The organism is Clavibacter nebraskensis NCPPB 2581, from assembly GCF_000355695.1.
Lineage (GTDB): Bacteria > Actinomycetota > Actinomycetes > Actinomycetales > Microbacteriaceae > Clavibacter > Clavibacter nebraskensis.
The window spans coordinates 1,240,741-1,695,409 of record NC_020891.1; the positions used below are offsets into that span (position 1 = coordinate 1,240,741).

The following is a 454,669-nucleotide window of genomic DNA, read 5'->3' on the forward strand; positions in this document are numbered from 1 at the left end:
ATCCCCGTCCCCGGTCGCGTGCCGGGCCGCGACGGGACGCCGGGCGACTTGGGCACGACCGGGAGCGCGATGCGCTCGGGAGCGGGCGTGGCGAGCGTGAGGGTCACGACCGTGCCGGGCGGGACGCGCGTGCCGGCGGCCGGGTCCTGGCTCGCGACGATGCCCACGTCCTGGCGCACGAACGCGCCGCCGCCGGTGCCCGCGAAGGCGATGCCGAAGCCGGACGCGGCGAGCGTGTCGCCCGCGTCGGCGCCGCTCATGCGCGTCACGTCGACCATCTCGACCAGGCCGTCGGCCGAGACGGGGAGCGGGTTCGCCGGATCGGTCGCGTTCGGCACCGGGCGGGAGTCGGAGATCTCGATGGGGTCGGGGTCCGCGACGTCGTCGGCCGGCGTCGGCAGCGCGGAGGCGACCGCGCCGCCCGCGATGAGCGCGAGGGCGACGCCGGTTGCGAGGCCGCCGGCGGCGCGGGTGCGGATGCCGGGGATCCAGGCCGCCCCGCTGCGGAGGAGCGGGATGATCCCGGCGACCAGGGCGACGACGCCGAGCGCGATGAGAAGGCCGGGCATCCCGGCGATGACGGCGGCGGCGGCGACGAGCACCGCGGCGACCGCGAGCGCGGCCCACGGCCAGGTGCTGCGGCCGCGCAGGGCCGGCGCGGTGGCGGCGGCGCGCGGGGTCGGCGCGGAGGCGGCGCTCGTGGCCGGGCGCGGCGGCGCGAAGCTGCCGGCCACGGAGGAGGTGCGCGGAGCGGGAGCGGGAGCGTCGAGGGGCACACCGGTCGGCGGCGCCGTCGGGAGGCCGGTGGGAGGGGCGACGGGTGCGCCGGTCGGCGGCGCCATCGCGTAGCCGGCGGGCGGCGCGACAGGAGCACCCGTGGGCGGGGCGAGCGGCGCACCGGCGGGCGGGGCGTCCACCGAGGCGTCGACGGCGGATCCCGTGGGCGGGGCGAGCGGCGCGGCACCGGGCGCGTAGTCCTCGGGTAGCGGCGACTCGGAGATCAGCTGGGGCTCGGGCGTCGAGGAGGCGCGGCCCGGGAAGACGCGGCGGCTGGAGACGAGCGACGTCCAGCGGGCACCGTCCCAGAAGCGCTGGTTGCCCTCGCCGTCGCCGAACCAGCCGGGCTCGTCGGACGACGGCGTGACCGACGTCGGGGAGGCGGGCGGCGGGGTCGACGACATGGTGCTCCTCAGCAGAGCGTTCCCCAGGTGGGGGAACTGCTCCTCGGCTCAGATTAGGCGGCGCCCGGGCCGGCCGGGAAGCCCGGTCGCGTCACCGGGCTGCCGCCCGCACCCCCAATCAGGGGCGCGGCGACAGCGGGACGAGGTCGACCGCGAGGCTGCGCGTGCCCGCGAGGCGGACGTCGTCGGCGCTGCCGACGAAGGCGACGCAGGCGGGATCGCCCGGGCGCGGGGCGCCGTCGACAGCCGCGACGGGTCGGACGGGGGCGGTGGTGGGGGAGACGCGGGACCGGATCGCGGAGCGCGCGGCCCGCCAACGCGCGGCCGCGAACAGCAGCGGCGGCAGCAGCCCGTAGAGCACGGCGTCCGGCTCGATCACGATCTGCGGCACGCCCGGCACGAACGACAGCGCCGCCCCGACCGCGACCAGCGCTACGGGCGCCGACCAGCCCACGCGCCCCGCGAGCCCGGAGACCGCGACGGTCACGACGAGGAAGGAGACGACCCAGGCGATGATCTCGGGCATGCGCGGCTTCCGGTGGGGCGGGCGGGGGACCGTTCGGGTCGGCGTGGTCGCGGGGATCAGCCGGTGCGGATGCGCGTGCGGGCCGCGTCGAGGTCGCGCGCGTCGAGCCCGTGCCCGCCGGGTCGCACGTGGGAGGAGACGTCGGCGCCGCGGCTGAGGGCCTCGCGCACCGTCCGCTCCACGTCGACGAGCGGCGCCATGGCGTCCGCGTCGCCGTTGAGCAGCGTGATCCGCGTGCCCGACAGGTCGGCGGCCGGCTCCCGGCCGCCGAGCGGCCAGCGCGCCGAGAAGGCGATCGTCGCGGTCAGCGCCGACGGGTGCAGCAGCGTGGTCGCCAGAGCCATGTTCGCCCCGTTCGAGAACCCGACAGCGAGGATCTCCCGGTCTCCCAGAGCGTAGGCCGACCGGGCCTCGGCGACCAGGTCGGCGAGATCGGCCGCGCGCGCGACCACGTCGTCGACATCGAAGACCCCTTCCGCGTGGCGGCGGAACCAGCGGGCGGCGGATCCCTCGCGCACGCTCCCGCGCGGTGCCAGCACCGGCTGCCCGGACGCGAGGAGCCGCGCGAGCTCGAGGCCCTGCCGCTCGTCGGCGCCCGTGCCGTGGAGGCCGAGGATCACGGGGCCGGTGTCGGCTCCCGGCTGGAACTCGTGGGGCGTCGCGTCGAGGAGCGCGCTCACGCGGCGGATCCGTCGACCGGGACCTGCTCCTCGTCGGGCAGGCGCAGCGGCGGCACCGCGGCCTCGATGTCGGCGCGGCTGGGCTCCAGCCACGGCGGGAGGCGGAGGCTGCGGCCGAGCTCGAGCAGCGGCTCGTCGATGTCGAAGCCGGGCGTGTCCGTTGCGATCTCGAACAGCACGCCGCCGGGCTCGCGGAAGTAGATGGAGGTGAAGTACTGGCGGTCGAGGATCTGCGTCACCTGGTGCCCGCGATCCACCAGCTCGTCGCGCCACGCCTGCTGCTCGACGCGGCCCGGCACGCGGAACGCCACGTGGTGCACGGTCCCGCCCGCGGTGAGGCCCTGCTGCGCGCCCGGGTCGGCGACGAGGTCGACGATCGCGCCGGGCCCGCCGTCGCCTGCGGCGAAGCGGAAGCGGCCGTCGCGCTCGTCCACGAGCCGGAGCCCGAGGTCGTCGGTGAGGACGGACGCCGTGCCCGCGGGATCCCGCACGGTGAGCACCGAGGAGTGCTGGCCGCGGATCGCGTGCTCGGCGGGGACGTCGGCCGAGTCCCACGGCGCGCGCGGGTCGTCGACGGAGGAGGCGACGAGGTCGATCTGCAGGCCGTCGGGGTCGCGGAGCGAGAGGCGCTCCTCCTCGGATCCGGTCGACGAGATGGACGACGCGACGCCGACCTGGCGCAGGTGCTCGGCCCACCAGCCGAGGCTCCCGGCGGGCACGGAGAACGCGGTCGTCGTGGACTGGCCGGCGCCGACGCGGCCTGCGGGCACGCCCTTCCAGGGGAAGAAGGTGAGGAGCGATCCGGGCCGGCCCTCGGTGTCGCCATAGTAGAGGTGGTAGCTGCCGGGACTGTCGAAGTTCACCGTGCGCTTGACGAGGCGGAGGCCCATCGCGCGCACGTAGAAGTCGACGTTCCGCTGCGGGTCGCCGCCGATGGCGGTCACGTGGTGCAGTCCCTGGGTGCTGGCGGTCATGAGGCGCTCCTTCCGCGCGGCCCGGTCGGGCCACATCCATGCAAACGCATGGGGCTGCGGATCATTCCCGGAGGGACGGCGACGTGGTGTCAGCCCAGCTGCTCGCGCGCCAGCTCGCGCACCAGCTCCTCCCGGATCGTCGCCTCGTAGGCCGTGCGGTCGAACGCGAACTCCAGCACGCGGTCGGCGCCCATCGAGGCCCACGGCTCCACCACGCGTTCCGTCTCCGTCTCCTGCTTCTGCTCCTCGGCGCGTCGGCGGCCGAGGCCGAGGAGACGCCGCGTCCGTCTGGGGGACCGAGGCGTACTGGAGGTCCACATCCCGTCGGGCCACTCGAATCGGAGACCCCGCCACAGGACCCGGTCGTCGTCGAAGACGAGGTCGGCGGCGTGGAAGCCGCAATAGGGGTCGCCGCAGCTGCTGCAGGAGAGGATTCCGATGCGTCCCTCCGGCAGGTCGTCGACGAGGGATGGTCCCTCGCCGAGCAGCGATCGGAGGAACGCCGGTCGATCGAAGAACGGCGCGCACTGCGCGCCCGGCGTGGTGACGACCGCGATGGCCGCGTCGGCATCCACGCCGTCGAGCGTCATCGTCCGCGGGTGCGCCGGCTTGCCGTCCGCGCCGATCGAGTCGCTGAAGTCGAGGCGGGTGAGGGCGGTCATGCGCTCATGGTGCCATCCGGGCGGCGCGCCGCGTCGGGCCCCGCCACGGGGCTGGTACTCAGCGCGCCTCAGCCGCCGACGGCCCGCCGCACCAGCTCCACGACGCGCTCCGCGTTCGCGGGATCCACCGCGGTCAGCGCGTACGACGTCGGCCACATGGTGCCCTCGTCGAGCTGCGCCGGATCCTGGAAGCCGAGCGTCGAGTACCGGGTCCCGAACTTCGAGCCCGGCTGGAAGAACACGACGGGCTTGCCGTCGGCGTCGGCGTAGGCCGGGAAGCCGTACCAGGTCTTGGGCGCGAGGTCGGGCGCGTGCTCGAGCACGATGCCGTGCAGCCACTCGGCGATCGCGCGCTCCTCCGGCGGCATCGCGGCGAACGCGTGGAGCACGCCCTGCAGCGCGGCGGCCTGCTTGTCGGCGGCCTTCTGGGCCTTGGCCTCCTCGCGCAGCTCGCGGGCACGCTGCTTCATCGCCTCGCGCTCGTCCTTCGAGAAACCGCTGTCGGTCATGTCCGCTCCCTCGCGTGGTGGTCTGCCTGGAGCGTGGCAGGTGGGCGGGGAGCCGACAAGCGCCCCGCGGATCTGCACCCCGGCCGGACGGCGTAGCGTCGGATCATGAGCACCCACGAGCAGGACCAGCCCATCATGGACGGCGCCGGCGAGGCCACCGCGGACGAGAAGCGCGCCGGGCTCGCCGAGCAGGTCGCCTACGACCACCGCGACAGCGGATCCGAGGCCATGGCCGCCGACCTCGACCGCCGCACCGAGGACGCGGGACTCGGCGAGGGCCCGGCCGACCCGGCGGCGACGCAGGCGACGTCCACCGGCAGCGACGGCATCGAGGGCGAGGCCGACGCGGAGGTCGACGGGCCGCACCCCGCCTGATCCCCGACACGCCCGCGAGGAGCCGACCGGAATTCCCGGGCGGCTCCTCGTCGTTGGGGCAGGGGATGACCGACAACCGAGACACCCTCGCCCGCACGTCCGCCCCCGCCGCGTCGCCCCGCTCCGACGGAACCGGCCGCACCGCCCTCGTGGTCGGCGCGACCGGCATCAGCGGATCCGCGCTGGTCGACCAGCTCACCGCCGAGGGCTGGGACGTGCTCGCGCTCAGCCGCCGCGCCGGGGCCGACCGCCCGGGTGTCCGCTGGATCAGCGCCGACCTCCGCTCCGCCGACGACCTCCGCCGCGTCCTCGCGCCCGAGAAGCCCACGCACGTGTTCTTCACGGCGTGGTCGCGCCAGGCCACCGAGCAGGAGAACATCGACGTCAACGGCGGCATGGTGCGCGACCTCCTCGCCGCCCTCGACGGCGCGCCCGTCGAGCACGCCGCGCTCGTCACCGGCCTCAAGCACTACCTCGGGCCGTTCGAGGCGTACGGGCAGGGCGCCATGCCCGACACCCCCTTCCACGAGGAGGAGGAGCGCCTCGAGGCCCCGAACTTCTACTACGCGCAGGAGGACGAGCTGTTCGCCGCCGCCGCGCGCCAGGGCTTCGCGTGGTCGGTGCACCGCTCGCACACCGTCATCGGGCACGCGGTCGGCAACCAGATGAACATGGGGCTGACGCTCGCGGTCTACGGATCCATCTGCCGCGACCTCGGCCTGCCCTTCGTCTTCCCGGGCAGCGCGACCCAGTGGGACGGGCTCACCGACGTCACCGACGCGACCGTGCTCGCCGACCAGATGATCTGGGCGTCCACCGCCGAGGCCGGCCGCGACGAGGCGTTCAACGTCGTCAACGGCGACGTCTTCCGCTGGCGCTGGATGTGGCCCCGCCTCGCCGCGTACTTCGGCGTCGAGCCGGTCGGCTTCCAGGACGCGCCGCGTCCGCTCGAGCAGCAGATGGCGGGCTACGAGGACGAGTGGGCGCGCGTCGCGCGCGAGGCCGGACTCGCGGAGTCCGACCTGGACCGCCTCGCGTCGTGGTGGCACACCGACGCGGACCTCGGCCGCGACATCGAGGTCGTCACCGACATCAGCAAGAGCCGCCTCGCCGGCTTCCACACGCATCACCGCACGCTCGACAGCTTCCTCGGGCTGTTCGAGCGCTACCGCGCGGAGGGCCTCATCCCGCGCTGATCGTCCGCGCGGGCGCCGCGGGTCCCGCGGCCGGTCGCGTCCCGTAGGCGAGGCGGCGGATCGCCCACTCGGCGGGACCCGCCCGGCCGGCGCGTTCCAGCGCCACGGCCACCGCGACCGTGACGAGCCAGACGCCGATCGCGATCAGCGCGATGCGGGCGGTCCCCGCGCCGACGCCGAGGCCGAGCGACCACGGCTCCAGCAGGATCGCGAACAGCACCGACTGCAGCAGGTAGCAGGTCATCGAGCGGCGGCCCACGGCGATCAGGGCGCCGAGCACCGGGCCGGTCGCCGGATCCCCGCGGAGAGCCCGCACCGCGACCGCCCAGCCGACGATCCCCATCAGCCCGAGCGCGCCCGCGACCCCCGTCGCGCCGTGCAGCACACCGAGCAGGTAGAGCGCCACGGGACCCGCGTCGAGCGCGCCGACCGCCGCGAGCACCAGCGGGATCGCGCCGAGCACGCTGACGGGCATCCCGACGAGCGCCAGACGACGGAGGAGCGGCAGGTGCGCCGCCGGGTCCTCGAGCACGCGGCGCCGGCCGAGCAGGATCCCGAGGGCGCCGAGCGGCACGAGCTGACCCACGAGGACGGGGGTCGCGACGAGGAGACCCGCGAGCGTGACCGCCCGACCCGCGAGGTCACCGAGGAACGTGGCGCCGTCGCCCATCCCGAGCACGCCGCCGGTGCCCTCCGGAGCGGCCAGTCCGTCGGCTCCCGCCACGACGAGGAACACGACGGCGGAGGTCGCCGCGAGGACCGTGAACGCGCGGTCGGGAGCGCGGTACATGGCGGCGAGGACGAGCCCGAGGATCCCGTACGACAGCAGGATGTCGCCATCGAACAGCAGCACCACGTGCAGCGCGCCGAACACCATCAGCCACAGGCTCCGGCGGAGGAGCAGCCGACGGGCGCGCGGTCCGTCGACGCCCGCGGCCGCCTGGCGTCGCAGGATCACCGCGAAGCCGTACGCGAACAGCATCGTGAACAGCGGGAACGCGCGGTTGTCGACGAGCGTGCCCACGAGGGCGTCGGCGACGTGGTCGAGCGGCGTGCCGTCCGTCGGGCGGCCGAGCGGGCCGATCGGGCGGTCGGCGATGGAGTAGACGGAGTTCGCGAGCGCGATGCCGAGCAGCGCGATCCCGCGGAGGAGGTCGGGGGCGAGGCTGCGCTCCGCCGCGGGCGTCGGGCCGGCATGGGCGACGGGCGCGGGGGATCCGGGGAGCGGGGTCACGGATCCAGCCTGCCCGGTGCGGACGCGCGGCGCCTCCGCCGGGCGGGAGACCGGTCGCGCATCCACCGATCGGCCGATGCCGTGGATCGACCGCCCGGCCGTTCCGCTCCCGGCCGCCGACCGCCACGCTGGATCCATGACCACAGCAGCCGTCGAGGAGCACGTCCGCGTGCGCGACCTCGAGAAGACCTACGGCACGACCACCGCCCTCCGGGGCGTCAACTTCGACATCCACCGCGGCGAGACGTTCGCCCTCCTCGGGCCGAACGGCGCGGGCAAGTCGACGACCATCGAGATCCTCGAGGGGTACCGGCTCCGCACCGGCGGATCCGCGACCGTGCTGGGCGTCGACCCCGCGACGGGCGGCCGCGCCTGGCGCGCCCGCATCGGGATGGTGCTCCAGTCGAGCTCCGAGAGCGGCGCCATGACCGTCCGCGAGCAGGTCGCCCACTTCGCCGCGATGTACCCGCGACCGCGCGACGTCGACGCGACCATCGAGGCCGTGGGCCTCACCGAGAAGGCCGGCACGCTGCTGCGCGCGCTCTCCGGCGGCCAGCGACGGCGCGTGGACGTGGCGCTCGGGATCATCGGGCGCCCCGAGCTGCTCTTCCTCGACGAGCCGACCACGGGCTTCGACCCCGAGGCGCGGCACCGGTTCTGGGACCTCATCCGCGAGCTCAAGGCGGAGGGCACGACCATCCTCCTCACCACGCACTACCTCGATGAGGCGGCGCAGCTCGGCGACCGGGCCGCGGTGATCGCGGGCGGGCGCCTGGTCGCGATCGGCCGGCTCGACGAGATCGGGGGAGAGGAGGCGCGGGTCCCGCGCGTGCTCTGGCGCGACGACGACGGATCCCACGACGAGCGCACGCGGACGCCCGGGGCGTTCGTCGCGGCGCTGTCGCAGGCCACCCCCGGCGGCGAGCCGCGCGACCTGCGCATCGTCCGGCCGAGCCTCCAGGACGTCTACCTCGGGCTGCTCGCGCAGGCCGGCGCGACCGGCGCCCCGACCCCATCCGCCGCTCCCGCGACCGCCGAGGAGGTGGCGGCATGACCGCCGTCCGCCCCGCGCGTCCCGGCGCGGACCGCGTCCCGGCCCTGCCCGGCGTCCTCCCGCTCGGGATTCACCGCGTCCGCTACGAGGTCCGCCGCTACTTCCGGCAGACCGACACGATCATCTTCACGTTCCTCTTCCCGGTCATCATGCTGTCGATCTTCTCGGTGGCCTTCGGCTCGTCGGGCAACCTCGGCACCGCGCCCGACGGATCCGGCGGCGTCAGCGCCGCGGCCTACTACCTGCCCGGCATGATCGCGGCGGGCATCCTCCTCTCGGGCGTGCAGAACCTCGCGGTCGACATCGCGATGGAGCGCAGCGACGGCACGCTCAAGCGCCTCGCCGGGTCCCCGCTGCCCGTGCTCTCGTACTTCATCGGCAAGGGCGGGCAGGTCGTCGTGACTTCGCTCCTGCAGATGGTCGTGCTGCTCCTCGTCGCCCGGTTCGCGTTCGGGGTCGAGCTGCCGACGGACGCCGGCCGCTGGGCCACGTTCGCGTGGGTGTACGCGCTCGGGATCACGTCGTCGGCCGTGCTCGGCATCGCGCTCAGCCGCATCCCGCGCTCCGGGGCCTCGGCCACGGCGGTCATCACGCCGATCGTGCTCGTGCTGCAGTTCATCAGCGGCGTGTACCTGGCCTTCACGATGCTGCCGACCTGGCTGCAGGACGTCGCGGCCTTCCTGCCGCTCAAGTGGATGGCGCAGGGCATGCGCGCCGTCTTCCTGCCCGACGCGCTCGCGGCGTCCGAGCGCGGCGGCTCGTGGGACCTCGCGGGCGTCGCGGTCGTCCTCGCGATCTGGCTGGTCGGCGGCACGATCGCCGCGGTCGCCACCTTCCGCTGGATCCGCCGGGACTCCTGAGCGGTGCGTGACCACGACGCGGGATGGCAGGCTCAGGGGATGATCCCGACCCGCACCGTCCACGTCGCCTACGCGGTCACGATGGCGCTGCTGGTCGTGCTGACGATCGGCGCGGGGAGCGACGCCGGCGGGGGCGCGTGGGGGGCCGTCGCGGCGATGTCGGCCCTCTACCTCCTGCTCGGCCGCCGTGCGCTCGAGGCCTCCGCGGCCGCGTCGGCGGCGGGGGCCGGCCCGGTGGTCCCGCTGCCGTCGGCGGTGGTCTTCCTCGCGCTCGTCATCCCCGCCGCCACCTGGGGCGTCGCGAGCCTGTCGTCGTTCGCGATCGTGCAGTGCGTGCTGTGCCCGCTCGTGTGGTTGCTGCTGGACCGGGTGCGCGACGCCGTGATCGGGACCCTCATGCTCACCGGATCCATCGCCGTGGGCTTCGTGGTCGGCTTCGGCGACCTGCCGGACGCCTTGCCGACCATGGCCGTGTCGCAGGGGCTGAGCCTCGGCGGGAGCATCGCCCTCGGGCTCTGGATCACGCGCATCGCCGACCTCAGCCACGAGCGTCTGCATCTGCTGGAGGGGCTCCGCGCGGCGCAGGCGCAGGTCGAGGAGCTCGGCCGCGAGGCGGGAGCCGCCCGCGAGCGGGAACGGCTGTCGGCGGACATCCACGACACGGTCGCGCAGGACCTCACCGGCCTCGTGATGCTCGCGCAGCGCGGCCGGCGGGAGCTCCGCGGCGGTGAGACGGACGCGATGGACCGGACCCTCGCCCAGCTCGAGGACGGCGCGCGCGACGCGCTCACCCAGACCCGCGCGATCGTCGCCGCCACCGCGCCCGTCGAGCTCACGGACGGCCTCGCCCAGGCCCTCGCCCGGCTCGGCGCGCGCCTGTCCCGCGGGACCGGCGTCCCGGTCGAGGTGCGCGCGGACGCGGGCGTCGGATCCGTCGACCGCGACGCCGAGGTCGTCCTCCTCCGCTGCGCCCAGGAGGGCCTCGCGAACGTGCGCCGCCACGCGGGCGCGTCCGCCGCGGAGCTGGTCCTGGATCGCGACGGCGACGACGTCGTGCTCGTGATCCGCGACGACGGCCGCGGCTTCGACGCGACCCGCGCATCCGGCGGGTACGGCCTCGACGGGATGCGCCGGCGCCTCGACGCGGCCGGCGGACGCCTCGAGGTCGTGAGCGCTCCCGGCGGCACGCGGCTCACGGCGCGCATCCCCGCCCACGCGGCACCCGCGGCGGACCCGGCCGACACCCCGGCCGCGACCCCCGTGCGGGCCCGCGCATGACGCCCGCACCCGTCCGCGTCGCCGTCGTCGACGACCACCCCGTCGTCCGCGCCGGCCTCGCCGCGCTCCTCGCCTCCGCCGACGACATCGACGTCGTGGGGCAGGCGGCCGACGGCGAGGCGGCGGTCGCGCTGGCCCTCGCCGAGAGGCCCGACGTCGTCCTCATGGACCTCCGCATGCCCGGGCTCGACGGCGTCGGCGCGACCGCGCGCATCCGCGAGGAGGCGCCGGACGTCCGCGTCCTCGTGCTCACGACCTACGAGACCGATGCGAGCATCCTCACCGCCATCGAGGCGGGCGCGAGCGGCTACCTCCTGAAGGCGGCGCCCGAGGAGGAGATCCTCGCGGGCGTCCGGGCGGCGGCCCGCGGCGAGGTCGCCCTCGCGCCGGCGATCGCCGCGGCCCTGGTCCGCCAGGTGGCGCGGCCCGCCGCTGAGCCCGTCGTCCCGACGCCGACCCTCAGCCCGCGCGAGACCGAGGTACTCGCGCTCGTGGCGGCCGGCCGCACCAACGCGCGCATCGCCCTCGAGCTGCACGTGACGCCGGCGACCGTGAAGACGCACCTGCTGCACGTCTTCGAGAAGCTCGGCGTCGGCGACCGGACCCGTGCGGTCACGCTCGCGATGGAGCTCGGGCTGCTGCCGCCTGCCGCTCGCCCCCCCCCGCGCGGCTGAGCCCGCGGCCGGCCGGCCCGGCGCCCCGCCCCCGTCCGCGGGGCAGCGGCGGTAACGCTTGGATAACGTCTCCCGGAAGCCATGTCCACGGCTGCGGAAATGGATAAGTTCTGACCGACGACAAACGCACGGACCGCCGCGACCCGGCCGCTCCGCCGGGCGTCGCCCCGCACGGCACCCGCACCACCACCTGCACTCACCGCACCAGCACCCGACCCGAGGACGCGTCGGAGCACCCAGGCCCTCGCGACGACGCGACCGCCGGGTGCCCGCACGACCCGGACGGGCCACCCGAGAGGACCCGCCGCCATGGCATCCGGACGTAACGCACGAAAGATCAGCTCCCTCCTCCTCCTCGCCGGCGTCGCCGTCGGCATGACCGCGTGCGCGCCCCAGGGCGCCACGAACACCGGCTCCGGCGGCGGCGACGCCGCGGGCGGCACCGAGTGCAACGTCGGCATCTCGATGCCCACGCGCAGCCTCGAGCGCTGGATCAACGACGGCGAGGGCCTCAAGACCAAGCTCGAGGGCGACGACTGCACCGTCGACCTCCAGTACGCCGACAACAAGACCGACGCGCAGATCAGCCAGATCCAGAACCAGGTCGCGGGCGGCGCCAAGATCCTCGTGGTCGCGGCCGTCGACGGCAAGACCCTCGGCCCGGCCCTCGAGGACGCGAAGAGCCAGGGCGTCACGGTCATCGCCTACGACCGCCTCATCAACGGCACGGACGCCGTCGACTACTACGCCACCTTCGACAACTACAAGGTCGGCACGCTGCAGGGCGAGTTCATCCGCGACACGCTCGACCTCGACAACGCGGCCGGGCCCTTCACGCTCGAGCCCTTCGCCGGCAGCCCCGACGACAACAACGCCGGCTTCTTCTTCGGCGGCGCGTGGGACGTGCTCCAGCCCTACGTCGCGAGCGGCAAGCTGACCGTGCCCTCGGGCAAGTCGCCCGCCACGAGCGCCGATTGGCAGTCCATCGGCATCCTCGGCTGGGGATCCGACGACGCGCAGGCCGAGATGGACAACCGCCTGCAGTCGTTCTACACGGGCGGCCAGAAGGTCCAGGTCGTCCTCTCGCCCAACGACAGCCTCGCGCTCGGCATCGAGGCGTCGCTCGCGAGCGCCGGCTACGCGCCCGGCGCCGACTGGCCCGTCATCACCGGCCAGGACGCCGACAAGGCCAACGTCCAGGCGATCCTCGCGGACAAGCAGTCCATGACCGTCTGGAAGGACACCCGGGCGCTCGGCGACCAGGTCCAGAAGATGATCGGCGAGATCGTGAAGGGCGACGAGGTCACCGTCAACGACACCAAGTCGTACGACAACGGCAAGAAGGTCGTCCCGTCGTTCCTCCTCGACCCGCAGGTGGTCGTGAAGGACGACGTGCAGAAGACGCTCGTCGACTCGGGCTTCCTCAAGGCGTCCGACATCGGCCTGTAGCCCCACCCGCGGCCGACGGGCGCCCGGCACCTCGCCGGGCGCCCGTCGGCCGCGCATCCGTCTCCACCCGGCGGGCGCCTCCCGGCGGCCGCCACCGACCCGAACGGGAACCAGGAGCAGCAATGGACGACGTCATCCTGCAGATGACCGGCATCGTCAAGGAGTTCACGGGCGTGCGCGCCCTCGACGGCGTGGACGTCACCGTCCGCCGCGGCGAGGTGCACGCCATCTGCGGCGAGAACGGCGCGGGCAAGTCGACGCTGATGAAGGTGCTCAGCGGCGTCTACCCGCACGGCTCGTACGAGGGCACCATCACGATCGACGGCCGCGAGGTCCGCTACGGATCCATCAACGACAGCGAGCGCGACGGGGTGGTCATCATCCACCAGGAGCTCGCGCTCAGCCCCTACCTCTCCATCGCGGAGAACATCTTCCTCGGCAACGAGATGTCGCGCGGCGGCGTCATCGACTGGAACAGGACCAACCTCGAGGCCGTCAAGCTGCTGAAGCGCGTGGGGCTCGACGAGAACCCGGCGACGCGCGTGCTCGAGCTCGGCGTGGGCAAGCAGCAGCTCGTGGAGATCGCGAAGGCGCTCTCCAAGGAGGTGAAGCTCCTGATCCTCGACGAGCCGACCGCCGCGCTCAACGACGACGACTCGGCGCACCTGCTCGGCCTCATCCGCCTGCTGCGCGACGACGGCATCACGAGCATCATCATCAGCCACAAGCTCAACGAGATCCGCGCCATCGCGGACGACGTCACCGTCATCCGCGACGGCAGGACCATCGAGACGTTCCCTGTCACCGACTCGGACGAGATCGAGACGCGCATCATCCGCGCCATGGTCGGCCGCCCGCTCGACGCGCAGTTCCCGCCGCGCGACCCGCACATCGGCGAGGAGAAGCTCCGCGTCGAGGGCTGGACCGTGCATCACCCCGTGGACGTCGACCGCGTCGTCGTCGACGACGCGTCGTTCACTGTCCGCGCGGGCGAGGTCGTCGGCTTCGCGGGCCTCATGGGCGCGGGCCGCACCGAGCTCGCGATGAGCATCTTCGGTCGCTCCTACGGCACCGGCATCACCGGCCGGATCTTCAAGGACGGCAAGGAGATCCGCACCCGCACCGTGAGCGAGGCCATCAAGAACGGCATCGCCTACGCGACCGAGGACCGGAAGCGCTACGGCCTCAACCTCATCGGCAGCATCACGGTGAACGTCTCGGCCGCGGCGCTCTCCAAGCTCGTCAAGCTCGGCGTGATCGACCGGCACCGCGAGTACGCGGTCGCCGACGACTACCGCAAGAGGATGAACATCAAGACGCCCGACGTCGCGGGGGTGGTCGGCAAGCTGTCCGGCGGCAACCAGCAGAAGGTCGTCCTCAGCAAGTGGATCTACTCGGGTCCCGACGTGCTCATCCTCGACGAGCCCACCCGCGGCATCGACGTGGGGGCGAAGTACGAGATCTACAGCATCATCAACCAGCTCGCGGCCGAGGGGAAGGCGGTCATCGTCATCTCCTCCGAGCTGCCCGAGCTCATCGGCCTCTCGGATCGGATCTACACGATCGCCGAGGGGCGGCTCACCGCCGAGGTCTCCCGGGCCGACGCGACACAGGAGGAGCTGATGCGGCACATGACCGCCAGCCGGAAGTCAGGAGTCGACCAGTGACCGTCACCGCCGAGCAGGCCACATCGCCGAACGCGCCCGCGCCCGACGGCGCGAGGACGCGCAAGCGCCGCCGGATCGACCTCCGCCAGTACGGGATCCTCGCGGCGCTGGCCGTGATCATCCTGCTGTTCCAGATCCTCACCGAGGGGCGCCTGCTCTACCCGGGCAACGTCGCGAACCTCATCCAGCAGAACGCGTACGTGCTGATCCTCGCGATGGGCATGGTCATCGTGATCATCGCGGGCCACATCGACCTGTCGGTGGGCTCGGTCGTCGCGACCGTCGGCGCCGTGGCCGCGCTCAGCATGAACGAGTGGGGGCTGCCGTGGGGGTCCGCCGTCGTGCTGTCGCTCGTGGTCGGCGCGCTCATCGGGGCGTGGCAGGGCTTCTGGGTGGCCTTCGTCGGGATCCCGGCGTTCATCGTCACGCTCGCGGGCATGCTCGTGTTCCGCGGCGTCGCGCTCGTGCTCCTCACGGGCGGCACGATCTCGGGGCTCCCCGCGGAGTTCAACTCCATCGGCTCGGGCAACCTGCCGACGACGGGCGCGCCCGACCTCCTCACGCTCGGCATCGGCGCGCTCGTGTCGGTCGCGCTCGTGGTGCAGCAGCTGCGCACCCGCGCGACGCTCCGCAAGCTCGAGCTGCCGCGCGAGCGGGCGATCTCGTTCTGGATCCGCACCGCCATCGCCGTCTTCGCGATCATGTACCTCTGCTACCTGCTGGCGTACAACCGCGGGACGCCGATCATCCTGATCATCCTGGCGACGCTGGTGCTGCTCTACTCGTTCCTCCTCACGCGCACGGTCTTCGGCCGGCACGTGTACGCGATGGGCGGCAACCTGTTCGCCGCGATGATGTCGGGCGTCAAGACGCGCTGGGTCAACTTCTTCATCTTCGTGAACATGGGGCTGCTCGCCGGCCTCGCGGGCGTCGTCAGCACGGCGCGCGCGGGATCCGCGGTGGCCTCGGCCGGCCAGAGCTTCGAGCTCGACGCGATCGCCGCGGTGTTCATCGGCGGCGCGGCGGTGCAGGGCGGCGTGGGCACGGTGGTCGGCGCGGTCATCGGCGGCCTCGTGATGGGCGTGCTCAACCAGGGCCTGTCGATCCTCTCGGTCGATGCAGCGTGGCAGCAGGTCATCAAGGGCCTGGTGCTGCTCCTCGCGGTCGCTTTCGACGTCTACAGCAAGCGGCGCTCCGGGCGCTGACCCGCGACGCGGTACGACCCTCGGCCCGGCCGCTCCCTCACGCGGGGGAGCGGCCGGGCCGTCCGTCGTCCGGGTGGGGGCGGATCGCGCGCGGTGCCGGTCGCCGCTGCCAGCCTCCGCACATGGGACACGGACCGCACGGCGCGCTGTCGCGCGACGAGGTGGCAGCACGACTGGATGACGGATGCGCCTGGCGCATCGCGTGGTGCTCCGGTGCGCGGCTCCCGGAGTCGCGCGGAGCCGGGCCGACGCTGCCCGATGGCGTCCTGGACCGGGTCCCCTCGCCGGCGAAGCTCCGCCGGGGCGTCCTGCCCGGAGGTCGCAACTGGATGCTGGTGGTCGAGCGCGAGGAGGCCGGCCGGCCGGTGCTCCTCGTCGACGAGGGCCCCGAGTACCGGCACGTCTGATCAGCCGCGGTGGCGTCCCCGCGGGCGGACGGCGGCGGGGGACGGGTCGGCCGCGTCGACGCCCGGGTGCGAGGGGTCCGCGCGGGCGGCCTCGGCGACGCCCGCGACCATCGCGTCGGAGTGCACGTGGTCGCCCTCGGCGACGACGTCCGCGGCGGCCGACGCGGTGCGCCAGCATCGGGTCTGCACGGCGCCCGTGATGATCGTGACCGCCGCGTAGGCGAGGAGCGCGACCGCCGCGGCCGGGATGATCCAGCTGCGGGCCTGCCCGTTCACGGCCTGGTTCGCCCAGCCGACGAGCGGCACCGAGTACCAGACCTCGCCCTGGATCTGGGCAGGCGTCACGGGCAGCGAGTCGGGCGACGCGTTGTTGTCGCCTGTGAACGTGAAGGAGCGCGTGCCGTCGGAGGCGGACGCGATGGCGGTGATGCGGTGCGTGATGACCGCGGGGTCGCCCGAGCGGATCTGGTACGTCGCGACGTCGCCCACCTCCAACGCGTCGGGGTCGACGGGCCGCACCACGACGAGCGTGCCGGGCGGGAGCGTCGGCTCCATCGACTGCGTGAGGATCGTGAGCGGGACGGCCCCCGAGACCTTCGGCACCACGAGCAGCACGGCCGCGAGCGCGATGACGAGCAGCAGGATCCCGACGCTGAGCCCGACGGCCGCCGAGCGGGCGAGCTGCGTGACGCCGCCGCGAGGCCGGGTGCCGGCCTCGAGCTCGACGGGGGCGAGGTCGTTTGCGGGGCGCCCGAGGGCGTCGCCGTGCCGTGCGCGTCGGCGGGCGAGGAGGTGGGGCATGTTCTGTCGTCCGGGTCGGGTGGGTGGGGTCAGGAGCAGCGGAAGCCGCGGGCGCCGCTCTGGGTGAAGGCCACGACCGTGCCGCTCGCGACCTGGCGGACGACCTGGTTCTGGGAGTCGAGGAGGTCGACCGTGACGCGGATGGTGCCGTCGGGCGCGAGGGTGGCGGGCACCTCGGATCTGCTGATGGTCGCCTTGCCGTAGTAGCCCTGCGAGGTGGCGATGCGCGTGTCGTCGACCATCACGTTGTAGTTCGACTCGAGCGAGGAGACCGAGGTGTCCCACCCGACGACGACGTACCAGTTCCCGTCCTGGGGCGTGCAGGCGAACCCGCCCGTGACGGCGGGACCGGCGGCGGTCTGGGTGGCCGTCGTGGAGGCGCGGCCGGTCCAGCTGCCCGATCCGAGCACGACGCCGAGGGTGCCGGTGACGGTGGCGGACCCGCTCGTGGGGAACGACGAGGCCGTGGTGCGCACGCACCAGGTGGCGCGGGCGCCGCCCGCGAGCGTGCCGGAGATGCGGGGCGGCGAGGCCCAGGTGCCCGACACGGATCCGGAGCCCACCGAGGCGGTCGCGGAGCAGCTCGTCGCGGTGGTGCTCCACGCGACGACCCGGGTGGCGCCGGCGAGGTCGCGGTCGGCGGAGGTGGACGTGGTGGCGGAGACGGTGCCCGTCCACGGGCTGCTGCCGCTGCCCGTGTTGGTGACGACCACGGTGGCGGTGAGGCTCGGGCTCTGCGAGGAGACGGCGCCCGCCAGCTGGTCGAAGCCCGTGCTCGTGACGGAGACCGTGGCGGCGCGGACCGACGTGCTCGTGGTGGTGCTCGACGACCAGAGCGCGTAGCCCGCGGTGCTGCCCGCCCCGACAAGGAGGACGGTGAGGCCCACCAGGAGCGCCAGGCGGCCGCGGCCCACGCGGCGACGCGTGCGCGTCACGGCTTCACCTGCGTGCCGGTGAGGACGAAGGTGAGCTGGCCGGTGGATCCCTGCACGCTCTGCGGCGCGTCCTCGTCGAGGACGACCTCGGAGCAGACGATGGCGGACGCGCCCGGCTGGATGCGGACGAAGCCGCTCGAGGTGGTGAGCTGACCCGGGCGTCCGGACCACGTGGTGGCGCCGGAGACGCAGGCGGACGTGGAGGCGACCGGGCCGATGCGCACGGAGAGCTCGCCGAGGAAGGCGCTGTTCGATGAGGTGCCACGGCTGGAGACGGCCACGTCCAAGGGTACCGTCCCCGTGTTCTTCGCGGTGAAGGTGCCGATGGCGCTCTGCCCCGGGAGGAGACGCGAGGAGTCGAGGGCCGGCTGCTGGGTGATGACGAGGCCGCTCGTCCCGCTGGTGACGCTCGCGGGCTTCGTGCTCGCGGCGCCGTTCCAGAGGGCGTAGCTGCCGCCGGTCGCGGCGAGGGAGGCGACGGCGACCGCGGTGAGGAGGCCGGTGGTGAGCCAGGCGGCGCGGAGGGGGCTGCGCCGGGCCGGTCGTGCGGAACGACGGCCGTGCGCGGGACGCGGGGCGGGGGCCTCGTTCCTGCGCATGCCGTCCTCGTTCCGGGTGGTGGTGGTGCGGGTGGTGGGGGTGGAGCCCCCTCCCCGCGGGTGACGTCACCGCGAGGAGGGGAGACCGGGGACTAGATCGCGCGCTGCGTGAGCGTGAAGGCGAGCTTGTCGAAGGAGAGCGAGCCGTTCTGGCCGGTGGTCGCGTCGGAGGGGAACGTGACCGTGAGGACGACGTTGACCTTGGAGGCGGACGTCGAGGGCTTGACCGTGAACGTGTTCGCGGCGGAGGCGGGGGTGATGCTGGCGTCCTTCGAGGTGACGTCGAGCTTCGTGGTGATGGCCGCCTTGAGCGCCGCGTCGCCGGTGATGGAGACGGGGTTGTAGGTGAGGTCCGCGGCGAGCGAGTCGCCGGTCGCCGTGACGGTCAGCGCGCTCGTGTACTGGAGGACGTTGCCCGGGACGATGCGGTAGGTGGAGGGGTCGATGACCTTGCTGCCGCCATTGGTGATGTCGGTCCAGACGCCCGCGGTGTCGGCGGAGATGGCCAGGTTGCCGGAGGAGACGCTGGAGGCCGCAACCGTGGCGTTGGCGTTCCACAGAGCGAAGCTGCCGGCGCCGCCGAGGAGGAGGACGATTCCGGCGGCACCTGCGACGGCACCGGAGACGATCTTGTTCATGGGGTTTCCTGTTCTTCGCGCGGTGTGCCGCGCATGCTCATGGGGAGTCGGCGGGTGGGTGGCCCGCCGGTCGTCTCCGGTCCCGCATCGGCGCTTCAGCAGCGCTCCCGCGATGTCGTACCGGTGTTTCCTTCGACACGCATCACTCTGACGGAGCGGTCTCAAGCCACCCGCTGGGGATCCGCAAGTACCCCCGAGCTTTCCCGCAAGCCCGACCCGGCTTCCGCTCAAGGGCCCGTGGGCTGTCCGCGGACGGTCCGACGCGATCCGCGCGGTGGCGCGGACGGGGCTCTCCGCGTCGCCCGGTCTAGGCTCGGTCCACGGCGTCCCCCGACGGCGGATGGAGGAGGACAGCGCATGACCCCTCCCGAGCCCGTGGCCCGGATCTCCGCAGACGACCGGCGCCGGCGCGGATCCACCCGCGCGCAGATCCCGTTCCTCCTCAGCTGCGCGGCGGTCGCGGTCATCGTCGCGGTGGTCGAGCCGTCGGTCCAGCGCGACCCCTGGTACGCGGCCGCCATCGCCATGGTCCTGCTCGGCACCGTCGTCGCCCTCGTCGTCGGGGCCAGCCGGATCCCGTCGGCCGTCCTCATCGCCGTGCCCGCGCTCGACCTGCTCGCCGTGGCGTTCATCCGCGACGCGACGGCCGCCACCCTCCCCGCGGCCGCGCTGCTCGTGATCTTCCCGCTCCTCTGGCTCGTGTTCGGCTTCCCGTCCGGCGGCGTCCCCGTCGCCATCGCGGGTGCGCTCGCGATCACCGTGTTCCCCGTCCTCCGCGCCGGCGGCCTCCCCGCGACGAGCGCCGGCTGGGCCGACCTCGTCGCCGGGCTCCTCCTCACCGCCCTGCTGGTCACCGCAGGGGGCCAGGCGGCGGCGACGCAGCGCCGCGACCAGCGCGAGCTGGCGGAGTCGACCGCGGCCCAGGACCGGCTCCTCGCGGAGTCGCGCGAGCAGACCGCGACCATCCGCGACGTCGCGGACGCCGTCGACGTGGGCATCGTCTTCTTCGACGCCGACGACCGGCCCGTGATCCGCAACGCGGCCGTCCGCACGCTCCTCGACATCGCGGGGTACGACCACGAGACGGGCATGGCGACCTCCGCCTACGGATCCGACCGCGTCACGCCCGTGGCCCGCGAGGGCAAGGTCCTGATGGAGGCCGTGTACGCCGACAAGGTGCACGGCCCCGTCTACTGGGTGGGGGAGCCGGGCAACCAGCGCGCCCTCGTGCTCTCCGTGCGGCCGATCGGCCGCCGGCCCGGCCAGCTGACGGGCACCGTGCTCGGCGCCTACGACGTGACCGACCTCGCCCAGGCCGTGCAGGTGCGCGACGAGTTCCTGGCGACCGTGTCGCACGAGCTGCGGACGCCGCTCACCAGCATCGTCGGCTACCTCGACCTGATCGACGAGCTGCACGATCCCGCCGAGCTCGGCATCCAGGACGAGCTGGCCGTGATCCAGCGGAACGTGGCGCAGCTGTCGAGCATCATCGGCTCGCTGCTCGAGGGGGCCGACCACGCCCCCGCCCTGCGTCGCGGCCCCGTCGACGTGACGGCGCTGGTCGACGGGGTCGTGCGGCGGGCCGCCGCGCGCGCGGCCGATCGCGGCCTGGTGCTCGAGGCGCGGCTCGAGCCGGGGGTCCGGATGGACGGCGACGCGGATCGCCTGACGCAGGTCGTGGAGGCGCTCGTCGCCAACGCGCTCCTCTTCACCCCGTCCGGCCGGATCGACGTGGTCCTCGCGCGCGAGGGCGACGACGCCGTGATCTCCGTCGTCGACACGGGCGTCGGCCTCAGCGAGGAGGACCAGCGCCACGTGTTCGACCGCTTCTTCCGCGCGCAGTCGGCCCGTGACGGCGCCGTCCCCGGGATCGGCCTCGGCCTCTCCATCGCCGAGCGGACCGTGACGGCGCACGGCGGCACGCTCCGCATCGCGAGCCGCCTCGGCCACGGCACCCGCGTGGTCGCGACTCTCCCGGCGGGCCCCGACGCGACCATCCCGTAGCCCTCCTCATAGCCGATGGCAAGGCCGAGGCGCGAATCGACCGATCGGGGGGCCTCCGCCTAGACTCGGCCGGTCGCTCGCGGGACCCCTGCGGGCACGGCACCACGTCATCGAGCCCACAGGAGCCCATCCCCTCTCATGACCTCCACGCGCACGTCCGCAGAACGCCTCCTCGTCCGTCTCGTCCCGAAGCGACGGACCAAGCCCGACGGCACCCGTCAACCCCGCCGCGACCACTCCGACCACCGCCTCCTCGAGGCCCGGTTCACCGGGTCCGTCGACCTCTACGAGCCCGAGCACCCGAAGATCGACCGTCTCGTCTTCGGCGTCACGGCCGTCCTCGCGGTCGGGTTCGTCGTCTGGGGCATCGTGAGCACCGACGGCCTCGCGACGATCTCCGGCACCGCGCAGAGCTGGGTCATCAACCAGACCGGCTGGCTGTTCGTGCTGGCCGCGAGCTTCTTCGTGATCTTCGTCATCTGGCTGGCCGCGAGCCGCTACGGCCGCATCAAGCTGGGCGCCGACGACGAGAAGCCGCAGTTCAAGACGGTCTCGTGGATCGCGATGATGTTCAGCGCGGGCATGGGCATCGGCCTGATGTTCTTCGGCGCGGCCGAGCCGCTCAGCTTCTTCGTCACCCCGCCGCCCGGCACCACGCAGCCGGAGTCGGAGGCGGCGATCCGCACGGCCATGGCCACCGCCATGTTCCACTGGGGCCTGCACCCGTGGGCGATCTACGCGGTCGCCGGCATCGCGATCGCCTACGGCACGTTCCGCAAGGGCCGCAAGCAGCTCTTCTCCTCCATCTTCCAGCCGCTGCTCGGCACGAAGCGCACCGAGGGCTGGGCGGGCCGCGTCATCGACATGCTCGCGATCTTCGCCACGCTGTTCGGCTCGGCCGCCTCGCTCGGCATCGGCGCGACGCAGATCGGCGCGGGCCTCGAGTTCAACGGCTGGGTGGACGAGGCCACGGCGCCGCTCCTCATCGGCATCATCGTCGTGCTCACGATCGCGTTCATCTTCTCGGCCGTCTCGGGCATCGCCCGGGGCATCCAGTGGCTCTCCAACATCAACATGGTGCTCGCCGTCGTGCTGGCCGTGTTCGTGTTCGTCGTCGGCCCGACGCTCCTCATCCTCAACCTCATCCCCGCCACGCTCGGCGCGTACCTCGGCGACATGACCGAGATGGCGTCGCGCACCGCGGCGACCGGCGGCGAGGAGATGAGCGCCTGGCTCTCCAGCTGGACCGTCTTCTACTGGGCATGGTGGATCTCGTGGACGCCGTTCGTCGGCATGTTCATCGCGCGCATCAGCCGCGGCCGCACCATCCGCGAGTTCGTGGTCGGCGTGCTCCTCGCGCCCAGCATCGTGGCTCTCATCTGGTTCTCGATCTTCGGCGGATCCGCCATCCACGCGCAGCAGACCGACGGCGACATGACCGTCGACGGCGCCGTGGTCAGCGACAACACGCTGTTCCAGCTGCTCAACCACTACCCGCTGGCGAGCATCAGCACCGTCCTCGTGATGGTGCTCGTCGCGATCTTCTTCGTCTCGGGCGCCGACTCCGCGTCGATCGTGATGGGGACGCTCTCGCAGCGCGGCGCGCTCCACCCGAGCCGCAAGGTCGTCATCTTCTGGGGCGTCGTCATGGGCGCGGTCGCCGCGATCATGCTCGCCATCGGCGGGGGAGGCACGGAGGCCCTCACCGGCCTGCAGAACCTCACGGTCGTGGCCTCGCTGCCGTTCGTGATCGTGATGCTCATGGCCTGCTACGCGCTCTGGAAGGAGCTGCGCACGGATCCGCTCATCGTGCGCCGCCAGGTCGCGGTCGAGATGATGCGCGACGCCGTCGTCAACGGCGTCGAGCAGCACGGCGACCACTTCCAGCTCGCGGTCGACCCCGTCGACCCGGACGAGGCGGAGGTCCGCGAGCCCCTCGGCGACGAGGACGAGGCCCGGCGCTCCTGACGCCCGATCCCACCGACGATGCCGACCCGCGCCCTGCGCGCGGGTCGGCATCGTCGTTCCCCGGACAGCGGGCGCCCGCGGCGGCCCCCGGACCCCTCGCGGGCCGCGCGCGTCGGTAGGGTGACCATGATGACGACCTCCACCCCCGCCCCCGCACCCTCGCCCGCGTCCACCGACGGGCCGACCCACCGTGCCGCCGTCGTCTACAACCCGATCAAGGTCGACCTCGCGTCGCTGAAGACGAAGGTCGCACAGGCTGCGGGCGCCGCCGGCTGGCAGGAGACCCTCTGGTTCGAGACCAGCGAGGACGACCCGGGCAAGGGCGCCGCCCAGGAGGCCCTGTCCCACGACGTCGACATGGTCATCGCGGCGGGCGGCGACGGCACGGTCCGCGCGGTCGCCGAGGGCATGTCGGGATCCGGCGTCTCGCTCGGCCTCCTGCCCTCCGGCACCGGCAACCTGCTGGCCCGCAACCTCAAGCTCACGCTCAACGACGTCGAGCACTCCCTCGAGGCCGCGTTCTCCGGCCGTGACCGCACGGTGGACCTCGCGGCCATCGAGATCCTGCGCGAGGACGAGACGCGCGACAAGCACGTCTTCGTGGTGATGGCGGGCGTCGGCATCGACGCGAAGATGCTCGCGAACACCGACTCGGAGCTGAAGAAGCGCGTCGGCTGGCTCGCCTACGTCGACGCGATCTTCAAGGCGCTCCGCGACCGCGACCAGCTCCGCCTGCGCTACCGTCTCGACGGCCGCAGCGTCCACCGTCGCCGCGCGCACACGCTCATCGTCGGCAACTGCGGGTCGCTGCCCGCCAACATCCTGCTGCTGCCGGACGCCGCGGTCGACGACGGCATCCTCGACGTCGTGCTCATGCGCCCCGAGGGCATCCTCGGCTGGCTCCAGATCTGGCTCAAGGTCGCGTGGGAGAACGGCGTCGTCCGCCGCACCGCCGCGGGCCGCCGCCTCATGGGCCCGGAGAAGGAGGTGCGGGCGCTCGAGTACCGCACCGCCGAGGAGGTCGTGGTGCGCCTCGAGAAGGAGGAGGACATCGAGCTCGACGGCGATCCCTTCGGCCGCGCCCTGGGCTTCAAGATCCAGGTGCTCCCCGGTGGGCTGACCGTGCGGGTGCCGCAGGACTCCTGACCCGCGCGCCCCGGCCGCCCGCTCGCTGCCTCCGGCTCGTGTCGCCGGCCCATGGGAGGGTCGCGGCATGATCCGCACCCTCGCCGTCTCCGGCTACCGCTCGGTCTGCGACCTCGCCCTGCCGCTCACGGGGCTCGACGTCGTCACGGGCGCCAACGGCAGCGGCACGACCAACGTGTACCGGGCGCTCCGCCTCATCGCCGGCATGGCGCAGGGTGGCGCCGTCGGCGCGCTCGCCCGGGAGGGCGGGCTCGAGGCGGTGCTGTGGGCCGGCCCGAGGGCCTGTCGCGCGCCATGCGCGGGCGTGATGTCGCTGGGCTTCGAGCAGCCCGGCATCCTGCGCGTCCTCGACGCCGCGGAGCTGTCCGACGGCACGCTGCGGATGCTCATGCTCACGGCCGCGCTCCTCACCACCGAGACGCCGGAGCCCATGGTGCTCAACGAGCCGGAGACGAGCCCGCACGGCGAGACGGTGCTCCGCGGGCAGGGCCTCCTCAGCGCGCCCTCGTGGGACTGGGCACGCGCTAGCGAACGACCTGCAGCGCACACGACGACGCCTCCCGGTCGCGGCCCGGGTGGGCGGCGCGAGCGGGAGGCGTCGGGTGGTGCGGGGTGCCGGGATCAGCGGCCGAACGCCGCCGATGCGGGGCAGTCGAACGGGTCGCCGCCGGCCGAGAGGCCCACGCGGTTGAGGTAGGCGATGACGATGCCGTACGAGGCCAGCAGGGTGGTCTCGGTGTACGGGATGTTGTGGGTCGCGCAGTACTCCTTCGCGATGACCTGGGCCTTCTTGAGGGCGGGCCGCGGCATGTTCGGGAAGAGGTGGTGCTCGATCTGGTAGTTGAGGCCGCCCATGTAGATGTCGGTCAGCCACGTGCTCCTGATGTTGCGCGACGTGAGCACCTGGCGGCGCAGGAAGTCGACCTTCGAGTCCTTCGGCAGCACGGGCATGCCCTTGTGGTTGGGGGCGAAGGAAGCGCCCATGTAGACGCCGAAGACGGCGAGCTGCACGCCGACGAACGCGAACGCCATGCCGAGCGGCAGGAAGAAGAAGACGACGGCGAGGTAGGCGACGATGCGCGTGGTGAGCATGGAGATCTCGAGCCAGCGCTTGTCGACCTTGCCGCGGCCGAACACGGTGCGGAAGCCGTGGACGTGCAGGTTCAGGCCCTCGAACACGAGGATCGGGAAGAAGGCGTAGCCCTGGTGGCGCGTGAACCAGCCGTAGATGCCCGTGGCGCGGGCGGCGTCCTCCTGCGTGAAGGAGATGACGTCGCGCTCGATGTCCGGGTCCTTGCCCATGACGTTCGGGTTCGCGTGGTGGCGCGAGTGCTTGGTCATCCACCAGGAGTAGCTGATGCCGACGAAGAGGTTGGCGAGCGCGCGACCCGCGATGTCGTTGGCCTTGCCGGACTCGAACACCTGGCGGTGCGAGGCCTCGTGGGCGAGGAAGGCGAACTGGGTGAAGATGATGCCGAGCCCGGCGGCGATCAGCAGCTGGAACCAGCTGTCGCCGAGCAGCACGAAGCCGACGCCGAGGCCGACGAGGGCCGCGGTGATGCCGGCGAACATGAGCACGTAGAAGCCGACGCGGCGGTTCAGGAGACCGGCGTCGCGCACGGTGTTGAGGAGGCCCGAGTACTCGGTGGTGGGGTTCGCCCCGCCTCCGCGCTTGGGTCGCGTCAGCACTATGCGGGGGGCTGCGGTGGTGTCTGTCATGGTCAGCTCGTTCGTCCGTGGCCTCTCGGCCAGGTGGAGCGGGACGCCTCGGCGAGCCGCTGTCTGTCGTCGTCACACGGGGATGCGACGCGGCGCCGGGTTCTGGGGCAACCACGTCCCAGACTGTCATGGCCCCGGCACCGCCGCACCAGGGAGACTCACAGCGCGGGCGGCGTGTCGCTGTCGGAGGCGCACATCGCCCCGCAGGGCCGCGGGTTACGGGCTGCTGGGGAGGCTACGGCACGATGACCGCGCGGCCGCGGACGGTGCCCGCCGCCAGCGCGGCATGGGCGTCCGGTCCGTCCTGGAGCGCGTACCGCTGCGTGTCACCTGGCCGGAGCGCGCCAGGTCGAACACCTCGATCAGCTCGGAGCGGCTGCCCCAGTAGGGGATCCGCACGGCCGCGTCGAACGCGATGCTCCCGAAGCCGACCTCCATCGTGCCGCCGCCGATGCCGACGATCGTCACGTCGCCGGCCGGCTCGACGACCTGCAGGGCCCGGGCGCGAGCGTCACGCGGCCGCGGGCGTCCCCGGCGGCGTCGAGGAGTCCGGCGTCCCGCCAGCTCGGGTGCGTGCCGGTCACGGACGGGTGGCGGCGGACCGCTCGCGTGAGCCAGATCGACACCTGCACGACCCCGGCGGCGGCGCCCACGAACAGGCCGAGCAGCGTGGCGGAGGCGACCGACCCGTCCTCGCCGTCCGCGCGGACGAGCACAGGGTGGACCAGCAGGGGCATGGCGGCGCCGGCCGCGAGTCCCACGCCGACGGCCAGGAGCAGGCGACGGCGTGTGATGACCTCGGCGATCCACGAGGAGATGGCGCGGGCGCCGATGCGGACCAGCTCGCGCTTCCCGTGGCCCGGATCGCTGCGCGGTGCGTCGTCGCGCTCGGCGGTCGTGTCGTCGTCCCTGCGGGGTGGACGCGCGTCGGGGGTGCCGGGGAGGCTCGCGGCATGACCGCAGCGCAGCCCTCACCCACGACTCCGTCCGATCCCGGCGACGCCGCCGTCCGCGACGACCTGATCCTCCATCTCCGTCTCGCGCGCGAGGCGCTCGTCGGGAAGCTCGACGGCCTCGGCGAGTACGACGTGCGCCGGCCGCTCGTGCCGACGGGATCCAACCTGCGCGAGCTCGTCGACGGCGCGGCGGGGCTGCCGCCGGTCGACTGACCGGGGCGCCCCGCCGAGCGGATCGCGACGGCTAGCGGCGCGCGAACCGAAGGGTCGCGATCTCGAACGGCCGCAGCGTCAGCTCGATGCCGTCGCCCGTCGCCTGCGCGTCCGCGCCTTCCAGCGGGCGCTCGAGCAGGTCGGTGGGGGACGAGAGGCCGAGGCCGGCCGCCGCATCCACCCGCACGACCGTGCGCTCCCGGCCGCCGCGCGCCTCGTAGAGCCGCACGACGAGGTCGCCCGAGCGGTCCTCGGCGAGCTTGACGGCCTCGATCACGACGGCCGCGTTCGACGACGTGACGAGCGGCGCGACCCCGTGGTCGCCCGCGACCTCGCGCACCGGCAGGTTGAGCCGGTAGCCCGCGTCGGCGGCGTCGAGCACGTCGGGCGCGACGCGCACCGCGGAGCGCAGCACGTGCCGGCCCTGGTCGGCGTGCGGGTCGGGGAACACGGGCGCGCGCAGGAGCGACTGGCGCACGAGGGTCGCGCTGCCGCCGTCGGGGCGGGGGATCCGGGTCACGTCGTGCCCGTACGTCGCGTCATTCGCGACTGCGACGCCGAAGCCGGGCTCGCCCACGTGCACCCAGCGGTGCGCCACCGTCTCGAAGCGCGCGGTCTCCCACGACGTGTTCGCGTGGGTGACGCGCTGCACGTGCCCGAACTGCACCTCCGACGCGGCGCGGTCGGCGTGCACGTCGAGCGGGAACGCGAGCTTCAGGAGCTTCTGCCGCTCGTGCCAGTCGACGTCGGTGACCACCTGCAGCTCCGGCTCGCCGGCGGGCACGGTCCACGTCTGGGTGACGCGCGAGGTGCCGAAGGCGCGCTCGACCACGAGGGCGGCGCCGTCGATCCGCACGTCCGACACGTCGGTGAGGTCGGTGCGGTTGCGGCGGTAGGCGTCGTCGATGTCCCACGCGTCCCACTGGTTCGGGGTGTCCCGGAACAGCTGGAGGAGGCCGAGGCGCTGGCCGGGGGCGACGAGGTCGCGGCCCGACGCGGCGTCGACGAGCGAGGAGACCGTGCCGTCGGCGTCGAACCTGGCGCGGACGAGGCCGTTGTCGAGGAGCCAGCCGTCGCCGTCGACGACGGGCGCGGGGGAGGCGGGCGACGGATCCACGACCGCGGCCGACAGCGCGCCGACGCCCGCCGCGTCCACGGGCGCCGCGTTGAACGCGACGCGCCGGTCGCCGGATCCCGCGAGCGCGGACTGCGCGTCTGCGACGAGCTCGCGCAGCCGTTCCTGCACGCGGGCGTGCTCGCGCTCGGCCTCCTGGTGCACCCAGGCGATGGACGTGCCCGGCAGGATGTCGTGGAACTGCAGCAGCAGCACCGTGCGCCAGAGCGCGTCGAGCTCGTCGTGCGGGTAGGCGACGAGGTCGCGCACTGCAGCTGTCGCGAGCCACAGCTCCGCCTCCCGCAGCAGGTGCTCGCTGCGTCGGTTGCCCTGCTTCGTGCGCGCCTGCGACGTGTAGGTGCCGCGGTGGAACTCGAGGTACATCTCGCCCGACCACACGTGCGGATCCCGGATCTCGGCCCTCGCGGTGTCGAAGAACTCGAGCGGCGTGCCGAGCTGCACGCGCGGCGAGCCCTCGAGGTCGCGCGTGCGGTGGGCGGCCGCGACCATCTCGCGGGTCGGCCCGCCGCCGCCGTCGCCCCAGCCGAACGGGACGATGGACGCGTTGCTCACGGCCTTCTCGGCGTGCTGCCGCTCGGCGCGCGCGAGGTCCTCCCCGGAGAGGTCGGAGTTGTAGGAGTCCACCGGCGGGAAGTGCGTGAAGACGCGGCTGCCGTCGATCCCCTCCCAGAGGAACGTGTGGTGCGGCATCGTGTTCGTCTCGTTCCAGGATTGCTTCTGCGTGAAGAAGTACTCGGCACCCGCACCCCGCACGATCTGCGGCAGCGCGCCCGTGTAGCCGAACGAGTCGGGCAGCCACACCTCGCGACTGTCGATCCCGAACTCCTCGAGGAAGAAGCGCTTGCCCTGCACGAGCTGGCGGACGAGCGCCTCGCCGCCCGGCATGTTCGTGTCCGACTCGACCCACATGCCGCCCACCGGCACGAAGCGGCCCTCGGCCACGCGCCGCCGCAGCCGCTCGAACAGCTCCGGATGGTCCTCCTTCAGCCACGCGTACTGCTGCGCGCTGGAGGCCGCGAACACGAAGTCGGCATCTTCGTCCATGAGCGCGAGCCCGTTGGAGAAGGTGCGGGCGACCTTGCGGCGCGTCTCGCGCACGGGCCAGAGCCACGCCGAGTCGATGTGCGCGTGGCCGACCGCGGTGATCCGGTGCGCGCTCGCGTGGGCGGGCGCGGCGAGCACGGCCTCCAGCTCCCGGCGGCCGGCGGCGGCGGTGCCCGCGACGTCGTCGGGATCCACCGCGTCGCACATGCGCTCGAGCGCCGCGAGGATCTCGGCGCGGCGGGACGACGCCGGCTCCAGCTGGGCCATCAGCCCCCGCAGCGTCCACACGTCGCGGTCGAGCTCCCAGACGGCCTCGTCGCGCCAGGCGAGGTCCATCGTGCGGAGCCGGTAGATGGGGTCGTCGCCCGCGGTGGCGGGGTCGCCGAGCGGCGTCTCGCCGTGGAAGGAGTCGCCGCCGATGTCGGGGTTCGAGGCCGCCTCGATCCAGAGGTCGATGGGCGTGCCCGGCGCGGTGCCCGCCCCGATCGCGGCGAGCGGCACGTACCCGTTGTAGGGCTCGATGGCCTTCACGACGCTGCCATCCGGCCGGTGCACGAGGCCCTCCGCCTGGAACCCGGGCTGCCGCTCGCTGAAGCCGAGGTCGACGAGCACCTCGAGCGCCGTCCCGTCCGCGGCCCCGTCGTCCGGCACGGTGCCGGTGACGTGGAACCACGTGGTGCCCCAGGCGCGGCTCCACGGGGTGCCGACCGCGAAGGGCCGGTACTCCTGCCGCACGGCATCGGCGAACGGCACCGGTTCGCCGGGGGCGTCCCACGCCTCGATCGCGAGCGGCATGCGTCGGCGGTGGATGTTCGGCACGAGCCGGTCGCGGACGAAGCGCTCGATGCGGGCCTCGGCGAGCGCGGTGGTGGGGGGCATGGTCGTCTCCGATCGTGTGGCGCGGCGGACCGCGGACGGGTGTCTCCAGCGTGCGCCGCGCGGGCCTCTGCGTCCGGCGGCGGGTGGTGCGGTGGTGCGGGCGATGCGCGGGCGGCTCAGCCCTTCACGGCGCCGGCGAGCGCGTTCGACCCGCCGAGCGTGCGCGAGACGAGCACGTACAGCGCGATGACGGGCACCGAGTAGACGAGCGAGAACGCCGCGAGCTGGCCGTACGCCACGGATCCGTACTGCCCGAAGAAGGCGAAGATGCTCACGGCGGCGGGCTGCTTGTCCGGGCTCAGCAGCAGGATGAAGGGCACGAAGAAGTTCCCCCACGCCTGGATGAACACGAAGATGGACACCACCGCGATCCCCGGCCGCATGAGCGGCACGACGATGTGGGTGAGCGTGCGCATCATCGACGCGCCGTCGGTCCACGCCGCCTCCTCGAGGGAGATCGGCACCGAGTCCATGAAGTTCTTCGCCATCCAGATCGCCATCGGCAGGCTCGTGGCGGCGAGGAAGAAGACCGTGCCGCCGATCGAGTCGATGAGGTCGAGGGTCACGAAGAGGCTGTAGACGGGCACCATCATCGCCGTGATGGGCAGGCACGTGCCGAAGAGGATCCCGTAGAGGAAGGGCTTGGTGATCCGCATCCGGTACCGCGACAGCGGGTAGGCCGCGAGGATCGCGACGACCACCGTGACGATCGCGCAGCCGCCCGAGAGCACGAGGCTGTTCATCAGCGGGATGAAGGAGATCTCCGGCGTGAGCACGGCCCGGAAGTTGTCGAGCGTGAACCCGTCCGGCACCTTCGCGGATAGCGTGGCGGACCGGTCGAACGCCGCCAGCACGAGCCACACGAGCGGCACGGCGAAGCACAGGGCGACGAGCACCAGCACGCCGTTGGCCATGGCGCGCCTCACGCTTCCGCTCGGCGAGGTCATGCGCGATCCCGGCGGCCGGGGCGAGCGCCTCGCGCGGGCCGGTCGGGCGGCGGTCGGGGTCGTCGTGGTCACGGCCATGGTCAGTCCACCTCCGGGCGCAGCGCCCTGATGTAGATCACGCTGAACACCGCTCCGACGAGCAGCATGATCGTGGCGATCGCGGTGCCGAAGCCCAGCTGCGAGAACTGGAACGCCTCCTGGTAGGCGAGGATCGGCAGGGTCGAGCTGCTGGTGCCGGGGCCGCCGCCCGTCATCACGAAGATGAGGGTGAAGACCGAGAGCGTCTGCAGCGTGGTGAGCATGAGGTTTGTCGAGATGCTGCGGCGGATCACCGGCAGCGTGATGAGGACGAGCCGCTGCCAGCCGGTCGCGCCGTCGACCTCCGCCGACTCGGTGATCTCCGGCGGCACCTCCTGCACGGCCGCCGAGTAGACGAGCATCGAGAAGGCGGATCCGCGCCACACGTTCGCGAGGATCACCGACAGCAGCGGCAGGCCGTAGAGCCAGTTGGCGCCCTCGATGCCGAACCAGCCGAGGATCGTGTTGAGCGTCCCGTCGTCGTCGAAGAACGCGTACGCGGCGAACGCGGCCACGATCTCCGGCAGCACCCAGGCCGCGATGACGAAGGTGCCGACGATCGCGCGCACGACCCGGTTCCCCTGCCGCATGAGCAGCGCCAGCCCGAGGCCGACGACGTTCTGCCCGACCACCGCAGAGAAGAACACGAACGCGAGGGTGAGGAGCACCGACTTCGGGAAGTCGGGATCCGCGAACAGCGCCGTGTAGTTGTCGAAGCCGATGAACCGCGCGCCGCCGGCCGCGTACCCGGTGAGGGACGCGTCGGTGAACGAGCCGTAGAGGCTCGAGATCACGGGGCCGAGGAGGAAGAGGGCGAGCAGGACGATGGAGGGGATCAGCGGGACGGTGCGCGCGCCGGTGCGGAGCGCGCGGGCGCGGGCCCGGCCGGGGCGGACCGGCGACGGCCCGCCCGCGCCCGGATCCGACCCCGCCGCGCCCCGCCCGTCGGCCGGGCGGCCGACCGGGACGGGGGCGATGGTGGTGGCCACCGGTCAGTCCTCCGCCTTCTGCGTCCCGTCGTCGCCGACGATGCCGACGAGCGCCTGGTCGTACGCGGCCGCGGCCTCCGCGGGTGACTGCTGGCCGGTCATCACCGACTCCATCGCCACGGTGATCGCGTTGGAGATGCGGCTGTAGTCGGTGGTCGCCGGGCGGAAGTGGGTGGTGTCGACGAGGGAGGAGAAGAACGCGGACGTCGGGTTGGAGGCGACGTACGCGGGATCCTCGGCCACGTCGCTGCGGACCGCGATCTGGCTGGCCGCGATGTCGTAGGACGTCGAGCCGTCCTTGTCGAGCGCGTCGGCGATGAACTCGAACGCCTTGTCGGGGGCCTTCGTCTTGGCGCCCACAGCGAGGGTCCAGCCGCCCGACATGCTCACGGTGCCGGGGGACTGGCCGTCTTGCGTGGGCATGGGCGCCTGGCCCATCACGTCGCTCCACTCGGGCCAGGGGTTCGTGCCCGTGTCGAGCCACGTGCCGCTCAGCCACGAGCCGTCGAGGTCGATGGCGAGCTTCCCCTGCGGGAGCCACTGGCCCGCGACGATGGTGCCGATGTTGGTGTCGAGCGCCTCCTCGGGCTTCGGGCCGACGCCGCCCTGGTAGACGTCGCGGATGAAGCCGAGCGAGTCCTCGAAGCCCTTCGAGCCCGTGAGCCACTTGCCCGTGGCGTCGTCGTAGAGCGTGCCCGTGGGGGTGCCGTAGTGCAGCATCTCGAAGCCCTGCATCGTCGCGCCCTCGCCCTGCGGCTTGCCCGAGTAGACGTTGAGCGGGACGACGCCAGGCAGCTCCCGCTTGATGGTCTTCGCCGCGTCGAGCACGTCGTCCCAGGTCTTCGGCTCCCACGGCACGGGGAGGCCGGCCTTCGCGAAAAGCTGCTTGTTGTACCAGAGGGCGCGCGTGTCGGTGCCCATCGGGATCCCGTAGACCTTGCCGTCCTCGCCGACGCCCGCCTGCTTGGCGGAGTCGAAGAACTCGGACCAGTCGTCCCACTTCGCGACCTGGTCGTCGAGGGGGAGGAGGTAGCCGGCGGCCGCGTCGGACTTGACCTTGAAGGTGTCCTCGTACATCACGTCGGGGGCGGTCGAGGCCGAGCGGTTCATCAGCGCGAGCTTGGTGAAGTAGTCGTCGTTCTGCGCGGCGATGGGCACGAACTCGACCTTCATGCCGGGGTTCGCGGCCTCGAAGGTCGTCGCGGTCTTCTTCATGTGATCGTCCATCTGGGTGAAGGTCCCGAACTTCTGGTACGCGACCTTGAGGGTCTTCCCGTCGCCTCCGCCGCCCGCGCCGCCCGAGCAGCCGGTGGAGAGGAGGAGGGCGGCGACGGACGCCGCCGTGATCTGGAGGATGCGGGCCCGCGTCCTGCGGCGAGGCGGATGGTTCGTCATGGTGCTCCCTTGCTCCACTGGCCAGGACGGTCGGCGTCGTCGCCGTCCGTCGAGGGTTAGCCAAACGTATGGACTAATCCATGTCAAGACATCCTGGCGGCGATCCGGCGGCGGGGCGCGCCGGGCCGGCGGCTAGCCGCGGATGAGCATGGCCGACGGGCGCGGCGAGAACGCATTGTCGAGCACGAGGCACGCGGCCCCCACGGCGGCCACGTCCTCGCCGACGGCCGACTCGACCACCCGCACGGGGTGCTTCGCGATGAGCGCGGGGGAGCGCCGCACCTCCTCCGGCAGCGTCGCGAGCACGAGGCGCGCGATCGGGTGCCAGAACGGGCCGCCGCAGACCACCTCGTCGAGGTCGAGCAGGTTCACCTGGATCACGATGGCGCGCGCGAGGTGCTGGGCCGCGGCCTCCACGATCCGGCGGGCGGGCCCGTCCTCCGCGTCCGCGCGGGCCGCGAGCGCGTGGAACGCCTCGCCGATCAGCCGCATGTCCACGGCGTCGCCGCTCGCCGCGGCCTCCGCCAGCGCCGCGTCCGACACGTCGCCGGCCCCGAGCACGCCGCCCTCGACGGCCTGGCGCACGAGCGCGTGCGGCGTGATGAGCTCGCCCACGCAGCCGACGCGCCCGCACGTGCAGCGCCGGCCGCGCGACGCGACCATGATGTGGCCCGAGTCCCCGGCGTTCGAGCTCGCGCCGCGCACGGGCTCGCCGCCGAGCACGAGACCCGTGCCGAAGCCCGTGCCGTAGTAGACGAACGCGAGGTGACGGCGATCCCCGGAGCCGAACCACAGCTCCGCGACGGCGGCCGCGGTCACGTCCTTCTCCAGGAGCACCGGCAGGCCCGTCGCGGTGCTGAGGGCCGAGCGCAGCGGCACGTGGCGCCAGCGGGGGAGCATCGGCGGATCCAGCACCAGGCCCGCGCCCACGTCGATGGGCCCCGGCGCGGCGAGGCCGACGCCGAGCACGGCCTGGCGGTCGACCCCCGCGTCGGCGATGAGGCCGTCGACGAGCCGCGCCACGAGCGCCACCACCTCGTCGGGGCGGGACGCGGAGGGCGTCGGGCTGCTGACGTGCCGGAGCACGGTGCCCTCGAGGTCGAGCAGCACGGAGGTGATGACTGCGGGATCCACGTGCACGCCCACCGCGAACCGGCCCTCGGGTACGAGGTGCAGGAGGGTGCGCGGCTTGCCGGGCCCGCGGATCACGGTGCCGCCCTCGCGCACGAGCCCCTCGTCGATGAGGCGGCGCGTCACGTTGGTGACGGTCTGCGCGCTGAGGCCCGTCCGCCCGGCGATCTCGGAGCGGCTGGCGCCCTCGGCCGCGCGACGGACGGCGTCGAGGACGACCGTGCGGTTGTAGCCGCCAATCGCGGGCAGGTTGGTGCCGCGTCGCATGGGCACCTCCTGGTGCGGGCCGTCGCCCGCCGGGCGCGGGCCTCTCCGCAGTATCCCGGATGCGCGCACGGCGGTCGCACCGCGCGCGGCGCCCGCGCCAGGCCTTACCGCTGCCCGGGGGACACGGCGACACGCCCGGCCGTGCCGACCGGAGGCGGAGGAGGGTGGGGGCATGACCGATCTGCTCGCGACCGCCCACGAAGCGGCTCGCACCCTCCCGTCGCCCCTCCCCGCCGCGCGCGGCCCGCTCACCGCGGCCCTCCTGGCCGATCTCGCCGGCGGATCCTCCGCGCCCTCCGCGCCCTCCGCGCCCGACCTCGCGGCGCTCGCCGCCGGGGCGCTCGCCGCGACGGACGACGTCGTCCGCGACGACGACGTCCAGCTGGCCCTCTTCTGCCTCTACGAGCTGCACCACGCGGGCCTCGAGGGCGTGGACGACGGCCGCGAGTGGGACCCGCGGCTCATCGCCGTCCGCGGGATCCTCGAGCGCGCGTTCGAGGCCGCCCTGCGCGACCGGATCCCCGTGCCCGAGCGCCCCGAGCCGACGTCGGCGGGCGTCGCGGCCGCGCTCTTCGCGCTCACCTCCGCCGACTCCGGCCCGTCGCTCTCGCGCTTCGTCGCGCGGAAGGCCACGGTCGAGCAGCTCCGCGAGTTCCTCGTGCAGCGGTCGATCTACACGCTCGGCGAGGCCGACCCGCACTCCTGGGCGATCCCGCGCCTCCGCGGCCGCGCCAAGGCCGCGCTCGTGGAGATCCAGGCCGACGAGTACGGCGGCGGTCGGCCCGAGCGCGTGCACGCGACGATCTTCGGCGCGACCCTCCGCGGCGTCGGCCTCGACGACCGCTACGGCACCTACCTCGACGACGTGCCCGCCGTCACGCTCGCGTCCTCCAACGCCATGTCGCTGTTCGGCCTGCACCGCCGCCTCCGCGGCGCCATCGTCGGCCACCTCGCCGCGTTCGAGATGACCTCGAGCGTGCCCAGCCGACTCTACGCGAGCGGGATCCGCCGACTCGGCTTCGGCGACGACGTCGCCTGGTACTACGACGAGCACGTCGAGGCGGACGCCGTGCACGAGCAGATCGCGGCGCACGACCTCGCGGGCGGGCTCGTGGAGTCGGAGCCCGAGCTCCTCGACGACGTGCTGTTCGGCGCGGCCGCGTGCCTCGAGGTCGAGGGATGGGTCGGCGCGCACGTGCTGTCCAGCTGGCAGGCCGGCCGGTCGTCGCTGCGCGAGGGATCGACGGCGGCCGCCGTGGTCGCCGCGTGAGCGCGCCGTCCGCCGGCGACGCCCCTGCGCCCGGTCCCGGTCCCGCACGGTCGCCCGCCCCCGAGCCGGCGCGCATCATCGCGTACCCGGACGGGCCGCTCCTCGTCCGCGGCGACTTCGAGATCGTCGATCCCGAGGGCCGCCCGGTCCCGCGGACGCGGAGCACCGTCGCGCTCTGCCGCTGCGGCGTCTCGTTGATCAAGCCCTACTGCGACGGCACGCACCGCCTGGTCGGCTTCCGCACGGATCCGCCCTCGCCCGCTGCCGAGTAGGGGCGTCCGGGCCTAGAGCGCGCTGCCCGGCACCGCGAACGTGTCGCACGCCGTGGGCCCGCCGGCGCGACCGGCCTCGAACCAGCGCTGGCGTTGCTCGGCGGATCCGTGCGTCCAGGTGTCCGGATCCACCCCGCCGCCTGCCTGCGCCTGGATGCGGTCGTCGCCCACGGCGGCCGCGGCGTCGAGCGCGTCGGCGACCTCGGTCGGGGTGACGGGCTCGAGGAACGCGCGTCCGGTGTCGTCCCGCACCTCGCCGGCGGCGCCGACCCACGCGCCCGCGTAGCAGTCGGCCTGCACCTCGAGCCGCACCGAGTCGGAGTCCGGCCCCGTGCCCCTGCGGTCCGCGCGGTCGAATGCGCCCGAGAGCTGCTGGATGTGGTGGCCCCACTCGTGTCCGACGACGTACATCTGCGCGAGCGGCCCGCCCGAGGCGCCGAACCGCGTGCGCAGCTCCTCGAAGAACGTCGTGTCGACGAAGAGGCGCCGGTCGGGCGGGCAGTAGAAGGGACCGGTGGCGCTCGTGGCCTCGCCGCAGCCGGTGCTCGTCGCGGCGGAGAACAGCGAGAAGTCTGGGCTCGCGTAGTCGGCGACGCCGACCTCGGATGCCGCGGTGGTCCAGTACGTGTCGAGCGAGTCGGCCGCGCCCGCCATGCGGCACTCGACGCTCGCGTTCGCCTCCGCCCCGGTCGTGCAGCCCTCGATGGCCTCGTCCTGCTCTTGCGAGGAGCCGCCCGTGCCCGAGCCGCCCCCGCCGCCGACCAGCTGCGAGAGGTCGACGCCCGTGAACTGCTGCACGAGGATCACCGCGACCACCACGAGGAGCCCGCCGCCGCCGGCCGCGATGCCGGTCGTGCGTCCCCGGCCGGCGCGCCGCCGGGTGACCTTGCTGCTGTCGATGCGGGCGTCGTCGTCGAAGGTCATGCCCCGAACGTACCCGCGGGCGGGGTCGGCGTCAGGCGAGGTCCGGCCGGGTCTCGCGCACGAGGTCGCGCACCCGCTCGGCCGCCTCGCGGACCACGTCGTGCCCGCCGCGGGGCGCCGCCTCCGCGGCGCGGGCACGGCGGAGGAAGCCGTCCCAGTCGCCGCCGCCCGCGCGGAGCGGCCGTGTCGGCGCGAGCAGGGCGGCCCGGCGCAGCCACACGTCCTGCTCTCCCGCCCACCGGTCGAGCGCCTGGTCGGCCCGGGCGCGCGCGGTGCCGGTCAGCCGCTCGACGAGCGGGCCGATGACGTCGAGCGCGAGCGGATCCACGAGGGCACTCAGCCGCGCATCCCGCACGAAGCCCTCGATGCGCGTGAGGTCGCCGTTGTCGAGCGTGTCGACGTGCTCCTGCAGCAGCACGACGGCCGCGAGCCGCCGCTCGTAGACGCGCGACCGCCAGAGCTCGGAGGCGAGCGTGACCGCCTCGTCCCGGGTCATGCCCGGACGCCGCCGGCCGAGGTCGCGCACCGTCCCGCGCACGGCGCCGACGGAGGCGCCCACGAACTCCAGGTCGGAGCGCAGCCGCTCGCGCTCCGCCTCGGCGCGGTACGACGCGCCCTCCCGCTCGAGGGCCGCCGCGACGAACTCGGCGTCCTCGGTCATCCGGCGAGCGGCGCCGAGCCCTCGCGCCCGGTGCGATGCACGAAGGCGCGGCCAAACTCGGCCAGCACCTCCTCCGCCGTGTGCGTGGGCGCCCAGCCCAGCACCTCGCGGGCGCGCGCGGTCGACATGACGGGCACGTTCGCGGCGATGTCGATCCAGCCCGGATCCGTCCGCTGTACGCGCAGCCGCCAGCTCGCCGAGACGAGCGCCCGCAGCGCGGGCAGCGGCACCGTCACGATGCGCGCGTCGAGCAGGCGGCCGACGAGCGCGGGATCCACGACGGGGTCCGCGGCGACGTTGAAGGCGCCGGGCGCGCGCCGCTCCACCGCCCGCCAGAACGCGTCCGCGACGTCCTCGTTGTGCACCACCTGCGACACCAGCTCGCGGGGGAGCGGCAGCACCGGGGTGCGGGTGGCGAGGCCCATCCAGCGCGTGGGGATCCACCGGCCGAGGAAGAGCCCGGCGATCTCCGCGGCGGCCTCGTCGTGCATCACGAGCCCGGGTCGCATGCGCGTCACGACGATCTCCGGGTGGGCGGCCTCGAAGGCGTCCATCGCGCGCTCGTTCTCGGCCTTGTGCCGCGAGTAGTGGGAGGTGTGGATGCCGCCGGTGGGCCACGTCTCGTCGCGCGGACGGTCCTTCGGGGCCGCGCTGTACGCGCCGACCGAGGACGCGACGACCACCTGGGGCACGCCCGCCCGCGCGACGGCCTCGAGCACGTTCGCGGTGCCGATCACGTTCGTGCGGTGCATCACGCGCTCGCGGTGGTTCGGCTGCAGGGCCCAGCCGAGGTGGACCACCGCGTCGGCGCCGCGCATGGTCGCCGCGAGCCCGGAGACCGCGCCCGCGGCGCCGATGTCGGCGAGGCGCCAGGTGACCCCGGAGTACGGCTCGAGGGAGGCGTCGGGCATGCGCCGCGCGACGCCCACGATCTCGGCCCCCGCGGTGTGGAGGCGACGAAGCACCCCGGTCCCGAGGTTCCCGGTCGCTCCGATGACGACGACGCGCATGATGCTCCTCTCCTGCGGACGGGACCCGTCGGGCCGGTTGATCCGCGGGTCCCCTCCATCATGCTCGCCGACGCCCGCCGCCGAGCCCGCGCACGACGTGTGCCCGGCCGACGCTCAGCGGTCGACGGCCTCGATGAGCGAACCCTGCGCGAACGTCAGCCAGTCGTAGAGGCTCGCGCTCTCCTCCGGCGCGCGGTCGCGCCAGCCCTCGGCCTCGTCGATGCGCAGCGGCACCGAGATCGCGAGCCGGAGGTCGTTGAGCGTCCGGAGCCACGCCTGGACGCCCGTCGGATCCAGCACCACGAGGAGCCCGCGGCGGCCGGCCCCGCGCGCGTCGGCCTCCGCCAGCGTCGCCTCCACCGTGGCGGCGTTCGCGGCCTTCGCCTCGCTGAGGTCGGACGCCGTGAACCGCCGGAACTCGGCGGAGGACTCGGGGTCGTCCGGGTAGGCGTCGGGCAGCAGGCGCGCGACGACGGGGGAGGGGGCGGCGCCGTCCGTGGCGCCGCCGGGCGCGGACCCCTCGTCCAGGATCCCGCGCAGCTCGCCGAGGAGTCCGCGCAGCATGGCGACCTCGTGCGGCTCGAGGTGAGCGGCGACCGTCCCGTCGGGGCGCGCGCGGAAGGCCCTCACGCGTCCACCCGCTCGAGCGTCGCCCAGAGGCCGAAGCCGTGCATCGCGAGCACGTGGCGCTCGATCTCCTCGCGGATCCCCGTCGCGACGACCGCACGGCCGTCCTCGTGCACGCGGAGCATCAGCTCGTCGGCGCGCTCGCGGGTGAAGCCGAAGTAGCTGCGGAACACGTAGGAGACGTACGTCATGAGGTTCACGGGGTCGTTCCACACGACGCAGCTCCACACCGGCGGCGTCGCCGCGCGCTCGAGCAGGCTCGTGTCGGATCCCGTGCTCGTGCCGGAGCCGGGGTCGCCCGCGGGCGGGTCGGCGGCGCGGCGAGCGACGGTCAGGAGGCGCGGGGCGCGGGCGTCCGCGGTGCTGGTGGTCATCGCGCTCCTGTGGGATCGTGCCGGCGAGCGGCCGGAGGCTCCATCCTCTCCCGTCGGGCGGGTCGCCGGCGACCTCGTTCGCGCCGCGTCATGCACCGGGGCGCACGAGCCCGCAGTCGTACGCGAGGATCACGGCCTGCACGCGGTCCCGCACCTCGAGCTTCGCGAGCACCCGCCCCACGTGCGTCTTCACCGTCGACTCCGACAGGTACAGGCGGCCCGCGATCTCCTGGTTGGTGAGCCCCTCGGCCAGCGCCGTGAGCACCTCCAGCTCCCGCGCGGTCAGGGGCCGCAGCCGCGGGTCGGCGGCGCCCTCCCCGGTGCCGGCCGCGCCGCCGGTCGGGGGCATCGTCGGCCCGAGCAGCTCGATCATGCGGCGCGTCACCCGGGGCGAGATGGCGGCGTCGCCGTCCGCGACCGCGCGGATCGCCTCCATCAGGTGCTCGGGCCGCGTGTCCTTGACGAGGAAGCCGCTCGCCCCGGCGCGCAGCCCCGCGAACGCGTACTCGTCGAGGTCGAACGTGGTCAGCACGATGACGCGCGTCGCCGGATGTCGGGCGACGATCTCGGCGGTGGCCGCGATCCCGTCCATGCCGGGCATGCGCACGTCCATGAGCACGATGTCGGGGGCGAGCTCGCCGGTGCGCTGCACGGCCGCGCGGCCGTCGGCGGCCTCGCCCACCACGTCGATCCCGGGCTCCGCATCGAGCACCATGCGGAAGCCCATGCGCACGAGCGCCTGGTCGTCCACGATGAGCATGCGGACGGGTGTGCTGCTGTCGGTCATCGGTCCTCCTGGACGCGGGGGCTGGTGGTCGGATCCGCGGCCCGGGACGCGTCGCCGGGCCGGACGTCGTGGAGCCCGCTGGGCATGGTGGCCAGCACGCGCCAGCCGCCGGTCTCGCGCCGTCCGGCGGTCGCCGTGCCGTCGTACACCGCCATGCGCTCCGCGACTCCCACGAGGCCGCGACCGCTGCCGGGGACGGGCGGCACGACGGGTCCCGTGAGGTCGTCGTCGGTGACCTCGACGGTGATCTCCTCGGGCCGGTGGTCGACCCGCACCTCGACCCGGTCGGCGTTCGGCGCGTACCGGAGCACGTTCGTCAGCGACTCCTGCACGACGCGGAAGACGGCGAGCTGGCGCCCCGGGTCATCCGGCGGCGCGCCCGTGCTGGTGAAGCGCACCGGGAGGCCGGTGGACCGGAACGAGTCGACCAGCGCGGCGAGGTCGGCGTGCCCGGGCTGCGGCGCGCGGAGGGACGGCGGGGCGGCATCGCCCGCGTCGGGATCCTCGGCGAGCACGCCCAGCATGCGGCGCATCTCGGAGAGGGAGGTGCGGCCGGTCTCGGCGACCTCGCGCATGGCGTCGCGCGCGAGCTCCGGCCGGGCGACCGCGCTCGCGGCCGCCCCGTCGGCGAGGGTCACCATGACGGTGATCCCGTGGGCGACGATGTCGTGGATCTCCCGTGCGATCCGCGTCCGCTCCGCCGCAGTGGCGAGCCGCGCCTGCTGGTCGCGCTCGCGGGCGAGCTGCACCGCGAGGTCGCGCAGCGCCTCGACGTAGCGCTTGCGTCCGCCCACGTTCGTGCCGATGAGCGTCGCGATGAGCGGGAGGATGAGATTGACCAGCAGCATGGTCGCGATCGACAGCGCCATGGGCCCCTGGCCGGCCGTCGACGGCGCGACGACCGCGATGAGGACGGCCACGCCGCCGAACCCGATCCACGCGCGCCGGGACGACCCATACACGGCGAGCGCGTAGAGAGCGAGGGGGACGGCCCCGCCGTCGAAGCTGCCGGACACGAGGGCCGCCGCGGCGGCGGCGGCACCCGTGACGGCGAGGACGGCCACGGGCCGGCTGCGCCGGAACATGAGCGCGACGCCGGTCAGGACGCTGAGCGCGGCCAGCGCCACGACTCCGGGGACGGCGGGGGATCTGCTGTCGACCACGGGGGCCGCGCTCACCGAGAGGAGCGTGAAGGCGATCGCGATGACGGCGTCGACCGTCCTCGGATGCCGTGCCATCCACCCGCGGAACGCGCCGGGAGGGGTCGGCAGGTGGACGCCGTCGGCCGCGGCGGTGTCCGCCGCGCCCGACGGCGCCCTCCGTTCCGCGTCGATCAGGCGTCCCGCTTCTTGGCGAGGATCAGAGCGGGCACGAGGATGACGGCGACCCAGGCCAGCATGACGAGCAGCGCCTGCCAGAACTCGAGCTCCCCGGGCGCTCCGGTGGCGGTGCTGTACAGCCGGTTGCCCGCGCTCAGCGGGAAGTACGGCGCGAGATCCGCGACCCAGTCGAGCACGCCGCCGAGCAGCTGGCCCACGATGGGGACGACGAGGACGAGGCCGACGAGGGCGCCGATCCCCGCCGCGCCGTTGCGCAGCAGCAGGCCGAAGCCGAAGCCCATCAGGCCGATGAGCACGACGAAGAGCACGCCGCCCAGGGCCGCGAGCAGGAAGTCGCCGTCCAGCACGTCGACCTCCGCGCCGGCGGACGCGAAGTAGCCGCGGGCGATGAGGAGCGCGGCGGCCACCGCGATCGCGGTGATGACGAACGTCACCACCGTGTAGACGATCGCCTTGGCGGCGATGACGCCCAGGCGGCGCGGCGCGGCGCTGAAGGACGAGCGGATCATGCCGGTCGAGTACTCGCCGCTGATCACGAGCACGCCGAGCACGCCGGCGACGAGCATCGACAGGGTGACGCCGCTGAGCCCCACCTGGAGGAGCAGGTCCGTCGCGGGGACACCGGGGAGGGACAGCTGCGTCCGGAGCTGGTCCACGACGAAGGGCGTGAAGAGCGCGGAGAAGCCGGCGAGCAGGAGGAAGACGAGCGCGAAGCACCAGACGGTGGAGCGCAGCGTCCGGAGCTTGATCCACTCGGAGCGCATCAGCCGGGGGAGCGTGGGCCGACCCGTGGTCACCGGGGCGGTCGCGTAGGTCGTGCTGGTGGCGGTCATCGTGCGATCTCCTGCTCGGTCGTGCCGACTGCGGCGCTGTGGTACTCGACGTCGCCCTGCGTGAGCGACAGGTACGCGTCCTCGAGGGACGCGGTGATGGGCGTGAGCTCGTGCAGCACGACCCCGGCGGACATGGCCGCGTCGCCGACCTGCGCGGCCGTGAGGCCGGTGATCTCGATCACGTCGCGCTCGACGCTGGTCACCACGACGTCCGGTCGGGTCACCGCCTGGCCGAGCTGGTCGGCGTGCGGGGAGCGGACGCGGACGACGGCGCTCGTGGCGCCGGCGACGACCGCCGCGACGGGAGCGTCGGCGAGCACGCGTCCGCGCCCGAGGACGATGAGGTGGTCGGCCGTCTGCGCCATCTCGCTCATGAGGTGCGAGGACAGGAGCACGGTGCGGCCCTGCCCGGCCAGGTAGCGGGTGATGTTGCGCACCCACATGACGCCCTCGGGGTCGAGTCCGTTGACGGGCTCGTCCAGGATCAGCGTGCGGGGATCGCCGAGGAGCGCGACCGCGATCCCGAGCCGCTGTCCCATGCCGAGCGAGAAGCCGCCCACGCGCTTCTTCGCGACCGGCTGCAGCCCGGTCATCTCGATGACCTCGTCCACCCGCGAGCGCGGGATGCCGTGCGTGGCCGCCATGGCGAGCAGGTGGTTGTAGGCGGAGCGGCCCGTGTGCACGGCCTTCGCGTCGAGGAGCGCGCCGACCTCGTGGAGCGGGGCCTGGAGGTCGCGGTAGCGGCGGCCGTTGACGGTCACCGAGCCGGACGTGGGGCTGTCGAGCCCGACGATCATGCGCATCGTGGTGGACTTGCCGGCGCCGTTCGGACCGAGGAATCCGGTCACCATGCCCGGCTGGACGGTGAAGCTCACGCCGTCCACGGCGGTCTTCGCGCCGTAGCGCTTGGTCAGGTTCTCAGCGACGATCATGCGCGCTGCCTCCTCAGGATGGGTGCGCGGGCCCAGCGCCCGCGGAAGCCACGTTAGGGGCGGTGCCGTCGCGGCGGCGTCCCCCCTTCGGCCCCCCTCCGACGGAGACGCTGGTACCAGGGTGCCGCCTCAGGCGGTCCCGACCCCCAGCGCGCCGAGCCGCCTCGCCGCCTCCTCGAGCACGTCGATCCGCTTGCAGAACGCGAACCGCACCAGGGACGCGTGCTCCGCGGCGAGGGGCGCATGGCAGAAGGCGGACAGCGGCACGCCGACGACCCCGGCGAGCTCCGGGAGGCGCAGGCACAGCTCGCGTGCGTCGGGGAAGCCGAGGGGAGCCGCGTCCGCGACGATGAAGTACCCGGCCGCGGGGAGATGGATCCGGAAGCCCGCGGCCGTCAGCCCCGCCGCGAGGACGTCGCGCTTGCGCCGCAGGTCGTCGGCGATGCCGTCGTACACCGCGTCGGGGAGCGCGAGCCCCGTCGCGATGGCCGGCTGGAACGGCGCCCCGTTCACGAAGGTCAGGAACTGCTTCACCGCGAGGATCGCCGACACGAGCGGCGCCGGAGCGGTCAGCCAGCCGACCTTCCACCCCGTGGTGCGGAACGTCTTGCCTCCGGAGGAGATGGTCACCGTGCGCTCGCGCGCCCCGGGCAGCGTCGCGACGGGCGCGTGGGGCGCGTCGAAGACGAGGTGCTCGTAGACCTCGTCCGTGACGATCAGCGCGTCGTGCGCGATGGCGAGCTCGACGACGAGCTCCCGCGCCTCGCGGCTGAGCACGGTCCCGGTGGGGTTGTGCGGGTCGTTGAGGAGGATCACGCGGGTGCGGTCCGTGATCACTCGGCGGAGGTCGTCGAGCCGCGGCTGGAAGTCGGGAGCCCGCAGGGGCACCGTCCGATGGATCCCGCGGGCGAGCGAGATGAGCGCCCCGTATGCGTCGTAGAACGGCTCGAGCGTCACGACCTCGTCGCCCTCCTCGACGAGCGCGAGCAGCGTCGCGGCGATGGCCTCGGTCGCGCCGGCGGTGACGAGTACCTCCGTGTCCGGATCCACGACGAGACCGTAGAAGCGCGCCTGGTGCGCGGCGATGGCGGCCCGCAGCTCGGGCGTGCCGCGGCCCGGCGGGTACTGGTTCATGCCCGCCGAGATCGCGGCCCGCGCCGCGTCGAGCACCTCGCGGGGTCCGTCCTCGTCCGGGAACCCCTGACCGAGGTTGATCGCGCCGGTCGCCGCGGCCAGCGCGCTCATCTCGGCGAACACGGTGGTCCCCGGCATCCCGTCCGGAGTCAGCAGCGTCGCCCCACGGGCCGCGCGCACCCACGCGCCGGTAGTCGTCATGCCCCCATCCTCCCGCGACCGCTCCTCCCGCACAGGCGTCGATGTCGCACCGCGCATGCGTGATGTGGAGCGATGGGGTCCTGACGGCGCCACCCCGGCTACCTTTCCGGGACCCGCGATGCCCGCGCTCTCGCGCCTGCTTGTCCGCGCGGGTTCCGTACGGCCCGGGGGAGACGACCTTGCACGAGCGACCGCGCATTCCGCTGCGACGACTTAGAACGGCGCTCGCCTCGACGGCCATCCTCGTTGCCAGCCTGGTGCTCACCGGCTGCGCGGCTGCGCACTCACCGGAGCCCGCACCGGAGCCCGCACCGGCTCCCACCCCGTCGTTGACGCAGGAGCAGCAGGACGACCAGGCGTTCCAAGATCTGTTCTCGCGTTTCGTCGGGATCGATCTCAGCAGCGAGACCGAGGGGGATCTGACTCCACTGCTCACGGGGTCGGCTCTTCAAGGAGAGCTGGACTCTCTCAAGTACAGCGCGGACAACCATCAGAAGGTGATCGGCAAAGTGACCTCCCGGGGCTTCCGAGTCACGGATCGAGGCTCCGACGCGCAGGGATCGGAGTACATGACCGCACAGGCGTGCCTCGACATCAGCGGGACGAGGACAGTGGATGAACAGGGCAAGGACGTGACGCCGCAACGTGATGCTGCCGTTGCGCTTCAGATGAAGGCAGTCAAGATCGCCGACGGTTCGTGGCGCATCAGTGATTCCGTCCGCAACGAGGACACGCGCGCATGCGAGTGAGATAGCCGCAGATGCTCATCATCGTGGTCGTGCTCGCCGCCGTCGTCCCTGCGTCGGTCAGCGAAGCGGCTGGCGGCTACTGCGGGCTCGGATACACGCGTTCGCCGAGCTGCTCATCCGGTGCCGTCGGCGACGGGGAAGTTCAACTCCACGCAGAGACGACCACGGAAGGACGGGCTTCGGACGACACGGCAGATCACTCAGGGCAAGCCTCAGGGACAGTAGAACCATATGTCGTGAGGCCGGTGTCGCCGCCTCTGGTGCCACGGGGTCGGATGGCGGCGGATGTGGATGTGCCGTGTACGCCGAGCGCGCGGCTGTCGGGTGGGGGTCTGTGTGCGGATGGGCGGCATGCGTTCTTGCCGCCGGCGAAGGTGCCGGCGAAGCCCGCGGATCCGGCGCCGGCTGTGCCCGCAGCGCCAGGGGTGTCGTTGGCGGATGTGGCGCAGTTCGTGCCGCGGGATGCGTCGATCCGGTCGTCGTTGACGATCGCGTATTCGCCCAGCTACCGGTTCGACGGGGGTGCGTGGGTGCAGATCCCGGGCACGCTGCCGGTGCAGGTGGGGCCCGTGACGATCCGTGTCCTCCAGGGGTCGACGGTCCTGGTCGAGGGTGCGTGCGGCACGCGGGACGCCGGACCCGGATGCCCATGACCTCACTCCGAGGCCGTGCGGGCTCGTGGACGACGAGCCACGCGGCGTCACCGTCCGCGGCGTACGCGTCGTCGCCGCGTACGCTCGAGCCAGCATGCGAGCTGAGCGTGTCCAGCTCCGAGCGGCCCGTCCCTTCACCGGTCGGGTGGCGGTGCTGTCAGGGCAGCCATAGGGAACGCTCAGACTCGCCCTGAATGCTGGCACGACCTGAGAGGAGCAGCACCGATGACGGACAGAAGCCACGGCGAAGACGAGCACGAGGGCGGCCGCGAGGTCGACGGCCGAGCCGAGGGCTCCTCGACGGAGGCGCCGTCGTCCACCACTCCTCAGCCCGGCGACGGAGGATCCGCCTGGCCGGCGCCCGCGGGTCCCGCGGCCGCGACCCACCCCGCGCCGACAAGCCCGGACCAGCGGGACACCCTCGCGTACGGAACGAGCGCGCAGACGGATCACACCGCGACCGCTCCTCTCGCGGGCGCAGCAGCGGAAGGTCATGAGCCGGCCGGCGGCACCACGACCGCTCCTCCTAAGAAGAAGCCGAACAAGGCCCTGCCCCTCGTCGCCATGCTGGCCGTCGGAGCCCTCATCGGAGGTGCCGCCGGCGGGCTCACGACCTGGGCCATCGCGCACGACGACGCCTCCACCGAGGCGGTCAGCCAGTCGCCGGCGAACATCACCGTCAACGACCCGGACAACGCGACGCCGATCACGGCCGTGGCCGCCAAGGTCTCCGGTTCCGTCGTCACCATCGACGTGGCGGGCGCCCAGGCCGGCGGAACGGGGTCCGGGGTCGTCCTCTCGAGCGACGGCTACGTCCTCACCAACACGCACGTCGTGACGCTCGACGGCCAGACCGGCGACGCCACCATCCAGGTGAAGACGGCCGACGGCGCGCTGTACTCGGCGAAGCTGGTCGGCACGGATCCCGTCGTCGACCTCGCCGTCATCAAGCTCGATGACGCCAGCGGCCTCACCCCCATCGAGTTCGCGGACTCATCCAAGCTCAACGTCGGCGACACCGCCATCGCCATCGGCGCCCCGCTCGGCCTCTCCGGCACCGTCACCGACGGCATCGTCAGCGCGCTCGACCGGAGCATCCAGGTCGCGTCCTCAGCGGCTCCGACGACCCCGGGCGACGGCAGCCAGAGCGACGAGACGCCGTTCAACTTCTGGCCGTTCGGCAACGAGGGGCAGGGAGGATCCGGCGGGCAGGGCGGCCAGGGCGGATCCGGCGCCCAGGGCGGCCAGGCAGCGGCGACGATCAACCTCGCGGTCATCCAGACCGACGCGGCCATCAACCCCGGCAACTCGGGCGGCGCGCTCCTGGACGGCGACGGCAAGCTCATCGGCGTCAACGTCGCCATCGCGAACGCGGGCGGCACCAGCTCCACCGCGGGCAGCATCGGCGTCGGTTTCGCCATCCCGTCGAACCTCGCGAAGCGCGTGGGCCAGGAGATCATCCGAAACGGCAAGGCCTCGCACGGGCTCCTCGGGGCGAGCGTCCGCGACGTCGCCAGCGGCGACTCCTCGACCCCCGTCGGCGGCGCGTTCATCGCGGAGGTCCAGAGCGGCGGCGCGGCCGCCGCGGCGGGGCTGAAGCAGGGCGACATCGTCACCGCGTTCGGCAGCATCGCGATCAGCAAGGCGAGCGACCTCACGGCGCAGGTGCGGGCCCTCGCGGGCGGCAGCGACGTCGAGCTCACCGTCATCCGCGGCGGCCAGAAGCAGCAGGTCGACGTGAAGCTCGGCACGCTCCAGCAGTAGCCAGCGGTGTCACGAGGGGCGGATCGGCGGATGCCTGTCCGCCCCTCGTCGTCCGCGACCGGCGGGCGGCCGACGGGGAGGCTGGTAAACTCCTGCAAGGCTCGGCCCCCGACAGGCCCCGGCCGCACCTCCCTCAAGAGATCGGCTCAGATGGCGCACCACCCGCGACGCGACCCGGTCGCTGGCAGCCCCGGCGATCTGCCCGCCGTCTCGTACGTCATGCCCATCCTCAACGAGGCGGCCCACGTCCGCGCCGCCGTCGACAGCATGATGCAGCAGGACTACGCCGGCGACTTCGAGGTGGTGCTGGCGCTCGGCCCCAGCACCGACGGCACGACCGAGGTCGTCCGCGAGATGGCCCGGGCCGATCCGCGCATCACGAGCGTCGACAACCCCACGGGATCCACGCCGGGCGGCCTCAACGCCGCCATCCGCGCCACGCGCCACCCCGTCGTGATCCGCGTCGATGCGCACTCCCTCCTTCCGCGCGACTACACGCGCATCGCCGTGGAGACCCTGCGGGCCACGGGCGCGGACAACGTCGGCGGACTCATGTCGGCTGAGGGGCGCACGCCGTTCGAGAAGGCCGTCGCCCGCGCCTACGGCGCCCGGGTCGGGCTCGGTGGCACCGCGCACCACGTCGGCGGCAAGGAGGGGCCGGCGGAGACCGCGTACCTCGGCGCCTTCCGGCGCGAACGGCTGGTCGAGGTCGGGCTCTTCGACGAGGGCGTGCGCCGCGGCCAGGACTGGGAGCTCAACAGGCGCCTCCGGCAGAGCGGCGGCCTCGTGTGGTTCACGCCGCGGATGAAGGTCACCTACCGTCCCCGCTCCACGTTCCGCTCGCTCATCCGCCAGTTCTTCGCCACCGGTCTCTGGCGCGGCGAGCTCGCGCGTCGCTACACCCGACAGAACTCCGTGCGGTACTTCGTGCCTCCGGTCGCCGTCGCCGGGGTGGCCGCGGGTCTCCTCCTCGGCACCGCGGGCCTCGTGGGCGCCGCGCTCGGGATGCCGGGACTGCGCCGGCTCGTCGGCGCCTTCGTCGTCCCCGGCATGTACGCCGGCTTCGTGCTCGTGAGCACCGTCTCGGTGGCCTCCCGCGACGGCGCGGCGACGATGCTGCGCTTCGCGGCCGTCCTGCCGTCCATCCACTTCAGCTGGGGCACCGGCTTCGTGCTCGGCTTCCTCGAGCTCACCGACGACCTCGACGGGCACACCGGCCGATGAGCGCCGCTCCCGGCACCGGCGACCGCGGCCTGCCCTCCTCCATCGCGGAGCTGCGGCGCGTGACGCAGCCGCCCGAGGTGCGCCTGCGGGCGAACGCGGAGCACTGGACGGCGCACCTGTACCTCCGCGACCTCTCGCCGTACCTCACCTGGCTGCTGCTGCGGACGCGGATCAGCGCGAACGGCGTCACCGTCGCCATGATCCTGACGGGCTGGGCGGCCGCCGCGGCGCTGCTCATCCCCGGCATCGTGGGAGCGGCCCTCGCGCTGGTCCTCGGCCAGCTGCAGATGCTCGTGGACTGCTGCGACGGCGAGGTCGCGCGCTGGCGCCGCACCTCATCGCCGGTCGGGCACTTCCTCGACGCCGTCGGGCACTACTCCACCGAGACGCTGATCGCGCTCGCCCTGGGGATCCGTGCCGCCGCGTACCCCTTCGAGGCGCCCGGCGACCTGCCCTGGACGACCCTCGCGTTCGCCCTGGCGCTCGTCATCGTGCTGAACAAGGCACTGAACGACATGGTGCGCGTGGCGCGCGCCTCGGCCGACCTGCCCAAGGCCCCCGTCGGCGCCGGCACGGTCGCGTCGCAGCACTCGCTCATCGCGGTCGCCCGGCGGGCCGTGCGGTTCCTGCCGTTCCACCGCATGTTCCACTCGGTGGAGCTCACCGTCGTGACCTTCGTCGTCGCGCTGGTCGGCCTCGTCGCGGGTCAGCCGGAGACCGACCGGGTGTTCCTCGTCGTCCTGGTGCCTCTGGCGGTGCTGGCGCTCGTCGGGCACTTCGTGATGATCGTCACCTCGCGTCGGCTGACGTCCGCGTGACCGGCGCCGTCCCGCGCGTCGGCGTCGTCGTCCTCAGCCAGGGGCGTCGGCCGGAGGGGCTGGCGGCCTCGCTCGCCTCGGTGCTGCGTCAGGAGGGCATCGCCCTCGACGTGGTCGTGGTCGGCAACGGCTGGGAACCTGACGGCCTCCCCGACGGGGTGCGGGGCCTCCACCTGCCGGAGAACCTGGGCATCCCGGCGGGCCGGAACGCGGGCGTCCCGCTCGTCACGGGGGAGACGCTGTTCTTCCTCGACGACGACGAGACCGTGCCGAGCGCCGCCTTCCTCGCGGACTGCCTCGCGCTCATGCGCGGCATGGACGACGTCGCACTCATCCAACCGCGCATCGTCGACCCGACGGGCGCCGCCACGCCGCGTCGCTGGATCCCGCGCATCCGCAAGGGCGACCCCGCCCGCTCGAGCCCGGTGATGTCCGTGCTGGAGGGCGCCGTCGTGGTCCGCCGTGACGCGTTCGAGGCCGCCGGCGGCTGGGCGGGGGAGTTCTTCTACGCCCACGAGGGGATCGAGCTGGCCTGGCGGATCTGGGACCAGGGCCTCCGCGCCTGGTACGCCGGGGACCTCGTCGCCCACCACCCGGCCGTCGCCCCCACCCGGCACGCGGAGTACCACCGCCTGACCGCGCGCAACCGCGTCTGGCTCGCGCGGCGCAACCTGCCGCTGCCCCTCGTCCCCGTGTACGTCGGGTCGTGGACGGCGGTGCAGCTGATACGCAGCGCACGCAACCGCGATGGGCTCGGCACGTGGCTGCGCGGGTGGCGCGAGGGCTGGGCGACATACCCCGGCGCGCGTCGGCCGATGTCGTGGGGCACCGTCCTCCGCATGGCGCGCGCGGGCAGGCCGCCCGTCATCTGATCGTGATCCGCTCCCGCTCGGTCACGATCGCACACCGTTCCGCGCCCCCGGCCGGGGCTGGTCCGGAGGGGTCCGGAGCGCTGGCTACGGTGGATGCATGGGTCTCCTGAACGACGCTCGCCTCGGCGTGCGCGCTGTCCGCTCGCTGGTCCATCAGCGCCGGGCGCGCGGGACCCTGCAGCGCAAGCTCGCGCTCCGGGCCCCCTCGCCGCGGGGCGAGTACCGCATCGCCGTGTACTTCGCCGACTCGGCCGTGAACACGTACCAGATCCGGCAGTGGTACCGGCCGCTCGTCGAGTTGGCGCGCACGCATCCGGTGGTCATCCTGAGCCGGCACCCGAGCGGCGCGAACGCGCTCCTCGACGAGAGCCCGCTGCCGGTGGAGTACGTGCGCCGCGTCGCGGACCTCGAGCGGGTCATCGCGGAGCAGGACATCCGCGTCGTCCTCTACGTCAACCAGAACACCCGTAACTTCCAGATGATGCGGTACGGGCGCCGGTGGCACGTCTTCGTCAACCACGGCGAGTCCGACAAGATGTACATGACGACCAACCAGTTCAAGGCCTACGACTACAGCCTCATCGCCGGCGACGCCGCCCGCGCCCGGCTCGGCAAGGTGCTCTGGGACTACGACCTCGACCGCCGCGCGATCCCCATCGGCCGTCCGCAGGCGGACCACTACTCCGGCGAGCTGCCCTACGCGCCGGACGACCGCACGGTCGTGCTCTACGCGCCCACCTGGGAGGGCGACCGCGCCGCGGCCGCGTACGGGTCCATCGCGTCGCACGGCGTGCCGCTCGTCCGCGATCTCCTCGCGACCGGGCGCCACCGCGTCATCTACCGCCCGCACCCGCGGTCCGGCGTCGTCGATCCCGAGTACGCGCGCGCCAATCGCGAGATCGCGGTCATGCTCGAGCGGGCGAACGTGCAGGATCCGTCGGCGCAGCACGTCGTCGATCGGTCGCGCGAGCTCGCCTGGCAGCTGTCCGCCGCCCATCTCGCCATCGTCGACATCTCCGCGATGGTCTACGACCGCCTCGCCGCGGGACGCCCCCTCCTGGTGACGCGGCCCGTGCATCCCGAGGCGCAGATCGACACTGACGGCTACCTCTCGGACTGCGAGTGGCTGACCGCGGACGACGCGCGCGACATCGTCACCCGGTTGGATGCGCTGCAGCACGACGCGGCGGCGGATCGCCGGCTCGCGGCGTGGGTCCGCCACTACTTCGGCGACACCGCTCCCGGGGTGGCGACCGCGCGCTTCCACGGGGCGATCGAGCACCTGATGGGGGAGTGGGACCGCCACGCGGCACTGCACGCCCGGGACGACACCGCCGATCCGGTGTCCGACGACCAGGTCGACGACGAGGACGAGGAGGCCTGACCCTCCGAGGGGGAGGGCGACGCCGCCGTCCCCGCGGGTGCGGTCAGCGCTTCGCGGCCTTCTTCTCGGCGACGCGGATGACGCGCGGCTTCCGCTCCGGCACCGCCAGCTCGTCCGGGAAGCCGGCGGGAGCGGGCCCGAAGGCCTGGCGGGAGCTCGCGACGATCTTGCCGCCCAGCAGGCGGTTCCCAGCGCCGCCGATGACGGCGCCGATGCCGAACGGGACCGCCCGGCCGATGGCGCTCGCGCTCTGGTTCACCACGAAGCGCTTGATGAAAGCGTGCTTGATACGGTCGGCGATGGGGCCGATGGCGAACGACGGCAGGCCCGAGGTGATGGCGCGACCCCAGTTCGCGTTGCGGTCGACCGGTTGGCCGGAGAACTGGCCCGTGAACTGCTGGATGACCTGCGCGCCCGGGGCGCCGAGCATCATCGTCATGACGAGGGCGCGGGCGCGAGCCGGATCCTCGACGGTGATGCCGTGCACCTCGGTGATCGACTGCGCGAACAGGGCGCTCGCCTCGAGGAAACCGGCGGTCTCCACCCCGGTGAGCGCGAGGGACACGCCCGTGCCGACACCGGGGATCACCGCGCTGGCTCCCACGGCGGCGCCTCCCGCGGTGACGGCCGCCAGGAAGCGCTTCTCCAGGATCGCGATGATGCGGTCGGGGGAGGCCTCCGGGTGGCGGGCGCGTATCGACCGGATGTGGGCGAGCACGACGGGGCGCTGCACGGACAGGAGACGATCGATGCCGGTGGCCACGGTCGGGTCGAGCTCGGAGGCGTCCTTCATGCTCCGAGCCTACGCGCGGTGCCCGTGTCGTTCGTCCCCTCGTCGTCCGGCGGATCCTGGCGCACAGCATCGCCTATCCGCTGAGGTGCGGGCACAAGCGCATGGGGCGTTGGCGCTCTGGTCATTCCTCCATGTGGCGGATAAGCATGTGTCATGGTCACCACCGTCTCCGACGCCGCCGCCGAGTTCGGCTCCCGCGTGCGCGAGCAGCGCCAGCGCATCGGCATCAGCCAGGAGACGCTCGCGGAGCTCTCCGGCATCCACTGGACCGCCCTCGGCAAGATCGAGCGCGGCCAGCGGAACCCGAGCCTGCGCAACATCATCAAGATCGCGAGCGGGCTCGACGTGGACGCCGGCCTGCTGGTGACGGGGCTCACGGCCGACATGCTGCCGCAGGACGACGGGGACTCGCCCGCCGAGCTGATCCGCCTGGAGCGGGAACGCGACCGCCGCGGCACCACGCCCGTCAGAAGCTGACCCGCCACAGGTACTCGCCTCCGTCCGGCCGGAACCACCGCACCACGAGGATCGTGTTGAGCGCGAGGTCGTCCCCGCGGATGGTGGTGGACAGGCGCTCGCCCGGCCGCACCGTGACAGGGGCGCGCGACAGCATGGTGCCCGATCCGAGCAGGTGCAGCGAGATGGCGTGCAGCACCTCGTCGCCGATGTTGACCAGCGCGAAGCGCGGGCGCTCGAGCGTGCGGTCGAAGTGCCAGGGCACGCGGTACGCGGGCTCGGGATCGGGACGGATGGGCAGGGGCGGGACCGGTCGCAGCATGCGTGCACGGTAGGGGCGGCGTGCGACGGGAGGGGTCGTGGGCCTGTGGAAGGGCGGGGTTGGGGAGGAGGGGAGCGCGGCGGCTCAGGCGCCGGTCGGAGGCGGCGGGTTGTGGTCGGCGTTGTAGGCGTCCATGACCCGGTCGATGGGGCCGTCGAGCACCAGGGTGCCCTCGTCGAGGTACAGGCCACGCGTGCAGAAGCGGCGGAGGTCGCGCTCGTTGTGCGAGACGAAGAAGAGCGTGCGCCCCTCGGCGAGCATCTCCTCGATCCGGTGGTAGCACTTCTCCCGGAACGCCCGGTCGCCCACGGCGAGGACCTCGTCCACGAGGAGCACCGGCTCGTCGAGCCGCGAGATCACGGCGAACGCGATGCGCACCTTCATTCCGCTCGAGAGGTGCTTGTAGGGGGTGTCGACGAAGTCGGGGATCTCGGCGAAGGCGATGATCTCGTCGAACCGCGCGTCGATCTCGGCCTTGGACATGCCGTGGAGACCCGCCGTGAGGTAGATGTTGTCGCGCACCGTCAGGTCGTTGACGAAGCCGCCCGTGATCTCGATGAGCGGCGCGACACCCGCGTGGACGCCGATCGAGCCCTCGTCGGGGATGAGGACCTCGGCGACGAGCTTGAGGAGCGTCGACTTGCCCTGGCCGTTGCGGCCGACCACGCCGATCGCCTCGCCCTGGCGCACCTCGAAGGAGACGTGCCGCAGCGCCCAGAACTCGCCGGGCCGTGCGCGCCGGGCGGATCCCGCGAAGAGGTCTTTGAAGCTCCGACGGGCCTTGCGGTTGCGGCGGAAGCGGATGCCGGCGTCCTCGACCGCCAAGACCGTGGGCGCATTGGGCCCGGCGTGCGATGCGCCCATCAGATCTCCTTCAGGACGGCGGGCAGCGAGCGGCGGAAGACGAGCGCGCCGACGGCGACCAGCGCCGCCGAGATCGCCGCGCTCACCCCGACCGCGTACCAGTCGAGCTCGGAGGGGAAGAACGCGGCGCGGTAGAGGCCGAAGACGCCCGTGAGGGGATTGAGCGCGGCCCAGGGGTGCAGGTCGGCGGGCAGGTCGCTCGACGAGTAGACGATGGGGGAGGCGTAGAACAGGAAGCGGAGCACGAGCTTCACGGCGCGCTCGAGGTCGCGGAAGAACACCACGAGCGGCGAGATGATCAAGCCGATGCCGAGGAGCAGCGAGGCCTGGATGAGCACGGCGAGCGGGAACAGTAGCACGTGGACGTCGAGGCGGGCGCCCGCGACGATCGCGAAGACGGCGAGCACGGGGAGGCTCGCCACGAACTCGAACCCCTTCGCGAGCACGAGCCGCAGCACCCAGATGCTCCGCGGGATCCGCGTGGAGCGCACGAGCTTCGCCTGCGAGCTGAAGGCCTTCGTGAAGTCGCTCGTGGCACCCGTGAACCACATCCACGGCAGGAGCGCGGCGAGGAGGAAGACGATGTACGGCTCCTCGCCGACGTCGCGTGAGAACACGACGGTGAAGACGAACCAGTAGATGCCCGACATGACGAGCGGGTCGAGGATCGACCAGAACCAGCCGAGCGCGCTCGTGGAGTAGCGGACCTTAAGGTCGCGCGTCGTGAGGAGCCAGAGCGAGCGGCGGTACCGGGCGGCGGGGGTGCGGGACGCGCGACCGGGGAGGGCGGCATCGGGCACGGCGGGGATCCTCTGCATCAGCATCCCCGAGGTGGTCTAGACGAAGAGGTTGGCCCTCTCGAGGTCCTCCGCGAAGTCGACCTCGACCGCGTACAGGTCGGAGATGTCTACCGGTTCGACGAGCAGGGAGTCCTGCTCGATCGCCAACTCTATTCCACGCTCGAAGTAGTCCTGGTCGGCGACCCGGGCGAGCTGGCGGATGAGGACCGGCTTGTCGGCCTTGGAGACGTAGTTGATCCCGACGGCCTCGCCGAGGCCGCCCTTCACGGTCTTCGACAGCTCGCGGATGAAGCCCTCGGGGCTCGTCGTGTACTTGACCTCCTCGTCGGAGACGCGCGAGGTGTTGACGGTGACGAAGGACTGGTCGCGGGCGATCGTCGCGGCCGCGCGGCGGAGGATCATCGGATCGAAGACGACATCGCCGTTCATCCAGAGGACGCCGCCGGGGCCCGAGGCGCGGAGGGCGCGGAGCAGGCTCTTCGACGTGTTCGTCTGGTCGTATTGCTCGTTGTAGATGTAGTCGGCGTCCGGGAAGGCGTCGATGATGTGGTCGAGCTTGTAGCCGACGACGATGCTGACCTTGGCGTCGTCGCCGAGGCCGAGACGGATGTTGTCGAACTGCTGGCCCATGATGGTGCGGCCGTCGCTGAGCTCGGTGAGGGGCTTGGGGAGGCTGCGCCCGAGACGGCTGCCCATGCCTGCCGCCAGGATGACTACCTGCGTGGTCATGTGTTCTCCGTTCGATGCGGGTGCCGAGTGCGACCGGGACCCCCGACGCCGAGGGTTCGCCGGGACTTCACCCACGGGTTTCCTGTTCGACACGCCGTCATGCCTTTTTCATCGTACGCCGCGGGTGGGGAAATGCGCGGGATGAGGGGTGGGGTCGTGTCCCTTTCGTGATCTGGACGTGCCCCGGAGCAGGTGCCGTCGACTCCTCCGCCGGTCCTGACGCGGGCCCGCGACGGGACCGCCGAGGACGGCGGATCGGGCACGGAGGACGGCCTTGATAACGTGGGGCCGTGACCGACGCCCCCGACGAGACGACCTCCCCCGACGCCACGTCCGACTCCGCAATGGAGGCCCGGGATCACGCCGATCGCGCTCCGTCCGCCGTGGAGGAGGAGCCGACCGCTGGCCCGGCTGCAGACCCGGCCGCAGCCGAGGAGGAGCGCGCGACGACGACCGCCGTGCCCCGGCCTCCGCGCCCCGGTCAGCGCGTGCCCCGTCGTGCCACCGCGCCGTCCCCGCGCACCGCGCCCGCCGTGGTCGTCGCGCCGACGCCGCCCCGGGTGAAGTCGGCCCCTGTCGCCGCACCCGCGTCGCGGCCGTCCGCTGGTGCAGCCGATGGCGACGGGGATGCCCCGGCCACGACGACGCGTCCCCCGCGGGTCCGACGTCGCACGCGCGTGCAGCGCGCGGCCGGCAGCGCGGCGGGGGTCGCCGCTGTCGAGGGCGCCGAGGTGTCCGGTCCCGCCGAGGTGTCCAAGGCTCCGATCGATGCGGTCCCGGCGGTCGGCTCGCTCGCGACGTCCGCCCCCGGACCGGTCGCCGAGGACGACAGCCCGGCGCCGCAGCCGGACCAGGACGGCCTGTCCGCGCTCGGCGCCATGTTCGCGGAGTCCGACCCGCAGCCCCTGGTCGAGCCCGCGCGCGCCGACGCGGACGACCAGGACGGCCCCCCGACGCATGACGGAGCGGCGGCGGACCCGGAGGGCGGTTCGCCCGCGTCCTCCGTGGAGGTCGAGCAGGAGGTCGCCGAGGTCGCGGACGGGGGAGAGGCGGAGGATGCGCCCGACGCCGACGCCGACGCCGACCCGGTCGCGGACGTCGATCCGGCGGCCGAGCCCGAGCAGGATACGACGAGCGACCACGAGCCCGGCACGGCCGATCCGGCCGCCGCGGGAGCCGACGCCGTCGCGGACGAGGAGATCGCAGCGGACGCGGCGCAGGTGCCGGTCACCGAGACTGACGAGGACGCCGCGGACGGCGAGGCCGAGACGGTTGCCGAGGTCATCACCGAGCAGGGCGCAGGCACGGCGCCCGCAGCGCCGCCCGTCCCGCCCGAGCGAGACGAGGACGCGTCCGCATCCCACGCGGATCCCGCTCCCGCCCGTACCGTCACCGTCCGCACCGACAGCCTCACCGCGCCGCGCTCCTCGCGCCCCGGCCTCGCCGGGATGGCGGAGACCGCGCTCACGCCGTCCGTCCGCGGCGACCGCGCGGCCGCGCCGGCGCTGGGGGAGGACGTCCTCGTCATCGACGGGCTCACCAAGCGCTTCGACGAGAAGGTCGCCGTCGACGACGTGGCGCTCACCGTGCGCGCCGGATCCTTCTACGGCATCGTCGGCCCGAACGGCGCCGGCAAGACGACGACCATGTCGATGGTGACGGGGCTCCTCCGACCCGATGCCGGCACCGTCACCGTCAACGGGATCGACGTCTGGCGCGAGCCGCTCACCGCCAAGCGGAGCATCGGCGTGCTGCCGGACCGGCTCCACCTCTTCGACCGCCTCACCGGCGCGCAGCTCCTCCACTACTCGGGCGCCCTCCGGGGGCTCGACGACGCGGAGATCCGCAGCCGGTCGGCCGACCTCATCGCCGCGTTCGGGCTCGAGGACGCCGTCGGTCGGCTCGTCACCGACTACTCGGCGGGCATGACCAAGAAGGTCGCGCTCGCCTGCGCCATGATCCACTCGCCGCGCATGCTCGTCCTCGACGAGCCGTTCGAGTCGGTCGACCCCGTCTCCGCCGCGAACGTCGTCGAGATCCTGCAGGACTACGTGGCGCACGGCGGCACCGTCGTGCTGTCGAGCCACGGCATGGACTTCATCCAGCGCATCTGCGACCACGTCGCGATCATCGTCAACGGCCGGGTGCTCGCCGCGGGCACCATGGACGAGGTCCGCGCGGGCCGCTCGCTGGAGGAGCGCTTCGTCGCCCTGGCCGGCGGTCGACGCACGGCGGAGGGGTTCTCGTGGTTGCACTCGTTCTCCGACTGAGGCTCGCCCTCCTCGCCAACGCCTTCCGCCGCAGCCCCTGGCAGGTCCTCGGGCTCGTCGCGGCCGGCGTCTACGGGATCCTCGTCACGGTGCTCGCCGCCGGCGCGCTGGCCGGGCTCCGCGACGCCGACGTCTCCGCCGCGCGCGACGTCGTCGTCGCCGGTGGCGCGCTCGTCGTCCTCGGGTCGCTCGTCGTGCCGCTCGTGCTCGGGACCCAGGACGCCCTGGACCCGCGCCGGTTCGCGCTCTACGGCATCGAGCCCCGCCGGCTCGCCTTGGCGCTCGGCGCCGCCGCCGTGGTCAGCGTGCCGGGCGCGGTCCTCGTCGTCGTGGCGCTGACGACCGTGATCACGTGGGCACGCGATCCGCTCACCGCCCTCGTCGCCGTCGTCGCGGCCTGCGCCGCGGTGGTCACGTGCGTGCTCGTCGCCCGCATCAGCACCGTCCTCTCCTCCATCCTGCTCAGCACGCGCCGGGCCCGCGAGGCGACCGGTCTCGCGGCCGGACTCGTGGCCGTGCTGCTCGTCCCCGCGGTCCTGGCCCTCGCCCAGGCCGACCTCCTCGACGACGGGCTGCGTCCCGCGCGCGGCGTGCTCGGCGTCCTCGCCTGGACCCCGCTCGGCGCCGCCTGGTCGGCTCCGGCGGCGGCCGTCTCGGGCGACGCCGGGGGAGCGGCGGGGATGCTGCTGGTGGCCGTCGCCTCGGCGGCGCTGCTCGCGCTCCTCTGGATCCGCCTCGTGCCGTGGGCGCTCACCGCACCCGACCGCACCGGTGGCGGGCGCACCCAGACCGGCCTCGGCTGGTTCGGCCGCTTCGGCGCCTCGCCGACGGGCGCGGTGGCCGCGCGGAGCGTCACCTACTGGATCCGCGATCCGCGCTACCGCGCCACGCTCGTCCTGATCCCGGTGCTCCCGCTCGTGCTCCTCATCCCGCTCGTCATCGTCGACGTGGACGCCCACGTGCTCGCCCTCGTGCCGCTGCCGGTGATGGCGCTCTTCCTCGGGTGGAGCGTGCACAACGACACCGCGCACGACCACACCGCCGTGTGGCTGCACGTCGTGTCGGGCATCCGCGGCGTCGCGGACCGCATCGGTCGCCTCGTGCCCGTCCTCGCGATCGGCGTTCCGCTCGTCGCGATCGGCGCTCCGCTCAGCGCGCTCGGCTTCGGCGACCCGTCCGTCCTCCCCTCCGTCGTCGGGGTCAGCGGCGGGGTCCTGCTGGCAGGGGTCGGCCTGTCGTCGCTCTTCTCGGCGCGCTTCCCGTACCCCGCCTCGCGTCCCGGGGACAGCCCCTTCCACGCGCCGCAGAGCGTGAGCGCCGGCGGATCCACCGTGCCCACGCTCACGTTCCTCGCCACGGTCGTCCTCGCGCTGCCGTCCGTCTGGCTCGGGTGGATGGGGCTCGTCCACGGCGGCGCGTACCCGACGTGGTCGCTCGTCGTCGGGCTCGGGATCGGCGTCGTGACGCTCGTCGCCGGTGTCGTCGGCGGCGGTCGCGTGTTCGAGCGGCGCGGCCCCGAGCTCCTGGCCTTCGCCCAGCGCCACTGAGCCCCGGCATCCGGCCCGCCGGATCCCGCGCGCCGGAAAAGTAGACTGAGGGCATGGTCATCCTCAGCATCGAACAGGCCCCCGGAAGCCCGTCGCAGGGCGGCGGCACCGACACCCTCGACCGCGAGCTCGAGGAGCTCCTCGAGCAGGAGACGATCGAGCCCGGCGACCACGAGCGCTTCTCGCACTACGTGAAGAAGGACAAGATCCTCGAGTCCGCGATCAGCGGCAAGCCCGTGAAGGCGCTCTGCGGCAAGAAGTGGCTGCCCGGTCGCGACCCGCAGAAGTTCCCGGTCTGCCCCGACTGCAAGCGCATCTACGAGAACATGAAGCCCGAGTAGGTCCCACCCGCGGCGCCGTGCAGGTCAGACGGCCGCGCTCTCCTCGGTCGGGATCGCCGGGTCGCCGGCGCGCAGCCGGAAGGCCTGCGCCGGGAGGTCGCGGACGACCTCGGCGTGATGGGCGCGAGCCGCGGCGGTGCCCGCGCGGCCGAGCCAACGCGGATCCGGCTCGCCGCCCTCCGCCAGCGTGACGACGAGGTCGCGATCGCCGGGGAGCGGCACCGGGTGCTGTCCCACGGTGACGAGCTCGCTCGTGGCGACCCCCTGCGCGTCATGGCGGCGGAGCGCGCCCTTGAGGCCGCCGCGGCTCTGCTTGCCCGTCGACCGCTTCGCGACGGACACCCACTCGCCGTCCCCGCCCGTGTCGCGGTGGGCGACGAGCTTGAAGACCATGCCGGCGGCGGGTGCTCCGGATCCGGTGACGAGCGAGGTCCCGACCCCGTAGGAGTCCACCGGCGAGGCCGCGAGGCCCGCGATGCCGTGCTCGTCGAGGTCGTTGGTGACGGTGATCCGCGTGCCCGTGGCGCCGAGCGCGTCGAGCTGCGCGCGCACCTCGCCGACGAGCACCGGCAGGTCGCCCGAGTCGAGCCTCACGGCGCCGAGGCCGGGGCCGGCGACGCGGACCGCGGTCTCGACCCCCTGCCGCACGTCGTAGGTGTCCACCAGCAGGGTCGTGCCGGCGCCGAGCGCGTCGACCTGGGCCCGGAACGCCTGCTCTTCGGTGTCGTGCAGGAGGGTGAAGGAGTGGGCGGCGGTGCCCATGGTCGGGACGCCCCACGTGCGGCCGGCCTCGAGGTTCGAGGTGGCGCTGAAGCCCGCGATGAACGCGGCGCGGGCGGCGGCGACGGCCGAGCGCTCGCCCGTCCGGCGGGATCCCATCTCGGCGAGCGGGCGTCCGCCGGCGACCTGCACCATGCGGGCTGCGGCGCTCGCGACCGCGGAGTCGTAGTTGAGGACGCTGAGCACGAGCGTCTCGAGGATCACCCCGTCGGCGAAGGGCGCCTCGACCGTGAGGAGCGGGGAGCCCGGGAAGTAGACCTCGCCCTCGCGGTAGCCCGTGATGCGGCCGCGGAACCGGTAGTCGGCGAGCCAGGCCAGGGCCTCCTCGCCGACGACGCGCTCGGAGCGCAGGTACTCGAGCTCGGCGTCGCCGAAGCGGAAGTCGCGGATGAGCTCGAGGAGGCGTCCGGTGCCCGCGACGACGCCGAAGCGGCGGCCGCTCGGGAGGCGCCGGGCGAAGCACTCGAAGACGCAGTCGCGGTCGTGGGTGCCCGCCTTCAGCGCTGCGTCGAGCATCGTCAGCTCGTACCGGTCGGTGAGGAGGGAGGTCGCCTGGTGCACGCGCCCAGCCTAGGGCGGCGCCCGGGAGGCGGCCCGATCCGCCGGGCGCACGGGCCGCGACGATGACGGGGGTGCGGCCTAGGTTCGTGCCATGGAGCGCACGCGATGGATCCTCGCCGACCAGCTGGGCGACCACTTCGACGACGGCGGGCGGACGCTGCTCATCGAGTCACGGGGCCTGCTCGCCCGGCGGCCGTACCACCGGGCCAAAGCGCACCTCATCCTGTCGGGCATCCGGCACCGCGCGCGGGCGCTCGGCGACCGGGTCGAGTTCCACCAGGTGGACCACTACCGTGAGGTCGTCGCGGGGCGGGACGACCTGGAGGTCATCGACCCCACCTCCCGGGGTCTCCGGCGCCTGGTCGCGGAGATCGGCGCCCACGTGCTGCCGAGCCGCGGCTTCGTCACGAGCGAGCAGGAGTTCGCCGAGTGGATGGCCGGGCGCACGTCGAACCGGCTCGTCATGGAGGACTTCTACCGGTGGTCGCGCGCGCGCACCGGCACCCTCATGGACGACGACGACCCGGTCGGCGGCCGCTGGAACTACGACCACGACAACCGCGAACGGCCGCCGAAGGGGGCGGCGAACCTCGGCCTGCCCGAGCCGTGGTGGCCGGAGGAGGACGACATCGACGCCGAGGTCCGCGCCGACCTTGACGAGTGGGAGCGGAAGGGCCTCGTGCACTTCGTGGGCGAGGACGGGCCGCGGCGCTTCGCCGTCACGCCGGAGGAGGGGCGCCTGGCGCTCGACGACTTCGTGGCGAGCCGGCTCAACGACTTCGGCCCCTTCGAGGACGCGTCGCTCCGGGGCGACTGGACCATGGCCCACTCGCTGCTGAGCGCCACCATGAACATGGGCGTGCTGGATCCGGCGGACGTCATCGAGCGCATCGTCGCGGAGCACACGGCCGGCCGGGCGCCCATCCAGAGCGTCGAGGGCATCGTGCGGCAGATCATGGGCTGGCGCGACTACGTGTGGCACCTCTACTGGGCCTTCGAGGACGACTACACGTCCCAGAACCGGCTCGACGCGCATCGCGGCGTGCCGACCGCGCTGCAGGAGCTCGACGCGTCCGGCATCGAGGCCGCCTGCCTCTCCCACGTCGTCGACAAGGTCCGCACGCACGGCTGGGCGCACCACATCGAACGGCTCATGATCCTGGGCAACCTCGCGCTCCAGCGCGGCTACGACCCGGCCGCCATGAACGACTGGTTCATCGACTCCTTCGTCGACGGCACGCCGTGGGTCATGCCCGCGAACGTCGTCGGCATGGCGCTGCACGCCGACGGCGGCCGCATGGCGACGAAGCCGTACGCGGGCGGCGGCGCCTACATCGACCGGATGTCGGACCACTGCGGCGGCTGCCCGTTCGATCCGAAGGTGCGCGTCGGCCCCACGGCTTGCCCGTACACCGCGGGCTACTGGTGGTTCCTCGACCGCAACCGGGAGCGGCTCCGTGGCAACGCGCGCATGGCCCAGCCGCTCGCCGGGCTCGGGCGGCTGACGGACCTGCCGGAGCTCGTCGCCCAGGAGGACGCGCGGCGGTCGCTGTGACGCCCGCGCGTCGGCCGCCGGCTCCGGGCGCATCCGGACCCGCCGGTAGGCTGGCCCGATGAGCGACGCGCCGATCGGGATCTTCGACTCCGGCGTCGGCGGCCTCACCGTGGCCCGTGCCGTCGCCACCCTCCTGCCGCGCGAGTCGATCGTCTACATCGGCGACACGGCGCACACGCCCTACGGCGACAAGCCCATCGCGGACGTCCGCCGCTACGCGCTCGCGGTCCTCGACGACCTCGTCGAGCGCGGCGTGAAGATGCTCGTCATCGCGTGCAACACGGCGTCCGCGGCCATGCTCCGCGACGCCCGCGAGCGCTACGACATCCCGGTGGTCGAGGTGATCCAGCCGGCCGTGCGCACGGCCGTCAGCGTCACCCGCAACCATCGCGTCGGCGTCATCGCCACCCACGCCACCGTCACGAGCCGCGCCTACGACGACGCCTTCGCGGCGGCCCCGCACCTCGCGCTCACCTCCGCCGAGGCGCCCCGCTTCGTCGAGTTCGTGGAGCGCGGCGAGACCTCCGGCCCGGAGCTGATGGCGGCCGCGGAGGAGTACCTCGCGCCGCTCCGCGCCGCCGGCGTCGACACCCTGGTCCTCGGCTGCACCCACTACCCGTTCCTCGAGGGCGCGATCTCGCTGCTCATGGGCCCCGACGTCACCCTCGTCTCCAGTGACACCGAGACGGCCAAGGACGTCTACCGAGAGCTCGTGTCCGCGGGCCTCGAGCGGCGCTCCGACGCGCCCCCCGTGATCCGGTACGAGGCCACCGGCGGCAGCGCGTCCGACTTCGAGACGCTCGCGCACCGCATGCTCGGCTCGGGCGTCACGCATGTCGAGCTGGTCGAGACCGGCGCCATCCCCCTTCCCCGCCGGCCGCGACCGGATGCGGCGACGCCTCCGGACGCGGACGGCACCCCGTCCACCCCCGACCCGAGCTGAGGCCGCACATGACCGACGACACCCCCCGCCACGACGGCCGCGCCGCCGACGAGCTGCGCGAGATCACGATCGAGCGGAACTGGAGCGAGCAGGCCGAGGGATCCGCCCTCATCTCCTTCGGCCGCACCCGCGTCCTCTGCACCGCGTCCTTCACCAACCGCGTCCCGCGCTGGAAGGCCGGCAGCGGCCAGGGCTGGGTCACCGCCGAGTACGCGATGCTCCCGCGCGCCACGAACGAGCGCATGGACCGCGAGGCCGTGAAGGGCAAGGTCGGCGGCCGCACGCACGAGATCTCCCGCCTCATCGGCCGCAGCCTCCGCGCGGTCGTCGACATGAAGGCGCTCGGGGAGAACACGATCGTCATCGACTGCGACGTTCTGCAGGCCGACGGCGGCACGCGCACCGCCGCCATCACGGGCGCGTACGTCGCCCTCGCCGACGCGCTCGAGTGGGGCCGCGAGAGGAAGTTCATCGCGCAGCGCGCGACGCCGCTGAAGGACAGCGTCGCCGCGGTCTCCGTCGGCATCGTCGACGGGAAGTCGCTGCTCGACCTCGCGTACGTCGAGGACGTGCGCGCCGAGACCGACATGAACGTGGTGATGACGGGCAGCGGGTCCTTCGTCGAGGTCCAGGGCACGGCCGAGGGCGCGCCCTTCGACCGCGCCGAGCTCGACGCCCTCCTCGACCTCGCGCTCAGCGGCGGCACCACGCTCACCGCGCTGCAGGCGCAGGCGCTCGGCCGCTGAGGCACCGGCCGTGATCCCGCTCGTCCTCGCCACGCACAACGCCCACAAGGTGGAGGAGCTCCGCCGGATCCTGGGCGCGCGCCTCGACGGCATCGACCTGGTCGCCTACGACGGCCCCGAGCCCGTCGAGGACGGCACGACGTTCGAGGAGAACGCCCTCATCAAGGCGCGGGCCGCCGCGCTGCACACGGGCCGGGCCGCGCTGGCGGACGATTCCGGGATCGGCGTCGACATCCTGGGCGGATCGCCCGGCATCTTCTCGGCGCGCTGGGCGGGTCCGGCACGCGACAGCCGCGCGAACCTCGAGCTCCTGCTCGGCCAGCTCGGCGACGTGCCCGACGCGCACCGCGGCGCCCGCTTCACGTGCGCCGCAGCGCTCGTCGTCCCCACCGCGGACGGCCTCGTCGAGCGCACGGCCCTCGGTGTGTGGGAGGGATCCGTGCTCCGCGAGGAAGCGGGCGAGGGCGGCTTCGGCTACGACCCGATCTTCCGCCCGGCCACCGGCGGCGCGAGCGCCGCGGCCCTCAGCGCCGACGAGAAGAACCGCGTCAGCCACCGCGCGCTCGCCTTCGACGCGATCATGCCCGTGGCGCGGCGGGAGCTCCTCGGCGAGGGCTGACGCCTCCTCCCCGCCCTCCTGAGAGCGGGAGTCGTTCCCGACTGCGCTCCCGGCTGGATCCGCATGACGGCGGGCCCGTACGGTGGACGCATGGGCTCCGGATCGCACGACCACGGCGCGGCCACGACCGACCGCCGCCGGCTCGTCATCGCCATCGCGATCACCGTCGCGGTCCTCGTGGTCGAGGTGGTCGGCGCGCTCGTCTCGGGGTCGCTCGCGCTGCTCGCGGACGCGGGCCACATGACGAGCGACCTGCTCGGCCTCGGCATCGCCCTGGTCGCCACCATCGTCGCCGCGCGCCCCGCGACCGACCGGCACACCTTCGGCTTCCAACGCGGCGAGGTCCTCGGCGCCCTCGTCAACGGCCTGATCCTCGCGGTCGTCGCCGTCTACGTCGCGGTGCAGGGCGTCACGCGCCTGCTCGCGCCGGAGGGCCCGGAGGTGGACCCGGGCATCATGCTGCTCGCCGCCGGCATCGGCCTGGTCGCGAACGTCGGCGCGCTGCTGGTGCTGCGCGGGGGAGCGGGGCGCTCGATCAACATGCGCGGCGCCTACCTCGAGGTGCTCGGCGACGCTTTCGGGTCGGTCGCCACCATCGTCGCCGGCGTGGTCATCGCCGTCACCGGATTCGGGCGGGCGGACGCCGTCGCGTCGCTCGTCATCGCGGCGCTGATCGTGCCGCGCGCGGTCGTGCTGCTGCGCGACGTCGTGCGCGTGCTGAACGAGTCCACGCCCGTGGGCACCGAGCCCGAGCGGATCCGCGCCCACCTGCTCGAGACGCCCGGCGTCACGGCGGTCCACGACGTGCACGTCTGGGCCATCACGTCCGGCTCGCCCGTCTTCACCGCCCACGTGGTCGTGGAGCAGGAGGTGTTCCGCGACGGCCGCACGGGCGAGCTGCTCGACCGGCTGTCCGGCTGCCTCGACGACCACTTCGACGTCGAGCACAGCACGTTCCAGCTGGAGCCCGAGGAGCACGCCGGGCACGAGCACCGGCACCACGTCTGAGCCTCCGCCCGGCCGCGGGCGCCCCGGCCGCGCGTCACCGACCGGCGGCGCGCCGCCGACAGGCCCCGATCAGAGGGCGTCCGGGTCTCAGCGCCGCGGGTCGTTCGACGGGTCCTGGTCGAATTCCTCGGGCGTGAGCGCGAGCTCCTCGCCGTCCTGCGGCACGCCCGCCGCCTCCTCGTCCCGCGCGTGCTTGCGCGCGCGGAGGAAGTGGATGGCCGTGGGCACGACGGTGACGAAGACCGCGCCGAGCAGCACGAAGTCGATGTAATGCGTGACGAAGTCGCGGATGGGCGGGAAGCCGTTGAGGAGATGGCCCAGGAAGGTGAGGCCCGCGCCCCAGATGAGGGCGCCGATCGCGTTGTAGAGCGAGTACTTGCGGTAGTCCATGTGGCCGACGCCGGCGGCGATGGGCGCGAACGTGCGGACGATGGGCACGAAGCGCGCCGCGATGACGGACAGCCCGCCGAAGCGCGCGAAGAACGCGTTGGTGCGCACGACGTTCTGCCGGCTGAAGATGCCCGAGTCCTTGCGCTCGAAGACCCGCGGTCCCGCCTTGTGGCCGATGAGGTAGCCGACCTCGCCGCCCGCGAACGCGGAGAAGGCGATGGCGAGGCAGACCCACCAGATGTCGATCCCGGTGATCCCGGGGAGGGTCAGCCCGGCGATGACGAGGAGTGTGTCGCCGGGGAAGAGGAACCCGAAGAGCAGGCCGGTCTCGGCGAAGATGATGAGGCAGATCCCGATGAGGGCGAATCCCCCGAACGACTCGATGAGCGTCGTCGAGTCGAGGAAGTCGAAGAGCTGTGGATGCACGTGGGGGCTCCAGTCGTGGTGGGTCGCGACGTGAGCGGAGCGACCTGCGGCAGAGCACAGGATATCGGGAGCGGCCGCGCGCGCGCCGAGTCCCGGACACCCCCGGTCGAGGGCCGTGTCTCGGCTCAGGCGCCGAGGCCGGCGTGGCCGAACAGCCCCGGGACGCCGCCCGAGTGCCAGAGGACGACGCGGTCGTCCGGCCGGATGGATCCATCGCGGACCGCGGCCGCCAGTCCCGCCGCGGCGCGGGCAGTGTACGTGGGGTCGAGGAGGATCCCCGTCGTCCGCGCGACGAGCGCGAGCGCATCCCGCGCCTCGTCCGTGAGATGCGCGTAGCCGGAGCCCACGCGGCCCTCGTCGATGCGCAGGGCCTCCGCGCCGATCCCCGTGCCGCGCTCCGCGAGGAACCCCGCGACCACGGCGCGCGGCTCCGCCACGGCCCCGCAGTGGACGCCGAGGACGCGCTCGGGCCGAGCGCCTCGACGAGCCCGGCCATCGTGCCGCCGGAGCCGAGGGCGACGACGACGTGGTCGACCTCGCCCACCTGCCCGGTGAGCTCGTGGCCCGCGTCGACGAAGCCCTGCACGGAGTGCGCGTCGGATCCGCCGAACGCCACCCGGTGCACGCGCGTGCCGACCGCCTCGAGTTCGGCGACGACGGACCCGGCGCGCGACTCCGCCGTCTCGTCACCGGACCACACGATGCGCGCGCCGTACAGCCCGTCGAGCAGCACGTTGCCACGCGCCGCGACCTCGTGCCCCTCGAGGACCAGCACGACGTCGAGGCCGAGCGCCGCCCCGGCCGCCGCGGTCATGCGCGCGTGGTTGCTCTGCGCGGCGCCCGTGGTGACCACGGTGCCTGCCCCCCGCGCGACGGCCCGGCCGAGCGAGTGCTCGAGCTTCCTCGCCTTGTTGCCGCCGCCGCCCCAGCCGATGAGGTCGTCGCGCTTCATCAGGAGCCGCTCGGGGTGCAGGCCGAGCGCCTCCGCGAGACGGGGGACCGGGTGCGCGGGGGTCGGCTCGGTCCAGAGGCGGAGGCGTTCGGCCACGGGGTGCTCCTCGCTGCGGGTCGGAGCGCCGCGGCGAGGAGGCCCTCGCGGGCTCCATGGCTGGTGCGGGAGAAGGGACTTGAACCCTCACGCTCGAAAGCACAGGAACCTAAATCCTGCGTGTCTACCGATTCCACCACTCCCGCGGGTGCCCGACCAGCTTAGGACGCCCCCTAATATGTTGATCGTGACAACGAAGACACTCGTAGCAGGCATCGACTCCTCCACGCAGAGCTGCAAGGTGGTCGTCCGCGACCTCGACACGGGCGCCCTCGTGCGCTCCGGCCGCGCGTCCCACCCCGACGGCACTGAGGTGGATCCTGCCGCCTGGTGGGACGCGCTCCTCGCGGCCGTCGCCGACGCGGGCGGCCTCGACGACGTGGCCGCCATCTCGGTCGGCGGCCAGCAGCACGGCATGGTCTGCCTCGACGAGTCCGGCGCGGTCGTCCGCGACGCGCTCCTCTGGAACGACACCCGATCCGCGCAGGCCGCCGCCGCCCTCCGGGACGAGCTCGGCGCCGAGACCTGGGCGAGCGCCACGGGCGTCGTCCCGGTCGCGTCATTCACCGCCACCAAGCTCCGCTGGCTCCGCGACGCCGAGCCCGAGAACGCGGCCCGCGTCGCCGCCGTCGCCCTCCCGCACGACTGGCTGACCTGGCGCCTGCTCGGCCATGGCACGGGATCCCCGGACCTCGCCGCCCTCGCCACCGACCGCTCCGACGCGAGCGGCACCGCGTACTGGTCGAGCGTCACGGGGGAGTACCGCCTCGACCTCCTGGAGCGCGCGCTCGGCCGCGTCGTCGGCCTGCCGCGCGTGCTCGGCCCCGGCGAGTCCGCAGGGCTGACGGGCGACGGCATCCCCGGCGTCCCGGCCGGCGTCCCCGTCGGCCCCGGCGCGGGCGACAACGCCGCCGCCGCGCTCGGCCTCGGCGCGGTGCCCGGCGACGTGGTGGTCTCCATCGGCACGTCCGGCACGGTGTTCGCCGTCACGGCGGATCCCATCACCGACGCCAGCGGCACGGTCGCCGGCTTCGCCGATGCCACCGGCAACTTCCTCCCCCTCATCGCGACCCTCAACGCCGCCCGCGTGCTCGACGGCGGCGCCCGCCTCCTCGGCGTCGACCACGCGCGGCTGTCCGAGCTCGCGCTCGAGGCCCCCGCGGGATCCGACGGCCTCGTGCTCCTGCCCTACTTCGAGGGCGAGCGCACCCCGAACCTGCCCGACGCGACCGCGTCGCTCCATGGCATGACCCTCCGCAACAGCACGCCGGCGACCATGGCCCGCGCGCACGTCGAGGGCATGCTGTGCGGCCTGGCCGACGGCCTCGACGCGATCACGCGCCAGGGCGTCGAGGTGGAGCGCGTGCTCCTCATCGGCGGCGGGGCGAAGAGCCGCGCCGTGCGCGAGATCGCGCCGACCATCTTCGGCGTCCCCATCCACGTGCCGGACGCGGGCGAGTTCGTCGCCGACGGCGCCGCGAAGCAAGCCGCGTGGATCCTCACGGGCAGCGTCCCCGCGTGGCCCCTCGCGGGCGACGAGGTCTTCGACGCGCCGGGCGTGCCGGCGGTGCGCCAGGCGTACGCGGCGGCGAAGGCGGAGCTGGGGTACTGACGGCGGCCCGTCGTCGCTGACGCGTCGACCTGTGGACGGCCCCGACGGGATCCGCCCCTGATCAGCATCCTGTGCGGGTGCAGACGCGGACCCCCCTCGACACCATCGCCGGACGGGTGCGCGGGCGCCTGCGGGACGACGGGGCGAAGGCCGATCCCGCGGGCACGGCGGCGGTGGTGCGCGAGGAGGTCCGGCGGTTCGCGGAGCAGGCGCTCGGATCCGACTCCCGGCTCCTCGACGACGAGGCGGCCACCGAGCGGCAGGTGCTCGCGCGCATCACGGGCTTCGGCGCCCTGCAGCCGCTCCTCGACGACGACTCGATCGAGGAGATCTGGATCAACGCGCCCACGCGCGTCTTTGTGGCGCGGTCGGGCGTCCCCGAGCTGACGCCGCTCGTCCTCACCGACGCGGAGGTGCGCGACCTCGTCGAGCGGATGCTGCAGTCCTCGGGCCGTCGCGTGGACCTGTCGACCCCGTTCGTGGACGCGTCCCTGCCCGACGGATCCCGCCTGCACGTGGTCATCCCGGACGTGACGCGGCGGCACTGGGCCGTCAACATCCGCAAGTTCTCGCGGCGGATCCGCGACCTCGACCACCTCGTGGCCCTGGGCAGCCTGCCGCTGCAGGCCGCCGAGTTCCTGCGCATGAGCGTGCGCGCCGGCCTCTCCATCGTCGTCAGCGGCGCGACGCACACGGGCAAGACCACGATGATCGACGCCCTCCTGTCCTCTGCCCGCGCGTCCGACCGCATCGTCACGGTCGAGGAGACGTTCGAGCTGGATCCGGCGGGCCGCGACGTCGTGGCCATGCAGTGCCGCCAGCCGAGCCTCGAGGGTTCGGGGGAGATCACGCTGCGGCGCCTCATCAAGGAGGCGCTGCGGATGCGGCCCGACCGGCTCGTGGTCGGCGAGGTCCGGGAGGCGGAGTGCCTCGACCTCCTCATCGCGCTCAACTCGGGCGTGCCGGGCATGTGCTCCATCCACGCGAACAGCGCGCGCGAGGCGCTCGTCAAGCTGTGCACCCTGCCGCTGCTGGCCGGCCGCAACATCGACTCCGCGTTCGTCGTGCCGACCGTCGCCACGTCGGTCGACCTGGTGGTGCACCTGGAGGTGCTGCCGTCCGGCGCCCGACGGGTGGTCGAGATCCTCGCCCCCGGCGGTCGTCACTCGGGGATGGTCATCGAGGCGAGCTCCGTGTTCGCGCTGGAGGACGGGATCCTCACCGCCACCGGCGGACAGCCCGCGCACCTCGGGAAGTTCCGCGCGGCGGGGCTCGATCCGCTGCGGATCCTGGTGGGAGCGCCGTGAGCGTCGCCCTCGGACTCGCGCTCGGCGCCGGCCTCCTCCTCCTGATCTCCCCGCGTCTGTGGCCGAGCACCCCCGACGGGTCGGCGCCCGGCCGCGGGCTGACCGCGTCCGTCCACGACCGGCTCACCCACGCCGGCCTCGACCGGGTCTCGGTCAGCTCCTTCCTCGCCGTCTCCGGGCTGGTGGGCCTCGCGGCCGGGGTCCTAGCCGAGGCGCTGCTCCGCGTGGACGGTGCCGCGCTCGCGGCCGCGGCCTTCGGGCTGCTTCTCCCGTGGGCCGTCGTGGGCGCGCGGTCCGCGTCACGCCGCCGGGCCCATCGGGAGGTGTGGCCCGACGTCGTCGACCACCTGGTGAGCGCCGTCCGCGCGGGCATGGGCCTGCCGGACGCGGTGGCGTCGCTCGCCGTCGCGGGTCCCGCCGTGCTGCGGCCCGCCTTCCAGGAGTTCGCGTCCGTGCACCGCACGACGGGCAGCTTCGCCATCGCGCTCGACGAGCTCAAGGACCGGCTGGCGGATCCGACGGCCGACCGCATCCTCGAGACGCTCCGGATGGCGCGCGAGGTGGGCGGCACGCAGCTGCCGGACGTGCTCCGCGGGCTGGCCCGGTTCCTCCGGGAGGAGGCCGCCATCCGGAGCGAGGCCGAGGCCCGGCAGTCGTGGGTCGTGAACGCGGCCAAGCTCGGCGTCGCGGCCCCGTGGATCATCCTGGCGCTGCTCTCCACCCGCTCGGAGGCGGTCGCCGCGTACGACACCCCGACGGGCACGGTCGTGATCGTCGTCGGGCTCGTCGTGTCCGCCGTCGCGTACCGGCTCATGCTCGCCCTCGGTCGGCTGCCGGAGGATCGGAGGTGGTTCGCGTGACGGCCGTCGAGTCCTGGGGCGCCGTCCTCGGCCTCGTCGCCGGCGTGGGCCTCTGGACGATGACGGGCGCGGTTCCCCGGTTCCGCCGCGCCCGCCTGCTGGACCGCGTCGCCCCGCACGTGCTGGACGTCTCGGAGGGCGCGCGTCGGCACCTCGCCCTCACGACGGTGCATCCGCTGCCCGTGCTCGGCACGCTCGGGGCGCCGGCCGTGATCCCGCTGCGGCGCGGCCTCGCGCGCGTGCTCGGCGGCACCGAGCGCATCGAACGCCTGCTCGGCCAGTCCGGGTCGACCGAGGACGTGGAGCGGCACCGGTCGCGCCAGCTCGTCGGCCTCGTCCTCGGGACCGCGCTGGGCATCGTGATCGCCGTCCTGGTGGGCGGCGCCGCCGTCGTGGCGGGAGGGCTGCCGCAGCCGCAGCTAGTCGCCGTGCCCGTGGTCGCGGCCGTCGCCGGGCTCGTCGCCTGCGACACCGCGCTCGAGGGGCGGGCGAAGCGTCGGATCGCCCGCATCCAGGCGGAGCTGCCCACCGTGCTGGAGTTCCTCGCGCTCAGCCTCGCCGCGGGGGAGGGCCTGCTCGACGCCCTCCGGCGCGTGGCCCGCGTGGGCTCCGGGGAGCTGGCGGGGGAGCTGGGGCGCGTGGTCGCCGACGTCGGCACGGGGATCCCCGTCACCCGCGCCTTCGACGAGCTCGCCCGACGCCTCGCGATGCCCGCCGTGTCCCGCCTCGTCGACCAGCTCGCCGGATCCCTCGAGCGCGGCACCCCGCTCGCCGAGGTCCTCCGCGCGCAGGCCCAGGACGCGCGCGAGGTCGCCAAGCGCGAGCTCCTCGAGAGCGCCGGCCGCAAGGAGGTGGGGATGCTCGTCCCGCTGGTCTTCCTCATCCTCCCGCTCACCATCGTCTTCGCCCTGTTCCCCGGCGTGTTCGTCCTGCAGCTCGGGCTGTAGGGCGGGCGCCGAGCACCCACCCCGATCCGACCGAGAGGCACGACATGACCGACGAACGAGGCGCACTGCGCTTGGATGCGACCCCCGGAGCACCGTGGGACGACGACCGCGGCGACGTGCCCGGCTGGGTGCTCATCACCCTGATGACGGCCGGGCTCGTCATCATCCTGTGGGGCGTCGCCGGGCCCCTGCTGCAGAACGTGTTCACGCAGGCCATCAACAGGGTCACGTCGTTCTGATGCGCGATGACCGCGGCTCGGCGCCCGCCGAGTTCGTCATGGTCGGCGCGCTCCTCGTCGTCCTCGCCCTGTCGGTGGTCCAGCTCGCGCTGGCGCTGCACGTGCGGACGACCGTGCTCGACGCGGCCGCCGAGGGAGCGCGCACGGCCGCGCTCGCCGGGGCCACCCGCGGCGACGGCGTCGAGCGCACGCGCGAGCTGATCACGACGGCCGTCGGGGCGCGCTATGCGGAGGACGTGACCGCGGGCACGGGCACCGTGCTCGGCCACGCGGTCGTGAGCGTGACCGTGCGGACGACGCTGCCCCTCATCGGCCTCCTGGGCGTCGACCGCGTGCTGGAGGTGACGGGCCATGCGGCCGTGGAACGCCTGGGCTGACGACCGCGGCTCGGCGGTGCTGGAGTTCATCACCGCGGGCGTCCTCCTCCTCGTCCCGCTCGTCTACCTCGTGCTCGCCATGTCCGCGATCCAGGGCGCGGCGCTCGGCACGGAGGGCGCGGCCCGGCAGGCGGCCCGCGTGTACGTGCGCGCGGACGACGACGCGTCCGGTCGGCGGGAGGCGCGGTCGGCCGTCGAGGTGGCGCTCGCCGACCAGGGGATCCCGCCCGACGGCATCGCCCTCGACATCACCTGCACGCCGGATCCGCGGAGCTGCCACGCGCCGCGGTCGCTCGTGCACGTCTCGGTGCGCGTCGCGGCCGAGCTGCCCCTCGCCCCACCCGTCGCCGGGCCGGACGCGCCGGGATCGGTCGCGGTCCACGGCGACGCCGACGAGCGCGTGTCCGTCTTCGCGCGAGGCGGACGGTGACCGGCGGCCGGTCGCGGCCCCGTCGCGATCGGGCGGGGATCGTCGACGTGGCCGCGGACGACGGCTCGATCCTGCCGCTCGTGATCGCCTCGTGCGCGCTCGGCCTCGCCGTGATCCTGATGGTCTCGGCGGCGTCCTCGCTCTACCTCGAACGCGTCCGGCTCTTCTCGCTGGCGGACGCGGCGGCGCTGGCGGGCGCCGAGTCCTTCGACGTGGACGGTGACGGCGGGGCGCCGATCGCGGTCGACGACGACGGCGTCGCGCTCCCGCCCCTCACGGACGACGGCGTCGCCTCCACGGTCACGGCGTTCCTCGCCGACGAGCCGACGGCGGGGATCCACGACCTCCACGTCGACGGCGCCACGACGCCGGACGGCCGCAGCGCGCGCGTGACCCTGTCCGCCACCTGGATCCCGCCGGTCGCCTCCCTGTTCGCCCCCGACGGCGTGCGCATCGACGTCACGAGCACCGCCCGCAGCGTGCTCGTGGGGCCGGGCGCGGCGCCGGTCGGTCCTGCGGGAGGCGGGTGAGCGGCGCCTCAGGCGGTCGGCCGCGGCTTGCGCGGCACGTACCGCGGCACGTACCGCACGAGGATCCCGGCCCCGATGAGCCCGAGCACCCCCATCGCGCCGCTGGCGACGGCGAGCGACGCGGCGGAGGTGAGCGCGGCGATGAGGAGCGGGGAGGCGGCGCTGCCGGCGTCGCCCGTGAAGCGCCAGGCGCCGAGGAAGGGGGCCGGGTCCTCGCGCGGGGCGAGGTCGGCGCCGAGGGTCATGAGGATCCCCGAGCCCACGCCGTTCGCGACCGACATGAACATGGCCACGCCGATGAACCACTGCACGCTCGTCGGCAGGTCCGGCGTCAGCGCGAGCACGAGGTAGCCGAGTCCGAGCCCGACCATCGACGGCACGGCGCTCCAGAGCCGGCCGAAGCGGTCCATGATCTGGCCGCTCGCGTAGAAGAGCGCGAAGTCCACGCCGCCCGCGATGCCGATGATGAGCGCCGTGTTCGCGTCGGAGATGCCGATGCTCACGGCCCACAGGGGGAGGAGCACGCCGCGGCCCGCGCGCATCGCGCCGATGAGGGCCGCGCCGGATCCGAGCTTCACCAGCACGCCCTTGAACCGCCACAGCGTCCGGGCGAGGCCCGCCGACTCGCGCCCCGCCGCCGCGGTGCCCGCCGATGCACCGACCGACTCGTCGTCCTGCGGCTCGCCGGCCGTCGCGGGAGCGGCGCTCTGCAGGTCGGCCGCGCGGTTGCGGCGGACGACGTCCATCGGGTCGGGCAGCACGAGCAGCGTCACGGCGGCGGCGAGGCACGCGACGATGTGGATCACGAACGCCGACTGCGACGCGCCCGTCAGGTGGATCACTCCGGCCGCCAGGAACGGCCCCACGAAGTACCCGGCCCGGAAGGTGCCGCCGAGCGTCGAGAGCGCGCGGGCGCGGTACGCCTGCGGCACGAAGCTCGTCATGAACGCGTGCCGGGCGAGCGCGAACACGGCCGTCGAGACGCCGATGAGGAAGACGCCCACGCCGAGCACGAGCGGGTTCGGCGCGAGGAGGCACAGCACCAGGCCGCCGATGGAGACGAAGGCCGCGCCGATCATGGCGGTCCGCTCGCCGATGCGGCTCACCACGGATCCGCTCGGGATGTCGCCCACCAGCTCGCCGAGCATGATCATGCCGCCGATGAACGCGGCGATAGCCAGCGAGGCGCCGAGGCTGCCGGCGACGATCGGGATGATGGGGATGATCGCCCCCTCGCCGATGGAGAAGAGGAGCGCGGGGAGCAGCGCCGGGAGCGCCACCGCGCGCAGGGAGAAGGGGGCATCCGGGGTCGACATCGTCCCCGAGCCTACGCGCGGGCGGTCCCTGCCCCGGACGTCGCCGACGGCCCTGGCGGTAGGCTGGGCGGCACCATGATCGACCAGGACTTCTCTTCGCGGATCACAGAATTGCGCGACACCTACTCCAACATCCGCTCGGTGATCGGCGTCGAGCGCCTGCAGCAGGAGGTCGAGGAGCTGAGCGCCCAGGCGGGCGAGCCGGACCTCTGGGACGACACCGAGAAGGCCCAGAAGGTCACGAGCGACCTGAGCCACCGCCAGGCCGACCTCAAGCGCATCGACGAGCTGCAGCGCCGCCTCGACGACCTCGACGTGCTCGTCGAGATGGCGAAGGACGACGAGGAGTCCGCCGAGGAGGCGGTCGTCGAGCTCGAGGGCATCACCAAGATCATGGACGAGCTCGAGGTGCAGACGCTCCTCAACGGCGAGTTCGACCCCCGGCCCGCGGTCGTCACGATCCGCGCGGGAGCCGGCGGCGTCGACGCGGCCGACTTCGCCGAGATGCTCATGCGCATGTACCTGCGCTGGGCCGAGCAGCACGACTACTCGGCCACCGTGCTCGACACCTCCTACGCGGAGGAGGCGGGCATCAAGTCGGCCACCTTCGAGATCGACGCGCCCTACGCGTTCGGCACGCTCTCCGTCGAGGCCGGCACGCACCGCCTTGTGCGCATGAGCCCGTTCAACTCGGCCGGCAAGCGCCAGACCTCGTTCGCCGCGGTCGAGGTCGTGCCCCTCATCGAGCAGACCGAGTCGATCGAGATCCCCGAGAACGACATGCGGGTGGACGTCTTCCGCTCGTCCGGCCCCGGCGGCCAGTCCGTCAACACGACCGACTCGGCGGTGCGCATCACCCACCTGCCCACCGGCATCGTCGTCACCTGCCAGAACGAGAAGAGCCAGATCCAGAACCGCGCCGCCGCCCTCCGGGTGCTGCAGTCGCGCCTGCTCCTCGTGCAGCGCGAGCAGGAGGCGGCCACCAAGAAGGAGCTCGCCGGCAACATCACGGCGAGTTGGGGCGACCAGATGCGCAGCTACGTGCTCGCGCCTTACCAGATGGTGAAGGACCTCCGCACGGAGCACGAGGTCAACAACCCGTCCAACGTGTTCGACGGCGACCTCGACGGCTTCATCTCCGCGGGGATCCGCTGGCGGAAGTCGCCCGACCGCGCCTGAGAGAGTCCGGGGGACCGTCGGCCGCGGTGAGTCGATGCGGCGAAAGGCCCCTCCCGTGCCTAGGGTCGTACCGACATGATCAGGTTCGACCACGTATCCAAGGTGTATCCCGGCAACCCCCGACCGGCGCTGAGCTCCGTCGACCTCGAGATCCTCCGCGGGGAGTTCGTCTTCCTCGTCGGCGCATCCGGGTCCGGCAAGTCCAGCTTCCTGCGTCTCGTGCTCAAGGAGGATCGGCCCACGCAGGGCACGATCCACGTCCTGGGCCAGCAGCTGAACCAGCTGTCGAGCCGCAAGGTCCCCTACTACCGGCGCAGCCTGGGGGTGGTGTTCCAGGACTTCCGGCTGCTCCCGAACAAGTCGGTCTTCGACAACGTCGCCTTCACGCTCCAGGTGATCGGCAAGTCGCGCGGCTTCATCCAGGAGGCCGTCCCGGACGTGCTCGCCATGGTGGGCCTCCAGGGCAAGGAGCAGCGCCTGCCGCACGAGCTCTCGGGCGGCGAGCAGCAGCGCGTGGCCATCGCCCGCGCCGTGGTCAACAAGCCCGCCGTGCTCCTCGCCGACGAGCCCACGGGCAACCTGGACCCGCTGACGAGCGCCGGCATCATGCAGGTGCTCGAGCGGATCAACGCCAACGGCACCACGGTGATCATGGCCACCCACGACTCCGGCATCGTCGACCAGATGCAGAAGCGCGTCATCGAGCTGATCGGCGGCGAGGTCGTCCGCGACGAGGCCGGCGGCCAGTACCAGACCTCCGCCATCGACCTGCCGCGCACGGCCGAGAACCCGGTGGGCGTGAACCCCGAGCACCCGCCCGTGGCCGCGCCGACGCCCGTGTTCGTCCCGGCCGCCCCGCTCCCCGCGCCCCCGCGCCCGACCGCCCCCGCGGAGCCCGCCACCGGCGCCGAGCGTCGCGAGCAGGCGAAGCGCGACAAGCAGCGGCGCGCCGACGAGAAGGCGCGCGCCAAGGAGGAGGCGACCCGCGAGGCCGCTGCCGCCAAGGCCGCGAAGAAGGCGCCGCGGAAGCCCGCGAGGGACGCGGCCGCTCCTGCCGCAGCCGCGACGGCCGCCGCTCCGAGCGCACCCGCGACGGATGCCGCGCCGATCGTGCCCGCGACCTCGCCCGCCCGCGACGCCGAGCCCGACCGCGGGGCAGAGCCCGCCCGGGCGACCCCGCCGGACCGCGCCGCCGGATCCCGCCCGGACGCCCCGGCCTACGCCCCGTCGGCGTTCGCCGAGGCCGCGCGCGTGGATCCCGTCCCCGAGCGTGAGGTCGAGCGCGAGCGTCCGGCCCCGGCCGGGGAGGAGCGCCGCGAGCCCGCCTCCGCGCGCCCCGAGCCGACCCCGCCCGAGCCCGTCCGTCCCGAGCGACCCGTCGAGCCGACGCCGTCCCGCGCCGTGCCCGTCGTCCGCGACGACGCGCCGCCCGTCGACGACGCCCCGCCCGCTCCGCCCGCTCCGCCCGCTCCGCCCGCTCCGCGGCCGACCAGCAGACGCAACGGCGGGGGAGCGGCCCCCGCGGCCCCGAGCACCGGATCCATCCGTCGGCTCCCCGAGGGCACCGGCGTCATCCGCCTGCCCGACCTGTCCGACGGCGAGGGCGGATCCGCGCCCGCCGACGGACGCGACGACGCCGAGCTCGCCGAGCTCGGCCTGGCCGAGAAGCTGGGCCTCCGCGCCCGAGGCGAGTCGCCGGACGACACCGGCGCACAGGATGTGGGGCCCACGCGATGAGACTCGGACTCGTCCTCTCCGAGGTCGGCCACGGCCTCCGTCGGAACGTCAGCATGGTCGTATCGGTCGTGCTCGTCACCTTCATCTCGCTCACGTTCGTGGGCGCGGCCGTGCTGCTGCAGATGCAGATCGGCCAGATGAAGAACTACTGGTACGACCGCGCCCAGGTCGCGATCGACTTCTGCACCGACACCTCGGTGCCGAGCGAGACCTGCGTGAACGGCAAGGCCACCCAGGAGCAGATCGACGCCGTCAAGCAGCAGCTCGACAGCGACACCCTCGCCCCGTTCATCGACAAGTACTACTTCGAGGACCAGGACACCGCGTACAAGAACTTCCAGGAGCAGTTCAAGGGCGATCCCGTCACGGAGCTCGTGCAGCCGGAGTTCCTCAACGAGGCGTTCTGGGTGAACCTCAAGGATCCGTCGAAGTCCGACATCCTGAGCGACAGCCTCTCCGGGCTCGCCGGCGTCGAGAACGTAACCGACCAACGGCAGTACCTCGACCAGATCTTCTCGATCCTCAACGCCGCCAGCCTCACCGCCGTGGGGATCGCCGGGCTCATGCTCGTGGCCGCCGCCCTGCTGATCGCCACCACGATCCGCCTGTCCGCGTTCTCGCGGAGACGGGAGCTGGGCATCATGAGGCTGGTCGGGGCGTCGAACCGCTTCATCCAGACCCCGTTCATCCTCGAGGGCGTGTTCGCGGCGCTCATCGGGTCGGTGCTTGCCAGCGCGGCCACGGTGGCGCTCGTCAAGTTCTTCGTCCAGGGGTTCCTGAGCACCCGGCTCACGTCGATATCCCTGGTCAACATGGACGACGCGCTGCTCGTGGTGCCAATCCTGCTGGGGGTGGGCGTCGTGCTCGCGGCGGTCTCCGCGAACTTCGCGATCAGCCGCTATCTGCGGATCTGATCCTCCGGTAGGCTGATGGGCTGCCCGGATCCGGGCGCATCCACCTGAACCATCGAGGAGTCCACCGTGCCCAGGGAACGTGGCGAGAAGGTGGTGGCGACGAACCGCAAGGCGCGCCACGACTACACCATTGAGTCGACCTACGAGGCCGGCCTCGTGCTCACGGGCACCGAGGTCAAGTCGCTCCGCCAGGGGCGGGCCTCGCTCGTGGACGGCTACGCGTTCGTCGACGCCGGCGAGGCCTGGCTCGACGCGGTGCACATCCCCGAGTACAACCAGGGCACCTGGAACAACCACCCGGTGCGCCGCAAGCGCAAGCTCCTCCTGCACAAGGAGCAGATCCTCAAGATCCACACGAAGGTCAAGGAGGGCGGCTACACGGTCGTCCCGCTCCAGCTCTACTTCGTCGACGGCCGTGCGAAGGTCGAGCTCGCCATCGCGAAGGGCAAGAAGGAGTACGACAAGCGCCAGACGCTCCGCGAGCGCCAGGACAAGCGCGAGGCGGACCGGGCGATCTCGTCGCACCGCCGCCTGGGCGAGTGATCCCGCTCCATCCGGTGGTGCGCCCGTCTCCGGTCGGGTAACATGGACCGCTGGTCGCGCAAGGTGCGATCGGTGATTGACAACTCGACAGCGTGGAACATGCGACCCGGCTCGGGCGCCTCTCGAGGCGGTCTGCCGTTCATGGGGATGATCGGTTTCGACATTGCCTGAATGACTGCGAGAAGCGGGTCGAGGATGCAGGGCTATCTCGTAAACGCTCTCTGCAAAATACAACTGCCAATAACAAGCAGTCGTCCTTCGCTCTCGCTGCCTAAGCGAGCGCACTAACAGGACCGTCGACCCGGTGATGCTCTCTATCCGGTAAGTCGGCGTCAGATCAGGGAGCTCGCTGCGCGGTCGTGCCTCAGGGCCGCGCGGGACTCGAACTGAGGCTGGGCCCGTCGGATCAGATGCCAGGAGCAGGTTCCGGGGCCGAGCAGGACGCCTTTCCTGGATACACCCGTAGAAGGCGCAGGATTACAGCAGTGGACCGGGGTTCGATTCCCCGCATCTCCACCATCGCGTCGCATGCTCCACGCTCGTCGAGGGTCCGGATCCGTCCGGACAGACGAAGGCCCCGTCCATCGGACGGGGCCTTGCGTCTGTCTGGGGTTCAGCCGACCGGCTTGCGCGGCGCCGTCGGAACGGGTGCGCCGGGATCCGAAGTCGCGAGGGCGGGAGCCGTGGTCTCCACCGCGGGCGAGCCGGTGCGGCCGCGGCGGCGACGCGCACGCCCGCCGGAGCGCCCGTACACGAGGTACATCGTGAGCCCCATGATGATCATGAGCAGCACCGTGTACACGAACGTGATGCTCATCGAGTCGAGGTTCGCCTCGCCTTCGGTGCTGGCCTTGATCGCGATGCCGAGCGGCTCGTACAGGGGCTGGTAGAGGAACACCGCTGCGTCGTAGTCGTCGAGCAGGCTGTTGAAGTTGAGCGCCGTGATGGCCGCAACCGTGGGGATCACGAGCGGCACCAGCACCCGCCGGAACGTCGTGAGCGACCTCGCGCCGAGGATCCGCGCCGCGTCCTCGAGCGACTGCGGCACGCTCGCGAACGCCGCCTTCAGCAGGCGCAGCGTGAACGGCACCTTGACGATGATGTAGGCCACCAGCAGCAGCCACGTCGTGCCCGTGAGCACCTGCCCGCCGATGAGCGGCTGCGGCCGGTCGAATGTCTGCAGCAGCGCGAGCGCGATGAGGATGGTCGGGAGGATCCACGGGATGTGCAGCAGGTACTCCAGCGTCGCGGTGACCCAGTTGCGGTTGCGCTGGATCAGGCGTGCGACGAACAGGAGGCCCGCCACGACGATCACGGCGGCCAGCGCGCTGTAGACGAGGCTCACGATGAAGGGCCGGAGCACGTCGGGGGAGCCGAGCACGGTCGCGTAGTTCCGCAGGGTTAACGAGTCCCACGTGATGGTGCCCGTCTGCACGCTCTTCGAGTCGAGGAACGAGAACAGCACGATGAGGATCACCGGCAGCGCGTAGACCACGAACAGCGCGTACGCGACGACGTGCACGACGCCGTTCACGACCGGGTTCCGGATGCGCTGCTTCTGCAGCGGGGTCGCAACCTTGGCGACCGAGAAGTACACGCCCGACTTCTCGACGCGGTTCATGATCGCCAGCAGCACGATGGTCGCGACGCCCAGCACGATCGCGAGCAGGGCCGCGAGGTCGCGGGAGCTCGTGCTCTTGGAGAACGTCACGATCATGGGCGCCACCGTCTGGAAGCCCGTGCCGCCGAGCACCAGCGGGGCGGTGAGCGCGCCGAGGCCGGTGAGGAACGTGAGCACGGTGACCGCGAAGATCATGGGCCGCAGCGCCGGCAGCACGATCCGGAAGAGGATGCGCCCGGTGCCCGCGCCCATGCTGCGTGCGGCCTCGATGGTCTGGTGGTCGATCGCCGCGAGCGACGAGCGGAGGAAGAGCATGTGGTTCGTCGTGGTCGCGAAGGTCATCACGATGACGACCGCGAAGTACCCCGAGAACCAGTCGGGGTCGAGGTCGGGGAACGCCCGCTGCGCGATCGCGGTCACGAACCCGTAGCGGCCGTAGATGAAGTTGTAGCCGGCCGCGAGCACGATGCCGCCGTAGATGAGCGTCGTAGCGTAGCCGAGCCACAGGACGCGGGATCCGCGCACCACGAAGTACTCGGTCACCAGCACGATGAATATGCCGACCACGTTGACCGTGATCGCGAGGGTCACCGCGAGCAGGAGGCTGTTGCCGACGCTCCGCATCGCCCGGTCGGAGCTCAGGAGCTTCTCGAGCGCCCGGCCGCTGAACGCGCCGTCGGGGAAGAATGTCGTGACGAGCAGGTTCGCGTTCGGGAACACCAGGAACGTGACGACGAACCAGAGCGCGGCGATGAGCACCACGACGCCGAGGGGCGAGCGCAGCAGGGCGCGGACGGGGGTGCGCACGGCTACGACCGGTACTGGAGGATCGCGGACGGGTCGATGCCCACGACGACCTCGGTGCCGGGAGCCAGCGGCGGCGCGCCCGTCTCGGCGACGAGCGCCTCGACGGCGTCGTCCCCGAGGTCGACCCGGTAGGTGCTGTACGAGCCGTGGTACTTGCGCTCGGCGACCACGCCGTCGATGCGCACGCGGCGCGGATCCGCGGGGGCGGCGTCGCGGGCGGCCAGCGACACGCGCTCGAGCCGCACGTACGCGCGGCCCGAGGCATCGAGGTCCGTCGCGCCGGCGTCACGGAGGCGCGCGACCGTCGAGGGGCCGAGCGCGTTGATCGCGCCGACGAACGTGGCGACGAACTCGGTGGCCGACCGGTCGTAGATGTCCTCCGGGGTGCCGACCTGCTCGATGCGCCCCGCGTCGAAGACCGCGATGCGGTCGCTCATGGTCAGCGCCTCCTCCTGGTCGTGCGTCACGTACACCGTCGTGATGCCGAGGCGCGACTGCAGGCCCTTCAGCTGGTCGCGCAGCTGCACGCGGAGCTTGGCGTCGAGGTTGGAGAGCGGCTCGTCGAGCAGGAGGATCCGCGGCTCGAGCACGAGCGCCCGCGCGATGGCGACGCGCTGCTGCTGCCCGCCGGAGAGCTCGGCCACGTCCTTGTCGAGCTGGGCCGCGCTCAGCTCGACCTGGTCGGCCATCGCGCGCACGAGGCGGTCGGTCTCGGCCTTGCCGGCCTTCCGTACCGTGAGGCCGAACGCGATGTTCTGCCGCACCGACATGCTCGGGAAGAGCGCGTAGTTCTGGAAGACCATGCCGACGCGGCGCTTCTCGCTGGGGAGGCGCGTGGCGACCTGGCCGTCGATCACGATCTCGCCGCGGCTGGGGTCCACGAAGCCGGCGAGCGTCCGCAGCGCGGTCGTCTTGCCGCAGCCGGACGGCCCGAGGAGGGTGAAGAACTCGCCCTCGTGGATCTCGAGGTCGAGCCCGGGGATCGCCACCTGGTCGCCGAAGCGCACCTCGACGTCGTCGAAGCGGATCATCAGGACAGGTACTCCAGCTCGGTCTTCTCGACCCAGTCGGCGATGTGCTCGCGCACGAAGCCGTAGTCGACGTCCTGCTTGTCGAGCGACTCGATGAGCTCCTTCACGGCCGGCAGCGCCTTCTCGCGCGCGGTCGTGTTGACGGGGTAGCTCGAGAACTGCTCCGCGAACGCGCCCTGGACGTCGGCGCTGCCGAACCAGTCGATGAACGCGCGGGCGCGCTCCTCCTTCTTCGTGCCGGCGATCTCCGCGATCTGCTCCGTGACGAACGGGACGCCGGCCTTCGCCGGGACGATCTCGGTGGTGGTGCCGTACTGCGCGTCGCGCGCCGCGATGCCGCTCGAGGCGAGCGTGCCGAACGCGACCTCGCCGCGGGAGAGGCGGGCGTAGAGGTCCGTGCCCTCGACGGCGGGGGATCCGTTCGCGAAGTAGTCCTTCACGACCTGCCAGCCCGCGTCGCTGATGCCGAGGTCGCCGTCCGGGTCCTCGTAGGGCGCGAGGAGTCCCGCGAGGATGAGCTGCGGGGTCGCATCGCCGAGTCGCGTGTTCACCTCGTACTTCCCCTCGTACTTCGACGAGTAGAGGTCGGTGACGTCCTTCGGCACGTCCCCGCCCGAGGTCTGCTTGGCGTCGTGCACGGTGACGATGGCCTGCTCCACGAGCGGCCAGTACGCGCCGTCGGCGGGATCGCCGGCGGCCTGGTCGACCTCGCCCGACCACGCGGGCGTGTAGGCGGTGATGGCGTCCTCCGCCTTGAGGTTCTCGAAGTACATGTTGTTGAGGCCGAACACCACGTCCCCGACGGGGTTGTTCTTCTCCGCGACGATGCGGTTCGCGAGGTCGGCGCCGCCGAGGCCCACGATCTGGATGTCGAAGCCGGCCTTCGCGGCCTCCGCCGTGACCCAGTCGCCGCGGCCGTCCCCGTTGGAGTTCGTGTAGACGATGAGGGTGTCGCCGGAGGCGGGGGAGACCGCCGGATCCGCGGTGCCGCTGTCGGCGGACGACCCGCATCCGCTGAGGGCGAGACCGGCCGCGACCACGGCGGCGAGCGAGGCGGGGAGACGGCGGGCGCGGTTCTTCATGGTGTCCTCTCGGGGTGAGCACGTCGGTGTGCTCGCGGGCGATCGCGCCGGACCGGCACGAAGTCCCCAGATTAGGAGCGGGATCCCCGGCGGCCCGCTCCGGCGGACGCTGTTGGCTCGCTGTTCAGCATAGGGACACGCCGGACGATTCCCCAGATGAGGAGCACGCTGGTCGGGGCACGTCGCCCGCGCTCACGGGAGCGGAATACCTAGCCCGTGTATGGGATTCGATACCTCATGACCGGACGCACCACCGCGGGCACCACCCCGACCTCCACCTCGACCGACGACCAGGAGCGGACCCGCTGGCAGGCCTTCTGGGTCTGCGTGGGCGTCGCGGCGCTCACGATCCTCGACCTCTCGAAGGTCAACGTCGGGCTCTCGTCGATCGAGGAGTCGCTCGGCGCCGGATCCACCGACCTGCAGCTCATCGTCGCCGGCTACGCGCTCGCCTTCGGCCTGGCCCTCGTGCCCGCCGGCCGCCTCGGCGACATCAAGAGCCGCCGGCTCATGTTCGTGGTCGGCCTCAGCGCGTTCACCATCGCGAGCCTGCTCTGCGCCATCGCGCCCGACGTGAAGACGCTCGTGGTCGCGCGGATCCTGCAGGGCGTCGCCGCCGGCATCCAGATGCCGCAGGTGCTCGGTCTCATCCAGCAGCTCTTCCAGGGGGAGGAGCGGGCGCGCGCCTTCGGCCTGTTCGGCGCCGTCGTCGGCATCTCCACGGCGTTCGGGCCGACGCTCGGCGGCCTGCTGATCCAGCTCGGCGGCCCGGACGACGGCTGGCGCCTGCTGTTCTGGATGAACATCCCGCTCGGCATCGTCGCCATCGCGTTCGCGCTCAAGCTGCTGCCGCGGACGCAGGCGAGGCCCCAGGCGAAGACGGGCCTCGACCCCGTCGGCGTCGTGCTCCTGGCGGTCGCCACGTTCTCGCTCATGCTGCCGTTCGTCCTCACGACGGGCGGGCCCGACGACGACCCGCTCCGGTGGATCTGGCTCGCCGGGGCCGTCGTCGCCGCGGCGCTCTTCGTCGCGTGGGAGCGGCGCTACGAGCGGTCGGGCAAGTCGCCCGTCGTGCACTTCGCGCTGTTCAAGCTCTCCTCGTACCGCAACGGGATCCTCATCGCCACCGCGTACTTCGCCGCGATCCCCGCGGTGTTCCTGCTCACGACGCTCTACCTCCAGCAGGGTCTCGGCCTCGCGCCCGTCTTCGCGGGCATGGTCAGCATCTCGTTCGCGCTGTCGTCGGCCGTCACCGCCTGGATCGGCGGGCGCCTCGTCTCGCGCCTCGGCCGGCAGCTGGTCGTGATCGGCCTCGCGATCGTCGCGGTGGGCATCACGCTGCTGCTCCTCGCCGCCGTGCTCACGCCGCAGGAGGCGACGCCGTGGGCGATGGCCGCGGCCATGCTCGTCGCGGGCGTCGGGGCGGGCTTCGTGATCTCGCCGAACCAGACGCTCACGCTGGCCGAGATCCCCGTGACCGAGGGCGGCGTCGCCGGATCCATGGCGCAGGTCGGCCAGCGCGTCGGCACCGCCGTGGGCGTCGCGGCCGCGTCGGCCACCTTCTTCAGCACGCTCTCCGCGGAGGCCACGGGCGGTGGCGACGCGAGCCTCGCCGTGTACCACGACGGGTTCCGCAACGGCTTCCTCGTGACGATCGCGCTGGTCGCGGTCGCCCTCACGCTGGGTCTGGTCGACCTCGGGCAGCGCCGCCACCGTCGGCAGCGGGCCGCGACCGCCTGAGCCTGCGGCTCGGGGCGCGGGCGATCCGGCTCGGATCAGCGCGCGACGACCGCCAGCACGGCGTCGTGGAGGCGCCCGTTGGTGGCAAGCGCGGATCCGTGCCACGGGCCCGCCTCGCCGTCGATCGACGTGAACCGCCCGCCCGCCTCCTCGATCACGGGGATGAGCGCGGCCATGTCGTAGGGCTTCAGGTCGTGCTCGCCCGCGATGTCGAGAAGGCCCTCCGCGAGCAGCATGTAGGCCCACATGTCGCCGAAGTCCCGCGAGCGCTTGACGCGGCCGGAGAGGTCGAGCAGCTCGTCGAGCCGGCCGGCGTCGCGCCAGCGCTGCACGCCGGCGACGCTCATCGAGGCGTCCTCGAGCCGGTCGACGTCTGAGACGCGGATCCGCCGCTCCTGCGAGGTGGGGGCCTGCCCGAGCGTGTCGTCCACGTACGCGCCGAGTCCGGTCGCGCCCCACCAGCGGCGGCCGAGCGCGGGCGCGCTCACGACGCCGACCACGGGGATGCCGTCGACCGCGAGTGCGATGAGGGTGCCCCAGACGGGCACGCCGCGGGCGAAGTTCGAGGTGCCGTCGATGGGATCGACGATCCACTGCCTCGACGACGAGCCGGACGTGCCGTACTCCTCGCCCAGCACGCTGTCGTGCGGACGGCTGTCGGCGATCCCGCCGCGGATGGCCCGCTCGACCGACGTGTCGGCGTCGGTGACCCAGCTGGAGTCGGCCTTCGTCTCGATGGCGAGGTCGGCCGAGCGGAAGCGGTCGAGCGAGATGGCGTCGGCCATGTCGGCCAGCTCCCGGGCGAGCCGCAGGTCGGACGACAGGGAGTGCAGGGGTTCGGAGGCCACGGGATCGAGCCTAGCGATCGGCCTGGTCGCCCTTCGACGCGTCCGACCGGTTGGCGACGAGGTGCTGGAGCGAGTGCAGGCGCTCGCGCCCGGCGTCCCCGAGCTCGCCCGCCTCGACCCGGTCGACGATCTCCCAGTCGTGCGCCTCCGTGAGCGGGATCCCGCCCGGCGGCTCGCCCTCAGGCACGTGCGCGTAGCTGGCGAACGAGCGGAGGATGTTCGCCGGATCCACGTGCCCGAGCCCGAACGAGCGGACGCCCGGGGTGTCGATGATCCAGCCGTGGCCGCCGTCGGCGGTCTCGACGCGCATCGAGACGGTCGAGCTCGACGTGTGGCGGCCGCGCCCGGTGACCTGGTTGACGACGCCCGTGGCGCGCTTCGCATCCGGGACGAGCGCGTTGACGAGCGTCGACTTGCCGACGCCCGAGTGGCCGACGGCCACGGTCGTGCGATCCGCGAGGAGCGCGCGCAGCTCGTCGAGCGGCACGTCGTCCGAGCGGCTCAGCACGATCGGCACGTCGAGCACCCGGAAGTGGCCGGCGAAGGGCGCGGGGTCGGCGACGTCGGACTTGGTGATGCAGAGGATCGGCTGGATGCCGGCGTCGAACGCGGCCACCAGGTAGCGGTCGACGAGGCGCGCGCGCGGCTCGGGCTCGGCGGCCGCGACGACGATGAGCATCTGGTCGGCGTTGGCGACGATCACGCGCTCGACGGCGTCGGAGTCGTCGGCGCTGCGGCGGAGCAGCGTCCGACGCGGCGCGATGCGCACGATGCGCGACAGGCTGCCCTCGTCGCCCGAGGTGTCGCCCACGACGTCGACGCGGTCGTTCGTGACCACGGCCTTCTTGCCGAGCTCCCGGGCGCGCGTCGCGATGATCGTGTGCTCGTCGGGGGTGTCCTCGCCCACGAGCACGCCGAAGCGGCCGCGGTCGACCGTGAGCACGCGGCCCTCGACGGAGTCGGTGTGCCCGGGCCGCTGCTTGCTGCGCGGCTTGTTGCCCTTCGGGTTCGGCCGCACGCGCACCGAGGACTCGTCGTAGGCGTCCCAGACGCCGTCGTCCTCCTCCGGATCCGCGAGCCAGCTCACAGGAGCCCGCCGAGCCCGCCCGCGGTGCCCGGTCCGGTGATCCCGCCGAGCGTCAGGGGGTCGACGGCGGCCCGCGGCGCGCGGCCGAGGAGCGGGCCGAGCCACAGCTCCGGGAACTCGGGCAGCGTCTTGGCGGTCGTGCCGACGTCGTCGATCTCGACGCCTGGCACCGCCAGCCCGATGATCGCGCCCGCGGTCGCCATGCGGTGGTCCTCGTAGGCGCGCCACGGGCCGCCGTGCAGCGGGGCGGGCTCGATCGCGAGGCCGTCGTCGAGCTCCGTGACGGATCCGCCGAGCCCGGTGATCTCCGCCGCCAGCGCCGCGAGCCGGTCGGTCTCGTGCCCGCGCAGGTGCCCGATGCCCGTGATGCGGCTGGGCCCGTCGGCGAGGGCGGCGAGCGCCACCAGGGCGGGCGCGAGCTCGCCGCCGGTGCTGAGGTCGAGGTCGACGCCGGGGATCCGCCCGCCCGCCGCGAGACCCGGCCCGCCGTCGACGACGAGCGCGTCGCCCTCCCGCGTGACGGTCGCGCCGAACCGCGGCAGCAGGTGCGCGAGGTCGGCGCCGACCTGCGTCGTCTCCGCGGGCCAGTCGGGGACCTGGACGCGGCCGCCCGCGACGAGCGCGGCGGCGAGGAACGGCGCGGCGTTGGAGAGGTCCGGCTCGATCCGCACCTCGCGGCCGGCGATGGGGGAGGAAGGCACGATCCAGAGGCCGGGCTCCGGGCTCTCGATGACGACGCCGCGCTCGGCGAGCGTGCGGATCGTCATCTCGATGTGCGGCATGCTCGGCAGCTTCTGTCCGGTGTGGCGCAGCCGCAGCCCCTGGGCGAACCGGGGCGCGGCGAGCAGGAGGCCGGAGACGAACTGGCTGGAGGCGGACGCGTCGATGGCGATCTCGCCGCCCGGCACCTCGCCGGTGCCGTAGAGGCTGAACGGCAGCGCGCGGCGGCCGTCGTCGTTGACGTCGACCCCGAGGGCCCGGAGCGCCTCGATGGTGCCCCACATGGGGCGGCGCCGGGCGCTCGGGTCGCCGTCGAAGGAGACGGGCCCGAGGGCCAGCGCGGCGACGGGCGGGAGGAACCGCATCACGGTGCCGGCGAGGCCGCATTCGATGGTGATCCCGCCCGCGAGCTCCGCCGGGGTGATCCGCAGGTCCGGACCGAACGCGCCGTCGCCGTCGACCTCCTCGATCACGGTGCCGAGGGCCCGCAGCGCCTCGACCATGAGACGGGTGTCGCGCGAGCGGAGCGGCGCGCGCAGCGTGGAGGGCGAGTCGGCGAGGGCGGACAGGACCAGCTCGCGGTTCGTCAGGCTCTTGGATCCCGGCAGGGGCACGGTCGCGTCGAGCGGCCCGTCCGCTACGGGCGCTGCCCAGGGCCCGTCGTCCGTCGGCACGGGCGCATGGGTCCGGTCGTCGTCGTCGTACGGACTGAAGGTCGGACCGGAATACCTGAAGATCTCCATGGGTTCACCAGAGTACCGGGCACGCGTCCGGCAGGCCCGGATCCCGGGCCGGGAAGGATCACCCGTGATCACGAGGACAGCACCGGCGGCCCCGTCCGCCGAGCTCGTGCGCGCCGTAGAATCTGCCCTGATGGCCACTTCAGGGAACACCAGTCACGACGCGCCGGCCGAGACCACCGGGGGCGACGCGCCCACCGCATCCGCCGCGCCCGCGGAGCTCGTGGAGGCCGTGGTGCACTCCACCGAGGAGGCCGCCGACCACGCGGAGGCGGAGCGGGCCGAGGTCGAGGAGCCGCGCAAGGCCCAGCCCGGCGACAACCGCGAGCTCTTCGAGGAGCAGGCGCTCCCGTTCATTGACCAGCTGTACGCCGCGGGCCTGCGCATGACGCGCAATCCCGCCGACGCGCAGGACCTGGTCCAGGAGACGTTCGTGAAGGCGTACACGGCCTTCCACCAGTTCAAGCAGGGCACGAACCTCAAGGCCTGGCTGTACCGGATCCTCACGAACACCTTCATCAACAACTACCGCAAGAAGCAGCGGGACCCCTACAACGGCACCATCGACGAGCTCGAGGACTGGCAGCTGGGCGGCGCGACGAGCGCCACGGCCACCACCACGCGGTCCGCCGAGGCCGAGGCCATCGACCACCTCCCCGATAGCACCGTCAAGGACGCGCTGCAGTCCATCCCGGAGGACTTCCGCATGGCGGTCTACTTCGCGGACGTCGAGGGCTTCTCCTACCAGGAGATCGCCGACATCATGAAGACCCCCGTGGGCACCGTCATGAGCCGCCTGCACCGCGGCCGCCGGATGCTGCGGAGCCTGCTTTCCGACTACGCGCGCGAGCGGGGCATCTCCACCGCGCACCTCACTGGAGCGACCAAATGAGCGACTGCGGCTGCGACAAGGCCAAGAAGGATCTCGAGGAGTACCTGCACCACGAGCTAGACAAGGCGGACGCCGCCGACATCCGCGAGCACATGGCGAACTGCCCGGACTGCGCGCGCGAGCACCGCGTCGGCGTCGTCCTGCGCGACACCGTGCGCCGCGCCTGCACCGAGGCGGCACCCGAGGACCTGCGCACGCAGGTCATGGAGAAGCTGCGCGCCATCCAGGCCACGCACTGACCGGGGCGGCGCGGCTCTCCCGGTAATCTCGGGACGTGACCAACGCGATCCAGTCCCTCGGGACGCCCTCCCCGGACGACCTCACCGTCATCGTCGAGCTGCTCCGGCTGCTCGACTACGAGGTGGACGAGGAGCGCGTCGCCGCGCGGCTCTCCCGCATGACCGTCGCCGCCGGCCACGAGACGTGGGTGGTGCGCGACGACGCGGGGGCCATCGCGGGTCTCGCGGGCGGTCACCTCATGTGGGGCCTCGCCGACGACGAGCCCCTGGCGCAGCTGATCATCCTGGTCGTGCGCGAGGGACGCCAGGCGGGCGGCATCGGCTCCGACCTCATCCGCCACTACGAGGCGTGGGCGCGCGAGCACGGCGCGACGCGGTTCCTCGCGACCTCGGCGGCGGCGCGCGACAACGTCACGCGCTTCTACGCCCGCCGCGGCTACCACGCGTCTGGCATCCGCTACTCCAAGGTCGGCTGACCGCCTGCTGGCTCACCGCCAGCGTCATCGCCGGCACGACGAGAGGCCCGATCCCCTAGGGGACCGGGCCTCTAGTCATGCCGGGCGCGTGCCCGCGCGGATCACTCCGCGGTGGCCCGCGTGATCAGGTCCGTCTGCTCGGTCGCGTGCCGCTTGCTCGAGCCGGCGGCGGGCGACGCCGCGGACGGACGGGAGACGACGCGCACGGCGCGGTCGGGGATGACCCGGCCGAGCTCCACGTGCACGAACGGCCAGGCGCCCTGGTTCTCGGGCTCGTCCTGCACCCAGACGACCTCGGCGTCCGGGTACGACTCGACGACCCGGCGCACCTGCTCCTCGGGGAACGGGTAGAACTGCTCGAGCCGCACGAGGGCGATCGAGGTGTCCTGGCGCTTCTCGAGCTCGCCGAGCAGGTCGTAGTGCACCTTGCCGGAGTGGAGCAGGACGCGACGGACGGCGCCGCGGTCCTCGATGCGGACGTCGTCGATGACCGGCTCGAAGCGACCCGAGGTGAAGGCCTCGATGTCGCTCGTCGCGCCGCGCAGCCGCAGCATGGCCTTCGGCGTGAAGACCACGAGCGGGCGGCGGGGCCGCGAGTACGCCTGGCGGCGCAGCAGGTGGAAGTACGATGCGGGCGTCGAAGGACGAGCGACCGTCATGTTCTGCTCGGCGCACAGCTGCAGGAAGCGCTCGATGCGCGCCGACGAGTGGTCGGGACCCTGGCCCTCGTAGCCGTGCGGCAGGAGCAGCACGACGCTCGAGCGCTGGCCCCACTTCTGCTCAGCCGAGGAGATGAACTCGTCGATGATGGTCTGCGCGCCGTTGGCGAAGTCGCCGAACTGGGCCTCCCAGAGGACCAGCGCGTCGGGCCGCTCGACGGAGTAGCCGTACTCGAAGCCCATCGCCGCGTACTCGCTGAGCAGCGTGTCGTAGATCCAGAACCGCGCCTGGCGCTCGCTGAGGTTCGCGAGGGGCAGCCACTCCTGGCCGTTGTCGCGGTCGTGCAGCACGGCGTGGCGCTGCACGAACGTGCCGCGGCGCGAGTCCTGGCCCGCGAGGCGGACGGGGGTGTTCTCGAGCAGCAGGGAGCCGATGGCGAGCAGCTCGCCGAAGGCCCAGTCGATGGATCCGCTCCGGCTCATCTCCAGCCGCTTGCGCATGAGCGCCTGCAGCTTCGGGTGCACCGAGAAGCCCTGCGGCGGGTTGTCGTGCGCGTCGCCGACCGCCTGGATCACGGACTCGGACACGCCCGTGGTCTCGGGCTCGCCGTGACCGTCGTCCTGCTGGGAGTCGGGGCGCTCGAGGTCGGACACAGCACCCGCGTCGTCGGTCTGGATCGGGATGGACGAGGTCTGCGCCGCGTGCGTCTCCGCGAAGGCGCGCTCCAGGCGGTCCTGGAAGTCCTTCTGCGCCGCGTCGTACTCCTCCTGCGTGATGTCGCCGCGACCGACGAGCGCCTCCGTGTACAGCTTCCGCACCGAGCGCTTGGCCTCGATGAGGTTGTACATGAGCGGCTGGGTCATCGACGGGTCGTCGCCCTCGTTGTGGCCGCGACGGCGGTAGCAGACGAGGTCGATCACGACGTCCTTCTTGAACTCCTGGCGGAACTCGAAGGCGAGGTGCGCGACGCGCGCGACGGCCTCGGGGTCGTCGCCGTTCACGTGGAAGATCGGCGCCTGGATGCTCTTGGCCACGTCGGTCGAGTACACCGACGAGCGGGACTCGGACGGCGGCGTGGTGAAGCCGACCTGGTTGTTGATCACGATGTGCACCGTGCCGCCCGTGCGGTACGCGCGCAGCTGTGAGAGCTGGAGGGTCTCGAAGACCACGCCCTGGCCGGCCATCGAGGCGTCGCCGTGCACGAGGATCGGCAGGACGGAGAACGAGCCGATGGGCTTGCGGTCCTGCTTCGCGCGGACGATGCCCTCGAGCACGCCGTTGACGGCTTCGAGGTGCGACGGGTTCGCCGCGAGGTACACCGGCATCTCCTCGCCGTGGACGCCGCGGAAGGTGCCCTCGGTGCCGAGGTGGTACTTCACGTCGCCGGATCCCTGCACGGTGCGCGGGTCCTGCGTGCCCTCGAACTCCCGGAAGATCTGTCCATAGCTCTTGCCCGCGATGTTGGTGAGGACGTTGAGGCGGCCGCGGTGCGCCATGCCGATCGCGACCTCGTCGAGGCCGTGATCCGCCGCGCCCTGGAGGAGCGTGTCGAGGAGGGAGATGGTGGACTCGCCGCCCTCGAGGCTGAAGCGCTTCTGCCCGACGTACTTGGTCTGCAGGAACGTCTCGAACGCCTCGGACTCGTTGAGCTTCGAGAGGATGCGCATCTGCTCGTCGTGCGTGGGCTTCGCGTAGGGCTGCTCGACCTTGCCCTGGATCCAGCGGCGCTCGTCGGGCTGCTGGATGTGCATGTACTCGATGCCGATGGTGCGGCAGTACGAGTCGCGCAGGATGCCGAGCACGTCGCGGAGGAGGGCCTGGCGGCGGCCGCCGAAGCCGTCGGTGACGAACTCGCGGTCCAGGTCCCAGAAGGTGAGCCCGTGGTTCGTGATCTCGAGGTCCGGGTGCGTGCGCTGCTGGTACTCGAGCGGGTCGATGTCCGCCATGAGGTGCCCGCGGACGCGGTACGCGTTGATGAGCTCCTGCACGCGGCTGGTCTTGGAGACCCGCTCGGAGAGGTCGACGTTGATGTCGGTGGCCCACTGGATCGGGTCGTACGGGATGCGGAGCGCCGCGAAGATGTCCTCGTAGAAGCCGTGCTGGCCGATGAGGCGCTCGTGCACGATCTTCAGGAACTCGCCGGAGCCGGCGCCCTGGATGACGCGGTGGTCGTACGTGCTCGTGAGCGTGATGGTCTTGCCGATGCCGAGCTCGACGAGGGTCTTGGGGGAGGACCCCTGGAACTCGGCCGGGTACTCGAGGGCGCCGGCGCCGATGATGGCGCCCTGGCCCTTCATCAGGCGCGGGACGGAGTGGACCGTGCCGATGCCGCCGGGGTTGGTGAGCGAGATGGTGGTGCCGGCGAAGTCGCCCGCGGCGAGCTTGTTGCCGCGCGCCTTCTTCACGAGGTCCTCGTAGGCGGAGAGGAACTCGCCGAAGGTCATGGCCTCGGCGCCCTTGATGCTCGGGACGAGGAGCGCGCGCGTTCCGTCGGGCTTCGGCATGTCGATCGCGATGCCGAGGTTGATGTGCGCGGGGGAGACGACGCTGGGCTTGCCGTCGACCTCGTCGTAGTGCACGTTCTGGCTCGGGAACTCCTTGAGCGCCTGGATGAGCGCCCAGCCGATGAGGTGCGTGAAGGAGACCTTGCCGCCGCGGGCGCGCTTCAGGTGGTTGTTGATGACGATGCGGTTGTCGATCATCAGCTTCGCTGGGATGGTGCGGACGCTCGTCGCGGTCGGGATGGTGAGCGACGCGTCCATGTTGGTCGCGAGCGACTTCGCCATGCCGCGGAGGGGGGAGACCTCGTCCTCGCCGGGCGGGGTCGGCTCGGCGCCCTTCTTCGCCGGCGCCTGGGCGGGGATCGGCTGCTGCTTCGGGGCGATGCTCGTCGTGCGCGCCGCGGGCTGGGATCCGGTGGCGGGCTGCTGCGCCTGCGCGTCGGGCTGGCCGGCGGAGGCGGGGGGCGGCGTCGGCGCCGGGGATCCCGTGTTGGTCGTCGCGGGGGCGGAGGTGCTCTCCGCGTCCGGGATCTGCGCCTCGGCGGTCTGGTCGCCGGTGGCCGGGGTCGCCTCGCGGCCCTCGATCACGGTCGAGTGGTAGTTCTCGAGGATCGGCCACCAGCTGCGGTCGACCGAGTCCTTGTCGACCACGAACCTCTCGTACATCTCGTCGACGAGCCACTCGTTGGCTCCGAAGTCGCCCGTGGAACCGTCATCGGTCCCCGTACCAGTCACCTGGCTCGACACAGTTGATCGCCCGCTCTCTTGCTGTTGGTCGTCTGCCTCGCGCGGCCCGTTCGCGTGCCGCGCGTCCACGATCACCCAGCCTAAACCTTCCCCCGGTCGGGCCGCCGGGAGCGGCGCGTCGCGGTCGGCGCCGGGTCGACGGCCTGGTGCGGGGCCCGACGGCGGGGCTACCGTCGGGGCATGAGGTTCACCGGAGACGCTCCCGCCCACGACCTGACCTACTCGGACGTGTTCCTGAGCCCGGGCCGGTCCGACGTCGCGAGCCGCATGGACGTCGACCTCGCCCCGGGCGACGGCACGCCATGCACCATCCCGGTGGTCGCGAGCAACATGGGGTCGGTCACCGGCCCGCGGCTCGCCGCCGTGCTCGCCCGGCGCGGAGGCATCGGGATCCTGCCGCAGGACCTCCGCCCGCAGGAGCTGGACGCCGCGATCCGCCGGGTCAAGGACCAGCCGGTCGCCTACGACTCGCCGCTCGAGCTGCCGCCGGACGCGACCGCCGGGCAGGCGCGCGAGCTGCTGCCGCCCATCGCCGGCCACGGCATCGTCCTCCGGGACGCGGACGGGGAGATGGCCGGCTGCCTCGAGGGCACGCAGCTCGCCGGCGTCCCCGACGGCACCCGGCTCGGCGACCTCCCACACGGCGCGCTCGCCTCCCTCGACGCGGACGACGTGCCCACCGGCCGCGCGGCGTTCGAGCTGATGCACGCCGCCGGCATCGACTTCGCGCCCGTGCTGGCCCACGGCCGGCTCGTCGGCACGCTCAGCCGCCGCAGCGCGCTGCGGTCCACCGTCTACGCGCCCGCCCTCGACGGGCACGGGCGCCTCGCGGTGGGAGCCGCGGTCGGCGTCAACAGCGACCCCGTCGGCCGCGCCCGCGCGCTGCTGACCGCGGGTGTGGACGTGCTCGTCCTCGACACCGCGCACGGGCACCAGGAGGCGATGCTCCGGGCGATCCGCGACGTGCGCGCCCTCGACCCGCGCGTGCCCCTCGTCGCCGGCAACGTCGTCACGGCCGAGGGCGCGCGCGACCTCGTCGCGGCGGGCGCCGACATCGTCAAGGTCGGCGTCGGACCCGGCGCCATGTGCACCACCCGCATGATGACCGCGGTCGGCCGGCCGCAGTTCTCCGCCGTGCTGGACACGGCCGAGGCGGCTCGCGCCGCCGGCGCCCTCGTGTGGGCGGACGGGGGAGTGCGCTACCCGCGGGACGTCGCGCTCGCCCTCGCCGCGGGTGCCGCGAGCGTGATGATCGGCTCCTGGTTCGCGGGCACCGTCGAGTCGCCCGGCCGCCTGCTCGTCGACGACGACGGCGGACTCGCCAAGGAGAGCTGGGGCATGGCGTCGACGCGCGCCGTGCAGGAGCGGTTCGGCCGGCGCGAGGCGTTCGAGCTCGCCCGGCGCACGCTGTTCGCGGAGGGGATCTCCACCAGCCGCATCCGCATCGACCCGCTCCGCCCCGGCCTCGAGGACCTGCTCGACACGATCACGTCCGGCGTCCGCAGCGCGTTCACGTACGCCGGGGCGCGCACGCGGGCCGAGTTCGCCGAGCGGGCCGCCGTCGGGATCCAGTCCGCGGCGGGCTACGAGGAGGGCAAGCCCCTGCCGGTCGGCTGGTGAGCCTCGGTATGCTCGATGGACGATGGACGACCCCCCTCCTGCTCATAGACCCCTGCCGCGCGCGCCCCTCCGACTGAAGCCGGCCGCGCGCCCGGCGCCCGGGAGCAGCCCCCGTGCATGAATGGCTCCTCCTCGCCGCGGGTCTCGTCCTGACCCTCGGCACCGGCCTCTTCGTGGCCAGCGAGTTCGCGCTCGTCAACCTGGATCGCTCCGACCTCGAGAAGCGCCAGGAGCGCGGCGAGAAGCGGCTCGGCCCGCCCATCCGGGCGCTCCGCATCACCTCGACCCACCTCTCCAGCGCCCAGCTCGGCATCACGCTGACCACGCTCCTCACCGGCTACACGATGGAACCGGCGCTCAGCATGCTGCTCGGCGGCCCGCTCACGTCGGCGGGCCTCGCCGAGGGGCTCGTCTCCCCGGTGTCGACCGTCGTGGCGCTCGTCGTCGCGACGCTGCTGTCGATGATCGTCGGCGAGCTCGTGCCGAAGAACTTCGCGCTGGCCCTGCCGCGCGAGACGGCCAAGATCGTCATCCCGTTCCAGACCCTGTTCACGACGGTGTTCAAGCCTGCGGTGCTGCTGCTCAACAACAGCGCGAATGGGATCCTCCGGCTGGTCGGCATCGAGCCGAAGGAGGAGCTGTCGGGCGCCCGGAGCGCCGAGGAGCTGTCCTCGCTCGTCCGCCGCTCGGCGCTCGCCGGGCTCCTCGAGGACGACACGGCGATGCTCCTCAGCCGGACGCTCCGCTTCGCGGACCTCACGGCGTCCGACGTCATGACGCCGCGCCTCCGCGTGAAGTCGGTCGAGCGCACCGACAGCGCCCAGACCGTGATCGAGCTGGCCATGACCACCGGCTACTCGCGCTTCCCGGTCACGGACGACGGCGTGGACGACGTCATCGGCCTCGTTCACGTGAAGCAGGCCGTGGCCGTGCCGCGCGAGAAGCGCGCGCTCGTGCCCGTCACCGCGCTGCAGTCGGAGGCGATCCGCGTGCCCGAGACCATGAAGCTCGACGACCTCCTCGGCGAGCTGCGCGGCCGCGGGTTCCAGATGGCGGTCGTCGTCGACGAGTACGGCGGCACCGCCGGGGTCGCCACGCTCGAGGACCTGGTCGAGGAGCTGGTCGGCGAGCTCGCCGACGAGCACGACCGCACGCGCGCCGGCGTCGTCCGCTCGCGCGACTCGCTCACCTTCCCCGGCATGCTCCGACCCGACGAGCTCCTCGAGCGCACGGGCCTCCGCATCCCCGACGAGGGACCCTATGAGACCGCGGCGGGCTTCGTCATGAGCGAGCTCGGCCGCCTTCCCGTCGTCGGCGACGAGCTCGAGCTCGAGACCGGCACGCTGCGGGTCGAGCGGCTCGACGGCCGGCGCATCGACCGGATCCGCTTCACGCCCGTCCCCGAGCCCGTCGCCACCGCGGTGGGCACCACGCGCGCCGAGCGCCAGGCGGACCGCCAGGCCGAGCGGCAGGCCGACCGCGAGGCCGGACGACAGGCGGACGCGGCACGCGCCGCCGGCAGGAAGGAGCCGTCCCGTGGGTGAGTACGCCGGGGGGATCATCGCGCTCGTCGTGCTGCTCGCCGTCAACGCCTTCTTCGTCGGCGCCGAGTTCGCGGTCATCTCCGCGAAGCGGTCGCAGATCGAGCCGCGGGCGGAGGAGGGCAGCCGCGCGGCGCGCGTCACGCTCTACGCCATGGAGCACGCGACGCTCATGCTCGCGACGACGCAGCTCGGCATCACCGTGTGCTCGCTGCTGATCCTCAACGTGTCCGAGCCCGCGATCCACCATCTGCTGGAGATCCCGCTGGGCGCCACCGGGCTGCCCGAGGAGGCGATCTCCACGATCGCGTTCGTCATAGCGCTGCTCATCGTGTCGTTCCTGCACGTGGTGCTCGGCGAGATGGTGCCGAAGAACATCTCGTTCTCCGTTCCGGACCGGGCCGCGCTGCTGCTCGCGCCGCCGCTTGTCGGGATCGCCCGGGTCGTCAAGCCGCTCATCGTGGCCCTCAACGCGATCTCCAACGCCGTGCTCCGCCTGGCCAAGGTCGAGCCGAAGGACGAGGCCGCGAGCGCGTTCACGCTCGACGAGGTGCAGGGCATCGTCGACCAGTCGACCCGCGAGGGGCTGCTGGAGGACCGGACGGGCGCGCTCACCGCGGCGTTCGAGTTCACGGGGAAGAAGGTGCAGGACATCGCGATCCCGCTGGGCGCCCTGGTCAGCCTGCCCGAGACCGCGTCGCCGTCCGAGGTCGAGCGCGCCGTCGCGCGGCACGGCTTCTCACGGTACGTGATCGTCGACGAGGCGGGGGAGCCGACCGGCTACCTGCACCTCAAGGACGTCATCGACCTCGACGAGGCCGACGAGTTCGTGCGTCCCGTGCCGGCCAAGCGGATCCGCCAGCTCGTGTCGGTCTTCGAGGGCACCGAGCTCGAGGACGCCCTCGCGATGATGCGCCGCTCCGGCGCCCACCTCGCGCGCGCCTTCACCGAGGCCGGCGGGACGACGGGCGTGCTGTTCCTGGAGGACATCATCGAGGAGCTCGTCGGCGAGGTGCAGGACGCCACCCGGCGGGTCTGACCCCGTCCGCGACGACGGCCCGGCACCCCAGGGGGATGCCGGGCCGTCGTCGTCGGGCTCGGAGGGTCAGGCCGCCCAGCGCGCGCGGTCGTACTGCTTGGGCCAGTAGTCGATCTCCACGCCCAGCTCGTGCGCGGCCCGCAGCGCGAAGTGCGGGTCCCGGAGCATCTCGCGGCCGAGCATCACGGCGTCCGCGCGGCCCTCGGCGACGACGGCCTCGGCCTGCGCGGGCTCGGTGATGAGGCCCACGGCGTTGAGCGCCACCTTCGCGTGTTCCTTCACGTACTCGGCGAAGGGCACCTGGTAACCGGGCGCGACGGGGATGGTGACGCCCGTGGTGTTCCCGCCGGTGGAGATGTCGAAGAAGTCGGCGCCGTGCTCGGCGGCCCACCCGGCGACCGTCGCGGTCTGCTGCTCGTCCCAGCCGGCGTCGCCCGCCCAGTCGGTGGCGGAGAAGCGCACCAGCAGCGGCACGTCGGGGACCTCGGCGCGCATGGCGTCGATCACCTGGAGCAGCAGGCGCGCCCGGTTCTCCAGGCTGCCGCCGAACTCGTCGTCGCGGTGGTTGCTGAGGGGCGAGAGGAACTGGTGCAGGAGGTAGCCGTGCGCGGCGTGGAGCTCGAGCACGTCGAAGCCGGCGTCGACCGCGCGGCGGGCGGCCGCGGCGAAGTCGTCGACGACCTTGCGGATCCCGTCGGCGTCGAGCGCGACGGGCGTGCCGTATCCGGGGAACGGCTCGGCGGACGGGGCGACGGTCTCCCAGCCGCCCTCCTCGGCGGGCATGGTGCCGCGGCCCGAGAACGAGTAGGTGGAGGCCTTCCGGCCGGCGTGGGCGAGCTGGATCGCGGCGACCGCGCCCATCGAGTGGATGAAGTCGACGATCGGCGCCCACGCGTCGCGCTGCGCGTCGTCCCAGATGCCGGTGTCCTCGGGCGTGATGCGCGCCTCGGGGCTCACACCCGTGGCCTCCGCCATCACGAGCCCCGCGCCGCCGCGCGCGAACGAGCCGAGGTGCGCGAGGTGCCAGGCGCCCGGGACGCCGTCGCGCGCGTCGATGCTGTACTGGCACATGGGCGCGACCCAGATGCGGTTGCGGGCGGTGACGCCGCGGACGGTGATCGGCTCGAAGAGCGGGGACGTGGTCATGGGGATCCTTCCAGGCGGACGGCGGCGCGGATCCTCGAGGGAGGCGCGGCGCGCGGGGACGGGCGGAGGGCGTCATCGGCCTCATGGTCCCAAGGCCCGGCGCGGCCGCCGCATTCCCGCGCGCCTATCGTGAGGGCATGAGCGACGCGCACGACGACCACGCACCCGACGGCTGGATCCGGCAGGACGCCGCACGGACCCGCCGGGCGATCCGCCTCCCGCGGGACGACGACGACAAGTACACGCGCGGCGTGCTCGGCGTGCGGACCGGCTCCGACCGCTACCCGGGCGCCGCGGTCCTCGGCGTCGAGGCGGCCGCGCGCACGGGCGTCGGCATGGTCCGCTACCTCGGCCCTGCGGGCGCGTCCGCCTCCGTGCTCGCCCGCCGCCCCGAGGTCGTCACGGCGGACGGCCGCGTGCAAGCGTGGCTCGTCGGATCCGGCATGGACCAGGCGCACCGCGACGACGCCGCGACCGACGCGATCGTCGCGGCGCTCCAGCAGGGCCTGCCGTCGGTCGTCGACGCGGGCGCGCTCGACCTGGTCGGCCGCGCGACGGGTCCCGTCGTGGTCACGCCCCACTTCCGCGAGCTGTCGAGGCTGCTCCACGGCGCCGGGATCCGGGCGACGGCGGAGGAGATCGCGGAGGACGCGCCGGGCTGGGCCGAGCGCGCGGCGCGGGAGCTCGGCGTCTGCGTGCTGCTCAAGGGCGCGACCACCTTCGTGGTCTGCGGGTCCGCGCGCATCGCGGTGCGCGCCGGGACGCCGTGGCTCGCGACGGCGGGCTCGGGCGACGTCCTGGGCGGCGCGCTCGGCGCGCTCGTCGCCAGCGGGTCGACGCGCATCGCCGAGGCGGCGGATCCCCTCGCGGCCCTCGCCGAGGTCGCCGCGGCCGCCACGTGGCTGCACGGCCGCGCGGGCGACCTCGCATCCGGCGGCGGACCGATCACGGCCCTCGACGTCGCCGAGGCGATGCCGAGGGCCGTGCGGGAGACGCTGGCGGGATCCGGCGGCTAGGCCTTCGCGACGTCGAGCGAGAACTCCACGGAGCCGTGGTCCTCGACCGTCACGAAGCCGAGGCTCGGCGCCTGCACGCCGAAGTCCTGGAACGTGATGGGGATGGAGCCCACGATCTGCCCGCCGTCGGACGTGAAGCTCGCCTGCATCTGCGCGGTCACGCTCTTCGTCACGCCGTGCAGGGTCAGGTCGCCGGTCACATCGTACGTCGCCGGGACGCCCGCCTCGACGCCATCGGCGGCGATCGGCTGGGTGAGCGTGAAGGTCGCGGTCGGGAAGTCGCCCGTCTTCATCGCCTCGTTCTGGAAGTACGCGTCGCGCGGCGGCTGGTCGGTGTGGATCTTGGTCACGTCCACCGTCATCGTGCCCTTCGTGACCTGGGATCCGTCGACCGTGATGTCGCCCGTGACGGCGTCCGTCCGGCCGTTCACGGTGACGGGCGTGCCGTTCAGCACCTCGTCGACGCGGTACCCGGCGTAGGACGACCCGCCGACGGTCCAGTCGCCGGACAGGTCGCCGAGCGCGCCGCCCGCCGCCGGCGTCGACGCCAGGGTGGGGGCCGCGTCGGGCGTGCCCGCCAGCTGCTTGTAGATGGGGCCGCCGAACGCCGCGAAGGCGCCGACGAGGACGACCACGCCGCCCGCGACCCCGATGGTGATCTTGGTCTTCTTGTCCATGACGCTGCTCCTCCGTGCGATGAGGGCGGGCGCCGAGCCCTGCCCTTCCTTTGAACTTTCAAGTACTCAGGGAGTCTCGCGGGCTCCCGCGCGCGGCGTCGTCCGCCGTCCACAGGCCGCCGCCATCGGTAGCCTGGTCGCACAGCCGGTCGCCGGCCGGGCGCCCGCCCGGATCACCGCCGCCGCCGACCATCGGGGGTCCCCATGCTCGTCGCCTTCTCCGTCGCACCCAGCGGGGGCGACGCGCCCGACGCCTCCGTGCACGACGCCGTGGCCGCCGCCGTCGCGGTCGTCCGCGCCTCCGGCCTGCCGAACCGCACCGACGCCATGTTCACCACCATCGAGGGCGGCTGGGACGAGGTCTTCGACGTCGTCCGCCGGGCGACCGAGGCCGTCGCGCCCTTCGGCACGCGCGTGTCGCTCGTGCTCAAGGCGGACATCCGCCCCGGCTACGAGGGCGAGCTGACGGGCAAGCTCGACCGCCTGGAGCAGGCGCTCGAGGCGCGCGGGACCGAGGCCTGACGCCGGTGGACGACGCGGGACGGGATCCCGACCGCCGGTAGGCTCGTCGGGTGAATCCCCCCTCCTCCGGGCGGGCGACCCTGTCGCCGGCCCGCGTCCGCATCGCCCTGCTCGCCCTCGCGATGGGCGGGTTCGCCATCGGCACCACCGAGTTCGTCGCCATGGGGCTGCTGCCGCAGCTCGCGGCCGACCTGCTGCCCGAGGTGGCCGCGCGCTCGGCGGAGGCCGCCAACGCGCAGGCAGGCACGCTCATCAGCGCGTACGCCCTCGGCGTCGTGGTGGGCGCGCCGACCATCGCCGCGGCCTCGGCCCGGGCGCCCCGGCGGAAGCTCCTGCTCTGGCTGCTCCTCGCCTTCACGCTCGGCACGGTGCTCAGCGCCATCCTCCCGAGCTTCGGCCTCGTGGTCGTCGCGCGGTTCCTCGCCGGCCTGCCGCACGGCGCCTACTTCGGGATCGCGTCGCTCGTCGCGGCGCAGCTCATGGGGGAGGGCAAGAGGGCACGGGGCGTCGCCTTCGTGCTCGCGGGGCTCACGATCGCCAACGTCATCGGCGTGCCCATCGTCACATGGATCGGGCAGAACGCCGGTTGGCGCGTCGCCTACCTCGTGGTCGCCGCGATCTTCGCCGCCACCTTCGCGGCCGTCTTCCTCGCGGTGCCGGCGCAGGACGGCAACCCCGAGGCCACGCTCCGGCGCGAGCTCCGCGCGTTCACGCGGCTGCAGGTCTGGCTCGCGCTCCTCATCGGCGCGATCGGCTTCGGGGGCTTCTTCGCCGTCTACACGTTCGTGGCGCCCATGGTCACGGAGGTGACGGGGCTGCCCGAGTGGTCGGTGCCGCTCGCGCTCGTGGTCGTGGGACTCGGCATGACGGTCGGCAACCTGGCGGGCGGCTGGTGGGCGGACCGCGACGTGAAGGCGGCGCTGCTCTCGCTCTTCGGGCTGCTGATCGCGTCGCTCGTGGGCCTCGTGCTCACCGCGTCGAACCCGGTGGGCCTGTTCGCCTTCCTGTTCCTCATCGGCGGGTCGGCGGCGGCGCTGTCGCCCGGGATCCAGATCCGGCTGATGGACGTCGCGCACGACTCGCAGTCCATCGCCGCCGCGCTCAACCACTCGGCGCTCAACACGGGCAACGCGGTCGGCGCGGCGCTCGGCGGCGTGACGGTCGCGGCGGGGCTCGGCTACACGTCGCCTGCGCTCGTGGGCGTGGGGCTCAGCGTGGCCGGGCTCCTCATCGCTCTGGCGAGCTTCGGGCTCGACCGGCACCGACGCGCGTCCCGCCGGGCGGCGGACGGCGGACGGCCCACCACGCAGCCGATCGCGCTCGGCGGCTGAGCCGCGGGCACGTCCCGCGGCCCGCCCGGGCTACTCGCCCTGGAGCAGGATGCCGTCCTGGATCGCGCGCTTCCGCAACGCCACCTTGGTGCCGACGTCGAAGCCCGCGACGCGGTACTTCTCGCGGATCCGCTTGAGGTACGACTTGGCCGTCTCCTCGGAGATGCCGAGGCTGTACGCCACCGACTTGACGGGCTCGCCGCCGCCGTAGAGCGCCATCACCCGGCGCTCCTGCGCGCTGAGCTTCGGAACGCCGCCGACGTCGGTGCTGTTGATGGCGAGGTCCAGCTCCGCGGAGATGTACGACTGGCCGTCGGCCGCGAGGCGGATCGCGTCGACGATCATGCTCGCGTCCTCGCTCTTCACGAGGTAGCCGAGGGCGCCCGACGCGAGGGCCTCGCGCACGACGTTCGGCTCCGAGTACGTGCTCATCAGCACGGTCTTGACACCCGTGGTCTTGAGCGTCGCGATCTTCAGCGAGATCGGCAGGTTGTCCTTGAGGTCGAGGTCGAGGAGCACGACATCGACGGGGAACCGCGGATGCGTCAGGAGATCGGGCCAGGTGGACACGGCGGCGACCATCTCGATGTCGGACGCGGCGTTGCGGATCCACTCGGTCAGGGCACCGAGCAGCATCCTGTGGTCGTCCACGATGGCGAGGGTGATCGGTCGGTTCTCAGCTGACACGTGCTCTCCGGTCCTTGTACGGGGCCCTCACCGGTCGGCGGGGTTGTCCACTACGCAGTCGATGGTGATGAGGAGGCTCGGACCGCGCGTGCTCTCGGTGTGCGTGCCGACCTTGTCGACAGCATCCCACGTCGAGGGATCCAGTCGCGTGCGGGGGAGCCCGGTCGTCGTGACGACGATGGGCACGACGGCGCGGCGGAGCGGCACGGGCAGCGCGCCGGGCCGCCGTCCCCGGAGCGGTCCGAGCGCGAGCTGCACCGAGACCTCGGGCACGCCGGTGCGCCGTTCGGTGGAGGTGAGCAGGAGCCAGACCGCCGACAGCAGCCCGTCGCGCTGGCGGCGGTCGAGGAGTCCCGCGAGGGCGCTCGGGTCGCTCAGGTTCACGTCCGGTCCGAGGAACTCCGACTCCGTGATGGCGTGGTGCAGCCACGTCTCGCGACGGCCCTCGATGAGGTGCAGCCGCAGCTCGGTGGCGAGCGACGCGGCCGTCGAGGCGGCGAGGGGCGACAGCGGGAGCGGCTCGCGCGCGTTCGCCACGTCGTCGAGGAGCTGCTCGGCCGCGAGGTCGAGGCGCGCTAGCTCCTCGGACGCCATCATGCCGACGGCGTAGCGCGGCGCGGAGACGGTGCTCTGTACGAGCACGCGGTCGAGCTCCATCTCGGTCAGGCGGCGGAAGCCGCGGACGACGGTCACCCCGAACGCCGCGGGCACGATGGCGCGGGCGATGGCGGAGATCTCGGGGGCGAGGTCGGCGGGTCGCACGGGATTTGAGAACAGGAACACGGCGAAGAGCACCACGCCGAGGGCGACGTCGACCGCCAGCACCTCGCGGGCCGGTCGGTACGTGACCGTGGTGAGGAGCGCGGCGCCGGCGGCGATGCCCGCCGTGGCGTGCTGCATCACGTCGCCGAGGGGCCACACCGCCACCAGGTCGAGCGCGACGACGATGCCCAGCCCGCCGACGAAGACCGCCATGAGCGGGCCGGGCATCCGGTCGCGGAGGGCGCGGATCGCGACGACGACCGCGGCGAGGAGGGCGACCAGGAGGATCCACGCGGTCGCCGTGAGCCCGGGCGACGGCATGAACCGGTAGTCGAGCGCGAAGCGGACGAGGCCGTACCCCATGGCGATGGCGCAAACGACCGCGGATCCGGCGCCCATGTACCCGAGGCCGATGGACGTCGCCTGCACCGGCGCGCCGGTGGGGAGGCGGATCCGACGGCTCGTGCGCGGGGGCGCGCCTTCCGCGCGGACGCTCACTTCGGCACCTCGAGGACGACCGTCGTCCCGGACCCGGGGGAGGAGAACAGCCGGGCGTTGCCGCCCACGTCGGTGAGGCGCGCGACGACGGACTCCTTGACGCCGAGCTTCGCCGGGTCCACGTGCGCGAGGTCGAAGCCGACGCCGGCGTCGGTGACCATGGCGCGGACGGTGGTGTCGTCGTCGGTGATGGTGACGTGCGCCTCGGTGACGCCCGCGTGCCGTCGCACGTTCTCCAGGCACTCCGCGAGCGAGAGGAGGAAGGCGTCGAGGATCTCGCTCGGCAGCAGGACCTGACCGGTGCCGTGCCAGCTCACCTCGAGCCCCATCCGCCCGAAGCGCTGCTTGACCGACTCCAGCGTGTTGCCGAGCACCGACTGCTCCACGGGCTCCAGGGTGTAGCCGCCCGACGCCTGCGGGGTGGGGTTCGCGCCCAGGCGGAGCTGTCGGAGGAGGCGCGCGTCGTCGGCCGCCTGCTGGCGCATGGCCTGCGGGGTGACGCCGACGCCGGAGTGCGCGAGGAGGGTGAGGGTGGCTAGCACGGTGTCGTGCAGGAGCCTGGCGCCCTGGCGTCGCTGGGCCTCGAGCTCGCTCGCCATGCGCTCGGCGCGGTGGGCGCGCCCGATGTCGGTGATGCGGCGACCGACCCGGTGCACGGCGACGCTCAGCCAATAGCCGAGGATCCCGGCGAGCATCCAGCCGAACACGTGCACGAGCACGACGTAGGGGAAGGCGGCGGTGGACCAGGAGGCGCCGACCGCGACGACGCTGGTGAGCACGAAGGCGGCCGCCACGACGCGGAGCCTGCCCGGTCGGATGGTCTCGAGGAGGGCGAGCGACCCGACGGCGCCCTCCGAGAGGTGGGTGAGCGCGGTGAGCGACGACGCGGAGCGCCCGCCGAGCTGCGCGACGACCATGGCCGCGAGGCCGGCGACGAGCACCACGACCATCCACCTGACGCGCGCGTCGGTCCCGATCCGCCACTGGGCGACGGCGAGCACGGCCAGGAGCGCGACGCTGCCCGCCGCGGCGGGCACGGGGATCTCGCCCGGCAGCAGGATGCACGCGGCGGCGACCGCCGTGAAGCTGAGGCCGTAGACGCGTGCGGTCCGCTGCAGCAGGCGCTCGCGCTCGCGCTTCATGCGATCCATCGGGTCCCCGCTCGGAGTGCGTCGACGCCGGTGGCGTGCGCTCGGTGTGCCTCCGATCCTAGGCGCGTCCGTCGCGCGCATTGCACGCCGACGTCGCGGCGCGGGACGATTGTCCACATGTCGTAGGATCGCCCGCCGCCCGCGAGGGCCGGATCCGCCCGATCGATCCGCGCCCTACTCCGGCGCGATCCAGCCGTGCCGGATCGCGTGGCGCCGCAGCAGGAGCTTCGTCCCGAGGTCCGTCCCCGCGTGCAGGTACTTGCGGCGTCCCCGCTTGATGTACGACTTGACGGTCTCCTCGGTCGTGCTCATCGCCTCCGCCACGTCGCGGATCGACCGCCCGCCCGCGTAGAGCACGAGCGCGCGCAGCTCCTGCTGGCCGAGCCGCGGGTCCTCCTCGGCGTGGAAGTCCTGCATCGCTTGCTGCACGAGCGCGGACTGTCGCGGCGTCCCGTCGGCGGCCGCGTGGATGCTCGCGATCAGCTCCTCCGACGACTCCGCCTTGGGCACCACCGCGGACGCGCCCGCGCGCATGGCGCCGTGGATGGTCGAGGGGTCGGCGTGCGTGCTCAGCAGCACGGACGTGAGGCCGGCGCCCGTGAGCGTGCGGATCTTCTGCGCGACGGGGACCTCGTCGCGGAGCGCGAGGTCGAGGACGACGACGTCGAACGCCTCGGGGAAGCGGTCGTCGCGCACGAGCCCGCTCCAGGTGGGGGAGGTGGCGACCACCTCGACGCCCGTGCGGGGACGGGAGAGCCGGGCGCTCAGGCCGTCGAGCAGGAGGACGTGGTCGTCGACCAGGGCCACACGCACCCGTTGGCCGTGGCCCGTCGCATGCAGCGGACGTCGGCTCATCGGTGCTCCCCTCGTACGCCGGTGCCCGGGGGCGGCGGCGTGCTCCCAGGGGAAGCATAGGAACGCATGTTGTCGCGGGCGATGCCGCACGCGGAACTCACCCCCGGACTGGGGCGCTCCTACACGGCGGCGTCGAGCAGGCGGGCGAGCTCGCGGCCCACGGCCTCGTTCTCGATGAGGAACCCGTCGTGTCCGTAGTCGGAGGAGATCACCACGACCTCGCCGCCGTCCAGGGAACCGGGCACGTGCCGCGCGATGAGCCGCTGGTCGGGGACGGGGAACAGCCGGTCGCTGTCGATGCCGACCACGAGGGTCGCCGCCCGCACCCGGGCGAGCGCGGCCTCGACGCCGCCGCGGTCGCGGCCCACGTCGTGCGAGCTCATCGCGTCGATGAGGCGGATGTAGCTGGTCGCGTCGAAGCGCCGGGTGAACTTGTTGCCGTGGAAGTCGAGGTACGACTCCACGGCGTAGCGGCCCTCGTCGCCCATCGGGCTGATGCCGCTCTGCCAGGAGCGGGAGAAGCGCTGGTTCAGCTCGTCCGGGCTCCGGTAGTTGAGGAGGGCCATGCGGCGGGCGAGCGCGAGGCCGCGGTGCGGGCCGTCGCCGTCGGCCGCGTCGAGGTAGTCGCCGTCGCGGTAGGCGGGATCCATCCGGATCGCCTCGGCCTGCACGGAGTTGAGCGCGATCTGGTCCGCGCTCGCGATGGCGGGGGCCGCGAGGATCGCGAGCCGGCGCATCCGATCGGGATGCCCCACGCCCCACTCGAGCGCCTGCATCCCGCCCATGGACCCGCCGATGACCGCGGCCCACACGTCGATGCCGAGCGCGTCCGCGAGGGCGGCCTGCACCCGCACCTGGTCGCGGATGGTGATGTAGGGGAACCGCGCGCCCCATTCGGCGCCGTCGGGCGCGACGGAGGCGGGGCCGGTCGTGCCCTGGCAGCCGCCCAGCATGTTGGGGGCGACGACGAACCAGTGGTCGGTGTCGACCGCGAGGCCCGGCCCCACGATGCCCGACCACCATCCGCCCGTCGGCTGGCCCGGGCCAGCGGGGCCGCGGAGGTGGCTGTCGCCCGTGAGCGCGTGCAGCACCAGCACCGCGTTGCTGCCGTCCGGGGCGCGCTCGCCGAAGGTCTCGTACGCGACGCGGACGGAGGGGATCCGCCCGCCCGACTCCAGCTCGATGCCGCCCACCTGCGCGAACAGGCGGTCGGCGACGGGGTCGCCCTCGCGCCACGCGCCCGACGCCGGCGGCCGGCCGATCAGGCAGCGGATCTGCGCGTCCGTCACGAGGCTCGACGGGACGGTGTCCTCGGGTGTCTGCCAGTCCATCGCGATCAGTGAAGCACCCGGGACGGGCGCGCGCCCCAGTGTTACGCCCCGCTCACCCGGGCGCCCGGGAGCATCGCGGCGCGGGCGTCGTCCTTGACCGCCCGCGCGGCGCGGAGCCCGACCGCGAGGTCCTCGATGATGTCGTCGATGCTCTCGAGCCCGACCGAGAGCCGGACGAGTCCCGGCGTGACGCCCGCGGTCAGCTGCTGCTCCGGCGTCAGCTGCGCGTGGGTCGTCGACGCGGGGTGGATGACGAGGCTCCGCACGTCGCCGATGTTGGCCAGGTGGCTGAACAGCTGCAGCGAGTCGACGAGCGCGCGCCCGGCGTCCACCCCGCCCTTGAGCTCGAAGGAGAGGACGGCGCCCACGCCGCGCGGCGCGTACCGGTTGGCGGCCGCGTACGACGGGCTCGTCGGCAGACCCGCGTAGTAGACGTCCGCGATGTCGTCGTGCGCGTCGAGCCACTCGGCGACGGCCTGCGCGTTCTGCACGTGCCGCTCGATCCGGAGGCTCAGCGTCTCGATGCCCTGGATCAGCTGCCAGGCGCTCGCCGGGGCGATGGACGCGCCCAGGTCGCGCAGCAGCTGCACGCGCGCCTTGGTGATGTACGCGAGGCCGTCGCCGAGCGCCTCGGCGTACGTGACGCCGTGGTACGACGGGTCGGGAGTCGTCAGGCCGGGGAAGCGCTCGCCGTGCTCGGACCAGCGGAAGCGGCCCCCGTCCACGACGAGGCCGCCGATGACCGTGCCGTGGCCGCCGAGGAACTTGGTGGCCGAGTGCACCACGACGTCCGCGCCGTGCTCGAACGGCCGGATGAGGTACGGCGTCGCGATCGTGTTGTCGACGATGAGCGGCACCCCCGCCCGGTGCGCCTCGTCGGCGACGGCGCGGATGTCGAGGATGTTGATGCGCGGGTTGCCGATCGTCTCCGCGAAGAACAGCTTGGTGCTCGGACGCACGGCCCGGGCCCAGGCCGCGGGGTCGTCCTGGTCCTCCACGAAGGTCGTCTCGATGCCGAGCTTCGCGAGCGTGTACTTGAACAGGTTGTAGGTGCCGCCGTAGATCGAGGAGCTCGAGACGATGTGGTCGCCCGCCTGCGCGATGTTGAGGACCGCGAACGTCGAGGCCGACTGCCCGGAAGCCACGAGGAGCGCGGCCGAGCCGCCCTCCAGGGCGGCGACGCGCTCCTCGACGACGGCCTGCGTCGGGTTCATGATGCGCGTGTAGATGTTGCCCGGCTGCGCCAGCGCGAAGAGGTCCTGCGCGTGCTGGGCGTCGTCGAATACGTAGGACGTGGTCTGGTAGATGGGCGTGGCGCGCGCATGGGTGACGGGATCGGGTGCCGCCCCCGCGTGGATCTGCTGCGTCTCGAAGCGCCAGCCCGCTGCCCGGTCCTCGTCGTGGTCGCTCATGGTCGTGCCTTCCCTCGTGCGTCGGCGCCGCCCGTGCGGGCGCATCACGACAGTAGGAAGCGCCCCGCGGCCGGTCAACGCGGGCCCGTCGCGGGGCGTAACCCGCGGGGCCGCGGGTTCCCTACGCTGGGGTCATGCCCACAGCCAAGAGGGTCGTCGTCACGGGTGCGAGCTCGGGGATCGGCGCCGCCACCGTCCGTCTTTTCCGGAGCCGCGGGTGGGACGTCGTCGGCGTCGCCCGCCGCGAGGACCGCCTGCGCGCGCTCGCCGAGGAGACCGGCGCGACGTCCGCGGTCGCCGACCTCACCGTGCAGGCCGACGTCGACGCGCTCCGCGACCACCTCCGCGCGACGGGCGACGTGCACGCGCTTGTCAACAACGCCGGGGGAGCCGTCGGGACCGACTCCGTCGAGGGCGGTTCGGCGGAGGACTGGGCCTGGATGTACGAGATCAACGTGCTCGCCGTGCAGCGCGTGACGAGCGCGCTCCTGCCGCTCCTCCGCGCCGGCGTGCCCGCGGGCGGCAGCGCCGACGTCGTGACGGTCAGCTCGATCGCCGCGCACGTGCCCTACGAGGGCGGCGGCGGGTACAACGCCGCGAAGGCCGCCGTGCACGCGATGCTCGGCGTGCTGCGCCTGGAGCTCGCGGGCGAGCCCATCCGCGTGATCGAGATCGCCCCGGGCCAGGTGCGCACGGAGGAGTTCTCGCTCGTGCGCTTCGGCGGCGACCGCGCGAAGGCCGACGCGGTGTACGACGGGGTCCCCGGACCGTTGACGGCGGAGGACGTTGCCGAGGCGATCGTGCACGCGGTGGAGCTGCCGCCGCACGTGAACGTGGACCTGCTCACCCTCAAGCCCGTGGCGCAGGCGGCCCCGCACAAGCTCGTGCGGAAGCCGCTCGCGGTCCGCGAGGACCTGACCGACCGCGGCTGATCGCGGACCGCCCCGGCATCGGGGTGCCCGCCGCCGTCAGGCCGCGGGCAGGGGCGCGTCGACCGGCACGTCGGGGAGCGGTCCGGTGAGGAACCCCTGCACCACGGGCCCGTGCAGGGCGATGACCGTCTCGGGCGACATGCTGGCGATGGGCTCGCTCCGCCAGATGTAGCGGGTGATGGCGATGCCGCCGAGGGCCGCCCCCACGAGCGAGTTGCGGATGTCCGCCTCCTCCGCGGGCATGCCCTCGGGCATGGCGCTCATCCAGTGCTGGGGCGCGGCATCGGCGAAGCGCCGGTAGGCGGCGCTGTCGTGGTCGGACGAGACGGTCACCCAGCGCATGATCGTGGATCCGACCGGGTGCTCCCACGTGTGCAGCGCCGCCGCGACGAGCGCCGCGCCGCGCTCCTCGACGGGCAGTTCCCGGAGGCGCAGGTACGGGGCGATGAGGTCCTCCGAGGGGCGCAGCGCCTCCTCGAGCAGAGCCTCCAGCGAGCCGAAGTAGTAGCGGACGAGGCTCGGGTCGACGCCCGCCGACGCGGCGATGCGGCGGGCGCTCACGCGGTCGGCGCCGGACTCGATGAAGAGCAGGCGGGCCGCCGCGATGATGCTGCCCCGGGCGTCGCCGGAGGTGCGCGGGCCGCGGCGCCGGCGTCCGGCGTCCTCCCCGCCGTGGTCGCGTGCATCGAGCTCGTTCGCCGTAACGGACATGGGGCGTCCCTCTCGTGTCATGAGCGACCAACGTAGTGTCCGGCCGATGGCCGGATGCCCCGGATGGGGGAATTGTGAACAACCCGTCGGCCGCCCTGTAGTTTCGTCGAGGCATGTCCGTGCCGCTCCCCGTGCTGCAGAAAGCCTCCGCGTGCCCCTGGTCCTCCCCCTCCCGTTCGAGATCGTCTCCCTGACGGTCCTCGTCCTCGTCCTCGTCGCCGACCTGCTGATCGTCTACCGGCGCCCGCACGTCCCCTCGACGAGGGAGTCGGCCCTCTGGGTCGCGTTCTACGTGGGGCTCGCGCTGGTCTTCGCGGTCATCATGCTGTTCGTCGCGGGCGGCGAGCACGCGGGCCAGTTCCTCGCGGGATGGCTGACGGAGTACAGCCTCAGCATCGACAACCTGTTCGTGTTCGTCATCATCATGAGCCGGTTCAGCGTGCCCCGGAAGTACCAGCAGGAGGTGCTCATGGTGGGCATCATCATCGCGCTGGTGCTCCGCGGGATCTTCATCCTGCTGGGCGCCGAGCTCATCGAGAGCTACAGCTGGATCTTCTACATCTTCGGCGCGTTCCTCCTCTACACGGCCGTCAAGCAGGCCGTGGGCGACGAGGACCAGGAGAGCGAGGACTCGCTCTTCATCCGGTTCCTCCGCCGGCGGCTGAAGATCGCGCCGGACTTCGACGGCTCGAAGGTCCGCACCGTCATCGACGGCCGCAAGGTGCTCACGCCCATGGTCATCGTGTTCGTCTCCATCGGCACCACGGACCTGATCTTCGCCCTCGACTCGATCCCCGCGATCTTCGGCATCACCGAGTCGCCGTTCATCGTCTTCACCGCGAACATCTTCGCGCTCATGGGCCTCCGCCAGCTCTACTTCCTGCTCGGCGGGCTGCTCGACCGGCTGGTGTACCTCAAGTACGGGATCGCGTTCATCCTCTTCTTCATCGGCGTGAAGCTCGTGCTGCACGCGATGCACGAGAACACGCTGCCGTTCGTCAACGGCGGCGAGGGCATCGAGTGGGCGCCTGAGATCCCGACCGTCGTGAGCCTCGTCGTGATCCTCGCCTCGATGGTGGTCGCCACCGTCGCCAGCCTCCTCAAGATGCGCGCCGACGGGATCCCCGTCACCGGGCCCGCGGCCGACACCGCCTCCGTAGAGCGCGGCGACGACGACAGGGACGCGCGATGACCGAGGCCCGCACCATCGCGCTCGGCGGGCGTCGCATCCACGTCAGCTGGGCCGCGCGCACGGACGTCGGCAGCGTGCGCGCCGTGAATGAGGACGGCCTCCTGGCCGACCCGCCCGTCTGGCTCGTCGCCGACGGGATGGGCGGGCACGCGTTCGGCGACCGCGCGAGCGCCACCCTCGTGGAGACCTTCGGCGGCCTGTCTGGCGACGCGCCCGTCACGCGCGACCTGATCGTCGAGGCGGTGGACGCGTCCAATGACGCGATCGGCGACCTGATCACGGGCGACGACCCGCCCGGCACGGTGGCCGGCACGACGCTCGCGGGCGTCGCGCTCGTGCGCTCGGACGCCGGGGACCCGCTCTGGATGGTCTTCAACGTCGGCGACTCGCGCGTCTACGCCTGGACGGACGGCCGCCTCGAGCAGGTGACCATCGACCACTCGGCCGTGCAGGAGCTCGTCGACCAGGGGCGGATGACCCGCGCCGAGGCCGAGCGGAGCCCCGTGCGGAACCTCATCACGCGGGCCGTCGGATCCCACGACGAGGTCGCCGCCGACGAGTGGCTGCTGCCGGTCGTCGACCACCAGGTCTTCCTCATCTGCTCCGACGGGCTCACCAAGGAGCTGGACGACCCGGCGATCTCCGGCGTGCTCCAGCTCGCGCGCGCGGACGGCGGCGGCGTCGACCGGGCGGCGGACGCCCTCGTCGCGCAGGCGCTCGCCTCCGGCGGCCGCGACAACGTGACCGTCGTGGTCATGGAGGCCGCCGCGGACGCGGAGCCGCTCGACGACGGGTCCGCGGGCGCGCCCACCACCTGAGGAATAGCGGCGGGCACCCGGCGTTAGACTCCCATGATGCGCGTGGGGACCCTCGCGCCACTGCCATGAGGAGAGCCGTGCAGCCTGCGAAGACCCTGGCCGAGAAGGTGTGGGCCGACCACCTGGTCGCCGAGGGGGAGGACGGCACGCCCGACCTCCTCTACATCGACCTCCACCTCGTGCACGAGGTCACCAGCCCGCAGGCCTTCGACGGGCTCCGCCTCGCCGGCCGCCCCGTGCGCCGCCCGGACCTCACCGTCGCGACCGAGGACCACAACACGCCGACGGTCGGCATCGACCGGCCCATCGCCGACCTGACGAGCCGCACGCAGATCCACACCCTCCGCAAGAACGCGGAGGAGTTCGGGATCCGGCTGCACTCGCTCGGCGACATCGAGCAGGGCATCGTGCACGTCGTCGGTCCGCAGCTCGGCCTCACCATGCCGGGCATCACGGTCGTGTGCGGCGACTCGCACACCTCCACGCACGGCGCGTTCGGCGCGATGGCGTTCGGCATCGGCACGAGCGAGGTCGAGCACGTCATGGCCACGCAGACCCTGCCGCTCCAGCCGTTCAAGACCATGGCGGTCACCGTCGAGGGCACGCTCCGCCCCGGCGTCACGGCGAAGGACATCATCCTCGCGGTCATCGCGCAGATCGGCACCGGCGGCGGGCAGGGCTACGTGCTCGAGTACCGCGGCAGCGCCATCCGCTCGCTCTCCATGGAGGGCCGGATGACGATCTGCAACATGTCGATCGAGGCGGGCGCGCGCGCCGGCATGGTCGCCCCCGACCAGACCACGTACGACTACCTGCGGGGCCGCCCGCACGCGCCGACCGGCGCGGACTGGGACGAGGCCGTCGCCTACTGGGACACGCTCGCGACCGACGACGACGCCGTGTTCGACGCGGAGGTCTTCCTCGACGCGGACGCCCTCGAGCCCTTCGTCACGTGGGGCACCAACCCCGGGCAGGGCGTCTCGCTCAGCGAGCCCGTGCCGGATCCCGCCTCCGTCGCCGACCCGAACGAGCGCGCCGCCGCCGAGCGCGCGCTCGCCTACATGGATCTCGCCCCCGGCACGCCCATGAAAGAGATCGCGGTCGACACCGTGTTCATCGGGTCCTGCACGAACAGCCGCGTGGAGGACCTGCGCGCCGCCGCGGAGATCGTGCGCGGCCGCACCAAGGCCGAGGGCGTCCGCGTGATGGTCGTCCCGGGCAGCGCGCGCGTGCGGCTCGAGGCCGAGGCCGAGGGGATCGACAAGGTCTTCACCGACTTCGGCGCAGAGTGGCGCTTCGCCGGCTGCTCCATGTGCCTCGGGATGAACCCGGACCAGCTCGCGCCGGGCGAGCGCTGCGCCTCCACGAGCAACCGCAACTTCGAGGGCCGGCAGGGCAAGGGCGGGCGCACGCACCTCGTGTCGCCGCTCGTGGCCGCGGCCACCGCGATCCGCGGCACGCTCTCGAGCCCATGGGACCTGCAGGAGGACGGCGTCGTCGACGCCGCGTCCATCCGCCAGGCCGCCGCCGTCGGACGGGGGGCCTGAGCCGTGGAGCCCATCAGCCGCGTCACCGGCACCGCCGTGCCGCTCAAGCAGTCCAACGTCGACACCGACCAGATCATCCCCGCCCAGTTCCTCAAGCGCGTCACCAAGACGGGATTCGAGGACGCGCTGTTCTTCCAGTGGCGGCAGGATCCCGACTTCTTCATCAACCAGCCGGTCTACGAGGGCGCCACCGTCCTCGTCGCCGGACCGGACTTCGGCACGGGCTCGTCCCGCGAGCACGCCGTGTGGGCGCTGCGCGACTACGGCTTCCGGGCCGTGCTCAGCCCGAGGTTCGGCGACATCTTCCGGGGCAACTCCGGGAAGCAGGGCCTCCTCACGGGGATCGTGACGGAGGACGACGTCGAGAGGCTGTGGGCCGCGATGGATGCGGAGCCCGGACTCGACCTGACCGTCGACCTCGTCGAGCGGATCGCCACGGCACCCGGCCTGACGGTCCCGTTCGAGATCGACGAATACACTCGGTGGCGACTCCTCGAGGGGCTCGACGACATCGCCCTCACCCTCCGGGACGAGGACGCCATCACCACCTTCGAATCACGACGGGCCGCATGGCGCCCGCGCACCTTGCCGGCCCGGCCGGCAGCTCTGGAGAACTGAATGAACTCACTAGTCAGCGACGCCAAGAAGGCGGGGGAGCGGGTGGGCCTCCTGTCCGACTCCATCGTGATCAACGGCGGCATCCCGCTGCGCGGTCGCATCGAGGTGCGCGGGGCCAAGAACCTGGCCACGAAGGCCATGGTCGCCTCGCTCCTCGGCGAGAGCCCCAGCCTCCTGCGCTCGGTGCCCGACATCAGCGACGTCCGCGTCGTCTCCGGCCTCCTCGAGGTGCACGGCGTCACGCTCCGCAAGGGCGAGCAGGAGGGCGACCTCATCCTCGACCCCAAGGACGTCGAGAGCGCCCACATGGCGGACATCGACGCGCACGCGGGCAGCTCTCGGATCCCGATCCTGTTCTGCGGTCCGCTCCTGCACCGGCTCGGCGAGGCGTTCATCCCCGACCTCGGCGGCTGCCGCATCGGCGACCGCCCCATCGACTTCCACCTCGATGCGCTGCGCGCCTTCGGCGCCGTCGTCGAGAAGCTCCCGAGCGGCATCCGCCTCACGGCTCCGAACGGCCTGAAGGGCGCGAACGTCGAGCTGCCCTACCCGAGCGTCGGCGCGACCGAGCAGGTGCTGCTCACGGGCGTGCGCGCCAAGGGCATCACGGAGCTGAAGAACGCGGCCATCGAGCCCGAGATCATGGACCTCATCGCGATCCTGCAGAAGATGGGCGCGATCATCTCCGTCGAGCCGAACCGCGTGATCCTCATCGAGGGCGTCGACCGCCTCGAGGGCTACACGCACCGCGCGCTCTTCGACCGCAACGAGGCCGCGAGCTGGGCCTCCGCCGCGCTCGCGACCGGCGGCGACATCTTCGTCGGCGGCGTGCGCCAGGCCGAGATGATGACGTTCCTCAACGTGTTCCGGAAGGTCGGCGGCGCCTTCGACATCGAGGAGGACGGCATCCGGTTCTACCACCCGGGCGGCGACCTCAAGCCCGTGGTCATCGAGACCGACGTGCACCCCGGCTTCATGACGGACTGGCAGCAGCCGCTCGTCGTGGCGCTCACGCAGGCGCCCGGCGTCTCGATCATCCACGAGACCGTGTACGAGAACCGCTTCGGGTTCACGGACGCGCTCAACGAGATGGGCGCCGACATCGTCGTGCACAAGGAGGGCCTCGAGGGCCACGAGCGCCGCGTGGCGCGTCGCGACTTCGAGCAGGCCGCGGTCATCACCGGGCCGACGCACCTGCACGGCGCGGACATCACCGTGCCCGACCTCCGCGGCGGGTTCAGCCACCTCATCGCCGCGCTCACGGCCGAGGGCCGGTCCACCGTCAGCAACGTCGGGATCATCTCGCGCGGCTACGAGGACTTCATCGGGAAGCTGCGCCAGCTGGGCGCGGACTTCTCGTACGAGGGATAGCCTCGCCGGCGGTGCCCGCGCCGCCCACGCCGACCGGGCGCGTCCACGAGGGACGCGCCCGGCCCTCCGTCGGGCGGATTACGGCGGGCGACCGACGACGACCGCGACCCCGACCGGAGGATCCATGGCGAACGAGAAGGCCCGACCGTCGATCTTCTGGGTGCTGGCCGCCCTCGTGCTGCCGGTGCTCAACACGGCCGTGCGGTTCGAGATCCGGAACCCCGAGCGCCTGCCGCGGACGGGTTCGTACGTGCTCGCGCCGAACCACTACAGCGAGATCGACCCCGTCGTGATGGGGGCCGTGGCGTGGAAGCTCGGGCGCCTGCCCCGCTTCCTCGCCAAGGCGTCGCTCTTCGACGTGCCGGTGGTGGGCTGGTTCCTCCGCCGCTCCGGCCAGATCCCGGTGCAGCGCGACGGCGGTGTCCGCGGCGGCCAGGCGATCGAGGCCGCGTCGGATCTCGCGCACGACGGCCGCATCGTCGTCGTCTACCCCGAGGGGACGCTCACGCGCGACCCCGACCTCTGGCCCATGCGCGGCAAGACCGGCGCCGTGCGCCTCGCCCTGCAGGCCGGGATCCCCGTGATCCCCGCCGCCCACTGGGGCACGCAGCAGCTCATGGGCCGCTACTCGAAGCGCCTGCGGCTCTTCCCGCGGAAGACGATCCACGTCGTCATCGGCGAGCCCGTCGACCTCGACCGCTTCCGCGACCGGAGCCTCGACTCCGCGACCCTCACCGAGGCGACCGCCGTCGTCATGGCCGCCATCACGCAGCTCGTGGAGGAGCTGCGCGGCGAGACCGCCCCGACCGAGCGGTGGGATCCCCGCTCGAAGAACCAGAAGGAGACCGGCCGTTTTGATTGACGCGACCGCGCGCCCGACCCCCGCACCCGCCGCATCGGCGCCCGACCCGAGCGCAGGGGAGCGGCGTCGCATCGTCGTCCTCGGCGCCGGCAGCTGGGGCACCACGTTCGCGAAGGTGATGGCCGACGGCGGGAACGACGTCGTCATGTGGGCCCGACGACCGGAGCTCGCCCAGGAGATCACCGAGGCCAAGCGCAACAGCGACTACCTGCCGGGGATCAACCTGCCGCAGCGGCTCACGGCCGACCCGTCGCTCGAGCGCGTCCTCGCCGGCGCAACCGACGTGTTCGTCTCGGTGCCCAGCCAGACGCTGCGCGCCAACCTCGAGGCCGCGCGCGACCTCATCCCGTCCGACGCCGTGGTCGTCAGCCTGATGAAGGGCGTGGAGAAGGGAACCGGCCTCCGCATGAGCGAGGTGATCCAGGAGGTGCTCGGCATCGCCCCGGAGCGCATCGCCGTGGCGTCGGGTCCGAACCTCGCGCTCGAGATCGCTCGCGAGCAGCCCACGGCCGTCGTGGTGTCGTCCGCGGACCAGGCGACGGCCGAGCGCGTGGCGAAGATCGCCCGCAGCCCCTACTTCCGCTCGTTCGTGAACACCGACGTGATCGGCACCGAGTTCGGCGGCGTGCTCAAGAACCTCATCTCCGTCGCGGTGGGCATCGTCGACGGCGTCGGCTACGGCGAGAACACGAAGGCGTCGATCATCACGCGCGGCCTCGCCGAGATGACCGCGTTCTCTGTGGCCTACGGCGCCCGCGCGGAGACGCTCGCGGGGCTCGCGGGGTTGGGCGACCTCATCGCCACGTGCGAGTCGTCGCTGTCGCGCAACAACACCGCGGGCCGCCTGCTCGGCCAGGGCTACAGCTTCACCGACGTCGTGAAGAGCATGCAGCAGACGGCCGAGGGGCTCTCCTCCGTCGCGCCCGTGCTCGAGCTCGCCCGTCAGCGCGGCGTGCTCATGCCGATCGTCGAGCAGGTGTCGCAGGTGCTGGCGGGCACGCTGTCGCCGCGCGACATTGCCCCGCACCTGACCACCGACGACGACACGCCCCAGGGGGAGTGACCATGACCGCACGGATCCGCGTGGTGCTGCTCTTCGGCGGCACCTCCAGCGAGCACTCCATCAGCTGCGCGACCGCGAGCGGCGTGCTCGGCGCCATCGACCGGGAGCGGTTCGAGGTGATCCCGGTGGGCATCACGCCGGCCGGGGCCTTCACGCTCCAGGAGGACGACGCCTCCGCCCTCGCCCTCGACGCCGACGCGCTGCCCCAGGTGGCCGACAACGGCACGCGCGTGCGCTGGCCCGAGGACGCGGGCAGCCGCCAGCTCACGGTGCGCGACGCGGACGGCACCGAGCGGTCGCTCGGCCGGGTGGACCTCGTCTTCCCGATCCTGCACGGCACGCAGGGCGAGGACGGGACCGTGCAGGGCATGCTCGAGCTCGTCGGCCTGCCCTACGTCGGATCCGGCGTGCTCGCCTCCGCGCTCGGCATGGACAAGCACTACGCGAAGACCGTCCTGAGCGCCGCGGGCATCGCGGTCGCGCCGTGGGTCACGGTCTCGCGCCACGAGTGGGCCGCCGACCCCGCTGGCGTCCGGGAGCGGGCGGCCGCGCTGGGGCTGCCGGCGTTCGTGAAGCCGGCCCGCGCCGGATCCAGCGTGGGCGTGAGCCGCGTCGCCGAGTCCGACGAGCTCGACGCCGCCCTCGAGGTCGCCTTCCGAGAGGACGACCGCGTGCTCGTCGAGTCGGGCCTCGTCGGCCGTGAGGTCGAGTGCGCGATCCTCGACGAGGGCCCGGGCCGCGAGCCCAGCGCCTCCGTCGCGGGCGAGATCGTGGTGTCCGGCCGCGACTTCTACGACTTCGACGCGAAGTACCTCGGCGCGGACGGCATCGACCTGGTGTGCCCGGCCGACGTCACCGACGCCGAGCTCGCGCGGCTGCGGGAGCTGTCGATCCGCGCGTTCCGCGCCGTCGACGGCCGGGGGCTCGCGCGCGTGGACTTCTTCCTCACCTCCGACGGCTTCGTGCTCAACGAGATCAACACGATGCCGGGCTTCACGCCCATCTCGATGTTCCCCGCGTGCTGGGAGGCGTCCGGCCTCGCGTACCCGGACCTCATCTCGCGCCTGCTGGACGTGGCGCTCGCGTGGGAGGCGGATGGCGCCCGCGACTGACCCCGGTCGTCGCGGGGCGATGAGCCTAGGCTCGGGCGCATGCTCGTAGGACGATCCGTCGCCCGGCCCCGCCTCCACCCCGACGCCCGACCCGGCCGGATCCTGCGGCTCGGGGACCGGTCGTCGTCACCGCGTCCGGGGGCGGCCACGTGTCCGGCGACGCCAGCGCGCCCCACCGTCTCCGTCGTGATCCCCGTGCGCGACGACGCGGGGCACCTGCGCGCGTGCCTCCGGGCCCTCACGGGGCAGACCGTCGCGCCTGACGAGGTCGTCGTGGTCGACAACGCGTCCCGCGACGACAGCGCGGACGTGGCGCGCGAGGCGGGCGCACGCGTCGTGCACGAGCCCGTGCTGGGGATCCCCGCGGCCGCGTCCGCCGGCTACGACGCCGCGCGCTCGGAGGTCATCGCCCGGCTCGACGCCGACTGTGTACCGCCCGCCGACTGGATCGAGCGGCTCGGCGACGTGCTCGCCGCCCGTCCCGACGTCGCCGCCGTCACGGGCGCCGCGCGGTTCCTCGACGGGCCACGAGCGCTCCGCGGGGTCGCGGTGGTCGCCTACCTCGGCGCGTACTTCGCGTCCGTGACGCTCGCGCTCGGGCACCCGCCGCTGTTCGGATCCAACTTCGCGCTCCGCCGCGACGTCTGGCTCGCCGTCCGCGCCGAGGTGCACCGCGAGGGCACGCACCTGCACGACGACATCGACCTGTCCGTGCACCTGGGCCCCGAGCACCGCATCGTGCTCGACCCGCACCTCGGCATGGGGATCAGCATGCGGCCGCTCACCCGGCCGTCGACCCTGCCGCTCCGGATGAGCCGCGGCATGGCGTCGCTGACCGTGCACTGGCCGCGCGAGCTGCCGTGGCTGCGCTGGTGGCGGACGGGTGCGCGGGTGCTCGACGAGCGCGGCGCACGGCGGCCGTCCGGACCCGCACGCGGCCGCGTCGGGGGCACGGGACCCGCGCCGACCGGGTCGCTCCCGGTCAGCTCCCCGGAGGCGGCGCGTCCCCGAGGTCCTGCGCGCTGACGCACTTCGCGGTCTGCGGGATGACCGCGACGACGCCGCTGAGGTCGGTGAGCGCGGTGTAGCTGGCCTGCGTGGAGTCGATGACGACCTCGACGGCGGGCGTGCGGCCGTAGGTCGTGTAGCGGATGTCGGGGGCGCGGGAGTCGTCCTCGACCCAGTCGACGTCGTCGTAGCTGATGCACGCGTCCGTCGTCGGGCCGGGCGTCGCCACGCCGCAGCGGAGGATCACGGTGCTCTGCGGGTCACCCCAGGCGCCCGTGCCCTGCGCGTCGGTCTCGCGGAGCGGCGCGGTGCCGAGCGTCGCCGGCAGGTGGACGACCACGTCGGCGCACAGCGGATCGGTCGCGCCGGGTGCCGCCTCGAGGGAGACCGTGGGGGCGCAGCCGGCGACGGCGAGGGCGATGCCGCACGCGGCGGCCGCGGCGGCGACGGGGCGCAGCAGGGCGCGGGCGGGGCGGCGGGGAGTCATCGCGATCAGGCTACCGTGGCAGTCGTGACGACTCCTGGGACGCCCTCCGACCGCGACACGGCCACCCTCGGGAGCGCGGGGGAGCTCGCGACCCTGGCGCGGATCCTGCCCCATCTGCCCGCCGCGGACGACGCCGAGGTGGGCCCGGGCGACGACTGCGCGGTCGTGCGGGCGCCCGACGGCCGCTTCGTCATCACGACGGACATGATGATCGAGGGCCCCGACTTCCGCCTGGCCTGGTCGACGCCCCACGACCTCGGGCGCCGGGCGGCGACCTCGAACCTCGCGGACGTGGCCGCCATGGGCGCCCGGCCGACCGCGCTCCTCGTCGCCATCGCGGCCCCGGCGGGCACGCCGGTCGCCGACCTCGAGGCCCTCGCCGACGGGCTCCGGGAGGGCTGCAGCCTGCAGGCACCGGGATGCGGGGTCGTCGGCGGCGACCTGTCCGTCTCGGACGCGCTGGTGATCACGGTCACGGCCACGGGCGACCTCGAGGGGCGCGACCCCGTGCTGCGCTCGGGCGCGCGCCCCGGCGACGTGATCGCGGTGGCCGGCGCGCTCGGCGTGGCCGCGGCCGGCGTCCGCCTCCTCTTCGACCTCGCCAGGAGCACGGCACCGGGCGGCGACCTCGTCCCCGACGCGGTGCTCGCCCGGGCGCTGCGGGCGTCCCACCCCGCCGCGGTCGAGGCGCAGCTGGCGCCGGTCGCGCCGCTCACCGCCGGGGTCGACGCGGCGCGTGCCGGCGCGACCGCGATGCTCGACGTCTCCGACGGCCTCCTCCTCGACCTCGGCCGCATGGCCCGCGCGAGCGGCGTCGGCATCGACCTCGCATCCGCCGACCTCGCCGACGACGCCCGCCGGGTCGCCGCCGCGCACCCGTCGCTGCCGCCCGCGGCCCTCGACCTCGTGCTCACCGGGGGAGAGGACCACGCGCTCGTCGCGGCGTTCCCGGCGGGCGCGTCGCTGCCGGAGCCGTTCCGCGCGATCGGCGTGGTCGCGGCCGCCGGGCCCGACGGTCCGGCCGTGACGGTCGACGGCGCGGCGTACGAGGGGCCGCGCACGCCGCTCGGCGGCTGGGATCCCTACGCCGACTGGGACGGGGCGCGCTAGGTCGCGGGCTCCTCCGCGTCGTCCAGCTGCTCCTCGTCGTCGGGCGATCCGGCGACCGCCCACCACACGACGGTGTCGCCGTACGCCTTCCGGCGGTCGAGCGCGATCCCCGCGGGCCACGTCGGCTCGGCCGAGCGCGCGCTGCGCTCCACCATCACCACGGCCCCGTCGACGAGCCGCGTGACGAGCGCGGCCAGCTCCTCCGCCAGCTCGGCGTCGCCCACCTCGTACGGCGGATCCAGGAACGCGACGTCGTAGGTGCCGCGGTCGCCCGCGAGGAAGGCGCGCACGCTCTGGGCGGCCACCCGGATCCGCGGCTCGCCCCCCTTCGGCGCCGCGCGCTCGACGATGCCCGCGTTCGACCGGCAGACGGCGGCGGCCGGCACCGCGCGCTCCACGAGGACGACTTCGCGCGCGCCGCGGCTGGCGGCCTCGAGGCCGAGGGCCCCGGATCCGGCGTACAGGTCGAGGACGCGCGCGCCGTCGAGCGCGTCCCGGGCCTCGAGCCCGGAGAACAGGGCCTCGCGCACGCGGTCGCTCGTCGGGCGCGTGCCCGTCCGCGGGACGCGGAGGACGAGGGAGCCGGCGAACCCGGCGACGATGCGGGTCACGACGCGATCCCGGCGGGATGCGGGAGGGCGGCGTTCGGAGCGGGGTGCACGGGCGACCACGCTACCCGGCATGTCCGCCCCGGAGGCGGGGCGGACGCTCCCGGATCGCTGACGTATGCTGCCAAGACGCCCACGACGCTGGAGGAACTCCGTGACGAGTCCCGAGTCCGAGTCCGTCCCCCTGAACGCCGGGTCGGGACAGCCGCCCGCCCGCATCCGCGCCGCCGCGCGTCAGGCCGACCGCAGCCACGGTGCGCCCGCCATGCCGCTCGAGGAGGTGCGCCTGCTCGCCGACCTCATCCTCGGCAACATCGACTCCGTCATGTCCGGCAAGCACGATGCCACCCGCATGGCGCTCACCGTGTTCCTCTCCGGCGGCCACCTCCTCATCGAGGACGTGCCGGGCGTCGGGAAGACCATGCTCGCCAAGGCGCTCGCGCGGAGCGTCGACTGCACCATCAACCGGATCCAGTTCACGCCCGACCTCCTGCCTTCGGACGTCACGGGCGTCTCCGTCTACAGCCAGGCGGACCACCGCTTCGAGTTCCAGCCGGGCGCCGTGTTCGCGAACATCGTCATCGGCGACGAGATCAACCGCGCGAGCCCCAAGACGCAGTCGGCGCTCCTCGAGTGCATGGAGGAGGGGCAGGTCACGGTCGACGGCGTCACGCATCCGCTGCAGCAGCCCTTCACGGTGGTCGCCACCCAGAACCCGGTCGAGATGGAGGGCACGTACGCGCTCCCGGAGGCGCAGCGCGACCGCTTCATGGCCCGCATCTCGATGGGCTACCCCGACGCCTCCGCGGAGCTCGCCATGCTCCGCTCGCGCGACACCGTGAGCCCGCTCGACGAGCTGCGGCCGGTCGTCGACGCGGAGGAGCTCGACGCGATGATGCACGCGGCCCGCGGCGTGTACGTGTCCGACCCCGTGTCCCGCTACACCGTCGCGATCGTGCAGGCCACGCGCGGCCACGAGGACATCCGCCTCGGCGCGAGCCCCCGCGCCACCCTCCAGCTCATCCGCGCGGCGAAGACCCGGGCGGCGCTCGACGGGCGCGACTTCGTGCTGCCCGACGACGTCGACGCCCTCGCGGCGCCCGTGCTCGCGCACCGGCTCGTCGCGACCGGTCGCGCGCTCGGCCAGCGCGGTCGCGGCCAGGCCGCCGTGGTCGAGATCCTCGAGCGCATCGTCGCGTCGACCGCCGTGCCGCTGAGCGCCGCCGGACGGACGCGCTGACCCCGTGCCGCCCCTCGCGCGCCTGATGCGCCGGATCGGCGTCGAGGCCGTCCCGCACCCGACCCTCCGCGGGATCGCCCTGCTCGCCGCCGGGGTCGCCGCGTTCGCGGGCGCCTTCATCGCGGGGCGGCGCGAGTTCGTCTTCATCGGCGTCGCGCTCCTCGCGCTCCCGCTGCTCGCCGCCGTCTGGCTCGTGATCGCGCGGGTGCGGCTGCACGTCGAGCGCACCTTCACCTCCGAGGTCGTCGAGTCCGGCACGGCGACGACCGTCACCGTCTCCGTCGCGAACGCGGGCAGCATGCCGACGCCACGCTCGTGGGTGCTCGACCTGGTGCCCGGATCCGACGGTGCGATGCCGCCCGCCGAGCTGCCGTCGCTCCGGGGACTCGCGCGCGGATCCCGCCGCTCCACCGCCCGGCCCGTCCTCCGCTACGACCTCACGCCCGAGCGCCGCGGCGTCCACGAGGTGGGCCCGCTCGCGGTCGAGGAGCACGACCCCTTCCGCCTGATGGGGCTGCGGCACGTCGCGGGCGGCACGTCGCGCCTCGTCGTGACGCCGCGCCTCGCCGACCTCGAGGCCGAGCCCGGCGGCCAGGTGTCGTCCGAGGGCGAGTCCGAGCGCGTGCAGCGCCGTGCCGACGGCGGCGAGGACGACCTCGGCACGCGCGAATACCGGGCGGGGGATCCGCTCCGCCGCGTGCACTGGCGCGCCACCGCCCGGCACGGCGAGCTCATGGTGCGGCAGGAGGAGCAGCGGTCGAGCCCGCGCTCGCTCGTGCTCCTCGACACGCGTGCTGCCGGATACCCGCCGCACGACGACGACGGGGACGGCGACCGGGCGTTCGAGCGCGCGGTGGCGTTCGCGGCGTCCGTGGCCGTGCACCTGCAGCGCGGGGGATACGCGGTGCACCTGATCGAGACGGCCGCGGGATCCGACCGGCAGGCGCCCGTCGCCGCCCGACCCGGCGACGCCGCGGCCGAGGGGGACCTGCTCCTCCACCTCGCCGAGGTGCGCCCGGCCGCGGTCGACGCCGACCGCGACGGCGTGCAGGAGGCCCTGTCCGACCTGCGCCGCAGCCGCCGCGCGGTCCCGATCCACGCCGTCCTCGGCCACCTCGACGAGCACGAGGCGCGCCGGCTCGCCGGCTTCGGCGCCGCCTGTCGCCCCGCGGTCGCGTTCCTCGCGCACCCGGGCCGCGTCGACGGCCGCGACGACCGCGAGGCCCTCCGGATCCTCCGCGAGGCCGGCTGGCGAACGGTCGTCCTCGGCGACGGCACGCGGCCCGCCGACGCGTGGCGCGCCGCCCGCGCCGAGGAGATGGCCCGATGACCGACCTCGACGCCGTCGGCCTCGGGGGCCGCGAGCACTGGACGCTCGAGCCGCGCCCGCTGCCGGGGGAGCGTGCGGGCGGGCCCGGCGGACGCGGACGCGGAGACGGATCCGGATCCGGCCGCCGTGGCCGCGGGTCGGGTTCCGGGCGCGCCGCCGCCCGCTGGCCGCTCACCGCCGCGCTGGGCGTCGCCCTGCTGGCGGGGGCCGCCAGCCTCCACCTGCTCGTCGAGCCGGGGGCCTGGTTCCTGCTCTGCATTGTGGTCGTCGCCGCGGTGCTCGGATCCGCCGCGCTGCTGCGCTCCGTCGGCGTGCCGCGCCTGTTGGCCTCGGCGGGCGGCCTCGTCCTCCTCGTGCTCCTCGTCACCCTCGTGTTCGCGGGCCGCACCGCGGTGCTGGGCGTGATCCCCACCCCGGAGACCGTCCGCACCCTCCTCGCGGTCGGCGAGCAGGCGGGCGAGGAGATCTACCGGAGGTCGGCGCCCGTGCCCCCGCTGGCCTCCATCGTCTTCGTGATCGTTGCCGCGATCGGCGCCCTGGCCGTCGTGCTCGACGTGCTCGCCCACGCGCTCCGCCTCCCGGCCGTGACCGGGCTCCCGCTCCTCGTGCTCGTCTCCGTGCCCGGCGCCGTGCTGGTGGGCGAGTTCTCCGTCGCCTCCTTCGCCGTCACGGCGCTCGCGTGGTTCGCGGTGCTCGCCGCCGACGCGCGCGAGACCGACGGCGAGGGCGGGTGGCGCGGATCCGGCCTCCTCGGCATCGCGGCCCCGCTGCCTGGACCCGCCCGGTCCTCGCCAGGCGGACGGGCGGGATCCGCGCGCACGACGCTCGCCTCCGCGGGCGCGCTCGCGGGCGGCGCGGTCGTCCTCTCCCTCGTCGCGCCGGCGATCGTCCCGGGCCTCACGTCGGCGACGTTCCCCACCGCGTCCGGCTCCGGCCAGGGCGGCTCGCGCGTCGTCAACCCGATCCTCGACCTCGGCGACGACCTCCGCCGACCCGTCGACGTCGAGGCGCTCCGCTACTCGACCGCGTCCCGCACGCCGCTCTACTTCAAGGTCACGACGCTCTCGCGCTTCGAGGGCGACGAGTGGGCGCCGTCGCCGCTGCGCCCGCCGGACGGGAACACCGTCGACGCGATCGGGCCGGACCTCGGCGCCGGATCCGACGTGCCGGCCGAGGAGGTCGAGGCGCGCGTGCAGGTCGAGGGCTCCTCGAGCGCGTGGCTCCCCGCGCCCTACGCGCCCCGCAGCGTCACCGGGCTCGACGGCTCGTGGCGCTGGTCGGAGCAGGGCCTCGCGATCCGCTCGTCCGACTCGGACAGCCGCGACCAGAGCTACACCGTGATGAGCGAGCTGCCGCGCCCCGAGCGCGCGCAGCTGGAGGCCGTCGCGCCCGCGACCGACGACGACCTCCAGCCGTACCTGCAGATCCCCAGCGGCACCCCCGGCATCGTCGCCTCGACGACCGCGGACGTCCTCGCCGGCATCGACTCGCCCTACGACCAGGCGCTCGCGCTCCAGGAGTTCTTCACGGGCGGGAAGTTCCGCTACTCGGAGGACGCGCCCGTCCAGCAGGGCTACGACGGCAGCGGCGTCGACGTGGTGGGGGAGTTCCTCCGGGTGCGCTCCGGGTACTGCGTGCACTTCGCGTCGGCCATGGCGATCATGGCGCGCGAGGCGGGCATCCCGTCGCGCGTGGCCGTGGGGTACCTCCCGGGCGATCAGGTGGGGCGCAACGGCGACCTCATCACCTACCGCGTCGGATCCCACGACCTGCACTCCTGGCCCGAGCTGTACTTCTCCGGCATCGGCTGGATCGCCTTCGAGCCCACGCCGGGCCGCGGCCAGGCCGCGCCCTACGCCCAGCCGTCCGCGGCGCCGACCACCGCGCCCACGCCGTTCGCGACGCCGAGCGCGCCGACCGAGGCCACGCCGACCGCGACGCCCGCCCCCACCGCATCGGCCGCGCCCGGCGCGAGCGGCGGCACGGGCGTCCGGATCCCGTGGGCGGCCCTCGGCACGGCCGCCCTCGTCCTCCTCGTGCTCGTCCTCCTCGCCGCCCCCGCACTCCTGCGCCGCGCCCGCCGCTCCGGCCGGCTGCGCGCGCTCGAGGCCGGCGACGCCCCGGCGGGCACGGCCTGGCGCGAGGTGGAGGACCAGGCGGTCGACCTGGGGATCCGCGTGCCGGACACCGAGTCGCCGCGCGAGCTCGGCCGGCGCCTCCAGGGCGACGACCCGTCCCTCGCCGACCCGGTCGCCCTCCTGGTCACGGCGCGCGAGCGGGAGCGCTTCGCCCGCGCCGACGCGCCGGTGGACGCCGCGGCCGGCGCCGCGCAGTCGGCCGCGCTCGTCGCGCTCGGCGACGCGCTGCGCGCTCGGGCGGGACGCGCCGACCGGATCCTCGCGCTCGTCGCGCCGCGCTCGCTCGTCCGCCGCCGCCCGCGGTCCGACGACGGCCGGGTCGACGGGGACGCGGGCGGGCCGCCGGCGTCGGACGCCCCTCGTACACTCGGGGGATGACCGGATCCGACGCCGCGCTCGCGGGCGTCGTGGGCGGCCGCACCGCGGGCGTGCTGCAGAAGGCGTTCGGCCTGCGCACGGTCGCCGACCTCCTCGAGCACCTCCCGCGCCGCTACGCCCGCCGCGGCGAGCTCACCGCCCTCGCCGAGCTGCCGGTCGACCAGCAGGCCACCATCGTCGCCGAGGTGCGCGAGGTGCGCGAGCGCCCCATGCGGGCCCGGCGCGGCAGCATCCTCGAGGTGCGGATCACCGACGGCCGCGGCTTCCTCACCCTCACCTTCTTCAACCAGGCCTGGCGCGCCAAGGACCTCGTGCCCGGCGTCCGCGGCATCTTCGCGGGCAAGGTCAGCGACTACCGCGGCGCGCTCCAGCTCGCCCACCCCGACTACGAGCTCTTCGACGCGCACGAGGGCCCGGCGCTCTCGGGCGGCGAGCCCGACGCGGCCGCGCGCCGCTGGGCCGAGATGCCCATCCCGATCTACCCGGCCACCGCCTCGATGGCGAGCTGGCAGGTCGCGAAGTCCGTGGAGCTGGCGCTCGACGCGGTCGAGGACCTCGAGGATCCCGTCCCCGCCGACGTGCGCGCCGAGCGCGGCCTCCTCCCGTACCGGGAGGCGCTCGAGGGCGTGCACCGTCCCGAGAAGGACGTCGACTGGAAGCGGGGCCGCGACGCGCTCCGCTTCCAGGAGGCGTTCGTGCTGCAGACCGCGCTGCTGCAGCGGCGGCAGGCGGCGCGCGCGCTGCCGGCGACCCCGCGGATCCCGACCCCGGGCGGCCACCTCGACCGGCTCGACGCGCAGCTGCCCTTCGAGCTGACGGGCGACCAGCGGCTCGTCGGCGAGGAGATCGCGACCGACATGGCCCGCACCTGGCCGATGAACCGGCTCGTGCAGGGCGAGGTCGGCTCCGGCAAGACGCTCGTGGCGCTCCGGGCGATGCTCGCGGTCGCCGACTCCGGCGGCCAGTCCGCGCTCCTCGCGCCCACGGAGGTGCTCGCGAGCCAGCACCTCCGCTCGCTCACGGCGTCGCTCGGGCCCGATCTCGCGGCGGAGCTGATGCCCACTCTGCTCACCGGCCAGCTGTCGACGGCGGAGCGCAAGCGCGCGCTGCTGCGCATCGTCAGCGGGCAGGCGCGCATCGTCGTGGGCACGCACGCGCTCCTCGGCGAGCGCGTCGAGTTCCTCGACCTCGGCCTCGTCGTGGTCGACGAGCAGCACCGGTTCGGGGTGGACCAGCGCGAGGCGCTGCGGCGGAAGGGCGGCACCCCGCCGCACGTGCTCGTGCTCACGGCCACGCCGATCCCGCGCACGGTCGCGATGACGGTGTTCGGCGACCTCGACGTGTCGACCATCGCCGAGCTGCCGAGCGGGCGCCAGCCCATCGAGTCGTTCGTCGTCCCGCTGCACGAGCACCCGGGATGGATCGAGCGGGTGTGGGAGCGCACGGCCGAGGAGATCGACAAGGGGCGCCAGGCCTTCGTCGTGTGCCCGGCGATCGACCCGCAGGATCCGGAGGCCGAGGACGAGGACGCCGGCGAGGGAGCGGACGACGCGCCCACCCGGCCGTCGCTCGCCACCGTCACCGAGGTCGACGCGCTCCTCGCGGCGCACCCGCGCCTCGGATCTGTCCGCCGCGCCGTGCTGCACGGCCGCATGACGGGGGAGGAGAAGGACCGCGTCATGCGCGCGTTCTCCGCGGGCGACATCGACCTGATCGTGGCCACGACCGTCATCGAGGTGGGCGTCGACGTGCCGAACGCGTCGACCATGGTGATCCTCGACGCCGACCGCTTCGGCGTCTCCCAGCTGCACCAGCTCCGCGGCCGCGTGGGTCGCGGCGGCGTGCCCGGCCTCTGCCTCATGGTCACGCTCGCCGAGCCCGAGACCGTGGCGCGCGAGCGGGTGGACGCCGTCGCCGCGACCCTCGACGGCTTCGAGCTGGCGCGCGTCGACCTCGAGCTCCGCCGCGAGGGCAACGTCCTCGGCACGAACCAGTCGGGCGGCCGCTCGTCGCTCCGGCTGCTGCGGGTCGCGCAGGACGGCGACCTCATCGAGTCCGCGCGCGAGCACGCGCACGACGTGCTCGAGGCCTCGCCCGGCCTCGAGGGCCACCCCGCGCTCGCCCGCGCGCTCGCCCGCCGGCTCGACGACGAGGAGCGCGCCTTCCTCGACAAGAACTGACCGGGCGAGAGCAGCCCTAGGCTGGCGGGATGCAGCGGATCGCCGTCGTCCCCGGATCGTTCGACCCCGTCACGCTCGGGCATCTCGACGTGATCCGCCGGGCCGCCCGCCTCTACGACGAGCTCGTCGTCCTGGTCGTGCACAACCCCGGCAAGACGCCGATGCTGCCGCTCGAGGAGCGCGTGGCCCTCATCGAGCGCGTCATCCGCGAGGCCGGCCTCCCCGCATCCGTCCGCGTCGACTCGTGGGGTGCGGGCCTCCTCGTCGACTACTGCCGGCGGATCGGCGCGTCCGTTCTCGTGAAGGGCGTCCGCTCGCAGCTCGACGTGACATACGAGACGCCCATGGCGCTCGTCAACCGCGACCTGGCCGACGTCGAGACCGTGCTGCTGCTGCCGGATCCCGCGCATGCGCACGTGTCCAGCTCGCTCGTGCGCCAGGTCGAGGCGCTCGGCGGAGACGTCGCGCCGTACGTGCCGGCGGCCGTGGCGGAGGCGCTGGCCGTCCGGCGCGCCGGCTGACGCCCCGTAGGATCTACGGGTGTCCAGGTTCCAGAAGACCCCATTCACGGTGCACGTCCACGACATCGTGCACCGGCCCGGGGAGATGCGCGAGCTCGACCTGACCATCGTCACCCCCGAGCGCATGGGGGAGGGCCTCATCGCCGTCCCCGCCGGCCGGGAGGTGCGCGTCACCGTGCGCCTCGAGTCGCTGCACGACGGCATCCTGGCCACCGGCGAGGTCGACACGGTGGCCGACGGGCAGTCCGCGCGCACCCTCGCCGACATGCAGGAGCGTGTCCAGGTCGATTTCGCCGAGCTATTCGCGTACAGTGTTGATGAAGCTTTCGACTACCAGGTCCAAGACGAGCACGTGGACCTGGAGCCGGTCATCCGGGATGCGGTGGTGTTGTCACTGCCGTTCCAGCCCGAAGTGCCGGGCGAGGACCTCGATCTCGATCTGGGTCCCGGCATCAGCCTGGTCCTGGCGGACTCCGACCCGGAGCCCGTGATCGATCAGCGCTGGGCAGCCCTGTCCGGCTTCCGAGCTTCCGAAGACAGCGGTGCGGCGCGTGAAGACGCCGACACCGAAACGCAGAGAGATGAGAGTTAGCCATGGCTGTACCCAAGAGGAAGATGTCCCGATCCAACACGCGTGCGCGTCGCTCGCAGTGGAAGGCCGAGGCTCCCACGCTCATCAAGACCATCGAGAACGGCAAGGTCGTCTACTCCATGCCGCACCGCGCCCGCGTGATCGAGGACGCCGCCGGCACGCCCCTGTACATGGAGTACAAGGGCCGCAAGGTCGCCGACGTCTAGTCGCGACCCGCGCAGCACGTCGGACATGACCGACACCCCGGGATCCCGCGTCCACGGCGACCGCGACGCGCTCCGGCGCCTTCTCGCCGTGGACGTGAGCCCCGAGCTCCTCGAGCTCGCGCTCACCCACCGCTCGTACGCGTACGAGCACGGCGGCATCCCGCACAACGAGCGCCTCGAGTTCCTCGGCGACTCCATCCTCGGGCAGGCCGTCACGGTCATGCTCTACCTCGAGAACCCCGACCTCGACGAGGGCGAGCTCGCCAAGCGGCGCGCCAGCCTCGTCTCGAGCGTCGCCCTCGCGGAGGTCGCCACGCGCATCGGGCTCGGCGAGCACCTGCTGCTCGGCCGCGGCGAGGAGCTCACCGGCGGCCGCGCCAAGTCGTCGATCCTCGCCGACACGGTCGAGGCCATCATCGGCGCCTGCTACCTCGACGCCGGGGGAGAGGCCGCGACCGGCCTCGTGCTGCGCCTCATCGCGCCGCTCCTCGAGGACCCCGCGCGCTTCGGCGCCGCGATGGACCCGAAGACTGCGCTCCAGGAGAGCGCCGCGCGCCAGGGTCTCCCCGCGCCGGCGTACGACGTGAGCGACAGCGGACCCGACCACAGCAAGCGCTTCCACGCCGTCGTCACCGTGGGCTCCACCGTGCGGACGACGGGCGAGGGATCCAGCAAGAAGCAGGCCGAGATGACGGCCGCGCTCGAGGCGTGGACGCGCCTCGAGGCGCGCACCACGGCCTGACCCGCGGTGCCCGAGCTCCCCGAGGTCGAGGTCGTCCGCGCCGGCCTCGAACCGGCCGTCAGCGGAGCGCGCATCACGGGGGTCGAGATCCTCGACGCGCGCTCCCTCAAGCGGCACGACCCGATCGAGGGCGCGTTCGTCGACCTGCTGGTCGGCCGCGTGATCACGTCGGCCGTCCGCCGCGGCAAGTTCATGTGGCTGCCGCTCGAGCCCGACGCCGGACGCGACGGGACGGGACCGCGCGCGCTCGTCACCCACCTCGGCATGAGCGGGCAGGTGCTCCTCCGCGAGCCCGGCTCCGACCCGGAGGGCCTGCTGCGGATCCGCATGGGCATCGAGCATCCCGTCCACGGCGAGCTCGTGGTCGCCTTCGTCGACCAGCGGATCTTCGGCTCGATGGCCGTCGACCGCCTCGTCGCCACTCCAGACGGGCACGCGGGCGGACGCGGATCCGCCGCCGCCCTCGTGCCGACGCAGGTCGCCCACATCGCGCGGGACCCCCTCGACCCGGCGTTCGACGACGAACTGCTGCTCGACCGGCTCGGGCGCCGCCGAACGGGGATCAAGCGCGCGCTGCTCGACCAGACGCTCGTGAGCGGCATCGGCAACATCTACGCGGACGAGGCGCTGTGGGCCGCGCGGATCCACTACGCGCTGTCGACGGACCAGCTCGGCCGGGGGCGCGCCCTGCGGCTGCTCGCCGAGGTGCGGACCGTGCTGGCCCGGGCATTGGCCGAGGGCGGGACGAGCTTCGACGCGCAGTACGTCAACGTCAACGGCGCGTCCGGCTACTTCTCGCACTCGCTGAACGCCTACGGGCAGCAGGGCAAGCCCTGCCCGCGCTGCGGCACGCCCATCGTGCGCGAGGCCTTCATGAACCGCGGCTCGCACCTGTGCCCGCACTGCCAAGTGCTGCCGGATCCGGACACGGCGGCCGCCTGACCCTCAGCGACCTGCGTCGACCTCCCGCAGCCAGCTCCCGCTCGTCGCGACGTGCCGGAAGCCGAGCGCCTCGTTGACGCGGAGCATCGGCCGATTCTCGTCGGCGTTCCAGGTGACGACGCGGTCCGCCTCGGGAGCCTCGCGCGTCAGGAGCCGCAGGTTCTCGACCTTGAGGAGCATGCCGAGCCGGTGGCCGCGGTGCTCCGCGAGCACGAGCGTGTCCTGCTGGTAGGTGTGCGCGTGGCCGTCGGAGCGGCGGCCGCTGGGGGAGACGGCGATCTCCGTGAAGCCGACGAGACGGCCCGTCGCCACGTGCAGGGCCGCCGTGATGAGGCCCGTGCGGCCCGCGGCGGCGCGGCGGGCCTCGGCCCCGCGGATCCGGGCGCCGTTCCATGCGTCCTCGACCTGCGGGAGGTCGCCGGGCGGAGCATCGGTCGACATGCGCGTGTGCAGCACGGCGAGGTCGTCGAGCAGGTGCTCCGGCGTGGCGTCCACCCACGAGACGACGCGGTAGGCGTCCCCGGCGGCGCGCCGTGCGTCGGCGAGGTGGGCGTCGAGCGTCGGGGCCGCGGCGACCGTGTCGAGGGAGCTCGTCCGCGCGGTCTGGCCGAGGCGGTAGCCGGCGTCGACGACGAAGCGGGACGACGGGTCGTCCGCCCCGACCGCGCCGATCCCCGTGGGCGAGGGGATGGGCGTGCCGTTCGCCTCGGTGCGGTGCATCGTGGCTCCCGTGAGAGTCCTGCAGCCCTCGTCGACGGCGATCCGCTCGACGCGCTCCCGCAGCGCCCGGCCGATCCCGCGGCGCCGATGCTCGGGCAGCACGGACACCGCCACGTCGGAGGTCGTCGGGTCGGCGAGCCAGGTGGTGAGGAGCCCGCGACCGACGATCCGGCCGTCCACGCGTGCCGCGAAGAGGCGCTTCCGCACGTGCGCGACGTCGGCGTAGTCGGGGATCAGCTCCTGGGGGAGCCACACGAACGCGTCGTGGCCGAGGTCGTGCGACTGCGCGCGGTTGATCACGTCGGTCAGGGCGACGAAGTCGTCCCAGCCCTCCGCGCCCACCGCGACGGGCGGGCGGACCTCCTCGACGGCGGGCGGGCGGGCGTCGTCGGCGTGCGGCATGGTCGGCTCCCTCGTCGGCGCGCGCCGACGGGCTCGGGCCGCGCCCTCCCACGGTAGCGGCGACCCGTCCGCCCGGCCGTCCGCGCGCGGCTTCCGGCAACCGCCCGCGCGTCCGGTACCGTGATCGAGACCATCACGCGAGGAGGGCGACGGGCGTGCACCTGAAGAGCCTGACCCTCAAGGGGTTCAAGTCGTTCGCGCAGCCGACCACGTTCCAGTTCGAGACCGGGGTCACCTGCGTCGTCGGCCCGAACGGATCCGGCAAGTCGAACGTCGTCGACGCCCTCGCCTGGGTCATGGGCGAGCAGGGCGCCAAGACGCTCCGCGGCGGCAAGATGGAGGACGTCATCTTCGCCGGAACCTCGACGCGCGGGCCGCTCGGCCGCGCGGAGGTCACGCTGACGATCGACAACGCCGACGGCGCGCTGCCCATCGACTACACCGAGGTCGCGATCCGCCGCACGCTCTTCCGCAACGGCGGCAGCGAGTACGCCATCAACGGCACGTCCTGCCGGCTCCTCGACGTGCAGGAGCTCCTGAGCGACTCCGGCCTCGGCCGCGAGATGCACGTCATCGTCGGCCAGGGCCGGCTCGACAACGTGCTCCGCGCGACGCCCGAGGAGCGGCGCGGCTTCATCGAGGAGGCCGCGGGGATCCTCAAGCACCGCCGCCGCAAGGAGCGCACCCTCCGCAAGCTCGAGGGCATGCAGGCGAACCTGACGCGCCTCAACGACCTGGCGAGGGAGATCCGGCGCCAGCTGAAGCCCCTCGGCCGGCAGGCGGAGGTCGCTCGGCAGGCGCAGACCGTGGCCGCCGTCGTCCGGGATGCGCGCGCGCGGCTCGTGGCCGACGAGGTCGTGACCCTCCGGCGCGCGCTCGCGGAGCACACGCGCACCGAGGAGGAGCGCACGACCGAGCGCATGGTGCTGCAGGAGAAGCTCGACCGCGCGGTCATCCGCTCCGAGCGCATCGTCGAGGAGCAGGAGGGCGACGAGGTCGACGGCGCCCGGCGCACGGCCTTCGCGCTGGAGCAGGTGCAGGAGCGCCTGCGGAACCTGCTCTCCCTGGCGCAGCAGCGGATGGCGCTCCTCGGATCCGCCGACGACGCGCCCGAGACGACCGCCGGCACCACGCCGGCGCAGGTCCAGGAGTCCCGGGACGAGGCCGAGCGGCTCGTCGCCCTCATCGCCGAGGCGGAGGCTGGCTGGGCGTCCGCGCGCCAGACGACCGCGGCGGCGCGGCAGGCGCTCGACGCGCTCGACGAGGAGATCCAGGCCCAGAGCGCGCTCGTCTCCCGGCACGACCTCGAGATCGCCGGGCTCACGGGCCGGGCGGAGACCGCGGGGTCCAAGCTCGCGGCCGTCCGCGGCGAGGTGCTCCGCCAGCAGAACGCGCTCGACGCGGCGCGCGCCCGGCTGACCGCCGCCGAGGCCGAGCGGGAGCGCGGCGAGGCGGAGGGCGAGGCCGACGAGCAGGGCGGATCCGAGCTGACACGCGCCTACGAGGACGCGCAGGCCGACGTGGCCAGCGAGGAGTCCGCGATCGAGGCCGTGCGCGAGGAGCTGCACGCGAAGGAGCGCGAGCGCGACGCCCTGGCCGCGCGCGAGCAGGCCCTGGCGAGCGCGCTCGACCAGCGCGACGGATCCAGCGACCTCGTCGCCGCGGGCCTGCCCGGCATCCGCGGCCTCCTCGCCGAGCACGTGCACGTGCAGCCGGGATACGAGGCCGCCGTCGCGGCGGCGCTCGGCTCGCTCGCCGACGCGGTGCTCGCCGAGACGCACGACGACGCCGTGGCCGCGCTCCGCCGCGCGGTCGACGACGACCTGGGGCGCGTCGAGGTGGTCGTCGCCGGCTCCGCCGACGCGCAGGCCGCGGTCGCGTCGTCCGCCGGGCCCGTCGCCGCGGCCTCCGTGGTCGACGCGCCCGACGGCGTGCGGCGGATCCTCGCTGGCGTCGTGTTCGTCGACGACCTCGCGCAGGCCGTCGCCCTCGTGGACGGACCGGATGCGCCCGCCACGGCGATCACCAGCGCGGGCGAGGTCGTGTCGCCGCACATGCTGCGCGGCGGATCCGGCGCCACGCGCTCGAAGCTGGAGCTCGTCGCCGCGCGCGAGGCCGCCGCGACCACCCTCACCGGCGTCCGCGCCCGCATCGACGACCTCCAGGTGGACCTCGCGGCCGGGCGGGAGCGCCTGCGCGCCGCCCGCGAGCGCGCGTCCGCCGCGCTCGGCGGCCTCCGCGAGGCCGATGCGCGCCTGGCCGCCCACGCCGAGCGCCTCAGCCGCTCGCGCGCCCAGGCGGAGTCCGCCGCGGCCGAGCTCGCCCGCGTGCAGCGCGGCCTGGATCTCGCGAGCGCCTCCGTGGACGAGGCCGTCGCCGCGAACGACGCCGCCCGTCGCGCGCTCGACGAGGCGCGGTCCCGCCCGCGTCCCGTGCTCGACGCGAGCGGCCGCGACGCGCTCGTCGCCGAGTGGGAGGCCGCGCGCGAAGCGGAGATCGAGGCCCGCCTCCAGGTCGAGACCGCGCGCGAGCGCGTCCGGGCGGAGCAGGAGCGCACGGTCGCGCTCGAGCGCCGCCTCGCCGCGGAGCGCGCCGCCGCCGAGGAGGCCGCGCGACGCCAGGTGATCCGCCGCCGTCAGATCGCCCGCGCCGCGTCCGTCGCCGACGCCCTGCCCGCCGTCGTGCGCGCCGCCGACCGCAGCACCGCCGAGGCGCGTCTCGTCCTCGCCCGCGCCGAGGAGGCGAGGGCCGGCCGCAACGCCGAGCTGGTCGCGCTCCGCCGCGAGGAAGCCGAGCTGCGCACGCGGCTGCACGGCATCACCGAGGACGTGCACGGCCTCGAGCTGCAGATCTACGAGAAGCGCCTGCAGGTCTCCCAGCTCCTCGAGCGCGCCGCGAGCGAGCTCGGCCTGGGGGAGGAGGTGCTCGTCGCCGAGTACGGACCCGACGTGCCCGTCCCCGAGGAGGCGCCGCTGCCGCCGCCGCAGCGCCCGCGCGCCGCCGCCGAGGGCCCCGATGCGGATCCCGAGGGGGACGAGCCGCGCGACGGCGACGCCGCGGACTACGACGTCCCCGGCGACGCTCCCGCGGATCCGGCCGACGACGACGATGCCGACGAGGCGCCCGTCCCCACCCGCCCCTTCGACCGCGAGGAGCAGCGCGCCCGCCTCCAGCAGGCGGAGCGGAAGCTCGCCCAGCTCGGCCGCGTGAACCCGCTCGCCCTCGAGGAGTTCGCCGCGCTCGAGCAGCGCCACCTCTTCCTCACCGAGCAGCTCGCCGACCTGACCGCGACACGGAAGGACCTGCTCACGATCATCGACGACATCGACCGCACCATGCAGGGCGTCTTCGCCGCCGCGTTCGAGGACACCCGCCAGGCGTTCGACCGCGTCTTCCCGATCCTGTTCCCGGGCGGCACGGGCAGCATCCACCTCACGGATCCCGAGCAGCTGCTCACGACGGGCATCGAGGTGAGCGTCCGCCCCGCGGGCAAGCGCATCGAGCGCCTGTCCCTGCTCTCCGGCGGGGAGCGCTCGCTCGCCGCCGTCGCCCTGCTCATCGCGATCTTCACCGCGAGGCCGAGCCCGTTTTACATCATGGACGAGGTGGAGGCGGCCCTCGACGACGCCAACCTCGGCCGCCTGCTCACGATCCTCGAGCAGCTCCGCGACACGTCGCAGCTCATCGTGATCACGCACCAGAAGCGCACGATGGAGATCGCCGACGCGCTGTACGGCGTCTCGATGCGGCAGGACGGGGTGAGCGCGGTCGTCGGCCAGCGCGTCAGCCGTGACGCCCGCCCCGACCCGGCGACCGATCCCGGGCCGGACGCGACGGCGGGGTCCGCGCCCGAGCCCGCCCCCGAGGAGCAGGCCGCCTCCTGACCCGCGGCTACGCTGGGCACATGGCAGCCCGCACCCCCTGGTCCCTCTCCGGCGCGCTCCGCGGGATGTTCGCGAAGCCGACGATCGACGAGACCACGTGGGACGACCTCGAGACCGCGCTCATCACCGCGGACTTCGGGCCCGACGTCACCGAGGCCACCATCGACGACCTCCGCCAGAAGGTCGAGCGCTACCGCACGACCGACCCGGGCGACCTCCAGCGCATGCTCCGCGAGAGCATCGAGGAGCGCCTGGCGAAGCACGACCCGACGCTGAAGCTCAGCGCGCGCCCCGCCGTGATCCTCGTGGTCGGGGTGAACGGCGTCGGCAAGACCACCACCATCGGCAAGTTCGCGAAGTTCCTCCGCAACTACGGCCGCACGGTCGTCGTCGGCGCGGCGGACACCTTCCGCGCGGCCGCCGTCGACCAGCTCGCCACGTGGGCCGAGCGCGCCGGGGCCGAGATCGTGCGCCCGCAGCAGCCCGGGCAGGATCCCGCGAGCGTCGCCTTCCAGACCGTCGAGCACGCGATGCGCACGGGCACCGAGATGGTGATCATCGACACGGCCGGCCGCCTGCACACCAAGGGCGGCCTCATGGACGAGCTGTCGAAGATCCGCCGCGTCGTGGAGAAGCAGTCGCCCATCGCCGAGGTGCTGCTCGTACTCGACGCGACGACCGGCCAGAACGGGCTCGCGCAGGCGCAGGCGTTCATCGAGCACGGCGGCGTCACGGGCCTCGTCATCACGAAGCTCGACGGATCCGCCAAGGGCGGCTTCATCCTCAACGTGCAGGAGCGCACGGGCATCCCCATCAAGCTCATCGGCCAGGGCGAGGGCATCGGCGACCTCACCGGCTTCACCCCCCACGTGTTCGCGCAGAACCTGGTCGGCTGACCCGGGCGCTGGCCCGACGCCCGTCCGGCGGCGGTTAAGCTGGACTCACCATGGCTACCTTCGGAACACTCTCGGACCGCCTCGCCGAGACCTTCAAGAACCTGCGCGGCAAGGGCAAGCTCAGCGCCGCGGACGTCGACGGCACCGTCCGCGAGATCCGCCGCGCGCTGCTCGAGGCCGACGTCGCGCTCGACGTCGTCAAGTCGTTCACCGCGTCCGTCCGCGAGCGCGCGCTCGGCGGCGAGGTCAGCCAGGCGCTGAACCCCGCCCAGCAGGTCGTGCAGATCGTCAACGAGGAGCTCATCGGGATCCTCGGCGGCCAGCAGCGCCGCATCACCTTCGCCAAGAGGCCGCCGACGGTCATCATGCTCGCCGGCCTCCAGGGAGCGGGCAAGACGACCCTCGCGGGCAAGCTCGGCAAGTGGCTCGCGAAGGACGGCCACACGCCGATGCTCGTCGCGGCCGACCTCCAGCGCCCCAACGCCGTGCAGCAGCTGCAGGTCGTCGGCGAGCAGGCCGGCGTCCCCGTGTTCGCGCCCGAGCCCGGCAACGGGAAGGGCAACCCCGTGCGCGTCGCCAAGGACGCGATGAAGCACGCGGTCGACAAGCAGTACAGCGTCGTCATCATCGACACGGCCGGCCGCCTCGGCGTCGACCAGGAGCTGATGAAGCAGGCCTCCGACATCCGCAAGGCCACCGACCCGGACGAGGTCCTCTTCGTCATCGACGCCATGATCGGCCAGGACGCGGTCGCGACCGCGAAGGCCTTCCAGGACGGCGTCGACTTCACGGGCGTCGTGCTCTCCAAGCTCGACGGCGACGCGCGCGGAGGAGCGGCCCTCTCGGTCGCCTCCGTCACCGGCCGGCCGATCATGTTCGCCTCCACGGGCGAGGGCCTCGACGACTTCGAGCCCTTCCACCCCGACCGCATGGCGAGCCGCATCCTCGACCTCGGCGACATCCTCACCCTCATCGAGCAGGCCCAGCAGGCCTTCGACGAGGAGGAGGCGATGGAGGTCGCCCAGAAGCTCGCGAGCGACACCTTCACGCTCGACGACTTCCTCAAGCAGATGCAGCAGCTCCGCGGCAAGGGCTCCCTCAAGAAGATGATGGGCATGCTCCCCGGCATGGGCGCTATGAAGGAGCAGCTGGAGAACTTCGACGAGAAGGAGATCGTCCGCACGGAGGCGATCATCCAGTCGATGACGAAGGCCGAGCGCCAGAACCCGAAGCTCCTCAACGGATCTCGCCGCCTCCGCATCGCCCGCGGATCCGGCATGACCGTCACCGACGTCAACGGCCTCGTGCAGCGCTTCGAGCAGGCCTCGAAGATGATGCGCACGGTCGCGCGCGGCGGCATGCCGCAGATCCCCGGCATGGGCCCGATGCCCGGCGCGCACTCCAGCCGCAAGCCCGTGCAGCAGAAGAAGAAGGGCTCGAAGTCGGGCAACCCGGCCAAGCGCGCGCAGGAGAACGCGGCGCTCGCGTCGGGCCAGCGCATCGGCGGACCCGCGGCCCCCGCCGGGTCGGGCTTCGGCCTCGCCGGGGCGGCCAAGGGCGGCGCGAACGGCGCCCCGAGCGAGGAGGAGCTCGCCTCGCTGCAGAAGTTCCTCGGCCGCTGACCCGGTCGACCCGCACGCTCCACGACGGCGCCCTCCCCACCGGGAGGGCGCCGTCCGCGCATCCCTCGACGCGCGGGTCGCGACGTGCCACCGTGGGGTCGTGCATCGCGGCACCCCGTCGCGGTCCCGGCGTCAGGAGCTCCCCGTGTTCGCACCCGTCACCGCCTTCAGCGGGTTCAGCGTCGACGACGTCCCCGCCGCGCTCGCGTTCTACCGGGACACGCTCGGCCTCGAGGTCGAGGAGGTGCCCGAGATGGGGATGCTGCGGCTCGTGCTCCCGGGCTCCGGCGCGCGGGTGCTCGTCTACCCGAAGCCCGGGCACCAGCCAGCGACCTTCACGGTCCTCAACCTCGAGGTGGACGACGTCGAGCAGGCGGTCGCCGAGCTGAACGCGCGCGGCGTCGACACGGCCATCTTCGACGGGATGCCCACGGACGCGCGCGGCGTCATGCGCGGCGACGGCCCCGACATCGCCTGGTTCCGCGATCCGTCGGGCAACGTGCTCTCCGTCGTCGCGGCCTGAGGCCCGGGGTCAGCGCGAGCAGCGCCCGGAGTCCACCGGGGTCGTCGCGCCGGCTTGCTGCAGCACGGGCGCGATCTCGTCGAGCGTCATCGCGTAGCCCGTCTGCGAGTCGATCGTCGAGGTCGCGAAGACGAGGCCGACCACGCGCCCCTGCGCGTCAAACAGCGCGCCGCCCGAGTCGCCCGGCCGGACCGTGCCGCGGACCGAGTAGACCTCGCGCGTGACGGGCTGCTCGTGCTGGATGTCGGTGCCAATCGCCTCGACCACCTCGCGTATCCTCGCGCCGGTGGCCTGGTAGGGCCCTCCGCCCGGGTAGCCGGCGACGACGGCCCCGTCGGAGCCGGCGAGCTCCGCTCCGAGCGCGAGCGGAGCGGCGGTGAGGCCGGGCACGGCGAGGATCGCGACGTCGCGCGCGGGGTCGAACACCACGAGGTCGGCCTTCAGCAGCTGGCCGGTGCCGCCCTGCTGCACGTACACCTCGTCGGACCCGGTGACCACGTGCGCGTTCGTCACGACGCGGTTGCCCTGCACGACCCAGCCGCTCCCGGACGACGAGGTGCCGCAGGCCGGCGCCGACGAGAGGATCTTCACCACGCTCGCCGCGGAGCGGCGGACGGCGTCGGGCACGTCCGCGTCGGGCTCAGCCGTGTCGGCGATGGCCCCCTCGCCGTTCGCGAAGACGCGCGGGTAGCCGACGTCGTGGAGCGCGTCGTCGAGCGCGGAGAGCGCGGTGCCGCTCGAGATCGGGCTGACCCGGTCGAGCGCCTGGAGGACGCGCGACGACGACGCGAGCTGCACCGCGGGGATCACGCCGCTGGATCCGAGGAAGCCGCCGATGAACCAGACCGAGACGGCCCACGCCGCGAGCCCGGCGACCGCGCCGATCCCGCGGTCGAGCCCCCGCGCGGCGCCGCGCGGACGCAGGAGGCGCGTGAGGACGCTGGCGACCTGCGCGAGGATCCCGCTCACGAGCGACGTGGTGACGAGCATGAGCAGCGCGGCCGCCAGGGTGCGTGTGATCCCGGTGGCCACGCCGAACTGGTCGAGCAGCGCGAGGAAGGCCGGCGTGATCCACAGCGCGAGCAGGACGCCCAGCACGATGCCTGCGAGCCCGGCGACGGTCACGATGGCCCCGCGGCGCCAGCCGGCGAGGGCCGCGAGCACGGCGATGACGAGGATGACGATGTCGACGGCGGGGCTCACCTGCACAGTCTGCCCCGGGTCACCGGCCCAATCCTGAGCGCAGCTCCTCGACGAGGTGCGTGACCACGGGGGCGAGCGCGCCGTCGTTGTCCTCGGCGACGCGGAGCTGCCGCTGGTAGCTCGCGCCGCGGTCGACGATGTCGAGGATCCCGCGCAGCTCCGCCTCGCAGCCGAGCTCGTCGGCGACGGGGGAGAGGTGCTCCACGAGCGCCCGGGTGTCGTCCCCGACGAGGGCCTCCTCGCCCGCGGCGTCCTGGATGATGATGGCGTCCATCCCGTAGCGGGCCGCGCGCCACTTGTTCTCGCGCACGAACCACGGCTGCATCCGGGGCAGCTCCTCGCCGCGGTCGAGCGCCGCCGACATGTCGTGCACCAGGCACTGCACGAGCGCCGCGAGCGACGCGATCTCGCCGAGCGTCGAGACGCCGTCGAACACGCGCGTCTCGAGGGTCCCCCACTTGGGCGCCGGCCGGATGTCCCAGCGCAGCTCGCTGTGGTGGTCGATGACGCCGACGTGCGTCATGTCGCCGACGAGCCGCTCGTAGTCGGCCCACGTCGTGAGGTCGGGCGGCAGCCCCGCAGTAGGCAGCTGCTGGAACATGAGCGCCCGGTTCGACGCGTAGCCCGTCTCCTGCCCGGACCAGAACGGGCTCGACGCGCTGAGCGCCTGGAACCGGGGGAGGTGCACCAGCAGCGCGTTGAGGATCGGGAGCGCCTTCGCCCCGTCGTCGATCCCGACGTGCACGTGGACGCCCCAGATCATCATCTGCCGGCCCCACCACCTGGTGCGGTCGAGGAGGGTGGCGTAGCGCGCGTTGTCGGGCGTCACGTCCTGGTCGGGCCACGCGCTGAAGGGGTGCGTGCCCGCGCACATGAGGTCGATGCCGAGCGGATCCGCGACGTCCATGACGCGCTCGATGAGCCGCGCGAGGTCGTCCACGGCGTGCCCCACGCGGGCGTGCGGCGCGCTGACGACCTCGACCGTGTTGGTGAGGAACTCCCCGGTCACGTGCGGGTGCGCGTCGTCGTGGGGGAAGGAGCGGAGGATCTCCGGCGCGACGCCCGCGAGCTCCCCGGAGCCCCCGTCGACGCACGCGAGCTCCCACTCGATCCCGACGCGGGACGGGGGCTGCCGGGCGAAGTCGATCTGCATGCGGGTCCTGCCGTCCACGGGGTCTCGGGGCGCATGCGCCGGGTGTCGTCCGATCATGCCACGCACCCCGCGGGGCGGCCGGGCGATGACGCCGTGCGGCGCGCCCACGACGGGGGTCCCGGCCCGGCCCGGCGTCTGCCATAATGATCTGTCGAGTCCGCGATCGTCCGACCCTCTAATCAGGCGCCGCGAGACCCCATCGAACCAATGCCGAGTGTGCCCCCACGCTCACGGCCGTCAGTTCACCCCACACAAAAGAAATTCAGGAGAATTGTGGCTGTCAAGATCCGTCTGAAGCGCCTGGGCAAGATCCGCGCGCCGTACTACCGCATCGTCGTCGCCGACTCGCGCACCAAGCGCGACGGCCGCGTCATCGAGGAGATCGGCAAGTACCACCCCACCGAGGAGCCCTCGTTCATCGAGGTCCAGTCGGAGCGGGCGCAGTACTGGCTCTCCGTGGGCGCCCAGCCCACCGAGCAGGTCGAGGCGCTCCTCAAGCTCACGGGCGACTGGGGTCGCTTCAAGGGCGACAAGGACGCCGTCTCCACCGTCCGCACCCGCGAGGCGAAGCCCGCCTACGTCGCGGACGAGAAGAAGAAGCCGGTCCTCAAGCCGAAGACCGAGAAGGCCGCACCCGCGCCCGAGGCCGCCGCGCCCGAGGCCGAGTCGACCGAGGAGCAGGCCTAGCCCATGCTCGCTCCCGCGCTCGCTCATCTGGTCAAGGGCATCGTCGAGCACCCGGACGACGTCTCCGTGACGAGCAAGGGATCCCCCCGCGGCGAGGTCCTCGAGGTGCGCGTGCACCCCGAGGACCTCGGCCGGGTCATCGGCCGAGCGGGCCGCACCGCGAAGGCCCTCCGGACGCTCGTCTCGGCTCTCGCCGACGGCCAGCGCGTCCGCGTCGATGTGGTGGACACCGATTCCTGAGGACATCGTCCGTGACCCCGCGGCGTTCCGCGTGGGCCGGCTGACCAAGGCGCACGGGCTCAAGGGCGCCGTGAAGCTCGAGCTGTTCACGGACGACCCCGACAAGCGGTTCGTCCCGGGCGCCGAGTTCTCGCTCCAGGTCCCGGACACGTCCCCGTGGCACGGACGCTCCCTCACGCTCACCGAGCTCCGCTGGTACAACAGCCACCCCGTCGGCTTCTTCGAGGGCGTCGCCGATCGCACGGCCGCCGAGTCGCTCGCCAAGGCCATCCTTTGGATGACGCCGCCGGCCGACGAGCCCGCCGAGCCCGACGCCTGGTACGACCACCAGCTCGTCGGCCTGAAGGTCCTCCGCGACGGCGTCGAGGTCGGCACCGTCTCGCTCGTGGACCACTTCCCGGCGCAGGACCTGCTCCACGTCGACACGCCCACAGGCACCGTGCTCGTCCCGTTCGTGCAGGCCATCGTCCCGTCCGTGGACGTGGAGGCCGGCACCCTCGTCGTCACGCCGCCGCTCGGCCTCTTCGAGGACATCCCCGAGGAGCAGCCGGCACCCGCCGCGGCCGCGACGTCCGACGCCGAGGCCGATCCCGCCCCCGAGGGCGATGACGGCCGCTGACATGCGGATCGACATCGTCTCGATCTTCCCCGAGTTCTTCGGGGTGCTCGATATCTCCCTCCTGGGACGCGCGCGCCAGTCGGGCCTCATCGACCTCCGCGTCCACGACCTGCGCGCGTTCACGCACGACCGCCACCGCACGGTCGACGACACCCCCTACGGTGGCGGCGCCGGCATGGTCATGCGCCCGGAGCCCTGGGGCGAGGCCATGGACGAGGTGCTCGCCGACGGCACGGATCCGGTCGTCATCTTCCCCTCGCCCGCGGGCGAGGTCTTCACGCAGGCCATGGCGCAGGAGCTCTCCGTCGAGCCCCACCTGGTTTTCGGCTGCGGCCGCTATGAGGGCATCGACCAGCGCGTCGTCGACCACACGGCCGCGCGTGCGCGGGTCCGCCTGGTGAGCCTCGGCGACTACGTGCTGAACGGCGGCGAGGTCGCCGTGATGGCGATGATCGAGGCCGTCGGCCGGCTCGTGCCCGGCGTCGTCGGCAACCCCGCGAGCCTCGTCGAGGAGAGCCACTCCGACGGCCTGCTCGAGCACCCCAGCTACACGAAGCCGCCCGAGTGGCGGGGCCTGGCCGTCCCCGACGTGCTGCGCAGCGGCGACCACGGGGCGATCGCCGCGTGGCGGCGCGAGCAGCAGCTCGAGCGCACGCGCCGGGTCCGTCCGGACCTGCTGCCCGAGTAGGTCGGCTGCGCGCCGGTCCGTCCGGGCGTCAGGAGCGCGCGGTGAGGATGAGCGGGCCGGACTCCGTGATGGCGACCGTGTGCTCCATGTGCGCGCCGCGCGAGCCGTCGGCGCTCCGGAGGGTCCAGCCGTCCTTGTCCGTGTAGATCTCGTCGGTGCTCTGCAGGAACCACGGCTCGATCGCGATGACCAGCCCGGGCCGCAGCGGCACGCCGCGGTTCGGCCGGCCCTGGTTCGCGATGTGCGGGTCGCCGTGCATGGTGCGCCCGACGCCGTGACCGCCGAAGTCGGTGTTGACCGAGTAGCCGGCCTCGATCGCGACGGCGCCGATCGCCGCCGAGATGTCGCCCGTGCGCCCGCCCGGCTGCGCCGCCCGGATGCCCGCCTCGAGGGCCGCGGTCGTCACCTCGATGAGGCGCACGTCCTCCTCGCGGGGTGTGCCGACGATCACGCTGACGGCCGAGTCGCTGACCCAGCCGTCGACGGACGCCGCGAAGTCGAGGCTCAGGAGGTCGCCGTCCTGCAGCCGGTAGTCGTGGGGGAGACCGTGCAGCACGCCGTCGTTGACGGACGTGCAGAGCACCTTGCCGAAGGGCATGGCGCCGAAGGACGGGTGGTAGTCGATGTAGCAGGACTCGGCACCTCGCGCGCGGATCATGCGGTGCGCCTCGCGGTCGAGGTCGAGCAGGTTGACGCCTACCGCGGCCTTGGCGGCCAGGGCGGTGAGCACGGAGGCCACGAACTCCCCGGCGGGTCGCATCTGGTCCATCTCGGCGGGGGTTCGCAGTTCCATCACGCGAAGGATCCTACGGGAGCCGGGCCCCGGCCTTCCCGAGGCGCCCAGGGTCCGCTCGTACCATGAGCCCATGCAGCAGTCCCCGCTCCTCGGCCTCCGCCGTGCGCTCTACCGCTGGCAGTTCGCCGCGGTCGTCGTGCTCCCCGCGTGGCTCCTCGTCGGCTGGGCAGCGTTCGGCTCCAGCGGCTGGGAGCTCCTCCTCGTGATGCTCGCGGCCGGTGCCCTGGGGATCGCGCTGCTCGCCGCCCTCGGCCTCGTGCTCGCCCGGCGGTCCGTCCGCACGGCCCGGGCCGTCTCGCCGACGGACGCGGCGGCGATGGGCGTGCTCACCCTCGCGGTCATCGGAGCGGGCACCTACTCCGTCGTCAGCACGTGGTGCGCCGTCGTGGCGGTCCTCGCGGCCGTCGCCCTCGTGGCGCTGGGCGTCAGGCAGCTGGTGGCGGAGACGCGACAGCGCATGCAGGAGGTCATCGCCGTCATCGAGCGGGACGCGCAGCCGCGGCCGCCCGAGTGGAAGGCCGCCGAGGGCCCCGACGCCGGGCGCATTATCCGGCTCGACTGATCCGGGCGCCCGCGCCCCGCGCTTTGCGCTCGACGCGCCCGAGGTGACAGAATGGGCGATCGTGCCTGCCGTCGACCCTGCCACGGGGGAGTCGGCCACTCATGCGGGCCGTTCCCCTTCCAGACATTGATGCGCAGTCGACCCGTGGCGGTTGCAGAGAGCGGTACACCATGCACATCCTCGATTCCGTCGACAAGGCGTCGCTGCGGTCGGACATCCCCGACTTCCGCGCCGGCGACACGGTCAAGGTCCACGTCAACATCGTCGAGGGCAGCCGCTCGCGCATCCAGGTGTTCCAGGGCATCGTCATCGGCCGTCAGGGCGAGGGCGTCCGCGAGACGTTCTGCGTCCGGAAGGTCAGCTTCCAGGTCGGCGTCGAGCGCACCTTCCCGGTCCACTCCCCGGTCATCGACCACATCGAGGTCGTGACGCGCGGCGACGTGCGCCGCGCGAAGCTCTACTTCCTCCGCGACCTGCGCGGCAAGAAGGCGAAGATCAAGGAGAAGCGCTCCTAGCGCATCCCCACCTGTCATCCCACTGGGCTCCCGGCGCATATGCTTGCCGGGAGCTCAGGCGGTTAAATGACAGAAGGCACGACGCCCACGGACACGAGGTCCTCGGGTAGGCACAGCGGCAGCACGTCCCGCGGATGGAAGACCTTCCTCCGGGACGTCCTCGTCATATTCGTGGTGGCGCTCCTCGTATCGGTCCTCATCAAGGCCTTCCTCATCCGGTCGTTCTACATCCCGTCGTCCTCCATGGAGGACACGTTGCAGATCGACGACCGAATCGTGGTCAACCAGCTCACGCCCCGCTTCGTGCCGCTGGAGCGCGGGGACGTCGTCGTGTTCCGCGATCCGGGCGGGTGGCTCCTCCCGTCGCCCGAGGCCGACAAGCCGCCGCTCGCGGCCGCGGTCGATTGGGCGCTCACCACCGTCGGGCTCTCCGCGTCGGACAGCAACGACCACCTCATCAAGCGCCTCATCGGGCTGCCGGGCGACCACGTCGTCTGCTGCAACTCCCTCGGCCAGATGAGCGTGAACGACGTGCCCCTGGACGAGCCGTACCTGAAGCTCGTGCCCGGCGACACGCAGGCCTCCGACGACGGGTTCGACGTCACCGTCCCCGCCGGCTCGCTCTGGGTCATGGGGGACAACCGCGGCAACTCCGCGGACTCGCGCTACAACGTCAACGGCCCCACCAAGGGCTTCGTGCCGATCGACCACGTGGTCGGCCGCGCCTTCGTCATCACCTGGCCCATCGACCGCTGGTCGATCCTCAGCGACCACCCCGAGACGTTCGGCGACGTGCCCGACCCGGTCCCCGCCGGCTGATGCCGGTCGCGGATCCGACGCTCGAGGTCGAGCGGGAGCTCCTCGACGCGGGTGCTGCCCTCGTCATCGGCTGCGACGAGGTCGGGCGCGGCGCCCTCGCCGGACCGGTCGCGGTCGGCATGGCCGCCCTCGGCCGCGATGCCGGTGCGTTCCCGCCGGGACTGCGCGATTCGAAGATGCTCAGCGAGAAGCGGCGCGAGGCGCTGCATCCCGACGTGTCGGCGTGGGTCCGGCACTCCGCGATCGGCATGGCGTCCGCCGAGGAGGTGGACGCGCTCGGGATCACGGCCTGCCTCGGCCTCGCCGGGCGGCGCGCGCTCGTCGAGCTGCACCACCTCGGCGTGCCGCTCCTCGACAGCGTCGTGCTCCTCGACGGATCCCACGACTGGCTCACGCCCGCACTCGCTCACCCGGTGCCGGTGCGGGTGCGCGTCAAGGCCGACCGCGACTGCGCCTCGGTGGCGGCGGCGTCCGTGCTCGCCAAGGTGCACCGGGATCGCCTCATGGCCGCGTGGCACGAGGAGTCGCCGGAGTACGGCTGGGCGGGCAACAAGGGCTACGGCAGCGCGACGCACCTCGACGCGATCCGGGCACGCGGGGCGTCCCGCATCCATCGACGGACCTGGCTCACCGGCGTGCTGGCGACCCCCGGCGCCTGAAGGGGGCGCGGCGGCGGTTAGGATCGACGGACCATGGATGACGACGAGTTCGAGGACTACGACCGCGAGGTGGAGCTCGCGCTCTACCGGGAGTACCGGGACATCGTGTCCCAGTTCAAGTACGTGGTCGAGACCGAGCGGCGCTTCTACCTCGCCAACGAGGTCGATCTGGTGCGGCGCGACACGGAGCACGACTTCTACTTCGAGCTGACCATGACCGATGTCTGGGTCTGGGACGTCTACCGCTCCGACCGGTTCGTGAAGTCCGTCCGGGTGCTCACCTTCAAGGACGTCAACGTCGAGGAGCTGTCGGCGAAGGAGTTCGAGCTCCCCAAGGAGCTCGCCATCGACGAGTAGGGCCCCGACGGGATCCCTCCCCAGGCGTCCGGGCGGGGTCGATCGCACGGCCGGAAGACGGTCGGCAGGCCGCGCCGTCGTGATCGCGCATCCTCCTCGCGGAGGTGCGCATGACACGCGAGCAGGACCTGGGACGACGCGGCGAGGATCTCGCCGCGCAGCATCTGATGGAGCGCGGCTACGCACTCGTCGAGCGCAACTGGCGCTGCCGCGAGGGCGAGATCGACCTCGTGATGACGCACGCGGGCACCACCGTGCTCGTGGAGGTCAAGACGCGCGCGGGGCTCGGCTACGGGCATCCCCTCGAGGCGGTCACGCGAGCCAAGGCCGCGCGGCTGCGGGTGCTCGCGGGTCTCTGGTGCCAGGCGCATCCGGAGCGGCGGGGCCCCGTGCGGATCGACGTGGTGGGAGTCGTCTGGCCCCGGGGTGGGCGACCGTCCGTCGACGTCGTCCGGAGCGCCTGCTGATGGCCGTCGGACGCACGCTCGCCGTCGCGCTCTCCGGCCTCGACGGAGCCCTCGTCGACGTCGAGGCCGACATCACGAGCCAGCTCCCCGGCTTTGTGCTCATCGGCCTGCCGGACGCCGCGCTCAGCCAGGCCCGCGAGCGGGTCCGCGCCGCGACCGGCAACGCGGGATGCGAGTTCCCGATGCGCCGGGTCACCGTCAACCTCTCGCCGGCCGTCCTGCCGAAGCACGGCTCCGGCTTCGACCTCGCGATCGCCCTGGCGGTCCTCGCGGCGGGCGGGTCGGTCTCGGCGGAGTCCGTCGCCGGCACGGTGCATCTCGGCGAGCTCGGCCTCGACGGGAGGCTGCGACCGACGCACGGCATCCTGCCCGCGGTGCTGGCCGCGCGGCGTGCGGGCATCCGCCGGGTCATGGTGCCGCGCTGCCACGCGGACGAGGCGTCCCTCGTGCCCGACATCCGCGTCATCCCGGTGGCGGGCCTGCGGGATGCCGCGATCCACCACGGCGCCGAGCTCGAGCCGGAGCCGGAGGAGGACGACGCCCGGCCTGTCGTCCCGGCGGATGCGACCTCGACGCAGGTCCTCGGCGGCCGGGAGGCCGCGGAGCCCTGCCTCGGCGACGTCGTCGGCAACGAGGAAGCCGTGGAGGCGCTCGTGGTCGCCGCCGCCGGCGGGCACCACATGTTCCTCCTCGGGCCGCCGGGCGCGGGGAAGACGATGCTCGCGCAGCGGCTGCCCGGGCTCCTGCCGGATCTCGACGAGGAGGCCGCGCTGGAGGTCGGCTGCATCCGGTCGCTGTGCGGGGAGCGGCTGGGTCCCGAGCTGCCCGTGCGGCCGCCCCTGGAGGCGCCGCACCACACGGCGAGCGCCGCGGGCATCGTCGGCGGCGGCAGCGGGCGCCTCCGTCCTGGCGCGGCGGTGCGCGCCAGCGGGGGAGTGCTCTTCCTCGACGAGGCGCCGGAGTTCGCGGGCGCGGTGCTCGACTGCCTGCGACAGCCGCTCGAGTCCGGGGTCATCAGCATCCATCGGGCGAACGGCGTCGCGCACTTCCCGGGGCGCTTCCAGCTCGTGATGGCGGCCAACCCCTGCCCGTGCGGGTCGTACGGCGTCGCGGGGTCCGACTGCTCGTGCCCGCCCCAGGCACGCCGGCGCTACCTGGCCCGCCTCTCCGGACCCCTGATGGACCGCATGGACATCCGGCTCGGCGTCCGCCGGGTGACGACCGCGGTGCACCTGGCCGCCGGTGACGCGCCGCGCGTCACCACGAAGACGGCCCGGGCGCGCGTCGCCGCGGCGCGGATGGCCGCGGCGGAGCGATGGGCGGCGACGCCGTGGCGCACCAACGCCCACGTCTCCGGCACCTGGCTCCGGCGCGAGGCGCGCATCGCCCGCGGCGCGACCGCGTCCCTCGACCGCGCGCTGGACCGGGGGCTCCTCACCATGCGCGGCTACGACCGGGTCCTCCGCGTCGGGTGGACGCTCGCGGACCTGGAGGGCGCGTCGAGCCCCGACGCGGACCACCTGGGCCGGGCCCTCCTCCTGCGAGGTGCCTCGTGACCGTTCGGGACGGAGACGGCGTCGCGGACGCTCCGCCCGGACCCGATCGTGCCGACCATGCGGCGCCATGCCCCTCCGGAGGTCGTGCGCGACCCGCGGAGGCACCCCGGAGCCGCGTCGGAGGACCGGACTCGGCGCACGCGCGCTCCGTCGCCCGCCTCGGCCTGCCCGCGCGTGATCTCGCCGAGCTGATGGCCGCGCTCCGCCCCGACCCCGGATGGCCGGGAGAGGAGGCGTGCGACGTCGATGTGGAGGAGGCGGCGGCGCGGTGCACGTGGTCCGGGATCGCCGAGCCCGGCGACCGCGTCGCCGGGGCGGTCATCGGCGTCCTCGGTGCCTGCGCGGCTCTGGCCTCGGTCGTCGACGGCTGCTCGGCCGACGCCCTCGTCGGCGCGATGACCGAGGCCGGGCTCGACCTGGAGGCGGACGGGCGCGCTGCGCTCGTCGGCGAGGTCGACGGGGCGCTGGAGCGCTGGCGCCCCCGCGTCGTGCGGACCGAGGCGTTGGCGCGGCTCCACGCCGCGCGCGCGGTGGGCGCGCTCGTCCTGGTGCCCGGGGATGCGCTGTGGCCGGCGGGCGCGGACGACCTGGGGCCGCACGCGCCGCTCGTGCTCTGGTGCACCGGAGCGCCGGACGCGATGGCCGCGCTCTCGAGGTCCGCGTCGATCGTGGGAGCGCGCGCGGCCACCGGCTACGGCGAGCACGTCACCGCGGAGCTGGCCGCCGGTCTCGTCGATCGAGGGGTGGCCGTGGTCTCGGGCGGTGCGTACGGCATCGACGGGGCTGCGCACCGCGCGGCCGTCGGTTCGGGCGGCCGCACGGTGGCGTTCCTCGCGGGCGGCGTCGACCGTCTCTACCCGTCCGGCCATGCGGAGCTCTTCGCGCGGATGCGACACGACGGGGCGGTGGTGTCCGAGCTGCCGTGCGGGGCGTCGCCGACACGTTGGAGATTCCTCCTGCGCAACCGCCTCATCGCGGCGGTCAGCGCGGCCACCGTGGTCGTTGAGGCGGGTGCGCGCAGCGGGTCGCTGAACACGGCCAACCACGCTGTCGCGCTGGAGCGTCCGCTGGGCGCCGTCCCGGGACCGGTGACCAGCGTGTCGTCCTCGGGGTGCCATCGCCTGCTCCGCGAGTCCCAGGCCGTCTGCATCACGTCCGCCGACGACGTCATGGACCTCCTGCCGGGCTGGAGCGGACCGGGCAAGCGGGCCCACGAGCCGGACCCCGGGGGTGCGTCCCGTCCTGCCCCGCAGGTCGCAGCCGGAGCCAGCCGCGTGGACGCAGCCGACCCCTCCCGCCCGGGCGCGCGCACCGCGGAGGTCCGGGGTGATCCGCGCGTCGTGCGCGTGCTCGACGCGCTCGCCGTCCGGCGCGGACGCGAGACCGCGGACGTCGCAGCACGCGCGGGTCTCGGCGTGGCGGAGACGTCATCCGTGCTGGGCACGCTTGAGCTGGAGGGGGCGGTGGCGCGACCGGACGGCGGCTGGGTGCGCCGACCCGGTTCCCGGTGACGGGGCCCGGTCCGCGGACCCATCGCGTCGTCGGCACGGCGACGGTCCGGCTCGCGGGGTGCGGACCCACGTAGCCTTCAGGGATGGACACGGTGCGGGTCGACGGCGGTCCCGCCGAGCGCGGGGCGGATCGGCCGCAGCCCTCACGCGATGCGGGCGGCGCCGGTCCGCTATCGGACGACATCGCCGCCTTCGCGACCGCCATGGAGCGGGAGCGGGGGAGCGCGGTGCACACCGTGCGGGCGTACTCCTCCGATCTGCGCGACCTCGCCGCGCACGCCGTCCGGCAGGGCGTCACGACGTCCGCGGGCCTCGATCTGGAGGTGCTGCGAGACTGGTTGTGGCGGGGATCCCAGGCTCGGCTGGCTCCCGCGACGCTGGCGCGACGGTCGGCCGCGGTGCGGGGCTTCGGCGCCTGGCTCCTCCGCACGGGCCGCGTCGACGCCGACCCGGCCGTGCGTCTGAAGGCGCCGCGGGCGGGATCGCATCTCCCGCGTGTGCTGGCGCGCGAGCAGATGTCGGCCATCCTCGCCGGCCTCGCCACGCGGGCGGCGGAGGACGACCCGGCCGCGCTCCGCGATCTCGCCGTCATCGAGCTGCTCTACGCGTCCGCCCTCCGGGTGTCGGAGCTCACGGGCCTGGACCTCGGCGACGTCGACGCCTCCCGCCTCACCGTGCGCGTGGTCGGCAAGGGCGATCGCGAGCGGGTCGTGCCGTTCGGGGTCCCCGCCGCCGATGCGCTCGACGCCTACGTCGTGCGCGGTCGTCCGGGGCTCGTCTCGTCGCGGACCGGGACGGCGCTGTTCCTCGGGGCGCGCGGAGGGCGGCTGGGATCGCGCGCGGTCTACGGCCTCGTGGCATCCGTGCTCGCGGACATCCCCGGATCCGGCCCGCAGGGACCGCACGCCCTCCGGCACACGGCGGCGACGCACCTGCTCGACGGGGGAGCGGACCTCCGCACCGTGCAGGAGATGCTCGGCCACGCGAGCCTCGGCACGACGCAGATCTACACGCACGTCTCGATCGACCGGTTGCGGCGCAGCTACGAGGGGGCCCACCCGCGCGCCTGACCCGCATCGGCGGCGGCGCGGGGCACCGGATCAGGCTGCCTGCGGAACCGCCGCGGCCGCGTCGGGCGTCAGGGATCCAGGGGCAGCAGCACCGCGTGCCGCAGGGCGGCGAGCAGCAGGGCCGGATCCACGTAGTCGCCGTGCAGGCGCGCCCCGAGGTGCAGCCCGCCGTCGGGCTCGTGACGGGGCGACGCGGCGAGCGTGCCGATGACCTGCCCGGCGACGACGGGGTCACCCGCGGCGACCGACGGCACGACGGGCTCGACGGAGGACACGAGCCCGTCCGCGTGCCGGATGCTCACGACCGGGCGGTCGACGACCACCCCGGCGAAGGAGACCACCCCGTCCGCGGGAGCGCGGACCTCGGCGCCGGGTGCGACCGCGATGTCGATGCCCCGATGACCGGGTCCGTACGCCGTGGTCGGCGCCTGGAACGGACGCGTGATCGTGTGCGGCGGATCGACCGGCCACGCCCACCGCGGCGTCGCGGGGACAGCCGTCGAGGCGTGCGACGCATCCGCCGATGCCCGTCCCGCGAGGTCCGGCGTCGTCCCGCCCACGAGCAGCCCGACGACGAGCGCCGCCGCGCACGCCCTCCTCCGTGCAGCCACCCCGTGCATGCGCCGCTCCCTCCCCGGCGGACGCGTGCCGCCCTCCGGTCGCGCGCATCATGCCCTGCACGCCGCCAGATCCCCGCCCGGCGCCCGCCCCCTCGGAGAAGTGGCAGAGTGGTCCGTTGTGAACGAGACGACGACCCCCCGGGATGACAAGAAGCTCCAGCGACGCGCGATAGGCCTGGCCGTCTCGGCCGCGGTGGGGGGCTTCCTCTTCGGGTTCGACTCCTCGGTCATCAACGGCGCGGTCTCCGCGATCCAGGGCCGGTTCGAGCTCAGCGAGACGCTCATCGGCTTCGCGGTGGCCAGCGCGCTACTCGGCTGCGCGCTCGGCGCCTACCTGGCGGGTCGCATCGCGGACCGCATCGGCCGCCGCTGGACGATGATCATCGGCGCCGGCTTCTTCTTCATCAGCGCATTCGGCTCGGGCTACGCCTTCAGCGTCTGGGACCTCACCATCTGGCGCGTGGTCGGCGGCCTCGGCATCGGCATCGCCTCGGTCGTGGCCCCCGCCTACATCGCGGAGATCTCGCCGAAGCTCCTCCGCGGCCGCCTCGCGTCGCTGCAGCAGCTCGCGATCACGCTCGGCATCTTCACCGCCCTGCTCTCCGACGCCGTCTTCGCGGGAGCGGCGGGCGGAGCGTCGGAGGACTTCTGGCTCGGGCTCGAGGCGTGGCGCTGGATGCTCCTCGTGTGCGCGATCCCGGCCGTCATCTACGGCTTCCTCGCCTACCGCCTGCCCGAGTCCCCGCGCTTCCTGGTCGAGAAGGGCCGCAAGGACGAGGCGCAGGAGATCCTCGCGAGCGTCTGGAAGCAGGAGGACATCGACCGCGCGAGCCGCGACCTCGAGCGCCAGATCGAGGAGGACCGCGTCGCCAAGCGCACCGGCACCCTGCGCGGGCGGAAGTTCGGCCTGCAGGGCATCGTGTGGATCGGCATCATCCTGTCCGTCTTCCAGCAGTTCGTCGGGATCAACGTGATCTTCTACTACTCCACGACGCTCTGGCAGGCCGTCGGCTTCGACGAGTCGCAGTCGCTCACCACGTCGGTCATCACAGCCGTCACCAACGTGGCCGTGACGTTCATCGCCATCGCGCTCGTCGACCGCATCGGCCGGCGCCCCATCCTCCTGTCGGGCTCGCTCGCCATGGCCGTGTCCCTGGCCGTGATGGCGATCTGCTTCAGCCAGTCCTCGACCGTCAACGGCGAGGTCGCCCTGCCGCAGCCCTTCGGCGTGATCGCGATCATCGCGGCCAACGTCTTCGTCATCGGCTTCGGGGCCTCGTGGGGCCCGCTCGTCTGGGTGCTGCTCGGGGAGATCTTCCCCAACCGGATCCGGGCGAAGGCCCTCGGCGTGGCCGCGATGGCCCAGTGGATCGCGAACTTCGCCATCACCGTGTCCTTCCCGGCGCTGTCCGCCTTCTCGCTGCCCTTCACCTACGGCATGTACGCCGCGTTCGCCGCGCTGTCCTTCGTCTTCGTGCTCATGAAGATCCCGGAGACCAACGGCATGTCGCTCGAGGAGGCCGAGACGCTCTTCGTCGACAAGCCCAAGAAGCGCACCAAGGCCGCCCGCGCCTGATCCGCCGCGCCGCCCCGCCGGTCGTCCGGCGGGTGGTAGCATCGACCAGCACCCGATCCAGGTCGGGTGACTACGCGTGCCCATCAGGCCGCCGCATCCACTCGGTCTCCTCCTGGCGATGATCCCTGTCGCCTCGGGGAGCGGATGCGCGCCGGGCACCAGGATCAGCGGTCGTCCCGACCGCCGAGCGAACCGACGAGGCGCGCCGCGACAGCGCGCGCCGGAACAGGAGTACGGCCATGGCCGTCGTCACCATCCGCCAGCTGCTCGACTGCGGCGTCCACTTCGGTCACCCGAAGACGCGCTGGAACCCGAAGATGAAGCGCTTCATCTTCACCGAGCGCTCCGGCATCTACATCATCGACCTGCAGCAGTCGCTGGCCCTCATCGACAAGGCCTACGACTTCGTCAAGGAGACCGTCGCCCACGGCGGCACCATCCTCTTCGTCGGCACCAAGAAGCAGGCGCAGGAGTCCATCGCCGAGCAGGCGCAGCGCGTCGGCCAGCCCTACGTGAACCAGCGCTGGCTGGGTGGTCTGCTGACCAACTTCCAGACCGTGCACAAGCGCCTCAACCGCCTCAAGGAGCTCGACCTCGTCGACTTCGACGACACGACGCGCGGCTTCACCAAGAAGGAGCTCCTCATCCAGCGTCGCGAGCGCGACAAGCTGGAGAAGAGCCTCGGCGGCATCCGGAACCTCACCAAGACGCCGTCGGCGATGTGGGTCGTGGACACCAAGAAGGAGCACCTCGCCATCGACGAGGCGCGCAAGCTCGGCATCCCCGTCATCGGCATCCTCGACACCAACTGCGACCCCGACGAGGTCCAGTACCCGATCCCGGGCAACGACGACGCGATCCGCTCCGTCGCGCTGCTGACGCGCATCATCGCCGACGCCGCGGCCGAGGGCCTCATCCAGCGCCACCAGAAGCCCGACGCCGAGGGTTCCGCGCCCGCCGAGCCGCTGGCCGACTGGGAGCGCGAGCTGCTCGAGCAGGGCGACGCCGCGAAGGCCGCGCTCCCCGTCGAGGAGAACGACGTCGACGCCGAGGTCTCCGCCAAGAACGAGGCGAAGTCCGAGGACGAGGTCCCCGCGCCCGTGCACGCCCCCGAGTCCGACGACGCCACCGAGGCGAAGATCGAGGCCGAGGCGACCGACGCCGAGAAGGCGCCTGTCTCCGAGTAGTCCGACCACACGCACCATCCCGACGGGCGGGCGCGGGTTCCGCGCCCGCCCGTCGGGCACTCACCACCGGGAGACCCCCGGATCATCACCTACAGAAGGAGTCCATGAGCATGGCGAACTTCACTGCCGCTGACGTCAAGGAGCTGCGCGACCGCCTCGGCGCCGGCATGATGGACAGCAAGAACGCGCTGGTCGAGGCCGACGGCGACATCGAGAAGGCCATCGAGATCCTGCGCCTCAAGGGCCAGAAGGGCAACGCCAAGCGCGGCGACCGCTCCACCGCCGAGGGCCTCGTCGCCGCCAGCGAGAAGGATGGTGCTGCCACCCTCATCGAGCTCGCGTGCGAGACCGACTTCGTCGCGAAGAACGACAAGTTCATCGCGCTGTCCGAGTCCGTCCTCGCCGCCGTCGTCGCGGCCGGCGCGTCCACCGTCGAGGAGGCCCTGCAGGCCCCCGCCGGCGAGCAGACCGTCGACCAGCTCATCAGCGACCAGGCCGCGATCCTCGGCGAGAAGATCGCGCTGCGCCGCGTCGCCCGCCTCACCGGCGAGCACCAGGAGATCTACCTCCACCGCACGTCGAAGGACCTCCCGCCCCAGGTCGGCGTCGTCGTCGACTACTCGGGCTCGGACGCGGAGACCGCGCGCAGCATCGCCCAGCACATCGCGTTCGCCAACCCGGAGTACCTCGCCCGCGAGGACGTCCCGGCGGACAAGGTCGAGGCCGAGCGCGCGATCGTCACCGAGATCTCGCGCAACGAGGGCAAGCCCGAGGCTGCCCTGCCGAAGATCATCGAGGGTCGCCTCACCGGCTACTTCAAGCAGGTCGCGCTCCTCGAGCAGGACTACGCGAAGGACAACAAGCAGTCCGTGAAGAAGGTCGTCGAGGCCGCGGGCCTCACGGTCACCGGCTTCGCCCGCTTCAAGGTCGGCGCCTAGCACCACCACGGGGAGTCCGGGTCGCCTGCGACCCGGGCTCCCTTCTCCATGTCCGGACCCGGGCGGCGTCGCGAGGCGAGGCCTCCTGCGGCGGGCGTCACAGTACATTGGACCGGGGCCGGATCCGGCGACCGGAACGCGAGGACGGGAACAGCACCTATGACCGATCAGACCACCACCCGCCGCGTCCTCCTCAAGCTCTCCGGGGAGTCGTTCGGCGGCGGCCAGATGGGCGTCGACCCGGACGTCGTCAGCGCGCTGGCCCGAGAGATCGCCGAAGCCGCGAAGACCGTCGAGGTCGCGATCGTGGTCGGCGGCGGCAACTTCTTCCGCGGCGCCCAGCTGTCGCAGCGCGGCATGGACCGCGGCCGCGCCGACTACATGGGCATGCTCGGGACGGTGATGAACGCCCTCGCCCTGCAGGACTTCCTCGAGCAGGCCGGCGCCGCCACGCGCGTCCAGTCCGCCATCTCCATGACCCAGGTCGCCGAGCCCTACATCCCGCGTCGCGCCGTGCGCCACCTCGAGAAGGGCCGCATCGTGATCTTCGGCGCCGGCGCCGGCCTGCCCTACTTCTCGACCGACACGGTCGCCGCCCAGCGCGCGCTCGAGATCTCGGCCACCGAGGTGCTCGTCGCCAAGAACGGCGTCGACGGCGTCTACACGGGCGATCCCCGCACGGACGCGTCCGCGACGCTCCTCGACACCGTCACCTACCAGGACGCCCTGCAGCGCGGCCTCAAGGTCGTCGACTCGACCGCCTTCAGCCTCTGCATGGACAACGACATGAAGATGGTCGTCTTCGGCATGGAGCCCGGCGGCAACGTCACCCGGGCCATCCGGGGCGAGCGCATCGGCACCATCGTCTCCAACTGACGAGCGGCGCTCCGCCGGCGGCCCCGGAGGGCCGCGTCGCGGCCGGGAGCGCCTCCCCATCCGCGTTAAGATCGACCGGGCGCCCATCGCGCCCGCGCTACCGAAGGAGAACCCGTGACCGTCGCCGAAGTCCTCGCAGATGCCCGAGACCGGATGGGCAAGGCCGTCGAGGCTGTGAAGGAGGACTTCGGGAGCGTGCGCACGGGTCGCGCCAACCCCGCCCTCTTCCAGAAGGTCATGGTCGAGTACTACGGCAGCCCCACGCCGCTCGGCCAGCTCGCGAGCATGAACAACCCCGAGGCGCGCACCCTCATCGTCACGCCCTACGACAAGACGGCCCTCAAGGAGATCGAGAAGGCCCTCGTCAACGTCCCGAACCTCAGCGCCACCGTCGGCAACGACGGCGAGATGGTGCGCCTCACGCTCCCCGAGCTCACGGAGGACCGCCGCAAGGAGTTCGTCAAGATCGTCCGCGGCAAGGCCGAGGAGGGGCGCGTCAGCGTCCGCAACATCCGCCGCCGCTCCAAGGACGAGCTCGACGCCCTCAAGGGCGAGGTCGGCGACGACGAGGTCGCGCGCGGCGAGAAGGAGCTCGAGGCCCTCACCAAGACGCACACCGACCAGGTCGACGACGCGCTGAAGCGCAAAGAGACCGAACTCCTCGAGGTCTAGGTGGCCAGTCCCGAGGAGCCCGTCGAGCGGGCGCCCGTCGTGCCGCCCGCCTCGGGCACCGACGGCGCTCCGCGGATCCGGCGGCACCGCGGCCGTGTGACGCGCGCCGAGTTCGAGGCGCAGGTCCAGGCGACGCGCGCCGACCTGACGGCGCAGGTGCGCGCGACGCGCAGGTCGCTCGAGGCGACGAACGACCGCATCAACGCCCGCACGGGCCGCAACCTGCTCTTCGCCGTGACCGTGGGGCTCCTCCTCGGCGGGGTCGTCCTCGTCAGCCTCGTCGTCGTCAAGCAGCTGTTCGTGCTGATCGCCGTCGCGCTCGTCGCGTTCACCGCGTACGAGCTCGCCACGGCGCTGCGCCAGGCGGGCCGTCGCGTGCCGCGCGTCGGTTCGGTGATCGCGGTGGTCGCGCTCATACCCATCACCTACTACGGCCGGCCGGACGGCCAGTGGCTCGGGCTCCTCGGGGCCATGGTCTTCGTCGCGCTCTGGCGGCTGGTGGAGCAGGTCGTGCCCGCCCGGCGGACTCCTGCACGGGCGGTCGTCGGCGACATCGGCTCGAGCGTCTTCCTGCTCGCCTACGTGGGGCTCCTCGGGTCGTTCGCCGTGCTGCTCACGGCGGGCGACGGAGGGGAGTGGTGGACGCTCGCGTTCCTCATCCTCGTGGTCTGCTCCGACACGGGCGCCTACGTGGCCGGGCTCAACTTCGGCAAGCACCCGATGGCGCCGACGATCAGCCCGAAGAAGACGTGGGAGGGCTTCGCCGGCGCGGTCGTCGCCGCGGTGCTCGCCGGGATCCTGCTCTCGCTGTTCATGATCCAGCAGGCGTGGTGGTTCGGCGTGCTCCTCGGCCTCGTCATCGTGATCACCGCGACCCTGGGCGACCTGGCCGAGTCGCTCATCAAGCGCGACCTCGGCGTCAAGGACATCAGCTCCTGGCTGCCGGGCCACGGCGGATTCCTCGACCGCCTCGACTCCGTGTTGCCGTCGGCCGCCGTGGCCTATGCGCTGTTCCTCATCGTCACGGGCGCTTCCTCGTAGGATGTCCCGGATGACCACCACCTTCCCGAGCGCCGGGCGCCGCGAGCGCGGCTACGACCCGGACCAGGTCGACGCCTTCCTGCGCGATGCGCGGCGCTGCTACGACGACGAGGCCGATCGATCGCTGACCTCCGAGACCATCCGCCGGGTGTCCTTCGACATGCGCCGCGGGGGCTACTCGGCCGCGGCGGTGGACCGCGTCCTCGAGCGCCTCGAGGATGCCTTCGCCGTCCGCGAGCGCGACCGCACGGTCGCCCGCGTCGGAGACGAGGCATGGAACGCCGAGGCCATGCGCGCGGCGCAGGAGATCCTCGACCGCGTCAGCCGGCCGACCGGGGAGCGCTTCGACCGCGCCGGGTTCCTCACCACCGGGTACGACCGGCGCGAGGTGGACCGCTTCGCGGACCGCATCGCCAAGTACTTCCGCGGCACCAAGCCGATGAGCGTCGACGACGTCCGCACGGCGGCCTTCCACCCCCGGCGCGGCGGCTACCGCGAGGCGCAGGTCGACCTGCTGCTGGACGCCGTCGTCGACGTCATGAACGCCGTCCGCTAGTCGCCCGGCCGTTCCTCCCCATCCCGTCCGCCTGGCAGGACGCCCCCGATCCGGCGCAGGAGTCGCCATCCGGGTAACGGTTGGGTAAAGTCGTGCGGAGCCATGGGTAGACACACGAACGCAATCGCTCCTCGCCAGCCGCTCACCACCGCTCCGAGGGCCGTCCCCCGACGGCGCTCCGCCTTCTCCCGGGTGGCCGCTCCGACGATCGCGTTCGGTGCCGCCGCCGCGTTCATGCTCGTCAACGTCGTGGATCCCACGTCCGGCGCGGTCGCGAACCCGCAGTACCAGGAGTACCAGGCCACGGTCGCCCAGCTGGCCCGCGCCGACGCGCAGTCCATCACGGTGACCACGGCCGACACGGCCGTGGAGATCGAGCCCGGCTTCGAGTCCGTCGCGGCCCCGACGCCCCCGCCTCCCGTCGTGACCCCGTCGCCGTCGAGCGGGTCGGGGTCCGGCGGGAAGTCGTCCGGCTCCGGCGGCAGCGGTGCCATCGCCATCCCGGATCCGGGCAGCGCAAAGGGCATCGCCCGGAGCATCCTCGCCTCGCAGGGCATGGGCGACGACCAGTACGCGTGCCTCGACTACCTCTGGACGAAGGAGTCCGGCTGGCGGGTGAACGCCTACAACCCCAGCGGTGCGTACGGCATCCCGCAGGCCCTGCCCGGCAGCAAGATGGCGTCCGTCGGCCCGGACTGGCAGACGAACCCCGCCACGCAGATCACGTGGGGCCTCGGCTACATCGACTCGCGCTACGGCTCGCCGTGCGGCGCGAAGGCGCACAGCGTCCTCAAAAACTGGTACTGATCCCCGGAGCGCGACCCGCATGCGCCCCATGCCGTGCGGGCCGACCGCTCCACCCGGCTAGCCTCGGGTCATGGACTACGCGGCTCTCGGCGTCGCCGGGATCGCGACCCTGGTGGCCGTCACGCTCCTCGCGCGGCGGATCGGAGTGGCGACGCCCCTCGTGCTGGTGCTCGTCGGCGTCGGCATCTCCTACCTGCCGGGCGTGCCGCCGGTCGAGGTGCCGCCCGAGCTGATTCTCGCGGGCGTCCTGCCGCCGCTGCTCTACGGCGCCGCCGTGACCGTGCCGCTCGTCGACCTCCGGCGCAACCTCCGGACGATCGTCAGCCTCTCGGTGGTCCTGGTGCTCGTGTCCGCGTTCGGGATCGGCCTGCTCCTCTACTCCCTCTTCCCGCACCTGTCCTTCGCCAGCGCGCTGGCCCTCGGCGCGGTGGTCAGCCCGCCCGACGCCGTCGCGGCAACGAGCATCGCCCGTCGGCTCGGCCTCCCGCCGCGCCTCGTGACCGTCCTCGAGGGGGAGGGCCTCGTCAACGACGCGACGGCGCTCGTGCTGCTGCGCACCTCGATCGCCGCCGTCGGCGCGTCCGTCGACGTCTGGCAGGCCGCCGGGGGATTCGTGCTCTCCGCGGTGGGCGCCCTCGCCATCGGGGTCGTCGTCGGTGTCATCACCACGGAGGTGCGGCGACGGCTCGACGACCCCGTCCTCGACACCGCGATCTCATTCGCCGTGCCGTTCGTGGCCTTCATCCCCGCGGAGGAGGTCGGCGCGTCCGGCGTGCTCGCGGTGGTGGCGGCCGGCATCTGGTCGGGCCACCGGAGCGCGTCGACCCTGTCGGCGCAGTCGCGCATCAACGAGCGGCTGAACTGGCGGACCGTGCTCTTCCTGCTGGAGAACGGCGTCTTCCTCGTGATGGGGCTGGAGCTCCGGGACATCATCGACGAGGTGCAGGAGGCCGACCTCGGCGTGGGCAGGGCGGTGGCCTACGGGATCCTCACGCTCGTCGTCCTAACCGTCATCCGCTTCGGGTTCCTGGTGCCGCTGCTGCTCGGACTGCGGCGCCACGAGGAGCACGTCGCGGCGCGCACGCGCCGGGTGCGCCGTGGGCTCGAGCGGCTCCGCCGGGAGCGCGGCGACGACCGGCCGTCGCGGCGGGAGCGGGCAGCCGCGCGGATCCTGCGCCGACGACGCGCCGACCTGCAGGCCCTCCGCTCACAGGGCCTCGGGTGGCGCGGCGGCCTGGTGCTCGGCTGGGCAGGCATGCGGGGGGTGGTGACGCTCGCGGCCGCGCAGTCGCTGCCGTCCGGCACCCCGTACCGCGCGCAGCTCGTGCTCATCGCCTTCACCGTCGCGATCGTCTCGCTGCTGGTGAACGGCGGCACGCTCCCCGCCGTCATCCGGTTGAGCGGGATCCGCGGGAGCGACGCCGTCGAGGACCAGCGGCAGCTCGCGGCGCTCGTCTCCGAGCTGGCCGACGCGGGGATCCGCGCCGTCGACGAGGGCGTGCGGCAGCTGCCCGAGGGGACGGTGGTGGACGACGAGGTCGTCGAGCGCGTGCGGCGCGACACGGCGATGAAGGCCGAGTGGGTTACCGAGCGCGCCGACGCGATGGCGGCCGACGACGACGCGCCCCTGAGCCCGCGCGCCGCGTACCTGCTGCTCCGGCGGCACGTCCTCGACGCCGAGCGCGCAGCCCTGCTCGAGGCCCGCGGCACGGGGGAGCACCCGTCGCGCGTGCTCGCCCGCGCGCAGCGCATGCTCGACCAGGAGGAGGCGCGCCTCGGGCGCCAGGCAGACGCCGGCTGACCGGACGCGTGCGCGACGCCGCCTAGGATCGGATCATGCCGCGCAGCAATCGACCCCGGGGGAGACGCGCGCGCCAGGAGGACGACGAGGACGTGCTGACGCGCCTCCTCAACGGCTCGCAGCACACCGAGACGAGGCGCGGCCGCGTCTGGAACGTGCAGCCCGTGTCGGCGGCGCGCGCCCTCAAGGTGTACCGCTGCCCTGGCTGCACCCTCGACATCGAGCCCGGCCACGCGCACGTCGTGGCCTGGCGCGACGACGGCATGATGGGCGAGCAGAGCGACCTCGCCGCCCGCCGCCACTGGCACACCCACTGCTGGAAGGTCTCATGACGGATACCGCACCCCGCCCCATCACGAGCTCCACCGAGCTGCCCGCGCGTCGCGAGGACGTCGAGCTCACGACCGCCGACGGCCTCCGCCTCGTGGGGGAGCTCGCGCTGCCCGCGGACCGGGATCCGGTGGCCACGCTCGTGACGCTGCACCCGCTCCCCACGGCGGGCGGCTTCATGGACTCGCACGTGCTCCGCAAGGCCGCGCTCCGGCTGCCGGCGATGGCCGACCTCGCGGTGCTGCGGTTCAACACGCGCGGCACCGCCTCCGCCCGCGGCACGAGCGAGGGCGCCTTCGACGGCGGGGACGCGGAGCGGTTCGACCTCGCCGCCGCCATGGACCTCGTCGCGGAGCGCGGCCTGCCCGCCCCGTGGATCGTCGGCTGGTCCTTCGGCACGGAGATCGCGCTGAAGCACGGCCGCGCCCACCCCGTCGAGGGCGCGATCCTGCTGTCGCCGCCGCTGCACCGCGCCAGCGCCGACGAGGTCGCGGCATGGCATGGGGATCCGCGACGGCTCGTGATCCTCGTGCCCGAGCACGACGACTTCCTGCAGCCGGCCGAGGCGCGCGAGCGCTTCGCGTCCGTGCCGGAGGCGGAGGTCATCGCCGTGGACGGCGCCAAGCACCTGTGGGTGGGGGAGGCGCAGGTCTCGCGCGTGCTCACCGAGATCGTGCGCGCGGTGGACCCGCAGGCGCTGCCGCTGCCGACCGAGTGGCCGACCCCGCGCTGACGGAGCGCGGCGCGGTCAGCGCTCGTTCTGCAGCGGGACCGCGACCTGGCGGATGATGAGCAGCACCGCCGCGGCGACCGGCACCGCGATGAGCGCGCCGAGCACGCCGAGCAGGGTGCCGCCCGTGAGCGCCGCGATGACGACGATGAGGCCGGGCACCTTGACCGCGCGGTTCATGATGTTCGGGCTGAGCACGTACGCCTCGATCTGCATGTACACGAGGTAGTACACGGCCACCGCGATCCACGTGTTCATGGACTCCGGCAGCAGCACGATCTGGCCGAGCACGATGAGCGCGGAGCCGGTGATCGTGCCCACGAGCGGCAGCAGCGAGAACAGGAACGCGATGAACGCCCAGACCGCCGGCAGTGCCGCGCCGACGATGCTGAGGTAGACGAAGCTCAGCACACCGTTGCAGAGCGCGAGGCCCACTTGGCCCATGACGTAGCGGCCGACCGACTGCGTGATCTGCTCCGCGATGTCGGCGAAGCGCGCGCGGCGCGTGGCCGGCACGAGCTTGTAGAGGCCGCTCTTGAAGGAGCTGAGCGAGGCCGTGAAGTACATCGTGAGGATCACGACGATCACCAGGCCGAAGAGGAAGTTGCCGATCGTGAAGGCGACGGTGAGGACGTTCCCCGTGATGGCGGCGACGTTTGACGCGTTGGAGAGGTACTCGATGAGCTGGTCCGCGCCGCTCTGCACGTCGAAGACCTCGCGCGGCACGAACGACTGCAGGTTCTCGATGAACTGGTCGCCGCTCACGCTCTGCGCGTACTGCACGATCTGCGTGACGAGGGCGCTCGCCTGGTTGACGACGACGGGGATGACCGCCAGCAGCACACCGGCGAGGGAGCCGAGCAGCACCAGGAAGATCACGAGGATGGCGACGGGGCGCGGCACGCCCTTGCGCTCGAGGAACGTGACGAGCGGGTCGATGCCGAGGGCCAGGAAGATGGCCGTGCCCACGTAGGTGAGGACGGTCCCGAGCGACACGAGCGCGCCGCCGATGACGAGCGCGGTGAGCACGCCGAGCCCGGCCAGCAGGCCGAGGCGGTAGGGGTTCTGGATCTTCACGTCGTGGGCCTCCGAATGGGCACGCGCTCAGCGCGCGGTGCGGGGTTCGTCGTCGTCGTCGTCGGAGGAGGCGGAGTCGTCCGCCTGGGTCAGCACGCCGCGCACGTTCTCGAGGTACGCGGCCACCGCCTCGCGCTCGATCCTAATCCGGTCGAGGCGCTCCTCCGCGTCGGCGACGGCCTCGCGCGCACGGCGCTCCGCGTCGGCGACGGTCTCGCGGGCGCGGCGCTCGGCGTCGGCGATGGCTGCGCGCGCGTCGTGGACGGCGTCCTCCCGCACCTTCCGCGCGGAGTCGCGGCTCTCGACCGCGAGCGCCTCCGCCTCCGCGCGCGTGGAGGCGAGCAGCGCCGTGACCTCCTGCAGCCGAACCTCCGCCTCGCCGAGGTAGGCGGCCGTGCGGTCGGCGGCCTCACGCTGGCGCTCGGCGGCGTCGCGGGCGTCGTGGTCGCGGCGGGCGGTGATCTCGGCGTCGAGGTCGAGGTGGCCCTGCTCGATCTCGCGGCTGAGCAGGAGGCGCGCCTCGTCGGCCTCGGCCGCGATCTCGCGCCGGGTCTCGGCGACCTCGCGCTCGAGGCGGAGGCGCTCGGCCTCCCGGCGGTCGGCCTCCAGGGCCTCGGCCTCGGCGATCTCCCGCTCGAGGGCCGCTCGCGCGGTGACGGCCTCGAGCTCGAGCTGCGCGCGCGTCGCCCGGGTCTCGCGCTCCAGGCGCTCGGTGCCCTGGGCGATGTCGCGGGCGAGGTCGGTGCGGGCCTCATCCTCGTCGCGCGCGAGGTCGCCCCGGGCGGTCGCCAGCTCGAGCTCGAGCGCCTCGCGCGTCTCGGCGATCTCCCGCTCGAGGGCGGCGCGGGTCTCCTCCACGTCGCGGTCGAACGCGGTGCGCTCCGCGAGGATCCGGCGGTCGAAGTCGTCGCGCGACGCCTGCAGGTCGCGGTCCCAGTCGGTGCGCGCCTGCTCGATCTCGCGGTCGAGGTCGGCGCGGGTCTGCTCGTCGAGCTGGGCCAGGGCGATGCGGCGGGTCTCCTCGTCGAGCCGCAGCCGCTCCTCCGTCTCGCGCACGTCACGGTCGAGCTCGGCGCGCTCCTCCGCGACGATCTCGTCGTGCCGGGCGCGCGCGTCGGCGAGCTCGCGCTCGAGCGCGCCGCGGGCGAGGACGGTGTCGCGGGCGAGGTCGGCGGCGTCGCGGCGGGCCTCGTCGGTCTCGCGGTCCACCCGGGCGCGGAGCTCCGCGACCTCGCGGGCGGCCTCTGCGCGCTGGGCGTCGGTGTCGCGCTCCGCGGTGGCTCGGAGGTCGGCCACCTCGGTGCGGGTGCGGAGGAGGAGGGCGGCGGCCTCGCGCTCGGCGTCGCTGCGGAGGCCCTCGGCGCGGTCGTCGGCCCGCTCGTGCAGGTCGTCCGCCTCGCGGCGCGCGGCGTCGAGGATCTGCGCGGCCTGCGCCCGCGCCGAGTCCACGAGGTGGCGGGCGGTCGCCTCGGCCTCGGCGCGCTGTGCGTCCGTCTCCTCCTGGGTGGCGCGGCGGAGCCGGCCGGCATCCGCGTCCGCCTGGGCGACCAGTCGCGTCGACTGCTCCTCGGCGACGCGGAGGGTGGCCTCGAGCCGGCTGCCGAGGCCGGCGAACGTGGGGCTGCCGACCTCGTCCAGCTCGTCGCGCAGCTCCTGCTCGCTGCGGCGGAGGCGCTCGGCCTCGGCCCGGAGCTCGGCGCCCTGCTGATTCGAGCGGATGAGCTCACGGCGGAGGTCGGCGACGGCCCGGTCGACCTCGTCGCGGTTGTAGCCGCGCATGGCGGGGCTGAACGGCGTGTCGTCGTGGGGCACGGGATACTCCTTCGCGGGCGGCTCGCGGACGCCGGGCGGGGCGCAGCAGGTGCCGATCCTACCGAGTCGACGGCGCGCAGCCCGGTGCGTCTCCCGACGCCGGCGGGCCCGCGGCGAGGCGCTCCCAGGGTCGTCCGGTATCCTTCGTTGTCGTCGTCCGCCGCCGGTCCGCCTGCAGCACGGCGGAGCGTCGCGAGAGCACCCGTGCTCGGCGGCTGCCGCGGTCGTCATCCGATCGCTGCTCATGCGGCCGCCGCCCGCGACGACACGAGAGGAGACACCCGTGCGATTCGTCCTGGCGATCGCGACCTTCGTGGTCGCGGCCCTCATGATCGGGCTGGGGATCGCCCAGCACACGTTCCTGGCGGGACCCGACCGCATCACCGCGGCCACGTCCTCCGCCGGCGGTGCCGCGTACACGATCGTCGACGGGAAGACGCTCAACGCGCACCCGGGTCTGCAGGACACGGTCGTCCGCGGCGACGGCGAGGTCTTCGCGGCCTACGGCCCCGCGTCCGACGTGGCGGCATGGGTCGGCAGCAGCCCGTACACGCGCATCGCGATGGACGAGCAGGGCGCGCTGACCAGCCAGGTCGTCCAGCCCGATGCGACCACGCCGACGCCGAGCCCCACCGCAGGGGCCCCGGGCGCCGACGCGTCCGGCACCGCCGCCGAGGCGACGCCCACGGTCACCGATCCCCGCGGATCCGACCTCTGGCTCTCCGAGCAGACCGGCGAGGGCGAGGTGTCGCTCAGCACCCGGCTCCCGGATGACGTGAGCCTCATCCTCGCCACCGACGGCCAGGCGGCGGCCCCCGCCGACGTCGAGCTCTCGTGGCCGTCCGAGGGCGAGTCGCCCTGGGTCGTCCCACTCGTGGTCGGCGGCATCGTGCTGCTCGTCGTGGGGCTCGTCCTCTACCTGCTGGCGCTCCGCCACCTGCGTCGCAGCCGCGGTCCCCGCCGCAACCTGCCTCCGCGCGGCGGCCCGCGGATCCCGCGCATCGGGCCGGCCGCCCGTCGAGCGGCACTGACGGCCGGCACCGGGGCAGCACCCGTGACGCCCAAGGGCCGCGGTCGTCGCGGTCTCATCGCGCTGCCCGTCCTCGTCGTCACCGGCCTCGCGCTCAGCGGCTGCACCGCGCAGGGCGCGCCGGCCGACCTCGCCGCGGGTGCGGGATCCCGCGCGACGCCCACCCCGACCTCGTCGCTCGACGCCGCCCGCGAGGCCGAGGACGCCGATCCGCCCGTCGTCACCCAGGACCAGGCCGACCGCATCGTCTCCCGCGTGTCCGAGGTCTCCACCGCGGCGGACCAATCCCTCGACGCCGCGGCCCTGGCGCCCCGGTTCGCCGGACCGGCGCTGCAGGAGCGCACCGCGGACTACCAGGTGCGGAAGGCCAAGCCCGACATCGCCGCCGTCCCCGCCATCCCGGCCGGCGACCTCCAGCTGACGCTGCCGCAGGCGACGCTCACCTGGCCGCGCACGGTCGCGGCCGTGGTCAAGGACCCCGACACGGAGGACGCACCGACGCTGTCGCTGACGCTCGTGCAGGACAGCCCGCGCGACAACTACCGCGTCCTCTACGCCATGCCCATCTCCACCACGGCGGCGCTCCCTGACGTGGCCCCGGCCGCCATCGGCGCGGCGCGGCTCGCGGCGGACGTGAAGCTCCTGGCCGTGCAGCCGGATCAGCTCTCCGCGGCCTACGCGGACGTGCTCAACAAGGGCGACGCCAGCCAGTACGCCGGCCTCTTCGACCCGACCGACGACGGCGTGCGGGCGCAGGACGCGAAGCGCAAGACCGACTTCCCCGCGTCCATCGGCGAGACGGGCACGGTCGAGTTCGCCGCCACGGCGGACACGGCGACGCCCGTGGCGATGTCGACGGTCGAGTCCGGGGCGCTCGTCAGCGTGACCGTGCAGCTGGGCATCGTCGCGAAGCCGACCGCCGAGGGCGCGAAGGTCAACGCGAACCCGGAGGTCCAGGCGATCACCGGGCTCACCGACTCGGCGAAGGGCTTCGACACCGTCCGCACGGCGCAGATGCTCATGTACGTGCCTCCCGTGAACTCGGGCGAGAAGATCCGCCTGTACGCCTCCAGCACCCACATCACCTCGGCCAAGGAGCTCCCATGACGCACGTGCCCCCCTCCGCCGCCAGCCTCCGCGGCGCGGTCGACCTGTCCTCGCTCGTGAACCGGGCGCAGGCTCCTGCCGCGCCCGCGGGCGGATCGCCCGCCGCGGGTGCGACGGGCGCCCCCGGTGCCCCCGTCGACGGGACGGGCGCTCCGCAGACGGTCGACGTCCCCGGCCTCGTGCTCGCGGCGGACGACGCCTCGTTCACGCAGTTCCTCGACATCTCGTCCGTGGTCCCCGTCATCGTGGAGCTCGTCTCGACGGGGCTCGCCTCGAGCCGCGAGCTGTCGCCCGTGCTCGAGCGCGTGGTCACCGAGAAGGCCGGCCGCGTGCTGCTCGTGCGCATCGACGTGGACCAGAGCCCGCAGCTCGGGCAGGCCTTCCAGGCGCAGACCGTCCCCACGGTCGCCGCGCTCATCGGCGGCCGTCCCGTGGGGCTCTTCGCGGGTGTGATCCCCGAGGACCAGGTCCGCGACGTCATCCAGCAGGTGCTGGAGCTGGCGCAGCAGAACGGCGTGACCGGCCGGGCCGTCGCTCCCGACGCCTCCGCGGAGCCCGCCGCCCCGGTCGAGGAGCCGCTGCCGCCGCACCACGCGGAGGCGTACGCGTTCATCGAGCAGGGGGACTACGCGTCCGCCGCCGCCGAGTACCGCACGGCGATCGCGCAGAACCCGCGCGATGCCCTCGCGGTCGCCGGCCTCGCGCAGGTCAGCCTCCTGCACCGGCTCGACGGGAAGGCGGCGGACGAGATCCGCGGCGCCGCCGCGGCCGCGCCCCAGGACGTCGACGCCCAGCTGCTGGTCGCCGACCTCGACCTCTCCGGCGGGCACGTCGAGGACGCGTTCACGCGCCTGCTCGAGCTGTTCCCGTCGGCGGACGCCGAGGGGCGCGAGGCCGTGCGCCAGCGCCTGCTCGAGCACTTCGAGGTCGTCGGCCTGGAGGACCCGCGGGTCGCCGTGGCACGCCGCCAGCTCACGCGCCTCCTCTACTGACGCGCGTCCCGCCACGACGACGGCGCCGCATCCCCTCGGGGATGCGGCGCCGTCGTCATGTGCGCGGTCCGGTCAGACCGTCGGCACCCGCGGGGTGCCGTCGTCGGCTCCCGGGGCGTCGCCCGTCGCGGACAGGCCCTCGACGGGCGGCTGTACGTCGGGCGACTGCGGGAGCACGGGCGCGGCGGTGGCCTCGGCGAACGGCGTGCCGTCGGCACGCGACTCGTCCGCGTCGGGGGCGGCGTGCGCGGGCGCCTCGACGGGCGTGAGGTCCGCCGGATCCTGCTTCAGCCGGAGCCACAGGCCCGCGAGCGGCGGCAGCGTCAGCTCCGCCGAGGCGGGACGGCCGTGCCAGCCCTCGTCGCCCGCGTGGACGGCGCCGAGGTTGCCGACGCCGGATCCGCCGAACTGCTCGGCGTCCGTGTTGAGGATCTCCTCCCACACGCCCGCCTGCGGCAGCCCCAGCCGATAGCCCGAGATGGGCGCGCCGGAGAAGTTGTGCACGACGGCGACCTGGTTGCCCGCGCGGTCGCGGCGGAGGAACGCGAGCACGTTCCGCCCGGCGTCGCCCGCGTCGATCCACTCGAAGCCGGCCGGGTCGTTGTCGAGCGCCCACAGCGCGGGCGTGTCGATGTACGTTCGGTTGAGCGACCCGACGAGGTCGAACAGGGCGCGGTGGACGGGCTGGTCGAGGATCCACCAGTCGAGCCCGCGCTCCTCGCTCCACTCGGACACCTGCCCGAACTCCTGGCCCATGAACAGCAGCTGCTTGCCGGGGTGCGACCACATGAAGCTGAGGTAGGCGCGCACGTTGGCGAGCTTCTGCCAGTGGTCGCCCGGCATCTTGCCGACGAGCGAGCCCTTCCCGTGCACGACCTCGTCGTGGCTGATGGGGAGGAGGAAGTTCTCCGTGTACGCGTAGACCATCGAGAAAGTGATCTGGCCGTGGTGGTACGACCGGTACATCGGGTCCTCGGCCGCGTAGTCGAGCGTGTCGTGCATCCAGCCCATGTTCCACTTGAGCCCGAAGCCGAGGCCGCCGTCGCTCGTGGGGCGGGTGACGCCGGGGAAGCTCGTGGACTCCTCTGCGATCACCACGATGCCGGGGTGGGTGCGGTACGCGGTGGCGTTGACCTCCTGCAGGAACGAGATCGCCTCGAGGTTCTCGCGGCCCCCGTGCACGTTCGGCAGCCACTGGCCCTCCTCGCGCGAGTAGTCGAGGTAGAGCATCGAGGCCACGGCGTCCACGCGCAGGCCGTCGACGTGGAACTCCTCGAACCAGTACAGCGCGTTCGCGACGAGGAAGTTGCGCACCTGCGAGTGGCCGAAGTCGAAGACGAGGGTGCCCCAGTCCTGCTGCTCGCCGCGGCGCGGGTCGGTGTGCTCGTAGAGCGGCTGGCCGTCGAACCGCGCGAGCGCAAAGGCGTCCCTCGGGAAGTGGGCGGGCACCCAGTCCACGATGACGCCGATGCCCGCCTGGTGCAGCGAGTCGATGAGGAACTTGAGGTCGTCGGGGGAGCCGAACCGCGAGGTGGGCGCGTAGTAGCCGGAGACCTGGTAGCCCCAGGATCCGCCGAAGGGATGCTCCGCCAGCGGCAGGAACTCGACGTGCGTGTAGCGCAGCTCCTGCAGGTACGCGACGAGCTCGCCGGCCACCTCGCGGTAGCCGAGGCCAGGGCGCCAGGATCCGAGGTGCATCTCGTACACGCTCATGGGGGAGTCGTGCGGGTCGCGCGCGGCGCGCTCCTCGAGCCAGGCGGCGTCGTCCCACTGGTAGTGGCTCGTCTCGACGCGCGAGGCGGTGGCGGGCGGGACCTCGGTCATGCGGGCCATGGGGTCGGCCTTCTCGATCCAATGACCCGCCTGCGTGAGGATCTCGAACTTGTACGAGACGCCGGGCTCGACGCCCGGGACGAAGAGCTCCCACACGCCGTTGCCGTCGAGGCGGCGCATCGCGTGCTGCACGCCGTCCCAGCCGTTGAAGCCGCCGATGACGCGGACGGCCCGGGCGTGCGGCGCCCACACCGAGAACGAGACGCCCCAGTACGTCTGCGCGACGCCCCAGTGCTCGCGGTGGTGGGCGCCGAGGACGTCCCAGAGGCGCTCGTGGCGGCCCTCGCCGAAGAGGTAAAGGTCGAGGTCGCCGACGGTGGGGAGGAAGCGGTACGGATCGTCCGAGGTCCAGGTACCGCCGTCGGAGTAGCGGGCCTCGACCCGGTAGTCTTGCAGGCCGAGCACGTGCGCGCCCTGCCAGACGCCGTGGCCCACGTGGGCAAGGGCGACGCGGGCGCCGGTGGAGAGGATCACCGAGACGGCGTCCGCGAGGGGGCGCAGCGCGCGGACGACGACGAGGTCGTCGCCGACGCCGTCGATGGATACGGGGTGCTGGCCGAGGACCGAGTGCGGTCCGGAGTGGACGCCCTCGGCGATGGCGCGCAGGTCGTGGTCGGCGAGCTCGGGGAGGCGGATGGGGCCGGAGGCGGAGGCGTGGGGCTCCTCGGCGGAGCTGTCGTCGGCCACGGGCACGGCGACGTCGGCGCCCTGCTCGGGGTCGGCCTCGGCGGCCGGCGGCACGACGACGTCGGCGCCGGGCAGCTCGTCGCGGGGGTCCTGCTGGGGGGTGGTGTCGGTCATGTCCGTCATCCCTTCGATGCGGTCGGGTGGACCCGGAACACGTGCACGGGGTGCGTGAAGGCGTCGAGCCGGACGAAGTTGGAGGTGGACCACGTGTAGACGTCGCCCGTGAGGAGGTCCTCGACGTCGAACACGGCGTCCTCGGCGAGGCCGAAGCGGGTCGGGTCGAGGTGGACCTGGGTCTCGCGCGCGGAGTGCGGGTCGACGTTCGCGACCACGAGGATCGTGTCGGCCTCGCCCGTGCCGGTGTGCTCGGCCGCGAGGTGCTTGGAGTAGACGAGGATCGAGTCGTCGTCGCTCCAGTGCACGTCGAGGTTCCGCAGCTGGCGGAGCGCGGGGTGCTCGCGGCGGATCTCGTTGAGGCGCGTGATCTCCGGCGCGATGGATCCGCCGAGCTCCTCCTGGCGCTGCCAGTCGCGCGGCTTGTACTCGTACTTCTCGTTGTCGATGTTCTCCTCGGCGCCGGGGCGCGCGACGTTCTCGATCAGCTCGTAGCCCGAGTAGATGCCCCACGACGGCGACGCGGTCGCCGCGATGGCGGCGCGGATCCGGTACGCGGCCCGCCCGCCGAACTGCAGGTAGGGCGTGAGGATGTCGTGCGTGTTCGCGAAGAAGTTCGGGCGCAGGTAGTCGCTCGTCTCGTGGCTGACCTCGGTGAGGTACTCCTCGAGCTCCTTCTTCGTGTTGCGCCACGTGAAGTACGTGTACGACTGCTGGAACCCGATCTTGGCGAGCGTGCGCATCATCGCGGGGCGCGTGAAGGCCTCGCTGAGGAAGATCGCATCGGGCTCGTCGCGCATCACCTGGTGGATGAGGCGCTCCCAGAACACGAGCGGCTTGGTGTGCGGGTTGTCGACGCGGAAGATCTTGACGCCGAGGCCGAGCCACACGCGCATGACCCGGAGCATCTCGCGGTACGACCCTTCCGGGTCGTTGTCGAAGTTCAGCGGGTAGATGTCCTGGTACTTCTTCGGCGGGTTCTCCGCGTACGCGATCGAGCCGTCGGGGAGCGTCGTGAAGAGCTCCGGGTGCGTGGTGACCCAGGGGTGGTCGGGCGACGCCTGGAGCGCGATGTCGATCGCGAGCTCCATGCCATGGTCGGCGACCGCCTGGACGAACGCGCGGAAGTCCTCGACCGTGCCGAGCTCGGGGTGGATGGAGTCGTGCCCGCCGTCCTCGGAGCCGATGCCGTAGGGCGATCCCGGGTCGTGCGGCCCGGCCGTGAGCGTGTTGTTCGGGCCCTTGCGGTTGGTGCGCCCGATGGGGTGCACCGGCGGGATGTAGACGACGTCGAAGCCCATGTCGCGGATGGCGGGGAGGCGCTCGGCCGCGGTCGCGAACGTGCCGCTCGTCCAGGAGCCGTCCTCGTGCTGGACGGCGCCCTCGGAGCGGGGGAAGAACTCGTACCAGGACCCGACGGCGGCGCGCTCGCGCTCCACGACGATCGTGCGCTCGGGCGAGAGCGTGACGAGGCTGCGGAGCGGGACGCGGTCGATCGCGGCGAGGACCTCGGGGGTCGTGGCGGCGGCGAGGCGCGCGGTCGGCGTGGCGTCGGCCTCGGCGATCGCGGAGAGCGCGGCGCGGAGCACCTCGCGGTCGGCGGCGTCGCGGGCGTCGTCCGCCGCCGCGCGCTCGAGCGCCTCCGCGCCGAGGGCGAGCATCACGTCGACGTCGAGGCCCGCGGGGACCTTGATCTCCGCGTTGTGCAGCCACGTGCCGAAGTCGTCCGACCACGCGCTCACACGCCAGGTCCAGACGCCCTGCGTCTCGAGCTGGGCGGTCGTGATCCAGCGGTCGAGCCCGGGCTTCGTGGCGTCGAGCGACATGCGGTGCTCGGTCACGGAGCCCGACGGATCGGTGAGGAGGACGTCCGCGCCGATGAGGTCGTGGCCCTCACGGAAGATCGTCGCGCCGAAGGGCACCACGTCGTGGACGAAGCTCTTGGCGGGCCAGAGGTCGTCCTCGATCTGCGGGGTGAGCGACAGGATCGGGATGCGGCCGATGACGGGGACGTGGTCGTCGGTCGCGGACTCGGCGGCGGGGGACGGCTGCGACGAGTCGACGGCCGGCGTCGGCTCGGCGACCGGAGCCGCGTGGCGGGGCGTCGAGGGCATGGGTGCGGCCGGCTCCGGCGCGGAGGCGACCTCCGGGGCGCGCTCGGCGGGGGTGGCGGGCGCCTGCTCGGGGGCCGCGACGCGCGCGGGCTCCGTCGCCGCGGGCGCCGGGGGCACGGGCGTCGACGGGATCACCGGCGACTGCGGCTCCGGAGCCGCGGGGGCGGGTGCCGCCTGCGCGGGCACCTGGGGGGTCAGGGGGAGTCGGGGCTCGGGCGGCTTCTGGGCGTCCTGGAGCTTCTGGGCCTTGGCGGCCTTGCGGGCTGCACGGCCGCGCACCGGGCGGGGGAGGGGATCGGGTCCGTCCTGGGGTGTGGTCACTGTTCGACCGTAGCCCGTGCGCCGTCCGGCTGTCGCTCGCCGCGGCGGTGGCCGGCGCCGTGCGGATGCCCGACGGCCGCGCGTCATCGCCCGTGCGCCCCGCGGCCACGGACCCTCCACGCGCGGGCCGGACCCTGGTGCCCTGCCACCCCGCGCCCCTAGGCTCGGGAGCCATCCGCGCGGGCCAGCCCGCCGCCGTCCGGTCCTAGGGAGTCCCGTGAAGGCCATCCGCAGATTCACCGTCCGTGCCGTCCTCCCGGAGGAGCTGTCCGCGCTGGACGAGCTGGCCGGCAACCTCCGATGGTCGTGGTACGAGCCCACCCGCCGCGTGTTCGCGCACGTGAGCCCCGAGCTGTGGGAGGGGACGGGTCACGATCCGGTCGCGCTGCTCGGCGTGGTCGACCAGGAGCGCCTGCGCGAGCTCGCGGACGACGAGGGCTTCGTGGCGTGGGCGGAGGAGCAGCGCGCCGACCTCCGGGCGTACGTGCGCGAGCCGCGCTGGTACCAGCAGCTCGAGGGCGACGTGCCCGAGGCGATCGGCTACTTCTCGCCCGAGTTCGGGATCGCCGCCGCGCTGCCGCAGTACTCGGGCGGCCTCGGGATCCTCGCGGGCGACCACCTCAAGAGCGCCTCCGACCTCGGCGTCCCGCTTGTCGGCGTCGGCCTCTTCTACCGCTCCGGCTACTTCCGCCAGGGGATCTCCTCCGACGGCTGGCAGCAGGAGAGCTACCCCGTCTTCGACCCGGACGGCCTGCCGCTCCAGGTGCTGCGCGACGCCGACGGCGCGCCCGTCCACGTCGCGCTCGAGCTGCCGGGCGACCGCACGCTGCACGCGCGGATCTGGGGGGCCCGGGTGGGACGGATCCCGCTGCTCCTCCTCGACACCGACGTGCCCGAGAACGACGACGAGCTCCGGCGGGTGACCGACCGGCTCTACGGCGGCGGCGGCGAGCACCGGCTGCACCAGGAGCTGCTGCTCGGCGTCGGCGGGGTGCGCGCCATCGCGGCGCACGCGCGCGTCACCGGCGCGCCCGTTCCGCGCGTCTTCCACACCAACGAGGGCCACGCGGGCTTCCTCGGCGTCGAGCGCATCTCGACGCTCATGGCCGACGGCCTCGACTTCGACGAGGCGCTGCAGGTGGTGCGCGCGGGCACGGTGTTCACGACGCACACGCCCGTGCCCGCGGGGATCGACCGGTTCGACGTCGAACTCGTGCGGCAGCACGTGACCGAGCGCTTGCTGCCGGGCGTGCCGACGGAGCGCGTGCTCGGGCTCGGGGCGGAGCTGCACGAGGGCGGATCGCCCGACGTGTTCAACATGGCGCTCATGGGCCTGCGTCTCGCACAGCGCGCGAACGGCGTCTCCCAGCTGCACGGCGAGGTCAGCCGAGGCATGTTCGCGGGGCTCTGGCCGGGGTTCGACACCGAGGAGGTGCCGATCACGAGCGTGACGAACGGCGTGCACGCACCGACGTGGACGGATCCGATGCTCATGTCGCTCGCGCGCGAGCGCCTCGGCACGTGGGACACGACGGCGGCGGACTGGTCGTCGTCGGCCGTGACCGACGGCGACCTGTGGGACGTGCGCGGCCGGATGCGCCGGCAGCTCGTCGAGGACGCGCGACGCCGCGTCGTGCGCGCCTGGCGCGAGCAGAACCCGGGCGCGGTCGAGCCGGCGTGGCTCGAGGACGTGCTCGACCCCGAGGTCCTCACGATCGGCTTCGCGCGGCGCGTCCCGACCTACAAGCGGCTGACGCTCATGCTCCACGACCGGGAGCGCCTCCGCCGGATCCTCACCGACCCGGAGCGGCCCGTGCAGATCGTGGTCGCGGGCAAGTCGCACCCGGCAGACGACGAGGGCAAGCGCCTCATCCAGGAGCTCGTGCGGTTCGCCGCGGAGCCGGGGATCCGCGGGCGGCTCGTGTTCCTGCCCGACTACGACATCGGCATGGCGCAGCTGCTCTACCCGGGCACCGACGTGTGGCTCAACAACCCGCTGCGCCCGCTCGAGGCGTGCGGCACGTCCGGCATGAAGGCGGCGCTCAACGGCGCGCTGAACCTGTCGATCCTCGACGGCTGGTGGAACGAGTACTTCGACGGCGGCAACGGCTGGGCGATCCCGTCGGCTGACCGCGCGCACGACGGCGCCGAGCGCGACGCGATGGAGGCGACCGCGCTGTACGACCTCATCGAGAACCGCATCGCGCCGCGCTTCTACGAGCGCGACGGCGACGGCGTGCCCACGGGCTGGGTGCACGACATCCGGCACACCCTGCGGACGCTGTCGCCCGAGCTCAGCGCCGACCGCATGGTGCGCCAGTACGTCGAGCGGCTGTACGTGCCGGCCGGGCGGGCGCAGGCGGTCGTCGCGGCCGACGGATCCGCCCGGGCCCGCGAGCTGGCGGCCTGGCGCGGCCGGGTCGTCGCCGCGTGGCCGTCGGTGCAGGTCGCGCACGTCGAGTCGGAGGGCGTCGAGCACCAGGCGCAGGTCGGCGACGAGCTGCGGGTGCGCGCGTGGGTGGCGCTCGGGGGCCTCGGCTCCGAGGACGTGACGGTCGAGGTCGTGCACGGGCGCACGGGCGAGGGCGACGTGCTGACCGACGTGGTGCGGCAGGCGCTCGCGCCGGTCGGCGGATCCGGCGGCCAGCAGGAGTACGCGGGCACCGTGCGGCTCGCGAGCGCGGGGCCGTTCGGCTACACCGTGCGCGTCGTGCCACGGCACGAGCTGCTCGCATCGAGCGCGGAGCCGGGGCTGGTCGCGGTCGCGGGCTGACGGGGGCGGGCGGCGACCATCGGGGCGCCGCCCGCCGTCTCAGGCCGGGGTGGCGGAGAGCTTCGCGGCGAGCACCTCGGCGAAGCGCGCGTAGCCGAGGTCGTTCGGGTGGTTGTCCGGGCCCATCCAGCCGTACGGGTCGGAGGCGCCCTCGCCCACCATGCGGGGGATGTACGCGCCGATCTCGAAGACATCGGCGCGCGGATCCGCCGACGCCGCGTCGCGCAGCGCGCCGATGTAGTCGGCCCACGTCGTGCCGCGGATCGGCAGCGTCGTCCGCTCGTAGGGCGGCGTGAAGAGGATGGGCGCCTCGCTCGTGGTGCGGATCAGCTCGATGAGGACGGCCGCGTCCGAGCGCACCTCCTCGGGCGTGCGCACGACGACGTCGTTGATGAGGTGCTCGGGCATCCAGAGGTCGAGCTCGAAGCGCGGGGCCGAGCGGATCCACGTGCTCACGCCGTCCGGCCGCGCCTCCTCCGAGAGCTGCCAGAGCTGCGAGCCGGAGTTGCCGCCCTCGATGACGTGGACGCCGCGGTCCTCGTCGCCGTCGAAGAGCCACGCGCCCTCGAGCTCGGGCTTCCCGCCGGCCCACGCCACGGTGATCGCGTGGTCGGCGGAGTCCATCTGCGGGCTCGTCCAGGTGAGGGACCCGCCGACGTCGGCGCGGACCGTCTCGGGCGCGCCGTCGTCGACCTGCACGGTGATCGCCGCGTCGAGGCCGGGCGCCCACCAGCAGACGCGCGCCGAGGTCATGCGCGCGGTGTACGTGCCGGGACCGCCGGCCTCCGTGAGCATCACGACGCGCCGCCCCCAGCCGTGCCGGCCGCCCGCGGTGGGCGTGCCGGCGAACGCGAAGCCCTGGTCGGCGGGCACGGTGATCTGGTGCCGGGACGCGATGTAGTCGAGGCCGCCGCGCGCGCCCGACGGGTACGCGCCGCGCAGCCGGTCGCGGAGCTGGGCGGGGTACGCGTGCTGCAGGGTGGTGGCGCCCTGGCCCTCCGTGATGCTGTCGCCGAGCACGCCGATCATGAGGCGCCGCTCCCGGACCCCGTCGCGCAGCGCGTAGAAGCCGGCGAGCGCGTCGTCGGGGCCGTAGGTCATGGGCTCGATCGGCGGGCCGCCGGACGCGGTGACGGCGGGCGTGGGCGGATCCCCGGCGTCCGCGGTCGGGGTGGCCGTGCCCCCCGCGGTGGGCGGTGCCGGGCGTGGCGTCGTGGTGCAGCCGGCTACGGCGGCGACGGCCGACAGCGCCGCGAGGCCGCCGCCCGCGACGAGCGCGCGGCGGGTAAGCGTGCGGCGCCGGTCCGCGGGGAGGTCGGCGGGCGGGCCGGGGGACTCGTCGGTCATGTGCGGCGTCCTCGTGCTCGGGCGCGGCGGTGCGCGGCGGATCGTGCGGGCGCCTCCAGGAGAGCACACGGGCGCCGCGCGACGCGAACCCGGCGCGGCCTCCGTCCGGGTCGGCCGCGCGCCTCGGCGGACGGGTGGCCGGGTCAGCGGGCCTGGTAGATCCCCAGCGCCGGCCCGTCGACCTCGACCCGGTCGCCGGGCGCGTCGTCCGTCGCCACCACCTCGGGCCGCTCCCACTCGCTCGACCACAGCAGGCGCCAGCACGCCACGCCGTCGTGCTCCGGCAGCGTCACCGTCGCGCGGGACTCCTGGCCGTGGATGACGACGAGCACGCGGCTCGGCTCCTCGGTCTCGGGGGTCGACGTGGTGATCCACTGCAGGGTGCGCGTGCCCGTCGACTCCCAGGCCGCCTCGGTCATGGGCGTGCCGTCGGCGTCGCGCCAGGCGAGCACCGACGCGCTCGGCACGTGCGCGTCGGGCTCCGCGTAGCGCACGGGCCGGAGCGCCGGGTTCTCCCGCCGGATGCGGAGCAGGTGGCGCGTGGTCGCCTCCAGGTCCATCCGCCACGCGTCCTCGTCCCAGCGCATCCACGTCGCCGCGTTGTCGAGGCAGTAGCCGTTGTTGTTGCCGCGCTGCGTGCGGCCGCGCTCGTCGCCCATCGTGATCATGGGGATGCCCGCGGAGACGAGCAGCGTCCCGAGCAGGTTGCGCGAGGTGCGCCTGCGGGCCGCGAGGATCGCGGCGTCGCGCGTCGGCCCCTCCACGCCGTGGTTCCACGAGCGGTTCGCGTCGGTTCCGTCGCGGTTCGACTCGCCGTTGCCGCTGTTGTGCTTGCGGTCGTAGCTCGTGAGGTCGGCGAGCGTGAAGCCGTCGTGCGCGGTGACGAAGGAGACGGAGGCGAGCGGGCCGCGGTCGGCGGCGAAGGTTCCGGAGGATCCCGCGAGGCAGGACGCGAGCGCCCCCACGCCGTTCGGGGCGCGGCCGGTGCGCCGGGACTCGGCGACGTCGGTGAGCCAGAAGTCGCGCACGACGTCGCGGTAGCCGTCGTTCCACTCGCTCCAGCCGGATCCGAACCCGCCCGTGCGCCAGCCGCCCATGCCCACGTCCCACGGCTCGGCGATCATGAGCAGCCCCTGGAGCGCCTCGTCCTCGACGATGGCGCGCAGCAGCGGGTGCGCCGGGTCGAAGTCCACGCGCTCGTCGCGCCCGAGGGTCACGGCGAGGTCGAAGCGGAAGCCGTCGACGCCCATCACGTCGGACCAGTGCTCGAGCGAGTCGAGCACGAGGCGCTGCGCGTCGGGCCGGGACAGGTCGACCGTGTTGCCGCAGCCCGTCACGTCGATGGGCGTGCCGTCGGGCGTGTGCCGGTAGTACCGCGAGCCGTCGATGCCGCGGAGGCTCGTGACGGGCCCGTCGGCGCCCTCCTCGGCCGTGTGGTTGTAGACGACGTCGAGCACGACCTGGATCCCCGCGGCGTGAAGCGCGTCGACCATGCCCCGGAACTCCGCCGCGACCTCGTCGGCGCCGGCATCCCGGGCCCGTCGCGTCGCGTAGGGCGCGTGCGGCGCGAGGTAGGCGAGCGTGTTGTAGCCCCAGTGGTTGATGCGGCCCTGCGCGCGCAGCCGCTCCTCGCTCGTGGACGCGTGCACGGGCAGGAGCTCGACCGTCGTGATCCCGAGGTCGACCAGGCGCTCCACCGTGGTCGGGTGCCCGAGGCCCGCGTACGTGCCGCGCAGCTCCTCCGGCAGCCGCTCGTCGGTCTTCGTGAAGCCGCGCACGTGCAGCTCGTAGACGACCTGCCGGTCGCGCGGCACGACGGGGCGCGCGGCGCGGCGGGCGGCGCGCTCCTCGGCGGGCACCTCGCGCGTGGCGACTGACCGCCACGCGGCGGGGCCCACCTGCACGAGGCCGCGGGCGTACGGGTCGAGCAGGTGGCGCGTCGGGTCGAAGGAGTCGCCGGGCGCGGGGTCGCCGTCGACGCGCACGGAGTACGCGGTGCCGGGGACGAGCCGGGCGCTGGATCCCGTCCACACGCCCGCGTCGCCGCGCTCCATCGCGACGACCTCGACCACGCGGCGGGGGTCGTCGACGTCCGAGACGGTGAGCTCGACGGCGGACGCGCCGTGGCTCACGACGCGCAGCGTGCCGCCCTGGTCGTGGAGCGTCAGCCCCAGGGGCACGGGCGGTCCGGGGCGGGGCATGCGACCTAGGGTAGGGGCATGACGGTCTACCTCGACCACGCGGCCACGACCCCCATGCGGCCGGAGGCGATCGCGGCGCTCGCCGGGGCGCTGACCCTGGTGGGGAACCCGTCCTCCATCCACTCGCACGGGCAGGAGGCGCGGCGCGTGCTCGAGGAGGCGCGCGAGGCCATCGCGCGGGCGCTCGACGCGGACCCGGTCGAGGTCGTGCTCACCTCCGGCGGCACCGAGTCGGTGAACCTGGGGATCAAGGGGCTGCACGGCGCGCGCGTGACGGCCGACCCGCGGCGCACGCGCATCCTCGTGCCCGACGGCGAGCACCACGCCACAGCCGACACGGTCGAGTGGCTCGAGCGCCGCGGCGCCGCCGTGGAGCGGCTCCCCATCGACGCGCTCGGGCGCATCCGGGTCGACCAGGTCGCCGCCGCGCTCGCCGCGGACCCCGGATCCGTCTCCCTCCTCACGTTCCTCGCCGCGAGCAACGAGGTGGGCACGATCCAGCCGGTCGAGGAGCTCGCCGCCCTCGCCCGGGCGCACGGCGTGCCCGTGCACGTCGACGCGGTCGCCGCGTTCGGGCACATGCCGGTGCCGTTCCGGCGCTGGCGCGAGGCGGGCGTCTCGGCCGTGAGCGTCTCGGCGCACAAGGTCGGCGGGCCCGTCGGCAGCGGGGCGCTCGTGCTCGCGCGGCAGGCGACGGTGGATCCGCAGATCCACGGCGGCGGCCAGCAGCGGCAGGTGCGCTCAGGCACGCAGGACGCGGCCTCCGCGGTGGCGTTCGCGGCGGCCGTGTCGCTCGCCGTCGCCGAGCTCGACGCCGAGGCCGTGCGCCTGGCGCGCCTCCGCGACCGCCTGGTGGAGACGGTCCTCCGCGACGTCCCCGGCGCGGTCCTCCGCGGCGACCCGGATCCCGCGGGCCGCCTGCCCGGCAACGCGCACCTCACCTTCGCGGGCTGCCAGGGCGACTCGCTCCTGCTCCTGCTCGACATGGCCGGCGTCTCTGTCTCGACGGGATCCGCGTGCCAGGCCGGTGTGCCCGAGGTCTCGCACGTGCTCCTCGGCATGGGCATCCCCGAGGACGAGGCGCGCGGCGCCCTCCGCTTCACGCTCGGCCGCACCACCACCGACGCCGACGTGGACGCGCTCCTCGCGGCGCTGCCCGACGCCGTCGCGCGGGCCTCCCGGGCGGGCCTCGCGGGACGCGCGGCGCGTAGGCTCACGGGGTGAAGATCCTCGCAGCGATGAGTGGCGGAGTCGACTCCGCCGTGGCCGCCGCCCGCGCCGTGGAGGCCGGGCACGACGTGACGGGCGTGCACCTCGCGCTCAGCCGCATGCCGGGGACGCTCCGCACCGGGTACCGCGGCTGCTGCACCATCGAGGACTCCATGGACGCGCGCCGCACGGCCGACCTCCTCGGCATCCCGTTCTACGTATGGGACTTCTCCGAGCGCTTCGCCGCCGACGTCGTCGACGACTTCGTCGCCGAGTACCAGGCCGGCCGCACCCCCAACCCCTGCATGCGCTGCAACGAGCGGATCAAGTTCGCGGCCCTCCTCGAGAAGGCGCTCGACCTCGGCTTCGACGCCGTGTGCACGGGCCACTACGCCGACGTCATCCCGGGGCCCGACGGACAGCCGGAGCTTCACCGCGCCGCGGCGTGGGCCAAGGACCAGTCGTACGTGCTGGGCGTGCTCACGGCCGAGCAGATCGCGCACTCGTACTTCCCGCTCGGGTCCACGCCGTCCAAGGCCGAGGTGCGCGCGGAGGCCCAGGCGCGCGGGATCCAGGTCGCGCAGAAGCCGGACAGCCACGACATCTGCTTCATCCCCGACGGCGACACCCGCGGCTGGCTCGCCGACCGCGTGGGCGCCGAGCCGGGCGACATCCTCGACGGCGAGGGGAACGCGATCGGCACGCACCAGGGCGCCGCCGCCTTCACGGTCGGGCAGCGCAAGGGCCTCGCGATCGGCACGCCGGCGCCCGACGGCCGCCCGCGGTTCGTGCTGGAGATCCGGCCCAAGGACAACACGGTCGTCGTCGGACCGCAGGAGGCGCTCGCGATCCGCGAGATCGCCGGGTACTCGTACACGTGGGCCGGCACCCCGCCCACGCGGCCCGACCAGCCGTTCGACTGCGACGTGCAGATCCGCGCCCACGCCGACCCCGTTCCCGCACGGGCGGCGGTGTCGGAGGTCCATGGCAGCATGCAGCTCGTGATCACCCCGCGAGACCCCCTCGTCGGCGTCGCCCCCGGGCAGACCGCCGTCGTCTACGCCGGCACGCGCGTGCTCGGCCAGGTCACCATCGACCGCACCGTGAGCGCCGTTGCCGACGCCCGACCGCCGATGCGCGATGCCGCCCTCGTCGGCGCGGCCACGGGGGAGTGACGCGCGCATGAGCGACACCGCCACCGCATCGCCCGCCGCGGACGACGCGGTCCCCGCCACCACCCCCGCCGACCTCGAGGCCGCCTCCGCCCGGGTCGATGCCCTCCGTACCGAGATCGAGCGCCACCGCGACGAGTACTACTCCGCGAACGCGAGCACCCTCAGCGACGCCGACTACGACGCGCTCGTGCACGAGCTCGAGGCGCTCGAGGAGGCGCACCCCGCGCTCCGCAGCCAGGACAGCCCCACGCAGACGGTCGGCGGCCGCGCGGAGACCACGCTCTTCGCGCCCGTCATCCACGCCGAGCGCATGCTCAGCCTCGACAACGTCTTCAGCGAGGAGGAGCTCGCCGAGTGGGCCGCCAAGGTCGAGCGCGATGCCGGCAGCGGCCGGGTCCGGTACCTGAGCGAGCTCAAAATCGACGGGCTCGCCATCAACCTCCGCTACGAGCACGGCGTGCTCGTCACGGCGGCCACCCGCGGCGACGGCGTCGTCGGTGAGGACGTCACGCAGAACGTCCTCACTATGGGCACCGTGCCCGAGCGGCTCGCCGGATCCGGGCACCCGCCTCTCGTCGAGGTGCGCGGCGAGATCTTCTTCCCCGTCGCCGAGTTCGACGAGCTCAACGCCCGGCAGCTGGAGGTGGGGGAGCGCGTGTTCGCGAACCCGCGCAACGCCGCCGCCGGATCCCTGCGCCAGAAGGAGGAGGGCAAGAGCCCCGCGCGCCTCGAGCTCATGCACGCGCGCATGCGCCGCCTCCGCATGCTCGTGCACGGCATCGGCGCGTGGCCCGTCCGGGAGCTCGAGCGCGACGCCCACGTGTCCGCGCAGTCCGAGGTCTACGGGCTGCTCGCCGACTGGGGTCTCCCCATCTCCACGCACTTCCGCGTGTTCGACGACATCGCCGACGTCACGGCGTTCGTGCGGCGCCACGGCGCCCACCGCGCGGAGGTCGAGCACCAGATCGACGGCATCGTCGTCAAGGTCGACGACCTCGGCCTGCACGAGGAGCTCGGCGCCACCAGCCGCGCGCCGCGCTGGGCGACGGCGTACAAGTACCCGCCCGAGGAGGTCAACACGACGCTCCTCGACATCGTCGTCAGCGTCGGCCGGACCGGCCGCGCCACGCCGTTCGCGGTCATGGAGAAGGTCGAGGTCGCCGGATCCGAGGTGCGCCAGGCCACGCTGCACAACCAGCAGGTCGTGAAGGCCAAGGGCGTGCTCATCGGCGATACGGTCGTGCTGCGCAAGGCCGGCGACGTCATCCCCGAGGTGCTCGGCCCGGTCGTAGAGCTGCGGGACGGCACGGAGCGCGAGTTCGTCATGCCCACGCTCTGCCCGGAGTGCCAAACGCCGCTCAAGCCGGCCAAGGAGGGCGACATCGACCTCCGCTGTCCGAACGCGCGCAGCTGCCCGGCGCAGGTGCGCGGTCGCGTCGAGCACGTCGCCTCGCGCGGGGCGCTCGACATCGAGGGCCTCGGCGAGGTCGCCGCGGCCGCGCTCACCCAGCCGCTCGAGCCGGAGGATCCGCCGCTCGAGACCGAGGCGGGCCTGTTCGAGCTGACGATGGCCGACCTCGTGCCCATCACGGTCGTCGTGCGCGACGCGGAGACGGGCATGGTGAAGGTCGACGAGAAGACGGGTGAGGCCAAGCGCGTCACGCCGTTCCGGCGCAAGCGCGCGCCGAAGCGCGACGGCGCCTTCGATCCCGCGGCGCCGTGGGGAGACGAGGACAGCGTCCCGTCGAAGTCCGCCGAGGTGCTGCTCGAGAACCTGGAGAAGGCGAAGACCCAGGACCTGTGGCGCATCCTCGTGGCCCTCAGCATCCGGCACGTGGGTCCGGTCGCCGCGCGCGCGCTGGCCGGCTGGTTCGGCTCGCTCGACGCGATCCGCTCCGCCAGCCGCGAGGAGCTCGCCGCGGTCGACGGCGTGGGCGGCATCATCGCCGACGCGCTCCTCGACTGGTTCGAGGTCGACTGGCACCGCGAGATCGTGGAGCGGTGGGAGAAGGCGGGCGTCGTCACGGCCGTCCCCGGCCACCCGGGTCCGGGCGCCGCGGCCGCCGCGGGCGGCGTGCTCGCGGGCCTCACGGTCGTGGCCACGGGTTCGCTCGAGGGCTACACCCGCGAGGGCGCGCTCGAGGCCATCATGGCGGCCGGCGGCAAGGCGGGATCCAGCGTCAGCAAGAAGACGCACTACGTCGCGGCCGGACCCGGCGCGGGCTCCAAGCTCGGCAAGGCGGAGGCGCTCGGCGTGCGGATCATCGACGCGGCCGAGTTCCGCCTGCTCGTGGAGCAGGGGCCCGAGGCGATCGCGCTGCCCGACGCGGATCCCGCGCCGGATGCCGCCGACGCGGATCCCGCGCCGGGCGGCGGGACCGCGGATGGCGCCGCTCCGGCGCCGAAGCGCGCCCGGAAGCGGACGACCCCGGCCGAGGCGGATCCCGCGACCGCGACCGACGCCGCGGCCGAGCCGGGAGATCCCACGATCACCCCCTGATCGGGCCTTCCACCCGCCACCCGGCGCCGATAGCATGGGCGGACGCGTCGGCGCGGGGCGCCATCCACAGGCGCTGGGCCTGCCACGCGGGATGCTGGGGGATCTCGAACCGTGACGACTCGCCTCCGCGCGCTCCTCACCGCCCTCGGTCTCGCCTGCGCGCTGGTCGGGGCGCTCGTGGCACCCCCGACCGCGGCGGTCGCGGAGACGGGTCCGCCCGCCGTCCTCGCCGGGCCGGACGCGGCGGATCCCGCCACGGGCGCGCACCAGCCGAGCCCCGCGCGCATCGTCCAGCAGCTCCGCGACCGGGACGTCTCCGACCGGGCGCTCCGCGACACGTCCCCCGTCGCGCTCCTGGGCGCGCTGCCCGCACTCGACGCGCCGGAGCTCCGGCGGCTCGCGCGCGCCATCCCGGACACGATCCGGGAGCTCGTCCGCCGCCCGCCCTCCGTCTCGGGCGTCGCCGCCTGGTGGTCGGGCCTCGCGGAGGCCGAGCGCCGGGACCTGGCCGAGGGGATGCCGGAGCTCGTGGGCAACCTGGAGGGGATCCCCGTGGTCGAGCGCGACGCCGCCAACCGCCGGTTCCTCGACCAGCGCGAGCGCGAGCTGCACGCCAGCTCCGCGACCACGCCGGGGCGCGGCGCGCAGCAGTCGATCGGCCGCGGCCTGGCCATGCTCGCCGAGGTGCGTCGCGCGCTGGAACCCGCCGCGGGCGGCCCGGCGCGGTCGCTGCTGACGCTCGACACGACCTGGCCGGGACGCGCCGGCGTGGTGATGGGCGACCTCGACACGGCGGCGTACGTGTCCATCGCGGTGCCCGGCATGTTCTACTCCGTGTCCGACCGCCTGGTCGACTGGACGGACGTCGCCGCGCGTCTCCAGCAGCAGCAGGCGTCGCTGCTCGGAGCGAGCGCGGGCGGCGTCGCGACCATCGCCTGGATCGGCTACCGCACGCCCGACCTGCTGGGGATCGGCTCCCTCGACCTCGCGCACGAGGGCGCGCAGTACCTCGAGGGCGCGATCCAGGGGATCCAGGGCCTGCGCCGCAACGACCCGCCGTACCTCACCGTCATCGCGCACTCCTACGGGTCGTCGGCGGCGCTGCTCGCGCTCTCGAGCGGTCGGGCGTCCGTCGACGCCCTGGCCGTGGTCGGGTCCCCGGGCGGCGCCGTCCGCGACGCGCGCGAGCTGGACGTGCCCGCCGGGCGCGTGTTCGTGGGCGAGGCGCCGGGGGATCCGGTGGTCGGGTCGTCGTACTTCGGCTCGGACCCGGGCAGCGCGTCGTTCGGCGCCGAGCACTTCGGGGTCGGCGGCACGGGTGCGGCCTCGGGTGTCTCCGCCGACGGATCCCTCGCGGGCGTCGTCGGGCACAACAGCTACTTCGACCGCGGCACGGAGTCGTTCCGCAACCTCGCGCTCATCGGCATCGACCGCCGGACCGTGCGCGACGTCCTCGCGGATGCCAGCGCCCGGTAGCGGGCACCGCGATCAGCCGCGGCTGCGCTCGGCGTACTCCAGCCGCACGTCGCCGGGTCCGGTGGCGACGAGGTGGCCGTCGTCCACCTCGAGCGACGACACCGACGCGAGGTCCTGGAAGTAGCGCGCCTCGAGGCCGCCGTCCTCGCACGGGAGCGCGCCCGGGGCGAGCCCGCCGAGCATGCCGTCGCCGCGCGCGCCGATGCGCCCCGAGTAGTCGTTGCACGGGCCGCGTCCGCTGACCTCGCCGCCGCCGACGCGCATCGTGATGAGCGTGTCGCCGACGCCGAGGTCGCCCGCGGAGTCGGATCCGGACACCAGGTGCCAGTTCCCGCGCACGTCGCTGACGGGCGCGCATCCGGCGAGCGGCACGAGGGCCAGCGCGGCGACGGCGGCGACCGCGGCGGCGCGAGGGCCTCCCGATCGGCGGCGGGCGGGGATCCGGGCGGCGGTGGGCATGGGGGTCACGCTAATAGAATCTCCCGGTACCCCCGCACACAGTCCTTTGGAGACGCATGCCCGACACCCGGCCCGAGCCCGCCGACGCGACCAGCGGGGACGAGACCCCCCAGGCGCCGACCCCCACGGAGCAGATCAGCCGGGAGCAGGTGGAGCACCTCGCCGGCCTCGCGCGCATCCGCCTGAGCGCCGAGGAGATCGACCAGCTCACGACCGAGCTCGGCCTCATCGTCGAGTCCGTCGCGAAGGTCACCGCGGTCGCGGGACCGGACGTGCCCGCCACGAGCCACCCGATCCCGCTCGTCAACGTGTACCGCCCCGACGTCCCGGGCGAGACCCTCACCACGGCCCAGGCGCTCGCGGGCGCACCCGAGCACGACGGATCCCGCTTCAAGGTGTCGGCGATCCTCGGCGAAGAGCAGTAGGAGCACCATGACCGACGACCTCACGCGCCTCAGCGCCGCCGACCTCGCCGACCGCCTCGCCTCCCGCGACGTCTCGAGCGTCGACGCCGTGCGCGCGCACCTCGACCGCATCGACCACGTCGACGGCGACGTCCACGCGTTCCTCCACGTCTCCGGGGAACGCGCGCTCGGGCGCGCCGCGGCGATCGACGCGCAGCGCGCCGACGGCGCCCCGCTCGGGCCGCTCGCCGGCGTGCCCATCGCCATCAAGGACGTCCTCTGCACCATCGACATGCCGTCCACCGCGGGCTCGCGCATGCTCGAGGGCTGGACCCCGCCGTACGACGCCACGGTCGTCCGGCGCCTCCGCGCCGCGGGCCTCGTGCCGCTCGGCAAGACCAACATGGACGAGTTCGCGATGGGATCCTCCACCGAGCACTCGGCCTTCGGCGCCACGCACAACCCGTGGGACCTCGACCGCATCCCCGGCGGCTCGGGCGGCGGATCCGCGGCCGCGGTCGCCGCCTTCGAGGCGCCCGTCGCGCTCGGCTCCGACACGGGCGGCTCCATCCGCCAGCCCGCCGCCGTCACCGGATCCGTCGGCGTCAAGCCCACCTACGGCGGCGTGAGCCGCTACGGCGCCATCGCGCTCGCCTCCAGCCTCGACCAGGTCGGCCCCGTGTCCCGCACGGTGCTCGACTCGGCGCTCGTGCACGACGTCATCGGCGGGCACGACCCCCGCGACTCCACCTCGCTCACCGACGCGTGGCCCTCGTTCGCTGAGGCCGCACGCGCCGGGCAGCGCGAGGGATCCGTGAAGGGCCTCCGCATCGGCGTCGTGAAGCAGCTCGACGGCGAGGGCTTCCAGGCCGGAGTCACACAGCGCTTCCGCGAGGCGCTCGACCTCCTCGAGCAGGCGGGCGCCGAGATCGTCGAGGTGAGCGCCCCGAACTTCGAGCACGCCATCGCCGCGTACTACCTGATCCTCCCCGCGGAGGCGTCGAGCAACCTCGCCAAGTTCGACTCGGTGCGCTTCGGCCTCCGCGTCAACCCGCCCGGCGGCGGCACCGTCGAGGACGTCATGGCGGCGACCCGCGAGGCCGGCTTCGGCCCCGAGGTCAAGCGCCGCATCATCCTCGGCACGTACGCGCTGAGCGCCGGCTACTACGACGCGTACTACGGCAGCGCGCAGAGGGTGCGCACGCTCATCCAGCGCGACTTCGACGCCGCGTTCCAGCAGGTCGACGTGCTGGTCACGCCGAGCGCGCCCACGACGGCGTTCAAGCTCGGCGAGAAGCTCGACGACCCGCTGGCGATGTACCTCAACGACCTCACCACGATCCCCGCGAACCTCGCGGGCGTCCCCGGCATCGGCCTCCCCATCGGGCTTGCGCCCGAGGACGGCCTGCCCGTCGGGATCCAGTTCATTGCGCCCGCCCGCGAGGACGCGCGCCTGTACACGGTCGGCGCCGCGCTCGAGGGGATCCTCGAGCGGCAGTGGGGCGGGCCCCTGCTCGCCCAGGCGCCCGAGCTCGCGCGCGCCGCGACGCGCACCACGGACGGAGACACGCACTGATGGCCAAGGCAGAGCTGATGGACTACGACGAGGCCATCGAGATGTTCGAGCCCGTGCTCGGGTTCGAGGTGCACGTGGAGCTGAACACGCGCACGAAGATGTTCTCCGACGCCCCGAACTTCTTCGGCGGCGAGCCCAACACCAACATCACGCCCGTGGACCTGGGCCTCCCGGGCTCGCTGCCGGTGGTGAACGAGCAGGCCGTCAGGTACTCGATCAGCCTGGGTCTCGCGCTCGGCTGCGAGATCGCGCCGAGCTCCCGCTTCGCCCGGAAGAACTACTTCTACCCGGACCTCGCGAAGAACTACCAGATCAGCCAGTTCGACGAGCCCATCGCGTTCCGCGGCTCCGTCGAGGTCGAGATGCCCGACGGGCGCATCGTCACGGTGCCCATCGAGCGCGCGCACATGGAGGAGGACGCCGGGAAGCTCACGCACGTGGGCGGCGCGACGGGCCGGATCCAGGGCGCCGACCACTCGCTGGTCGACTACAACCGCGCCGGCGTGCCGCTCGTGGAGATCGTCACCGACATCATCTACGGCGCGGAGGCCGAGGCCCCCGAGCTCGCGAAGGCGTACGTGTCGACCATCCGCGACATCGTCGTGGCGCTCGGCATCTCGGACGCGAAGATGGAGCGCGGCAACCTGCGCTGCGACGCGAACATCTCGCTGAGCCCGCGCGGATCCGGGAAGCTCGGCACCCGCACGGAGACGAAGAACGTCAACTCGCTCCGCAGCGTCGAGCGCGCCATCCGCTACGAGATCCAGCGCCAGGCGGCGATCCTCGCGTCCGGCGGCACGATCACGCAGGAGACCAGGCACTGGCACGAGGACACCGGCCGCACCTCGGCCGGTCGCCCGAAGAGCGACGCCGACGACTACCGCTACTTCCCGGAGCCCGACCTGCTGCCCGTGCAGCCGAGCGCCGAGCTGATCGAGGAGCTGCGGGCGGCCCTGCCCGAGGCGCCCGCGATCCGCCGCCGCCGGCTCAAGGCCGAGTGGGGCTTCACCGACCTCGAGTTCCAGGACGTCGTGAACTCCGGGCTCCTCACCGAGCTCGTCGACACGGTCGAGGCCGGGGCCGCCCCGCAGGCGGCGCGCAAGTGGTGGACGGGCGAGATCGCCCGCATCGCCAACGCGCGCGGCGTGGACGCGGCGACGCTCATCAGCCCCGCGCAGGTCGCGTCCGTCATCGAGCTGGTCGAGGCCGGCACGCTCACGAACCGCCTCGCGCGCGACGTGATCGAGGGCGTCATCGACGGCGAGGGCACGGCACAGGAGGTCGTGGACGCCCGCGGCCTCGCGGTCGTGTCCGACGACGGCCCGCTCATCGAGGCGATCGACGCGGCGCTGCAGGCGCAGCCTGACGTGCTCGCGAAGATCCGCGACGGCAAGGTGCAGGCCGCCGGCGCCGTCATCGGCGCCGTGATGAAGGCCATGCGCGGCCAGGCGGACGCGGCCCGCGTCCGCGAGCTCGTGCTGGAGCGCGCGCAGGCCTCGTGACCGCGACCCTCGTCGCCCGCGGCCTCGCCGGAGGCCACGGGCACCGCACGCTGTTCTCCGGGCTCGACCTCACGGTCGCGCCCGGGGACGTCGTGGGCCTCGTCGGCGCGAACGGCGCCGGGAAGAGCACGCTGCTCCGGCTCCTCGCCGGCGTCGACGCGCCGCAGGACGGTCGCGTGCTGCTCTCGCCCGCCGACGCGTTCATCGGCTGGCTACCGCAGGAGCACGAGAGGATCCCCGGCGAGACCGTGGCGGGCTACGTCGCCCGTCGCACGGGGTGCGCCGAGGCCTCGGCCGAGCTGGATCGCACGGCCGTCGCGCTGGGCGAGGGCCTGCCGGGCGCCGACGACGCGTACGGCACCGCGCTCGACCGCTGGATGGCGAGCGGCGCGGCCGACCTCGACGAGCGCCTCCCCGTGACGCTCGCGGAGCTCGGGCTCGACCTGGATCCGGAGCTCCCCACCGCCGGCCTCTCCGGCGGGCAGGCGGCCCGCGTCGCCCTCGCGGCGCTCCTCCTCAGCCGCTTCGACGTCGTCCTCCTCGACGAGCCCACCAACGACCTCGACCTCGACGGCCTCGCGCGCCTGGAGTCCTTCGTGCGCGGACTGCGCGGGGGCGTCGTCCTCGTCTCCCACGACCGCGAGTTCCTCGCCCGCTGCGTCACGACCGTCGTCGAGCTCGACCTCGCGCAGGACAGCGTCCGCGTCTACGACGGCGGCTACGACGCCTTCCTCGAGGAGCGCCAGGTCGCCCGGCGACACGCGCGCGAGGCGTACGAGCAGTACGCCGACACGAAGGCGGACCTCGTGTCCCGCGCCCGCACGCAGCGCGAGTGGTCGTCGCAGGGCGTCCGGAACGCCATGCGGAAGGCCCCCGACAGCGACAAGATCCGCCGCAAGGCCGCGGCCGAGTCCAGCGAGAAGCAGGGCCAGAAGGTCCGCCAGATGGAGAGCCGCATCGCGCGCCTCGAGGAGGTCGAGGAGCCGCGCAAGGAGTGGGAGCTCGCCTTCACCATCGGGCAGGCGCCCCGGTCGAGCGCCGTGGTCGCGACGCTGCGCGCGGCGACCGTCACGCGCGGCGGCTTCACCCTGGGTCCCGTGTCGCTCCAGGTCGACGGCGGCGACCGCATCGGGATCACCGGCCCGAACGGCGCTGGCAAGTCGACGCTGCTCGGGCTGATCCTCGGCCGCATCGCCCCGGACGCCGGCGACGCGTCGCCCGGCCGCAGCGTGCAGGTGGGCGAGATCGACCAGGCCCGCCAGTCGCTGCGCGGGGAGCTGCCCCTCGCCGAGTCGTTCGCGGAGCAGGTGCCGGATCTCTCGCCCGCCGAGGTCCGCACGCTGCTCGCGAAGTTCGGCCTGCGCGCCGACCACGTCACGCGTCCCGTCGACGGCCTCTCTCCCGGCGAGCGCACGCGCGCGGGCCTCGCGCTCCTGCAGGCCCGTGGGGTCAACCTGCTGGTGCTCGACGAGCCGACCAACCACCTCGACCTGCCCGCCATCGAGCAGCTCGAGCAGGCCCTCGACTCCTACGACGGCACGCTGCTGCTCGTCACGCACGACCGCCGCATGCTCGACGCCGTGCGCCTCGACCGGCACTGGCACGTGGAGCGGGGCGACGTCACCGAGTCCTGACGCCCGCGGGCGCCCCGGCTACTGGTAGGTGACGAGGTCCGGCACGGGGGAGACCTCGCGCATCGTCTGCTCGGGGCTCAGCATCGGGTGGTCCTCGTCGATGAAGTTCTTCCAGCCCCAGGCCATCCCGGCGGGCGCGTCGGCGTGCAGGGCGCGCCAGGTCGCCTGCTTGTCGGGCTGCCCGCCCTGCCCGTCCGCGTGGACGAGCATCGTGAGCTCCGGGTGGTCCATGTCGAGCGACGCACGGTCCTGGATCATGCTCAGCCGGAACTGGTGCAGCACGAGCATCTTCTGCGGGATGCCCCTCTCGCGCACGACGCCGGCGAGCCAGTCGGTCGTCGCGTCGACCTCGGCCGCAGAGACGCTGCCGATCTGCTTCAGCGGCACCTGGTCGGGCCCCAGCCGCCACTCGGGATCGAGCGCGAGTCCGACGCCCGGCTGCGCGAGCACCGACTCGTAGCGCTTCGCCTGCGTGAGGAAGTCGGTGCGGCCGGGCTGGAGGTCGATGACGACGTAGACGCCCGCCTCCCGGGCGGCGTCGATCCAGGGCTGCAGCGTCTCGGCGGGGACCTCGGAGGAGTAGTCGCCGTCGGGGCCCGCGGATCCGGCGGCGACCGTGGCGATCAGCTCGAACATGGGGATCACGGGCTCGTCGGAGTACGGCTGGTACTCGGCGGCCTGCGCCTTCGCGCGCGCGACGGCGTCCGCCGGCCCCTGCTCGCCGAGCACGCCGAGCGCGCCGGTGCCGGCCGCGCCGTACAGCGCGACGTAGCGCTTGCCCGGGAGGACGAGCTGGCCGCCGCCCGGGAGCTGATCGCCCGTGGACGCGGTGCGGATGCGGCCCTCGAGCGCGGCGTCGTCCGCGTAGGCGGCGCCGACGGCGATGGTGCTCGTCGCGCCCGCGTCGTGCAGCGCGGCGACCGCGTCGGCGGAGGCCCGCGGGTCCGGGGACGCCTCCGGCACGACCGTCACGCCGACCCCGGCGGCCCGCGCCGTCGCGACCGCGGCGAGCGAGGACGCGGCGTCGGTGGCCAGCGCGTGCGCCCCGGTGAGGGCGGCCGCGGGCGCGGTGGCGGGGAGGGCGTCGTCCGCGGATCCGGCGGTCGGTGTCGTCGGGGAGGCGTCGCCGTCCGGCGCGGGGAGCGCGGAGACGCGCGACACGGCGGCGGACGGATCCTGGTCGGGCGCGTCCGCGACGTCGGCCCCGGTCACCCGGGCCACATCGGCGGCATTATCGGCGCGCACCACGGTGGTCGACGGCGGCAGCGCCGAGGTGGCGTCGTCCCCGAGGTCGCCGACGGCGAGCACCCCGGAGGATCCCAGGCGCTGGATCTCGGACTCCGCGCCCGACCCCTGGACGAGGAGCGGGGCGCCGAGCGCGACCGCGGCCTCGGCCCCGAGCTCCTGGGCGGCGAGGTCGCCCGCGGGCGCCAGCACGGCGACGGGGGCCTGGCGGAAGAGGCTGGCGCTCATGGCGACGGACGCGTCCGAGTCGTCGGCCTGGCCCACGACGGTGAGCGGCGCATCGGGCGCGGCGGTCACCGGACGGAGCACCTCGGGCGCCCGGTCCTCGGCGGTGCAGGCGCCGAGGACCGCGACGAGGCCGACGGCGGCGAGGAGGGAGACGGAGGTGCGGAGGGACCGGGGGAGGCGGAGGGGAGACAGCACCCGACCACGGTACGCGACACCCGGCGGGGGCGAGCGGACGCACCGCCGCCTGGTGGAGGACGGCGACGTCCGCCGGGAGTCACCTGCATGGGCGCCCCGGGTGTCGCCCGGTACCGTGGTCGGGTGACCGCCCTGATGCCGCCGACCCTCCTGCCGACGACGACCGCCAGGATCCGTCCCGCGGCGACGGGCGAGGACCCGCTCCAGGGCCTCGACGGTCTCGTGGGCGCCGTGGCACGCGTGATCGAGGCGCTGGGCGAGGTGGGCGTCGGCGCGATGACGTTCATCGAGACGGTCTTCCCGCCCATCCCGAGCGAGGTCGTGCTCCCGCTGGCCGGATTCGTCGCGGCCACGGGGCGCATGAACCTCGTGCTCGTCATCGTCGCCAGCACGCTCGGCGCCTACCTCGGCGCCCTGCTCCTCTACTGGCTGGGCCGGAAGGCGGGGGAGGAGCGGACGATCCGCGTGCTGTCGAAGCTGCCGCTCGTCGAGCGCCACGACTTCGAGGTGGCCGCCGCGTGGTTCCACCGCCACGGCCGCTCGGCGGTGTTCTTCGGCCGCCTCGTGCCGGGCGTCCGCAGCCTGATCTCCCTGCCCGCGGGCGCGGCCGGCATGCACCTCGGCACGTTCAGCTTCTCCACGATCGCCGGCAGCGGACTCTGGAACGGCGCCCTGATCGGGTTGGGCGCGGCGCTCGGCAGCCAGTACGAGCTGATCGACCGCTACGCGCAGTACCTCGACTACGCCGTGTACGGCGTGCTCGGGCTCCTGCTCCTCCTGCTCGTCGTCCGCGCCGTGCGCCGCCGGGTCCAGCAGCGGGGATCCGCACGCGACCGCTGACGCGCGCGCCCTGCCGGCGGAGGCGATGAGCACCCGGCTCCCACGGGGCTCCCGGGCCCGCCGCGTACGGTTGCCGGAGGCCGACGAGGTCGGCGACCCGCGCCGATCCGGCCCCGGCGAGAGGCACCACCATGGGTTTCCTGGACAGGCTCCTGGGCCGCGACGAGCAGCCCGCCGGACGACGTGACCGTGCATCGGGCAGCGCTCCGGTCGAGCGCAGCGCCGACGAGATCGCCGTCGAGCGCTACCGCTACCTGCTCCGCACGGCGCCGCCGGAGAGGATCGAGGAGGTGCACCTCGAGGCGTTCCGGCAGCTCACCCCGGAGCAGCGCGAGATCCTCTTCCGCCAGCTGAGCTCGGACGCCGCCGAGGGCGACGCGCCCGTGGACGACCGCCCCGAGTCGCTCGCCCGCTCCGCCACGCGCTCCGAGATGCGCGCGCCCGGCACCCTGGAGCGCACCCTCGGCCCGCGCGGCGGCCTCGCGGGCGGGGGCGGCGCGGGGATGGGCATGGGCGGCATGATCGCCGGATCCATGCTCGGCACCATCGCCGGCGTCGTGGTCGGCTCGGCCATCGCGCAGGCGCTCATCCCCGACGCGGTCGGGCAGGACCAGGCGAGCGGGGACGGCGCCGACGGCGGCGCCGACGCGGGCGGCGACGGCGGAGCGGACGCGTCCGCGACGGACGCCGGCGGTGCCGACCCGGGAGTCGGCGACTTCGGCGGCGGCGCCGACATGGGTGGCGGGGACTTCGGCGGCGGGGACTTCTTCTAGGACCCTGCCGCCTCCGGGCGGACGCCCGGGCGCCTACTCCGCCGCGACGATCCCCTCGCGCACCTTCCGGCGCAGCACCTTGCCGAGCAACGACGTCGGCAGCTCGTCGAGCACCACGATCCGCCGCGGCACCTTGTAGGCCGCGAGCTCGCCGCGCAGCGTCGTCCGCGCGGCCTGCTCGTCGAGCGTCGCGCCGTCCTCGAGCACCACAGCCGCCACGACCTCCTCGTCGCCGCCGTCCCGCGGGATCCCGACCACGGCGGCGTCCCGCACGCCCGGGAGCTCGCGCACCGCGTCCTCGACCTCGCTCGGCGAGACGTTGAACCCGCCCGTGATGATGAGCTCCTTGATCCGGTCGGCGATGCGCACGAAACCGTCCGCGTCGATCGTGACCACGTCGCCCGTGCGGAGCCAGCCGCCCTCGAGCAGCACGGCGGCGGTCTCCTCCGGCCGGCCGTGGTAGCCGCGGAAGACCTGGGGTCCGCGCACGAGCAGCTCGCCGGGCTCGCCCGCGGGCCGGTCGACGGTCGGGTCCTCGGGATCGACGACCCGCACCTCGGTGTTCGGCAGCGGCAGGCCCACCGTCCCGGCGCGACGCGTGTCGCCGACGGGGTTCGCCATCAGCACGGGCGAGCACTCCGACAGGCCGTAGCCCTCGACGAGCCAGCCGCCGGTCTGCTCCTCCCACGGCACCACGACCGACTCGGGGAGCGCCATCGCGCCGGAGATGGAGATCGAGATGCCGTCGAGCGACACGCCCTCCGCCTCGGCGGCCTCGCGCAGCCGCGTGTAGATCGGCGGCACGGCGGGCAGGAACGTCGGCGGGTGGCGGCGGATCGCCTGCAGCACGAGGTCGGGCTCGAAGCGCGGGAAGAGCACGAGGCGCGAGCCCATGCTCATCGCGAAGGTGAGGCAGAGGGTCAGCCCGTAGGCGTGGAACATCGGCAGCACGGCGTAGACGACGCTCGTGCCGCGCGAGACGGTGGGCACCCACGCGCGCGACTGGGCGGCGTTCGCGCTGAGGTTCAGGTGCGTGAGCTCGGCGCCCTTGGGCGCGCCCGTCGTGCCGCTCGTGTACTGGATCACCGCGAGGTCGGTCGCCGCCGGACGTGGGTGGTCTACCGGCAGGGGAGCGGCGGCGGAGATCCGCTCCCAGGTGGTCGTGCCCGTGACCTTCGCGGCGATCGTGGCGCGCGCCGCGCGGGCCTTCGGGACGGGCAGGCGGAGGAGCAGCCGGGTGCGTCGCGGCATGGCGCGCGTCACGTCGACCGACACGATGCGCTCGGGCCGCACGCCGTCGGGGAGCGCCTGGACCGTGGCGACCGTCTTGTCCCACGCGATGACGGTGCGGGCGCCGTGGTCCTCGAACTGGTGCTGCAGCTCGCGCGGCGTGTACAGAGGGTTGTGCTCGACGACCACCGCGCCGAGGCGCAGCACCGCGTAGAACGCGACGACGTGCTGCGGGCAGTTCGGCAGCATGATCGCGACGGGGTCGCCCGCGCGCACGCCGGCGTCGTGCAGGCCCTGCGCGGCGCGCGCGATCCGCTCGCCGAGCTCCCGGTAGCTGGTCTCCGCCCCGAGGAAGTCGAGCGCGGTGCCGCCGGGGAACCGGAGCACGGCCTGGTCGACGATGTCGACGAGCGATCCCTGCGGCAGGTCGATCTCGTGCGGGACGTCGGGCGCGTAGCTGGCCAGCCAGGGCCGGTCGATGGGGGTGGTCACCCCTCCCACCCTAGGCCGCGGGCGCGTCGTCGCCGGTGACGCGGAGGCGACGGCGCGGGGACGCGGGCGTCGCGGGGATCACCCCCGTCCCGCGTGCCGCCCCTCGGCCAGGTACGCGAGCCGGCGCAGCGTCTCCACGTTGCGCGCGTGCAGGAGCAGGTCCATCACCGGCGCCGGCACGAGCCGCCCCGGTCCGCGCACGGCCACCTCGGTCATGCGCACCTCGCAGCCGTCGGGGAGCGTCCGCACCTCGAGGGTCACGCGGGCTTCGCCGAGCGGCCAGCCCTTGGGCTGCATGACCATGCGGCGGGGCGGATCCCACTCGAGCATCGTGGTCGCGTCGTCGAGGAGGACGGGCCACGAGCCGAACGAGTGGTGCAGCTGCGCGCCGACCGCGGGCCACGCGTCGTCGACGGCCCGCATCCGGGACGCACCGACGACCCAGGAGGGGAACAGCCAGCCGTCGGTCACCACCTCGGCGACGTCGGAGGGCGAGCAGGCCATGCGGCGGCGGGTGACGGACATGCGTCCAGTCTGCCCCCGGCCTCAGGCTCCGGTAACCACCGGCGGACGCGCGACGCGCCCCGGCCCGCCGCTAGGGCGACAGGTCCGGCCCGCGCTCGATCCCGAACTCGTGCCGCAGCGCGCTGCGGGCTGCCTGGTACCCGGCCATGCCGTGCACGCCGGGTCCCGGCGTCGCCGAGCTCGACGCGAGGTAGACGCCCGCGGCGGGCGTGCGCCACGGATCCGGCGAGAGCACGGGACGCGCGAGCAGCTGCCAGACGCTCGCGGCACCCGCGGCGATGTCGCCGCCGATGTAGTTCGGGTCGTGCTCCTCCATCCCCACGGCGTCGATGCTGGAGGAGGCGAGGATCAGGTCGCGGAAGCCCGGGGCGAAGCGCTCGATCTGGCGGGTGATCGCCTCGGTCTGGTCGACCGTGGATCCCGCGGGCACGTGCGTGTACGCCCAGAGCACGTGCTTCCCCGCAGGCGCGCGGCCGGGGTCGTCGATGGAGGGCTGCGCGACGAGCACGTACGGGTCGTCGCTGTGGCGGCCCGCGGCCACGTCGCGCTCGGCCCGCTGGATCTCGGCCCGCGTGCCGCCGACGTGCAGCGTGCCCGCCTTACGCAGCTCGGGATCCGTCCACGGCACGGGCCCGGAGAGCGCGAAGTCGACCTTCGAGGCGGCGTTGCCGTAGCGGAAGCGGCGCAGGGCGCGGAGGTAGCGCGCGGGCAGTCGGTCGCTCGCGATGCGGGAGAGGGCCCGGGCGCTGGTGTCGAGCAGCACCGCTCGGGCGGCGGGCAGCTCGCGGAGCCTCCGGACCTCGGATCCCGTGATCACCTCGCCGCCGTGCGCCCGCAGGTCGTCCACCATCGCGTCGACGATGGACTGGCTGCCGCCGATCGGCACCGGCCAGCCGCGCGCGTGGGCGTAGGCGCCGAGGGACAGCGCGGCCGCGGCCGTGGAGATGCTCGGCATGGTCTGGATCGCGTGGGCGGCCACGCCGGTGAACATGGCGGGCGCGACGTCGCCGCGGAACCGCGCGTTCCACAGCGGCGAGGCCTGCTCGAGCGCGCGGAGCCCCAGGGCGATCGCGGTCGGCGGGTGCCGCGGCACCTGCAGCAGCGGTCCGTTGGTGAACTGGGCGACGCGATCGGCCTGCGCGGCGAGCGGTCCCAGCAGCTGGCGCCACGCCCGGCCGTCCACGCCGAGCGCGTCGGCCGTGCGGTCGATGTCGCGGTATGCGATGCCGGAGACGCCGCCGTCGAGCGGGTGCCCGTAGGAGATCTCGGGGACGACGAGGTCGATCCGCCGGTCGAGCTGGAACGCCCGGAAGAACCCGGACGCGAGCGCCATCGGGTGCACGGCGGAGCAGATGTCGTGGTGGAAGCCGGGGAGCGTGAGCTCGGCCGTGCGGCTGCCGCCGCCGATCGTGTCGGCCCGCTCGTGCACCTCCACGCGGAGCCCCGCCCGGGCCATCGTCACGGCCGCGGCCAGCCCGTTCGGCCCCGAGCCGACCACGATCGCGTCGATGTCACCCATGCGTCGAGGCTATCGGCGACGCAGTGCTGCGGTGCCGGCGACGACGCCCGAGAGGAGCGCGCCCGCGCCGATGGCGACGGCCTTCGCGCGGTTGCGGACGATCCACACCTGCGGGCTCATCATCCGGGCGCGGTCGCTGAAGATGCCGCGCGCGCCGTGGTCGCCCGCGGTCGGCGTGTAGAGGTTGGTCGTGAGCATCGGCTGCGTCTTGTCCGCGGCCTGCTGGCCGGTGTAGCCGGTCTTCGCGAGGTAGCCGTCGAGCCAGTTCGCGACGAAGCGGTTGCCGAGCACCGTCATGACGGTGGGCTCGCCGACCCAGTTGCGGCGCTTCGGCTTCTCGGCGACCGCGGCGATGGCCTGCGCGCCCACCTCGGGCTCGAAGATCGGCGGCACGGGCTGCGGGTGGTGCGGCAGCTGCGACTTGACCCAGTTGAACTGGATCGTGTTGAGCGCTGGCATGTCGACCGTGGAGATCGTGACCTTGCTCTCGTTGTGGATCAGCTCGGTCGTCACCGACTCGGTGAACCCCTGCACCGCGTGCTTGGCGGCGCAGTACGCGGCCTGCAGCGGGATCCCGCGGTGGGCGAGCGCCGAGCCGACCTGGATCACGTGGCCCCGGTCGCGCGGCACCATGCGGCTGAGGGCTGCGCGCGTGCCGTTCACGAAGCCGAAGTAGTTGACCGCGGTGGCGCGCTCGAAGTCGGCCGGATCCGTGGTGAGGAACTCGCCGAAGACGCCGACCATGGCGTCGTTGACCCAGAGGTCGATGGGGCCGAGCTCGTCCTCGACGCGGTCGGCGGCGGCCTCCACGGCCAGGCGGTCGGCGACGTCGGTGGAGATGCCGAGGCCGCGGCGCCCGCGCGCCTCGATGTCGGCGACGGCGCCCGCGAGGCCGTCCTCGCCGCGCGCGAGGACGGCGACGTCCCAGCCGCGGTCGGCCAGCTCCCGTACGGTCGCGCGGCCCAGTCCGGCCGATCCTCCGGTGACGACGGCGATGCCTCGAGTCATGGCGCTCCTTCGATGGTTGGTGCACGAAACGTGCTCGTCCACCGTAGGACCGTCGCGGCCGCCGACCCGGCGCCCAGCCCGTCCTGCCAGGCGGCGGTCAGCCTTCGCGCTGCAGGTCCTCGCGCACCTGGCGGCGGAGGACCTTGCCGATGAGCGACGTCGGCAGCGCATCGACCTGCACGACGCGGCGGGGGACCTTGTACGCGGTGAGGTGCGCGCGGCAGTACGCGCGGATCGCGGACTCGTCGAGCGTCGCGCCCGGATCCAGCACGACGGCCGCCGTGACGTCCTCGCCGCCGTCGGCTGAGGGCAGCCCGACGACGGCGACGCCCTGCACGCCCGGGGCGCCGCGCACGACGTCCTCGACCTCGCTGGGGGAGACGTTGAAGCCGCCCGTGATGATGAGCTCCTTCATCCGGTCGACGATGGTCGTGAATCCGTCGGCGTCGACGCGCACGATGTCGCCCGTGCGGAACCAGCCGCCGTCGAGGAGCGCCGCGCGCGTCTCGTCGGGGCGGCGCCAGTAGCCCTGGAACACCTGCGGACCGCGGATGAGGAGCTCGCCCTCCTCGCCGGGCGCGCGGTCGACGGTCGGGTCCTCGGGATCCACGACCCGCACCTCGGTGCTCGGGAACGGGACGCCCACGGTGCCGGGCCGTCGCGACGGGCCGATCGGGTTGCCGAGCGCGACGGGCGAGGTCTCGGTGAGCCCGTAGCCCTCGACGAGGTAGCCGCCCGTGAGGCCCTCCCACAGCTCGACGGTCGAGACCGGCAGATTCATGGCGCCGGAGATCGCGAAGCGGACGCCCGTGAGATCCACCTTCCTCTCCTTCGCGCCGCGCGCGAGCCGCTCGTAGATGGGCGGCACGGCGGGGAGGAACGTCGGCGGGTGCTTCCGGGCAGCGGCGAGCACGAGGTCCACGTCGAACTTCGGGAAGAGCACGAGGCGCGCGCCGATCGCCATGGCGAACGTGAGGCAGAGCGTGAGGCCGTAGGCGTGGAACATCGGCAGCACGCCGTAGACCGTCTCGCCGCCGTCGGCGAGGCCGGGCACCCAGGCGCGGCCCTGCATGGCGTTCGCGTGCAGGTTGCGGTGGGTGAGGACCGCGCCCTTGGGGCTCGCGGTCGTGCCGCTCGTGTACTGGAGGATGGCCGTGTCGTCGAGCTCGGGCCGGGGGCGGGAGGCGGCGATGCGGCGGTGGTCGACCAGCTCCTCCCACGTGACGGTGCCCGTCACGGGCGTCGTGATCGCGGCCCGGGCGCGGCGGGCGGCGGGGACCGGCAGGCGGAGCTTGAGGCGGGTGGCGAGCGGCATGGCGGCAGGCAGGTCGACCGAGACGATCGTGTCGACGGGCACGTCGCGCGGCATGTCCTGGATGGTGCCGACGACGGTGTTCCAGGCGATGGCGACGCGGGCGCCGTGGTCCTCGAACTGGTGCCGCAGCTCGCGCGGCGTGTACAGCGGGTTGTGCTCGACGACGATCGCGCCGAGCCGCAGCACTGCGTAGAAGGCGATGACGTGCTGTGGGCAGTTCGGCAGCACGAGGGCGACGCGGTCGCCCTTCCGGACGCCGAGGCGGCGCAGGCCCTCGGCGGCCCGGCTGATCTGGTCGCCCAGCTCGCGGTAGGTCGTCTCGCGGCCGAAGAACTCGAGCGCGACGGCCTTGGCGTGCCGCTGGATGGAGCGCTCGACCATGTCGACCAGGGATCCGATCACGGGCGGGATGTCGGCCGACACCCCGTCCGCGTAGCTGCGTACCCAGGGGCGGTCGGCGTCGATGCTCATGTCCCCACCATAGGGAATGCGCCCGGGGGATCCCCGGGCGCATCGGCCGTGCATCGGTGGCGGGCTAGGCGGGGTAGACGACCCCGGTCAGCTGCTCGGACGCATCCCACAGGCGGCGGGCGAGCTCTGGGTCCTTCGACCACGGGCTCGACGCGGCGAGGTGCGGCATGCCGGTCATGCCGCCCGGGCCCGCGGGGCCGTAGTAGTCGCCCGGGTGCACGCCGAGGCCGGTCGCGGCCTGGATCTGCGGCAGCGCGCCCACGCGCACGTCCTGGCCCATCGCGGCCGGCCCGAACTTCGCCGCGAGGTCGCTCATGACGCCCGGGGGCCCGGATCCCGGACCGTTCTTCGCGAGGTTGGTGGATGTGATCCCGGGGTGCGCGGCGACGGCCGTGAGGCCCCAGCCCCGCTCTTCGGAGAGCGCCTGCAGGCGGCGCATGAACAGGAGGTTCGCGAGCTTGGCCTGACCGTAGGCCGCCCAGGGGCTGTAGCGGCGCTCGGACTGGAGGTCGCCGAACGCGATGCGGCCCATCCAGTGCGCGAGGCTCGAGACGACGACCACGCGGGGCGCGTCGGCCGCCTGGAGCGCGGGCAGGAGCAGGCCGGTGAGAGCGAAGTGGCCGAGATGGTTGGTGCCGAGCTGGATCTCGAACCCGTCGGCCGTCTCGCGACGGTCCGGCGGGGCCATGACGCCGGCGTTGTCGACCAGGATGTCGATGGGCCCGCGCTCGAGCTCGCGGTCGGCGAAGGCGCGCACGGAGGCGAGGTCCGCGAGGTCGAGGGATCCGACCTCCACGTGGACGCCGGGGTGGCGGTCGCGGATGGTGCCCGCCGCGTCCTCGCCGCGCTCGGGGTCGCGCGAGGTGAGGACGACGGAGGCGCCGGCCGCGGCGAGCCGGCGCGCGGTCTCGAGGCCGAGGCCGCTGTTGCCGCCGGTGACGACGGCGCGCTTCCCGTCGAGCGGGCTGATGATGATGTCGGTGGGACGGGGCACGCGGACTCCTCTTGCGGGTGGGATCCCCACGCTAGCGAGGTCGGCCGGGCGTCGCCCGTGCGGGTCGGCCGGGCCGCGCGCCGGACGGCCTCCTCGGGCCGCCGATGGGAGGATCGGGGCATGTGGATGAGACGCGGCCGGGACGGATCCGAGGGCGAGCGGGGGAGCGACGCGTCGCACGCGATCGGGGTCGGGGCCGTGGTCGTGATCCTCGACGGCGCCGCCGCCACGGGCGATCCCGCGCTCTTCGGCGAGCCCGTCGGCCTCGTGGTCGCCTCCGCGTCCGACGGCCTGCGCAGCGTCAGCCCGGTGCCCACGGCCCGCGGCCGCGCCTGGGTCGTCGAGCTCGGCTCGGACGACGACGGCACGGCCGGTCGCCGGGTCGTCGTGCCGCAGAGCGCGCTGCGCCTCGTGGACGACGCCGACGAGACGGTCCCCGCGGCGCCCGCCGACGACCTGCCGCCGCGCGCGTGAGCGACGCCGTGACGGGATCCGGCCCGGGCGCCGCCGGCCTCGTGGATCCCGTCGACCTCGCCGCCGAGCTGATCCGCATCGACTCGACCAACCCCGACCTCGTGCCGGGCGCCGCGGGGGAACGGGCGGTCGCCGCGCACGTCGCTGCCTGGCTCCGCGCCCGCGGCTTTGACGTGCGGGTGCTCGAGGGGTCCCCGGGCCGCCCGACGGTCCTCGCCACCGCCCGCGGCACGGGCGGCGGCCGCACGATCCTCCTCGACGGGCACCTCGACACCGTGCCGCCCGGCGACCCTGAGCGCGGTGGGCTGCTGCCGCGGATCGAGGGCGACCGCCTCCTCGGCCGCGGCGCGTTCGACATGAAGGCGGGCCTGGCCGCGATGATGGTGGCCGCCGACCGCGCACGTCGGATCGGCACGCGCGGCGACGTCGTGCTCGCGCTCGTCGCCGACGAGGAGTTCGGCAGCATCGGCACCGAGGAGGCGCTCCGGGAGCTCGCCGCCGCCGGTGCGCGGATCGATGGCGCCGTGATCTCCGAGCCCAGCCAGTCCGAGGCGATCGTCGCGCACCGCGGCTTCGGCTGGTACGAGATCCGCCTGCGCGGGCGCGCGGCCCACGGGTCGATGCCCGAGCAGGGCGTCGACGCGATCGCGCACGCCGGGCTCGTGCTCCGCGAGCTCGACGCGCTGGCCGAGCGCCTCGCCGCGGGACCCCGCCACCCGCTCCTCGGGACCGGCGCGGTGCGCGTCTCCCGGATCCACGGCGGCTCGGACGCGGCCACGGTCGCCGACTCCTGCGCGATCACCCTCGAGCGGCGCTTCCTGCCCGGCCAGTCCACCTCCGACGTCGAGGCCGAGCTGCGCGCCGCGCTCGACGCGGTCGTCGCCCGCTCGCCGGGGATGGACGCCGAGCTCGCCGTGCTGGTGGCCCGCGCGGCCTTCGAGGCCGACGTCGACGGGCCGCTCGCCCGCGCCGTGCTCGACAGCGGCGCGCGCGTCACGGGATCGCCCGTCGCGCATCGCGGCGAGCCGTTCTGGACCGACGCCGGGCTCGTGCAGGAGGCCGGGATCCCGTGCATCCTCCTGGGCGTCACCGGCGGCGGCGCGCACGCGGACGAGGAGTGGGCCGAGGTCGACTCGATCCGGCGTCTGGCGGACGTGCTCGAGGGCGCGATCCTCGACTTCTGCGGGACCGCCGGCTCCTAGCCGCCTGCTCCGCCGCGGCTCAGGGGCATGGGACGCCCAGGCCGTCGGGAGCTCACGACCCGGCTCCTGCTGATCCCACCACGCCGGGCCGCGTGCGCCCTAACCGAGCGCCTCGACGAAGTCCGCAGCGAGCGACGCGATGAACGCCCTGTGGTCGAGACGAGGCGTGGGCGCGACGGACGGCGGCAGAGTGCTCATGAAGTCGAGATGCCCGGCGCCCGCGTACATGCGCACGCGGACGTCAGCAGGGGCGGTGCGCAGGACCTCCGCCGTCGTCGGCGGTGTGACCGTGTCGGCGGCTCCCGTCAGCACCACCACGGGTACGCCGAGATCGTCGAGCGCGGCCGGCGCGCGGAACCAGCCGACCGTCGGCGCGAGGGCGACGACCTTCGTCACGCGAGGGAGGACGGGGACCGCGATCGGCTGACCCTCGCGGCTCCACGGCCTGGCGCCGGCGAGGCAGAGCGCCGCCCATCCGCCCCGTGGCGACGACGGGAAGGTCGTCCCGCTCGATCTCGCGTAGCGCCCCCGCGAGCCCCACGGCGCGCCGCTGCACGTCCTCGTCCGTCACCGTCCGGCCGTCGAAGCGCTCGTGCACGGGGGCAGCGACGATGAACCCGGCAGCCGCGGCGGCGTCGATCACCGCTCCGTATCGGGTCGGGTCGCCGCCGGCGCCGGGACCGAACAGCACGATCCCGCGGGCGCTTCCGGGTGGATTCACGATCATGGCTCGACCTTAGGGGGAGGTTCGGCCTAGTCGCGCGTCGCCGAGCGGTGCAGCTCCACGTCGAGCAGCCCCGTGTCGGCCGTCGCGGTCATCCAGGTGAAGTGGGGCTGACGTCGCCGATCGGTGGGCGAACCGGGGTTCAGGAGCCGCAGGCCGCCGGGTGTCACGGTGTCCCACGGGATGTGGCTGTGGCCGAAGACGAGCACGTCGGTGTCCGGGAAGCCGGCGTCCATCCGGCGCTCGCGGCCCGTGGACGCGCCGGTCTCGTGCGTGACGGCGAAGCGGATCCCCTCGATCACCGCCCGGGCCGTCTCGGGCAGCCGCCCCCGCAACCCCGCGGGGTCGTTGTTGCCCCAGCAGGCGAGGAGCCGGGCAGAGCGCGCCTCGAGCGCGTCGAGCGCGGGCTCGTCGACCCAGTCGCCGGCGTGGACCACGACGTCGGCGGCGTCCACCGCGCGCCACAGGGCCCGCGGCAGGTCCTTCGCGCGCTTCGGGAGGTGGGTGTCGCTGAGGAGCACGAGCGATGCGGTCACCCGGGCAACGGTACGCGGGCACGGGGCTTGCCGGTCCGGTCGCCCGGCTCCCGTACCCTCGATGCGTGACCCCCGCCACCCGCGACCTCGTGCCCGCCGACCTCGCCTGGATGGTGCCGCTCAACAACGCGGCCGTGCCCGCGGTCCCGCCCATGGACGCCGCCACGCTCGGCGAGGTGCTCGGCCGCGCCGACCTCGCGATCGCCGTCGTCGACGCGGACGCGCCCGACCAGACGCCCGTCGGCATGCTCCTCGCCATGCAGCCCGGCGGCGCCTACGACAGCCCGAACTACCGCTGGTTCGCCGAGCACGGCGTCGACGGCCTCTACGTCGACCGGATCGTGGTCGCCGCCGGGCAGCGCGGGCGCCGGCTCGGCCAGGTGCTCTACGCGCGCGTCTTCGCCGAAGCCCGCCGCACGGGCCGCGCCGCCGTCACATGCGAGGTCAACACGCTGCCGCCGAACCCCGGATCGCTCGCCTTCCACGGCCGGCTCGGGTTCGTCCGCCTCGCCGAGGTCGTCGACCCCGACGGGCTCCACGCGGTCGCGATGCTGTCCGCTCCCGTGGATCCCGCATCGTCGGATCCGTCCGCGGCCTGATCCGCGCGCCATGATGGACGGGACCCCGCCCACCACCCGCCCCTCGAGGAGGCGCCCATGACCGGCATCACCCGCGGCTTCGTCGGCCGCCCCCGGAAGGGCCCCGCCGACCGGCTCCCGCCCGGCCAGTACGACACCCAGGGCGGCTGGCCCGTCCTCACCGCCGAGGCCGTGCCGAACCTGCCCGAGTCGCGCTGGTCGATCGCCGTCGACGGCCTCGTTGAGCGCCCCACGACGTGGGACTGGGACGAGGCCCACGCGCTGCCCCGGTCCGAGTACGCGGGCGACATTCACTGCGTCACCACCTGGACCCGGCTCGACACGCGGTTCGCGGGCGTCAGCGTGGACACCCTGCTCGACGCCGCGGGCCCGCTCCCGGAGGCGCGCTTCGTCCTCGCCACCTCGCACTCCGGCTACACGACCAACCTGCCGCTGGAGGACCTCCGCGGCGGCCGTGCCTGGATCGCGTGGGAGGCCGACGGCCGCCCGCTCACGCCCGACCACGGCGGACCCGCGCGCCTCCTCGTGCCGCACCTCTACTTCTGGAAGAGCGCCAAGTGGATCGCCCGCCTCACGCTCCTCGACCGCGACCAGCAGGGCTTCTGGGAGCGCAACGGCTACCACGACCGCGGCGACCCGTGGCGCGAGCAGCGCTACCAGGGCGACCGCTGAGCGCGCAGGCGGCCGGGTCCGCCCGCGGGCCCGGTCCCGCGCGCGAGCCCGCGGTCCCCGCCTCCGTCGGCGGCGAGTGGCGGACGGCGAGGATCACGGCGCTCGAGCACCCGACGCCCACGACCGTCCTGCTGCGCTTCGACGTGCCCGACCGGATCCCGCACCTGCCCGGCCAGCACTGCGTCGTCCGGCTGCGCGCGGAGGACGGGTACACGGCCCAGCGCTCGTACTCGATCCTCTCCGCGCCGCACGAGGACGGCGTCGAGCTGCTGATGGAGCGCTACGAGGACGGCGAGGTGAGCGGGTTCTTCGCCGACGTCGCCCGGGTCGGCGACGAGATCGAGATGCGCCTGCCCATCGGCGGCTTCTTCGTGTGGGACGGCGCGACCCCCGCGGTCGCGCTCGGCGGCGGCACGGGCGCGGTGCCGCTCGTGTCGATGGTCCGCCACGCGCGCCACCTCGGCGTCCCGGACCTCGTCCGCGTGGCCGTCTCGGCGCGCACGGCGGCCGACGTTCCGTGCCGCGCGGAGCTCGAGGCCGCGGGCGCGCTCATCGTGACGACCCGGAAGCGGCACGGCGCGCGCGGGTTCGGGCGCCTCCGCACCGACGAGGTCGCGGGGCTCGCCGCGGGCGCCGGGGTCGCGCTCGTGTGCGGGTCCACCGCGTTCGCGGGCGGGGCGACGCGCCTGCTGCTCGACGCCGGGGTCGACCGCGACGCGATCCGCATCGAGCAGTTCGGCCCGTCGGGGGAGTGACGCCGACGCCGCCGTCGGGCCACACTGGGTCGGACGGCGACGGAGCCGCGGGGAGCGGGTGCCGGATGGAGCGATCGGTCGTGCTGCTGCGCGGGATCAACGTCGGGCGGGCCAAGCAGGTCCCCATGGCCGAGCTCGCGGCGGCGCTCGAGGGCCTCGGCTACGTGCGCGTCCGGACGCACCTGCGGAGCGGGAACGCCGTCGTCGACCACGAGCGCGCGAGCGGCCGCGGCGCCGCGGTGGCGATCGAGGACGCGGTGCGGCTCGCCACGGGCGTGACCGCGGACGTCCACCTCGTCCCGGCCGACGACTTCCGGCGCATCGCGGCGGGCATCCCGTTCGGCGCCGCCGCCGACGACCCCGCCCGCCTCCTCGTCTCGTTCCTCGACCGCCCCCTGGATCCGCCGCCCGCCCCTCCACCCGCCGTCGACATCGCGCCCGACCTCGTCGCGGTCGCGCGCGACGCGGTCTACTCCTGGCACCCCGACGGCGTCTCCGCGTCCCGCGTGCCCCCCGCGTTCTGGCGCGGGCTCGGCGCCTCCGTCACGGCCAGGAACGCCCGCACGGTGGCCCCCCTCGTCGCGCTCCTCGACTCCTGACGCCGCCGCCCGCGCCCCGCGCCCCCCCCGCACGGGGGTGACGTCCAGGAACCCGTCGCGCCCCCGTTCCGGATCGGGGGCGCTGCGGCCTCCTCACGGCGCGGGCGGGGGGATAGGTTCGTGGACGTGAGCAGATTCGCGGACCGCTGGAAGTCCCACATCCTGGAGACGTTCTCCGCGGACTCCGAGGGGCGACCCCAGTGGATCCAGGACCTCGAGCAGGGCGAGGACGCCGGCTGGTTCGGCCCCGGCTCCGCGGTCTGGGCCGTGCACGGCGGCATGCCGACGCTCGTGGCGGGGATCCGCGCCCTCCTCATGCAGACGCTCCACCCGGGCGCCATGGCCGGCGTCCACGACTGGTCGCGCTACCGCGAGGATCCGCTCGGCCGGCTCGCCGGCACCGTCCGCTGGGTCATCACCACGTCGTTCGGCGACCGGGACACCGCGGTCGACGTCAGCCGGCGCGTCCGCGGCTACCACCGCAAGGTGCAGGGCACGTTCGTCGACGGCCGCGGCGTCGAGCGCCCCTACAGCGCCAACGACCCGGACCTCCTCGCCTGGGTGCACGTGGTCTTCACCGACGCGTTCCTCAGCACGCACATGCAGTGGGGGCCGCCGATCCCGGGCGGGCCCGACCGGTACGTGGCCGAGTGGGCGAAGGCGGGCGAGCTCATGGGCGTCGAGGCGCCGCCGCGCTCGCACGCCGAGCTGCACGCGCAGATCGACGCGTTCCACGACCAGGGCCTCCTCCGCGCCGACGAGCGCACGCGCGAGACGATCTCGTTCCTCCGCGAGCCGCCGCTGCGGCCCTCCATGCTGCCGGCCTACCGCGTGCTCTTCGCGGGAGCCGTCGCGTCGCTCGAGCCGCGGTACCGGGAGCTCCTCGGGCTCGACAAGGCGTCGTTCGGACCCTTCCCGCTGCCCGCGCTCGCCTCGACGCGCGTGATGCTCGGCGTCGCGGGGCGCGTGATGGGCGACCAGTCCACGAGCCACGAGGCCGCGCTCAAGCGCATCGCACGGCTGGACGCCCGGTCGGACGGGTCGTCGACCGGACCCGCGCAGGAGCCGTGCCCGGGACGCGGCGACGACGCCGGGCACCGCGCCCAGCCCGCGGCCTGATCGCACGCCTCCCGCGGGTCAGGCGCCGCCCGCCAGGACAGCCGATGTCGGCGGCCCGGGCTACCGTGGACACGACATGAGCAGGCAGGACGGATCGACGAGGCGCACGTCCGACGCGAGCGCGGACGACTCCGCGGCGACCATCCTCCACATCGATATGGACGCGTTCTTCGCCGCCGTCGAGCTGCTCGAGCGCCCGGAGCTGCGCGGCACCCCCGTCATCGTCGGCGGGTCGTCGGGCCGCGGGGTCGTCACGAGCGCCACCTACGAGGCCCGGCGCTTCGGCGTCCGCTCGGCCATGCCCATGGCGCAGGCGCTGCGGCTCTGCCCGCAGGCCACGGTCATCGGCGGCCACATGGAGAAGTACGCGCACTGGTCCCGCGTGGTCATGGGCATCTTCCGCGACGTCACCCCGATCGTCGAGCCGCTCAGCATCGACGAGGCGTTCCTCGACGTGGCTGGCGCCCGCGGGCTCTTCGGCTCGCCCGCGGAGATCGGCGCGATGATCCGCCGCCGCGTGCACGCCGAGACCGGCCTCACCTGCTCGGTGGGCGCGGCCTCCACCAAGTTCGTCGCCAAGCTCGCGAGCACGCGCTGCAAGCCCGACGGCCTCCTCGTCGTCCCCGCCGCCGAGACGCTGCCGTTCCTGCACGGGCTTCCCGTGGGCGCGCTCTGGGGGGTGGGGAAGACCACCGAGGAGTCGCTCCTCCGGCGCGGCCTCCGCACGGTCGCCGACATCGCGGACACGCCGCTGCCCACGCTGCAGTCGATGCTCGGCGAGTCCGCGGGCGCCCGGCTGCACGACCTCTCCTGGGGCCGGGATCCCCGGCGCGTCAGCACGCATCGCGAGGAGAAGAGCATGGGGCACGAGAACACGTTCCACGACGACGTGACGGATCCCGAGATCGTGCGCCGCGAGCTCCTCGGCCAGGCCACGCGCGTCGCCGAGCGGCTACGGCGCGCCGGCCTCACCGCCCGCACCGTCTCGCTCAAGCTCCGCTACTCCGACTTCCGCACCATCACGCGCTCCCGCACCCTGTCGGATCCCACCGATGTCGCGCGCCGCATCTACGACGAGATCCGCGACGTCTACGAGCAGGTCGCCCGGCCCGGCGACCGGATCCGGCTCGTGGGCGTGCGCGCCGAGCAGCTCGACGACGCCGACAACCGCGCCGTCGCCCTGTGGGACGCGGACGAGGGCTGGCGCGAGGCCGAGCGCACGGTCGACCAGGCGGCGGAGCGGTTCGGCCGCGGCGCCATCGGGCCGGCGTCGCTCCTGCGGAAGCCCGGCGCGAAGCGGGCGACGGTGTCGGATCCGCGTACGGAGGCGGCGTCCCGCGGTACCCTCCCCGGACACCCGCCCGACTGACGAGGACCCCATGACCGATCCCGCCGCGCCCGCCCCCGACGACCACGTCCCGGCAGGGGAGGAGGCAGCGGCCCCGGTCGCGCCGCCCACCCCACCCGCGGCACCGACGCCTCCCGTCGCCCCCTACTCGCCCCCGTCGGCATCCGTCGCCGCTCCCTACGGCCTCGCGCCCGCACCCGTCCCGCCCTCCCCGGCGGCGGTCGCATGGGGCCAGCCGGTCTACGCGGTCGCCCCGCCGAAGGGCCTCAGCCTCACGTCGATGATTCTGGGCCTCGTCTCGGTCTTCTTCTTCTGGACTTTCCTGTGCCCGCTCATCGGGCTCGTGTTCGGCATCATCGGCATCCGCAAGGAGCCGGCCAGCCGCGGCTTCGCCATCACGGGCCTCATCCTCAACGGCCTCCTGCTGCTCATCCCCGTCGCGTTCGTGCTCTCGATCGTCGTCGCCGGCGGCACGCTCTTCGGCATCGCGGCCACCACCCCGCGCTGATCGGGAGCGCGGACTCCACGGAAGCGTGGATGACGCGCTCCGCTCGGCGCGACATGGGCTACCGTCCGGCGTCACGCACCCGTCATGCGACACGAGGAGAGCTGTGGACGTTCGCCGCCCGGATCCCGACCCGAATCCCGCCGAAGGACCCGTTCTGCGATGGCCGCGGCCGGCGCCCGTCTCCGCGACGGAGATGCTGACCCAGAAGAAGGACCTGGCGACGACCTCGATGATCCTCGGACTCGTCTCGCTGGTCGCCGGATGGACCGTCGTGTGCCCGCTCGCGGGCTTCGTCGTGGGGATCGTCTCCTGGACTCGGGAGCCCGGTGGGCACGACCGCGCGGTCGTCGGGCTCCTGTTGAACGGCGTCGTCATCGCCGCCGTGGTGGGCACGGTCGCCATCATCGCGTGGGTGTGGACCGCGGTGTGATCCGACGCTCGCCCTCTAGGGCCGGCCCATCCCGCGATAGCGCCAGCCGGCGGCACGCCACGCGACGGGGTCGAGGCAGTTGCGGCCGTCGACGATGACGGGCGTCGTCACGATGGCCTTGAGCTCGGCCGGGTCGATGGCCCGGTACTGCTTCCACTCGGTGAGCAGCATGACGGCGTCGGCGTCGCGGGCCGCCTCCTGCCAGGTGTTGACGTAGGTGAGCTCCGGGAATCGGCGGCGCGAGTTCTCGTTGGCGTACGGATCCGTCGCGAGCACCCGCGCGCCCTGCAGCTGCAGCTGCGCGGAGATGCTGAGCGCGGGGGAGTCGCGCACGTCGTCCGACTCGGGCTTGAAGGCGAGGCCCAGCACGGCGATGTTGCGCCCGAGCAGGGATCCGCCGCACACCTCGCGCGCCACGTCGACCGCGCGCACGCGACGGCGCATGTTGATGGAGTCGACCTCGCGGAGGAACGTGAGCGCCTGGTCGGCGCCGAGCTCGCCCGCGCGCGCCATGAAGGCGCGGATGTCCTTGGGGAGACAGCCGCCGCCGAAGCCGATGCCGGCGTTGAGGAAGCGGCGGCCGATGCGGTCGTCGTAGCCGATGGCGTCCGCCAGCTGCGTGACGTCGGCGCCGGTGGCCTCGCACACCTCGGCCATGGCGTTGATGAAGGAGATCTTGGTCGCGAGGAACGCGTTGGCGGATACCTTCACGAGCTCCGCGGTCTCGTAGTCGGTCGTCACGCGCGCGGTGCCGGTGCCGAGCGCGGTGGCGTAGACCTCGTCGAGCGCCGCCCGACCGGCCTCGCCGGCGTCGCCCGCGGGGAGGCCGTAGACGAAGCGGTCGGGCGTGAGCGTGTCCTCGACCGCGAAGCCCTCGCGCAGGAACTCCGGGTTCCACACGAGCGTCGCGCCGGGGACGCGCGCGTCGATCCGCTCCGCGAGACGCCGCGCGGTGCCGACGGGGACGGTGGACTTGCCGGCCACGACGTCGCCCGGTGCGAGGTGGGGGATCAGCGCGTCGACGGCGGCGTCGACGTAGGTCATGTCGGCGGCGTTCTCGCCGCGCTTCTGCGGCGTGCCGACCGCGATGAAGTGCATGCGGGATCCCGCCGCCTCGGCCGTGTCGGTGGTGAAGCGGAGGCGGCCGGTGGCGAGCTGCTCGGTGAGGAGGTCCGGCAGGCCCGGCTCGAAGAACGGGGCGACGCCGGTCTGCAGCGAGGCGACCTTAGCGGCGTCCACGTCGATCGCGACCACGTCGTGCCCGAGGCGGCTCATGCACGCGGCGTGGACCGTGCCGAGGTAGCCGCAGCCGATGACGGAGATGCGCACGGGGGAGTCCTTCACGTCGAGGGAGGGCCGCCGAGGGGGCACCGGACGACGGTCGAGCGGGTCGCCGGGCGGCGGCGAGGGCACCGTATCACGGGCACGTGACGTGCCACAGGCGGGGCCCGGCGTGCGCTCGCGCGCCGCGTCGGACCCCGCCCCGGTGTGCCGCGGATCAGACCAGCAGGGCCTCCGCGGAGTCCGCCACCGGGCCGAGGATGGCGGCCGAGCGCGCGGGCAGGACGACCTCGTCGTCGCCCAGGGCGACGCCCGGGACCGTCGCGAGCAGCAGAGCGGGGCGCTCGCCCACGACGGGCACACGCCGCTCCTCGTCGGACAGGTTGACCACGATGGACAGCTCGCCGCGGTCCATCACGAGCAGGCGGGCCTCCTCGTGCACCTCGACCTCGACCTCGGCGAACCGGGGGTCGGTGAGGTCGGGGTGGGCGCGGCGCAGGCGGATCAGCTGGCCGTACAGCGCGAACAGGCGGGCGTGCTGCGAGTCCGCGGCCTCGGCGCCGTAGAGCTCCGACCAGTCGAGCTTCGAGTCCTGGAAGGTCGAGAGGTCCTGGGGGTTCGGCACGACCGACTCGTCCCAGCCCATCTTCGCGAACTCCGCGATGCGGCCCTTCGCGGTCGCCTCGCCGAGGTCGTGCTCGGGGTGCGACGTGAAGAACTGCCACGGCGTGGTCGCGCCCCACTCCTCGCCCATGAAGAGCATCGGGGTGAAGGGCGACGTCAGCGTGAGGACCGCGGCGAGCGCCAGCCCGCCCTCGTCGAGCGTGGCCGAGAGGCGGTCGCCGGTGGCGCGGTTGCCGATCTGGTCGTGGTTCTGGTTCGCGACCACGAGGCGGTGCGCGGGGATCCGCTCGGTGTCGATCGGCCGCCCGTGCACGCGGCCGCGGAAGGACGACCACGTGCCGTCGTGGAAGAAGCCGCGCGTGATCACCTTGGCGAGCGCCCCGAGCGACGCGAAGTCCTCGTAGTAGCCGGTCGTCTCGCCCGTGAGCGCGACGTGGACGGCGTGGTGGAAGTCGTCGCTCCACTGCGCGTCGAGTCCGTAGCCGTGCGCCTCGCGCGAGGTGATGAGCTTCGGATCGTTGAGGTCGGACTCCGCGATGAGCGTGAGCGGCCGGCCGACGTGCGCGGACAGCACGTCCACCTGCACCGCGAGCTCCTCGAGGAGGTGCGTCGCGGTGTCGTCAACGAGCGCGTGCACGGCGTCGAGGCGCAGCGCGTCGACGTGGTAGTCGCCGAGCCACATGAGCGCGTTGTCGATGATGTACTCGCGCACGGGACCGGAGTCCTCGCCGTCGAGGTTGAGGCTGGATCCCCAGGTGTTGGCCGAGGCCTCGTGCAGGTACGGGCCGAACTCCGGCAGGTAGTTCCCCGAGGGGCCGAGGTGGTTGTACACGACGTCCTGCACGACGCCGAGGCCGCGCGCGTGGCACGCGTCGACGAAGCGCTGGTACGCCTCGGGTCCGCCGTAGGTCTCCTGCACGGTGTACCAGAGGACCCCGTCGTAGCCCCAGTTGTGCGTGCCGTTGAAGCCGTTGACGGGCAGCACCTCCACGAGGTCCACGCCGAGCGCCACGAGGTGGTCGAGCCGGTCGATGGCGGAGTCGAGCGTGCCGTCGGGCGTGAAGGTGCCGATGTGCATCTCGTAGATCACGGCGCCGGCGAACTGGCGGCCGCTCCACGCCTGGTCGGTCCACGCGAACGACGACGGGTCGTAGGTGCGCGAGCGGCCGTGGACGCCCTCGGGCTGGCGGCGCGAGCGCGGGTCGGGCAGCGGGGTGTCGGCGTCGTCCACGAGGTAGCCGTAGTCGAGGTCGCCGGAGGGGAGGGCCTCGGCGCGGTCGGCGTCGAGGGTCCACCAGCCGTCGCCGACGGGCGAGAGCGGCAGGCGCTCGTCGCCCACGGAGAGGGCGAGGGTGTGGGCCTTCGGGGCCCAGATGTCGAAGCGGTCGTCGGTCATGCTCGGCTCCCGGGGGTGAGGTCGGCGGCGGTGGATGCGGGCGCGAGGATCGCGACCGGGTAGTCGGCGAGGAGCGCCGCGACGGACACGCGCCCGCCGTCGAGGCGACGGCCGCTCACGTGGTCGACGAGCTCGCCCTCGGGCAGCGCGATGGAGGTGGATCCCCACCCGCCGCCGGTCTCGAGGCCGACGGGCAGGCGGGTCGCGACGGTGATCGCCCCGCCGCGGTCGAACGCGATCACGTGCGCCGCGGCGTCGCCGGTGGCGCGCACGGGCTCGTAGCCCGTGAACAGCTCCGGGTGCTCGCGGCGGAGGCGGAGCGCCCGCGCCGTGACGAGGAGCTTGGCGGCCCCGGTCTCGTCGATGGCGGGCTCGGCGCCCTTGAGGACGGCGTCGAGGGCGGCGCGGCGCGTGCCGAAGTCGACCTCGCGGCGGTTGTCGGGATCCACGAGGCTCGTCTCCCACAGCTCGCTGCCCTGGTAGACGTCGGGCATGCCGGGGGCGGTGAGCTGGATGGCCTTGGCCGCGAGGGAGTTCGACCAGCCGGGTCCGGAGAGCCGGTCGTAGAGCCCGGCGACGATCGTGCGGGCGCGCGGGTCGTCGAAGGCCGCGTCGACGAGCGCGTGCATGCGCTCTTCGAAGGCCTCGTCGGGCGCGGTCCACGTGGTTATGTCGCCGGCCTCCCGCGACGCCTTCTCGGCGTACGCGTGCAGGCGCTCGCGCGACGCGGGCCACGTGCCGACGAGCGTCTGCCACAGCAGGTTCTCGAACGGGCCGTCGCCGGTGGGGGCGACCTCGCGGAGCTGGCCGAGCGCGTCGCGCCAGGCCTCGGGCGTCTCGGAGAGCACGTCGATGCGGGCGCGGACGTCCTCGCCGCGCTTCGTGTCGTGCGTCGAGAGCGTGGTCATCGCGTGGGGCGCGAGGCGGTGCCGCTCCTGCTGGCGCGCGTGGAAGTCGTCGACGTCGATCGCGAAGATCGACGGGTCGGCGCCGACCTCGTTGAGCGAGACGAGGCGCGAGTACCGGTAGAACGCGGTGTCCTCGACGCCCTTGGCCATGACCATGCCGCTCGTCTGCTGGAAGCGCTGCGCGACCGCGGTGGACGGGTCGGAGAGCTGGGGCATCAGCGCGTCGATGGTGGCGACGAGGTCGGGGCGGCTGATGCGCGCGGCCGCGGAGGCCTCCTCGAGGTGGTGGATCCCGCCGGGCAGGTAGCTGCGGTAGACCGGGAAGGTCGCGAGCAGCTCGGCGAACGCGTCGGCGGCGTCCGCGGGCGCGTCCTCGACGAGGCGCTCGAGGCGGAGGACCTCGCTGCGGAGGATCCCGTCGGCGATGGCGCGCTTGGTGCCGCGGATCATGTCGGCCCAGCTCGTGAGCTCGCCCTGCGGCAGGCCGCGGAGCGACGCCTCCAGGTGGTCGAGCTCGACCTGGCCGTCGGGGTCGACGAGCACCCGGTCGATCTCCGCGAGCGCGTCGTAGCCCGTGGTGCCGGCGGTCGCCCAATCGGTGGGCAGCGTCTCGCCGGGCTCGAGGATCTTCTCCACGAGCACGTAGGCGCCGCCGGTGATCCGCGCGAGGTCGTCGAGGTAGCCCTTCGGGTCGAGCAGGCCGTCCGGGTGGTCGACCCGGAGGCCGTCGGCGAGGCCCTCGCGGAACCAGCGCGAGATCTCCGCGTGCGACTCCTCGAACACCCGCGGCAGCTCGACGCGGATGCCCGCGAGCGTGTTGACCGCGAAGAAGCGGCGGTAGTTGAGCTCGGCGTCGGCGCGGCGCCAGTTGATGAGCTCGTAGGACTGGCGCTCGTGCACCGTGCGGGCGTCCGCGTCGTCCTCGGCCGTGCCGGGCGCGACGGGGTAGCGGGTGTCGTAGTAGCGGAGCTCGACGGTGCCGTCGTCGCCGCGGACGAGCTTCAGCTCGTCCAGCTCGGACTCGCCGTCGCCGAGCACGGGGATCCGCACCTTGCCCTGCCCGAAGTCCCAGTCCACGTCGAACGCGTCGGCGTACCGGCTCGCGGTGCCGTGCGTCAGGAGGTCCCACCACCAGAGGCTCTCGACGGGCGTCGCGACGGCCACGTGGTTGGGGACGATGTCCACCAGCACGCCGAGGCCCAGCTCGTGGGCGCGGTCCGCGACGGCTTCCATGCCCGCGGCGCCGCCGCGCGCCGGGTCGACCTGCGCGTGGTCGACGACGTCGTAGCCGTGGTCGGATCCGGGCTCGGCCGCGAGGATCGGGCTGAGGTACACCCAGTCCGCGCCGAGGTCCTTCACGTACGGCAGCTGCTCGGCCACGGCGGCGAGGTCGAACGACTCCCGCACCTGGAACCGGTAGGTGGAGATGGGGGTTCTCAACTGATGTCGCTCCTTGGGTCTGCGGCGGGCCGGTCGGCCTGCGCGTGGGTGAGGACGGCGAGGCTCGCCGCGACCGAGTGGTCGGGTTCCACCTCGGGCTCGGTGTAGGCGCGCAGCACCACGAGCGCCTTAGCCGCCACGTCCACGACGCTACTCGCGCGGAGGGCCGTCGAGTCGGCTCCGACGCCCGCGGTGTCGATTACGGTCTCCCACGCGTCCGCGTACTCGTCCGACGGGAGCGTGAAGGACACGGGCTCGTCGTGCGCGTTGAAGTAGAGGAGGAAGTGCGTGTCGTAGATGTCCTCGCCGCGGCGGTCGCGCCCGCGGATCCCGTTGCCGTTGAGGAACATGCCGATGGCACGGAGCCCGGACTCCCAGTCGTCGTCGACCATCGGGGTCGCGTCGGCGTCGAGCCACACGATGTCGGGCAGCGGCTCGCCCTCGCCGCGGCGCACGGGCCGGCCGTCGAAGAACCGCCCGCGACGGAAGGTCGGGTGCTCCTTGCGGAGCCGCACGACGGACGCGGTGAACTCCACGAGCGGCTGGTCGGCCTGGTCCCAGTGCACCCAGCTGATCTCGTTGTCCTGCGCGTACGTGTTGTTGTTGCCCTGCTGCGTGCGGCCGAGCTCGTCGCCGTGGAGGATCATCGGCACGCCCTGCGACAGGATCATGGTCGCGAGCATGTTGCGCTGCTGGCGGCCCCGGAGCGTGAGGATCGCCGGGTCGTCCGTCGGTCCCTCCACGCCCATGTTCCAGGAGCGGTTGTGGCTCTCGCCGTCCTGGTTGTCCTCGCCGTTCGCCTCGTTGTGCTTCTCGTTGTAGGAGACGAGGTCGGCGATCGTGAAGCCGTCGTGCGCCGTGATGAAGTTGATCGACGCGACCGGTCGGCGCCCCGAGTGCTCGTAGAGGTCGGCCGAGCCCGTGATGCGCGCCGCGAACTCGCCGAGCGAGGAGGCCTCGCCGCGCCAGAAGTCGCGCACGGTGTCGCGGTACTTGCCGTTCCACTCGGTCCACTGCGGCGGGAAGTTGCCCACCTGGTAGCCGCCGGGGCCCACGTCCCACGGCTCGGCGATGAGCTTGACCTGCGACACCACGGGATCCTGCTGCACGAGCTCGAAGAAGGTAGCCAGCTTGTCGACGTCGTAGAACTCGCGCGCGAGCGCGGACGCCAGGTCGAACCGGAACCCGTCGACGTGCATCTCGGTGACCCAGTAGCGCAGCGAGTCCATGATCAGCTGCAGCGCGTGCGGGTGGCGCACGTTGAGCGAGTTGCCCGTGCCCGTGTAGTCCATGTAGTACGTCGGGTCGTCCTCCATGAGCCGGTAGTAGGCCTGGTTGTCGATCCCCTTGAACGAGAGCGTCGGCCCGAGGTGGTTGCCCTCGGCCGTGTGGTTGTAGACCACGTCGAGGATGACCTCGATGCCGGCGGCGTGCAGCGCCCGCACCATGGACTTGAACTCCTGCACCTGCTGGCCGAGCTCGCCCGTGGACGAGTAGGCGTTGTGCGGCGCGAAGAACCCGATCGTGTTGTAGCCCCAGTAGTTCCGGAGGCCCTTCTCGAGCAGCGTGTTGTCCTGCACGAACTGGTGCACGGGCATGAGCTCGATCGCGGTCACGCCGAGCTTCTGCAGGTGGTCGATGACCGCGGGGTGCGCGATGCCGGCGTACGTGCCGCGCAGCTCCTCGGGGACCCGGGGGTTCAGCTGCGTGAGCCCCTTCACGTGCGCCTCGTAGACGACGGTCTCGCTGTACGGCGTGCGGGGGAGGCGGTCGCCGTCCCAGTCGAAGAACGGGTTGACCACGACGCCGAGCATCATGTGCGGGCCCGAGTCCTCGTCGTTGCGGCTGGCCGGGTCGCCGAACTCGTAGGCGAAGAGCGACGGGTGCCAGTCGAACTCGCCGCAGGTGGCCTTGGCGTACGGATCCAGCAGCAGCTTCGCGGGGTTCGACCGGTGCCCGTCCTCCGGCTCGTACGGCCCGGTCACCCGGTAGCCGTAGCGCTGGCCCGGCTGCACGTGGGGGAGGTAGCAGTGCCAGACGTGCGCGTCGACCTCGGTCACGTCCACGCGGGTCTCGGTGCCGCCCTCCTCGATGAGGCACAGCTGCACCGACTCCGCGACCTCGCTGAAGAGCGCGAAGTTCGTGCCGCTCCCGTCGAAGGTCGCGCCGAGCGGGTAGGGGTTTCCGGGCCAGGTCTTCAAGCGGTCCTCCAGTTGGGTCGACTCGTCCGCCGGCGGTGCGCAGGCGTACGCGCGGGGTCAGTCGGGGGCGGGGCAGGCGGTGGATCCGCGTGGGCCGCAGTGGCTGGAGAGCCGGATGCGACGCAGCGGCGCACCAGGGGCGAGGGTACCGTGACGACCCGGATCGGCCCGCATCCTCCGGGCCCCGCGGGGTACGGTGGGACGCATGACCAACCTCGTCGCACAGCTCGCAGAGAACGTGAAGAACGCCGGAGTGGGGACGGTCTACGGCGACCCCCTCGACATCGACGGCTCGACCATCGTGCCGGTGGCATTCGCCTGGTACGGCTTCGGCGGGGGCAGCGACCTCCCCGACTCCGACGGCAACGTCGCCGGTGGCGGCGGGGGCGGCGGCGCCAGCTGGCCCATCGGCGCGTACATCGCCACCGACGGCGCGGTGCGGTTCCAGCCGAACGTCATCGCGCTGCTCGCGGTGGCCACGCCCGTCATCTGGATCTCCGGCAAGGTCCTCGTCAAGCTCATCAAGACGCTCAAGTAGCGCACGCACGTCCACCGCGGAGCGCGGGTGCCCTCGGGCGCCCGCGCTCCCGTGCGTGCGGGGCCCCGTCATCCATGTCGCCCCGTCGTCCCGGGCGCGTCGCCCGCGCGCTATGCTCACCGTGAACACGGGAGTCCGGTGAGCCGGGCTGAGAGGAAGACACCCAGTCTTCGACCGTCGAACCTGATCTGGATCATGCCAGCGCAGGGAGGCTTCCATCTCGCACCCGTGCCCTCTTCCACCCATCCGAAGGGCACGTCGAATGACCGCATCATCCTCGTCCACCGCATCCGCCGCGAGCGTCGACACCGGCGCCCGCAGCCCCCGCTCCGGCCTACGCGCCCGTTGGCGGGTCATCGACATCGTCGTCGCGAGCGTGCTCGGCGTCGCGTCCGGCCTCGTCTTCGTCATCTGGAACACGGCGTCCGTGCCGGTCGGCGGCTTCTTCGAGCCGCTGCTGCCAGGCCTCCAGGCGCTCGCGGGCGGCGGCTGGCTGTTCGCGGGCGTCCTCACGGGCATCGTGATCCGCAAGCCCGGCGCCGCCCTCTACGGCGAGCTGCTCGCGGCGTTCGTCTCGATGCTCGTCGGGAACGTCTGGGGCGTCGGCACGCTGCTCTCCGGCCTCACGCAGGGCCTCGGCGCCGAGCTCGTGCTGCTCGTCTTCCTCTACGCGAATTGGCGCGCCTACGTCGCCGTGCTCGCGGGCATGGGCGCGGGTCTCGGCATGGCCGTCACCGACCTCATCACCTACTACCCGGGATCCACGCCGCTGTTCGCGACGATCTACACGGTCGGGGCCCTCGTCTCGGGCGGGGTCGTCGCGGGGCTGCTCTCGTGGCTCGTCGCCCGGGCGCTCGCCCGCACCGGCGCGCTGTCGCGCTTCGCCTCGGGCCGCGACATCGCGGCCCGCGTCTGACCGTGCGGCGGCCGGGCCGCCGCCCGTCGTCGATCGACGCCTCGCGCGTCCCGCTCGCCGGGCCCGAGGCGACGGCCGAGCGGGCGGGCGGCGCGTCCGTCCGGGCCGAGGGCTGGGGCTGGCGGCACGCCGGCCGGAGCGCCTGGGGGGTCCGCGACGTCGACCTCGTGATCGAGCCGGGCGAGCGCGTCCTCCTGCTCGGCGCGTCCGGAGCGGGGAAGACGACGCTCATGCACGCGCTCGCCGGCGTCCTCGGCGGTGACGACGAGGGGGAGACCCGCGGCACCCTCCTCGTCGACGGGTCGGATCCGGCCGCCCGCCGCGGCCGCGCGGGGCTCGTGCTGCAGGATCCGGACGCGCAGGTGATCCTCTCCCGCGTAGGGGACGACGTCGCGTTCGGCTGCGAGAACCTCGGCGTCCCGCGTGACGAGATCTGGCCGCGAGTGCGCGCCGCGCTCGACGCGGTGGGCCTCGACGTCGCCCTGGACCGCTCCACGACCGCGCTCTCCGGCGGCCAGAAGCAGCGCCTCGCACTCGCCGGGGTGCTCGCGATGCGACCGGGTCTCCTGCTCCTCGACGAGCCGACCGCGAACCTCGACCCCGAGGGCGTCGGCGAGGTGCGGCGCGCCGTCGAGTCCGTGGTCGAGGCGAGCGGTGCGACCCTCGTCGTCATCGAGCACCGGGTCGCCGTCTGGCAGGACCTCGTCGACCGGGTCGTGGTGCTCGGGGCCGACGGGGGGATCCTCGCCGACGGCGTGCCCGACGGCGTGCTCCGCGACCAGGGCGCGTCCCTCGCGGCCGCGGGCGTCTGGGTGCCGGGCCGGGAGCCGGCCGCGCCGGTGCGCGATCGGGCCGCACCCGCGGCGCTCCTCCGCACGGACGGCCTCGCCGTCGGGCGTGGCGGGGCGCGCGGCCCCGCGGTGGCGGACGGGGTCGGCGTCGCGCTCGCCTCGGGCCGCGTCACCGCCCTCACCGGGCCGAACGGCGGCGGCAAGAGCACGCTCGCGCTGACGCTCGGCGGCCTGCTGCCCGCGCTGTCCGGCCGGGTCGTCGCCGAGGCCGCCCTCGCGGACGGCCTGGGCGCGGATCCGGCCGCCTGGCGTTCGCGCGAGCTCGCCGCCCGCATCGGCACCGTCTTCCAGGACCCGGAGCACCAATTCCTCGCCGGCACCGTGCGCGCCGAGCTCGAGCTCGGTCCTCGGGCCGTGGGCACGGATCCCGCCGCGGCGGCCCGCCGGGTCGACGAGCTGCTCGTCCGCCTGCGCCTGGACGGCCTCGCGCAGGCCAACCCCTTCACCCTCTCCGGCGGAGAGAAGCGGCGCCTCTCCGTGGCGACCGCCCTCGCGACCGCGCCGCGCCTCCTCGTGCTCGACGAGCCGACGTTCGGGCAGGACGCCCGCACCTGGGCCGAGCTCGTCGCGCTCCTCGCCGACCTCGTCGACCGGGAGGGCGTCGGCGTGCTCGCCGTCACCCACGATGCCGACCTCGTCCGGGCGCTCGCGGACGACGTCCTCCGCCTCGACGCCGTCCCGGGCTCCGCCGCCCGCCTGGAGGTCGTGCGATGAGCGCCGTCCCGCCGGTCGTCGTCCCGGCCGCCCGCGCGACCGGCCTCGCCGCCGTCAGCCCCGTGGCGCGCCTCGCGGCCACCCTCGTGCTGACGCTCGTGCTCGTGCTGAGCCTCGATGTGGTCTCCGCGGGCGCGGCGCTGCTGCTCGAGCTGCTGCTCCTGCCGTTCGCGGGGCTCCGACCGCGCGCGTTCCTCTTGCGCGGCATCCCGATCTGGATCGCGGCGCCCGGCGCCGGCCTGACGATCCTGCTCTACGGCCGCACGTCCGGCGACGTGTACGCCCAGTTCCTGCTCGTGGTCGTCAGCGAGGGCTCGGTGCTGCTCGCGGTCGCGACCATGCTGCGCGTGCTGGCCATCGGCGTGGCGTCGCTCGTCCTCTTCTCGAACGTGGATCCGACGGACCTCGCCGACGGGCTCGCCCAGGTCTGGCGCCTGCCGTCCCGCTTCGTCCTCGGAGCGCTCGCGGGCGTCCGCCTCGTGGGTCTGCTCCTCGACGACTGGCGCTCGCTCGAGCTGGCCCGTCGCGCGCGCGGCGTCGCCGACCGTGGCCTGATCCGCCGGTTCGCCGGCCAGGCCTTCGCGCTGCTCGTGCTGTCGATCCGGCGCGGCAGCAAGCTGGCGACCGCGATGGAGGCCCGCGGCTTCGGCGGTGCCACCGCGCGCACGTGGGCCCGCCCTAGCGTGGTCGGCCGAGGCGAGGCGCTCGTCGTGGCCGTCGCGGTGCTCGTCGCCGTCTCCTCGGTGGCGGCGGCCGTCGCGGCTGGGACGTGGGACTTCGTTGCGGCGTGATCCGGGGGAGCGGCGCCCGGCGCTGGTCCTCGTCGACGGCCCGTCGGGCTCCGGCAAGTCGACCCTCGCCGACGTCCTGTTCCGCGACGGCGACGCTGCCGCGGGGCTCACCCCCGGGGCGCAGCTCCTCCGGCTCGACGACGTCTACCCCGGCTGGGACGGCCTCGAGGCGGCCTCCCGGCACCTCGAGCACCACGTCGTCGACGAGATGCGCCCGGGCGGACGACCGCGGTGGCGTCGCTGGGACTGGACCGCCGACGCGCCCGCGGAGTGGCACGACCTCGATCCGGAGCGCCCGCTCGTGGTCGAGGGCTGCGGATCCCTGACCCGCGCCGCCGCGCGCCGCGCCACGCACCGCATCTGGGTGGAGGCCGACGACGCCGTGCGCCGGGCCCGCGCCATCGCCCGCGACGGCGAGTCCTTCGCGGTCGAGTGGGAGCGCTGGGACGCGCAGTGGCGGGCGCACGTGGCCCGGGAGGATCCGCGGGCCCTGGCCGACGTCGTCGTCCGCACGGACGCCGTGGCGGCGGCCGGGTAGCCTGAGGCCATGACCGATTCCGCACCGTCCGACGTCCGCTACCTCGCCGTCTTCGCCGACGGCCCCCTCGAGGGCACCACCGAGACCCGCGTCCTCGTCGACGGCCAGCACGACGAGACCATCAGCACCATGTCGGCCGTGGAGGGCAAGGAGTCGCTCTTCCAGTATCGCGCCGGCGAGGTCTCCGAGGTCGCGGGCGAGCAGCGCGTCACCTACACGTACGTGGTCGACGGCAGCGACGACGTCCTCGGCGAGGGCGACGACGAGTCCCTCGAGCTCTGATTCCCGGAACGCCCGGCGCCTGAGCGCCCCTCCCCCCGACCCCGGCCCGCGACGCGGCTGCCGGGGTCGTCGTGCGTCCGGGCCCGGTCGGCGCCCGGTCTGCACCTGCCGTCGTCCGGCGGTGCCCGCCGGTCGTCGTCGGCTCAGGCCCAGCCGAGCTCGTGCAGCCGGTCGTCGTCGATGCCGTGGAAGTGCGCGATCTCGTGCACGAGCGTGACGTGGACGAGGTCCCGCAGCGCGTCCATGTCGTCGGCCTCGTGCAGGTGCGGCTCGCGGTAGACGACGATGCGGTCCGGCATCTCGCCGAAGCCGTACTGCGCGCGCTCGGTCATGGCGACGCCGTCGTAGAGGCCGAGCAGGTCGAGGGACCCTTCCTCGGGCCGGTCCTCGACGACGAACACGACGTTGTCGAGGCCGTCCACCATCGCGTCCGGCAGCTCGTCGAGCTCGTCGACCACCAGCTTCTCGAAGTCGTCGGGATCGCAGTGCAGCATCCGGCCACCCTCCCACATGCGCTTGCGGGGGAGCCCGGCCTGCACCTCGGTCGGACGGCTGACGGCCGGCCGCCGCGGGGGAGACGACGGAAGGGCCGGGACCCTCTCGGATCCCGGCCCTTCCCGGTGGGGTGGACGACGGGGCTCGAACCCGCGACTTCCGGCTCCACAAGCCAGCGCTCTGCCAACTGAGCTACGCCCACCATGCGACCGATCCCGCTCTCGCGGATGGCCATGACAAGGATACTACAGCCGCGGGGCCCACGCGGACGTGACGTCCGCGGCGATGGCCTGCACGTCGTCGGCGGCGGGTCCCGGCGCCGGCACGAACGCCGCGCGGCGGTAGTACTCGAGCTCGCGGATCGACTCCAGGATGTCGGCGAGTGCGCGGTGGCCGCCGTTCTTCGCGGGGGAATTGAAGTAGATCCGGGGGAACCACTCCTTGGCGAGCACCTTGATGGAGGAGACGTCGACGCTGCGGTAGTGCAGGTGCGCGTCCACGCGGGGCATGTACTTCGCGAGGAAGGCGCGGTCGGTCCCGATGGTGTTCCCCGCGATGGGCGCCTTGCCGCCGTTCGGCACGTGCTGCAGCAGGTACTCCAGCACCGCGAACTCGGCGTCGGCGAGGCTCACGCCCGCGGGGATCTCCTCGAGCAGGCCCGAGGAGCGGTGCATGTCGGTGACGAACTCGCCCATGTTGGCCAGCGCCGCGGGGTCGGGGTTGATGACGATGGCGAAGCCGTCGTCGACGGGCACGAGGTCGAAGTCGGTGACGACCACCGCGACCTCCACCAGCTCGTCGATCGCGAGGTCGAGCCCCGTCATCTCGCAGTCGATCCACACCAGCCGGTCCGCGTTGTTGCCCATCCCCCGATCCTATCGGCGGGCTCGGGCCGCCCCGATGCGCCGCATACCATGGGGGAGTGATCACACTCCTCGCCGTCCTCCTCGTCATCAACGGCGTCTGGAACGTCGTCGTCTGGCCCCAGTTCCTCAAGCGCGTCGCGAAGGACCCGCGCGCCCGTGCCGCCGACGGCTCGCGCACGCCGTTCTTCACCGTCCACCTCGTGCTGGTCTCGGTGTCGCTGCTGCTCGCTGTCGTCTCGATCATCGCCGCCGCCGCGGCGTTCGCCTCCTGATCCCCGGAGAGGACGCGCCCGCGAGGGTCGACGTGCCCGCGGGATCCGAGGGCGTGTGCGTCCTCATGTTCTCCTCGCGGTTCTGCGTCCCGTGCCAGGCCACCCGGCGCACGCTCCAGGAGGTGCAGCGGCTCCTGCCCTGGCTCCCGGTGGAGGAGCTCGACGTCGCGGCGCACCCGGAGCTGGCGGAGGCGGAGCGCATCCGATCGACGCCGACGATCCTCGTGCTCGCCGGGGAGCTCGAGGTGCTCCGCGCGGAGGGCGTGCCGACCGCGCCCCAGGTGCTGCAGGCGGTCGTGCGCGCCATGGACGGGACGGCCCCCGCCGCTCCCGACAGCGCCTCGGAGCACCCGGAGCCCGCGTAGTACCCTCGTCACGACCCCCTGTAGCTCAATGGATAGAGCATCGGCCTTCTAATCCGACGGTTGCGCGTTCGAGTCGCGTCGGGGGGACCGGCTGTCGGAAGCGCCGGATCGGCCGTAGATTTGGGCACATGCGCGACATCCAGTCACAGATCATCGCCGCCCTCGAGGTGCGCCCGACCATCGATCCCGCCGACGAGGTCCGCAAGCGCGTCGACTTCCTCAAGGCCTACCTCCGGTCCACCGGCGCCGAGGGCTTCGTCCTCGGCGTGAGCGGCGGCCAGGACTCGTCCCTCGCGGGGCGCCTCGCCCAGCTCGCGATCGAGGAGCTCGCGGGCGAGGGTCTCCTCGCCGAGTTCGTCGCCGTGCGCCTGCCGTACGGGGTGCAGGCCGACGAGGAGGACGCGCAGCTGGCGCTCTCCTTCATCCAGCCCAAGTCGAGCGTCGTCTTCGACATCAAGCGCGCGGTCGACGGCTTCCAGGCGGAGTACGCCGACGCGGCCGGACACGCGATGACGGACTTCACCAAGGGCAACGTCAAGGCGCGCTCGCGCATGGTCGCCCAGTACGCGCTGGCCGGGCAGGCCCGCCTGCTGGTGATCGGCACCGACCACGCGGCCGAGGCCGTCACGGGCTTCTTCACGAAGTACGGCGACGGCGGCGCGGACGTGCTCCCGCTCACCGGCCTCAGCAAGCGTCAGGGCCGGGCCCTCCTCGAGCACCTCGGGGCGCCGGAGCGGCTGTACCTCAAGGCCCCGACGGCCGACCTCCTCGACGACACCCCCGGCCAGACGGACGAGGCCAACCTCGGCCTCACCTACGCCGACATCGACGACTTCCTCGAGGGCCGCGACGTCGCGGACGAGGTGGCCGAGGCGATCGAGGCCCGCTACCAGAGCACGGAGCACAAGCGGCGCGTGCCCGCCAGCATGTTCGACGACTGGTGGAAGTGATCCCGTTCGTCTGAGCCGACGCCACGACGCCCCGCACCTTTCGTGAGGTGCGGGGCGCCGTCGTGTGGGGCGTGCGTCAGCGGCGCTCGCCCTCCGCGGCGCAGGAGTTGGCCGCCGCCGACGAGGGGACCGGCGGGCTGTACCGCTCGTCGGGCGACTCGACGCGGCGCTCGGCGGCGGGCTGGTCATCGGAGCCGCTGCGCCACGGTGCCGGGACGGGCGCGACGGCCGTCTGCTCGTCCATGCGGGCGGCGGGGCGGGCGGGCGTGGTGTCCGCCGCCGGCTGGTCGTCCTCGAACTGCCAGCGCGAGATGTCGCCCTGGAAGATCTTGCGGGCGCGGCCGGGGTGGTGCTGCCACTCGACCATGCGGTCGCGGAACTCGGCGAGCTGCGCGTCGAACTGGAAGCCGAAGCTGCCGCTGCCGCGCTTGAACTCGGTGATCTCGTGCGCGGCCCAGGTGGCTGCCGTGGCCGCGCCCTTGACCGGGAGGAGGCGGATGCGGATGTCGGCCTCGCCCGCGGCGCGGTCGGCGAGCACGCGCTCCTGCGCCGTGAGGCCGTCCCACACGGACGCCTGGCGCGCCGCGTCGACGAGCACCCCGATGGCGGCGGCCTTCACCTCGCGGTCGTGCCGGGTGAGGATCCGCTGCGTGGCGCTGCGCGCGATGACGGCGGCGAGAACGCCGGCCACCACGATGGCGACGAAGGGGACGACGACGCCGGAGAGGAGCTGCGTGCCCCGCTCGGACGCGAGGGCATCGAGGAGATCATTCCACCACTGCATGCGGCGACCGTACCCCGGCGCCCGGGCCGGATCCGGGAGGCCGGGCGGGCGCGTCGCCGCACCTGCTCACCGGTAGCCGCCGGTCAGAACCGCAGGCAGTCGACCGCGTCCTGCAGCTCCCAGAAGTCGCCGAGCGGCACGAACCCCTGTGCGTCCCGGCGCAGGCGCTTCGCGCGGAACCGCTCCCCCTGCGGCACTCGCATGCGCTCCACGTAGCCGAGCACGGCGCCATCCGGCCGGGTGACGCGCAGGAGCCCGTCGTGCAGCTCGCGCACCTGGGCGGCCGAACGCGACAGGGGGGTGTAGGTGATGCTGGGCATGGTGTCCTCCGTCCGCGTGCCGCCGGCCCGGCGGTGTCTCGATGTCCCCGAAGCTACGGGGGACCACCGACATCGCGGCCGCCAGGAATGGGCTGCGTCCGGTGACGGTTCCCTCCCATGTCGACCACCGCGGACCTCGCGCGCGTCGACGGGAAGTAGGTTCATCTCTCATGCAGACATTTATCCTCGCCGGCGGCTGCTTCTGGTGCCTCGATGCGGTCTACCGCACGCTCGACGGCGTCCAGGACGTCATCTCCGGCTACATCGGCGGCCACACCGCCCACCCCTCCTACGACGCCGTGTGCACGGGCGCGACCGGTCACGCCGAGGCGGTGAAGGTGGTCTTCGACGAGGAGGTCATCCCCGCCGACGTCGTCCTCGACGTGTTCTTCACGCTGCACGACCCGCGCCAGCTCAACCGCCAGGGTGCCGACGTCGGCACCCAGTACCGGTCGGCCATGTTCCCCGCGGACGCCGAGCAGGAGCAGCTGTTCCGCGACGCGATCTCGCGCGCCGGCGAGCTGTGGGACGGCACCGCCGTCACCACGATCGAGCCGGTCGGCACCTGGTACGACGCGGAGGACTACCACCAGGACTTCTTCGCCAAGAACCCGGGCCAGGGCTACTGCAACGCGGTGGCCGTGCCCAAGGTCAACAAGGTGCGCAAGTCGTTCGCGCAGTACGTGCGCGCCGCCTGATCCACCGCTCCTCGACGCCCCGCGGCCTGGACGGCCGCGGGGCGTCGGCGTACCATCGGCACGTCCGGGCGACGGAGCCCGGGGAGGAGAGACGACGACGATGGCGATGACCACCAGCACGAGCACGACCGGTCTCCCGCGCACCGCGGGCAAGACGTGGGTGGCCTTCGGGGCCACGGGGGCGCTCGCCTCCATCCACTCGCATGACGACGGCTACGAGGTGCGGTCGCTGCATCGCGGCGTCGTCGCCGGCAGCTACCCCACCCTGGAGATCGCGAAGGCGGCGCTCCGAGCGGGGCGGGACGAGGACCTCCGCTTCCGCGAGCACTGAGTCGGGGCCGTCCCTCCCCAGGCGGGCACTCGCTCCTCCGGACGCGGTTCCCGCGCCGTCCCCGTGGGCGGCGCATGCGGCGGTGCACCCTGCACCCGCGATCACGCGGTCGCGGGAAGGGGCGGGCCGGTGCTCGACGGGTGCAGGGGACACGACGGCGACGAGCGCGACAGCGGGGTGTCCGTCGCGATGCCCGGGATGGTCGCGCGACGGCCGCGGGCGATCAAGACGGCCGAGCGCTATGAGGTGGCGAGCTTCATCCTCGGACGCGGCGACCTCGGCGGACCGGAGGGCGAGGAGGTCCTCGTGGTGTGCTCGGGCGCAGGAGCATCGAGCGCCGTGTCGGGCGTGGCGGTGGGGGAGGAGGTGATCGTCGTCGGTCGCCTCGTGCCGCGGAGCGCCGCTCGTCCGGAGGACGACGCGTTCGAGCTCGTGGCCGACGCGGTGCTCGCCCGACGCGGGGCAGGAGCCGTCACCACGGCGGCGGAGCCTAGGATCGCACCATGAGCGGATCTCCCCGGTGGCTCGAGCCGGACCAGCAGCGCGCCTGGCGGACGGTCATCGTCGCGCTGAACCACGTGAGCGAGCGCATCGAGCGGGAGCTCCTCCGCGACGCGGGTATGCCGCACGCGTACTACATGATCCTCGTCCGCCTGTCGGAGGCCGAGGGCGGCGCGCTCCCCATGAGCGTCCTCGCGCGGGCGCTCCAGGCCTCGGCGAGCCGCACCTCCCACGCCGTCACCCGGCTGGAGCAGCTGGGGTGGGTACGCCGCTCGCGGTCGCCCCACGACGGCAGGAGCCTCCTCGCGGAGCTCACCGACGAGGGCCGGGCGACCCTCGTCGCGGCGGCCCCCGGCCACGCCGAAGAGGTGCTCCGCACGGTGTTCGACCCGCTCACCGCCGAGCAGACCGCGCAGCTCGAGGCCATCGCGCGGGATATCCTCGCCAACATGAGCGCATCCTCCCTCGACGACGGCCGGGGGAGCGCCCGCGGCGACGACCTCGCCATCCCCCCGGCACCCGATCGCGACGCCCAGCCGGCCTGCCCCGACGAGTCCGCCGCGTGATCCGCGCCGGCCGCGCCCTTCTGGCGCCGGCGCTCGTCGGTGCGCTGCTCCTCTCGGCCTGCACGCAATCGCCCGCGCCGGAGGAGTCGACCCCGACCGCGGTCGCGGACAGCGCCGACCCCGGCGCTGCGCCCGCGGCGTCCGCCACACCGACCATCGCGCCCGTCGATCCGACCGGGACGGCCGAGGCCGCCCTGCCCGCGTTCGAGGCCGCGGCGGGAGCGGTCGTCTCCGCGGACCCCAACGCGCAGGGCCGTGCCCTCGTGGACGCGCTCGTCGGCGCCGGCTTCCCGAAGGACCGCATGGAGGTCACCGCCGACGCGACGCCGCTCGGCAACTCGGTCGACTCGATCCTCGTCTCCGTGCACATGCCCAACGCCTGCCTCATCGGGCAGCGGGCCCAGGACGGCTTCAGCGCGCACGTCGAGCCGGCGCTCTCCTCCGGCCGCTGCCTCGTCGGTCAGACGCGCGCCATCGACTGGTGACGACGGTGCCGGCGCCGCCGCGCGGCATCCGGGGGCCGTGGCACTGAATAGACTCGTGACCATGGCTGAATACATCTACTCGATGGTCCGCGCCCGGAAGTCGGTCGGCGACAAGCTGATCCTCGACGACGTCACCATGTCGTTCATCCCCGGCGCGAAGATCGGCGTCGTCGGGCCGAACGGCGCCGGCAAGTCGACGATCCTCAAGATCATGGCGGGCCTCGACACCCCCAGCAACGGCGAGGCGAAGCTGTCGCCCGGGTACTCGGTCGGCATCCTCATGCAGGAGCCCGAGCTCGACGAGTCGAAGACCGTGCTCGAGAACGTCCAGGAGGGCGTCGGCCCGCTCAAGGCGCAGGTCGACCGCTACAACGAGATCGCCGCGGCCATGGCCGAGCCCGACGCCGACTTCGACACCCTGCTCGCCGAGATGGGCACGCTGCAGGAGGCCATCGACGCCGCCGACGGCTGGGAGCTCGACTCGCAGCTCGAGCAGGCGATGGACGCGCTCCGCACCCCGCCGGGCGACGCCTCGGTCGCGAACCTCTCGGGCGGCGAGAAGCGCCGCGTCGCGCTCTGCAAGCTGCTGCTCCAGAAGCCCGACCTGCTGCTCTTGGACGAACCCACCAACCACCTCGACGCCGAGAGCGTTCTCTGGCTCGAGCAGCACCTCTCCAAGTACCCCGGCGCCGTCCTCGCCGTGACCCACGACCGGTACTTCCTCGACCACGTGGCCGAGTGGATCGCCGAGGTCGACCGCGGACGCCTCTACCCCTACGAGGGCAACTACTCGACCTACCTCGAGAAGAAGCAGGAGCGCCTCAGCGTCCAGGGCAAGAAGGACGCCAAGCTCTCCAAGCGCCTCGCCGAGGAGCTCGACTGGGTGCGCAGCAACGCGAAGGGCCGCCAGGCGAAGTCGAAGGCGCGCCTCGCGCGCTACGAGGAGATGGTGACCGAGGCGGAGCGCACGAGGAAGCTGGACTTCGAGGAGATCCAGATCCCCGTCGGTCCGCGCCTCGGCTCGCAGGTGATCGACGCGACGAAGCTGCACAAGCAGTTCGGCGAGCGGGTCCTCATCGACGACCTCTCCTTCACGCTGCCGCGCAACGGCATCGTCGGCGTCATCGGCCCGAACGGCGTCGGCAAGACCACGCTGTTCAAGACCATCGTCGGCTTCGAGCCGCTCGACGCCGGGGAGCTCAAGGTCGGCGACACCGTCGACATCTCCTACGTCGACCAGAGCCGCGGCGGCATCGACCCCGAGAAGTCGCTGTTCGAGGTCGTCTCCGACGGCCAGGACTACATCCAGGTCGGCAAGCAGGAGGTGCCCGCGCGCGCCTACGTCTCCACCTTCGGGTTCAAGGGGCCGGACCAGCAGAAGAAGGCCGGCATCCTCTCCGGTGGCGAGCGCAACCGCCTGAACCTCGCGCTCACGCTCAAGCAGGGCGGCAACCTGCTGCTGCTCGACGAGCCCACCAACGACCTGGACGTCGAGACGCTCGGCAGCCTCGAGAACGCGCTGCTCGAGTTCCCCGGCTGCGCCGTGGTCATCACCCACGACCGGTGGTTCCTCGACCGGATCGCGACCCACATCCTCTCCTATGAGGGCACGGAGGAGGACCCGGCGAACTGGTACTGGTTCGAGGGCAACTTCGAGTCGTACGAGCAGAACAAGATCGAGCGCCTGGGCGCCGACGCCGCGAAGCCGCATCGCTCCGCGTACCGCAAGCTCACCCGGGACTGATCCCGTGACCCGGGTCCACGTCCCAATCCACCTCAGGTGGGCGGACCTCGACGCCTACGACCACGTGAACAACGTGGAGGTCCTGCGGCTCCTAGAGGAGGCGCGGGTCCGCGCCTTCTGGCGGGGCGAGGACGACGGGGAGGACGCGGGACTCGCGCTCATCGACGCGTCCGCGGGCGCGTCGACCATGACGCTGATCGCGCGGCAGGAGGTCGAGTACCTGCTGCCCATCTCCTACGGGCGGCGTCCGCTCGACGTGCAGGTGTGGCTGGGGCGGCTCGGCGGGTCCAGCTTCGAGGCCTGCTACGAGCTGCGGTCGCCCGCGGGCGTCGAGCCGGCCGCGCTATACGCGCGCGCCTCCACGACGATCGTGCTCGTCGACGCCACCACGGGGCGCCCGCGGCGGATCACCGAGGACGAGCGTGCCGCCTGGGCGGATTACGTCGAGGAGCCCGTCGCGTTCAGCCGACGCGGCTGAGCCGGCCGGTCACGCGCGGTCCGCGGGCGGGACCCGGACCATGCCCTCCTGCGCCACGCTCGCGAGCAGCACGCCGTCGCGCGAGTAGATCCGGCCGAGCGAGAGGCCGCGGCCGCCCTGGGCGCTGGTCGACTCCTGCACGTAGAGCATCCACTCGTCCGCGCGCCCGAAGCGGTGGAACCACATCGCGTGGTCGAGGCTCGCGGCCTTGATGCCGGGCGTCGCCCAGGAGAGGCCGTGCCGGCGGTAGATGGACTCGAGGATGGAGTAGTCGCTCGCGTAGGCGAGGGAGGCGAGGTGCACAGCCGGGTCGTCGGGTAGGCGGCCGATGGCGCGAATCCACACGGCCTGGTGCGCGACGCGCTCCGGGGCGGCGCCGAAGTAGACCGGCTGCTCGACGTGGCGCATGTCGAAGGGGCGGTCGTTGGCCCAGTGCGCGGCGACGGGGTGGTCGATGCGCGACAGCACGTCGCGCGCGCTCGGCAGCGACTCCGGCTCGGGGATCCCCTCGGGCATGGGCGCCTGGTGCTCGAGGCCCTCGTCCGCGTCCTGGAACGACGCGATCATGGAGAGGATCGGCCGGCCGTCCTGGTACGCCTGCGTGCGGCGGGTCGAGAACGAGCGTCCGTCGTGGATGCGGTCGACCGAGAACGTGATGGGCTTCGTGACGTCGCCGGGGCGGAGGAAGTAGCCGTGCATGCTGTGCGGGCGGCGGCCGGCGTCGGTGGTGCGCATGGCCGCGACGAGGGACTGCGCGAGCACCTGGCCGCCGAAGACGCGGCCCATCGGCATCCACTGCGACGGCCCGGTGGAGATGTCCTCGCTCGTGCGCGCACCCGTGTCGGTGAGGTCGAGGGCGGTGAGGAGCCCGGCGAGCGGGCCGTCGTCCGGGATGTCGGATGCGTGGTCGGTCATGGGTCCTCCGCCTGGCGGGTCCGGCATCGGGCAGCCGGGCGCCCGGCGGATCGCACGGGCGCATCCAGTAGCTTAGACACGCCATGACGCCCTCCTTCGCCCTCCGGGACGCCCTCGCCCTCGGCGATCTGCAGACCTTCCTCGGGCGCTCCGCCCGCGTCGACGACGGGGCCGTGCGCCTCATCGGATCCGGCGGCGTCCTCGCCGTCTACACCTCGGTGCTGCAGCCCGCCGGCCTCCTCGACCGGTCGCCCACCGTACTGGGCCTCCGCACGTTCGCGGCCGAGACGCAGGCGCCCCTGGACAGCGTGGTGCCGATCCGGGCCCTCCTCGACCGGCTCGCGCGCCTCGAGGGGCCGGCGACCGGATCCCCGGGCGAGCCCGTCGGCGTGCTCGTGCCGCCGGACACCGCCACCGCGCCGTGGGCCGGGATATCGCCGCCGCGCGCCGGGTGGGAGCGCGCGGCGGACGTCCCCGCGTCGTCCCTCCGCGCCGCGGCGCGCGCCGGCATCGACGAGGTCGCGGCCGCCGTGCCGTCGGGCATCGGCGAGCAGATCGTGACGCGCGTGCGCGGCGAGGTGTGGGGCCGCGCCGTGGAGGGTGCGCCCGGCATGGTCGCCGGAGGTGCGTTCGCGGCCTACAGCCTCGGGTTCCTCGGACCGGATCCCGCTCCGGACGCGGCGCCGGACGACGCGGAGACACCGGTCGCGGTGTTCCGCGTCGGCCCCTGGACGCGCCTGACCACGGCACGCGGCCACGTGCTCGTGCGACGGCTCTAGGGCTCCCGCCCGCGTCGACGTCGGCGTTCAGGACGCGTCGACGGCTCCGCTCAGGACTCCTCGAACGTGTTGACCATCGCGTGCGCGGCCCGCTCGAGGTAGTCCCAGAGCTGCGCCTCGTGCAGGGGCGACAGGTCGAGCGAGTCGACGGCCACGCGCATGTGCGCGAGCCAGCGATCGCGCGCGTCGGGGTTGACGCGGAACGGCATGTGCCGCATCCGCAGCCGCGGGTGGCCGCGCTCGTCGCTGTAGGTCGTGGGACCGCCCCAGTACTGCTCGAGGAAACCGGTGAGGCGCTGGATCGCGCCCTCGAGGTCCTCCTCCGGGTACATCGCGACGAGCACCGGGTCGCCGGCCACGCCCCGGTAGAACTCCCGGACGAGCCTCTCGAAGGTCGGGCGGCCGCCGACGTCCTCGTAGAAGGAGTTCGCGAGCAGGTCGACCATCAGGACTCCTCGGGCGGGGTGGCGGGCCTCCGCGGCTGGCGTGGCGCGCGCGGCGGCTTCGGGGGAGCGGCGGCCTCGGAAGCGGTGCTCGTGCCGGTCGCCTCCTCGGGGGACGGCTCGGCCGTCGGGTCCTCGGGGAGCACGGTCCAGGTCGCCGTGACCTCGTCCTCGTCCGGGTCCGTGTCCCGGGCGGGTGCCGGGTCCTGCGCGGGGATCATCTGCGTCGCGCGCGGGTCGGGGCGGGAGCCGGCCGCGCCGCGGACGACGGGGGAGGCGGGACCGGCGGCCGGTGATCCGGGCTGCCGCTGCGCGACCTTCCGGGCGGCGCGCTTGCGGGGAGCCGGCTGCTCGGGCTGCTGCACGGGCGTCGACGCGGTGCGGGGCGGGTGCGCGCCGCCCACGCTCGCCGCGCTGTCGAAGCCGGTGAGCACGACGGCGGTGAGCGACGGCAGGGTGACGCCCATCGCGTCGAGGCTCGCCTTGAGCCGGCCGCGGAGCTCGCGGGAGACGTCGTCGCGCGCGTTGCTGCGGGTCTTGACGACCACGCGGATCACGACGGCCGACTCCGAGATCGACTCGATGCCCCACAGCTCGGGCTTCTCGACGATGCGCGAGCGCCACTTCGGGGTGGACGCCAGCTCGGTGGCCGTGGCGAGCATGCGCTCCTGCACGGCCTGCACGTCGGTGTCGTAGGGGACGGCGAGGTCGATGACCACGCGCGCCCAGCCCTGCGACATGTTGCCGACGCGGAGGATCTCGCCGTTGCGCACGAACCAGAGCGTGCCGTTGACGTCGCGGAGGGTCGTGATGCGGATGCCGACGGTCTCGACGACGCCCGTCGCGGGCCCCACGTCGACGACGTCGCCCACGCCGAGCTGGTCCTCCACGACCATGAACAGGCCGTTGAGGATGTCCTTGACGATGTTCTGGGCGCCGAAGCCGAGGCCCGCGCCGAGGGCTGCGGTGAGGAGGGCGAGCGAGCTGAGGATGCTGTCGTCCACGGCGTTCACCACGAGCGCCAGCACGATGATCACGATGACGACGGTGGTGATGTTGCTGAGGACGCTGCCGAGCGTTCGCGTCCGCTGGACCACGCGCACCGCGGTGAGGGGAGATGCCTGGATCGACTGCGTGTCGTCGACGTTCTGTCGCTTCTTCACGCCCGACACGATCTGGTCGACCGTGTTCCGGATCACGACGAGCAAGATCCACCGGAGCAGGAATCCGCCCACCAGGTAGGACACGACCTTGATGAGCGTGCCCCAGGTGGAGAAGAACGAGCCGTCGCCGCAGCACACCATGCTCAGGTCCATCGCGACGCGCTTCCGACGGGGATGAGGAGAGGGGAGGTCATCCGGACGAGTGTACCGGCGGCCTCCCCGGCCGCTCCTGGGTCCGTGCGCAGGAGCGGTGGCGGGGACGACGAGGGGGGACGGCCGCGTGCGCGACCGTCCCCCTCGCATGGAGCCGTGGTACCCGGTGCCTACTCGGCGTCCTTCGCCTGCGCCCGCAGCGCCCGCTCCACGCCCGACAGCAGCTCGCTGACGAGGCGGCGGAGCGCCGGCGGCTCGGGGTTCGCGTCGAGCCAGGCGACGGTCGCGTCGCGGAGCTCCTCGTCGGCGAGCGGCGACGGGTAGAAGCCGCCGATGAGCGCCGCGGCGATCGCGTAGCTCCGCGACTCCCACACGCCCTGCAGCGCGTCGAAGTACGCGCCCACGTACGGGCGCAGCAGCTCGGTGTCGGCGGCGCGTCGGAAGCCGAGGCCCGTGGTGCGCACGATCGTGTTCGGCTCGGTGTCGGCCTCCCACACGGACGCCCACGCGGCCTGCTTGCCCTCCGCGGTGGGGAGCGCCGCGCGGGCCTGGGCCGCGGACTGCGCGCCCGTCGCCGTGCGGTCGGCGGCGAGGGCCGCGTCGATCTCGGCGGTGCCGGCGCGACCGCCCGCGACGAGCGCGGTCAGGAGCTCCCAGCGGAGGTCCGCGTCGATCTCGACGCCCTCGAGCGTCTCGGTGCCGTCGAGGAGCGCCTGCACGTGATCCAGCTGGGCCGGCTCCGCCGCGAGCTGCGCGAACGTGCGCAGGAACTGGAACTGGTTGTCGGATCCGGGCGCCGCCTGCGCCGTGAGCGCCCACAGCTCGGAGGCGACCGTCGCGAGCAGCTCGTCCCGGTGGTCGGGCGCCGAGTACGTGGTGGCGGCGACGGTCAGCTGCGCGAGCGCGTAGCGGAGGGCCGTCGACTCGTCCTCGGTCGCGACGTTGTCGAGCACGAGGCGCGCGTAGTCGCGGGCGCGGATCTCGCCGTCGCGCGTGGCGTCCCATACGGAGGCGAAGACGAGCGAGCGGGCGAGCGAGTCCTCGAACGCGGCGAGGTGGCGCATCGCGACCTCGAGCGACGCGGGATCCAGGCGGACCTTCGCGTAGGTGAGGTCGTCGTCGTTGAGCAGCACGAGCGCGGGGCGCTGACGGCCGACGAGCTCGGCGACCTCCGTGCGGTCGCCGTCGACGTCGAGCTCGAAGCGCTCGGTGCGGACCAGCTTCGCGTCGCGCAGCTCGTAGAAGCCGATCGCGAGGCGGTGCGGGCGGAGCGTCGGGTAGTCCTCCGCGGCCTCCTGCAGCACGGAGAACGAGGTGATGACACCGTCCTCGTCGGCCTGGATCTCGGGACGCAGCGTGTTCACGCCCGCCGTCTTCAGCCACAGGTCGGTCCAGCGCTTGAGGTCGCGGCCGCTCGTGCCCTCGAGCTCCGTGGTGAAGTCGCGGAGCGTCGAGTTGCCGAACGCGTGGCGCTGGAAGTACGCGGCCACGCCCGCGAGGAACTCGTCCTGCCCGACGTACGCGACGAGCTGGCGGAGCACCGACGCGCCCTTGGCGTACGTGATGCCGTCGAAGTTGACCTGCACGTCCTCCAGGTCGTTGATGGTCGCGTAGACGGGGTGCGTGCTCGGCAGCTGGTCCTGGTTGTAGGCCCAGGACTTCTCGCCGGCGTTGAACGTGGTCCAGGCGCCCGTCCACTCGGTGCCCTCGGCCGTGGCCAGGGTCGAGATGTAGGTGGCGAAGGACTCGTTGAGCCACAGGTCGTCCCACCACCTCATGGTGACGAGATCGCCGAACCACATGTGCGCGAGCTCGTGCAGGATCGTCGTGACCCGCCGCTCCTTCACCGCGTCGGTGACCTTGGAGCGGAAGACGTAGCTCTCCACGAAGGTGACCGCGCCCGCGTTCTCCATCGCGCCCGCGTTGAACTCGGGGACGAAGAGCTGGTCGTACTTCGGGAACGGGTAGGGGTACGCGAAGCGCTCCTCGTAGAACGCGAAGCCCTCGCGGGTCTTCTCGAACACGTAGTCGGCGTCGAGGTGCTCCATGAGCGACTTGCGGGCGAAGACGCCGAGCGGGATCGTGCGGCCGTCGCTCGAGGTGAGCTCGCTGCGGACGACGCCGTAGGGGCCCGCGATGAGCGCCGTGATGTAGCTCGACATGCGCAGCGTCGGCTCGAAGGTCCACGTGGACGCGCCGTCGGCGGCGGTCGTCGGCTCGGGCGTGGGGGAGTTGGAGACGACCTCCCAGTGCGACGGCGCGGTGACCGTGAAGCGGAAGACCGCCTTGAGGTCGGGCTGCTCGAACACCGCGAACATGCGGCGGGAGTCCGGGACCTCGAACTGGGAGTAGAGGTAGACCTCGTCGTCGACGGGATCCACGAAGCGGTGCAGGCCCTCGCCCGTGTTGGTGTACATGGCGTCGGCGACGACCGTAAGCTCGTTCTCCTGCGCGAGGTCGTCGAGGCGGATGCGGACGCCGTCGCTGACGTCGGCCGGGTCGAGCTCACGGCCGTTCAGGGTCACGGCGTGCACCGTGCGGGTGATCGCGTCGATGAACGTGGACGCGCCGGCGGTGGCGGTGAAGCGCACGGTCGTGGTGGATCCGAACACCTCCGCGCCCCGGGTGAGGTCGAGCGTCACGTCGTACTCGGACACGGCCAGTAACGCGGCGCGCTCCTCGGCCTCGACGCGGGTGAGGTTCTCTCCTGGCATGCTGCTCCTGCTCGTCCGTGAGGTGGGTGGGCCGTGCGTGCGGACGCGCCTCGCGGGACGGCGCAACGGGCGGTCGGGACCACGGGTGCGCGGGCGGAGCGGCGCCGCTTTCGGAGCCGATCCTATTGCGTCGGCTGACCTAGGCTTGCGGCATGTCCGACGTTCAGAGCACCCCCCGCACCACCGCCGTCGAGTTCTGGTTCGACCCGTCCTGCCCCTGGGCGTGGATGACCTCCCGCTGGGTCGACGAGGTCGCCCGCCACCGCGACCTCGACATCACCTGGCGCCTCATGAGCCTCGCCGTCCTCAACGAGGACAAGGCCGACGACCCGCACTTCGCCGCCTTCCTCCCGCGCGCCCTCCGGTTCACACGGCTCGTCGCCGCGGTCCAGGCCGAGCACGGCGCCGAGCACGTCAAGCCGCTCTACGACGCGCTCGGCACGCGGATCCACCTCCGCGACCAGAAGGACGCCGACGTGGTGATCCCCGAGGTCCTCGCCGAGCTCGGCCTCCCCGCTGGGCTCGCCGACACCAGCCGCACCGACCGCTACGACGAGCCGATGCGCGCCAGCCACTTCGACGGGATCGAGCGCGTCGGCCAGGACGTCGGCACGCCCGTCATCGCGGTCGACGGCGTCGCCTTCTTCGGACCCGTCATCTCGCCCGCGCCGAAGGGCGAGGAGGCCGTGAGGCTGTGGGACGGCGTCGTCGCCGTCGCCGCGTACCCCGGTTTCTTCGAGATCAAGCGCTCGCGCACCGTGGGCCCCGTCTTCGACTGACCCTTTCCCGTCGCGCGCGCGGCGGCCGGACGCTCACGGGCGTCCGGCCGCGGCGTGCGCGGCATCGCCCGCGCCGCGGGCACGACGCCGCGACGTGCGGCAGGAGGAGTGCATCGATGCGCATCCACATCGCGACCGACCACGCGGGCCTCGACTTCTCGAGGTACCTCACGGACCACCTGACCGACGCCGGGCACGACGTCGTCGACCACGGACCCACGTCGTACGACGCGCTCGACGACTACCCGTCGTTCTGCATCCGCGCCGCGCGTGCCGTCGTCGCCGACCAGCGCGAGGGCACGACCGCCCTCGGCGTCGTGTTCGGCGGGTCGGGCAACGGCGAGCAGATCGCCGCCAACAAGGTCGAGGGCGCACGCGCGGCGCTCGTCTGGAACCTGTCGACCGCCGTGCTCGCGCGCCAGCACAACGACGCCAACGTGATCTCCATCGGCGCCCGCCAGCACACCGTCGAGGAGGCCACGGCCTTCATCGACGCCTTCATCGCGGAGCCGTTCTCCGCCGAGGAGCGGCACGCGCGCCGCATCGCGCAGCTCGCCGAGTACGAGACGACGGGGGCGATCGCCGGTCACCCCGTCACCGACTAGGCCGCCGTGCCCGAGGGGCATTCGATCCACCGGATCGCGAAGCAGTTCGAGGCGCACTTCGTCGGGGACGTCGTGCAGGCGTCCTCGCCGCAGGGCCGGTTCGCGGAGGGCGCGGCCGTCCTCGACGGCCGCCGGCTGCTCGCCGCGAAGGCGGTGGGCAAGCAGATGTTCCTCGAGTTCGACGGCGACGTCTGGCTGCGCGTCCACCTGGGCCTGTACGGCGCGTGGGACTTCGCGGGCGACGTGTCGACGCTCAACCGCATGGGGCAGAACGGCATGCGCGGCGACGTGCCCGTCGACGACCGCGTCGACGACGCCCCGGTCGACTCCGACGCGGAGGACTCGCTCGCGAGCATCGGCGCTCCCCGGCGGGCGCGCCTGCGCATGGCCGAGCAGGAGAAGGTGCACGATCCGTTCTCCGCCGACGCCTGGCCGCCTGAGCCCGTCGGCCAGGTGCGCGTCCGCCTCCTCACCGAGCACGCCGTGGCGGATCTCCGTGGGCCCACCGCGTGCGTGGTCGCCGACCCCGAGGAGGTGCAGCAGGCCATCGACAAGCTGGGACCCGATCCCCTTGTCGACGGCGGCAAGCGCTCCGAGGACCGCTTCACGGCGACCGTACGCAAGAAGCCGACGGCGATCGGCCTGCTGCTGATGGATCAGGCCGTGGTGAGCGGGATCGGCAACGTGTACCGGGCCGAGCTGCTGTTCCGGGCACGGCAGAACCCGCACACGCCCGGACGCGACGTGCCCGAGGACGTCGTGCGGGGTCTCTGGAAGGACTGGTCGAAGCTGCTCCGCAAGGGCGTCGAGGTCGGCCAGATGATGACCATGGACGGCCTGCGCGGGAAGAAGCTCGACGCGGCGCTCCGCAACCGCGCGGACCGGCACTGGGTCTATCACCGCGAGGGGCTGCCGTGCCGGGTCTGCGGCACCCACATCGTGATGGAGGAGGCCGCGGGCCGGAAGCTCTACTGGTGCCCGTACTGCCAGGCGTGATCCGCGCCGGGGGCTGACCGGGCGACCGCACGACGAAGGGGCCCGGATCCGATCGGATCCGGGCCCCTCGACCGTCGCGACGGGTGCGGCGGGCGGTGCTACTCGCTGATGTGGGCGAAGAGGAACCAGCGGTCCTTCTCGAGCCCGCGGGCGATCTCGATGGCGACGTCCTGGCTGTTGACGTCGATGTCCCCCAGCTCCTGGACGGCGCGGTTGACGAGCTCCATGGTCGCGTCGATCTGCGCGATGACCTCGGCGATGGTGGCGCTCGACGGACGGAAGCCGGGCGTGAGCGCCGCCGTGGTGGTGGATGCGGCGACCGTCTCGATGCGGGCGTCGATCGGCAGGCCGAGGGCGACGACACGCTCGGCGGCGGTGTCGGCCCAGTCCTGGGCGTGGGAGACGAGCACGTCGAGGAACTCGTGGACGCCGATGAAGTTGGCGCCGCGGACGTGCCAGTGCGCCTGCTTGCCGTTGACGGCGAGGGCCTGGAGGTTGACGGCGACGGGGCTGAGGAACTGGGCGACGCCGGCGGCGACGTCGGCCGATGCGGAGCTGGTGGGGACGTGGACGGTGTCGGTCATGGGTTCTCTCCTCGAGCGGCGGGACGGGTCTGCGGGCTGCGGACGATGCGGCCAATCTGACGCATCCCTCCGCCGCTCGCAAGCAAGCTGAGGCATGGCTTACCGGGTCGCGGCCGGGATCGGCGATCGGCGACCGGCCCAGCGCCCGTCCCCCTCACCGGAGCGCAGACACGCGGGCGGCCACCTCCTTCACGTCCCGGATGCGCCGCTCGTAGCGGGCCGCGACGGCGATGAGGACGACGCCCCCGATGCCCGCCCACGCCCACCAGGGGACGGTCGACGAGGCCTCGCGGATCCAGGGCCAGAGCTGGGCGACCGCGTGCACGACCAGGACGACCGCGCCGATGAGGAACGGGGCCCGGAGCTTGAGGCGCGTCCCGACCAGCAGCGTCGCCAGCGCGAGGACTCCGAGGCCGACGATGCGCCACGCCGGGCTGGGGCCGAGATCCGCGAGCAACGGCGGGACGAGCAGGACGAGGAGCCCGGGAGCCAGATGGCGCATGCTGCCGGCGGACGCGTCGCGGAGGAGGCGCCGGGCGCCGACCACGAGGAGCGCCGCGGCGACGGGCACCGTGACGGTCTCCGCCGGATCCGCCGCACCGGTCGCGACCAGGACCGCGGCGACCAGCCCGCCGACGACGAGCGCCGCGATCGCGAGGACGCGGTCCTGCGACGGGGGAGCGGCGGGGAGTCGGCTCTCCGCCGTCTCCGTCTCCGTGGACGCCGTCACGCGCGTCGACGAGCAGACGACGTGAAGAGCGGCGACCAGGCCCACGAGGAGGGCGGCTCGGGGTCCGGCGTCGTGCATCCCCTCGGCGTGGGCGCGGAGGATCCCGGCGGTGCCCGCACCTCCCGCCCCGACCAGCGCGACCAGCACGGTGGCTCGGGTCGCCGCTCGGAGCAGGGCATCCGCGGGGGCGCCGCCGCCGGGGTGCGCGCTCGCGGCCGGCGCTCGGTCCGCGACCGGCTCAGCCGGGGGGATCGTCCCCCGTCGCGCGTCCGTGCGGGTGCCGGGGAGCTCCTCCGGGAGCGCGGGCAGGAGGCCCACGGCGAGCACGAGGACCACGGCGGCCGCGAGCGTCCAGAGGTCCGTGCGCGAGAAGGAGGCCGCCTGGTCGCCGACCAGCTGGGCGACGGCCCTCCCGAAGCCGACGAGCGGGACCGTGAGCGCGGACGCCGCCGCGGCTGCCCCCACGAGGGGTCGCGTCGGTGACGCCGGGCCGGTGCCACGGAGCGCGGACGCGCAGAGCAGCAGGACGGCGGCGGCCGTGATCCCCAGGACGAGCGCCCGGACGGGCGTCCCCGTCCAGGACGCGACGGCCGTCGGCAGCGCGGCCAGGAGGAGGGCGCCGAAGAGGACGGGCGCCGCGCCGGACGCGCGTCCCGGGGCCGGCGACACATCCCGTGGGCGGCCGGAGGACCCGCGGTGGAGGAGCGCGGCCACCGCGAGCATCACGCCGGCCGTGGGGAGGACGTAGGGCTCCACGGCGTCGACACGGCCGCGGCCGAGCGGCACCCACAGGGCGGCGGAGCCGAGCACGAGCGCGATCCAGCCCACGTGGCGCCGCGCGCGCGACCCCGGCGGCGTCGAGGCGATGAGCACGGCGACCGCGGAGAGGAGCAGGGCCACGGGGAGGCCGGCGGCGTCGGTGGACGCGCCGACCGCGACGGTCCCGGCCACGAGGACGCCCGTCGCCAGGTCGGCGGAATGCCGGAGGAGCCCGGCGTCGGGCGTGGAGGGGCCGACGGGCACGGCGACCGGGTTCCGGAGCCGGTCGGCGGAACCCACGGCCGCGACGAGCACGGCGACGATCGCCGGGACGGCCACGGCGGCGGCGTCGACGGACGCGTACCCGCCGCGCCAGGCGAGGAACGCCACCACCACGGCGCCGAGCAGCGCCGCCGCGGCGGAGACGGCGAGGACGTGCCGGTGTACCGAGCGGAGCACGAGGAGCGCACCGGCTCCCGCCACGAGGGCGACGCTCGCGACGAGCGGACGGACGACGCCTTCGCCGGTGCCGACCGACGCGCACAGGACGACGGCGACGAGCGCAGTCGTACCCGCCCACGCGGATCCGGCCAGCCGAGCGTCCGCCGGGTTCCGGGCACCGCGCAGGACGAGCACGCCGACCCCGACGAGCAGCGCCGCGGTGATCGTCAGCTGGAGGTCGACGGCCGGCTCGCGGCCGGCATCGCCGGCGGAGAGGCGCAGTGCGCGCGTGCCGCCGACGACCAGGAGCCCGATGCCTGCGCCGATGACGACGGCGCGCAGCAGCGGGCGGACGGGGGATGCCGCGTGGCGCAGGGCGGCAGCGCCGCCCAGGGCGAGGGCCGCGCAGATCCCCGTCAGGAGGTAGGGCCGGAGCACGTCGTCGGGACGACCGACGGCAGCGAGGGGGAGGACGGCCGTGAGGATGCCCGCGAGGGTGAGCGTCGTGACGCCGCGGCGCACCCGGGGCTCGACCGACGACGCCATCCCTCCTCCGTCGGCGCGCACCGCGGCGTGGTGCATCAGCGCGGCGAGGAGGAGCAGCGCGCCCGCCACGGGCAGCCAGTACGCCTCCGACGAGGTGGTCCCGCCGGCGAGCAGTCGCGACCACAGCGCCGCGATCCCCGCGCCGAGGGCCGTCCAGCCCCAGGCGCGGCGGGCGCTGCGGGACAGGAGCAGCCCGTCGTGGGCGATGGACATGGCGAGCGCCGCCGCCGCGAGCAGGAGCAGCGGGACCCACAGGCGTCCGCGTGCATCGAGGGTGGGATCGACGGAGACGGCGACCACCAGCGAGCCGATCGCCACCGCGGTCGTGCCCACGTCGAGGGCGACGCGCAGCGCGCGCGACGCGTGCCGACGGGCGAGCAGGGCGGCTGTCGCCACGACGAGGGTGACAGCGGCGGGGACCACGCCGTGGGGCGTGGCACCGCGGTCGACCAGGGCGCCGGCGGTCAGGACGGCGAGGAGCAGCGTCGGGGCGACGAGGGCGGCGGTCGTGAGCCGCCAGCGGCGCAGCGCGGTCGTCCCCGGCGCGCGGGGGACCTCGGCCTCCGGCTCGGGGCGGAGCGCGCGCTCGGGCAGCGCGACGCGACCCGCGCCGCCGACGGTCCACGCCACGAGACCGGCGACCAGGGTCACCTGCGCCGCGATGGAACAGGCAGGGGATCCGGTGAGCGCACCCCCGACGCGGTCCGCTCCGACGATCGCCACGAGGAGGGCCGTGAGGCACGCGGGGAGCAGGACCGTCGCGAGGAGCGCGCGCCTCCGCAGGCCCGGACGTCCGGGCAGCGCGCCGGCGACGAGGACGGTCAGACCGGATGCCAGCAGGACGAGCACCACGGGGTCCGCCGCCGCGTCGAGCGCGCTCGACGCGGGCGCGTCCCCGATGACGCGCGCGGTGGTGAGAGAAGGGGCCAGGGCGCCCGCGGAGACGAGGCCCGCGAGCGCGGCTCCCGCGGTGGCGAGGCGCGCGGTGTGCTCCGTGCGCGCGGTCTGGGACCCGACGACGAGGAGCAGCACGAGGATCGGCGCGGCGGCCCACCAGGTGCTCGTGCTCGCCCAGGAGGCGGCCCCGGCGAGGGCGCCCGCCACGAGGGACAGCGCGGTGAGCGGGGCAGGAGGGATCGCGGCGGGGCCGGCCGCCCGGCGGGAGGACAGGCGCCACGCGAGAGCTCCGGCCGAGGCGACGAGGTACGCGGCGACGACGACGGCCACGGGACCGAGCGCCGGGATCGCGGCGATCAGCGCCGCGGCACCGGTCCATGCGAGGAGGCTCCTGCGCTCCCGGGAGCGTCGGCCCACGACGGCGGCGACCGCGGCGAGGACCCAGACGGCGACGAGTCCGAGCGCCCCTGCGCGGACGTCCCCGGACAGGCCGGCGACGTCGCTCGTCCGGGCGAGGACCCCCACCGTATCGTCGAGCGGATCGTGTGCCCAGGCGGGCAGCCCGACGACCAGGGCAGCCGTGATCCCGCCGAGCCCGGCGATCGCGGCGGGGAGCCCGGCGACCGCCGCCACGACCAGCGCGGCGAGGGCGGCGACGCGTGCCGTGCCGGCCACGGCGGCGTCGGGCAGCCGGCGCGCGGCCACATCGAGCACGGCAGCCGCGAGCGCCGCCGCCACGAGCTGCGCGCAGAACGTGAGCATCGCGGGCCCGCCCGTGAGCACCGTCACGGGCAGGGCGGCGGCGGCTCCCACGCCCGCGACGACGGCGGCCAGGATGCGCAGCGCATCCGTCGGATGACCGGCCGCGACCGGCGCCGCGTCCGGTACAGCGCCGTCATCGGTCGACGGCACGGGAGCGTCGGCGGGGGCCGCTGGTGCGGCGATGTCGCGATCCACGTCATCGCGGCGGAGCTCGTCGACGCGGTCGTCGGGGGACACGGCACGCGCGAGCGCCCAGGCGTGCGCGCCGCTGGCGACGGCCGCGACGAGGAGGGGGAGCGCCGGTACCGCGTCGGGGTCGATCGCGGCGGCGGCGCCCGCGAGCAGAGCGGCGGCGGCGCCGCCGACGCCCACGACCCGGAGGATCCGCCGCTCGAGCGGGTCGGGCAGGTTCGCCGCGCGGGAACGGGGTGCCGCATGGACGAGGGCCACGGCCGAGGCGGCAGCCAGGGCGAGCGCGGTGCGGGTGCCGGCGTCCGACGAGGGCACGGCACCGACCAGGAGGCCGGCCCCGACGGAGAGTCCCGCCCATCCGGCGATGCCGGCGGTGCGGATCCGCAGCAGCGGCCGGAGCACGAGGATCGCCGCGTAGATGACGAGCGTCCCGACGCCGAAGTGGACGAACGGGTCGTTCGACGCCGCTCCCGCCAGGTCGTAGGACCGCACGGCCCAGACGTCGAGGTGCAGCAGCACGACGCCCACGACGCCCACGGCCTCGGCGGTGCCGGGCAGTCGACGCCGGGCGAGGACCGCCGCCGCGCCGAGGGTGGCCAGGGTGACGGCCGCCGTGATCGCGGCCCGGACGACCAGCCCGTAGGTGACGAAGGCGTAGACGACGTAGAAGACGGCCGCGACCGAGAGCAGCACGACGCCGATGGCGAGCAGCACGGCCGGGACGCTGATGCGGCGACGGGGCGCCGCGGGTGCGGGAGGGACGGGATGCGGCATTCGGGTGGGCGCCTGCTGCGGTCGGGGTGCGTCCGGAGAGGGCGAGGGCGGTGGTGCGACCGCGTCCGTCGCCGCATCGGGGGCGATGGTCGTCGCCGTGGCCAGTGCGTCCCGCAGCACGGGCACGGGCACGGATGATGAGTCGGGGGCGGCGGGTGCGACGACCGCGGCCGCACGGGCGCGCGCCGCCGCATCGCTCCAGCGCCGCATCGCCTCGAGCAGCCGCTCCCGCTCGGTGATCGCGTCGACCACGCGGCGCGAGGCGCCGAGGAGGGCGGCGGCCTCGGGCGCGCGGACGTCGAGCCCGCACCGAGCGCAGACGAAGGCGCCCAGCGGCGCGAAGCAGGCCGGGCAGAGCTCCGTGCGCAAGAGGTCGAGGGGTCGTGCGGCCCACGGCTGCGCCCCGATCCCCGATGCCCGTGCGTCGTCCTCGACCATGCAGCCCCCCCCGAGCTCGCCCGTTGCGGAAGCTCCCAGGCTATCCACGGACCAGGAACCTGACGGTCCGACGGGCGGCGCACGACGGGTCGCCCCGAACGGGGGAGGGACCACGTGACGACGGGGCTGTGGAGGAGGAGACGGGGAGGGCGGAGTGACCGCGATGGAGGGGATGACGGGAATCGAACCCGCGTGATCAGTTTGGAAGACTGAGGCTCTACCATTGAGCTACATCCCCGCGACGCCGGAGCCACCGCCCCCGAGGGGCCGTGCGCCGGATGCGCGGGATCCAGCGTAGCGCAGCCTCCCGTCGCCGGTGACCAGGGCCGGGCACGAGTCGGATAGGCTGTGGCACGGTCGGATCGGCTTCCGCGCGCCTGCACGAAGAGGGGCACGGCGCCCGCCTCGACCGAGGGAATGCGTGGCAGCCGGGGCGTAGCGTAGTGGCTAGCGCGTCCGCTTTGGGAGCGGAAGACCGCAGGTTCGAGTCCTGTCGCCCCGACCACATCCCCGACGACGAAATGCCGTCTCAGCCGAGGCGCGTACCGCGATTACAGGAGAACTCCACACGTGAAGACCACGGTCGAAAAGCTGAGCCCCACGCGCGTCAAGCTCGCGATCTCTGCGACCCCCGAAGACCTGAAGCCGCACATCGACCACGCATACGGCCACATCGCCGAGCAGGTCGCCATCCCCGGCTTCCGCAAGGGCAAGGTGCCGCCGCCCATCATCGACCAGCGCGTCGGCCGCGAGGCCGTGCTGGAGCACGCCGTCAACGACGGCATGGACGGCTTCTACCAGGCCGCGGTCAAGGAGACGGACATCCGTCCCCTCGGGCGCCCCGAGGCCGACGTCAAGGAGTGGCCCGGCAAGGACCTCACCGGCGACCTCCTCCTGGAGATCGAGGTCGACGTCCGCCCCGAGTTCGACCTGCCCGCGTACGAGGGCCTCGAGCTCACCGTGGACTCCGTCGAGGTCACCGACGACGAGGTCGGCACCGAGCTCGACATCCTGCGCAGCCGCTTCGGCACGCTGATCACGGTCGACCGCCCCGCGAAGACTGGCGACTTCGTCCAGATCGACCTCACCGCCACCATCGCCGGCAACGCCGTCGACACCGCGAGCGGCATCTCCTACGAGCTCGGCTCGGGCGAACTCATCGACGGCATCGACGAGGCCCTCGAGTCCCTCACGGCTGGCGAGAGCACCACCTTCGAGTCGAAGCTGCTCGGCGGCGACAACGAGGGCGAGACCGCGGAGATCGCCGTCACCGTCCAGTCCGTCAAGGAGCGCGAGCTGCCCGAGGCCGACGACGACTTCGCGCAGATCGCCAGCGAGTTCGACACCATCGACGAGCTGCGCGCGGACCTCAAGGTCCAGGTCGGCAAGTCCAAGGTCTTCGGCCAGGTCACCCAGGCTCGCGACCAGATCGTCGACAAGCTCCTCGAGACCGTCGAGATCCCCGTCCCGGAGAAGCTCGTCGAGGACGAGGTGCACCGCCACCTCGAGAACGAGAACCGCCTCGAGGACGACGTGCACCGCGCCGAGGTCAAGGTGTCCAGCGAGAAGGCCTTCCGCCAGCAGCTGCTCCTCGACGCCATCGCCGAGAAGGAGGAGCTGAAGGTCAGCCAGGACGAGCTGACCCAGTACCTCATCCAGGGCGCGCAGCAGTACAACATGGAGCCGAACGAGTTCGTCCAGGTGCTCCAGCAGAACAACCAGATCCCCGCCATGGTCGGCGAGGTCGCGCGCAACAAGGCCCTCGCGGTCGTGCTCGACAAGGCCCGTGTCGTGGACGCCGACGGCAAGGTCGTCGACGTGACCGAGTTCACGCAGCCCGTCGTGCGCGACGCGGACGCGGTGTCCGAGGAGCCCGCCGACGCGGACGCCGAGGCCGTGACGGCCGACGCCCCCGCGGAGGAGGCCGCCTCCGAGGAGGCGCCCGCCGAGAAGCCGAAGAAGAAGGCGCCCGCGAAGAAGAAGGCCGCCGAGAAGGCCGCCGACTCCGAGTAGCAGCCACCGCCGCCCGCCTCGACCGGCAGCGACACGAGGGCCCGGGGAGCATCAGCTCCCCGGGCCCTCGTGCGTGGGGCGGCTGCGCTCTCCGCCCGCGGCGGCTGCGCTCTCCGCCCGCGGCGGCTGCGCTCTCCGCCCGCGGCGAACACGGGCATCGGGGCGGATCCGCTCCGATAGATTCATGACTCGAAGCGACGAATGAATGGGAGCTCGAACAATGGCCGAACCGACACTGGTACCCGGTGTTTTTGACCGACTGCTGAAGGACCGCATCATCTGGCTCGGATCCGAGGTCCGCGACGACAACGCGAACGAGATCTGCGCGAAGATCCTGCTGCTGGCGGCGGAGGACACCGAGAAGGACATCTTCCTCTACATCAACTCGCCCGGCGGTTCCGTCACGGCGGGAATGGCCATCTACGACACCATGCAGTTCGTCCCCAACGACATCGTCACCGTCGGGATCGGGATGGCCGCCTCCATGGGCCAGCTGCTCCTCACGAGCGGCACCAAGGGCAAGCGGTACATCACGCCCAACGCCCGCGTGCTCCTGCACCAGCCGAGCGGTGGCTTCGGCGGCACCTCGAGCGACATCCAGACGCAGGCGCAGCTCATCCTCGCGATGAAGCACCGGCTCGCCGAGATCACCGCGGGCCAGACCGGCAAGACCGTCGAGCAGATCAACGAGGACGGCGACCGCGACCGCTGGTTCACCGCCCAGGAGGCCCTCGAGTACGGCTTCGTCGACCACATCCGCGAGTCGGCGACCGACGTCGTCGGCGGCGGCGGCACCGAGACCTCCTAGACCCGCGACATTCGAGACAGGTAAGAGAAGAGAACATGGAATTCCCCACCTTCGGCGGCGCCCGCGGCGCCGGCTCCACCGCCACGAGCCCGTCGTCGCGGTACATCCTCCCCAGCTTCGAGGAGCGCACGGCCTACGGCTACAAGCGCCAGGACCCGTACGCGAAGCTCTTCGAGGACCGCATCATCTTCCTCGGCGTGCAGGTCGACGACGCGTCCGCGGACGACGTCATGGCTCAGCTGCTCGTGCTCGAGTCGATGGACCCCGACCGCGACATCGTCATGTACATCAACTCGCCCGGCGGCTCGTTCACGGCCATGACCGCCATCTACGACACGATGCAGTACGTCTCGCCGCAGATCCAGACGGTGTGCCTCGGCCAGGCGGCCTCCGCCGCCGCCGTGCTGCTCGCGGGCGGCGCACCCGGGAAGCGCCTCGCGCTCCCCAACGCGCGCGTGCTCATCCACCAGCCCGCCACGGGCGAGTCCAGCGGCGGCCAGGCCTCCGACATCGAGATCCAGGCCGCGGAGATCATGCGCATGCGCTCCTGGCTCGAGGACACGCTCGCGGAGCACACCAAGCGCGACCGCGACCAGATCAACCGCGACATCGAGCGCGACAAGATCCTCGGCGCGGACGAGGCGCTGGAGTACGGCCTCATCGACCAGGTGCTCACCTCGCGCAAGAACCTGACGGCGGCGATCCCCGCCCGCTAGGCCCGCACGGACGAAGGGGCGGTCGGCCGATGCCGACCGCCCCTTCCGCGTGCCCGGTGGATCAGGCGGCGGGCTCCTCCAGCTCGCCCCGCTCGATCGCCTCCCGCTCGAGCTCCCGCACGATCGGCAGCACCTGCGTGCCGAACTGCTCGATGTCCTCGAGGTAGTGCAGGAATCCGAGCAGCAGCAGGTCGACCCCGCGCTTGCGGTACTCGACCATGCGGCGCGCGATCTGCTCCGGCGTACCGATGAGGCCCGTGCGGAAGCCGTCGTTGTACTGGACGAGATCGCGGAAGGTCGAGTCGGACCACATGCCCTTGCCGTCGCCGGTGGACGCGCCGGCCTGCTTCACGGCCTGCCGGAAGCCCTCGACGGCGTCGGGGTTCGCCTTCGCGACGATCTCCTCGAGCACGTCCTGCGCCTCCTGCTCGGTGTCGCGCGCGATGACGAAGCCGTTGAGGCCGAACCTGACCCGCTCGGTGCGGCCGGCGGCGCGCGCGGAGGCGAGCACGTCGGCGCGCTGCTCCTCGAAGCCCGCGAAGTCCTTGCCGTTGGAGAAGTACCAGTCCGTGACGCGGCCGCCCATCTCGCGGGCGTCCGTGCTGTTGCCGCCCATGAAGATCTCCGGGTGCGCGCGGCCGGGCACGTCCACGGGCGGCGGCTTGAGAGTGAAGTCGTGGATCCGGTAGAAGTCGCCGAGGTGCGTGAACTCCTCCTCGGTCCAGAGGCCGCGGAGCACGCGGATGAACTCCTCGGTGCGGCGGTAGCGCTCCCCGTGCTCGAGCCACGGTTCGCCGAACCCGACGAACTCGTCCTTCAGCCACCCGGACACGACGTTCACGGCGGCGCGGCCGTGCGACATGTGGTCGGCCGTGATGATCCACTTGGCCAGCACGCCCGGGTGCCAGAGACCCGGGTGCACGGCCGCGATCACCTTGAGCCGCTCGGTCGCGAGCAGGAGGCCGAGCGAGAACGACGTCGACTCGTGCTGCTGGTCGGCGCCATAGGACGCGGCGTACCTGACCTGGCTCAGCGCGTAGTCGAAGCCGTTCCGCTCGGCGAGCTGCGCCACGCGGACGTTGAAGTCGAAGTCGAAGTAGGTGCGCTGCTCGATGTCGCTCGTCACGAGGCCGCCCGAGACGTTGGGGACCCAGTAGGCGAAGGACAGCGCGTCGGGGGATGCGGGAGGGGTGTCGTCTGTCATGCGGACATGGTGGGCGACGCAGCCGGGAGCGTTCCCTCGTGTTGCGCAGTGTGACGGCGCATCGTCGCACATCGGGTCCTCCGACGGGCCGCGCCCCCAGGGGTCCGGAAGATGTCGGGCGCTCGGGTTAGGCTCATTCCACATCGCACGGTTTCCGGGGAGGAATTCATGGCACGCATCGGCGAGAGCGCGGATCTGCTCAAGTGCTCCTTCTGCGGGAAGAGCCAGAAGCAGGTCCAGCAGCTGATCGCGGGACCGGGCGTCTACATCTGCGACGAGTGCGTGGAGCTCTGCAACGAGATCATCGAGGAGCGCCTGGCCGAGGCCAGCGAGGAGACCACGGGCGAGTTCGACCTCCCGAAGCCGAAGGAGATCTTCGGCTTCCTCGACGAGTACGTCATCGGGCAGGAGGCCGCCAAGCGCGCGCTGTCCGTCGCGGTCTACAACCACTACAAGCGCGTCCGTGCCGTCAGCACCATCGGGCCGGCGGAGACGGTGGGCGACGAGATCGAGATCGCCAAGAGCAACATCCTCCTCATCGGGCCCACCGGCTGCGGCAAGACCTACCTGGCGCAGACGCTGGCGAAGCGGTTGAACGTGCCGTTCGCGGTCGCGGACGCGACGGCCCTCACCGAGGCCGGCTACGTGGGCGAGGACGTGGAGAACATCCTCCTCAAGCTCATCCAGGCCGCCGACTACGACGTGAAGCGCGCCGAGACCGGGATCATCTACATCGACGAGGTCGACAAGATCGCCCGCAAGGCGGAGAACCCGAGCATCACGCGGGACGTGTCGGGCGAGGGCGTGCAGCAGGCGCTGCTGAAGATCCTCGAGGGCACGGTCGCCTCCGTGCCGCCGCAGGGGGGCCGCAAGCACCCGCACCAGGAGTTCATCCAGGTCGACACGACCAACGTGCTGTTCATCGTCGCAGGCGCCTTCGCCGGGCTCGAGGACATCATCAGCCAGCGCGCGGGCAAGAAGGGCATCGGCTTCGGCGCCCCGCTGCACCGCAAGGACGTCAACGCCGACGTGTTCGGCGAGGTGCTGCCGGAGGACCTGCACAAGTTCGGGCTCATCCCCGAGTTCATCGGGCGCCTCCCCGTCGTCACCACGGTCACGCAGCTCGACCAGCGCGCGCTCATGGAGATCCTCACCAAGCCGCGCAACGCGCTCGTCCGCCAGTACCAGCGCATGTTCGAGCTCGACGGCGTGGAGCTGGAGTTCGAGCAGGGCGCCCTGGAGTCCATCGCCGACCTGGCCGTCCTCCGCCAGACGGGCGCCCGGGGCCTGCGCGCCATCCTCGAGGAGGTGCTCGGGCCGATCATGTTCGACATCCCCTCGGACGACGAGGTGGGTCGCGTGGTCATCACCCGCGAGTCGGTCGTGCAGAACGCCGCGCCCACCATCGTGCCGCGCGCCTCGATGCTCCGTGCGGAGAAGTCCGCCTGATCGAGCCCCACGCCCGGAGACGCCGAGAGCGCCGCACCCGTGAGGGGCGCGGCGCTCTCGGCGTGCAGGGGCCAGGATCAGTCGGCGAGGCCCCGGCGCGCGAGCAGCGGCTCGATCACCGCGTCGCGGCCGCGGAAGTCGCGGTACGCCTCCAGCGGGTCCTTCGAACCGCCGACGCCGAGGAGACGCGCGCGGAATCGGTCGCCGTTGGCGCGCGTCAGTCCGCCGTTCTCGTGGAACCACTCGACGGTGTCCGCGTCGAGCACCTCGCTCCAGATGTAGGAGTAGTAGCCGGCGTCGTAGCCGCCCGCGAAGGTGTGCTGGAAGTAGCTCGACGCGTAGCGGGGGAGGACGGCCGGCACGTCGAGCCCCACGGCGGCGAGGGCCTCGGCCTGGAACGCGTCGACGTCCTCCACGACGTCGGCGACGCCGATCCGGTGCCACGCCTGGTCGAGGAGCGCGGCACCCAGGTACTCGCTCGTGAGGAAGCCCTCGTTGAACGCGGAGGAGGCCTGCACGGCGGCGACGAGGTCGTCGGGCATGGGCTCGCCCGTCTCGTGGTGCACGGCGTAGGAGGCGAGGATCTCCGGCCACAGCATCCACATCTCGTTCACCTGGCTGGGGAACTCGACGAAGTCGCGGAACACGTTCGTGCCGGCGAAGCGCGGGTAGGTGACGCGGGCGAAGAGGCCGTGCAGCGCGTGCCCGAACTCGTGGAAGAGCGTGTTCGTCTCGTCGTAGCTAAGGAGCGTGGGCTGGCCGGCGGGCGGCTTCGGGACGTTGAGGTTGTTGAGCACGACCGTGGGCGTGTCGAGGAGGGCGCTCTGCGAGATGAGCGGGTTCATCCACGCGCCGCCGCGCTTCGAGTCGCGCGTGTGGAGGTCGAGCACGTAGAGGCCGACGGGGGATCCGTCCTCGTCGCGCACCTCGAAGACGCGCGTGTCCGGGTGGTACGCGACGATGTCGTCGCGCTCGGCGAACGTGACGCCGTAGAGGGCGGTCGCAGCACGGAACACGCCGTCGTGGAGGACCCGCTCCGCCTCGAGGTAGGGGCGCATGCGCTCGGTGTCGACGTCGTAGCGCTCCGTGCGCACCTTCTCGCTGTAGAACGCCCAGTCCCAGGCGGCGAGCTCGAACGTCGGCTCGCCGCGCTCCTCCTGCGTGCGGTCGATCACGCGCTGCAGCTCGACGGCCTCGGCCCGGGCGTTGCGGGCCGCGGCCGGGGCGAGGCGTCCGAGCATGTCGGCGACGGCCTCGGGCGTGCGAGCCGTCTGGTCGGCGGTGACCGCGGCGGCGTGGCTCGGGAAGCCGAGGAGGGCCGCGCGCTCGGCGCGGATGCGGGTGATCTCGAGCACCAGTGGGCGGTTGTCGTGCTCGTTCTCCCGAGCGCCGCGGGCGAGCGACGCCTCCATGATCCGCTGGCGCAGGCCCCGGTCCGTGAGCTGCGACAGGTACGGGTGGCCGGTCGGCAGCACCAGCGTGATGAGGTGCTTCCCCTCCAGCCCGCGGTCGGCGGCGGCCTGCGCGGCCGCCGCGATGGCGCCCGCGCCCAGGCCGTCGAGCTCGGCCTCGTCGTCGACGACGACGGCCAGTTCGTTGGTGTCCTCGAGCAGGTTCGACTCGAAGCGCGTGGTGAGCACCGAGAGGCGGCTGTTGAGGTCGCGGAGACGCTCCTTCGCGTCGTCGTCGAGGCCCGCGCCCGCGATCGTGAACTCGGCCAGGTAGCGCTCGACGAGGTAGACGGACTCGGCGTCGGGGCCGGAGTCGTGGCGCGCGTCGTGGACGGCGCGGATCCGGGCGTAGAGCGCGGAGTCGAGGCGGATCGCGTCCTCGTGCGCGGCGAGCTCGGGGGCGATCTCCGCCTCGAGCTCGCGCGTGAAGGGGGAGCTGTCGGACGAGGTGAGGGTGAAGAAGACGTGGCTGACGCGGTCGAGGATCCGGCCGGATCGCTCGAGCGCGACGAGCGTGTTCTCGAAGGTCGGCGGCTCGGTGGACGCCGCGATGGCGCGGACCTCCGCGAGGTGCTCGGCGATGCCCGCCTCGAACGCGGGGCGGAAGTGCTCCTCGCGGATGTCGGCGAAGGGCGGCATGCCGTGGGGGAGGGAGCTCGGTTCGAGGAAGGGGTTCTCGGGCGTCGTCATGTTCCGAGCCTAGGCCGGGCGGCGACCTAGGCTCGGGGGGTGAAGATCGAGCGATACACCCACGGCCACCACGAGAGCGTCCTCCGCGTGCACAGCGCGCGGACCGTGCGGAACTCCGCGGCCTACCTCGAGCCGCACCTGCGGCCGGGCCTGGACGTGCTGGACGTGGGCAGCGGACCCGGGACCATCACGGTGGAGATCGCCGACCTCGTCGCGCCGGGGCGCGTGGTCGGCCTCGACATGTCGGAGGACGTCGTGCGGCAGGCCGCCGAGCTGGCGGGGTCGCGCGGCACGGCGAACGTCGAGTTCGTCACGGGGTCCGTGTACGAGCTGCCCTACGCCGACGCGTCGTTCGACGTCGTCCACGCGCACCAGGTGCTGCAGCACGTGGGCGATCCCGTCCGCGCGCTGGCGGAGATGCGTCGCGTCACGCGCCCGGGCGGGCTCGTGGCGGCGCGCGACGTCATCTACTCGAAGGTGGCGCTGTTCCCCGAGTCGGACGGGCTGCGGCTCTGGGCGGACGTGTACCTGCCCGTCCACCGGGCGAACGGCGGCGAGCCCGACGCGGGATCCCGGCTGAAGGCCTGGGCGCGCGAGGCGGGCTTCACCGAGATCACGTCGAGCGCGTCCGTGTGGTGCTTCTCCTCGGACGACGAGCGGGCCTGGTGGGGCGGCGCGTGGGCCGACCGCGCGGTCGCGTCGGCGTTCGCCGGGCAGGCCCGCGAGGGCGGGTTCGCGACGGACGACGACCTCCGGGCCATCCGCGCCGGCTGGCAGGAGTGGGCCGCGGACGACGACGGCTTCCTCGCGATGCCGCACGGCGAGATCCTCGCCCGGCGCTGACGCGGTGGACGGTCAGTCGTCGAAGGGGTCGTCCGTCGACTCGCCGGGGATCGTGATGGTCGCCGCGTCCTCGATCGGGTCGTAGCGGATGACTGTGCCGTCGTCGAGCTCGACGACGGGCTTCCGCTCGAGCCACGTCAGCGTCCAGCGCCACTGCGAGGTGTCGGTCTCGAGGGCGACGATGTCGGACTCGACGGTCTTCACGGCGAGGAGGACGACCTCGGGGAGTTCCGCCGGCGCGGTGCCGCCGACGGGCCAGCGGGTGCCGAGCTGCATCAGACGTCCTGCTCGTAGGTGACCCACGTGGTGCGGCGGGCGACCCGGTCGTAGAGGCGCTGCGCGTCGGCGTTGTCCTCGGCGGTGATCCAGCGGAGCATGCTCGCGCCGTCGCGGCGCGCGACCTCGGCGACCGCGGCGATGAGCTGCTCGCCCACGCCCTGTCGGCGCGAGATCTCGCGCACGTACAGGTCGTCGACGAGGAGGCCGTCGGTGCCGCGGGCGAGGCGCGAGAAGCGGTGGAAGTGCGCGAGGCCGACGAGGGCGCCCTCGTGCGCGTCGTCGACGGCGACGACCGCGGAGCTGGCGTGCGCGTCGTCGACGAGGTGGCTCCACGCGAGCACGGCGGCCTCGTCCGTCAGCTCGGTGCCGTAGAAGTCGGCGTAGCCCGCGAACAGGTCGAACCAGGGGAAGAAGTCGCCGTCGCGGACGGGGCGGATCGAGATGGTCATGCGTCGGTCTCCTCGTGCTGCTCGGCGGTCGCGAGTGTGATGCGGGTGACGGCGGGGCCGTCCCCCTCGGTGAAGGTCAGGTCGGTGATGCGGCCCACGGCGCGGAGGTCCCGCGCCACGAGCTCGAGCGAGCGGATGTCCTCGGGCGAGGCGGCGACGACCGCCTCGGCGACGGGCGTCTTCTGCGAGGCCTTGGCGTCGGTCTTGGCGCGGCGGATCCCCACGAGCGCGCGGCCGGCGAGGGCCAGCAGCCGCGGGTCGGGCGCGCCGCCGGTGGCGGGGGCGTCGGGGGTCGGGGCGGTCGGCCACACGGAGGTGTGGATCGAGCCGTCGTGCGACCAGCTCCACGCCTCCTCCGCCGCGAACGGCACGAAGGGCGCGAACAGGCGCAGCAGGACGTCGAGGGCCTCGCGGAGCGCCGCGACCGCGGATCCCCGGTCGGCCGGATCGGCGTCGGCCGAGTAGGCGCGGTCCTTGACGAGCTCGAGGTAGTCGTCGCAGAAGGTCCAGAAGAAGCTCTCCGTGACCTCGAGCGCGCGGGCGTGGTCGTATTCCTCGAGCGCGGTCGTCGCGGTCTCCACGACCTCGGCGAGGGCGGCGAGCATGCCCACGTCGATGGCGTGCGTCGCACGGGCGCCCTCCGGGGCCTCGAAGGAGAGGATGAACTTCGCGGCGTTGAGCACCTTGATCGCGAGCCGGCGGCCGATCTTGATCTGCGTCGGGTTCTGCGGGTCCATCGCGGCGTCGACGCCGAGGCGGGCCGAGGCGGCCCAGTAGCGCACCGCGTCGGAGCCGAACTGCTCGAGCGTGGCCGCCGGGGTCACGACGTTGCCCTTGGACTTCGACATCTTCTTGCGGTCGGGGTCGAGGATCCAGCCGGAGATCGCGGCCGTCTTCCACGGCGCCGTCCCGTGCTCCAGCTCGGCGCGGAGGACCGTGGAGAAGAGCCACGTGCGGATGATGTCCTGGCCCTGCGGGCGCATCGAGAACGGGAAGACGAGGCCGAACAGCTCCGGGTCGCGCTCCCAGCCGCCCGCGAGCTGTGGGGTGAGCGAGGAGGTGGCCCAGGTGTCCATGACGTCGAGCTCGCCCTGGAAGCCGCCGGGCACGCCGCGCTGGTCCTCCGTGTAGCCGGGGGCGGGGTCCGACGACGGGTCGACGGGCAGCTGGTCCTCGGTGGGCGTGATGGCCTTCTCGAACTCCGGGTTGCCGTCGGCGTCGAGCGGGTACCAGACGGGCAACGGGACGCCGAAGAAGCGCTGGCGGGAGACGAGCCAGTCGCCGTTGAGTCCGCCGACCCAGTTCTCGTAGCGGACGCGCATGAAGTCGGGCACGAAGCCGATCTCGCGGCCGCGGCCGATGAGGCCCGCGCGGAGCTCTTCGTCCCGGCCGCCGTTGCGGATGTACCACTGGCGGGTGGAGACGATCTCGAGCGGCTTGTCGCCCTTCTCGTAGAACTTCACGGGGTGGGTGATCTTGCGCGGCTCGCCGATGAGCTCGCGGGACTCCGTGAGCAGCTCGACCATCGCCGCCTTCGCGGAGAACACGGTCTTGCCGGCGAGGGCGGCGTAGGCCTCGCGACCGGCCTCCGACGTGATCGCGGCGGGCGCCTCGGAGACGATGCGGCCGTCGAAGCCGACGATCGCACGGTTCTCGAGCTGCAGCTCGCGCCACCAGACGACGTCGTTGAGGTCGCCGAAGGTGCAGACCATGGCGATGCCGGATCCCTTGTCGGGCTGCGCGAGGTGGTGCGCGAGCACGGGGACCTCGACGCCGAAGACGGGCGTCGTGACCGTGGTGCCGAACAGGCCCTGGTAGCGCTCGTCGTCCGGGTGCGCGACGAGGGCGACGCACGCCGCGAGGAGCTCGGGGCGCGTGGTGTCGATGATCACGTCGTCGCCGTCGGGGCGGTGGAACGCGAGGCGGTGGTAGGCGCTCGGCTGCTCGCGGTCCTCGAGCTCGGCCTGCGCGACGGCGGTGCGGAAGGTGACGTCCCACAGGGTGGGGGCGTCGGCCTGGTACGCCTCGCCGCGGGCGAGGTTGCGGAGGAACGCGCGCTGCGAGGCGACCTGCGCCTCGGCGCCGATGGTGCGGTAGCTCTGGCGCCAGTCGACGCTCAGGCCGAGCGTGCGGAAGAGGTCCTCGAACTGCTTCTCGTCCTCCTCGGTGAGGCGCTCGCACAGCTCGATGAAGTTGCGGCGGGAGATGGGCTGCTGGTCGCCGGGCTTCGACGTGCCGCCCGTCTCCGCGGGCTGGTACGCGGGGTCGTAGGGGAGCGTCGGGTCGCAGCGGACGCCGTAGAAGTTCTGGACGCGGCGCTCGGTGGGGAGGCCGTTGTCGTCCCAGCCGAGCGGGTAGAAGACGCTCTCGCCGCGCATGCGGCGGTAGCGGGCGACGACGTCGGTGTGCGTGTAGCTGAAGACGTGGCCGATGTGCAGGGATCCGCTCGCCGTGGGCGGCGGGGTGTCGATGGAGAAGACGGTGCCGGAGGCGGCCTCGTCGCGGCGGAAGTCGTACGTGCCGTCGGCCTGCCAGCGCCTGCCCCACTTCGCCTCGAGCCCCTCGAGGGCGGGCTTGTCGGGGATCCGGGCGACCTGTCCGGTCGTCTCCTGGGCGGTGTCCGGACGTCGTTCGTCTACCATGCGTGCTCCGGTTCCCTCAGTGTGGACGGCACCGTGTCGATGGTGAGGTGCCTTCTGTGCGGGATCCACGCTACCGGATGGGGGCGCGGAGGCCGGATGCGGGGGCGGCGACGACCCCCGCATCCGGCCTCCCCGGCTAGGCGGGCGCGGGCGTCGCGATCTCGCGGAAGGCCCGGCGCATCCGGTCGAGGCGGGCCGTGAGCTCCACGGGGACGCGTCCGCCGAAGCGCGCGAAGTGCGCGTCCACGGCGTCCAGCTCCTCGAGCCAGAGGGCGGGATCCAGCGCCAGCAGCTCGTCGAGCGCCCCGTCGGCGAGGTCGAGCCCCTCGACATCGATGTCCTCCGGCAGGGGCAGGCCGCCCACCGGGGTCGGCACGACGGGTACGCGGCCATCCACGCGCCGCACGATCCACTCGAGCACGCGCGCGTTCTCGCCGAAGCCCGGCCAGAGGAAGGAGCCGTCCTCGCCCTTGCGGAACCAGTTGACCTGGAAGACGCGCGGGGCCCCGGCGCCGAGGCCGCGCCCGACCTCCAGCCAGTGCCGCCAGTGGTCGGCCATGTCGTAGCCGCAGAACGGCTGCATCGCGAACGGGTCGTGGCGGAGCTCGCCGACCCGGCCCTCGGCGGCGGCCGTCCGCTCCGACGCCATCGTCGCGCCGATGAAGACGCCGTGCTCCCAGTCGTCCGCCTCCGCGACGAGCGGGACGTTCGTGGCGCGGCGCCCGCCGAACAGGATCGCGTCGACCACGACCCCGTCGGGGTGGTCCCAGTCGTCGGCGAGCGACGGGCACTGCTCCAGCCCCACGGTGAAGCGCGCGTTCGGGTGCGCGGCGGGGGTGCCGGATCCGGGCGACCACGGCTGCCCCTGCCAGTCGACGAGGCCCGCGGGCGGCGTCGGCGTCATGCCCTCCCACCACACGTCGCCGTCGGGGCGGAGGGCGACGTTCGTGTAGATCGCGTTGCCCCAGATCGTCGACATGGCGACGGGGTTCGTGGCCTCGCCCGTGCCGGGGGCGACGCCGAAGAGGCCGCGCTCGGGGTTCACGGCGCGGAGGCGGCCCTGCACGTCGGGGCGGAGCCAGGCGATGTCGTCGCCCAGCGTCTCGACCGTCCAGCCGGGGATCGTCGGCGTGAGCATCGCGAGGTTGGTCTTGCCGCACGCCGACGGGAACGCGGCCGCGACGTGGAAGCGGCGGCCCTCCGGGCTCGTGATCCGGATGAGGAGCATGTGCTCGGCGAGCCAGCCCTCGTCGCGCGCCATCACGGAGGCGATGCGGAGGGAGAAGCACTTCTTCCCGAGGAGCGCGTTGCCGCCGTAGCCCGAGCCGAACGAGATGATCTCGCGATCCTCGGGGAAGTGGCAGATGCGCTTGTCGCCGTTGTGCGGCCACGGCACGTCGGCGGTGCGGCGGCCCCGGTCGTCCACGAGCGGCGCGCCGAGGCCGTGCAGCGCGCGGACCCACGTCGTGTCGGGGCCGATGAGGCGGAGCGCGTCGTCGCCCATGCGCGTCATGAGCGCCATGCTCGCGACGACGTAGGGGCTGTCGGTGATCTGCACGCCGAGCTGCGAGATCGCGCCGCCGAGCGGGCCCATGGAGAACGGGACGACGTAGAGGGTGCGGCCGCGCATGGATCCGGCGAACAGGTCCCGGAGCTCGGCGCGCGTCTCGGCGGGGTCGCGCCAGTTGTTCGTGGGGCCGGCGTCGGCGGGATCCGCCGAGCAGATGAAGGTGCGGTCCTCGACCCGGGCCACGTCGGCCGGGTCGCTGCGCGCGAGGAAGCTGTGCGGACGCCACTCGGGGTTCAGCCGGATGAGCGTGCCGGCGTCGACCATCTCGCGCGTGAGGCGGTCGTACTCGGCGACGCTGCCCGTGCACCAGACGACCCGGTCGGGGAGCGTGAGCCGGGCGACGTCCGCGACCCACTCCGCGACGCGGGGGTCGCGGGAGTGCGCGGGGGCGGCCGCGCCGGGCGGGAGCGGGCGGGCGTCGGGAGCGGTGGTGCCGGTGTCGGTCTCGGTGCCGGGCCGGTCGCCGCGCGGGCGGTCGTCGGTGAGCGGGGGTGCGTCCTGGATGCTGGTCATGTCGGTCCGTCCTCGTCGATCGGTCTGTTGTTCCAGCCTGCGACCCGTCAGGATGGGGTTCGGGGATCCGTCGACGTGAAGAAAGGCGGATATTCACGGAGAGGTGAATGCATGGACCAGCTCGTCATCGGTCGGCGCATCCGGCACGCGCGGAAGGCCGCCGGGCTCACGCTGCAGGCGCTGGGGGAGCGGGCGGGGATCCTGCCGAGCCAGCTGAGCATGATTGAAAACGGCCGGCGCGAGACGCGGCTGTCGACGCTGGGGAGGATCGCGGGCGCGCTCGGCGTCGACGTCACGCACCTGCTCGCCGCCGACGCGCCGGACGCCCGCTCGGCCCTGGAGATCGAGCTCGACCGGGCGCAGCGCTCGTCGCTGTACGGCTCGCTCGGGCTGCCGGCCGTGCCGGCGAGCAGGGCGCTCCCGCAGGAGACGCTCGAGGCGCTCGTCGGGCTGCACCGCGAGCTCGCGCGACGCGAGCGCGAGTCGATCGCCACGCCCGAGGAGGCGCGGCGGGCGAACACCGAGCAGCGGCTCATGATGCGCGAGCGCGACAACCACATCCCCGCCATCGAGGAGCTGGCCGAGCGGATGCTCGCCGACGTCGGCCACCGCAGCGGCGCCCTGTCGCACCGCAGCGTCAGCCGCATGGCCGAGGGCCTCGGGTTCGAGCTGATCTACGTGGACGACCTGCCGCGGTCCACGCGCTCGGTCACCGACCTCGGCGAGGGGCGGATCTACCTGCCGCCCGCCTCCATCCCCGGCGGCCACGGCCTCCGCTCGATGGCGCTGCAGGCGATGGCGCACCGGGTGCTCGGCCACGAGGAACCGGCGAGCTACGCCGACTTCCTGCGGCAGCGGCTGGAGATCAACTACTTCGCGGCCGCGTGCCTCATGCCGCTGACGCAGTCGGTGGAGTTCCTCGCGGAGGCCAAGGAGCGGCGCGACCTCGCGGTGGAGGACTTCCGCGACGCGTTCGGCGTGACGCACGAGGCCGCGGCTCTGCGACTCACGAACATCAGCACGACGCACCTCGACCTCCGGGTGCACTTCCTGCGCGTGGGCGGCGACGGCGCGGTCTACAAGGCGTACGAGAACGACGGCCTGCCGCTGCCCGTGGACGTGACGGGCGCGGTCGAGGGCCAGCCGGTGTGCCGCGAGTGGGCGGCGCGCGGCGCCTTCGACCGCACGAACCGCACGACCGAGTTCCACCAGTACACGGACACGCCCGCAGGGACGTTCTGGTGCTCGACGCAGACGGGATCCACCGCCGAGGGCGAGTACTCCATCTCCTTCGGCGTGCCCTTCGCGCACGCCAAGTGGTTCCGCGGACGTGAGACGACCGCGCGGAGCCTGTCGCGGTGCCCGGACGAGTCGTGCTGCCGGCGCGCGGATCCCGAGGACGCCGGCCGGTGGCGCGACCGCGCGTGGCCGAGCGCCCGGCTGCACGCGCACATCCTCGCGCCGCTGCCGCGCGGGTCCTTTCCCGGGGTGGACGACCGCGAGCTGTACGCCTTCCTCGACCGGCACGCCGGGGCGTGACGCGGGGCGACGGGCCGGCTAGCGCGGCGCGGCGTCCGGGTCCAGGCGGGGGACGGCGTCGAGGAGCGACCGGGTGACGGGGTGCGTCGGGCGCGTCAGCACGTCGTCGGCGGATCCGCGCTCCACCACGCGGCCGTCGCTCACCACCAGCACCTCGTCGCTCATGTGGGCGACGACGCCGAGGTCGTGCGAGATGAGGAGGAGGCCGAGGCCCAGCCGGCGCTGCAGCTCGTCGAGGAGGTCGAGCACCTGGGCCTGCACGGCGATGTCGAGCGCGGAGACGGGCTCGTCGCAGATCAGGACGTCGGGTCGGGCCGCGATGGCGCGCGCGATGGCGACGCGCTGCCGCTGGCCGCCCGACAGCCGGGCGGGACGGCGGCGGAGGAGCGCGGGATCGAGGCCCACCTGCGCGAGGAGCGTCGCGGGGGAGTCGAACGCGTCGGCGCCGCGGAGGCCGGCGACCGCGAGGGCGTCCTGGAGGATCCGGTCGATGGTCCATCGCGGGTCGAAGGACGCGAGCGGGTCCTGGTAGACGGCGCCGACGCGTGCGCGTCGGCTGCGGCGGTCGCGCTCCGGGATGCCGCTCCACGGCGCCTCGTCGAGCGTGACGCCGCCCGCGTCCGGCTCCTCGAGGGCGAGCAGGAGGCGGGCGACCGTGGTCTTGCCGGAACCGGATCCGCCGACGAGGCCGAGCGTGCGGCCGCGGCGCACCTCGAGGGAGACGTCGTCGACCGCCGTGCGGGCGGAGCCGGCCGGGCCCCGGTAGGAGCGCGTCAGCGAGGTGGCGCGCAGGACGACGCGGTCGTCCGGGTGCGGTGCGGCGGTCGTCGCAGGCGACGCGGCGGCCGCGTCGATCCGGCCCTCCGACAGCGCCACGCCGCGCGGGACGCCCGTCGGCACGGCGGCGACGAGCGCGCGCGTCCGTCGGTGCGCCGGGGCGCGGAGGACGTCGGCGGTCGGGCCCTCCTCGACGACGCGGCCGTCGTGCATCACGGCGACGCGGTCGGCGAGGCGCGCGACGACCGCCAGGTCGTGGCTGACGAGCAGGGTCGCCCCGCCGCGCGTGCGCAGGTCGGCGAGCAGGTCGATGATGCGCGCCTGCACGGTGGCGTCGAGCGCGGTCGTGGGCTCGTCGGCCACGAGGAGCGGCGGATCCAGCGCGAGGGCCGCCGCGAGCAGCGCCCGCTGCCGCAGCCCGCCCGAGAGCTCGCCCGAGCGCTGGTGCACGCGCGTCGCGGGATCCGGCATGCCCACGCTCTCGAGCAGTTCGAGGACGCGCGCCCGACGGGCGCGTGTGTCCCGCATCCCGTGGATCCGGAGGGCGTCGCCGATCTCGCGCCCGATGGGGCGCAGCGGGTCGAGCGAGGAGAGCGCGTCCTGCAACACGAGCCCGACCCCGGATCCGCGCACGCGCCGCCACGCGCGGGGACCCGCGTCGCGCAGGTCCCGGCCGCCCACCTCCAGCACGTCGGCGCGCACGTCGGCGCCCGCGCCCGCGAGCCCGAGGAGGCTCCGGGCGGTCACGCTCTTGCCGGAGCCGGACGTGCCGACCAGCGCGAGGCACTCCCCGGGCGCGATCCGCAGGGAGACGCCGTGCACGACGGGGACGCCGTCGAAGGAGACCCGGAGGTCCTCGACGCGCAGGGCGGGCGGCGTCGCGAGCGCGGCCCGGCCGGATCCGGCGCTCACGACGCGCGCACCCGTCGCTCGAGCGCGCGGCCGAGCACGGTCGACGCGGTGGCGGTGAGGACGATCATGAGGCCCGGCACCACGGTCAGCCAGGGCGCCGAGCCGATGTACGTGCGGCCGGCCGCGAGCATGGCGCCCCACTCGGGATCCGGCGGCACGGTGCCGAGCCCGAGGTAGCTGAGCGAGGACGCCCACACGATCGCCTGCCCGACGCCGAGCGTGCCGAGCACGAAGAGCGGAGCGGCCGTGTTCGGCAGGATGTGCCGCGCGAGCACCACGAGCGGCGGACGCCCGAGCACGGTCGCCGCCTCCACGTACGCGGACCGCCGCACCAACATGACCCGGCCGCGGATGATGCGCGCGTAGCCGGGCGCCGCCGAGATCCCGACGGCGAGGGTGGCGCTGCCGATGCCGGGACCGAGGATCACGATGAGGAAGAGCGCGAGGAGGAGACCCGGGAACGCGAAGACCACCTCGATCACGCGGTTCACCGCGAAGTCGGCGATGCGGCCGAGCAGGGCGGCGGCGAGGCCGAGGACCGCGCCGAGGCCGAGGCCGATGGCCGTGGCGCTCACGCCGATGACGAGGCTGGGGCCGGCGCCGTGCACGACGCGCGTGAGCACGTCGCGGCCGGACTCGTCGGTGCCGAGGAGGTGGCCAACGCCGGGCGCGCGGAACGCCTCCGCGGGCGCGATGGCGAGCGGGTCGCCGGGCGCGACGAGGCCGGGGGCGAGGGCGGAGACGAGGAGCAGGACGACGACGACGGCCGCGCCCGCGGTCCCGGCGACGGCCAGGATCCGGACCGGGGGGCGCGACGGCGCGGCGGCGAGGAGCGTCTCGGCGCGGGGGTCGCTCATCGCGCGGGCGCCGGCGCATCGGCCGCTGCTGCGGGGTCGATCACGGGCGCGGTGCCCGCGGGCGCCGGAGCCGCCGTGGGAACGGGCCCCGTCCGCGCGTCGACGAGCCGCGGGTCCACGATCCGCGCCAGCAGGTCGGTCACGGCCGTCAGCACGATGTAGATCACGGCGACCACGAGCACCACGCCGACGATGACGGGGACGTCCCGGCTCGTCACGGCCGCGAGCGCGGTGCGACCGAGGCCGGGCCGGGCGAATATCTGCTCGACGACCACGGCTCCCGAGATGAGGAAGCCGAACGCCCAGCCGGAGAGCGCGATCCCGGGCGCCGCCGCGTGCCGCAGCGCGTGCCGCAGCCGCACGCCCGCCTCCGACTCGCCGCGGGCCCGGGCCGCCAGCGCGAACGGGGAGTCGAGCGCGTCGAGCAGCGCCTCGCGCATGATCTGCCCGAGGAACCCGGCGAGCGGGATCGCGAGCGTGAGCACGGGCAGCACGAGGCCCGCGGGGGATGACCCGCTCACGGCCGGCAGCCAGCCGAGCCCGGTGGAGAAGACGAGGATCAGCACGACGCCGATCCAGAAGTGCGGCAGCGACGCCGCCACGATCTCGACGCCCGCGCCCACCGCGCCGGCGACGCGTCCCGCGCCGGTGGAGACGAGCGCGAGGCCGAGCGCGAGGATCCACGCCACGGCGAGCGCGAGCACCGCCAGCAGCAGCGTGCCCGGCAGCTGCCGCGCGAGCACCGCCACGACGTCCTCGCGCAGCGCGTACGACCGGCCGAGGTCGCCCTGCGCGAGCCGGCCCAGCTGCGCGAGGTACTGCACGAGGAGCGGCTGGTCGAGCCCGTACTCGGCGCGCACCGCCGCGACCGCCTCGGGCGGCGCCTGCGAGCCGGGCCCGCCGAGGATCGCCTGCGCCGGGTCGCCGGGGATCAGCCGCACCGCGAGGAACGTGACGGTCGCGACCGCCCAGAGCACGAGGACCGCGCCGCCGATCCGGGCTCCGACGGCCCGCAGGAGCGCGGGTCGTCGGGAGCCGGTCGCGCGGACGGCGCGGCCGCGCGTCACCGGGCGAGCCAGGTGTCGTACAACGTCGGCGTGGAGACGGACGGCAGGGCGCGCAGGCCCTGGACGGCGGTGCCGTGCAGGAAGTGGTTCTGCTGGTCGTAGAGCGGCAGGATCCAGTACCCGGCCATCACGCGCCGCTGCACGTCGGCGTAGAGCGCGTTCCGCCGGTCGAGGTCGGTCGTGGCGCGCGCCTCGGCGAGCGCCTGGTCGATCTCCGGCACCGACACCTTGGCGTGGTTGGCGAAGTAGCCGCTCGGCGCGGGCGTGATGCCGGAGGTGTCGTAGAGGATCCGCAGCACGTCGGGACCGGCCTTCGTGTACGGCGCGCTCACGAGCTCGTACGCGTCGTCGCCGAGCGCCGCGTACCAGGAGGCGAGGTCCATGGGCTCGAGCTGCACGTCGAAGCCGACCTGCTTGGTGGTGGCCTGGATCTGCTCGAACAGCGACTGCTCGGCCGGGATCGACTGGTTGGTGCTCACGGGGAAGCGCAGCGTGAGGCGCTGGCCGTCCTTGGTGCGGATCCCGTCGGCGTCCTTCGCGGACCAGCCCGCCTCGTCGAGGAGCTGGGCCGCGCGGTCGGCGTCGATGCCGAAGAGGTCCGGGTCGGAGACGGCGGCCGGCTCCGTGCTCGCGAGTGGCGAGTACGAGCGCTCGGCGGTGCCCTGGAAGAGCGCGGTGATCCCCGCGTCGACGTCGGCCGAGCGGATGAACGCCTCGCGCACGCGCTCGTCGTCGAAGGGCGCCTGGCCCGAGTTCAGCTCGATGCGGTTCGCGGCGCCGGGCCGCGGCGCGTCGAGCTCGCCGAGCGCGCCGCCCGCCGTGGCGGAGGCGATCGCGTCCGGCTGCGCGTTGTCGATCACATCGACCTCGCCGCTCTGCAACGCCGCGTAGCGGGAGGCCGCGTCCGGCAGGAAGCGCCAGTCGATGCGCTCGAGGTACGCGGGGCCGCTGTGCGCGGCGTCGGCGGGCGGCGACGCGTAGGCGTCGTTGCGCACGAGCGAGATCGACTGCTGGCGGTCCCAGCGCTCCACGCGGAAGGGACCGGTGCCGATGGGCTGCGCGCAGTTCGCGTCGGTGCCGCGGGCGATCCCGGCGGGCGACTCCATGGCGAGCCACGGCTGCGAGAGCGACTCCAGCAGCGCGCTGTCGGGGGTCGAGAGGGTGAGCCGCACGGTGGACGCGTCGACCGCGGTCGCGTCCGTGATCGCCTGCAGCGCGAGGTAGCCGGTGGAGGAGAGCGTCGCGGGGTCCTGCACGTGGCGGATGTTCGCGACCACCGCGTCCGCGTCGAACGGCGTTCCGTCGGTGAACGTCACGCCCTGGCGCAGCTTCAGCTCGAGCCCCAGCCCGTCGTCGCTCCAGGTCCAGCTGTCGGCGAGCCACGGCGTGATCCCGCCCTTCCCGTCGAGCGACACGAGCGGCTCGAGGAACTGGGAGGAGACGAGCGCCTGCGGGTAGTTGCCGCCGACGTGGGGGTCGAGGCACTCGGGCTCGGCGTCGCCCGACGCGTAGACGAGCGTTCCGCCGGAGACGGGCGTGGCCGACGCCTCCGGGGTGGCCGAGGTGCAGCCGGTGAGGAGGAGGGTGGTCGCGGCGAGGGCGCCGAGGCCCGCGAGGGCGCGGGTGCGCGAGGTGGGGATCATGGGGGCTTCCGTTGTGCGCGCCGCTCGGGGCGCTGGTGCGGGTGTTTCTGTACCGCGTCCAACAATACGCGGGTGACGGCGCCCCGGTGCGCCAGGATGGGCGCATGACCTCCGCCCGTCCCGCCGGCCGCCCGCGCCGATCGTCGCGCGCGACGCTCGAGGAGGCGGCCGCGGAGCTCTTCCTCGAGAACACCTACGCCGCGACGACCGTCGAGCAGATCGCCCAGCGCGCCGGGGTCAGCCGGGCCACGTTCTTCAACTACTTCGGCTCCAAGGCCGACCTCCTGTGGGCGGGGCTCGACGACACCCTGCGCGCGTGCGGCGAGGCGCTCGCATCGGTGGATCCCGCCGTCCCCGTCGTCGACGGCGTGGTCGACGCGCTCATCGGCGCCGCCCGCTCCCGCGGCGAGGGCTGGCTGCCGCTCGCCCTCACGCAGCACGAGGTGATGGGCCTCGGCGCCGATGTCGCGGGGGAGGGCGTGGCGCGGGCGGCGCCGCTCGTGGATCCCGTCGCCCAGGCCCTCGCGCGCGGCACCGGTCGTCGCGCGTCGTCGGGGCAGGTGCGCGTGGCGGCGTCGATCGTCGCCGCGGCCACGGCGGCGGCCGTCGTGGCGTGGGCGTCGGACGGCGTGGGTCGGGGACCGCTGGAGGACGTGGTCCGCCGGGCGCTGGATCCGCTCCGTACGGCCCTCGCCGCCTCCCTCGCCTGAGCGCGGCGCGACGCTCGCGCCTGGGAGCGCATCCGACGGGCGGGGTGTCCGCCCGCCCTACCGTGGCCGTGCGGCGCGCCCGCGTCCGCATTCCTCCGACGCGAAGAGACGACATGTTGCGTGCAACCGCCCTGCCCGTCCGCCCGCGCCGCACCCGGCGCCCGTCCCGACCCGGTGGCCGCCGCCGGTTCCTCCCGGCCGTGCTCGCGCTCGCGCTCGTGCTCGGGCTCGGCGTCGCGGGCCCATCGGTGACCGAGCCCGCCGCCGCGGCCGACGCTCCCGCCGCGACCGCGAGCGCGAGCGTCCACGGCTACGCCACCCACTACTCCCTCGGCCCCGGGGGCGGCACGACGAACGGCAACTGCTCGCTCCCAGCCATACCGTAGGACCGCCTCTACGTCGCGGTCGGCCCCGATCTGTACGCGGACGGCGCGGGGTGCGGCTCCTACCTCGACGTCACGGGACCCCGCGGCACGGTGCGCGTCGAGATCGCCGACTCGTGCCACGAGTGCGTCCACGGCCACCTCGACCTCAGCGAGGAGGCGTTCCGCGCCATCGGCGACTACGACGCCGGCATCATCGACACCTCCTACGTCCCGGTCGCGTCGCCGACGGTCCCCCCGCTGTCGTTCCGGTTCAAGGACGGGTCGTCGGCCTACTGGGCGGCGCTGCAGGTCCTCGACGCGGGCGTGCGGCTCCGATCGGTCGAGCTGCGCGTCGGCGCGAACTGGGTGGCGCTGTCGCTCACGGAGTACGGCTACTGGCTGGCTCCGGGGTACGTCGGCCCCGGGCCCTTCACCATCCGCGTCACGGACACGACGGGACGCACGGCCACGGTGTCGGGCATCGCGATGCACCCGATGGAGGTGCAGCGGACCTCCGCGCGGCTCCGCTGACGGCAGGGCGCGGCGCGGCGGTGCGGGGCGCACGCCCGCCGCGTCACGCCACGACGCGTCGCCCGCGCGCCGCGTCACGCCACGACGCGTCGCCCGCGCGCCGCGTCGCCGGGACCGCCCGCGGGCAAGATGATCGCATGACCCCTGACGTCCCGGACCTGGCCTCGTCCTTCGGTGCCGTCTCGGAGCCCTACGACCGCGTCCGCCTCGTCTACCCCGAGGAGGCGGTGACCTGGATGCTCCCCGCCGGCGCCCGCCGCGTCGTGGACGTGGGCGCCGGCACGGGCAAGTTGACGGGCGCGCTGGCGGCGCGCGGCCTCCGCGTGACCGCCGTCGAACCCGACGACCGGATGCGCGCCGTGCTCGCGGCGCGGCTCCCCGGCGTCACAGCGCTCCGCGGATCGGGCGAGGCGATCCCGGTGGGCGACGACGAGGAGGACGCCGTGCTCGTCGCCCAGGCGTGGCACTGGATGGACGCGGGGGCCGCAGCGCGCGAGGCCGCGCGCGTCCTCCGCCCCGGCGGGCGCCTGGGCATCGTCTGGAACGTCATGGACGTGGAGGTCGACTGGGTCCGCGAGCTCGACGCTCTCCTCCACCCGGGCTCCCGTGCCGCGGGCCGCGCCATCGAGCCCGGCCCGTTCCCCGGCTTCGGCCCGGTCGAGCACGCGTCGTTCGCCCACGTGCACCCCATGAGTCCCGAGGAGGTGGTGGCCCTCGCGGGATCCATCAGCCGGATCATCGTGCTGCCCGACCACGAGCGCGCCCGCGTGCTCGACGACATCCGCACCCTCCTCGCCGGACACCCCGACACCGCGGGCAGCACGGCGCTCGACCTGCCGTACCGCGCCGACGCGTACCGGGCCCAGCTCGGCGGCTAGCCGCGCCGATCCCGGCGCGATGGCGCACTAGGATCGTCAGCACAGGCGCCGATCCGGCCATCACCGGGGAGCCTTCGGAAGAGAGCCCCGTCCGCGGGGAAGGTAGAACCGAACGGGTCGGGCCCGTCATCGCCTCAGGAGAGTGGTCGCGCGTCGCGCGGCAAGCGGGGTGGTACCGCGCTCGGGGATCCGCATCAGGGATCCGGGCGTCCTCGCGGAGATCCTCATCGCCGCAGGAGTTGCCATGACCTACCCCCGTCCCGTCCCCGACGCCCCGAGCGCACCCGACCAGGTCGCCGCGAGCCCGCGGTTCCCGGACGTCGAGAAGGGCATCCTCGCCTTCTGGAAGCGCGACGACACCTTCCGCGCCTCCGTCGAGCGGCGCGAGGGGTGCGACGAGTGGGTCTTCTACGACGGCCCGCCCTTCGCCAACGGCCTCCCGCACTACGGCCACCTCCTCACCGGCTACGCGAAGGACGCTTTCCCGCGCTTCCAGACCATGCGCGGCAAGCAGGTCCACCGCCGCTTCGGCTGGGACACGCACGGCCTCCCCGCGGAGCTCGAGGCGATGCGCCAGCTCGGGATCACCGAGAAGAGCGAGATCGAGGAGATGGGCGTCGAGGCGTTCAACGCCGTCGCCCGCCGCTCCGTGCTCGAGTACACGGGGGAGTGGGAGGACTACGTCACCCGCTCCGCCCGCTGGGTCGACTTCGAGGACGACTACAAGACGCTCGACCTCGACTTCATGGAGTCGGTCATCTGGGCGTTCAAGCAGCTGCACGACAAGGGCCTCGCCTACGAGGGCTTCCGCGTGCTGCCGTACTGCTGGCACGACCAGACGCCGCTGAGCAACCACGAGCTGCGGATGGACGACGACGTCTACCGCATGCGCCAGGACCAGTCCGTCACCGTCACGTTCCCGCTCGTCGGCGCGAAGGCCGAGTCGCTCGGCCTCACCGCCGTGCGCGCACTCGCCTGGACGACCACGCCGTGGACCCTGCCGACGAACATGGCGCTCGCGGTCGGGCCGGACATCACCTACGCCGTGGTGCCCGCCGGCCCCGCGGGCACGCCGGACGCGGAGGCGCCCGACGCGCTGCCCCGTGAGTCGTCGGTGCAGCTCGCCGCCGAGGTGCTCGGGTCCGAGTACCTCATCGCGCAGGACCTGGTGGGGAACTACGCCAAGGACCTCGGCTACGCGTCCGCCGACGAGGCCCGCGCCGCCGTCTCCCGCACGGTGCTGGGCCGCCAGCTCGAGGGCGTCGCCTACGACCGGCTCTGGGACTTCTACGCCGACACCGAGAGGTTCGGCACCGCGAACGCGTGGCAGGTGCTCGTCGCCGACTACGTCACGACCACCGACGGCACCGGCATCGTCCACCAGGCCCCGGCCTACGGCGAGGAGGACCAGCAGGTCTGCGCCGCCGCCGGGATCCCCGTGATCCTCTCGCTCGACGAGGGCGGCCGCTTCGTCGACACCGTGCCCGAGGTCGCGGGCGAGCTGTGGTCGGACGCCGGGAAGACCCTCACGCGGATGCTCAAGGCGCAGGGCCGCCTCATCCGCCAGGCCAGCTACGAGCACTCGTACCCGCACTGCTGGCGCTGCAAGAACCCGCTCATCTACAAAGCCGTCTCCAGCTGGTTCGTGCGCGTCACCGACTTCCGCGACGACATGGTGCGCCTCAACCAGGACATCACGTGGACGCCCGAGAACGTCAAGGACGGCCAATTCGGCAAGTGGATCGGCAACGCCCGCGACTGGTCGATCAGCCGCAACCGGTTCTGGGGCAGCCCCATCCCGGTGTGGAAGAGCGACGACCCGGCCTACCCGCGCATCGACGTCTACGGCAGCCTCGACGAGCTCGAGGCCGACTTCGGCGTGCGCCCGACCGACCTGCACCGCCCGTTCATCGACGAACTCACGCGCCCGAACCCCGACGACCCGACGGGGAAGAGCACCATGCGCCGCATCGAGGACGTGCTCGACGTCTGGTTCGACTCCGGATCCATGCCGTTCGCGCAGGTGCACTACCCGTTCGAGAACCGCGAGTGGTTCGACCAGCACAGCCCGGCCGACTTCATCGTCGAGTACATCGGGCAGACCCGCGGCTGGTTCTACACGCTGCATGCCCTGTCGACCGCGCTGTTCGAGCGCCCGGCGTTCTCGAGCGTCGTGAGCCACGGCATCGTCCTCGGCAACGACGGCCAGAAGATGTCGAAGTCGCTCCGCAACTACCCGGACGTCAACGAGGTCTTCGACCGCGACGGATCCGACGCCATGCGGTGGTTCCTCCTCGCGAGCCCCGTGCTCCGCGGCGGCAACCTCGTGGTCACCGAGGAGGGGATCCGCGAGGGCGTCCGCCAGGTGCTGCTCCCGCTCTGGAGCACCTGGTACTTCTTCTCGCTCTACGCCAACTCCGCGCAGCCGGGCGGCTACGAGGCGACGCGCGACACGACGAGCGACGACGTGCTGGACCGCTACATCCTGGCCCGCACGCGCCGCCTCGTGACCGAGGTCACCGAGCACATGACCGCGCTCGACTCGACGCTCGCCGCGGCATCCCTCCGCGACTTCGCCGACGTGCTCACCAACTGGTACGTGCGCCGCAGCCGCGACCGCTTCTGGGCGGGCACGGAGGCGGGGGACACGCGCGCGTTCGACACGCTGTACACGGTCCTCGAGACCGTGACGCGCGTCGCGGCGCCGCTCCTCCCGCTCGTGTCCGAGCGCATCTGGAAGGACCTCACCGGGGGGCGCAGCGTCCACCTGGAGGACTGGCCGGAGCCCGACGACCTGCCCGCGGACGACCGCCTCGTGGAGGTGATGGACCGGGTCCGCCAGGTCGCCTCGACCGCGCTCTCGCTCCGCAAGCAGTCGGGCCTCCGCGTCCGCCAGCCGCTCGCGCGCCTCACGGTCGTGAGCGACGACGCCGACGGGCTCGCCCGGTTCGAGGACATCCTGCGCGACGAGCTCAACGTCAAGGCCGTCTCCGTCGAGGAGCTGACCCCGACGAGCGCGGCCGACGCGGGCATCACCCGCCGCCTCACCGTCGCCGCGCGCGTCGCCGGCCCGCGCCTCGGCAAGGGCGTGCAGCAGGTGATCCAGGCCGCCCGCCAGGGTGACTGGACGGAGGTCGACGGCGAGGTCGTCGCGGGCGGCGTGCCGCTCGTGGCCGCCGAGTACGAGCTCGTGCTGGAGGTGGCGGGCGACCGCGCCGACCAGGCGCTCGCGCTGCTGCCCAGCGGCGGCTTCCTGCTGCTCGACACGGCCCTCACACCGGAGCTCGAGGCCGAGGGCCTGGCGCGCGACGTCGTGCGCAACGTGCAGGACGCGCGGAAGGGCGCGGGCCTCGACGTGAGCGACCGGATCTCCCTGGTGATCCGGCTGGATGCGGCGGGCGCCGAGGCGGCGGAGCGGTTCCGCGACCTCATCGCCCATGAGACCCTGGCGGTGGCGCTGCGGATCGACGCGGGCGCCGAGGCATCGGCGTCCGGCATCACCGTCGGCGGCGGATCGCCCCTGGACATCGAGGTGGAGCGAGCATGAGCGACCAGCGGGGCGGACGCCCCTTCGACGACGACGCGGACGACATCCGCCGCGACGACGACTTCGAGCCGGAGACGGACGAGGGCGTCGACGCCGCGGCCCGGGCGCTCGACCCCGACGTCGACGGCCTGAGCGACGACCAGCTCTTCGCCGACGACGCCGCCGAGCTCCGCCGCGAGGCCGAGCAGTCCATCGTGGCCGGCGGCGAGGTGGACGACGAGAACTACTTCGAGCGCGAGGGCGACGCCGTGTACCAGGCGCTCCTCGCCCGGGTGGGGGAGCAGGCGCCGCAGCCGCGCCTCTCCGCGACCCGCCGCGTGGTCGAGCTGCTCGGCGACCCGCAGCGCGCCTACCCGATCGTGCACATCACGGGCACCAACGGGAAGACCTCGACGAGCCGGATGACCGAGAGCATCCTGCGCGCCGCCGGGCTCCGCACGGGCCTCTTCACGAGCCCGCACCTCGTGCGCTTCAACGAGCGCATCGTCGTCGACGGCCTGCCGATCACCGACGAGGCGCTCAGCCGCAACTGGGCCGACGTCGAGCCCTTCATCGACCTGGTCGACCGGGAGCTCGTCGCCGCGGGCGAGAAGCCGGTCACGTTCTTCGAGGCGCTCACGGTGCTCGCGTTCGCGTCGTTCGCCGACGCGCCCGTCGACGTCGCCGTGATCGAGGTCGGCATGGGCGGCGAGTGGGACAGCACCAACGTCGGCGACGGCCAGGTCGCCGTCTTCACGCCCGTCTCGCTCGACCACACGCAGCGGCTGGGATCCACCGTCGCCGAGATCGCGCGCACCAAGTCCGGCATCGTGAAGCCCGCCGCGGACGTCGTCTCGAGCGCGCAGCTGCCCGAGGTCGTGGCCGAGCTCACGCGCGCGGCCGAGCTCACGGAGTCCACCTGGTCGATGGAGGGCGAGCGGTTCCGCCTCCTCGACACGACCCTCGCGGTCGGCGGCCAGGTGATCAGCGTGCAGGGTCTCGCGGGCACCTACCGCGACGTGTTCCTGCCGCTGTTCGGCGCGCACCAGGCGCAGAACGCCGCCGTCGCGATCGCCGCGGTCGAGTCGTTCCTCGGCGGCGGCGACCACGCCATCCACGACGACGTGCTCGCCGAGGGGCTCGCCACCGCGACGAGCCCCGGACGCCTGCAGGTCGTCGGTACCGAGCCGACCGTGCTGGTCGATGCCGCGCACAACCCCGCGGGCGCCGCGACGCTCGCGGCCGCGCTGCCCGTCTACTTCACCTTCGACCGTGTCACGGCCGTCATCGGCGTGCTCGGGGACAAGGACGCGGAGGGCATCGTGCGGGAGCTCGCGCCCGTGGTCGACCACTTCATCGTCACGCGCTCCACGTCCGAGCGCTCGGTGGATCCGGACGAGCTGGCGCGCATCGTCGTCGGCGTCGTCGGCCGCGACCGCGTCACGGTCGAGCCCGACCTCCGCACCGCCCTCGAGGACGCGCGCGACTCCGCGGGCGAGACGGAGAAGGGCGCCGCGCTCGTCACCGGCTCGGTCCTCCTCGTCGGCGAGGCCATCGCCCACGCCGCCGACGAGGGCTGGAAGACCGCGTGAGCTCCGACGGCCGACCGGCCCGCACCAGGCGGCCGCGGCCACCCCGCACGACGGTCGAGATCCTCGGATCCATCGTGATGGGCTTCCAGGTCATCGTGGTGTTCCTCGCGAGCCTGGTCGCCTTCGGCCTCGAGGCCCTGTCGGCGCTCCCCGCACTCGGCGGCGGCGCCCTGCTCGTCCTCGCCATGCTCGCCGTCGTCGGCGCCCTGCGCACCCCGCTCGGCATCCGCGCCGGCTGGGTCGTGCAGGTGCTCGTCGTCCTCACGGGCTTCGTGCTCCCCGCCATGTTCGCGGTCGGCGGCTTCTTCTTGCTCCTCTGGATCTACGCCATGGTGCAGGGCGCCCGGATCGACCGCGAGAAGGCCGCCGCCCGCGGCGCGTGGGAGCAGGCCATGCTCGACGAGCAGGCCGCGGCGGGCGGCGCCCCCGCCCCGGGCGACGCCCGCTCCACCGACCACCGACCGACCACCGAGCCGCCGGCTCCCGCCCAGTAGGAGGCACCCATGTCCGCTCCCGTCCAGGAGACCCTCGTCCTCGTCAAGCCCGACGGCGTCGCCCGCGGCCTCACCGGCGAGGTCCTCCGCCGCATCGAGGCCAAGGGCTACCAGATCGTCGACCTCCGCATGGTGCAGGCCGAGCGCGCCCTGCTCGAGCAGCACTACGAGGAGCACCAGGGCAAGCCGTTCTACGCGCCTCTCGTCGAGTTCATGGAGTCGGGCCCGATCGTCGCCGTGCGCGTCGCCGGGAACCGCGCCATCGAGGGCTTCCGCTCGCTCGCCGGCACGACCGATCCGACGCTCGCCGCCCCCGGCACGATCCGCGGCGACCTCGGCCGCGACTGGGGCCTCGCGGTCGCCCAGAACCTCGTGCACGGCAGCGACTCGCCCGAGTCCGCCGCGCGCGAGCTCGCCCTCTGGTTCTAGGGCACGCGAGACGAGAGGGGCCGACCGGATCGCCGGTCGGCCCCTCTCGTCGTCCCGGCCCTCAGCCGAGCAGCGTCGGGACGAGCGCCGGGAACGTCGACACGATGGCGACGACGATGATCGCGTAGTTGAGCACCACGACCGCCCACGTGTACGGCGCCACCGCGTCGGCGGCCCGGCGCACGCGCGCGGGCACCGGGATCAGCCCCGCGCGGGTGGTGGCGGACAGCGTGCCCCACCACAGCGGGATCATCGCGCTCCACACGAGCAGGCAGTACGGGCAGAGCGCGCCGATGACGAAGACGCTCTGGGTGAAGAGCCACGTCACGAAGACCCAGCCGGCGAACGTCCCCAGCGCGAACAGCGTCCAGAACCAGCGCGCGAACCGGGCGCCCGCGACGAGGGCCATGCCGATCACGATCGGCACCACGAACGCGGCGACCCCGATGAGCGGGTTGGGGAAGCCGAACAGCGATCCCTGCGGCGACTGGATGACGGTCGCGCAGGAGATGAACGGGTTGACGTCGCACGAGAGCGACGCGCCCGGGTGCTCCAGGAGGTGCAGCCGGTCCAGCACGAGGACGAAGGCGCCGATCCAGCCGACGACGCCCGTGACGACGAGCAGGACGGCCAGCGAGCGGGGATGCGCGGGGGCCCGGGTGGCGGTCATGCGGCGATCATGGCAGACGGGGGAGCGCCGACCCTGACGGCCGGGTGGGCGTCGGCGTGCGATACTGGCAGGCAGGTCGACCCGCCGCGCGGGACGACCGCCATGAAGAGTCTTTCCCGGGGCAGACCCGGACCGCCCGGCACGTCCGGCGGCGGACAGCCAGTTCCGCACCAGTGCGCACGACCGAAGCCTCGGGCCGGACGTCGCAGACCAGGATCGACGGAGAACCGCGTACGCGGGGATCCACTCGGAGAGCTACCGGGATACGGCGCGGCCGTACCGACCGGTTGAGGAGTGCACCAGAGATGGTGGAGAGAGACGAGAACACCGGCAGGAGGCGACCCAGCCTCTTCGAGCGGCTCACGGGCCGCCGCGCCGCGACGCCCGCGGCGGCGGGGACCGGCGGCACGCCCGCCCTCCCCGCGTCCGCGACCCCCGAGGCGAGCGGCAGTCCCGCCGCCTCCGAAGCGAAGGGCCACACCCTGAACGAGAACGACGACACCCGGTCCACGCCCGACGAGACGGAGAGGCCGGTCGTCCGACGCTCCCGCCGCGCGAGCACCCCCGCATCCGCGCCCGCGGTCGCCCAGCCGGACGACGCCAGCGTCGACGCGTCCGCCGCGGCCCCCGCACCCGCGGACGACGCCGAGGCGGAGGCCCCGGCCACCGCGCAGCCCGCCGCCCGGGCGCCCCGGAAGCGCGCCCCGCGCAAGGCGGCCGTCCCGGCCGAGCAGGAGGCGCCCGCCGCCGAGCAGCCCGCCGCCGAGGCGTCGGATGACGAGCGCGCGACAGCCGAGCCGGTCGACGCGCCCGCCGCGGAGGCCCCCGCGGCTCCGGCACGCGCCGTCCCTTCCCTCTCCGTCTTCTTCCAGGCCCCGGACATCGCGCCGCTGCCTCCCCGCCGCGAGCGCGACGACCGCCGCGACGATTCCCATGACGAGGACGACGACCTCGACCGCGACGAGCGCCCCTTGCGCTCGTCGCGCCGCGGCGGCCGTGGACAGGACCGCAGCACCGGCCGCGACGGCCGTGGCCGTGACAGCCGCGACGACGCCCACGACGACGACGAGGACGACTCGCCGTCGGTCCGCCGCCGCGCGCGCCGCCGCTCCGGCGAGGAGGGCCGCGACGGCGACGACGCGCCCGGCACGGTCGTCAAGGTCCGTACGCCGCGCGAGCCCGAGCTCATCACCGAGCCGCAGCGGATCAAGGGATCCACGCGCCTCGAGGCCAAGAAGCAGCGCCGCCGCGACGGCCGCGACGCCGGACGCCGCCGTCCGGTCCTCACCGAGTCCGAGTACCTGGCGCGCCGCGAGTCCGTCGACCGCAGCATGATCGTGCGCTCGCGCGACGGCAAGATCCAGATCGGCGTGCTCGAGGACCAGGTGCTCGTCGAGCACTACGTCGCCCGCGCCGACGAGGCGTCGCTCATCGGCAACGTCTACCTCGGCCGCGTCCAGAACGTGCTGCCCAGCATGGAGGCCGCCTTCATCGACATCGGCCGCGGTCGCAACGCCGTGCTCTACTCCGGCGAGGTCGACTGGGACGCCGCCAACGCCGACAAGGGCGGCGGCAGCCACGCGCGTCGCATCGAGGTCGCGCTGAAGCCCGGCGACCGCGTGCTCGTCCAGGTCACCAAGGACCCGGTCGGCCACAAGGGCGCCCGCCTCACGAGCCAGGTGAGCCTCCCCGGCCGCTACCTCGTGTACGTGCCCAACGGGTCCATGAACGGCATCAGCCGCAAGCTCCCCGACACCGAGCGCGCGCGCCTCAAGAAGACCCTCAAGGAGGTGCTGCCCGAGAACGTGGGCGTCATCGTCCGCACCGCCGCCGAGGGCGCGACGGAGGAGCAGCTGAAGCTCGACGTCGAGCGCCTCACGTCGCAGTGGGCCGAGATCAGCCGCCAGGTCGAGAAGGCGCAGGCGCCCGCGCTCCTGCACTCGGAGCCCGACCTGCTGCTGAAGATCATCCGCGACGTCTTCAACGAGGACTTCCGCGAGCTCGTGATCGACGGCGGCGACGCCCAGGAGATCATCGAGGGCTACCTCCGCGGCGTGGCGCCCGACCTCATCGACCGGGTGCAGACGTACTCGGGCGACGCGGACTCGTTCGACCACTACCGCGTCAGCGAGCAGATCGAGAAGGCGCTCGACCGCAAGGTGTGGCTGCCCTCCGGCGGATCGCTCGTCATCGACCGCACCGAGGCCATGACCGTGGTCGACGTCAACACGGGCAAGTTCGTCGGCTCCGGCGGCAACCTCGAGGAGACCGTCACCAAGAACAACCTCGAGGCCGCGGAGGAGATCGTCCGCCAGATGCGCCTGCGCGACATCGGCGGGATCATCGTCGTCGACTTCATCGACATGGTGCTCGAGTCCAACCGCGACCTCGTGCTCCGCCGCCTGGTGGAGTGCCTCAGCCGCGACCGCACCAAGCACCAGGTCGCCGAGGTCACCTCGCTCGGCCTCGTGCAGATGACCCGCAAGAAGCTCGGCCTGGGCCTCCTCGAGTCGTTCTCCGAGAACTGCGAGACCTGCGCCGGGCGGGGGATCATCATCCACCACGACCCGCTCATGGCCCACAAGCAGACGCCGCAGGAGCCCGTGCAGGGCCAGGGCCGCCGTCGCGGCGGCAAGGGCCAGCAGGAGCACGGCGCCGGCACTGGCGGCGGCGGCGGACGCGGGAACGGCGGCGGTCAGGCGCAGCAGCAGCAGCGCACGCCGGCGGCCAGCACCCACAGCATCACCGACGACGCCCGCAACGCGCTCGCCAAGATCGCCACGAGCACCATCCAGACGGTGAACGAGGCCATCGACCGGGTCGAGGACGTCGTGCGCACCCCGGACGAGGCCGCCGAGGCGGCACCGCGGGCCGAGGCCGCGCCCGTCGAGGAGCAGCCGCGCGGCGAACGCCCGCGTCGGAGCCGCGGGGGCCGGGGACGCGCGTCATCCGCGACCGCCGAGGCGACGGAGCGGCAGGAGCCGCAGGCACCCGCCGCCGAGGCGCCGTCCGCTCCCGCCGAGGACCCGACGCCCGCCGACGCAGCCGTGGAGGAGCCCGCCCTGTCGACGCTCGAGCCGCGCGAGGCCATCCGCCTCGAGCCGGTGCAGATCCTTGACATCCCGGTCGCGAGCACCCGCACGGCCCCGCGCCGCGTGAGCTCGGCCGACGCGGAGCAGCTCCTCGGCTCTGTGCTCGACGCCCTGCCGCAGCCCAAGGAGCCCGGCCAGGGCCGCTCGCGCAGCCGCCGGGTCTCGACGCAGACGCTCACGACGCCGGCCCCGGCCGACGACGCGAGCTGACGCGCCGGCCGCCCCCGAGGCGGCCGCACGCGAGAGGGCCCGTAGCGGACGCTCCGGGCCCTCTCGCCGTCCCCGCCGCACGCGCCGCGCCGCTAGGAGCCCGGAGCGCGCCGTTCCCGCTGCGTGACCCGCAGGCCGCTCGCCTGCAGCCGGCGCACGAGGTCGCGGTTGGAGACCGGCTCGGCGCCGCGCGCCACCAGCTCGGCGTACCGGTCCTCCGGCACGTCGTAGTGGTCGCGGTCGAAGGCACGCTCGGGGATGCCGGCGGCGCACGCGAAGTCGTGCAGCTCGGCGAGCGACGCGTCGCTCACGAGGTGCGCCCAGAGCCTGCCGTGGGCGGGCCAGGCCGGTCGGTCGAGGAGCACGGTCATCCTGCGAGCTTAGGCAGACCGGGCCGCGACCGGTCCGCCCGACCGCCTGCGGCACGCGCGACGCGCCCGGCGCGCATGCGGCGGGGCGGCGTCCGCTCGCGTATGATCGACCGAGGACGCCGGGGGCCTGGAGTTTGACCCCTGTCCGGCGTTCCGGTAACGTGAGTCGCTGGCATGCGCCGATCCGCAGAGATCGTGCGCGTGCGGCAGACTTCCTCCAATGATTCGGGCCACAGGGCGTCAAGTCCCCAGTGAGTCAAGCCCGCGAGAGAAAACAGGTACGGAAAAGTGGTTTACGCAGTTGTGCGCGCCGGCGGTCGGCAGGAGAAGGTCGAGGTCGGGACCATCGTGACGATGGACCGGGTGAAGAACCAGCAGAGCGGCAAGGTCGTGCTCCCCGCGGTCCTGCTCGTCGACGGCGACACCATCACCACGGACGCCGCGAAGCTCGCCGACGTCACCGTCAGCGCCGAGATCCTGAACGACCTCCGCGGTCCCAAGATCGTCATCCAGAAGTTCAAGAACAAGACCGGGTACAAGAAGCGCCAGGGGCACCGCCAGGACCTCACGCGCGTCCAGGTCACCGAGATCAACTAGCACCTAAGAACGCAGGGAGAAGCAGATGGCACACAAGAAGGGCGCGAGCTCTACCCGCAACGGCCGTGACTCGAACGCCCAGCGCCTCGGCGTGAAGCGCTTCGGCGGCCAGGTCGTCGGCGCCGGCGAGATCATCGTCCGCCAGCGCGGCACGCACTTCCACCCCGGCGTCAACGTCGGCCGTGGCGGCGACGACACGCTGTTCGCCCTCTCCGCCGGTTCGGTGGAGTTCGGCGTCAAGGGCGGCCGCAAGGTCGTCAACATCGTCGTCCCGGCCTAGCGCAGGCCGACAGCACGGACCCTGCAGCGGCACTGCCGCGCAGCACCTCAAGGGCGGGCCTCCTCGGCCCGCCCTTGCGTGCGTTCCACAGGGGACACCTCTAGAAGAAACGAGCGACAGCCATGGCGACATTCGTCGACACCGTGACCCTCCACCTGCGGGCGGGAAACGGCGGCAACGGCTGCGTCTCGGTCCGCCGCGAGAAGTTCAAGCCCCTCGCGGGACCCGACGGCGGCAACGGCGGCAACGGCGGGGACATCGTCCTCGTCGCCGACCCCCAGGTCACCACGCTGCTGGCGTACCACCGTGGTCCGCACCGCTCCTCGCGCAACGGCGGACCCGGCATGGGCGACCACCGCCACGGCACGCTCGGCGAGGCCCTCGAGCTGCCCGTCCCCGTGGGCACCGTCGTCAAGGACGTCGACGGCAACGAGCTCGCCGACATGGCCACGCCCGGCATGCGCTTCGTCGCCGCCGAGGCCGGCCAGGGCGGGCTCGGCAACGCGTCGCTCGCCACCACGAAGCGCAAGGCCCCCGGATTCGCGCTGCTCGGCACGCGCGGCTACGAGGGCGACGTCGTCCTCGAGCTGAAGGTCGTCGCCGACGTGGCGCTCGTGGGCTACCCTTCCGCGGGCAAGTCGAGCCTCGTGGCCGCCATCTCGGCCGCCAAGCCGAAGATCGCCGACTACCCCTTCACCACGCTGCACCCGAACCTCGGCGTCGTGGAGGTCGCGGACTCGCGCTACACCGTCGCCGACGTGCCCGGGCTCATCGAGGGCGCGAGCGAGGGCAAGGGCCTCGGCCTCGAGTTCCTCCGCCACGTCGAGCGCTGCTCGGCCCTGCTCCACGTGCTCGACTGCGCGACGCTGGATCCCGGACGCGACCCGATCTCGGACCTCGACATCATCCTCACGGAACTCGCCGCGTACCCCGTGCCCGACGGCCAGGTCCCGCTGCTCGAGCGCCCGCAGCTCATCGCGCTCAACAAGATCGACGTCCCCGAGGCCCGGGAGCTCGCGGAGCTCGTGCGCCCGGAGCTGGAGGCCCGCGGCTACCGCGTGTTCGACATCTCCACGGTCAGCCACGACGGCCTGCGCCAGCTCTCCTTCGCCCTCGCCGAGCTGGTCGAGGACGCCCGGACGAAGGCCGCCGAGGAGCCCGACGCGCCGCGCATCGTGCTGCGTCCCCGCGCGGTCAACGAGAAGCCGTTCGTCATCCGCGTGGACGGCGGCAGCTACGGCGACATCTACCGCGTCATCGGCACCAAGCCCGAGCGCTGGGTGCAGCAGACCGACTTCACGAACGACGAGGCCGTCGGCTACCTCGCCGACCGGCTCGCCAAGCTCGGTGTCGAGGACGGCCTGTTCAAGGCCGGCGCGGTGGCCGGATCCAGCGTCGTCATCGGCGAGGGCGACGGCATCGTCTTCGACTGGGAGCCCACGCTCACCTCCACCGCGGAGCTCATCACGAGCCCCCGCGGCGCGGATGCCCGCGTCGACCCGATCAGCCGCCGCACCAACCAGGCGCGCCGCGAGGACTACTTCGCCCGCATGGACGCCAAGGCCGAGGCCCGCGCCCAGCTCGTGCGCGAGGGCGAGGCAGGCCTCTGGGCGGACGAGGACGGGACGGACGAGGACGCGTCCTCGGACGCGAAGGCGTAGCGGGTGGGCACGGGCTCGCGCGCGGGCATCGCGTCCGCGCGGCGCATCGTCGTGAAGGTCGGCTCTTCTTCCATCAGCGGCGAGAACGCCGGGCAGATCGCGCCGCTCGTGGACGCCATCGCGTCCGTGCACGCGCGCGGCGCCGAGATCGTGCTGGTGTCCTCCGGCGCCATCGCGACGGGGATGCCCTTCCTTTGCCTCGACGACCGGCCGGCCGACCTCGCCACCCAGCAGGCGGCGGCGGCGGTGGGCCAGAGCGTGCTGATCTTCCGGTACCAGGAGAGCCTCGACCGCTACGGCATCGTCGCGGGCCAGGTGCTCCTCACGGCCGGCGACCTCGCCGCACCGGACCACCGGGAGAACGCCCAGCGCGCCATGGAGCGGCTGCTGGGGCTCCGGCTGCTGCCGATCGTCAACGAGAACGACACCGTGGCCACGCACGAGATCCGCTTCGGCGACAACGACCGACTGGCGGCGCTCGTCGCCCGCCTCGTGGACGCCGATCTCCTCCTCCTCCTCTCGGACGTGGACGCGCTCTACACGCGGCCGCCGGAGGAGCCGGGCGCCCGGCGCATCGAGCACGTGGCGTTCGGCGACGAGCTCGAGGGCGTCGAGATCGGCAGCACCGGCACGGGCGTCGGCACCGGGGGAGCCGTGACGAAGGTCGCCGCCGCGCGCCTGGCCGCCGAGGCGGGCACCGGGGTCCTGCTCACGTCGACGGCCCGGGTCGCCCGGGCCCTCGCGGGTGACCACATCGGCACGTGGTTCGCGCCCCGCGGCTGACCGTCCCGCCGCGACCCGCCGCCTCTCGGGGGCATGCGGCGCCTGGCTAGGCTGCCGTGCATGCCCTCGAACGCCCCCGGTGCCCCTGATGCCGTGCCCGCCGACCCGATGACCAGCCCGGCCGACGCGCTCGAGCGGATCCTCGTGGCCGCACGGGCGGCGTCCACGCACCTCGCCGCCCCCACCTCCGGCCGGCGTGACGCCGCGCTCGACGCCATCGCGACGGCCCTCGTCTCCGGTGCCGATCGCATCATCGCGGCCAACGCCGAGGACCTGGCCGCGGGCGGGTCGGCCGGGCTCGCGGCCGGCCTCCTCGACCGGTTGACGCTCGACGCCCGCCGCGTGGCGTCCCTGGCCGACGCCGTCAGCGGGATCCGGGGCCTCGACGATCCGCTCGGCCACGTCGTCCGTGGCCGGACGCTCCCGAACGGCCTGCTGCTGTCGCAGGTGCGCGTGCCCTTCGGCGTCGTCGGCGCCATCTACGAGGCCCGCCCCAACGTCACGGTCGACATCGCGGCCCTCGCCCTGAAGAGCGGCAACGCCGTCGTGCTGCGCGGCGGATCCGCGGCGCTGCGCACCAACGCCGTCCTCGTCGACCTGATGCGCGGCGCCCTCGAGCGCGCGGGCCTCCCCGCGGACGCCGTGCAGACGGTCGACGCGCACGGCCGCGCGGGGGCAGCCCGGCTCATGCGGGCGCGCGGCCTCGTCGACGTGCTCGTGCCGCGGGGATCCGCCGAGCTCATCCGCACCGTCGTCGAGGAGTCGACCGTGCCCGTCATCGAGACCGGCGCCGGCGTCGTCCACGTCTACCTCGACGCGTCGGCCGACGCGCGCATGGCCGTCGACATCGCGGTCGACGCCAAGGTGAGCCGCCCGAGCGTGTGCAACGCCATGGAGACGCTGCTGGTCCATCGCGACGCCGCGCCGCGGATCCTCCCCGCCGTGCTCGACGCGCTCCGCGACCGCGGCGTGACCGTGCACGGCGACGCCGCCGTCCGCGACCTGTGGCCCGACGCCGTCCCCGCCACCGACGAGGACTGGGCGGCCGAGTACCTGTCCCTCGACGTGGCGGTGCGCGTCGTCGACTCCATGGAGGACGCGGTCGCGCACATCGCCCGCTGGTCGACGCACCACACCGAGTCCATCGTCACGTCCGACCTCGCCGTGGCCGAGCGCTTCCTCGCCGCCGTGGACTCGGCCGTCGTCATGGTGAACGCGTCCACGCGCTTCACCGACGGATCCGAGTTCGGGTTCGGCGCCGAGGTCGGCATCTCCACGCAGAAGCTCCACGCGCGCGGTCCGATGGGCCTCGAGGAACTCACCAGCACCAAGTGGATCGTGCGGGGGAGCGGCCAGATCCGCGGCTGACGGCGCGCCCGGCCCCGCGTGCGCCCCGTGCGGGGGCCGCCGGTAGGATGGCAGGCGCCGCCTCCGCTCGACGGGGCGTGCCACGAACGGAGATCCCATGCACGCGCTGACCACCACCATCCTCGCCGAGACCGAGCACGCCATGGAGCTCGCCGCTCCGCTCTGGGTGTTCCCGGCCGTCGCGGCGGTCGTGTTCCTCGCGCTCGGGGTCGTCATGTTCAGCTTCCGCGACGTGAGCAACCGCCACTCGGAGAAGTGGGGCAAGCCCCCCGTCGCCGAGCAGGGCCACGGCACCGCCGACTCCACCCACTGAGCGCGAGCGCCCGCCACATGACGACACCCGCGACCCCGCGCCTCCGCATCGGGGTCATGGGCGGCACGTTCGACCCCATCCACAACGGCCACCTCGTCGCCGCGAGCGAGGTGCAGCAGCACCTCCAACTCGACGAGGTGATCTTCGTCCCCACCGGGCAGCCGTGGCAGAAGCAGACCGTCACGGACGGCGAGCACCGCTACCTGATGACCGTGATCGCGACCGCGGCCAACCCGCGCTTCACCGTGAGCCGCGTCGACATCGACCGCGCCGGCACCACCTACACGATCGACACGCTCCGCGACATCCGGCGCACGCATCCGGACGCCGAGCTGTTCTTCATCACCGGCGCGGACGCGATCCAGCAGATCCTGGGCTGGAAGGACGTCGCCGAGCTGTGGGACCTGGCCCACTTCGTCGCCGTCACGCGTCCCGGCCACGACCTCACCGAGAGCGGCCTCCCGCACGCCGACGTAAGATTGCTGGAGGTCCCGGCGCTGGCGATCTCCTCGACCGACTGCCGGGCCCGTGTCGGACGGGGCTTCCCCGTGTGGTACCTCGTCCCCGACGGAGTCGTCCAGTACATCTCCAAGCACCACCTGTATCGGAGCCCGCAATGACCCCCTCCCACGACGCGCCCGACACCGGGCCGACCTCGTTCGACGACGGTCCCGCTCCCGCGACCCTCGGGCTGAGCCGCCGCGAGATGCGCGCCGCGGAGAGGGCCCGCGCCCTGGCGCTCGGCATCGACGAGGCCGACGACGCACCCGTCGACGAGGCGGCGCCCCTCGAGGAGCCGTCCACCACGTCCGCTCCCGCTGCCCCCTCGGACGGCGAGCCCGCGGCCGCCGACTCGACCCGCGTCGACGGTTCCGATGCCCGGCGCGACGAGTCGACGACACCGCAGCCCGCCCCTCCCTCCGCTCCCGGAGTGGGCCCCGACACCTCCGCCATCCTGCTGTCCGGCGGCGTGCTCACGCGTCGCCAGCTCCGTGCCATCCGCGAGGCCGAGGAGGCCGCGCGCCAGCAGCGCGGATCCGAGCACGGGCACGCCGAGCCCGCACCGTCCGACACCGACACCGACACGGGGTCTGCTCCGACCACCGGCGAGCACACGGCCGCGGCGGTCGACGACGCGCCCCCGACGTCCTCGGACGCCTCCGTCCCGTCGTACGCGCGCTACGGCCGCGGGTCCCGTGCCACGCCGCGACCGCGTGCGCCCTACGGGAGCGCCTACCGGCGCGCCTCCGTCGCGGACGCGACGGACGCGCCCGCGACGGCGGACGACGCTCAGGTGGTGGCGTCCGACGCGGCGTCGGCCACGGAGGAGGACCGCCTGGCGACCCCCGCCGAGACGCCGTCGGCGTGGCCCTTCGCGCCGATCGCCCCCTCGGGCGACGCCGCCGGTCGGGACGTGGACGCGTCGGCCGAGCAGCCGACCGTCCCGCCGCTCGCGTCCCACGCGCCCCGCCGCGACGAGGATCCGCGTCCCGCGCCCTCCCTCGAGCCCACCCCGTGGATCACCGCCTCCGCCGAGCCGTCGCTCGAGCCGGCGTTCGGCACGCGCGCGTCCGCAGCCTCCGATGACCTCACGATCGGTCGGACCGGGACGCCGGCGACGCCGGACGCCGAGGCGCCCGACGCCCGCACGCCCTTCACCCCGCCCGCGGGGCACTGGTCGGTGCAGGACCAGGTCGACGAGGACCAGCCTCACACCGGCAACCACTTCATCCTCCCGACCGTGCCGCACGCCAACGACATGCAGCAGGCGCTCAACAGCACGGGCGAGATCATCATCACCGGCTCGATCGACCTGCCCCGCAGCCTCGGCTCGAGGGGCACGCACCCCGACCGCTTCGACACGGCCGACATGGACCGCATCCTCGAGCAGGGCGACGACCACGACCACGCGCCGGGCGGCTCCGACTCGGAGCCCGTGCGCGCCAGCCGCGCCGTCAGCACCCACACCTCGACGCGCGCCGTCGTGCAGCCGCCGCCCCGCAAGCGCTTCACCGCGCCGGTCGTCGCGGCCGTCGCGGCCGGGGGAGTCGCCGTCATCGGCGCGGGCCTCGTCATCGTCGCGTTCATGACGAATGTATTCTGATCGTCTGATGCACCATCCCACCCGTCCCGGAAGGACTCTGTGACCGCTTCTCCCCGCGCCCTCGACCTGCTCAAGGTCGCCGCCTCCGCTGCCGACTCCAAGCAGGCCATCGACCTGGTCGCGCTCGACGTCTCCGGGCCCCTGCCCCTCACCGACGTCTTCCTCATCGCCTCGGCCCGCAACGAGCGGAACGCGCAAGCGGTCGCCGACGAGATCGAGGACAAGATGATCGAGGCGGGCGCCAAGCCGCTGCGCCGCGAGGGGAAGAGCGAGGGACGCTGGATCCTCCTCGACTTCGGCGACGTCGTCGCCCACGTCTTCACCGAGGAGGACCGCATGTACTACTCGCTGGAGCGCCTCTGGAAGGACTGCCCCGTCGTCGCCCTCGAGATCGAGCCGACGGCCTCCGCTTCCTGATCCGACCCGTCCGGGCGACGACGCGCGGGATCCGCGAGGAGATCCCCGCATGAAGTGCCCCGCCGACTCCGCCGCCCTCGTGATGAGCGAGCGCGCCGGGGTGGAGATCGACTACTGCCCGGACTGCTGCGGCGTGTGGCTCGATCGCGGCGAGCTCGACAAGATCCTCGACCGGCCGAAGCAGGAGATGCGGTCCGCGCCGACGGCCGCGTCGCCCAGTCCTCCCGCGGCGCCGCTCGGCGGGTACCCGGGGCCGGGTCGCGACGACCGCCGCGGAGAGGATCGCCGTCGCGACGACGACCGCGATCGCGGCTACGGCATCCTCGCGGACGGCTACGGCGACCGCGGAGGGCAGGGCCACCCCCGCACCGGCGGATACGAGGACGGCGACGGGTACGGCGGGAAGCGCCGCAAGAAGGAGAGCTGGCTCAGCGAGCTGTTCGACTGACCGACGCGCCGACGTCGACCGCCGACGAGGATGCCCTGGTCATGGGGCGGTCGGAATGTGTAGTAATGTAGACGAGTCGCTTCCGCAGGGAAGCGGATCACGGGTCTGTGGCGCAGTTGGTAGCGCACCTGCATGGCATGCAGGGGGTCAGGGGTTCGAATCCCCTCAGATCCACCCTCGACCCCCACCCCTCCTCACGGAGGCGCGGGGCTCTTCCGCTCTCCGAGACCCGTACTCAGGTCCGTCCCGAGAGGCCGAGGGGCTCCACGTGCGCGCCGCAGGATCGGAACAGCGCCGCCAGCGGCTCCACGAGATCCCGCTCGGTTCCCGTGCCGGCGGAGAGCGCCATCTCCCGCACGTAGGCCGTCAAGGCCGTGCGACCCGCGAGGATCCGCGTCACGGCGCCACCCTCGGTCCTGTCCTCGGCGCGCACGAAGAGCGAGGCGCCATCATGCGAGTAGAGGACAGCTGTCTCGCACCAGACGCGGAGGCCCAACCGCTCCTCGAGCAGCTCGCGCAGGCCGACGGCCTGCCCGCGCACCTGGGTGGCCGCCGATTCCCGGCCGATGTACGAGCGGACGATCCGCTCCTGCGATGACGCGCTGCCCGACACACGTGCGATCTGCACGGCGAAGGTCCGTCCCAATGAGGACTCGTCCACGAGCTGCGCGAACGCCGCATGCTCGGAGCTGGGGACGACGCCGTCGAAGACGGTGCCACGCCACCGCTTGTTCTCGATGATCAGCACCGTGCGGGAGGTCACCACCACATGGTCGATCTGCTGCACGAAGCGGGCGCCGTCGTCGCCCGTCCGCGAGAAGACGACGTTCGTCGCCAGGATCCCGGAGAGCCGGGCGGAGACGAACGCCGCGACGATGTGCGCATGGGAGGCGGCTTCGTGGCCCCAGGTGGCCGAGAGTAGATCACGGGCCGCCCGCTCGTCCTCGCGGGCGATGCGCATCCGTTCCTCCGCGTCGGCCAGCTCGGCGGCGTGCACCGCCGTCAGCTCCGCGACCGTCCTCACGCGGTGCTCCTCGGCGACGGAGAGCGACCGCGTCCGCTCGCTCGCGTCGACGATGTGCCGCCTCTCCGCATCGGCCGCTGCCTCGTCGAGCGCACGCCGGGCGGATGCCTCCCGCCGACGCCGTTCGCGCAGGAGCAGGGCCAGGACGAGGACGAGCAGGGCGACCAGGGCGACCAGGGCGACCAGGGCGACCAGGATCCACGGGAGCACGTTCTGCATGGCCCAGGGAAGCACGCACCACGGATCGAGCGCGCGATCCGCTCCCCGATCGGGGGACTGTCCTCCACTTGGAGGACCCGGGTACCGTGGATCAGGTCATCGACCCCTGGAGCTCCACAATGTCGCACGCCACCCTGCACCGGACGCACACCACCGACCCGCACCGCACGTCGGTGGTCGGTTCCGCGGTGCTGGGCTTCCTGTCCGCGTTCGTGGTGGGCGCGGCCGTGATCGTCACGCTCCTCATCACCTCCTTCGCGCAGGGGACCGAGGGCTACCCCGGACTCGACGTGCCGGGCGTGGTCGACACCCGCATCGACCACGGCAGCGTCGTGACGCAGATCGGCCCGGGCGGGTTCCTCTTCCCGCTGGCCGCCGGCCTCCTCGTCGGCCTGATCGTGGCCGTGGTCGTCTACGCGCGCCAGCGCCACGTCGAGGACTGAGCCCGGCCGACCCCGATCCGCCCGCGCGTAGGGTCGAGGGGATGCCTCGCCACACCGCCTCCCGTCCGAGCAGGCGCCCCGCGTCGGCCTCTCGCACCCGTCTCCGTGCAGCAGCCCTCGCCAGCACGATGACGGCCCTGCTCCTGGTCGCGACCGGCTGCACCGCACCGGACGTCGTCCCGCCGACCGCTCCCGCCGCCCCGCTCCGGGTGGTCTCCCTCGGGGACTCCTACTCCACGGGGACGGGACCCGCGGAGCCGCTGCCCGGCGACCCCGGGGTCTGCGGGCGCACCGTCGCCTCCTCCGTGCGCGTCGCCGCGGCGGCCGTCGGCGCCGAGCTCGTCGACGCGGCGTGCGACGGCGCCACCACTGCGGACCTCGCGGCCCCGCGCGAGCGCGGCGGGGAGACCGTGCCCGCGCAGCTGGCCGCCGCGGCCGACGGCGCCGACGTGGTGCTCGTGCGCCTCGGGGGCAACGACCTCGGCTTCCCGGCCCTCGTCGGAGGGTGCCTCGCGCGGGACCCTGAGGGACCCGTGGCCGCCGGCCCCACGACGTGCGTGGACGCGCTCGCGCCCGCGGGCGGGACCGATGCCGTCCGCGCCCGCATCGATGGGGAGGTGGCGACGCGGCTCGGCGAGGCGTTCGGGCGGATCCGGGCGGCGGCGCCCCACGCCCGCATCGTCGCGCTCGGCTACCTCACGGTGCTCGGCGACCCGGATGCGCTGCCCGCGGAGGGCTGCCTCCGCGCCACGGCGACGTCGACGGTGAACGGGCAGGTCCTCCTCGCCGACCGGGACGCGGCGTGGCTGGCGGGGATCCAGCGCGAGCTCGACGACGCGATCGCCCGGGCGGCCGCCGATGCGGGAGCCCGGTTCGTGGACCAGGAGACGCCGACGGCCACGCACGGCGCGTGCGCGGGGGATGCCGGCGATGCGTACGTGGCGGGGCTCGGCGGCAGCGCGGGGGACGTCCCCCTCCACCCGAACGCGGCCGGACTGGACTGGGAGTCCGATGTCCTGACGGGCGTGCTGTGGGAGGAGGGGGCGGCGCTCGGCCGCTGATCCCCACGGTCGCGAGGGCGTCTGACCCAGCCCATGTGGGAACGTGTGGGTTCATGTTGCTTCTCCTGCGGATGAGGGCTATGGTGCGAGGACGCGAGGCGCCAGTGCCCCACGGAGTCGAAGGAGACCGCCCATGTACGCCGAAGAGCGCCAGGACAGGGTGGTCGCCCTCCTCGAGCGCACCGGCCGCGTGGCGGTCCTCGGCCTGGCGCGCGACTTCGACGTGACGACGGAGACGGTCCGACGCGACCTCGCCCAGCTCGAGAGCCGCGGCGTCCTGCGCCGCGTGCACGGCGGCGCCGTCCGCGCCGACCGGTCCACCCGCGCCGAGGAGAGCCTCGACACGCGGGGTGCCCGCAACACGGCGGCCAAGGCGCGCATCGCCGACGCGGCGATGGGGTTCCTGCCCGCGAGCTTCGCGGGATCCATCGCGCTCGACGCCGGCACCACCACGGGGCTGGTCGCGGAGCGCGTCGCCGCCTGGCGGCCCGACGAGCCGGGCCGCACGCTCGTCGTGGTCACGCACTCGATGTCCATCGCGCAGACCGTGACCCGCAACCCCGCAGTCGAGGTGCAGCTGCTCGGCGGACGCGTGCGCGGCATCACGAGCGCGGCGGTCGGCCCCGCCACCCTCGGCCAGCTCGCCCGGCTGCGACCCGACATCGCCTTCATCGGCGCGAACGGGATCCACGCGGAGTTCGGCCTCAGCACCCCCGACGAAGAGGAGGCGGCCGTGAAGACCGCGTTGACCCGAGGATCCCGACGCGCCGTGGCGCTCGTCGACGCGTCGAAGGCGGGGGAGGAGGCGCTCGTCGGCTTCGCGGCCCTCGACGACCTCGACGCGCTCGTGACCGACGCCGCGCCGGACGGCCCGCTGGCCGCGGCCCTGGCGGCCGCCGAGGTGGAGGTGATGGTCGCGTGATCCTCACCCTCACCGCCAATCCGAGCCTCGACCGCACCATCGACCTCGCCGGCGCCCTCGCGCGCGGCGCGGTCCAGCGGGCCCGCGGCGTCGCCGAGCAGCCCGGCGGCAAGGGCGTCAACGTCTCGCGCGCGCTCATCGCCTCCGGCCTCGACACCATCGCCCTGCTGCCCGGCCGCCTCGACGACCCGATGCTCGTGGCGCTGGCCGCCGAGCGGATCCCGCTCGATCAGCTCGACATCGCGGGCCGCGTGCGCCAGAACGTCACGCTCACCGAGCCCGACGGCACGACGACCAAGGTCAACGAGCCGGGCCCCGTCCTGTCAGCCGCCGAGGCCGATGCGCTGGTGGCCCTCGTCATCCGGCACGCGCGCCGGGCCAGCTGGCTCGTGCTCGCGGGCTCCCTGCCGCCCGGCCTCGACGACGACTTCGCTGCCCGCGTGGTGCACGCCGTGCGCGCCGAGCTCGGCGACGCCGCCCCTCGGATCGCCGTCGACTCGTCGGGGGCGCCCATGGCCGCGCTCGTCGCGTCCGACGCGGTCGTGGACCTGATCAAGCCCAACGCCGAGGAGCTCGCCGAGCTCGTCGGCCTCCCCGACCCGGATGCGCTCGAGGCCGACCCCCGGCTGGCTCACGACGCATCCCGCTCCCTCGTCTCCCGCGGCTGCCGGGCGGTCCTCGCGACCCTCGGCGCGCGGGGGGCCGTCCTCACCACGGCCGAGGGCGGGTGGCTCGCCACCATGCCCCCGATCATGCCGGTGAGCACCGTGGGCGCGGGCGACTCGTCGCTCGCGGGCTACCTGCTCGCCGACCACCGCGGGGCCGGACCCGAGGGGCGGCTGGCGCAGGCCGTCGCCCACGGATCCGCCGCCGCGTCCCTGCCCGGCAGCACCATGCCGTCCCCCGACCAGACCCGGCCGGACAGCGTCACCGTCCAGCCGCTCCTCCCGATCGCCGCCGATCGCTGACCCGTCCCACCTGGAGAAGAACATGCCATCGCTCATCACGAACCGCCTCGTGCTCCTCGACGCCGACCTCGGCGCCGACCGCGAGCACGCCGTCCGCACGCTGGCCGAGCGCGTCGTCGCCGAGGGACGCGCCACCGACGCCGACGCCCTCTTCGCCGACGCGTGGGAGCGCGAGTCGAAGACCGACACCGGCATGGGCGGCGGCCTCGCCATCCCGCACTGCCGCTCCGCCGCGGTGACGGAGGCCACGCTCGTCATGGCGCGCCCGAAGCCCGCCGTGGACTTCGGCGCGCCGGACGGCCCCGCCGACCTCGTGTTCTTCATCGCCGCGCCCGACGGCGCCGACCAGGAGCACCTCGTCCTGCTCTCGCGGCTCGCCCGGTCGCTCATCAAGCCCGAGTTCGTCGAGGCGCTGCGTACCGCCACCGACGAGGACCAGGTCGTCTCGCTCGTGGAGGGCGCGCTCGTGGACGAGCCCGCCTCCTCGACCGGCGCCCTGGCCGCGGCGGCTCCTGCGGCGACCGCATCGGCCCCGGCCACCGCGCCCGCCGACGCGCCCGTCCTCATCGCCGTCACCGCCTGCCCCACCGGCATCGCGCACACGTACATGGCGGCCGACTCGCTCGTCGCCGCGGCGAAGCGCGCGGGCGTCGAGCTGCACGTCGAGACCCAGGGATCCTCCTCCGTCACGCCCGTCGACCCCGCGATCATCGCGCGGGCCACGGCCGTGATCTTCGCCGTCGACGTCGACGTGCGGGACCGCGCGCGCTTCGCCGGCAAGCCCGTCATCCAGTCGCCCGTGAAGCGCGGCATCGACCAGCCCGACCAGATGGTCGCCGAGGCCGTCGCGGCCGCGAAGGACCCGACTGCCCCGCGCGTGCCAGGAGGCGCGTCGTCGTCCGCCGGATCCGAGCAGGCCTCCCCGCAGGCGTCGCAGTCGGTGGGCGCGCGCCTCAAGCGCTGGCTGCTCACGGGCGTCAGCTACATGATCCCGTTCGTCGCGGGCGGCGGTCTCCTCATCGCGCTCGGCTTCCTGCTCGGCGGGTACCGGATCACCGAGACGGCGTCCGACGTCGTGCTGCAGAACTCGCTCGCGAACCTGCCCGCGGGCGGTCTCGGCCAGTACCTCGGCGCCGTCGCGATCGTCATCGGCAACGCGTCGATGGCCTTCCTCGTGCCCGCGCTGGCCGGCTACATCGCCTACGCCATCGCCGACCGGCCGGGCATCGCACCCGGCTTCGTCGCGGGATCCATCTCCGTCATCATGGGCGCCGGCTTCCTGGGCGGCCTCGTGGGCGGCCTCCTCGCCGGTGGCATCGCCTACGCGATCGGCCGCATCGACGTGCCGCGCTGGCTGCGGGGCCTCATGCCCGTGGTGATCATCCCGCTCCTCGCCTCGATCGTCGCCTCCGGCCTCATGGTCATGGTGCTCGGCGGTCCCATCGCGGCCCTCACGCGCGGCCTCAACGGCTTCCTCTCGGGCCTCACCGGCACGTCGGCCATCGTCCTGGGCATAATCCTCGGCGTCATGATGTGCATCGACCTCGGCGGTCCCATCAACAAGGTCGCCTACTCGTTCGCGGTCGCCGGCCTCGGCGCCGGTTCCATCACCGACCAGACCCCGTGGGAGATCATGGCCGCGGTCATGGCCGCCGGCATGGTCCCGCCGCTCGCCCTCGCGCTCGCCTCCACCGTGATCGACCGCCGCCTGTTCAGCCCGGCGGAGCGCGAGAACGGCAAGGCCGCGTGGCTCCTCGGCGCCGCGTTCATCTCCGAGGGCGCCATCCCGTTCGCCGCGGTCGACCCGCTGCGCGTCATCCCCGCTAGCATCGTCGGCGGTGCCGTCACGGGCGCCATGGTGATGGGGCTCGGCGTCGTGTCGCAGGCCCCGCACGGCGGCGTCTTCGTGCTCTTCGCGATGAACGGCACCTTCCTCGGCTTCCTCGCCTCCGTCGCGGTCGGCGCGGTGATCTCCGCGTTCCTCGTCGTTCTCCTCAAGCGCTTCACGACGAAGCGCCCGGAGGCCGCCGCCGCGACGCCCGTCGACCAGGGCGTCCCCGTCGCGGTCTGATCCGTCGCCGCCCCTCACATCCCCATCCCGTCCGCACCACCAGGAGGAGAACGTCCATGACCGAGCGCACCGCCACCATCGGCAGCCGCGTGGGCCTGCACGCCCGTCCCGCATCCCTCTTCATCGAGGCCGTGCGCCGCACGGGCGTCCCGGTGAGGATCAGCAAGCCGGGCGGCACGCCGCTCGACGCGACGAGCATCCTGTCGCTCATGAGCCTGGGCGCCGCGAACGGCGACCAGGTCGTGCTCACGGCCGAGGGCGACGGCGCGGACGCCGCGCTCGACGAGCTCGCGGCGCTGCTCGAGAGCGACCTCGACGCCGTCGAGTAGCCGACCCCACGACGAGAGGCCCGGACACCGCGATGCGGGTCCGGGCCTCTCGTCGTGCCAGGCGGCGGTCGGCGTCACCATTCGGCGACGCGGTAGTCCTTGAGGAAGACGCCCGAGATGTCCTCGCCGGCCTGGCCCATGACGATGGGGTCGTAGACCCGGGCGGCGCCGTCAACGAGGTCGAGCGGGGCGTGGAAGCCCTCCTCGGCGAGCCGCACCTTCGTGGGGTGCGGGCGCTCGTCGGTGATCCAGCCGGTGTCGACGCTCGTCATGAGGATGCCGTCGGTCTCCCGCATCTCGCGCGCCGAGGTGCGGGTCATCATGTTGAGCGCGGCCTTCGCCATGTTCGTGTGCGGGTGGCCGGGGCCCTTGTAGGCGCGGGCGAACTGGCCCTCCATGGCGCTCACGTTCACGACGTACTTGCGGCGTGACGCGGACGCGGCCATCGCCGGGCGCAGCCGGCTGACGAGGAGGAACGGCGCCGTGACGTTGGCGAGCTGGACCTCGAGCATCTCCAGCGGATCCACCTCGTGCACGACCTGGGTCCAGCTGTTCGCGTCGTGCAGGTCGGGTACGAGGCCGCCCGCGTCGATGGCGGTGCCGGCGGAGAGGCGCGCGAGCGAGGAGGAGCCCGCGGTCATGGCGAGCTCGGTGACCTCGGCGGCCGTGATGCCGGTCGCCGTCGAGAGGATGGGATGCGCCGCGACGGAGGCGGCGAGGGCCGCCGGGTGCGCGTCGGCCGTGTGCCCGAACGTCAGGAGCTCGGGCAGGTCGCCGTCCGGCAGCGGCGCCGCCTCGGCCTCGGACAGCGGCGCGTAGGAGCCGGGGGACCGGCGGACGGTCTGCGCGGCGTTGTTAATGAGGATGTCGAGCGGACCCGCGGCGGCCACCGCGTCGGTGAGGCCGATGACCTGCGCCGGGTCGCGGAGGTCGAGGCCCACGATGCGCAGGCGGTGCACCCACTCGTGCGCGTCGGGCAGGCCGGCGAAGCGGCGCACGGCGTCGCGCGGGAAGCGCGTGGTGATGGTGGTGTGCGCGCCGTCGCGGAGGAGGCGCAGCGCGATGTGCATGCCGATCTTGGCGCGCCCGCCCGTGAGGAGCGCCCGCATGCCGGTGAGGTCGGTGCGGGCCTCGCGCTTCGCGTGGTTGAGGAGCGCGCAGTCGGGGCAGAGCTGGTGGTAGAAGGCGTCGACCTGCGTGTAGTGCTGCTTGCAGATGTAGCAGGGGCGCGAGCGCAGGAGCGTGCCGGCGGTGGGCTTCGCGGTCGTGATGGCCAGCGGGATCCCGCGCGTCTCGTCGTCGATGCGGTCGGGCGCGCCCGTGGCGGTGGCCGCGACGACGGCGCGGTCGGCGCTGGCGACGGCCTCGCGCTTCTCGAGCCGGCGGGCCTTCTTCACCTGCTTGAACATGGAGGCGGTGGCACGGCGGACGGCGACGAAGTCGGGGTGCTCCTCGTCGATGTCGGCGAGCGAGCCGAGGACGCGGAGCGCGGTCGCGAGGTCGGCCGGGTCGATGGCCGACCCGGGCGTGGCGGCGTCGGACGTGGGGGTGACGGGATCCGCGGGGCGGGCGGGGTCGTGGGGCAGGGCGTCGGAGGGCACAGGAGATGATACCCGGGCCGTCGGGGGCTCCCGGCCGACGACCGCAACCGGGCGGCGGCGCTACATCGTGGTGGCGAAGCCCACCGCGGCCGCGATGACCGCCCAGAGCGCGATGGTGACGACCACGAGGGCGATGACGCCCGTGCGGCGATCGCGCCAGCGCGCCCGCTCCGTCTCGGGGTCGACGGGGACGGACTCCGGGGCGGCGACGCCGGCGGTCGCGTCGTCCGCGACGTGACCCGGGGCGGCCTCGTCCGTGTCGGCGGGCGGCGTCGATGCCGGGGTCGGGTGGAGCGGGGCGCGGTCGGGTAGCGGGTCGAGCGGGAGGGGCGGCATCCGGCGACCATACGCGCTGGCGCCCCGAGGACCATGCCGCCTGTGGAGAACTCCGTGACGGGACGCGTGGGGGAGGATAGACGCATCATGTCCGACACCGCCCTCGCTCCCACGCTCACCGAGGAGGCGGCCCGGCTGGCCGTGGACGGGGCGACCGACGACGCGATCTACGACGCGTTCGCCGAGTGGGCGCTCGCGCAGGGGATCGAGCTGTACCCGGCGCAGGACGAGGCGGCGTTGGAGATCGCGTCGGGCGCGCACCTCATCCTCTCCACGCCGACCGGCACCGGGAAGTCGCTCGTCGCGGTCGCGGCGCACTTCGCGGCCCTCGCCCGCGGGCGCCGCTCGTACTACACGGCGCCGATCAAGGCGCTCGTCTCCGAGAAGTTCTTCGCGCTCGTGGAGCTGTTCGGCGCCGCGCAGGTGGGGATGGTCACGGGCGACTCCTCCGTGAACCCGGACGCGCCCATCATCTGCTGCACCGCCGAGATCCTCGCCAACCGGTCGCTCCGCGGCGGCGCCGACACGCCCGTCGACCAGGTGGTGATGGACGAGTTCCACTTCTACGCGGATCCGCAGCGCGGCTGGGCCTGGCAGGTGCCGCTCCTGCTCCTGCCGCACGCGCAGTTCGTGCTCATGTCGGCGACGCTCGGCGACGTGACCGACCTCGCGGACGACCTCACCCGGCGCACCGGACGGCCGACCGCGCGCATCACCGGCATCGAGCGCCCGGTGCCGCTCTTCTTCCACTACGCCGTCACGCCCGTGCAGGAGACGGTCGAGGAGCTGCTGGACACCAAGCAGGCGCCCGTCTACATCGTGCACTTCGCGCAGGCCGCGGCCCTGGAGCGGGCGCAGGCGCTCTCGAGCATCAAGATCGTCACGCGCGATCAGCGGGACGAGATCGCGGACATCATCGGCGGCTTCCGGTTCAGCACCGCGTTCGGGAAGACGCTCTCGCGGCTCGTGCGCGCGGGGATCGGCGTGCACCACGCGGGCATGCTGCCGAAGTACCGACGGCTCGTCGAGCAGCTCGCGCAGCAGGGCCTCCTCCGGGTGATCTGCGGCACGGACACGCTCGGCGTCGGCATCAACGTCCCCATCCGCACGGTGCTCTTCACGGGCCTCACCAAGTACGACGGCACGCGGATGCGGCAGCTCAACGCGCGCGAGTTCCACCAGATCGCGGGGCGCGCGGGCCGGGCCGGGTACGACACCGCGGGCACCGTGGTCGCGCAGGCGCCCGAGCACGAGACCGAGAACATCAAGATGCTCGAGCGCGCGGGCGACGACGTGAAGAAGCGGCGGAAGCTCGTGCGCAAGAAGGCGCCGGAGGGGTTCGTCTCGTGGGGCGAGCCGAGCTTCCGGAAGCTCATCGACGCGGAGCCGGAGCGGCTGACGTCGAGCATGCAGGTGAGCCACGCGATGATGCTCAACGTCATCGCGCGCGGCGGCGACGTGTTCGCCAACATGCGCGCGCTCGTCGACGACAACCACGAGCCGCGCGCCCGCCAGCTCGCGCTCGCCCGCCGCGCACTCGCCATCTACCGCACGCTGCGCACGGCCGGCATCGTCAGCCAGGAGGAGGACCCGGACGGCGGGCCCACGCGGATCACGCTGACGGTCGACCTGCAGGCCGACTTCGCGCTCAACCAGCCGCTGTCGCCGTTCGCCGTCGCCGTGTTCGAGATCCTCGACCGCGAGTCCCCGACCTACGCGCTCGACATGGTGAGCGTGGTCGAGGCGACGCTCGACGACCCGCGCCCGATCCTCTCCCAGCAGCAGTTCAAGGCCCGCGGCGAGGCCGTGCAGGCGATGAAGGCCGAGGGCATCGAGTACGACCAGCGCATGGAGCTGCTCGAGGAGATCACCCACCCGAAGCCGCTCGAGGAGCTGCTCGACCAGTCGTTCGCGACCTACAGCGCGAGCCAGCCGTGGATCGGCGACTTCGCGCTCAGCCCGAAGTCGGTCGTCCGCGACATGTACGAGCGGGCGATGAGCTTCAGCGAGCTGATCTCCTTCTACGGCCTCATGCGCTCCGAGGGCCTCGTGCTCCGCTACCTCTCCGACGCGTTCCGGGCGCTGCGGCAGACCATCCCCGACGAGGCGAAGACCGAGGAGCTGCTCGACGTGATCGAGTGGCTCGGCGAGCTCGTGCGGCAGGTCGACTCGAGCCTCCTCGACGAGTGGGAGGAGCTGTCGCACCCGACGGCGGCGCCCGGCGACGCGCCCGTGCTGCCGCCCGCGCCGAAGCTGCTCACCTCGAACACGCGCGCGTTCCGGATCCTCGTGCGCAACGAGCTGTTCCGCCGCGTGCAGCTCGCGGCCCGCGAGGACCTGGAGGCCCTCGGCGAGCTCGATCGGGCAGCGGGCTTCGACGCCGACGCGTGGGGCGCCGCGCTCGACGGCTACTTCGGCGAGTACGACCGCATCCAGACGGACGGCGACGCCCGCAGCCAGGCGCTCGTCACGATCGAGGAGGGGCCGACCGCCTGGACCGTCCGGCAGGCGCTGCACGACCCCGAGGGCGACCACGACTGGGGCATCGAGGCGACCGTCGACCTCGACGCGTCGAACGAGGCCGGCGAGGCCGTCGTCCGCGTGACCCGCGTCGGCACCCTCTCGTGAACGACGCGCCGCGCCTGCCCGACCTCGCCGGGCGGACGGTCCTCGTCACGGGCGCGAACGGCGGGATCGGCTTCTGGACCTCCGTGCAGCTCGCGGGCGCCGGAGCCCGGGTGCTGCTGGCCTGCCGCTCCGCCGAGCGCGGCGACGCGGCCGCCCGGGCGATCCGGGCGCGCGTGCCAGGGGCGGACGCGGAGGTCGTCGCCCTCGACCTGGCGAGCCTCCGGAGCGTGGACGCGTGCGTCGCGGGGCTGCACGAGGACCTCGACGCGATCGTGGCGAACGCGGGAGTGACCCCCGCCGGTGGCCGTGCGCGTCACCGCCGCACGACCGTGGACGGGTTCGAGGAGATGATGGGCACCAACGCGCTCGGGCACTTCGCGCTCGTCGCCGGGCTCGCGCCGCGGCTGCGCGCCGGCGGACGCGTCGTGATGCTCGGATCCCTCGCCCACCGCTTCTCGCCGCTCGACCTCGGCGACCTCGCGGGGGAGCGGCGCATGCCCGCGCTCGTGCGGTACGGCCGGTCGAAGACGGCGTGCATGATGATCGCGGCCGAGCTCGACCGACGGTGGCGGGCCGCGGGATCCGATCGCCTCGCGCTGTCCGCGCACCCCGGCTACGCGGTCGACGCGCTGACTCCGCCGCAGGATCCGGCCGATCGACCGCGCGGGATCGCCGCCCGCCGACGGGTCGCGGGCGCAGGTCGCGTCCTCGTGCAGGGCAAGGACGCCGGCGCGTGGCCGATCGTGCACGCGGCCGCGGCCGACGGCGTCACGGGCGGCGACTTCTGGGGACCCGACGGCCCGCTCGAGCTGAAGGGCCCGCCGGCTCCCGCCTTCGTCGCCGAGCACGGCCGGTCGCGCGCCGTCGCCGAGCAGCTGTGGGCGGCCGCCGAGGACGCCACGGGGATCCGCTTCCAGCCCTGACGCCACCGCGATCCGCCTCCCGCGTGGCTCAGCCCCGCGGCGTCCCGAGCACGTCGTCGAGCGCGTCGCGGAACGCGGCCGTCTCCTCGGGCGTGCCCACGGACACGCGCAGCCAGCCGTCGGGCCCGGTCTCGCGGATGAGGACGCCGCGGTCGAGCAGCCCCTGCCAGACCGCGTGCCGGTCGGGGAACCGACCGAAGAGGACGAAGTTGGCGTCCGACGGCGCCACCTCGAAGCCCCGGCCGCGGAGCCACTCGACGAGCCCGTCGCGCTCCTCCCGGAGCGACGCGACCTGCGCGAGCAGCACGCGGCTGTGCCGGAGGGCGGCGGTCGCGCTTACCTGGGTGATGCGCGACAGGTGGTACGGCAGGCGCACGATGCGGAGCGCGTCCACCACCGCGGGGGAGGCCGCGAGGTAGCCGAGCCGGCCGCCCGCGAAGGCGAACGCCTTGCTCATGGTGCGCGAGACGATCAGGCGCGGGTGGTCGGGCAGCAGCGAGATCGCCGTCGGGACGCCCTCGCGGCGGAACTCGGCGTACGCCTCGTCGATCACCACGACGCCGGGCGCGACCGAGAGCACGTGCTCGATCTCGGGGATCGTCAGCGCTGTGCCCGTGGGGTTGTTCGGCGAGGTGAGGAAGACGACGCTCGGCTGGTGCTGCTCCACGAGCGCCGTGACGTTCGCCCGGTCGAGCGTGAAGTCCTCCTGGCGGCGGCCGGACACCCAGCGCGTGAGGGTGTTGCGCGCGTACTCCGGGTACATCGCGTAGTGCGGCGCGAAGGAGAGCGCCACGCGGTCGGTGCCGCCGAAGGCCTGGAGCACCTGCTGCAGCACCTCGTTGGATCCGTTGGCCGCCCAGACGTTCTCGGGGCCGAGCGCGAGCCCGCTGTCGGCCGTGAGGTAGTCGGCGAGCTCGGTGCGGAGCTCGAGGAACTCGCGGTCCGGGTAGCGGTTCAGCCCGCGCGCGGCCTCGAGCACGGCCTCGCTCACCGCGACCGCGACCTCCTCGGGCAGCGGGTACGGGTTCTCGTTCACGTTGAGGAGAACGGGCACGTCGAGCTGCGGGGCGCCGTAGGGCTCCTCGCCGCGGATCCCGTCGCGGAGGGGCAGGTCGGCGAGCGTGGTCTCGGACCAGTCGGGGCTCATGGGTCTCCTCGGGATTCGTCGGGCGTCCATCCTCCCATCGACCGGCACGGCGGTCGCCCGCCGCCGGACGGCTAGGGTCGACGGATGCGCTCCCCCCTCGCCCGGCTCACCCGCGTCCGGCGACCCGGGGACGTGCACCGCACCGAGTCCTCGCCGCCGCGCTGGCTGCTCCTGTCGCGCCGCTACGGCTCGCGCGCGATCCCCGTCGACCACGACCTGGAGCGCCGGACCGTGCTCGGGTTCCGGATCGCGATCAAGGTGTTCCGGTCGCCCGGCCCGAACGCCGGCCGCACCCTCGCCGCCGTACCCGCGGACGCGCGGGCGTCCTTCGTCCTCGTGCACGGGATCGGCGTCTCCTCGCGCTACTTCCACCCCGTGGCCGCGTTCCTGGCCGAGCACGGCACGGTGTACGCGATCGACCTGCCGGGCTACGGCGAGTCGCCGCGGGTGCTCCGGGACGTGACGCTCGACGACCACGCGGCGGTCGTGGCCGAGGTGATCCGGCTGCACGGGCTCGTCGACCCCGTCGTCGTCGGCCACTCGATGGGGACGCAGATCGTGACCAGGCTCGCCGTGGACCGGCCCGAGGTCACCGACCGCATCGTGCTCATCGCGCCCACGCTCCCGCCGCGGACCCGCGGCCTCGTGCGCGCGGCCCTCGCGCTCGCGGTCGATACCCTCCGCGAGCCGCTGCTCGCGAACGCCGTGGTGCTGGGGGACTACTTCCTGCGCTGCGGGATCCCGTACTACCTCCGGCAGCTGCCGCACCTCATCGACGACGCGATCGAGGAGCGGGCGCCGCGCATCCGCGCGCGGACGCTCGTGCTGGTGGGCGACCGGGACGCCGTGGTCGACCGCCCGTTCGCGCGCGACTTCGCCGCCCGGATCCCGCGCGGCGAGCACCGGGTGGCGCGCGGCCCGCACGTCGTGATGTACACGGATCCGCTCGGCGTCGCGCGCGCCATCCTGGAGCACGCCCGGGCCCGATGACGCCCGACGCGGACCGGCGTCGGACGCTCCGGCCGACGGGCGCTCCGCGCCCGGGCAGGATGGACGGGTGACCGCCGCCGCACCCGACCCGCTCCCGCCGCTGCCGGCCCTGCGGAAGGCGCTCGACTGGGCGCTCGACTACGCCTACGTCCTCCGCTGGCAGGCGGCCGCCACGATCTCCCGCGACGACGCCCGCTCCTTCGAGGACGGCCGCGACGACCGGCCGACGATCCTCGTGCTGCCGGGCGTGTACGAGCGTTGGCAGTTCATGCTGCCGATCATCCGGCGGCTGCACGCGCGCGGCCACGGCGTGCACGTGGTCGGCGCGCTCGGCGCGAACGTGGGCCGCGTCGCCGAGATGTCGCGCCGGGCCCGCGCGTACCTCGAGGCCGAGGACCTGCGGGACGTCGTCATCGTCGCGCACAGCAAGGGCGGCCTCATCGGCAAGCACCTCATGGCGTTCGGCGACCCGGATCGTCGGATCCGCGCGATGGTCGCGATCAACGCGCCCTTCGGCGGCTCCTCGTACGCGCGCCTCATCCCCGTCCGCAGCATCCGCGACTTCTCGCCGCGGAACGCCGCGCTCGTGGAGCTCGGCCGGTCGCGCGAGGTCAACGCGCGGATCACGAGCGTCTTCGCGCGCTTCGACCCGCACATCCCGGGTGGCAGCTCGCTCGACGGCGCGACGGACGAGCGCGTCGCCGCGTCGGGTCACTTCCGGATCATGGGCGACGAGGACGTGCTCCGCCGGGTGGAGGCCGCGATCGACCGGGCCGGAATGCAGGCGGCACCGCCCGCCTGATCCGCCTCGGAGCGCGGCGCATACTGGGCACATGCCCGACTCCGCCGCCCCCGCACGCGCGGGCGGCCACCCGGACGGCACCGCCGACGGTCGCGGACGCACGGTGCTCGTCGTCGCGATCCTCGCCTCCTTCGTCGCGTTCCTCGACGGCACGGTCGTCAACGTCGCGCTGCCCGCGATCGGGGAGGACCTCGGCGGCGGGCTCGTCGTGCAGCAGTGGGTCGTGGACGCGTACCTCATCACCCTCGGCGCGCTGATCCTCCTGGCCGGCTCCCTCTCCGACGCCTTCGGCCGCGTGCGGGTGCTCCGCTGGGGGCTCGTCGGCTTCGGCGTCACGTCGCTCGTGTGCGCGATCGCGCCGACCGCCGGGATCCTCATCGCCGCGCGCGCCGCCCAGGGTGCCGCCGGTGCCCTGCTCGTGCCGAGCTCCCTGGCCCTCCTCGCGCAGGCCTTCCGCGGACTCGCGCAGGCGAAGGCCATCGGCTCCTGGACGGCGTGGACCGGCACCGCGATGCTCGTGGGCCCCGTCCTCGGCGGCGTCCTGGTGGACGCCCTCGACTGGCGGCTCGTGTTCGAGATCAACGTGCTCCCCATCGCCGTGACCCTCGTCCTGCTCGCCCGGCTGCCGCGCGACGCGCCCGTCGCCGACGGCACGCGCGTGGACGTGCCGGGAGCGGCGCTCGGCGCCCTGGGGATCGGCGGCCCCGTCTTCGCGCTCATCGAGCAGTCGCGGCTCGGCCTCGGCCACCCGCTCGTGGTCGGCAGCCTCGTGGTCGGCGTCGCGTGCCTCGTGCTGTTCGTGGTGCGCGAGCGCTCCACCCCGCACCCGATGCTGCCGCTCGCGCTCTTCCGGGAGCGGGACTTCCTCGTCGGCAACATCGCGACCGTCGGGATCTACGGCGCGCTGTCGCTCGGCGGCTTCGTGATCGCGGTCTTCCTGCAGCAGACGGGCGGGCTGTCGGCGACGGCCGCGGGCTTCGCGCTCGTGCCGACCACCGTGATCATGCTGCTGCTGTCGACGCGCTTCGGCGTTCTGGCGGGTCGCATCGGGCCGCGGCTCCTGATGGGCATCGGGCCGATCGTCGCGGGCGGCGGCTACCTGCTGATGCTGCGCGCCACGGAACCCGTGGACTACCGGGGGCAGCTGCTCCCCGGGATCCTCGTGTTCGGCCTGGGCCTGTCGATGACGGTCGCGCCGCTGACCGCGACGATCCTCGAGGCCGTGCCGTCCGCGCAGGCGGGCATCGCGTCGGCCGTCAACAACGCCGTCTCGCGCATCGCCGGGTTGATCGCCATCGCCGCGATCGGGCTCGTGGCCGGGCCCGATCTCGACGTCGCCGCCTTCCACCGTGTGGTGCTCGTGACGGCGGCGCTCCTCGTGGCGGGCGGGCTGGTGTCCCTCGTCGGGATCCGCTCGCGTCCCGCCCAAGCCGCGGGCGACGCGGCGGGCTAGACCGCCAGCAGCACCTTGCCCACGTGCTGCGACGACGCCACGTGGGCGTGCGCGGCGGCCGCCTCGGCGAGCGGGAAGACGCGGTCGACGACCGGGCGCACGGATCCGTCGGCCACCGCCGGCCACACGTCCGCCCGGACCGCGGCGACGATGCGCGCCTTGTCCTCGGCGTCGCGGGCCCGGAGCGTCGTGCCCCAGATCCGCCCGCGCCGGGCCATCAGCTGGCCGAGCGCGATGCTCGTGGGGGCTCCGCTCTGCGCGCCGATGACCATGATCCGGCCGTCGCGCGCGAGGGCGCGGATGTCGCGGTCGATGTAGTCGCCGCCGATCGCGTCGAGGATCACATCCGCTCCGCGGCCGTCGGTGGCCGCGAGGAGCGCCTCCACGAAGTCCTGCTCGCGGTAGTCGATGAGGATCTCCGCCCCGAGCGCCCGGCACGCCTCGAGCTTCGCGGGGCTGCCGGCGGTCACGGCCACACGCGCGCCGAGCCGCGTGGCCAGCTGGATCGCCATGGTGCCGATCCCGCTCGACCCGCCGTGCACGAGCAGCGTCTCGCCCGGCGCGAGGCCCGCGTCGAGCACGACGTTCGACCACACGGTCGCCACCACCTCGGGCAGCCCCGCCGCCTCGACGAGGTCGAGCCCGTCGGGCACCGGCAGGACGTGCCGCTCGTCGACCGCGACGAGCTCCGCGTAGCCGCCGCCGGCGAGCAGCGCGCACACGCGGTCGCCGACGCCCCAGCGCGCCGCGCCCGCGCCGACCGCCTCGACCGTGCCCGACACCTCGAGCCCGAGGTGCGTCGGCGCTCCCGCGGGCGGCGGGTACGCGCCCGCGCGCTGGCTGAGGTCGGCGCGGTTGACGCCGGCGGCGGCCACGCGGATCAGCACCTCGCCGGGACCCGCGACCGGATCCGGCAGGTCGGTGAGGGAGAGGACGTCGGGGGAACCGGGGGAGGGGAAGGTGATCGCGCGCATCCCGCCACGGTACGCCCGCCGCGGCCCGCGTCCGGCCGACCCCAGAAGTACATGAACTCGCAAAGAGAAATGGGAATGGAAGCGGGATCCATGCGCTTGCATACCTTCGAGGCCGTCGGCCCGCACCCATGACCCCTGTACGAAAGGCACGCACATGAGCGACACCAGCACCGTCCCCGGATACATCGCCGGCACCTGGACCATCGACAAGACGCACAGCTCGGTCGGCTTCAGCATCCGCCACATCATGATCAGCAAGGTCAAGGGCACGTTCAAGGACTTCGACGCCGAGATCGTGACGGGCGCCACCCCCGAGCAGAGCTCCGTCACGGCCCACGCGACCATCGCCTCGATCGACACGAACGAGCCGAACCGCGACCAGCACCTCCGCACCAACGACTTCTTCGACGCCGAGAACCACCCCACCATCGACTTCGTCTCGACCGCCGTGCGCGTCGAGAAGGACGGCGACGCCAAGGTCGACGGCGAGCTCACCGTCCGCGGCGTCACCAAGCCCGTCACGTTCGACGTCGAGTTCGGCGGCTTCGGCGGTGACCCCTACGGCAACACCAAGTTCGGCGCGACGGCCACCACGGTCATCAACCGCGAGGACTTCGGCCTCACCTACAACGCGGCCCTCGAGACCGGCGGCGTGCTGCTCGGCGACAAGGTCACCATCACGCTCGACATCCAGGCGGTCCTCGCGACCCCCGCGGCCTAGCGCGCTCCGGCCGGGCATCCGTCCGGCCGCCCCCGCGTCACGCGGATCCGACGCCCCCGTTCCCCTCGCCGGGACCGGGGGCGTCGTCGTGCGCGGCGTCGCGGCTCAGGGGACGAGGCCGAGCGCGCGCAGCGTCTCGGCCGGGCGCTCCACGTGCGCGAAGTGGCCGGCGTCGCGGATCACCGCCGACCGCAGCGACGGCACCGCGCGCGCCAGCAGGTCGAGGTCGTCCGGGGAGACGAACACGTCGTCGTCGCCGCGCACCGCGACCACCGGGCACGCGATGCGCGACCAGAGGCCGTCCGCGTCGTAGCCGCGCGTCACCTCCGCGGCCAGCGAGAACGCGCGGGGGCGCGCCTCAGTCGCGATCGCGTCGACGATCGAGCGGCGCACGTGCCAGCCGTGGGCGAACAGCGGCAGCGCGACCGGCCGCATGAGGCGGATGCGGCCGACGCCGCGGATGAGCGCGGTGCCGGGGCGTCCGAGGCGGCGCATGGTGCGCATCACGCCGAGCATCATCGTGAAGCCCGGGATGAGCCGGAACTCCCGCACGGGATGCGCGACGCTCGCGATCACGGAGTACGTCGTGGGCGAGACGAGCGCCACGGAGACGACGCGGGAGGGGTCCTGCGCGGCCAGGTGCAGGGCGATGAAGCCGCCCATGGAGTGGCCGACGAGCCGGAAGCGCGCGTAGCCGAGGCCGTCGACCACGGCGCGGACGGCGTCGGCGATGGCGTCGACCGTCGCCTCGTCGTCGGGCGCGTCGAGCACGGAGCCGCCCCAGCCGGGCAGGTCGATCGCGACCACGTCCGCGAACGGCACGCCCGCGTCGCGCGCGGTGCGGATCAGCGGCGTCCAGGTGGTCCAGGATCCGGCGGCGCCGTGCAGCAGCACCGTTGCCGTGTCCGACCCGCGCACCGCGGCGTGGTGGTGCCGGACCACGCCGAGGCGGGTCGGGGTGGTGCCCCGCACGAGTCCGGACGCCGCCGGGTCCGGGTCCAGCTCGAGCGGGCTGTAGCCGGGCAGGGGCCGGGTCACTCGGCGCCGCCGATGATCTCCGAGCGGATGCGGCGGATGTCCTCCAGCAGCGAGCCGATGAGGATCCAGTGCTCCTCGCTCGGCTGCAGCACCACGAGCGGCGCCGTGAGCGCGGGCTCCTCCCGCGGGTCGGCGCCGTTCGCGCGGCCGTCGCCCGGCAGCGCGTGCTCGGCGAGGAGCCGCACGTCGTGGGCGGCGCGCGTCAGCTCCGTCGCGATCCCGCGCACCACGGGCTCCTCGGCGAGCGACGGGTCGTAGCGGTCGTGCACGGCGCGCGTCATGCCGACCACGCGGTTCACGAGCACCGTGAGCGTCGCGAGGAGCTCCCGGTCGGCCTCGAGCAGCGCGCGGTGCCGCCGCCGGAGCGGGTTGAGGGTGAGGCTCTCGAGGCCCCGGTCGACCTCGGCGACGGCCTTCGTGTGCCGCGGCCGGAGCTCGCGGGCGCGCGCGAGCATGCGGTCGAGCTCCGCGCGGTCGACGGGCTCGGACAGCGCGCCCGCCAGCCGGTCGAGGGCGGCGGCGCAGTCGCCCGCGAGGCCGACCACGGCGCGGCGGCTCGCCTCGTGCAGCACGGGCGGGGCGATCGCGATGTTGACGACCACGCCGATGGCCGCGCCGAGGATCGTCTCCACGATGCGGTCGACCGCATAGACGGGCGAGAGCTGGCCGATGGCGAGCACGAGCATCGCGCTGATGGGGATCTGCGTGCTCGACCCGGGCGTCAGCCGGAACACCCAGCCCACCAGCACGGCGACGACGACCGCGAGCAGCACCACCCCGCTCGACGTGCCGAGCGCGAGGCCGAGGACGAGCGCCAGCAGCACGCCCGTGATCACGCCGAGGCTGCGCTCGACCGCCTTGCCGAAGGTCTGGTTGATGCTCGGCTGCACCACGAGCAGCGCCGCGATGGTCGCGAAGATGGGCAGCTGCGCGGGCAGCAGGGCGATGCACACGAACCAGGCGATGATCGCGGCGACGGAGGTCTTGACCACCTGGACGAACGGGATCCGCGTGGTGGTGCGGACGGTCGTGGTGATGCGCACGTGCGGCCTCCGGCGGCGGTCTCGGGTGGATCCATCATCCCGCGGGCGGGCGGCCTCAGGCGACCTGGGCCGCGTCGTCCATCCCGTCGGCCCCGCCGTCGCCCTGCCGCCTCGCGTCCTGCCAGCGCGCCCACATCTCCTTGAGGTCCCACGCTTCCTCCGCCTGGATGGAGACGCCGCGCTCGCCCGTGCGCCGGGTGCGCCCCCGGATCACGAGCAGCCGCGTGCCGAACAGCATGGGCCCGGCCTTCTGCTGCGCCTCGTCGAAGAAGGTGGAGTCCGAGCAGCCCGAGCCGTCGTCGAGGCTGATGAAGACGACGCGCTTGCCGCTGCGCATGGGCGGCGTCTGCGTGGCGATGCGGATCCCCGCGACCACCACCTCGGAGCCGCTGCGCACCTCGAGCAGCTGGCTCGCCGGGATGACCCCGAGCTCGTCGAGCATGGGCCGGTAGCTCTCCAGCACGTGCTCGGTGACCTCCATCTGCAGGATGTCGAGCTCGGCGGCGACGCGCGCCCGGCCGTCGGGGTCGGGCGAGCCGCGCGGGATGAGGTCGCGGTCGTCGACGAAGAGCGGCAGCTGGCCGGCCGGATCCTGGGGCCGGGCCGCGCGCGCCGTGAGCCGCCGGGCGAACGCCATCACGTCGCCGCGCGACGCGGCCCCGCGGGCGGCGGCGGCGTCCTCGTCGGACGTCGCGAGCGAGTCGAGCGCGCCCACCGCGGCCAGCCGCTCGAGCAGCGCGCGCGACGGCTGCGCCTTCGCGTAGAAGTCGCTGATGGAGTCGTAGGGCTGGCCCCGCTCGATGCGCTCCAGCTCCGCCTGGCTCATCCCGTGCACGTCCTGCAGCGACAGCCGGATCCCCAGCTCGCCGATGCGCGTGCGTCCCGTCGTCCCCTCGCCCGCGACGCGCTCGACCCGGTAGACGCCGGTCGACCGGTTCACGTCGAGCGGCAGCACGGGCACGCCCATGCGCCGGGCCTCGGTGAGGAGCAGGCGCTTGGGGTACATGCCGGGGTCATGCGTGAGGATCCCCGCGAGGAACTCCGCCGGGTAGTGCGTCTTCAGCCACGCGCTCTGCCAGGTGGGCAGCGCGAACGCGGCGCCGTGCGCCTTGCAGAACCCGAACGAGCCGAAGCCCTTCAGTGCCTTCCAGATGCGCTCGACGTCGGCGTCCGAGAAGGGACGCCGGCCCGTGCGCCCGTCGACGTGCGCGGTCGTGCGCTCCCGGAACGCCTGCTCGACCACCGTGTCCATCCGCTCCATGTTGCGGCGCAGCTCGTCGGCCTCCGCGAGAGAGACCTGCATGCAGTCGGCGAAGATCCGGATGACCTGCTCGTGGTAGATGACGACGCCGAACGTGGACGCGAGGAACGGCGCGAACCGGGGGTGCAGGTAGTCGGGCCGGGTGATGCCGTGCTTCGTGTCGAGGAACGGCGCGACCATGTTGCCCTTCATGGGCCCCGGCCGGAACAGCGAGATGTCGGCGATGAGGTCCTCGTAGACGTCCGGCTGCATCTTGCCGATGAGCTCGCGCTGCCCGGGCGACTCGATCTGGAACATGCCGAGCGTGTGCGTGGTGCGGATGGCCTGGAACGTCTCCTCGTCGTCGTGCGGGATCTCGTCGAGCTCGATGCGCCCGTCGCGGTGCACGTAGCGCGCGTCGACCGGGATGCCGCCCGCGACCGCCGAGCGCGTGCCGTGGATGCGGTGGATCTCGTCCAGCGCGTACGCCATGGTGCTCTGCATCCGCACGCCGAGGATGTCGAGCTTCAGGAGCCCCATGTCGTCGATGTCGTCCTTGTCGAACTGGCTCATCGGCAGGCCCATGCCGCTCGGCTGCACGGGGCTCGTGCTCAGCAGGTCGGAGTCGCCGAGGATCACGCCGCACGGGTGCATGGAGATGTGCCGGGGGAGCCGGTCGAGCCGCTCGGTGAGGTCGACCAGCAGGTCGATGCTCGGGTCGTCGCGCACGAGGTCGGCGATGGGCTTGAGCTCCGGCTTGGTCTCGAGCACCGCCCGGAACTCGCGCGCGTTGAAGCGCCAGATGTTCTTGGCGATGAAGTCGATCTGCTGCTCGTCGAGGTCGAGCGCGAGCCCCGCGTCGCGCGCGGCGCCGCGGGCCCGGTAGGTGTTCTGCATCGAGAGCAGGGTGACCCGGTTGCTGCCGTACCTCTCGAACACGCGGTGGTACACCTCGTGCCGGCGCGCGGACTCCACGTCGATGTCGATGTCGGGCAGCGTCGAGCGCACCTTGCCGAGGAAGCGCTCGAACAGCAGGTCGTGCTCGAGCGGGTCCACGTTGGAGATGCGCAGCAGGTAGTTGACGAGGCTGCCCGCGCCGGATCCCCGCGCCTGGTTGCGCACGCCCATGTCGCGCATGAGCGCGCACACGTCGGCGACCGTGAGGAAGTAGGTGGCGAAGCCGAAGCCCGTGATGGTGGTGAGCTCGGTGCGCATGCGGGCGAGCACGCGCTGCCGCATGGCCTCGTCGACGTGCCCGAACCGCTCGGTGACGCCGACCTCGGCCTTCCGCCAGAGCGCCTCGTCCGGGTCGCCGGTGACGCCGATCACGGACTTCTCCGGCAGCTTCGGCTTCCGCCAGGCGAGGTCGGCGTCGGGATCCAGCCGGCAGCGGTCGGCGAGCTCCTCCGTGGCGCGCAGCAGCGCCTCGCCCGCCCGGCGGTCGAGGGACGACGCACCCGCGACCTCCCGCGCGATGCCCTGCATCTCGGCCGGGGTCTTGAGCCACGCCTGGCCGTTGGGCTGCGGGCGGAACGACCCGAGCGGCCGCAGCGTGCCCGCGGAGTCGAGCACGTCTCCCGTGAGCGCGTCGTCGGGCTCGAGGTACCGCGCGGCGTTGGTGAGCACGGCGGGGACGCGGTGGGCGTCGGCGAGCTCGAGCATGCGGGCGGCGTGGCGGAGGCTGGCGGACTCGCCGGGCTCGGTGAAGTGGCAGACCACCTCGACGACGACCGCGCCGGGCAGGAGCCGGGCCCACTCGGCCAGGTGGCGGGAGGCGAGCGCGTGGTCGCCCGCCGCGACGGCGCGGCCGACGTCCGAGTCGGGCCCGAGCATGACGGTGCCGACGGGCCCCTCCTCGCCGAGCAGGAACGCGGGCGGCCGGGTGCGCGCGATGCCGGCCTGGGCGCTGCGGGCGGTGCTCCTCGCCGTGCCGCGCCCGTGGCTCGCGCTGATGAGCCGGCTGAGCGCCGCCCAGCCCTGGCCGCGGGTGCCGCCGTGCGCGAGCACCGTGATGCGGCCCGGGTGCTCGCCCGTGAGCCCGAGCTCCGCGCCGACGACGGGGGAGACCCCGGCGGCGATGGAGCGGCGGATGTGGCGGACGGCCCCGTACAGCCCGTCGCGGTCGGTGATCGCCGCGGCCGACGCGCCCTCGGACGCGACCCGGTCGACGAGCGCCTCGGGCGCCGAGGTGCCGAAGTGGGCGGAGAAGGCGGACGCGACGTGCAGGTGGGTGAAGCTCACGCGCGCCTCCCTCGATGTCCGCCCGCGTCCTCCCCGGACGCAAGGTTCGAACGTATGTTCGACTCGCCCAGTGTAGTTCGGCTGCCCGGCAGCCGCGACCCGTAGTCTCGGAGGATGACCAGCGAACCCTCCACCCTCGTCATCCTCGGCGCCAGCGGTGACCTCACGGAACGCCTCCTCCTGCCGGGTCTCGGCAGCCTCATGGCGAGCGATCGGGGGCGCCGGATCCAGCTCATCGGCACCGGCCGGAGCGAGCGCACGCCTGCGGAGTGGACGAAGACGGTCAAGACCGCGTTCGACTCGGTGGACGCCACGGGACGCCGGGCGGCGGGCATCGTCTCGTCCACGGAGTACATCCAGGCCGACCCCACCGACCTCGATGACCTGAAGCGCATCCTCGACGCGTGCGAGGGCGCGCCGGCCCTCTACTTCGCGCTCCCGCCGGCCATCTCCATCGCGGTCTGCGAGCAGCTGGCGAAGCTCGACCTGCCGGAGGGCACCACGCTGGCGCTCGAGAAGCCGTTCGGCTCGAACAGCCGCAGCGCCGCGCAGCTCAACCGCCAGCTGCTGAAGCTCGTGCCGGAGGACCGCATCCACCGCACCGACCACTTCCTCGGCCTCTCCACGGTGCTCAACCTGGTGTCGCTGCGCTTCGCCAACCGCTTCTTCGAGTCGGTGTGGAGCGCGAAGGACATCGAGAAGGTCGAGATCCTCTACGACGAGACGCTCGCGCTCGAGGGCCGCGCCGCCTACTACGACAAGTCGGGCGCGCTCGTCGACATGATCCAGAGCCACATGCTGCAGGTCCTCGCGGTCTTCGCTATGGAGCCGCCCGCGAGCATCGACCCGGACGACCTGCGCTCGAACATCGCCTCGGTCCTCCGCGCCACGGAGGTCTGGGACAACGACCCCATCGCCCACAGCCGCCGGGCCCGCTACACGGGCGCCACGGTCGACGGCACCCGCATCCCCGCGTACGCCAAGGAGGAGGGGGTGGATCCGGCCAACGAGACGGAGACGCTCGCCGAGGTCACGTTCGGCGTCGCCAACGCGCGCTGGGCGGGCGTGCCGTTCCACCTCCGCTCGGGCAAGGCCCTCAAGGAGGCGTCGAAGCGCATCATCGTCACCTTCAAGCCCGTCGCGCACCTGCCGCGGGGCCTCCACGGCTCCGCGCGTCCGGACCGCCTCATCATCGACCTCAAGCCCGACGGCATCTCGCTCGAGGTCACGATGGACGGCACGGGCGAGCCCTTCACGCTCACGCAGTCCACGTTCCGCGCGGAGTTCGCCGAGCCCGAGCTCACCCCGTACGGCGAGGTCCTCGACGGCATCCTCGCGGGCGATCCCCGTCTCTCCGTCCGGGGCGACGTGGCCGAGCGCTGCTGGCGCATCGTCGCGCCCGTCATGCGCGCCTGGAAGGGCGATCGCGTGCCCATGGCCGAGTACCGCGCCGGATCCGCGGGGCCGACCGCCTGGCGCTGACCGCTCGCGCCGGCCGCACCGGCCCCCTCCGCATGACGGCTCCCTGGGCGTCGTCGCCTCCCGGCGGCGGCGCCCTCGTCGCGTCCTAGCGTGAGGGCATGCCCGTGACCCTCAGCGAGATCCCCCTGCCCGCGGCCGCGCCCGGAGCGTCGCCCGGGCTGCACGGCGTGCTGGCGGTGCCGGAGGGCGAGGGGCCGTGGCCCGCGGTCGTGGTGGTGCACGAGGCCTTCGGCGTCACCGACGTGATGCGCCGCCAGGCCGAGCGCCTCGCCGAGGCCGGCTTCCTCGCGCTCATGCCCGACCTCTTCTCCGCGGGCGGCGCGCGCCGCTGCCTGGTCGCCACCTTCCGCACGCTGGCAGCGGGGGAGGGCCGCGCGTTCGTCGACGTCGAGTCCGCCCGCCGCGCGCTCCTCGCCCGGGCCGACTGCACGGGCCGCGTCGGCGTCATCGGCTTCTGCATGGGCGGCGGGTTCGCCCTCGCGGCGGCCTCCCGCGGCTTCGACGCGTCGAGCGTCAACTACGGCATGCTCCCCGAGGACATCGACGGCGTGCTCGAGGGCGCATGCCCCATCGTCGCGAGCTACGGCGGACGCGACCGGCAGCTCGCGGGATCCGCCGACCGGCTCGAGGCCGCGCTGTCGGCGCACGGCATCGCGCGCGACGTGCGCGAGTACCCGGCCGCCGGCCACTCCTTCCTCAACGACGCCGAGATGGGTCCCCGGCCGCTCCGCCCGGTGCTGCGCGCGGTGGGCATGGGCCCGGAGCCCGCGTCGGCGGCCGACGCGTGGCGACGGATCGACGCGTTCCTCCACGCCCACCTACGCGACGCGGAGCGCACGGGCGCTTAGCGCATCGGCCCTGCGCGCCGGGCTGACTCTCCACCGGCCTCGGCTACTCTGTGGAGGATCCGGGTGCCCGCGCCCGGCGCTCCCCGCCCGGCGACGAGAGACCACCCATGCAGCACGCCCCTCAGAGGACCCGCGCCGACCGGGCCCGCATCCGCGGCATCGCCCGGCACGGGCGTCTCCGCACCCCGAGCGCCGGACGCGCCGTCATGAAGGGCATCGGCATGGTCGCCGCGGTGGCGTTCGCGGCCGCCGCGTCGCTGCTGACCATCGTCTTCGCGGACCTCTCCCGCACCGTCGCCGACAACACGGTCGACATCTCGGACGGACAGACGGTGCCGCCCTCGCTCGGTGGCATCGACGGCGGCGCCAACATCCTCATCGTCGGCAGCGACAGCCGTGCCGGCCAGGGCGACGGGTACGGCGCCGCGAAGGACGTGGGCACGGCCACGCTCAACGACGTCACGATGCTGCTGCACATCAGCGAGGACAGCAGCCGCGCCACGGTCATCTCCTTCCCGCGCGACATGCTCGTGCCGATCCCGGAGTGCGAGGGCCCCGACGGCACGAAGTACGCCGCCAGCTCCCGCGCCCAGCTCAACGAGTCCCTGTCACGCGGCGGGTTCGAGTGCACCGTCCGCATGGTCGAGGGACTCACCGGGCTCGACATCCCCTACGGCGGCGTCGTGCAGTTCAACGGCGTGGTCGAGATGTCCAACGCCGTCGGCGGCGTCGAGGTCTGCGTGGCCAACGGCATCTACGACAAGAAGACCGACCTGTCCCTCGACCCCGGGCTGCACACCCTCCAGGGCAAGGACGCCGTGCAGTTCCTCCGCACCCGCTACGGCGTCGGCGACGGCAGCGACATCTCGCGCATCGGCAACCAGCAGGTGTTCCTGAGCGCGCTCGTGCGCACGATCAAGAGCACCGACACCCTCACCAACCCCGCGAAGCTGTACGGCATCGCGCGCGCCGTGGTCGACAACATGCAGCTGTCCACGTCGCTCGCCGACCTCGACACGCTCGTCTCGGTGGCGCTCACCTTCAAGGACATCCCGCTCGACGACGTCGTGTTCCTGCAGTACCCGGGCACGGTGCTCGCCAACGGGCGCGTCCAGCCGGACGAGGCGGCGGCCGCCCAGCTCATGGGCCTCCTCGCGTCCGACGCGGACTTCTCGCTCGGCCAGGCGGCGACGTCCGACGAGTCCGGCAGCGTGCCCGCCGAGGGCACCGCGACGCCGCCGGCCACGACCGCGCCGCCGGCCGACGGCTCGACGCCGACGACGCCGCCCACGGCGACGGCGGAGGTGCTCGACCCGAGCATCACCGGCCAGACGGCCGCGCAGAGCACCTGCTCCAACGGCCAGGGCTGATCGGTCGGGCCGCGCCCGTCGGCGGCGCTCAGCGGCCGGCGGGGGCCTCGACGACGCGCGGATCCGGGAAGGCCGTCTCCACGGCGGGGGCGCCGGTGCCGCGGGCGCGCATCCAGACGAAGAAGCCCGTGAGGGTGAAGGCGCCGTAGAAGACGTACATGAAGGCGGACGCGTAGTAGCCGGCGCTCACGAGCAGCGGCACGCCGACGAGGTCGACCGCCACCCAGATCAGCCAGAACTCGACCCAGCCCTTGTCCATGCCGTAGGTGGCGAGGAGCGAGCCGACGAAGATCCAGGCGTCGGCCCACACGGGCTCGTAGGAGCCGAGCGCGCGGAAGACGGGCGTGAGGATCGCGGTGCCGCCGACGAGCGCGACGACGAGCAGGATCCGCTCGCGTCCCGACGCCCACTGCGGGACGACGGGCGCGCCGCCGTGCCGCGCCTGCTGCCAGCGGTACCAGCCGTAGACCGACACGGCGATGAACATGACCTGGCGCCCGGCCTGGCCGAGCAGGTTGACGGGATTCGGCGTGCCGAAGACGGCGCCGAGGAAGACGGTGAACAGGAGCACGTTGCCGACGATGCCGACGGGCCACGCCCACACCTTCCGGCGCATGCCGCCGAGCGCGCTGGCGAGGCCGAAGAGGTTGCCGACGATCTCGCGCCAGAGGATGGTCTGGTCGCCGATGCGGAGCTGCGCGTCGAACAGCCACTCGAGTGCCGCCATGCGGGATCCCTCCGTGCGCCGCGGTCCGGGTGACCTGCGTGCGGGACGCCGCGTGCGGCGCCGATGGGGTGAAGGCGCGGGCGCCCCCGGCTATTCCCCGGCGGGCCGCCCGGCCCCGGCGATGGGGGCTGCCTCAGGCGAACAGGCGCACGTCGAGCTCCTCGTCCGACGCGGTGACGAGCGACCAGCGGCCGCGCGCGTCGACGCTCAGGTCGAACGAGCCGTCGACCCGGCGCGCGCCCGTGGTGAGCGGCACGGCCTCGACGCGCCACATCCGCAGCTCCAGCAGGTGGGCGCTCGCGCCGCGGGGCGCCCGTCCCGTGCGCTGCCACCAGTCGACCCGCGCGATCCACCGCTCGGGCGAGCTCACCACCCCGTAGACCACGCCCCGCCAGGTGAACCGCAGCGGCGATCCGTCTCCCGAGAGCTCGACCTCCACGTCCTCGTCGATCCGCATGTGCCGCTCCTCTCGCCCGTCGCGCCGGCCGCGCTCCTGCGTTCGAACGGGTGTTCGAACTTCTGATCCGAGTGTAGGAACGGGCGCCGACATCCACGAGGGGAGCGGGCGGATCCACCTCACCCTCGACCGGAGCCTGAGGGTCGCGTCCGGATCGCGCGCATCGGGCATGGATCCGTCGCCCGCCGCGTTGGCACCAGGGTCCCGAGGGCGGCAGACGCCCCCTCGTCATCGACACCCGAGGAGGGTCCACATGACCGACACCACCAGCCGCCCCGCCGAGGCCTCCGGCACCTTCGCCATCGGCGGCGACCTGCCCGTCGTCCGGCTCGGCTACGGCACCATGCAGCTGACCGGCGAGGGCGTCTGGGGCGCCCCCGAGGACCCGCACGAGGCCGTCCGCGTCATCCGCCGCGCCGCCGAGCTCGGCGTCACGTTCTTCGACACCGCCGACTCCTACGGCCCGTTCGTGGCCGAGGAGCTCCTCAAGGAGGCGCTCCACCCCTACGCCGACGACATCGTCATCGCGACCAAGGGCGGGCTCACGCGCCCCGGCCCCGGGAACTGGCAGCCCGTCGGCCGCCCCGAGTACCTGCGCCAGCAGCTGGAGCTGAGCCTCCGCCACCTCGGCCTCGAGCGCATCGACCTCTACCAGCTGCACCGCATCGACCCCGCCGTGCCGCTCGCCGACCAGATCGGCGTGCTCAAGGACCTGCAGTCCGAGGGCAAGATCCGCCACATCGGGCTCTCCGAGGTGCAGGTCGACGACGTGAAGGCCGCACGCGAGATCGCCGACATCGTCTCCGTGCAGAACCTCTTCAACCTCGCCAAGCGCGACGCCGAGCCGCTGCTCGACTACGCCGAGGCCGAGGGCCTCGCGTTCATCCCGTGGTTCCCGCTCGCGACCGGCGAACTCGCGAAGGACGGCGGCCCGCTCGACGCCCTCGCGAAGCAGCACGACGCGCGCGCCTCGCAGCTCGCGCTCGCGTGGCTCCTGCGCCGCTCGCCCGTCATGCTGCCGATCCCCGGCACCAAGTCGGTCGGGCACGTGGAGGACAACATCGCCGCAGCGGGCATCGAGCTCACCGACGACGAGTTCCAGGCGCTCACCGACGCCGTCTGATCCACCCCGACGCACGAGGGCCCCGCGGGAGCGATCCCGCGGGGCCCTCCGTCGTGCACGGCGGCGTCGGGGCTAGGTGCCGATCCGGGTGCCCGAGTCGTCGGCGAGGCCGAGGTCGTCGAGCTGGGCGAGCAGGCTCGCGCCGTCCGGGGCGTAGACCCACGGGATCGGGCTGTCGAGGGCGCGCTTCTCCGCCTTCGCCCGTCCGCCCGCGAGAACGGCCTCGCCCGCCGAGAGCTGCCGGATGAGGACGACCTCCACGTTGTCGGGGTGCTGCACCGCGAACTCGCCGTAGAGCAGCTCGTCGTGCTGGCCGTCGTCGCCCGCGAGGATCCACTTCACGTGCGGGAACTCCTCCGCGAGGCGCCGCAGGTTGTTGCGCTTGTGCTCCATGCCGCTGCGGAACCACCGGTCGACGGTGGGGCCCCAGTCGGTGAGGAGGATCGGCCCCGGCGGATACAGGTTGCGCGACAGGAACCGCGTGAGCGTCGGCGCGACGTTCCACGCTCCCGTGGAGAGGTAGAGGACGGGCGCGCCCTCGTGCTGCAGGCGCAGGCGCTCGTAGAGCACGGCCATGCCGGGGGTGGGCGTGCGCGCGTGCTCGTCGAGCACGAACGTGTTCCAGGCGGCGAGGAACGGCCGGGGGAGCGCGGTGACCATGACGGTGTCGTCGATGTCGCTCAGGATCCCGGTGCGCACGTCGTCGCCCACGATGAAGACGGGCGCCTCGACGGTCTCGGACCCCTTCGCCCGGATGCGGATCGTGTGCCAGCCGCTCGGCAGGCTCGCCTCGACGACCTGGTCGACGACGCCGCCGCGGTCGGCCCGCACGTGGTGCTCGGTGCCGTCGATCTCGACGACGACGTCCACGTCGGTGAGCGGCACGCTTGTGAAGCTCCGCCAGCCGCGGACGACCTTGTCGCCGGCCAGCGCGCGCTTGCTCTTCGGGTCGGTGAGGAGCACGCGGCAGAGGACGCGGACCCAGCGCACGGATCCGTAGCCGGCGTACGGCATGACGGTGGGCTTGAGCCCCCGCTTCCGGGCGCGGCCCTCGCGGATCTCGTGGATGCGGTCCTCGATGCGCGCCGCCCGGTGCAGCACGGGGGCGGCGGCCGGTGACTCGAGGAGCGTGCGGGTCGCGTGCTTCTTCTTCTTCGAGGAGGGGGCCACGGGCCCAGTCAACCAGACGCGGGGTGCCCGCCCGTCGTCACACGGGTCGGGCGAGCTCCGCCGTGTCCGGCGCGCCCTGGTCGATCCCGGGCCCGACCTCGTCGATCGCGAGCTCCTCGACCACGTCCTCCGCCTGCGCGGCGACGGCGCGCAGCAGGTCGGGGGAGCCCTCGGCCGTGGGGTCGAGCCACTCCTCGACGACGTCGGGGGAGAGCACGACCGGCATCCGCTCCGCGAGCGCCTCCACCGTGCCGGTCGACGGCCGTGTGAGCACGGCGCAGCTCAGCACCCAGCGGGCCGGGTCGTCGGCGGCGCGCGAGGGATCCCGCCACCACTCGTACAGCGCCGCGAGGAGCACGGTGCCCTCGCCCGCGCCGACGAGGTAGGGGGTGCGGAGCCCGTCGTCGGTCTCGTGGTGCTCGTAGTATCCCGACACCGGGACCGCCGCGCGGCGCGACACGAGCGCCTGCAGGAGCTCCGGCCGGGAGGCGAGCTGCTCGGCGGGGAGCTCCGCCAGCGGCGGCCCCTGGTCCGGCCCGGACGATCCCGCGGGCACGAGGCCCCACCTGGCCGACTCGAGGCGCCGCACGGGCACCTGGTCCTCCGTGTCGCCCTCCGCCCGGCGCGGCAGGGTGTCGACCAGGACCGCCACGCGCTGGCCGGGGACGATGCGCCAGGAGGGGGCGGCGATGGCGTCGCCCGCGTGATCGACGTCGAGCAGCCCGACCAGGTCGTCGGCGGTCGTGGCCCGGGCGAGGATGCGCGTCATGCCCTCCATCCTGGCGGACGCGTCCGACGCCGACCGACGTGCGGACGGCTTCCGGGGACTGTCCGCTGGAGCCCCATTTGTTACGAAGTGGCGACAGGGGACGACCCGGTGCGGCCGTTCCGCCCCGACCGTGGTTCGCTGGTGTGCCTGGCAAGTGTCGATTCGTAGTGCCTACGAGGAATGAGCCACCCATGATCGAGTTCCACCACGTCCGCAAGCAGTACCCGGACGGCACGCTCGCGATCGAGGACTTCAGCCTCGTCGTCCCGTCGCAGACCACGACGGTCCTCGTCGGATCCTCGGGCTGCGGCAAGACGACCCTCATGCGCATGATCAACCGCATGGTCGAGCCCACCTCCGGCCGCATCGAGATCGACGGCACCGACATCGCCACCCAGGACGCCGTCCAGCTCCGCCGCAGCATCGGCTACGTGATGCAGAACTCCGGCCTCCTCCCGCACCGCAAGGTCGTCGACAACATCGCCACCGTGCCGCGCCTCACCGGCATCGACAAGCGGACGGCGCGCGAGGGCGCCCTGAGGCTCATGGACACCGTGGGCCTCGACCGCTCGATGGCCGACCGCTACCCGTCGCAGCTCTCCGGCGGCCAGCAGCAGCGCGTCGGCGTCGCCCGCGGGCTCGCGGTCGACCCGAACATCCTGCTCATGGACGAGCCCTTCGGCGCCGTCGACCCGCTCGTGCGCGACGACCTCCAGCAGGAGCTCATCCGCCTGCGGACCGCGCTCGACAAGACGGTCGTCTTCGTGACGCACGACATCGACGAGGCGTTCCTGCTCGGCGACCAGGTCGTGATCCTCGAGAAGGGCGGCCGCATCGCCCAGCAGGGCACGCCGCAGGAGATCCTCTCGAACCCGGCGAACGACTTCGTCCGCGACTTCGTGGGCGCCGACAAGGGCAAGCGCGCGCTGCACGTCGAGGACACCGGCACGGGCCAGGTGCTCGTCGATCGCGACGGCCGGCTGGTGGGTGTGCTCGACGACGAGGGCCGCGCCGCCGCCCGATCCGCATCCGCTCCGACCGGGGCGGGGGCCGTGCACGCCCCCGGTGCCCCGGCGCAGGGTGCGGGACCCGCGTGAACTGGGTCATCGCCAACATCCAGACGGTGCTCGACCTGGCCGTCGCGCACGTGGCGCTGGCCGCGCCGCCCATCATCCTGGGGCTGCTCCTGTCCCTCCCGCTGGGCTGGCTCGCGAACCGGTACACCCGGGCCCGCGGCCTCCTGCTCACGGCGGGCGGGCTGCTCTACACGATCCCGTCCATCGCGTTGATCCTCGTGGTGCCCGGGCTCATCGGCACCTCGCTGCTGGACCCCCGCAACATCGTGATCGCGCTGACGGTCTACGCCGTCGCGCTCATGGTGCGCATCACCACGGACGCGCTCGCCTCGGTGCCCGCGGACGTGAAGCAGTCGGCCACCGCCATGGGCTACGCCGGCTGGGCACGCTTCTGGCGCGTGGAGCTCCCGCTCGCCGGGCCCGTGCTGCTGGCGGGCCTCCGCGTCGTCTCCGTGAGCACGGTGAGCATGGTGACGGTCGGCTCGCTCATCGGCGTGCAGAGCCTCGGCACCATGATCCTCAGCGGCTACCGGAGGTCCTTCTACACCGAGATCCTCACCGGCGTCGTCGGCATCCTCGTCATCGCCCTGGTGTTCGACCTGGTCCTCGTGCTGCTCGGCCGCGCGCTGATGCCCTGGTCGCGCTCGACGTCCAGCCGGGCCCGTCGGCGTAGCTCCGCCGCGGCGGACGCCATCGCCGTGACCGGAGGCCTGCCGTGAACCTGTTCGCCGAGGCGTTCGACCTCATCTTCGACGCGAGCCGCTGGAGCGGCTCGACCGGCACGGGCGTCCGGCTGGTGGAGCACCTCTCCTACACGTTCCTCGCCATCTTCCTGGCCGCGCTCGTCGCGGTCCCCGCCGGGCTCTACATCGGCCACACCGGGCGCGGACGCACGATCGCCGTCTCGCTCTCCGGCGGGTTCCGGGCCCTCCCCACGCTCGGCGTCCTCGTGATCTTCGGCCTGGTGTTCGGAATCGGGCTCACCGGCCCGATGATCACCTTCGCGATCCTCGGGATCCCGCCGCTGCTCGCCGGCGTCTACGCCGGGCTGCAGGCCGTCGACCGGGCGACCGTCGACGCCGCCCGCGCCGTCGGGATGACGGAGTGGCAGATCCTCGGGAAGGTCGAGATCCCGCTGGCCCTGCCGCTCATCATCAGCGGCTTCCGGGCCGCGACCCTGCAGGTCATCAGCACCGTGACCCTGGGCGCCTACCTCGGGCTCGGCGGCCTCGGGCCCGACATCTTCACCGGCCTCACGACGCGCAACTACCCGCTCATGGTGTCCGCATCCATCCTCGTCACCGTCCTCGCGCTGGTCGTGGACGGCGTGCTCGCGATCGTCCAGCGCCTCGTCGTCCCCCGGGGCGTCGTCGCCGCGGCGGGCCGTCCCTCCGACTCCGTCCGTGCCTCGTCGAGGCCGGCGGTCAGCATCACCTCCTGAAAGGAACACAGCAATGTCCCTCAGCATCTCCCGCCGGGTCCTCCTCGGCACCGTCGCGGTCGGCACCGCGATGGCCCTCGCCGGCTGCGCGTCCGGCGACCCCACCGACCCGACCGGCGGCCAGTCCGCCTCCGCCGCGCCCACCGACACCATCTCCGTCGGCTCCGCGGCCTTCGGCGAGAACGTCATCCTCGCCGAGGTCTACGCGCAGGCCCTCGAGGCCAACGACGTGAAGGTCACGCGCAACCTGCAGATCGGCGAGCGCGAGGTCTACCTCAAGGCGCTCGAGGAGGGGTCCATCGACCTCATCCCCGAGTACACGGGCAACCTGCTCGCCGCCTACGACGCCGACTCGACGGCCACCTCCAGCGACGACGTCTACTCCGCCCTCGGCGACGCCCTGCCGGACGGCTTCGAGGTGCTCGACGAGTCGCCCGCCGAGGACAAGGACTCGTACAACGTCACGAAGGAGTACTCGGCGGCCAACGGCGTCACGAGCCTCTCCGACCTCAAGGGCAAGACCGTCCGCGTCGGCGGCGGCGCGGTGCTGGGCGAGCGCGAGTACGGGATCCCCGGCCTCACGGGCACCTACGGCATCGACGCGAGCCTCGTCACCATCGAGGACCAGGGCGGCCCCAACACCGTCAAGGCGCTCCTCGACGGCCAGGTCGACATGGCGAACATCTACTCGACCACCCCGTCGATCCTTGACAACGGCTTCGTCACGCTCCAGGATCCCGAGAACCTCATCAAGGCGCAGAACGTCGTGCCGCTCGTCAAGACCGCGAAGATGAACCCCGACGTCACGGCCATCCTCGACAAGGTGTCAGCTGCGCTGACCACCGAGGACCTCACCGAGATGAACCGCCGCAACCAGGGCGACGAGAAGGCCGAGCCGGCCGCGATCGCCGCCGACTGGCTGAAGGAGAAGGCCCTCTTCTAGGAGGCGCCGGCCGGGCGGCGACGCCCGGGACCCGCGAGGGGTCGACGCGCGAGCGCCGGCCCCTCGCGCCGTCCGTCGGTGCCCGGCCCGGGCACGACGGAGCATGATGGATCCACCGCATGTCTTTCCCGATGGCAGGAGCTCGCGCATGGCCAAGAAGAAGTCCCCGACCGGCGAGGTGAGCGTCATCGGCGCCGTCACCACGGTCGCCCGCGAGGTCCGCAAGCACAAGGCGGTCGCCGAGTCGGCGCCGCACGGCCAGGGCGCGAACATCCCGCCCGCGCCCAAGCGCAGCCCCGAGGAGCTGAAGCACGACATCCAGGCCGGCCGCGACGAGCTCGCGCGCACCGTCCGGGAGCTCGAGACGGCGCTCGACGTGCCGGCCCGCGCCTCCGAGCTGAAGGCCGACGCCCGTGCCCGGGCCCGTGCCGTCCGCGACGACGTCACGACGCGCGTCCGCGCGACCGGACGCGACGTCGCGCGCCGCACGCGCGCGTTCACGAAGAAGGACCCGGCCGTCGCCGCGTCGATCGGCGTGGGTGCCGTCGCCGTCGTGCTCGCGGTCGGCGCCGCCGTCGTCTCCGGCGGCCGACGCTGATCGCCTCCATCCGGTCGATCGCCACGGCCCTGCCGCCGACGGTCCTCGCGCAGGACGGCGTGCGCGACCTCTTCGGCAGCCAGCCCGAGCTCGGGCGGCTCGGCACGCGGCTCGTGTCCGCGGCCTTCAACGCGTCGGGGATCCGCACGCGCCACACGGTGATCGGCGAGCTCGGCACCGCGCCGGGCATGGCGGGAGCCGACGCGCCCGCCGACGCCGCCGACGGCGAGCCCGTCTTCTACGACCGGACCACCGGCCGGATCCTCACCCCCGGCACCGGCGCACGCAACGACACGTACATCCGCGAGGCCCCCGCCCTGCTGCTCGGGGCGGCGCGCCAGGCGGTCGACGAGGCAGCGGGGATCGAGGCGGCCGACGTCACGCACGTCGTCACCGTCTCCTGCACGGGCTTCTACGCGCCCGGCCCCGATTACCAGGTCGTGCGGGGCCTCGGCCTCGGCGCCTCCACCCATCGCTTCCACCTCGGCTTCATGGGCTGCTACGGCGCCTTTCCGGCGCTCCGCATGGCCGCGCAGTTCTGCGCCGCCGACCCGGACGCCGTCGTCCTCGTCGTGTGCGTGGAGCTCTGCTCCCTGCACCTGCACTCGTCGGACGACGCCGACACCATCGTCGCCTCGTCGGTCTTCGGCGACGGGGCGGCGGCCGCCGTCGTCACCGCGCGGCCCGCCCCTGCCGGCTCCACCGTGCTCGACCTCGAGGCGTTCGAGACCGTCCTCACGCCCGTGGGCGAGGACGACATGGCGTGGACCATCGGTGACCAGGGGTTCGACATGATCCTGTCGAGCTACGTGCCGAAGATCATCGACGAGCACATCACGGGCGCGCTGGAGCCGCTGTGGGCGCAGGTGCCCGCGCTCCAGGGCGTCGCCCCGGCGGCGATCGAGGACTGGGCGATCCACCCCGGCGGCCGCAGCATCCTCGACCGGGTCGAGGACCGGCTGGCGCTCGCGCCCGCGCAGCTGGAGGCCTCGCGGTCGACGCTCGCGGAGGTGGGCAACATGTCGAGCGCGACGGTGCTGTTCGTGCTCCGGCGGATCCTGCACGGGACGCCGCCGGCCGACGTGCCCGGCCGCCCCGACGTCGCGGAGCCCGCGCCGATACCGGCGTCCGGGCCCGGCGCGGGACGCGTGTGCGCCATGGCGTTCGGCCCCGGTCTCACGGTGGAGGCGGCGCTCATGACCCGCCGGACCATCTGATGGACCTGTCCCGGCGCGACACGGAGCTCATCGAGCTCATGGACGACCCGTCGTGCGACCCCGCGACGCTCGACCTCACCTACGCGCGGTTCGGGATCGTCAACAGGGTGGTCGCGGGGTGGCGCGGGGTCTACCGGTCCCGCATCCGCCCGCTGCTGTCCGCCGAGCGGGAGACGACGCTCCTCGACATCGGCTCGGGCGGCGGCGACGTGCCGCTCGCCCTCGCGCGATGGGCGCGCCGCGACGGGCTGCGGCTGCACGTCACGGGCATCGACCCGGATCCGCGGGCCGCCGCCTTCGCGCGCGCCCGGCCGCGGGACCCCGACGTCGAGTTCCTCGCCGCGTCGAGCGCCGAGCTCGCCGCCGATGGCCGCCGGTTCGACCTCGTGACGAGCAACCACGTGCTGCACCACCTCGACGCCGCCGCCTTCGACGCCCTCCTCGCCGACTCGGCCGCGCTCGCCCCGCGGGCGATCCACAGCGACATCGCGCGCGGCCGGCTCGCCTACGCCCTCTACGGCCCGGCCTCCCGGCTCGTCGCGCGCGGCTCCTTCGTGCACGTCGACGGGCTCCGGTCGATCCGCCGCAGCTGGACCCCCGTGGAGCTCGCCCTCCGGGTGCCGGCGGGTTGGCGCGTCGAGGGCGCCGTGCCGTTCCGCGTGCTCGTGGTGCGCGACCCGGCCGCGGGCGGCGCCGGGCCCGCCGACCGCACCGGCCGATGACCCGCGTCGACGCGCTCGTCGTGGGCGGCGGGCCCGTGGGGATCCACCTCGCCGCGCTCCTCGCGCGGGCCGGCCTCGACGTGCGCGTGTGGGAGGCGCGGCCGACGCCCGCGCTGCTGTCGCGCGCCATCGGGATCCACGCGCCCTCGCTCGATGCGTTTGACCGCCTGGGCGTCGCGGGCGAGATGGTCGCGGAGGCGGTCCTGGTCCGCACGGGCATCGCGATGGGGCCGCGCGGGGAGCTCGGACGCGTCTCGTTCGCGGGGGTCTCGGCCACGCACCCCTACGTCGCGGCGCTGCCGCAGTGGCGCACGGAGGCGATCCTCGCGCGGCGCCTGGCCGCCCTCGCGCCCGAGGCCCTCACCCGCGGCGTGACGCTCACGGGGCTCGACGCGACGCCGCCCGACCTGCTGGGCGGCGTCGTCCGCGCGACCGGGCGGGACGCCGACGGCGCCGCCGTCGAGGTCACCGCCCCTCTCGTGATCGGGGCGGACGGCACGCGCGGCGTCGTCCGCGGGTTCCTCGGGATCGGCGTCGACGAGCGCCCGCTGCCGGACCGCTTCCTCATGGGCGACGCGCCCGACCGCACCGGCGGCGGCGAGGACGCGGTGGTCACGCTGCACCCGGACGGCGTGGTCGAGTCGTTCCCGCTGCCGGGCGGCCGGCGGCGGTTCGTCGTGGGCGTCCGCGCGGGGGAGCGCGACGGGGATCCGGCCACCCTCATCGCCCGCGCGGTCACGGCGCGCACCGGGCACGTCGTGTCGGCGGCGGAGCTGGATCCGGTCAGCGGCTTCGGCGTGCGCCGCCGCCTCGCGCGCCGCATGGTCGCCGGACGCGGCGTGCTGATCGGCGACGCGGCCCACGAGATCAGCCCCATCGGCGGGCAGGGGATGAACCTCGGTTGGCTGGACGCGGACGCCCTCGCGCCGATCCTCGTCGACGCCGTCCGCGCGCGCCGCGGCGTGCCGGATCCCGTGCGCCTCGCCCGCTGGGAGCGGGACCGGCTCGCCAGCGCGCGCCGCGCGGCCGTCCAGTCGGAGATCAACACGGCTCTCGGGCGTCCCGTCCGGGGGCTCACCCGCCTCGTGCGCGACGCGGGACTGCGCGCCGTGCTCGCCTCGCCCGCCGCGGCCGGGCTCGCCTCCGTCTACGCCATGGGCCGGGACGCGGGCACGCGCGTCAGGTGAGGCGCGTTGCGTTCAGCGCGAGCTGGGCGACGAGCAGCAGCGAGGCCGCCATGATCAGCTGGAACAGCAGGCGCCCCGGCGGCCGGGTGACGACGCGCACGGCGCCCCACGCGGCGATGCCCAGCGTGAGGACGAGCCCGGCGACCGCGAGCGGCGTGATCGCGTGCGCGGGATCCGCCAGCACGGGACCGACGGCGACGACGACCGCACCCAGCGCCAGCGCCCCGAACGCGACGAGGCCCGACGGCACGCGCCCGAGCCGGTGCGGCAGGCCGCGCACGCCCGTGCGGGCGTCGTCCTCGAGGTCGGGCAGGACGTTGGTGAAGTGGATGGAGACGCCGAGCACCGCGCCGGTCGCCATGGCCCATGCGGCGGCCGGCACGGGATCCGGGCCGCCGAGGGCGACCACCGACGGCAGGGTCCCGAACGCCACGACGAACGGCACGACGCTCGCGGCGGTGCGCTTGAGCCCGGCGTTGTAGGCCCAACCCGCGCCCACCAGCACGCCGTGCGCGAGGAGGAAGGCGGGGCCGAGCGCGGCCGACGCCGCGCCGCACGCCACCACCGTCACGAGGGCGGCCGCCCGGACCAGGCCGACCGTGACCTCGCCGCGCGCGACGGGCTTGTCGGCGCGGGCGACGCTGCGGTCGCGCTCGGCGTCGATCCAGTCGTTGGAGAGGCCGATGGACAGCTGCCCGAGGAGCACGGCCAGCGCCACCGCGGCCACGCGGCCCGGTTCGAAGCCGAGCGCGACCGCGAGCACCGCGGCGAGCACCGTGACGGTCGCCGTCGGCCCCGGGTGCGAGGACAGGGCGAGGAGCCGGAGCCGGCGGATCACGCGAGCGTCAGCGCGTAGCAGCGCGAGCCCTCGGAGTCCGCGTAGGCGCCGAAGCGCGGGATCTCCGTCCAGCCCTCGCGCACGTAGAACCGCATCGCGTCGGGCTGCTCCGGGCCGGTCTCGAGCACCAGGTCGACCACGCCGAGCTCGCGGGCCGTCTCCTCGAGGGCGCGGAGGACGGCCGTCGCGACGCCCGTGCCGCGGACGGCGGGCACCACGTACATGCGCGTGAGCTCCGCCCACGGCGTGCCGTCGCCGCGGTCGCCGAGCGGCCGGATCCCGCCGCAGCCGACGGGGGCCCCGTCCGCGTCGCGCGCCACGAGGAACGCGGCCATGTCGTCGGCCGTGGGCTTCGTGCCCGGCTCCGTGTCGCCGCCGTAGCGGAGGTCGAGCTCGGCGCGCTGGGCGGCGCGGAGGGCGACCGCGGCGGCGGCGTCCCACGCGACCCGCGAGATGGTGAGGTCCATGCGTCGATCCTGCCGCACGGCAGGGCGGATGCCGACCGCGCCGGTACCCTGCTGGCATGAGGATCCGCCCCGCCGAGCCCCGTGACATCGACGACCTGCTGGCGATCCGCAACGACGCGATCCTCCACGGCACCGCCCTCTGGACGGAGGATCCGGTCGACCGCGCCGAACGCGAGCGGTGGTTCCGCGAGACGACGGAGGCGGGCGATCCGATCCTCGTCGCCGAGGTCGACGGCGCGTTCGCGGGCTACGGGACCTACGGGCCGTGGCGGCGCCTGTCCGGCTACCGGTTCTCGGTGGAGGACTCGGTCTACGTCCGCGACGCCTTCCAGGGTCAGGGCGTCGGCCGCGCGCTCGTCGAGGCGGTCGTCGAGCACGCACGGGCGGCCGGGAAGCGCGCCGTGTTCGCGGACATCGAGGCCCGCAACACCGGCTCCATCCGCCTCCACGAGCGGCTCGGCTTCCGGCGGGTGGGGCTGCTGCCCGGCATCGGCTGGAAGTTCGGCCGCCCGCTCGACCTCGCGATCCTGCACCTGCCGCTGGTCGACGACGCGGAGGCGCAGCAGGACGCGGACGGCGGCACCGCGCGCTGACCCGCGCGCTGATCCCGCGGGCGATCCGCACGCCGCACGATCGAGAGGCCCGGCACGGGGCGCGGGAACGCCACGGGTGCCGGGCCTCTCCGGGGATCACGGTCCTTCGGGGGACGGGTGATCTCCGTGGTCCGGGAGCCGTCCGATCCGGGGGAGTGGAGGGACGTGCTCGTCGGGTTGCGAGCGCATGGTCCAAGGGGGGGTAAGGGCCGTGCGCTCATGGACGACTCTAGCCGGGTCCTCATTTATGCGGACACCTGGGTGTGGCCCCAGAAGGAGGGGCGCGCCGGTGGATCGGGCGGCGACCTCCGCCTGATCAGTCCTGGGACTCGTCGAGCTCGCGCCCGCCGCCCGCGACGACGGCGTCGCGCAGCGCGTGGAACTGGTCGACCGTCAGGCCGTTGCGGAGGAGGTACGGCTCCACCCCGCCGCGGCCGGCCAGCGAGTGCAGCGCCTGGATGACGGGCGCGGGATCCCCGTCGACGGCGTGCTGGGCGGCGTCGCGGACGTCGAGCCCGCCCGCCACGAGCGCGAGGGCCACGACGAGCGCGTCCTCCGCCGACGCGGCGCGGGCGTCGTAGCGCTCCGCGGGCCCCCCGGCCTCGAGGCGGTCGGCCGCCTCGGCGACCCGCTCCGTGAGGTGCGCGCCGTCGGCGACCAGCAGGGCGACGAAGGCGGATGCGGGGGCGCCCGCGGCGGCGGGGACGGTGGTCGTCGCGGATCCGAGGATGCGGTCGGACGCCGGCGAGGCGGGAGCGGAGGAGGTCATGGCGGCGGCCCTTCGGTCGACGTGCGCGGTGCGGGTGGGTGCGGTGCCGGATCCGGGTGCCGACGGCGGATGCGGAGCCGGTGCCGGCCCCGCGCGTGGGCGCACCGGGTCGACGCCGATCCGGATGCGTGATCCGACCCTCGCCCGGCCGGGTGAACGGCCGGTGTCGCGCGCGCCGCCGGGCGGCCAACGCGACGCGGCCGGATCGCCCGCGGGGCTCGCGCGGATCGTCTACAAGTCGTAGAATCGAGGCGTCGCGATGGAGCCTCGCCACCCGCATGATCCGCCCTCCACAGGAAGCGCATCCGGTCGCCATGACACCGCACCCCGTTCCCGAAGAGCACCACCCCGAAGACGCCCGCCCCGCGGCCCCCGACGCGGCCGGCCGCCGCCCGAGCGGTCGCCCCCAGTGAACGAGCTCCTCGATCCTCTCGTCCTCTCGCGCTGGCAGTTCGGCCTCACGACCGTCTACCACTTCCTCTTCGTGCCGCTCACGATCGGCATGGCGTTCGTCTGCGCGCTCTACCAGACGGCCTGGGTGCGCACGGGGAAGCAGCACTACCTGCGGCTCACGCGCTTCTTCGGGCGGATCTTCCTCATCAACTTCGCGATGGGTACCGTCACCGGCATCGTGCAGGAGTTCCAGTTCGGCATGAACTGGTCTGAGTACTCCCGCTTCGTCGGCGACGTGTTCGGCGCCCCGCTCGCGCTCGAGGGCCTGCTCGCGTTCTTCCTCGAGGCCTCGTTCATTGGCGTGTGGATCTTCGGCTGGGACAAGCTGCCGAAGCGGCTGCACCTCGCGTCCATCTGGGTGGTGTCGGTCGCGTCGATCCTGTCGGCCTACTTCATCCTGGCGGCCAACGCCTTCATGCAGAACCCGGTCGGCTACCGCATCGACGAGGCCCGGGGACGTGCCGAGCTCACCGACATCGGGGCGCTCCTCACCAACAAGGTCGCCCTCGCCGCGTTCCCGCACACGATCTTCGCGGCCTTCATGTGCGCGGCCGCCGTGATCATCTCGGTCGCCGCCTGGCACCTGTCGCGCAACCAGCACCTCGAGACGATGATGCCGGCCATCAAGTTCGGCATGTGGTTCATGGTCGTCTCGGGCGCCCTCACCATCCTCTCGGGCGACCAGCTCGGCCTCGCCATGGTGCAGACGCAGCCCATGAAGATGGCCGCCGCCGAGGCGCACTACGACACCTCGTCCGGCGCCGCCGCCTCCTTCTCCCTCTTCACCTGGGGCACGCCGGACGGGTCGAGCGAGCTGTTCTCCATCCGGATCCCGTACCTGCTGTCGTTCCTGTCCACGCACACGCTCGACGGCACCGTGCAGGGCATCAACGACCTGCAGGCGCAGTACGTCGCCAGCTACGGCCCCGGGGACTACACGCCCACCATCTGGGTCACGTACTGGGCGTTCCGCTGGATGATGGGCTTCGGCATGGCGGCCATCGGCGTCGCGGTCGCGGGCCTGTGGTTCACCCGACGGGGCCGCCGGATCACGAAGCCCTGGATGTGGAAGGTCGCCATCTGGGCCGCCCCGCTGCCGCTGCTCGCCATGACGGTCGGCTGGATCTTCACGGAGATGGGCCGCCAGCCCTGGATCGTGTTCAGCCTGCTGCAGACCTCGTCCGCGGTCTCGCCGAACGTCACCGGGATCCAGGTGCTGCTCTCGCTCGTCGCGTTCACCGTGGTCTACGGGTCGCTCGCGGTGGTCGAGTTCCGCCTCATCCTGAAGGCTGCCCAGAAGGGGCCGGAACCGGAGCGCGAGCCGGACCCCGTCACGGGCGAGGTCGCGCGGGAAGCGAGCGTGTACTGATGGAGCTCACCACCCTCTGGTTCGGCGTCATCGCCTTCCTGTTCGTCGGCTACTTCGTGCTCGACGGCTTCGACTTCGGCGTGGGCATGAGCCTGCCGTTCCTCGCGAAGGACGACACCGACCGCCGCGTGCTCATCAACACCATCGGACCGGTCTGGGACCTCAACGAGACGTGGCTCATCGTCGCGGGGGCGGCGCTCTTCGCGGCCTTCCCCGAGTGGTACGCGACGATGTTCAGCGGGTTCTACCTGCTGCTCGTCGCGATCCTCATCACGCTCATCCTCCGCGGGGTCTCGTTCGAGTTCCGGCACCAGGGGGCGTCGGACCGGTGGCGCGGGTGGTTCGACGCGATGATCGTCGTGGGCTCCGTCGTGCCGTCGTTCCTCTGGGGCGTCGTGTTCGCGAACGTGGTGCGCGGCGTGCCGATGGACGCCAACCACGACTACACGGGATCCACGCTCGACCTGCTGAACCCCTACGCGCTCCTCGGCGGGCTCACGACGCTGTCGCTGTTCCTCGTCAACGGCCTGCAGTTCGCGGCGCTCAAGACCGACGGGCCGATCCGCGCCCGCGCCCGGCTGCTGTCCATGCGCGTCGGCGCCGTGACCATCGTGATCGCGGCGGCCTTCCTCGTCTGGACCACGCTCGCGCACGGGTCGGCGCTGTCGGCGCTCGTCTCCGCGCTGGCGGCCGTCGCGCTCGTCGGCTCGTACCTCGCCAACGTGCGGGGTCGGGAGTGGTGGGCGTTCGGGCTGCTCGCCCTCACCATCGCGCTCGCGGTCGCCAGCCTCTTCACGGCGCTGCACCCGTACGTCATGCCCGCGTCGAACGACCCGGCGTACGGCCTCACGCTGGAGAACGCGTCGTCGTCGCCGTACACGCTCACGATCATGACGTGGGCCGCGGGCTTCGCGCTGCCGCTGATCCTCGCGTACCAGGCGTGGACGTACTGGGTGTTCCGCAAGCGCATCACGCGCGCCGTCATCGCCCAGGCCGCGCACTAGGGGCGCCGTGAAGCCCCTGGATCCGCGGCTGCTGCGGCACTCCGCGTCGGCCCGCACCATGCTCGCCGTGGGCGCCGTCGTGAGCGTGGTGCAGACGGCCGCGCTCGTCGCGTTCTGCTGGTCGCTCACGCAGCTCGTCGTGCGGGCGATCGGCGGTGCGGATCAGGCCGCGCTCGCGCCCGTGCTCGCGCTGGCGGTCGGATCCGCCGTCGTGCGCGGCGCGGCGGCATGGCTCCTCGACGTGACCGGCGCGCGCGGCGCTGCCCGGGTCACGGCCGAGTTGCGCCGGCGCGCGCTCCGGGCGATCGCCGACCTCGGTCCCGCGTGGACGGCCGCCCGCAGCCGCGGGCGCCTCGCGACCATCGTCGGCCCCGGGCTCGACGCGCTCGACCCGTACTTCGCGCGCTACGTGCCGCAGCTGATCCTCACGGCGCTGGCGACGCCGATCGTCGTGGCCGTGCTCCTCCTGTCGGACCCGCTGACGGGCGTGACCGTGCTCGTGACGCTGCCCGTCATCCCCGTCTTCATGGTGCTCGTCGGCTGGGCGACGCAGGAGGTGCAGCGGCGGCAGTGGTCGCGCCTCACCGAGCTCGCGTCCAGCTTCCTCGAGGTGGTCGACGGACTGTCGACGCTGCTGGTCTTCCGGCGCGCGCGGCGGCAGACCGCGCGGATCCGCCGCGTCACCGAGGAGTACCGCGTCGAGACCATGCGGGTGCTCCGGATCTCGTTCCTCTCCGGCTTCGTGCTGGAGCTCGCGGCGTCGCTGTCGGTCGCGCTCGTGGCGGTGTCGGTGGGCGTGCGCCTCATCGGCGGGCAGCTGGACCTCGAGGTCGGGCTCTTCGTGCTGCTGCTCGCGCCCGAGGCGTTCCTGCCGATCCGGCAGGTGGGCGTGCAGTTCCACGCGGCCGCCGAGGGGGTCGCGGCCGCCGACGACGTGCTCGGGATCCTCGAGGAGGAGCGGGCGGCACGCGCGACGCGTCCCGTGCCGGGCCCCGCGACCGCGACGCCTCCCGCGGGCGACGCGCTCGTGATCCGCGACCTCGCCGTCGCACGTGGCGACCGCGCCGTGCTGTCCGGCGTCTCCGCGCGATTCCCGCGCGGCCGCGTCACGGCCGTGACCGGGCCGAGCGGCGTCGGCAAGTCCTCGCTGCTCGGGGCGATGCTCGGCCACCTGCCCGCGGGCGGAGCCGCGGGTTGGATCGACGACGACGCGTCCTCCCTGCGGCCGCCCGTCCCGACCGAGATCGCCTGGGCGGGACAGCGTCCGGGGCTCGTCGCGGGGACGGTGCGCGAGAACGTGGCGCTGGGCGTCGCGGATCCCGACGACGCGCTCGTGCGGCGTGCGCTCGCGCTCGCGGCGGCCGACGGCATCGACCCCGACCTCGTCCTCGGCGTCGGCGGGCAGGGGCTCTCGGGCGGGCAGGCCCAGCGGGTGGCCGTCGCGCGCGCCGTGCATCGCGCGCTCGCGCTCGACTGCCCGCTCGTGCTGCTCGACGAGCCGAGCTCCGCGCTCGACGCGGCGACCGAGGAACGGCTCGCCGCGGGGATCCGCGCGCTCGCCGACCAGGGTCGCGCGGTCGTGGTCGTCACCCACCGCGGCGCGCTCGTGCGGGCCGCGGACGCCGAGCTGCGTCTGGGCGGGGCATCCGGCGAGGACGACGCCCCGGCCGCCGTCGGATCATCGGTCGGCGCTGGCCGCGTCGCTCCCGCCCGCATCGCGCCGGAGCCCGCCTGGCGCGCGCAGGTGGCGCCGTGAACCGGGACGGCGTCCTCCGGCTCGCCCAGCCGCCCACGCGCCGCACCCTGCCCGGCCTGCTGGCGGGCCTCGCGAGCGCGGTCGGCGCGGTCGCGCTCCTCGCGACCTCGGCCTGGCTCATCACGCGCGCGTCCGAGCAGCCGCCGATCCTGTTCCTCGGCATGGCGATCGTCGGGGTCCGCGCCTTCGCGCTCGGGCGCGCCGCGTTCCGCTACCTCGAGCGCATCACGAGCCACGACGCGGCCTTCCGCGCGCTGGCGACGCTGCGCGTGGGCGTCTTCGAGCGCCTCCTCCCGTTCGCGCCCGCCGGCCTCCGCGACACGCGCCGCGGCGATCTCCTCGCCCGGCTCGTCGGCGACGTCGACCGCCTCCAGGACCTCCCGCTGCGCGTCGTCCAGCCGCTCGCGGTGTCGGTGGTCGTGCAGGCGGCGAGCGTCGCGGTCGTGGGGGCGGTCCTCCCGGCGGCGGGCATCGCCCTCGCCGTCGTGCTCGGGGTCGCGCTCGTCGTCGGGATCGGCGCGACCACGGCTCTGGCGGGGCGCGCCGAGACGCGGATCGCGCCGCTCCGCGCCCGCCTGCAGGATCTGGTGCTCGACTTCGTCGGCGGGCTCGACGTCCTGACCTCGTTCGGGGCGGTGGACGATCGCCTCGCCGCGATCGACCGGGCCGCCACCGAGCTCCGGCGCGCGGAGCTGCGCAGCGCCGCGGCGGCGGGCGTCACCACGGGCGTCGTGCTCGCCGGCACGGGCGCGGTCGCCGGGTGGACCGTGCTGCAGGGCGTGCCGGGGCTCGCTTCCGGGACGCTGGACCCCGCCTGGCTCGCGCTGGCCGCGCTGGTGCCGCTCGCGCTCGTCGAGCAGGCGACCGCCGTGCCGCTCGCGGTGCAGGCGTGGCGGCGCGTGCGCACGAGCGCGGAGCGCGTGGCGGGCGTCGTGCCGGAGACGGTGCCCGACGAGATCCCGCGGGAGCCGGACGACGCCGCCGACGCGCAGCCCGTCACCGCCGACGCGTCGCCCGCGGGCACGACGCTCGAGGTCCGCGACCTCGTCACGCGCTGGCCCGGCGCCGACGAGGACGCCCTCGCGCCCGTGTCGCTCGTGGTGCGGCCGGGGGAGACGGTCGTCGTGCGCGGCCCGAGCGGATCCGGCAAGTCGTCGCTCGCGGCCGCCCTCGCCCGCTTCCTCGAGTCGCGCGGCGCCTACGAGCTGGACGGCCGGGACGCCCGGTCGATGCCGCCGTCGGCCGTGCGGCGGATCGTCGGCCTCTGCGAGCAGGCGCCGCACCTCTTCGACGCGAGCATCCGGCAGAACCTGCTCTTCGCGCGCGACGACGCGACCGACGACGAGCTCGTCGCCGTGCTCGCGCGCGTGGGCCTCGCGGACTGGACGGCCGGTCGGGGCGGCCTCGACGCGCGCGTCGGCGACCGCGGCGGCCTCGTCTCCGGCGGGCAGGCGCAGCGGATCGCCCTGGCACGGGCCCTGCTCGCCGACTTCCCGGTGCTCGTCCTCGACGAGCCGACGGCGGACGTCGACGCCGAGCGCGCCCGCGCCGTGCTGCGCGACGTGCTGACGGCCGCGCGCGACCGCGGTCCCGGGGTGCTCCTGCTGACGCACACGGACGTGCCGCACGACCTCGTGGACCGGACGGTCGAGCTGCGGGTCGCCGGCGACCGCGTCCGGACGGAGTGACGCGGCGTCGTCAGCCCGCGGGCAGCTCGCGCCGCAGCGCATCCAGCCGCGTGCGCCACGCGCGCACGCGGCCGGGCTCGGCGGCGGTGGCCGGGCCGTCGATCCAGCCGCGCACCAGGCGGATCCCGTGCAGCGCGCTGACCGCCCACACCTCGCGGCCGTCGAGGTCGGCCGGCCGCACCCGCTCGTGCAGCACGTCGACGCCGAGGGCCGTCGCCAGGGCGACGATGCTGCGCTCGGTGACGCTCGGGATCCGCGGCACGTCGCCCTCGACGACCGCGAGAGCGTCGCCGTGCCACCACAGGATCGCGCTGTAGGCGCCCTCCACGATCGTGCCGTCGGCCGCGAGGATCACCGCCTCGCCCGCGCCGTACCGGGACGCGCGGCTGCGCAGGGCTCCCAGCGCGTGCAGGTCAGGTCCCTTGACGCGCGGCATCGTGCGCGGATCCGGGCCGTCGTGGTCGCGGAGCACCACCGACGCCGTGCGCTCCGGCGCCGGTCGCACGAGGAGCCGCGCGGTGTCGCCGTCGGGCCCGCGGAGCGCCTCGACGCGCGGGAACCACGCGCCGTCCCGGGGCAGCGCGGCGACCGCGGCGTCGAGGAAGGCGGCGGGATCCGGCACGGCCGCGGCCTGCACGCGCAGCGACGCGAGGAAGCGCTGGCGGTGCACGTCGAGCGCGAGGACGCGGCCGTCGTCGACGAGGAACGAGTCGGCCGCGAGCACCCGGTGCCCGGCGGGTCGCGCCTCCTCGAGCCCTCCACCGGCGGGATCCGCGGGTTCCGGCGCCCAGCCCGCCGCGGTCCACCGGAGGATCTTCTCGGAACTCATACCCTTGAGGCTAGGCGGCCACCGGGTGCGCTCACGACACCGGGAGGCCGAGGATGCACGAGGCCGACGCGCGCGCCGCGGGGCAGGTCGTCGGCCGACGGCTGGGCGCATGGCACGACCCGGAGGCGGTGTTCCTCGCGCTCTTCGCGGACGAGCGGGCCGGCGACGTCGCCTGGCTCGACGACTCGGCGGGGGAGGGCTGGAGCTACCTCGCGGCGTCCGCCGGGACGACCGTGGACTGGCCGCGGGGCGTGTTCGCGGGGCTGGCGGGGATGCTGCCCGCGTCCCCGGACGAGCGCTCCGCGCCCGCGCGCGCCGATGCCGACGCCGACGCCCTCCCGGACGGCCTCGCCTTCCGGCTGGGTGTGGTCGGCTGGATCCCGTACGACGCCTGGACCGAGACCGTCCCGCTCCATCACGCCCCGCCGAGCGCGTCCGCCGAGGCCGCAGCCCCGGTGCCCGCCGCCGCACTCCGCGTCGACCGCCTCCTCGCCTTCGACCACGCGGCGGGGGAGGTCTGGGCCGTCGCCCGAGCCGGGGATCCCTGGCCGCGCTCCGTCGAGGAGGAGCTCGCCCGCGTGGCCGCGTCGGGCGCGCGTCCCGTCCCGCGTAACGCGGACGAGGACGCCGACGCCGACGCCACCCTCGTCTGGCGCCACGACGACGCCACCTACCTCGACCTCATCCGCTCCTGCCAGGAGTCCATCCGCCGCGGCGACGCCTACCAGCTGTGCCTCACGAACAGCGCGGCGATCCCGGGAGCCGTCGATGCCGTCCGCGTGCACGTCGCCCTCCGCGCCCTCAGCCCCACCCACCACGGCGCCTTCCTCCGCGTGGGCGGCACGGCCCTCGTCAGCGCGTCGCCCGAGCGGTTCGTGGAGGTCGACGCGCGCGGCACGCTCCGCACCCTGCCCATCAAGGGCACGCGACCCCGCCACGCGGATCCCGCCGCCGACGCCCGGGCGCGCGCCGACCTCCTCGCCAGCGAGAAGGAGCGCGCGGAGAACGTCATGATCGTCGACCTCATGCGCAACGACCTCAGCCGCGTGTGCGTGCTCGGATCCGTGCGCGTCACGAGCCTGTTCGCCGTCGAGGCGTACGCGCAGGTGCACCAGCTCGTGAGCCGCGTCGAGGGGGAGCTGGCCCCGGGCGTCTCGGCCGTCGACGCCGTGCGCGCCCTGTTCCCCGCGGGATCCATGACGGGTGCCCCGAAGTCGGCGGCCGTCGGCATCCTCGCCGCGCTCGAGGGCGGGCCGCGCGGCGTCTACGCGGGCGCGTTCGGCTGGTTCGGCGACGACGGCCGCGTCGACCTCGCCATGGTGATCCGCTCGGTCGTCGTCACGGACGGCCGCGCGACGGTCGGCGCCGGCGGCGGGATCACGGCGCTGTCCGTCCCCGAGGAGGAGCTCGAGGAGGTGCGCGTGAAGGCCGCGCCGCTCCTGGCCGCCGTCCGGGCGGGCCGCCTGGGCTCACCGCGTCCGCCCCTCCCCAGCGCGCCCGATCCGGCCCGACCGGCAGCCCCTCCCACCGGTTCGGGACCGCACCCGCGCGTTCACTAGTCTTGTCGAGGCCTTCACGGCCGCGACCCCCGCATCGAATCGAGAGCGCCCTTGGCACACGAGACCCCCGACACCCCCGGCGACACCTACGACTTCCGCGCCATCGAGGCCGAGTGGTCGGCGGTCTGGGAGCGCGAGCAGCCGTTCCGCACGCCGGACGCGAGCGACAGCCGCCCCCGCAAGTACATCCTCGACATGTTCCCGTACCCCTCGGGCGACCTCCACATGGGTCACGCCGAGGCGTTCGCGCTGGGCGACGCGGTCGCGCGCTACTGGCGCCAGCAGGGCTTCAACGTGCTCCACCCCATCGGCTGGGACTCCTTCGGCCTGCCCGCGGAGAACGCCGCCATCAAGCGGGGGGTCGACCCGCGCGAGTGGACCTACGCCAACATCGAGACGCAGAAGCAGTCGATGAAGCGCTACGGCCTCTCCTTCGACTGGGAGCGCGAGCTCCACACGAGCGACCCCGAGTACTACCGGTGGAACCAGTGGCTGTTCCTCAAGATGCACGAGAAGGGCCTCGCCTACCGCAAGGACAGCTGGGTCAACTGGGACCCGGTGGACCAGACCGTGCTCGCCAACGAGCAGGTGCTGCCCGACGGCACGTCGGACCGCTCCGGCGCCGTCGTCGTCAAGAAGAAGCTCACGCAGTGGTACCTGCGGATCACCGACTACGCCGACCGCCTCGTCGACGACCTCAACCAGCTCGAGGGCACGTGGCCCGCCAAGGTCCTCAGCATGCAGCGCAACTGGATCGGCCGCTCCATCGGCGCGGAGGTCGACTTCGTCGTCGACGGCCGCGACGAGCCCGTCACGGTCTTCACCACGCGCCCGGACACGCTGCACGGCGCGACCTTCATGGTCGTCGCGCCCGACAGCGACCTGGCCGCGGAGCTCGTCGAGGGCGCGTCCGAGGAGATCCGCGAGGACTTCCGCGGCTACCTCGAGCGCACGCAGCGCCTCAACGAGATCGAGCGCTCCACGACCGATCGCCCGAAGACGGGGATCCCGCTCGGCCGCACGGCGATCAACCCGGTCAACGGAGAGCGCATCCCCGTCTGGGCCGCCGACTACGTGCTCGCCGACTACGGCACGGGCGCGGTCATGGCCGTGCCCGCGCACGACCAGCGCGACCTCGACTTCGCGCGCGCCTTCGACCTGCCCGTGCGCGTCGTGGTCGACACCACGCAGCCCGTCACGGGCGCGATCCGCATCATCCCCGAGGACGGCGAGCTGCCCGACCTCGAGGAGGTGCTGCCCGGGCGCACGGGCGTGGCGCTCCCCGGCGAGGGACGCCTCATCAACTCCGGATCGCTGAACGGCCTGAGCAAGCAGCCGGCCATCAAGCGCGTCATCGAGCAGCTGGAGGCGGAGGGCCGCGGCCGCGCCGCGAAGAGCTACCGCCTGCGCGACTGGCTCATCTCGCGCCAGCGCTTCTGGGGCACGCCCATCCCCATCGTCTACGACGCCGAGGGCCGTGAGATCCGCGTCCCGGAGGACCAGCTGCCCGTCCGCCTGCCGGACACCGCGGGCCTCGACCTCACACCGAAGGGCAAGTCGCCGCTCGCCGCCGCCACGGAGTGGTCGAACGTGCCGAGCCCGGTGGACGGGAGCCCCGCCACACGCGACCCCGACACCATGGACACGTTCATGGACAGCTCCTGGTACTGGCTGCGTTTCCTGTCGCCGAACGACGCGACGAAGGCGTTCGACCCGGCCGACGCCGACCGCTGGGCGCCCATCGACCAGTACGTGGGCGGCGTGGAGCACGCCATTCTGCACCTGCTGTACTCGCGCTTCATCACCAAGGTCCTGTTCGACCTGGGGTACGTCACCTTCACCGAGCCGTTCAGCGCGCTGCTCAACCAGGGCATGGTGCTCTCCGGCGGCAGCAAGATGTCGAAGAGCAAGGGCGGGGTCGACCTGGGGAGCGAGATCGACCGCCACGGCGTCGACGCCATCCGCCTGACCATGGCGTTCGCCGGCCCGCCGGAGGACGACATCGACTGGGAGGACGTCTCCCCGTCCGGCTCCGCGAAGTTCCTGGCGCGCGCCTGGCGGCTCACGGGCGACATCACGAGCGCGCCCGAGGTCGAGTGGAAGACGGGGGATGAGGCGCTGCGCCGTGTCACCCACCGCTTCCTCGCCGAGGCCCCCGGCATGCTCGAGGCGTTCAAGTTCAACGTCGTCATCGCCCGCACCATGGAGCTCGTCAACGCCATCCGCAAGACCATCGACCAGGGCCCGGGCGGCGGCGACGCGGCGGTGCGCGAGGCCACCGAGGTCGTCGCCATCGCCCTGAGCCTGTTCGCCCCGTACACGGCGGAGGACATGTGGAAGCGCCTCGGCCGTGAGGGCTCGGTCGCGTTCGCCGGCTGGCGCAAGGCTGAGCGGAACCTGCTCGTCGTGAACACGGTCACGGCCGTGGTGCAGGTCGACGGCAAGGTGCGCGACAAGCTCGAGGTCGACGCGAAGATCGGCGCCGACGAGCTCGAGGCGCTCGCGCGGGAGACGGCGGGCGTCAAGCGGTCCACCGCGGGACGCACGATCGACAAGGTCATCGTGCGCGCGCCGAAGATCGTGAGCATCACCACCACCCCCGCTCCCTGAGGGGAGGCCGGCGACACGACGTCGCGGTGACACGAGGGCGGCCCGGCGACGGGCCGCCCTCGCTCCATCCCAGGGCGGATCCGCGTCGGCGATCCCCAGACCATCCCGCCCGCCCGTGCGTGCCGCCGCGCACCGCCTACCGTGCCCGCATGCGCCCCCTCCGCCGTGCCCGTCCCGAAGCCGCCGACCAGCCGGCATGGACGGGCGACGGCTCGGTGACGGACGGGGCCTGGCCGTCCGACGTCGCGCGGCCGTGGCGTGAGCCACCCGGCGGGGAGTTGGCCGACGAGGAGCCGGCCGACGAGGAGCGGGTCGTCGAGGACGTCCCCGCGCCCCGCGCACCCGCCGATGCGCGTCCGCTGCCCGGTCAGCGGGTGCGCGTCCGGCTCCGTGTCGGCGTCGGGGCGGCGGCCGTGCTGGTCGGGGCCGCGCTCGTGGGGACGATCCTCGTGACCGCCATCCAGTCGGCGGGCGATGCCTCCCCGACGGCACCCGCCGCCGCGCGTCCGAGCTCCGGGGCGAACGCGAGCGCGGGTTCCGGCGCGTCGGACGCTTCCGCTCACGGTGACGCGGCCGGGGACACCGGGGACGAGGACACAGCCGGCGGGGGCGGCGGGGGCGCCGAAGGCGGCGCATCCGCGGACGGCGCGCGGACGCCCATCTACGTGCACGTGGTCGGCGCGGTCGTCTCCCCGGGGCTGTTCCCGCTGGCGCCGGGCAGCCGCGTCGTCGACGCCCTCGCCGCTGCGCACGGCTTCGCCGACGGCGCCGACACCGCGGGCGTGAACCTGGCGCGCGTCCTCTCCGACGGCGAGCAGCTCGTCGTCCCGCGCCAGGGGGAGACGCCGACGGCGGCCCCGGCAGGCCCGGCCGTCGGCGGCGCCGGGAGCGCGAGCCCGTCCGCGCCGGTCGACCTCAACACCGCCACGGCGGAGCAGCTGGAGACGCTCCCACGCGTCGGCCCGTCCCTCGCCGCGCGCATCATCGCCTGGCGCTCCGCGCACGGTCGCTTCGCGCGCATCGCCGACCTGGGACGGGTCCCGGGCATCGGCGACCGCACGCTCGCGTCGCTCACCCCGCTGGTGCGGGTGTGACGCGGAGGCCAGGGGTTCGCGGAGGCTCGCGCGGACCCGCGCGATGGCGGTCGGGTGCGGTCGATCTCCGACTGGCGATCCCCGCAGCCGTCGGCTGGTCGGCCACCGCGCTCGCGATCGGCGTCCGCGGTGCGCCCGCGCCGTCGGCCGTCGTCGCCGCGTCGCTGGCGCTGGCGTCCGCCGGGATCGCCGTCCGGTCGGCCGTGCGCGCGCGGCCGCGAAGCACCGCGACGGGTCCCGCGCACGCCGAGCGGCGCGTCCCCCCTCGGCGGTCACCGCGTGGAGCGGAGGCGTCGGCGGCCCGGTTCCGCCGGGGTGCGGCCGTGCTGGCGGTCGCCGCCGGGGTGACCGCCATGCTCCTCGGGGCCGCCGCCGCCCGGGAGCCGGCGCGCCACCCGGAGACCCTGGACACCGCCGCGCACGCGGACGGCACGGTGGTCGCGGACGCCGTCGTCGACGAGCCTCCCGCCCCGGTCGCCTCGCGTTCGGGGAGCGGCTCCGGCCGCGTCGACCGGGTGCGGATCGTGGCGCACCTCACCGCCGTCCACGTCAGCCGCGAGGTGAGCGGGCGGACGGTGGACGACACGCTGCGGCTGCCGGCCCCGGTGCCCGTCGTGGTCTTCGCCGCCGCTGGCGACCGCGGCGATGGTCCCGGCCGGGATCGGCGGGGCGTGGGGGCCGTCGTGCGGCTGACCGCCGCCGTCCGGCCCGCGGATCCGGGCGGTCGCGCGGCCTACCTCCTCCTCGCGCGCGGCGCACCCGAGCCCGCAGGCGGTCCCGTCGGCCCGCTCGGGTTCGCCGACGGCATCCGCTCCGGCCTCGCCGGCGCCGCCGCCGACCTCGGCGGACCGGGGGCGCAGCTGCTGCCCGGGCTCGCGATCGGCGACGTGTCCGCGGTGACGCCCGCCCTCGCGCAGACCATGAAGGACAGTTCGCTCACGCACCTCACGGCGGTCTCCGGCGCGAACTGCGCGGTCATCGTGGGTCTCGTGCTCGCGCTGGCAGCCGCCGTCGGGCTCCGGCGACCGGCGCGAGCCGCCGCGGCGCTGGCGGCCCTCGGCGCGTTCGTGATCCTGGTGACCCCGCAGCCCAGCGTGCTGCGCGCCGCCGTCATGGCCGCCGTGCTCATCGTCTCCACCGCATCCGGCCGGCCCTCCCGCGGGCTGCCCGCGCTCTCCGCGGCCGTGGTCGCCCTGCTCACGGGTGATCCCTGGCTGGCCCGCGACCTCGGCTTCGCCCTGAGCGTGCTGGCGACGGCCGGGCTCCTCGTGCTCGCGCCCCCGCTCGCGGACCGCCTGTCGCGCCGCATGCCCCGCCGCCTGGCCGAGGCGCTCGCGATCCCGGTCGCCGCGCAGGTGGCGTGCCAGCCGGTTCTCCTCGTGCTGCAACCCGGGCTGCCCGTGCACGGCGTGCTCGCCAACGTCCTCGCCGAGCCCGCCGCCGCCCCCGCCACCATCGGCGGGCTCGTCGCCTGCGTCGTCCTGCCCGTCTGGCCCGCGGCGGGCGTCCTCGTGCTGCGACTGGCGTGGCTGCCCGCATCGTGGATCGCCGCCGTCGCGTCGGTCACGTCGCGTCTCCCGGCGGGACGCGTGCCCTGGGCGGCGGGGCCCGTCGGCGTCATCGCCCTCGCGGTCGCGATCGCCCTGGTCATCGCGGTGGTCACGCTCGGTCGACCGGCAGCGCCGCGACGGCCTCCGGACGCCGTCGCGCGGCCGGGCGACGTCGCCCCGGACGGCTAACCTGGATCCGCCCGACCACCCGCCCACCGCCGGGCCGCCCGGCGCACGTCGACGCACCCGCACCCGCACGCTCCCGGAAGGACCCGCATGGCGACCAGGACGTCCCGCAGCACGGCCGCGAAGCCCTCCGCGGCCATCCCGCAGCTCCCGTGGGATGCGGTGCGGCCGGCGCCCATCGTCCTCGTCTCCGGCACCGAGGCCCTCCTCGCCGACCGGGCGATGCTACGCCTCCGCGACATCCTCACGGCGGAGGACCCCCGCATCGAGGTCTCCGACATCGAGGCCGACTCGTACGCGCCGGGCGAGCTCATCACGCTGGCGAGCCCGTCCCTCTTCGCGGAGCCGCGGCTCATCCGGGTCGTCAACGTGGAGAAGTGCTCGGACCAGTTCCTGCTCGACGCCGTGGCCTACCTCGAGTCGCCGGCCGACGACACGTACGTCGTGTTCCGGCACGCCGGGGGAGTGCGCGGCAAGAAGCTCCTCGATGCCGTGCGCGCGGGCACCGGCGGCGGCATCGAGATCGTGTGCGCGGAGCTCAAGAAGGACAGCGAGAAGCACGACTTCGCCGTCGCCGAGTTCCGGGCCGCGAAGCGCTCCATCACACCGGGTGCCGTGCGGCAGCTCGTCGCGGCGTTCCAGGACGACGTGAGCGAGCTCGCGTCCGCGTGCCAGCAGCTCATCTCCGACACGGCCCACGAGATCACCGAGGTCACGGTCGACCAGTACTACGGCGGCCGGGTCGAGATCAACGCCTTCGCGGTCGCGGACGCGGCTATCGCCGGCCGCAGCGGCGAGGCGCTCGTGCTGCTCCGGCACGCGCTCACCTCGGGCGCGGACCCGGTGCCGCTCATCGCCGCGTTCGCCATGAAGATCCGCACGATGGCGAAGGTGTCGGGCGTCTCCGGCGCGTCGGGCCAGCTGGCGTCGAAGCTCGGCATGGCGCCGTGGCAGGTCGACCGTGCCCGGCGCGACCTGCAGCTGTGGGACGACGCGGGTCTCGGCCGGGCCATCGAGGCCCTCGCCGAGGCGGACGCTCAGGTCAAGGGCGGCGGGCGCGATCCCGTCTACTCGCTGGAGCGCATGGTGCGCACCGTCGCCTCCCGCGGTCGCGACTGACGGTCGCCGCCGACGCCGACGCCGCCGACGCCGACGCCGCCGACCGGCCCGCGATCCGCACCCGGATACGAGGACGGGCCCCGCGCGATGCGCGGGGCCCGTCGTTCACACCAGGGGAGGTCAGCCGATCTTGGCGACCTGCTTGGCGATCGCGCCCTTGCGGTTCGCGGCCTGGTTCTTGTGGATGACGCCCTTGCTGGCGGCCTTGTCGAGCTTCTTGCCGGCGAGGCTGACGGCCTTGACGGCCGCGTCCTTGTCGCCCGCGGTGATGGCGGTCTTGACGGAGCGGATGGCCGTCTTCAGCTCGCTCTTGACGGCCTTGTTGCGCTCCTGGGCCTTCTTGTTGGTGCCGATGCGCTTGATCTGCGACTTGATGTTTGCCACGTGTTATGTCTTCCGTTCGAATTGTCGTCGTATGAGTTGCCGCTCAGCGAGAGAGGGCGCCTGCGGCGATACCGCGTGATCGGGGAGGATCACACGCAGCCAACAGGCGACGATACCAGGTCCCGGCCCGGAAATCAGGCGGCAGGATCCCGCGCGTCGCGGGCCGGACGCGGGACGTCGTCGCCGGGTCGCACGAAGCGGGTCTCGGGTTCGTCATCGAGCGCGTTCTGGATCCGCGCGAGGAAGTCGGCGGACATGTCCGGCAGCGCGTCCACCGGCCACCACGCGACCTCGAGCGACTCGTCGTCGTTGACGCGCGCCTCGCCCGAGACGTAGCGGCAGCGGAACGTCAGGTCGAGGTAGCTGGCGCGGTCGCCGTTCGGGTAGGTGACCTCGCCCGTGGTCCCCACTCCCACCAGCCGCTCCACCTCCACGGTCACGCCGGTCTCCTCCTCCGCCTCACGCCAGGCGGCCACGGCCGGCTCCTCGCCCGGATCGAGGATCCCCGTCACGGGCGCCCACTCGCCGGTGTCGCTGCGTCGGACGAGGAGGACGCGAGGTCCGTCGAGGATCACGGCGGTGACGCCCGAGAGCCACAGGGGAGCGGTGCCGATCCGCTCACGGAGGGAGACGATGAAGTCGGGGATGCCCATCCCGCGAGCCTACCGACGGGCGGCTGGCCACCCGCCCGCCCGCCACGCGCCCGCCCGCCACGCGTTCCCCACCTGCGGAATACGCTCGATGCCGTGCCCCGTCTCGGGCCCCACATCCCGTCCGAGCCCGAGTCGGGCATCCGCCGCATCCTCGAGCTGTCCTTCGAGGTGGACGACGTCGTCCCGCTGCGCGTCGGCGATCGGGATGTCCCCGTCGCGCCGCACATCCGCGAGGCCGCGCGCCGAGCCTGGGCGGGGGACCGCACCGACGACACAGCGAACGCCGGCATCCCGGAGCTCCGCGCCGCGCTCGTGGAGAAGCTGCGTCGCGACAACGGGCTCGACGTGCAGACCGAGCAGGTCTGGGTCACCGTCGGCGCGACGCAGGCGCTGCACCAGGCCATGACGCTGACGCTCGGCGCGGGCGACGAGGCGCTCGTGCCGGATCCCGGCTACACGACCTTCTCGATGGGCGCGCGCATGCTCCAGGCCGAGCCCGTGACCTACCCGCTGCTGCCCGAGCGCGGCTTCCTGCCCGACATGCAGGAGCTCGAGCGGCTCGTCACCGAGCGCACCCGCGTGCTCGTCGTGAACTCGCCCTCGGACCCGCTCGGCGCGGTCTTCCCGCGGGAGACGCTCCGCGAGCTCCTCGCGTCCGCGCGGCGCCACGACCTCTGGGTCGTCAGCGACGAGGTCTACGAGTACTTCGTGCACGACGCCGAGCACGTGAGCGTGGCGAGCCTGCAGGAGCCGGGGGAGCAGCGCGCGCTGAGCGCGTCCTCGCTCTCGAAGACGTACGCGCTGACGGGCGTCCGGGTCGGCTACCTCGGGGTGCCGACCGGCATGACGACCGTGATGCGCACCGTGCAGGAGGCGACGATCAGCTGCGTCAGCGCGCCCGCGCAGTGGGCGGGCGTGGCCGCGGTCACGGGCGACCAGGCGCACGTCCGGGAGGCGGTCGCCCACTACCGCGAGAACCTGGACGCGGCGACGGCGCTGCTGGAGGCCCGGGGGATCCGGCACCTGCGCCCGACCGGCGCGTTCTACCTCTGGATCGACGTGGGCCACGCCTCCGACGGCGACGTCGCCGGGTGGGCCGAGCGGTTCCTGCTGCGCGAGCGCGTGGCCGTCGCCCCGGGCAGCGCGTTCGGCCGCTCGGGGGAGGGCTGGATCCGCGTCTGCCTCGCCGCCGGCCGCGATGTGCTCCTCGAGGGCCTCCGCCGGCTGCACGCGCCCGCGCCCGCGCCGGACTCCGCCGTCCTCGCGTCCTAGGCTCGGATCATGCCCCTCTCCGACAGCACGTCCCCCGTCCGCGCGTCCGCCACCACCGTCACCGCCATCGTCGGCGGCCACGTCGTCCCCGTCGACGGCGCGCCCATCCCCGGCGGCACCGTCCTCCTCCGCGACGGCCTCGTCGCCGCGGTCGGGCTGGCCGCCGACGTCGAGGTCCCCGACGACGCGACCGTCATCGACGCGGCCGGCCGCTGGGTGCTGCCCGGCTTCGTGGAGGCGCACGGCCACGTCGGGATCCACGAGGAGGCCAACGGCCCCGCGGGCAACGACACCAACGAGATGACCGACCCCGACATGAGCTCGGTGCGCGCGATCGACGCCATCGACATCGATGACGAAGGCTTCCGCGACGCGCTCAAGGGCGGCGTCACGACCATCGTCGTGAAGCCCGGCTCCGGCAACCCGATCGGCGGCCAGTCGGTCGCCATCAAGTCGTGGGGCGGCCGCACGATCGACGAGCAGCTGGTCAGCGACTCGGTGAGCGTCAAGAGCGCCCTCGGCGAGAACCCGAAGCGCGTCTACGGCGCCAAGGACCGCACGCCGTCGACGCGCCTGGGCGTCGCCATGGTGATCCGCCGCGCATTCCGCGACGCCGAGGACTACCGCGCCGCCCGCGACCACGCCGCGAAGGAGGGGAAGCCCTTCTCCCGCGACCTCGGCAAGGAGACGCTCGTGCGCGTGCTCGACGGCGAGCTCGCCTGGGACCAGCACACGCACCGCCACGACGACATCGCCACCGCGATCCGGCTCGCCGACGAGTTCGGCTACCGCCTCGTCGTCAACCACGGCACCGAGGGCGACAAGATCGCGGACGTTCTCGCCGAGCGCGGGATCCCCGTGATCTTCGGCCCGATGATCACCTCGCGCTCCAAGGTCGAGCTCCGCGACCGCGCCGTCGCGAACCTCGCGGCGCTGCACCGCGCGGGCGTCCTCGTCGCGATCACGACCGACGCGCCCGTCGTGCCCATCGACTTCCTGGTGCACCAGGCCTCCTTCGCGGTGAAGGACGGGCTGCCGGGCGATGTCGCCCTCCGCGCCATCACGGCGAACCCGGCCGCGATCCTCCGCCTCGACCACCGCGTGGGCGCGCTCACCCCGGGCCTCGACGCCGACGTCGTGATTTGGTCGGGCGACCCGCTCGACGTCCAGTCGCGAGCGGAGCACGTCATCATCGGCGGCAGCACGGTCTACACCTGGGCCGACGGCACGGGCACCACGGTGGAGCGCCGCACGCGCTTCAGCGCATGAGCGACGCACCGGGAACGACCGCCCCGCGCACCGCGGTCGTCGCGGGCGCGTCGGGCTTCATCGGGCAGGTGCTCGTCCGCGAGCTCGCCGAGGAGGGCTACCGCGTCCTCACGATCGGCCGCTCCGGCGCGGATGCGCCCTGGGGCGACGAGGACGGGATCCGCCGCATCGTCGACGGCGCCGACCTCCTCGTGAACCTCGCGGGCAAGAGCGTGAACTGCCGGTACGGCGTCGCGAACCGCCGGGAGATCCTGCGCTCGCGCGTGGAGACGACCGCCGAGCTCGCGCGCGCCGTCGCCGACAGCGCGCGGCCCGTGCCGCTCTGGATCAACGCCTCGACCGCGACCGTCTACCGGCACGCGACCGACCGGCCGCAGACCGAGTCGACGGGCGAGCTGGGCGACGACTTCTCGCCGTCCGTCGGCCGCGTGGGAGCGGGCGTTCTTCGCGCCCGAGCTGCCGTCCACGCGCCGCGTCGCGCTCCGCATCGCGATCGTCCTCGGCCGCGACGGCGCCCTGCAGCCCCTCCTCGGCCTCGCGCGCTTCGGCCTCGGCGGGCCGCAGCTGGACGGGCGCTTCCCCGGCCGCCCCTCGCGGATCCGCGCCGGCGCCCACCACGTCTTCCAGCCGACGAAGGGCCGCCAGGTCTTCAGCTGGTTGCACATCGACGACCTCGTGGGCATCATCCGCTTCGTCCGCGACACGCCCTCCATCGACGGACCGGTCAACGCGTCGAGCCCATCGCCCGTCACGAACCGGCGGCTGATGAAGGTCCTCCGCGGCGCGGTCGGCATGCCCATCGGGCTCGCCGCGAACCGGTGGATGCTCGAGGTCGGCATGTGGCTGTTCCGCACGGAGCCCGAGCTCGTGCTCAAGAGCCGCTGGGTCGTGCCGGAGACGCTCGAGGCCACGGGGTTCCGGTTCCGGTGGCCGGAGCTGGATGCGGCCGTCGCCGACATCGTGCACCGCTGACCGCCACGCGGCACGGTCGGGCCGGTCGGCCGCGCGCCGCGGGGACGGCCCCTCGCGCGACCCGTGGGATGATCGGGGTTCCGCTCCACCGACGAGACCCGTAAGGAACGCGTGAGCCCCCTAGCAACGAAGGCCCTCCGGCCCGCCGCGACCGACCCCGCGTCCATCCGCAACTTCTGCATCATCGCCCACATCGACCACGGCAAGTCCACGCTGGCCGACCGCATGCTGCAGCTGACGGGCGTCGTCGAGTCGCGCGCCATGCGCGCCCAGTACCTCGACCGCATGGACATCGAGCGCGAGCGCGGCATCACGATCAAGAGCCAGGCCGTGCGCATGCCGTGGGAGCTCGACGGGCGGACGTACGCGCTCAACATGATCGACACCCCGGGCCACGTCGACTTCTCCTACGAGGTCTCCCGCTCGCTCGCCGCGTGCGAGGGCGCGATCCTCCTCGTGGACGCCGCGCAGGGCATCGAGGCGCAGACGCTCGCGAACCTCTACCTCGCGCTCGAGAACGACCTCACGATCATCCCGGTGCTCAACAAGATCGACCTGCCGGCTGCCGACCCCGACAAGTACGCGGCCGAGCTCGCGTCCCTCATCGGCGGCGACCCGGACGACGTGCTGCGCGTCTCCGGCAAGACAGGCGCCGGCGTCGAGGAGCTCCTCGACCGCGTCTCCCGCACCATCCCCGCGCCCGTCGGCGACCCGAACGGCGCCGCGCGCGCCATGATCTTCGACTCGGTCTACGACGCCTACCGCGGCGTGGTCACCTACGTCCGCATGATCGACGGGAAGCTCAGCCCCCGCGAGAAGATCGCGATGATGTCGACGCGCGCCACCCACGAGATCCTCGAGATCGGCGTCAGCTCGCCCGAGCCCACGCCGTCCGACGGCCTCGGGGTCGGCGAGGTCGGCTACCTCATCACGGGCGTGAAGGACGTGCGCCAGTCGAAGGTCGGTGACACCGTCACGACGGCCGCGCGCCCCGCGACCGAGGCGCTGCCCGGCTACACGGAGCCGCTGCCGATGGTCTTCTCGGGCCTGTACCCGATCGACGGGTCCGACTACCCCGACCTCCGCGACGCCCTCGACAAGCTCAAGCTCTCCGACGCCGCGCTCGTCTACGAGCCCGAGACGTCGGTCGCGCTCGGCTTCGGGTTCCGCTGCGGCTTCCTGGGGCTCCTGCACCTCGAGATCATCACGGAGCGCCTCTCGCGCGAGTTCGGCCTCGACCTCATCACGACCGCGCCCAGCGTGATCTACGAGGTCACGAGCGAGGACAAGAAGACGGTCACGGTCACCAACCCGAGCGAGTTCCCGGGCGGCAAGATCGTCAGCGTCTCCGAGCCCGTGGTGAAGGCCGCGATCCTCGCGCCCAAGGACTACGTCGGCACGATCATGGAGCTGTGCCAGTCGCGGCGGGGGATCCTGCTCGGCATGGAGTACCTCGGCGAGGACCGGGTGGAGATCCGCTACACGATGCCGCTCGGCGAGATCGTGTTCGACTTCTTCGACAACCTCAAGAGCAAGACGGCCGGCTACGCGTCGCTCGACTACGAGCCCGCCGGCTCGCAGGACTCCGACCTCGTGAAGATCGACATCCTGCTGCAGGGCGAGCAGGTCGACGCGTTCAGCGCCATCGTGCACCGCGACAAGGCCTATGCGTACGGCGTGCTCATGACGGGCCGCCTCCGCGAGCTCATCCCGCGCCAGCAGTTCGAGGTCCCGATCCAGGCGGCCATCGGCGCCCGGATCATCGCCCGCGAGTCCATCCGCGCCATGCGGAAGGACGTGCTCGCCAAGTGCTACGGCGGCGACATCACCCGCAAGCGCAAGCTCCTCGAGAAGCAGAAGGAGGGCAAGAAGCGCATGAAGATGGTCGGCCGCGTCGAGGTCCCCCAGGAGGCGTTCATCGCCGCGCTCTCGGGCGACACGGAGAGGAAGGCCAAGTAGCCCGACCCGTCAGCAGGAGCCGGACGGCTGCAGGGAGCCGGCGGCGATCCACAGATCGAAGGACAGCGCGAGGCCGCCGGGCTCCGCGATGCCGGCGTAGCGGATCTCCGCGCTCCCGGGCACCGAGCAGTACCGGTCGCCCGGGAACGCGGCGACGATGCCCGGCGTCGGTCGGCCCGCCTCCGACCACTCGTCGAAGGAGACGCGGTGGCTGTCGACCCCCCGATCCGGTCGTGCGATGACGGTCTCCAGCCAGCTGAGGCGCTCGTAGACGTACTCGCCACGCCGGTCGACGGGTGGGAAGCCGAGCGTCCTCCATTCGTGGAACGTCATCGTGTGCCAGACCGCGGAGTGCTGGTCCCAGCCGAACCGCGTCCGGACGAGGAGCTCGTCGGAGCCGGGGTGCTGCCAGATCTCCGACGCCTCGGGCAGGACTCCCCGGGACGGCGCGGGCGATCCCGCGCGTCGCCACTGGGCGGCATCCAGCGCCAGCCCGAAGTCGGTGATGCCCACGTGGACGTCGGTGTACACCGTGGTGTCCCACGGGAGGAGCCGGTACGCGACGGTCGCCGGCGTCGGGACGGGGGACCCGTCGGCCTGGTACCGCTCGGTCGTGGCGAAGGCGTAGCCACGGTCCGGGTAGCGCGCGGTGTAGACGAGCGCGTCGGAGAACGGCAACGAGTAGTACGGCCGTCCAGGAAGGGCGTCGGCCGGCGCGGGGAGCGAGACGGCTCCGCCTGCGACGAGCGCGGCGCCGAAGACGAGGGCGGTGATCGAGCGGTGCATGAGGACCTTCCCGGCTGCGGCATCGTCGCCGCGATTCCGACGACCTCCCGAGGAGATCGGAGTCCGCCCGTCGAGTCTCGAGGGCTGCGGTCGGATCTCCACCGTATGCCCCGGGCAGCGAGCTGGCGGCCCAGTCCGGTCACGGATCCGTCTCATCCCTGCCGCACGCACGACGCGCCCCCTGCCTCGAGAGGAGGGGGGCGCGTCGTGCCGTGCGGACGGGCTCAGCAGGTGGCGGGCTTCGGCGATCCCGCGGCGACCCACTCGCCGAACGTCAGCGCCATGCCATCCGGAGCGGCCTGGCCGATGTAGCGGATCTCGTCCGCTCCGGCTGCCTGGCAGAACCTGTCGCCGTCGTAGGAGGCGACCACGGCGGGCGTGGGCCGGGCGAAGTAGTCCCACACGTCGAACGGCACCGGGCCGGTCTCGCCCATGCTCGAGATGGGCCCGACGAGCGTCGGGTTCCACGAGAGCTTCGTGAAGATGCGCGGCGGGGTCTGATCGACCGACGGGTAGCCGAGGTGCGCGTACTCGGCGAAGGTCAGCTGGTGGTAGCCCGCGTTGTCGTCTACCCAGGAGGATCCGCCGTCGACGACGAAGAGCTCGTCCGAGCCCTGGTACTGGAGGATCGTGGCCGCGGGGGTGAGCCGATCCGTGCGCGGTGCGGGGGACCCCACGCGCCGCCACTGGGCGCCGTCGATGTAGGTGGAGAAGGAGGCGGAGCCCGCCGCGGAGACGGCGTAGATCGTCGCGTCCCAGGTGAATCGTCGATAGTCCGTCGGAGCGGGGATCGGCTTGGGGAAGCCGGCCGAGCGCCACGACTCGAAGGACGCGGGCTCGACGTACGGGCGACCGTCGACCGCGGAGACCTCGAAGAGCGTCGAGTCGTAGGGCACCGAGTAGAACGTGCCGCTGGCCGATGCGGCGGATGCGGGGGTCGCGACCGCGAGACCGCCGACGGCGAGGGTGCCGGCGACGGCGAGGGCGGTGAGGGAGCGGAGCATGCGGGAGAGCCTTCCGGTAGTCGACGGAGAGCGTCGGGATGGGATCGGGTGCGGCGCCGGGAGGCCCGTCGTCGTGTGAAGGCTAGGGGGCGCGGAGGTCGTCCCGCGCTCGTCCAGATCACGATCCGGTGACGCTCCGGTGGCCGCTACGGCGCCGGGATGAGAGGCGGGGCGCGCACGTCATCCGCAGGGATGACGCAAGGCGTCGCGCCCCGATCCGGGGGCACGCTGGACCGCGGCGGTCGCCGCGGCCGCACGCGCGGGACGCCCATCGACACGCCGTAGTCTTGACGACATGCGCCGCAGCACCTACACCGCGACCGCCGTCACGTACGGCTCCGTCGGCGGCACCCAGGCCGTCGACCTCATGACCTATCCGCCCGAGGGCTACCGTCCCGCCGAGGCGAGCGCCCGGCTCGGCAGCGGCGACGAGCGCTTCGAGCAGGCCGTCGCCCTCCTCATGACGTGGGGCGTGCAGCGCGGCAGCGGCATCGAGGTCACGCGCATCGAGCAGGAGGTGCCGGACGACCCCGGCTACACCGGCCTCGAGTTCGACGAGGACGGGGTGCCCCAGGTGCCCGTCGACCGGCCGCGGGAGACGCTGTACGGCGACGACGGCACCGCGTGGATCACGTCGGGCACGTCGGCCGTGCTGCGCATGCCCTTCGGTCCGTTCCACCCCGAAGCGCCCGTCCGCGTCGTGTACACCGTGCAGGAGACCGACCGCGTCGGCTTCGCGTACGGCACGGTGCACGGGCATCCGCTGAGCGGCGAGGAGGCGTTCCTCGTCTCCCGGGAGCCCGACGGCAGCGTCTGGCTCACCCTCCGTGTCTTCTCGCGACCGGCGTCGTGGCCGATGCGCCTGGCGAGCCCGGTGCTCCGGATCGTGCAGGGCGTCTTCATGCGCCGGTACCTGCGGTCGCTGCACCCGGCGGTCGCGTCCGCCTGATCCGCCGTCCGCGGAGCGGCCTCAGCGCCCGGCGAGACCGTCCAGGTACGCCATGACCTCGTCGTGGCCGGCCTGGAGATCGGGCACCACCACGGCCGCGTGCGCATCCGGCGACCGGAGCTGCTCGACGTCGTAGGCCCCCGTGGCGACGGCCACGAACGGGAAGCCGGCCGCCTCGGCCGCGACGCCGTCGGCGGGGGTGTCGCCGATGATCACGACCGCGGCCCCGGCCAGCGCCTCCGCGGCGCGGCGCGTGAGGTCGCTGCGGATCCTGGCCTCGTGCCCGAAGAACGACGCGTCCCAGTCGAACAGGTCGACGTCGAGCCCGGCTCCATCGAGCTTGTAGCGCGCGCGGAGCGGCGAGTTTCCGGTGAGCAGCGCGTTCACCCAGCCGCGCGCGGCGACGTCGGTGACGAGCCGCGGCACGCCGACCGGCACCTCGCGCCGACCCGCGCCGTAGTGCTCGACGCGGGACATCCCCTCGAGCTGCTCCCGGACCGCGGCGTGCAGCGACGCGGGCAAGCCGTAGAGGTCGAGCGTCTCCCAGATGATCTGGCCGTCCGTCTTCCCGTGCGCGTGCACGGTGCGGTCCTCGAGCTCCTCGCCCGCGGCGAGCTCGATGGCGCGGTGGTACATGCTCCCGGCGCGCGGGCCGTTGAGCAGGAGCGTGCCGTCGACGTCCCAGAGGACGTGCAGGGGCCGGGGCGAGGGGGCGTCGGTCATGCCCCCATCCTGCCGGAGGAGGAGGCGGATCCCGACGGCGGCGGACCCGGGCGCCTCCCGGCCGGGGGATGATGGACGGATGCCGTCCGCCCTGCCCCTCGCCGATCCCGCCCCCGCCGACGGCCGGCTCCCCGCCTCCGCCGCGGACGGCGCCGAGGCCCGGGCGTTCGGCGTGTACCTGCACGTCCCGTTCTGCCGCGTCCGCTGCGGCTACTGCGACTTCAACACCTACACGGCGCCCGAGCTGCGCGGCGTGAAGCAGTCCGACTACGCGTCGCAGGCCGTGCAGGAGGTGCGCTTCGCCGGATCCGCCCTGCGGGACTCGGGCGTCCCCGCGCGTCCCGCGTCCACCGTCTTCCTCGGCGGCGGCACCCCGACGCTCCTCCCCGTCCAGGACCTCGTCCGCATGCTCGACGCCGTGCGCGACACCTGGGGCATCGCGGAGGGCGCCGAGGTCACGACGGAGGCGAACCCCGACAGCGTCGACGACGCGTACCTCGCGGCCCTCGCGGCGGGCGGCTTCACGCGCGTGTCCTTCGGCATGCAGTCCGCCGTGCCGCGCGTGCTCGCGACGCTGGAGCGCACGCACGATCCCGCGCGCATCGCGCCCGTCGTCCGCGGTGCCCGGGCGGCCGGCCTCGAGGTGAGCCTCGACCTCATCTACGGGACGCCGGGGGAGACCATCGACGACTGGCGCGCCTCGCTCGAGCAGGCGATCGCGCAGGAGCCGGACCACCTCTCCGCCTACGCGCTCATCGTCGAGCCGGGGACGAAGCTCGCGCGGCAGATCCGCCGCGGCGAGGTGCCCGAGCCCGACGAGGACCTCCAGGCCGACATGTACGAGCTCGCCGACCGCCTCCTGGGCGAGGCCGGCTACGAGTGGTACGAGGTGAGCAACTGGGCGCGCGGCGGCCGTCACAGCCGCCACAACCTCGCCTACTGGCAGGGGCACGACTGGTGGGGCGTCGGCCCCGGCGCGCATAGCCACGTGGGCGGCGTCCGCTGGTGGAACGTCAAGCACCCGGCCGCGTACGCCGACCGCGTGCTCGCGGGCGCGTCGCCCGGCGCGGGACGCGAGTCGCTCGACGAGGCGACGCGCGAGGTGGAGCGCGTGCTCCTCGGCGCCCGCATCCGCGACGGGCTGGCCATCCCGACGCTCTCGACGGAGGGCCGGCGCCAGGTCGCCGGTCTCATCGCGGACGGCCTGGTGGACCCGCGTGCCGCGCTGTCCGGCACGCTCGTGCTCACGCTGCAGGGGCGCCTGCTGGCGGACGCCGTCGTGCGCCGGCTGCTCGAGGACTAGGCCGCGGCCGGGGCGTCAGAGGACGACCGCGCCCACCTCGTCGCCGGCCTCGCGCTCGGCGTCGCTGCGCTCCACGCAGAACTCGTTGCCGTTGGGATCCGCGAGCACCACCCAGCCGCTGCCGTCCGCGTTCCGCCGGTCGGCGACGAGCGACGCCCCCAGCCCCAGCACGCGGTCGACCTCCTCGTCGCGCGTGCGGTCGTCGGGCGCGAGGTCGAGGTGGAGCCGGTTCTTCGCGGTCTTGGGGGTCTCGGCCCGCTGCAGGATGATCCCGAGCCCCGAGACGGGGTCGCCGAGCCATGCCACGTCCTCGCCGGGGAGGTTCGGCTCGTCCGGGTCCTCCGCGAAGCCCGTCACGCCGGCCCAGAAGAGGGAGAGCGCGTGCGGGTCCCCGCAGTCGATGGCGACGTGCCGGATCCGGGCGCTCATGGGCGACCGCCTACTTGATCCACCGGATGTTGAGCGGGTAGCGGTACGGCCGCCCGGCCTGCACGCGCGTGCCGCCGATGATCGCGAACACGATGTTGACCACGACCACCGCGAAGATCACGAGGCCGAGGAGGAGGTTGAGGATGATCCCGAGGAAGGGGATGACGAGGAACACCGCCTGCAGCACGTTGAGGGCGACGAGCGCGCCGGCGACGTTGATGGTCCAGTTGGTCGCCTCCTTGCCCTCCTGGTCCGTGAACCGGCCGCGCTCGCGGAAGACGAGCCAGACGATGAACGACGGCACGATGAGGATCGCGAGGAAGTGCGTGAGCGACGCCCAGAGGCGGTCCTCGCTCGGCGTGAGCGGAGCGGGCGCGCCGTACGGGTGGGGATCGGGTGCGGACATCGCGGAGAGCCTCTCGGTGCCGGGCGACGACCGGGGATCGGCGGACGCGGACGGATCGTGGGTGGAGCCAGGCAGCACCGGGCTCATCCACGGTACCGCCGACGGCGCGCGCCCGGCAACGCCGAGCACCCGCGGACCCGCGGTACGATTGGCAGTCAGAACCGACGAGTGCCAGGAGGGAGCCGCCATGGTCTCGGAACGCGGACTCGACGTCCTCCGGGTGATCGTGCAGGACTACGTGTCCTCGCGGGAGCCCGTGGGCTCCAAGTCCATCGTCGAGCGCCACGCCTTCGGCGTCTCGGCCGCCACCATCCGCAACGACATGGCCCTCCTCGAGGAGGAGGAGCTCATCGCCGCGCCGCACACCTCGTCCGGGCGCGTGCCGACGGACAAGGGGTACCGCCTCTTCGTCGACCAGCTCGCCGACGTGCGCCCGCTGACGCCCGCGCAGCGCCAGGCGATCCACGTGTTCCTCGGCGAGTCCGTCGACCTCGACGACGTGCTCGCACGCACCGTCCGCCTCCTCGCGCAGCTCACCAACCAGGTCGCGCTCGTGCAGTACCCGTCGCTCGCGACGAGCCACGTGAAGCACGTCGAGCTCGTGGCGCTGTCCACCACGCGCGTGCTCACCGTGCTCATCACCGACACGGGGCGCGTCGAGCAGCGCGTCGTCGAGCTCGCGGGCGACTCGGACGACGCGTTCCTGGCGGTCATGCGCACGCGGATCAACCAGGCCGTCGGCGGGCTCGGGCTCGCCGAGGCGGCGGCTCGGCTCGAGACCCTGTCCGACGAGGTCGAGCCCGGCCAGCGCGCCGCGGCGTCCGTGCTCGCGGGCACGCTCGTGGAGCAGGTGCTCGCCAACCAGCAGGAGCGCCTGCTCCTGGCGGGGTCCGCGAACCTCGCCCGCACCGAGCGCGACTTCCCCGGCAGCATCTCGCCCGTCCTCGAGGCCATCGAGGAGCAGGTGGTGCTCCTGCGCCTGCTCGGCGAGATGGAGGCCGACCAGCACGGCGTCTCGGTGAGCATCGGCCGGGAGAACGCCCCGTTCGGCCTCGGCGAGACCAGCGTGCTCACCAGCGGCTACAGCTCGTCCGGCGGGGTGCTCGCGCGCCTCGGCGTGCTGGGCCCGACCCGGATGGACTACTCCACCAACATGGCGTCGGTGCGCGCGGTCGCGCGCTACCTCTCGCGCCTGCTCGAGGAGCGGTGACGGCCCCGCGCCGACGCACCGCCCCCTGTTCCCACGACCATCACCACCGAAGGGCCCGACGTGGCTGACCACTACGAAGTACTCGGCGTGAGCCGCGAGGCGACGCCCGAGGAGATCAAGAAGGCGTACCGCAAGCAGGCGCGCCAGCTCCACCCGGACGTCAACGACGCCCCCGACGCCGCCGAGCGGTTCAAGCTCGTCACGCACGCGTACGACGTGCTGTCGGATCCGCAGCAGCGCCAGCAGTACGACCTGGGCCCGCAGGCCGGGTTCGGCGGCCAGGGCGGCCAGGGCTTCGGCGGGTTCGGCGACATCTTCGAGACGTTCTTCGGCGGCCAGCAGGGCGGCGGCGGACGCGGCCCGCGGTCCCGCCAGGAGCGCGGCCAGGACGCGCTGCTGCGCGTCGAGGTCGAGCTCGAGGAGGTCATCTTCGGCGTGCACCGCGACCTCGAGGTCGACACCGCGGTCGTGTGCGACACGTGCCACGGATCCTGCGCGCAGCCCGGAACGAGCGCCGTCACGTGCGACATCTGCCGCGGCTCCGGCAGCATCCAGCGCCAGGTGCGCTCGCTCCTCGGCAACGTCATGACCTCGAGCCCGTGCGGCACCTGCCGCGGCTACGGCACCGTCATCCCGCACCCGTGCCCCACCTGCCAGGGCCAGGGCCGCGTCCGCGCGCGCCGCACCGTGCCGGTCGACATCCCGGCCGGAGTCGACACGGGCCTCCGCCTGCAGATGCCGGGCTCCGGCGAGGTCGGACTCGCTGGCGGCCCCAACGGCGACCTCTACCTCGAGATCAAGGTCAAGCACCACGAGGTGTTCAGCCGCAACGGTGACGACCTCCTCGCGACCGTCGAGGTGAGCATGGTCGACGCCATCCTCGGCAGCGACGCGCACATCGAGGCGCTCGACGGCGACGTCGACCTGGAGCTGCGCCCCGGGATCCAGAGCGCCGAGATCATCACGGTGCGCGGCCGAGGCGTCACGAAGCTCCGCGGCTCCGGGCGCGGCGACCTCAAGATCGGCATCCAGGTGGTCACGCCGCAGAAGCTCGACCACAAGGAGCGCGACCTCATCCAGCAGTTCGCGCGCCGCAACAAGGCGCCCGCGCCGCACCTCGCGCACTTCCAGCAGGGTCTGTTCCAGAAGCTCCGCGACCGCTTCCTCAACGTCTGACCGTGGCGCACTTCCACCTCGCGGACGACCTCGACGCGGCCGACCTCGCCGTCGGCCGCGTCGTCGCGCTCGGGCCGCAGGAGTCGCGGCACGCCGTGACGGTGAGCCGGGTGCGCGCGGGGGAGGGCCTGCTCGTCGGCGACGGGCGGGGCACCATCGCGTCCTGCGTCGTCACGACGGCGGATCCGCAGCGGCTCGAGCTCCGCGTGGAGTCCGTCGAGGCGCACCCCGATCCCTCGCCGCCCGTCGTGCTCGTGCAGGCGCTGGCGAAGGGCGACCGCGACGAGCTCGCCGTGCAGGCCGCGACCGAGCTGGGCGTCGACGCGGTGATCCCGTGGCAGGCGCAGCGCTCGGTCTCCCGCTGGGAGGGCGCCAAGGTCGCCAAGGGCCGGGAGCGCTGGCGCGCGATCGTCCGCGAGGCCGTGAAGCAGTCCATCCGGCCCCGCCTGCCCGAGGTGGAGACGCTCGCGACGACGAAGGACCTCGTGCGCATGGCGGCGACCGCACGCGTGCTCGTGCTCGACCCGACGGCCGAGGCGCGGCTGTCGCGGCTCGACCTGGCCACGGCCGACGGCGACGCCGCGAGCGACGTGCTGCTCGTGGTCGGACCCGAGGGCGGCATCAGCCCGGCCGAGGTCGAGGCGCTCCGGGCGGCGGGCGCGATCCCGGTGGCGCTCGGCCCGGGCATCCTCCGCACGTCCACCGCCGGACCGGCCGCGCTGGCGCTCGTCAACGCCGCGCTCGGGCGCTGGTGACGTCGCGGGTCCCGCGTAGGCTGGGCGCATGACCAGCACCGCAGAGCCCACCGTCTTCGAGCGCATCGTCGCGCGCGAGATCCCGGCCGAGATCGTCGCGGAGACCGACCGTGTCATCGCCTTCGAGGACATCGCGCCGAAGGCGCCCGTGCACGTGCTCGTCGTGCCGAAGACGGCCGCCTACCGCGACGTCGTCGAGCTCGCCGCCGGCGATCCGGCGCTCCTCGCGGAGGTCGTCGAGCTCGCGTCGCGCATCGCCGCCGATCGCGCGGGCGGGCAGTTCCGCCTCCTCTTCAACACGGGGGCCGACGCCGGCCAGACCGTGTTCCACGTGCACGCGCACGTGCTCGCCGGCTTCGACCAGGGGGACCATGTCGGGCTCTGACCCGCGCGGCGGCGCATCGACGGGGGACGACCGCGTCGAGCAGACGGCGACGATGGACGGCGTGCTCATGGTGCGCCTCCTGGGGCCGCAGGACCGGCTGCTCCGGCAGATCGAGCGCGAGCACCCGGACGTCGACGTCCGGGTCCGCGGCAACGAGATCACGCTCGTCGGCACCCGGGCGGACGTGGCCGCGGCCCGCCGGCTCATCGACGAGGTCGTGGCGATGGTGGAGGACGGACAGCACGTGGAACCCCAGGAGATCGAGACGAGCGCACGCCGGCTCGGCGAGGACGACGGGCGGACCCTGTCCGACGTCCTGAGCGAGGCCATCGTGCAGTCGCGCGGCCGCGTCGTGCGCCCCAAGACGCAGGGCCAGAAGCAGTACGTGCAGGCGATCGACGAGAACACCATCGTGTTCGGCATCGGCCCCGCAGGCACAGGCAAGACCTACCTCGCGATGGCGAAGGCCGTCCAGGCGCTGCAGCGCAAGGAGGTCGAGCGCATCATCCTCACGCGCCCGGCCGTGGAGGCGGGGGAGCGGCTCGGCTACCTGCCGGGCTCGCTCACCGACAAGATCGACCCGTACCTGCGCCCGCTGTTCGACGCGCTCAACGAGATGATGGATCCGGAGCTCGTCCCGAAGCTCATGGCCTCGAACACCATCGAGGTCGCGCCGCTCGCCTACATGCGCGGCCGCACGCTGAACAACGCGTTCGTCGTGCTCGACGAGGCGCAGAACACCACGCCCGAGCAGATGAAGATGTTCCTCACGCGCCTCGGCTTCGGCTCGAAGATGGTGGTCACGGGCGACATCACCCAGGTCGACCTGCCCACCGGGTCCAGCGGCCTCCAGCTCGTCACGCGCGTGCTCGACGGTATGGACGACATCCACTTCTCCGGCCTCACGAGCGACGACGTCGTGCGGCACACCCTGGTCGGCCGGATCGTGGACGCGTACACGCGCTACGACGCGGAGCGCCAGGCCGCCGACCACCTCCGCGCCGAGCGCCGCACCGCCCCTGGGAGCACCCGATGAGCATCGAGATCAACAACGAATCGGCCGTGGAGGTCGACGAGCCGCTCATCCAGCGCCTCGCCACCTACGCGCTCGACAGCCTGCACGTGCACCCGGACGCCGAGCTCGCCATCGTGATGGTGGACGAGGGCGCGATGGAGCAGCTGCACGTGCAGTGGATGGACGAGCCGGGCCCCACCGACGTCCTCAGCTTCCCGATGGACGAGCTCCGCCCCGGCACCGAGGACCGGCCGACGCCCGCCGGCCTCCTCGGCGACATCGTCGTGTGCCCGCAGGTCGCGGCCGAGCAGGCGGTGACGGCGGGGCACTCCACGATGGAGGAGATCCTGCTGCTCACGGCGCACGGCATCCTGCACCTGCTCGGCTTCGACCACGCCGAGCCCGACGAGGAGCGCGAGATGTTCGGCCTCCAGCGCGACATCCTGATCGGGTTCGCCATGAGCGAGCGCGGGCGCTGACCGCCCCGATGCTCACCCTCCTCCTCCCCGCGTTCCTCCTGGTCGTCCTCGGCGGCCTGTTCGCGGCCGCCGAGTCCGCCATCTCGTCGCTGTCCCGCGCGGACATCCAGGAGCTCGCCCTCACCTCGCGCGCCCGCCGGTCGATGCTCGCCATCTCCACCGACACGGGCGCGTACGTCAACTCGCTGAGCTTCGTGCGCATCATCGCGGAGACGAGCGCCGCCGTGCTCGTGACGCTGGCGCTCGCGTACACGATCGACGAGTGGTGGATCACGATGCTCGTGGCCGCCGCGATCATGACGGCCGTGTCCTTCGTGCTGGTGGGCGCCAGCCCGCGCTCGGTGGGCCGGGTGCACGCGCGCCCGCTGCTCGCCTGGACGGCGCTCATGGTGCGGGTGATCCGCGTCGCCATCGGCCCGGTCGCCGACGCCCTCGTCGCGCTCGGCAACCGCGTCACGCCCGGTCGCCCCAAGACCGTCGCGACGTTCACGAGCGAGGAGCAGCTGCTCAGCATGGTCGACGAGGCCACGGAGCTCGAGGTGCTCGAGGAGGACGACCGGGAGCTCATCCACTCGATCTTCGAGTTCAACGACACCGTCGTGCGCGAGGTGATGATCCCGCGCACGGACATGGTGGTGGTCGAGCAGACCGTGCACGTGGGATCCGCGCTCGGCCTCTTCCTCTCCCGCGGCATCTCGCGCGCGCCCGTCACGGGTCGCGATTCCGACGAGATCGAGGGCGTGCTGTACCTCCGCGACCTCGCGCGCATGGTCCACGAGCGGCCCGAGGAGGCGGAGCGGACGACCGTCGACCAGCTCGCGCGCCCCGCCGTCTTCGTCCCCGAGTCGCAGAAGGCCGACGCGTTGCTGCGGCAGATGCAGCTCGAGTCGAACCACCTCGCCATGGTGGTGGACGAGTACGGCGGCATCGCGGGTCTCGTCACGCTCGAGGACCTCATCGAGGAGCTCGTGGGCGACATCAGCGACGAGTACGACCGCGACGTGCCCGAGTTCGAGGACCTCGGGGACGGCGTGTACCGTGTGAGCGCCCGCCTCCCGATCGACGAGCTGGGCGACCTGTTCGGGCTCGAGCTCGACGACGACGACGTGGACAGCGCCGGCGGCCTCCTCGCCAAGACCCTGGGGCGCCTGCCCGAGCGCGGGTCCGTGGTGCGCGTCGGCGGGCTGGTCCTCACGGCCGACCGGGTCGAGGGGCGCCGCACGCGCATCAGCACGATCCTCGTCGAGCGCGACCGCGCGGACGACGACGCCGACGACGACCACGAGGCGGCCCCCGCGGGCGCCGCCGCCAGCAGAGGACACGACCATGACTGATCCCCGGGACGACGAGACGCCCGCCGAGGCCGCGCCGCCCGCCGCGCCGCCCGCCGCGGCGACCGCCGATGAGGAGCCAGCCGACGCGAGGGCCGCGCCGGCCCCGCTGTCCGACGAGGCCTGGGGCATCGACCGCGCCGCCGAGCCGTCGCGCGCGAAGCGCAAGCCGCGCGGCGGGGCGCCCGCCTACCGCGCCGGCTTCGTCTCGTTCGTCGGCCGCCCGAACGTGGGCAAGTCCACGCTCACGAACGCCCTGGTGGGGGAGAAGGTCGCCATCACCAGCTCCAAGCCGCAGACGACGCGCAAGGCCATCCGCGGCATCGTGCACCGGCCGGACGGGCAGCTCATCCTCGTCGACACCCCCGGGATCCACCGCCCGCGGACGCTCCTCGGCGAGCGGCTGAACGCGCTCGTGCAGACCACGCTCGGCGACGTGGACGTCATCGGGCTGTGCATCCCCGCGGACGAGCGGATCGGCCCGGGCGACCGCTTCATTAACGAGCAGCTCGACGAGTACCCGCGGGCCCGCAAGATCGCGATCGTCACGAAGACCGACTCCGCCTCGCGGCACTCGGTCGCCGAGCAGCTGCTCGCCGTGCAGGAGCTGCGCGACTGGGACGCGATCGTGCCCGTCTCCGCCGTGGAGGCGATCCAGCTCGACGCGCTCGTGGGCGAGCTGCTGAAGGCGCTGCCCGTGTCGGAGCAGCTCTACCCGTCGGACGCCGTCACCGAGGAGGGGCTCGAGGCGCGCATCTCGGAGCTCATCCGCGAGGCCGCTCTCGAGGGCGTGCAGGACGAGCTGCCGCACTCGCTCGCCGTCACGATCGACGACATGATCCAGCGCGAGGACAAGGAGCTCCTCGAGATCTACGCGAACCTCTTCGTCGAGCGCGACAGCCAGAAGGGCATCGTCATCGGCGCGCAGGGCTCGCGGCTCAAGCACGTGGGCCAGGTGGCGCGCGCGCAGATCGAGCCGCTCGTCGGCACGCGCGTGTTCCTGTCGCTGCGCGTGAAGATCGCCAAGGACTGGCAGCGCGACCCGAAGCTGCTCGGCCGCCTGGGCTTCTGACCCGCGGGCGGCGCCCGCGTACATCCCGCGGATGAGATCGGGGCGCCTCAGCGGGGATCGTCGGCCGCGGACGGCGCCCCGGCCGGGCGCGGCACGTACGGTGGTCGCATGCTCCGACGGATCCCGAGGTACCAGCTCGTCCTCGACGTCGTCCTCGCGGCGGCGTTCGTCGCCGTCATCGCTCCCGGCTCGATCGGCGTCGCGGCTGCCAGCGCGTTCGGGGTCTCCTCGTTCGCGACCTCCGAGGTCTCGCTGGTCCTCGTGGTCCTCATGGGAGCGGCCCTCGCCGTCCGTCGGCTCGCGCCAGGGCTCTCGCTCGCCGTCGCCTGGGCGGGTGCGATCGTCCAGATGGGCGCGGGAGCCGCGGTCGAGCCCGGCGACATCGCCATCGCGGGCGTCGTCTACTGCACCGCGGCCTACGGCGGGCGGATCGTCCGGTGGCTGGGCCTCGCCTCCGCCATCGTCGGCGGCGTGGTCGCCGCCTCCTACCTCTCCTACGCCTCAGGCCGCGTCCCCATCGGCAGCGCGGCGTTCAGCTCGGGGGAGTGGACCGCGTTCGCGACCCTGTTCCTGTTCCTGCTGCTGTGCGCGTGGAGCGTGCTGCTGGCGTCGTGGACGGCCGGCCGCCTCGTGGTCGCGTCCCGCGCGTCGCACGCGAGCCGCGACGCGCAGGAGGCCGCCGAGCGCGACCAGGCCCGCGCGCTGCAGGACGTCGTCGTCGAGCAGGAGCGCAACCGCATCGCCCGGGACATGCACGACGTCGTCGCCCACTCGCTCGCCGTCGTGATCGCGCAGGCCGACGGGGCGCGCTACGCCCGGCTGGTGGATCCCGAGGCCGCGGACGACGCGCTGCGCACCATCTCCACCACCGCCCGGCAGGCGCTCGGCGACGTGCGGATCCTCCTGGCGCAGCTCCGGCACAGCGAGGACGACGCCCCCCAGCCCGAGCTCAAGGAGCTGAGCGACCTCATCGACCAGATGCGCTCCACCGGCCTCGTCATCGGGTTCGTCGAGACGGGCCAGCCGGGCGAGTTCGGCACCGGGCAGCAGCTCGCGGTGTACCGGATCGTGCAGGAGGCGCTGACCAACGTGCTGCGGCACGGCGACGTCGCGCACCCCGTCGAGGTGGAGCTCGCCTGGGAGCCGGACGGCGTCTCGGTGTCGGTGCGCAGCCGGACGCTCCCGGATCCGGTGCGCCCGGCGCGCACGACGACGGGCATCATCGCCCTCCCCGTGCTGCCGCCCGCCCCCGCGACCCCGGCGCAGCCGGTCGGCCACGGCCTCGCCGGCATGCGCGAGCGCGCCACGCTGTCCGGCGGCCGGTTCTCGGCGGGCGTGCGCGAGGGCGTGTGGACCGTGTCCGCGTGGATCCCGTTCGCTCCCGCCACGCGCCCCGTGCCCCGCGTGCCCGTCGCCGGCGCGTCCGTCGGCACGGGCGCGGACGCGCCGAGCCGCCCCCTCACCATCGACGAGCTGTTCCCACCCGCGGCCGCGGGCACCACGACGCCCGGCAGGCCCGCCGCGCACGTCAGCCCGCACCGCACCGCCGCCGCCCGCGGGGCGGCCGCCTCCGCGGCGCGACGCGCGCGCGACGACCGGCCCGGCGGATCCTGACCCGCCGCGACCCGCGATATCCTCCCCACGCCGACCCCGATCGAAGGACCCCCGTGCCCACCCCACCCATCCGCGTCGCCCTGGTCGACGACCAGGCCCTGTTCCGCACGGGCGTCCGCATGCTCATCTCCTCGCAGCCCGACCTGGAGTTCGCGGGCGAGGCCGCCAACGGCCAGGAGGCCGTCGAGCTCGCGCGCACCGAGCACCCCGACGTGATCCTCATGGACATCCGCATGCCCGTCATGGACGGGATCCAGGCCACGGCCGAGGTCCTGCGCGCGGCGGACGCGCGGGGGGACCGCACGCCGCGCGTCCTCGTGCTGACGACCTTCGACCTCGACGAGAGCGCCGCGCGCGCGATCCGGGCGGGGGCGAGCGGCTTCGTGCTGAAGGACGCCGACCCCGAGTTCCTCCTCGCCGCGATCCGCACCGTCCACGCGGGCAACTCCGTCATCGCGGCGTCCGCCACCCGCCAGCTGCTCGAGCACTTCGACCCGGGATCCCGGCCCCGGGTCGCCCCGCCCGCGTTCGCGTCGCTCACCTCGCGCGAGCGGGAGATCTTCGTCCTCGCGGCGCGCGGGCTCAGCAACGCGGAGATCGCGCAAGCGGAGTTCCTCAGCGAGGCGACGGTGAAGACGCACGTGAGCCGCATCCTCGCGAAGCTCAGCCTCCGCGACCGCGTGCAGCTCGTGGTCTTCGCCTTCGAGCACCGGTTGAACGGATCCCCGACCCAGGGCTAGCCGCTCCCGATCGGCGGGGGGCCGCTCGCATCCCCGTCGGCTAGATTCCTGTCGCCTGCCCGCTCCCGTCGCAAGAGGACCACCGTGCTTTACGATCTCGAAGACCTGTCGCTGCTGAGCCCGTCGACGATCACGGCCACCACGCTCGCGCCCGTGTTCGGCATCGTCCTCCTCGCCGTCGTGGCCCGTCGTGCGCGCCAGACGACGGGCGCGCGCGCCGCGGATCCCCGGCGCACGGCCGGCGAGCTCGCCCTGGGCGCCCTCATCGGCGCGCTGGGCGGCCTGGCCCTCGCCTTCGTCCTCGGCGACGTGATGGACCTGTTCGGGGTGGTCCTGTCCCTGCCGACGCGCGGCTGGACGGCGATCGGCGGCATGGGGCTCGGCATCCTCGTCGTCGCCTTCGCGCGCAGCGGCCGCAGCGTCACCGGGGTGGGCGGCACCGGGCGGCCGACGCGCCGTCTCCGCGTCCTGCACCGCGTGCTCGCCGTGCTCGTGGTGCCGATGGTCGTGCTCACCTCCGCCATCGGCATCAACTCGGACCTGCAGGAGTACCCGAACGTGGCGGCGGCCTTCGGCCTCACCCGCGTCGGTCCGCTCGACACGACCGACCTCCCGTCGGCCCAGCCCGCGGACGGAGAGCCGGCCCCGGACTCCACGGTGCCGATCGAGGAGTCGTGGACTCCGGGCGAAGAGCTCCCCGCCCACGGCCGCGTCGGATCCGTCGCCATCCCGGGCACGCAGTCGGGCTTCACGGCGCGCCACGCCATCGTCTACCTCCCGCCCGCGGCGCTCGTGCCGGACGCCCCTCAGCTCCCCGTGCTCATCGCCATGTCGGGGCAGCCGGGCAAGCCACTCGACCTGCTCGCGTCCGGCCGCTTCGACTCGTTCCTCGACGCCTACGCCGCGGGCCACCACGGCCTCGCACCCATCGTGGTCATGCCCGACCAGCTGGGCGCGTCGGACGCGAACCCCATGTGCATCGACTCGCCCCTCGGCAACTCGGAGACCTACCTCACGGTCGACGTGCCCGCCTGGATCCGCGCGAACCTGCGCGTGCTGGACGATCGCACGTCGTGGGCGCTGCTCGGCTTCTCGCAGGGCGGCACGTGCGCCGTGCAGCTCGGGGCCGCGCATCCCGATCTGTTCGGCTCCTTCGTGGACATCTCCGGCGAGATCGGCCCGTGGGCGGGCCCGAAGACCATCGACGTCGCCTTCGGCGGGTCGCAAGACAGGTACGCGGCATCGATCCCGTCGGCCGTCATGGCCAGCCGGGCCCCCTACGCCGACACCCAGGCCGTGTTCTGCGTGGGCGAGGAGGACTCCGGGTACCGTCCCGGTGTGGAGCAGGTGGAGGCGGCCGCCGTCGCCGCCGGGATCGACGCGCGGCTGAGCATCGCGCCCGGCAGCTCGCACGACTGGGGGACGGTGAAGTGGTGCACGGCCGACGCCCTCCCCACCCTCGGTCAGCGTCTGGGGCTCACCCGATGACGGCGCGTCCCCGCTTCCTCACGCTCCAGGGCGCCGCGCGGGCGCTCCTCACGCGCCTCGTCGCGCAGCCGGTGACGCTGGGGATCGCCGCGGTGATCCTGCTCCTCGCCGTCCTGCCCGCCGTCTCCGCCACCTGGCGCCGCGTCGTGCACCACGAGCTGGCGACGGGCTACGAGGCGGTCGTCGAGCGCGGCCACTGGTGGACCACCGCCACCGCCGCCTTCCTGACCGACGGGCCCGTGGAGCTCGTCGTCTCGCTCCTGGCGGTGCTGGTGCTCGTCGGCGTCGCGGAGCACCTCATGGGCTGGTGGCGCACGCTCCTCGGCTTCGTGCTCACCGGCACCGTCGGCTCGCTCCTCGGCATCGCGGTCCAGGCCCAGGGGCTGGTCGACGGCGAGCTCTGGTCGCACGGCGTGCGGGGCATCGCGACGGCGGATCCGCTCACCGCGGTGGCGGGCGTGCTCGCGCTCTCGAGCGCGTGGGCCGGCGTCCTGTGGCGGCGGCGCATCCGCGTGGTGCTCGGCGTCGTGGTGCTCGTGTTCCTCCTGTACTCGGGCCAGCCGAGCGACCTCTACCGGCTCCTCGCGATCCTCGTCGGGGGCGTCGTCGGCGCCCTGCTGCACCGGCCGGCGGGGGGAGCGCTCTGGCAGCGCAGCTCCCACCACGAGGTGCGCGTGATGCTCGCCGCGGTCGTCGCGATCCTCGGCACGGGCCCCGTCATCGCCCTGCTGTCCCGGAGCCGCTACGGCCCGCTCGCGCCCATCGCGCTGCTGTTCGTCGACGACCGGGTGCCGGGCGACGCGATCTCCACCCGCTGCCTGTCGAGCGACTTCACGCACGACTGCCTGCAGGAGATCATGCTGGCGCGGATCGGCGGCGGGGCCGGTCCGATCCTGCTCTCCGTGGCGCCGCTGCTGGCGCTGCTGGTCGCCGCGTACGGCCTCGCGCGCGGGCGGCGCTTCGCCGTCTGGCTCGCCGTGAGCGTCAACCTGCTCCTCGCCGTGCTGTCCGCCTACGCGTTCGGCATGCTCGTGCACCGCGACATGGTCTCGCCGCGCCTGTCCGCCTCGCCGTCCGCGCACCCGGAGGCGGTGGCCGCGCTCATCGCGTCGGTGGCGCTGCCGCTCGGCAGCGCGATCGTCCTCGTGCTCCTGCGCCGGCACTTCACCATCCTGTCGACGGCCCCGGCGATCCGGCGCTTCCTGGTGACGACGGGCGTCGCCCTGGCCGGGCTCATGGCGCTCTTCGTGGCCACGGGGCTCGCGCTCTCCGACGCCTTCACCCGGCCGGTGGACCTCAACGACCTGCTGGCCGAGGCGCCCGACCGCTTCATCCCGGCGTCGTTCCTGCGCGGCGAGTCGCTCGACTTCCTGCCGACCGACCCGATCACCGACGTCGTGTACCGCGGGGTGGGGCCGGTGTTCTGGATCATCCTGGTGATCGCGAGCCTGCGCGCCATCGCCGACGTCCGCATCGCCGCCGTGCCCCGGGCGCAGGCGCGCGTCGCGCCGGCCCTCCGCCGCGGCGCGATCGGCTCGCTGTCGCACATGGCGACGTGGGCGGGCAACTCGTACTGGATCGCCGCCGACGGACGGACGGTCGTCGCGTACCGCGTGGTGGGCAGCGTCGCCATCACGACGGCGGCGCCGCTCGGCCCGCCCGACGACGACGGGGCGCTCCGCGACGTCCTCGGCCAGTTCGCGCGCTTCGCCGACGACAACGGGTGGACCCCCGTCTTCTACAGCGTCCCCGCGTCGATGACCCCGTTGTTCCGCGACATGGGCTGGGAGACGCTCGTCGTCGCCGAGGAGACCGTCGTGCGGCCGGGCACCTGGCAGACCACGGGCAAGAAGTGGCAGGACGTGCGCACCTCCATCAACCGGGCGGACCGCGCCGGGATCCGCGCGGAGTGGACCACCTGGTCCGAGCTGCCCCTGGCGTGGGCCAGCCAGATCGAGCAGATGTCCGAGGAGTGGGTCGCCGAGAAGGAGCTGCCCGAGATGGGCTTCACGCTCGGGGGCGTGGAGGAGCTCCGCGATCCCGCCGTGCGGCTCATGCTCGCCATCGACGCCGACGACCGCGTGCAGGCCGCCACGAGCTGGCTGCCCACGTGGCAGGACGGCGAGGTCGTCGGCTGGACGCTCGACTTCATGCGCCGCCGCCCGGATGGCATCAACGGCGTGATGGAGTTCCTCATCGCCCGCTCCGCCATGCGCATGAAGGAGGACGGCATCGAGTTCATGAGCCTGTCCGCCGCGCCGCTCGCGCAGACCCGCGCGGCCTCCCCGAAGGGCGAGCACGAGGACGCCGGCGCGGGCCAGGAGCGGCAGGAGAGCGCGGTCGAGCGGATCCTCGAGTTCCTCGCCGACTCGCTGGAGCCGGTCTACGGCTTCCGCTCGCTGCTCGAGTTCAAGCGGAAGTTCCAGCCGGAGCTCGTGCCGCTGATCATGGCCTACCCGGACGCGACCGCCCTGCCGACCGTGGGCCTCGCGCTCACGCGCGCCTACCTGCCGTCGACGTCCGTGCGCGACCTCACGCGCGTGCTCCGCTCCGCCCGGTGAGCGCCGGTCGGGCACCGCGCCGGGTGCGGACGCCCGCGGCGCCGGTGTACCCTGGTGGGATGCAGTCCGGTCGCCTCCTCCTTAGTCGCCGCGGCGAGGCCTGATCCGGCCCTCCTCGTCGCGGAGTCCCGTCACGGCTGACCCGACACCGACTCGGAGACGACCATGAAGAGCACGCAGACCCCCAGCGGGATGCCCATCCACAAGTACCGCCCGTTCCACGAGCAGATCGCCGTCGACCTGCCCGACCGCACGTGGCCCGCGCGCCGGATCACCGAGGCGCCGCGCTGGTGCGCGGTGGACCTCCGCGACGGCAACCAGGCGCTCATCGACCCGATGAGCCCTGAGCGCAAGCGGATCATGTTCGACCTGCTCGTGCGCATGGGCTACAAGGAGATCGAGGTCGGCTTCCCGTCGGCCAGCCAGACCGACTTCGACTTCGTGCGCAGCCTCATAGAGGAGGACGCGATCCCGGACGACGTCACGATCCAGGTCCTCACGCAGGCGCGGGAGCACCTCATCGCCCGCACCTACGAGTCGCTGCGCGGCGCGAAGCAGGCCATCGTGCACCTCTACAACTCCACCAGCGTGCTGCAGCGCGAGGTCGTGTTCCGCACCGACAAGCAGGGCATCATCGACATCGCGCTCGAGGGCGCGCGCCTCTGCAAGCGGTACGAGGAGACGATCCCCGAGACGGACGTCTACTACGAGTACTCGCCCGAGAGCTACACGGGCACCGAGCTCGAGTTCGCGGCGGAGATCTGCAACCGCGTCGTCGAGGTGTTCGACCCGACCCCCGAGCGCAAGGTGATCCTCAACCTGCCCGCGACCGTCGAGATGGCGACCCCGAACGTGTACGCCGACTCCATCGAGTGGATGTGCCGCCACCTCGACCGCCGCGACGAGGTCCTCGTCTCGCTGCACCCGCATAACGACCGCGGCACGGCCGTGGCCGCCGCTGAGCTCGGGTACCTGGCCGGCGCCGACCGCATCGAGGGCTGCCTCTTCGGCAACGGGGAGCGCACCGGCAACGTCGACCTCGTCGCGCTCGGCATCAACCTGTTCACGCAGGGCATCGACCCGCAGATCGACTTCAGCGACCTCGACGGGATCAAGCGCACGGCCGAGCACTGCAACCAGCTGGCCGTGCCCGAGCGGAGCCCGTGGGCGGGCGACCTCGTCTACACGGCGTTCAGCGGATCCCACCAGGACGCCATCAAGAAGGGCTTCGAGGCCATGGCGGTCGACGCGGCCGCGCAGGGCGTCACCGTGGACGAGATCCCGTGGGCCGTGCCGTACCTGCCGGTGGACCCGCAGGACCTCGGCCGCTCCTACGAGGCCGTGATCCGCGTCAACTCGCAGTCGGGCAAGGGCGGCGTCGCCTACCTGCTGAAGGCCGACCACTCGCTCGACCTGCCGCGCCGCCTCCAGATCGAGTTCTCGGGCGTCGTGCAGGCCAAGACCGACGCCGAGGGCGGCGAGGTCACGAGCGCGCAGATCTGGTCGATCTTCCAGGACGAGTACCTGCCCGCGCCGCTCGACCGCGTCGAGGAGAAGTGGGGCCGCTTCGAGCTCACGTCCACGCGGACGTCGAGCGACATGGGCGGATCCGTGTCGCTCGAGGTCGAGCTCCGTGACGGTGACGCGGTGCGCGAGTCCTCCGCGTCCGGCAACGGGCCGATCGCCGCGTTCCTCAAGGTGCTCGCCGGCCGCGGCGTCGACGTGCGCCTCCTCGACTACGTGGAGCACGCGCTCAGTGCGAGCGGCGACGCGCTGGCCGCCTCCTACGTGGAGCTGGAGGTCGAGGGCGTGCGCCTCTGGGGCGTCGGCATCGACGGGGACAGCTCGACCGCGTCGCTCGAGGCGATCGTCTCCGGGGTCAACCGGGCCATCCGCCGCACCGTGCGCGAGCCGGAGCTGGCCGCGGTCTGATCCGCTCCGCGCGGCGCGCGCGCGCACGACGGCCGGGCGGCGACGCCCGGCCGTCGTGCGTCAGCGCCGCGGACGCGGCCGGCGCAGCGCCGTGAACCGCAGTCGGCTGAGCGCGCGCTGCTCCGGCAGGCTCCAGCCGAAGCGCACCGCGAGCAGCCGCGTGGTGGCCGTGACGGCGACGCAGACGATGGCCGCGATCCACATGGGCACGCCGAACGTCGCGAGCAGGACGACGATCACCGCGCCCACGCCCGCGGCGACCGCGTAGAGCGAGCCCACGTGCATCATCGCGATGGGCAGGTTGAGCAGGAGGTCGCGGACGAACGAGCCGCCGACGGCCGACACGACGCCGATGAAGACGGCCGGCACCTCCGGGACCCCGGCCGCCAGCGCCTTGGACGTGCCGATGGCGCAGAACAGGCCGATGGTGAGCGCGTCGAGGGCGGTGATGACGGCGTCGAGGCGCGTGAAGATCCGCTCGAGGAGCATGCCGCCGAGGGCCGCCGCGACCGCGACGAGCATGAGCCAGTTGCTGGAGAGCGCCGCGGGCGTGACGTCGAGGAACACGTCGCGGAGGAGGCCGCCACCCAGACCCGTTGCCGTGCCGATGATGGCGATGCCGAGCAGGTCGAGCTTGCGGTCGCGGAAGCCCGCCGCGAACATGGCGCCCTGGAGGCTGCCGATGCTGACCGCCAGGAGGTCCGCCCAGAGCGGGATGGTGAGGGGGACGCGATCCATGGCCTCCCCTTGATAGCACAGGGCGAGCACGGTGCACGGTCGCGTGACGCCGGGCGGCCCGGCCCGCGCGGCGGCGGGGGAGCGCGGGCGCGGGGCGGATAATCGAGGGGTGCCCCTCTACCGTGACGAGATCGTCGTCCTGCGCACCCACAAGCTGGGCGAGGCGGACCGGATCGTCACGATGCTCTCCCGGCAGCACGGCAAGATCCGCGCGGTGGCCAAGGGCGTCCGCCGCACGCAGTCGAAGTTCGGCGCCCGGCTCGAGCCGTTCATGGTCGCCGACGCCCAGTTCTTCGAGGGCCGGACGCTCGACATCATCACGCAGGCCGAGTCGATCGCGTCCTACGGCGCCCTCATCGCGACCGACTACGGCAGCTACACGGCCGCCAGCGCCATGGTCGAGACGGCCGACCGCGTCACCGAGGACGAGGGGTCGCTCCAGCAGTACCTCCTCCTCGTCGGCGCGCTCCGGTCGCTCAGCCGTCGCGAGCACGGGGCCAGCCTCACGCTCGACTCCTACCTGCTGCGGAGCCTGTCGATGGCCGGCTGGGCGCCGAGCTTCCAGGACTGCGCGGTCACGGGCGCGCCCGGCCCGCACTCCGCGTTCGTCGTGCAGCTCGGCGGCGTGGTCGCGGACGCGGCCGCCCCGCCCGGATCCCCGCGGCTCGACCCCGACACCCTCGCGCTCCTCTCCGCGCTCCTCACGGGCGACTGGCCGCACGCCGAGGCCGCGACGCTCCGGTCGCAGGCGCGCGCGAGCGGCGTCGTGGCGGCGTACGCGCAGTGGCACCTCGACCGGGGGATCCGCTCGCTCGGCCTCGTCGACCGCAGCGACGCGCGCCAGCTCCTGCCGCCCACCGAGCAGCCCGTGCCGCTCGACGCGCCCGACCTCGACACCGCCGATGCGGATCCCGCCGCGCCCTCGCCGCCGCGACCGCGTCCGCGGTGCGGTCCACGCCGGCCGCCGCCGCGCCCGCCCCTCCCGCCGACCGCCCCCGAGCACAGGAGACGACCCCATGAGCCGACGCCCCGAGATCCCCGGCCGCACCGACCTCCCGCTCGACTGGACCGGCGAGCAGCCGCCGGCGATCCCCGCCGACCTCGTGCCGAAGCACATCGCGGTCGTGATGGACGGCAACGGCCGCTGGGCCAACCAGCGCGGCCTCCCGCGCACGGCCGGGCACCAGGCGGGGGAGGAGGCGTGGTTCGACACCGTCGCGGGCGCCGTGCAGCTGGGCGCGACGCACCTGTCGGTCTACGCGTTCTCCACGGAGAACTGGAAGCGCTCGCCCGCCGAGGTCCGCTTCCTCATGGGCTTCAACCGGGACGTGATCCACCGCCGCCGCGACCAGCTGAACGCCTGGAACGTCCGGATCCGCTGGGCCGGCCGCCGCCCGCGCCTGTGGCGCAGCGTCATCGACGACCTGCGGGTCGCCGAGGAGATGACGAAGGACAACACCGGGATGACGCTCACGATGTGCATCAACTACGGGGGGCGCACCGAGATCGGCGACGCCGTGCGCCGCATCGCCGAGGACGTGGACGCCGGGCGGCTCACGGCGTCGCGCGTCGACGAGCGCACCATCCAGCGCTACCTGTACCTGCCCGACGTGCCGGACGTCGACCTCTTCATCCGCAGCTCCGGCGAGCAGCGCACGAGCAACTTCCTGCTCTGGCAGTCGGCGTACGCGGAGATGGTGTTCCTCGACCGGCTGTGGCCCGACTTCCGCCGCAAGGACCTCTGGGACGCGGTCGAGAGCTACGTGCACCGCGACCGGCGGTTCGGCGGCGCGGTCGACGCGCACGCCGCTGACGCCGACGAAGGGTCGGCCGAGGATCCCGACGCCGACGCCGACGCCGACGGCGCCCCGACCGCTCAGTAGCATCGGGAGCGTGACCGCACCCGACACCGCGCCCCGTCCGTCCGCCTCCGCCTCCTCCTCCGCGGGCGGCGACGCGCCCATCCGCGTCGGCATCGTCGGCTACGGCCTCGCCGGCCGCGTCTTCCACGCGCCGTTCCTCCAGGCGAGCCCCGAGTACCGGATCGCCCTCGTCGCCACCTCCGACCCGGACCGCGCCGCCTTGGTGCGCGAGCGCCACCCCGGCGCCGACGTCGTGGCGTCCGCCGACGAGCTGTTCGCGCGCTCCGCCGAGCTCGACATGGTCGTGATCGCGTCGCCCGCCTCCGCGCACCTCCGCCAGGGGCTGCAGGCGCTCGACGCGCACCTCGCCGTCGTGATGGACAAGCCGTTCGTCGCGACCGTGGACGAGGCGCTCATGCTCATCGAGCGCGCCGAGGCCCTCGGGATCCCGTTCTCCGTCTTCCAGAACCGGCGCCTCGACGGCGACTTCCTCACCGTCCGCGCGCTCATCGCGTCGGGCCGCCTGGGCGCGGTGCACCGCTTCGAGTCGACCTTCGAGCGCTGGGGCGGACCCGTGCGCGACCGCTGGCAGGACCGCGAGACGCCGGCCGACGCCGCGGGCATCTCCTACGACCTCGGCAGCCACCTCATCGACCAGGCGCTCCAGCTCTTCGGGCCCGTGGCCGACTTCGCGGCCGAGCTCGCCACCGTGCGCGACGGATCCGCGAGCGACGACGACGCCTTCTACTCGCTGCTGCACGAGTCGGGCGTGCAGTCGCACATCACCGTCAGCCGCGTGGCGGCGCTGGCGGGTCCGCGCTTCCGCGTGCTCGGCACCGCGGGGGCGTACGCCGTCCACGGGCTCGACCCGCAGGAGCCGCTGCTGAAGGACGGCGCGTCGCCGACCGACCCCGGCTTCGGCGAGGCGCCCGAGTCGGAGTGGGGCACGCTCGTCGAGGCGGCCGGTGACCCGGCGGGGAAGCGCGTCCCCACCGAGCGCGGCCGCTACGCGGACTTCTACGCCGCGATGGCCGACGCCGTCCGCGGACGCGGACCCGTGCCGGTCGAGCCCCGCGACTCCCTCGAGACCGTCCGCATCGTCGAGCTCGCGCACCGGCGCACCGCGGGCGACGAGGACTGACCGGGCCCGCCCGTAGACTGGGGGCCGCCTTTCCCGGCGACGCCGGCATCCCGCCGGCCCGTCCGCCGTCCGCCGTCCGGGCACCCAGTCCGGCCCCACCTAGGAGCAAACGTGGCAACCCCCTCGCGTCTCGACCCGGTCATCAACCTCGCCAAGCGGCGCGGGTTCGTCTTCCAGGCGGGTGAGATCTACGGCGGCTCGCGCTCCGCGTGGGACTACGGGCCCCTCGGCGTGGCGCTCAAGGAGAACATCAAGCGCCAGTGGTGGCAGACCATGGTCAACGGCCGCGACGACGTCGTGGGCCTCGACTCCTCGGTGATCCTGCCCCGCCGCGTGTGGGAGGCGTCCGGCCACGTCGAGGTCTTCAGCGACCCGCTCGTCGAGTCGCTGCACACCCACAAGCGCTACCGCGCCGACCACCTCCTCGAGGCGTACGAGGCCAAGCACGGCCACCCGCCGGTCAACGGCCTCGCCGACGTGAACGACCCGGACACCGGCCAGCCGGGATCCTGGACCGAGCCGCAGAACTTCTCCGGCCTCCTCAAGACCTTCCTCGGCCCCGTCGACAACCAGGAGGGCCTGCACTACCTCCGCCCCGAGACCGCGCAGGGCATCTTCGTCAACTTCGCCAACGTCCTGAGCGCCGCGCGCCAGAAGCCCCCGTTCGGCATCGGCCAGATCGGCAAGAGCTTCCGCAACGAGATCACGCCGCAGAACTGGATCTTCCGCACGCGCGAGTTCGAGCAGATGGAGATGGAGTTCTTCGTCGAGCCCGGCACCGACGCCGAATGGCACCAGTACTGGATCGACGCGCGCTACGCCTGGTACACCGACCTCGGCATCGATCCCGAGAACCTCCGCCTCTTCGAGCACCCCGCCGAGAAGCTCTCGCACTACTCGACCCGCACGGTCGACATCGAGTACCGCTTCGGCTTCGCGGGCGGCGCGTGGGGCGAGCTGGAGGGCATCGCGAACCGCACCGACTACGACCTGCGCACGCACTCCGAGGCGTCCGGCCAGGACCTCTCGTACTTCGACCAGACGAAGAACGAGCGGTGGATCCCGTACGTCATCGAGCCCGCGGCCGGCCTCACCCGCTCGATGATGGCGTTCCTCGTCGACGCTTACCACGAGGACGAGGCGCCGAACGCGAAGGGCGGCGTCGACAAGCGCACGGTCCTCCGCCTCGACCGCCGTCTCGCGCCCGTCAAGGTCGCCGTGCTGCCGCTGTCGCGCAACGAGAGGCTGTCGCCGGTGGCGCGCGAGCTCGCCGCGGAGCTGCGCAAGGTGTGGAACATCGAGTTCGACGACGCGGGCGCCATCGGCCGCCGCTACCGCCGCCAGGACGAGATCGGCACGCCGTTCTGCGTGACGATCGACTTCGACACGCTCGACGACCGGGCCGTCACGGTGCGCGAGCGCGACACCATGGCGCAGGAGCGCATCCCGCTCGACGACCTGATGTCGTACCTCGCCGGGCAGCTCATCGGCGCCTGACCCGCCGATCCCGCACGGCCGATCCGCCGTCCCCACCCGCCGCGCGCGGGTCATTGGCGGCGGATCGTCAGTTCGTCCGTGATGTCGCCGACGATCGCGCCGAGCGCGGCCACGAGCGCGTCCGCGTCCACGAGGGCCGAGACGCCGTGCTCGCCGCCGCCCATGCCGATCCGCCGGCCCGCGATCCGCTCGTCCGCGTAGACGGGCAGGTCGCCGCGGGCGCCGAGCGGCGTGATCGTGCCGCGCTCGTACCCCGTCGCCTGGAGCGCGACCTCGGGCGAGGGCATCGACAGCTTGTTCACGCCCACGAGCGCGCGGAGCTTCGCCCAGCTGATCTGCCGGTCGCCCGGCACGAGCGCGATGAGGAGGGCGCCGTCGTGGCGCTTCACCACGAGCGACTTCACCAGGTGGGACGGCGCGATGCCGAGGCTCGCTGCCGCCTCCTCGAGGGATCCGGCGTCCGGGCGGTCGACGACCTCGACGGCGATCCCGAGGCGGGCGGCGTGCGCGAGCACGCGGGCGCGGCCGCGGGGAGCGGCGTCGTCGGAGTCGGAGGGGACGGGGGAGGGGGAGCTGTCGGCCATGCTCGGGCAACACCGCGGGAATGCCCCGCCTTCCCGACCGGTTGCCCACCCGTGACCGACTCCTCCGCCCCCGCCCTGCCCGCCATCCGCGTCGACGTCTGGTCGGACATCGCGTGCCCGTGGTGCTACGTCGGCAAGCGCCGCTTCGAGGCGGGCGCGCGCGCCTTCACCGAGCGGACGCCGGGCGCGCCGGAGATCGAGATCACCTACCGCTCCTTCGAGCTCGCGCCCGACACCCCGGTCGACTTCCAGGGCACCGAGGTCGACTTCCTCGGGGGCCACAAGGGCATCCCCGCCGACCGCGTCGCGACGATGCTCGACGACATGACCCGGCTCGCCGCCGCCGAGGGCCTCGCCTACGACTACGGCGCGCTGCAGCACACCAACACGGTGCTGGCGCACGAGCTGCTGCACCTGGCGCGCGTGCGCGGCGTGCAGCTCGAGATGGTGGAGCGGCTGCTGAAGGCGTACTTCACCGAGGGGCGTCACGTGGGCCGCGTGCCCGACCTCGTCGAGCTCGCGGTCGAGGTCGGCCTCGACGCCGACGAGGCGCGCGAGGCCCTGGAGTCGCACCGGCACCTCGACGACGTGCGCGCCGACCAGGCGCAGGCGATGGCGTACGGGATCCAGGGCGTGCCCTTCTTCGTGATCGACGCGCGCTTCGGCATCTCCGGCGCGCAGGACCCGCAGGTGTTCGCCTCCGCGCTCGGCGAGGCGCTGGCCGCGCGCGACGGCGACACCGTCCGCGTCGTCGCCGGCGAGGAGGCGGCCCGATGAACGCCGCGCCCGCCACCGGCGCGCTACCCGTCGCCGCGAGCCCGTTCACGATGCTCGGCGCGTCCGACGCCGCCGCCTGCGAGGGCGACGCGTGCCTCGTGCCCGGCGCCTCCGCAGGAGACACCGCCGCCGCGGACGACGCGTCCGCGGCCGCCGACCTCGCGCGCGTCCGCGACGCGATCGACGCCGGTCGGGCCATCTGACCGTCCCTCCCCAGGCGCCCGCCGCCTCGCCCCCGCGGGGATCGCGCCCCGCGTCCGCCGCCCGCCGTCCCGTCTGGGAGAATCGAGCCGTCATGTCCTCTCCGACCCTCGCCCCCGTCCCGTCCGCGGCCGACGCGCCCGGCGCGCCCGCGCCCGCCGCCGAGCCCGCCCTCCGCATAGGCGGCATCCCGCTCGACGTCCCCGTGGTGCTCGCCCCCATGGCCGGCATCACCAACACCGCGTTCCGGCGCCTGTGCCGCGAGTTCGGCGCCGGCCTCTACGTCAGCGAGATGATCACGAGCCGCGCGCTCGTCGAGCGCACGCCCGAGTCCATGCGGCTCATCACGCACCACCCGTCGGAGAAGGTGCGCTCCATCCAGCTCTACGGGGTGGATCCGAAGACCGTGCGCGAGGCCGTCACCATGCTCGTCGCGGAGGACCGCGCCGACCACATCGACCTCAACTTCGGGTGCCCCGTGCCCAAGGTCACGCGCAAGGGCGGGGGAGCGGCGCTGCCGTGGAAGCTCGGGCTCTTCACCGACATCGTCGAGGGCGCGGTGAAGGCGGCGGGCGACATCCCCCTCACGGTCAAGATGCGCAAGGGCATCGACGCCGACCACCTCACCTACCTCGAGGCCGGTCGCGCCGCGGAGGGCGCGGGCGTCGCGTCCATCGCGCTGCACGCGCGCACCGCGAGCGACTACTACAGCGGCCACGCGGACTGGTCGGCCATCGCGACGCTCAAGCAGGCCGTCCACAGCGTGCCCGTGCTCGGCAACGGCGACATCTGGGCGGCGGAGGACGCCATCCGGATGATGGACGAGACCGGCGCCGACGGCGTGGTCGTCGGCCGCGGCTGCCTCGGCCGGCCCTGGCTCTTCGGCGACCTCGCGGCCGCGTTCCATGCGCGCGCCGCCGGGCTCGACCCCGCCGCCACGCCCCGCGCGCACCCGACGCAGGGGCAGGTCGCCGACACCTTCCGCCGCCACGTCGAGCTCCTCGCCGAGTTCTTCGAGAGCGAGGAGCGCGGCTGCCGCGACGCGCGCAAGCACGTCGCCTGGTACTTCAAGGGCTACCCCGTGGGCGGCGACCTGCGGGCCGCGCTCGCCTCGGCGTCCTCGCTGGAGGAGATCGACGATCTGCTCGCCACCCTCGACCGCGACCAGCCCTACCCGGGCGCGGGCGCGGAGGGCGCGCGCGGCCGCCAGGGCAGCATGAAGCGCACGGCGCTTCCGGACCGCTGGCTCGAGAGCCGCGACATCGACGCGCAGGATGCGATGGACATCGCGGACGGGGAGATCCACAACAGTGGCGGCTGAGGGCACGACGACGAGGTCCACGTACAGCGAGGCCGACGCCGAGCGCTGGTACCCGGAGCAGCACTCCTCGAGGCGGAGCGACTTCGCGCGCGACCGCGCCCGGCTCCTGCACTCCAGCGCGCTCCGCCGCCTGGCCGCCAAGACGCAGGTGCTGAGCCCCATGGCCGGCCTCGACTTCGCGCGCAACCGCCTCACGCACTCCCTCGAGGTGGCGCAGGTGGGCCGTGAGCTCGCCTCCAGCCTCGACCTGGATCCCGATGTCGTCGACACCGCCTGCCTCGCCCACGACATCGGCCACCCGCCCTTCGGCCACAACGGCGAGCGGGCCCTCAACGACTGGGCGTCCGACATCGGCGGCTTCGAGGGCAACGCGCAGACGCTGCGCCTGCTCACGCGGCTCGAGCCCAAGGTCATCGGTCCGGAGGGGCGCCCGTACGGCCTCAACCTCACGCGCGCCAGCCTCGACGCGAGCTGCAAGTACCCGTGGCCGAGCTCGCAGTCGGTGCCCGACCCGTCGGGCCGCGGCAAGTTCGGCTTCTACGACGACGACGTGGCCGCCTTCGCGTGGCTGCGCGAGGGCGCGCCCACGGGACGCCGCTGCATCGAGGCCGAGGTCATGGACCTCAGCGACGACATCGCCTACTCCGTGCACGACTTCGAGGACGCCATCGTCGGCGGCTACGTCGACGTGCGCGCGCTCGGCGCCCGGGTCGACCACGAGGAGCTCGTCGACTCGATGGTCGCGTGGATCGGCGGCGCGCACTCGCACGAGGAGCTCATCCAGGCGTTCGACCGGCTCGACTCGCTCGACGTGTGGGTGGACGAGTACGACGGCGGCCGCGGGGCGCAGGCGGCGCTGAAGGACCTCACGAGCCAGCTCATCGGCCGGTTCGCCGGTGCCGCCACGCAGCTCACGCGGGCGACGCACACCGACCGCAGCCTCATCCGCTTCGGCGCGCACGTCGTCGTGCCGCGCGCGATCCAGGCGGAGATCGCGGTGCTCAAGGGCATCGTCGCGGCCTTCGTCATGTCGAAGAACACGCGCCAGCCCATCTACGCCCGCCAGCGCGAGGTCCTCGCCGGCCTCGCCGACGCGCTGCACGCCCGTGGCGCCGACGAGCTCGACCCCGGCTTCGCGGGCGACTGGCGCGAGGCCTGGGACGACGACGCGCGCAAGCGCGTCATCGTCGACCAGGTCGCCAGCCTCACCGACCAGTCGGCCATCTCCTGGTACGAGCGCCTCTGCGCCCGGCCCGTCTTCTGATGCCCGTGGAGCGCGGTCGCCGGCCCCGCATCGCCGAGGACGCCGGACGGAGGATGAGCCGATGGCCCTGATCCGCAAGAGCGACATCGACGAGGTCCGCTCCCGGGTCAACCTGGGCGACGTGGTGGGGGAGTACGTGACCCTCAAGTCCGCCGGCGTCGGGTCGCTCAAGGGCCTCTGCCCCTTCCACGACGAGCGCACCCCGAGCTTCCACGTGCGGCCGCAGGTCGGCTTCTACCACTGCTTCGGCTGCGGCGAGGGCGGTGACGTCTACACGTTCCTCCAGCGCATGGACCACGTGACCTTCGCCGAGGCCGTGGAGCGCATGGCGCAGCGCATCGGCTACCAGCTGCACTACGAGGACGGCCAGGCCGCCACCGACCAGGGCAACCGCTCGCGCCTGCTCGGCGCCAACGAGGCGGCCGCGGAGTTCTTCGTCGAGCAGCTCGGATCCGAGGAGGCGGAGATCGGCCGTACCTTCCTCGGGGAGCGCGGATTCGACCAGGGCGCGGCGCAGCGCTTCGGCGTCGGCTTCGCGCCGCAGAGCTGGGACGCGCTGTCCTCGCACCTGAACGCCAAGGGCTACACCGAGGCCGAGCTCGTGACCGCCGGCCTCCTCAGCCAGGGCGACCGCGGCGCGTACGACCGGTTCCGCGGCCGGCTGGTGTGGCCCATCCGCGACCTCACGGGATCCACCGTCGGCTTCGGCGCGCGCCGCCTGCGCGAGGACGACAAGGGCCCCAAGTACCTCAACACCCCCGAGACGCCCGTCTACCACAAGAGCTCCGTGCTCTACGGGCTCGACCTCGCCAAGCGCGACGTGAGCCGCGGCCGCCAGGTCGTGGTGGTCGAGGGGTACACCGACGTCATGGCGTGCCACCTCGCGGGCGTCACGACGGCCGTCGCCACGTGCGGCACCTCGTTCGGCGTCGACCACATCAAGGTGCTCCGCCGCGTGCTCGGCGACGACAGCGGCCTCGGCGAGGTCGTCTTCACGTTCGACCCCGACGCCGCCGGCCAGAAGGCCGCCATGCGCGCGTTCTCCGAGGAGCGGCGCTTCGCCGCCCAGACCTACGTCGCGGTCGGGCCCGAGGGGCTGGATCCCTGCGACCTCCGCCTCACGCGCGGCGACGACGCCGTGCGCCGCATGATCCAGGGCAAGAAGCCCATGTTCGAGTTCGCGATCAAGCAGATCCTCGCCGACCACGACCTCGACACCGTCGAGGGCCGCGTCGCCGCGCTCCGGGCGGCAGCCCCCGTCGTCGCCGACATCCGCGACCCGTCGCTGCGCCCCGGCTACGCGCGCGAGCTCGCCGGCTGGCTGGGCATGGACCTCACCGAGGTCGGCCGCGCCGTCCAGACCGCCGGCCGCAGCATGCCCGCCGACGGCGCCGACCGCTCGGGCGGGTCGCCGCAGGGCCGTCACGCGCAGGGCGGGCACGGCCCGGACGACGACGGCGCGGGCGACGCGTCCCGCTCCATGTCGCTCATGGACCTGCCCACCGACCTCGCCACCCGCCTCGAGCGCGACGCCCTGATGGCGATGCTGCAGCACCCCGAGCTCGTGGGGAACGACCTCGTGATGCGCGCGGCGCAGGTCACCTTCGTCAACGAGAGCCTCGCGGTCGTCCGCGACGGCGTCATCGGGAGCATGGACGCCCTCGGCGGCGCCGACTGGCTGTCGCGCGTGGCCCTCGAGGTGCCCGAGTCGTTCGCGACGCTCGTGAAGCAGCTCGGGGTCGCGCCGCTGCCGAACCGGGGCGACGCCGACAAGCTCGCCGTCTACGTCAAGGGCGTCACGGCGGAGCTCGTCGGGCGCGACCTGCTGCGCCGCAAGGCCGACCTCATCGGGCGGCTGCAGCGCACCGACGCGACCCATGACCGCGAGCGGTACCAGGAGATCCAGCGCGAGCTCATGCAGGTCGAGGCCGAGCGGCGCGCGCTGCGCGAATAGCGCGGGATCCGTCCGCGCGGGCCGCGATCGGCGCGCGGATATCGTCCGCTCGCCATGTTTCGTTCGTGTGAAGAAGCGTCCCCGCGCGTCCTCCGGGTCCGGGCTGGTGTTTCCCGTGTGTTAGAAATCATGCACAGCACAGCGTCCGTGTCTTCCCGACGCGCGGGCGCGAATCCCCTTCATGAAAGAGGCACTCGGAACATGACGTCCGCATTCCCCCGGCGCTCACGCGTCCTGCTCGCCACGGCCGGATTCTCCGCCGCGGCCCTCGTCCTGGCCGGCTGCTCCGGCGGATCCGGCGACCCGCTCGCCGAGGACGGCGCGACAGGCGGCGGATCCATCGTCGTCGGCACGACCGACAAGGTCCTCTCGCTCGACCCGGCCGGCTCCTACGACAACGGCTCGTTCGCGGTGCAGAACCAGGTCTACCCGTTCCTGTTCAACAGCCCCTACGGCAGCCCGGACGTCGAGCCCGACCTCGCCGTCTCCGGCGAGTACACCTCGCCCAACGAGTTCACGGTCGAGCTGAAGCCCGACCTGAAGTTCGCGAACGGCCACGCGCTCACCGCGAGCGACGTCAAGTTCACGTTCGACCGCATCGCGACCATCGCGGCCAACGGTGCCGACAACGGCAACGGCCCGTCGTCGCTCCTCGCCAACGTCGAGTCCGTGGCGGCGCCGGACGACACCACCGTCGTCTTCACGCTGAAGACCGCGAACGACCAGACGTTCGAGCAGGTGCTCTCCAGCCCCGCCGGCCCCATCGTCGACGAGGAGGTCTTCCCGGCCGACGCGCTGGCCGACCCGGCCGCCATCGTCGCGGCGAACGCCTTCGCGGGCCAGTACGTCATCACCGACTTCCAGCTCAACCAGCTCGTCGCCTACGCGCCGAACGCCGACTACCAGGGCGTCCTGCCGAAGCCCGCGAACGGCGGCGTGACCGCGCGCTACTACGCGGACGAGACCACCATGAAGCTCGCCGTGCAGAACGGCGAGATCGACGTCGCGGGCCGCTCGCTCGGCGCGACCGACATCGCGGACCTCAAGAAGGACGACTCCGTCCAGGTCATCGAGGGCCCCGGCGGCGAGATCCGCTACATCACCTTCAACCTCAACACGCAGCCCTTCGGCAATACCACGGGCGAGGCCGACGAGGCCAAGGCCCTCGCCGTGCGCCAGGCGGCCGCCGACCTCGTCGACCGCGAGGAGCTCTCGACCCAGGTCTACAACGGCACCTACACGCCGCTCTACTCCTACGTGGCCGACGGCCTCTCCGGCGCCAACGAGGCGCTCAAGGGCATCTACGGCGACGGGAACGGCGGGCCGGACGCGGACAAGGCCGCGAAGGTCCTGGCCGACGCCGGCGTGCAGACGCCCGTCGCGCTGCAGCTCCAGTTCAACCCGGACCACTACGGCGCCGGCTCGGACGACGAGTACGCGCTCATCAAGCAGCAGCTCGAGGCGACCGGCCTGTTCCAGGTCAACCTGCAGTCCACCATCTGGGACCATTACAGCAAGGCCCGCGTCAACGACGAGTACCCGGCGTACCAGCTCGGCTGGTTCCCCGACTACTCGGACGCGGACAACTACCTCACGCCGTTCTTCTCCCCGCAGTCCTTCGTGAAGAACCACTACGACAACGCCACCGTGACGGACCTCATCACGCAGCAGCTGTCGGAGGCCGATTCCACGAAGCGCGCCGAGATCATCGGACAGATCCAGGACGACGTCGCCGCCGACCTGCCGACCCTGCCCCTGCTCCAGGGCTCGCAGGTCGCGGTGGCCGGCAAGGACGTGTCGGGCGTGACGCTCGACGCCTCCTTCAAGTTCCGCTACGCCCCGATCGCCAAGGGCTGATGAGGACGACGGGAGGGCGCTCGGTAGGCTGACGCCCTCCCCGGATGGGGCGTCCCGCTGCGGCGGGACGCCCCACTCCTGTGTCACCCGCGGTGCCCGCGCCCGCTCTCGCCCCGATCCTCCGACGACCCGAAAGGCCCATCCGCCGTGACCGTCATCCCGGACGCCGTACCCGCGTCCGCGCCCCCCGGGGCGCAGCCCAAGGCCCGGAAGCAGGGGATCGGGCTCGGCCAGTACATCCTCATCCGCGCCGTGCTCATCATCCCGACCGTGCTCATCCTCGTGACGCTGGTCTTCTTCCTCATGCGCATCGTGGGCGACCCGATCTCCGCCGCCGTGGGCGACCGCCTCACCCCGGAGCAGCTGCAGGAGCGCCTCGCGACCGCCGGGTTCGACCGGCCGATCATCGTCCAGTACCTCGAGTACCTCGGCCAGATCGCCACCGGCGACTTCGGCCGCTCGCTCACCGACAACCGGCTCATCAGCGAGGTGCTGCTGCAGTACGGCTCGGCCACGCTCGAGCTCGTCGTCTACTCGCTCATCGTCGCGTTCCTCATCGGGATCCCGCTCGGCCTCGTCGCCGCGTACTTCAAGGACCGCACGCCCGACGCCGTGCTGCGGATCCTCGCGATCCTCGCCTACGCCACGCCCATCTTCTTCGCGGGCCTGCTGCTGAAGCTCGTCTTCTCCGTCTGGCTCGGGATCCTGCCGCTGTCGGGCCGCGCGGACACCCGCGTCGAGGTCGCCCTCGGCCGACTGGACGACCCGACCGGCATCTACCTGATCGACGCGCTCCGCCTCGGCAGCCCCACCGCCGTGAGCGACGTGCTCGAGCACGCGGTGCTCCCGGCGCTCGCGCTGGGCCTCCTCACCGCGGGCATCTTCCTGCGGCTCGTGCGCACCAACGTCATCTCCACTCTCGGCACCGAGTACGTGGAGGCGGCGCGCTCGCGCGGCGTCGGCGAGTTCCGGCTCACCACCCGGCACGCGCTGAAGCCCGCGCTCATCCCGATCATCACCGTGGTGGGCCTGCAGATCGCCGTCATGCTGGGCGGCGCGGTGCTCACCGAGACCACGTTCGAGTGGCGGGGCCTCGGCTTCCAGCTCGCGCAGTACCTGGCGGCGCGCGACTTCGTGGCCGTGCAGGGCATCGTGGCGCTCCTGGCCGTGATCGTCGCGGTCACCAACTTCGTCGTCGACGTCATCGCGGCGCTCATCGACCCGCGAGTGAGGTACTGACATGGCCGACACCACCACCACGGCGCCCGCGCCCGTCCCCGCGCGCCGCTCCCTGTTCCAGCGCCTGCCCCTCGTCTCGCACGTGCGGCAGAGCGTGGGCCTCCAGCGCGGCATGCTCGTCGCCGGCATGGTCATCACCGGGGTCTTCATCCTCCTCGCGGCCTTCGCGCCGCTCATCGCCCCGTTCGGCTTCGACCAGGACCGGGACGAGGCCGGCTCCTTCACGCGCCAGGCCGCCCCCGACGCCGCGCACGTCTGGGGCACGACGGTCGGCGGCTACGACGTGTTCTCCCGGGTCGTCTGGGGCACGCAGACCGCGCTCTCGGTCGTCGTGATCGCCGTGGTGCTGTCGCTGTTCCTCGGCGTGCTGCTCGGCGTCGTCTCGGGCTACCTCGGCGGCTGGCTCGACCGGATCCTCGTGGTCATCGCCGACGCCATCTACCCCTTCCCGACGCTGCTGCTCGCGATCGTCGTGAGCATCGTGCTGACCGGCGGGCAGTCGAGCCTCTGGGGCGGCATCCTGGCCGCGGCCGTGAGCATCACGGTCGTCTACATCCCGCAGTACTTCCGGGTCATCCGCGCCGAGGTCGTGCGGCTGAAGGCGGAGGCGTTCGTCGAGAGCGCCAAGGTCATCGGCACGTCGACGCCGCGGATCATGTTCGTGCACGTGCTGCGGAACTCCACCCGCACGCTGCCGCTGATCCTGACGCTCAACGCGTCCGAGGCCATCCTCACGCTCGCGGGGCTCGGCTTCCTCGGCTTCGGCATCTCGCCGACGTCGGCCGCCGAGTGGGGCTACGACCTCAACCGCGCGCTCGCGGACACCGCGAGCGGCGTCTGGTGGACGGGCGTCTTCCCCGGCGTCGCCATCGTGCTGCTCGTCCTCGGGCTCACGCTCGTGGGCGAGAGCGTGAACGACATCTCCGACCCCAAGCTGCGCGCCCGCAAGCGCGCCTCGACGAAGAAGGTGGCCGCATGAGCGACGTCGTCTCCATCCGCGACCTCGGGGTCACCTTCGCGACCGACGGCGGCGACGTCCGCGCGGTCGACGGGGTGTCCCTGACGGTGTCGCCCGGCGAGATCCTCGCCATCGTGGGGGAGTCGGGGTCGGGCAAGTCCGTCACCGCCCGCACGATCCTCGGCCTCCTGCCCGACACCGCTGTCGCCGACGGCGCGGTCCTCCTCAGCGACCGGACGGGCCAGGGCGCGGTCGACGTGCTCGCGATCTCCGCCGACGAGCTGCGCCGCACGCGCGGCCGCGACGTGGCGATGGTGTTCCAGGAGCCGTCCACGGCGCTCAACCCCGTGCACACGGTGGGCTGGCAGATCATCGAGGGCCTCCGCGCCCACGGCCGCGTCTCGAAGAAGGAGGGCCGCGCGAAGGCGATCGACATCCTCCGCCGCGTGGGCATCCCCGACCCCGAGACCCGGGTCGACCACTACCCGCACCAGTTCTCCGGCGGGCAGAAGCAGCGCGTCGTCATCGCGATGGCGCTCGTGCTGGATCCCGGGCTCATCGTCGCCGACGAGCCGACCACCGCGCTCGACGTGACCGTGCAGGCCGAGATCCTCGACCTGCTGCGCCGCTGCCGCGACGAGTTCGGCGCCGCCGTGATCCTCATCACGCACAACATGGGCGTCGTGGCCGACCTCGCCGACCGCGTGGCCGTCATGTACCGCTCGCGGCTCGTGGAGCAGACCGACGTGGCCACGCTGTTCGCGTCGCCGAAGGAGGAGTACACGCGGAACCTCCTCGCGTCCGTGCCGAAGCTCGGCGAGGGCGTCGCGGCGACGGTGGAGCGCGCCGCGGTGCGCACCCGGGACCGCGCGGCGGCGGACACCGAGGCGGCGCCCGTCGTCGTGGCGAAGGGGCTCGAGATCGAGTACCCGGGACGCCTCGGCTCGCCCGCTTTCCGCGCCGTCAAGGGCGTCGACCTGCGCATCGACGCGGGCGAGGTCCTCGGGCTGGTGGGGGAGTCGGGCTCCGGCAAGACCACCATCGGGCGCGCCATCGCGGGGCTCACGAACGTGACCGGCGGATCCCTCCAGGTCCTCGGCACCGAGATGCTCGGCGTGCGCGAGCGCGACTTCCGGAAGCTCCGCGCCGACATCGGATTCGTGTTCCAGGATCCGGCGACGAGCTTCAACCCGCGCCTCACGATCGCCGAGTGCGTGGCCGAGCCGCTCATCGTCCACGGCCGCGCGAAGACGCCCCAGGCGGCGCGCGGCCGCGTCGACGAGCTGCTCGAGGCCGTGCAGCTGCCCAGGGCCTTCGGCGACCGGTACCCGCACGAGCTCTCGGGCGGGCAGCGCCAGCGCGCGAGCCTCGCCCGCGGGCTCGCGCTCGAGCCGTCGCTGCTGGTCGCGGACGAGCCCACGAGCGCGCTCGACGTCTCCGTGCAGGCGCGCGTGCTGGAGCTGTTCGCCGAGCTGCAGCGCGAGCTCGGGTTCGCGGCGCTGTTCATCAGCCACGACCTGGCCGTCGTCGACCTGCTCGCCGACCGCATCGCCGTGCTCTACCGCGGCGAGCTGGTGGAGGAGGGGACGGGCGCCGACGTGCTCGGGAACCCGCAGCACCCGTACACGCAGCGCCTGCTGGCGTCACTGCCCGTGCCGGACCCGGCCGAGCAGGCCGAGCGGCGCGCCCGGCTGCACGCGCTCCGGGCCGCCGAGCGGCCGGCCGGCTAGCGGGCTCCGAGCGGGGCCCGGCCGACGCCGGGCATGATGGGTCGGAACCCGCATCCGTCGTGCGGCCGGTCACGCCGGCCGGTCGCACGACCGCGCCGAGGACGGAGCAGCGCATGACGCACACCCCCCGAGACGCCGACGCGGACGGCGGATCCGCCGGGCCCGTGCTCGACGCCCGCGACCTGCGACTGGCGTACCCCGCGCGCCGCGGGGCCGAGACGCCGCCGGCCGTCGACGGGATCACGCTGCGGATCGAGCCCGGCGAGGTGCTCGGGGTCGTGGGCGCGAGCGGATCCGGCAAGTCGTCCCTCGCGCGCGTGCTCGCCGGCCTCGTCCCGTCGGGCGACGAGGGGGCGGCCGTGCCGCGGATCACGGGCGGCGACGCCTCCGTGCTCGGCCAGGGCCTCCGCCGGATGGGGCGCCGCGCGCGCACGCGCACCACGTACGGCATCGGCTACGTCCCGCAGGACGCCGGCACGACGCTGCACCCGCAGCTCACCGCGAGCGAGGCCATCGCCGAGCCGATCTTCTCCCGCGACCGCCGCTTCGACAGCCAGGTCGCCGCCCGCCGCGTCGTGACCCTGCTCACGGCCCTCGACCTGCCGCCCGGCACGCAGGACAGGTACCCGCACGAGCTCTCCAGCGGCCAGCGCCAGCGCGTCGCCCTCGCCCGCGCGCTCGTCCTCGGCCCGCGCCTCCTCATCGCGGACGAGCCGACCTCGGGCGTCGACGTGATGAGCCGCGTCGCCGTGCTCGACCTGCTGCGCGACCTGCAGTCCCGCGGCGGCTTCTCCGCCCTCGTGGTCAGCCACGACCTCGCCGTCGTCGAGCGCCTCACCGACCGCCTCGCCGTGCTGCACCGCGGCACCCTGGTGGGCTACGGCGCGATCGACGACGTGCTCGCGGATCCCACGCACCCCTACGTGCAGGGGCTCGCGGAGTCGCGCACGGCGGCGGACGCCGGCCGAGAGCCCGCCGAGCGGGATCCGGACCCCGTCGACCCGATCGTCACGCTGCGCACCCCTGAACCGCCCGCCCGCATGCCGCACCCACGGAGGCCCCGCTCATGACCGACACCACCGCACCCGCATCCGGCTCCCGCCGCGTCCACCGCGCGGTCGACGGCGCCACGCCGCACCGCCTCACGGGCGACGCGCGTCCGACGCCCGGCCCCATCGCGATGCTGCCGCGCACGGAGGACGCCTACCTCGAGGCCGTCCACGAGGCCGGCGGCGAGGTCGCCGAGCTGTCGGGGGAGACCCGCGGCATCGTCTGGCTCTCGATCCGCCGCGCCGCGGAGCTCACCGACACGCTCGCCGCGAACCCGCAGGTGCAGTGGGTGCAGCTGCCGTTCGCGGGCGTCGACGCCTTCGCCGACACGCTCCGCGCGTGCGACCGCCCCGACCTCGTCTGGACCAGCGCGAAGGGCGCCTACTCCGAGCCGGTCGCCGAGCACGCCCTCGCGCTGACCCTCGCCGCCCTGCGCCAGCTGCCGGAGCGCGCCCGGGCGACCTCGTGGGGATCCTCCGCCGGCCTCTCGCTGTACCGCTCCGAGGTCGTCGTGGTCGGCGCGGGCGGCATCGCCCTGGAGTACATCCGGCTGCTCGCGCCGTTCGACTGCACCGTCACGGTGGTCCGCCGCAGCGGCGACCCCGTCGAGGGCGCCGACCGCACCGTCACGGCCGACCGGCTCGACGAGGTGCTCCCGGGCGCCGACGTCGTGATGCTCGCCGCGGCCAGCACCGACGACACCGCCGGCCTCATCGGCGCCGAGCAGCTCGCGGCCATGAAGGACACCGCCGTCCTCGTCAACATCGCCCGCGGCGCGCTCGTCGACCCCGACGCGCTGCTCGACGCCCTCCGCTCCGGCGCGATCCACGGCGCGGGCCTCGACGTCACCTCGCCCGAGCCGCTGCCCGACGGCCACCCGCTCTTCTCCGAGGCGCGCTGCGTCGTCACGCCGCACACCGCCGACACCCCGGACATGGTGCGGCCGCTGCTCGCTGAGCGGATCCGGCTCAACACCGAGGCGTTCCTGCGGACAGGCGACTTCGTCGGCATAGTCGAGCCGTCCTCCGGGTACTGACACCGGCGCCCTCCCGGCCCGTCCGCCGCGGCGCGCCGCGGTGACGGGCCCCGTAGGGTGAGCGGCGTGATGACGCCCGAGGAAGTCGCCGTGCCCGAGGTCTCGATGTGGGCGGGCGGCTACACCGCCGACGCCGGCGGATCGGGCGTCGGCATCACGGCCCTCGCGGTGGATCCCATCAAGGGCGACCTCGCGGTGGTCGGCACCGCGGTGGAGACCCCGTCGCCCTCGTTCCTCCTCGCGCACGGCGACATGGTCTACGCGGTGGGCGAGGCGGTCGGCCGCGTGGAGGCGTTCCGCCGCGGGCCGGGCGGCTCGCTGCAGTGGGCGGGCGGACAGCCGAGCGGCGGATCCGGCCCCTGCCACCTGCACGTCGTCGACGGCCTGCTCCTCACCTCGCACTACGGCGACGGCACCGTCGCCGTGCACCCGCTCGCGGACGACGGCTCCCTCGGCGAGGCCGTGCAGCTCCTCCCGTCCGAGGGATCCGGCCCCCGCCCGCAGCAGGACGGCCCGCACGCCCACGCCACGCTCCACGTCGGCGCCGGCATCGTGCTCAGCGCCGACCTCGGCACCGACGCCGTGTTCGTCCACGCGCTCCGCGACGGCCGGCTCGACCGCATCGGCGCCGTCGCGCTCCCGCCCGGCACGGGGCCCCGGCACATGGCCCTCCTGTCGTCGGGCCGCGTGCTCCTCGTCGGCGAGCTCGACAGCACCCTGCACGCGCTCGAGGGGACGGGCACGTCGTGGCGCGTCGCCGCGTCCACCGCGTGCGCGGACGAGCCGGACGCCCGTGACTCCGCGGCCGAGGTGCAGGTGTCCGCCGACGAGCGCCTCGCCTACGTCGGCCTGCGCGGCTCGGACCGGATCGCCGTGGTCGGCATCGCCGCCGACGGCGCCCTCGCCCCCGTCGCCGCGTTCGACTGCGGCGGTGCGACGCCGCGCCACCACGCGCTCGTCGACGACCGGCTGCACGTGGCGAACCAGGGATCCGGCACGGTCGCGTCGTTCCGGCTCGACGCGGCGACCGGGCTGCCCACCGCGGCACCCGCCGTGATCACCGTCCCGAGCCCGACCTACCTGCTGCCGCTCGAGTAGTAGCGCTCCCTCGCGGGCCGGTCAGCGCAGCAGCAGGGGAGCGGCCGCCCGGATCTCCTCCTCCACCCCGAGCCCGCGCCAGCCCGCGGAAGTGTACGCGCGGCCGCCGACGCCGTTGCGGTCCATCAGGGCGAATCCGACCGCGCGGATCCCCGAGTAGGCGATGAGCACGGGTCGCGCGTGATCCGACACGAGGCGCACGATCCGCTCGCGCCGGGCCTCGAGGACGGGCAGCGAGTCGGCCGGCCCGTCGGCGGGCCGGACGAGGATCGCGTCGGCGACCGGGTCGTCGGCCGCGGCCTCGCGCGTCCGCAGGTCCTCGTCGAGCAGCGGCCACAGCCGATCCGCGTCGTTCGGACGCGCGACCACGACCTGGAACATCCCCATGGCCCGACGCTACCCGGCGCGGGGGGAGGGCGGTCGGGATCGGGGGCGGACGGGAGACGGAGGCGAAAAGTAAAAGGCCCCGCGGGTGGAGCCGCGAGGCCTTCGCTCCCCGAGTTGGACTCGAACCAACAACCTGCCGGTTAACAGCCGGCTGCTCTGCCAATTGAGCTATCGAGGATCACGTGGAGCAACCTGGAAAGCGTAGCAAAGAAATCGGCCGCCTCCGGTCACCCGGTGTCGCCCCGGGCGCGTCCCTCAGTCCTCGAGGTGGTCGCGTCCCGGCAGCCACGACTGCCCGGGCACGCCCCAGCCGCTCCTGCGGATGACCTTTGCCACCGGCTTCCGGTGCTCGTGCGCGAGGCGGTCGGTGTAGAGCAGCCCGTCGAGGTGGTCGAACTCATGCTGCAGGATGCGCGCGAACCACCCGGCCGCCTCGATCTCGAACGGCCGGCCGTCGAGGTCGACCGCGCGGAGGATCGCCCGGTCGGCGCGCACGAGGGGGAAACGCTCGCCCGGGAACGACAGGCAGCCCTCCTCCTCGGTGTCCTCGTCGGCCTCGCGGACCGCGACGGGCGTGATGAAGAGATCCGGGTTCACGGCGACGCCCCGCAGCGGCTCGCCCTCGTCGGTCTCGTACGAGTACACGAACACGCGCAGCGGGACGCCCACCTGGGGTGCCGCGAGGCCCACGCCGGGCGCCTCGTCCATTGTGTCGTACATGTCGGCCACGAGGGCGCGCAGGTCGTCGTCGAACGCCTCCACCTCGCGGGCCGGGGCGTGCAGGACGGGGTCTCCGGTGATCCGGATGGGGAGGACGGCCATGCTGCCGATGATAGGCGGGCCGCCGGGTAGGGTCGGGGCGTGCCCTTCGACGCCAGCCCCGTTCTCCAGGCCGCCTCGTTGACCCCCTACCAGGCGCTCGGGATCCCGATCGCGCTCGTCGGCGCCGTGTTCCTGTCCCTGGGCGCGCAGCTGCAGTCGCAGGGCGTGGCGAAGATGGAGGCGCTCGGGAAGAAGAGCACGGCGGGCCTCAGCCTCCGCCAGCTCGGCGCGCTGCTCGGCCGCCCGTCGTGGGTCGCCGGCACCGTGATGCTCGGCCTCGCCATCGTGTTCCAGCTCGCGAGCCTGCGCCTCGCGCCCCTCATCGTCGTGCAGCCCCTCGGCGCGGTGGCGCTCGTGGTCACGGCGATCCTCAACTCCCGCGCCACGGGGAAGCGGTTGGAGCTGAAGGCCAAGCGGGCCGTCGCGCTCTGCATCGGGGGAGTGGGCCTCTTCGTCATCTTCGCGGCCGTCTTCGCCAAGGAGACGCCCATCCGCACGCCCGAGCTCATCACGATCCTGGTGATCCTCGCGATCGTCCTCGCGCTGCTCGGCGGCCTCTTCCTCTACTTCCGGAAGCACGTGCGCGCGATCTTCTACATCATCAGCGCGGGCGTGCTCTACGGGTTCGTCGCCACGCTCGCCAAGGTCGTGATCAACCGCCTCACGACGGGCGACTTCGACGTGCTGACCGCGGTCTGCATCGTCGCCCTCGTGGCCGCGACCCTGCTCGGCGCGTACTTCGTGCAGACGGCGTACTCCTCGGGCCCGCCCGACCTGGTGATCGCGGGCCTCACGGTGGTCGACCCGCTCGTCGCCGTCTGCATCGGCGTGACGGTCCTCGGCGAGGCCGCGGACGCACCGGTATACGCGGGGGTGGCCTTCCTCGTCGCCGGCGCCGTCGCGGTCGTCGGAGTGTTCCAGCTCGCGAAGCACCACCCGCACGCGACCTGATCCGGCGCAGGTCCTCGATCGACGGCGCTCCCGCGTCCCCGGCCCGGCTGCCGCGACCGCGGTGCGCCGTCCGGCCGTCCCGGGACCCGTGCGATACGTTGCTCTGCGACACCCGGCCCGCGCCACCCGGATCCACGTGACGCACGCCGGACGCCGACACCACTGGAGAGACACTTCTTGCCGAACACCTCAGGGCAGACCCCGCGCGAGCCCGCGACACCCGGCCGACCCCTGCGCATCCTCATCGGCGCGGACACGTTCCCGCCGGACGTGAACGGCGCCGCGCGCTTCGCCGAGCGCCTCGCGGGAGGACTCGTCCGCCGCGGCCACGAGGTGCACATCGTCGCGCCGGCGGCCAGCCGCAAGCACGGCACGTGGACCGAGGTGCACGACGGCCAGGAGATGACGGCGCACCGCCTGCACAGCTACCGCTGGTACCCGCACGACTGGCTGCGCTTCGCCCAGCCGTGGTCCGTCAACCGGGACTGCGCCCGCATCCTCGACGCGGTGCAGCCCGACGTGGTGCACTTCCAGTCCCACATCCTCACGGGCCGCGGCCTCAGCATCGAGGCGGAGAAGCGCGGCATCCGCATCATCGGCACCAACCACTTCATGCCGGAGAACATGCTCCAGCACACCCTGCTGCCGGTCGCGTGGCAGGACAAGGCCATCTCCATGGCGTGGAAGGCGGCGCGCCGCACGTTCGGACGCGCCGAGGCCGTCACGACGCCCACACGCCGGGCCGCGCAGTTCCTGGAGAAGTACACGGGACTCACCGGCGTGATCCCCATCTCCTGCGGCATCGACGCGGCGAACTACACGCCCGACTTCGCGCCGCGCACCCGCAACCGCGTCGTGTTCGTCGGCCGGGTGACGGGGGAGAAGCAGATCGACGTGCTGCTCCGTGCCTTCGCGATCCTGCCCGCGTCGCTCGACGCGGAGCTCGAGATCGTCGGCGGGGGCGACCAGAAGGCAGCGCTCGAGAAGCTCGCCGCCGACCTCGGCATCGCCGAGCGCACCACCTTCACCGGCTACGTGTCCGACGAGGAGCTGCGCCGCGCCTACACGCGCGCGACCGTCCTCGCGATGCCGAGCATCGCCGAGCTGCAGTCCATCGTCACGATGGAGGCGATGGCCTCCGCCCTCCCCGTCGTGGCCGCCGACGCCATGGCCCTCCCGCACCTCGTCCATGATGGCGAGAACGGCTACCTCTTCCGCCCGGGCGACGTCGACGACCTCGCCGCGAAGCTGCAGCGGGTGCTCGAGCTGCCCGAGGAGGAGCTCCAGCGCATGAAGCGCGAGAGCCTCGCCGTGGTCGCCACGCACGACATCGAGCGCACGATCTCGACGTTCGAGAGCCTGTATCGTGGCGAGTCCGTGGCTGCGACGGTCACGGACGAGGCACGCGGCGTGACGGACGGCTCAGGCGCCGCCTAGGTCCGCCGCCTCGGGGCGGTAGCTCAGCTGGTCAGAGCAGCGGACTCATAATCCGTCGGTCATGGGTTCAAGTCCCATCCGCCCTACTCCCGCGTCCCCCTCTCCGCGCACGCGGTCGAGCGCCCCGCGGCACGCCCCCGATCGCGCGCGCCCCTCGGACTGGGGTGCGCCGTTGCGCTAGCACGGTGCGGCCCGGACCGCCACGGCGATGTCCGCTCTATTACCCTGGGTACCGAAATAACCCCGGTCGCGGGGGCCAGGAGGGCGCCCGACGACCGCCACCGGCCTCCCGCCGACGAGGCGCCAACGCGCGCGTCGGGCCCGCCGCCACCCGCGAGGACACGATGACGAGCACGCGACCCACCCGCACGAGCCGATCCACGACGGTCGCGCCGGAGGGATCGAGCACCCGGTCGTTCCGCGGCGACATCCAGGGCCTGCGCGCCCTCGCCGTGGTCGCGGTCATCCTCGACCACCTGCTCGCCTGGCCGTCCGGCGGCTTCCTCGGCGTCGACGTCTTCTTCGTGATCTCCGGCTTCATCATCACGTCGCTCCTGCTGCGCCAGTACGACAGGCTCGGCCGGATCTCGTTCGCCGACTTCTACCGCAAGCGCGTCAAGCGCATCCTGCCGGCGTCGACCGCCGTGCTCCTCGTCACGGTGCTCGCCAGCTGGATGGTCTTCCTCTCCGGCCGCGCGTCCGCGATCGCGTGGGACAGCGTCGCCGCGTTCTCCTTCGTCGCCAACTGGCGCTTCGCCGCGACCGACACCGACTACTGGGCCGCCGACAGCGCCGTCTCGCCCGTCCAGCACTACTGGTCCCTCGGCGTCGAGGAGCAGTTCTACGTCGTCTGGCCGATCCTCCTCACGCTCGGCCTCGCGCTCTCGCTCCGCTTCCGGGGACCCGGCCGCTACCGGGGGATCCTCACGGCGATCCTCCTCGTGGTCACGGTCGGCTCCTTCGCGTGGGCGATGGCCGACACCGCGGGCGACGCCGCCGTCGCCTACTTCTCCACGCTCTCCCGCGCCTGGGAGCTCGGCGTCGGGGCGCTGCTGGCCGTCGCCACGCCGCTGCTGCGCCGCATCCCGGACTCCGCCCGGCCGGTCATCGCGTGGGCCGGCCTCGCCGTCATCGGCTACGGCCTGTTCGCGCTGAGCAGCGCGTCGCCAATCCCCGCACCCGGATCCGCGATCCCCGTCGTCGGCGCCGCGCTCGTCATCGCCGGCGGCACGGGCGGCGCGCAGCGCTCCCTCTGGCCGCTCACGAACCCCGTCTCGCGCTACCTCGGGGACATCTCGTACTCGCTCTACCTCTGGCACTTCCCGGTCATCGTGATCCTGGCGGCCGTCGCCGACACCGCCGGGCTCGGCTACCCGGTCATCGTGCTCGTGCTGACCCTCGGCCTCTCGGTGCTCTCGTACCACGGCCTCGAGGACCCGATCCGCCGCTCCCACTGGCTCGAGCCCGGTGCCGCCGCGCGCCGGAAGAAGAAGCGCGCGCGCCGCCGTCCCGGCTTCGGGGCGTCCACGGGCACCAAGGTCGCGGCCCTCGGCACGGCCGCGCTGCTGACGGTCACCTTCATCAGCCTCGCCGTCGTGCGGCAGCAGGAGATCCAGGAGGCGTCGCGCCTCGCGCCGGGCCCGGCCGCGTCGGGCGAGGAGGACCCCGAGGTCGCCGCCGTGCTCGCCGACGGCGACCTGGGCGCGCTGCAGGCGCAGATCCGCGACTCGCTCGCCGCGACCAGCTGGCCCGCGCTCGACCCCGCGATCGACGGCCTGGAGAAGTCGGCCGTGCCCGTCGAGGACGGCCAGGGCTGCGGCCGCACCGACGTGGCGGACCCGCGCTCCTGCTCCTTCGGCGACAGCCGGAAGCCCACGATCATGGTCCTCGGCGACTCGACCGGCATCACGCTGCTGCCCACGGTGCGCGCCATGTTCGAGGCGACCCACCACATCCGCGGGCTCACCTTCGCCGGCTGCGCCGTCATGGACGTCCAGTGGGACTTCCCCGACGCGTCCACCAAGGGTGGGTGCCTGGAGTTCCGGCAGCAGGCGATCGCCGCAATCCAGGAGGAGGAGCCGGAGATCCTGTTCGTCAGCAACAGCTACGGGCAGGTCCTCAAGCTCGCGTCGAAGGCGACGGGCGACGACGCCGTGGCCGAGTGGTCGGCCGGCGTCCAGAGCACGGTCGGCCAGGTGCGCGACAGCGTCGGGAAGGTCGTCCTGGTCTCGTCCCCGCCGACCGGGCAGCCGCTCGAGACGTGCGCGACGAAGGTCTCGACGCCCGCCGACTGCCAGGCCTCGATCCCCGGCGCCTGGAAGGTGGGCGACCGCGCCCAGGAGGACGCGGCCACCGCGCTGGGCATCGCCTACGTTGACACGTCGTCGCTGTTCTGCTGGGAGGAGCGATGCCCGTCCTTCGTCGGCAGCACGCCCACGAAGCGCGACAGCGTCCACACGACACCGCAGTACGCGGCCGTGATCACCCCGGCGTTCCGGCAGATGCTCGACGAGGCGCTGGCCGGCGTGCCGGCCTGATCCGCGGGCACGCGCCGGCACCCGTCCGCCGGGCCGCACGAGGACGGCCGCCGCGCGGATGCGCGACGGCCGTCGGATCGGGCGGGAGCGGCTACTCCCGGAGAGCCGTGATGTGCTCCCGGTACCACTCGACCGTGGAGCGCAGGCCCTCGTCGAGCCCGATGGAGGAGGTCCACCCGGCTTCGGCGAGCTTGGACACGTCGAGCAGCTTCTGCGGCGTGCCGTCCGGCTTCGACGTGTCCCACTCCGTGCGGCCCTCGTAGCCGACGACGCGCGCGATGGTCTCCGCGATCTCGCGAATGGTCACGTCGCTGCCCGTGCCCACGTTGACCTGCTCGGGCCCGTCGTAGTGCTCGAGCAGGTGGAGGCACGCGGCGGCCATGTCGTCGACGTGGAGGAACTCGCGGCGCGGCGTGCCCGTGCCCCAGTTCGTCACCGACTCCGCGCCGGACGCGCGCGCCTCGTCGTAGCGGCGGATGAGCGCCGGCAGCACGTGCGAGCCCTGCGGCGAGAAGTTGTCGCCCGGCCCGTACAGGTTCGTGGGCATGGCCGAGATCCACGGGAGGCCGTACTGGCGGCGCACGGCCTGGATCTGCATGATGCCCGCGATCTTCGCGATCGCGTAGGCGTCGTTGGTGGGCTCGAGGTGCCCCGTGAGGAGACTGTCCTCGGTGATGGGCTGCGGCGCGAGCTTCGGGTAGATGCACGAGGAGCCGAGGAAGAGCAGCCGGTCGACGCCGTGCTCGAGCGCCGCGTCGAGCACGTTGACCTGGATCCGCAGGTTGTCGCTGAGGAAGTCGACCGGGTACGTGCTGTTGGCGAGGATCCCGCCGACCTTCGCGGCCGCGAGCACCACGTGCACCGGCTTCTCCTCGGCGAAGAACGCGAAGACCGCGTCGCGGTCCTTGAGGTCGAGCTCGGCGGACGTGCGGCCGATGACGTCGGTGAAGCCCTCGGCCTCGAGCCGGCGGACGATCGCCGAGCCGACGAGACCGCGGTGGCCGGCCACGTAGACGCGGGCCGAGCGGTCGAGGGGCGCGGGCGTGAAGGCGACGGCGTCGCGTTCGTCGGCAGCGGACGCGCCGGTCGCGGGGGCCGCGCTCACGCCTCGACCGCGGTCGCGTCGGCCGTGCCCCAGCTCGCGAGCTTCACGGAGTCGATCCACGGGCGTCCCTCGGCCTCGAGCGCGGCGATGTCCGCGTCGACCATGATCCGGGCGAGCATGGTGGTGTCGACGGTGGCCTTCCAGCCGAGCTTCTCCTCGGCCTTCGTGGCGTCGCCGACCAGGGCGTCGACCTCGGTGGGGCGGAGGTATCGCGGGTCGAACCGCACGTGCTCGGACCAGTCGAGGCCCGCGTGCGAGAACGCGGTCTCGAGGAAGTCGCGCACGGTGAAGTTGCCGCCGGTCGCGAGCACGAAGTCGTCGGGCTCGTCGGCCTGCAGCATCCGCCACATGCCCTCGACGTACTCGGCGGCGTAGCCCCAGTCGCGGATGCTGTCGAGGTTGCCGAGGTAGACGTGGTCCTGCTTGCCCGCCTTGATGGCGGCGACCGCGCGGGTGATCTTGCGCGTCACGAAGGTCTCGCCGCGGCGGGGCGACTCGTGGTTGAACAGAATCCCGTTGACGGCGAACATGTCGTACGCCTCGCGGTAGTTCTTGGTGATCCAGAAGCTGTAGAGCTTCGCGGCCCCGTACGGCGAGCGCGGGTAGAACGGCGTGGTCTCGCTCTGCGGCGGGGGAGTGGCCCCGTAGAGCTCGCTCGAGGAGGCCTGGTAGAAGCGGGTCTCGATGCCCGAGAGGCGCACGGCCTCGAGCAGGCGGATGGTGCCGGTGCCGGTCGTGTCCGCGGTGTGCTCCGGCTCGTCGAACGAGACGCGCACGTGCGACTGCGCGGCCAGGTTGTAGACCTCGTCGGGCTGGATCTGCATCATCAGCGTCGTGAGGCGCGAGCCGTCGCTGAGGTCGCCGTAGTGCAGGAAGAGCTTCGCGCCGTCCTCGTGCGGGTCCTGGTACAGGTGGTCGATGCGGGACGTGTTGAACGTCGACGAGCGGCGGATGAGGCCGTGGACCTCGTAGCCCTTGGCGAGCAGCAGCTCCGCCAGATACGAGCCGTCCTGCCCGGTGATGCCGGTGATGAAAGCCTTCTTGGCCATGAATCCCCCCAGATTCTCATGTGGTGCGACGCGACGGCGGCGGGGCGGTTGCCCGGCGCGGCCGTCCGTCCGCTCGAATCTAACGTGCGGGCGGCGGTCGACGGCAATCGGGGTACGACGCCGCGCTGTGCGTTAACGACATTCAAACCTCGAGGCACCAGAATGGGCGCATGGGGGATTTGAGCACGACCGACGCTGCGCGCACACAGACGGCGGACCTGGGGGGCCTCACGGTTTGCCTGGTCGGCATCAACTACTGGCCGGAGACCACGGGCATCGCGCCGTACACGACCGCGATGGCCGAGGCGCTCACCGACGCGGGGGCGTCGGTGCACGTGGTCACCGGGATACCGCACTACCCGCAGTGGAAGCTGCAGGACGAGCGGTACGCCGAGGGCAGACGCTGGGAGGAGATGCGCGACGGGGTCCGCATCACCCGCGTCCGCCACACCATCCCGGAGACGCCGGACCTCGCGGGCCGGGCGAAGCTCGAGGCGAGCTTCCTGCGCGGAGCGCTCCGCGAGGTGCGACGGGACACGAGCGAGATCGTCATCGCGGTGACGCCGTCGCTCGCCGGCCTCGCCGCCGGAGCGATCGGCCGCGGCCGGCGTCCGTTCGGCGTCCTGGTGCAGGACCTCACGGGCAACGCCGCGGGGGAGTCCGGCACCACGGGGGGCCGCGCCTCCCGGCTCATCGCGTCGGGGGAGTACGCGCTGCTCCGTCGCGCCGACCGAATCGGCGTCATCACGCCCCGCTTCGGCGACCTGCTGATCCAGCAGGGCCTGCCGGACGGAGCCATCTCCGGGCTCCCGAACTTCACGCACATCACGCCGGTGGACGTCTCCACCGAGGCCGCCCGCACCCGGCTCGGCTGGACACGCGACGCGTTCACGGTCGTCCACACCGGGAACATGGGCATGAAGCAGGGGCTGGAGTCGGTCGTCGAGGCCGCGCGCCTCTCCGATGCCCGCGACCTCGGCATCGAGTTCGTGCTCGTGGGCGACGGCAACCAGCGGGCCGCCCTCGAGGCGCAGGGCGCGGGGATCCGCTCGCTGCGCTTCGTCCCGCCGCTCGACGGCGACGACTACCCGTACGCGCTGGCCGCGGCCGACGCGCTCCTGCTCAACGAGAAGCCGGGCGTGCGCGAGATGAGCATGCCGTCGAAGCTCACGTCGTACACGAGCAGCAAGCGCCCGATCATCGCCGCGGTCGAGGACGGCGGCATCACCGGGAGCGTCGTGCGCGAGCACGGGGCGGCGGCCATCATCCCGCCGGGCGACCCGGAGCGGCTGCTCCAGGCGGCGCAGGACATTCGCTCCGACACCGACGGCGCCGCGGCCCTCACCACCGCCGCCCAGCGGATGTACCAGAACCGCTACTCGCCCGTGAGCGCCCATGCCAGGTACGCGCGGTTCGCGCAGTCGCTGGCCACCATGCGGGCCGGGGTGCGCGCGTGACGGCGGCACCCGACCCCACGACCGACGTCCCGGTCATCGACCTGTCCCGGGCGCCCGGCGAGCGCCAGGCCTGGGACCGCCCGAAGCGCACCGTCTACCTGTGGGCCGTGGTCGAGCTGCTCCTCGTCACGAACCCGTGGCAGATCAGCTCGTCGCTCCGGGTCCGGGCGCTCCGGGCCTTCGGCGCCGAGATCGGCGACGGCGTGGTGTTCCGGCCGCGCACGCGGGTGAGGTTCCCGTGGAAGCTGCGCATCGGCGACCGCTCCTGGATCGGCGAGGGCGTCTGGTTCCACAACCAGGACCTCGTCACCGTCGGCCACGACGTCGTCCTCTCCCAGGAGACGATGCTCACCACGGGCAGCCACGCGCACCGGCGCGACATGGCCCTCCTCACGCGCCCCATCGTCATCGAGCCGGGCGCGTGGATCACGTCGCGCTGCCTGGTCCTCGGCGGCGCGCACGTGGGCCGCTCGGCGCTCGCCCGGCCGATGACCGTGGTCGCGGGCGACGTGCCCGCCGACGCGATCGTGTCGGGTCCCGACTGCACCGTGGTCGGCTCGCGCTTCTCCGGACGCTGACGCGCGCGTCCCCCGGCCGCTCCGGCGCCCCGCGCACCGCGGCCATCCCTCTCCCGCCGGCGACCGCATCTGCCGTCGCCGCCCCGAACGAAGGCTCCATCATGAACGGACTCCTGCTCGATCCCTCCATCTCGTCCGCCAACGTCGGCGACCAGATCATCCGCGAGAACGTCCTCCGGGCGCTCGACGGCGTCGTGCCGCTCACCGTCAGGCTGCCCACGCAGACGCGCCTGACCCGCAGCCAGCGCCGGACCGCCGCCGACGCGGAGCTCGCCATCGTGGGCGGCACCAACCTCCTCTCCTCGAACATGCCCTGGTACCGGCAGTGGAAGCTCGACCCGATCGTGGCGCGCAGCCTCAAGCACAAGGTCGTCCTGCTCGGCGTCGGCTGGTGGCAGTACCAGGACGAGCCCAACCGGTACACCACGCACATGCTCCGGGAGGTCCTCTCCCCGGACCTCGTGCACTCGGTGCGCGACGAGTACACGAAGGTGCGCCTCGAGCGGATGGGCTTCCGGGTGCTGAACACCGCATGCCCGACCATGTGGGGGCTCGACCGGCACAACGGCGTCGAGAGCGCGCGCCCCGCGCAGGCGATCCTCACGCTCACCGACTACAACCGCGACGTCGCCGAGGACGAGTGGCTCATCGCCCTCGCCGCCGAGCACTACGAGCGCGTCGTGATCTGGCCGCAGTCGATCCGCGACGCGGCCTACGCGCGCACACTGACGGGTGACTTCACGATCGCCGAGCCGACGCTCGCCGCCTACGACGCGCTCCTGGCCGCCGGCGACTCCGACTACATCGGCACGCGCCTCCACGGCGGCGTGCGCGCGCTCGAGACGGGGGCGTGGGGCGTCATCGTCGCCGTCGACAACCGGGCGCTGGAGATCAGCCGCGACACCGGCCTCCCCGTGCACGCCCGCGGCGAGCGGGAGGCCATCCGGGCGACGGTCGAGCGCCGCGTGCCCCTGGACGTGCGGCTCCCGTACGACGAGATCCACGCCTGGAAGGCGCAGCTCCCGGTGGCCGGATGAGCGGCGTGCCCGCCGCGGATCCGGGTGCCGCCACCCCGCCCCTCCGCGTCCTCCACCTCAGCGTGCGCCTCGGCGAGGGGGGCGCGGCCGGCGTCGCGCGGACGCTGATGCACGAGCTGGGCGAGCTGGGCGTGGACGGCTCCTTCGCCTACGGCTACGGCCCCGGAGGCCGCGACTCCGGCGGCGCGGACGCCCGCGCGTCGCTCCGCGTCACCTCCCGGCCCCGCGCCGCCCTCAACATGGCGGCGCACCTCGTCGTCGGCACCGAGGTCGTCCGTCCGGCGTCCGGCCGCCGCGAGGAGCTGCGCGCGGCCATCGCGGCCGCCGACGTGGTGCACCTGCACATCGTCCACAGCTACTGGTTGCCGCCCCGATGGCTGTTCCGCGAGATCGCCGCAGCGCGCACGCCCGTCGTGTGGACGCTGCACGACCAGTGGATCATGACGGGCCGCTGCGCCCAGCCCGGCACGTGCCGGCTCTGGGAGGACGGCTGCCCGCGCTGCCCGGACCTCCAGGCGTACCCGCCCGCCCGCGTCGACAACGCCGCGCGCGTCTTCACCCGGCGGCGCGAGGACATCGCCGCCCTCCGCCGGGCAGTGCCCTCGGCCGTGGTGGCCTGCGCGCACTGGCTCGCGGCCGAGGCGGCCACGGCCGGCTTCGACGACGTGCGCACGATCACGAACTCCGTCGACCGCGCGTTCTGGTCGGAGGCGACCGCGGCACAGGTACCATCGGACCCACCGCGCTCGGGGGCGCTGTTCATCTGCCGCGACCTCCGGGATCCCGCGAAGGTCGACTGGGACGCGCTCCGTGCCATCGCCGCGGATACGACCGAAGGGCTCACCATAATGGGAGACGACGCACCCGAGGACGCCCCGGGCGCCACGCGCCTGCCCGCCACCGGCGACCGCGTCGAGCTGGCGCGCGTGATGCGGCGTCACGACCGCCTCGTCTTCACCTCGCGGGTCGACTACTTCCCGCTCACCGTCTCCGAGGCGCTGACGGCCGGCATGCGGGTCTTCGCCGTCGACTCGCCGGCGATCCGCGAGTTCGGCGACCACCCCGACGTCACGGTCGTGGGCACGGGCCGGGAGCTCGCGGCGGCGCTCATCGCGGACGAGCGCGCGGGCGGCCGGTCGGATCGCCAGACACGCGACGTCCGGCGCTTCGATCCGCGGCGCATGGCCGACGAGTACCGCGCCGTGTACGAGGAGCTGGTGTCCGCATGACCCGCAGCTACCGGCGTGAGGCGTGGCTCATGGGCGTCGCCGTCATCGGCCAGCACTTCATGATCGTCCAGGCGGCCGGCTACCCCGTCACGCTCGGGCTGGTGGTGGGCGTGCCCCTGATCCTCCTGCTGTCGCGCGGCGGCTACGCGCGCCGCCTCGTCCTCGCGCTCTGCGCGGTCGTGGCGCTCACGGCGTCGGCGGCGCTCGTGACCGGCATGGAGGGCAGCGATCCGCTGTCGTTCCTCCGCACGCTCGCGCTGTTCATCCTCGCGGTCATCGTGATCGTGGCAGGATCCGCGGGCCTCGACCCCGGGTTCGTCGGCTCGACAGCCTTCTCCACGGCCATCTCGGCGATGCTCCTCATCGTCGTCGGCCTGTCGGTCCTGCAGGTGGCCGCGGGGACGCTCGGCAGCGAGGCGTTCTTCAACGTGTTCGGGCGCTTCCAGTACCTGTACGAGTACCAGCCCTACCTCCAGTTCAATCCCATCCCGCGCGCGCAGGGCTTCTTCCTCGAGCCCTCCTACGACGCCTTCGTCATCGGGACGCTCACGCTCATCTCGCTGCTCACCGGCCGCCACTTCCGCGGCACCATCGCGGTCGGCATCCTCGGCGTGCTCATGTCCCGCTCCGCGACGGGGCTCCTGCTGCTGCTCATCATCGGCGTCGTGGTCGCCCTCCGCTCCCGCCCCGGCGCGAGCATCGTGGTCCTGAGCGGCCTCGCGGTCGTGGGGGTCGCCAGCGGCACGTACCTGCAGACGCGCTTGGAGAGCTTCAGCACGTCCGGATCCAGCACGAACTACCGCCTCGTGGCGCCGCTGCAGGTGCTCGGGGACACGCTCCTGCACACGCCCATCGGCCACGCCCTCGGCTCGGTGTCGAACATCCTGCTGGGCTACGACCTCTACAACGGCGCGGAGCTCGGCACCTCGCTCGACAACGGCCTGTACGTGCTGGTGTTCTACTTCGGGTGGATCGGCCTGGTGCTCATCGCGGCCCTCGCCGTCCTCGCGATCCGGGGGATGCTCCGCAGCAGGCGCTCGACCTGGGGAGCCGTGACGCCGCTGTGGCTCTTCGGGACCCTATTCTTCTCCGGCGGCATCATGCTGCCCGAGTACGCCGTCATGACCGCCCTCCTCATCGCGACGCTCGTCGCCTGCAACGAAAGCCTGGTCGCTCCCCATGCCGGTACCCCCACCGCTCCTGTCCGTCGTCGTGGTCACCTTCCGGGACCTGCCGGGGCTCGGCAGCACGCTCCGGTCGGTGCGCCAGCTCGTCCATGACGCGGGCGACGCGATCGAGGTCATCGTCGTCGACGGCGGCACGGGGGAGGGACTCGACGAGGTCGTGACAGCATCGGGCGTCCCGGTCGACCTCTCGAGCGGCCCCGACGACGGCATCTACGACGCGATGAACGAGGGCATCGCCCGCTCGAACGGCAGGTTCGTCTGGTTCCTCAACGGCGGCGACCGGTCCCACGTCGAGTCCTGGGAGACGCTGTCCGGGATCCTGCGCGCGTCGGGCGACGACGAGCTGCTCCTCGGCGACTACCTGCTCGACACCGGCCATGGCGAGATCCTGCGCAAGGCACGGCCGCCCATCTACATCCACCACGGGCTGCCCACGTCCCACCAGGCGATCCTGTACCCGGGATCCCGCATCCGCGGTGCCCGCTACGACCTCCGCTTCCGCGTCGTCGGCGACTACGAGCTCACGGCCCGGCTCCTGCGGTCCGGCGTCCGCCCGGTCGTCGTGCACGTGCCGTTCGCGGTCTTCGCGGCCGGCGGCATGTCGCAGGTGCGCGCGAAGGAGATCGCCGTCGAGGCGGCCCGCGTGCAGGCGGAGACGCTGCACACCCCCCTGCCCGTCCGCTGGGCGAGCCGGGCGCTGCACACGGCGAGCCGCATCCGCCGCACGGTGCAGACGTCGTGAGCGCCGTCGACGAGCGCGGCCGCTGGGCCGCCGACCGGGAGCGCTACGGCCGGGGCGCCTGGATTCTGCAGCCGTCGTTCTGGGCGGTGTCGGTCTACCGGTACGGGCGCTGGACGCGCACCTGCTCGCGGGCCGTGCGCCTGCCCGCCCACGTGCTGTACGTCGCGCTCTACAGCGTGGTGCGGCTGGTGACGGGGATCGACATCCCGCGGTCGGTCGAGATCGGACCGGGCATCATGATCCACCACTTCGGCACGGTCATCGTCCACCCCCAGGCGCGCATCGGCGCCCGGTTCACCATGCGCCACGGGGTCACGATCGGGGCGAAGAAGGGCGACGACGTGCCGGTCATCGGCGACGACGTGCAGGTGGGCGCCTTCGCGCAGATCCTCGGCCCCATCCACGTGGGCGACGGCAGCACCATCGGCGCCATGACCCTGGTGCTCCGCGACGTCCCCGCCGGGGCGACCGTGGTCGGCGTCCCGGGACGCGTGCTGTGACGGCACCGCGCACCGCCACCCGGCCGAGCGCGCGATGAGCGCCGACGACCGCGCGGCCCGGGGAGCCCGGAGCCGCGACTCGTCGGTGTGGCCGCTCGCGGCGCAGGCGATCATCGCGGCGGTCGGCCTCGTCGCTGCCACCCTCGCCGCGCGGCTCCTGGGTCCGTCCGACTACGGCGTGTACTTCCTCGCCCTCACCGTCACGGCGTGCGTCGCCGTCCTCTTCGACATCTGCGTGCCCCAGGCCGTGCTCACGCACACCCTCGGCTACCTCGAGTCGGCGCGCACCTGGCGCCGGATGGCCGTCGTGGTCGCCGCGGGCGCTGCGGCGCTCACGGCCGCGGTCGCGCTCGTGGTCGGCACGTCGCTCGACGCCGACGTCATGTGGGTGGTCCTGTGCGCCGCGCTGCCCGTCACGATGGCGTCGATGACGCCCCGGGCCTTCCTCATCGCGGCCCGGCAGCTCCGCTACGTCTCGCTCGTCGACCTCTCCAGCGTGCTGGTCGGCAACGTGATCGCGATCGGCGCGCTCGTCCTCACGGACAGCCTGTGGGCCGCCGCGAGCAGCCAGCTCGTCATCGCGGCCGTCCGCTGGCTGGCGTTCGAGGCCGCCTGGATCCGCCGGGGGAGGGCCGACCTGCCCGCCCGCGTGCCCGTCCGCCCGGCGGCACGCCAGCTCTACACGTCGATGCACGGCACGTACCAGAGCCAGCTCGCCGGCTTCGCCGCCCGCAACGGCGACAACCTGCTCGTCAGCATCCTGCTCGGCCCGGTCGCCCTCGCGCAGTACTCGCGGGCGTACTCGTTCCTCATCGGGCCCCTCCAGCAGGCGCAGCAGGCGCTCAACCCGATGGCCATCCGCGACCTCGCGGTGGCGCGCCTGGCCGGGCGCGCCGACGACCAGCTCCGGCGCCTCGCCGCGGTCGTCATCGCCGTCGGCGTGCCGTTCGCGCTCGCGGTCTCCCTCAGCGGTCCGCATCTCGTCGAGGTGCTCCTCGGCGACGAGTGGCGCACCGCGGGGGCGCTCATGCCGCTGTCCTGGGGGCTGGCGGCATCGATGATCGTCGCGATCCCCGCCCGCTGGGCGCTCGTCGCCGGACACCACTCGCGCGCCCTCACGGTGGACGCGGTCCTCAACTACACCGTGCTGGCGGGCGTGGTCGTCGGCGCGCTGACCGGGGGCCTCGCAGGCGTGCTCGTGATCAACTCCTTCATCGTCTCGCCCGCCATCACGATCACGGCCTGGTGCATGCTGGGCGCGGCGCCCCGGCGGCTGTTCCTCCGGCGCCTGCTGCCCATGGCGGTCGCGCTGGGCGGACTCACGGCGCTCGTCTGCATCGTCGTCGGCGAGTACGTGGGATCGAGCCTCGTGGAGACGATCCTCGACCTCGGCATCGGCGCGCTCATCGCGGTGCTCGCGTTCGCCGCCATCATGCGGCGACGGCGGCGCGCGGCCTGATCGCCGCGGCTGCGCTCAGTACGCCCCCTCGCGCGCCAGCACGGCCTTCGCCGTCTTCCAGAGGATGACGAGGTCGCCCACGATCGACCAGTTCTCCACGTAGTAGAGGTCGAGCCGCACGCTGTCCTCCCACGAGAGGTTCGACCGCCCGCTCACCTGCCAGAGTCCCGTGATGCCCGGCTTCACCAGGAAGCGCCGGTGCACCTTCGTCTCGTACGCCTCGACCTCGCGCGCGAGCGGCGGGCGCGGGCCCACGAGCGACATGCTGCCGTTGAGGACGTTCACGAGCTGCATCAGCTCGTCGAGGCTGTAGCGACGGAGGAACCGGCCGATGGGGGTGACCCGGGGGTCGTCCTTCATCTTGAAGAGCACGGAGTTGCCGGCGTCCCGGGACTTCTCCTCGAGATCGCGCAGCCGCGCCTCCGCGTCCGTCACCATCGTGCGGAACTTCAGCATCTGGAACGGGCGCCCGTTGATCCCCACGCGCTCCTGGCGGAAGAGCACGGGACCCGGGGTGCTCAGCCGGATGGTCATCGCGATGGCGAGGAACAGGGGCGAGGCGAGGACGAGGATCAGCGTGCTCGCGACGATGTCGAACGCCCGCTTCGCGAAGAGCTTCGTCCCCTCGTAGCGCGGCGTCTCCACGTGGATGAGGGGCAGGCCGGCCACGGGGCGGGTGTGGATCCGCGGCCCGCCGATGTCGGTGAGGCTGGGCGCCACCACGAGGTGCTGGCGTCCGGGCTCCAGCGACCAGCTGAGCTCGCGGATCCGCTCGGGCGACAGCTCGTCGTTGCTGGCGATGACGATGGTGTCGGCGTCGACCGCGCGCATGGCGGCCTGAAGGTCGGCGAGCTTGCCAAGGACCGGGATCCCGGTGCCGGGCAGCGTCGCCGCGATCACGCCCGACGGGATGCACGCCCCCACCACGTGGTATCCGGCGTAGGGCTGGCGCGCGAGCTCGCGGGCCAGGAACCCCGTCGACGCCTCGGATCCGATGAGCAGCACGCGGGACGAGTAGCGGCCCTTGGCGCGCTGGACGTTGAGCCACTGCCGCCACATCCAGCGGCTGAGCACGAGGGTCACGAGCCCGAGCGGCAGCGCGATGATGATGTAGCCGCGGGCGAAGTCGATGCGGCCGAGGAACGCCACGATGGCGACCAGCCCGAACAGCCGCACGGTGGCGTCGAGGATCAGCCGGTACTCCTGCGGCCCCGTGCCCAGCACGCGGTAGCCGCGGGTGCCGTACAGGCCGAGCGCCACCATCCAGCTCGCGATGATGACGACGGAGATGAGCGAGTAGCTGACGGCCACCCCCTCGTAATCCCCGTTGAAGGCGACGTCCGAGGTCTCGAAGCCGAACCACGCGATCTGGACGCCGAAGACGACCCAGATGAGGACGAGGAGGTCCGTGACGGCGAGCCCGACGGCGTAGGTGCGGCGCCAGTCGTGCGCCCGCAGGCCGTCGGCCTCGGTGAGCGGACCGGCGTCGGCGCGTACGCCGCTCGCCGACCTGTCGGTCATGCGTCGACGGGTGCCGGCCTCCCGTGCTCCCGTGTCGTGCGTGGTCTTCTGTTCGATCATCGTCCCCCCCAAGCCGATGCTGCGTCCCCCTGAGACTCCGTCGGCTCTTGGGATCGAGACTACAGGCGTTGCCGTCGATGCTCGGCGGCGCGTGCCCGACGGGTCCGCTCGGGGCCCTCGGGGGACAGGCGTGGTCCGCGCGGATCAGATCCGGGTCCACGCGCCCCCGTCGCGACGCGTGATGCTCGCTCGGGGGATCTCGACGAGCTCGCCCGCGCGAGCCCGGACGGCGCCCGCGATGCGCTCGGCCGCCGCGTCGTCGTCCGCGGTGAAGCGCACCGTGAGTCGGGGCTCGCCGCGCACGACCTGGATGTCATTGGCCTCGAGGGTGGCGATGCGGGCGGCCTCGTCAGCCGCGGCGGGGAGGACGGAAGCGGGGTCGGCGCCCGGTCGCAGCGCGCCGACGGTCATGGTGATGCGGTAGGAGGGCACGGTCCATGGTCCCGCACGCGCGGGCGCGCGTTAAATGGAGAACGGCCCTGACCACATGGTCGGAGCCGTCCTCGGAAGCTCAGCGTGCTGCGCTCACCAGAGGCGAGCGGGTGGCATTAGAGCGGGCGGATGTTCTCAGCCTGGGGACCCTTGGGGCCCTGGGCGACCTCGAACTCGACCTTCTGGTTCTCGTCGAGCGACTTGTAGCCGCCCGTCGCGATCGCGGAGTAGTGAGCGAACACATCCGCGGTTCCGTTGTCGGGAGCGATGAAGCCGAAGCCCTTTTCAGCGTTGAACCACTTGACGGTGCCTGTTGCCATGACGAAATTTCCTTCAAAAGAGATGCATCGATCCCGGGACCCGGGACCGCGGGTCGTCCGCCCCTCGTGACCCCTCCGGCGGACCGGGCGGATCGTGAGGACCTGACGACTTGTGACCAACCCTAGCGGGTGAAACCGCGCGAGCGGGGGATGCGCGCACATTCCCGTGCGGTGTTTCCCCGCATGACGCCGTGCGGGGGGAGCGGAGGGCACGGCGGGCGGGGTCCGACGTCGGACGCGCGCGGGATGATGAGGGCATGCACATCCTGGTCGCGCGGACGCCCTCCGGCGTCCGGCTCGTCGACCTCGACGCGACCGGCACCGTCACGGCCACGCGCGACGTCCCGTCCTCCGAGTGGCCCGCGGTCGCCGCCGCACGCGAGCGCGCCGACCCCGCGCCGCGCTGGGTCTGGGACGACACCGCCACGTGGGCGCGCACCCTCATCGCCCAGGGCGTCCGCGTCGCCCGCTGCCACGACCTCCGCCTCTGCCACGCGATCCTGCGGCTGTCCACGCAGACCGCCGACAGCGCGCTCGCCCGGATGCCCGCCGGGCCCTGGGACCGGGCCGCCCCGTCGGAGCGGGAGCCGTCGGCGTCCGCGACGCTCTTCGACGACCTCGACGCGCCCGAGGGCGGCTCGCCGGACGAGCTGGTCGCCGAGCTCCGGCTGCAGCTCGACGCGGTCGCGGGCAGCGCTGACCCCGGCCGCCTGCGCCTCCTCCTCGCCGCGGAGTCGGCGGGCGCCCTCGTCGCCGCCGAGATGTCCGCCGACGGGCTGCCGTGGGACACGGCGGTTCACGACGCGCTCCTGGTCGACCTGCTGGGCGGTCGGCCGGCGCGCGGCGGCGCGCCTCCCGCGCTCCTGCGGCTCGCCGCGCGGATCCGGGAGATCCTCGCCGCGCCCGATCTCAACGTCGACAGCCCGCCCGACGTGCTCCGGGCGCTCCGCCGCGCCGGCATCGACGCGACGAGCACCCGCCAGTGGGAGCTGCAGGGGATCGACCACCCCGTCATCGCACCGCTGCTGGAGCACAAGAAGCTGTCCCGCCTCCTCACCGCCAACGGCTGGACGTGGATGGAGACGTGGATCCGCGACGGCCGCTTCCACCCCGAGTACGTCCCCGGCGGCGTGGTCACCGGGCGCTGGGCCGCCAGCGGAGGGGGCGCGCTGCAGTTGCCCCGCCAGATCCGCTCGGCCGTCCGGGCCGATCCCGGCTGGCGGCTCGTCGTCGCCGACGCCGCGCAGCTCGAGCCCCGGGTGCTCGCCGCGCTGGCGGAGGACCGCGCGATGGCCGACGCGGGACGCGGCACCGACCTCTACCAGGGACTCGTCGACGCGGGCGTCGTCGACACCCGCGCGCACGCCAAGGTAGCGATGCTCGGCGCCATGTACGGCGCGACATCCGGCGAGAGCGGGCGCCTGATGCCGCGGCTCGTCCGGGCCTACCCGCGGGCCACCGGGTACGTCGAACGCGCGGCGCGGGCGGGGGAGAGCGGGGGGATCGTGAGCACGCGGCTCGGGCGGTCGTCCCCGCCTCCCGGCGACGCGTGGGTCGACGTGCAGCAGATCGGCCGCGCGGGCGAGGCGTCTCCCGCGGACGCCGCCCGCGCCCGCACGTCCGCGCGCGACCAGGGCCGGTTCACCCGCAACTTCGTCGTCCAGGGCAGCGCGGCCGAGTGGGCGCTCTGCTGGCTCGCCAGCCTCCGGCGCCGCCTCGCCGCGATGGAACGGCCCGGCTCCCGCCCGCACCTCGTCTTCTTCCTGCACGACGAGGTCATGGTCCACGCGCCCGACGACCGCGTCGACGAGGTCAGCCGGGCCGTGGCCGAGGCCGCCGCCGAGGCCGGCCGCCTGCTGTTCGGCGACGCGCCCGTCGACTTCCCCGTCACGATCGCGGTCGTCGACGACTACGCGCAGGCCAAATGATCAGGGCTCGGACATGACGACGCCCGGCCCCTCGGGGACCGGGCGTCGCGGGTTCGCGGGTTCGCGGGAGGATCAGCCGCCGGAGGCGACGTCGCCCTTGTGGTCGTCGCCCTCATCCGTGTTGCTGCCGGAGCCGTCGGGGGTCGCCCGGTCCGAGCCGCTCTCCGTGGTGACCGAGGAGGAGGTCTCGTCGTGCTCCTCGGTGTGCGTCGTCGTGCCGTCGTCGTCGGTCGAGGTGCTCTCGTGATCTGTGCTCATGGCCCGACCGTACGCTCGCGCCGCTCCACGGGGAACCCCGCCCGCCGGATGCGCGCCCGACTTGGCCGGGGCCCCGCGGGCGGCGAGGATGGGACCATGACCGATCCCGCCCCCGCCGCTCCCGCTCCCACCGACCCGGCGGAGGTGCTCGCCGTCTACCGCTCGCGTCGCGAGCAGATGGTGGTCCTGCCGCAGGGCAACCTGGCACTCGTCAACACGCAGTGGATGTCCCACGACGCCGCCCCGCAGCCCGTGTACGGCATCCCGGGCACCTGGTCGCCCCTCGAGCCCGGCGCATCCGGCCTCCGGTTGCAGGCCACCGCGGCGGACGGCCTCCGTGTCGACGGCGTCCTCGTCGACGGCGAGGCGATCGTGCGCGGCCGCGACGACGCCCAGCCCTCGTCCGTCGTCGCCAGCGACACGGTCTCGGCGTTCGTCATCGCGAGCGAGGAGGGCGCCTACGCGCTCCGCGTCTGGGACGCGCAGTCCGACGCGATCCGCGACTTCGGCGGCATCGACGCCTTCCCGTACTCCGAGGAGTGGGTGGTGAAGGCGGACTTCACGCCGATCGAGGGAGGACGCGCGATGGGCTTCGAGCACCTCAAGGACGACGGCGCCACGAAGGACAAGATCGTGCCCGGTGAGATCACGTTCACGAAGGACGGGGTCGACTACTCGCTCGCCGCCTTCCGCGAGGGACGCGCGCTCCTGCTGGTGTTCTCCGACGCCACGAGCGGCGAGTCCACGTACGGCGTCGGCCGCTTCCTCATGGTCGCGCCGTCGCCCGACGGCACGATCACCCTGGACTTCAACCGCGCCTACCTGCCCCCGTGCGCCTTCAGCTACAACTTCAACTGCCCGATGCCGCCGAAGCAGAACCGCTTCGCCGTGCCCATCGAGGCGGGGGAGAAGAACGTGCTCGCCAAGGACGGCGGGCTGCTGCACTAGGTCAGTCGGCGGATCCGACCGGGGCGCGCGCCGGACGCCCCCGGCGGGGAGCCGCGGCGAGTCCCGCGGGTCGCGTGCCGTGGGCGCGCGCGTCGCCGATCCGACGTTCGGCCGCATCGAGCCACGTCAGCCGCGCGCGGACCTGTGCCTCCTGCGCCTCCACGGACAGCAGGCGCGCGAGCGCGGGCTCCCCGGCCTCCGCGTCGAGACGCTCCCGGGTCCGGGCGAGCGCGTCCGCCTCGGCGAGCGAGCGCTCGCGCTGGATCCGCACGACCTCGCGCACGTCCGCGTCGGGGAGCGACAGCGCCAGCGTGACCTTCACCACCAGCTCGTCGCGGTCCCCGACGGCACCCACGCTCGCCGCCAACCACTCCTCGACCTCGGCCGCCCCCGCCGCCGTGATCGTGTAGGGCACGTGCCCCGCGTCGTCCATGGCGCCCTTCACGACGAGTCCGTCGCGCTCGAGCCGGTCGAGCGTGTTGTAGATCTGGCCAACGTTGAGCGGCGCCGCGGTGCCCGTGCGCCGGGAGAACTCGGTCCGGAGCTGGTAGCCGTAGCAGGTGCCCTCGGTGAGGACCGCGAGGAGCGCGTGCCGCACCGACATGCCCGCCCCGTCTCCCGGCCACGGCGGGCCGATACCTGGAGCATAGGCATTCCCGGCATGCACCCCGGTCGGACCCGCCGCATCCGCGGAAGCGCGCGCGATGACTTCCTGCGGCGCGTCGCGACCCGCATGTTGCCCGCGCACAGGATCACCCGCCATGATGGGACCCGTCGGCGCTCGCGCCGGCCGCACCGGCAGGTGTGGAGCTCGTCCATCGCACGCAGATCGTTGGGGAAGACGCATCTGATCGGATGGAGGAGACCCATGGAAGCACCCGTCGCCAACTCAAGACCGGCTCGAGGAGTGCTCTACGTGCACTCCTCCCCTCGCGCGCTCTGCCCCCATGTCGAATGGGCCGCCGGTCGTGCGCTCGGCCACGCCGTGAACTTCACCTGGGACCCGCAGCCCGTGCTGAAGGGCGCCATGCGCGCGGAGTACTACTGGGAGGGCCCGGAGGGATCCGGCGCCGCCATCGCCAGCGGCCTCCGCGGCTGGGAGCACCTCCGCTACGAGGTCACCGAGGACGCCGGCCCCGGCCGCGACGGCGGACGGTGGATGCACACTCCGGACCTCGGCGTCTTCTTCGCGCAGACCGACACCGCCGGCAACACGGTCATCCCCGAGGACCGCATCCGCTACGCCCTCGACGTCGCCGGCTCCAACACGCTGGAGCTCCACCGCGAGCTGCGCCTGGCGATGGGCCAGGCCTGGGACGACGAGCTCGAGGCCTTCCGCCACGCGAGCGACTTCAGCCCCGTCGTCTGGCTGCACAAGGTCGGCTGACCGGGGTCCGCACCCGGCGCGCGGCTCCTCCCCGCCCGCCCGCACGACGAGAGGCCCCGACCATCCGGTCGGGGCCTCTCGTCGTGGGTGCGGCTAGACGCTGCGGAAGGCGATGACCGCGTTGTGCCCGCCGAAGCCGAACGAGTTGCTGATCGCGAGCAGGTCGCCGTCGCCCAGCGACCGGGGCGACGTGACCACGTCGAGCGGGATGTCGGGATCCTGCTCCGTGAGGTTGATCGTCGGGGGAGCGGTGCGCTCGGCCAGCGCCTTCACCGTGAAGACGGCCTCGATGGCGCCGGCGCCGCCGAGGAGGTGGCCCGTCGACGCCTTCGTGGCGCTCACGGGGATCCCGTGCACCGCGTCGCCGAACACGCGCTCGAGCGCCTTGTACTCGGCGATGTCGCCGACGGGCGTGCTCGTCGCGTGCACGTTGATGTGCGAGACGTCGGAGCGCGAGTAGCCCGCGCCCTCGATGCTCTGGATCATGGCGCGCGCGGCGGCCGTGCCCTCGGGGTCAGGGGCCGTGATGTGGAACGCGTCGCTCGTGACCGCGCCGCCCACCAGCTCGGCGTAGATGCGGGCGCCTCGGGCCTTCGCGTGCTCCTCGATCTCGAGGACGAGGGCGGCGCCGCCCTCGCCGAGCACGAAGCCGTCGCGCGCGATGTCGTAGGGACGCGACGCGCGCTGGGGGTCGTCGTTCCGCTTGGACAGCGCCTGCATCGCGGCGAACGACGCGATGGGGAGCGGGTGGATGGAGGCCTCGGATCCGCCGGCGACGATGATGTCGGCGCGTCCCGCCTGGAGGTGCTCGTACGCGCTAGCGATGGACTCGGTGCTGGACGCGCAGGCGGAGACGACCGTCTGGATGCCGGCGCGCGCGCCGAGGTCCATGCCGACCGCGGCCGCGGGGCCGTTGGGCATGAGCATGGGGACCGTCATGGGGAGGACCCTACGGGGGCCCTTCTCGCGGAGGGTGTCCCACGCGTCGAGGAGGGTCCACACGCCGCCGATGCCGGTCGCCCAGTCCACGGCGAAGCGCAGGGGGTCGACCTCGGGGGACCCGGCGTCGGCCCAGGCCTCGCGAGCCGCCGTGAGCGCGAACTGGCTCGATGGGTCGAGGCGCTTGGTCTCGATGCGCTGCATGACCTCGGAGGACGGCACCTTGGCCTGCCCGGCGAAGGTGACGGGGATCTCCCACTTGGCGACCCAGTCCTGCTCGAGCGTGCTGATGCCCGACTCGCCGCGCAGGAGCGCCTGCCAGGTGTCCTCGGCGGTGCCGCCGAGCGGAGACGTCGCGCCGATGCCGGTGACGACGATCTTCTTGGGGGTGGTCATGCGTGGCGTCTCCTCGACGTCGGGAACGGGGGAGGGAGATGGCCGGCCCCGGATGCGGGACCGGCCATGCTCCGCGCGGTCAGGACTGCGCGTTGGTGATGAAGGTGACCGCGTCGCCGACGGTCTTGAGGTTCTTGACTTCCTCGTCGGGGATCTTGACGTCGAACTTCTCCTCGGCGTTGACGACGATCGTCATCATCGAGATCGAGTCGATGTCCAGGTCGTCGGTGAACGACTTGTCCATCTCGACGGTGTCGGTGGCGATCCCGGTCTCGTCGTTGACGAGCTCGGCCAGGCCGGCCAGGACTTCTTCGGTGGACAGTGCCATGTGTATCTCCTCGTGGTTCGTGATGACCGGAACAGCTTATGGGGCGGTGGGGCTCAGGGCAGGACGACGACCTGCGCGCCGAAGACGAGACCGGCGCCGAACCCGATCTGCAGGGCGAGGCCGCCGGACAGCGACGGGTCCTCCTGGAGCAGACGGTGGGTGGCGAGCGGGATCGACGCCGCGGACGTGTTGCCCGTGGTGGCGATGTCGCGCGCGATGGCGACGGACTCGGGGAGGCCGAGCTGCTTCGCGAACTCGTCGACGATGCGCATGTTGGCCTGGTGCGGGATGAAGGCGGCGAGCTGCTCGGGCGCGACACCCGCGCGGTCGAGGGCCTCCTTGGCGACCTTGACCATCTCCCACACCGCCCAGCGGAAGACCTTCTGGCCGTCCTGGCGGAGCGTCGGCCACGCGGATCCGTCGCGCATGCTCTTCAGGGTGCCGGTCATGCCGACCGCGTCCCAGTTCGAGCCGTCGGATCCCCACACCGTGGGCGAGATGCCGGGGGTGTCGCTCGGGCCGACGATCGCGGCGCCGGCACCGTCGCCGAGGAGGAACGAGATGGAGCGATCGGTCGGGTCGACGATGTCGGAGAGCTTCTCGGCGCCCACCACGAGGACGTACTCCGCGAGGCCGGACCGGATGAAGGAGTCGGCCTGCGCGATGCCGTACGTGTACCCGGCGCACGCGGCCGAGATGTCGTAGGCGGGCGCCGGGTTGGCGCCGATGCGGTCGGCGAGGAGCGCGGCCATCGAGGGCGTCTGCACGGTATTGCTCACGGTCGAGACCAGGACGATGCCGATCTGCTCGGGCCGGATGCCCGCCTTCGCGATGGCCTCGAGCGATGCGGTGGTCGCGAGGTCGACCGCGTCGACGTCGGCGCCCGCGCGCTTGCGCGTGATGATGCCGGTGCGCTGGCGGATCCACTCGTCGGAGGAGTCGATCGGGCCGACGAGGTCGTCGTTCGGCACGTCGAGCTCGCCGCGGGCGGCGCCGAGGCCCCAGATGCGGGTGAAGCGCTCGACCACGGGTGCGGTCTGGATGGTGGGGCGGGGCTGGTCGGTCATGGGTGCCTGTTCGATGTCGGTGAGGCGGGATCAGGCGTGCGCGTCGAGCATGTCGATCGCCGCCGGGAGGTCGTCGGGTGTGGAGAGCGCGAGCGTCGGGAGGCCCTTGAGGCCGCGCTTGGCGAGGCCGGTGAGCGCGCCAGCTGGGGCGACCTCGATGAGGCCGGTGACGCCCGCGGCGGCGAAGGCGTCCATGCAGAGGTCCCAGCGCACCGGGCTCGCGACCTGGCCGACGATGAGGTCGAGGTACGCGGCGCCGGAGTCGACGCGGCTGCCGTCCCGGTTGGTCCAGACCGGGAAGCGGGGGTCGCGGGGCGCGAGCGGCGCGACCGCGGCGCGCAGGGCGGCGACCGCGGGAGCCATGTGGTGCGTGTGGAAGGCGCCGGCGACCTGGAGCGGGATGACGCGCGTGCCGCGGAGGGGCTCGGCCTGGAGCGCCGCGAGGGCGTCGGGGGCGCCGGCGACGACGATCTGGCCGCCGCCGTTGAAGTTGGCGGGCTCGAGACCGAGCTCGGCGAGGCGCGCGAGGACGGCGTCCTGGTCGCCGCCGACGACCGCGCTCATGCCGGTGCGGGTGATCGCGGCCGCCTCGGCCATCGCGTCGCCGCGGGTGCGCACGACGCGCATCGCCTCGTCGTCCGTGAGGATGCCGGCGCCCGCCGCCGCGGTGATCTCGCCCACCGAGTGGCCCGCGATGCCGGCGACGTACGCGTCACGGCCGTCGGCGAGGAGCGCGTGCAGGGCGACGATGCCCGCCGCCACGATGAGGGGCTGCGCGACGGCGGTGTCACGGATGGTGTCGGCGTCGGACGTGGTGCCGTGGGTGACGAGGTCGAGTCCCGCTGCGTCGCCCAGCTCGCCCAGGCGTCGCGCGTGCTCGGGGTGCTCGATCCAGGGGGAGAGGAAGCCGGGCTTCTGGGAGCCCTGACCCGGGCAGACGACGATGATCATCCGTCCATCCTCCCGCCCGCCGGGAGGCGCGTCGGAGTCGACGTCCTACAGAGGATCCGCCAGGACATTGTGAAGATGCCACGACGCGGGCGGGTCACCGTGCGGCCTGGCGCTTCGGCCGGGCGCGACCGGACCCCTGCTGCTGGGGGACCGTTGTGCCGGCCTCCGCGATGCTGCCGATGATGAGCGCGGCCTGGAGGATGAGCGCCTCGCGGGCGCCCGTCGCGTCCCAGCCGATGACGTCGGAGACGCGCTTCAGCCGGTAGCGCACCGTGTTGGGGTGCACGAACAGCTCCCGCGCCGTCGCCTCGAGCGAGCGGCCGGTGTCGAGGTAGCACCACAGCGTCGCGAGCAGCTCGGTCGAGTGCGCCTGGAGCGGCTTGTAGATGCGGTTGATGAGGGTGGACCGGGCGAGCGGGTCACCGGCGAGGGCGCGCTCCGGCAGCAGGTCGTCGGCGAGCGTGGGGCGCGGCGCGTTCCGCCACGACCGGGCGACGGCGAAGCCGGCGAGGGCCGCCCGCGCGCTCCGCGACGCCTCCACCAGGCTCGGCACCTCGTGGCCGAGGACGAGGTGGCCCGCCCCGAACCCGGGTTCGAGCTGCGTCGCGATCTCGAGGAAGGACACGGGAGGCGTCTCCGTCGCCGCGTCCGCCGGATCGACGACGGCGGGGGACGCGCGACCGATGACGAGGACCAGGCGGCTGCCCTGGACGCCGATGAGCACGTCGGCCTCGAGGTGCCGCGCCGTGCGGCGTAGCTGGTCGACGTCGAGCACCGCCGGCGCCGTGCCGACGAGCACGGAGACCTCGCCGTGCCCATGCCAGCCGAGCGCGGCGATCCGCGACGGCAGCTCGTCGTCGTACTCGCCCGACAGGATGCTGTCGACGACGAGCGCCTCGAGCCGCGCGTCCCAGAGCCCCCGGGCCTCCGCCGCACGCGCGTAGACGTCCGCGGCGGCGAATGCGATCTCCCGCGAGTACAGCAGGATCGCGTCGCGCACCGTGCGGTGCCGGTCGCGGACCCGGTCCTCGACGACCTCCACCGTGACCCGGATGAGCTGCAGCGTCTGCTGCAGGCTCACCGAGCGGAGGAGCTCGCGGGGGGCCGCGCCGAACACGTCGGCCGCGATCCACGGCGTGGAGTCGGGGTCGTCGTACCAGTGGATGAAGGAGGTGATGCCAGCCTGCGCGACCAGCCCGACGGCGGAGCGCCGCCCGGGCGGCATCTCGCCGTACCAGGGCAGCGTGTCCTCCAGCCGCTTGAGCGTCGCGCTCGCGAGCTCACCCGACAGGGACCGGAGCCACGTCAGCGTCTCCGCCTTCGTCTCCCCGGTCTCCACGTCGGTGTCGTGCCGGTCGCTCGGTGTCACAGGTCGGCGCAGCTCACGCCTCGCCGCCCGCCGATCCGGTCGTACCGGCGTTCACGTCGAGCAGGCGGTACTTGTCGATCGCCCACTTCGGCGCATCCTGGTCGACCTTGCCCTGCGTGACCAGGCGCTGCAACGTCTTCACGACCATCGACGGACCGTCGATCGCGAAGAAGCGGCGGGCCGCCGGACGCGTGTCCGAGAAGCCGAAGCCGTCGGCGCCGAGCGTCGAGTAGTCGCCGGGGACGAACTGCCGGATCTGGTCGGGCACCGCGTGCGAGAAATCGGTGACCGCGACGAACGGGCCCTCGGCGTGGCGCAGCTTCTCCTCCAGGTACGGGACCCGGGTCTCGGAGTGCGGGTGCAGCATGTTGTGCTCCTCCGCGGCCAGGCCGTCGCGGCGCAGCTCGCCCCACGACGTGACCGACCAGACGTCGGCGGAGACGCCCCAGTCGTCGGCGAGCAGCTGCTGCGCCTCCAGGGCCCACGGGACCGCGACGCCGGACGCCATGAGCTGGGCCTTCGGTCCGTCGATCCAGCCGTCCTTGAGCTTGTAGACACCGCGGACGATGCCGTCCACGTCCACACCCTCGGGCTCGCTCGGGTGGATGATCGGCTCGTTGTAGACCGTCAGGTAGTACATGACGTTCGGGTCCTCGTGCTCCCCGCCGTACATGCGCTCGAGGCCGGACCGCACGATGTGGCCGATCTCGTAGGCGTACGCCGGGTCGTAGGACACGATCGCCGGGTTCGTCTGCGAGAGGACCAGCGAGTGCCCGTCGGCGTGCTGGAGGCCCTCTCCCGTAAGGGTGGTGCGTCCGGCCGTCGCGCCGATGAGGAAGCCGCGCGCCATCTGGTCGCCCGCCGCCCAGATCGCGTCGCCCGTGCGCTGGAACCCGAACATCGAGTAGAAGACGTAGATCGGGATGAGGGGCTCGCCCTGCGTCGAGTAGGTGGTGCCGAGGTTGGTGAACGCCGCCAGGGCGCCCGCCTCGTTGATGCCCACGTGCACGATCTGGCCCTGCGGGCTCTCCTTGTAGGAGAGCAGCAGCTCGCGGTCGACGGACGTGTAGTGCTGGCCGTTCGGGTTGTAGATCTTCGCCGTCGGGAAGAAGGCGTCGATGCCGAACGTGCGGGCCTCGTCCGGGATGATCGGGACGACGCGGTTGCCGAAGTCCTTCGAGCGGATGAGGTCCTTCAGCAGCCGCACGAACGCCATGGTGGTGGCGATCTCCTGCGTGCCGGATCCCTTCTTGGAGATGCGGTACGCGGAGTCGTCCGGGAGCGTGATCGCGGTGTGCGACGTGCGCCGCTCGGGGGAGTACCCGCCGAGGGCGCGGCGGCGCTCCTGCATGTACTGGATGGCCTCGTCGTCCTGGCCGGGGTGGTAGTACGGCGGCAGGTACGGGTCCGCCTCGAGCTGGGCGTCCGTGATCGGCACGCGCATCTCGTCGCGGAACTGCTTGAGGTTGTCCAGCGTGAGCTTCTTCATCTGGTGGGTCGCGTTGCGGCCCTCGAAGCTCGGGCCGAGGCCGTAGCCCTTGACGGTCTTCGCGAGGATCACCGTGGGCTGGCCCGTGTGCTCGCTCGCCGCCTTGAAGGCCGCGTACACCTTGCGGTAGTCGTGGCCGCCGCGCTTGAGGTTCCAGATCTGGTCGTCGGTGTAGCCCTCGACGAGCTTCGCGGTGCGCTCGTCGCGCCCGAAGAAGTTCTCGCGGATGTAGGCGCCGCTCTCGGCCTTGTAAGTCTGGTAATCGCCGTCGGGCGTGCGGTTCATGAGGTCGAGGAGCGCGCCCTCGGTGTCGCGGGCGAGCAGGTCGTCCCACTCGCGGCCCCAGACGACCTTGATGACGTTCCAGCCGGCTCCGCGGAAGAAGCTCTCGAGCTCCTGGATGATCTTGCCGTTGCCGCGGACGGGTCCGTCGAGGCGCTGCAGGTTGCAGTTGATGACGAAGTTGAGGTTGTCGAGCTTCTCGTTCGCCGCCACCTGGAGCTGGCCGCGGCTCTCGACCTCGTCCATCTCGCCGTCGCCTAGGAACGCCCAGACCTGCTGGTCGGACGCGTCCTTGATGCCGCGGTTGGTGAGGTACTTGTTCGCCTGCGCCTGGTAGATCGCGTTGATCGGGCCGAGGCCCATCGACACGGTCGGGAACTGCCAGAACTCTGGCATGAGGCGCGGGTGCGGGTACGAGGAGAGGCCGCCGCCGGCGTGGCTCTTCTCCTGGCGGAAGCCGTCGAGCTGGTGCTCGCTCAGGCGTCCCTCGAGGAACGCGCGCGCGTAGGTGCCGGGGGAGGCGTGGCCCTGCACGAAGACCTGGTCGCCGCCGCCCGGGTGGTCCTGGCCGCGGAAGAAGTGGTTGTAGCCGACCTCGTAGAGCGCGGCCGAGGAGGCATACGTGGCGATGTGCCCGCCGACCGCGATGCCGGGGCGCTGGGCGCGGTGCACCGTGACGGCCGCGTTCCAGCGGATCCACGCGCGGTAGCGGCGCTCGAGGTCCTCGTCACCGGGGAAGTCGGGCTCGTTCTCCGGGGCGATGGTGTTGATGTAGTCCGTGGTCGGGACCATCGGCACGCCGAGGTGCAGCTCCTTCGAGCGCTTGAGGAGGCTGAGCATGACGTCGCGCGCGCGACCCCGGCCCTGCGTCTCCACGAGCCCGTCGAGCGACTCGTTCCATTCGGCGGTCTCTTCCGGATCCTGGTCGGTGTGGTTCACCGAGTACGGATCCTGGTCGTTGACAGTCACCCTCGACCTCTTCCTGTGGTGTGCAGACATCGTCTTCGGTGCCACGGGGCTCGAAGGGTGCGAGACCGCGCGTACGCCGACGCCCAGCCTACCCATGCCGACCGACGCTCCCCGACGACGTGCGGCGCGCGCCGCGGGAGGGCGCCCGCGGCCCCGGAGCTGGACATCGCGGATCCCCGGCGTAAGCTCGACCCTCGTGCCAGACAGGGGACATCTGCCGGCACGGAAGGATCCGCACCCCATGGCCCTGGCCAACGACACACAGGCTCCCGACTTCGAGCTCGCCAACCAGTTCGGCGAGCGCGTCCGGTTGAGCGAGTACCGCGGACACCGCGCGGTCGCCCTCGTCTTCTTCCCCCTCGCCTTCTCCGGCACCTGCACGGGCGAGATGTGCCAGCTCGAGGAGAACCTCGGCCTCTTCGCCGACAGCCGCGTGGAGCTCATCGGCATCAGCGTCGACAGCAAGCACACGTTGCGCGCGTGGGCGCAGCAGCAGGGCATCGACTTCCAGCTCCTCGCCGACTTCTGGCCCCACGGCCAGGTCGCCAAGGAGTACGGGGTGTTCCTCGAGGAGAAGGGCTTCGCGAACCGCGCGACCTTCCTCATCGACACGCGCGGCATCATCCGCGGCAGCTTCATCACGGCACCCAGCGAGGCGCGCGAGCTCGAGGCGTACCGCACCGCGATCCGCGACCTGGCTCTCGTCCCGGCCTGATCGGTCTCCCGCGACCCCTCAGCTGAGGATGTTGACGGCGCGGGCGATGACCAGCGCGAGGATCACGAACCCGGCGAACGCCTCGAGCGCCATGAGCGCCTTGGCGCGGTGGGAGAGCGGCATGACGTCGGTGGGGCTGTAGGCCATCGAGTTCGTGAGCGAGAAGTACGCGTAGTCGACGAAGCCCGGCACCCAGTCCGCGTGCTCCGACGAGCGTCGGGCCACCTCCGACACGGCGCCGGCATCCTCGTCCTGGGGGAAGCGGAAGTCGGCGGGTGCGAGGGCCGCACGGGCGTGGATCCGACGCGCCACCGGACCGCCGCGGTCCAGCTCCCAGAAGACGAGCGCGAAGGCCAGCACGTTGGTCCCCCAGACCTGCAGGGCCGTGAGCAGCAGCTCGGGTCCCGCCTCGGAGGCGTCGACCAGCGCGATCACCAGGACCACGAGGCTCACCTGGTTGGCGACCACGAGGAGGCTCCCGAGCGCGAGGCCGAGCCCGCGGGACCAGGGAGTCTCCCGCACGAAGCGGCGGGGATTCAGCGCGACCAGCGGCACGAGCAGGGCGACGGCGATCGCCACGACCGCGACGCGGACGCCGGACGGGACGGCGGTGGGCGCGATCCCGTAGAGGGCGACGGCGACGAGGAGGCCGACGGCGGCGGGCCAGCGCGGCTCGGCGACCGTCCGGCGGGAGGGGTGGATGGGCACGGGGGAGAGACTACGGCTTGCGCCCGCGGGGCGGCCGGGGCCCCGACGCGGTCGGCTAGCATGGCCGGGCGCCCGGCGGACGGGCGTCGCGGGCCTTTAGCTCAGTTGGTAGAGCGCCACGTTTACACCGTGGATGTCGTCGGTTCGAGCCCGGCAGGGCCCACCCGCGCCGCACCGTCGTCCGCGTGAGACATGCGCACCGGATCAGGCGAGGGTCCCCAGGCCCCGCACGAGCAGGTCCACCCCGAAGGCGAAGTCCCGGGCCGGATCCGTGTCGTCCGCGTCCTCGGGCAGCAACCCGAGCCGGGCGAGCTGGGCGCGCTGCTGCTCGTGCGCCACGTGGCCGAGCACGAAGTGCAGGACCGCCGACGCCGCCCGGGCGCAGTCGGCCCCGCCGAACCCGCCGATGGCGACGGCCGCGGACAGCGCGTCACGCGCCGCCGTCGCGCCGAGCCCCATCGCCGTGGTGCTGGCGACGACCTCGGCGCCGTCGCGATGGGCGAGGAGCGCCGAGCGGAGCCCCGTCGCGGCGCGGCGGACCCGCTCGCGCCAGTCGTCGCGCGGCCCGTCCGTCGTGGCGGTCGCCGCCTCGGCGACGATGCGGTCGGCCAGCTCCGCGAGGAGGCTCTGCTTGTCCGGGAAGTGCCAGTAGAGGGCGCTCGGCTGGACGTCGAGCGCGGCCCCGAGGCGGCGCATCGTGAAGTCCGGGAGGCCGTGCTCGTCGAGGATCCGCAGGGCCGTGCGGGCCACGTCGTCACGGCTGTGCCGCCCCGCCGCCTGCGCCCGTGCCATGCCGCCACTATAGTGAACGCCGTTCAGGTGAACGTCGTTCAGGTCCTCGGCGGCCGCATCGAGCAGAAGGAAGCCCATGACCCCGACCCGCTCCCTGCCCCTCCGCGCCGAGCGCCGCGCCCGGCTCGACGCCACCGACCTCGCACGGGTCGCCGTGCTCGCCGCGGTCGTCGCGGTGCTCGGGCTCCCGGGCGGCATCAGCGTCTTCGGCGGCGTGCCGATCACGGCGCAGACGCTCGGCGTGATGCTCGCGGGCGCCGTCCTCGGAGCGCGTCTCGGGGCCATCGCCCTCGCCGTCCTCCTGGCACTCGTCGCGGTGGGGCTGCCGCTGCTCGCCGGGGGCTCCGGCGGCGCGGGCGTCTTCCTCGGCCCCACCGCCGGCTACCTCGTCGGCTGGATCCTCGGGGCGGCCGTCGTCGGGCTCATCGTCCACCTGGGCGGCCGGCGGCCCACCGCCGCGCGCACCGCCGTGGCCATGGTGGTCGGGGGGATCACCGTGATCTACGCGGTGGGGATCCCCGTCCAGAGCCTCGTCACGCGCCTGCCCCTGGCCGAGACCGCGGCCGCCAGCCTCGTCTTCGTCCCGGGCGACATCGTCAAGGCGGCCATCGCCACCGGCATCGTGATGACGTTGGTCCGCGGCTACCCGCGCGCCTTCCGACGCGCGTCCGGCTGGACGACGGGACAGCGGGACGCCAGCGCGGCGACCCTCCGGTGACCCCGACGGACGGGATCGGCCCCGCCGCCCTGCACCTCGCCGCGGTCGGCGTCCGCCTCGGCGACGTCGAGGCGCTCCGCGACGTCACGCTCGACGTGGATGCGCGCACGGTCGCCGTGATCGGCGAGAACGGCTCGGGCAAGAGCACGTTCGCCCGGCTCGTCGGGGGCCTGGTCGAGCGCACGTCGGGGGAGCTGCGCGTGCTGGGCATCGACCCGGGACGCGGATCCCGCGAGCTGCGACGCCGCGTCGCCCTCGTCTTCAGCAACCCGGACGCCCAGATCGTCATGCCCACCGTCGCCGAGGACGTCGCGTTCTCCCTGCGGCCGGAGCGGCTTCCGCGCGCCGAGTCGGACGCGCGCGTCGCGGAGGCCCTCCGACGGCTCGGCATCCCACACCTCGCCGACCGCTCGTCGCACGAGCTGTCCGGCGGACAGAAGCAGCTGCTCGCCCTGGCGGGGGCCTTCGTCCGGCGCCCCGAGCTCGTCATCGCCGACGAGCCCACGGCGTACCTCGACGCCCGGAACGCCCGCCGGGTCGCGGACCACCTCTTCGAGCCCGACCACCGGCTCGTGCTCGTCACCCACGACCTCGCCGCAGCGGCCCGGTGCGACGCCGCCGTCCTGTTCGCCGGCGGCCGGGTGATCCGCACGGGCGCGCCCGCCGCCGTCATCGCCGAGTACGAGGCGACGCTCCGGTGACGCCGACCGGGCCGCGACCTCCCGGCCGCCTCGAGCGCATGCCCGCCGGTCCCGAGCTGATCGCGCTCATGGTCGTCGTGCTCGGGGTCTCCCTGCTGCCGTCCACCTGGTGGGGGGCGGGCACCGCTGTCGCCGTCGCGGTCGTCGCCTTCGCCGTCGCCCAGCTCGGCGACGGTCTCCTCGGCCTGCGCCGCCTCGCCGGCCAGGTGCGCGCCGTGCGCTGGCTGATGCTGTTCACGCTCGTCAGCCAGCTCGTCCTGCTCGGGCCCGAGCCCGCCGTGGCGAACACGGCGCGCGTCACGTCGGCGATCGCCATCGCCGGCCTGCTCGTCCTCACGACCTCCACGACCGAGCTCCTCGACGGCATCGAGCGCGGCCTCGGCCCGCTGCGGAGGCTCGGTGTCGACACGGAGCGGATCTCGCTGCTCCTCACCGTCACCGCCGGCACCGTCCCGGTCCTCGCGCGCCTGGCCGGCGAAGTCCGCGAGGCGCAGCGCGCGCGGGGCGCCCGTCCGGGTCTGCGGACGTTCGTCGTCCCCTTCCTCGTCCTCGCCCTCAAGCACGCGGACCAGCTGGGCGACGCGCTCACCGCCCGCGGGGTCAGGTGACGGGAGGCAGCCCGCCGTGATCGGGATGTCCGCGGGCCGTGCGAGCGGAGTCGCCGCGGGCGTGTCGCGGTAGCATCCACGCATGAGCTCCGACACCGCCGATGGCGCCGCCGCCTGGTCGGTCGTCGACGCCGCGACGCACGGGTCCAGCACCCACCGCGGATCCGCCCAGCGGAGCCTCTGGCCGCTCGCACCGCTCGTGCCCTCGCCGGACGTCGCCCACGAGGTGAGGCCGGATGCCGGCCGCCCACGTCGCGGCGCGCGCCGGGGCTGACCGGAGCGCGGCCGGGGACGGGCCGCGGTCGCCCCTTCGTTACGATGGGCAGGTGATCCCCACCCTCGCCGACGTCGTCCGTGTCGTCGAGGACGCCTGGCCGCCCGCGGGCGCGTCCGACTGGGACGCCTCCGGGCTCGTCTCGGGGGATCCGCGTCGGCAGGTCCGCCGCATCCACCTGGCCGTCGACGCCGTCCGCGCGACGGTCGACGACGCGGTCGCCGCCCACGCCGACCTGCTGCTGGTGCACCACCCGCTGCTGCTGCGCGGCGTGACCACCATCGCCGAGACCGGCTACAAGGGCGCGCTCCTCGCCGACCTCGTGCGCGCCGACTGCGCCCTGCACGCTTCGCACACCACCGCCGACGTCGTCGAGGACGGCACGTCGGGCCGGCTCGCGGCGCTCCTCGGCCTGGTGCCCGAGACCGTCCGGCCGCTCGATCCGGCCGAGGGCGGGGTGCGCGGCATCGGCCGCGTCGGCGACCTGCCCGCCCCGACGACGCTCGGCCGCCTCGCCGGCGAGCTGGCCCGGATCCTGCCGCCCACGGCGACGGGCATCCGCGTCGCGGGCCCCTACGACGCGCCCGTCACCCGCGTCGCCCTCTGCGGGGGAGCGGGGGACTCGCTGCTCTCCGCACCCGAGGTGGTCGGCGCGGACGTCTACATCACCTCCGACCTCCGCCACCACCCGGCGAGCGAGGCCCGCGAGTCGGCGGCCCTCCGCGGCGGCACGCCGTACCTCATCGACACGTCCCACTGGGCGAGCGAGTGGCTGTGGCTCGACCAGGCAGCCGGCACGCTGCGCGCGGCGCTGCCCGACGTGGAGGTCACCGTCAGCGACATCCGCACCGACCCCTGGGACTTCGCCGTCACGCAGTGACCGGCCGCCGCGCGGACGGTCCCGCGCATCCACGACGCACGCATCGCGCGCCCGCCGCACACCGGCGGAGCCGCACCACGAGAGGGAGAGCATGAAAGCCGATCCGAGCATCCAGAAGGAGCTCCTCGACCTGCAGGAGATCGACACCCGGCTCACGCACCTCACGCGCCAGCTCGCCCAGCTCCCGCAGCTGAAGGAGATCGACGCCCTGCAGCGGGAGATGGAGGTCGTCCGACGCCGCCTCGGCGAGCGGACCGGCGTCGTGGAGGACGCCCAGACCGAGCTCGCGCGCATCGAGTCCGACGTGGCCGTCGTGCAGGCGCGCATGGACCGCGACCGCACCCGCATCGAGGCGGGCGGTAGCTCGAAGGACGTCCAGGCCCTGGAGCGCGAGCTCGAGTCGCTGCTGCGTCGCCGCGACACCCTCGAGGAGGTCGAGCTCGAGGTGATGCAGCGGCTCGAGGAAGCCCAGGCCGCCCAGGCCGAGGTGGTCGTGGAGCGTGACGCCCTGGCGGAGCGGCTCGCCGCGGTCGAGGCCGAGCGCGACGCCGCGGCCGTGGAGCTGCGGGTCCAGGCCGAGCAGGCGAGGAAGGACCGGGACGCCCTGGCACCGAGGTTCCCCGAGGACCTCCTCGCGCTCTACGAGAAGCAGCGCGCGCGGTACGGCGTGGGTGCCGCGATGCTGCACCGCGGCATCTCCCTCGGCAGCAACATCGCCCTCCACCAGAGCGACCTCGACGCCCTGCGGAAGCGCGCCCCCGACGACGTGGTCATCGATCCCGAGAGCAACGCCATCCTCGTGCGGACGGACGAGTCCGGCCTCTAGCGGGAGCTCCGTCCGCACGCTGCCCTAGACTCGTCCCCGCGGATGGGTCGGCAAGACGGTCGCGCCGCGGAGGATCCCGAGAGGGGGAGACCGCGTCGAGGAACGTCCGGGCTCCACAGAGCAGGGCGGTGGGTAACACCCACCCGGGGTGACCCGCGAGACAGTGCAACAGAGAGCAGACCGCCCGTCGCGGAAGCGGCGGGTGAGGGTGAAACGGCGGTGTAAGAGACCACCAGCGGCCCGAGTGATCGGGTCGGCTATGCAAACCTCGCCCGGAGCAAGGTCGAACAGGGGACGCACAGGCTGCTCGTCCAGTCCCCGGGTAGACCGCTGGAGGGCTGCGGTGACGCAGCTCCGAGATAGATGGCCGTCCATGGTGCCGCGAGGCACCGGGACAGAACCCGGCGTATCAGCCGGCCCATCCGCACCCCGCACGACGAAGCGGCCGGACCCCCACGGGGGTCCGGCCGCTTCGTCGTGCGGTCGCGAGTCCGCTCCGGGTCAGTCCTCGGGCTTCGTCTTGTCGACGAGTTCGGCTGCGGGCGCGTGCGGGCTCGTGCCGACCGCGTGCGCGGCCAGGGCAGCGGCACCCATGATGCCCGCGTTGTTCCGCAGCTCCGCGGGCACGATCGGGGTGCGCAGCCGCAGCAGCGGCAGGAAGTGCTTGTGGTTCTTGGACACCCCGCCGCCGACGATGAACAGCTCCGGCCACATCAGCTTCTCGAGCTGGCCGTAGTAGACCTGCAGCCGGGCGGCCCAGCGCTTCCAGTTGAGGTGGGCGCGCTCCTTGGCCGCGTACGACGCGCGGCGCTCGAAGTCGCGGCGACCCGCGACGTCCATGTGTCCGAGCTCCGCGTTCGGGATGAGGACGCCGTCGTGGATGAGGGCGCTGCCGATCCCCGTGCCGAGCGTCGTCATGATGACGAGGCCGCGCACGTCCTTGGCCGCGCCGTAGCGGGCTTCCGCGTATCCGGCGGCGTCGGCGTCGTTGACGAACGTGATCTCGAGACCCAGGCGCTCCTCGAACAGCTTCTCGGCCTCGAGGCCGATCCAGCTGGGGGAGACGTTGGCGGCCGACATGGTCGTCCCGTGGACGATGGCGGCCGGGAAGCACACGCCGAGGGGCGTGCCCGCGGGTACCTCGCCGAGCGCGTGGATGATCTGCTCCACGGTCGCGACGATGTCGTCCGGCTCGCCGCCCTGGGGCGTCGGCAGCTTGACGCGCTCGCTGCGCAGCTCGCCGGTCGCGACGTCCACGATGGCGCCCTTGATGCCGGTCCCGCCGATGTCGATGCCGATTGCGGTCGTCGCGTCGTCGCTCATGCAAGCGACCCTACCGGCTCGTCCGGCCCGGTCCGGCCGTCGCGCGCCCCGCGGACGGGCCTAGCATCGGCAGCATGAGCGACAGCGACGAGCAGTACTGGTACGACGACCGCACGGGCGAGGTGGAGAAGGGGATGCTGTCCCCGGCCGCCCACCGGATCGGCCCGTTCACCACGGCGGAGGAGGCGGCGAAGGCGCCCCAGCGGCTACGCGAGCGCGCGGAGCAGTGGGCCGCGGAGGACCGCGACGACGACTGATCCCGCGGATCAGTCGGAGTAGCTCTCCGCCTGCGCGGGGAAGGCGCCCGAGACGACGTCGTCCCGGTACCGGGTCGCGGCGTCGAGGAGAACCTCGCGCATGTCCGCGTAGCGCCGCACGAAGCGCGGCACGCGCCCGCCCGTGAGGCCGGCGAAGTCGGTCCACACGAGGATCTGCCCGTCCGTGCCGTTGCCGGCGCCGATGCCGATGGTGGGGATGCGCAGCTCCTCGCTGACGCGCCGCGCGATCCCCTGGGGCACCATCTCGAGCACCACGGCGAAGGCTCCCGCGTCCTGGACCGCGAGCGCGTCCGCGAGCAGTGCCTCGGCCGCGTCCCCGCGTCCCTGGATGAGGTGGCCGCCCAGGCCGTGCTCGCTCTGCGGCGTGAAGCCGATGTGGCCCATCACCGGGATCCCGGAGGAGACGACGCGGCGGATCTGCTCCGCGCTGCGCACCCCGCCCTCGAGCTTCACGGCGTGGGCGCGCGCCTCCTTCATGAACCGCACCGAGGTGGCGAGCGCCTGGTCGGCGCCGGACTCGTAGGACCCGAACGGGAGGTCCGCGACGACGAGCGCCCGCTGAACGGAGCCCGTGACGGCGCGCGCGAGCGGGATCAGCTCGTCGAGCGTCACCGGCACGGTCGTGTCGTAGCCGAGGACGGTGTTGCCGGCGGAGTCGCCGACGAGGAGGAAGTCGATGCCGGCCTCGTCGAAGATGCCGGCCGTGAGCATGTCGTAGCTCGTGAGGCCCGTGATCTTGAGGCCCTGCTCCTTGGCCCGCGCGAAGTGCCGGATGCGTACCCGCTTCGGCGGCCCGGCAGGCCCGGTCGGGAGTCGGGCGGGTTCGGACGGGGTGACGGCAGCGTCGGGGCTCTGCATGCCTCGGAGTCTACGGCGGGCCCCGCGCGCGCTCGGCCCGACCCCGGGTCAGCCGGTAGGTTGGACACCGACGAGAGGGTGGTGGATGGACAAGCAGCGTGACTTCGTCCTGCGGACGATCGAGGAGCGCGGGATCAAGTTCGTGCGCCTGTGGTTCACCGACGTGACCGGCACCCTGAAGTCGGTGGCGATCGCCCCGGCCGAGGTCGAGGGCGCGTTCGCGGAGGGCCTCGGGTTCGACGGCTCGGCCATCGAGGGCCTCACCCGCTCGTACGAGGCCGACATGCTGGCCCACCCGGATCCGACGACGTTCCAGATCCTCCCGTGGCGCGGCGAGATCGACCCCACCGCGCGCATGTTCTGCGACATCTCGACGCCCGACGGGCAGCCGGCGATAGCGGATCCCCGCAACGTCCTCAAGCGCACGCTGGAGAAGGCGGCCGACCGCGGCTTCACCTTCTACACGCACCCCGAGATCGAGTTCTACCTCCTCAAGTCGAGCGAGTTCGGTGTCGACGGCCCGGAGCCCGTGGACGCGGCCGGCTACTTCGACAACGTCCCCGGCGGCACGGCGCACGACTTCCGCCGCCGCTCGGTGCGCATGCTTGAGGACCTCGGCATCTCCGTCGAGTTCAGCCACCACGAGGCGGGCCCCGGCCAGAACGAGATCGACCTCCGCTACGCGGACGCGCTCACCACGGCCGACAACATCATGACGTTCCGCACGGTCATCAAGGAGGTGGCCATCGAGCAGGGCGTCTACGCGACGTTCATGCCGAAGCCGCTCGCGGCGCACCCCGGCAGCGGGATGCACACGCACATGTCGCTCTTCGAGGGCGACGTCAACGCGTTCTACGCGTCGGGCGCCGAGTACCAGCTCTCCACCATCGGCCGGCAGTTCATCGCGGGACTGCTCAAGCACGCTCCCGAGATCACGGCGGTGACGAACCAGTTCGTCAACTCCTACAAGCGGCTCTGGGGCGGCGGGGAGGCGCCGAGCTTCGTCACGTGGGGGCACAACAACCGGTCCGCGCTGGTGCGCGTCCCGCTCTACAAGCCCAACAAGGGCAACAGCTCGAGGGTCGAGTACCGCGCCATCGACTCGGCGGCGAACCCGTACCTCTCCTTCTCCCTCTTGCTGGCCGCGGGCCTCAAGGGCATCGAGGAGGGCTACGAGCTCCCGGCCGAGGCCGAGGACAACGTCTGGACGCTGAGCGACGCCGAGCGTCGCGCCCTCGGGTACGCGCCGCTGCCGTCGAGCCTCGACCACGCGGTGCAGATCATGGAGCGCTCCGAGCTCGTCGCCGAGACGCTCGGCGAGCAGGTGTTCAACTACGTGCTGCTCAACAAGCGGCAGGAGTGGCGCGACTACCGCGCCCAGGTGACGCCGTACGAGCTGCGCTCCAACCTCGAGATGCTCTGAGCCGGATCCCCGGCCGGCGCACCACGACCGACATCCGACGACGAGGCCGGAGCGAGCCATGAGACGTGGGCAGACGCTGCTCGGCGCGTTGGCGCGGGCGGGCTTCGCGCGGCTGAGCGAGGTCGGCGAGGCCCTCGAGGAGGCGGCCGCGCTGTCCGGGTGGACGGAGGCCGACCTCGTCGAGGCCCTGCACTCGAGCGCGGACCCGGACGGCGCCCTCGACGCGCTCGTCCGGCTGCTCCGCGCGGATCCCGAGCGCACGCGCGCCGTGCTCGCCGACCCCGACGCGCGTCACCGGCTGGCGCGGGTGCTCGGGTCCTCACGCGGTCTCGCCGAGTTCCTCGCACGCCACACCGTCGAGCTCGACGGCTTCGCCCGTCCGCTCGAGGGCGCGCCGGCACCGGCCGACGTCCGCACGCGACTGCTCGACGCCGTGCGCGCGGTCGACGGCGTGGCGCGGATCACCGGACCGGATGCACGGACGGCCCTGCGGGTCCGCTACCGCGCCCTCGTCGCGCGCGTCGCCGCGTGGGACCTCGTGCACCCGGATCCGCTCGCGGCCGTGCGACCCGTCACCGCCGCCCTCGCCGACCTGGCGGGCGCGGCCCTCGAGGCGTCGCTCGCCGTCGCCCGCGCGGAGCTGTCCGTCCCCGGGACCTTCGGTCGCGCGCGACCCGAGGAGATCGCCGCGACGCGCCTCGCCGTCATCGGCATGGGCAAGGCCGGCGCCCGCGAGCTCAACTACGTCAGCGACGTGGACGTCATCTTCGTCGCCGAAGCCGCGACCGACGCATCCGGCGAACCGGTCATCGAGCCGTCGCGGGCGGTCGAGCTCGCGACGCGCCTCGCCGTGCTGACCATGCGCGGCATCGACGAGCACGAGATCGAGCCGGCCCTCTGGGAGGTCGACGCCAACCTCCGGCCCGAGGGGAAGGCCGGCGCGCTCGTCCGCACGCTCGACTCCCACCTCGCGTACTACGAGCGGTGGGCGAAGGACTGGGAGTTCCAGGCCCTGCTCAAGGCCCGGCCGCTCGCGGGCGACGCCGAGCTGGGGCAGCGGTACGCCGACGCCGTCGCGCCGCTCGTCTGGTCGAGCGCCTCCCGCGAGGGCTTCGTCGGGCAGGTGCAGCGCATGCGCACGCGGGTCACCGACAACATCCCCGCCGAGCAGCGGCACCAGCAGATCAAGCTCGGGCCGGGCGGGATCCGCGACATCGAGTTCACGGTGCAGCTCCTCCAGCTGGTGCACGGGCAGGGCGACGAGGCGGTCCGGGACCGCAGCACGCTGGCCGCGCTCGTGGCCCTCGCCGACGCGGGGTACATCGGCCGCACGGAGGCCGGCGAGTTCGCGAAGGACTACCGGTACCTCCGGCTCCTCGAGCACCGGCTGCAGCTGGATCAGCTGCGGCGCACGCACCTGATGCCCACCGACGAGGAGCGCCTGCGCATCCTCGCCCGCAGCACGGGCCTGGACGGGCGCGCGGAGGAGCTCACCGCTCGCTGGAACGCCACCAAGACGGCCGTCCGGACGCTGCACGAGCGGCTCTTCTACCGACCGCTCCTGGCGGCGGTGGCGTCGCTCCCGGAGGAGTCGCTCGCGCTCACCAGCGACCAGGCGGCCGCGCGCCTCTCCGCCATCGGCTTCGTCGACGCGCGCGGGGCGCTCGCCCACATCCGCGCGCTCACGCAGGGGGTCTCGCGCAGCTCCGCCATCCAGCGCCACCTGCTCCCCGTGCTCCTGCAGTGGTTCGCCGACGGCCCGGACCCCGACCACGGCCTGCTCGCCTTCCGCCGGCTCAGCGAGGCGCTGGGGGAGTCGAACTGGTTCCTTCGGATGCTCCGGGACTCGGCCGGGGCCGCGCAGCGCCTCGCGCAGGTGCTCTCGGGATCCCGCTTCGTCTCGGAGCTGCTCGACCGCGTCCCGGAGACCGCCGCGTGGCTCGCCCGCGACGAGGACCTCCGGCCCCGGACCTGGGCGGCCCTCGAGGAGGAGGCCGTCGCCACCGTGAACCGGCACCCCACGGCCGACGCGGCAGCGGCCGCGCTGCGCACCCTCCGTCGCCGGGAGGTCCTGCGCCTCGCCATCGGCGCGATCGTGGGGGTCACGCACGTCGAGACGCTGGGGCCGTCCCTGGCCGACATCACCACGGCGACCCTCCGCGGGGTGATGCGCGCCATCCGCCGCGAGGACGGCCCCTGGCCGGAGTTCGCCGTGGTCGCCATGGGCCGATACGGCGGGGCCGAGCTCGGCTTCGGCTCCGACGCGGACGTCATGTACGTGTTCCGCCCCATCGCGGGCATGGATCCCGAGCTCGCCCAACGGCGCGCCCAGGTCATCGTCTCCGAGCTCACGCGCCTGACGGAGGACTCGCGCCTCCCGCTGGACCTCGACACGGGACTGCGGCCGGAAGGGCGGAACGGGCCCGTCGCGCGGTCGTTCGCCTCCTACCGCGCGTACTACGAGCGCTGGTCCCTCACGTGGGAGGCGCAGGCGCTGCTCCGCGCACGGGGCGTCGTCGGCGACAGCGGGCTCATCGCGGACTTCACGGGGCTGGCCGACCGCATCCGCTACCCGGACGCCATCGGCGACGCGGAGGTGCGCGAGATCAAGCGCATCAAGGCGCGCGTGGAGAACGAGCGCCTCCCGCAGGGCGCGGATCCCACCCGCCATCTGAAGCTCGGGCGCGGGTCGCTCAGCGACGTGGAATGGCTGGTCCAGCTGATCCAGCTGCAGCACGCGCACGCGCACCCCGCCCTGCGGACGCCGACCACGCTCGGCGCGCTCGACGCCGCCATGGGGTCGGGTCTCGTGGACGAAGGCGACGCCGCCCGCCTCCGGGACGCCTGGCTCCTCGCGTCCCGTGTCCGCTCCGCCATGACGCTCTGGACCAACCGCACGGCCGATGTCCTGCCGGCCGACCGTGCCGCGCTCGACGCCATCGCGCGGCTCCTCGAGTACCCGCCGGGGTCGGCGTCCGTGCTCGAGGAGGAGTACCTCGGCGTGACCCGCCGCGCCCGCGCGGTCTTCGAGCGCCTCTTCTACGGGCTCGACGACCAGCCGGATCCGCGCGGCGCCTGACGCTGGTGCATCCGGCAGCGCCGACGGCGACGGGCCGCCCTCCCGGAGGAGGACGGCCCGTGCACCACGCACCCGCTGCGGGTGCCCGTGGGGTCAGACGCCGTAGTACAGCTCGAACTCGAACGGGTGCGGGCGCTGCGCGAGGGGCTTGATCTCCATCTCGCGCTTGTACTCGATCCACGTCTCGATCAGATCCGGCGTGAACACGTTGCCCGCGGTGAGGAACTCGTGGTCGGCCTCGAGCGCCTCGAGGGCGGCGCCGAGCGACGCGGGGACCTGCGGGATGCCCTTCGCCTCCTCGGGCGGGAGCTCGTAGAGGTCCTTGTCGACCGGCTCGTGCGGCTCGATGCGGTTCTTGATGCCGTCGATGCCGGCCATGAGCTGCGCCGCGAACGCGAGGTACGGGTTGCTCGACGCATCCGGCGCGCGGAACTCGATGCGCTTCGCCTTCGGGTTCGTGCCCGTGATCGGGATGCGGATCGAGGCCGAGCGGTTGCCGGCGGAGTACACCAGGTTGACGGGCGCCTCGAAGCCGGGCACGAGGCGGTGGTACGAGTTCACCGTCGGGTTCGTGAACGCGAGGATGGCGGGGGCGTGCTTGAGGATGCCGCCGATGTACCACCGCGCGATGTCCGACAGGCCGCCGTAGCCGGCCTCGTCGTAGAACAGAGGCTTGCCGTCGTTCCAGAGCGACTGGTGGGTGTGCATGCCCGAGCCGTTGTCGCCGAAGAGGGGCTTCGGCATGAACGTGGCCGTCTTGCCCCACTGCTCGGCCGTGTTCTTCACGATGTACTTGAACTTCAGGATGTCGTCCGCCGCGTGCACCATCGTGTCGAAGCGGTAGTTGATCTCCGCCTGGCCGCCCGTGCCCACCTCGTGGTGCGCGCGCTCGAGGATGAGGCCGGCGTCGATCAGCTTGAGGCTGATGTCATCACGCAGATCCGCCTGCTTGTCGACCGGGCTGACGGGGAAGTAGCCGCCCTTGTACGGCGTCTTGTTGCCGAGGTTGCCGCCCTCCTCCTCGCGTCCCGAGTTCCAGGCGCCCTCCTCGGAGTCGACCGAGTAGAAGCTCGTGTGCTGGTTCACCTCGTAGCGGACGTCGTCGAAGATGTAGAACTCGGCCTCGGGGGCGAAGAACGCGGTGTCGGCGATGCCGGACGCGGCGAGGAACTTCTCGGCCTTCTTGGCCACCTGGCGCGGGTCGCGGGCGTAGATCTCGCCGTTGCGGGGGTTGTAGATGTCGAACACCATGATGAGGGTGCGCTCGATGCGGAACGGGTCGATGTACGCCGTCGTCACATCGGGGATCAGCTGCATGTCCGACTCGTGGATGCTCGCGAAGCCGCGGATGGACGAGCCGTCGAACAGCTGGCCGACGGAGAAGAACTCCTCGTCGACGGTGGATGCGGGGATGTTGAAGTGCTGCTGCACCCCGGGCAGGTCGGTGAACCGGATATCGAGGAACTTGACGTCGGTGTCCTTGATGAACGCGAGCACCTCGGATGAGTCTCTGAACATGTGGTGTCTCCAAAAGGGGGCCGGAGCGGATGAGACTGACGGTTTCAGCCTCTCCGACCCTAGGGGGAAGGGGTTACCTCGCCATAACCGTCGTGTTTCGGCGATGTTACGCAAGCTGTCCCGGGCGCGTCGGCGAGTGCTCCCAGGGCCCGCCGACCAGGGGATCCACGGCCCCCGCGCCTAGGATCGGCAGGTGCCCGCGACTCCCACGAACCCCGACCTCGGCGATCCCGGCCGCAACCGCTGGCCGGGGGAGCGCCTCGGGCTCCCGGATCGCGGGCGGGGCTCCGTCGCCCGTGCCGGTCGGCGCATCGTGGGGATCTGCATCGACTGGGCGATCGCCGTGCTGGTCTCCTGGGCCTTCTTCGCCTACGACCCGACGGCCACGCTCGTGATCTTCGCCGTGATGCAGTACGTCCTCATCATCACCCTCGGCGGCAGCGTGGGGCACGTCGTGCTCGGCATGCGCGTCCGGCCGCTGACGGGAGGCTACGTCTCGCTGTGGCGACCGGCGGTCCGCACCGTGCTGCTGTGCCTGGTGGTCCCCGCGGTCGTGTGGAACGCCGACCAGCGTGGTCTCCACGACGTGTTCTCGGGGACGGTGCTCGTCCGCACGTCCTGACCGCGGCGCCGCCCGTCGGCGAGGGGTCAGCTGGGCTCGCAGCCGAGGTACACGAGCTCCGGGTCGACCCCGCCCAGCACCACGCGGGCGGGTGATCCCGCGCGGACGGCGCCGAGCTCCCGGCTCTCGGTCTCCCGCCCGTCGTCCGACCTCCCGGTCGTCACCTCGAAGCGCACGAGCGCCGCGCTGCAGTCCTCCGGCGCGGTCATGTCGAGGAGCGTGCACGACGTCGTGTCCACGCATTCGCTCGCACGCGAGGCGGGATCCAGCACCGGCTCGACGATGGCGCCCTGCGTCAGGTCGGCGCCGATGGTCGTGAACTGCGCGCGGGTCGAATCCTGGAAGGAGACGAGCACGACGAGGACGCCCGCGAGTGCGCATACCGCGGCGATGGAGGGACCGAGGCCGCGGCGCGCGAGCTCACGACGCGAACGGCCGTACGGGTGACGTCGCTCCGTGGCCGGCGTGCTCGCGGGCGACGTGCGAGCCGCCCCCGGAGACGCCGTGGCGTGGGCGCGAGGGGCGGGATCGGGCGGCACCGCACCCGTCCGAGCTGCGCGGAGGAGCGCGTCCCTCGCGAGGGTCAGCTGCACGAAGCGCTCGTGCGCGGCCTTCAGCTGCTGCGGCGTCGCGCCGGGGAGGCGGTCGGGATGCGTCTCCCGCGCCTGCCGGAGATAGGCGCGGCTGATGGCCGGGCGGTCGGCGTCCACGTCGACGCCGAGCAGCGCCGCAGCGGAGGCCGGATCCATGGGCTCAGTCTGCGCCGGGCACGGTGCGCGCGCAAACGTGGCGCGAGCGCGGGATCAGCGTGCCCGGGACGGGCGGACCTTGAACGGGTCGACGCCCTTGGGGATGGGCATGCTGTTCTGCCCGAGGGAGGTGAGGCGGTTGTTCACGGCCAGGACCTCCGCCTTCGTGATGGTGCGGGGGAACCGCTGCAGGCGACCGGCCAGCTTGTGGAGCCCGACGGAGTCGGCGTCGGGTCCGACGAAGACGAAGTGGACGGGCACGTTCGGGAGGACGCGGGCGATCTTCCGACGCTCGTCCTCGAGCATGCGGGTGGTGCGGCTCTTCGGGCCCTCACCGATGAGGGCGACACCGGGGCGACCGACGGCGCGGTAGACGGCGTCCTGCGACTTGCCGTTCACGGCGACCGGCATCTCGCTGCCGACCCATCCGCGCTTCAGCGAGCTGCGGAGGACGACGCCCACGGCTCCCGGCTGCCCCTTGATCTGCAGGTAGGCCGCGCGCTCCGCCTTGCGTCCGAGGACGATGAGGAAGGCGAGGATGCCCGCGAACACGCCGGCGACGACGAACAGGATGGCGGTCAGCCAGCTCCCGCCGGTCGCGAAGACCGCGAGCAGGACGCCGACGACGATCGGGCCCAGCAGCGCCAGGAGCATCCACCAGACCGAGCTCTTGTCGTAGCGCCGGGTCATCTGGAAGACCTGCCACATCTGCTTGATGCGGCCGGGTTCCTTGGGTGCCTTCTTCGAGGCTGTCTTGCGGGCCATGGTGCCCAGGATACCGGTGCGCGGGGGCCCGCCTGAACGGCCGAGGGCCGGTGCCCCGTCCCATCCCCCCACAGGGCCGCGATGCCGACGGGATGCTCAGCGGCCGCCCTCGCGCCCACCCGCCCTCCCGCCGACCGGCACACTCGCGGCGACGGACGGCCCGCCCAGACGGAGGCGCGGACCGAGCCGGCGCGACGAGAGGACGTGGGGCGATGGCGGACGGACGCGCTCGAGCGCACGACGGACGGGTCACGGGTCGGGACCGGGGCGACGGGCCGTTCGGCGCGGCGGCTGACGGGGTTCGATCGGCCGGCACGAGGGGACGGGTGCCGCAGAGGCGGAGGCACGGGCCGGGCACGGACCCCGACGCGGTGTCCGCCTCCGGGACCGTCGTCGCGGGCTATCGCCTGGTGCGGCTCGTCGGGAGGGGCAGCCGCTGCGAGGTGCACCTCGGCCGCCCCTGCCGCGCGTCGGATCAGGGGAGCGGTCCGGCGGCGAACGTCGCGGTGAAGATCGTGCCGGCGACCGAGCGCAGCCGCGGGGAGGCGGAGATCGTCGCTCTCCAGGCGGTGTCCTCCGACCACGTCGTCGCGCTGCGGGACGTCGCGACCCTCGCCGACGGCAGCCTCTGCATCGTGCAGTCGCTGGGCCAACGCGGCACGGCGTCGGCCCTGCTCAGCAGACGCGGCAGCATCACGCCCGGCGAGACCGTGACCCTGGTCGCCTCCGTCCTCCGAGGGCTGGGCGACCTCCACGACGCGGGCATCGCGCACGGCTCGGTCGACCTGACCCACGTGGTCCTCGACGCCATCGGGCGTCCGCTGCTGAGCGGGCTCGGCTCCTCCCGCGTCATCGCCGGAGGGGCGGGAGCGGACGGCCGCCAGGGTGCCGACCCCGTCGAAGAGGACCTGGGGCGGGTGTCTCGGATCGTCCGGGCGCTGCGCGACCCGGCGGACGCACGCGGACGCGCGTCCGAGGACCGATGGGAGGGATGGCTGGCGGTCCTCGACGCCACGATCCACGGGGAGACCGACCTCACCGCGCATGATCTCGCCGACCGCCTGCTCGACGTCGCGGACGCGGCCCCGTTGGCCGACGCCGGACCATCCTCGCGCTCCTCCGACGACCATCGCATCCTGCCGCCCGGTGCGACGCTCGAGGCTGTCGGCCCGGGCCCCCTCGGGGGCAGCGTCGGGCGGACAGGCGACCCCGGACGCGGGGGTCGGCCATCCGCGGGCAGGCGCCGCGGCGGTCATCGTCGGCATCGTGCGGCGGGTGACCGGCGCGCGGACCGGGCGCGATCCCGGGGGAGGGCGGTGCGGGCGCGTGTCACGGGTGAGCTGGCGACGGTGCGCCCCGGCATCTGGGTGCTCGGAGCCTCCGCGCTCCTGCTCCTGCTCGCGGGCGCCGTCGCGGTACCCGCTCTCACGAGCCCCGCTCGCGGCGCGACGGCAGGGCTGACGAGCGCGCCGACCCCTTCGGCGTCCGCGTCCGCCAGCGGAGACGCCGCACCGTCGGCTGAGTCGGATCCCGACGTCGCGGCGACGGCCTCGCCGGATCCGGATGCCGCCGCCCCCACGCTCCTCCGGCTCCGCGCCTCCTGCCTCCGTCGTGGCGACGTCGGCTGCCTGGCCGAGGTGGACGAGACCGGCTCCCCGGTCGAGGACGCCGATCGCAGCGCCATCGCATCCGGGGCATCGGCCGCCCTGGACGACCCCGCGCTCCACGTCGCGGATGCCCTCGGCCCGGCTCAGCGGCTCGGCGACAGCGCCCTCATCAGCCTGCGTCCCGAGAACGCGCCCGGACCGGAGACGTCGGCGCCCGGACGCCGACCGGCCTCCCTCCTGATGGTCAGGGGAGAGGCCGGGTGGCGGATCAGGGACCTGATGGACGACCGTTGAGGGTCGCCGTGGGGTCGGGGGAGTGGCTAGATGCCCAGGTCGGCGTCGAACGCACCGGCCTCGAGGCGGTTCTTCACGGCCACCAGGAAGCGCGAGGCGTCGGCCCCGTCGACGATCCGGTGGTCGTAGGAGAGCGCCAGGTACACGGTGGAGCGGATGGCGATCGTGTCCTGCCCGTCCGCCGTGATGACCACCGGACGCTTGGTGACGATGCCGGTGCCGAGGATCGCGGACTGCGGCAGGAAGACCACGGGCGTGTCGAACAGCGCACCGCGCGAACCGGTGTTGGTCAGCGTGAAGGTGCCCCCGGCCAGCTCGTCCGGCGACAGCTTGTTGTCGCGCGTGCGTGCGGCGAGGTCGGCGATCTCCGTCGCGAACTGCGCCAGGTTCTTGCCCTCGGCGTTCTTGACGACAGGAGTGAGCAGTCCACGCTCCGTGTCGACCGCGATGCTGATGTTCTCGTGGTCGGGGTAGACGATGCTGTCACCGTCGACCGTCGCGTTGACGACGGGGTACGCCTTGAGCGCTTCGGCGGCAGCGAGCGCGAAGAAGGGGAGGAACGACAGCTTGACGCCGGTCTTCTCGACGAAGTCGCCCTTCACGCGGTCACGAAAGCCGGCCACCTTCGTGACGTCGACCTCCACCACCGAGGTGAGCTGCGCCGTGGACTGCATCGACACGACCGCGCGGTCGGCGATGAGCTTGCGCATGCGCGACATCTTCGCGGTGGTGCCGCGGAGGGGAGACGTCTCGAGGGGCGCGACCACGGGAGCGGCCGGAGCGGCTGCCGCCGGGGCGCTCTTCGAGGCGGCGGCCTCCGCTGCGGCGAGCACGTCCTCCTTGCGGATGCGGCCTCCGACGCCGGTGCCGACGACCGAGCTGATGTCGACGCCGCGCTCGTTCGCGAGCTTACGGACGAGCGGCGTCACGTAGCCGGCGTTGCCGGACGCGGCGGGGGCCGGAGCCGCAGCTGCTGCCGGGGCGGCTGCCGCGGGGGCGGGGGCTGCGGGAGCGGGGGCCGGGGTCGCCTGGGGCGCAGGGGCGGGCTCCTCGGTGGCGGGCGCGGGCGCGGGCTCGGGCTCGACGGGCGCGGGGGCCTCGGCCTCGTCATCCGCCTCGGTGGAGGGGATGACGGTGTCCTCGACGGCGTCCTCGGTCGCGGGAGCCGGCTCCTCGGCCTCCGCCGCGGCGGGCTCCGCGGCGGGCGCGTCGCCGCCACCGGACCCGTCGCCGATACGCACCAGCTCGGCGCCGACCTCGACGGTCTCGTCCTCCTGGACGAGGATCTCCTCGATGACGCCGGCGACCGGCGAGGGGATCTCGGTGTCGACCTTGTCGGTCGACACCTCGAGCAGGGGCTCGTCGACCTCGACGTGGTCGCCGACGTTCTTGAGCCAACGGGTCACCGTGCCCTCGGTGACGCTCTCGCCGAGTGCGGGGAGGTTGACGGATTCGCTCATGGGGTTGTCTCCTTCAGGCCCGACTCCGGACCCGGCTTGTGTGTCGGTGGTGGCAGGGTGCTACAGGGCGTGCAGAGGCGTTCCGGCGAGAGCCAGGTGGGCCTCGCCGAGCGCCTCGTTCTGAGTGGGGTGGGCGTGCACCAAGCCGGCGACGTCCTCGGGGTAGGCCTCCCAGTTCACGATGAGCTGGCCCTCGCCGATGAGCTCGCCGACCCGGGCGCCGATCATGTGGATGCCGACGACGGGCCCGTCCTGCACGCGGACCACCTTGATGGATCCAGCCGTGCCCAGGATGGAGCTCTTGCCGTTGCCGCCGAGGTTGTACTCGTAGCTGGAGACCTTGTCGGCGCCGAACTTCTCGACGGCCTTGGCCTCGCTGTAGCCGACGCTCGCGACCTCGGGGTCGGAGTAGGTGACCTTGGGGATGTTGATGTCCTCGACGACCACGGGCTTGTTGCCCGCGATCTCCTCGGCGACGAAGATCCCCTGCTGGAAGCCGCGGTGGGCGAGCTGCAGGCCGGGGACGATGTCGCCGACGGCGTAGACGCCGGGGACGCTGGTCTGGAGGCGCTCGTCCGTCAGCACGAATCCGCGGTCCGTCTTGACGCCCGCCTCCTCGAATCCGAGGCCCTGGGTCGCCGGACCGCGGCCCACGGCGACGAGCAGGAGGTCGGCGTCGTAGGTGGTGCCGTCCTCGAGGGCGACCTGGACGCCCTGGTCGTCCTGCGTGACCGACTTGAAGCGAACGCCGAGCGAGAACGCGATGCCGCGCTTGCGGAACGCCCGCTCGAACTGCTTGCTGATGGACTCCTCCTCGTTCGGGACGAGGTGGGGCAGGGCCTCGATGATCTGCACGTCGACGCCGAAGGAGCGCCAGACGGAGGCGAACTCGACGCCGATGACGCCGCCGCCGAGGATCGCGACCTTCTTCGGGATGTAGTCGAGCTCGAGGGCCTGCTCGCTCGTGATGACGCGGCCGCCGATCTCGAGGCCCGGCAGCGTGCGGGAGTAGGAGCCGGTCGCGAGGACGACGCTCTTCCCGGTGATGGTCTGGTCGCCGACCTGCACGGTGGTGCCGGACGTCAGGCGGCCCTCGCCCTCGATGACGGTGATGCCCCGGGCCTTGATGAGACCCTGCAGGCCCTTGTACTTGCTGGCGACGATCGCCTCGCGGTACGCGTTCACGCGGGCGATGTCGACGCCGTCGAACGAGACGTTGACGCCGTACTTCTCCGACTCCCGCGACACGTCGGCCACCTCGGCCGAGTGCAGGAGGGCCTTGGTGGGGATGCAGCCGCGGTGGAGGCACGTGCCGCCCAGCTTGCCCTTCTCCACGAGGCCCACGGTCTTGCCCAGCTGCACCGCACGGAGCGCTGCCGCGTAGCCGCCACTCCCGCCGCCGAGCACCACCACGTCAAAGTTCTGTTCCGACACCCAGGATCTCCCTCGTATGCATCAAGGTCGTCTCATGCGACCGCCCGACCGGGCAGGCGCGGGACCCCCTCAGGAGGCCTCTCCGAGCCTACTACGCGCGTGAAAACCCGGCGGCCAGGGCCAGGAGCGTGCGCACCGCCACACCCGTCGGGCCCTTCCCCGTGAAGCCGTGGCCGCCGCCCTTGTTGTGCGACGGACCCGCGATGTCGATGTGCGCCCACGCGATCCGGGGAGCGTCCTCGGCGTCGCCGGTCCGGCCGACGAACTCCTTCAGGAACACGCCCGCGACGAGCATGCCGCCCGCCGGGTTGCCGGGCTTGACGTTGGCGATGTCCGCGATGTCGGAGTTGAGGAGCGCGCGCATCTCCTCGGGGAGCGGCATGCCCCACATGCTCTCGCCCTGCTCGCGCGCCGCGTCCAGCAGGCGGGCGACGAGGGCGTCCTCGCCCATGACCGCGGAGTACCGCTCGCCGAGTGCCACGACCTGCGCGCCCGTCAGCGTCGCGATGTCGACGATGGCGTCCGGGTGCTCCTCGCTGGCGGCGACGATGCCGTCGGCCATCACGAGTCGGCCCTCGGCATCCGTGTTGAGGACCTCGACGGTCGTGCCCCCGCGCATGCGCAGCACGTCGTCCGGGCGGATGGCGGAGCCGGAGGGCATGTTCTCGGCGATGCAGAGCCACGCGGTGAGGCGCACCGGCAGCTCGAGCCGCGCGGCGGCGACGAGGACCTCGAGGATCGTGGCGGCGCCGGTCATGTCGTACTTCATGCCGATCATCGGCACGGCGGGCTTCAGCGAGATGCCGCCGGTGTCGTAGGTGATGCCCTTGCCCACGAGCGCGAGGTGGCGCGTCGCGCCGGCGGGGGAGTAGGCGACCTTCACGAGGCGGGGCGGGCGCGTCGAGCCCTGGCCGACGCCGAGGATCCCGCCGAAGCCGTCGGCCGCGAGCGCGTCCTCGTCCCAGACGCGGACGTCCACGGGCAGCCCGCTCGTGCGCTCCCGCACGGCGTCGACGAACGTCGCGGGGTAGAGGTCGAGGGGCGGGGTGTTGACCAGGTCCTTGGTGCCCGCCACCGCGCCCGCGACCGCGAGCGCGCGCGCCACGGCCTCGTCGGCGTCCTCGGCGGTCCAGGAGTCGCCCTCGGCGATGACGGTGACGGCCGAGGCCCGCGGCTTCTGGCCCGCGAGCGAGTCCTTGCGGTAGGAGTCGAAGGAGTAGACGCCGAGGGCCGCGCCCTCGAGCACGGCGGTGAGCTCGACGAGCGAGGTGACGGGGACCGCGACGGCCACGCGCTCGACGCCGCGGAGCTGGCGGGTGGCGCTGCCGACGGCGTAGCGGAGCGCCACGGCGTCGAGCGGGCCCGAGCCCACTCCCACCAGCGCGATCGTGCGGGCGGCCGTCCCCGTCCCGGCGACGCGGACGACCTCGTCGCGGCCGCCGGTGACGCCGACGGCGGACAGGCCGTCCACGTCGAGCTCGAGGCCCTCGGGCGCGTGCACCCGGATCCCCTCCCTCTCGCTGGAGACGGCGACGACGAGCGCGTCGGCCTCCACGTCGACGGCGCGGTCGGAGGACACGGAGAGCTGGGGGAGGGTCATGGGCGACGAGCCTACCGACGGGCGCGGAGGCGTCGGCGCGGAGCGCGAGGCGTCGTGGATCGGCGGATGGGGGCCGCCCGGGGCTCGTCGACCGTGTTCGCTCTCGGCGGCACGCACGCCGCCCCCTCCGGGAGGGGCCGTCGGAGGCGCGGCCTAGAGTGGATCCATGGCTGACGCGGAC

Annotated in this window: 415 protein-coding genes, 9 tRNA genes, 2 other RNA genes, 5 pseudogenes and 1 riboswitch (2 of these 432 running past the window's edge); of the genes and pseudogenes, 273 read left to right on the plus strand and 158 right to left on the minus strand. The window is 73.5% G+C overall.

Annotation, left to right across the window (positions count from 1 at the left end; translation table 11 throughout):
• The 6 genes from CMN_RS05865 to CMN_RS05890 form a co-directional block, all read right to left on the minus strand.
• Positions 1-1,181, minus strand: partial view of a PASTA domain-containing protein gene (locus CMN_RS05865; RefSeq protein WP_015489927.1) — the 5' portion only. It extends 313 nt beyond the left edge of the window; the window shows 1,181 of its 1,494 coding nt (coding positions 1-1,181); it begins with the start codon at positions 1,179-1,181; its stop codon lies off the left edge, out of view.
• Positions 1,182-1,299: 118 nt separating this feature from the next.
• Positions 1,300-1,707, minus strand: coding sequence for a hypothetical protein (locus CMN_RS15300; protein WP_041465248.1), 408 nt, complete (start codon positions 1,705-1,707; stop codon positions 1,300-1,302).
• Positions 1,708-1,763: 56 nt separating this feature from the next.
• Positions 1,764-2,387, minus strand: coding sequence for an alpha/beta hydrolase (locus tag CMN_RS05875; RefSeq protein ID WP_015489928.1), 624 nt, complete (start codon positions 2,385-2,387; stop codon positions 1,764-1,766).
• A complete protein-coding gene (locus tag CMN_RS05880) occupies positions 2,384-3,361 on the minus strand; it encodes a ring-cleaving dioxygenase (protein WP_015489929.1) in 978 nt (325 codons plus the stop codon). The genes CMN_RS05875 and CMN_RS05880 overlap by 4 nt, the downstream gene beginning before the upstream one ends.
• 89 nt (positions 3,362-3,450) lie before the next feature.
• The gene (locus CMN_RS05885) at positions 3,451-4,023 is read right to left on the minus strand and encodes a hypothetical protein (RefSeq protein WP_015489930.1); all 573 of its coding nucleotides are present in this window, start codon (positions 4,021-4,023) and stop codon (positions 3,451-3,453) included.
• 68 nt (positions 4,024-4,091) lie between these two features.
• Positions 4,092-4,532, minus strand: coding sequence for an iron chaperone (locus CMN_RS05890; RefSeq protein WP_015489931.1), 441 nt, complete (start codon positions 4,530-4,532; stop codon positions 4,092-4,094).
• 105 nt (positions 4,533-4,637) lie between these two features.
• Here CMN_RS05890 and CMN_RS05895 point away from each other — a divergent pair, with 105 nt between their 5' ends.
• Together CMN_RS05895 and CMN_RS05900 are read left to right on the plus strand one after the other, a co-directional pair.
• Positions 4,638-4,907, plus strand: coding sequence for a hypothetical protein (locus CMN_RS05895; RefSeq protein ID WP_015489932.1), 270 nt, complete (start codon positions 4,638-4,640; stop codon positions 4,905-4,907).
• A gap of 65 nt (positions 4,908-4,972) precedes the next feature.
• Positions 4,973-6,103, plus strand: a complete 1,131-nt coding sequence (locus tag CMN_RS05900) for an SDR family oxidoreductase (protein ID WP_015489933.1) — start codon at positions 4,973-4,975, stop codon at positions 6,101-6,103.
• Here CMN_RS05900 and CMN_RS05905 read toward each other — a convergent pair.
• Positions 6,090-7,337: a DUF418 domain-containing protein gene (locus tag CMN_RS05905; protein WP_015489934.1), complete on the minus strand. Its 1,248-nt coding sequence runs from the start codon at positions 7,335-7,337 to the stop codon at positions 6,090-6,092. The genes CMN_RS05900 and CMN_RS05905 overlap by 14 nt on opposite strands.
• Before the next feature lie 136 nt (positions 7,338-7,473).
• On the opposite strand from CMN_RS05905, the gene CMN_RS05910 reads away from it, so the two are divergent.
• The 8 genes from CMN_RS05910 to CMN_RS05945 all read left to right on the plus strand — a co-directional run bounded on the left by CMN_RS05910 (position 7,474) and on the right by CMN_RS05945 (position 15,931).
• Entirely contained in the window at positions 7,474-8,391 is a 918-nt protein-coding gene (locus CMN_RS05910) for an ABC transporter ATP-binding protein (protein ID WP_015489935.1), read from the plus strand.
• Complete coding sequence (locus CMN_RS05915) at positions 8,388-9,251, plus strand: ABC transporter permease (RefSeq protein ID WP_015489936.1); 864 nt, start codon at positions 8,388-8,390, stop codon at positions 9,249-9,251. Before CMN_RS05910 ends, CMN_RS05915 begins: the two co-directional genes overlap by 4 nt.
• 39 nt (positions 9,252-9,290) lie before the next feature.
• Positions 9,291-10,529, plus strand: a complete 1,239-nt coding sequence (locus tag CMN_RS05920) for a sensor histidine kinase (protein WP_227077761.1) — start codon at positions 9,291-9,293, stop codon at positions 10,527-10,529.
• Positions 10,526-11,203, plus strand: coding sequence for a response regulator (locus tag CMN_RS05925; RefSeq protein WP_015489938.1), 678 nt, complete (start codon positions 10,526-10,528; stop codon positions 11,201-11,203). The genes CMN_RS05920 and CMN_RS05925 overlap by 4 nt, the downstream gene beginning before the upstream one ends.
• 309 nt (positions 11,204-11,512) lie before the next feature.
• On the plus strand, positions 11,513-12,652 hold the full coding sequence (locus tag CMN_RS05930) for a substrate-binding domain-containing protein (RefSeq protein ID WP_015489939.1): 1,140 nt from the start codon (positions 11,513-11,515) through the stop codon (positions 12,650-12,652).
• A gap of 122 nt (positions 12,653-12,774) precedes the next feature.
• Positions 12,775-14,319: a multiple monosaccharide ABC transporter ATP-binding protein gene (gene mmsA, locus CMN_RS05935; RefSeq protein ID WP_015489940.1), complete on the plus strand. Its 1,545-nt coding sequence runs from the start codon at positions 12,775-12,777 to the stop codon at positions 14,317-14,319.
• The gene (mmsB, locus tag CMN_RS05940; protein WP_015489941.1) at positions 14,316-15,524 is read left to right on the plus strand and encodes a multiple monosaccharide ABC transporter permease; all 1,209 of its coding nucleotides are present in this window, start codon (positions 14,316-14,318) and stop codon (positions 15,522-15,524) included. Before mmsA ends, mmsB begins: the two co-directional genes overlap by 4 nt.
• 122 nt (positions 15,525-15,646) lie before the next feature.
• Positions 15,647-15,931: a hypothetical protein gene (locus tag CMN_RS05945; protein WP_015489942.1), complete on the plus strand. Its 285-nt coding sequence runs from the start codon at positions 15,647-15,649 to the stop codon at positions 15,929-15,931.
• On the opposite strand, the gene CMN_RS05950 is transcribed toward CMN_RS05945, so the two are convergent.
• The 4 genes from CMN_RS05950 to CMN_RS05965 all read right to left on the minus strand — a co-directional run bounded on the left by CMN_RS05950 (position 15,932) and on the right by CMN_RS05965 (position 18,904).
• Entirely contained in the window at positions 15,932-16,732 is an 801-nt protein-coding gene (locus tag CMN_RS05950) for a signal peptidase I (protein WP_015489943.1), read from the minus strand.
• 29 nt (positions 16,733-16,761) lie between these two features.
• Positions 16,762-17,667, minus strand: coding sequence for a hypothetical protein (locus CMN_RS05955; protein WP_015489944.1), 906 nt, complete (start codon positions 17,665-17,667; stop codon positions 16,762-16,764).
• On the minus strand, positions 17,664-18,266 hold the full coding sequence (locus CMN_RS05960; protein ID WP_015489945.1) for a hypothetical protein: 603 nt from the start codon (positions 18,264-18,266) through the stop codon (positions 17,664-17,666). Before CMN_RS05960 ends, CMN_RS05955 begins: the two co-directional genes overlap by 4 nt.
• 92 nt (positions 18,267-18,358) lie before the next feature.
• Positions 18,359-18,904 carry an alternate-type signal peptide domain-containing protein gene (locus CMN_RS05965; protein ID WP_015489946.1) on the minus strand — a complete coding sequence of 182 codons (546 nt, stop codon included), beginning with the start codon at positions 18,902-18,904 and terminating at the stop codon, positions 18,359-18,361.
• Positions 18,905-19,261: 357 nt separating this feature from the next.
• Between CMN_RS05965 and CMN_RS05970 the strand changes: the two genes are divergently transcribed.
• The 4 genes from CMN_RS05970 (at position 19,262) to CMN_RS15570 (ending at position 24,719) form a co-directional block, all read left to right on the plus strand.
• Positions 19,262-20,908 (plus strand): sensor histidine kinase, encoded by a 1,647-nt coding sequence (locus tag CMN_RS05970; protein ID WP_015489947.1) that lies wholly within the window; start codon positions 19,262-19,264, stop codon positions 20,906-20,908.
• Between the two features lie 138 nt (positions 20,909-21,046).
• The gene (locus CMN_RS05975) at positions 21,047-22,876 is read left to right on the plus strand and encodes a BCCT family transporter (RefSeq protein WP_015489948.1); all 1,830 of its coding nucleotides are present in this window, start codon (positions 21,047-21,049) and stop codon (positions 22,874-22,876) included.
• A gap of 129 nt (positions 22,877-23,005) precedes the next feature.
• Entirely contained in the window at positions 23,006-24,022 is a 1,017-nt protein-coding gene (locus tag CMN_RS05980; RefSeq protein WP_015489949.1) for a diacylglycerol/lipid kinase family protein, read from the plus strand.
• A 67-nt stretch (positions 24,023-24,089) separates the two neighbouring features.
• A complete protein-coding gene (locus tag CMN_RS15570; protein ID WP_041465249.1) occupies positions 24,090-24,719 on the plus strand; it encodes an AAA family ATPase in 630 nt (209 codons plus the stop codon).
• On the opposite strand, the gene CMN_RS05990 is transcribed toward CMN_RS15570, so the two are convergent.
• From CMN_RS05990 to CMN_RS15120, 3 genes are all read right to left on the minus strand, one after another.
• Positions 24,644-25,741, minus strand: a complete 1,098-nt coding sequence (locus CMN_RS05990; protein WP_015489950.1) for a fatty acid desaturase family protein — start codon at positions 25,739-25,741, stop codon at positions 24,644-24,646. The genes CMN_RS15570 and CMN_RS05990 overlap by 76 nt on opposite strands.
• Before the next feature lie 216 nt (positions 25,742-25,957).
• Positions 25,958-26,209: a hypothetical protein gene (locus tag CMN_RS05995; protein WP_041465250.1), complete on the minus strand. Its 252-nt coding sequence runs from the start codon at positions 26,207-26,209 to the stop codon at positions 25,958-25,960.
• A complete protein-coding gene (locus CMN_RS15120) occupies positions 26,206-26,478 on the minus strand; it encodes a hypothetical protein (protein WP_165583282.1) in 273 nt (90 codons plus the stop codon). The genes CMN_RS05995 and CMN_RS15120 overlap by 4 nt, the downstream gene beginning before the upstream one ends.
• Before the next feature lie 216 nt (positions 26,479-26,694).
• On the opposite strand from CMN_RS15120, the gene CMN_RS06005 reads away from it, so the two are divergent.
• On the plus strand, positions 26,695-26,910 hold the full coding sequence (locus CMN_RS06005; RefSeq protein WP_041465251.1) for a DinB family protein: 216 nt from the start codon (positions 26,695-26,697) through the stop codon (positions 26,908-26,910).
• 31 nt (positions 26,911-26,941) lie between these two features.
• Here the strand turns inward: CMN_RS06005 and CMN_RS06010 are convergent, their stop codons facing one another.
• From CMN_RS06010 to CMN_RS06030, 5 genes are all read right to left on the minus strand, one after another.
• Positions 26,942-29,968: an alpha-mannosidase gene (locus tag CMN_RS06010; protein WP_015489951.1), complete on the minus strand. Its 3,027-nt coding sequence runs from the start codon at positions 29,966-29,968 to the stop codon at positions 26,942-26,944.
• Between the two features lie 116 nt (positions 29,969-30,084).
• The gene (locus tag CMN_RS06015) at positions 30,085-30,993 is read right to left on the minus strand and encodes a carbohydrate ABC transporter permease (protein ID WP_015489952.1); all 909 of its coding nucleotides are present in this window, start codon (positions 30,991-30,993) and stop codon (positions 30,085-30,087) included.
• A 2-nt stretch (positions 30,994-30,995) separates the two neighbouring features.
• Positions 30,996-31,982, minus strand: coding sequence for a carbohydrate ABC transporter permease (locus tag CMN_RS06020; RefSeq protein WP_015489953.1), 987 nt, complete (start codon positions 31,980-31,982; stop codon positions 30,996-30,998).
• Between the two features lie 3 nt (positions 31,983-31,985).
• Positions 31,986-33,377, minus strand: a complete 1,392-nt coding sequence (locus tag CMN_RS06025; RefSeq protein WP_015489954.1) for an extracellular solute-binding protein — start codon at positions 33,375-33,377, stop codon at positions 31,986-31,988.
• A gap of 132 nt (positions 33,378-33,509) precedes the next feature.
• Positions 33,510-34,775 carry an ROK family transcriptional regulator gene (locus tag CMN_RS06030; protein ID WP_015489955.1) on the minus strand — a complete coding sequence of 422 codons (1,266 nt, stop codon included), beginning with the start codon at positions 34,773-34,775 and terminating at the stop codon, positions 33,510-33,512.
• Positions 34,776-34,947: 172 nt separating this feature from the next.
• On the opposite strand from CMN_RS06030, the gene CMN_RS06035 reads away from it, so the two are divergent.
• Complete coding sequence (locus tag CMN_RS06035; protein WP_015489956.1) at positions 34,948-36,045, plus strand: iron-containing redox enzyme family protein; 1,098 nt, start codon at positions 34,948-34,950, stop codon at positions 36,043-36,045.
• Positions 36,042-36,317, plus strand: a complete 276-nt coding sequence (locus CMN_RS06040) for a CDGSH iron-sulfur domain-containing protein (protein WP_015489957.1) — start codon at positions 36,042-36,044, stop codon at positions 36,315-36,317. The genes CMN_RS06035 and CMN_RS06040 overlap by 4 nt, the downstream gene beginning before the upstream one ends.
• A 12-nt stretch (positions 36,318-36,329) precedes the next feature.
• Here the strand turns inward: CMN_RS06040 and ypfJ are convergent, their stop codons facing one another.
• From ypfJ to CMN_RS06090, 10 genes are all read right to left on the minus strand, one after another.
• Complete coding sequence (gene ypfJ, locus CMN_RS06045; RefSeq protein ID WP_015489958.1) at positions 36,330-37,241, minus strand: KPN_02809 family neutral zinc metallopeptidase; 912 nt, start codon at positions 37,239-37,241, stop codon at positions 36,330-36,332.
• 31 nt (positions 37,242-37,272) lie between these two features.
• Positions 37,273-37,902, minus strand: coding sequence for a DNA alkylation repair protein (locus CMN_RS06050; RefSeq protein WP_015489959.1), 630 nt, complete (start codon positions 37,900-37,902; stop codon positions 37,273-37,275).
• Positions 37,899-38,912 (minus strand): NAD-dependent epimerase/dehydratase family protein, encoded by a 1,014-nt coding sequence (locus CMN_RS06055; RefSeq protein ID WP_015489960.1) that lies wholly within the window; start codon positions 38,910-38,912, stop codon positions 37,899-37,901. The genes CMN_RS06050 and CMN_RS06055 overlap by 4 nt, the downstream gene beginning before the upstream one ends.
• Before the next feature lie 114 nt (positions 38,913-39,026).
• On the minus strand, positions 39,027-39,542 hold the full coding sequence (locus tag CMN_RS06060; RefSeq protein ID WP_015489961.1) for a DUF2017 family protein: 516 nt from the start codon (positions 39,540-39,542) through the stop codon (positions 39,027-39,029).
• Positions 39,539-39,913: an ATP-dependent Clp protease adapter ClpS gene (clpS, locus tag CMN_RS06065; protein WP_015489962.1), complete on the minus strand. Its 375-nt coding sequence runs from the start codon at positions 39,911-39,913 to the stop codon at positions 39,539-39,541. Before clpS ends, CMN_RS06060 begins: the two co-directional genes overlap by 4 nt.
• Before the next feature lie 88 nt (positions 39,914-40,001).
• Positions 40,002-40,700 (minus strand): response regulator transcription factor, encoded by a 699-nt coding sequence (locus CMN_RS06070; RefSeq protein ID WP_015489963.1) that lies wholly within the window; start codon positions 40,698-40,700, stop codon positions 40,002-40,004.
• Positions 40,697-41,938: a sensor histidine kinase gene (locus tag CMN_RS06075; RefSeq protein WP_015489964.1), complete on the minus strand. Its 1,242-nt coding sequence runs from the start codon at positions 41,936-41,938 to the stop codon at positions 40,697-40,699. The genes CMN_RS06070 and CMN_RS06075 overlap by 4 nt, the downstream gene beginning before the upstream one ends.
• 95 nt (positions 41,939-42,033) lie before the next feature.
• Positions 42,034-42,873, minus strand: coding sequence for an ABC-2 transporter permease family protein (locus CMN_RS06080; RefSeq protein ID WP_015489965.1), 840 nt, complete (start codon positions 42,871-42,873; stop codon positions 42,034-42,036).
• Positions 42,870-43,805, minus strand: a complete 936-nt coding sequence (locus CMN_RS06085) for an ABC transporter ATP-binding protein (protein ID WP_015489966.1) — start codon at positions 43,803-43,805, stop codon at positions 42,870-42,872. Before CMN_RS06085 ends, CMN_RS06080 begins: the two co-directional genes overlap by 4 nt.
• A gap of 129 nt (positions 43,806-43,934) precedes the next feature.
• On the minus strand, positions 43,935-45,140 hold the full coding sequence (locus CMN_RS06090) for an aminotransferase class I/II-fold pyridoxal phosphate-dependent enzyme (RefSeq protein ID WP_015489967.1): 1,206 nt from the start codon (positions 45,138-45,140) through the stop codon (positions 43,935-43,937).
• A gap of 179 nt (positions 45,141-45,319) precedes the next feature.
• Between CMN_RS06090 and CMN_RS06095 the strand changes: the two genes are divergently transcribed.
• The 6 genes from CMN_RS06095 to CMN_RS06125 all read left to right on the plus strand — a co-directional run bounded on the left by CMN_RS06095 (position 45,320) and on the right by CMN_RS06125 (position 52,604).
• A complete protein-coding gene (locus CMN_RS06095) occupies positions 45,320-45,889 on the plus strand; it encodes a hypothetical protein (RefSeq protein WP_015489968.1) in 570 nt (189 codons plus the stop codon).
• Positions 45,890-46,767: 878 nt separating this feature from the next.
• Complete coding sequence (locus tag CMN_RS06105; RefSeq protein ID WP_015489969.1) at positions 46,768-48,306, plus strand: S1C family serine protease; 1,539 nt, start codon at positions 46,768-46,770, stop codon at positions 48,304-48,306.
• A gap of 150 nt (positions 48,307-48,456) precedes the next feature.
• On the plus strand, positions 48,457-49,530 hold the full coding sequence (locus CMN_RS06110; protein ID WP_015489970.1) for a glycosyltransferase family 2 protein: 1,074 nt from the start codon (positions 48,457-48,459) through the stop codon (positions 49,528-49,530).
• Complete coding sequence (locus CMN_RS06115; RefSeq protein ID WP_015489971.1) at positions 49,527-50,348, plus strand: CDP-alcohol phosphatidyltransferase family protein; 822 nt, start codon at positions 49,527-49,529, stop codon at positions 50,346-50,348. Before CMN_RS06110 ends, CMN_RS06115 begins: the two co-directional genes overlap by 4 nt.
• On the plus strand, positions 50,345-51,220 hold the full coding sequence (locus CMN_RS06120) for a glycosyltransferase family 2 protein (RefSeq protein ID WP_015489972.1): 876 nt from the start codon (positions 50,345-50,347) through the stop codon (positions 51,218-51,220). The genes CMN_RS06115 and CMN_RS06120 overlap by 4 nt, the downstream gene beginning before the upstream one ends.
• Before the next feature lie 97 nt (positions 51,221-51,317).
• Positions 51,318-52,604 (plus strand): CDP-glycerol--poly(glycerophosphate) glycerophosphotransferase, encoded by a 1,287-nt coding sequence (locus tag CMN_RS06125; protein ID WP_015489973.1) that lies wholly within the window; start codon positions 51,318-51,320, stop codon positions 52,602-52,604.
• A gap of 43 nt (positions 52,605-52,647) precedes the next feature.
• Here CMN_RS06125 and CMN_RS06130 read toward each other — a convergent pair whose 3' ends face one another.
• Complete coding sequence (locus CMN_RS06130) at positions 52,648-53,397, minus strand: hypothetical protein (RefSeq protein ID WP_015489974.1); 750 nt, start codon at positions 53,395-53,397, stop codon at positions 52,648-52,650.
• A 153-nt stretch (positions 53,398-53,550) separates the two neighbouring features.
• On the opposite strand from CMN_RS06130, the gene CMN_RS06135 reads away from it, so the two are divergent.
• On the plus strand, positions 53,551-53,874 hold the full coding sequence (locus tag CMN_RS06135) for a helix-turn-helix domain-containing protein (RefSeq protein WP_012299425.1): 324 nt from the start codon (positions 53,551-53,553) through the stop codon (positions 53,872-53,874).
• On the opposite strand, the gene CMN_RS06140 is transcribed toward CMN_RS06135, so the two are convergent.
• The 4 genes from CMN_RS06140 to CMN_RS06155 form a co-directional block, all read right to left on the minus strand.
• Positions 53,864-54,175: a hypothetical protein gene (locus CMN_RS06140; RefSeq protein WP_015489975.1), complete on the minus strand. Its 312-nt coding sequence runs from the start codon at positions 54,173-54,175 to the stop codon at positions 53,864-53,866. The two genes, CMN_RS06135 and CMN_RS06140, sit on opposite strands and share 11 nt — an antisense overlap.
• A gap of 84 nt (positions 54,176-54,259) precedes the next feature.
• Positions 54,260-55,039 carry an ABC transporter ATP-binding protein gene (locus CMN_RS06145; protein WP_015489976.1) on the minus strand — a complete coding sequence of 260 codons (780 nt, stop codon included), beginning with the start codon at positions 55,037-55,039 and terminating at the stop codon, positions 54,260-54,262.
• Positions 55,039-55,857: an ABC transporter permease gene (locus tag CMN_RS06150; protein WP_015489977.1), complete on the minus strand. Its 819-nt coding sequence runs from the start codon at positions 55,855-55,857 to the stop codon at positions 55,039-55,041. Before CMN_RS06150 ends, CMN_RS06145 begins: the two co-directional genes overlap by 1 nt.
• A gap of 18 nt (positions 55,858-55,875) precedes the next feature.
• Positions 55,876-56,568: a phosphocholine cytidylyltransferase family protein gene (locus tag CMN_RS06155; RefSeq protein ID WP_015489978.1), complete on the minus strand. Its 693-nt coding sequence runs from the start codon at positions 56,566-56,568 to the stop codon at positions 55,876-55,878.
• Positions 56,569-57,299: 731 nt separating this feature from the next.
• On the opposite strand from CMN_RS06155, the gene CMN_RS15575 reads away from it, so the two are divergent.
• The 3 genes from CMN_RS15575 to CMN_RS06170 are packed head-to-tail and all read left to right on the plus strand — an operon-like array spanning position 57,300 to position 60,726.
• A complete protein-coding gene (locus CMN_RS15575; protein ID WP_374058278.1) occupies positions 57,300-58,838 on the plus strand; it encodes an ABC transporter ATP-binding protein in 1,539 nt (512 codons plus the stop codon).
• On the plus strand, positions 58,814-60,385 hold the full coding sequence (locus CMN_RS06165) for a hypothetical protein (RefSeq protein ID WP_015489980.1): 1,572 nt from the start codon (positions 58,814-58,816) through the stop codon (positions 60,383-60,385). Before CMN_RS15575 ends, CMN_RS06165 begins: the two co-directional genes overlap by 25 nt.
• A gap of 53 nt (positions 60,386-60,438) precedes the next feature.
• Entirely contained in the window at positions 60,439-60,726 is a 288-nt protein-coding gene (locus CMN_RS06170; RefSeq protein ID WP_015489981.1) for a DUF3039 domain-containing protein, read from the plus strand.
• A 24-nt stretch (positions 60,727-60,750) separates the two neighbouring features.
• On the opposite strand, the gene CMN_RS06175 is transcribed toward CMN_RS06170, so the two are convergent.
• Positions 60,751-62,067: a nicotinate phosphoribosyltransferase gene (locus CMN_RS06175; RefSeq protein ID WP_015489982.1), complete on the minus strand. Its 1,317-nt coding sequence runs from the start codon at positions 62,065-62,067 to the stop codon at positions 60,751-60,753.
• Positions 62,068-62,158: 91 nt separating this feature from the next.
• Between CMN_RS06175 and CMN_RS06180 the strand changes: the two genes are divergently transcribed.
• The 5 genes from CMN_RS06180 to CMN_RS06200 all read left to right on the plus strand — a co-directional run bounded on the left by CMN_RS06180 (position 62,159) and on the right by CMN_RS06200 (position 66,938).
• Positions 62,159-63,622, plus strand: a complete 1,464-nt coding sequence (locus CMN_RS06180; RefSeq protein ID WP_015489983.1) for a cryptochrome/photolyase family protein — start codon at positions 62,159-62,161, stop codon at positions 63,620-63,622.
• Between the two features lie 58 nt (positions 63,623-63,680).
• Positions 63,681-64,565 (plus strand): glutamate racemase, encoded by an 885-nt coding sequence (gene murI, locus CMN_RS06185; protein ID WP_015489984.1) that lies wholly within the window; start codon positions 63,681-63,683, stop codon positions 64,563-64,565.
• 8 nt (positions 64,566-64,573) lie between these two features.
• A complete protein-coding gene (gene rph, locus CMN_RS06190) occupies positions 64,574-65,311 on the plus strand; it encodes a ribonuclease PH (RefSeq protein ID WP_015489985.1) in 738 nt (245 codons plus the stop codon).
• A 10-nt stretch (positions 65,312-65,321) separates the two neighbouring features.
• Positions 65,322-65,930, plus strand: coding sequence for an RdgB/HAM1 family non-canonical purine NTP pyrophosphatase (gene rdgB / locus CMN_RS06195; RefSeq protein ID WP_015489986.1), 609 nt, complete (start codon positions 65,322-65,324; stop codon positions 65,928-65,930).
• 90 nt (positions 65,931-66,020) lie between these two features.
• Positions 66,021-66,938, plus strand: coding sequence for a cation diffusion facilitator family transporter (locus tag CMN_RS06200; protein WP_015489987.1), 918 nt, complete (start codon positions 66,021-66,023; stop codon positions 66,936-66,938).
• An 87-nt stretch (positions 66,939-67,025) separates the two neighbouring features.
• Here CMN_RS06200 and CMN_RS06205 read toward each other — a convergent pair whose 3' ends face one another.
• The 4 genes and pseudogenes from CMN_RS06205 to CMN_RS06215 form a co-directional block, all read right to left on the minus strand.
• On the minus strand, positions 67,026-67,754 hold the full coding sequence (locus CMN_RS06205; RefSeq protein ID WP_015489988.1) for a DedA family protein: 729 nt from the start codon (positions 67,752-67,754) through the stop codon (positions 67,026-67,028).
• A 125-nt stretch (positions 67,755-67,879) separates the two neighbouring features.
• Positions 67,880-68,191: a pyridoxal-phosphate dependent enzyme gene (locus tag CMN_RS15430; RefSeq protein ID WP_197536745.1), complete on the minus strand. Its 312-nt coding sequence runs from the start codon at positions 68,189-68,191 to the stop codon at positions 67,880-67,882.
• An 89-nt stretch (positions 68,192-68,280) separates the two neighbouring features.
• Positions 68,281-68,802: pseudogene (locus tag CMN_RS15580) on the minus strand (pyridoxal-phosphate dependent enzyme); the annotation flags it as partial.
• 61 nt (positions 68,803-68,863) lie between these two features.
• Positions 68,864-68,948: transfer RNA gene (locus CMN_RS06215), tRNA-Leu, on the minus strand.
• 32 nt (positions 68,949-68,980) lie between these two features.
• Here CMN_RS06215 and xylB point away from each other — a divergent pair.
• From xylB to CMN_RS06255, 8 genes are all read left to right on the plus strand, one after another.
• Entirely contained in the window at positions 68,981-70,414 is a 1,434-nt protein-coding gene (gene xylB / locus CMN_RS06220) for a xylulokinase (protein ID WP_015489989.1), read from the plus strand.
• Between the two features lie 71 nt (positions 70,415-70,485).
• A complete protein-coding gene (locus tag CMN_RS06225; RefSeq protein WP_015489990.1) occupies positions 70,486-71,721 on the plus strand; it encodes a TadA family conjugal transfer-associated ATPase in 1,236 nt (411 codons plus the stop codon).
• Positions 71,718-72,581, plus strand: a complete 864-nt coding sequence (locus tag CMN_RS06230; RefSeq protein WP_015489991.1) for a type II secretion system F family protein — start codon at positions 71,718-71,720, stop codon at positions 72,579-72,581. The genes CMN_RS06225 and CMN_RS06230 overlap by 4 nt, the downstream gene beginning before the upstream one ends.
• Positions 72,578-73,528, plus strand: a complete 951-nt coding sequence (locus CMN_RS06235; RefSeq protein ID WP_015489992.1) for a type II secretion system F family protein — start codon at positions 72,578-72,580, stop codon at positions 73,526-73,528. Before CMN_RS06230 ends, CMN_RS06235 begins: the two co-directional genes overlap by 4 nt.
• A 44-nt stretch (positions 73,529-73,572) precedes the next feature.
• Positions 73,573-73,767: a hypothetical protein gene (locus CMN_RS06240; RefSeq protein ID WP_015489993.1), complete on the plus strand. Its 195-nt coding sequence runs from the start codon at positions 73,573-73,575 to the stop codon at positions 73,765-73,767.
• Positions 73,767-74,144 (plus strand): TadE/TadG family type IV pilus assembly protein, encoded by a 378-nt coding sequence (locus CMN_RS06245; protein ID WP_015489994.1) that lies wholly within the window; start codon positions 73,767-73,769, stop codon positions 74,142-74,144. The genes CMN_RS06240 and CMN_RS06245 overlap by 1 nt, the downstream gene beginning before the upstream one ends.
• Positions 74,119-74,574, plus strand: a complete 456-nt coding sequence (locus CMN_RS06250) for a hypothetical protein (protein WP_015489995.1) — start codon at positions 74,119-74,121, stop codon at positions 74,572-74,574. The genes CMN_RS06245 and CMN_RS06250 overlap by 26 nt, the downstream gene beginning before the upstream one ends.
• Before the next feature lie 47 nt (positions 74,575-74,621).
• Positions 74,622-75,104 carry a pilus assembly protein TadG-related protein gene (locus CMN_RS06255; protein WP_227077763.1) on the plus strand — a complete coding sequence of 161 codons (483 nt, stop codon included), beginning with the start codon at positions 74,622-74,624 and terminating at the stop codon, positions 75,102-75,104.
• Positions 75,105-75,112: 8 nt separating this feature from the next.
• Here the strand turns inward: CMN_RS06255 and CMN_RS06260 are convergent, their stop codons facing one another.
• Complete coding sequence (locus CMN_RS06260; RefSeq protein ID WP_015489997.1) at positions 75,113-76,420, minus strand: MFS transporter; 1,308 nt, start codon at positions 76,418-76,420, stop codon at positions 75,113-75,115.
• 75 nt (positions 76,421-76,495) lie between these two features.
• Here CMN_RS06260 and prfB point away from each other — a divergent pair, with 75 nt between their 5' ends.
• From prfB to ssrA, 5 genes are all read left to right on the plus strand, one after another.
• Positions 76,496-77,599, plus strand: coding sequence for a peptide chain release factor 2 (gene prfB / locus CMN_RS06265; protein WP_015489998.1), 1,104 nt, complete (start codon positions 76,496-76,498; stop codon positions 77,597-77,599).
• A 75-nt stretch (positions 77,600-77,674) separates the two neighbouring features.
• Positions 77,675-79,336, plus strand: coding sequence for a cell division ATP-binding protein FtsE (gene ftsE, locus CMN_RS15585; RefSeq protein WP_015489999.1), 1,662 nt, complete (start codon positions 77,675-77,677; stop codon positions 79,334-79,336).
• Positions 79,333-80,250 carry a permease-like cell division protein FtsX gene (ftsX, locus tag CMN_RS06275; protein WP_012037996.1) on the plus strand — a complete coding sequence of 306 codons (918 nt, stop codon included), beginning with the start codon at positions 79,333-79,335 and terminating at the stop codon, positions 80,248-80,250. The genes ftsE and ftsX overlap by 4 nt, the downstream gene beginning before the upstream one ends.
• 66 nt (positions 80,251-80,316) lie before the next feature.
• Positions 80,317-80,793: an SsrA-binding protein SmpB gene (gene smpB / locus CMN_RS06280; protein ID WP_015490000.1), complete on the plus strand. Its 477-nt coding sequence runs from the start codon at positions 80,317-80,319 to the stop codon at positions 80,791-80,793.
• 143 nt (positions 80,794-80,936) lie between these two features.
• Positions 80,937-81,312, plus strand: a transfer-messenger RNA (tmRNA) gene (gene ssrA, locus CMN_RS14790).
• A gap of 94 nt (positions 81,313-81,406) precedes the next feature.
• On the opposite strand, the gene CMN_RS06285 is transcribed toward ssrA, so the two are convergent.
• From CMN_RS06285 to CMN_RS06295, 3 genes are read right to left on the minus strand one after another with little or no spacing between them, the layout of a single operon-like run.
• The gene (locus CMN_RS06285) at positions 81,407-83,221 is read right to left on the minus strand and encodes an ABC transporter permease (protein ID WP_015490001.1); all 1,815 of its coding nucleotides are present in this window, start codon (positions 83,219-83,221) and stop codon (positions 81,407-81,409) included.
• A 2-nt stretch (positions 83,222-83,223) separates the two neighbouring features.
• The gene (locus tag CMN_RS06290; RefSeq protein ID WP_015490002.1) at positions 83,224-84,252 is read right to left on the minus strand and encodes an ABC transporter ATP-binding protein; all 1,029 of its coding nucleotides are present in this window, start codon (positions 84,250-84,252) and stop codon (positions 83,224-83,226) included.
• Positions 84,252-85,334, minus strand: coding sequence for an extracellular solute-binding protein (locus tag CMN_RS06295; RefSeq protein ID WP_015490003.1), 1,083 nt, complete (start codon positions 85,332-85,334; stop codon positions 84,252-84,254). Before CMN_RS06295 ends, CMN_RS06290 begins: the two co-directional genes overlap by 1 nt.
• 237 nt (positions 85,335-85,571) lie before the next feature.
• Here CMN_RS06295 and CMN_RS06300 point away from each other — a divergent pair, with 237 nt between their 5' ends.
• Entirely contained in the window at positions 85,572-87,074 is a 1,503-nt protein-coding gene (locus tag CMN_RS06300) for an MFS transporter (protein WP_015490004.1), read from the plus strand.
• A 35-nt stretch (positions 87,075-87,109) separates the two neighbouring features.
• Here CMN_RS06300 and CMN_RS06305 read toward each other — a convergent pair whose 3' ends face one another.
• The 3 genes from CMN_RS06305 to aroA are packed head-to-tail and all read right to left on the minus strand — an operon-like array spanning position 87,110 to position 90,472.
• On the minus strand, positions 87,110-87,922 hold the full coding sequence (locus CMN_RS06305) for an inositol monophosphatase family protein (RefSeq protein WP_015490005.1): 813 nt from the start codon (positions 87,920-87,922) through the stop codon (positions 87,110-87,112).
• A 10-nt stretch (positions 87,923-87,932) separates the two neighbouring features.
• The gene (rsgA, locus tag CMN_RS06310; RefSeq protein ID WP_015490006.1) at positions 87,933-89,009 is read right to left on the minus strand and encodes a ribosome small subunit-dependent GTPase A; all 1,077 of its coding nucleotides are present in this window, start codon (positions 89,007-89,009) and stop codon (positions 87,933-87,935) included.
• Positions 89,006-90,472 (minus strand): 3-phosphoshikimate 1-carboxyvinyltransferase, encoded by a 1,467-nt coding sequence (gene aroA, locus CMN_RS06315; RefSeq protein WP_015490007.1) that lies wholly within the window; start codon positions 90,470-90,472, stop codon positions 89,006-89,008. The genes rsgA and aroA overlap by 4 nt, the downstream gene beginning before the upstream one ends.
• Positions 90,473-90,602: 130 nt before the next feature.
• On the opposite strand from aroA, the gene CMN_RS06320 reads away from it, so the two are divergent.
• From CMN_RS06320 to CMN_RS06330, 3 genes are read left to right on the plus strand one after another with little or no spacing between them, the layout of a single operon-like run.
• Complete coding sequence (locus CMN_RS06320) at positions 90,603-91,361, plus strand: sigma-70 family RNA polymerase sigma factor (RefSeq protein WP_269446369.1); 759 nt, start codon at positions 90,603-90,605, stop codon at positions 91,359-91,361.
• Positions 91,358-91,600, plus strand: coding sequence for a mycothiol system anti-sigma-R factor (gene rsrA / locus CMN_RS06325; protein ID WP_015490009.1), 243 nt, complete (start codon positions 91,358-91,360; stop codon positions 91,598-91,600). Before CMN_RS06320 ends, rsrA begins: the two co-directional genes overlap by 4 nt.
• Positions 91,601-91,635: 35 nt before the next feature.
• Complete coding sequence (locus CMN_RS06330) at positions 91,636-92,076, plus strand: GNAT family N-acetyltransferase (RefSeq protein WP_015490010.1); 441 nt, start codon at positions 91,636-91,638, stop codon at positions 92,074-92,076.
• A 101-nt stretch (positions 92,077-92,177) separates the two neighbouring features.
• On the opposite strand, the gene CMN_RS06335 is transcribed toward CMN_RS06330, so the two are convergent.
• Positions 92,178-95,984 carry a multifunctional oxoglutarate decarboxylase/oxoglutarate dehydrogenase thiamine pyrophosphate-binding subunit/dihydrolipoyllysine-residue succinyltransferase subunit gene (locus CMN_RS06335; RefSeq protein ID WP_015490011.1) on the minus strand — a complete coding sequence of 1,269 codons (3,807 nt, stop codon included), beginning with the start codon at positions 95,982-95,984 and terminating at the stop codon, positions 92,178-92,180.
• A gap of 180 nt (positions 95,985-96,164) precedes the next feature.
• On the opposite strand from CMN_RS06335, the gene guaB1 reads away from it, so the two are divergent.
• The 3 genes from guaB1 to CMN_RS06350 all read left to right on the plus strand — a co-directional run bounded on the left by guaB1 (position 96,165) and on the right by CMN_RS06350 (position 100,184).
• The gene (gene guaB1, locus CMN_RS06340; protein WP_015490012.1) at positions 96,165-97,604 is read left to right on the plus strand and encodes a GMP reductase; all 1,440 of its coding nucleotides are present in this window, start codon (positions 96,165-96,167) and stop codon (positions 97,602-97,604) included.
• Positions 97,605-97,717: 113 nt separating this feature from the next.
• Positions 97,718-99,148 (plus strand): hemolysin family protein, encoded by a 1,431-nt coding sequence (locus tag CMN_RS06345; protein ID WP_015490013.1) that lies wholly within the window; start codon positions 97,718-97,720, stop codon positions 99,146-99,148.
• Entirely contained in the window at positions 99,141-100,184 is a 1,044-nt protein-coding gene (locus CMN_RS06350) for a hemolysin family protein (RefSeq protein ID WP_015490014.1), read from the plus strand. The genes CMN_RS06345 and CMN_RS06350 overlap by 8 nt, the downstream gene beginning before the upstream one ends.
• Positions 100,185-100,250: 66 nt before the next feature.
• On the opposite strand, the gene CMN_RS06355 is transcribed toward CMN_RS06350, so the two are convergent.
• Positions 100,251-101,330, minus strand: coding sequence for an NADH:flavin oxidoreductase/NADH oxidase (locus CMN_RS06355; protein ID WP_015490015.1), 1,080 nt, complete (start codon positions 101,328-101,330; stop codon positions 100,251-100,253).
• A 137-nt stretch (positions 101,331-101,467) separates the two neighbouring features.
• On the opposite strand from CMN_RS06355, the gene CMN_RS06360 reads away from it, so the two are divergent.
• On the plus strand, positions 101,468-102,346 hold the full coding sequence (locus CMN_RS06360; protein WP_015490016.1) for an ADP-dependent NAD(P)H-hydrate dehydratase: 879 nt from the start codon (positions 101,468-101,470) through the stop codon (positions 102,344-102,346).
• On the opposite strand, the gene CMN_RS06365 is transcribed toward CMN_RS06360, so the two are convergent.
• The gene (locus tag CMN_RS06365) at positions 102,343-103,023 is read right to left on the minus strand and encodes a YceI family protein (protein ID WP_015490017.1); all 681 of its coding nucleotides are present in this window, start codon (positions 103,021-103,023) and stop codon (positions 102,343-102,345) included. The genes CMN_RS06360 and CMN_RS06365 overlap by 4 nt on opposite strands.
• A gap of 204 nt (positions 103,024-103,227) precedes the next feature.
• Between CMN_RS06365 and CMN_RS06370 the strand changes: the two genes are divergently transcribed.
• Together CMN_RS06370 and CMN_RS06375 are read left to right on the plus strand one after the other, a co-directional pair.
• Positions 103,228-103,545, plus strand: a complete 318-nt coding sequence (locus tag CMN_RS06370) for a thiamine-binding protein (RefSeq protein ID WP_015490018.1) — start codon at positions 103,228-103,230, stop codon at positions 103,543-103,545.
• A gap of 50 nt (positions 103,546-103,595) precedes the next feature.
• On the plus strand, positions 103,596-104,876 hold the full coding sequence (locus CMN_RS06375; protein ID WP_015490019.1) for an MFS transporter: 1,281 nt from the start codon (positions 103,596-103,598) through the stop codon (positions 104,874-104,876).
• 30 nt (positions 104,877-104,906) lie between these two features.
• Here the strand turns inward: CMN_RS06375 and CMN_RS06380 are convergent, their stop codons facing one another.
• The 6 genes from CMN_RS06380 to CMN_RS06405 form a co-directional block, all read right to left on the minus strand.
• On the minus strand, positions 104,907-105,563 hold the full coding sequence (locus CMN_RS06380) for a response regulator transcription factor (RefSeq protein ID WP_012038017.1): 657 nt from the start codon (positions 105,561-105,563) through the stop codon (positions 104,907-104,909).
• Between the two features lie 27 nt (positions 105,564-105,590).
• Positions 105,591-106,823, minus strand: a complete 1,233-nt coding sequence (locus CMN_RS06385) for a hypothetical protein (RefSeq protein ID WP_015490020.1) — start codon at positions 106,821-106,823, stop codon at positions 105,591-105,593.
• Positions 106,820-107,974 carry a sensor histidine kinase gene (locus tag CMN_RS06390; RefSeq protein ID WP_015490021.1) on the minus strand — a complete coding sequence of 385 codons (1,155 nt, stop codon included), beginning with the start codon at positions 107,972-107,974 and terminating at the stop codon, positions 106,820-106,822. Before CMN_RS06390 ends, CMN_RS06385 begins: the two co-directional genes overlap by 4 nt.
• Positions 107,975-108,148: 174 nt before the next feature.
• A complete protein-coding gene (locus CMN_RS06395; RefSeq protein ID WP_015490022.1) occupies positions 108,149-108,829 on the minus strand; it encodes a response regulator transcription factor in 681 nt (226 codons plus the stop codon).
• Between the two features lie 119 nt (positions 108,830-108,948).
• On the minus strand, positions 108,949-110,160 hold the full coding sequence (gene metX / locus CMN_RS06400) for a homoserine O-acetyltransferase MetX (protein ID WP_015490023.1): 1,212 nt from the start codon (positions 110,158-110,160) through the stop codon (positions 108,949-108,951).
• A gap of 41 nt (positions 110,161-110,201) precedes the next feature.
• A complete protein-coding gene (locus CMN_RS06405) occupies positions 110,202-111,572 on the minus strand; it encodes a bifunctional o-acetylhomoserine/o-acetylserine sulfhydrylase (RefSeq protein WP_015490024.1) in 1,371 nt (456 codons plus the stop codon).
• Between the two features lie 134 nt (positions 111,573-111,706).
• On the opposite strand from CMN_RS06405, the gene CMN_RS06410 reads away from it, so the two are divergent.
• A complete protein-coding gene (locus tag CMN_RS06410; RefSeq protein ID WP_015490025.1) occupies positions 111,707-112,504 on the plus strand; it encodes an SDR family NAD(P)-dependent oxidoreductase in 798 nt (265 codons plus the stop codon).
• Between the two features lie 36 nt (positions 112,505-112,540).
• Here CMN_RS06410 and CMN_RS06415 read toward each other — a convergent pair whose 3' ends face one another.
• Positions 112,541-113,215: a TetR/AcrR family transcriptional regulator gene (locus CMN_RS06415; RefSeq protein WP_015490026.1), complete on the minus strand. Its 675-nt coding sequence runs from the start codon at positions 113,213-113,215 to the stop codon at positions 112,541-112,543.
• A gap of 151 nt (positions 113,216-113,366) precedes the next feature.
• On the opposite strand from CMN_RS06415, the gene CMN_RS06420 reads away from it, so the two are divergent.
• The 9 genes from CMN_RS06420 to CMN_RS06460 all read left to right on the plus strand — a co-directional run bounded on the left by CMN_RS06420 (position 113,367) and on the right by CMN_RS06460 (position 122,824).
• Positions 113,367-114,407: a TerC family protein gene (locus CMN_RS06420; protein WP_015490027.1), complete on the plus strand. Its 1,041-nt coding sequence runs from the start codon at positions 113,367-113,369 to the stop codon at positions 114,405-114,407.
• A complete protein-coding gene (locus tag CMN_RS06425) occupies positions 114,404-115,225 on the plus strand; it encodes a PP2C family protein-serine/threonine phosphatase (RefSeq protein WP_015490028.1) in 822 nt (273 codons plus the stop codon). Before CMN_RS06420 ends, CMN_RS06425 begins: the two co-directional genes overlap by 4 nt.
• Before the next feature lie 65 nt (positions 115,226-115,290).
• The gene (leuC, locus tag CMN_RS06430; protein ID WP_041465253.1) at positions 115,291-116,772 is read left to right on the plus strand and encodes a 3-isopropylmalate dehydratase large subunit; all 1,482 of its coding nucleotides are present in this window, start codon (positions 115,291-115,293) and stop codon (positions 116,770-116,772) included.
• 3 nt (positions 116,773-116,775) lie between these two features.
• Positions 116,776-117,390, plus strand: coding sequence for a 3-isopropylmalate dehydratase small subunit (gene leuD / locus CMN_RS06435; protein WP_015490030.1), 615 nt, complete (start codon positions 116,776-116,778; stop codon positions 117,388-117,390).
• Positions 117,391-118,761: a UDP-N-acetylglucosamine 1-carboxyvinyltransferase gene (murA, locus tag CMN_RS06440; RefSeq protein ID WP_015490031.1), complete on the plus strand. Its 1,371-nt coding sequence runs from the start codon at positions 117,391-117,393 to the stop codon at positions 118,759-118,761.
• 124 nt (positions 118,762-118,885) lie between these two features.
• Positions 118,886-119,623 carry a lysophospholipid acyltransferase family protein gene (locus CMN_RS06445; RefSeq protein ID WP_015490032.1) on the plus strand — a complete coding sequence of 246 codons (738 nt, stop codon included), beginning with the start codon at positions 118,886-118,888 and terminating at the stop codon, positions 119,621-119,623.
• Positions 119,616-120,686, plus strand: coding sequence for an NAD(P)H-dependent glycerol-3-phosphate dehydrogenase (locus tag CMN_RS06450; protein WP_015490033.1), 1,071 nt, complete (start codon positions 119,616-119,618; stop codon positions 120,684-120,686). Before CMN_RS06445 ends, CMN_RS06450 begins: the two co-directional genes overlap by 8 nt.
• Before the next feature lie 2 nt (positions 120,687-120,688).
• Positions 120,689-121,798: a D-alanine--D-alanine ligase family protein gene (locus CMN_RS06455; protein WP_015490034.1), complete on the plus strand. Its 1,110-nt coding sequence runs from the start codon at positions 120,689-120,691 to the stop codon at positions 121,796-121,798.
• A gap of 39 nt (positions 121,799-121,837) precedes the next feature.
• A complete protein-coding gene (locus tag CMN_RS06460) occupies positions 121,838-122,824 on the plus strand; it encodes a glycosyltransferase family A protein (RefSeq protein WP_015490035.1) in 987 nt (328 codons plus the stop codon).
• Here the strand turns inward: CMN_RS06460 and CMN_RS06465 are convergent.
• The gene (locus tag CMN_RS06465; RefSeq protein ID WP_015490036.1) at positions 122,781-123,293 is read right to left on the minus strand and encodes a DUF3515 family protein; all 513 of its coding nucleotides are present in this window, start codon (positions 123,291-123,293) and stop codon (positions 122,781-122,783) included. The two genes, CMN_RS06460 and CMN_RS06465, sit on opposite strands and share 44 nt — an antisense overlap.
• Before the next feature lie 24 nt (positions 123,294-123,317).
• On the opposite strand from CMN_RS06465, the gene CMN_RS06470 reads away from it, so the two are divergent.
• On the plus strand, positions 123,318-124,403 hold the full coding sequence (locus CMN_RS06470; RefSeq protein ID WP_015490037.1) for a thiamine-phosphate kinase: 1,086 nt from the start codon (positions 123,318-123,320) through the stop codon (positions 124,401-124,403).
• Here CMN_RS06470 and rsmD read toward each other — a convergent pair.
• Positions 124,400-125,014, minus strand: a complete 615-nt coding sequence (rsmD, locus tag CMN_RS06475) for a 16S rRNA (guanine(966)-N(2))-methyltransferase RsmD (RefSeq protein WP_015490038.1) — start codon at positions 125,012-125,014, stop codon at positions 124,400-124,402. The genes CMN_RS06470 and rsmD overlap by 4 nt on opposite strands.
• Before the next feature lie 262 nt (positions 125,015-125,276).
• Here rsmD and CMN_RS06480 point away from each other — a divergent pair, with 262 nt between their 5' ends.
• From CMN_RS06480 to mutM, 9 genes are read left to right on the plus strand one after another with little or no spacing between them, the layout of a single operon-like run.
• Positions 125,277-126,251: an AAA family ATPase gene (locus tag CMN_RS06480; protein WP_041465472.1), complete on the plus strand. Its 975-nt coding sequence runs from the start codon at positions 125,277-125,279 to the stop codon at positions 126,249-126,251.
• 4 nt (positions 126,252-126,255) lie between these two features.
• Positions 126,256-127,581 carry a DUF58 domain-containing protein gene (locus tag CMN_RS06485; RefSeq protein WP_227077764.1) on the plus strand — a complete coding sequence of 442 codons (1,326 nt, stop codon included), beginning with the start codon at positions 126,256-126,258 and terminating at the stop codon, positions 127,579-127,581.
• Positions 127,578-130,097, plus strand: coding sequence for a transglutaminase TgpA family protein (locus CMN_RS06490; protein ID WP_015490041.1), 2,520 nt, complete (start codon positions 127,578-127,580; stop codon positions 130,095-130,097). Before CMN_RS06485 ends, CMN_RS06490 begins: the two co-directional genes overlap by 4 nt.
• Positions 130,094-132,277 (plus strand): ATP-dependent DNA helicase RecG, encoded by a 2,184-nt coding sequence (locus CMN_RS06495; RefSeq protein WP_015490042.1) that lies wholly within the window; start codon positions 130,094-130,096, stop codon positions 132,275-132,277. The genes CMN_RS06490 and CMN_RS06495 overlap by 4 nt, the downstream gene beginning before the upstream one ends.
• Positions 132,278-132,306: 29 nt before the next feature.
• Positions 132,307-132,798, plus strand: a complete 492-nt coding sequence (gene coaD, locus CMN_RS06500; RefSeq protein ID WP_015490043.1) for a pantetheine-phosphate adenylyltransferase — start codon at positions 132,307-132,309, stop codon at positions 132,796-132,798.
• A gap of 19 nt (positions 132,799-132,817) precedes the next feature.
• Entirely contained in the window at positions 132,818-133,390 is a 573-nt protein-coding gene (locus CMN_RS06505) for a YceD family protein (protein ID WP_015490044.1), read from the plus strand.
• Positions 133,391-133,392: 2 nt separating this feature from the next.
• A complete protein-coding gene (rpmF, locus tag CMN_RS06510; RefSeq protein ID WP_015490045.1) occupies positions 133,393-133,596 on the plus strand; it encodes a 50S ribosomal protein L32 in 204 nt (67 codons plus the stop codon).
• A gap of 25 nt (positions 133,597-133,621) precedes the next feature.
• Positions 133,622-134,338 carry a ribonuclease III gene (rnc, locus tag CMN_RS06515; protein ID WP_015490046.1) on the plus strand — a complete coding sequence of 239 codons (717 nt, stop codon included), beginning with the start codon at positions 133,622-133,624 and terminating at the stop codon, positions 134,336-134,338.
• Between the two features lie 6 nt (positions 134,339-134,344).
• Positions 134,345-135,280: a bifunctional DNA-formamidopyrimidine glycosylase/DNA-(apurinic or apyrimidinic site) lyase gene (gene mutM, locus CMN_RS06520; RefSeq protein ID WP_015490047.1), complete on the plus strand. Its 936-nt coding sequence runs from the start codon at positions 134,345-134,347 to the stop codon at positions 135,278-135,280.
• 3 nt (positions 135,281-135,283) lie between these two features.
• On the opposite strand, the gene CMN_RS06525 is transcribed toward mutM, so the two are convergent.
• Complete coding sequence (locus CMN_RS06525) at positions 135,284-136,402, minus strand: GNAT family N-acetyltransferase (protein WP_015490048.1); 1,119 nt, start codon at positions 136,400-136,402, stop codon at positions 135,284-135,286.
• Positions 136,403-136,557: 155 nt separating this feature from the next.
• Between CMN_RS06525 and CMN_RS06530 the strand changes: the two genes are divergently transcribed.
• From CMN_RS06530 to CMN_RS06545, 4 genes are all read left to right on the plus strand, one after another.
• The gene (locus tag CMN_RS06530; protein WP_015490049.1) at positions 136,558-140,286 is read left to right on the plus strand and encodes an AAA family ATPase; all 3,729 of its coding nucleotides are present in this window, start codon (positions 136,558-136,560) and stop codon (positions 140,284-140,286) included.
• Between the two features lie 20 nt (positions 140,287-140,306).
• The gene (gene ftsY, locus CMN_RS06535) at positions 140,307-141,182 is read left to right on the plus strand and encodes a signal recognition particle-docking protein FtsY (RefSeq protein ID WP_015490050.1); all 876 of its coding nucleotides are present in this window, start codon (positions 140,307-140,309) and stop codon (positions 141,180-141,182) included.
• A gap of 50 nt (positions 141,183-141,232) precedes the next feature.
• Positions 141,233-142,804 carry a signal recognition particle protein gene (ffh, locus tag CMN_RS06540; protein WP_015490051.1) on the plus strand — a complete coding sequence of 524 codons (1,572 nt, stop codon included), beginning with the start codon at positions 141,233-141,235 and terminating at the stop codon, positions 142,802-142,804.
• 145 nt (positions 142,805-142,949) lie between these two features.
• On the plus strand, positions 142,950-143,327 hold the full coding sequence (locus tag CMN_RS06545) for a VOC family protein (RefSeq protein WP_015490052.1): 378 nt from the start codon (positions 142,950-142,952) through the stop codon (positions 143,325-143,327).
• Positions 143,328-143,336: 9 nt separating this feature from the next.
• On the opposite strand, the gene CMN_RS06550 is transcribed toward CMN_RS06545, so the two are convergent.
• On the minus strand, positions 143,337-144,530 hold the full coding sequence (locus CMN_RS06550) for a MarP family serine protease (RefSeq protein WP_227077765.1): 1,194 nt from the start codon (positions 144,528-144,530) through the stop codon (positions 143,337-143,339).
• Between the two features lie 19 nt (positions 144,531-144,549).
• Positions 144,550-145,683: a glutamate--cysteine ligase gene (locus tag CMN_RS06555; RefSeq protein ID WP_041465254.1), complete on the minus strand. Its 1,134-nt coding sequence runs from the start codon at positions 145,681-145,683 to the stop codon at positions 144,550-144,552.
• 273 nt (positions 145,684-145,956) lie between these two features.
• Between CMN_RS06555 and rpsP the strand changes: the two genes are divergently transcribed.
• Genes rpsP through trmD form a run of 4 tightly spaced genes read left to right on the plus strand, consistent with a single transcriptional unit; the run spans position 145,957 to position 147,917 of the window.
• Positions 145,957-146,370 (plus strand): 30S ribosomal protein S16, encoded by a 414-nt coding sequence (gene rpsP / locus CMN_RS06560; protein ID WP_015490055.1) that lies wholly within the window; start codon positions 145,957-145,959, stop codon positions 146,368-146,370.
• A 3-nt stretch (positions 146,371-146,373) separates the two neighbouring features.
• Complete coding sequence (locus tag CMN_RS06565) at positions 146,374-146,610, plus strand: RNA-binding protein (RefSeq protein ID WP_012038054.1); 237 nt, start codon at positions 146,374-146,376, stop codon at positions 146,608-146,610.
• Positions 146,588-147,229, plus strand: a complete 642-nt coding sequence (rimM, locus tag CMN_RS06570; protein WP_015490056.1) for a ribosome maturation factor RimM — start codon at positions 146,588-146,590, stop codon at positions 147,227-147,229. The genes CMN_RS06565 and rimM overlap by 23 nt, the downstream gene beginning before the upstream one ends.
• Before the next feature lies 1 nt (position 147,230).
• Positions 147,231-147,917: a tRNA (guanosine(37)-N1)-methyltransferase TrmD gene (trmD, locus tag CMN_RS06575; protein WP_015490057.1), complete on the plus strand. Its 687-nt coding sequence runs from the start codon at positions 147,231-147,233 to the stop codon at positions 147,915-147,917.
• A 28-nt stretch (positions 147,918-147,945) separates the two neighbouring features.
• Here trmD and map read toward each other — a convergent pair whose 3' ends face one another.
• Complete coding sequence (gene map / locus CMN_RS06580) at positions 147,946-148,713, minus strand: type I methionyl aminopeptidase (RefSeq protein WP_041465255.1); 768 nt, start codon at positions 148,711-148,713, stop codon at positions 147,946-147,948.
• A gap of 70 nt (positions 148,714-148,783) precedes the next feature.
• Here map and CMN_RS06585 point away from each other — a divergent pair, with 70 nt between their 5' ends.
• The 9 genes from CMN_RS06585 (at position 148,784) to CMN_RS06625 (ending at position 156,229) form a co-directional block, all read left to right on the plus strand.
• Positions 148,784-149,275: a hypothetical protein gene (locus CMN_RS06585; RefSeq protein WP_015490059.1), complete on the plus strand. Its 492-nt coding sequence runs from the start codon at positions 148,784-148,786 to the stop codon at positions 149,273-149,275.
• Positions 149,276-149,445: 170 nt separating this feature from the next.
• The gene (gene rplS / locus CMN_RS06590; protein ID WP_012298189.1) at positions 149,446-149,790 is read left to right on the plus strand and encodes a 50S ribosomal protein L19; all 345 of its coding nucleotides are present in this window, start codon (positions 149,446-149,448) and stop codon (positions 149,788-149,790) included.
• Positions 149,791-149,856: 66 nt separating this feature from the next.
• Positions 149,857-150,609 (plus strand): signal peptidase I, encoded by a 753-nt coding sequence (gene lepB, locus CMN_RS06595; RefSeq protein WP_015490060.1) that lies wholly within the window; start codon positions 149,857-149,859, stop codon positions 150,607-150,609.
• Positions 150,609-151,268: a ribonuclease HII gene (rnhB, locus tag CMN_RS06600; protein ID WP_015490061.1), complete on the plus strand. Its 660-nt coding sequence runs from the start codon at positions 150,609-150,611 to the stop codon at positions 151,266-151,268. Before lepB ends, rnhB begins: the two co-directional genes overlap by 1 nt.
• Positions 151,269-151,301: 33 nt before the next feature.
• On the plus strand, positions 151,302-151,625 hold the full coding sequence (locus CMN_RS06605; protein ID WP_015490062.1) for a DUF2469 domain-containing protein: 324 nt from the start codon (positions 151,302-151,304) through the stop codon (positions 151,623-151,625).
• Between the two features lie 110 nt (positions 151,626-151,735).
• The gene (locus tag CMN_RS06610; RefSeq protein ID WP_015490063.1) at positions 151,736-152,092 is read left to right on the plus strand and encodes a YraN family protein; all 357 of its coding nucleotides are present in this window, start codon (positions 151,736-151,738) and stop codon (positions 152,090-152,092) included.
• Positions 152,092-153,648, plus strand: a complete 1,557-nt coding sequence (locus tag CMN_RS06615) for a YifB family Mg chelatase-like AAA ATPase (protein WP_015490064.1) — start codon at positions 152,092-152,094, stop codon at positions 153,646-153,648. Before CMN_RS06610 ends, CMN_RS06615 begins: the two co-directional genes overlap by 1 nt.
• A 191-nt stretch (positions 153,649-153,839) precedes the next feature.
• On the plus strand, positions 153,840-155,159 hold the full coding sequence (dprA, locus tag CMN_RS06620) for a DNA-processing protein DprA (protein WP_015490065.1): 1,320 nt from the start codon (positions 153,840-153,842) through the stop codon (positions 155,157-155,159).
• A gap of 83 nt (positions 155,160-155,242) precedes the next feature.
• The gene (locus CMN_RS06625; protein ID WP_227077767.1) at positions 155,243-156,229 is read left to right on the plus strand and encodes a tyrosine recombinase XerC; all 987 of its coding nucleotides are present in this window, start codon (positions 155,243-155,245) and stop codon (positions 156,227-156,229) included.
• A gap of 68 nt (positions 156,230-156,297) precedes the next feature.
• Here CMN_RS06625 and CMN_RS06630 read toward each other — a convergent pair whose 3' ends face one another.
• Positions 156,298-156,849, minus strand: coding sequence for a murein hydrolase activator EnvC family protein (locus CMN_RS06630; RefSeq protein WP_015490067.1), 552 nt, complete (start codon positions 156,847-156,849; stop codon positions 156,298-156,300).
• Between the two features lie 118 nt (positions 156,850-156,967).
• Here CMN_RS06630 and CMN_RS06635 point away from each other — a divergent pair, with 118 nt between their 5' ends.
• From CMN_RS06635 to CMN_RS06685, 11 genes are all read left to right on the plus strand, one after another.
• Positions 156,968-158,425, plus strand: a complete 1,458-nt coding sequence (locus tag CMN_RS06635) for a sugar porter family MFS transporter (RefSeq protein ID WP_015490068.1) — start codon at positions 156,968-156,970, stop codon at positions 158,423-158,425.
• Positions 158,426-158,664: 239 nt separating this feature from the next.
• The gene (gene rpsB, locus CMN_RS06640; protein WP_015490069.1) at positions 158,665-159,612 is read left to right on the plus strand and encodes a 30S ribosomal protein S2; all 948 of its coding nucleotides are present in this window, start codon (positions 158,665-158,667) and stop codon (positions 159,610-159,612) included.
• A 110-nt stretch (positions 159,613-159,722) separates the two neighbouring features.
• On the plus strand, positions 159,723-160,550 hold the full coding sequence (gene tsf / locus CMN_RS06645) for a translation elongation factor Ts (protein ID WP_015490070.1): 828 nt from the start codon (positions 159,723-159,725) through the stop codon (positions 160,548-160,550).
• Positions 160,551-160,709: 159 nt separating this feature from the next.
• Positions 160,710-161,426, plus strand: coding sequence for a UMP kinase (gene pyrH, locus CMN_RS06650; RefSeq protein WP_015490071.1), 717 nt, complete (start codon positions 160,710-160,712; stop codon positions 161,424-161,426).
• A gap of 153 nt (positions 161,427-161,579) precedes the next feature.
• On the plus strand, positions 161,580-162,098 hold the full coding sequence (gene frr / locus CMN_RS06655) for a ribosome recycling factor (protein ID WP_045929184.1): 519 nt from the start codon (positions 161,580-161,582) through the stop codon (positions 162,096-162,098).
• Positions 162,099-163,139, plus strand: coding sequence for a phosphatidate cytidylyltransferase (locus tag CMN_RS06660; protein WP_015490073.1), 1,041 nt, complete (start codon positions 162,099-162,101; stop codon positions 163,137-163,139).
• A 10-nt stretch (positions 163,140-163,149) separates the two neighbouring features.
• Complete coding sequence (locus tag CMN_RS06665) at positions 163,150-163,695, plus strand: DivIVA domain-containing protein (RefSeq protein WP_015490074.1); 546 nt, start codon at positions 163,150-163,152, stop codon at positions 163,693-163,695.
• Between the two features lie 192 nt (positions 163,696-163,887).
• Entirely contained in the window at positions 163,888-164,502 is a 615-nt protein-coding gene (locus CMN_RS06670; RefSeq protein ID WP_227077768.1) for an aggregation-promoting factor C-terminal-like domain-containing protein, read from the plus strand.
• Between the two features lie 70 nt (positions 164,503-164,572).
• Positions 164,573-166,303, plus strand: coding sequence for a cation:proton antiporter (locus CMN_RS06675; protein ID WP_015490076.1), 1,731 nt, complete (start codon positions 164,573-164,575; stop codon positions 166,301-166,303).
• A gap of 35 nt (positions 166,304-166,338) precedes the next feature.
• Positions 166,339-166,635, plus strand: a complete 297-nt coding sequence (locus CMN_RS06680) for an Rv1322 family protein (protein ID WP_015490077.1) — start codon at positions 166,339-166,341, stop codon at positions 166,633-166,635.
• Positions 166,632-167,366 carry an alpha/beta hydrolase gene (locus tag CMN_RS06685; protein ID WP_015490078.1) on the plus strand — a complete coding sequence of 245 codons (735 nt, stop codon included), beginning with the start codon at positions 166,632-166,634 and terminating at the stop codon, positions 167,364-167,366. Before CMN_RS06680 ends, CMN_RS06685 begins: the two co-directional genes overlap by 4 nt.
• A gap of 15 nt (positions 167,367-167,381) precedes the next feature.
• On the opposite strand, the gene CMN_RS06690 is transcribed toward CMN_RS06685, so the two are convergent.
• Together CMN_RS06690 and CMN_RS06695 are read right to left on the minus strand one after the other, a co-directional pair.
• Complete coding sequence (locus tag CMN_RS06690; RefSeq protein WP_015490079.1) at positions 167,382-168,440, minus strand: AI-2E family transporter; 1,059 nt, start codon at positions 168,438-168,440, stop codon at positions 167,382-167,384.
• A gap of 27 nt (positions 168,441-168,467) precedes the next feature.
• Positions 168,468-170,252, minus strand: a complete 1,785-nt coding sequence (locus CMN_RS06695) for a coiled-coil domain-containing protein (RefSeq protein WP_015490080.1) — start codon at positions 170,250-170,252, stop codon at positions 168,468-168,470.
• A gap of 283 nt (positions 170,253-170,535) precedes the next feature.
• On the opposite strand from CMN_RS06695, the gene CMN_RS06700 reads away from it, so the two are divergent.
• Positions 170,536-172,389, plus strand: a complete 1,854-nt coding sequence (locus CMN_RS06700) for a DUF8094 domain-containing protein (RefSeq protein WP_015490081.1) — start codon at positions 170,536-170,538, stop codon at positions 172,387-172,389.
• Positions 172,386-173,381, plus strand: a complete 996-nt coding sequence (locus tag CMN_RS06705) for a tetratricopeptide repeat protein (protein ID WP_015490082.1) — start codon at positions 172,386-172,388, stop codon at positions 173,379-173,381. The genes CMN_RS06700 and CMN_RS06705 overlap by 4 nt, the downstream gene beginning before the upstream one ends.
• Positions 173,382-173,453: 72 nt before the next feature.
• On the opposite strand, the gene glgB is transcribed toward CMN_RS06705, so the two are convergent.
• Positions 173,454-176,024, minus strand: a complete 2,571-nt coding sequence (gene glgB / locus CMN_RS06710; RefSeq protein WP_015490083.1) for a 1,4-alpha-glucan branching protein GlgB — start codon at positions 176,022-176,024, stop codon at positions 173,454-173,456.
• On the minus strand, positions 176,021-178,315 hold the full coding sequence (locus CMN_RS06715; RefSeq protein WP_015490084.1) for an alpha-1,4-glucan--maltose-1-phosphate maltosyltransferase: 2,295 nt from the start codon (positions 178,313-178,315) through the stop codon (positions 176,021-176,023). Before CMN_RS06715 ends, glgB begins: the two co-directional genes overlap by 4 nt.
• 352 nt (positions 178,316-178,667) lie before the next feature.
• Here CMN_RS06715 and glgP point away from each other — a divergent pair, with 352 nt between their 5' ends.
• The gene (gene glgP, locus CMN_RS06720) at positions 178,668-181,223 is read left to right on the plus strand and encodes an alpha-glucan family phosphorylase (RefSeq protein ID WP_015490085.1); all 2,556 of its coding nucleotides are present in this window, start codon (positions 178,668-178,670) and stop codon (positions 181,221-181,223) included.
• A gap of 39 nt (positions 181,224-181,262) precedes the next feature.
• On the opposite strand, the gene CMN_RS06725 is transcribed toward glgP, so the two are convergent.
• Both CMN_RS06725 and CMN_RS06730 read right to left on the minus strand, forming a co-directional pair.
• Positions 181,263-182,570, minus strand: a complete 1,308-nt coding sequence (locus CMN_RS06725; RefSeq protein WP_015490086.1) for an SGNH/GDSL hydrolase family protein — start codon at positions 182,568-182,570, stop codon at positions 181,263-181,265.
• Between the two features lie 143 nt (positions 182,571-182,713).
• Positions 182,714-184,771, minus strand: a complete 2,058-nt coding sequence (locus tag CMN_RS06730) for a glycogen debranching protein (RefSeq protein ID WP_041465256.1) — start codon at positions 184,769-184,771, stop codon at positions 182,714-182,716.
• A gap of 18 nt (positions 184,772-184,789) precedes the next feature.
• Here CMN_RS06730 and CMN_RS06735 point away from each other — a divergent pair, with 18 nt between their 5' ends.
• The 4 genes from CMN_RS06735 to CMN_RS06750 all read left to right on the plus strand — a co-directional run bounded on the left by CMN_RS06735 (position 184,790) and on the right by CMN_RS06750 (position 191,131).
• The gene (locus CMN_RS06735) at positions 184,790-185,995 is read left to right on the plus strand and encodes a cysteine desulfurase family protein (protein ID WP_015490088.1); all 1,206 of its coding nucleotides are present in this window, start codon (positions 184,790-184,792) and stop codon (positions 185,993-185,995) included.
• Entirely contained in the window at positions 185,992-187,155 is a 1,164-nt protein-coding gene (gene mnmA / locus CMN_RS06740) for a tRNA 2-thiouridine(34) synthase MnmA (protein WP_015490089.1), read from the plus strand. Before CMN_RS06735 ends, mnmA begins: the two co-directional genes overlap by 4 nt.
• A 7-nt stretch (positions 187,156-187,162) precedes the next feature.
• Positions 187,163-189,655 (plus strand): NAD-dependent DNA ligase LigA, encoded by a 2,493-nt coding sequence (ligA, locus tag CMN_RS06745; RefSeq protein ID WP_015490090.1) that lies wholly within the window; start codon positions 187,163-187,165, stop codon positions 189,653-189,655.
• A 111-nt stretch (positions 189,656-189,766) separates the two neighbouring features.
• Positions 189,767-191,131, plus strand: a complete 1,365-nt coding sequence (locus CMN_RS06750; RefSeq protein ID WP_015490091.1) for an alpha/beta hydrolase — start codon at positions 189,767-189,769, stop codon at positions 191,129-191,131.
• Between the two features lie 12 nt (positions 191,132-191,143).
• Here the strand turns inward: CMN_RS06750 and CMN_RS06755 are convergent, their stop codons facing one another.
• Positions 191,144-191,590 (minus strand): META domain-containing protein, encoded by a 447-nt coding sequence (locus tag CMN_RS06755; RefSeq protein WP_227077771.1) that lies wholly within the window; start codon positions 191,588-191,590, stop codon positions 191,144-191,146.
• A gap of 56 nt (positions 191,591-191,646) precedes the next feature.
• Between CMN_RS06755 and gatC the strand changes: the two genes are divergently transcribed.
• From gatC to CMN_RS06775, 4 genes are read left to right on the plus strand one after another with little or no spacing between them, the layout of a single operon-like run.
• Positions 191,647-192,015 carry an Asp-tRNA(Asn)/Glu-tRNA(Gln) amidotransferase subunit GatC gene (gatC, locus tag CMN_RS06760; protein ID WP_015490093.1) on the plus strand — a complete coding sequence of 123 codons (369 nt, stop codon included), beginning with the start codon at positions 191,647-191,649 and terminating at the stop codon, positions 192,013-192,015.
• 7 nt (positions 192,016-192,022) lie between these two features.
• Positions 192,023-193,570 (plus strand): Asp-tRNA(Asn)/Glu-tRNA(Gln) amidotransferase subunit GatA, encoded by a 1,548-nt coding sequence (gene gatA / locus CMN_RS06765; protein WP_015490094.1) that lies wholly within the window; start codon positions 192,023-192,025, stop codon positions 193,568-193,570.
• Entirely contained in the window at positions 193,570-195,072 is a 1,503-nt protein-coding gene (gatB, locus tag CMN_RS06770) for an Asp-tRNA(Asn)/Glu-tRNA(Gln) amidotransferase subunit GatB (protein WP_015490095.1), read from the plus strand. The genes gatA and gatB overlap by 1 nt, the downstream gene beginning before the upstream one ends.
• A complete protein-coding gene (locus CMN_RS06775) occupies positions 195,069-196,706 on the plus strand; it encodes an ABC-F family ATP-binding cassette domain-containing protein (protein ID WP_015490096.1) in 1,638 nt (545 codons plus the stop codon). The genes gatB and CMN_RS06775 overlap by 4 nt, the downstream gene beginning before the upstream one ends.
• Before the next feature lie 18 nt (positions 196,707-196,724).
• Here the strand turns inward: CMN_RS06775 and CMN_RS06780 are convergent, their stop codons facing one another.
• The gene (locus tag CMN_RS06780; protein ID WP_015490097.1) at positions 196,725-198,374 is read right to left on the minus strand and encodes a hypothetical protein; all 1,650 of its coding nucleotides are present in this window, start codon (positions 198,372-198,374) and stop codon (positions 196,725-196,727) included.
• A 135-nt stretch (positions 198,375-198,509) separates the two neighbouring features.
• On the opposite strand from CMN_RS06780, the gene CMN_RS06785 reads away from it, so the two are divergent.
• Positions 198,510-199,214 (plus strand): DedA family protein, encoded by a 705-nt coding sequence (locus tag CMN_RS06785; RefSeq protein WP_015490098.1) that lies wholly within the window; start codon positions 198,510-198,512, stop codon positions 199,212-199,214.
• Positions 199,215-199,345: 131 nt separating this feature from the next.
• Positions 199,346-199,987, plus strand: coding sequence for a hypothetical protein (locus CMN_RS06790; RefSeq protein WP_015490099.1), 642 nt, complete (start codon positions 199,346-199,348; stop codon positions 199,985-199,987).
• A 33-nt stretch (positions 199,988-200,020) separates the two neighbouring features.
• Here the strand turns inward: CMN_RS06790 and CMN_RS06795 are convergent, their stop codons facing one another.
• The 6 genes from CMN_RS06795 to CMN_RS06820 all read right to left on the minus strand — a co-directional run bounded on the left by CMN_RS06795 (position 200,021) and on the right by CMN_RS06820 (position 207,541).
• Positions 200,021-201,709 (minus strand): long-chain-fatty-acid--CoA ligase, encoded by a 1,689-nt coding sequence (locus CMN_RS06795; RefSeq protein ID WP_015490100.1) that lies wholly within the window; start codon positions 201,707-201,709, stop codon positions 200,021-200,023.
• A 78-nt stretch (positions 201,710-201,787) separates the two neighbouring features.
• Positions 201,788-202,234 carry an SRPBCC family protein gene (locus tag CMN_RS06800; protein WP_015490101.1) on the minus strand — a complete coding sequence of 149 codons (447 nt, stop codon included), beginning with the start codon at positions 202,232-202,234 and terminating at the stop codon, positions 201,788-201,790.
• A gap of 70 nt (positions 202,235-202,304) precedes the next feature.
• Positions 202,305-203,753 (minus strand): phytoene desaturase family protein, encoded by a 1,449-nt coding sequence (locus tag CMN_RS06805; protein WP_015490102.1) that lies wholly within the window; start codon positions 203,751-203,753, stop codon positions 202,305-202,307.
• A 9-nt stretch (positions 203,754-203,762) separates the two neighbouring features.
• The gene (locus CMN_RS06810) at positions 203,763-204,761 is read right to left on the minus strand and encodes an SDR family oxidoreductase (protein WP_015490103.1); all 999 of its coding nucleotides are present in this window, start codon (positions 204,759-204,761) and stop codon (positions 203,763-203,765) included.
• Between the two features lie 97 nt (positions 204,762-204,858).
• The gene (locus tag CMN_RS06815; protein WP_015490104.1) at positions 204,859-206,547 is read right to left on the minus strand and encodes a long-chain-fatty-acid--CoA ligase; all 1,689 of its coding nucleotides are present in this window, start codon (positions 206,545-206,547) and stop codon (positions 204,859-204,861) included.
• Between the two features lie 64 nt (positions 206,548-206,611).
• Positions 206,612-207,541, minus strand: coding sequence for an oxidoreductase (locus CMN_RS06820; RefSeq protein ID WP_015490105.1), 930 nt, complete (start codon positions 207,539-207,541; stop codon positions 206,612-206,614).
• Positions 207,542-207,661: 120 nt separating this feature from the next.
• Here CMN_RS06820 and CMN_RS06825 point away from each other — a divergent pair, with 120 nt between their 5' ends.
• Together CMN_RS06825 and CMN_RS06830 are read left to right on the plus strand one after the other, a co-directional pair.
• The gene (locus tag CMN_RS06825) at positions 207,662-208,015 is read left to right on the plus strand and encodes a hypothetical protein (protein ID WP_015490106.1); all 354 of its coding nucleotides are present in this window, start codon (positions 207,662-207,664) and stop codon (positions 208,013-208,015) included.
• Positions 208,012-209,217, plus strand: a complete 1,206-nt coding sequence (locus CMN_RS06830; protein ID WP_227077773.1) for a M20/M25/M40 family metallo-hydrolase — start codon at positions 208,012-208,014, stop codon at positions 209,215-209,217. The genes CMN_RS06825 and CMN_RS06830 overlap by 4 nt, the downstream gene beginning before the upstream one ends.
• A gap of 99 nt (positions 209,218-209,316) precedes the next feature.
• On the opposite strand, the gene CMN_RS06835 is transcribed toward CMN_RS06830, so the two are convergent.
• Together CMN_RS06835 and CMN_RS06840 are read right to left on the minus strand one after the other, a co-directional pair.
• Complete coding sequence (locus CMN_RS06835; RefSeq protein ID WP_041465257.1) at positions 209,317-209,613, minus strand: alpha/beta hydrolase; 297 nt, start codon at positions 209,611-209,613, stop codon at positions 209,317-209,319.
• 357 nt (positions 209,614-209,970) lie between these two features.
• Positions 209,971-210,477 carry a metallophosphoesterase family protein gene (locus CMN_RS06840; protein WP_015490108.1) on the minus strand — a complete coding sequence of 169 codons (507 nt, stop codon included), beginning with the start codon at positions 210,475-210,477 and terminating at the stop codon, positions 209,971-209,973.
• A gap of 65 nt (positions 210,478-210,542) precedes the next feature.
• Here CMN_RS06840 and CMN_RS06845 point away from each other — a divergent pair, with 65 nt between their 5' ends.
• The 8 genes from CMN_RS06845 (at position 210,543) to CMN_RS06880 (ending at position 216,507) form a co-directional block, all read left to right on the plus strand.
• On the plus strand, positions 210,543-211,076 hold the full coding sequence (locus CMN_RS06845) for a GNAT family N-acetyltransferase (protein ID WP_015490109.1): 534 nt from the start codon (positions 210,543-210,545) through the stop codon (positions 211,074-211,076).
• 57 nt (positions 211,077-211,133) lie between these two features.
• Complete coding sequence (locus CMN_RS06850; protein ID WP_012038109.1) at positions 211,134-211,748, plus strand: sulfite oxidase-like oxidoreductase; 615 nt, start codon at positions 211,134-211,136, stop codon at positions 211,746-211,748.
• Entirely contained in the window at positions 211,715-212,503 is a 789-nt protein-coding gene (locus CMN_RS06855) for an FAD-binding oxidoreductase (protein WP_015490110.1), read from the plus strand. Before CMN_RS06850 ends, CMN_RS06855 begins: the two co-directional genes overlap by 34 nt.
• A gap of 65 nt (positions 212,504-212,568) precedes the next feature.
• Positions 212,569-213,102: a DUF1697 domain-containing protein gene (locus CMN_RS06860; protein ID WP_015490111.1), complete on the plus strand. Its 534-nt coding sequence runs from the start codon at positions 212,569-212,571 to the stop codon at positions 213,100-213,102.
• Positions 213,103-213,222: 120 nt separating this feature from the next.
• Positions 213,223-214,221, plus strand: coding sequence for an oxygenase MpaB family protein (locus tag CMN_RS06865; protein WP_015490112.1), 999 nt, complete (start codon positions 213,223-213,225; stop codon positions 214,219-214,221).
• A 76-nt stretch (positions 214,222-214,297) separates the two neighbouring features.
• Positions 214,298-215,590 carry a DNA polymerase IV gene (locus CMN_RS06870; protein ID WP_015490113.1) on the plus strand — a complete coding sequence of 431 codons (1,293 nt, stop codon included), beginning with the start codon at positions 214,298-214,300 and terminating at the stop codon, positions 215,588-215,590.
• Between the two features lie 10 nt (positions 215,591-215,600).
• The gene (locus CMN_RS06875) at positions 215,601-216,077 is read left to right on the plus strand and encodes a hypothetical protein (RefSeq protein ID WP_015490114.1); all 477 of its coding nucleotides are present in this window, start codon (positions 215,601-215,603) and stop codon (positions 216,075-216,077) included.
• A gap of 193 nt (positions 216,078-216,270) precedes the next feature.
• Positions 216,271-216,507, plus strand: a complete 237-nt coding sequence (locus CMN_RS06880) for a hypothetical protein (protein ID WP_045929185.1) — start codon at positions 216,271-216,273, stop codon at positions 216,505-216,507.
• A gap of 15 nt (positions 216,508-216,522) precedes the next feature.
• Here CMN_RS06880 and CMN_RS06885 read toward each other — a convergent pair whose 3' ends face one another.
• The 4 genes from CMN_RS06885 to glgX all read right to left on the minus strand — a co-directional run bounded on the left by CMN_RS06885 (position 216,523) and on the right by glgX (position 224,357).
• Entirely contained in the window at positions 216,523-217,836 is a 1,314-nt protein-coding gene (locus tag CMN_RS06885) for a UDP-glucose dehydrogenase family protein (protein WP_015490116.1), read from the minus strand.
• A 169-nt stretch (positions 217,837-218,005) separates the two neighbouring features.
• Positions 218,006-219,808 carry a malto-oligosyltrehalose trehalohydrolase gene (gene treZ, locus CMN_RS06890; protein WP_015490117.1) on the minus strand — a complete coding sequence of 601 codons (1,803 nt, stop codon included), beginning with the start codon at positions 219,806-219,808 and terminating at the stop codon, positions 218,006-218,008.
• Positions 219,805-222,156 (minus strand): malto-oligosyltrehalose synthase, encoded by a 2,352-nt coding sequence (treY, locus tag CMN_RS06895; RefSeq protein WP_015490118.1) that lies wholly within the window; start codon positions 222,154-222,156, stop codon positions 219,805-219,807. Before treY ends, treZ begins: the two co-directional genes overlap by 4 nt.
• Positions 222,153-224,357: a glycogen debranching protein GlgX gene (gene glgX / locus CMN_RS06900; protein ID WP_015490119.1), complete on the minus strand. Its 2,205-nt coding sequence runs from the start codon at positions 224,355-224,357 to the stop codon at positions 222,153-222,155. Before glgX ends, treY begins: the two co-directional genes overlap by 4 nt.
• Before the next feature lie 205 nt (positions 224,358-224,562).
• On the opposite strand from glgX, the gene CMN_RS06905 reads away from it, so the two are divergent.
• The 6 genes from CMN_RS06905 to CMN_RS06930 all read left to right on the plus strand — a co-directional run bounded on the left by CMN_RS06905 (position 224,563) and on the right by CMN_RS06930 (position 228,987).
• A complete protein-coding gene (locus CMN_RS06905; protein ID WP_015490120.1) occupies positions 224,563-224,895 on the plus strand; it encodes a hypothetical protein in 333 nt (110 codons plus the stop codon).
• Positions 224,896-225,021: 126 nt separating this feature from the next.
• Positions 225,022-225,122, plus strand: a riboswitch (TPP riboswitch).
• A 35-nt stretch (positions 225,123-225,157) separates the two neighbouring features.
• Positions 225,158-225,811 (plus strand): ECF transporter S component, encoded by a 654-nt coding sequence (locus CMN_RS06910; protein ID WP_015490121.1) that lies wholly within the window; start codon positions 225,158-225,160, stop codon positions 225,809-225,811.
• Between the two features lie 2 nt (positions 225,812-225,813).
• Positions 225,814-227,376: an ABC transporter ATP-binding protein gene (locus tag CMN_RS06915; protein WP_015490122.1), complete on the plus strand. Its 1,563-nt coding sequence runs from the start codon at positions 225,814-225,816 to the stop codon at positions 227,374-227,376.
• Positions 227,373-228,167 carry an energy-coupling factor transporter transmembrane component T family protein gene (locus CMN_RS06920; protein WP_015490123.1) on the plus strand — a complete coding sequence of 265 codons (795 nt, stop codon included), beginning with the start codon at positions 227,373-227,375 and terminating at the stop codon, positions 228,165-228,167. The genes CMN_RS06915 and CMN_RS06920 overlap by 4 nt, the downstream gene beginning before the upstream one ends.
• On the plus strand, positions 228,157-228,705 hold the full coding sequence (locus tag CMN_RS06925) for a nucleoside/nucleotide kinase family protein (RefSeq protein ID WP_015490124.1): 549 nt from the start codon (positions 228,157-228,159) through the stop codon (positions 228,703-228,705). The genes CMN_RS06920 and CMN_RS06925 overlap by 11 nt, the downstream gene beginning before the upstream one ends.
• Before the next feature lie 9 nt (positions 228,706-228,714).
• On the plus strand, positions 228,715-228,987 hold the full coding sequence (locus CMN_RS06930) for a hypothetical protein (protein WP_015490125.1): 273 nt from the start codon (positions 228,715-228,717) through the stop codon (positions 228,985-228,987).
• Positions 228,988-229,130: 143 nt separating this feature from the next.
• Here the strand turns inward: CMN_RS06930 and CMN_RS06935 are convergent, their stop codons facing one another.
• The 3 genes from CMN_RS06935 to orn form a co-directional block, all read right to left on the minus strand.
• Positions 229,131-229,481 (minus strand): metallopeptidase family protein, encoded by a 351-nt coding sequence (locus CMN_RS06935; RefSeq protein WP_015490126.1) that lies wholly within the window; start codon positions 229,479-229,481, stop codon positions 229,131-229,133.
• A gap of 127 nt (positions 229,482-229,608) precedes the next feature.
• Positions 229,609-229,684: transfer RNA gene (locus tag CMN_RS06940), tRNA-His, on the minus strand.
• Between the two features lie 43 nt (positions 229,685-229,727).
• Entirely contained in the window at positions 229,728-230,348 is a 621-nt protein-coding gene (gene orn, locus CMN_RS06945) for an oligoribonuclease (RefSeq protein ID WP_015490127.1), read from the minus strand.
• Positions 230,349-230,404: 56 nt separating this feature from the next.
• On the opposite strand from orn, the gene CMN_RS06950 reads away from it, so the two are divergent.
• The 4 genes from CMN_RS06950 (at position 230,405) to nadE (ending at position 231,935) form a co-directional block, all read left to right on the plus strand.
• A complete protein-coding gene (locus tag CMN_RS06950; RefSeq protein ID WP_015490128.1) occupies positions 230,405-230,620 on the plus strand; it encodes an SCO4848 family membrane protein in 216 nt (71 codons plus the stop codon).
• A gap of 32 nt (positions 230,621-230,652) precedes the next feature.
• Complete coding sequence (locus tag CMN_RS06955) at positions 230,653-230,985, plus strand: thioredoxin family protein (RefSeq protein ID WP_015490129.1); 333 nt, start codon at positions 230,653-230,655, stop codon at positions 230,983-230,985.
• A gap of 14 nt (positions 230,986-230,999) precedes the next feature.
• Positions 231,000-231,072: transfer RNA gene (locus CMN_RS06960), tRNA-Arg, on the plus strand.
• Positions 231,073-231,113: 41 nt separating this feature from the next.
• Entirely contained in the window at positions 231,114-231,935 is an 822-nt protein-coding gene (nadE, locus tag CMN_RS06965) for an NAD(+) synthase (RefSeq protein WP_015490130.1), read from the plus strand.
• Positions 231,936-232,011: 76 nt separating this feature from the next.
• Here nadE and CMN_RS06970 read toward each other — a convergent pair whose 3' ends face one another.
• Positions 232,012-232,719 carry a hypothetical protein gene (locus CMN_RS06970; protein WP_015490131.1) on the minus strand — a complete coding sequence of 236 codons (708 nt, stop codon included), beginning with the start codon at positions 232,717-232,719 and terminating at the stop codon, positions 232,012-232,014.
• An 83-nt stretch (positions 232,720-232,802) separates the two neighbouring features.
• Positions 232,803-233,039: a hypothetical protein gene (locus tag CMN_RS06975; RefSeq protein WP_015490132.1), complete on the minus strand. Its 237-nt coding sequence runs from the start codon at positions 233,037-233,039 to the stop codon at positions 232,803-232,805.
• Positions 233,040-233,209: 170 nt separating this feature from the next.
• Between CMN_RS06975 and msrA the strand changes: the two genes are divergently transcribed.
• The 7 genes from msrA (at position 233,210) to CMN_RS07010 (ending at position 237,842) form a co-directional block, all read left to right on the plus strand.
• The gene (gene msrA, locus CMN_RS06980) at positions 233,210-233,737 is read left to right on the plus strand and encodes a peptide-methionine (S)-S-oxide reductase MsrA (RefSeq protein ID WP_015490133.1); all 528 of its coding nucleotides are present in this window, start codon (positions 233,210-233,212) and stop codon (positions 233,735-233,737) included.
• A 106-nt stretch (positions 233,738-233,843) separates the two neighbouring features.
• Positions 233,844-234,068 (plus strand): hypothetical protein, encoded by a 225-nt coding sequence (locus CMN_RS06985; RefSeq protein WP_227077774.1) that lies wholly within the window; start codon positions 233,844-233,846, stop codon positions 234,066-234,068.
• A 129-nt stretch (positions 234,069-234,197) separates the two neighbouring features.
• The gene (locus CMN_RS06990; RefSeq protein WP_015490135.1) at positions 234,198-234,575 is read left to right on the plus strand and encodes a hypothetical protein; all 378 of its coding nucleotides are present in this window, start codon (positions 234,198-234,200) and stop codon (positions 234,573-234,575) included.
• Positions 234,572-235,135 (plus strand): MarR family winged helix-turn-helix transcriptional regulator, encoded by a 564-nt coding sequence (locus CMN_RS06995; RefSeq protein ID WP_015490136.1) that lies wholly within the window; start codon positions 234,572-234,574, stop codon positions 235,133-235,135. The genes CMN_RS06990 and CMN_RS06995 overlap by 4 nt, the downstream gene beginning before the upstream one ends.
• Positions 235,132-235,620: a DUF6993 domain-containing protein gene (locus CMN_RS07000; RefSeq protein ID WP_015490137.1), complete on the plus strand. Its 489-nt coding sequence runs from the start codon at positions 235,132-235,134 to the stop codon at positions 235,618-235,620. Before CMN_RS06995 ends, CMN_RS07000 begins: the two co-directional genes overlap by 4 nt.
• Positions 235,621-235,681: 61 nt before the next feature.
• Complete coding sequence (gene ettA, locus CMN_RS07005) at positions 235,682-237,364, plus strand: energy-dependent translational throttle protein EttA (RefSeq protein ID WP_041465480.1); 1,683 nt, start codon at positions 235,682-235,684, stop codon at positions 237,362-237,364.
• Between the two features lie 4 nt (positions 237,365-237,368).
• Positions 237,369-237,842, plus strand: coding sequence for an acyl-CoA thioesterase (locus tag CMN_RS07010; RefSeq protein ID WP_015490139.1), 474 nt, complete (start codon positions 237,369-237,371; stop codon positions 237,840-237,842).
• Between the two features lie 9 nt (positions 237,843-237,851).
• Here the strand turns inward: CMN_RS07010 and CMN_RS07015 are convergent, their stop codons facing one another.
• A complete protein-coding gene (locus tag CMN_RS07015; RefSeq protein ID WP_015490140.1) occupies positions 237,852-238,757 on the minus strand; it encodes an acyl-CoA thioesterase in 906 nt (301 codons plus the stop codon).
• Positions 238,758-238,840: 83 nt separating this feature from the next.
• Between CMN_RS07015 and CMN_RS07020 the strand changes: the two genes are divergently transcribed.
• Positions 238,841-239,536: a DUF8185 domain-containing protein gene (locus CMN_RS07020; RefSeq protein WP_015490141.1), complete on the plus strand. Its 696-nt coding sequence runs from the start codon at positions 238,841-238,843 to the stop codon at positions 239,534-239,536.
• A 50-nt stretch (positions 239,537-239,586) separates the two neighbouring features.
• Here CMN_RS07020 and CMN_RS07025 read toward each other — a convergent pair whose 3' ends face one another.
• The 3 genes from CMN_RS07025 to pepN form a co-directional block, all read right to left on the minus strand.
• Complete coding sequence (locus CMN_RS07025; protein WP_015490142.1) at positions 239,587-239,982, minus strand: globin; 396 nt, start codon at positions 239,980-239,982, stop codon at positions 239,587-239,589.
• Positions 239,982-241,295 (minus strand): mechanosensitive ion channel family protein, encoded by a 1,314-nt coding sequence (locus CMN_RS07030; RefSeq protein ID WP_015490143.1) that lies wholly within the window; start codon positions 241,293-241,295, stop codon positions 239,982-239,984. The genes CMN_RS07025 and CMN_RS07030 overlap by 1 nt, the downstream gene beginning before the upstream one ends.
• Before the next feature lie 170 nt (positions 241,296-241,465).
• Complete coding sequence (gene pepN / locus CMN_RS07035) at positions 241,466-244,009, minus strand: aminopeptidase N (protein WP_015490144.1); 2,544 nt, start codon at positions 244,007-244,009, stop codon at positions 241,466-241,468.
• A gap of 152 nt (positions 244,010-244,161) precedes the next feature.
• On the opposite strand from pepN, the gene CMN_RS07040 reads away from it, so the two are divergent.
• From CMN_RS07040 to CMN_RS07050, 3 genes are all read left to right on the plus strand, one after another.
• A complete protein-coding gene (locus CMN_RS07040; protein ID WP_015490145.1) occupies positions 244,162-244,788 on the plus strand; it encodes a mycothiol-dependent nitroreductase Rv2466c family protein in 627 nt (208 codons plus the stop codon).
• 116 nt (positions 244,789-244,904) lie between these two features.
• A complete protein-coding gene (locus CMN_RS07045) occupies positions 244,905-245,393 on the plus strand; it encodes a ribose-5-phosphate isomerase (RefSeq protein ID WP_015490146.1) in 489 nt (162 codons plus the stop codon).
• Positions 245,394-245,399: 6 nt separating this feature from the next.
• Complete coding sequence (locus tag CMN_RS07050; RefSeq protein ID WP_015490147.1) at positions 245,400-246,389, plus strand: Fpg/Nei family DNA glycosylase; 990 nt, start codon at positions 245,400-245,402, stop codon at positions 246,387-246,389.
• A gap of 98 nt (positions 246,390-246,487) precedes the next feature.
• Here CMN_RS07050 and CMN_RS07055 read toward each other — a convergent pair whose 3' ends face one another.
• The 3 genes from CMN_RS07055 to CMN_RS07065 all read right to left on the minus strand — a co-directional run bounded on the left by CMN_RS07055 (position 246,488) and on the right by CMN_RS07065 (position 252,750).
• Positions 246,488-246,973, minus strand: coding sequence for a Dps family protein (locus CMN_RS07055; protein ID WP_015490148.1), 486 nt, complete (start codon positions 246,971-246,973; stop codon positions 246,488-246,490).
• Positions 246,974-247,127: 154 nt separating this feature from the next.
• Positions 247,128-252,512, minus strand: a complete 5,385-nt coding sequence (locus tag CMN_RS07060) for an SCO7613 C-terminal domain-containing membrane protein (protein WP_015490149.1) — start codon at positions 252,510-252,512, stop codon at positions 247,128-247,130.
• Positions 252,513-252,676: 164 nt separating this feature from the next.
• A tRNA-Gly gene (locus tag CMN_RS07065) sits at positions 252,677-252,750 on the minus strand.
• Positions 252,751-252,941: 191 nt separating this feature from the next.
• Between CMN_RS07065 and CMN_RS07070 the strand changes: the two genes are divergently transcribed.
• The 4 genes from CMN_RS07070 (at position 252,942) to CMN_RS07085 (ending at position 256,049) form a co-directional block, all read left to right on the plus strand.
• A tRNA-Pro gene (locus CMN_RS07070) sits at positions 252,942-253,017 on the plus strand.
• A gap of 65 nt (positions 253,018-253,082) precedes the next feature.
• On the plus strand, positions 253,083-254,525 hold the full coding sequence (gene tig / locus CMN_RS07075) for a trigger factor (protein WP_015490150.1): 1,443 nt from the start codon (positions 253,083-253,085) through the stop codon (positions 254,523-254,525).
• Between the two features lie 220 nt (positions 254,526-254,745).
• Positions 254,746-255,333, plus strand: a complete 588-nt coding sequence (locus CMN_RS07080) for an ATP-dependent Clp protease proteolytic subunit (protein ID WP_015490151.1) — start codon at positions 254,746-254,748, stop codon at positions 255,331-255,333.
• Between the two features lie 35 nt (positions 255,334-255,368).
• Positions 255,369-256,049 (plus strand): ATP-dependent Clp protease proteolytic subunit, encoded by a 681-nt coding sequence (locus CMN_RS07085; RefSeq protein ID WP_015490152.1) that lies wholly within the window; start codon positions 255,369-255,371, stop codon positions 256,047-256,049.
• A 61-nt stretch (positions 256,050-256,110) separates the two neighbouring features.
• Here the strand turns inward: CMN_RS07085 and sfnG are convergent, their stop codons facing one another.
• On the minus strand, positions 256,111-257,253 hold the full coding sequence (sfnG, locus tag CMN_RS07090; protein ID WP_015490153.1) for a dimethylsulfone monooxygenase SfnG: 1,143 nt from the start codon (positions 257,251-257,253) through the stop codon (positions 256,111-256,113).
• Between the two features lie 168 nt (positions 257,254-257,421).
• Between sfnG and clpX the strand changes: the two genes are divergently transcribed.
• Positions 257,422-258,702 (plus strand): ATP-dependent Clp protease ATP-binding subunit ClpX, encoded by a 1,281-nt coding sequence (clpX, locus tag CMN_RS07095; RefSeq protein ID WP_015490154.1) that lies wholly within the window; start codon positions 257,422-257,424, stop codon positions 258,700-258,702.
• Positions 258,703-258,779: 77 nt separating this feature from the next.
• Here clpX and CMN_RS07100 read toward each other — a convergent pair whose 3' ends face one another.
• Positions 258,780-260,843 carry a M3 family metallopeptidase gene (locus CMN_RS07100; RefSeq protein ID WP_015490155.1) on the minus strand — a complete coding sequence of 688 codons (2,064 nt, stop codon included), beginning with the start codon at positions 260,841-260,843 and terminating at the stop codon, positions 258,780-258,782.
• 39 nt (positions 260,844-260,882) lie between these two features.
• Here CMN_RS07100 and CMN_RS07105 point away from each other — a divergent pair, with 39 nt between their 5' ends.
• On the plus strand, positions 260,883-261,686 hold the full coding sequence (locus tag CMN_RS07105; RefSeq protein WP_015490156.1) for a methyltransferase domain-containing protein: 804 nt from the start codon (positions 260,883-260,885) through the stop codon (positions 261,684-261,686).
• Between the two features lie 12 nt (positions 261,687-261,698).
• Here CMN_RS07105 and CMN_RS07110 read toward each other — a convergent pair whose 3' ends face one another.
• The 4 genes from CMN_RS07110 to CMN_RS07125 all read right to left on the minus strand — a co-directional run bounded on the left by CMN_RS07110 (position 261,699) and on the right by CMN_RS07125 (position 267,139).
• Entirely contained in the window at positions 261,699-261,962 is a 264-nt protein-coding gene (locus tag CMN_RS07110; protein ID WP_015490157.1) for a hypothetical protein, read from the minus strand.
• Positions 261,962-262,414: a GNAT family N-acetyltransferase gene (locus CMN_RS07115; protein ID WP_015490158.1), complete on the minus strand. Its 453-nt coding sequence runs from the start codon at positions 262,412-262,414 to the stop codon at positions 261,962-261,964. The genes CMN_RS07110 and CMN_RS07115 overlap by 1 nt, the downstream gene beginning before the upstream one ends.
• Positions 262,411-265,056, minus strand: a complete 2,646-nt coding sequence (valS, locus tag CMN_RS07120) for a valine--tRNA ligase (RefSeq protein WP_015490159.1) — start codon at positions 265,054-265,056, stop codon at positions 262,411-262,413. Before valS ends, CMN_RS07115 begins: the two co-directional genes overlap by 4 nt.
• Before the next feature lie 136 nt (positions 265,057-265,192).
• Positions 265,193-267,139 carry a phosphoenolpyruvate carboxykinase (GTP) gene (locus tag CMN_RS07125; RefSeq protein WP_015490160.1) on the minus strand — a complete coding sequence of 649 codons (1,947 nt, stop codon included), beginning with the start codon at positions 267,137-267,139 and terminating at the stop codon, positions 265,193-265,195.
• 111 nt (positions 267,140-267,250) lie between these two features.
• Here CMN_RS07125 and CMN_RS07130 point away from each other — a divergent pair, with 111 nt between their 5' ends.
• Positions 267,251-268,678 carry an XRE family transcriptional regulator gene (locus tag CMN_RS07130; RefSeq protein WP_015490161.1) on the plus strand — a complete coding sequence of 476 codons (1,428 nt, stop codon included), beginning with the start codon at positions 267,251-267,253 and terminating at the stop codon, positions 268,676-268,678.
• 18 nt (positions 268,679-268,696) lie between these two features.
• Here the strand turns inward: CMN_RS07130 and CMN_RS07135 are convergent, their stop codons facing one another.
• Genes CMN_RS07135 through CMN_RS07150 form a run of 4 tightly spaced genes read right to left on the minus strand, consistent with a single transcriptional unit; the run spans position 268,697 to position 273,934 of the window.
• Positions 268,697-270,367, minus strand: a complete 1,671-nt coding sequence (locus CMN_RS07135; protein WP_015490162.1) for a dipeptide ABC transporter ATP-binding protein — start codon at positions 270,365-270,367, stop codon at positions 268,697-268,699.
• The gene (locus CMN_RS07140; protein ID WP_015490163.1) at positions 270,364-271,224 is read right to left on the minus strand and encodes an ABC transporter permease; all 861 of its coding nucleotides are present in this window, start codon (positions 271,222-271,224) and stop codon (positions 270,364-270,366) included. The genes CMN_RS07135 and CMN_RS07140 overlap by 4 nt, the downstream gene beginning before the upstream one ends.
• Positions 271,221-272,291, minus strand: coding sequence for an ABC transporter permease (locus tag CMN_RS07145; RefSeq protein WP_015490164.1), 1,071 nt, complete (start codon positions 272,289-272,291; stop codon positions 271,221-271,223). Before CMN_RS07145 ends, CMN_RS07140 begins: the two co-directional genes overlap by 4 nt.
• Positions 272,288-273,934 carry an ABC transporter substrate-binding protein gene (locus CMN_RS07150; protein WP_015490165.1) on the minus strand — a complete coding sequence of 549 codons (1,647 nt, stop codon included), beginning with the start codon at positions 273,932-273,934 and terminating at the stop codon, positions 272,288-272,290. The genes CMN_RS07145 and CMN_RS07150 overlap by 4 nt, the downstream gene beginning before the upstream one ends.
• A 104-nt stretch (positions 273,935-274,038) precedes the next feature.
• Between CMN_RS07150 and CMN_RS07155 the strand changes: the two genes are divergently transcribed.
• The 8 genes and pseudogenes from CMN_RS07155 to ndk all read left to right on the plus strand — a co-directional run bounded on the left by CMN_RS07155 (position 274,039) and on the right by ndk (position 282,459).
• The gene (locus CMN_RS07155; RefSeq protein ID WP_015490166.1) at positions 274,039-274,644 is read left to right on the plus strand and encodes a TetR/AcrR family transcriptional regulator; all 606 of its coding nucleotides are present in this window, start codon (positions 274,039-274,041) and stop codon (positions 274,642-274,644) included.
• A gap of 113 nt (positions 274,645-274,757) precedes the next feature.
• A complete protein-coding gene (locus CMN_RS14640) occupies positions 274,758-275,030 on the plus strand; it encodes a hypothetical protein (protein WP_131666480.1) in 273 nt (90 codons plus the stop codon).
• Between the two features lie 12 nt (positions 275,031-275,042).
• Positions 275,043-275,540, plus strand: a pseudogene (locus CMN_RS14645) (expansin EXLX1 family cellulose-binding protein); the annotation flags it as partial.
• Positions 275,541-275,677: 137 nt separating this feature from the next.
• Complete coding sequence (locus tag CMN_RS07165) at positions 275,678-276,418, plus strand: class I SAM-dependent methyltransferase (protein WP_015490167.1); 741 nt, start codon at positions 275,678-275,680, stop codon at positions 276,416-276,418.
• A gap of 244 nt (positions 276,419-276,662) precedes the next feature.
• A complete protein-coding gene (gene ileS, locus CMN_RS07170; protein WP_015490168.1) occupies positions 276,663-279,965 on the plus strand; it encodes an isoleucine--tRNA ligase in 3,303 nt (1,100 codons plus the stop codon).
• Positions 279,962-281,536 carry a bifunctional folylpolyglutamate synthase/dihydrofolate synthase gene (locus CMN_RS07175; RefSeq protein WP_015490169.1) on the plus strand — a complete coding sequence of 525 codons (1,575 nt, stop codon included), beginning with the start codon at positions 279,962-279,964 and terminating at the stop codon, positions 281,534-281,536. Before ileS ends, CMN_RS07175 begins: the two co-directional genes overlap by 4 nt.
• Positions 281,533-282,030 (plus strand): DUF4233 domain-containing protein, encoded by a 498-nt coding sequence (locus CMN_RS07180; RefSeq protein ID WP_015490170.1) that lies wholly within the window; start codon positions 281,533-281,535, stop codon positions 282,028-282,030. Before CMN_RS07175 ends, CMN_RS07180 begins: the two co-directional genes overlap by 4 nt.
• Positions 282,031-282,039: 9 nt before the next feature.
• Entirely contained in the window at positions 282,040-282,459 is a 420-nt protein-coding gene (gene ndk / locus CMN_RS07185; protein ID WP_015490171.1) for a nucleoside-diphosphate kinase, read from the plus strand.
• A 61-nt stretch (positions 282,460-282,520) separates the two neighbouring features.
• On the opposite strand, the gene CMN_RS07190 is transcribed toward ndk, so the two are convergent.
• Positions 282,521-283,129 (minus strand): vitamin K epoxide reductase family protein, encoded by a 609-nt coding sequence (locus tag CMN_RS07190; protein WP_015490172.1) that lies wholly within the window; start codon positions 283,127-283,129, stop codon positions 282,521-282,523.
• Between the two features lie 305 nt (positions 283,130-283,434).
• On the opposite strand from CMN_RS07190, the gene CMN_RS07195 reads away from it, so the two are divergent.
• The gene (locus CMN_RS07195; protein WP_015490173.1) at positions 283,435-286,431 is read left to right on the plus strand and encodes an Rne/Rng family ribonuclease; all 2,997 of its coding nucleotides are present in this window, start codon (positions 283,435-283,437) and stop codon (positions 286,429-286,431) included.
• 92 nt (positions 286,432-286,523) lie between these two features.
• Here CMN_RS07195 and CMN_RS07200 read toward each other — a convergent pair whose 3' ends face one another.
• Positions 286,524-286,802, minus strand: a complete 279-nt coding sequence (locus CMN_RS07200) for a DUF4031 domain-containing protein (RefSeq protein WP_041465258.1) — start codon at positions 286,800-286,802, stop codon at positions 286,524-286,526.
• A gap of 288 nt (positions 286,803-287,090) precedes the next feature.
• Here CMN_RS07200 and rplU point away from each other — a divergent pair, with 288 nt between their 5' ends.
• From rplU to CMN_RS07255, 11 genes are all read left to right on the plus strand, one after another.
• Positions 287,091-287,399, plus strand: coding sequence for a 50S ribosomal protein L21 (gene rplU, locus CMN_RS07205; RefSeq protein ID WP_012038175.1), 309 nt, complete (start codon positions 287,091-287,093; stop codon positions 287,397-287,399).
• 25 nt (positions 287,400-287,424) lie between these two features.
• Entirely contained in the window at positions 287,425-287,679 is a 255-nt protein-coding gene (gene rpmA, locus CMN_RS07210) for a 50S ribosomal protein L27 (protein WP_012299161.1), read from the plus strand.
• Positions 287,680-287,801: 122 nt separating this feature from the next.
• Positions 287,802-289,340 (plus strand): GTPase ObgE, encoded by a 1,539-nt coding sequence (obgE, locus tag CMN_RS07215; RefSeq protein WP_015490175.1) that lies wholly within the window; start codon positions 287,802-287,804, stop codon positions 289,338-289,340.
• Between the two features lie 3 nt (positions 289,341-289,343).
• Positions 289,344-290,123, plus strand: coding sequence for a glutamate 5-kinase (gene proB, locus CMN_RS07220; RefSeq protein WP_015490176.1), 780 nt, complete (start codon positions 289,344-289,346; stop codon positions 290,121-290,123).
• A gap of 60 nt (positions 290,124-290,183) precedes the next feature.
• Positions 290,184-291,491, plus strand: coding sequence for a glutamate-5-semialdehyde dehydrogenase (locus CMN_RS07225; protein ID WP_172638675.1), 1,308 nt, complete (start codon positions 290,184-290,186; stop codon positions 291,489-291,491).
• 97 nt (positions 291,492-291,588) lie between these two features.
• Positions 291,589-291,804: a hypothetical protein gene (locus tag CMN_RS07230; protein WP_015490178.1), complete on the plus strand. Its 216-nt coding sequence runs from the start codon at positions 291,589-291,591 to the stop codon at positions 291,802-291,804.
• 17 nt (positions 291,805-291,821) lie between these two features.
• Positions 291,822-292,424 carry a nicotinate-nucleotide adenylyltransferase gene (nadD, locus tag CMN_RS07235; protein WP_015490179.1) on the plus strand — a complete coding sequence of 201 codons (603 nt, stop codon included), beginning with the start codon at positions 291,822-291,824 and terminating at the stop codon, positions 292,422-292,424.
• Positions 292,421-293,908 (plus strand): hypothetical protein, encoded by a 1,488-nt coding sequence (locus CMN_RS07240; protein ID WP_015490180.1) that lies wholly within the window; start codon positions 292,421-292,423, stop codon positions 293,906-293,908. Before nadD ends, CMN_RS07240 begins: the two co-directional genes overlap by 4 nt.
• Before the next feature lie 39 nt (positions 293,909-293,947).
• Positions 293,948-294,325, plus strand: coding sequence for a ribosome silencing factor (rsfS, locus tag CMN_RS07245; protein WP_012299154.1), 378 nt, complete (start codon positions 293,948-293,950; stop codon positions 294,323-294,325).
• A 49-nt stretch (positions 294,326-294,374) separates the two neighbouring features.
• On the plus strand, positions 294,375-294,773 hold the full coding sequence (locus CMN_RS07250; protein ID WP_015490181.1) for a TFIIB-type zinc ribbon-containing protein: 399 nt from the start codon (positions 294,375-294,377) through the stop codon (positions 294,771-294,773).
• A 101-nt stretch (positions 294,774-294,874) separates the two neighbouring features.
• Positions 294,875-294,947, plus strand: a tRNA-Ala gene (locus CMN_RS07255).
• 61 nt (positions 294,948-295,008) lie between these two features.
• On the opposite strand, the gene CMN_RS07260 is transcribed toward CMN_RS07255, so the two are convergent.
• Positions 295,009-296,016, minus strand: coding sequence for a nuclease-related domain-containing protein (locus tag CMN_RS07260; RefSeq protein WP_015490182.1), 1,008 nt, complete (start codon positions 296,014-296,016; stop codon positions 295,009-295,011).
• A 119-nt stretch (positions 296,017-296,135) separates the two neighbouring features.
• Between CMN_RS07260 and CMN_RS07265 the strand changes: the two genes are divergently transcribed.
• The 6 genes from CMN_RS07265 (at position 296,136) to CMN_RS07290 (ending at position 301,810) form a co-directional block, all read left to right on the plus strand.
• Complete coding sequence (locus CMN_RS07265) at positions 296,136-296,459, plus strand: hypothetical protein (protein WP_041465260.1); 324 nt, start codon at positions 296,136-296,138, stop codon at positions 296,457-296,459.
• A 128-nt stretch (positions 296,460-296,587) separates the two neighbouring features.
• Positions 296,588-297,520 (plus strand): GDSL-type esterase/lipase family protein, encoded by a 933-nt coding sequence (locus CMN_RS14650; protein WP_227077661.1) that lies wholly within the window; start codon positions 296,588-296,590, stop codon positions 297,518-297,520.
• Positions 297,521-297,653: 133 nt separating this feature from the next.
• Positions 297,654-298,442, plus strand: a complete 789-nt coding sequence (locus CMN_RS07275) for a DeoR/GlpR family DNA-binding transcription regulator (RefSeq protein WP_015490185.1) — start codon at positions 297,654-297,656, stop codon at positions 298,440-298,442.
• Positions 298,439-299,410 (plus strand): 1-phosphofructokinase family hexose kinase, encoded by a 972-nt coding sequence (locus tag CMN_RS07280; protein WP_015490186.1) that lies wholly within the window; start codon positions 298,439-298,441, stop codon positions 299,408-299,410. Before CMN_RS07275 ends, CMN_RS07280 begins: the two co-directional genes overlap by 4 nt.
• A 22-nt stretch (positions 299,411-299,432) precedes the next feature.
• Positions 299,433-301,481: a PTS fructose transporter subunit IIABC gene (locus tag CMN_RS07285; protein WP_015490187.1), complete on the plus strand. Its 2,049-nt coding sequence runs from the start codon at positions 299,433-299,435 to the stop codon at positions 301,479-301,481.
• 56 nt (positions 301,482-301,537) lie between these two features.
• On the plus strand, positions 301,538-301,810 hold the full coding sequence (locus CMN_RS07290) for an HPr family phosphocarrier protein (protein WP_015490188.1): 273 nt from the start codon (positions 301,538-301,540) through the stop codon (positions 301,808-301,810).
• Positions 301,811-301,884: 74 nt separating this feature from the next.
• Here CMN_RS07290 and CMN_RS07295 read toward each other — a convergent pair whose 3' ends face one another.
• Positions 301,885-303,411, minus strand: a complete 1,527-nt coding sequence (locus CMN_RS07295; protein WP_015490189.1) for an SDR family NAD(P)-dependent oxidoreductase — start codon at positions 303,409-303,411, stop codon at positions 301,885-301,887.
• Between the two features lie 60 nt (positions 303,412-303,471).
• Positions 303,472-303,747 carry a hypothetical protein gene (locus tag CMN_RS07300; RefSeq protein ID WP_015490190.1) on the minus strand — a complete coding sequence of 92 codons (276 nt, stop codon included), beginning with the start codon at positions 303,745-303,747 and terminating at the stop codon, positions 303,472-303,474.
• Between the two features lie 87 nt (positions 303,748-303,834).
• On the opposite strand from CMN_RS07300, the gene CMN_RS07305 reads away from it, so the two are divergent.
• Together CMN_RS07305 and CMN_RS07310 are read left to right on the plus strand one after the other, a co-directional pair.
• Complete coding sequence (locus CMN_RS07305) at positions 303,835-306,375, plus strand: DEAD/DEAH box helicase (protein WP_015490191.1); 2,541 nt, start codon at positions 303,835-303,837, stop codon at positions 306,373-306,375.
• Positions 306,372-307,298 (plus strand): SDR family NAD(P)-dependent oxidoreductase, encoded by a 927-nt coding sequence (locus CMN_RS07310; RefSeq protein WP_015490192.1) that lies wholly within the window; start codon positions 306,372-306,374, stop codon positions 307,296-307,298. Before CMN_RS07305 ends, CMN_RS07310 begins: the two co-directional genes overlap by 4 nt.
• Positions 307,299-307,326: 28 nt before the next feature.
• Here the strand turns inward: CMN_RS07310 and CMN_RS07315 are convergent, their stop codons facing one another.
• Entirely contained in the window at positions 307,327-308,445 is a 1,119-nt protein-coding gene (locus CMN_RS07315; protein ID WP_015490193.1) for a histidinol-phosphate transaminase, read from the minus strand.
• An 84-nt stretch (positions 308,446-308,529) separates the two neighbouring features.
• Here CMN_RS07315 and CMN_RS07320 point away from each other — a divergent pair, with 84 nt between their 5' ends.
• The 3 genes from CMN_RS07320 (at position 308,530) to CMN_RS07330 (ending at position 311,690) form a co-directional block, all read left to right on the plus strand.
• On the plus strand, positions 308,530-309,435 hold the full coding sequence (locus CMN_RS07320; RefSeq protein ID WP_015490194.1) for an alpha/beta fold hydrolase: 906 nt from the start codon (positions 308,530-308,532) through the stop codon (positions 309,433-309,435).
• Between the two features lie 67 nt (positions 309,436-309,502).
• Entirely contained in the window at positions 309,503-310,237 is a 735-nt protein-coding gene (locus CMN_RS07325) for an alpha/beta hydrolase (RefSeq protein ID WP_015490195.1), read from the plus strand.
• Between the two features lie 31 nt (positions 310,238-310,268).
• Positions 310,269-311,690 (plus strand): MFS transporter, encoded by a 1,422-nt coding sequence (locus tag CMN_RS07330; RefSeq protein WP_015490196.1) that lies wholly within the window; start codon positions 310,269-310,271, stop codon positions 311,688-311,690.
• Here CMN_RS07330 and CMN_RS07335 read toward each other — a convergent pair.
• On the minus strand, positions 311,687-312,664 hold the full coding sequence (locus tag CMN_RS07335) for an NAD(P)H-quinone oxidoreductase (protein ID WP_015490197.1): 978 nt from the start codon (positions 312,662-312,664) through the stop codon (positions 311,687-311,689). The genes CMN_RS07330 and CMN_RS07335 overlap by 4 nt on opposite strands.
• A gap of 154 nt (positions 312,665-312,818) precedes the next feature.
• On the opposite strand from CMN_RS07335, the gene CMN_RS07340 reads away from it, so the two are divergent.
• Positions 312,819-313,385, plus strand: coding sequence for a YceI family protein (locus CMN_RS07340; RefSeq protein ID WP_015490198.1), 567 nt, complete (start codon positions 312,819-312,821; stop codon positions 313,383-313,385).
• Between the two features lie 105 nt (positions 313,386-313,490).
• On the opposite strand, the gene CMN_RS07345 is transcribed toward CMN_RS07340, so the two are convergent.
• From CMN_RS07345 to CMN_RS07355, 3 genes are read right to left on the minus strand one after another with little or no spacing between them, the layout of a single operon-like run.
• Entirely contained in the window at positions 313,491-314,423 is a 933-nt protein-coding gene (locus CMN_RS07345) for an alpha/beta fold hydrolase (protein ID WP_015490199.1), read from the minus strand.
• Complete coding sequence (locus CMN_RS07350; protein ID WP_015490200.1) at positions 314,420-315,466, minus strand: FUSC family protein; 1,047 nt, start codon at positions 315,464-315,466, stop codon at positions 314,420-314,422. The genes CMN_RS07345 and CMN_RS07350 overlap by 4 nt, the downstream gene beginning before the upstream one ends.
• A gap of 55 nt (positions 315,467-315,521) precedes the next feature.
• A complete protein-coding gene (locus CMN_RS07355) occupies positions 315,522-318,947 on the minus strand; it encodes a DNA polymerase III subunit alpha (RefSeq protein ID WP_015490201.1) in 3,426 nt (1,141 codons plus the stop codon).
• 114 nt (positions 318,948-319,061) lie between these two features.
• Here CMN_RS07355 and CMN_RS07360 point away from each other — a divergent pair, with 114 nt between their 5' ends.
• The 3 genes from CMN_RS07360 to CMN_RS07370 all read left to right on the plus strand — a co-directional run bounded on the left by CMN_RS07360 (position 319,062) and on the right by CMN_RS07370 (position 322,647).
• Positions 319,062-320,429 (plus strand): glucose-6-phosphate dehydrogenase, encoded by a 1,368-nt coding sequence (locus CMN_RS07360; RefSeq protein ID WP_015490202.1) that lies wholly within the window; start codon positions 319,062-319,064, stop codon positions 320,427-320,429.
• Positions 320,430-320,527: 98 nt separating this feature from the next.
• The gene (locus CMN_RS07365) at positions 320,528-321,277 is read left to right on the plus strand and encodes a dienelactone hydrolase family protein (protein WP_015490203.1); all 750 of its coding nucleotides are present in this window, start codon (positions 320,528-320,530) and stop codon (positions 321,275-321,277) included.
• 107 nt (positions 321,278-321,384) lie between these two features.
• Positions 321,385-322,647, plus strand: coding sequence for an LCP family protein (locus CMN_RS07370; RefSeq protein ID WP_015490204.1), 1,263 nt, complete (start codon positions 321,385-321,387; stop codon positions 322,645-322,647).
• 28 nt (positions 322,648-322,675) lie between these two features.
• On the opposite strand, the gene pnuC is transcribed toward CMN_RS07370, so the two are convergent.
• Both pnuC and CMN_RS07380 read right to left on the minus strand, forming a co-directional pair.
• Positions 322,676-323,374 carry a nicotinamide riboside transporter PnuC gene (pnuC, locus tag CMN_RS07375; protein ID WP_015490205.1) on the minus strand — a complete coding sequence of 233 codons (699 nt, stop codon included), beginning with the start codon at positions 323,372-323,374 and terminating at the stop codon, positions 322,676-322,678.
• A 133-nt stretch (positions 323,375-323,507) separates the two neighbouring features.
• A complete protein-coding gene (locus CMN_RS07380; protein WP_015490206.1) occupies positions 323,508-323,831 on the minus strand; it encodes a DUF6504 family protein in 324 nt (107 codons plus the stop codon).
• Between the two features lie 253 nt (positions 323,832-324,084).
• On the opposite strand from CMN_RS07380, the gene CMN_RS07385 reads away from it, so the two are divergent.
• Entirely contained in the window at positions 324,085-324,954 is an 870-nt protein-coding gene (locus tag CMN_RS07385) for an aldo/keto reductase (protein ID WP_015490207.1), read from the plus strand.
• A 72-nt stretch (positions 324,955-325,026) separates the two neighbouring features.
• Here CMN_RS07385 and CMN_RS07390 read toward each other — a convergent pair whose 3' ends face one another.
• Both CMN_RS07390 and CMN_RS07395 read right to left on the minus strand, forming a co-directional pair.
• The gene (locus CMN_RS07390; RefSeq protein WP_015490208.1) at positions 325,027-326,124 is read right to left on the minus strand and encodes an App1 family protein phosphatidate phosphatase; all 1,098 of its coding nucleotides are present in this window, start codon (positions 326,122-326,124) and stop codon (positions 325,027-325,029) included.
• 37 nt (positions 326,125-326,161) lie between these two features.
• Complete coding sequence (locus tag CMN_RS07395) at positions 326,162-326,893, minus strand: SOS response-associated peptidase (protein WP_015490209.1); 732 nt, start codon at positions 326,891-326,893, stop codon at positions 326,162-326,164.
• 275 nt (positions 326,894-327,168) lie between these two features.
• Between CMN_RS07395 and CMN_RS07400 the strand changes: the two are divergent.
• The 8 genes and pseudogenes from CMN_RS07400 to CMN_RS07435 all read left to right on the plus strand — a co-directional run.
• Positions 327,169-327,990, plus strand: a pseudogene (locus tag CMN_RS07400) (ABC transporter ATP-binding protein); the annotation flags it as partial.
• Positions 327,987-328,688, plus strand: a complete 702-nt coding sequence (locus CMN_RS07405) for an ABC transporter permease (RefSeq protein ID WP_015490211.1) — start codon at positions 327,987-327,989, stop codon at positions 328,686-328,688. The pseudogene CMN_RS07400 and the gene CMN_RS07405, both read left to right, overlap by 4 nt.
• Complete coding sequence (locus CMN_RS07410) at positions 328,685-329,410, plus strand: ABC transporter permease (RefSeq protein WP_015490212.1); 726 nt, start codon at positions 328,685-328,687, stop codon at positions 329,408-329,410. The genes CMN_RS07405 and CMN_RS07410 overlap by 4 nt, the downstream gene beginning before the upstream one ends.
• Positions 329,411-329,423: 13 nt before the next feature.
• Positions 329,424-330,353: an ABC transporter substrate-binding protein gene (locus CMN_RS07415; RefSeq protein ID WP_015490213.1), complete on the plus strand. Its 930-nt coding sequence runs from the start codon at positions 329,424-329,426 to the stop codon at positions 330,351-330,353.
• A gap of 148 nt (positions 330,354-330,501) precedes the next feature.
• Positions 330,502-330,951 (plus strand): DUF3618 domain-containing protein, encoded by a 450-nt coding sequence (locus tag CMN_RS07420; RefSeq protein ID WP_227077662.1) that lies wholly within the window; start codon positions 330,502-330,504, stop codon positions 330,949-330,951.
• A complete protein-coding gene (locus CMN_RS07425) occupies positions 330,948-332,168 on the plus strand; it encodes a type III polyketide synthase (protein ID WP_015490215.1) in 1,221 nt (406 codons plus the stop codon). Before CMN_RS07420 ends, CMN_RS07425 begins: the two co-directional genes overlap by 4 nt.
• The gene (locus tag CMN_RS07430) at positions 332,168-332,890 is read left to right on the plus strand and encodes a methyltransferase domain-containing protein (RefSeq protein ID WP_015490216.1); all 723 of its coding nucleotides are present in this window, start codon (positions 332,168-332,170) and stop codon (positions 332,888-332,890) included. The genes CMN_RS07425 and CMN_RS07430 overlap by 1 nt, the downstream gene beginning before the upstream one ends.
• On the plus strand, positions 332,887-334,077 hold the full coding sequence (locus CMN_RS07435) for an FAD-dependent oxidoreductase (protein WP_015490217.1): 1,191 nt from the start codon (positions 332,887-332,889) through the stop codon (positions 334,075-334,077). Before CMN_RS07430 ends, CMN_RS07435 begins: the two co-directional genes overlap by 4 nt.
• Here CMN_RS07435 and CMN_RS07440 read toward each other — a convergent pair.
• The gene (locus CMN_RS07440) at positions 334,070-334,915 is read right to left on the minus strand and encodes a UbiA family prenyltransferase (RefSeq protein WP_015490218.1); all 846 of its coding nucleotides are present in this window, start codon (positions 334,913-334,915) and stop codon (positions 334,070-334,072) included. The genes CMN_RS07435 and CMN_RS07440 overlap by 8 nt on opposite strands.
• The gene (locus CMN_RS07445; protein WP_015490219.1) at positions 334,912-335,382 is read right to left on the minus strand and encodes a GNAT family N-acetyltransferase; all 471 of its coding nucleotides are present in this window, start codon (positions 335,380-335,382) and stop codon (positions 334,912-334,914) included. Before CMN_RS07445 ends, CMN_RS07440 begins: the two co-directional genes overlap by 4 nt.
• Positions 335,383-335,438: 56 nt before the next feature.
• Here CMN_RS07445 and CMN_RS07450 point away from each other — a divergent pair, with 56 nt between their 5' ends.
• Positions 335,439-335,975, plus strand: coding sequence for a GNAT family N-acetyltransferase (locus tag CMN_RS07450; RefSeq protein ID WP_015490220.1), 537 nt, complete (start codon positions 335,439-335,441; stop codon positions 335,973-335,975).
• Positions 335,976-336,291: 316 nt separating this feature from the next.
• Here CMN_RS07450 and CMN_RS07455 read toward each other — a convergent pair whose 3' ends face one another.
• On the minus strand, positions 336,292-336,744 hold the full coding sequence (locus CMN_RS07455; RefSeq protein ID WP_015490221.1) for a hypothetical protein: 453 nt from the start codon (positions 336,742-336,744) through the stop codon (positions 336,292-336,294).
• A 409-nt stretch (positions 336,745-337,153) separates the two neighbouring features.
• Between CMN_RS07455 and CMN_RS07460 the strand changes: the two genes are divergently transcribed.
• The 4 genes from CMN_RS07460 to cydC are packed head-to-tail and all read left to right on the plus strand — an operon-like array spanning position 337,154 to position 343,014.
• Positions 337,154-338,566: a cytochrome ubiquinol oxidase subunit I gene (locus CMN_RS07460; protein WP_015490222.1), complete on the plus strand. Its 1,413-nt coding sequence runs from the start codon at positions 337,154-337,156 to the stop codon at positions 338,564-338,566.
• Positions 338,566-339,570 (plus strand): cytochrome d ubiquinol oxidase subunit II, encoded by a 1,005-nt coding sequence (gene cydB / locus CMN_RS07465; protein WP_015490223.1) that lies wholly within the window; start codon positions 338,566-338,568, stop codon positions 339,568-339,570. Before CMN_RS07460 ends, cydB begins: the two co-directional genes overlap by 1 nt.
• Positions 339,571-339,577: 7 nt before the next feature.
• Positions 339,578-341,326, plus strand: a complete 1,749-nt coding sequence (gene cydD, locus CMN_RS07470; RefSeq protein WP_015490224.1) for a thiol reductant ABC exporter subunit CydD — start codon at positions 339,578-339,580, stop codon at positions 341,324-341,326.
• Positions 341,323-343,014 carry a thiol reductant ABC exporter subunit CydC gene (gene cydC, locus CMN_RS07475; protein WP_015490225.1) on the plus strand — a complete coding sequence of 564 codons (1,692 nt, stop codon included), beginning with the start codon at positions 341,323-341,325 and terminating at the stop codon, positions 343,012-343,014. The genes cydD and cydC overlap by 4 nt, the downstream gene beginning before the upstream one ends.
• Before the next feature lie 10 nt (positions 343,015-343,024).
• On the opposite strand, the gene CMN_RS07480 is transcribed toward cydC, so the two are convergent.
• Positions 343,025-343,843, minus strand: a complete 819-nt coding sequence (locus CMN_RS07480) for an aminotransferase class IV (RefSeq protein WP_015490226.1) — start codon at positions 343,841-343,843, stop codon at positions 343,025-343,027.
• Positions 343,844-343,896: 53 nt separating this feature from the next.
• Between CMN_RS07480 and CMN_RS07485 the strand changes: the two genes are divergently transcribed.
• From CMN_RS07485 to holA, 5 genes are all read left to right on the plus strand, one after another.
• Positions 343,897-345,402 (plus strand): anthranilate synthase component I family protein, encoded by a 1,506-nt coding sequence (locus tag CMN_RS07485; protein ID WP_015490227.1) that lies wholly within the window; start codon positions 343,897-343,899, stop codon positions 345,400-345,402.
• 51 nt (positions 345,403-345,453) lie between these two features.
• A complete protein-coding gene (gene leuS, locus CMN_RS07490) occupies positions 345,454-348,012 on the plus strand; it encodes a leucine--tRNA ligase (RefSeq protein WP_015490228.1) in 2,559 nt (852 codons plus the stop codon).
• 149 nt (positions 348,013-348,161) lie between these two features.
• Entirely contained in the window at positions 348,162-349,106 is a 945-nt protein-coding gene (locus tag CMN_RS07495; RefSeq protein WP_227077663.1) for a ComEA family DNA-binding protein, read from the plus strand.
• A gap of 323 nt (positions 349,107-349,429) precedes the next feature.
• The gene (locus CMN_RS07500; RefSeq protein WP_227077664.1) at positions 349,430-350,845 is read left to right on the plus strand and encodes a ComEC/Rec2 family competence protein; all 1,416 of its coding nucleotides are present in this window, start codon (positions 349,430-349,432) and stop codon (positions 350,843-350,845) included.
• 87 nt (positions 350,846-350,932) lie between these two features.
• Positions 350,933-351,961 (plus strand): DNA polymerase III subunit delta, encoded by a 1,029-nt coding sequence (gene holA, locus CMN_RS07505; protein ID WP_015490231.1) that lies wholly within the window; start codon positions 350,933-350,935, stop codon positions 351,959-351,961.
• A gap of 120 nt (positions 351,962-352,081) precedes the next feature.
• On the opposite strand, the gene rpsT is transcribed toward holA, so the two are convergent.
• Both rpsT and CMN_RS07515 read right to left on the minus strand, forming a co-directional pair.
• Positions 352,082-352,345: a 30S ribosomal protein S20 gene (rpsT, locus tag CMN_RS07510; RefSeq protein WP_012038238.1), complete on the minus strand. Its 264-nt coding sequence runs from the start codon at positions 352,343-352,345 to the stop codon at positions 352,082-352,084.
• Between the two features lie 134 nt (positions 352,346-352,479).
• Entirely contained in the window at positions 352,480-352,998 is a 519-nt protein-coding gene (locus CMN_RS07515) for an NUDIX hydrolase (RefSeq protein WP_015490232.1), read from the minus strand.
• A gap of 93 nt (positions 352,999-353,091) precedes the next feature.
• Between CMN_RS07515 and CMN_RS07520 the strand changes: the two genes are divergently transcribed.
• The 4 genes and pseudogenes from CMN_RS07520 to lepA all read left to right on the plus strand — a co-directional run bounded on the left by CMN_RS07520 (position 353,092) and on the right by lepA (position 358,470).
• A complete protein-coding gene (locus CMN_RS07520; protein ID WP_015490233.1) occupies positions 353,092-354,270 on the plus strand; it encodes a pyridoxal phosphate-dependent aminotransferase in 1,179 nt (392 codons plus the stop codon).
• Between the two features lie 9 nt (positions 354,271-354,279).
• The gene (locus CMN_RS07525; RefSeq protein ID WP_015490234.1) at positions 354,280-355,539 is read left to right on the plus strand and encodes an amidohydrolase; all 1,260 of its coding nucleotides are present in this window, start codon (positions 354,280-354,282) and stop codon (positions 355,537-355,539) included.
• Positions 355,536-356,511 (plus strand): annotated as a pseudogene (locus CMN_RS07530) (epimerase). Before CMN_RS07525 ends, CMN_RS07530 begins: the two are co-directional and overlap by 4 nt.
• 111 nt (positions 356,512-356,622) lie before the next feature.
• Positions 356,623-358,470 carry a translation elongation factor 4 gene (gene lepA / locus CMN_RS07535; protein ID WP_015490235.1) on the plus strand — a complete coding sequence of 616 codons (1,848 nt, stop codon included), beginning with the start codon at positions 356,623-356,625 and terminating at the stop codon, positions 358,468-358,470.
• Positions 358,471-358,479: 9 nt separating this feature from the next.
• Here the strand turns inward: lepA and CMN_RS07540 are convergent, their stop codons facing one another.
• Together CMN_RS07540 and CMN_RS07545 are read right to left on the minus strand one after the other, a co-directional pair.
• A complete protein-coding gene (locus tag CMN_RS07540) occupies positions 358,480-359,256 on the minus strand; it encodes a hypothetical protein (protein WP_015490236.1) in 777 nt (258 codons plus the stop codon).
• Positions 359,257-359,480: 224 nt separating this feature from the next.
• Positions 359,481-360,260, minus strand: a complete 780-nt coding sequence (locus CMN_RS07545) for a hypothetical protein (RefSeq protein WP_015490237.1) — start codon at positions 360,258-360,260, stop codon at positions 359,481-359,483.
• A gap of 295 nt (positions 360,261-360,555) precedes the next feature.
• Here CMN_RS07545 and CMN_RS07550 point away from each other — a divergent pair, with 295 nt between their 5' ends.
• Positions 360,556-361,209, plus strand: coding sequence for a DUF1990 domain-containing protein (locus CMN_RS07550; protein WP_015490238.1), 654 nt, complete (start codon positions 360,556-360,558; stop codon positions 361,207-361,209).
• A gap of 21 nt (positions 361,210-361,230) precedes the next feature.
• Here the strand turns inward: CMN_RS07550 and CMN_RS07555 are convergent, their stop codons facing one another.
• Positions 361,231-361,932, minus strand: coding sequence for an HAD family hydrolase (locus tag CMN_RS07555; RefSeq protein WP_015490239.1), 702 nt, complete (start codon positions 361,930-361,932; stop codon positions 361,231-361,233).
• Between the two features lie 79 nt (positions 361,933-362,011).
• Between CMN_RS07555 and hemW the strand changes: the two genes are divergently transcribed.
• Positions 362,012-363,235, plus strand: a complete 1,224-nt coding sequence (gene hemW / locus CMN_RS07560) for a radical SAM family heme chaperone HemW (RefSeq protein ID WP_015490240.1) — start codon at positions 362,012-362,014, stop codon at positions 363,233-363,235.
• 15 nt (positions 363,236-363,250) lie between these two features.
• On the opposite strand, the gene CMN_RS07565 is transcribed toward hemW, so the two are convergent.
• Positions 363,251-363,664, minus strand: a complete 414-nt coding sequence (locus tag CMN_RS07565; protein ID WP_015490241.1) for a VOC family protein — start codon at positions 363,662-363,664, stop codon at positions 363,251-363,253.
• A 10-nt stretch (positions 363,665-363,674) separates the two neighbouring features.
• On the minus strand, positions 363,675-364,070 hold the full coding sequence (locus tag CMN_RS07570; RefSeq protein WP_041465488.1) for a DUF4870 domain-containing protein: 396 nt from the start codon (positions 364,068-364,070) through the stop codon (positions 363,675-363,677).
• Positions 364,071-364,257: 187 nt separating this feature from the next.
• On the opposite strand from CMN_RS07570, the gene hrcA reads away from it, so the two are divergent.
• The 13 genes from hrcA (at position 364,258) to leuA (ending at position 379,828) form a co-directional block, all read left to right on the plus strand.
• Positions 364,258-365,280, plus strand: coding sequence for a heat-inducible transcriptional repressor HrcA (hrcA, locus tag CMN_RS07575; protein WP_015490243.1), 1,023 nt, complete (start codon positions 364,258-364,260; stop codon positions 365,278-365,280).
• 60 nt (positions 365,281-365,340) lie between these two features.
• Entirely contained in the window at positions 365,341-366,456 is a 1,116-nt protein-coding gene (gene dnaJ / locus CMN_RS07580; protein ID WP_015490244.1) for a molecular chaperone DnaJ, read from the plus strand.
• A 2-nt stretch (positions 366,457-366,458) separates the two neighbouring features.
• On the plus strand, positions 366,459-367,211 hold the full coding sequence (locus tag CMN_RS07585) for a 16S rRNA (uracil(1498)-N(3))-methyltransferase (protein ID WP_015490245.1): 753 nt from the start codon (positions 366,459-366,461) through the stop codon (positions 367,209-367,211).
• Positions 367,212-367,239: 28 nt separating this feature from the next.
• A complete protein-coding gene (locus CMN_RS07590; protein WP_015490246.1) occupies positions 367,240-367,596 on the plus strand; it encodes a histidine triad nucleotide-binding protein in 357 nt (118 codons plus the stop codon).
• The gene (locus CMN_RS07595) at positions 367,583-368,632 is read left to right on the plus strand and encodes a PhoH family protein (RefSeq protein ID WP_015490247.1); all 1,050 of its coding nucleotides are present in this window, start codon (positions 367,583-367,585) and stop codon (positions 368,630-368,632) included. Before CMN_RS07590 ends, CMN_RS07595 begins: the two co-directional genes overlap by 14 nt.
• Positions 368,629-369,090 carry an rRNA maturation RNase YbeY gene (gene ybeY / locus CMN_RS07600; protein WP_015490248.1) on the plus strand — a complete coding sequence of 154 codons (462 nt, stop codon included), beginning with the start codon at positions 368,629-368,631 and terminating at the stop codon, positions 369,088-369,090. The genes CMN_RS07595 and ybeY overlap by 4 nt, the downstream gene beginning before the upstream one ends.
• A gap of 8 nt (positions 369,091-369,098) precedes the next feature.
• Positions 369,099-370,424, plus strand: coding sequence for a hemolysin family protein (locus CMN_RS07605; RefSeq protein WP_015490249.1), 1,326 nt, complete (start codon positions 369,099-369,101; stop codon positions 370,422-370,424).
• Positions 370,417-371,493 carry a GTPase Era gene (era, locus tag CMN_RS07610; RefSeq protein WP_015490250.1) on the plus strand — a complete coding sequence of 359 codons (1,077 nt, stop codon included), beginning with the start codon at positions 370,417-370,419 and terminating at the stop codon, positions 371,491-371,493. The genes CMN_RS07605 and era overlap by 8 nt, the downstream gene beginning before the upstream one ends.
• A gap of 108 nt (positions 371,494-371,601) precedes the next feature.
• Positions 371,602-373,107, plus strand: coding sequence for a sensor histidine kinase (locus CMN_RS07615; protein WP_015490251.1), 1,506 nt, complete (start codon positions 371,602-371,604; stop codon positions 373,105-373,107).
• A gap of 53 nt (positions 373,108-373,160) precedes the next feature.
• Entirely contained in the window at positions 373,161-373,847 is a 687-nt protein-coding gene (locus CMN_RS07620) for a response regulator (protein WP_015490252.1), read from the plus strand.
• A gap of 84 nt (positions 373,848-373,931) precedes the next feature.
• Complete coding sequence (locus CMN_RS07625; RefSeq protein WP_015490253.1) at positions 373,932-375,335, plus strand: alpha/beta hydrolase; 1,404 nt, start codon at positions 373,932-373,934, stop codon at positions 375,333-375,335.
• The gene (locus CMN_RS07630; protein WP_015490254.1) at positions 375,332-377,896 is read left to right on the plus strand and encodes a bifunctional lysylphosphatidylglycerol flippase/synthetase MprF; all 2,565 of its coding nucleotides are present in this window, start codon (positions 375,332-375,334) and stop codon (positions 377,894-377,896) included. Before CMN_RS07625 ends, CMN_RS07630 begins: the two co-directional genes overlap by 4 nt.
• Positions 377,897-378,061: 165 nt before the next feature.
• Positions 378,062-379,828: a 2-isopropylmalate synthase gene (gene leuA, locus CMN_RS07635; protein WP_015490255.1), complete on the plus strand. Its 1,767-nt coding sequence runs from the start codon at positions 378,062-378,064 to the stop codon at positions 379,826-379,828.
• A 60-nt stretch (positions 379,829-379,888) separates the two neighbouring features.
• Here leuA and CMN_RS07640 read toward each other — a convergent pair whose 3' ends face one another.
• The gene (locus CMN_RS07640; RefSeq protein ID WP_015490256.1) at positions 379,889-380,566 is read right to left on the minus strand and encodes a trimeric intracellular cation channel family protein; all 678 of its coding nucleotides are present in this window, start codon (positions 380,564-380,566) and stop codon (positions 379,889-379,891) included.
• 109 nt (positions 380,567-380,675) lie between these two features.
• On the opposite strand from CMN_RS07640, the pseudogene recO reads away from it, so the two are divergent.
• From recO to CMN_RS07665, 4 genes and pseudogenes are all read left to right on the plus strand, one after another.
• A pseudogene (gene recO, locus CMN_RS14795) lies at positions 380,676-381,389 on the plus strand (DNA repair protein RecO); the annotation flags it as partial.
• A gap of 193 nt (positions 381,390-381,582) precedes the next feature.
• Positions 381,583-382,449 carry an isoprenyl transferase gene (locus tag CMN_RS07655; RefSeq protein WP_015490258.1) on the plus strand — a complete coding sequence of 289 codons (867 nt, stop codon included), beginning with the start codon at positions 381,583-381,585 and terminating at the stop codon, positions 382,447-382,449.
• Positions 382,450-382,459: 10 nt separating this feature from the next.
• Entirely contained in the window at positions 382,460-383,569 is a 1,110-nt protein-coding gene (locus tag CMN_RS07660) for a Gfo/Idh/MocA family protein (RefSeq protein ID WP_015490259.1), read from the plus strand.
• A gap of 111 nt (positions 383,570-383,680) precedes the next feature.
• Entirely contained in the window at positions 383,681-385,066 is a 1,386-nt protein-coding gene (locus CMN_RS07665; protein WP_015490260.1) for a glycine--tRNA ligase, read from the plus strand.
• Between the two features lie 50 nt (positions 385,067-385,116).
• Here the strand turns inward: CMN_RS07665 and CMN_RS07670 are convergent, their stop codons facing one another.
• The gene (locus CMN_RS07670) at positions 385,117-385,650 is read right to left on the minus strand and encodes an aminoacyl-tRNA deacylase (protein ID WP_015490261.1); all 534 of its coding nucleotides are present in this window, start codon (positions 385,648-385,650) and stop codon (positions 385,117-385,119) included.
• Positions 385,651-385,701: 51 nt separating this feature from the next.
• On the opposite strand from CMN_RS07670, the gene CMN_RS07675 reads away from it, so the two are divergent.
• From CMN_RS07675 to CMN_RS07730, 12 genes are all read left to right on the plus strand, one after another.
• Positions 385,702-386,427: a DsbA family oxidoreductase gene (locus tag CMN_RS07675; protein WP_015490262.1), complete on the plus strand. Its 726-nt coding sequence runs from the start codon at positions 385,702-385,704 to the stop codon at positions 386,425-386,427.
• Positions 386,424-386,630, plus strand: coding sequence for a hypothetical protein (locus CMN_RS07680; RefSeq protein WP_015490263.1), 207 nt, complete (start codon positions 386,424-386,426; stop codon positions 386,628-386,630). The genes CMN_RS07675 and CMN_RS07680 overlap by 4 nt, the downstream gene beginning before the upstream one ends.
• A gap of 92 nt (positions 386,631-386,722) precedes the next feature.
• Positions 386,723-387,949 (plus strand): tRNA dihydrouridine synthase DusB, encoded by a 1,227-nt coding sequence (gene dusB / locus CMN_RS07685; RefSeq protein WP_015490264.1) that lies wholly within the window; start codon positions 386,723-386,725, stop codon positions 387,947-387,949.
• Complete coding sequence (locus tag CMN_RS07690; RefSeq protein ID WP_015490265.1) at positions 387,939-389,213, plus strand: deoxyguanosinetriphosphate triphosphohydrolase; 1,275 nt, start codon at positions 387,939-387,941, stop codon at positions 389,211-389,213. The genes dusB and CMN_RS07690 overlap by 11 nt, the downstream gene beginning before the upstream one ends.
• Positions 389,214-389,274: 61 nt before the next feature.
• On the plus strand, positions 389,275-391,167 hold the full coding sequence (dnaG, locus tag CMN_RS07695) for a DNA primase (protein WP_015490266.1): 1,893 nt from the start codon (positions 389,275-389,277) through the stop codon (positions 391,165-391,167).
• A gap of 201 nt (positions 391,168-391,368) precedes the next feature.
• Positions 391,369-393,024 carry an ABC transporter substrate-binding protein gene (locus tag CMN_RS07700; protein WP_015490267.1) on the plus strand — a complete coding sequence of 552 codons (1,656 nt, stop codon included), beginning with the start codon at positions 391,369-391,371 and terminating at the stop codon, positions 393,022-393,024.
• A gap of 156 nt (positions 393,025-393,180) precedes the next feature.
• A complete protein-coding gene (locus tag CMN_RS07705) occupies positions 393,181-394,263 on the plus strand; it encodes an ABC transporter permease (protein ID WP_374058279.1) in 1,083 nt (360 codons plus the stop codon).
• A 1-nt stretch (position 394,264) separates the two neighbouring features.
• Positions 394,265-395,242, plus strand: a complete 978-nt coding sequence (locus tag CMN_RS07710; protein WP_015490269.1) for an ABC transporter permease — start codon at positions 394,265-394,267, stop codon at positions 395,240-395,242.
• Positions 395,239-396,951 carry a dipeptide ABC transporter ATP-binding protein gene (locus CMN_RS07715; RefSeq protein ID WP_015490270.1) on the plus strand — a complete coding sequence of 571 codons (1,713 nt, stop codon included), beginning with the start codon at positions 395,239-395,241 and terminating at the stop codon, positions 396,949-396,951. Before CMN_RS07710 ends, CMN_RS07715 begins: the two co-directional genes overlap by 4 nt.
• Positions 396,952-397,064: 113 nt before the next feature.
• Complete coding sequence (locus tag CMN_RS07720) at positions 397,065-398,021, plus strand: ABC transporter ATP-binding protein (RefSeq protein WP_015490271.1); 957 nt, start codon at positions 397,065-397,067, stop codon at positions 398,019-398,021.
• A 110-nt stretch (positions 398,022-398,131) separates the two neighbouring features.
• A complete protein-coding gene (locus CMN_RS07725) occupies positions 398,132-399,037 on the plus strand; it encodes a D-isomer specific 2-hydroxyacid dehydrogenase family protein (RefSeq protein ID WP_041465490.1) in 906 nt (301 codons plus the stop codon).
• A gap of 69 nt (positions 399,038-399,106) precedes the next feature.
• Positions 399,107-400,135: a lactonase family protein gene (locus CMN_RS07730; protein ID WP_015490273.1), complete on the plus strand. Its 1,029-nt coding sequence runs from the start codon at positions 399,107-399,109 to the stop codon at positions 400,133-400,135.
• Between the two features lie 21 nt (positions 400,136-400,156).
• Here the strand turns inward: CMN_RS07730 and CMN_RS07735 are convergent, their stop codons facing one another.
• From CMN_RS07735 to def, 3 genes are all read right to left on the minus strand, one after another.
• Positions 400,157-400,522: a hypothetical protein gene (locus tag CMN_RS07735; RefSeq protein ID WP_015490274.1), complete on the minus strand. Its 366-nt coding sequence runs from the start codon at positions 400,520-400,522 to the stop codon at positions 400,157-400,159.
• A gap of 105 nt (positions 400,523-400,627) precedes the next feature.
• A tRNA-Asn gene (locus CMN_RS07740) sits at positions 400,628-400,700 on the minus strand.
• A 77-nt stretch (positions 400,701-400,777) separates the two neighbouring features.
• The gene (gene def / locus CMN_RS07745; protein ID WP_015490275.1) at positions 400,778-401,344 is read right to left on the minus strand and encodes a peptide deformylase; all 567 of its coding nucleotides are present in this window, start codon (positions 401,342-401,344) and stop codon (positions 400,778-400,780) included.
• A gap of 39 nt (positions 401,345-401,383) precedes the next feature.
• Here def and CMN_RS07750 point away from each other — a divergent pair, with 39 nt between their 5' ends.
• The 4 genes from CMN_RS07750 to CMN_RS07765 all read left to right on the plus strand — a co-directional run bounded on the left by CMN_RS07750 (position 401,384) and on the right by CMN_RS07765 (position 406,269).
• Complete coding sequence (locus CMN_RS07750; protein WP_015490276.1) at positions 401,384-402,295, plus strand: DMT family transporter; 912 nt, start codon at positions 401,384-401,386, stop codon at positions 402,293-402,295.
• Positions 402,296-402,472: 177 nt separating this feature from the next.
• Positions 402,473-403,732, plus strand: coding sequence for a glycosyltransferase (locus CMN_RS07755; RefSeq protein ID WP_015490277.1), 1,260 nt, complete (start codon positions 402,473-402,475; stop codon positions 403,730-403,732).
• A gap of 12 nt (positions 403,733-403,744) precedes the next feature.
• Positions 403,745-403,818, plus strand: a tRNA-Ile gene (locus tag CMN_RS07760).
• A gap of 258 nt (positions 403,819-404,076) precedes the next feature.
• The gene (locus CMN_RS07765) at positions 404,077-406,269 is read left to right on the plus strand and encodes an acyltransferase family protein (RefSeq protein WP_015490278.1); all 2,193 of its coding nucleotides are present in this window, start codon (positions 404,077-404,079) and stop codon (positions 406,267-406,269) included.
• 91 nt (positions 406,270-406,360) lie between these two features.
• On the opposite strand, the gene CMN_RS07770 is transcribed toward CMN_RS07765, so the two are convergent.
• Both CMN_RS07770 and gmd read right to left on the minus strand, forming a co-directional pair.
• Positions 406,361-407,374, minus strand: coding sequence for a GDP-L-fucose synthase family protein (locus tag CMN_RS07770; protein WP_015490279.1), 1,014 nt, complete (start codon positions 407,372-407,374; stop codon positions 406,361-406,363).
• The gene (gene gmd / locus CMN_RS07775; protein WP_015490280.1) at positions 407,371-408,423 is read right to left on the minus strand and encodes a GDP-mannose 4,6-dehydratase; all 1,053 of its coding nucleotides are present in this window, start codon (positions 408,421-408,423) and stop codon (positions 407,371-407,373) included. The genes CMN_RS07770 and gmd overlap by 4 nt, the downstream gene beginning before the upstream one ends.
• A gap of 170 nt (positions 408,424-408,593) precedes the next feature.
• Between gmd and CMN_RS07780 the strand changes: the two genes are divergently transcribed.
• The 8 genes from CMN_RS07780 (at position 408,594) to CMN_RS07815 (ending at position 416,612) form a co-directional block, all read left to right on the plus strand.
• Entirely contained in the window at positions 408,594-409,880 is a 1,287-nt protein-coding gene (locus CMN_RS07780) for a glycosyltransferase family 4 protein (RefSeq protein ID WP_015490281.1), read from the plus strand.
• Positions 409,877-410,458 (plus strand): LbetaH domain-containing protein, encoded by a 582-nt coding sequence (locus tag CMN_RS07785; protein WP_015490282.1) that lies wholly within the window; start codon positions 409,877-409,879, stop codon positions 410,456-410,458. The genes CMN_RS07780 and CMN_RS07785 overlap by 4 nt, the downstream gene beginning before the upstream one ends.
• A gap of 101 nt (positions 410,459-410,559) precedes the next feature.
• Positions 410,560-411,495 (plus strand): polysaccharide pyruvyl transferase family protein, encoded by a 936-nt coding sequence (locus CMN_RS07790; RefSeq protein ID WP_015490283.1) that lies wholly within the window; start codon positions 410,560-410,562, stop codon positions 411,493-411,495.
• Positions 411,492-412,724: a glycosyltransferase family protein gene (locus CMN_RS07795; protein WP_015490284.1), complete on the plus strand. Its 1,233-nt coding sequence runs from the start codon at positions 411,492-411,494 to the stop codon at positions 412,722-412,724. Before CMN_RS07790 ends, CMN_RS07795 begins: the two co-directional genes overlap by 4 nt.
• Entirely contained in the window at positions 412,721-414,004 is a 1,284-nt protein-coding gene (locus CMN_RS07800) for a putative colanic acid polymerase WcaD (protein ID WP_015490285.1), read from the plus strand. The genes CMN_RS07795 and CMN_RS07800 overlap by 4 nt, the downstream gene beginning before the upstream one ends.
• Positions 413,937-414,653 carry a glycosyltransferase gene (locus CMN_RS07805; protein ID WP_231853745.1) on the plus strand — a complete coding sequence of 239 codons (717 nt, stop codon included), beginning with the start codon at positions 413,937-413,939 and terminating at the stop codon, positions 414,651-414,653. Before CMN_RS07800 ends, CMN_RS07805 begins: the two co-directional genes overlap by 68 nt.
• Entirely contained in the window at positions 414,650-415,153 is a 504-nt protein-coding gene (locus CMN_RS07810; protein WP_015490287.1) for a serine O-acetyltransferase, read from the plus strand. Before CMN_RS07805 ends, CMN_RS07810 begins: the two co-directional genes overlap by 4 nt.
• A gap of 34 nt (positions 415,154-415,187) precedes the next feature.
• Entirely contained in the window at positions 415,188-416,612 is a 1,425-nt protein-coding gene (locus CMN_RS07815; RefSeq protein ID WP_015490288.1) for an oligosaccharide flippase family protein, read from the plus strand.
• 15 nt (positions 416,613-416,627) lie between these two features.
• Here CMN_RS07815 and CMN_RS07820 read toward each other — a convergent pair whose 3' ends face one another.
• The 3 genes from CMN_RS07820 to CMN_RS07830 all read right to left on the minus strand — a co-directional run bounded on the left by CMN_RS07820 (position 416,628) and on the right by CMN_RS07830 (position 418,945).
• Complete coding sequence (locus tag CMN_RS07820) at positions 416,628-418,193, minus strand: sugar transferase (protein ID WP_015490289.1); 1,566 nt, start codon at positions 418,191-418,193, stop codon at positions 416,628-416,630.
• 144 nt (positions 418,194-418,337) lie between these two features.
• Positions 418,338-418,625, minus strand: a complete 288-nt coding sequence (locus tag CMN_RS07825; protein ID WP_015490290.1) for a hypothetical protein — start codon at positions 418,623-418,625, stop codon at positions 418,338-418,340.
• Positions 418,626-418,741: 116 nt separating this feature from the next.
• Positions 418,742-418,945, minus strand: a complete 204-nt coding sequence (locus tag CMN_RS07830; RefSeq protein ID WP_012038298.1) for a cold-shock protein — start codon at positions 418,943-418,945, stop codon at positions 418,742-418,744.
• 257 nt (positions 418,946-419,202) lie between these two features.
• Here CMN_RS07830 and CMN_RS07835 point away from each other — a divergent pair, with 257 nt between their 5' ends.
• Positions 419,203-420,873, plus strand: a complete 1,671-nt coding sequence (locus CMN_RS07835) for a bifunctional 3'-5' exonuclease/DNA polymerase (RefSeq protein ID WP_015490291.1) — start codon at positions 419,203-419,205, stop codon at positions 420,871-420,873.
• A gap of 72 nt (positions 420,874-420,945) precedes the next feature.
• On the opposite strand, the gene CMN_RS14970 is transcribed toward CMN_RS07835, so the two are convergent.
• Entirely contained in the window at positions 420,946-421,131 is a 186-nt protein-coding gene (locus CMN_RS14970; protein WP_041465263.1) for a hypothetical protein, read from the minus strand.
• A 96-nt stretch (positions 421,132-421,227) separates the two neighbouring features.
• On the opposite strand from CMN_RS14970, the gene CMN_RS07845 reads away from it, so the two are divergent.
• A complete protein-coding gene (locus CMN_RS07845; RefSeq protein WP_015490293.1) occupies positions 421,228-422,079 on the plus strand; it encodes a DUF1684 domain-containing protein in 852 nt (283 codons plus the stop codon).
• A gap of 1 nt (position 422,080) precedes the next feature.
• Here CMN_RS07845 and CMN_RS07850 read toward each other — a convergent pair whose 3' ends face one another.
• Complete coding sequence (locus CMN_RS07850) at positions 422,081-422,683, minus strand: PadR family transcriptional regulator (RefSeq protein ID WP_015490294.1); 603 nt, start codon at positions 422,681-422,683, stop codon at positions 422,081-422,083.
• Positions 422,684-422,947: 264 nt separating this feature from the next.
• On the opposite strand from CMN_RS07850, the gene CMN_RS07855 reads away from it, so the two are divergent.
• Positions 422,948-423,466 carry a DUF3145 domain-containing protein gene (locus tag CMN_RS07855; protein ID WP_012038303.1) on the plus strand — a complete coding sequence of 173 codons (519 nt, stop codon included), beginning with the start codon at positions 422,948-422,950 and terminating at the stop codon, positions 423,464-423,466.
• 93 nt (positions 423,467-423,559) lie between these two features.
• Here the strand turns inward: CMN_RS07855 and CMN_RS07860 are convergent, their stop codons facing one another.
• The 6 genes from CMN_RS07860 to aceE all read right to left on the minus strand — a co-directional run bounded on the left by CMN_RS07860 (position 423,560) and on the right by aceE (position 431,256).
• Complete coding sequence (locus tag CMN_RS07860) at positions 423,560-424,801, minus strand: beta-ketoacyl-[acyl-carrier-protein] synthase family protein (RefSeq protein ID WP_015490295.1); 1,242 nt, start codon at positions 424,799-424,801, stop codon at positions 423,560-423,562.
• A gap of 79 nt (positions 424,802-424,880) precedes the next feature.
• Positions 424,881-425,129: an acyl carrier protein gene (locus CMN_RS07865; RefSeq protein WP_012038305.1), complete on the minus strand. Its 249-nt coding sequence runs from the start codon at positions 425,127-425,129 to the stop codon at positions 424,881-424,883.
• A 53-nt stretch (positions 425,130-425,182) separates the two neighbouring features.
• Positions 425,183-426,196, minus strand: coding sequence for a beta-ketoacyl-ACP synthase III (locus CMN_RS07870; RefSeq protein ID WP_015490296.1), 1,014 nt, complete (start codon positions 426,194-426,196; stop codon positions 425,183-425,185).
• 30 nt (positions 426,197-426,226) lie between these two features.
• Positions 426,227-427,147 (minus strand): ACP S-malonyltransferase, encoded by a 921-nt coding sequence (locus CMN_RS07875; RefSeq protein ID WP_015490297.1) that lies wholly within the window; start codon positions 427,145-427,147, stop codon positions 426,227-426,229.
• Between the two features lie 94 nt (positions 427,148-427,241).
• Positions 427,242-428,516, minus strand: coding sequence for a PucR family transcriptional regulator (locus tag CMN_RS07880; protein WP_015490298.1), 1,275 nt, complete (start codon positions 428,514-428,516; stop codon positions 427,242-427,244).
• A 13-nt stretch (positions 428,517-428,529) separates the two neighbouring features.
• A complete protein-coding gene (gene aceE, locus CMN_RS07885) occupies positions 428,530-431,256 on the minus strand; it encodes a pyruvate dehydrogenase (acetyl-transferring), homodimeric type (protein ID WP_041465264.1) in 2,727 nt (908 codons plus the stop codon).
• A 241-nt stretch (positions 431,257-431,497) separates the two neighbouring features.
• On the opposite strand from aceE, the gene CMN_RS07890 reads away from it, so the two are divergent.
• Positions 431,498-431,971 carry a peroxiredoxin gene (locus tag CMN_RS07890; RefSeq protein WP_015490300.1) on the plus strand — a complete coding sequence of 158 codons (474 nt, stop codon included), beginning with the start codon at positions 431,498-431,500 and terminating at the stop codon, positions 431,969-431,971.
• Positions 431,972-431,989: 18 nt separating this feature from the next.
• Here the strand turns inward: CMN_RS07890 and CMN_RS07895 are convergent, their stop codons facing one another.
• A complete protein-coding gene (locus tag CMN_RS07895) occupies positions 431,990-432,679 on the minus strand; it encodes a hypothetical protein (protein ID WP_015490301.1) in 690 nt (229 codons plus the stop codon).
• Positions 432,680-432,769: 90 nt separating this feature from the next.
• Between CMN_RS07895 and CMN_RS07900 the strand changes: the two genes are divergently transcribed.
• Positions 432,770-432,842, plus strand: a tRNA-Val gene (locus CMN_RS07900).
• Positions 432,843-432,883: 41 nt separating this feature from the next.
• Here CMN_RS07900 and CMN_RS07905 read toward each other — a convergent pair.
• The gene (locus CMN_RS07905; RefSeq protein ID WP_015490302.1) at positions 432,884-433,471 is read right to left on the minus strand and encodes a TetR/AcrR family transcriptional regulator C-terminal domain-containing protein; all 588 of its coding nucleotides are present in this window, start codon (positions 433,469-433,471) and stop codon (positions 432,884-432,886) included.
• 76 nt (positions 433,472-433,547) lie between these two features.
• Here CMN_RS07905 and CMN_RS07910 point away from each other — a divergent pair, with 76 nt between their 5' ends.
• The 7 genes from CMN_RS07910 to rnpB all read left to right on the plus strand — a co-directional run bounded on the left by CMN_RS07910 (position 433,548) and on the right by rnpB (position 437,903).
• Positions 433,548-434,189, plus strand: a complete 642-nt coding sequence (locus tag CMN_RS07910; protein ID WP_015490303.1) for a biotin transporter BioY — start codon at positions 433,548-433,550, stop codon at positions 434,187-434,189.
• Positions 434,186-434,890, plus strand: coding sequence for an energy-coupling factor ABC transporter ATP-binding protein (locus CMN_RS07915; RefSeq protein WP_015490304.1), 705 nt, complete (start codon positions 434,186-434,188; stop codon positions 434,888-434,890). Before CMN_RS07910 ends, CMN_RS07915 begins: the two co-directional genes overlap by 4 nt.
• On the plus strand, positions 434,887-435,498 hold the full coding sequence (locus tag CMN_RS07920; RefSeq protein ID WP_015490305.1) for an energy-coupling factor transporter transmembrane component T family protein: 612 nt from the start codon (positions 434,887-434,889) through the stop codon (positions 435,496-435,498). Before CMN_RS07915 ends, CMN_RS07920 begins: the two co-directional genes overlap by 4 nt.
• Before the next feature lie 82 nt (positions 435,499-435,580).
• Complete coding sequence (locus tag CMN_RS07925; protein WP_015490306.1) at positions 435,581-435,772, plus strand: hypothetical protein; 192 nt, start codon at positions 435,581-435,583, stop codon at positions 435,770-435,772.
• Between the two features lie 52 nt (positions 435,773-435,824).
• The gene (locus CMN_RS07930) at positions 435,825-436,652 is read left to right on the plus strand and encodes a Nif3-like dinuclear metal center hexameric protein (protein WP_015490307.1); all 828 of its coding nucleotides are present in this window, start codon (positions 435,825-435,827) and stop codon (positions 436,650-436,652) included.
• Positions 436,653-436,743: 91 nt separating this feature from the next.
• A complete protein-coding gene (locus CMN_RS07935; RefSeq protein ID WP_015490308.1) occupies positions 436,744-437,478 on the plus strand; it encodes a zinc ribbon domain-containing protein in 735 nt (244 codons plus the stop codon).
• A gap of 43 nt (positions 437,479-437,521) precedes the next feature.
• An RNA gene (rnpB, locus tag CMN_RS14690) (RNase P RNA component class A) lies at positions 437,522-437,903 on the plus strand.
• Positions 437,904-437,979: 76 nt separating this feature from the next.
• Here the strand turns inward: rnpB and ppgK are convergent.
• Entirely contained in the window at positions 437,980-438,801 is an 822-nt protein-coding gene (ppgK, locus tag CMN_RS07940) for a polyphosphate--glucose phosphotransferase (RefSeq protein ID WP_015490309.1), read from the minus strand.
• A 74-nt stretch (positions 438,802-438,875) separates the two neighbouring features.
• Between ppgK and CMN_RS07945 the strand changes: the two genes are divergently transcribed.
• Positions 438,876-439,058 carry a hypothetical protein gene (locus CMN_RS07945; RefSeq protein WP_015490310.1) on the plus strand — a complete coding sequence of 61 codons (183 nt, stop codon included), beginning with the start codon at positions 438,876-438,878 and terminating at the stop codon, positions 439,056-439,058.
• 9 nt (positions 439,059-439,067) lie between these two features.
• On the opposite strand, the gene panB is transcribed toward CMN_RS07945, so the two are convergent.
• The gene (gene panB / locus CMN_RS07950; RefSeq protein ID WP_015490311.1) at positions 439,068-439,937 is read right to left on the minus strand and encodes a 3-methyl-2-oxobutanoate hydroxymethyltransferase; all 870 of its coding nucleotides are present in this window, start codon (positions 439,935-439,937) and stop codon (positions 439,068-439,070) included.
• Between the two features lie 85 nt (positions 439,938-440,022).
• Between panB and CMN_RS07955 the strand changes: the two genes are divergently transcribed.
• Positions 440,023-441,360, plus strand: coding sequence for a glutamine synthetase family protein (locus CMN_RS07955; RefSeq protein WP_015490312.1), 1,338 nt, complete (start codon positions 440,023-440,025; stop codon positions 441,358-441,360).
• Between the two features lie 58 nt (positions 441,361-441,418).
• Positions 441,419-444,439 carry a bifunctional [glutamine synthetase] adenylyltransferase/[glutamine synthetase]-adenylyl-L-tyrosine phosphorylase gene (locus tag CMN_RS07960; protein ID WP_015490313.1) on the plus strand — a complete coding sequence of 1,007 codons (3,021 nt, stop codon included), beginning with the start codon at positions 441,419-441,421 and terminating at the stop codon, positions 444,437-444,439.
• Between the two features lie 93 nt (positions 444,440-444,532).
• Here CMN_RS07960 and glnA read toward each other — a convergent pair whose 3' ends face one another.
• Positions 444,533-445,957, minus strand: a complete 1,425-nt coding sequence (glnA, locus tag CMN_RS07965; protein WP_015490314.1) for a type I glutamate--ammonia ligase — start codon at positions 445,955-445,957, stop codon at positions 444,533-444,535.
• A gap of 193 nt (positions 445,958-446,150) precedes the next feature.
• Here glnA and CMN_RS07970 point away from each other — a divergent pair, with 193 nt between their 5' ends.
• Positions 446,151-446,579, plus strand: a complete 429-nt coding sequence (locus CMN_RS07970) for an RDD family protein (protein ID WP_015490315.1) — start codon at positions 446,151-446,153, stop codon at positions 446,577-446,579.
• 26 nt (positions 446,580-446,605) lie between these two features.
• Here the strand turns inward: CMN_RS07970 and CMN_RS07975 are convergent, their stop codons facing one another.
• A complete protein-coding gene (locus tag CMN_RS07975) occupies positions 446,606-447,328 on the minus strand; it encodes a J domain-containing protein (protein ID WP_015490316.1) in 723 nt (240 codons plus the stop codon).
• 54 nt (positions 447,329-447,382) lie between these two features.
• On the minus strand, positions 447,383-448,093 hold the full coding sequence (locus CMN_RS07980; protein WP_015490317.1) for a DUF4191 domain-containing protein: 711 nt from the start codon (positions 448,091-448,093) through the stop codon (positions 447,383-447,385).
• A gap of 371 nt (positions 448,094-448,464) precedes the next feature.
• On the opposite strand from CMN_RS07980, the gene CMN_RS07985 reads away from it, so the two are divergent.
• A complete protein-coding gene (locus tag CMN_RS07985; RefSeq protein WP_227077665.1) occupies positions 448,465-449,994 on the plus strand; it encodes a protein kinase domain-containing protein in 1,530 nt (509 codons plus the stop codon).
• Between the two features lie 26 nt (positions 449,995-450,020).
• On the opposite strand, the gene sucB is transcribed toward CMN_RS07985, so the two are convergent.
• The 3 genes from sucB to CMN_RS08000 form a co-directional block, all read right to left on the minus strand.
• Entirely contained in the window at positions 450,021-451,454 is a 1,434-nt protein-coding gene (gene sucB / locus CMN_RS07990; RefSeq protein ID WP_015490319.1) for a 2-oxoglutarate dehydrogenase, E2 component, dihydrolipoamide succinyltransferase, read from the minus strand.
• Positions 451,455-451,514: 60 nt separating this feature from the next.
• Positions 451,515-452,888, minus strand: coding sequence for a dihydrolipoyl dehydrogenase (gene lpdA, locus CMN_RS07995; RefSeq protein WP_015490320.1), 1,374 nt, complete (start codon positions 452,886-452,888; stop codon positions 451,515-451,517).
• 91 nt (positions 452,889-452,979) lie between these two features.
• Positions 452,980-454,488: a leucyl aminopeptidase gene (locus tag CMN_RS08000; RefSeq protein WP_015490321.1), complete on the minus strand. Its 1,509-nt coding sequence runs from the start codon at positions 454,486-454,488 to the stop codon at positions 452,980-452,982.
• Between the two features lie 166 nt (positions 454,489-454,654).
• Between CMN_RS08000 and CMN_RS08005 the strand changes: the two genes are divergently transcribed.
• Positions 454,655-454,669, plus strand: partial view of a proteasome assembly chaperone family protein gene (locus CMN_RS08005; RefSeq protein ID WP_015490322.1) — the beginning only. It continues 906 nt past the right edge of the window; 15 of the gene's 921 nt are visible here — the first part of the coding sequence; its start codon is at positions 454,655-454,657; its stop codon lies beyond the right edge, outside the window.

What these genes read in the sequence shown, in the direction of transcription:
- CMN_RS15300 (WP_041465248.1), bottom strand. Translation starts at nt 1,707, where the DNA reads ATGCCCGAGATCATCGCCTGGGTCGTCTCCTTCCTCGTCGTGACCGTC.
- CMN_RS05880 (WP_015489929.1), bottom strand. Translation starts at nt 3,361, where the DNA reads ATGACCGCCAGCACCCAGGGACTGCACCACGTGACCGCCATCGGCGGC.
- CMN_RS05885 (WP_015489930.1), bottom strand. Translation starts at nt 4,023, where the DNA reads ATGACCGCCCTCACCCGCCTCGACTTCAGCGACTCGATCGGCGCGGAC.
- CMN_RS05890 (WP_015489931.1), bottom strand. Translation starts at nt 4,532, where the DNA reads ATGACCGACAGCGGTTTCTCGAAGGACGAGCGCGAGGCGATGAAGCAG.
- CMN_RS05895 (WP_015489932.1), top strand. Translation starts at nt 4,638, where the DNA reads ATGAGCACCCACGAGCAGGACCAGCCCATCATGGACGGCGCCGGCGAG.
- CMN_RS05900 (WP_015489933.1), top strand. Translation starts at nt 4,973, where the DNA reads ATGACCGACAACCGAGACACCCTCGCCCGCACGTCCGCCCCCGCCGCG.
- CMN_RS05910 (WP_015489935.1), top strand. Translation starts at nt 7,474, where the DNA reads ATGACCACAGCAGCCGTCGAGGAGCACGTCCGCGTGCGCGACCTCGAG.
- CMN_RS05915 (WP_015489936.1), top strand. Translation starts at nt 8,388, where the DNA reads ATGACCGCCGTCCGCCCCGCGCGTCCCGGCGCGGACCGCGTCCCGGCC.
- CMN_RS05920 (WP_227077761.1), top strand. Translation starts at nt 9,291, where the DNA reads ATGATCCCGACCCGCACCGTCCACGTCGCCTACGCGGTCACGATGGCG.
- CMN_RS05925 (WP_015489938.1), top strand. Translation starts at nt 10,526, where the DNA reads ATGACGCCCGCACCCGTCCGCGTCGCCGTCGTCGACGACCACCCCGTC.
- CMN_RS05930 (WP_015489939.1), top strand. Translation starts at nt 11,513, where the DNA reads ATGGCATCCGGACGTAACGCACGAAAGATCAGCTCCCTCCTCCTCCTC.
- mmsA (WP_015489940.1), top strand. Translation starts at nt 12,775, where the DNA reads ATGGACGACGTCATCCTGCAGATGACCGGCATCGTCAAGGAGTTCACG.
- CMN_RS05945 (WP_015489942.1), top strand. Translation starts at nt 15,647, where the DNA reads ATGGGACACGGACCGCACGGCGCGCTGTCGCGCGACGAGGTGGCAGCA.
- CMN_RS05950 (WP_015489943.1), bottom strand. Translation starts at nt 16,732, where the DNA reads ATGCCCCACCTCCTCGCCCGCCGACGCGCACGGCACGGCGACGCCCTC.
- CMN_RS05960 (WP_015489945.1), bottom strand. Translation starts at nt 18,266, where the DNA reads ATGCGCAGGAACGAGGCCCCCGCCCCGCGTCCCGCGCACGGCCGTCGT.
- CMN_RS05965 (WP_015489946.1), bottom strand. Translation starts at nt 18,904, where the DNA reads ATGAACAAGATCGTCTCCGGTGCCGTCGCAGGTGCCGCCGGAATCGTC.
- CMN_RS05970 (WP_015489947.1), top strand. Translation starts at nt 19,262, where the DNA reads ATGACCCCTCCCGAGCCCGTGGCCCGGATCTCCGCAGACGACCGGCGC.
- CMN_RS05975 (WP_015489948.1), top strand. Translation starts at nt 21,047, where the DNA reads ATGACCTCCACGCGCACGTCCGCAGAACGCCTCCTCGTCCGTCTCGTC.
- CMN_RS05980 (WP_015489949.1), top strand. Translation starts at nt 23,006, where the DNA reads ATGACGACCTCCACCCCCGCCCCCGCACCCTCGCCCGCGTCCACCGAC.
- CMN_RS15570 (WP_041465249.1), top strand. Translation starts at nt 24,090, where the DNA reads ATGATCCGCACCCTCGCCGTCTCCGGCTACCGCTCGGTCTGCGACCTC.
- CMN_RS05990 (WP_015489950.1), bottom strand. Translation starts at nt 25,741, where the DNA reads ATGACAGACACCACCGCAGCCCCCCGCATAGTGCTGACGCGACCCAAG.
- CMN_RS15120 (WP_165583282.1), bottom strand. Translation starts at nt 26,478, where the DNA reads ATGCCCCTGCTGGTCCACCCTGTGCTCGTCCGCGCGGACGGCGAGGAC.
- CMN_RS06005 (WP_041465251.1), top strand. Translation starts at nt 26,695, where the DNA reads ATGACCGCAGCGCAGCCCTCACCCACGACTCCGTCCGATCCCGGCGAC.
- CMN_RS06010 (WP_015489951.1), bottom strand. Translation starts at nt 29,968, where the DNA reads ATGCCCCCCACCACCGCGCTCGCCGAGGCCCGCATCGAGCGCTTCGTC.
- CMN_RS06015 (WP_015489952.1), bottom strand. Translation starts at nt 30,993, where the DNA reads ATGGCCGTGACCACGACGACCCCGACCGCCGCCCGACCGGCCCGCGCG.
- CMN_RS06025 (WP_015489954.1), bottom strand. Translation starts at nt 33,377, where the DNA reads ATGACGAACCATCCGCCTCGCCGCAGGACGCGGGCCCGCATCCTCCAG.
- CMN_RS06030 (WP_015489955.1), bottom strand. Translation starts at nt 34,775, where the DNA reads ATGCGACGCGGCACCAACCTGCCCGCGATTGGCGGCTACAACCGCACG.
- CMN_RS06035 (WP_015489956.1), top strand. Translation starts at nt 34,948, where the DNA reads ATGACCGATCTGCTCGCGACCGCCCACGAAGCGGCTCGCACCCTCCCG.
- ypfJ (WP_015489958.1), bottom strand. Translation starts at nt 37,241, where the DNA reads ATGACCTTCGACGACGACGCCCGCATCGACAGCAGCAAGGTCACCCGG.
- CMN_RS06050 (WP_015489959.1), bottom strand. Translation starts at nt 37,902, where the DNA reads ATGACCGAGGACGCCGAGTTCGTCGCGGCGGCCCTCGAGCGGGAGGGC.
- CMN_RS06055 (WP_015489960.1), bottom strand. Translation starts at nt 38,912, where the DNA reads ATGCGCGTCGTCGTCATCGGAGCGACCGGGAACCTCGGGACCGGGGTG.
- clpS (WP_015489962.1), bottom strand. Translation starts at nt 39,913, where the DNA reads ATGACCACCAGCACCGCGGACGCCCGCGCCCCGCGCCTCCTGACCGTC.
- CMN_RS06070 (WP_015489963.1), bottom strand. Translation starts at nt 40,700, where the DNA reads ATGACCGACAGCAGCACACCCGTCCGCATGCTCATCGTGGACGACCAG.
- CMN_RS06075 (WP_015489964.1), bottom strand. Translation starts at nt 41,938, where the DNA reads ATGGCACGGCATCCGAGGACGGTCGACGCCGTCATCGCGATCGCCTTC.
- CMN_RS06080 (WP_015489965.1), bottom strand. Translation starts at nt 42,873, where the DNA reads ATGACCGCCACCAGCACGACCTACGCGACCGCCCCGGTGACCACGGGT.
- CMN_RS06085 (WP_015489966.1), bottom strand. Translation starts at nt 43,805, where the DNA reads ATGATCGTCGCTGAGAACCTGACCAAGCGCTACGGCGCGAAGACCGCC.
- CMN_RS06090 (WP_015489967.1), bottom strand. Translation starts at nt 45,140, where the DNA reads ATGACGACTACCGGCGCGTGGGTGCGCGCGGCCCGTGGGGCGACGCTG.
- CMN_RS06105 (WP_015489969.1), top strand. Translation starts at nt 46,768, where the DNA reads ATGACGGACAGAAGCCACGGCGAAGACGAGCACGAGGGCGGCCGCGAG.
- CMN_RS06110 (WP_015489970.1), top strand. Translation starts at nt 48,457, where the DNA reads ATGGCGCACCACCCGCGACGCGACCCGGTCGCTGGCAGCCCCGGCGAT.
- CMN_RS06115 (WP_015489971.1), top strand. Translation starts at nt 49,527, where the DNA reads ATGAGCGCCGCTCCCGGCACCGGCGACCGCGGCCTGCCCTCCTCCATC.
- CMN_RS06125 (WP_015489973.1), top strand. Translation starts at nt 51,318, where the DNA reads ATGGGTCTCCTGAACGACGCTCGCCTCGGCGTGCGCGCTGTCCGCTCG.
- CMN_RS06130 (WP_015489974.1), bottom strand. Translation starts at nt 53,397, where the DNA reads ATGAAGGACGCCTCCGAGCTCGACCCGACCGTGGCCACCGGCATCGAT.
- CMN_RS06135 (WP_012299425.1), top strand. Translation starts at nt 53,551, where the DNA reads ATGGTCACCACCGTCTCCGACGCCGCCGCCGAGTTCGGCTCCCGCGTG.
- CMN_RS06140 (WP_015489975.1), bottom strand. Translation starts at nt 54,175, where the DNA reads ATGCTGCGACCGGTCCCGCCCCTGCCCATCCGTCCCGATCCCGAGCCC.
- CMN_RS06145 (WP_015489976.1), bottom strand. Translation starts at nt 55,039, where the DNA reads ATGGGCGCATCGCACGCCGGGCCCAATGCGCCCACGGTCTTGGCGGTC.
- CMN_RS06150 (WP_015489977.1), bottom strand. Translation starts at nt 55,857, where the DNA reads ATGCAGAGGATCCCCGCCGTGCCCGATGCCGCCCTCCCCGGTCGCGCG.
- CMN_RS06155 (WP_015489978.1), bottom strand. Translation starts at nt 56,568, where the DNA reads ATGACCACGCAGGTAGTCATCCTGGCGGCAGGCATGGGCAGCCGTCTC.
- CMN_RS06170 (WP_015489981.1), top strand. Translation starts at nt 60,439, where the DNA reads ATGGTCATCCTCAGCATCGAACAGGCCCCCGGAAGCCCGTCGCAGGGC.
- CMN_RS06180 (WP_015489983.1), top strand. Translation starts at nt 62,159, where the DNA reads ATGGAGCGCACGCGATGGATCCTCGCCGACCAGCTGGGCGACCACTTC.
- murI (WP_015489984.1), top strand. Translation starts at nt 63,681, where the DNA reads ATGAGCGACGCGCCGATCGGGATCTTCGACTCCGGCGTCGGCGGCCTC.
- rph (WP_015489985.1), top strand. Translation starts at nt 64,574, where the DNA reads ATGACCGACGACACCCCCCGCCACGACGGCCGCGCCGCCGACGAGCTG.
- CMN_RS06200 (WP_015489987.1), top strand. Translation starts at nt 66,021, where the DNA reads ATGGGCTCCGGATCGCACGACCACGGCGCGGCCACGACCGACCGCCGC.
- xylB (WP_015489989.1), top strand. Translation starts at nt 68,981, where the DNA reads ATGTTGATCGTGACAACGAAGACACTCGTAGCAGGCATCGACTCCTCC.
- CMN_RS06240 (WP_015489993.1), top strand. Translation starts at nt 73,573, where the DNA reads ATGACCGACGAACGAGGCGCACTGCGCTTGGATGCGACCCCCGGAGCA.
- CMN_RS06245 (WP_015489994.1), top strand. Translation starts at nt 73,767, where the DNA reads ATGCGCGATGACCGCGGCTCGGCGCCCGCCGAGTTCGTCATGGTCGGC.
- CMN_RS06250 (WP_015489995.1), top strand. Translation starts at nt 74,119, where the DNA reads ATGCGGCCGTGGAACGCCTGGGCTGACGACCGCGGCTCGGCGGTGCTG.
- CMN_RS06260 (WP_015489997.1), bottom strand. Translation starts at nt 76,420, where the DNA reads ATGTCGACCCCGGATGCCCCCTTCTCCCTGCGCGCGGTGGCGCTCCCG.
- prfB (WP_015489998.1), top strand. Translation starts at nt 76,496, where the DNA reads ATGATCGACCAGGACTTCTCTTCGCGGATCACAGAATTGCGCGACACC.
- ftsE (WP_015489999.1), top strand. Translation starts at nt 77,675, where the DNA reads ATGATCAGGTTCGACCACGTATCCAAGGTGTATCCCGGCAACCCCCGA.
- ftsX (WP_012037996.1), top strand. Translation starts at nt 79,333, where the DNA reads ATGAGACTCGGACTCGTCCTCTCCGAGGTCGGCCACGGCCTCCGTCGG.
- CMN_RS06290 (WP_015490002.1), bottom strand. Translation starts at nt 84,252, where the DNA reads ATGATCCGCTTCGACGACGTCGAGGTGCGCTTCGGCGACCAGGTGGCG.
- CMN_RS06295 (WP_015490003.1), bottom strand. Translation starts at nt 85,334, where the DNA reads ATGAAGAACCGCGCCCGCCGTCTCCCCGCCTCGCTCGCCGCCGTGGTC.
- CMN_RS06300 (WP_015490004.1), top strand. Translation starts at nt 85,572, where the DNA reads ATGACCGGACGCACCACCGCGGGCACCACCCCGACCTCCACCTCGACC.
- aroA (WP_015490007.1), bottom strand. Translation starts at nt 90,472, where the DNA reads ATGGAGATCTTCAGGTATTCCGGTCCGACCTTCAGTCCGTACGACGAC.
- CMN_RS06320 (WP_269446369.1), top strand. Translation starts at nt 90,603, where the DNA reads ATGGCCACTTCAGGGAACACCAGTCACGACGCGCCGGCCGAGACCACC.
- rsrA (WP_015490009.1), top strand. Translation starts at nt 91,358, where the DNA reads ATGAGCGACTGCGGCTGCGACAAGGCCAAGAAGGATCTCGAGGAGTAC.
- guaB1 (WP_015490012.1), top strand. Translation starts at nt 96,165, where the DNA reads ATGAGGTTCACCGGAGACGCTCCCGCCCACGACCTGACCTACTCGGAC.
- CMN_RS06355 (WP_015490015.1), bottom strand. Translation starts at nt 101,330, where the DNA reads ATGACCACGTCCCCGCTCTTCGAGCCGATCACCGTCCGCGGCGTCACC.
- CMN_RS06360 (WP_015490016.1), top strand. Translation starts at nt 101,468, where the DNA reads ATGAGCGACGCGCACGACGACCACGCACCCGACGGCTGGATCCGGCAG.
- CMN_RS06365 (WP_015490017.1), bottom strand. Translation starts at nt 103,023, where the DNA reads ATGGACAAGAAGACCAAGATCACCATCGGGGTCGCGGGCGGCGTGGTC.
- CMN_RS06370 (WP_015490018.1), top strand. Translation starts at nt 103,228, where the DNA reads ATGCTCGTCGCCTTCTCCGTCGCACCCAGCGGGGGCGACGCGCCCGAC.
- CMN_RS06390 (WP_015490021.1), bottom strand. Translation starts at nt 107,974, where the DNA reads ATGGATCGCATGAAGCGCGAGCGCGAGCGCCTGCTGCAGCGGACCGCA.
- CMN_RS06395 (WP_015490022.1), bottom strand. Translation starts at nt 108,829, where the DNA reads ATGAGCCGACGTCCGCTGCATGCGACGGGCCACGGCCAACGGGTGCGT.
- metX (WP_015490023.1), bottom strand. Translation starts at nt 110,160, where the DNA reads ATGGACTGGCAGACACCCGAGGACACCGTCCCGTCGAGCCTCGTGACG.
- CMN_RS06405 (WP_015490024.1), bottom strand. Translation starts at nt 111,572, where the DNA reads ATGAGCGACCACGACGAGGACCGGGCAGCGGGCTGGCGCTTCGAGACG.
- CMN_RS06410 (WP_015490025.1), top strand. Translation starts at nt 111,707, where the DNA reads ATGCCCACAGCCAAGAGGGTCGTCGTCACGGGTGCGAGCTCGGGGATC.
- CMN_RS06415 (WP_015490026.1), bottom strand. Translation starts at nt 113,215, where the DNA reads ATGTCCGTTACGGCGAACGAGCTCGATGCACGCGACCACGGCGGGGAG.
- CMN_RS06425 (WP_015490028.1), top strand. Translation starts at nt 114,404, where the DNA reads ATGACCGAGGCCCGCACCATCGCGCTCGGCGGGCGTCGCATCCACGTC.
- leuC (WP_041465253.1), top strand. Translation starts at nt 115,291, where the DNA reads ATGAGGAGAGCCGTGCAGCCTGCGAAGACCCTGGCCGAGAAGGTGTGG.
- murA (WP_015490031.1), top strand. Translation starts at nt 117,391, where the DNA reads ATGAACTCACTAGTCAGCGACGCCAAGAAGGCGGGGGAGCGGGTGGGC.
- CMN_RS06445 (WP_015490032.1), top strand. Translation starts at nt 118,886, where the DNA reads ATGGCGAACGAGAAGGCCCGACCGTCGATCTTCTGGGTGCTGGCCGCC.
- CMN_RS06455 (WP_015490034.1), top strand. Translation starts at nt 120,689, where the DNA reads ATGACCGCACGGATCCGCGTGGTGCTGCTCTTCGGCGGCACCTCCAGC.
- CMN_RS06460 (WP_015490035.1), top strand. Translation starts at nt 121,838, where the DNA reads ATGCTCGTAGGACGATCCGTCGCCCGGCCCCGCCTCCACCCCGACGCC.
- CMN_RS06465 (WP_015490036.1), bottom strand. Translation starts at nt 123,293, where the DNA reads ATGACTCCCCGCCGCCCCGCCCGCGCCCTGCTGCGCCCCGTCGCCGCC.
- CMN_RS06480 (WP_041465472.1), top strand. Translation starts at nt 125,277, where the DNA reads ATGCCGCTCGAGGAGGTGCGCCTGCTCGCCGACCTCATCCTCGGCAAC.
- CMN_RS06490 (WP_015490041.1), top strand. Translation starts at nt 127,578, where the DNA reads ATGACCGACCTCGACGCCGTCGGCCTCGGGGGCCGCGAGCACTGGACG.
- CMN_RS06495 (WP_015490042.1), top strand. Translation starts at nt 130,094, where the DNA reads ATGACCGGATCCGACGCCGCGCTCGCGGGCGTCGTGGGCGGCCGCACC.
- coaD (WP_015490043.1), top strand. Translation starts at nt 132,307, where the DNA reads ATGCAGCGGATCGCCGTCGTCCCCGGATCGTTCGACCCCGTCACGCTC.
- rpmF (WP_015490045.1), top strand. Translation starts at nt 133,393, where the DNA reads ATGGCTGTACCCAAGAGGAAGATGTCCCGATCCAACACGCGTGCGCGT.
- rnc (WP_015490046.1), top strand. Translation starts at nt 133,622, where the DNA reads ATGACCGACACCCCGGGATCCCGCGTCCACGGCGACCGCGACGCGCTC.
- CMN_RS06525 (WP_015490048.1), bottom strand. Translation starts at nt 136,402, where the DNA reads ATGCCGCACGCCGACGACGCCCGCCCGCCCGCCGTCGAGGAGGTCCGC.
- ftsY (WP_015490050.1), top strand. Translation starts at nt 140,307, where the DNA reads ATGGCAGCCCGCACCCCCTGGTCCCTCTCCGGCGCGCTCCGCGGGATG.
- ffh (WP_015490051.1), top strand. Translation starts at nt 141,233, where the DNA reads ATGGCTACCTTCGGAACACTCTCGGACCGCCTCGCCGAGACCTTCAAG.
- CMN_RS06555 (WP_041465254.1), bottom strand. Translation starts at nt 145,683, where the DNA reads ATGCAGATCGACTTCGCCCGGCAGCCCCCGTCCCGCGTCGGGATCGAG.
- CMN_RS06565 (WP_012038054.1), top strand. Translation starts at nt 146,374, where the DNA reads ATGCTCGCTCCCGCGCTCGCTCATCTGGTCAAGGGCATCGTCGAGCAC.
- rimM (WP_015490056.1), top strand. Translation starts at nt 146,588, where the DNA reads ATGTGGTGGACACCGATTCCTGAGGACATCGTCCGTGACCCCGCGGCG.
- trmD (WP_015490057.1), top strand. Translation starts at nt 147,231, where the DNA reads ATGCGGATCGACATCGTCTCGATCTTCCCCGAGTTCTTCGGGGTGCTC.
- CMN_RS06585 (WP_015490059.1), top strand. Translation starts at nt 148,784, where the DNA reads ATGCAGCAGTCCCCGCTCCTCGGCCTCCGCCGTGCGCTCTACCGCTGG.
- rplS (WP_012298189.1), top strand. Translation starts at nt 149,446, where the DNA reads ATGCACATCCTCGATTCCGTCGACAAGGCGTCGCTGCGGTCGGACATC.
- lepB (WP_015490060.1), top strand. Translation starts at nt 149,857, where the DNA reads ATGACAGAAGGCACGACGCCCACGGACACGAGGTCCTCGGGTAGGCAC.
- rnhB (WP_015490061.1), top strand. Translation starts at nt 150,609, where the DNA reads ATGCCGGTCGCGGATCCGACGCTCGAGGTCGAGCGGGAGCTCCTCGAC.
- CMN_RS06605 (WP_015490062.1), top strand. Translation starts at nt 151,302, where the DNA reads ATGGATGACGACGAGTTCGAGGACTACGACCGCGAGGTGGAGCTCGCG.
- CMN_RS06610 (WP_015490063.1), top strand. Translation starts at nt 151,736, where the DNA reads ATGACACGCGAGCAGGACCTGGGACGACGCGGCGAGGATCTCGCCGCG.
- CMN_RS06615 (WP_015490064.1), top strand. Translation starts at nt 152,092, where the DNA reads ATGGCCGTCGGACGCACGCTCGCCGTCGCGCTCTCCGGCCTCGACGGA.
- dprA (WP_015490065.1), top strand. Translation starts at nt 153,840, where the DNA reads ATGGCCGCGCTCCGCCCCGACCCCGGATGGCCGGGAGAGGAGGCGTGC.
- CMN_RS06625 (WP_227077767.1), top strand. Translation starts at nt 155,243, where the DNA reads ATGGACACGGTGCGGGTCGACGGCGGTCCCGCCGAGCGCGGGGCGGAT.
- CMN_RS06630 (WP_015490067.1), bottom strand. Translation starts at nt 156,849, where the DNA reads ATGCACGGGGTGGCTGCACGGAGGAGGGCGTGCGCGGCGGCGCTCGTC.
- rpsB (WP_015490069.1), top strand. Translation starts at nt 158,665, where the DNA reads ATGGCCGTCGTCACCATCCGCCAGCTGCTCGACTGCGGCGTCCACTTC.
- tsf (WP_015490070.1), top strand. Translation starts at nt 159,723, where the DNA reads ATGGCGAACTTCACTGCCGCTGACGTCAAGGAGCTGCGCGACCGCCTC.
- pyrH (WP_015490071.1), top strand. Translation starts at nt 160,710, where the DNA reads ATGACCGATCAGACCACCACCCGCCGCGTCCTCCTCAAGCTCTCCGGG.
- frr (WP_045929184.1), top strand. Translation starts at nt 161,580, where the DNA reads ATGGGCAAGGCCGTCGAGGCTGTGAAGGAGGACTTCGGGAGCGTGCGC.
- CMN_RS06665 (WP_015490074.1), top strand. Translation starts at nt 163,150, where the DNA reads ATGACCACCACCTTCCCGAGCGCCGGGCGCCGCGAGCGCGGCTACGAC.
- CMN_RS06675 (WP_015490076.1), top strand. Translation starts at nt 164,573, where the DNA reads ATGGACTACGCGGCTCTCGGCGTCGCCGGGATCGCGACCCTGGTGGCC.
- CMN_RS06680 (WP_015490077.1), top strand. Translation starts at nt 166,339, where the DNA reads ATGCCGCGCAGCAATCGACCCCGGGGGAGACGCGCGCGCCAGGAGGAC.
- CMN_RS06685 (WP_015490078.1), top strand. Translation starts at nt 166,632, where the DNA reads ATGACGGATACCGCACCCCGCCCCATCACGAGCTCCACCGAGCTGCCC.
- CMN_RS06705 (WP_015490082.1), top strand. Translation starts at nt 172,386, where the DNA reads ATGACGCACGTGCCCCCCTCCGCCGCCAGCCTCCGCGGCGCGGTCGAC.
- glgB (WP_015490083.1), bottom strand. Translation starts at nt 176,024, where the DNA reads ATGACGGACATGACCGACACCACCCCCCAGCAGGACCCCCGCGACGAG.
- CMN_RS06725 (WP_015490086.1), bottom strand. Translation starts at nt 182,570, where the DNA reads ATGACCGACGAGTCCCCCGGCCCGCCCGCCGACCTCCCCGCGGACCGG.
- CMN_RS06730 (WP_041465256.1), bottom strand. Translation starts at nt 184,771, where the DNA reads ATGCCCCGCCCCGGACCGCCCGTGCCCCTGGGGCTGACGCTCCACGAC.
- CMN_RS06735 (WP_015490088.1), top strand. Translation starts at nt 184,790, where the DNA reads ATGACGGTCTACCTCGACCACGCGGCCACGACCCCCATGCGGCCGGAG.
- ligA (WP_015490090.1), top strand. Translation starts at nt 187,163, where the DNA reads ATGAGCGACACCGCCACCGCATCGCCCGCCGCGGACGACGCGGTCCCC.
- CMN_RS06755 (WP_227077771.1), bottom strand. Translation starts at nt 191,590, where the DNA reads ATGCCCACCGCCGCCCGGATCCCCGCCCGCCGCCGATCGGGAGGCCCT.
- gatC (WP_015490093.1), top strand. Translation starts at nt 191,647, where the DNA reads ATGCCCGACACCCGGCCCGAGCCCGCCGACGCGACCAGCGGGGACGAG.
- gatA (WP_015490094.1), top strand. Translation starts at nt 192,023, where the DNA reads ATGACCGACGACCTCACGCGCCTCAGCGCCGCCGACCTCGCCGACCGC.
- gatB (WP_015490095.1), top strand. Translation starts at nt 193,570, where the DNA reads ATGGCCAAGGCAGAGCTGATGGACTACGACGAGGCCATCGAGATGTTC.
- CMN_RS06785 (WP_015490098.1), top strand. Translation starts at nt 198,510, where the DNA reads ATGCCGCCGACCCTCCTGCCGACGACGACCGCCAGGATCCGTCCCGCG.
- CMN_RS06790 (WP_015490099.1), top strand. Translation starts at nt 199,346, where the DNA reads ATGGGTTTCCTGGACAGGCTCCTGGGCCGCGACGAGCAGCCCGCCGGA.
- CMN_RS06800 (WP_015490101.1), bottom strand. Translation starts at nt 202,234, where the DNA reads ATGTCCGTCACCCGCCGCCGCATGGCCTGCTCGCCCTCCGACGTCGCC.
- CMN_RS06805 (WP_015490102.1), bottom strand. Translation starts at nt 203,753, where the DNA reads ATGGGTGACATCGACGCGATCGTGGTCGGCTCGGGGCCGAACGGGCTG.
- CMN_RS06810 (WP_015490103.1), bottom strand. Translation starts at nt 204,761, where the DNA reads ATGACTCGAGGCATCGCCGTCGTCACCGGAGGATCGGCCGGACTGGGC.
- CMN_RS06815 (WP_015490104.1), bottom strand. Translation starts at nt 206,547, where the DNA reads ATGAGCATCGACGCCGACCGCCCCTGGGTACGCAGCTACGCGGACGGG.
- CMN_RS06825 (WP_015490106.1), top strand. Translation starts at nt 207,662, where the DNA reads ATGTGGATGAGACGCGGCCGGGACGGATCCGAGGGCGAGCGGGGGAGC.
- CMN_RS06850 (WP_012038109.1), top strand. Translation starts at nt 211,134, where the DNA reads ATGACCGGCATCACCCGCGGCTTCGTCGGCCGCCCCCGGAAGGGCCCC.
- CMN_RS06860 (WP_015490111.1), top strand. Translation starts at nt 212,569, where the DNA reads ATGGAGCGATCGGTCGTGCTGCTGCGCGGGATCAACGTCGGGCGGGCC.
- CMN_RS06870 (WP_015490113.1), top strand. Translation starts at nt 214,298, where the DNA reads ATGAGCAGGCAGGACGGATCGACGAGGCGCACGTCCGACGCGAGCGCG.
- CMN_RS06875 (WP_015490114.1), top strand. Translation starts at nt 215,601, where the DNA reads ATGACCGATCCCGCCGCGCCCGCCCCCGACGACCACGTCCCGGCAGGG.
- CMN_RS06880 (WP_045929185.1), top strand. Translation starts at nt 216,271, where the DNA reads ATGCTGACCCAGAAGAAGGACCTGGCGACGACCTCGATGATCCTCGGA.
- treZ (WP_015490117.1), bottom strand. Translation starts at nt 219,808, where the DNA reads ATGACCGACGACCGCTTCGACATCTGGGCCCCGAAGGCCCACACCCTC.
- CMN_RS06905 (WP_015490120.1), top strand. Translation starts at nt 224,563, where the DNA reads ATGACCAACCTCGTCGCACAGCTCGCAGAGAACGTGAAGAACGCCGGA.
- CMN_RS06910 (WP_015490121.1), top strand. Translation starts at nt 225,158, where the DNA reads ATGACCGCATCATCCTCGTCCACCGCATCCGCCGCGAGCGTCGACACC.
- CMN_RS06920 (WP_015490123.1), top strand. Translation starts at nt 227,373, where the DNA reads ATGAGCGCCGTCCCGCCGGTCGTCGTCCCGGCCGCCCGCGCGACCGGC.
- CMN_RS06930 (WP_015490125.1), top strand. Translation starts at nt 228,715, where the DNA reads ATGACCGATTCCGCACCGTCCGACGTCCGCTACCTCGCCGTCTTCGCC.
- CMN_RS06935 (WP_015490126.1), bottom strand. Translation starts at nt 229,481, where the DNA reads ATGCTGCACTGCGATCCCGACGACTTCGAGAAGCTGGTGGTCGACGAG.
- orn (WP_015490127.1), bottom strand. Translation starts at nt 230,348, where the DNA reads ATGGGCAACAACGCGGACCGGCTGGTGTGGATCGACTGCGAGATGACG.
- nadE (WP_015490130.1), top strand. Translation starts at nt 231,114, where the DNA reads ATGCGCGACATCCAGTCACAGATCATCGCCGCCCTCGAGGTGCGCCCG.
- CMN_RS06970 (WP_015490131.1), bottom strand. Translation starts at nt 232,719, where the DNA reads ATGCAGTGGTGGAATGATCTCCTCGATGCCCTCGCGTCCGAGCGGGGC.
- CMN_RS06975 (WP_015490132.1), bottom strand. Translation starts at nt 233,039, where the DNA reads ATGCCCAGCATCACCTACACCCCCCTGTCGCGTTCGGCCGCCCAGGTG.
- msrA (WP_015490133.1), top strand. Translation starts at nt 233,210, where the DNA reads ATGCAGACATTTATCCTCGCCGGCGGCTGCTTCTGGTGCCTCGATGCG.
- CMN_RS06985 (WP_227077774.1), top strand. Translation starts at nt 233,844, where the DNA reads ATGACCACCAGCACGAGCACGACCGGTCTCCCGCGCACCGCGGGCAAG.
- CMN_RS06995 (WP_015490136.1), top strand. Translation starts at nt 234,572, where the DNA reads ATGAGCGGATCTCCCCGGTGGCTCGAGCCGGACCAGCAGCGCGCCTGG.
- ettA (WP_041465480.1), top strand. Translation starts at nt 235,682, where the DNA reads ATGGCTGAATACATCTACTCGATGGTCCGCGCCCGGAAGTCGGTCGGC.
- CMN_RS07015 (WP_015490140.1), bottom strand. Translation starts at nt 238,757, where the DNA reads ATGACCGACCACGCATCCGACATCCCGGACGACGGCCCGCTCGCCGGG.
- CMN_RS07020 (WP_015490141.1), top strand. Translation starts at nt 238,841, where the DNA reads ATGACGCCCTCCTTCGCCCTCCGGGACGCCCTCGCCCTCGGCGATCTG.
- CMN_RS07025 (WP_015490142.1), bottom strand. Translation starts at nt 239,982, where the DNA reads ATGGTCGACCTGCTCGCGAACTCCTTCTACGAGGACGTCGGCGGCCGC.
- CMN_RS07030 (WP_015490143.1), bottom strand. Translation starts at nt 241,295, where the DNA reads ATGGACCTGAGCATGGTGTGCTGCGGCGACGGCTCGTTCTTCTCCACC.
- pepN (WP_015490144.1), bottom strand. Translation starts at nt 244,009, where the DNA reads ATGCCAGGAGAGAACCTCACCCGCGTCGAGGCCGAGGAGCGCGCCGCG.
- CMN_RS07040 (WP_015490145.1), top strand. Translation starts at nt 244,162, where the DNA reads ATGTCCGACGTTCAGAGCACCCCCCGCACCACCGCCGTCGAGTTCTGG.
- CMN_RS07045 (WP_015490146.1), top strand. Translation starts at nt 244,905, where the DNA reads ATGCGCATCCACATCGCGACCGACCACGCGGGCCTCGACTTCTCGAGG.
- CMN_RS07055 (WP_015490148.1), bottom strand. Translation starts at nt 246,973, where the DNA reads ATGACCGACACCGTCCACGTCCCCACCAGCTCCGCATCGGCCGACGTC.
- CMN_RS07060 (WP_015490149.1), bottom strand. Translation starts at nt 252,512, where the DNA reads ATGGTCGAGGACGACGCACGGGCATCGGGGATCGGGGCGCAGCCGTGG.
- CMN_RS07080 (WP_015490151.1), top strand. Translation starts at nt 254,746, where the DNA reads ATGGCCGAACCGACACTGGTACCCGGTGTTTTTGACCGACTGCTGAAG.
- CMN_RS07085 (WP_015490152.1), top strand. Translation starts at nt 255,369, where the DNA reads ATGGAATTCCCCACCTTCGGCGGCGCCCGCGGCGCCGGCTCCACCGCC.
- sfnG (WP_015490153.1), bottom strand. Translation starts at nt 257,253, where the DNA reads ATGACAGACGACACCCCTCCCGCATCCCCCGACGCGCTGTCCTTCGCC.
- clpX (WP_015490154.1), top strand. Translation starts at nt 257,422, where the DNA reads ATGGCACGCATCGGCGAGAGCGCGGATCTGCTCAAGTGCTCCTTCTGC.
- CMN_RS07100 (WP_015490155.1), bottom strand. Translation starts at nt 260,843, where the DNA reads ATGACGACGCCCGAGAACCCCTTCCTCGAACCGAGCTCCCTCCCCCAC.
- CMN_RS07110 (WP_015490157.1), bottom strand. Translation starts at nt 261,962, where the DNA reads ATGCAGCTCGGCACCCGCTGGCCCGTCGGCGGCACCGCGCCGGCGGAA.
- CMN_RS07115 (WP_015490158.1), bottom strand. Translation starts at nt 262,414, where the DNA reads ATGACCATCTCGATCCGCCCCGTCCGCGACGGCGACTTCTTCCCCTGG.
- valS (WP_015490159.1), bottom strand. Translation starts at nt 265,056, where the DNA reads ATGGTAGACGAACGACGTCCGGACACCGCCCAGGAGACGACCGGACAG.
- CMN_RS07125 (WP_015490160.1), bottom strand. Translation starts at nt 267,139, where the DNA reads ATGACCAGCATCCAGGACGCACCCCCGCTCACCGACGACCGCCCGCGC.
- CMN_RS07130 (WP_015490161.1), top strand. Translation starts at nt 267,251, where the DNA reads ATGGACCAGCTCGTCATCGGTCGGCGCATCCGGCACGCGCGGAAGGCC.
- CMN_RS07140 (WP_015490163.1), bottom strand. Translation starts at nt 271,224, where the DNA reads ATGAGCGACCCCCGCGCCGAGACGCTCCTCGCCGCCGCGCCGTCGCGC.
- CMN_RS07150 (WP_015490165.1), bottom strand. Translation starts at nt 273,934, where the DNA reads ATGATCCCCACCTCGCGCACCCGCGCCCTCGCGGGCCTCGGCGCCCTC.
- CMN_RS07155 (WP_015490166.1), top strand. Translation starts at nt 274,039, where the DNA reads ATGACCTCCGCCCGTCCCGCCGGCCGCCCGCGCCGATCGTCGCGCGCG.
- CMN_RS14640 (WP_131666480.1), top strand. Translation starts at nt 274,758, where the DNA reads ATGTTGCGTGCAACCGCCCTGCCCGTCCGCCCGCGCCGCACCCGGCGC.
- CMN_RS07165 (WP_015490167.1), top strand. Translation starts at nt 275,678, where the DNA reads ATGACCCCTGACGTCCCGGACCTGGCCTCGTCCTTCGGTGCCGTCTCG.
- ileS (WP_015490168.1), top strand. Translation starts at nt 276,663, where the DNA reads ATGACCTACCCCCGTCCCGTCCCCGACGCCCCGAGCGCACCCGACCAG.
- CMN_RS07175 (WP_015490169.1), top strand. Translation starts at nt 279,962, where the DNA reads ATGAGCGACCAGCGGGGCGGACGCCCCTTCGACGACGACGCGGACGAC.
- ndk (WP_015490171.1), top strand. Translation starts at nt 282,040, where the DNA reads ATGTCCGCTCCCGTCCAGGAGACCCTCGTCCTCGTCAAGCCCGACGGC.
- CMN_RS07190 (WP_015490172.1), bottom strand. Translation starts at nt 283,129, where the DNA reads ATGACCGCCACCCGGGCCCCCGCGCATCCCCGCTCGCTGGCCGTCCTG.
- CMN_RS07195 (WP_015490173.1), top strand. Translation starts at nt 283,435, where the DNA reads ATGGTGGAGAGAGACGAGAACACCGGCAGGAGGCGACCCAGCCTCTTC.
- CMN_RS07200 (WP_041465258.1), bottom strand. Translation starts at nt 286,802, where the DNA reads ATGACCGTGCTCCTCGACCGACCGGCCTGGCCCGCCCACGGCAGGCTC.
- rpmA (WP_012299161.1), top strand. Translation starts at nt 287,425, where the DNA reads ATGGCACACAAGAAGGGCGCGAGCTCTACCCGCAACGGCCGTGACTCG.
- obgE (WP_015490175.1), top strand. Translation starts at nt 287,802, where the DNA reads ATGGCGACATTCGTCGACACCGTGACCCTCCACCTGCGGGCGGGAAAC.
- CMN_RS07225 (WP_172638675.1), top strand. Translation starts at nt 290,184, where the DNA reads ATGCCCTCGAACGCCCCCGGTGCCCCTGATGCCGTGCCCGCCGACCCG.
- CMN_RS07230 (WP_015490178.1), top strand. Translation starts at nt 291,589, where the DNA reads ATGCACGCGCTGACCACCACCATCCTCGCCGAGACCGAGCACGCCATG.
- nadD (WP_015490179.1), top strand. Translation starts at nt 291,822, where the DNA reads ATGACGACACCCGCGACCCCGCGCCTCCGCATCGGGGTCATGGGCGGC.
- CMN_RS07240 (WP_015490180.1), top strand. Translation starts at nt 292,421, where the DNA reads ATGACCCCCTCCCACGACGCGCCCGACACCGGGCCGACCTCGTTCGAC.
- CMN_RS07250 (WP_015490181.1), top strand. Translation starts at nt 294,375, where the DNA reads ATGAAGTGCCCCGCCGACTCCGCCGCCCTCGTGATGAGCGAGCGCGCC.
- CMN_RS07260 (WP_015490182.1), bottom strand. Translation starts at nt 296,016, where the DNA reads ATGCAGAACGTGCTCCCGTGGATCCTGGTCGCCCTGGTCGCCCTGGTC.
- CMN_RS07265 (WP_041465260.1), top strand. Translation starts at nt 296,136, where the DNA reads ATGTCGCACGCCACCCTGCACCGGACGCACACCACCGACCCGCACCGC.
- CMN_RS14650 (WP_227077661.1), top strand. Translation starts at nt 296,588, where the DNA reads ATGACGGCCCTGCTCCTGGTCGCGACCGGCTGCACCGCACCGGACGTC.
- CMN_RS07275 (WP_015490185.1), top strand. Translation starts at nt 297,654, where the DNA reads ATGTACGCCGAAGAGCGCCAGGACAGGGTGGTCGCCCTCCTCGAGCGC.
- CMN_RS07285 (WP_015490187.1), top strand. Translation starts at nt 299,433, where the DNA reads ATGCCATCGCTCATCACGAACCGCCTCGTGCTCCTCGACGCCGACCTC.
- CMN_RS07290 (WP_015490188.1), top strand. Translation starts at nt 301,538, where the DNA reads ATGACCGAGCGCACCGCCACCATCGGCAGCCGCGTGGGCCTGCACGCC.
- CMN_RS07300 (WP_015490190.1), bottom strand. Translation starts at nt 303,747, where the DNA reads ATGCCGCCCCTCCCGCTCGACCCGCTACCCGACCGCGCCCCGCTCCAC.
- CMN_RS07305 (WP_015490191.1), top strand. Translation starts at nt 303,835, where the DNA reads ATGTCCGACACCGCCCTCGCTCCCACGCTCACCGAGGAGGCGGCCCGG.
- CMN_RS07315 (WP_015490193.1), bottom strand. Translation starts at nt 308,445, where the DNA reads ATGAGCCCCGACTGGTCCGAGACCACGCTCGCCGACCTGCCCCTCCGC.
- CMN_RS07320 (WP_015490194.1), top strand. Translation starts at nt 308,530, where the DNA reads ATGCGCTCCCCCCTCGCCCGGCTCACCCGCGTCCGGCGACCCGGGGAC.
- CMN_RS07330 (WP_015490196.1), top strand. Translation starts at nt 310,269, where the DNA reads ATGCCCGACTCCGCCGCCCCCGCACGCGCGGGCGGCCACCCGGACGGC.
- CMN_RS07335 (WP_015490197.1), bottom strand. Translation starts at nt 312,664, where the DNA reads ATGCGCGCGATCACCTTCCCCTCCCCCGGTTCCCCCGACGTCCTCTCC.
- CMN_RS07340 (WP_015490198.1), top strand. Translation starts at nt 312,819, where the DNA reads ATGAGCGACACCAGCACCGTCCCCGGATACATCGCCGGCACCTGGACC.
- CMN_RS07360 (WP_015490202.1), top strand. Translation starts at nt 319,062, where the DNA reads ATGACCAGCGAACCCTCCACCCTCGTCATCCTCGGCGCCAGCGGTGAC.
- CMN_RS07365 (WP_015490203.1), top strand. Translation starts at nt 320,528, where the DNA reads ATGCCCGTGACCCTCAGCGAGATCCCCCTGCCCGCGGCCGCGCCCGGA.
- CMN_RS07370 (WP_015490204.1), top strand. Translation starts at nt 321,385, where the DNA reads ATGCAGCACGCCCCTCAGAGGACCCGCGCCGACCGGGCCCGCATCCGC.
- pnuC (WP_015490205.1), bottom strand. Translation starts at nt 323,374, where the DNA reads ATGGCGGCACTCGAGTGGCTGTTCGACGCGCAGCTCCGCATCGGCGAC.
- CMN_RS07380 (WP_015490206.1), bottom strand. Translation starts at nt 323,831, where the DNA reads ATGCGGATCGACGAGGACGTGGAGGTCGAGCTCTCGGGAGACGGATCG.
- CMN_RS07385 (WP_015490207.1), top strand. Translation starts at nt 324,085, where the DNA reads ATGACCGACACCACCAGCCGCCCCGCCGAGGCCTCCGGCACCTTCGCC.
- CMN_RS07395 (WP_015490209.1), bottom strand. Translation starts at nt 326,893, where the DNA reads ATGACGCGCATCCTCGCCCGGGCCACGACCGCCGACGACCTGGTCGGG.
- CMN_RS07415 (WP_015490213.1), top strand. Translation starts at nt 329,424, where the DNA reads ATGTCCCTCAGCATCTCCCGCCGGGTCCTCCTCGGCACCGTCGCGGTC.
- CMN_RS07420 (WP_227077662.1), top strand. Translation starts at nt 330,502, where the DNA reads ATGGCCAAGAAGAAGTCCCCGACCGGCGAGGTGAGCGTCATCGGCGCC.
- CMN_RS07430 (WP_015490216.1), top strand. Translation starts at nt 332,168, where the DNA reads ATGGACCTGTCCCGGCGCGACACGGAGCTCATCGAGCTCATGGACGAC.
- CMN_RS07435 (WP_015490217.1), top strand. Translation starts at nt 332,887, where the DNA reads ATGACCCGCGTCGACGCGCTCGTCGTGGGCGGCGGGCCCGTGGGGATC.
- CMN_RS07445 (WP_015490219.1), bottom strand. Translation starts at nt 335,382, where the DNA reads ATGGACCTCACCATCTCGCGGGTCGCGTGGGACGCCGCCGCCGCGGTC.
- CMN_RS07450 (WP_015490220.1), top strand. Translation starts at nt 335,439, where the DNA reads ATGAGGATCCGCCCCGCCGAGCCCCGTGACATCGACGACCTGCTGGCG.
- CMN_RS07455 (WP_015490221.1), bottom strand. Translation starts at nt 336,744, where the DNA reads ATGACCTCCTCCGCTCCCGCCTCGCCGGCGTCCGACCGCATCCTCGGA.
- cydB (WP_015490223.1), top strand. Translation starts at nt 338,566, where the DNA reads ATGGAGCTCACCACCCTCTGGTTCGGCGTCATCGCCTTCCTGTTCGTC.
- CMN_RS07480 (WP_015490226.1), bottom strand. Translation starts at nt 343,843, where the DNA reads ATGAGTTCCGAGAAGATCCTCCGGTGGACCGCGGCGGGCTGGGCGCCG.
- CMN_RS07485 (WP_015490227.1), top strand. Translation starts at nt 343,897, where the DNA reads ATGCACGAGGCCGACGCGCGCGCCGCGGGGCAGGTCGTCGGCCGACGG.
- CMN_RS07495 (WP_227077663.1), top strand. Translation starts at nt 348,162, where the DNA reads ATGCGCCCCCTCCGCCGTGCCCGTCCCGAAGCCGCCGACCAGCCGGCA.
- holA (WP_015490231.1), top strand. Translation starts at nt 350,933, where the DNA reads ATGGCGACCAGGACGTCCCGCAGCACGGCCGCGAAGCCCTCCGCGGCC.
- CMN_RS07515 (WP_015490232.1), bottom strand. Translation starts at nt 352,998, where the DNA reads ATGGGCATCCCCGACTTCATCGTCTCCCTCCGTGAGCGGATCGGCACC.
- CMN_RS07525 (WP_015490234.1), top strand. Translation starts at nt 354,280, where the DNA reads ATGCCCCTCTCCGACAGCACGTCCCCCGTCCGCGCGTCCGCCACCACC.
- CMN_RS07540 (WP_015490236.1), bottom strand. Translation starts at nt 359,256, where the DNA reads ATGCACCGCTCGATCACCGCCCTCGTCTTCGGCGCCGCGCTCGTCGCA.
- CMN_RS07545 (WP_015490237.1), bottom strand. Translation starts at nt 360,260, where the DNA reads ATGCTCCGCTCCCTCACCGCCCTCGCCGTCGCCGGCACCCTCGCCGTC.
- CMN_RS07550 (WP_015490238.1), top strand. Translation starts at nt 360,556, where the DNA reads ATGCGCCGCAGCACCTACACCGCGACCGCCGTCACGTACGGCTCCGTC.
- CMN_RS07555 (WP_015490239.1), bottom strand. Translation starts at nt 361,932, where the DNA reads ATGACCGACGCCCCCTCGCCCCGGCCCCTGCACGTCCTCTGGGACGTC.
- hemW (WP_015490240.1), top strand. Translation starts at nt 362,012, where the DNA reads ATGCCGTCCGCCCTGCCCCTCGCCGATCCCGCCCCCGCCGACGGCCGG.
- CMN_RS07565 (WP_015490241.1), bottom strand. Translation starts at nt 363,664, where the DNA reads ATGAGCGCCCGGATCCGGCACGTCGCCATCGACTGCGGGGACCCGCAC.
- CMN_RS07570 (WP_041465488.1), bottom strand. Translation starts at nt 364,070, where the DNA reads ATGTCCGCACCCGATCCCCACCCGTACGGCGCGCCCGCTCCGCTCACG.
- hrcA (WP_015490243.1), top strand. Translation starts at nt 364,258, where the DNA reads ATGGTCTCGGAACGCGGACTCGACGTCCTCCGGGTGATCGTGCAGGAC.
- CMN_RS07590 (WP_015490246.1), top strand. Translation starts at nt 367,240, where the DNA reads ATGACCAGCACCGCAGAGCCCACCGTCTTCGAGCGCATCGTCGCGCGC.
- CMN_RS07595 (WP_015490247.1), top strand. Translation starts at nt 367,583, where the DNA reads ATGTCGGGCTCTGACCCGCGCGGCGGCGCATCGACGGGGGACGACCGC.
- ybeY (WP_015490248.1), top strand. Translation starts at nt 368,629, where the DNA reads ATGAGCATCGAGATCAACAACGAATCGGCCGTGGAGGTCGACGAGCCG.
- CMN_RS07605 (WP_015490249.1), top strand. Translation starts at nt 369,099, where the DNA reads ATGCTCACCCTCCTCCTCCCCGCGTTCCTCCTGGTCGTCCTCGGCGGC.
- era (WP_015490250.1), top strand. Translation starts at nt 370,417, where the DNA reads ATGACTGATCCCCGGGACGACGAGACGCCCGCCGAGGCCGCGCCGCCC.
- CMN_RS07615 (WP_015490251.1), top strand. Translation starts at nt 371,602, where the DNA reads ATGCTCCGACGGATCCCGAGGTACCAGCTCGTCCTCGACGTCGTCCTC.
- CMN_RS07630 (WP_015490254.1), top strand. Translation starts at nt 375,332, where the DNA reads ATGACGGCGCGTCCCCGCTTCCTCACGCTCCAGGGCGCCGCGCGGGCG.
- leuA (WP_015490255.1), top strand. Translation starts at nt 378,062, where the DNA reads ATGAAGAGCACGCAGACCCCCAGCGGGATGCCCATCCACAAGTACCGC.
- CMN_RS07640 (WP_015490256.1), bottom strand. Translation starts at nt 380,566, where the DNA reads ATGGATCGCGTCCCCCTCACCATCCCGCTCTGGGCGGACCTCCTGGCG.
- CMN_RS07655 (WP_015490258.1), top strand. Translation starts at nt 381,583, where the DNA reads ATGAGCCGACGCCCCGAGATCCCCGGCCGCACCGACCTCCCGCTCGAC.
- CMN_RS07670 (WP_015490261.1), bottom strand. Translation starts at nt 385,650, where the DNA reads ATGGCCGACAGCTCCCCCTCCCCCGTCCCCTCCGACTCCGACGACGCC.
- CMN_RS07680 (WP_015490263.1), top strand. Translation starts at nt 386,424, where the DNA reads ATGAACGCCGCGCCCGCCACCGGCGCGCTACCCGTCGCCGCGAGCCCG.
- dusB (WP_015490264.1), top strand. Translation starts at nt 386,723, where the DNA reads ATGTCCTCTCCGACCCTCGCCCCCGTCCCGTCCGCGGCCGACGCGCCC.
- dnaG (WP_015490266.1), top strand. Translation starts at nt 389,275, where the DNA reads ATGGCCCTGATCCGCAAGAGCGACATCGACGAGGTCCGCTCCCGGGTC.
- CMN_RS07700 (WP_015490267.1), top strand. Translation starts at nt 391,369, where the DNA reads ATGACGTCCGCATTCCCCCGGCGCTCACGCGTCCTGCTCGCCACGGCC.
- CMN_RS07710 (WP_015490269.1), top strand. Translation starts at nt 394,265, where the DNA reads ATGGCCGACACCACCACCACGGCGCCCGCGCCCGTCCCCGCGCGCCGC.
- CMN_RS07715 (WP_015490270.1), top strand. Translation starts at nt 395,239, where the DNA reads ATGAGCGACGTCGTCTCCATCCGCGACCTCGGGGTCACCTTCGCGACC.
- CMN_RS07720 (WP_015490271.1), top strand. Translation starts at nt 397,065, where the DNA reads ATGACGCACACCCCCCGAGACGCCGACGCGGACGGCGGATCCGCCGGG.
- CMN_RS07725 (WP_041465490.1), top strand. Translation starts at nt 398,132, where the DNA reads ATGCTGCCGCGCACGGAGGACGCCTACCTCGAGGCCGTCCACGAGGCC.
- CMN_RS07730 (WP_015490273.1), top strand. Translation starts at nt 399,107, where the DNA reads ATGACGCCCGAGGAAGTCGCCGTGCCCGAGGTCTCGATGTGGGCGGGC.
- CMN_RS07735 (WP_015490274.1), bottom strand. Translation starts at nt 400,522, where the DNA reads ATGGGGATGTTCCAGGTCGTGGTCGCGCGTCCGAACGACGCGGATCGG.
- def (WP_015490275.1), bottom strand. Translation starts at nt 401,344, where the DNA reads ATGGCCGTCCTCCCCATCCGGATCACCGGAGACCCCGTCCTGCACGCC.
- CMN_RS07765 (WP_015490278.1), top strand. Translation starts at nt 404,077, where the DNA reads ATGACGAGCACGCGACCCACCCGCACGAGCCGATCCACGACGGTCGCG.
- gmd (WP_015490280.1), bottom strand. Translation starts at nt 408,423, where the DNA reads ATGGCCAAGAAGGCTTTCATCACCGGCATCACCGGGCAGGACGGCTCG.
- CMN_RS07780 (WP_015490281.1), top strand. Translation starts at nt 408,594, where the DNA reads ATGGGGGATTTGAGCACGACCGACGCTGCGCGCACACAGACGGCGGAC.
- CMN_RS07790 (WP_015490283.1), top strand. Translation starts at nt 410,560, where the DNA reads ATGAACGGACTCCTGCTCGATCCCTCCATCTCGTCCGCCAACGTCGGC.
- CMN_RS07795 (WP_015490284.1), top strand. Translation starts at nt 411,492, where the DNA reads ATGAGCGGCGTGCCCGCCGCGGATCCGGGTGCCGCCACCCCGCCCCTC.
- CMN_RS07800 (WP_015490285.1), top strand. Translation starts at nt 412,721, where the DNA reads ATGACCCGCAGCTACCGGCGTGAGGCGTGGCTCATGGGCGTCGCCGTC.
- CMN_RS07815 (WP_015490288.1), top strand. Translation starts at nt 415,188, where the DNA reads ATGAGCGCCGACGACCGCGCGGCCCGGGGAGCCCGGAGCCGCGACTCG.
- CMN_RS07820 (WP_015490289.1), bottom strand. Translation starts at nt 418,193, where the DNA reads ATGATCGAACAGAAGACCACGCACGACACGGGAGCACGGGAGGCCGGC.
- CMN_RS07830 (WP_012038298.1), bottom strand. Translation starts at nt 418,945, where the DNA reads ATGGCAACAGGCACCGTCAAGTGGTTCAACGCTGAAAAGGGCTTCGGC.
- CMN_RS07835 (WP_015490291.1), top strand. Translation starts at nt 419,203, where the DNA reads ATGCACATCCTGGTCGCGCGGACGCCCTCCGGCGTCCGGCTCGTCGAC.
- CMN_RS14970 (WP_041465263.1), bottom strand. Translation starts at nt 421,131, where the DNA reads ATGAGCACAGATCACGAGAGCACCTCGACCGACGACGACGGCACGACG.
- CMN_RS07845 (WP_015490293.1), top strand. Translation starts at nt 421,228, where the DNA reads ATGACCGATCCCGCCCCCGCCGCTCCCGCTCCCACCGACCCGGCGGAG.
- CMN_RS07850 (WP_015490294.1), bottom strand. Translation starts at nt 422,683, where the DNA reads ATGTCGGTGCGGCACGCGCTCCTCGCGGTCCTCACCGAGGGCACCTGC.
- CMN_RS07855 (WP_012038303.1), top strand. Translation starts at nt 422,948, where the DNA reads ATGGAAGCACCCGTCGCCAACTCAAGACCGGCTCGAGGAGTGCTCTAC.
- CMN_RS07860 (WP_015490295.1), bottom strand. Translation starts at nt 424,801, where the DNA reads ATGACCACCCCCAAGAAGATCGTCGTCACCGGCATCGGCGCGACGTCT.
- CMN_RS07865 (WP_012038305.1), bottom strand. Translation starts at nt 425,129, where the DNA reads ATGGCACTGTCCACCGAAGAAGTCCTGGCCGGCCTGGCCGAGCTCGTC.
- CMN_RS07870 (WP_015490296.1), bottom strand. Translation starts at nt 426,196, where the DNA reads ATGACCGACCAGCCCCGCCCCACCATCCAGACCGCACCCGTGGTCGAG.
- CMN_RS07875 (WP_015490297.1), bottom strand. Translation starts at nt 427,147, where the DNA reads ATGATCATCGTCGTCTGCCCGGGTCAGGGCTCCCAGAAGCCCGGCTTC.
- CMN_RS07890 (WP_015490300.1), top strand. Translation starts at nt 431,498, where the DNA reads ATGGCCCTGGCCAACGACACACAGGCTCCCGACTTCGAGCTCGCCAAC.
- CMN_RS07905 (WP_015490302.1), bottom strand. Translation starts at nt 433,471, where the DNA reads ATGGCACGGGCGCAGGCGGCGGGGCGGCACAGCCGTGACGACGTGGCC.
- CMN_RS07910 (WP_015490303.1), top strand. Translation starts at nt 433,548, where the DNA reads ATGACCCCGACCCGCTCCCTGCCCCTCCGCGCCGAGCGCCGCGCCCGG.
- CMN_RS07925 (WP_015490306.1), top strand. Translation starts at nt 435,581, where the DNA reads ATGAGCTCCGACACCGCCGATGGCGCCGCCGCCTGGTCGGTCGTCGAC.
- CMN_RS07935 (WP_015490308.1), top strand. Translation starts at nt 436,744, where the DNA reads ATGAAAGCCGATCCGAGCATCCAGAAGGAGCTCCTCGACCTGCAGGAG.
- ppgK (WP_015490309.1), bottom strand. Translation starts at nt 438,801, where the DNA reads ATGAGCGACGACGCGACGACCGCAATCGGCATCGACATCGGCGGGACC.
- CMN_RS07945 (WP_015490310.1), top strand. Translation starts at nt 438,876, where the DNA reads ATGAGCGACAGCGACGAGCAGTACTGGTACGACGACCGCACGGGCGAG.
- panB (WP_015490311.1), bottom strand. Translation starts at nt 439,937, where the DNA reads ATGCAGAGCCCCGACGCTGCCGTCACCCCGTCCGAACCCGCCCGACTC.
- CMN_RS07955 (WP_015490312.1), top strand. Translation starts at nt 440,023, where the DNA reads ATGGACAAGCAGCGTGACTTCGTCCTGCGGACGATCGAGGAGCGCGGG.
- CMN_RS07960 (WP_015490313.1), top strand. Translation starts at nt 441,419, where the DNA reads ATGAGACGTGGGCAGACGCTGCTCGGCGCGTTGGCGCGGGCGGGCTTC.
- glnA (WP_015490314.1), bottom strand. Translation starts at nt 445,957, where the DNA reads ATGTTCAGAGACTCATCCGAGGTGCTCGCGTTCATCAAGGACACCGAC.
- CMN_RS07975 (WP_015490316.1), bottom strand. Translation starts at nt 447,328, where the DNA reads ATGGATCCGGCCTCCGCTGCGGCGCTGCTCGGCGTCGACGTGGACGCC.
- CMN_RS07980 (WP_015490317.1), bottom strand. Translation starts at nt 448,093, where the DNA reads ATGGCCCGCAAGACAGCCTCGAAGAAGGCACCCAAGGAACCCGGCCGC.
- sucB (WP_015490319.1), bottom strand. Translation starts at nt 451,454, where the DNA reads ATGAGCGAATCCGTCAACCTCCCCGCACTCGGCGAGAGCGTCACCGAG.
- CMN_RS08000 (WP_015490321.1), bottom strand. Translation starts at nt 454,488, where the DNA reads ATGACCCTCCCCCAGCTCTCCGTGTCCTCCGACCGCGCCGTCGACGTG.